The organism is Mesorhizobium sp. C399B, assembly GCF_030323185.1.
In the GTDB taxonomy this organism is placed as follows: Bacteria; Pseudomonadota; Alphaproteobacteria; order Rhizobiales; family Rhizobiaceae; genus Mesorhizobium.
Genome location: NZ_CP100472.1, coordinates 902,852 through 1,362,210, shown reverse-complemented (window position 1 = coordinate 1,362,210; position 459,359 = coordinate 902,852). Strand labels below are relative to the sequence as shown.

423 protein-coding genes, 2 other RNA genes and 4 pseudogenes (1 of these 429 cut by a window edge) are annotated in these 459,359 nt (G+C 62.7%); 249 read left to right on the top strand and 180 right to left on the bottom strand.

The annotated features are described in order from the left end of the window. The 5 genes in view from NLY36_RS06545 to NLY36_RS06525 are tightly spaced (at most 2 nt apart) and all read right to left on the bottom strand, a layout consistent with a single transcriptional unit that may run on beyond the window. Nucleotides 1-422: the beginning of a CgeB family protein gene (locus NLY36_RS06545; protein ID WP_023696369.1), read on the bottom strand. The gene continues 709 nt to the left of window position 1, outside the view; only the first 422 of its 1,131 coding nucleotides appear in the window; it begins with the start codon at nt 420-422; the stop codon falls past the left edge of the window. A 2-nt stretch (nt 423-424) separates the two neighbouring features. Then, nucleotides 425-1,525: a glycosyltransferase family 4 protein gene (locus NLY36_RS06540; RefSeq protein ID WP_023681099.1), complete on the bottom strand. Its 1,101-nt coding sequence runs from the start codon at nt 1,523-1,525 to the stop codon at nt 425-427. Further along, the gene (locus NLY36_RS06535; protein WP_023736082.1) at nt 1,510-2,802 is read right to left on the bottom strand and encodes a TIGR04295 family B12-binding domain-containing radical SAM protein; all 1,293 of its coding nucleotides are present in this window, start codon (nt 2,800-2,802) and stop codon (nt 1,510-1,512) included. The genes NLY36_RS06540 and NLY36_RS06535 overlap by 16 nt, the downstream gene beginning before the upstream one ends. Then, complete coding sequence (locus NLY36_RS06530; RefSeq protein ID WP_023736081.1) at nt 2,799-3,872, bottom strand: GDP-mannose 4,6-dehydratase; 1,074 nt, start codon at nt 3,870-3,872, stop codon at nt 2,799-2,801. Before NLY36_RS06530 ends, NLY36_RS06535 begins: the two co-directional genes overlap by 4 nt. Beyond that, nucleotides 3,869-4,975, bottom strand: a complete 1,107-nt coding sequence (locus NLY36_RS06525) for an NAD-dependent epimerase/dehydratase family protein (protein ID WP_023736080.1) — start codon at nt 4,973-4,975, stop codon at nt 3,869-3,871. Before NLY36_RS06525 ends, NLY36_RS06530 begins: the two co-directional genes overlap by 4 nt. 217 nt (nt 4,976-5,192) lie before the next feature. Here NLY36_RS06525 and NLY36_RS06520 point away from each other — a divergent pair, with 217 nt between their 5' ends. Next, entirely contained in the window at nt 5,193-5,468 is a 276-nt protein-coding gene (locus tag NLY36_RS06520) for a hypothetical protein (RefSeq protein ID WP_023667991.1), read from the top strand. 214 nt (nt 5,469-5,682) lie between these two features. Here NLY36_RS06520 and NLY36_RS06515 read toward each other — a convergent pair whose 3' ends face one another. The 4 genes from NLY36_RS06515 to NLY36_RS06500 form a co-directional block, all read right to left on the bottom strand. Further along, complete coding sequence (locus tag NLY36_RS06515) at nt 5,683-6,009, bottom strand: low affinity iron permease family protein (RefSeq protein ID WP_023687797.1); 327 nt, start codon at nt 6,007-6,009, stop codon at nt 5,683-5,685. A 110-nt stretch (nt 6,010-6,119) separates the two neighbouring features. Further along, a complete protein-coding gene (locus tag NLY36_RS06510) occupies nt 6,120-6,602 on the bottom strand; it encodes a DUF2269 family protein (protein ID WP_023736079.1) in 483 nt (160 codons plus the stop codon). After that, a complete protein-coding gene (locus NLY36_RS06505; RefSeq protein ID WP_023736078.1) occupies nt 6,602-7,888 on the bottom strand; it encodes an SDR family oxidoreductase in 1,287 nt (428 codons plus the stop codon). Before NLY36_RS06505 ends, NLY36_RS06510 begins: the two co-directional genes overlap by 1 nt. Nucleotides 7,889-8,053: 165 nt before the next feature. Then, on the bottom strand, nt 8,054-9,199 hold the full coding sequence (locus NLY36_RS06500) for an NAD(P)/FAD-dependent oxidoreductase (RefSeq protein WP_245260257.1): 1,146 nt from the start codon (nt 9,197-9,199) through the stop codon (nt 8,054-8,056). Here NLY36_RS06500 and NLY36_RS06495 point away from each other — a divergent pair. The 8 genes from NLY36_RS06495 (at nt 9,198) to NLY36_RS06460 (ending at nt 15,826) form a co-directional block, all read left to right on the top strand. Beyond that, nucleotides 9,198-9,539: a hypothetical protein gene (locus NLY36_RS06495; RefSeq protein ID WP_245260256.1), complete on the top strand. Its 342-nt coding sequence runs from the start codon at nt 9,198-9,200 to the stop codon at nt 9,537-9,539. The two genes, NLY36_RS06500 and NLY36_RS06495, sit on opposite strands and share 2 nt — an antisense overlap. A gap of 369 nt (nt 9,540-9,908) precedes the next feature. Continuing rightward, nucleotides 9,909-10,730: an ABC transporter substrate-binding protein gene (locus NLY36_RS06490; RefSeq protein WP_245260264.1), complete on the top strand. Its 822-nt coding sequence runs from the start codon at nt 9,909-9,911 to the stop codon at nt 10,728-10,730. A gap of 10 nt (nt 10,731-10,740) precedes the next feature. Next, the gene (locus NLY36_RS06485) at nt 10,741-11,508 is read left to right on the top strand and encodes an ABC transporter permease (RefSeq protein ID WP_023704600.1); all 768 of its coding nucleotides are present in this window, start codon (nt 10,741-10,743) and stop codon (nt 11,506-11,508) included. Further along, a complete protein-coding gene (locus tag NLY36_RS06480) occupies nt 11,508-12,179 on the top strand; it encodes an ABC transporter ATP-binding protein (protein ID WP_031249205.1) in 672 nt (223 codons plus the stop codon). The genes NLY36_RS06485 and NLY36_RS06480 overlap by 1 nt, the downstream gene beginning before the upstream one ends. Next, a complete protein-coding gene (locus NLY36_RS06475) occupies nt 12,176-13,351 on the top strand; it encodes a lanthanide ABC transporter ABC transporter substrate-binding protein PedA1 (protein ID WP_023736075.1) in 1,176 nt (391 codons plus the stop codon). Before NLY36_RS06480 ends, NLY36_RS06475 begins: the two co-directional genes overlap by 4 nt. After that, nucleotides 13,351-14,301: a PQQ-dependent catabolism-associated beta-propeller protein gene (locus NLY36_RS06470; protein WP_245260255.1), complete on the top strand. Its 951-nt coding sequence runs from the start codon at nt 13,351-13,353 to the stop codon at nt 14,299-14,301. The genes NLY36_RS06475 and NLY36_RS06470 overlap by 1 nt, the downstream gene beginning before the upstream one ends. Next, nucleotides 14,298-15,023, top strand: coding sequence for a lanthanide ABC transporter ATP-binding protein PedB/LutE (locus NLY36_RS06465; RefSeq protein ID WP_023736073.1), 726 nt, complete (start codon nt 14,298-14,300; stop codon nt 15,021-15,023). Before NLY36_RS06470 ends, NLY36_RS06465 begins: the two co-directional genes overlap by 4 nt. Further along, entirely contained in the window at nt 15,020-15,826 is an 807-nt protein-coding gene (locus NLY36_RS06460; protein ID WP_023681112.1) for a lanthanide ABC transporter permease protein PedC, read from the top strand. The genes NLY36_RS06465 and NLY36_RS06460 overlap by 4 nt, the downstream gene beginning before the upstream one ends. A gap of 1 nt (nt 15,827) precedes the next feature. Here the strand turns inward: NLY36_RS06460 and NLY36_RS06455 are convergent, their stop codons facing one another. The 13 genes from NLY36_RS06455 to NLY36_RS06395 all read right to left on the bottom strand — a co-directional run bounded on the left by NLY36_RS06455 (nt 15,828) and on the right by NLY36_RS06395 (nt 31,018). Next, complete coding sequence (locus tag NLY36_RS06455) at nt 15,828-16,244, bottom strand: c-type cytochrome (protein WP_023736072.1); 417 nt, start codon at nt 16,242-16,244, stop codon at nt 15,828-15,830. Further along, the gene (locus NLY36_RS06450; protein ID WP_023681114.1) at nt 16,225-17,103 is read right to left on the bottom strand and encodes a cytochrome c oxidase assembly protein; all 879 of its coding nucleotides are present in this window, start codon (nt 17,101-17,103) and stop codon (nt 16,225-16,227) included. The genes NLY36_RS06455 and NLY36_RS06450 overlap by 20 nt, the downstream gene beginning before the upstream one ends. Beyond that, the gene (locus tag NLY36_RS06445) at nt 17,100-17,441 is read right to left on the bottom strand and encodes a hypothetical protein (protein ID WP_023687807.1); all 342 of its coding nucleotides are present in this window, start codon (nt 17,439-17,441) and stop codon (nt 17,100-17,102) included. Before NLY36_RS06445 ends, NLY36_RS06450 begins: the two co-directional genes overlap by 4 nt. Beyond that, complete coding sequence (locus NLY36_RS06440; protein ID WP_023687808.1) at nt 17,441-18,046, bottom strand: cytochrome c oxidase subunit 3; 606 nt, start codon at nt 18,044-18,046, stop codon at nt 17,441-17,443. Before NLY36_RS06440 ends, NLY36_RS06445 begins: the two co-directional genes overlap by 1 nt. After that, nucleotides 18,043-20,019 (bottom strand): cytochrome c oxidase subunit I, encoded by a 1,977-nt coding sequence (gene ctaD / locus NLY36_RS06435; protein WP_023736071.1) that lies wholly within the window; start codon nt 20,017-20,019, stop codon nt 18,043-18,045. Before ctaD ends, NLY36_RS06440 begins: the two co-directional genes overlap by 4 nt. After that, nucleotides 20,016-21,029, bottom strand: a complete 1,014-nt coding sequence (coxB, locus tag NLY36_RS06430; RefSeq protein ID WP_023736070.1) for a cytochrome c oxidase subunit II — start codon at nt 21,027-21,029, stop codon at nt 20,016-20,018. The genes ctaD and coxB overlap by 4 nt, the downstream gene beginning before the upstream one ends. Further along, nucleotides 21,026-21,559 (bottom strand): c-type cytochrome, encoded by a 534-nt coding sequence (locus NLY36_RS06425; RefSeq protein WP_023668011.1) that lies wholly within the window; start codon nt 21,557-21,559, stop codon nt 21,026-21,028. Before NLY36_RS06425 ends, coxB begins: the two co-directional genes overlap by 4 nt. Then, complete coding sequence (locus tag NLY36_RS06420) at nt 21,556-22,347, bottom strand: substrate-binding domain-containing protein (RefSeq protein ID WP_023815901.1); 792 nt, start codon at nt 22,345-22,347, stop codon at nt 21,556-21,558. The genes NLY36_RS06425 and NLY36_RS06420 overlap by 4 nt, the downstream gene beginning before the upstream one ends. 58 nt (nt 22,348-22,405) lie before the next feature. After that, nucleotides 22,406-24,283: a methanol/ethanol family PQQ-dependent dehydrogenase gene (locus NLY36_RS06415; RefSeq protein WP_023691428.1), complete on the bottom strand. Its 1,878-nt coding sequence runs from the start codon at nt 24,281-24,283 to the stop codon at nt 22,406-22,408. Next, entirely contained in the window at nt 24,280-25,062 is a 783-nt protein-coding gene (locus tag NLY36_RS06410) for a heme-binding protein (protein WP_023712209.1), read from the bottom strand. The genes NLY36_RS06415 and NLY36_RS06410 overlap by 4 nt, the downstream gene beginning before the upstream one ends. A 273-nt stretch (nt 25,063-25,335) precedes the next feature. Beyond that, the gene (locus tag NLY36_RS06405) at nt 25,336-26,385 is read right to left on the bottom strand and encodes a chemotaxis protein CheB (protein ID WP_023691427.1); all 1,050 of its coding nucleotides are present in this window, start codon (nt 26,383-26,385) and stop codon (nt 25,336-25,338) included. A gap of 141 nt (nt 26,386-26,526) precedes the next feature. Next, entirely contained in the window at nt 26,527-27,495 is a 969-nt protein-coding gene (locus NLY36_RS06400; protein ID WP_023691426.1) for a manganese catalase family protein, read from the bottom strand. 370 nt (nt 27,496-27,865) lie between these two features. Then, a complete protein-coding gene (locus NLY36_RS06395; protein WP_023736069.1) occupies nt 27,866-31,018 on the bottom strand; it encodes a GAF domain-containing protein in 3,153 nt (1,050 codons plus the stop codon). A gap of 220 nt (nt 31,019-31,238) precedes the next feature. Here NLY36_RS06395 and NLY36_RS06390 point away from each other — a divergent pair, with 220 nt between their 5' ends. The 4 genes from NLY36_RS06390 to NLY36_RS06375 all read left to right on the top strand — a co-directional run bounded on the left by NLY36_RS06390 (nt 31,239) and on the right by NLY36_RS06375 (nt 33,862). Next, complete coding sequence (locus NLY36_RS06390; RefSeq protein ID WP_023736068.1) at nt 31,239-31,463, top strand: hypothetical protein; 225 nt, start codon at nt 31,239-31,241, stop codon at nt 31,461-31,463. A 43-nt stretch (nt 31,464-31,506) separates the two neighbouring features. Next, on the top strand, nt 31,507-32,679 hold the full coding sequence (locus NLY36_RS06385) for an alpha/beta fold hydrolase (protein ID WP_245260254.1): 1,173 nt from the start codon (nt 31,507-31,509) through the stop codon (nt 32,677-32,679). Nucleotides 32,680-32,698: 19 nt separating this feature from the next. Beyond that, nucleotides 32,699-33,229, top strand: a complete 531-nt coding sequence (locus NLY36_RS06380) for a DUF1003 domain-containing protein (protein WP_023736066.1) — start codon at nt 32,699-32,701, stop codon at nt 33,227-33,229. A gap of 240 nt (nt 33,230-33,469) precedes the next feature. Next, nucleotides 33,470-33,862: a response regulator gene (locus NLY36_RS06375; protein WP_023687818.1), complete on the top strand. Its 393-nt coding sequence runs from the start codon at nt 33,470-33,472 to the stop codon at nt 33,860-33,862. A 186-nt stretch (nt 33,863-34,048) separates the two neighbouring features. Here NLY36_RS06375 and NLY36_RS06370 read toward each other — a convergent pair whose 3' ends face one another. The 3 genes from NLY36_RS06370 to NLY36_RS06360 form a co-directional block, all read right to left on the bottom strand. Then, nucleotides 34,049-34,225 carry a hypothetical protein gene (locus NLY36_RS06370; protein ID WP_023687819.1) on the bottom strand — a complete coding sequence of 59 codons (177 nt, stop codon included), beginning with the start codon at nt 34,223-34,225 and terminating at the stop codon, nt 34,049-34,051. A gap of 191 nt (nt 34,226-34,416) precedes the next feature. Continuing rightward, complete coding sequence (locus NLY36_RS06365) at nt 34,417-34,653, bottom strand: DUF6894 family protein (protein ID WP_023668023.1); 237 nt, start codon at nt 34,651-34,653, stop codon at nt 34,417-34,419. A gap of 19 nt (nt 34,654-34,672) precedes the next feature. Then, nucleotides 34,673-35,608 (bottom strand): Crp/Fnr family transcriptional regulator, encoded by a 936-nt coding sequence (locus NLY36_RS06360; RefSeq protein ID WP_245260109.1) that lies wholly within the window; start codon nt 35,606-35,608, stop codon nt 34,673-34,675. 212 nt (nt 35,609-35,820) lie between these two features. On the opposite strand from NLY36_RS06360, the gene NLY36_RS06355 reads away from it, so the two are divergent. Further along, on the top strand, nt 35,821-39,150 hold the full coding sequence (locus tag NLY36_RS06355; RefSeq protein ID WP_198020843.1) for a DEAD/DEAH box helicase: 3,330 nt from the start codon (nt 35,821-35,823) through the stop codon (nt 39,148-39,150). 70 nt (nt 39,151-39,220) lie between these two features. Here NLY36_RS06355 and cyoD read toward each other — a convergent pair whose 3' ends face one another. From cyoD to NLY36_RS06330, 5 genes are all read right to left on the bottom strand, one after another. Further along, the gene (gene cyoD / locus NLY36_RS06350) at nt 39,221-39,631 is read right to left on the bottom strand and encodes a cytochrome o ubiquinol oxidase subunit IV (RefSeq protein ID WP_023668026.1); all 411 of its coding nucleotides are present in this window, start codon (nt 39,629-39,631) and stop codon (nt 39,221-39,223) included. Then, entirely contained in the window at nt 39,628-40,314 is a 687-nt protein-coding gene (locus NLY36_RS06345; protein ID WP_023736064.1) for a cytochrome (ubi)quinol oxidase subunit III, read from the bottom strand. The genes cyoD and NLY36_RS06345 overlap by 4 nt, the downstream gene beginning before the upstream one ends. After that, a complete protein-coding gene (cyoB, locus tag NLY36_RS06340; protein WP_023736063.1) occupies nt 40,311-42,311 on the bottom strand; it encodes a cytochrome o ubiquinol oxidase subunit I in 2,001 nt (666 codons plus the stop codon). The genes NLY36_RS06345 and cyoB overlap by 4 nt, the downstream gene beginning before the upstream one ends. Before the next feature lie 2 nt (nt 42,312-42,313). Further along, the gene (cyoA, locus tag NLY36_RS06335; RefSeq protein WP_023733199.1) at nt 42,314-43,183 is read right to left on the bottom strand and encodes a ubiquinol oxidase subunit II; all 870 of its coding nucleotides are present in this window, start codon (nt 43,181-43,183) and stop codon (nt 42,314-42,316) included. 293 nt (nt 43,184-43,476) lie between these two features. Continuing rightward, on the bottom strand, nt 43,477-44,367 hold the full coding sequence (locus NLY36_RS06330; protein ID WP_023668030.1) for an MBL fold metallo-hydrolase: 891 nt from the start codon (nt 44,365-44,367) through the stop codon (nt 43,477-43,479). Between the two features lie 300 nt (nt 44,368-44,667). On the opposite strand from NLY36_RS06330, the gene NLY36_RS06325 reads away from it, so the two are divergent. Then, the gene (locus NLY36_RS06325; protein WP_023696342.1) at nt 44,668-45,825 is read left to right on the top strand and encodes a hypothetical protein; all 1,158 of its coding nucleotides are present in this window, start codon (nt 44,668-44,670) and stop codon (nt 45,823-45,825) included. 69 nt (nt 45,826-45,894) lie between these two features. Here the strand turns inward: NLY36_RS06325 and NLY36_RS06320 are convergent, their stop codons facing one another. The 3 genes from NLY36_RS06320 to NLY36_RS06310 are packed head-to-tail and all read right to left on the bottom strand — an operon-like array spanning nt 45,895 to nt 48,781. Continuing rightward, complete coding sequence (locus tag NLY36_RS06320; protein WP_023687824.1) at nt 45,895-46,416, bottom strand: ferritin-like domain-containing protein; 522 nt, start codon at nt 46,414-46,416, stop codon at nt 45,895-45,897. 47 nt (nt 46,417-46,463) lie between these two features. Next, a complete protein-coding gene (gene glf, locus NLY36_RS06315) occupies nt 46,464-47,606 on the bottom strand; it encodes a UDP-galactopyranose mutase (protein ID WP_023696341.1) in 1,143 nt (380 codons plus the stop codon). Between the two features lie 2 nt (nt 47,607-47,608). Next, complete coding sequence (locus NLY36_RS06310; RefSeq protein ID WP_023729506.1) at nt 47,609-48,781, bottom strand: glycosyltransferase family protein; 1,173 nt, start codon at nt 48,779-48,781, stop codon at nt 47,609-47,611. Between the two features lie 353 nt (nt 48,782-49,134). Here NLY36_RS06310 and NLY36_RS06305 point away from each other — a divergent pair, with 353 nt between their 5' ends. Next, entirely contained in the window at nt 49,135-50,052 is a 918-nt protein-coding gene (locus NLY36_RS06305) for a glycoside hydrolase family protein (protein ID WP_023668035.1), read from the top strand. 282 nt (nt 50,053-50,334) lie between these two features. Here NLY36_RS06305 and NLY36_RS06300 read toward each other — a convergent pair whose 3' ends face one another. Then, on the bottom strand, nt 50,335-50,511 hold the full coding sequence (locus NLY36_RS06300) for a hypothetical protein (RefSeq protein ID WP_156933215.1): 177 nt from the start codon (nt 50,509-50,511) through the stop codon (nt 50,335-50,337). Between the two features lie 142 nt (nt 50,512-50,653). Here NLY36_RS06300 and NLY36_RS06295 point away from each other — a divergent pair, with 142 nt between their 5' ends. Both NLY36_RS06295 and NLY36_RS06290 read left to right on the top strand, forming a co-directional pair. Further along, nucleotides 50,654-51,163 (top strand): pyridoxamine 5'-phosphate oxidase family protein, encoded by a 510-nt coding sequence (locus NLY36_RS06295; RefSeq protein WP_023700023.1) that lies wholly within the window; start codon nt 50,654-50,656, stop codon nt 51,161-51,163. Nucleotides 51,164-51,203: 40 nt separating this feature from the next. Then, a complete protein-coding gene (locus tag NLY36_RS06290) occupies nt 51,204-51,803 on the top strand; it encodes a cupin (RefSeq protein WP_023668038.1) in 600 nt (199 codons plus the stop codon). Nucleotide 51,804: 1 nt separating this feature from the next. Here NLY36_RS06290 and NLY36_RS06285 read toward each other — a convergent pair whose 3' ends face one another. The 6 genes from NLY36_RS06285 to NLY36_RS06260 form a co-directional block, all read right to left on the bottom strand. Beyond that, a complete protein-coding gene (locus tag NLY36_RS06285; protein WP_023687830.1) occupies nt 51,805-52,101 on the bottom strand; it encodes a SemiSWEET family sugar transporter in 297 nt (98 codons plus the stop codon). A gap of 15 nt (nt 52,102-52,116) precedes the next feature. After that, nucleotides 52,117-52,689, bottom strand: a complete 573-nt coding sequence (locus NLY36_RS06280; protein WP_023736061.1) for a hypothetical protein — start codon at nt 52,687-52,689, stop codon at nt 52,117-52,119. Between the two features lie 115 nt (nt 52,690-52,804). Beyond that, nucleotides 52,805-53,581 (bottom strand): exodeoxyribonuclease III, encoded by a 777-nt coding sequence (gene xth / locus NLY36_RS06275; RefSeq protein WP_023668041.1) that lies wholly within the window; start codon nt 53,579-53,581, stop codon nt 52,805-52,807. A gap of 68 nt (nt 53,582-53,649) precedes the next feature. Beyond that, a complete protein-coding gene (locus NLY36_RS06270) occupies nt 53,650-53,862 on the bottom strand; it encodes a hypothetical protein (RefSeq protein WP_245259911.1) in 213 nt (70 codons plus the stop codon). Further along, on the bottom strand, nt 53,859-54,080 hold the full coding sequence (locus NLY36_RS06265) for a hypothetical protein (RefSeq protein ID WP_023736060.1): 222 nt from the start codon (nt 54,078-54,080) through the stop codon (nt 53,859-53,861). The genes NLY36_RS06270 and NLY36_RS06265 overlap by 4 nt, the downstream gene beginning before the upstream one ends. Next, the gene (locus tag NLY36_RS06260) at nt 54,077-54,604 is read right to left on the bottom strand and encodes a YciE/YciF ferroxidase family protein (protein WP_023681150.1); all 528 of its coding nucleotides are present in this window, start codon (nt 54,602-54,604) and stop codon (nt 54,077-54,079) included. The genes NLY36_RS06265 and NLY36_RS06260 overlap by 4 nt, the downstream gene beginning before the upstream one ends. 423 nt (nt 54,605-55,027) lie before the next feature. On the opposite strand from NLY36_RS06260, the gene NLY36_RS06255 reads away from it, so the two are divergent. Next, complete coding sequence (locus NLY36_RS06255; RefSeq protein WP_023736059.1) at nt 55,028-56,428, top strand: phospholipase D family protein; 1,401 nt, start codon at nt 55,028-55,030, stop codon at nt 56,426-56,428. Nucleotides 56,429-56,518: 90 nt separating this feature from the next. Here NLY36_RS06255 and NLY36_RS06250 read toward each other — a convergent pair whose 3' ends face one another. Both NLY36_RS06250 and NLY36_RS06245 read right to left on the bottom strand, forming a co-directional pair. Continuing rightward, nucleotides 56,519-56,815 (bottom strand): hypothetical protein, encoded by a 297-nt coding sequence (locus NLY36_RS06250; RefSeq protein WP_023736058.1) that lies wholly within the window; start codon nt 56,813-56,815, stop codon nt 56,519-56,521. Between the two features lie 73 nt (nt 56,816-56,888). After that, nucleotides 56,889-57,854 carry a YihY/virulence factor BrkB family protein gene (locus tag NLY36_RS06245; RefSeq protein ID WP_023736057.1) on the bottom strand — a complete coding sequence of 322 codons (966 nt, stop codon included), beginning with the start codon at nt 57,852-57,854 and terminating at the stop codon, nt 56,889-56,891. Between the two features lie 193 nt (nt 57,855-58,047). Here NLY36_RS06245 and NLY36_RS06240 point away from each other — a divergent pair, with 193 nt between their 5' ends. The 3 genes from NLY36_RS06240 (at nt 58,048) to ligD (ending at nt 61,344) form a co-directional block, all read left to right on the top strand. Next, the gene (locus NLY36_RS06240) at nt 58,048-58,272 is read left to right on the top strand and encodes a hypothetical protein (RefSeq protein WP_155921617.1); all 225 of its coding nucleotides are present in this window, start codon (nt 58,048-58,050) and stop codon (nt 58,270-58,272) included. Continuing rightward, on the top strand, nt 58,269-58,562 hold the full coding sequence (locus tag NLY36_RS06235; RefSeq protein WP_023687836.1) for a hypothetical protein: 294 nt from the start codon (nt 58,269-58,271) through the stop codon (nt 58,560-58,562). The genes NLY36_RS06240 and NLY36_RS06235 overlap by 4 nt, the downstream gene beginning before the upstream one ends. 139 nt (nt 58,563-58,701) lie before the next feature. Then, complete coding sequence (gene ligD, locus NLY36_RS06230; RefSeq protein WP_023736056.1) at nt 58,702-61,344, top strand: DNA ligase D; 2,643 nt, start codon at nt 58,702-58,704, stop codon at nt 61,342-61,344. On the opposite strand, the gene NLY36_RS06225 is transcribed toward ligD, so the two are convergent. Together NLY36_RS06225 and NLY36_RS06220 are read right to left on the bottom strand one after the other, a co-directional pair. Beyond that, on the bottom strand, nt 61,324-62,208 hold the full coding sequence (locus NLY36_RS06225) for an alpha/beta fold hydrolase (protein ID WP_023736055.1): 885 nt from the start codon (nt 62,206-62,208) through the stop codon (nt 61,324-61,326). The genes ligD and NLY36_RS06225 overlap by 21 nt on opposite strands. Before the next feature lie 174 nt (nt 62,209-62,382). Further along, nucleotides 62,383-62,853, bottom strand: coding sequence for a GFA family protein (locus tag NLY36_RS06220; RefSeq protein WP_023691407.1), 471 nt, complete (start codon nt 62,851-62,853; stop codon nt 62,383-62,385). Nucleotides 62,854-63,045: 192 nt separating this feature from the next. Between NLY36_RS06220 and NLY36_RS06215 the strand changes: the two genes are divergently transcribed. From NLY36_RS06215 to NLY36_RS06200, 4 genes are all read left to right on the top strand, one after another. Continuing rightward, on the top strand, nt 63,046-63,270 hold the full coding sequence (locus tag NLY36_RS06215) for a hypothetical protein (protein ID WP_023668054.1): 225 nt from the start codon (nt 63,046-63,048) through the stop codon (nt 63,268-63,270). A gap of 291 nt (nt 63,271-63,561) precedes the next feature. Beyond that, nucleotides 63,562-65,055: an alpha,alpha-trehalose-phosphate synthase (UDP-forming) gene (locus NLY36_RS06210; RefSeq protein ID WP_245260253.1), complete on the top strand. Its 1,494-nt coding sequence runs from the start codon at nt 63,562-63,564 to the stop codon at nt 65,053-65,055. A gap of 244 nt (nt 65,056-65,299) precedes the next feature. Continuing rightward, the gene (locus tag NLY36_RS06205; RefSeq protein WP_023681158.1) at nt 65,300-65,464 is read left to right on the top strand and encodes a hypothetical protein; all 165 of its coding nucleotides are present in this window, start codon (nt 65,300-65,302) and stop codon (nt 65,462-65,464) included. A gap of 339 nt (nt 65,465-65,803) precedes the next feature. Beyond that, on the top strand, nt 65,804-66,067 hold the full coding sequence (locus NLY36_RS06200) for a hypothetical protein (protein ID WP_023736053.1): 264 nt from the start codon (nt 65,804-65,806) through the stop codon (nt 66,065-66,067). A 223-nt stretch (nt 66,068-66,290) separates the two neighbouring features. Here NLY36_RS06200 and NLY36_RS06195 read toward each other — a convergent pair whose 3' ends face one another. Beyond that, nucleotides 66,291-66,581 carry a hypothetical protein gene (locus tag NLY36_RS06195; RefSeq protein ID WP_031262058.1) on the bottom strand — a complete coding sequence of 97 codons (291 nt, stop codon included), beginning with the start codon at nt 66,579-66,581 and terminating at the stop codon, nt 66,291-66,293. A gap of 2 nt (nt 66,582-66,583) precedes the next feature. Next, nucleotides 66,584-67,150: a response regulator gene (locus NLY36_RS06190; RefSeq protein ID WP_023668059.1), complete on the bottom strand. Its 567-nt coding sequence runs from the start codon at nt 67,148-67,150 to the stop codon at nt 66,584-66,586. Between the two features lie 146 nt (nt 67,151-67,296). Here NLY36_RS06190 and NLY36_RS06185 point away from each other — a divergent pair, with 146 nt between their 5' ends. Both NLY36_RS06185 and NLY36_RS06180 read left to right on the top strand, forming a co-directional pair. Beyond that, the gene (locus NLY36_RS06185) at nt 67,297-70,410 is read left to right on the top strand and encodes a CheR family methyltransferase (protein ID WP_023736052.1); all 3,114 of its coding nucleotides are present in this window, start codon (nt 67,297-67,299) and stop codon (nt 70,408-70,410) included. After that, entirely contained in the window at nt 70,407-70,823 is a 417-nt protein-coding gene (locus NLY36_RS06180) for a response regulator (RefSeq protein ID WP_023700039.1), read from the top strand. Before NLY36_RS06185 ends, NLY36_RS06180 begins: the two co-directional genes overlap by 4 nt. Before the next feature lie 173 nt (nt 70,824-70,996). On the opposite strand, the gene NLY36_RS06175 is transcribed toward NLY36_RS06180, so the two are convergent. The 3 genes and pseudogenes from NLY36_RS06175 to NLY36_RS06165 form a co-directional block, all read right to left on the bottom strand. After that, nucleotides 70,997-71,242: a hypothetical protein gene (locus tag NLY36_RS06175; protein WP_023725497.1), complete on the bottom strand. Its 246-nt coding sequence runs from the start codon at nt 71,240-71,242 to the stop codon at nt 70,997-70,999. 90 nt (nt 71,243-71,332) lie between these two features. Next, a pseudogene (locus NLY36_RS06170) lies at nt 71,333-71,735 on the bottom strand (SDR family NAD(P)-dependent oxidoreductase); the annotation flags it as partial. 603 nt (nt 71,736-72,338) lie between these two features. Next, on the bottom strand, nt 72,339-73,124 hold the full coding sequence (locus NLY36_RS06165) for an SDR family NAD(P)-dependent oxidoreductase (protein WP_023736051.1): 786 nt from the start codon (nt 73,122-73,124) through the stop codon (nt 72,339-72,341). 528 nt (nt 73,125-73,652) lie between these two features. Between NLY36_RS06165 and NLY36_RS06160 the strand changes: the two genes are divergently transcribed. Genes NLY36_RS06160 through NLY36_RS06145 form a run of 4 tightly spaced genes read left to right on the top strand, consistent with a single transcriptional unit; the run spans nt 73,653 to nt 76,025 of the window. Further along, nucleotides 73,653-74,114: a hypothetical protein gene (locus NLY36_RS06160; RefSeq protein ID WP_245260252.1), complete on the top strand. Its 462-nt coding sequence runs from the start codon at nt 73,653-73,655 to the stop codon at nt 74,112-74,114. Beyond that, complete coding sequence (locus NLY36_RS06155; protein WP_023668066.1) at nt 74,111-75,331, top strand: NRAMP family divalent metal transporter; 1,221 nt, start codon at nt 74,111-74,113, stop codon at nt 75,329-75,331. Before NLY36_RS06160 ends, NLY36_RS06155 begins: the two co-directional genes overlap by 4 nt. Continuing rightward, complete coding sequence (locus tag NLY36_RS06150) at nt 75,328-75,690, top strand: hypothetical protein (protein ID WP_245260251.1); 363 nt, start codon at nt 75,328-75,330, stop codon at nt 75,688-75,690. The genes NLY36_RS06155 and NLY36_RS06150 overlap by 4 nt, the downstream gene beginning before the upstream one ends. 2 nt (nt 75,691-75,692) lie before the next feature. After that, the gene (locus NLY36_RS06145; RefSeq protein ID WP_023736049.1) at nt 75,693-76,025 is read left to right on the top strand and encodes a hypothetical protein; all 333 of its coding nucleotides are present in this window, start codon (nt 75,693-75,695) and stop codon (nt 76,023-76,025) included. An 80-nt stretch (nt 76,026-76,105) separates the two neighbouring features. On the opposite strand, the gene NLY36_RS06140 is transcribed toward NLY36_RS06145, so the two are convergent. Then, nucleotides 76,106-76,537, bottom strand: coding sequence for a GNAT family N-acetyltransferase (locus NLY36_RS06140; RefSeq protein WP_023736048.1), 432 nt, complete (start codon nt 76,535-76,537; stop codon nt 76,106-76,108). 345 nt (nt 76,538-76,882) lie between these two features. On the opposite strand from NLY36_RS06140, the gene NLY36_RS06135 reads away from it, so the two are divergent. The 5 genes from NLY36_RS06135 (at nt 76,883) to NLY36_RS06115 (ending at nt 80,715) form a co-directional block, all read left to right on the top strand. Continuing rightward, nucleotides 76,883-77,203: a hypothetical protein gene (locus NLY36_RS06135; RefSeq protein WP_031195797.1), complete on the top strand. Its 321-nt coding sequence runs from the start codon at nt 76,883-76,885 to the stop codon at nt 77,201-77,203. Between the two features lie 628 nt (nt 77,204-77,831). Further along, nucleotides 77,832-78,242 carry a DUF427 domain-containing protein gene (locus NLY36_RS06130; protein ID WP_023704637.1) on the top strand — a complete coding sequence of 137 codons (411 nt, stop codon included), beginning with the start codon at nt 77,832-77,834 and terminating at the stop codon, nt 78,240-78,242. 40 nt (nt 78,243-78,282) lie between these two features. Continuing rightward, nucleotides 78,283-78,702, top strand: a complete 420-nt coding sequence (locus tag NLY36_RS06125) for an HD domain-containing protein (protein ID WP_023681173.1) — start codon at nt 78,283-78,285, stop codon at nt 78,700-78,702. Between the two features lie 331 nt (nt 78,703-79,033). Continuing rightward, the gene (locus NLY36_RS06120) at nt 79,034-79,540 is read left to right on the top strand and encodes a YciE/YciF ferroxidase family protein (protein WP_023668075.1); all 507 of its coding nucleotides are present in this window, start codon (nt 79,034-79,036) and stop codon (nt 79,538-79,540) included. A 128-nt stretch (nt 79,541-79,668) separates the two neighbouring features. After that, on the top strand, nt 79,669-80,715 hold the full coding sequence (locus NLY36_RS06115; protein WP_050591512.1) for an ATP-dependent DNA ligase: 1,047 nt from the start codon (nt 79,669-79,671) through the stop codon (nt 80,713-80,715). 654 nt (nt 80,716-81,369) lie between these two features. Here the strand turns inward: NLY36_RS06115 and ku are convergent. Beyond that, nucleotides 81,370-82,353: a non-homologous end joining protein Ku gene (ku, locus tag NLY36_RS06110; RefSeq protein ID WP_502882029.1), complete on the bottom strand. Its 984-nt coding sequence runs from the start codon at nt 82,351-82,353 to the stop codon at nt 81,370-81,372. Between ku and NLY36_RS06105 the strand changes: the two genes are divergently transcribed. The 5 genes from NLY36_RS06105 to NLY36_RS06085 all read left to right on the top strand — a co-directional run bounded on the left by NLY36_RS06105 (nt 82,352) and on the right by NLY36_RS06085 (nt 92,122). Continuing rightward, entirely contained in the window at nt 82,352-82,894 is a 543-nt protein-coding gene (locus tag NLY36_RS06105) for a DUF6894 family protein (RefSeq protein WP_023700055.1), read from the top strand. The genes ku and NLY36_RS06105 overlap by 2 nt on opposite strands. A gap of 23 nt (nt 82,895-82,917) precedes the next feature. Continuing rightward, nucleotides 82,918-83,538 carry a cysteine hydrolase family protein gene (locus tag NLY36_RS06100; protein ID WP_023687850.1) on the top strand — a complete coding sequence of 207 codons (621 nt, stop codon included), beginning with the start codon at nt 82,918-82,920 and terminating at the stop codon, nt 83,536-83,538. A 295-nt stretch (nt 83,539-83,833) separates the two neighbouring features. Continuing rightward, nucleotides 83,834-84,031, top strand: a complete 198-nt coding sequence (locus NLY36_RS06095; protein WP_156933214.1) for a hypothetical protein — start codon at nt 83,834-83,836, stop codon at nt 84,029-84,031. Between the two features lie 293 nt (nt 84,032-84,324). Then, nucleotides 84,325-90,036, top strand: coding sequence for a HAMP domain-containing protein (locus NLY36_RS06090; RefSeq protein ID WP_031198412.1), 5,712 nt, complete (start codon nt 84,325-84,327; stop codon nt 90,034-90,036). 10 nt (nt 90,037-90,046) lie between these two features. After that, entirely contained in the window at nt 90,047-92,122 is a 2,076-nt protein-coding gene (locus tag NLY36_RS06085; RefSeq protein ID WP_023704642.1) for a PAS domain-containing hybrid sensor histidine kinase/response regulator, read from the top strand. Nucleotides 92,123-92,206: 84 nt separating this feature from the next. Here NLY36_RS06085 and NLY36_RS31715 read toward each other — a convergent pair whose 3' ends face one another. Genes NLY36_RS31715 through NLY36_RS06075 form a run of 3 tightly spaced genes read right to left on the bottom strand, consistent with a single transcriptional unit; the run spans nt 92,207 to nt 93,148 of the window. Continuing rightward, nucleotides 92,207-92,635 (bottom strand): GFA family protein, encoded by a 429-nt coding sequence (locus NLY36_RS31715; RefSeq protein ID WP_084026208.1) that lies wholly within the window; start codon nt 92,633-92,635, stop codon nt 92,207-92,209. Continuing rightward, nucleotides 92,628-92,804, bottom strand: a complete 177-nt coding sequence (locus NLY36_RS06080) for a PCC domain-containing protein (protein ID WP_023668086.1) — start codon at nt 92,802-92,804, stop codon at nt 92,628-92,630. Before NLY36_RS06080 ends, NLY36_RS31715 begins: the two co-directional genes overlap by 8 nt. Before the next feature lie 26 nt (nt 92,805-92,830). Continuing rightward, nucleotides 92,831-93,148: a hypothetical protein gene (locus tag NLY36_RS06075; RefSeq protein ID WP_023736045.1), complete on the bottom strand. Its 318-nt coding sequence runs from the start codon at nt 93,146-93,148 to the stop codon at nt 92,831-92,833. Between the two features lie 55 nt (nt 93,149-93,203). Between NLY36_RS06075 and NLY36_RS06070 the strand changes: the two genes are divergently transcribed. Further along, a complete protein-coding gene (locus NLY36_RS06070; RefSeq protein WP_156933213.1) occupies nt 93,204-93,413 on the top strand; it encodes a hypothetical protein in 210 nt (69 codons plus the stop codon). Here NLY36_RS06070 and NLY36_RS06065 read toward each other — a convergent pair. The 4 genes from NLY36_RS06065 to NLY36_RS06050 form a co-directional block, all read right to left on the bottom strand. Continuing rightward, nucleotides 93,407-94,378 (bottom strand): SDR family oxidoreductase, encoded by a 972-nt coding sequence (locus NLY36_RS06065; protein ID WP_023736044.1) that lies wholly within the window; start codon nt 94,376-94,378, stop codon nt 93,407-93,409. The genes NLY36_RS06070 and NLY36_RS06065 overlap by 7 nt on opposite strands. Nucleotides 94,379-94,561: 183 nt before the next feature. After that, entirely contained in the window at nt 94,562-95,203 is a 642-nt protein-coding gene (locus tag NLY36_RS06060; protein WP_023687857.1) for a hypothetical protein, read from the bottom strand. Between the two features lie 451 nt (nt 95,204-95,654). After that, on the bottom strand, nt 95,655-96,635 hold the full coding sequence (ftsZ, locus tag NLY36_RS06055) for a cell division protein FtsZ (protein WP_023702103.1): 981 nt from the start codon (nt 96,633-96,635) through the stop codon (nt 95,655-95,657). A gap of 316 nt (nt 96,636-96,951) precedes the next feature. Beyond that, nucleotides 96,952-97,821 carry a LysR family transcriptional regulator gene (locus tag NLY36_RS06050; protein WP_023712172.1) on the bottom strand — a complete coding sequence of 290 codons (870 nt, stop codon included), beginning with the start codon at nt 97,819-97,821 and terminating at the stop codon, nt 96,952-96,954. Nucleotides 97,822-98,055: 234 nt separating this feature from the next. Between NLY36_RS06050 and NLY36_RS06045 the strand changes: the two genes are divergently transcribed. Continuing rightward, nucleotides 98,056-98,211 carry a YjiS-like domain-containing protein gene (locus NLY36_RS06045; RefSeq protein WP_023712171.1) on the top strand — a complete coding sequence of 52 codons (156 nt, stop codon included), beginning with the start codon at nt 98,056-98,058 and terminating at the stop codon, nt 98,209-98,211. 142 nt (nt 98,212-98,353) lie between these two features. After that, nucleotides 98,354-99,460, top strand: coding sequence for a DUF930 domain-containing protein (locus NLY36_RS06040; protein WP_023712170.1), 1,107 nt, complete (start codon nt 98,354-98,356; stop codon nt 99,458-99,460). Nucleotides 99,461-99,543: 83 nt separating this feature from the next. Here the strand turns inward: NLY36_RS06040 and NLY36_RS06035 are convergent, their stop codons facing one another. The 6 genes from NLY36_RS06035 to NLY36_RS06010 all read right to left on the bottom strand — a co-directional run bounded on the left by NLY36_RS06035 (nt 99,544) and on the right by NLY36_RS06010 (nt 106,131). Next, nucleotides 99,544-100,287, bottom strand: a complete 744-nt coding sequence (locus NLY36_RS06035) for a ribonuclease activity regulator RraA (protein ID WP_023712169.1) — start codon at nt 100,285-100,287, stop codon at nt 99,544-99,546. Nucleotides 100,288-100,310: 23 nt separating this feature from the next. Continuing rightward, on the bottom strand, nt 100,311-101,474 hold the full coding sequence (locus tag NLY36_RS06030) for a mandelate racemase/muconate lactonizing enzyme family protein (RefSeq protein ID WP_023696298.1): 1,164 nt from the start codon (nt 101,472-101,474) through the stop codon (nt 100,311-100,313). A 31-nt stretch (nt 101,475-101,505) separates the two neighbouring features. Next, nucleotides 101,506-102,603: an ABC transporter ATP-binding protein gene (locus tag NLY36_RS06025; RefSeq protein ID WP_023702109.1), complete on the bottom strand. Its 1,098-nt coding sequence runs from the start codon at nt 102,601-102,603 to the stop codon at nt 101,506-101,508. A 121-nt stretch (nt 102,604-102,724) separates the two neighbouring features. Further along, the gene (locus NLY36_RS06020) at nt 102,725-103,615 is read right to left on the bottom strand and encodes a carbohydrate ABC transporter permease (RefSeq protein ID WP_023714612.1); all 891 of its coding nucleotides are present in this window, start codon (nt 103,613-103,615) and stop codon (nt 102,725-102,727) included. Continuing rightward, entirely contained in the window at nt 103,612-104,571 is a 960-nt protein-coding gene (locus NLY36_RS06015) for a carbohydrate ABC transporter permease (protein ID WP_023714611.1), read from the bottom strand. The genes NLY36_RS06020 and NLY36_RS06015 overlap by 4 nt, the downstream gene beginning before the upstream one ends. An 81-nt stretch (nt 104,572-104,652) precedes the next feature. After that, a complete protein-coding gene (locus tag NLY36_RS06010) occupies nt 104,653-106,131 on the bottom strand; it encodes an ABC transporter substrate-binding protein (RefSeq protein ID WP_023712166.1) in 1,479 nt (492 codons plus the stop codon). A 205-nt stretch (nt 106,132-106,336) separates the two neighbouring features. Between NLY36_RS06010 and NLY36_RS06005 the strand changes: the two genes are divergently transcribed. The 17 genes and pseudogenes from NLY36_RS06005 (at nt 106,337) to NLY36_RS05925 (ending at nt 127,199) form a co-directional block, all read left to right on the top strand. Beyond that, nucleotides 106,337-107,047, top strand: a complete 711-nt coding sequence (locus NLY36_RS06005) for a GntR family transcriptional regulator (RefSeq protein ID WP_023681193.1) — start codon at nt 106,337-106,339, stop codon at nt 107,045-107,047. Between the two features lie 54 nt (nt 107,048-107,101). Beyond that, nucleotides 107,102-108,268: a mandelate racemase/muconate lactonizing enzyme family protein gene (locus NLY36_RS06000; RefSeq protein ID WP_023712165.1), complete on the top strand. Its 1,167-nt coding sequence runs from the start codon at nt 107,102-107,104 to the stop codon at nt 108,266-108,268. Nucleotides 108,269-108,324: 56 nt separating this feature from the next. After that, nucleotides 108,325-109,683, top strand: coding sequence for a mandelate racemase/muconate lactonizing enzyme family protein (locus tag NLY36_RS05995; protein WP_023736043.1), 1,359 nt, complete (start codon nt 108,325-108,327; stop codon nt 109,681-109,683). Between the two features lie 47 nt (nt 109,684-109,730). Further along, nucleotides 109,731-110,057 (top strand): NIPSNAP family protein, encoded by a 327-nt coding sequence (locus tag NLY36_RS05990; protein WP_023712163.1) that lies wholly within the window; start codon nt 109,731-109,733, stop codon nt 110,055-110,057. Nucleotides 110,058-110,065: 8 nt separating this feature from the next. Beyond that, nucleotides 110,066-111,268, top strand: coding sequence for a mandelate racemase/muconate lactonizing enzyme family protein (locus NLY36_RS05985; protein WP_023736042.1), 1,203 nt, complete (start codon nt 110,066-110,068; stop codon nt 111,266-111,268). Between the two features lie 71 nt (nt 111,269-111,339). Then, nucleotides 111,340-111,696: pseudogene (locus tag NLY36_RS05980) on the top strand (ATP-binding cassette domain-containing protein); the annotation flags it as partial. 257 nt (nt 111,697-111,953) lie between these two features. Next, nucleotides 111,954-118,151 (top strand): RHS repeat-associated core domain-containing protein, encoded by a 6,198-nt coding sequence (locus tag NLY36_RS05975; protein ID WP_084624751.1) that lies wholly within the window; start codon nt 111,954-111,956, stop codon nt 118,149-118,151. After that, entirely contained in the window at nt 118,151-118,903 is a 753-nt protein-coding gene (locus NLY36_RS05970) for a tetratricopeptide repeat protein (protein WP_023736040.1), read from the top strand. The genes NLY36_RS05975 and NLY36_RS05970 overlap by 1 nt, the downstream gene beginning before the upstream one ends. Nucleotides 118,904-119,422: 519 nt before the next feature. Next, on the top strand, nt 119,423-120,481 hold the full coding sequence (locus NLY36_RS05965; RefSeq protein WP_023687874.1) for a PilN domain-containing protein: 1,059 nt from the start codon (nt 119,423-119,425) through the stop codon (nt 120,479-120,481). Nucleotides 120,482-120,483: 2 nt separating this feature from the next. Continuing rightward, the gene (gspM, locus tag NLY36_RS05960) at nt 120,484-121,077 is read left to right on the top strand and encodes a type II secretion system protein GspM (RefSeq protein WP_023696283.1); all 594 of its coding nucleotides are present in this window, start codon (nt 120,484-120,486) and stop codon (nt 121,075-121,077) included. Then, nucleotides 121,074-121,652 carry a hypothetical protein gene (locus tag NLY36_RS05955; RefSeq protein WP_023696282.1) on the top strand — a complete coding sequence of 193 codons (579 nt, stop codon included), beginning with the start codon at nt 121,074-121,076 and terminating at the stop codon, nt 121,650-121,652. The genes gspM and NLY36_RS05955 overlap by 4 nt, the downstream gene beginning before the upstream one ends. After that, nucleotides 121,649-122,839, top strand: a complete 1,191-nt coding sequence (locus tag NLY36_RS05950) for a general secretion pathway protein GspK (protein WP_245260248.1) — start codon at nt 121,649-121,651, stop codon at nt 122,837-122,839. The genes NLY36_RS05955 and NLY36_RS05950 overlap by 4 nt, the downstream gene beginning before the upstream one ends. Continuing rightward, nucleotides 122,836-124,479 carry a GspE/PulE family protein gene (locus NLY36_RS05945; protein WP_023696280.1) on the top strand — a complete coding sequence of 548 codons (1,644 nt, stop codon included), beginning with the start codon at nt 122,836-122,838 and terminating at the stop codon, nt 124,477-124,479. The genes NLY36_RS05950 and NLY36_RS05945 overlap by 4 nt, the downstream gene beginning before the upstream one ends. Further along, entirely contained in the window at nt 124,479-125,696 is a 1,218-nt protein-coding gene (locus NLY36_RS05940; RefSeq protein WP_023696279.1) for a type II secretion system F family protein, read from the top strand. Before NLY36_RS05945 ends, NLY36_RS05940 begins: the two co-directional genes overlap by 1 nt. Further along, a complete protein-coding gene (locus tag NLY36_RS05935; RefSeq protein ID WP_023696278.1) occupies nt 125,693-126,163 on the top strand; it encodes a prepilin-type N-terminal cleavage/methylation domain-containing protein in 471 nt (156 codons plus the stop codon). Before NLY36_RS05940 ends, NLY36_RS05935 begins: the two co-directional genes overlap by 4 nt. Beyond that, the gene (locus NLY36_RS05930; protein ID WP_245260247.1) at nt 126,160-126,492 is read left to right on the top strand and encodes a PulJ/GspJ family protein; all 333 of its coding nucleotides are present in this window, start codon (nt 126,160-126,162) and stop codon (nt 126,490-126,492) included. The genes NLY36_RS05935 and NLY36_RS05930 overlap by 4 nt, the downstream gene beginning before the upstream one ends. After that, nucleotides 126,489-127,199, top strand: a complete 711-nt coding sequence (locus tag NLY36_RS05925) for a type II secretion system protein GspJ (RefSeq protein WP_023687882.1) — start codon at nt 126,489-126,491, stop codon at nt 127,197-127,199. Before NLY36_RS05930 ends, NLY36_RS05925 begins: the two co-directional genes overlap by 4 nt. 46 nt (nt 127,200-127,245) lie before the next feature. Here NLY36_RS05925 and gspG read toward each other — a convergent pair whose 3' ends face one another. From gspG to NLY36_RS05890, 7 genes are all read right to left on the bottom strand, one after another. Continuing rightward, nucleotides 127,246-127,692: a type II secretion system major pseudopilin GspG gene (gspG, locus tag NLY36_RS05920; RefSeq protein WP_023696276.1), complete on the bottom strand. Its 447-nt coding sequence runs from the start codon at nt 127,690-127,692 to the stop codon at nt 127,246-127,248. After that, on the bottom strand, nt 127,692-128,195 hold the full coding sequence (locus NLY36_RS05915; protein ID WP_023687884.1) for a prepilin peptidase: 504 nt from the start codon (nt 128,193-128,195) through the stop codon (nt 127,692-127,694). The genes gspG and NLY36_RS05915 overlap by 1 nt, the downstream gene beginning before the upstream one ends. After that, nucleotides 128,192-130,318 carry a type II secretion system secretin GspD gene (gene gspD, locus NLY36_RS05910; RefSeq protein WP_023687885.1) on the bottom strand — a complete coding sequence of 709 codons (2,127 nt, stop codon included), beginning with the start codon at nt 130,316-130,318 and terminating at the stop codon, nt 128,192-128,194. Before gspD ends, NLY36_RS05915 begins: the two co-directional genes overlap by 4 nt. Nucleotides 130,319-130,621: 303 nt before the next feature. After that, nucleotides 130,622-131,035, bottom strand: a complete 414-nt coding sequence (locus NLY36_RS05905) for an Imm70 family immunity protein (protein ID WP_023687886.1) — start codon at nt 131,033-131,035, stop codon at nt 130,622-130,624. Beyond that, nucleotides 131,035-131,274, bottom strand: a complete 240-nt coding sequence (locus NLY36_RS05900; RefSeq protein ID WP_023696274.1) for a hypothetical protein — start codon at nt 131,272-131,274, stop codon at nt 131,035-131,037. The genes NLY36_RS05905 and NLY36_RS05900 overlap by 1 nt, the downstream gene beginning before the upstream one ends. A gap of 34 nt (nt 131,275-131,308) precedes the next feature. After that, the gene (locus tag NLY36_RS05895) at nt 131,309-131,773 is read right to left on the bottom strand and encodes a hypothetical protein (RefSeq protein WP_286461737.1); all 465 of its coding nucleotides are present in this window, start codon (nt 131,771-131,773) and stop codon (nt 131,309-131,311) included. Next, nucleotides 131,748-132,389, bottom strand: coding sequence for an RHS repeat-associated core domain-containing protein (locus tag NLY36_RS05890; protein ID WP_084566757.1), 642 nt, complete (start codon nt 132,387-132,389; stop codon nt 131,748-131,750). Before NLY36_RS05890 ends, NLY36_RS05895 begins: the two co-directional genes overlap by 26 nt. Before the next feature lie 125 nt (nt 132,390-132,514). On the opposite strand from NLY36_RS05890, the gene NLY36_RS05885 reads away from it, so the two are divergent. Both NLY36_RS05885 and NLY36_RS05880 read left to right on the top strand, forming a co-directional pair. Beyond that, on the top strand, nt 132,515-134,044 hold the full coding sequence (locus tag NLY36_RS05885; protein ID WP_023696271.1) for an MDR family MFS transporter: 1,530 nt from the start codon (nt 132,515-132,517) through the stop codon (nt 134,042-134,044). Between the two features lie 69 nt (nt 134,045-134,113). Next, a complete protein-coding gene (locus NLY36_RS05880; protein WP_286442641.1) occupies nt 134,114-134,950 on the top strand; it encodes an amidohydrolase family protein in 837 nt (278 codons plus the stop codon). Between the two features lie 55 nt (nt 134,951-135,005). Here the strand turns inward: NLY36_RS05880 and NLY36_RS05875 are convergent, their stop codons facing one another. Continuing rightward, nucleotides 135,006-135,791 carry an SDR family NAD(P)-dependent oxidoreductase gene (locus tag NLY36_RS05875; protein ID WP_023696269.1) on the bottom strand — a complete coding sequence of 262 codons (786 nt, stop codon included), beginning with the start codon at nt 135,789-135,791 and terminating at the stop codon, nt 135,006-135,008. Nucleotides 135,792-135,874: 83 nt separating this feature from the next. Between NLY36_RS05875 and uxuA the strand changes: the two genes are divergently transcribed. From uxuA to NLY36_RS05850, 5 genes are all read left to right on the top strand, one after another. Then, on the top strand, nt 135,875-137,059 hold the full coding sequence (gene uxuA, locus NLY36_RS05870; protein ID WP_023696268.1) for a mannonate dehydratase: 1,185 nt from the start codon (nt 135,875-135,877) through the stop codon (nt 137,057-137,059). Between the two features lie 202 nt (nt 137,060-137,261). Next, entirely contained in the window at nt 137,262-138,551 is a 1,290-nt protein-coding gene (locus tag NLY36_RS05865; RefSeq protein WP_023696267.1) for a D-arabinono-1,4-lactone oxidase, read from the top strand. Beyond that, nucleotides 138,548-139,720: an alanine racemase gene (locus NLY36_RS05860; protein WP_023696266.1), complete on the top strand. Its 1,173-nt coding sequence runs from the start codon at nt 138,548-138,550 to the stop codon at nt 139,718-139,720. Before NLY36_RS05865 ends, NLY36_RS05860 begins: the two co-directional genes overlap by 4 nt. Before the next feature lie 79 nt (nt 139,721-139,799). Next, nucleotides 139,800-141,512: an aldehyde dehydrogenase family protein gene (locus tag NLY36_RS05855; protein WP_023736037.1), complete on the top strand. Its 1,713-nt coding sequence runs from the start codon at nt 139,800-139,802 to the stop codon at nt 141,510-141,512. Between the two features lie 49 nt (nt 141,513-141,561). After that, nucleotides 141,562-143,214, top strand: coding sequence for an FAD-binding dehydrogenase (locus NLY36_RS05850; RefSeq protein ID WP_023696264.1), 1,653 nt, complete (start codon nt 141,562-141,564; stop codon nt 143,212-143,214). A 237-nt stretch (nt 143,215-143,451) separates the two neighbouring features. Here NLY36_RS05850 and dgoD read toward each other — a convergent pair whose 3' ends face one another. Both dgoD and NLY36_RS05840 read right to left on the bottom strand, forming a co-directional pair. Then, nucleotides 143,452-144,600 carry a galactonate dehydratase gene (dgoD, locus tag NLY36_RS05845; protein ID WP_023736036.1) on the bottom strand — a complete coding sequence of 383 codons (1,149 nt, stop codon included), beginning with the start codon at nt 144,598-144,600 and terminating at the stop codon, nt 143,452-143,454. Between the two features lie 7 nt (nt 144,601-144,607). Beyond that, the gene (locus NLY36_RS05840) at nt 144,608-145,297 is read right to left on the bottom strand and encodes a FadR/GntR family transcriptional regulator (protein ID WP_245259915.1); all 690 of its coding nucleotides are present in this window, start codon (nt 145,295-145,297) and stop codon (nt 144,608-144,610) included. Nucleotides 145,298-145,542: 245 nt separating this feature from the next. On the opposite strand from NLY36_RS05840, the gene NLY36_RS05835 reads away from it, so the two are divergent. From NLY36_RS05835 to NLY36_RS05820, 4 genes are all read left to right on the top strand, one after another. Continuing rightward, nucleotides 145,543-146,532, top strand: coding sequence for an arabinose ABC transporter substrate-binding protein (locus NLY36_RS05835; protein ID WP_023668118.1), 990 nt, complete (start codon nt 145,543-145,545; stop codon nt 146,530-146,532). A gap of 70 nt (nt 146,533-146,602) precedes the next feature. Continuing rightward, complete coding sequence (gene araG, locus NLY36_RS05830; protein ID WP_023736035.1) at nt 146,603-148,114, top strand: L-arabinose ABC transporter ATP-binding protein AraG; 1,512 nt, start codon at nt 146,603-146,605, stop codon at nt 148,112-148,114. 11 nt (nt 148,115-148,125) lie between these two features. Beyond that, the gene (araH, locus tag NLY36_RS05825) at nt 148,126-149,076 is read left to right on the top strand and encodes an L-arabinose ABC transporter permease AraH (protein WP_023687901.1); all 951 of its coding nucleotides are present in this window, start codon (nt 148,126-148,128) and stop codon (nt 149,074-149,076) included. Between the two features lie 24 nt (nt 149,077-149,100). Next, nucleotides 149,101-149,880, top strand: coding sequence for an SDR family oxidoreductase (locus NLY36_RS05820; RefSeq protein WP_023704660.1), 780 nt, complete (start codon nt 149,101-149,103; stop codon nt 149,878-149,880). Nucleotides 149,881-149,942: 62 nt separating this feature from the next. On the opposite strand, the gene NLY36_RS05815 is transcribed toward NLY36_RS05820, so the two are convergent. Next, the gene (locus NLY36_RS05815; protein WP_023685300.1) at nt 149,943-150,890 is read right to left on the bottom strand and encodes a GlxA family transcriptional regulator; all 948 of its coding nucleotides are present in this window, start codon (nt 150,888-150,890) and stop codon (nt 149,943-149,945) included. 86 nt (nt 150,891-150,976) lie between these two features. Here NLY36_RS05815 and NLY36_RS05810 point away from each other — a divergent pair, with 86 nt between their 5' ends. The 7 genes from NLY36_RS05810 to NLY36_RS05780 all read left to right on the top strand — a co-directional run bounded on the left by NLY36_RS05810 (nt 150,977) and on the right by NLY36_RS05780 (nt 158,110). Then, nucleotides 150,977-151,684, top strand: a complete 708-nt coding sequence (locus NLY36_RS05810; RefSeq protein ID WP_023736034.1) for a DJ-1/PfpI family protein — start codon at nt 150,977-150,979, stop codon at nt 151,682-151,684. Nucleotides 151,685-151,805: 121 nt separating this feature from the next. Then, nucleotides 151,806-152,540, top strand: a complete 735-nt coding sequence (locus tag NLY36_RS05805) for a FadR/GntR family transcriptional regulator (protein WP_023668124.1) — start codon at nt 151,806-151,808, stop codon at nt 152,538-152,540. Next, entirely contained in the window at nt 152,537-153,733 is a 1,197-nt protein-coding gene (locus NLY36_RS05800; protein WP_023712132.1) for a PLP-dependent transferase, read from the top strand. Before NLY36_RS05805 ends, NLY36_RS05800 begins: the two co-directional genes overlap by 4 nt. A gap of 26 nt (nt 153,734-153,759) precedes the next feature. Next, nucleotides 153,760-155,037, top strand: a complete 1,278-nt coding sequence (locus NLY36_RS05795; RefSeq protein ID WP_023685297.1) for an ABC transporter substrate-binding protein — start codon at nt 153,760-153,762, stop codon at nt 155,035-155,037. Nucleotides 155,038-155,267: 230 nt separating this feature from the next. Beyond that, entirely contained in the window at nt 155,268-156,191 is a 924-nt protein-coding gene (locus tag NLY36_RS05790) for a carbohydrate ABC transporter permease (RefSeq protein ID WP_023736033.1), read from the top strand. Beyond that, nucleotides 156,191-157,039 carry a carbohydrate ABC transporter permease gene (locus tag NLY36_RS05785; RefSeq protein ID WP_023691354.1) on the top strand — a complete coding sequence of 283 codons (849 nt, stop codon included), beginning with the start codon at nt 156,191-156,193 and terminating at the stop codon, nt 157,037-157,039. The genes NLY36_RS05790 and NLY36_RS05785 overlap by 1 nt, the downstream gene beginning before the upstream one ends. 3 nt (nt 157,040-157,042) lie before the next feature. Further along, nucleotides 157,043-158,110 (top strand): ABC transporter ATP-binding protein, encoded by a 1,068-nt coding sequence (locus tag NLY36_RS05780; protein ID WP_023736032.1) that lies wholly within the window; start codon nt 157,043-157,045, stop codon nt 158,108-158,110. Between the two features lie 2 nt (nt 158,111-158,112). On the opposite strand, the gene NLY36_RS05775 is transcribed toward NLY36_RS05780, so the two are convergent. Next, nucleotides 158,113-158,955 (bottom strand): AraC family ligand binding domain-containing protein, encoded by an 843-nt coding sequence (locus tag NLY36_RS05775; protein WP_081725414.1) that lies wholly within the window; start codon nt 158,953-158,955, stop codon nt 158,113-158,115. Nucleotides 158,956-159,202: 247 nt separating this feature from the next. Here NLY36_RS05775 and NLY36_RS05770 point away from each other — a divergent pair, with 247 nt between their 5' ends. The 6 genes from NLY36_RS05770 to NLY36_RS05745 all read left to right on the top strand — a co-directional run bounded on the left by NLY36_RS05770 (nt 159,203) and on the right by NLY36_RS05745 (nt 168,217). Then, nucleotides 159,203-160,669, top strand: a complete 1,467-nt coding sequence (locus tag NLY36_RS05770; RefSeq protein WP_023696255.1) for an alpha-glucosidase/alpha-galactosidase — start codon at nt 159,203-159,205, stop codon at nt 160,667-160,669. Nucleotides 160,670-160,767: 98 nt separating this feature from the next. Beyond that, nucleotides 160,768-162,903 (top strand): ABC transporter substrate-binding protein, encoded by a 2,136-nt coding sequence (locus tag NLY36_RS05765; RefSeq protein WP_023696254.1) that lies wholly within the window; start codon nt 160,768-160,770, stop codon nt 162,901-162,903. 99 nt (nt 162,904-163,002) lie between these two features. Next, nucleotides 163,003-164,010: an ABC transporter permease gene (locus tag NLY36_RS05760; protein ID WP_023696253.1), complete on the top strand. Its 1,008-nt coding sequence runs from the start codon at nt 163,003-163,005 to the stop codon at nt 164,008-164,010. Beyond that, the gene (locus tag NLY36_RS05755) at nt 164,011-165,147 is read left to right on the top strand and encodes an ABC transporter permease (protein WP_023696252.1); all 1,137 of its coding nucleotides are present in this window, start codon (nt 164,011-164,013) and stop codon (nt 165,145-165,147) included. A 10-nt stretch (nt 165,148-165,157) separates the two neighbouring features. Beyond that, nucleotides 165,158-166,825 (top strand): ABC transporter ATP-binding protein, encoded by a 1,668-nt coding sequence (locus NLY36_RS05750; protein WP_023696251.1) that lies wholly within the window; start codon nt 165,158-165,160, stop codon nt 166,823-166,825. Between the two features lie 21 nt (nt 166,826-166,846). Then, on the top strand, nt 166,847-168,217 hold the full coding sequence (locus NLY36_RS05745) for an alpha-glucosidase/alpha-galactosidase (protein ID WP_023736030.1): 1,371 nt from the start codon (nt 166,847-166,849) through the stop codon (nt 168,215-168,217). A 29-nt stretch (nt 168,218-168,246) separates the two neighbouring features. Here the strand turns inward: NLY36_RS05745 and NLY36_RS05740 are convergent, their stop codons facing one another. Beyond that, complete coding sequence (locus tag NLY36_RS05740; RefSeq protein ID WP_023696249.1) at nt 168,247-169,893, bottom strand: acetolactate synthase large subunit; 1,647 nt, start codon at nt 169,891-169,893, stop codon at nt 168,247-168,249. A gap of 107 nt (nt 169,894-170,000) precedes the next feature. Next, nucleotides 170,001-170,888 (bottom strand): AraC family transcriptional regulator, encoded by an 888-nt coding sequence (locus NLY36_RS05735; RefSeq protein ID WP_023725455.1) that lies wholly within the window; start codon nt 170,886-170,888, stop codon nt 170,001-170,003. A 99-nt stretch (nt 170,889-170,987) separates the two neighbouring features. Here NLY36_RS05735 and NLY36_RS05730 point away from each other — a divergent pair, with 99 nt between their 5' ends. Then, the gene (locus tag NLY36_RS05730; protein ID WP_050589152.1) at nt 170,988-171,692 is read left to right on the top strand and encodes a glutathione S-transferase family protein; all 705 of its coding nucleotides are present in this window, start codon (nt 170,988-170,990) and stop codon (nt 171,690-171,692) included. A gap of 125 nt (nt 171,693-171,817) precedes the next feature. Next, on the top strand, nt 171,818-172,378 hold the full coding sequence (gene msuE, locus NLY36_RS05725; RefSeq protein ID WP_023725454.1) for an FMN reductase: 561 nt from the start codon (nt 171,818-171,820) through the stop codon (nt 172,376-172,378). 301 nt (nt 172,379-172,679) lie between these two features. On the opposite strand, the gene NLY36_RS05720 is transcribed toward msuE, so the two are convergent. From NLY36_RS05720 to pcaQ, 9 genes are all read right to left on the bottom strand, one after another. Beyond that, nucleotides 172,680-173,711 carry a hydroxyacid dehydrogenase gene (locus NLY36_RS05720; protein WP_023736029.1) on the bottom strand — a complete coding sequence of 344 codons (1,032 nt, stop codon included), beginning with the start codon at nt 173,709-173,711 and terminating at the stop codon, nt 172,680-172,682. A gap of 254 nt (nt 173,712-173,965) precedes the next feature. Continuing rightward, nucleotides 173,966-175,411, bottom strand: a complete 1,446-nt coding sequence (locus NLY36_RS05715) for an aldehyde dehydrogenase (RefSeq protein ID WP_023736028.1) — start codon at nt 175,409-175,411, stop codon at nt 173,966-173,968. Between the two features lie 94 nt (nt 175,412-175,505). Next, the gene (locus NLY36_RS05710; RefSeq protein WP_023725451.1) at nt 175,506-176,291 is read right to left on the bottom strand and encodes a coniferyl-alcohol dehydrogenase; all 786 of its coding nucleotides are present in this window, start codon (nt 176,289-176,291) and stop codon (nt 175,506-175,508) included. 2 nt (nt 176,292-176,293) lie between these two features. Continuing rightward, the gene (locus NLY36_RS05705) at nt 176,294-177,358 is read right to left on the bottom strand and encodes a branched-chain amino acid ABC transporter permease (RefSeq protein WP_023736027.1); all 1,065 of its coding nucleotides are present in this window, start codon (nt 177,356-177,358) and stop codon (nt 176,294-176,296) included. Then, nucleotides 177,355-178,251, bottom strand: coding sequence for a branched-chain amino acid ABC transporter permease (locus tag NLY36_RS05700; protein ID WP_023685279.1), 897 nt, complete (start codon nt 178,249-178,251; stop codon nt 177,355-177,357). Before NLY36_RS05700 ends, NLY36_RS05705 begins: the two co-directional genes overlap by 4 nt. Further along, a complete protein-coding gene (locus NLY36_RS05695; protein WP_023736026.1) occupies nt 178,248-178,976 on the bottom strand; it encodes an ABC transporter ATP-binding protein in 729 nt (242 codons plus the stop codon). Before NLY36_RS05695 ends, NLY36_RS05700 begins: the two co-directional genes overlap by 4 nt. Continuing rightward, on the bottom strand, nt 178,973-179,620 hold the full coding sequence (locus NLY36_RS05690) for an ABC transporter ATP-binding protein (protein WP_245260263.1): 648 nt from the start codon (nt 179,618-179,620) through the stop codon (nt 178,973-178,975). The genes NLY36_RS05695 and NLY36_RS05690 overlap by 4 nt, the downstream gene beginning before the upstream one ends. Before the next feature lie 116 nt (nt 179,621-179,736). Further along, nucleotides 179,737-181,035 (bottom strand): ABC transporter substrate-binding protein, encoded by a 1,299-nt coding sequence (locus NLY36_RS05685; RefSeq protein WP_023704674.1) that lies wholly within the window; start codon nt 181,033-181,035, stop codon nt 179,737-179,739. Between the two features lie 276 nt (nt 181,036-181,311). Next, nucleotides 181,312-182,229, bottom strand: coding sequence for a pca operon transcription factor PcaQ (gene pcaQ / locus NLY36_RS05680; RefSeq protein WP_023685275.1), 918 nt, complete (start codon nt 182,227-182,229; stop codon nt 181,312-181,314). A gap of 92 nt (nt 182,230-182,321) precedes the next feature. On the opposite strand from pcaQ, the gene pcaD reads away from it, so the two are divergent. Genes pcaD through pobA form a run of 6 tightly spaced genes read left to right on the top strand, consistent with a single transcriptional unit; the run spans nt 182,322 to nt 187,137 of the window. Then, nucleotides 182,322-183,131 carry a 3-oxoadipate enol-lactonase gene (gene pcaD / locus NLY36_RS05675; RefSeq protein ID WP_023736025.1) on the top strand — a complete coding sequence of 270 codons (810 nt, stop codon included), beginning with the start codon at nt 182,322-182,324 and terminating at the stop codon, nt 183,129-183,131. Further along, entirely contained in the window at nt 183,124-183,537 is a 414-nt protein-coding gene (pcaC, locus tag NLY36_RS05670) for a 4-carboxymuconolactone decarboxylase (RefSeq protein WP_023668153.1), read from the top strand. The genes pcaD and pcaC overlap by 8 nt, the downstream gene beginning before the upstream one ends. Continuing rightward, nucleotides 183,527-184,282, top strand: a complete 756-nt coding sequence (pcaH, locus tag NLY36_RS05665; RefSeq protein ID WP_023736024.1) for a protocatechuate 3,4-dioxygenase subunit beta — start codon at nt 183,527-183,529, stop codon at nt 184,280-184,282. The genes pcaC and pcaH overlap by 11 nt, the downstream gene beginning before the upstream one ends. Next, entirely contained in the window at nt 184,282-184,896 is a 615-nt protein-coding gene (pcaG, locus tag NLY36_RS05660; RefSeq protein WP_023736023.1) for a protocatechuate 3,4-dioxygenase subunit alpha, read from the top strand. The genes pcaH and pcaG overlap by 1 nt, the downstream gene beginning before the upstream one ends. A gap of 16 nt (nt 184,897-184,912) precedes the next feature. After that, nucleotides 184,913-185,965, top strand: coding sequence for a 3-carboxy-cis,cis-muconate cycloisomerase (locus NLY36_RS05655; RefSeq protein ID WP_023733157.1), 1,053 nt, complete (start codon nt 184,913-184,915; stop codon nt 185,963-185,965). Further along, on the top strand, nt 185,965-187,137 hold the full coding sequence (gene pobA, locus NLY36_RS05650; protein ID WP_023733156.1) for a 4-hydroxybenzoate 3-monooxygenase: 1,173 nt from the start codon (nt 185,965-185,967) through the stop codon (nt 187,135-187,137). Before NLY36_RS05655 ends, pobA begins: the two co-directional genes overlap by 1 nt. 13 nt (nt 187,138-187,150) lie before the next feature. Here pobA and pcaF read toward each other — a convergent pair whose 3' ends face one another. Genes pcaF through NLY36_RS05635 form a run of 3 tightly spaced genes read right to left on the bottom strand, consistent with a single transcriptional unit; the run spans nt 187,151 to nt 190,000 of the window. Then, nucleotides 187,151-188,356 carry a 3-oxoadipyl-CoA thiolase gene (pcaF, locus tag NLY36_RS05645; protein ID WP_023733155.1) on the bottom strand — a complete coding sequence of 402 codons (1,206 nt, stop codon included), beginning with the start codon at nt 188,354-188,356 and terminating at the stop codon, nt 187,151-187,153. A 1-nt stretch (nt 188,357) separates the two neighbouring features. Continuing rightward, nucleotides 188,358-189,146 carry a CoA-transferase subunit beta gene (locus NLY36_RS05640; protein ID WP_023733154.1) on the bottom strand — a complete coding sequence of 263 codons (789 nt, stop codon included), beginning with the start codon at nt 189,144-189,146 and terminating at the stop codon, nt 188,358-188,360. Next, complete coding sequence (locus tag NLY36_RS05635) at nt 189,143-190,000, bottom strand: CoA transferase subunit A (protein WP_023733153.1); 858 nt, start codon at nt 189,998-190,000, stop codon at nt 189,143-189,145. The genes NLY36_RS05640 and NLY36_RS05635 overlap by 4 nt, the downstream gene beginning before the upstream one ends. A gap of 116 nt (nt 190,001-190,116) precedes the next feature. On the opposite strand from NLY36_RS05635, the gene NLY36_RS05630 reads away from it, so the two are divergent. The 12 genes from NLY36_RS05630 (at nt 190,117) to NLY36_RS05575 (ending at nt 201,872) form a co-directional block, all read left to right on the top strand. Then, nucleotides 190,117-190,887: an IclR family transcriptional regulator domain-containing protein gene (locus tag NLY36_RS05630; RefSeq protein ID WP_023733152.1), complete on the top strand. Its 771-nt coding sequence runs from the start codon at nt 190,117-190,119 to the stop codon at nt 190,885-190,887. A 206-nt stretch (nt 190,888-191,093) separates the two neighbouring features. Next, complete coding sequence (locus NLY36_RS05625) at nt 191,094-191,819, top strand: GntR family transcriptional regulator (protein ID WP_006202773.1); 726 nt, start codon at nt 191,094-191,096, stop codon at nt 191,817-191,819. A 3-nt stretch (nt 191,820-191,822) separates the two neighbouring features. Next, a complete protein-coding gene (locus NLY36_RS05620) occupies nt 191,823-192,857 on the top strand; it encodes an ADP-ribosylglycohydrolase family protein (protein WP_023733151.1) in 1,035 nt (344 codons plus the stop codon). Continuing rightward, nucleotides 192,854-193,828, top strand: a complete 975-nt coding sequence (locus tag NLY36_RS05615) for a PfkB family carbohydrate kinase (protein WP_023733150.1) — start codon at nt 192,854-192,856, stop codon at nt 193,826-193,828. The genes NLY36_RS05620 and NLY36_RS05615 overlap by 4 nt, the downstream gene beginning before the upstream one ends. 33 nt (nt 193,829-193,861) lie before the next feature. Continuing rightward, nucleotides 193,862-194,923: an ABC transporter substrate-binding protein gene (locus NLY36_RS05610; protein WP_023736022.1), complete on the top strand. Its 1,062-nt coding sequence runs from the start codon at nt 193,862-193,864 to the stop codon at nt 194,921-194,923. 66 nt (nt 194,924-194,989) lie between these two features. Next, a complete protein-coding gene (locus NLY36_RS05605) occupies nt 194,990-195,859 on the top strand; it encodes an ABC transporter permease (protein WP_023736021.1) in 870 nt (289 codons plus the stop codon). Next, entirely contained in the window at nt 195,859-196,647 is a 789-nt protein-coding gene (locus NLY36_RS05600; RefSeq protein ID WP_023687933.1) for an ABC transporter permease, read from the top strand. Before NLY36_RS05605 ends, NLY36_RS05600 begins: the two co-directional genes overlap by 1 nt. Continuing rightward, nucleotides 196,647-197,711, top strand: coding sequence for an ABC transporter ATP-binding protein (locus NLY36_RS05595; RefSeq protein WP_023736020.1), 1,065 nt, complete (start codon nt 196,647-196,649; stop codon nt 197,709-197,711). Before NLY36_RS05600 ends, NLY36_RS05595 begins: the two co-directional genes overlap by 1 nt. Before the next feature lie 103 nt (nt 197,712-197,814). Next, nucleotides 197,815-198,903: a Gfo/Idh/MocA family protein gene (locus NLY36_RS05590; protein WP_023736019.1), complete on the top strand. Its 1,089-nt coding sequence runs from the start codon at nt 197,815-197,817 to the stop codon at nt 198,901-198,903. A gap of 54 nt (nt 198,904-198,957) precedes the next feature. Next, the gene (locus NLY36_RS05585) at nt 198,958-199,872 is read left to right on the top strand and encodes a sugar phosphate isomerase/epimerase family protein (RefSeq protein ID WP_023705643.1); all 915 of its coding nucleotides are present in this window, start codon (nt 198,958-198,960) and stop codon (nt 199,870-199,872) included. A 16-nt stretch (nt 199,873-199,888) separates the two neighbouring features. Beyond that, the gene (locus NLY36_RS05580; protein ID WP_023736018.1) at nt 199,889-200,983 is read left to right on the top strand and encodes a fatty acid desaturase family protein; all 1,095 of its coding nucleotides are present in this window, start codon (nt 199,889-199,891) and stop codon (nt 200,981-200,983) included. An 85-nt stretch (nt 200,984-201,068) separates the two neighbouring features. After that, complete coding sequence (locus tag NLY36_RS05575) at nt 201,069-201,872, top strand: 3-methyl-2-oxobutanoate hydroxymethyltransferase (RefSeq protein ID WP_023682254.1); 804 nt, start codon at nt 201,069-201,071, stop codon at nt 201,870-201,872. Here the strand turns inward: NLY36_RS05575 and NLY36_RS05570 are convergent, their stop codons facing one another. Both NLY36_RS05570 and NLY36_RS05565 read right to left on the bottom strand, forming a co-directional pair. Next, on the bottom strand, nt 201,873-203,381 hold the full coding sequence (locus NLY36_RS05570; RefSeq protein ID WP_023736017.1) for an HAL/PAL/TAL family ammonia-lyase: 1,509 nt from the start codon (nt 203,379-203,381) through the stop codon (nt 201,873-201,875). It abuts the gene before it with no gap. Next, nucleotides 203,378-204,379, bottom strand: coding sequence for an ornithine cyclodeaminase family protein (locus NLY36_RS05565; protein WP_023736016.1), 1,002 nt, complete (start codon nt 204,377-204,379; stop codon nt 203,378-203,380). Before NLY36_RS05565 ends, NLY36_RS05570 begins: the two co-directional genes overlap by 4 nt. Nucleotides 204,380-204,488: 109 nt before the next feature. Between NLY36_RS05565 and NLY36_RS05560 the strand changes: the two genes are divergently transcribed. The 7 genes from NLY36_RS05560 to NLY36_RS05530 all read left to right on the top strand — a co-directional run bounded on the left by NLY36_RS05560 (nt 204,489) and on the right by NLY36_RS05530 (nt 213,667). Then, nucleotides 204,489-205,922, top strand: a complete 1,434-nt coding sequence (locus tag NLY36_RS05560; protein ID WP_023714823.1) for a DHA2 family efflux MFS transporter permease subunit — start codon at nt 204,489-204,491, stop codon at nt 205,920-205,922. 272 nt (nt 205,923-206,194) lie between these two features. Beyond that, nucleotides 206,195-207,181, top strand: coding sequence for an ABC transporter permease (locus tag NLY36_RS05555; RefSeq protein ID WP_023668176.1), 987 nt, complete (start codon nt 206,195-206,197; stop codon nt 207,179-207,181). Nucleotides 207,182-207,240: 59 nt separating this feature from the next. Continuing rightward, nucleotides 207,241-208,266, top strand: coding sequence for a sugar ABC transporter substrate-binding protein (locus NLY36_RS05550; protein ID WP_023668177.1), 1,026 nt, complete (start codon nt 207,241-207,243; stop codon nt 208,264-208,266). A gap of 79 nt (nt 208,267-208,345) precedes the next feature. After that, the gene (locus NLY36_RS05545) at nt 208,346-210,469 is read left to right on the top strand and encodes an ABC transporter permease (protein ID WP_023746981.1); all 2,124 of its coding nucleotides are present in this window, start codon (nt 208,346-208,348) and stop codon (nt 210,467-210,469) included. Further along, nucleotides 210,466-211,515, top strand: a complete 1,050-nt coding sequence (locus tag NLY36_RS05540) for an NHL repeat-containing protein (protein ID WP_023736015.1) — start codon at nt 210,466-210,468, stop codon at nt 211,513-211,515. Before NLY36_RS05545 ends, NLY36_RS05540 begins: the two co-directional genes overlap by 4 nt. Next, nucleotides 211,515-213,011, top strand: coding sequence for a sugar ABC transporter ATP-binding protein (locus NLY36_RS05535; protein ID WP_023736014.1), 1,497 nt, complete (start codon nt 211,515-211,517; stop codon nt 213,009-213,011). The genes NLY36_RS05540 and NLY36_RS05535 overlap by 1 nt, the downstream gene beginning before the upstream one ends. A gap of 248 nt (nt 213,012-213,259) precedes the next feature. Further along, a complete protein-coding gene (locus NLY36_RS05530) occupies nt 213,260-213,667 on the top strand; it encodes a carboxymuconolactone decarboxylase family protein (protein WP_023736013.1) in 408 nt (135 codons plus the stop codon). A gap of 45 nt (nt 213,668-213,712) precedes the next feature. Here the strand turns inward: NLY36_RS05530 and NLY36_RS05525 are convergent, their stop codons facing one another. The 12 genes from NLY36_RS05525 to NLY36_RS05470 all read right to left on the bottom strand — a co-directional run bounded on the left by NLY36_RS05525 (nt 213,713) and on the right by NLY36_RS05470 (nt 224,724). Then, nucleotides 213,713-214,600 (bottom strand): amidohydrolase family protein, encoded by an 888-nt coding sequence (locus tag NLY36_RS05525; RefSeq protein ID WP_023687944.1) that lies wholly within the window; start codon nt 214,598-214,600, stop codon nt 213,713-213,715. Continuing rightward, nucleotides 214,600-215,736, bottom strand: a complete 1,137-nt coding sequence (locus NLY36_RS05520) for a vWA domain-containing protein (protein WP_023736012.1) — start codon at nt 215,734-215,736, stop codon at nt 214,600-214,602. The genes NLY36_RS05525 and NLY36_RS05520 overlap by 1 nt, the downstream gene beginning before the upstream one ends. A 235-nt stretch (nt 215,737-215,971) precedes the next feature. Further along, on the bottom strand, nt 215,972-216,853 hold the full coding sequence (locus tag NLY36_RS05515) for an AAA family ATPase (protein WP_023736011.1): 882 nt from the start codon (nt 216,851-216,853) through the stop codon (nt 215,972-215,974). Nucleotides 216,854-216,860: 7 nt separating this feature from the next. Then, nucleotides 216,861-217,865, bottom strand: coding sequence for a xanthine dehydrogenase family protein molybdopterin-binding subunit (locus tag NLY36_RS05510; RefSeq protein WP_023696212.1), 1,005 nt, complete (start codon nt 217,863-217,865; stop codon nt 216,861-216,863). 1 nt (nt 217,866) lies between these two features. Continuing rightward, a complete protein-coding gene (locus NLY36_RS05505; RefSeq protein WP_023736010.1) occupies nt 217,867-219,234 on the bottom strand; it encodes a xanthine dehydrogenase family protein molybdopterin-binding subunit in 1,368 nt (455 codons plus the stop codon). 11 nt (nt 219,235-219,245) lie between these two features. Beyond that, the gene (locus tag NLY36_RS05500; RefSeq protein WP_023736009.1) at nt 219,246-219,728 is read right to left on the bottom strand and encodes a (2Fe-2S)-binding protein; all 483 of its coding nucleotides are present in this window, start codon (nt 219,726-219,728) and stop codon (nt 219,246-219,248) included. A gap of 60 nt (nt 219,729-219,788) precedes the next feature. Further along, entirely contained in the window at nt 219,789-220,583 is a 795-nt protein-coding gene (locus tag NLY36_RS05495; RefSeq protein ID WP_023736008.1) for an FAD binding domain-containing protein, read from the bottom strand. 16 nt (nt 220,584-220,599) lie between these two features. After that, the gene (locus NLY36_RS05490; protein ID WP_023673045.1) at nt 220,600-221,043 is read right to left on the bottom strand and encodes an SRPBCC family protein; all 444 of its coding nucleotides are present in this window, start codon (nt 221,041-221,043) and stop codon (nt 220,600-220,602) included. A gap of 112 nt (nt 221,044-221,155) precedes the next feature. After that, nucleotides 221,156-221,983 (bottom strand): AraC family transcriptional regulator, encoded by an 828-nt coding sequence (locus NLY36_RS05485; RefSeq protein ID WP_023733130.1) that lies wholly within the window; start codon nt 221,981-221,983, stop codon nt 221,156-221,158. A 150-nt stretch (nt 221,984-222,133) separates the two neighbouring features. Beyond that, entirely contained in the window at nt 222,134-222,904 is a 771-nt protein-coding gene (locus tag NLY36_RS05480; protein ID WP_023712093.1) for an SDR family oxidoreductase, read from the bottom strand. A gap of 39 nt (nt 222,905-222,943) precedes the next feature. Then, the gene (locus tag NLY36_RS05475; RefSeq protein WP_023673048.1) at nt 222,944-223,942 is read right to left on the bottom strand and encodes an ABC transporter permease; all 999 of its coding nucleotides are present in this window, start codon (nt 223,940-223,942) and stop codon (nt 222,944-222,946) included. A gap of 41 nt (nt 223,943-223,983) precedes the next feature. Continuing rightward, the gene (locus NLY36_RS05470) at nt 223,984-224,724 is read right to left on the bottom strand and encodes an ATP-binding cassette domain-containing protein (protein ID WP_023696206.1); all 741 of its coding nucleotides are present in this window, start codon (nt 224,722-224,724) and stop codon (nt 223,984-223,986) included. A gap of 464 nt (nt 224,725-225,188) precedes the next feature. On the opposite strand from NLY36_RS05470, the gene NLY36_RS05465 reads away from it, so the two are divergent. Together NLY36_RS05465 and NLY36_RS05460 are read left to right on the top strand one after the other, a co-directional pair. Beyond that, entirely contained in the window at nt 225,189-226,178 is a 990-nt protein-coding gene (locus tag NLY36_RS05465; protein ID WP_023673050.1) for a sugar-binding protein, read from the top strand. 179 nt (nt 226,179-226,357) lie between these two features. Continuing rightward, a complete protein-coding gene (locus NLY36_RS05460; protein WP_023712091.1) occupies nt 226,358-227,140 on the top strand; it encodes a FadR/GntR family transcriptional regulator in 783 nt (260 codons plus the stop codon). A gap of 18 nt (nt 227,141-227,158) precedes the next feature. Here the strand turns inward: NLY36_RS05460 and NLY36_RS05455 are convergent, their stop codons facing one another. Continuing rightward, nucleotides 227,159-228,097, bottom strand: a complete 939-nt coding sequence (locus NLY36_RS05455; protein ID WP_023687954.1) for an NAD(P)-dependent oxidoreductase — start codon at nt 228,095-228,097, stop codon at nt 227,159-227,161. Between the two features lie 117 nt (nt 228,098-228,214). On the opposite strand from NLY36_RS05455, the gene NLY36_RS05450 reads away from it, so the two are divergent. Beyond that, on the top strand, nt 228,215-229,105 hold the full coding sequence (locus tag NLY36_RS05450; protein WP_023699664.1) for an NAD-dependent epimerase/dehydratase family protein: 891 nt from the start codon (nt 228,215-228,217) through the stop codon (nt 229,103-229,105). A gap of 107 nt (nt 229,106-229,212) precedes the next feature. Next, nucleotides 229,213-229,989, top strand: a complete 777-nt coding sequence (locus tag NLY36_RS05445) for a FadR/GntR family transcriptional regulator (RefSeq protein WP_023736007.1) — start codon at nt 229,213-229,215, stop codon at nt 229,987-229,989. A 140-nt stretch (nt 229,990-230,129) separates the two neighbouring features. Here NLY36_RS05445 and NLY36_RS05440 read toward each other — a convergent pair whose 3' ends face one another. The 5 genes from NLY36_RS05440 to NLY36_RS05420 all read right to left on the bottom strand — a co-directional run bounded on the left by NLY36_RS05440 (nt 230,130) and on the right by NLY36_RS05420 (nt 235,318). Continuing rightward, the gene (locus NLY36_RS05440) at nt 230,130-231,236 is read right to left on the bottom strand and encodes a Gfo/Idh/MocA family protein (protein WP_023736006.1); all 1,107 of its coding nucleotides are present in this window, start codon (nt 231,234-231,236) and stop codon (nt 230,130-230,132) included. Between the two features lie 32 nt (nt 231,237-231,268). Then, nucleotides 231,269-232,105 carry an ATP-binding cassette domain-containing protein gene (locus NLY36_RS05435; protein ID WP_050588996.1) on the bottom strand — a complete coding sequence of 279 codons (837 nt, stop codon included), beginning with the start codon at nt 232,103-232,105 and terminating at the stop codon, nt 231,269-231,271. Then, entirely contained in the window at nt 232,102-233,217 is a 1,116-nt protein-coding gene (locus tag NLY36_RS05430) for an ABC transporter permease (RefSeq protein WP_023736004.1), read from the bottom strand. Before NLY36_RS05430 ends, NLY36_RS05435 begins: the two co-directional genes overlap by 4 nt. Nucleotides 233,218-233,374: 157 nt before the next feature. Next, nucleotides 233,375-234,343, bottom strand: coding sequence for a rhizopine catabolism ABC transporter substrate-binding protein (locus NLY36_RS05425; RefSeq protein WP_023696200.1), 969 nt, complete (start codon nt 234,341-234,343; stop codon nt 233,375-233,377). A gap of 63 nt (nt 234,344-234,406) precedes the next feature. After that, nucleotides 234,407-235,318: a polysaccharide deacetylase family protein gene (locus NLY36_RS05420; RefSeq protein WP_023736002.1), complete on the bottom strand. Its 912-nt coding sequence runs from the start codon at nt 235,316-235,318 to the stop codon at nt 234,407-234,409. 359 nt (nt 235,319-235,677) lie between these two features. Here NLY36_RS05420 and NLY36_RS05415 point away from each other — a divergent pair, with 359 nt between their 5' ends. Then, complete coding sequence (locus NLY36_RS05415) at nt 235,678-236,922, top strand: DegT/DnrJ/EryC1/StrS family aminotransferase (protein WP_023696198.1); 1,245 nt, start codon at nt 235,678-235,680, stop codon at nt 236,920-236,922. Nucleotides 236,923-236,943: 21 nt separating this feature from the next. Here the strand turns inward: NLY36_RS05415 and mocR are convergent, their stop codons facing one another. The 4 genes from mocR to NLY36_RS05395 form a co-directional block, all read right to left on the bottom strand. Next, nucleotides 236,944-238,410, bottom strand: coding sequence for a rhizopine catabolism transcriptional regulator MocR (mocR, locus tag NLY36_RS05410; protein ID WP_023696197.1), 1,467 nt, complete (start codon nt 238,408-238,410; stop codon nt 236,944-236,946). Between the two features lies 1 nt (nt 238,411). Then, entirely contained in the window at nt 238,412-238,618 is a 207-nt protein-coding gene (locus NLY36_RS05405; protein ID WP_023682225.1) for a LacI family DNA-binding transcriptional regulator, read from the bottom strand. Between the two features lie 214 nt (nt 238,619-238,832). Further along, nucleotides 238,833-239,744, bottom strand: coding sequence for a myo-inosose-2 dehydratase (iolE, locus tag NLY36_RS05400; protein WP_023673064.1), 912 nt, complete (start codon nt 239,742-239,744; stop codon nt 238,833-238,835). Between the two features lie 208 nt (nt 239,745-239,952). Next, nucleotides 239,953-240,240: a DUF3175 domain-containing protein gene (locus NLY36_RS05395; RefSeq protein WP_023673065.1), complete on the bottom strand. Its 288-nt coding sequence runs from the start codon at nt 240,238-240,240 to the stop codon at nt 239,953-239,955. 231 nt (nt 240,241-240,471) lie between these two features. Between NLY36_RS05395 and NLY36_RS05390 the strand changes: the two genes are divergently transcribed. The 7 genes from NLY36_RS05390 to NLY36_RS05360 all read left to right on the top strand — a co-directional run bounded on the left by NLY36_RS05390 (nt 240,472) and on the right by NLY36_RS05360 (nt 248,458). Further along, nucleotides 240,472-241,644 carry an MFS transporter gene (locus NLY36_RS05390; protein ID WP_050587434.1) on the top strand — a complete coding sequence of 391 codons (1,173 nt, stop codon included), beginning with the start codon at nt 240,472-240,474 and terminating at the stop codon, nt 241,642-241,644. Between the two features lie 159 nt (nt 241,645-241,803). Next, the gene (gene gntR / locus NLY36_RS05385; protein ID WP_023712085.1) at nt 241,804-242,832 is read left to right on the top strand and encodes an HTH-type transcriptional regulator GntR; all 1,029 of its coding nucleotides are present in this window, start codon (nt 241,804-241,806) and stop codon (nt 242,830-242,832) included. Between the two features lie 324 nt (nt 242,833-243,156). Next, nucleotides 243,157-244,281: a sugar ABC transporter substrate-binding protein gene (locus tag NLY36_RS05380; protein ID WP_023682221.1), complete on the top strand. Its 1,125-nt coding sequence runs from the start codon at nt 243,157-243,159 to the stop codon at nt 244,279-244,281. A 94-nt stretch (nt 244,282-244,375) separates the two neighbouring features. Next, nucleotides 244,376-245,941 (top strand): sugar ABC transporter ATP-binding protein, encoded by a 1,566-nt coding sequence (locus NLY36_RS05375; RefSeq protein WP_023696195.1) that lies wholly within the window; start codon nt 244,376-244,378, stop codon nt 245,939-245,941. Continuing rightward, nucleotides 245,938-246,918, top strand: coding sequence for an ABC transporter permease (locus NLY36_RS05370; protein ID WP_023690800.1), 981 nt, complete (start codon nt 245,938-245,940; stop codon nt 246,916-246,918). Before NLY36_RS05375 ends, NLY36_RS05370 begins: the two co-directional genes overlap by 4 nt. Then, nucleotides 246,915-247,901, top strand: a complete 987-nt coding sequence (locus NLY36_RS05365; protein ID WP_023696194.1) for an ABC transporter permease — start codon at nt 246,915-246,917, stop codon at nt 247,899-247,901. Before NLY36_RS05370 ends, NLY36_RS05365 begins: the two co-directional genes overlap by 4 nt. Nucleotides 247,902-247,903: 2 nt before the next feature. Next, the gene (locus NLY36_RS05360; protein WP_023673072.1) at nt 247,904-248,458 is read left to right on the top strand and encodes a gluconokinase; all 555 of its coding nucleotides are present in this window, start codon (nt 247,904-247,906) and stop codon (nt 248,456-248,458) included. On the opposite strand, the gene NLY36_RS05355 is transcribed toward NLY36_RS05360, so the two are convergent. Next, nucleotides 248,453-249,598, bottom strand: a complete 1,146-nt coding sequence (locus NLY36_RS05355; protein ID WP_023696192.1) for a hypothetical protein — start codon at nt 249,596-249,598, stop codon at nt 248,453-248,455. The two genes, NLY36_RS05360 and NLY36_RS05355, sit on opposite strands and share 6 nt — an antisense overlap. Nucleotides 249,599-249,711: 113 nt before the next feature. On the opposite strand from NLY36_RS05355, the gene NLY36_RS05350 reads away from it, so the two are divergent. Further along, nucleotides 249,712-251,253, top strand: a complete 1,542-nt coding sequence (locus NLY36_RS05350) for an acyl--CoA ligase (protein WP_444848974.1) — start codon at nt 249,712-249,714, stop codon at nt 251,251-251,253. Nucleotides 251,254-251,318: 65 nt separating this feature from the next. On the opposite strand, the gene NLY36_RS05345 is transcribed toward NLY36_RS05350, so the two are convergent. Together NLY36_RS05345 and NLY36_RS05340 are read right to left on the bottom strand one after the other, a co-directional pair. Further along, complete coding sequence (locus NLY36_RS05345) at nt 251,319-251,768, bottom strand: RrF2 family transcriptional regulator (protein ID WP_023673075.1); 450 nt, start codon at nt 251,766-251,768, stop codon at nt 251,319-251,321. Nucleotides 251,769-252,027: 259 nt separating this feature from the next. Beyond that, the gene (locus NLY36_RS05340; protein WP_023736000.1) at nt 252,028-253,014 is read right to left on the bottom strand and encodes a sulfate ABC transporter substrate-binding protein; all 987 of its coding nucleotides are present in this window, start codon (nt 253,012-253,014) and stop codon (nt 252,028-252,030) included. A gap of 241 nt (nt 253,015-253,255) precedes the next feature. On the opposite strand from NLY36_RS05340, the gene NLY36_RS05335 reads away from it, so the two are divergent. Continuing rightward, the gene (locus NLY36_RS05335; RefSeq protein ID WP_023687970.1) at nt 253,256-253,528 is read left to right on the top strand and encodes an AbrB/MazE/SpoVT family DNA-binding domain-containing protein; all 273 of its coding nucleotides are present in this window, start codon (nt 253,256-253,258) and stop codon (nt 253,526-253,528) included. Then, nucleotides 253,528-253,926, top strand: coding sequence for a type II toxin-antitoxin system VapC family toxin (locus NLY36_RS05330; RefSeq protein ID WP_023696188.1), 399 nt, complete (start codon nt 253,528-253,530; stop codon nt 253,924-253,926). The genes NLY36_RS05335 and NLY36_RS05330 overlap by 1 nt, the downstream gene beginning before the upstream one ends. A gap of 7 nt (nt 253,927-253,933) precedes the next feature. Here NLY36_RS05330 and NLY36_RS05325 read toward each other — a convergent pair whose 3' ends face one another. From NLY36_RS05325 to NLY36_RS05295, 7 genes are all read right to left on the bottom strand, one after another. Beyond that, a complete protein-coding gene (locus NLY36_RS05325; protein WP_023696187.1) occupies nt 253,934-254,974 on the bottom strand; it encodes a sulfate/molybdate ABC transporter ATP-binding protein in 1,041 nt (346 codons plus the stop codon). A gap of 73 nt (nt 254,975-255,047) precedes the next feature. Further along, nucleotides 255,048-255,932 carry a sulfate ABC transporter permease subunit CysW gene (gene cysW / locus NLY36_RS05320; RefSeq protein ID WP_023690809.1) on the bottom strand — a complete coding sequence of 295 codons (885 nt, stop codon included), beginning with the start codon at nt 255,930-255,932 and terminating at the stop codon, nt 255,048-255,050. Further along, entirely contained in the window at nt 255,925-256,776 is an 852-nt protein-coding gene (gene cysT / locus NLY36_RS05315) for a sulfate ABC transporter permease subunit CysT (protein WP_023735999.1), read from the bottom strand. Before cysT ends, cysW begins: the two co-directional genes overlap by 8 nt. An 18-nt stretch (nt 256,777-256,794) precedes the next feature. Continuing rightward, nucleotides 256,795-257,823 carry a sulfate ABC transporter substrate-binding protein gene (locus NLY36_RS05310; RefSeq protein WP_023673082.1) on the bottom strand — a complete coding sequence of 343 codons (1,029 nt, stop codon included), beginning with the start codon at nt 257,821-257,823 and terminating at the stop codon, nt 256,795-256,797. A 230-nt stretch (nt 257,824-258,053) separates the two neighbouring features. Beyond that, a complete protein-coding gene (locus tag NLY36_RS05305) occupies nt 258,054-258,737 on the bottom strand; it encodes a M15 family metallopeptidase (protein ID WP_023735998.1) in 684 nt (227 codons plus the stop codon). A 253-nt stretch (nt 258,738-258,990) separates the two neighbouring features. Next, on the bottom strand, nt 258,991-261,096 hold the full coding sequence (gene pbpC, locus NLY36_RS05300; RefSeq protein ID WP_031249190.1) for a penicillin-binding protein 1C: 2,106 nt from the start codon (nt 261,094-261,096) through the stop codon (nt 258,991-258,993). 83 nt (nt 261,097-261,179) lie between these two features. Next, entirely contained in the window at nt 261,180-266,666 is a 5,487-nt protein-coding gene (locus NLY36_RS05295) for an alpha-2-macroglobulin family protein (protein ID WP_286461715.1), read from the bottom strand. Between the two features lie 277 nt (nt 266,667-266,943). Between NLY36_RS05295 and NLY36_RS05290 the strand changes: the two genes are divergently transcribed. The 8 genes from NLY36_RS05290 to NLY36_RS05255 all read left to right on the top strand — a co-directional run bounded on the left by NLY36_RS05290 (nt 266,944) and on the right by NLY36_RS05255 (nt 282,326). Beyond that, nucleotides 266,944-268,872 carry an autotransporter assembly complex protein TamA gene (locus tag NLY36_RS05290; protein WP_023735996.1) on the top strand — a complete coding sequence of 643 codons (1,929 nt, stop codon included), beginning with the start codon at nt 266,944-266,946 and terminating at the stop codon, nt 268,870-268,872. A 2-nt stretch (nt 268,873-268,874) separates the two neighbouring features. After that, entirely contained in the window at nt 268,875-274,922 is a 6,048-nt protein-coding gene (locus NLY36_RS05285; RefSeq protein WP_023735995.1) for a translocation/assembly module TamB domain-containing protein, read from the top strand. A gap of 254 nt (nt 274,923-275,176) precedes the next feature. Further along, nucleotides 275,177-276,829, top strand: a complete 1,653-nt coding sequence (locus tag NLY36_RS05280) for an ABC transporter substrate-binding protein (protein ID WP_023668187.1) — start codon at nt 275,177-275,179, stop codon at nt 276,827-276,829. A gap of 223 nt (nt 276,830-277,052) precedes the next feature. After that, the gene (locus tag NLY36_RS05275; protein WP_023668188.1) at nt 277,053-278,087 is read left to right on the top strand and encodes an ABC transporter permease; all 1,035 of its coding nucleotides are present in this window, start codon (nt 277,053-277,055) and stop codon (nt 278,085-278,087) included. 13 nt (nt 278,088-278,100) lie between these two features. Next, a complete protein-coding gene (locus NLY36_RS05270; RefSeq protein ID WP_023668189.1) occupies nt 278,101-279,258 on the top strand; it encodes an ABC transporter permease in 1,158 nt (385 codons plus the stop codon). A gap of 47 nt (nt 279,259-279,305) precedes the next feature. Next, the gene (locus NLY36_RS05265) at nt 279,306-281,522 is read left to right on the top strand and encodes a dipeptide ABC transporter ATP-binding protein (protein ID WP_023668190.1); all 2,217 of its coding nucleotides are present in this window, start codon (nt 279,306-279,308) and stop codon (nt 281,520-281,522) included. 142 nt (nt 281,523-281,664) lie between these two features. Beyond that, nucleotides 281,665-281,892, top strand: a complete 228-nt coding sequence (locus NLY36_RS05260) for a hypothetical protein (RefSeq protein ID WP_023668191.1) — start codon at nt 281,665-281,667, stop codon at nt 281,890-281,892. After that, nucleotides 281,889-282,326: a TA system VapC family ribonuclease toxin gene (locus tag NLY36_RS05255; RefSeq protein WP_023668192.1), complete on the top strand. Its 438-nt coding sequence runs from the start codon at nt 281,889-281,891 to the stop codon at nt 282,324-282,326. Before NLY36_RS05260 ends, NLY36_RS05255 begins: the two co-directional genes overlap by 4 nt. A gap of 56 nt (nt 282,327-282,382) precedes the next feature. Here the strand turns inward: NLY36_RS05255 and NLY36_RS05250 are convergent, their stop codons facing one another. Further along, nucleotides 282,383-282,973: a transglycosylase SLT domain-containing protein gene (locus NLY36_RS05250; protein ID WP_023735994.1), complete on the bottom strand. Its 591-nt coding sequence runs from the start codon at nt 282,971-282,973 to the stop codon at nt 282,383-282,385. 216 nt (nt 282,974-283,189) lie between these two features. Between NLY36_RS05250 and NLY36_RS05245 the strand changes: the two genes are divergently transcribed. Next, on the top strand, nt 283,190-284,728 hold the full coding sequence (locus NLY36_RS05245; RefSeq protein WP_023735993.1) for a trimethylamine methyltransferase family protein: 1,539 nt from the start codon (nt 283,190-283,192) through the stop codon (nt 284,726-284,728). A 78-nt stretch (nt 284,729-284,806) separates the two neighbouring features. Further along, entirely contained in the window at nt 284,807-287,248 is a 2,442-nt protein-coding gene (locus NLY36_RS05240) for a GcvT family protein (protein WP_023735992.1), read from the top strand. A 93-nt stretch (nt 287,249-287,341) separates the two neighbouring features. Here the strand turns inward: NLY36_RS05240 and NLY36_RS05235 are convergent, their stop codons facing one another. Next, nucleotides 287,342-287,734 (bottom strand): DoxX family protein, encoded by a 393-nt coding sequence (locus NLY36_RS05235; protein ID WP_023735991.1) that lies wholly within the window; start codon nt 287,732-287,734, stop codon nt 287,342-287,344. A gap of 207 nt (nt 287,735-287,941) precedes the next feature. Between NLY36_RS05235 and NLY36_RS05230 the strand changes: the two genes are divergently transcribed. Then, nucleotides 287,942-288,430, top strand: coding sequence for a hypothetical protein (locus NLY36_RS05230; protein ID WP_023735990.1), 489 nt, complete (start codon nt 287,942-287,944; stop codon nt 288,428-288,430). Between the two features lie 76 nt (nt 288,431-288,506). Here NLY36_RS05230 and NLY36_RS05225 read toward each other — a convergent pair whose 3' ends face one another. Beyond that, nucleotides 288,507-289,283 carry a VOC family protein gene (locus NLY36_RS05225; RefSeq protein ID WP_023735989.1) on the bottom strand — a complete coding sequence of 259 codons (777 nt, stop codon included), beginning with the start codon at nt 289,281-289,283 and terminating at the stop codon, nt 288,507-288,509. 436 nt (nt 289,284-289,719) lie between these two features. Between NLY36_RS05225 and NLY36_RS05220 the strand changes: the two genes are divergently transcribed. Next, nucleotides 289,720-290,466, top strand: coding sequence for a hypothetical protein (locus NLY36_RS05220; RefSeq protein ID WP_156933211.1), 747 nt, complete (start codon nt 289,720-289,722; stop codon nt 290,464-290,466). 281 nt (nt 290,467-290,747) lie between these two features. After that, a complete protein-coding gene (locus NLY36_RS05215; protein ID WP_023735985.1) occupies nt 290,748-291,467 on the top strand; it encodes a gamma-glutamylcyclotransferase in 720 nt (239 codons plus the stop codon). A 68-nt stretch (nt 291,468-291,535) separates the two neighbouring features. On the opposite strand, the gene NLY36_RS05210 is transcribed toward NLY36_RS05215, so the two are convergent. After that, on the bottom strand, nt 291,536-291,946 hold the full coding sequence (locus tag NLY36_RS05210) for a hypothetical protein (RefSeq protein ID WP_156933210.1): 411 nt from the start codon (nt 291,944-291,946) through the stop codon (nt 291,536-291,538). Between the two features lie 251 nt (nt 291,947-292,197). On the opposite strand from NLY36_RS05210, the gene NLY36_RS05205 reads away from it, so the two are divergent. The 6 genes from NLY36_RS05205 to NLY36_RS05180 all read left to right on the top strand — a co-directional run bounded on the left by NLY36_RS05205 (nt 292,198) and on the right by NLY36_RS05180 (nt 297,299). Further along, the gene (locus tag NLY36_RS05205) at nt 292,198-293,553 is read left to right on the top strand and encodes an NAD(P)-dependent oxidoreductase (RefSeq protein WP_023699019.1); all 1,356 of its coding nucleotides are present in this window, start codon (nt 292,198-292,200) and stop codon (nt 293,551-293,553) included. 5 nt (nt 293,554-293,558) lie between these two features. Beyond that, nucleotides 293,559-294,401, top strand: a complete 843-nt coding sequence (locus tag NLY36_RS05200; protein ID WP_023690824.1) for a class I SAM-dependent methyltransferase — start codon at nt 293,559-293,561, stop codon at nt 294,399-294,401. Nucleotides 294,402-294,413: 12 nt separating this feature from the next. Next, nucleotides 294,414-295,727, top strand: coding sequence for an NAD-dependent dihydropyrimidine dehydrogenase subunit PreA (gene preA / locus NLY36_RS05195; protein ID WP_023699020.1), 1,314 nt, complete (start codon nt 294,414-294,416; stop codon nt 295,725-295,727). A 108-nt stretch (nt 295,728-295,835) separates the two neighbouring features. Beyond that, nucleotides 295,836-296,354 (top strand): RrF2 family transcriptional regulator, encoded by a 519-nt coding sequence (locus NLY36_RS05190; protein ID WP_023697058.1) that lies wholly within the window; start codon nt 295,836-295,838, stop codon nt 296,352-296,354. Nucleotides 296,355-296,386: 32 nt separating this feature from the next. Next, nucleotides 296,387-296,845: a carboxymuconolactone decarboxylase family protein gene (locus NLY36_RS05185; RefSeq protein WP_023697057.1), complete on the top strand. Its 459-nt coding sequence runs from the start codon at nt 296,387-296,389 to the stop codon at nt 296,843-296,845. 76 nt (nt 296,846-296,921) lie between these two features. Next, nucleotides 296,922-297,299: a DoxX family protein gene (locus NLY36_RS05180; protein WP_023697056.1), complete on the top strand. Its 378-nt coding sequence runs from the start codon at nt 296,922-296,924 to the stop codon at nt 297,297-297,299. A 2-nt stretch (nt 297,300-297,301) separates the two neighbouring features. Here the strand turns inward: NLY36_RS05180 and NLY36_RS05175 are convergent, their stop codons facing one another. Both NLY36_RS05175 and NLY36_RS05170 read right to left on the bottom strand, forming a co-directional pair. Next, nucleotides 297,302-298,024, bottom strand: a complete 723-nt coding sequence (locus NLY36_RS05175) for an SDR family oxidoreductase (protein WP_023668208.1) — start codon at nt 298,022-298,024, stop codon at nt 297,302-297,304. After that, entirely contained in the window at nt 298,021-298,860 is an 840-nt protein-coding gene (locus tag NLY36_RS05170; RefSeq protein ID WP_023697055.1) for an SDR family oxidoreductase, read from the bottom strand. Before NLY36_RS05170 ends, NLY36_RS05175 begins: the two co-directional genes overlap by 4 nt. A gap of 99 nt (nt 298,861-298,959) precedes the next feature. Here NLY36_RS05170 and NLY36_RS05165 point away from each other — a divergent pair, with 99 nt between their 5' ends. Beyond that, nucleotides 298,960-299,832: a helix-turn-helix transcriptional regulator gene (locus NLY36_RS05165; RefSeq protein WP_023697054.1), complete on the top strand. Its 873-nt coding sequence runs from the start codon at nt 298,960-298,962 to the stop codon at nt 299,830-299,832. A gap of 9 nt (nt 299,833-299,841) precedes the next feature. On the opposite strand, the gene NLY36_RS05160 is transcribed toward NLY36_RS05165, so the two are convergent. Continuing rightward, nucleotides 299,842-300,471, bottom strand: a complete 630-nt coding sequence (locus tag NLY36_RS05160) for a TetR family transcriptional regulator C-terminal domain-containing protein (protein ID WP_023697053.1) — start codon at nt 300,469-300,471, stop codon at nt 299,842-299,844. 255 nt (nt 300,472-300,726) lie between these two features. Between NLY36_RS05160 and aptA the strand changes: the two genes are divergently transcribed. The 5 genes from aptA to NLY36_RS05135 all read left to right on the top strand — a co-directional run bounded on the left by aptA (nt 300,727) and on the right by NLY36_RS05135 (nt 305,663). Further along, nucleotides 300,727-302,055 (top strand): omega-aminotransferase AptA, encoded by a 1,329-nt coding sequence (gene aptA / locus NLY36_RS05155; protein ID WP_023687994.1) that lies wholly within the window; start codon nt 300,727-300,729, stop codon nt 302,053-302,055. 69 nt (nt 302,056-302,124) lie between these two features. Continuing rightward, nucleotides 302,125-303,375, top strand: coding sequence for a Zn-dependent hydrolase (locus tag NLY36_RS05150; RefSeq protein ID WP_023690832.1), 1,251 nt, complete (start codon nt 302,125-302,127; stop codon nt 303,373-303,375). A gap of 62 nt (nt 303,376-303,437) precedes the next feature. Further along, a complete protein-coding gene (gene hydA, locus NLY36_RS05145; RefSeq protein WP_023699634.1) occupies nt 303,438-304,889 on the top strand; it encodes a dihydropyrimidinase in 1,452 nt (483 codons plus the stop codon). An 80-nt stretch (nt 304,890-304,969) separates the two neighbouring features. After that, nucleotides 304,970-305,263: a hypothetical protein gene (locus tag NLY36_RS05140; RefSeq protein ID WP_245260000.1), complete on the top strand. Its 294-nt coding sequence runs from the start codon at nt 304,970-304,972 to the stop codon at nt 305,261-305,263. A 16-nt stretch (nt 305,264-305,279) separates the two neighbouring features. Then, on the top strand, nt 305,280-305,663 hold the full coding sequence (locus NLY36_RS05135; RefSeq protein ID WP_031197044.1) for a hypothetical protein: 384 nt from the start codon (nt 305,280-305,282) through the stop codon (nt 305,661-305,663). A 17-nt stretch (nt 305,664-305,680) separates the two neighbouring features. Here the strand turns inward: NLY36_RS05135 and NLY36_RS05130 are convergent, their stop codons facing one another. Then, nucleotides 305,681-306,085, bottom strand: a complete 405-nt coding sequence (locus NLY36_RS05130; protein WP_031196380.1) for a cupin domain-containing protein — start codon at nt 306,083-306,085, stop codon at nt 305,681-305,683. A 110-nt stretch (nt 306,086-306,195) separates the two neighbouring features. Between NLY36_RS05130 and NLY36_RS05125 the strand changes: the two genes are divergently transcribed. The 4 genes from NLY36_RS05125 (at nt 306,196) to NLY36_RS05110 (ending at nt 310,357) form a co-directional block, all read left to right on the top strand. Then, nucleotides 306,196-306,987, top strand: coding sequence for an ABC transporter ATP-binding protein (locus tag NLY36_RS05125; protein ID WP_023682182.1), 792 nt, complete (start codon nt 306,196-306,198; stop codon nt 306,985-306,987). 330 nt (nt 306,988-307,317) lie between these two features. After that, nucleotides 307,318-308,196, top strand: a complete 879-nt coding sequence (locus NLY36_RS05120) for an ABC transporter permease (RefSeq protein WP_023690837.1) — start codon at nt 307,318-307,320, stop codon at nt 308,194-308,196. Then, on the top strand, nt 308,193-309,347 hold the full coding sequence (locus NLY36_RS05115; protein WP_023682179.1) for an ABC transporter permease: 1,155 nt from the start codon (nt 308,193-308,195) through the stop codon (nt 309,345-309,347). Before NLY36_RS05120 ends, NLY36_RS05115 begins: the two co-directional genes overlap by 4 nt. Nucleotides 309,348-309,385: 38 nt before the next feature. Then, nucleotides 309,386-310,357 carry an ABC transporter substrate-binding protein gene (locus NLY36_RS05110; protein ID WP_023668223.1) on the top strand — a complete coding sequence of 324 codons (972 nt, stop codon included), beginning with the start codon at nt 309,386-309,388 and terminating at the stop codon, nt 310,355-310,357. Nucleotides 310,358-310,405: 48 nt separating this feature from the next. Here the strand turns inward: NLY36_RS05110 and NLY36_RS05105 are convergent, their stop codons facing one another. Next, nucleotides 310,406-310,864 (bottom strand): Lrp/AsnC family transcriptional regulator, encoded by a 459-nt coding sequence (locus tag NLY36_RS05105; RefSeq protein ID WP_023682177.1) that lies wholly within the window; start codon nt 310,862-310,864, stop codon nt 310,406-310,408. Nucleotides 310,865-310,987: 123 nt separating this feature from the next. Between NLY36_RS05105 and NLY36_RS05100 the strand changes: the two genes are divergently transcribed. Beyond that, entirely contained in the window at nt 310,988-312,271 is a 1,284-nt protein-coding gene (locus NLY36_RS05100; protein WP_023729374.1) for a cystathionine gamma-synthase family protein, read from the top strand. A 246-nt stretch (nt 312,272-312,517) separates the two neighbouring features. Here the strand turns inward: NLY36_RS05100 and NLY36_RS05095 are convergent, their stop codons facing one another. The 3 genes from NLY36_RS05095 to NLY36_RS05085 all read right to left on the bottom strand — a co-directional run bounded on the left by NLY36_RS05095 (nt 312,518) and on the right by NLY36_RS05085 (nt 316,354). Beyond that, nucleotides 312,518-314,167 (bottom strand): thiamine pyrophosphate-binding protein, encoded by a 1,650-nt coding sequence (locus NLY36_RS05095; protein WP_023735984.1) that lies wholly within the window; start codon nt 314,165-314,167, stop codon nt 312,518-312,520. Next, complete coding sequence (locus NLY36_RS05090) at nt 314,164-315,339, bottom strand: CaiB/BaiF CoA transferase family protein (protein ID WP_023668227.1); 1,176 nt, start codon at nt 315,337-315,339, stop codon at nt 314,164-314,166. Before NLY36_RS05090 ends, NLY36_RS05095 begins: the two co-directional genes overlap by 4 nt. Before the next feature lie 82 nt (nt 315,340-315,421). Continuing rightward, entirely contained in the window at nt 315,422-316,354 is a 933-nt protein-coding gene (locus NLY36_RS05085) for an alpha/beta fold hydrolase (protein WP_023735983.1), read from the bottom strand. Nucleotides 316,355-316,494: 140 nt separating this feature from the next. Between NLY36_RS05085 and NLY36_RS05080 the strand changes: the two genes are divergently transcribed. The 4 genes from NLY36_RS05080 to NLY36_RS05065 all read left to right on the top strand — a co-directional run bounded on the left by NLY36_RS05080 (nt 316,495) and on the right by NLY36_RS05065 (nt 319,628). Further along, on the top strand, nt 316,495-317,385 hold the full coding sequence (locus NLY36_RS05080) for an alpha/beta fold hydrolase (RefSeq protein ID WP_023735982.1): 891 nt from the start codon (nt 316,495-316,497) through the stop codon (nt 317,383-317,385). Further along, the gene (locus NLY36_RS05075; protein WP_023714791.1) at nt 317,382-317,831 is read left to right on the top strand and encodes a MarR family winged helix-turn-helix transcriptional regulator; all 450 of its coding nucleotides are present in this window, start codon (nt 317,382-317,384) and stop codon (nt 317,829-317,831) included. Before NLY36_RS05080 ends, NLY36_RS05075 begins: the two co-directional genes overlap by 4 nt. 98 nt (nt 317,832-317,929) lie before the next feature. After that, complete coding sequence (locus NLY36_RS05070; RefSeq protein WP_023735981.1) at nt 317,930-318,943, top strand: ribonuclease T2 family protein; 1,014 nt, start codon at nt 317,930-317,932, stop codon at nt 318,941-318,943. 70 nt (nt 318,944-319,013) lie between these two features. After that, nucleotides 319,014-319,628, top strand: a complete 615-nt coding sequence (locus NLY36_RS05065; protein WP_031194875.1) for a hypothetical protein — start codon at nt 319,014-319,016, stop codon at nt 319,626-319,628. A gap of 5 nt (nt 319,629-319,633) precedes the next feature. Here NLY36_RS05065 and NLY36_RS05060 read toward each other — a convergent pair whose 3' ends face one another. Then, entirely contained in the window at nt 319,634-320,920 is a 1,287-nt protein-coding gene (locus NLY36_RS05060) for a GGDEF domain-containing protein (RefSeq protein ID WP_023705571.1), read from the bottom strand. 234 nt (nt 320,921-321,154) lie between these two features. Between NLY36_RS05060 and ettA the strand changes: the two genes are divergently transcribed. The 3 genes from ettA (at nt 321,155) to NLY36_RS05045 (ending at nt 324,877) form a co-directional block, all read left to right on the top strand. Beyond that, nucleotides 321,155-322,804, top strand: coding sequence for an energy-dependent translational throttle protein EttA (ettA, locus tag NLY36_RS05055; protein WP_023688009.1), 1,650 nt, complete (start codon nt 321,155-321,157; stop codon nt 322,802-322,804). Nucleotides 322,805-322,853: 49 nt separating this feature from the next. Next, nucleotides 322,854-323,624, top strand: coding sequence for a trans-aconitate 2-methyltransferase (gene tam / locus NLY36_RS05050; protein WP_023735980.1), 771 nt, complete (start codon nt 322,854-322,856; stop codon nt 323,622-323,624). Between the two features lie 131 nt (nt 323,625-323,755). Continuing rightward, nucleotides 323,756-324,877: a beta-ketoacyl-ACP synthase III gene (locus NLY36_RS05045; RefSeq protein ID WP_023697038.1), complete on the top strand. Its 1,122-nt coding sequence runs from the start codon at nt 323,756-323,758 to the stop codon at nt 324,875-324,877. Here the strand turns inward: NLY36_RS05045 and NLY36_RS05040 are convergent, their stop codons facing one another. Further along, nucleotides 324,878-325,444, bottom strand: coding sequence for a methyltransferase family protein (locus tag NLY36_RS05040; RefSeq protein WP_023668240.1), 567 nt, complete (start codon nt 325,442-325,444; stop codon nt 324,878-324,880). Between the two features lie 196 nt (nt 325,445-325,640). On the opposite strand from NLY36_RS05040, the gene NLY36_RS05035 reads away from it, so the two are divergent. Then, complete coding sequence (locus tag NLY36_RS05035; RefSeq protein WP_023735979.1) at nt 325,641-326,252, top strand: MOSC domain-containing protein; 612 nt, start codon at nt 325,641-325,643, stop codon at nt 326,250-326,252. 59 nt (nt 326,253-326,311) lie between these two features. Here NLY36_RS05035 and NLY36_RS05030 read toward each other — a convergent pair whose 3' ends face one another. Both NLY36_RS05030 and NLY36_RS05025 read right to left on the bottom strand, forming a co-directional pair. Further along, entirely contained in the window at nt 326,312-327,154 is an 843-nt protein-coding gene (locus NLY36_RS05030; RefSeq protein WP_023729364.1) for an SDR family oxidoreductase, read from the bottom strand. Nucleotides 327,155-327,299: 145 nt separating this feature from the next. After that, nucleotides 327,300-328,262 (bottom strand): D-amino acid aminotransferase, encoded by a 963-nt coding sequence (locus NLY36_RS05025; RefSeq protein WP_023668243.1) that lies wholly within the window; start codon nt 328,260-328,262, stop codon nt 327,300-327,302. 152 nt (nt 328,263-328,414) lie between these two features. Between NLY36_RS05025 and NLY36_RS05020 the strand changes: the two genes are divergently transcribed. Next, nucleotides 328,415-328,921 (top strand): hypothetical protein, encoded by a 507-nt coding sequence (locus NLY36_RS05020; RefSeq protein ID WP_023735978.1) that lies wholly within the window; start codon nt 328,415-328,417, stop codon nt 328,919-328,921. Between the two features lie 6 nt (nt 328,922-328,927). Here NLY36_RS05020 and NLY36_RS05015 read toward each other — a convergent pair whose 3' ends face one another. Further along, nucleotides 328,928-329,242: a DUF2293 domain-containing protein gene (locus NLY36_RS05015; RefSeq protein ID WP_023668245.1), complete on the bottom strand. Its 315-nt coding sequence runs from the start codon at nt 329,240-329,242 to the stop codon at nt 328,928-328,930. After that, nucleotides 329,239-329,745: a tRNA (N6-threonylcarbamoyladenosine(37)-N6)-methyltransferase TrmO gene (gene tsaA, locus NLY36_RS05010; protein WP_023735977.1), complete on the bottom strand. Its 507-nt coding sequence runs from the start codon at nt 329,743-329,745 to the stop codon at nt 329,239-329,241. The genes NLY36_RS05015 and tsaA overlap by 4 nt, the downstream gene beginning before the upstream one ends. A gap of 167 nt (nt 329,746-329,912) precedes the next feature. Between tsaA and NLY36_RS05005 the strand changes: the two genes are divergently transcribed. Both NLY36_RS05005 and metF read left to right on the top strand, forming a co-directional pair. Next, complete coding sequence (locus NLY36_RS05005) at nt 329,913-330,935, top strand: ArsR/SmtB family transcription factor (protein ID WP_023735976.1); 1,023 nt, start codon at nt 329,913-329,915, stop codon at nt 330,933-330,935. Further along, nucleotides 330,935-331,852, top strand: a complete 918-nt coding sequence (gene metF, locus NLY36_RS05000) for a methylenetetrahydrofolate reductase [NAD(P)H] (protein WP_023682156.1) — start codon at nt 330,935-330,937, stop codon at nt 331,850-331,852. The genes NLY36_RS05005 and metF overlap by 1 nt, the downstream gene beginning before the upstream one ends. 449 nt (nt 331,853-332,301) lie before the next feature. On the opposite strand, the gene NLY36_RS04995 is transcribed toward metF, so the two are convergent. After that, a complete protein-coding gene (locus NLY36_RS04995) occupies nt 332,302-333,219 on the bottom strand; it encodes a DMT family transporter (protein WP_023682155.1) in 918 nt (305 codons plus the stop codon). Between the two features lie 211 nt (nt 333,220-333,430). Between NLY36_RS04995 and NLY36_RS04990 the strand changes: the two genes are divergently transcribed. Then, on the top strand, nt 333,431-334,651 hold the full coding sequence (locus NLY36_RS04990; RefSeq protein ID WP_023697033.1) for an alanine racemase: 1,221 nt from the start codon (nt 333,431-333,433) through the stop codon (nt 334,649-334,651). Here NLY36_RS04990 and NLY36_RS04985 read toward each other — a convergent pair. Continuing rightward, nucleotides 334,648-335,379 (bottom strand): SDR family oxidoreductase, encoded by a 732-nt coding sequence (locus NLY36_RS04985; protein ID WP_023712423.1) that lies wholly within the window; start codon nt 335,377-335,379, stop codon nt 334,648-334,650. The two genes, NLY36_RS04990 and NLY36_RS04985, sit on opposite strands and share 4 nt — an antisense overlap. A gap of 131 nt (nt 335,380-335,510) precedes the next feature. On the opposite strand from NLY36_RS04985, the gene NLY36_RS04980 reads away from it, so the two are divergent. Next, nucleotides 335,511-336,410: a LysR family transcriptional regulator gene (locus NLY36_RS04980; RefSeq protein WP_023697030.1), complete on the top strand. Its 900-nt coding sequence runs from the start codon at nt 335,511-335,513 to the stop codon at nt 336,408-336,410. Between the two features lie 25 nt (nt 336,411-336,435). On the opposite strand, the gene NLY36_RS04975 is transcribed toward NLY36_RS04980, so the two are convergent. Both NLY36_RS04975 and NLY36_RS04970 read right to left on the bottom strand, forming a co-directional pair. Beyond that, the gene (locus tag NLY36_RS04975; RefSeq protein WP_023690859.1) at nt 336,436-337,665 is read right to left on the bottom strand and encodes a lytic murein transglycosylase; all 1,230 of its coding nucleotides are present in this window, start codon (nt 337,663-337,665) and stop codon (nt 336,436-336,438) included. A gap of 32 nt (nt 337,666-337,697) precedes the next feature. Beyond that, nucleotides 337,698-338,495 carry a glycoside hydrolase family 25 protein gene (locus NLY36_RS04970; RefSeq protein ID WP_023735975.1) on the bottom strand — a complete coding sequence of 266 codons (798 nt, stop codon included), beginning with the start codon at nt 338,493-338,495 and terminating at the stop codon, nt 337,698-337,700. 283 nt (nt 338,496-338,778) lie between these two features. Here NLY36_RS04970 and NLY36_RS04965 point away from each other — a divergent pair, with 283 nt between their 5' ends. Next, the gene (locus tag NLY36_RS04965; RefSeq protein ID WP_023690860.1) at nt 338,779-340,158 is read left to right on the top strand and encodes a serine hydrolase domain-containing protein; all 1,380 of its coding nucleotides are present in this window, start codon (nt 338,779-338,781) and stop codon (nt 340,156-340,158) included. 123 nt (nt 340,159-340,281) lie between these two features. Here NLY36_RS04965 and NLY36_RS04960 read toward each other — a convergent pair. The 3 genes and pseudogenes from NLY36_RS04960 to NLY36_RS04950 all read right to left on the bottom strand — a co-directional run. Next, nucleotides 340,282-340,938: pseudogene (locus NLY36_RS04960) on the bottom strand (class I SAM-dependent methyltransferase); the annotation flags it as partial. Further along, on the bottom strand, nt 340,935-342,233 hold the full coding sequence (locus NLY36_RS04955) for a BtaA family protein (RefSeq protein WP_031249185.1): 1,299 nt from the start codon (nt 342,231-342,233) through the stop codon (nt 340,935-340,937). The pseudogene NLY36_RS04960 and the gene NLY36_RS04955, both read right to left, overlap by 4 nt. A gap of 31 nt (nt 342,234-342,264) precedes the next feature. Beyond that, nucleotides 342,265-346,224 carry a hydantoinase B/oxoprolinase family protein gene (locus NLY36_RS04950; RefSeq protein WP_286461709.1) on the bottom strand — a complete coding sequence of 1,320 codons (3,960 nt, stop codon included), beginning with the start codon at nt 346,222-346,224 and terminating at the stop codon, nt 342,265-342,267. A gap of 177 nt (nt 346,225-346,401) precedes the next feature. On the opposite strand from NLY36_RS04950, the gene NLY36_RS04945 reads away from it, so the two are divergent. The 7 genes from NLY36_RS04945 to NLY36_RS04915 all read left to right on the top strand — a co-directional run bounded on the left by NLY36_RS04945 (nt 346,402) and on the right by NLY36_RS04915 (nt 350,383). Continuing rightward, nucleotides 346,402-346,599, top strand: a complete 198-nt coding sequence (locus NLY36_RS04945; RefSeq protein WP_023668260.1) for a hypothetical protein — start codon at nt 346,402-346,404, stop codon at nt 346,597-346,599. A gap of 208 nt (nt 346,600-346,807) precedes the next feature. After that, nucleotides 346,808-347,527: a J domain-containing protein gene (locus NLY36_RS04940; RefSeq protein WP_023668261.1), complete on the top strand. Its 720-nt coding sequence runs from the start codon at nt 346,808-346,810 to the stop codon at nt 347,525-347,527. Next, entirely contained in the window at nt 347,524-348,291 is a 768-nt protein-coding gene (locus tag NLY36_RS04935) for an N-acetylmuramoyl-L-alanine amidase (protein WP_023668262.1), read from the top strand. Before NLY36_RS04940 ends, NLY36_RS04935 begins: the two co-directional genes overlap by 4 nt. A gap of 184 nt (nt 348,292-348,475) precedes the next feature. Next, a complete protein-coding gene (locus tag NLY36_RS04930; protein WP_023729353.1) occupies nt 348,476-349,180 on the top strand; it encodes a lytic transglycosylase domain-containing protein in 705 nt (234 codons plus the stop codon). 50 nt (nt 349,181-349,230) lie between these two features. After that, nucleotides 349,231-349,628: RNase P RNA component class A (rnpB, locus tag NLY36_RS04925), an RNA gene on the top strand. A gap of 180 nt (nt 349,629-349,808) precedes the next feature. Next, on the top strand, nt 349,809-350,093 hold the full coding sequence (locus NLY36_RS04920; protein WP_023735972.1) for a type II toxin-antitoxin system ParD family antitoxin: 285 nt from the start codon (nt 349,809-349,811) through the stop codon (nt 350,091-350,093). Between the two features lie 125 nt (nt 350,094-350,218). Beyond that, entirely contained in the window at nt 350,219-350,383 is a 165-nt protein-coding gene (locus NLY36_RS04915; protein ID WP_245259999.1) for a type II toxin-antitoxin system RelE/ParE family toxin, read from the top strand. Nucleotides 350,384-350,392: 9 nt separating this feature from the next. Here the strand turns inward: NLY36_RS04915 and NLY36_RS04910 are convergent, their stop codons facing one another. Further along, the gene (locus tag NLY36_RS04910) at nt 350,393-351,508 is read right to left on the bottom strand and encodes a cystathionine gamma-lyase (RefSeq protein ID WP_023735971.1); all 1,116 of its coding nucleotides are present in this window, start codon (nt 351,506-351,508) and stop codon (nt 350,393-350,395) included. Between the two features lie 402 nt (nt 351,509-351,910). On the opposite strand from NLY36_RS04910, the gene mraZ reads away from it, so the two are divergent. The 21 genes from mraZ (at nt 351,911) to NLY36_RS04805 (ending at nt 378,066) form a co-directional block, all read left to right on the top strand. Then, nucleotides 351,911-352,384 (top strand): division/cell wall cluster transcriptional repressor MraZ, encoded by a 474-nt coding sequence (gene mraZ, locus NLY36_RS04905; protein WP_023682144.1) that lies wholly within the window; start codon nt 351,911-351,913, stop codon nt 352,382-352,384. Next, on the top strand, nt 352,381-353,397 hold the full coding sequence (gene rsmH / locus NLY36_RS04900; protein WP_023714771.1) for a 16S rRNA (cytosine(1402)-N(4))-methyltransferase RsmH: 1,017 nt from the start codon (nt 352,381-352,383) through the stop codon (nt 353,395-353,397). The genes mraZ and rsmH overlap by 4 nt, the downstream gene beginning before the upstream one ends. A 4-nt stretch (nt 353,398-353,401) precedes the next feature. Then, complete coding sequence (gene ftsL / locus NLY36_RS04895; RefSeq protein WP_023735970.1) at nt 353,402-353,794, top strand: cell division protein FtsL; 393 nt, start codon at nt 353,402-353,404, stop codon at nt 353,792-353,794. A gap of 14 nt (nt 353,795-353,808) precedes the next feature. Beyond that, entirely contained in the window at nt 353,809-355,533 is a 1,725-nt protein-coding gene (locus NLY36_RS04890; protein ID WP_023735969.1) for a peptidoglycan D,D-transpeptidase FtsI family protein, read from the top strand. A gap of 54 nt (nt 355,534-355,587) precedes the next feature. Further along, complete coding sequence (locus NLY36_RS04885) at nt 355,588-357,042, top strand: UDP-N-acetylmuramoyl-L-alanyl-D-glutamate--2,6-diaminopimelate ligase (protein WP_023735968.1); 1,455 nt, start codon at nt 355,588-355,590, stop codon at nt 357,040-357,042. Continuing rightward, nucleotides 357,039-358,472, top strand: a complete 1,434-nt coding sequence (locus tag NLY36_RS04880) for a UDP-N-acetylmuramoylalanyl-D-glutamyl-2,6-diaminopimelate--D-alanyl-D-alanine ligase (RefSeq protein ID WP_023735967.1) — start codon at nt 357,039-357,041, stop codon at nt 358,470-358,472. Before NLY36_RS04885 ends, NLY36_RS04880 begins: the two co-directional genes overlap by 4 nt. An 18-nt stretch (nt 358,473-358,490) precedes the next feature. After that, complete coding sequence (gene mraY, locus NLY36_RS04875) at nt 358,491-359,573, top strand: phospho-N-acetylmuramoyl-pentapeptide-transferase (protein ID WP_023735966.1); 1,083 nt, start codon at nt 358,491-358,493, stop codon at nt 359,571-359,573. 8 nt (nt 359,574-359,581) lie between these two features. Next, a complete protein-coding gene (gene murD, locus NLY36_RS04870; RefSeq protein WP_023735965.1) occupies nt 359,582-360,982 on the top strand; it encodes a UDP-N-acetylmuramoyl-L-alanine--D-glutamate ligase in 1,401 nt (466 codons plus the stop codon). Further along, nucleotides 360,982-362,133, top strand: a complete 1,152-nt coding sequence (gene ftsW, locus NLY36_RS04865; RefSeq protein WP_023668275.1) for a putative lipid II flippase FtsW — start codon at nt 360,982-360,984, stop codon at nt 362,131-362,133. The genes murD and ftsW overlap by 1 nt, the downstream gene beginning before the upstream one ends. A 1-nt stretch (nt 362,134) precedes the next feature. Further along, nucleotides 362,135-363,259, top strand: coding sequence for an undecaprenyldiphospho-muramoylpentapeptide beta-N-acetylglucosaminyltransferase (gene murG, locus NLY36_RS04860; RefSeq protein ID WP_023688031.1), 1,125 nt, complete (start codon nt 362,135-362,137; stop codon nt 363,257-363,259). Beyond that, nucleotides 363,259-364,665, top strand: coding sequence for a UDP-N-acetylmuramate--L-alanine ligase (gene murC, locus NLY36_RS04855; RefSeq protein WP_023668277.1), 1,407 nt, complete (start codon nt 363,259-363,261; stop codon nt 364,663-364,665). The genes murG and murC overlap by 1 nt, the downstream gene beginning before the upstream one ends. After that, on the top strand, nt 364,662-365,627 hold the full coding sequence (gene murB / locus NLY36_RS04850) for a UDP-N-acetylmuramate dehydrogenase (RefSeq protein ID WP_031203214.1): 966 nt from the start codon (nt 364,662-364,664) through the stop codon (nt 365,625-365,627). The genes murC and murB overlap by 4 nt, the downstream gene beginning before the upstream one ends. Nucleotides 365,628-365,929: 302 nt before the next feature. Beyond that, on the top strand, nt 365,930-366,856 hold the full coding sequence (locus NLY36_RS04845) for a D-alanine--D-alanine ligase (protein ID WP_023668279.1): 927 nt from the start codon (nt 365,930-365,932) through the stop codon (nt 366,854-366,856). Continuing rightward, complete coding sequence (locus NLY36_RS04840) at nt 366,844-367,785, top strand: cell division protein FtsQ/DivIB (protein ID WP_023688033.1); 942 nt, start codon at nt 366,844-366,846, stop codon at nt 367,783-367,785. The genes NLY36_RS04845 and NLY36_RS04840 overlap by 13 nt, the downstream gene beginning before the upstream one ends. Continuing rightward, nucleotides 367,782-369,089: a cell division protein FtsA gene (ftsA, locus tag NLY36_RS04835; protein WP_023697016.1), complete on the top strand. Its 1,308-nt coding sequence runs from the start codon at nt 367,782-367,784 to the stop codon at nt 369,087-369,089. Before NLY36_RS04840 ends, ftsA begins: the two co-directional genes overlap by 4 nt. A gap of 66 nt (nt 369,090-369,155) precedes the next feature. Next, nucleotides 369,156-370,814 (top strand): cell division protein FtsZ, encoded by a 1,659-nt coding sequence (gene ftsZ / locus NLY36_RS04830; protein WP_023712437.1) that lies wholly within the window; start codon nt 369,156-369,158, stop codon nt 370,812-370,814. A gap of 271 nt (nt 370,815-371,085) precedes the next feature. Further along, nucleotides 371,086-372,033, top strand: coding sequence for a UDP-3-O-acyl-N-acetylglucosamine deacetylase (gene lpxC, locus NLY36_RS04825; protein ID WP_023668283.1), 948 nt, complete (start codon nt 371,086-371,088; stop codon nt 372,031-372,033). 263 nt (nt 372,034-372,296) lie between these two features. Next, on the top strand, nt 372,297-373,166 hold the full coding sequence (locus NLY36_RS04820) for an outer membrane protein assembly factor BamD (protein WP_023668284.1): 870 nt from the start codon (nt 372,297-372,299) through the stop codon (nt 373,164-373,166). Between the two features lie 218 nt (nt 373,167-373,384). Next, complete coding sequence (recN, locus tag NLY36_RS04815) at nt 373,385-375,058, top strand: DNA repair protein RecN (RefSeq protein ID WP_023697015.1); 1,674 nt, start codon at nt 373,385-373,387, stop codon at nt 375,056-375,058. 111 nt (nt 375,059-375,169) lie between these two features. Next, nucleotides 375,170-377,374, top strand: a complete 2,205-nt coding sequence (ligA, locus tag NLY36_RS04810; protein WP_023697014.1) for an NAD-dependent DNA ligase LigA — start codon at nt 375,170-375,172, stop codon at nt 377,372-377,374. Beyond that, a complete protein-coding gene (locus tag NLY36_RS04805) occupies nt 377,374-378,066 on the top strand; it encodes a DUF2461 domain-containing protein (RefSeq protein ID WP_023697013.1) in 693 nt (230 codons plus the stop codon). Before ligA ends, NLY36_RS04805 begins: the two co-directional genes overlap by 1 nt. Nucleotides 378,067-378,088: 22 nt before the next feature. Here the strand turns inward: NLY36_RS04805 and NLY36_RS04800 are convergent, their stop codons facing one another. Continuing rightward, nucleotides 378,089-378,847 (bottom strand): SDR family NAD(P)-dependent oxidoreductase, encoded by a 759-nt coding sequence (locus NLY36_RS04800; protein WP_023697012.1) that lies wholly within the window; start codon nt 378,845-378,847, stop codon nt 378,089-378,091. Nucleotides 378,848-378,963: 116 nt separating this feature from the next. Between NLY36_RS04800 and NLY36_RS04795 the strand changes: the two genes are divergently transcribed. Together NLY36_RS04795 and NLY36_RS04790 are read left to right on the top strand one after the other, a co-directional pair. Beyond that, nucleotides 378,964-379,692 carry an AzlC family ABC transporter permease gene (locus NLY36_RS04795; RefSeq protein ID WP_023668289.1) on the top strand — a complete coding sequence of 243 codons (729 nt, stop codon included), beginning with the start codon at nt 378,964-378,966 and terminating at the stop codon, nt 379,690-379,692. After that, a complete protein-coding gene (locus NLY36_RS04790; RefSeq protein ID WP_023690882.1) occupies nt 379,689-379,985 on the top strand; it encodes an AzlD family protein in 297 nt (98 codons plus the stop codon). The genes NLY36_RS04795 and NLY36_RS04790 overlap by 4 nt, the downstream gene beginning before the upstream one ends. A 155-nt stretch (nt 379,986-380,140) precedes the next feature. Here NLY36_RS04790 and NLY36_RS04785 read toward each other — a convergent pair whose 3' ends face one another. The 3 genes from NLY36_RS04785 to NLY36_RS04775 all read right to left on the bottom strand — a co-directional run bounded on the left by NLY36_RS04785 (nt 380,141) and on the right by NLY36_RS04775 (nt 383,621). Next, nucleotides 380,141-381,985, bottom strand: coding sequence for an aminopeptidase P family protein (locus NLY36_RS04785; RefSeq protein WP_023697011.1), 1,845 nt, complete (start codon nt 381,983-381,985; stop codon nt 380,141-380,143). A 105-nt stretch (nt 381,986-382,090) separates the two neighbouring features. Next, nucleotides 382,091-382,963, bottom strand: coding sequence for a 50S ribosomal protein L11 methyltransferase (locus NLY36_RS04780; RefSeq protein WP_023735963.1), 873 nt, complete (start codon nt 382,961-382,963; stop codon nt 382,091-382,093). A gap of 82 nt (nt 382,964-383,045) precedes the next feature. After that, on the bottom strand, nt 383,046-383,621 hold the full coding sequence (locus NLY36_RS04775; RefSeq protein WP_023682124.1) for an SCO family protein: 576 nt from the start codon (nt 383,619-383,621) through the stop codon (nt 383,046-383,048). 181 nt (nt 383,622-383,802) lie between these two features. On the opposite strand from NLY36_RS04775, the gene NLY36_RS04770 reads away from it, so the two are divergent. The 3 genes from NLY36_RS04770 to NLY36_RS04760 all read left to right on the top strand — a co-directional run bounded on the left by NLY36_RS04770 (nt 383,803) and on the right by NLY36_RS04760 (nt 385,869). After that, a complete protein-coding gene (locus NLY36_RS04770; RefSeq protein WP_023753104.1) occupies nt 383,803-384,321 on the top strand; it encodes a CreA family protein in 519 nt (172 codons plus the stop codon). 91 nt (nt 384,322-384,412) lie between these two features. After that, nucleotides 384,413-385,054: a DapH/DapD/GlmU-related protein gene (locus NLY36_RS04765; RefSeq protein WP_023735962.1), complete on the top strand. Its 642-nt coding sequence runs from the start codon at nt 384,413-384,415 to the stop codon at nt 385,052-385,054. 383 nt (nt 385,055-385,437) lie between these two features. Beyond that, a complete protein-coding gene (locus NLY36_RS04760; RefSeq protein WP_031197064.1) occupies nt 385,438-385,869 on the top strand; it encodes a low affinity iron permease family protein in 432 nt (143 codons plus the stop codon). A gap of 26 nt (nt 385,870-385,895) precedes the next feature. On the opposite strand, the gene NLY36_RS04755 is transcribed toward NLY36_RS04760, so the two are convergent. Next, nucleotides 385,896-386,762: an SDR family NAD(P)-dependent oxidoreductase gene (locus NLY36_RS04755; RefSeq protein WP_023688047.1), complete on the bottom strand. Its 867-nt coding sequence runs from the start codon at nt 386,760-386,762 to the stop codon at nt 385,896-385,898. A 132-nt stretch (nt 386,763-386,894) separates the two neighbouring features. On the opposite strand from NLY36_RS04755, the gene NLY36_RS04750 reads away from it, so the two are divergent. Next, complete coding sequence (locus tag NLY36_RS04750) at nt 386,895-387,176, top strand: hypothetical protein (protein ID WP_023668298.1); 282 nt, start codon at nt 386,895-386,897, stop codon at nt 387,174-387,176. A gap of 12 nt (nt 387,177-387,188) precedes the next feature. Here NLY36_RS04750 and NLY36_RS04745 read toward each other — a convergent pair whose 3' ends face one another. Continuing rightward, on the bottom strand, nt 387,189-387,764 hold the full coding sequence (locus tag NLY36_RS04745; RefSeq protein ID WP_023682120.1) for a TMEM175 family protein: 576 nt from the start codon (nt 387,762-387,764) through the stop codon (nt 387,189-387,191). 153 nt (nt 387,765-387,917) lie between these two features. Here NLY36_RS04745 and NLY36_RS04740 point away from each other — a divergent pair, with 153 nt between their 5' ends. Beyond that, nucleotides 387,918-389,126, top strand: coding sequence for an MFS transporter (locus tag NLY36_RS04740; protein ID WP_023697005.1), 1,209 nt, complete (start codon nt 387,918-387,920; stop codon nt 389,124-389,126). Nucleotides 389,127-389,129: 3 nt separating this feature from the next. Here the strand turns inward: NLY36_RS04740 and NLY36_RS04735 are convergent, their stop codons facing one another. After that, nucleotides 389,130-390,602 carry an MATE family efflux transporter gene (locus tag NLY36_RS04735; protein ID WP_023697004.1) on the bottom strand — a complete coding sequence of 491 codons (1,473 nt, stop codon included), beginning with the start codon at nt 390,600-390,602 and terminating at the stop codon, nt 389,130-389,132. A 197-nt stretch (nt 390,603-390,799) separates the two neighbouring features. Here NLY36_RS04735 and NLY36_RS04730 point away from each other — a divergent pair, with 197 nt between their 5' ends. Next, nucleotides 390,800-391,588, top strand: a complete 789-nt coding sequence (locus NLY36_RS04730; RefSeq protein ID WP_023697003.1) for a L,D-transpeptidase — start codon at nt 390,800-390,802, stop codon at nt 391,586-391,588. 78 nt (nt 391,589-391,666) lie between these two features. Here the strand turns inward: NLY36_RS04730 and NLY36_RS04725 are convergent, their stop codons facing one another. Further along, complete coding sequence (locus NLY36_RS04725; protein WP_023735961.1) at nt 391,667-393,142, bottom strand: esterase-like activity of phytase family protein; 1,476 nt, start codon at nt 393,140-393,142, stop codon at nt 391,667-391,669. Nucleotides 393,143-393,303: 161 nt separating this feature from the next. Beyond that, complete coding sequence (locus NLY36_RS04720; RefSeq protein WP_023682116.1) at nt 393,304-394,329, bottom strand: LacI family DNA-binding transcriptional regulator; 1,026 nt, start codon at nt 394,327-394,329, stop codon at nt 393,304-393,306. A 194-nt stretch (nt 394,330-394,523) separates the two neighbouring features. Between NLY36_RS04720 and NLY36_RS04715 the strand changes: the two genes are divergently transcribed. From NLY36_RS04715 to NLY36_RS04695, 5 genes are all read left to right on the top strand, one after another. Then, complete coding sequence (locus NLY36_RS04715) at nt 394,524-395,555, top strand: Gfo/Idh/MocA family protein (protein ID WP_023735960.1); 1,032 nt, start codon at nt 394,524-394,526, stop codon at nt 395,553-395,555. After that, nucleotides 395,555-396,460 (top strand): sugar phosphate isomerase/epimerase family protein, encoded by a 906-nt coding sequence (locus NLY36_RS04710; RefSeq protein ID WP_023682114.1) that lies wholly within the window; start codon nt 395,555-395,557, stop codon nt 396,458-396,460. Before NLY36_RS04715 ends, NLY36_RS04710 begins: the two co-directional genes overlap by 1 nt. A gap of 115 nt (nt 396,461-396,575) precedes the next feature. Then, the gene (locus tag NLY36_RS04705; protein ID WP_023735959.1) at nt 396,576-397,589 is read left to right on the top strand and encodes a substrate-binding domain-containing protein; all 1,014 of its coding nucleotides are present in this window, start codon (nt 396,576-396,578) and stop codon (nt 397,587-397,589) included. 85 nt (nt 397,590-397,674) lie between these two features. Beyond that, on the top strand, nt 397,675-398,472 hold the full coding sequence (locus NLY36_RS04700; protein WP_023668308.1) for an ATP-binding cassette domain-containing protein: 798 nt from the start codon (nt 397,675-397,677) through the stop codon (nt 398,470-398,472). Next, nucleotides 398,469-399,509 (top strand): ABC transporter permease, encoded by a 1,041-nt coding sequence (locus tag NLY36_RS04695; RefSeq protein ID WP_023682111.1) that lies wholly within the window; start codon nt 398,469-398,471, stop codon nt 399,507-399,509. Before NLY36_RS04700 ends, NLY36_RS04695 begins: the two co-directional genes overlap by 4 nt. Before the next feature lie 318 nt (nt 399,510-399,827). Here NLY36_RS04695 and NLY36_RS04690 read toward each other — a convergent pair whose 3' ends face one another. Next, nucleotides 399,828-402,569, bottom strand: coding sequence for an ATP-dependent helicase (locus NLY36_RS04690; RefSeq protein WP_286461705.1), 2,742 nt, complete (start codon nt 402,567-402,569; stop codon nt 399,828-399,830). An 80-nt stretch (nt 402,570-402,649) separates the two neighbouring features. Next, nucleotides 402,650-403,486 (bottom strand): DUF2059 domain-containing protein, encoded by an 837-nt coding sequence (locus NLY36_RS04685; RefSeq protein WP_023735958.1) that lies wholly within the window; start codon nt 403,484-403,486, stop codon nt 402,650-402,652. A 242-nt stretch (nt 403,487-403,728) separates the two neighbouring features. Here NLY36_RS04685 and NLY36_RS04680 point away from each other — a divergent pair, with 242 nt between their 5' ends. Both NLY36_RS04680 and NLY36_RS04675 read left to right on the top strand, forming a co-directional pair. Further along, a complete protein-coding gene (locus NLY36_RS04680; RefSeq protein ID WP_198020839.1) occupies nt 403,729-406,068 on the top strand; it encodes a glucose/quinate/shikimate family membrane-bound PQQ-dependent dehydrogenase in 2,340 nt (779 codons plus the stop codon). A gap of 762 nt (nt 406,069-406,830) precedes the next feature. After that, nucleotides 406,831-407,736, top strand: a complete 906-nt coding sequence (locus NLY36_RS04675; RefSeq protein ID WP_023735955.1) for a dienelactone hydrolase family protein — start codon at nt 406,831-406,833, stop codon at nt 407,734-407,736. A gap of 3 nt (nt 407,737-407,739) precedes the next feature. Here the strand turns inward: NLY36_RS04675 and NLY36_RS04670 are convergent, their stop codons facing one another. The 4 genes from NLY36_RS04670 to NLY36_RS04655 all read right to left on the bottom strand — a co-directional run bounded on the left by NLY36_RS04670 (nt 407,740) and on the right by NLY36_RS04655 (nt 410,422). Beyond that, on the bottom strand, nt 407,740-408,189 hold the full coding sequence (locus tag NLY36_RS04670) for a response regulator (RefSeq protein WP_023668313.1): 450 nt from the start codon (nt 408,187-408,189) through the stop codon (nt 407,740-407,742). Next, nucleotides 408,186-409,334 carry a histidine kinase dimerization/phosphoacceptor domain -containing protein gene (locus NLY36_RS04665; RefSeq protein ID WP_023668314.1) on the bottom strand — a complete coding sequence of 383 codons (1,149 nt, stop codon included), beginning with the start codon at nt 409,332-409,334 and terminating at the stop codon, nt 408,186-408,188. The genes NLY36_RS04670 and NLY36_RS04665 overlap by 4 nt, the downstream gene beginning before the upstream one ends. Nucleotides 409,335-409,592: 258 nt before the next feature. Then, on the bottom strand, nt 409,593-409,790 hold the full coding sequence (locus NLY36_RS04660) for a hypothetical protein (RefSeq protein ID WP_013531006.1): 198 nt from the start codon (nt 409,788-409,790) through the stop codon (nt 409,593-409,595). A gap of 146 nt (nt 409,791-409,936) precedes the next feature. Further along, a complete protein-coding gene (locus tag NLY36_RS04655) occupies nt 409,937-410,422 on the bottom strand; it encodes a thioesterase family protein (RefSeq protein ID WP_023712460.1) in 486 nt (161 codons plus the stop codon). Between the two features lie 223 nt (nt 410,423-410,645). Here NLY36_RS04655 and NLY36_RS04650 point away from each other — a divergent pair, with 223 nt between their 5' ends. The 3 genes from NLY36_RS04650 (at nt 410,646) to NLY36_RS04640 (ending at nt 416,651) form a co-directional block, all read left to right on the top strand. After that, nucleotides 410,646-412,055, top strand: a complete 1,410-nt coding sequence (locus NLY36_RS04650) for an FAD-binding oxidoreductase (RefSeq protein WP_023735954.1) — start codon at nt 410,646-410,648, stop codon at nt 412,053-412,055. Between the two features lie 20 nt (nt 412,056-412,075). After that, nucleotides 412,076-412,555, top strand: a complete 480-nt coding sequence (locus tag NLY36_RS04645; protein WP_023667425.1) for a hypothetical protein — start codon at nt 412,076-412,078, stop codon at nt 412,553-412,555. A 157-nt stretch (nt 412,556-412,712) separates the two neighbouring features. Further along, nucleotides 412,713-416,651: an AsmA family protein gene (locus tag NLY36_RS04640; RefSeq protein WP_023735953.1), complete on the top strand. Its 3,939-nt coding sequence runs from the start codon at nt 412,713-412,715 to the stop codon at nt 416,649-416,651. A gap of 7 nt (nt 416,652-416,658) precedes the next feature. Here NLY36_RS04640 and NLY36_RS04635 read toward each other — a convergent pair whose 3' ends face one another. From NLY36_RS04635 to NLY36_RS04620, 4 genes are all read right to left on the bottom strand, one after another. Continuing rightward, nucleotides 416,659-416,880 carry a ribbon-helix-helix domain-containing protein gene (locus tag NLY36_RS04635; protein ID WP_023735952.1) on the bottom strand — a complete coding sequence of 74 codons (222 nt, stop codon included), beginning with the start codon at nt 416,878-416,880 and terminating at the stop codon, nt 416,659-416,661. 13 nt (nt 416,881-416,893) lie between these two features. Then, on the bottom strand, nt 416,894-417,088 hold the full coding sequence (locus tag NLY36_RS04630) for a DUF4169 family protein (protein WP_023667420.1): 195 nt from the start codon (nt 417,086-417,088) through the stop codon (nt 416,894-416,896). Nucleotides 417,089-417,106: 18 nt separating this feature from the next. After that, nucleotides 417,107-417,652, bottom strand: coding sequence for an SspB family protein (locus NLY36_RS04625; RefSeq protein ID WP_023667419.1), 546 nt, complete (start codon nt 417,650-417,652; stop codon nt 417,107-417,109). Between the two features lie 130 nt (nt 417,653-417,782). Beyond that, entirely contained in the window at nt 417,783-418,466 is a 684-nt protein-coding gene (locus tag NLY36_RS04620; RefSeq protein WP_023735951.1) for a TetR/AcrR family transcriptional regulator, read from the bottom strand. 187 nt (nt 418,467-418,653) lie between these two features. Between NLY36_RS04620 and NLY36_RS04615 the strand changes: the two genes are divergently transcribed. Further along, complete coding sequence (locus NLY36_RS04615) at nt 418,654-419,859, top strand: multidrug effflux MFS transporter (protein ID WP_023682099.1); 1,206 nt, start codon at nt 418,654-418,656, stop codon at nt 419,857-419,859. Nucleotides 419,860-420,071: 212 nt separating this feature from the next. Here the strand turns inward: NLY36_RS04615 and ssrA are convergent. Further along, nucleotides 420,072-420,430: a transfer-messenger RNA gene (gene ssrA, locus NLY36_RS04610) on the bottom strand. Between the two features lie 168 nt (nt 420,431-420,598). Here ssrA and NLY36_RS04605 point away from each other — a divergent pair. Further along, nucleotides 420,599-420,910, top strand: a complete 312-nt coding sequence (locus NLY36_RS04605; protein WP_023668323.1) for a DUF2853 family protein — start codon at nt 420,599-420,601, stop codon at nt 420,908-420,910. Nucleotides 420,911-421,273: 363 nt separating this feature from the next. Then, nucleotides 421,274-422,068 carry a thymidylate synthase gene (locus NLY36_RS04600; RefSeq protein WP_023682098.1) on the top strand — a complete coding sequence of 265 codons (795 nt, stop codon included), beginning with the start codon at nt 421,274-421,276 and terminating at the stop codon, nt 422,066-422,068. Between the two features lie 11 nt (nt 422,069-422,079). Here NLY36_RS04600 and NLY36_RS04595 read toward each other — a convergent pair. Next, nucleotides 422,080-422,279: pseudogene (locus NLY36_RS04595) on the bottom strand (TOBE domain-containing protein). A gap of 156 nt (nt 422,280-422,435) precedes the next feature. Between NLY36_RS04595 and modA the strand changes: the two are divergent. From modA to NLY36_RS04575, 4 genes are all read left to right on the top strand, one after another. After that, complete coding sequence (gene modA, locus NLY36_RS04590) at nt 422,436-423,233, top strand: molybdate ABC transporter substrate-binding protein (protein ID WP_023735950.1); 798 nt, start codon at nt 422,436-422,438, stop codon at nt 423,231-423,233. A gap of 15 nt (nt 423,234-423,248) precedes the next feature. Further along, nucleotides 423,249-423,953, top strand: coding sequence for a molybdate ABC transporter permease subunit (gene modB / locus NLY36_RS04585; RefSeq protein ID WP_023667413.1), 705 nt, complete (start codon nt 423,249-423,251; stop codon nt 423,951-423,953). Next, on the top strand, nt 423,950-425,062 hold the full coding sequence (gene modC / locus NLY36_RS04580) for a molybdenum ABC transporter ATP-binding protein (protein WP_023735949.1): 1,113 nt from the start codon (nt 423,950-423,952) through the stop codon (nt 425,060-425,062). The genes modB and modC overlap by 4 nt, the downstream gene beginning before the upstream one ends. A 69-nt stretch (nt 425,063-425,131) precedes the next feature. Beyond that, complete coding sequence (locus NLY36_RS04575; RefSeq protein ID WP_023667411.1) at nt 425,132-425,473, top strand: winged helix-turn-helix domain-containing protein; 342 nt, start codon at nt 425,132-425,134, stop codon at nt 425,471-425,473. Between the two features lie 201 nt (nt 425,474-425,674). On the opposite strand, the gene cobF is transcribed toward NLY36_RS04575, so the two are convergent. Further along, the gene (gene cobF / locus NLY36_RS04570) at nt 425,675-426,448 is read right to left on the bottom strand and encodes a precorrin-6A synthase (deacetylating) (RefSeq protein ID WP_023735948.1); all 774 of its coding nucleotides are present in this window, start codon (nt 426,446-426,448) and stop codon (nt 425,675-425,677) included. A 147-nt stretch (nt 426,449-426,595) separates the two neighbouring features. On the opposite strand from cobF, the gene NLY36_RS04565 reads away from it, so the two are divergent. The 6 genes from NLY36_RS04565 (at nt 426,596) to NLY36_RS04540 (ending at nt 432,309) form a co-directional block, all read left to right on the top strand. Then, complete coding sequence (locus NLY36_RS04565) at nt 426,596-427,612, top strand: DUF4424 domain-containing protein (protein ID WP_023735947.1); 1,017 nt, start codon at nt 426,596-426,598, stop codon at nt 427,610-427,612. Continuing rightward, nucleotides 427,612-428,130 carry a dihydrofolate reductase gene (locus tag NLY36_RS04560; protein ID WP_023667408.1) on the top strand — a complete coding sequence of 173 codons (519 nt, stop codon included), beginning with the start codon at nt 427,612-427,614 and terminating at the stop codon, nt 428,128-428,130. The genes NLY36_RS04565 and NLY36_RS04560 overlap by 1 nt, the downstream gene beginning before the upstream one ends. 145 nt (nt 428,131-428,275) lie before the next feature. Continuing rightward, complete coding sequence (hflK, locus tag NLY36_RS04555; RefSeq protein WP_023668331.1) at nt 428,276-429,385, top strand: FtsH protease activity modulator HflK; 1,110 nt, start codon at nt 428,276-428,278, stop codon at nt 429,383-429,385. Continuing rightward, the gene (hflC, locus tag NLY36_RS04550) at nt 429,385-430,362 is read left to right on the top strand and encodes a protease modulator HflC (protein ID WP_023735946.1); all 978 of its coding nucleotides are present in this window, start codon (nt 429,385-429,387) and stop codon (nt 430,360-430,362) included. The genes hflK and hflC overlap by 1 nt, the downstream gene beginning before the upstream one ends. A gap of 4 nt (nt 430,363-430,366) precedes the next feature. After that, a complete protein-coding gene (locus NLY36_RS04545) occupies nt 430,367-430,552 on the top strand; it encodes a DUF2065 domain-containing protein (RefSeq protein ID WP_023668333.1) in 186 nt (61 codons plus the stop codon). A gap of 239 nt (nt 430,553-430,791) precedes the next feature. Beyond that, nucleotides 430,792-432,309, top strand: coding sequence for a DegQ family serine endoprotease (locus NLY36_RS04540; RefSeq protein WP_023668334.1), 1,518 nt, complete (start codon nt 430,792-430,794; stop codon nt 432,307-432,309). A gap of 43 nt (nt 432,310-432,352) precedes the next feature. Here the strand turns inward: NLY36_RS04540 and NLY36_RS04535 are convergent, their stop codons facing one another. After that, nucleotides 432,353-432,925: a GNAT family N-acetyltransferase gene (locus tag NLY36_RS04535; RefSeq protein WP_023735945.1), complete on the bottom strand. Its 573-nt coding sequence runs from the start codon at nt 432,923-432,925 to the stop codon at nt 432,353-432,355. Continuing rightward, entirely contained in the window at nt 432,922-433,809 is an 888-nt protein-coding gene (gene serB, locus NLY36_RS04530) for a phosphoserine phosphatase SerB (RefSeq protein ID WP_023735944.1), read from the bottom strand. Before serB ends, NLY36_RS04535 begins: the two co-directional genes overlap by 4 nt. On the opposite strand from serB, the gene miaA reads away from it, so the two are divergent. After that, nucleotides 433,799-434,782, top strand: a complete 984-nt coding sequence (miaA, locus tag NLY36_RS04525; RefSeq protein ID WP_023712472.1) for a tRNA (adenosine(37)-N6)-dimethylallyltransferase MiaA — start codon at nt 433,799-433,801, stop codon at nt 434,780-434,782. The genes serB and miaA overlap by 11 nt on opposite strands. 130 nt (nt 434,783-434,912) lie before the next feature. After that, the gene (locus tag NLY36_RS04520; protein ID WP_023668337.1) at nt 434,913-435,704 is read left to right on the top strand and encodes a GGDEF domain-containing protein; all 792 of its coding nucleotides are present in this window, start codon (nt 434,913-434,915) and stop codon (nt 435,702-435,704) included. 220 nt (nt 435,705-435,924) lie between these two features. Here the strand turns inward: NLY36_RS04520 and NLY36_RS04515 are convergent, their stop codons facing one another. Continuing rightward, nucleotides 435,925-437,757 (bottom strand): ATP-binding protein, encoded by a 1,833-nt coding sequence (locus NLY36_RS04515; RefSeq protein WP_023735943.1) that lies wholly within the window; start codon nt 437,755-437,757, stop codon nt 435,925-435,927. A 152-nt stretch (nt 437,758-437,909) separates the two neighbouring features. Between NLY36_RS04515 and NLY36_RS04510 the strand changes: the two genes are divergently transcribed. From NLY36_RS04510 to NLY36_RS04500, 3 genes are read left to right on the top strand one after another with little or no spacing between them, the layout of a single operon-like run. Next, complete coding sequence (locus tag NLY36_RS04510; protein WP_023668339.1) at nt 437,910-438,476, top strand: helix-turn-helix domain-containing protein; 567 nt, start codon at nt 437,910-437,912, stop codon at nt 438,474-438,476. Between the two features lie 4 nt (nt 438,477-438,480). Further along, nucleotides 438,481-438,789, top strand: a complete 309-nt coding sequence (locus tag NLY36_RS04505; RefSeq protein WP_023682084.1) for a hypothetical protein — start codon at nt 438,481-438,483, stop codon at nt 438,787-438,789. A 15-nt stretch (nt 438,790-438,804) separates the two neighbouring features. Beyond that, entirely contained in the window at nt 438,805-439,326 is a 522-nt protein-coding gene (locus NLY36_RS04500) for a GNAT family N-acetyltransferase (protein ID WP_023690909.1), read from the top strand. Here NLY36_RS04500 and NLY36_RS04495 read toward each other — a convergent pair. After that, complete coding sequence (locus NLY36_RS04495; RefSeq protein ID WP_023735942.1) at nt 439,323-441,125, bottom strand: NAD(P)/FAD-dependent oxidoreductase; 1,803 nt, start codon at nt 441,123-441,125, stop codon at nt 439,323-439,325. The two genes, NLY36_RS04500 and NLY36_RS04495, sit on opposite strands and share 4 nt — an antisense overlap. 138 nt (nt 441,126-441,263) lie before the next feature. After that, nucleotides 441,264-442,154, bottom strand: a complete 891-nt coding sequence (locus NLY36_RS04490) for a LysR family transcriptional regulator (protein WP_023712476.1) — start codon at nt 442,152-442,154, stop codon at nt 441,264-441,266. 121 nt (nt 442,155-442,275) lie between these two features. Between NLY36_RS04490 and tmpA the strand changes: the two genes are divergently transcribed. The 3 genes from tmpA to NLY36_RS04475 all read left to right on the top strand — a co-directional run bounded on the left by tmpA (nt 442,276) and on the right by NLY36_RS04475 (nt 444,831). Continuing rightward, entirely contained in the window at nt 442,276-443,427 is a 1,152-nt protein-coding gene (gene tmpA / locus NLY36_RS04485; RefSeq protein ID WP_023712477.1) for a 2-trimethylaminoethylphosphonate dioxygenase, read from the top strand. Next, on the top strand, nt 443,424-444,008 hold the full coding sequence (tmpB, locus tag NLY36_RS04480) for a (R)-1-hydroxy-2-trimethylaminoethylphosphonate oxygenase (RefSeq protein ID WP_023707734.1): 585 nt from the start codon (nt 443,424-443,426) through the stop codon (nt 444,006-444,008). The genes tmpA and tmpB overlap by 4 nt, the downstream gene beginning before the upstream one ends. A 394-nt stretch (nt 444,009-444,402) precedes the next feature. Continuing rightward, on the top strand, nt 444,403-444,831 hold the full coding sequence (locus NLY36_RS04475) for a hypothetical protein (RefSeq protein ID WP_023731683.1): 429 nt from the start codon (nt 444,403-444,405) through the stop codon (nt 444,829-444,831). 49 nt (nt 444,832-444,880) lie between these two features. Here the strand turns inward: NLY36_RS04475 and NLY36_RS04470 are convergent, their stop codons facing one another. The 3 genes from NLY36_RS04470 to NLY36_RS04460 all read right to left on the bottom strand — a co-directional run bounded on the left by NLY36_RS04470 (nt 444,881) and on the right by NLY36_RS04460 (nt 447,382). Continuing rightward, on the bottom strand, nt 444,881-445,528 hold the full coding sequence (locus NLY36_RS04470; protein WP_023668347.1) for a LuxR C-terminal-related transcriptional regulator: 648 nt from the start codon (nt 445,526-445,528) through the stop codon (nt 444,881-444,883). Continuing rightward, nucleotides 445,525-446,916: a sensor histidine kinase gene (locus tag NLY36_RS04465; RefSeq protein WP_023690914.1), complete on the bottom strand. Its 1,392-nt coding sequence runs from the start codon at nt 446,914-446,916 to the stop codon at nt 445,525-445,527. Before NLY36_RS04465 ends, NLY36_RS04470 begins: the two co-directional genes overlap by 4 nt. Before the next feature lie 163 nt (nt 446,917-447,079). Beyond that, on the bottom strand, nt 447,080-447,382 hold the full coding sequence (locus tag NLY36_RS04460; protein WP_023731684.1) for a DUF1236 domain-containing protein: 303 nt from the start codon (nt 447,380-447,382) through the stop codon (nt 447,080-447,082). Between the two features lie 579 nt (nt 447,383-447,961). Between NLY36_RS04460 and NLY36_RS04455 the strand changes: the two genes are divergently transcribed. The 10 genes from NLY36_RS04455 (at nt 447,962) to NLY36_RS04410 (ending at nt 459,187) form a co-directional block, all read left to right on the top strand. Further along, nucleotides 447,962-448,924, top strand: a complete 963-nt coding sequence (locus NLY36_RS04455; protein WP_023735941.1) for a DUF1236 domain-containing protein — start codon at nt 447,962-447,964, stop codon at nt 448,922-448,924. A 331-nt stretch (nt 448,925-449,255) separates the two neighbouring features. After that, nucleotides 449,256-451,052 carry an acetolactate synthase 3 large subunit gene (locus NLY36_RS04450; RefSeq protein ID WP_023668351.1) on the top strand — a complete coding sequence of 599 codons (1,797 nt, stop codon included), beginning with the start codon at nt 449,256-449,258 and terminating at the stop codon, nt 451,050-451,052. Between the two features lie 81 nt (nt 451,053-451,133). Continuing rightward, nucleotides 451,134-451,706 (top strand): acetolactate synthase small subunit, encoded by a 573-nt coding sequence (ilvN, locus tag NLY36_RS04445; protein ID WP_023668352.1) that lies wholly within the window; start codon nt 451,134-451,136, stop codon nt 451,704-451,706. Between the two features lie 99 nt (nt 451,707-451,805). Continuing rightward, entirely contained in the window at nt 451,806-452,402 is a 597-nt protein-coding gene (locus NLY36_RS04440) for a LysE family translocator (protein ID WP_023735940.1), read from the top strand. A 225-nt stretch (nt 452,403-452,627) separates the two neighbouring features. Next, the gene (locus NLY36_RS04435) at nt 452,628-453,923 is read left to right on the top strand and encodes an efflux RND transporter periplasmic adaptor subunit (protein WP_023735939.1); all 1,296 of its coding nucleotides are present in this window, start codon (nt 452,628-452,630) and stop codon (nt 453,921-453,923) included. After that, a complete protein-coding gene (locus tag NLY36_RS04430) occupies nt 453,920-457,084 on the top strand; it encodes an efflux RND transporter permease subunit (protein ID WP_286461701.1) in 3,165 nt (1,054 codons plus the stop codon). The genes NLY36_RS04435 and NLY36_RS04430 overlap by 4 nt, the downstream gene beginning before the upstream one ends. Before the next feature lie 64 nt (nt 457,085-457,148). Next, the gene (nthA, locus tag NLY36_RS04425; RefSeq protein ID WP_023699027.1) at nt 457,149-457,772 is read left to right on the top strand and encodes a nitrile hydratase subunit alpha; all 624 of its coding nucleotides are present in this window, start codon (nt 457,149-457,151) and stop codon (nt 457,770-457,772) included. Continuing rightward, entirely contained in the window at nt 457,769-458,428 is a 660-nt protein-coding gene (nthB, locus tag NLY36_RS04420) for a nitrile hydratase subunit beta (protein WP_023735938.1), read from the top strand. Before nthA ends, nthB begins: the two co-directional genes overlap by 4 nt. Beyond that, nucleotides 458,415-458,789: a nitrile hydratase accessory protein gene (locus NLY36_RS04415; protein WP_023735937.1), complete on the top strand. Its 375-nt coding sequence runs from the start codon at nt 458,415-458,417 to the stop codon at nt 458,787-458,789. Before nthB ends, NLY36_RS04415 begins: the two co-directional genes overlap by 14 nt. 35 nt (nt 458,790-458,824) lie before the next feature. Then, nucleotides 458,825-459,187 carry a hypothetical protein gene (locus tag NLY36_RS04410; protein ID WP_023699024.1) on the top strand — a complete coding sequence of 121 codons (363 nt, stop codon included), beginning with the start codon at nt 458,825-458,827 and terminating at the stop codon, nt 459,185-459,187. Nucleotides 459,188-459,359: the final 172 nt, after the last annotated feature.

Here is a 459,359-nt window from a genome sequence, read left to right as displayed (position 1 = left end):
TCATAGTGCTCCAGCCGGAGCGCCGAGAGTGCCTCGGTCGCAGACACGGCCCGGTGGTGGGTGTCGTGAAAAAGAAGGATGAAGTTGCCGCCGGCGGCCCGGGCACGGCCAATACGTGCGACAAGCTCCGGATCCGTCCACTCATGAACGATCACAACGTCGGCCTCGGCAATCCAGGCTTCGTGATCAAATCCGGCATCGTAGGTCACCGGCATCAGTTCGGGAAAATCCTTGCGGAAGCGTTCGATGGCGAACGACCCCTTCTCAGCCAGCAGATTCGACCGGCTCCAGCCATTCGCCGGCTCCAGCGCGATCGCCTGATGCCGGCGCTGGACCAGCTCTCGCATGACGCCGCGCAGGAAATGGGCATTGCCATGGTTCCAGTCGGAAACGACCGAGTGGGTGTAAAACACAAAGCGCATGATCAGCGCTCCGCCATCGCTAAGGCCGCTTTGTCGTAGACGCCGCGCATAGCCGCTGTCTGCTTTGTCAGCCTAAACCTGCGGCTGCGTCGGATGGCTGCCTGGCCAAGCTCTCGCCGGAGCTCGGCATCGCTGGAGAGACGGTTGAGGCAGGCAGCGAGATCGTGCGGATCGCGCGCGTCAAAGAATATCGCGGCCCCGTCCCATAGTTCGCGATAGGTGGCGATATCGGAAAGCACCAGGGGCGTAGCCGACATGGCGGCTTCCAGCGCGGCCAGGCCGAATGGCTCGTAGAGCGATGGCGATACGAAAATACCCGCGCGAGCCATCAACGAACGCACCTCATCGGACGGCACTGCTCCCAGAGGAACAGCATGGCTGAAGCTGACATGCTCGCCGTTTGGGCCGTTCGTCGAACCGGCGGCAAACAGAGGCCATCGCGTCAGGGACGCCGCCTGGTCGACCACCGCCGCATTTTTGCCCTCGTCCCACCAGCGGGCAGCGGCGAAGACGAGCGGTTGATGCTTTTCGGCCTTCGGCAGAGGACGGGCACCATTTGTGACCACACTCAAGCGCGCGATCGGGCCGTAGCAGGTCTCTAGCATGTCGGCATGGCTGCGGCTCGGCGCGATGACCGCGTCGGCCCGATCCATGCCGCGTCTGTTGCGCTCCTTCTGCCAGGCCCATGCCCCATCCGCCGCCTGTCCTCTGACCGCATGGAACCAAGTCGTCACGCAGGAATGGGAGACCACCACGACCGGGCATGGCGCGTCGAATCCCGCCGCCTGCGAAGGCGCGTTGAAATGGACAAGGTCGATGGCGTGGTCGCGCATGGGCGCATGCAACTCCCGCGGCAGCGCGTCGAGATCACCGCCGTTGCGGGTCATCCAATCCGGCGGCGTGTTCAGCCAGATCAGCTTCGCGAAAGCCTCCGCCTCGTCGGCCTGCTGCCTGGACGGTGGCGGACCGAGACCGGCAAGCACTACGCTATCGCCGCCGTTGACAAGTTCCCTGGCCAGGTCGAGCGCATAGCGCCACACGCCGCCCACGGCATCGACCGTCATCAGGATGCGCCGCGAGCGCGGCGTCAGTGTCCGCAACATGTCGCCTCCAGTTCCGCCAGCGGACGCGGGCGCCTTTCCTGGATATCGCTGAACTTCTGGAATGATGCGAGATAGTGATCATGGGCGCGCTCCCAGGCGAGGTCGTCGGGTTCGCCCCAAAGCTCGCGATAGCTTGGCGAACTCGGATATGGATAAAGCGGTACGGGTTCATTGGCCCACACGCCGTTGTCGATGAGGTGCGTTCGCCAGTAGTCGACAAGGGCAGGGTCATCCTCGACGACGCCGATCAGATTGGCCTGTACGAACGGAACGTGACGCCTGGCATTGACGAGCAGCGCGGCGAGTTCCTCGGTACCCAGCCGGCAGCGCTTTGCCAGCATCGCACGACCTTCCACGGTCAGGCTTTCGAGACCGGCCTCGATGGAGACGCAGCCGGCCGCACCAAGCAGTTCCAGCAGCTCGGGTTTCCAAAGGTCGATGCGGGTCTGCACACCGAACTTCACGTCGCGATCGATCAACGCTTCCAACAGCGCTTTTTGCGGCAGGAAGATTTCATCGATGAAATAAATGTAGCCGACGCCCTGGGCAATCAGCCCATCGAGTTCCGCTATGACCGCCTCGTGGTTTCGACGGCGATAGGAATCGCGGAAATCGATCTTGGCGCAGAAGCTGCAATTGTAGGGACAGCCGCGCGATGCTTCGACCTCCGCGCCGAACCCAACCTGCTTGTCATCGAACCTGTGATGGTGGTGCGAATGGGCTGCAATCCAGTCTGATGGCCATTGGAGTGGCGGATGATCGACAAACGAGCTGGCGTGGACGCCGCCGTTCAAAACCACCTTGGCGTCGCGCAGGTAAGCGGTCGAGGGGACCGCGCTCCAGTCGTCGCGCCGGGCAAGTTCCGCGACGATCTCCTCGCATTCGCCGCGCACAACAATGTCGACGCCAAGCTTGCGCAAGGTTGGCGCGGGCGTAGCCGAGCCATGCGGCCCGACCGCGACTGTGCGTCCACCGCGCCCGGCGAGACGGTTGAGGAAATCGGCCGGCACGCGCAACTCGGGTGGTGCGCAGCGCCAGAACAGATAAGTCGGGGCGGTACTGACGACCGTCATTGCCGGCGCGAAATCAGCCACACGCTCGGAGAGGTCCGAGTTTTCGAGCTCCTGCAATTGCCCATCCAGCATCAGCACCTCATGGCCGGCTGTTTCGAGCAGGGATTTCGAATAGCCGAGTTCCAGCGGGAGATGTGGTTGGCGGCAGCCGAAATAAATGCTGTCGTCATAGGTCCAGAACGGGTTTACCAGGGCGATTTTCATGCGACGTACCTCACGACTTCGGGGCGAGGCTGGAGCCGGTGTTTTTGCAGCCAGTCTGCGAGATCGCGAATGCCTTCGCGCCATGAAACACGAGCTTTCCAGCCAAGCATCGCTTTGATCTTGCGGGTGTCGGCGACGAAGAAGGGCTGATCGCCGGTGCGTTCGCCATCATGGCGGATCGAAAGCTCATGGCCGGTCAAGCTACGGATCTCGCTCAACAGCATGCGCAGGCTGATCGCATTATCGGGGCCGCCGCCAAGATTGAATGCCTGGCCTTTGGTCGTCTCGATACGATCGAGCGTGGCCCTGTAGGCGGCGACCGCATCGGAGACATGCAGTATATCGCGCACTTGTCTGCCGTCGCCGTAAATGGTGATTGGACGTCCCGTCAGCGCACTTAGCAGGAAGTGCGCGACCCAGCCTTGATCCTCGGTTCCGAACTGGCGCGGCCCGTAAATGCAGCTCATCCGCAGCACCGCCGTCGGCATGCCGTAGGATTTGGCATAGTCGAGCACATATTGGTCCGCCGCGCCTTTGGAACAACCATAGGGCGTGCAGAAATCCAGGCCGTGGGTCTCGTCGATGCCATTCGCTTGGATGATGCCGTCGCAAGGCAGGTAACGATCGCCGTCCTCGCGCACCGCGACGTCGGGCAGACTGCCATAGACCTTGTTGGTGCTGGCGAAGACCACCGGAACAAACTCACTGCTCAGCCGCGCCGCTTCGAGGACATTGAACGTTCCTCGAAGGTTGATGTCGAAATCCTCGTCCGGTTGGACCAGGCTCGTTGTGACGGCGGTTTGCGCGGCCAGGTGGAAGATCGCCTTGGAACTCTTCAGAACGGGCGCAAGCGCGTTGGCGTCGCGCACGTCAATCGTTTCGACCATGAGGCGGCTTCCGTGTTTCTGCGCCAGCCATTCAAGGTTCTGTTCGACGCCGGGGCGGCTGAGATTGTCGATCACCAGCACCGGCTCGCCATCCGACAACAGGCTGTCGGCCAGGTTCGATCCTATGAAGCCGCTGCCGCCGACAATGGCGACGGGCGCGTCGCGTCGATTGCGCGTATTCATGACACCAGCCCACGTTCTTCAAGCTCGCGTTTCATGTCGGTGCCGCGGTCGATGGCGGACGAGTTGCGCACCCAGGAAACGAAATCGGCGAGCGAATTCTCCAGTTGTTGCCTCGGCTCGAAACCGAGCAGCTCACGGGCCTTGGAAATATCGGCGAAGCAGTTGCGGATATCCCCGGAGCGCGCCTTGCCGAGCAACTCTGGCGAGCGGTCCGGCGTTCCCATGGCCTCGGCAAGTACCCGCGCGACGTCGCTGATAGCATAGGCTCGGCCGCTGCCGATGTTGATGACGTGACCCCTTGCCTGGCGTTGCTGCAGCGCAAGACGAAAGGCGCGGGCGACGTCATCCACATGGACGAAATCGCGTTTCTGTTCGCCATCCTCGAAGATCATTGGACGTTGGCCGTTGGCGAGACGCGAAGCAAAATTGGCCAACACGCCGGTATAGGGGTTCGATAACGCCTGGCCGGCGCCGAAGACGTTGAACAGGCGCAGCGCGACCGCATCGATGCCATAGGCTTCGCCGAAGATCAGCACGGCGCGTTCCTGGGCGTATTTCGTCAGCGCATAGATAGAGGCGAGGTCGACCGGCTTTTCCTCGTCCGTCGGCAGGGGGGAGAGGGGCTCGCCTTCCGGCGACAGCGGATTCCACTGCCCGTTTTTGATGTCGCTCGCCTTGCGCCGGGCATTGTCGATGCGCCGGCCGTCCGATGTAGCATAGAGGCCCTCGCCATAGACACTCATCGATGAGGCGACGACAATGCGCTCGACCGGGTGTTTGATCAGCGCCTCAAGCAGCGTCGCGGTGCCGAGATCGTTTGTGCCGACATAGCGCGCGATCTCGTACATCGACTGTCCGACGCCGACTTCCGCGGCCAGATGAATGACCGCGTCAACGCCTTCCAGCGCCTTGGCGACCGCCTCCCGGTCCCGAATGTCGCCCTTGATCAGCTCGGCCCCGGCGGGAAGGGCGACTGTTTCGCCTGCGTGCACCTGCTCCAGCAGCACATCCAAAATGCGAACCGAATAATCCTGCTCGATGAGTTCCTGGGCGACATGCCGGCCAATGAAGCCGCAGCCCCCTGTAACCAATATCCGTTCCACGACCACTCCTCAGACAGGTAATCTTGGCGACCCGAACTTTTCGGCAAAAGGTTTGTTCCCTTGGCTTCAACAAAGTTCCTTTGGCCGGCTTCGTTCGGAAGCAGCCACATCGCGCTCGCCGCGCCGTGCCGGAACATTGCCGCCCTTGTGCTGTTAGGACGCCGGCAGCCCCGACGATGCCCGATGTTGGCAACGCCGATGATCAAAGGAGATTTCAATGTCCCAGTCGCAAACGACCACCAATCACGACGAAATCCGCAAATGGGCCGAGGAGCGGGATGGACGGCCGGCAGTGGTTCGCACCAAAGGCGCGGGCGGCATCCTGCGGATCGACTTCGGCAAACCCGAGGAAGCATTCGAGCCGGTCGAATGGGACGAGTTCTTCCGCATATTCGACGAGAACGATCTGGCCTTTCTTTACCAGTCCAAGACTGGTGACGGACAAACCAGCCGTTTCAACAAGTTCGTCGAGCGCAACCAGAAAGGCGAATGACGCACTTCGAGCCGGCCGATTTGCCTGACCTGGTTCTCGGGCAAATTTTTCTGGATCAGTGGAACAATAGAGGGCTCCGATCCTTCGGTCGCTGAACCACAGGCGCAGCAAGGATCGAAGGCCTGGGCCTGAGCGCAGGAGGCGGCGGGGCTGGATAGGCGTCAAAAGCTGGAAACCCGCTACTCGTCCTGCCGTGAAACCAAAACGCCGCTCATCAGTCGTCCTGCTGCTTGCGGTGGCGGTGTTTCTCGATTTCCTCGGGCTCTTCATCGTCGATCCGTGTGATGTTCGAAGCATTGTGGTCTGATCGCAGGATCTCATCCAGTTTGGCGTGAATGGCCTGAGTGTCGCGGTGCTCGGCACGCTGGATGAACAGCGTCATGGCCCACGTAAACAAGGTAGCCGCTCCATGCCAGTCCAGGGTCTGACGCTCGAAGATCATCCAAAGGATTGCGTAGACCAACAGGATCAGGAATGCCGCGGGGCGGGAGGTTAATGTGCCGATTGAGGTAAGCACGCCGGTGACGGGATGATTGGCCATGCGAAAGAACTCGCGGCAGTGACCGTGGTTCCCGACCGCAGTGCATCGCGCCGGCACGAGCCAGCTAGGCGCGACGGATGAATTCACGGCGCAGTGCTTGCCGATCGCAGCTACAACGATGACCACTCGATTGCCGGGCGCGCAATCATCAGCCAGAAAATGGCGAGCACGGCGCCGAAAGCTGGGAAACCGAAGACAAACCAGCGTCTGAACAGCTGATGGTAGCGCTCGGGAGGAGGTTGGTTGGAGAGTGCGGCCTGTGTGGCTAGATTTCGCATCTCGATCTGCATCCACACGACAGGCAGCCAGAACAGGCCCGTTAAGATGTAGAGCAGGATCGAGAGAACGATCCATCCTTCGGACAGCGAATACCCCGCAACCCTAGCGAGGCCCAGTCCGGTCAAAGGTTGTGCGACAACGGCCGTAGCCGTGAACAGGAAATCAGCCAGCACGACAATGCGGGCGACGGCTGCGATCGTCGCGGCATTCCCGGTCCGGTGTGCCAAAAGCATGAAAAAAGCAATGCCGGCACCAGTTCCGAGCAGCACAGCAGCGCCGATCACGTGCAGGTATTTAAGCACGAAGTAAATCATCAGCGTTCCTCCAGAATGGCCAGCGCTGCAAAATGCAGAACGAGGATCGGGAGGATTTTGATCAACGGCCCGAGTGGCTCAAGCCAAAGATCCGGCCGCAGAATGCTCCCAGCGATCGCATAGAAAAGCGATACCGCGATTGCGCCGAAAAGACCAAGCCGGCTGGTTGGGCGCCAGGCGATAAGCGCCCCGACTGCGATGTCAGCCAGCGCGCCGGCGACTACCGCCGGTTCGGCCAAGGGGCCGGCGGCAGTGCCAATCAGCAAGTCAACTCCGCTGCGCCAGCCGGCGGTGAGGGAAATGATGCCGGTCATGATCCAGAAGAGCGGCAAGATGACAAAGAGCGCCGGCTTGACAAAGTAAAGACCGGCGAACCATCGCTCCTGCACCGTCGCAGGATTTAAACGCAGTGCAGATGTAAGACTTGATGGTTGAATGCCGGTCGCCGTCATCCACGGCTGGGGATCGCCGACAGCGCCACGGGCAATCTCTTTTGCTGCATTGCTGCGCATCGGCGGGCGCCAGCCCAGCTGAGCCGCGGCATCCCCGAACCTGTACAAGATAGCTGCGGCCCAATTGGGCAAGATGAACTCCCGAGCACTGCTCCATCCGAACCAGCGGCGATAGCGACCCACGACCTCGCTCATCGGAAGTGCCTCTGGCCCAGCGAGGTCCAGCGTGAGGTGCGATGGGCTACCGGGTTTGAGGAAGAACAGGACGGTGGAGATGACGTCATCGAGTTGGACGACTTGGAGACGGCCCGTGTCGGGCATCAACGGCAAGAGCGGCAACGCCGCGAGGCCGCGAAAAAGTGCACTTGCGCCGAAGGCCGGCCTTCCCAGCACTACGGAGGGGCGCAGGATGACCCAGTCAAGGCTACGTGCCATCAGTGCTTCATCGCCGGCGACCTTGCTGGCGGAAAAGGCGGACGGCTGCTGGCGATCGACCCCGATGGCAGAAAAGTGGATCACCTTATTCACACCTGCGTGCTCACACGCGGTGAAGAGAGCCGAGGCGCCGGTAGAATGGACATGCCGGGTGTTTTCCCGGGCACTATCCTGCAGGACGCCGGCACAGTTTACGACGGCGTCCACACCGGCGAGATAGGGGGTCCAGTCCTGAGGTCGCAAGGCCCGCGCCATATCCAGGGAAACGGTTTGGATCTCCGGGTGGACGCCAGTGTCTGCGTGGTGAAGCACGCGAACCACTTCATGACTCTCGCCGGCCAGGCGCGCGCAAAGCGCGGCTCCAATCAGACCTGACGCGCCGGTGACGAGAATTTTCATTCCTTCCTCCAGCCGTTCGCCAGCGCGTGCCCGTCCATCAACCCAGCGGCTGCGCCTGGGAGAACTCTAGCAAAGCCGAAGCCGGTAGTCTCACGCCGGGTGGAACAGGTTCCGGGCATCAACGCAGCCAAAGGTGAGCCGGTACGGTGCGTTCGCATCTGCAGGTCAACTTCGCCGGAAGTTCGTCGCCGGCTCGGCGCAATCGCGGAGGTCGTTATGAATGTGAGTTGCAGCCTTGGCGGCGTCTCCGAACGCAACAGCAATTTGATTGAGCCCCTCGGCCACGTCGCCAATGGCATAGAGTCCTGGCGTTGAAGTCTCAAGGTGTCGGTTGACCAGGACATAGCCTTCTGCGTCACAGTTAGCCCCCAGAGCAACCGCGAGTTCGGAGCGTACGTCGCTGCCCATTGAAGGGTACACCACATCGATGTTGCGCATCGGGGCGCCCTCGGCCATGACGACATCGAACCCGGTTCGTCGAGGGATCAGGTCATCGACAGCGTCCCAGATTTCAACTCCGCCTGCCAAGGCGGCGCCGCGGGCAGCTTCGGAAACATCATCCTGGTTATTGGCGAGCAAGGCGACCTGACTGCCATATCCCTTCAGGAACAGAGCCTCCCTGACGGCGAGATGCTCCGGACCAACAACGCCGATGCGGCTACCCCGGGCCTCATATGCATCGCAAACCGGGCACAGTCTGACAATGCCGGTTGCGATCGCCTCCTCCAGTCTTTCGATGGGAGGTGCCTTGTCCACAATGCCCGTTGCCAGAATCACGCGCCTTGCTTGGACAATCCCGCAGGTGGTCGTCAGAACAAAAAACCCCTCGCGTTTTTCGGCGTGGCCTACGCAACCATGGACAAGGCTCGCGCCGTATAGCTGTGCCTGGGCTCGTAGGCGGCCGAGCAGTTCTTCCCCGCTGATGCCGTCGGGGAAGCCGGGACAGTTACGGGATTTTGGGATGAGCTTGGCACGCGCATGCCCCGCGTCGAGCAAGATCACCGAACGCAGAAACCTGGCTAAATACATGGCTGCAGCGAGCCCCGCGGGGCCGCCGCCGACGATGGCAACGTCAAAAACTTGTGCGCCCGAAAAGCTTGGTTCGCCCGAAAAGCTTGGCATCGGGCCTAACTTCAACTCAACGAGCTTGTTCCACAGGGTCGAAATGGACGCAATCAGGATGCACACTGCGCAATAAGAGTGAACTCCAACCAGTCGTGAAGAGAAAGGCCACTGCCTCATCAAGCCTGCAAAAACCTCGTGGCTCCCAACGCTGCGAGTACAGCGCCACTGGGAAAGTGAACGCATCATGGAACTTCGGCTCACCGTCGCGCTTAGTTTGGCGAAAGGGTGGTCTGAGATGAGCGCGACCAGAGAGTTTTTTCAAAACTGGCTACAGGAGAATGTCGGCACACTTCCTGGTCGAGAGGAAGTCAGCGTCGCGGTGCTCGCTCAGCAATTCGAGCAAGATGCCGAGGTGGCTGGTTATGGGCGTGAAGTAAGGGAGGACGAACTCGGAAACATCGAAGATGCTATCGTGCAAGCGATCAAGAACGCCGGGTCCGGGGTGCAGAGCCCGAGCTCCGAAAAGAGCGATCGGGCACCTGTAATGGACGCGTTGGAGGTCGATGATGCCAAGAGCGGACCGTAGCCCCTGACACCTTCTTCTGTTCGCCTGAACAAGACCCCGGACTGCCATACGAGCTGAAAAACGGACCTTAGGTGCTTTCCCGTTGGTTCCATGCACCATCGAGGAACATTCCTGCCGCCACGGCGTTAGGAAAGTTCCTTCACACCCGGTGCGCCCGTGCTGACTGCTACCCTTCCAGGCGAATGGCTGACCCGGCATGATCAGGGTCACATCTCACGGCGGGCCGCTCTTGCGGGTATTTGTTGCTGGCTATTGGGTGCTCCCGCAGAAGCCGCGCCACAGCCATCGCCGCTCGTGCGATTTGGCGTGCTGGGATTTGGCACCGCCGCGTGGGAAGTTGACGTCATGCGGCGACATGCGTTGGACACCGTGCACGGCGTATCAATCGAGGCTCAGCGGCTTGCCGGTACCGAAGCCGGTAAGACCGCATTGCTGGCGGGCAGCGTCGACGTCATCGTTTCGGATTGGGTTTGGGTCATGCGCCAGCGCAGCGAAGGCGCCGATCTGGTCTTCTATCCCTATTCTCGTGCCGTCGGCGCGCTGGAACTGCCGCAAGGCTCGCCCATTCGAACTCTTGCGGACCTCAAGGGCAAAAGGCTGGGGATCGCAGGTGGTCCGCTGGACAAAAGCTGGATCCTGTTGCGCGCGCTCGGCCTCCGTCAGGTGAAGCGCGATCTTGCTGAAGAGGTGGAGCCAGTGTTCGGCGCGCCGCCCTTGTTGGAGCAGGAATTTCTGGCGGGGCGACTGGATGCACTGCTGACGTTCTGGAATTTCGCCGCCCGTCTCGAGTCAGAGGGGGCAAGGCCTCTGCTCAGTGTCGCTCAAATCCTGCAGGGGCTTGGCGTTTCCGTGGACTTGCCGATGCTCGGCTACGTCTTCCATGAAAGCTGGGCGCGGGCCAACCCGATCGCCCTCGAGCGATTCACGAGCGCCACTGCGGCAGCGAAGTCGCTGCTCGAGTCTTCGGACGACGAATGGCGGGTGCTCGCGCCTCAATTGGGCACGGACGATCCTCACCTCCAGGCGGCGCTACGCGCCGCCTATCGTGCCGGAATCCCTCGTCGGTTCGGCAAAGACGAACGTGATGGCGCGGCCCGGTTGTTTGCAATCCTGGCCGAATTGGGCGGCGAGGATCTGGTCGGCAAGGCGACGAGCCTCGATCCTGGTGTCTTCCGGGCCATACCGGCTTGAGCTCGCGCCAATGACCGATGTCCCAGCGTTCCCCATCACAATGCAGCGTTGGCAATCGACTGCGGCATTGCTGACCATGGTGCTCGTCTGGCAGATTGCATCATCGATCGCCGCCGATCGCCTGTTTCCTGGTCCGGTCCAGGTTGTTTCGGTTCTCCTGCACGAAGTGGTTCGGGGCGAGCTGCCATACCATTTGGGCATCTCGCTTGCGCGCGTCGTGGCAAGCCTCGGGTCGGCAATCGTCATCGGCGCGGCCCTTGGCTACGCGGCAGGCCGCTCGCACAGAGCCGACATATGGATGAGGCCTTGGATCGTGTTACTCCTCAACATGCCGGCGCTGATCACGGTCATTGTAATTTATATCTGGCTTGGTCTTGCCGAGACTGCGCTTGTCCTTGCGGTCGCGCTCAACAAGATCCCCAATGTCGTGGTGACTATTCGTGAAGGCGCCAGCCGGCTGGACAAGGACTTTGCCGAAATGGCTGAGCTCTATCGCTTCGGGCGTGCTGCAAAGCTGCGGCATGTCGTGCTGCCGCAATTGGCGCCGTTCTTTCTCGTCACCCTGCGCAGCGGGCTGGCATTGACGTGGAAGATCGTGTTGCTCGCCGAACTGCTCGGCCGCTCCAACGGCGTCGGGTTCCAGCTACAGGTCTATTTTCAGAACTTCGACGTCACCCACATCCTTGCCTATGCGATCAGCTTCGGCGTTGTGATGCTTGCCATAGAGTATGGACTGCTTGTGCCGTTGGAACGTCGTCTGTTCGCCTGGCGACGCTGATGCTGAGGATCAGGATCGAGGACAAGACTTTCCCCGGTGACGACGGCCAGCGCCGGACGATCTTTCGCGCGCTGTCGCTTGATATAGCCGACGGACAGGTCTGCGTCCTGACCGGCCCTTCCGGTGTCGGCAAGTCGACGCTGCTGTCGATCGTTTCGGGCGTCGACCGCGAATTTCGCGGCAGCGTGAGCGGACGACCGCTTCCGATAGGCATGCTGTTCCAGACACCGAGGCTGCTGCCCTGGCTCACCGCCTTGCGCAATGTAGAGCTGGCCATCCCGGATCGCGCGCCCGATGCGGCCCGGTGGCTTGCCGCTGTCGGTCTGAAAGGCAATGAGAAGAGCTATCCGCAGCGACTCTCGGGCGGTATGGCGCGGCGCGTAGCGCTTGCCCGGGCGCTCGCCATGGAGCCTGCGCTACTCCTCCTCGACGAGCCATTCGCTTCACTCGACGAGGCGACCGCGCAAGCCATGCGCTGCCTGCTGCAGGATTGTTTCGCCAGTCGGCGGACTACCACGCTGCTGGTTACGCATGATCTCGCATATGCCTCGTCGCTGGGTGATCGGGTTATTGTTCTGGAGGGATCGCCGGCGCGCATCGTGCGCGATGTCGCAATCTCTCGTGGCGATGAAGCGGGATCGTCGCGCTTTGGGCTGGGGGCGACACAATGAGACTGTTGCTGGGCCTTCTCTTTCTTTTGCTGATCACCGGCCCTGGCGTCACCGAGCAACAGACGATGGTGATCGGGTATATCGGCCAGGAGCGCAAACCGGCTCTGCCCCTTGGACCCCTTGATGAAACCGTCACCGACGACGGCCTGCAAGGCGCACGGCTCGGCATTGCCGACGACGAAAGCACCGGCCGGTTTCTTGGGCAGAAATTTCGGCTGGAGGAAAGGATATTGAAACCAACCGAAACGCCGGACGACGCGGTAAGACAATTCGCCGATGCCGGCATCGCCTTTGTCATCGCCGATCTCGACGCCCGTCAGCTTCTACAGGCCAGTGCCGCGCCCGGTGCCGAGCAGATGACGTTGTTCAACAGCCGGGCGCCGGACGACGAGCTTCGCCAGCAGGACTGCCGTCGGAACGTGCTGCACACGATCCCGAGCCGCGCCATGCTCGCCGACGGGCTGGCGCAATATCTCGCCTGGAAGCGCTGGCAGCGTTGGTTCCTGCTTGTGGGGCCGCATTCGCAGGATCAGGCGATGGCTGCGGCCTTTCGACGGGCGGCGGCTCGCTTCGGAGCCGAGATCACGATCGACCAGCCGTGGACATTCAGGCCCGCCAACGGACGTGCCGATACAGGGCATGTCACGCTGCAGACCGAAATACCGGCGGTCACGCAGGTCAGCGACTATGATGTGCTCGTGGTCGCCGACGAGGCGGATGAATTCGGCGCCTATCTGGAGGGCCGCACTGCGCTGCCGAGAATCGTCGCCGGCACGCAAGGGCTTGTCGCCATAGGCTGGAGCGCTGTCAGCGAGGAATGGGGCGCCACGCAACTGCAGGACCGTTTCCACAGGCAGGCAGGGCGCTGGATGTTGCCCAGCGACTACGCGGCCTGGCTCGCTGTGCGCAGTATCGGCGAAGCGGCGACGCGCCTGCACAGTCTCGATCCCGCGGCAATCGGCAGATATATACGCGGCGACGCGTTTCTTCTCGCTGGCTTCAAGGGGCAGGGGCTTAGTTTCCGTCCTTGGGACGGACAGATGCGCCAGCCCATTTTGATCGCCGGGCCTCGCCTCTTGATTTCCAGCTCACCGCAACCGGGTTTCCTGCATCAGCGCACGCCGCTCGACACGCTGGGCATCGACCTGGAGGAGAGCACATGCAAGTTCTGATGACGCTGTTGTTGGCGGCGTTCGCTCTTGCTGCTCCCGCCGCCGCCGAGACCATCTACGTTTCCAATGAGCAGGATAATACCGTCGCGGTCGTCGACGGCGTGACAATGACTTTGCTGGCGACGATCGATGTCGGCCGCCGTCCGCGCGGGCTGGCGCTGTCGATCGACAACAAGATGCTTTTCGTCGCGGAAGGCGACGACAACCGCATCGACGTGGTCGACGTCGCGAAGCGGCGGGTCGTCGGGGAACTGCCTTCGGGAGCCGATCCGGAATTCTTCGCAGTCCATCCCGATGGCAAGCGGCTGTTCGTCGCCAACGAGAATGACAATCTGGTGTCGGTGGTGGACATCGCCGCGGCCAAGGTCATCGGCACCGTGGATGTCGGCGTCGAACCGGAAGGAATGGCGGCCAGCGCCGACGGCCGCTATGTCGCCTGCACTTCGGAGACCACCAGCATGGTGCATCTGATCGACGCAGGCACGCTTGAACTCGTCGACAATCTGCTGGTCGATACCCGGCCGCGCGCGGCTTTATTCTCGCCGGACGGTAAGCAATTCTGGGTGTCCTCGGAGATCCGGGGCACCGTCACCGTCTTCGACACGGCAACGCGCGCGCAGACCGGCAAAGTCGAGTTCGAGGTGCCGGGTATACGACGCGAGGGTGTGCAGGCGGTCGGTATGGCGACGTCCCGCGATGGCACGACCGTCTATGTGGCGCTCGGCCCCGCTAACAGGATTGCGGAAGTCGATGTTAAAACGCTGACGGTCCGTCGGCTCTACCTTGTTGGTCAACGACCCTGGCACGTTGCGCTCTCCGGCGACCAGAAGCGCCTGGTCAGCGCAAACGGGAATTCCGGCGATATTTCGTTTATCGATCTGGAAAACCAGGAGGTGGTGAAATCGCTGCCGGTGGGGTGGGGACCGTGGGGCCTCGTGATCGGGCCATGAACGCCTTGTCGGTCGAGAATCTGGGCCATAGTTTCGGAAGCCGGCGGGTTCTCGACGGCGTCTCCTTCTCTGTGGCCCAAGGCAGGATGTGCATCTTGCTAGGCCGCAACGGCGCCGGCAAGACGACGCTGTTCTCGCTGATCACCGGTCTTTATCACGCCCGCTCCGGCTCGGTGCATGTCTTCGACCAGGCGATGGATGTCAACCCGTCCGCCGCGTTGGCGCAGATGGGCGTCGTCTTCCAGTTGCCGACCCTCGATCTCGATCTGACAGCCGGCGAGAACCTGCGTTACCACGCGGCCTTGCATGGCCTTAGCCAGGCCTTGAGCAAGGAGCGCTCCATTCACGAACTCGGCCGGCTGGATGTGCTGGACAGGATCGACGATCCTGCCCGAGCGCTTTCCGGGGGGCAGCGTCGCCGTGTCGAGATAGCACGCGCTCTGATGCATAGCCCACGCCTTTTGCTGCTGGACGAGCCGACCACCGGGCTCGACGTGCCGGGCCGCCACGCGCTCGAGCGGCACGTGCGGGAGCTTTGCCGCCAGCGCGGCATTGCCGTCCTGTGGGCAACACATTTTCTGGAAGAACTAACGGCGGATGACGATGTGGTGGTGCTGCATCGAGGCACAATGCGGTGGGCCGGCCGCGCCGATCGCCTGGCTACCGATCTCGGTGTAGCGAGCACGGGCGAGGCCTTCGCGTCGCTGACGGAGTCCGAATGAAAACGTCTCACGCGGTGCGCGCGCTCAACGGCATCCTGCGCAGGGAGATGCTGCGCACGTTGCGGCAACGCGGCCGGCTGCTCTCGGCGATGGTACGGCCGCTGGTCTGGCTGGCAATCTTTGCCGCTGGCTTCCGCTCCGTTCTCGGTCTGTCGATAACGCCACCCTACCAGACCTATGTTCTCTATGACGTATATGTGGTGCCTGGGCTAGCGGCCATGATGCTGCTCTTCCATGCCATGGCGAGTTCGCTGGCCATGGTCTACGATCGCGAGATGGGCAGCATGCGCCTGTTGCTGACCGCACCATTGCCGCGCTGGTACCTGCTTGCGGCGCGCCTGCTGGCCAGCGTGATCGTTGGCGTGCCGCTGGTCTACTTGTTTCTGTTGATCGCGCGTTTCTGGGATGTGCGGCCGCCCGTTCTCGGCTACGTCGCGGTATTTCCGGCGCTCGTGCTGGCGGGCCTCATGCTTGGCGCGTTCGGACTGCTTGTCTCCTCGGTTTCGACACAGATGGAGAACTTTGCCGGTGTCATGAATTTCGTCATCTTTCCGGTGTTCTTTGCCTCGACGGCGCTCTATCCGCTGTGGCGGCTTGCCGAGGCGGGACCGGTGCTGGCAACAATCGCCGCCTGGAACCCGTTCAGCTCGGCGGTCGAGCTGATACGCTTCGCGCTCTATCTGCGGTTCGATCCTGTCGCGGCGATTGTGGTCCTTGGCTGCCTCATCGCCTTCTTCCTCGCGGCGGTCATCGGCTATGACCCCGGCCGGGGCTTGTGGTCCCGGCGCGGCGGCGAGGGCTGATTTACCTCAAAGCATAGAGATAAGCGGCGATGTCCCGCGCCTGTTGCTCGGTGATCCTCGTCGACGGCATGGCCGTGTGCGGATTGACTTCCCTCGCCGAGCGTATCCAGCGGATCATGTTCTCCGGATTGTTTGCCAGCAGGCCACCGATAAAGACCCTGTCGGCAAGGCCACCGTCCAGGCGGGGTCCGACCTGGCCTTGCGCACCCGGCACGCCGGGTATCGTATGGCAGCCGGAGCAGCCATTCGCCCTCATGATCGGAATGGCGCGAGCGCCTACGCCCCCGGTCGCCGCATCCGACTCGTGCCGGACACGGTCGCGCCGGTCGGACCACAAGGTCGCCGCTGCTACAGCCGCGGTCAGCAGCAGGATTGCGGCAAGGGCGCCCCCGATCAGCCTACCCAGGTCGGAGCGCATGTGTTGCCTCCCTGGTTGCGCTGCTGCTTATCCACAGGCCGGCGAGCAGCAGGGCGGCGCCGCCATAGATCAAGCCGGCCGGAACCCACATTACCAATCCGGCAAGTTGCTGGTCCTCGATCGCGGTCATTCCCCACAATGCCGCGCCGGCGCCATTCTCCGGATACCAGAGTTTGGGCGACATCAGCAGCAGGACACCGAGCAGGCCGGTATGAAGCGAGGTGAAGAAAAGATGCATGACGGAGTTGCCATAGGTTTGCTGTCGACCGGGGCGCGGTAGGAGCGCCCACCAGAACAGCAAGGCTGTGCCGAGGAAGCTCGCATGCTGGGCATAATGGAGAAAGCCCTGCTGGAGCGCTGCCTGGAACAACGCCGGAATGTGCCAGATCCAGATGGCGACGCCGTGAATGATCGTCGCGTTGAGGGGGCGGATCACCAGGGCCCAAACCGATTGCAGCGTCTTTGCGCGCGTGAGCTTGCCCGTTCCGCGGCGAAGTGAGGCCGGCAAGGACCAGAGCAGGACTGCGCCTGGGCACGCGGCGACAAGGAGAGGCGCCGCCACCGCCATCAGCAGTTCATGCTCGATCATATGGGCGGCAAACACCCGCTCGCCGAGCGCATGGATGGGGCTGACCAGTGCTGCCGTCAGCACGCCCCAACCGGCGGCGAACAACAACGCCTGCCGCATCCGCTCGGGACGGCCTCGGCTGCTGCGGCGCCACAACCGAGTCGCTCCGATGGCATAAAGGAAGGCAATCGCGGCCAGCGGAAACGTGATGGGAAATGCGAGCGTCCATCCGGCCTCGGGCGCGCCGGCGCCGTAGCAGATCGAGGTCGAGAAGAACGCGTCGAAGCTCATCGCAGGCACTCGTCGAGAATGAGAGCCGCGCTGCCTTGCATGATGATGACGAGGGCAAACAGCAATGCCGCAAGCATGCCGAGATCGGCGACGAACTGCTCGGTGCTGCGCGTGCGCTCAGGCTTGAAGGCGGCGCCGCCCTGCCGCTTCGCCCGCCATGACAAGGCACCGCCGAGCAGCGAAAGCACGGCGAGCACCAGTGCCACGGGAAGCACCACCGGCACCTGGCGGTTACACTGCCATGGTACGAGTGCGTAGTTCAGCTGCGTCGAGATTGCCCAAGCCATCGGCCCCGACAGAAGACCAGCCCAGGACGTTCCCATTTTCAACGCACGCATCAGCCTAGCCTCGGCATCCAGTAGATGAGCAGATAGATCGGGATCCAGGTCAGCACCACGAAATCCCAATAGAAGACATTGTCGCCGACATCGCCGAAGCGCCGGCCGCTATAGCCATGGCGTGTGAACATCAGCACCGTCAAAACGATGGTGTCGCCGACATCGGTGATCAGGTGTGTGGTGTGCAGCCCGAGCAGCACCCAGAGCATCGAACCATAGGCGTTCGTGTCCCAGTAGATGTTCAGCGCCGGGAATTCGAACCAGCGCACGACAAGCGGGGCCAGACCGAGCAGCGACATCACCACCAGCCCGATCCGCACCGGCACGATCGCGCATTGCTTGGCATGGCCGTGGAGGATGTGATTCGGCACCACGCTGATAATGAACAGGATGGTGACGATCGTTCCGGGCCAATGGTTGGGGTGCGGGGCGCTTAGACGCCAGTTGGGCCACAAGGTCGCGAGATAGAGATAAGCGCCCGCGGCCAGCGCGAAGCCCATCCCCTCCAGTGCCATGAAGCCGAGCGTTCCCCACCAGGTCGGACTGCGGGGGCCATGTCCAAAGGTCGGGAGGGCGGAAAGATCCAAGTTGGGACGCTCACTCATCCCTCATCCTCCGGGTCGTCCTTGGGCCAGAACCAGCCGATCAAGGTGATGGCAATCGGCGCAGCGCCCCAGACGATCGCCCAGGGCGTGAAGATCGAATAGACAAACGTACCGCCGACGGCGATTGCCGCCAGCAGCGGCCAGATCGACGGTGTCGCCGATTTCTCGCGAATGTCGGGATGGGCTTCCGCCACGGTTGAGATCAACAGCTCACGGACATCGACGCGGAGACCGGTCGCCACAGGCAGCGCCTCGCGTTCGGCCCAGAGCGGCTCGACATGTGTGACAATCGGTATCCGCGCGAAATTATAGCTTGGCGGCGGCGAAGACGTCGCCCATTCGAGCGTACCGGCATCCCAGGGATTGTTTCCGGCCAGTGCGCCCTTCAACGCGCCGTGTATAAGATTGAACGTGAACAGTACGAAGCTGAGGAAAAAGAGCACCGCGCCGGCGCTGATGAACAGGTTGATGTTGCCCCAGCCAAGCTCGGCCGGATAGGTGTAGACCCTGCGTGGCATGCCCCAGAGCCCGACGAGATGCATTGGGAAAAAAGCCGCGTTGAAGCCGATGAAAGCCAGCCAGAAATGCCAGCGCCCGAGACGCTCGCTCATCATGCGGCCGCTGATCTTGGGGAACCAGAAATAGGCCGCGCCCAGCAGCGGGAAGACCGAACCGCCGATCAGCACGTAATGGAAATGGGCGACGACGAAATAGGTGTCGTGCACCTGGAGGTCCAGCGGCACCGAAGCGAGCATGACGCCGGTGAGGCCGCCGATGACGAAGATGAAAAAGAAGCCGAACACGAACAGCAGCGGCGTGCGCATCACCGGCCTGCCGTCCCACAAGGTCGCCAGCCAGCAGAAGATCTGAATGCCATTGGGGATGGCGATCAGCATGCTCGACGCGGTGAAGAAGCTGGCGCCGAGCTTGGGTAGCCCCGTCGCGAACATGTGATGGACCCAGAGGCCGAACGAAAGGAAACCGACGGCGATCAGCGACAAGACCAGCCCGAGATGCCCGAACACGGGACGCCGGGCGAAGACCGGGATGATCGCGGAGACCATGCCCGTCGCCGGCAGGAAGATGATGTAGACCTCGGGATGGCCAAAGAACCAGAACAGATGCTGGAAGAGCAGTGCGTCGCCGCCCTCGGCCGGGTTGAAGATATGTGTGCCGACCAGCCGGTCGAGGATCAGGAAGGTCGAGGTGATCATCACCGCGGGCATGGCGAAGACGACGACGAAGGAGGTAACCAGCATTGCCCAGACGTAGAGCGGAATCCTGTCCAGCGACATGCCGGGGGCTCGCTGCTTGAACACGGTGACGATGGTTGCCACCGCGACGGCCAGTGAGGATACTTCTGTATAAGTGATCATCTGGGCCCAGACATCGGCCCGCTTGCCCGGCGCGAATTCGGGGCCTGACAGCGGCACATAAGCAAACCAGCCGACGTCGGGCGCCATGTTGAGCGCGAAAGACACCCAGGCGAATATGCCGCCCGAAACATAGATCCAGTAGCTGAACGCATTCAGGCGGGGAAAGGCGATGTTGCGGCTGCCGACCATCAGCGGGACGAGATAGATGCCTGTCGCCTGCACGATGGGCACGGCGAACAGGAACATCATGGTCACACCATGCATCGTGAACAGCTGGTTGTAGAGGTCCGGGCCGATCAGACCGCGCTGCGGCCCTGAGAGCTGGATGCGCATGGCGACAGCGTTGAGCCCGCCCAGGCACAGAAACACGAAGGCGGTGATCAGATAGCGCCGTGCGACGACCTTGTGGTCGACGCTCGACAGCGCGCCGATGATGCCGGGGGGCGTGCGCCATGTCCGCGCCAGCCAGCGATCCAGGCTGGCATCGTCCATGCCGGTGTCGCGCGGTCCGTCATGCTCGGGTGCGACGTCGCCCGCGGTAGAGGTTTCACGCACCGGCGGCAGGTCGCGTTCGCTTGTGAGGTCCGCGCTGCTCATTTAAGCGCCTCGAGATAGGCGACCATGGCGTTGAGCTCGTCGCCGCTGAGCTCCACCACCGGCATGTGGGATCCGGGCTTGATGCCCTGTGGGTCGGCTATCCAGGCGGCGAGATTGCCGCGGCTCATCGTCAATGTCCCGGCGGCAAGCGTCTGCCGGCTGGCTATATGGGTGAGGTCGGGGGCGACCGTTCCTCCGGCAGGCGTGCCGCCTATTCTGTGACACACCACGCAAGGGCGCTTCAGAAACAGATCCTGGCCGGCCTTGGCCTCGTCCCCCGTCGGAGTAGCTGCCGGCTGCAACTGGTCGTTCCACCAAGCGTCGAACTTCGCACGCGGCTCGGCGATGATGAAGGTACCCATGTTTGCGTGCTGCGCCCCGCAGAACTCGGCGCATTGACCTCGGTAAACACCAGGCTTGTCGGCCTTGAGGTCGAGCACGTTCATGTGGCCGGGAATGAGGTCGAGCTTGCCCGAAAGGCTCGGAATCCAGAAGGAATGGATGACGTCGGTCGAGGTCAGAAGAAGCCGCACCGGTTCCCCGGCGGGAATATGAATCTCGTTCGCCGTGGTCAGGATGCGGCTTGGCGTGGCATCCTCATAGCGCACCTCCCACCACCATTGATGGCCGGTGACCCGAATGGTCAGCGCGGCATCCGAGCCGATCGCGGCGAGCGTCCTGTTGGCGAAGAAGCTCAGCAAGGTCAGTCCGATCAGGACAATGGCGGTCAATCCGACGGCGGTCATCACCGCGCGCAGCTTCCGGTCGTCGGCGCCGGCCTCGATCGCGAGCGGCTCCGCCTGCGCGCGCGACCGCATCATCAAGGGCACGACGAGGGCGATCATCACCAGCACCCACACCACGGCGCAGAGCGCGGTGAAGAACCAGATCAGCCATGCCAGTTCGCTCGCCGCGGGACCTTTCGGGTCGAGGGCGGATTGCCAGCCCGCGCATCCCTGGAGCAACAGAGCGCCGGCGGTGGCGAACGCCATCGAGACGAGACGTTTCACGGCGACTTCCCCAGCGTGGCCGCGTCCGGCATGCGGTTTTCCGAAGGATGCGCCATCATGTCGTCATTGCGTTGCGGCGCGGCGGAAGACGGCGCGTTGCCGCTCAGCGAGCGCACGAAAGCCGCAAGCTCCCAGATCTGGTCGTCGGGAATCTTGTCGCGGAAGCTCGGCATGCCGTTTGGCCGACCGTCGCGGATCGTGGCATGGATGCTTTCGATCGAGCTGCCATAGAGCCACTTCTGGTCCATCAGGGCCGGCCCCATGCCGCCGCCGCCATTGGCGTGGCATCCCGAACAGTTGAACCAGCCGAAAAGCCGTTTCCCTTCGCTCATATGGAAGGCGTTGGCCTCGAAGCTCGCCGCCTTGTTATCGCTGGCGGGGGGGCGCTGTCCGCCGGGCTCCAGCGTGGTCACAGGCGTCGGCTGCTCGCCCGATCCGAGCGCCGATTGCGGGCGCGTGTCACGTTCCTCGCGCTGGCAGGCAGCGAGCGCCAGGACTGGAAACAGGAGCATGGCCACAACGGCTCTCATCGCACCGGGCTCCCCGAGGCATCGAGGCGCGGCACGCCATACTGTGACAGCAAGGCATCTATCTCGACCTTGTGCCTGGACAGGGCGCCATTGACATCGCCGCGCAGCGCATCGTCTTCGCGGCGGACGCCCATCGAGATGTCATAGATCATCGGCAGTTGCGGTCCATCGATGCGGGGCGCAACCGGCGTGATGCGGAGCGGCACCTTCTGCCTTGCGGCGAAGTAGCCGGCGAGGGGGCCCCAGACCACGGCAAGGTCGATCTCGCCACTCGCCACCGCTTCGACGATGCGCGCCGGCGGGTTGGGGGCGGAATAATCGCCATAGACCGGATAGCCAACGAGGTGCCCGACGATACCGCGGCGGCCAAGCGCCTGGACCGGAGGCGAATTGGCGCCATCGTCGCCGATGAGCTGAACACCGATCCGCATGTCGCGCAGCCGCGGATCATTGAACGATGCTACGTCGGGGCCGTCCCTGCGGGTGACGAAGACATAGGACGATCGGTAGTAGGGCGTGGTGGTGCGCAGCATTTCGAGGTTGCTCGGCGTGCCCGGCACGAGATCGCACAGGCCCGCCTTCAGCGTGTTGCGGATGAAGCCGCGGCGCTGCGCCCACCAGGTATAGGTCAGCTTCGCGCCGAGATCGGACGCAACGATTTCGGCGATCCTGTTCTCGAAGCCCTGACCGGCCGCGTTGGAGAACGGCATGTTGTTCGGATCGGCGCAGACCCTCAACTCACGTGCGTCGGCTGTGGCCGTCAAGAACACGAAGGCGATGGCGGCCATGCCGATCGCCAGTCGTTGACACGCCTTTCGCGCCGGACCTACGGTCAAGTACAATTCATCAAGGCAGCCGGAACACATAAAGCGTGCCTCCCGAGGTTGTCGCGTTCTTCAGATCCTTCATGGCATTGACGAAACCGAGCGCGGCGGTGGCGTCACGCGGATCAAGATCGCCCGATACAATTGCGCCGGCCCAGCCGCCGACGCCTGAGAGGATGGCGACATATTGGTGCCCGTCGGGACCGCGATAGGTGATAGGCTGGCCGATGATCCCGGACGAGGTCTTGAACTGCCAAAGCAGGTCTCCGGTCTTGGCGCTGACCGCCTTGAACCAGCCTTCCATCGTGCCATAGAAGACAACGTCGCCGGCGGTCACCACCGCGCCGCTCCATACCGGGAAATTCTCCTTGAGGCTCCAGGCGGGTTTCTCCGCGGCGATGTCCCAGGCGGTGAAGGCGCCGCGATTACCGCCGGGCCCTGGTATCATGCGGACGTTCATGCCCACATAGGGCGTGCCGGCGATGTAGTTCACCTCGACGCCTTCTTCATCCATGCACAGATTGTTGTGCGGGATGTAGAGCAGGCCGGTCTTCGGCGAGAACGCGGAAGGCTGCCAGTCCTTGAGGCCAGACGCCGTCGGACAGATATCGCGAACGACCTTGCCGGTGCCGGTCTTCTTGTCCGGATTTACGATCAGTCGACCGGTTTTCAGGTCCACACCTTTGCTGGAGTTTACGGGACCAAAGGGTTTTGCCGACAGCACCTCGCCGGTTGTCCGGTCGAGGATGTAGAGATAGCCGTTGCGCTCCGGCCGGATCAGCACCTTGCGCGGCTTGCCCTGCCAGGTCATGTCGAGCAGGATCTGCTCGTTGATGCCGTCATAGTCGTGGAGGTCGTGCGGGCTCCACTGATAGAACCATTTCGCCGCGCCGGTGTCTGGATCGCGCGCGAAAATGCCAGACGTCCACTTGTTGTCGCCCGGCCGCAAATCCGGATTCCATGGTCCGGGATTGCCGGTGCCGTGGAAAATCAGGTTCAGATCGGGATCATAGGAAATCCAGCCCCACATGTTGCCGCCGCCGATCTTCCAGGCTTCCGGCGGCCACGTCGTGACGCCAAGATCCTTGCCTTTGTCCATGTCGTAGTGCGGCTTGAAGTCCGATCCGATCAGCACGTCCTTGTCCGGCCCGGTGCTATAGGCGATCCAGACGACATGACCGTCGCCGGCGTCGAGCGCCTTTACCCAGCCGCGAACGCCCATCTCGCCTCCGGAATTGCCGACCAGCACTTTGCCCTTCACCACAAGCGGCGCCATGGTGATGGTCTCGCCGATGTTGATGTTGCCGACATGAGTGTTCCAGATCGGCTTGCCCGTGTTCGCATCAAGGGCAATCGTGTGGCCGTCCAGCGTATTGAAAAAAATGCGCCCGTCGGCGAATGCCACCCCGCGGTTGACGACGTCGCAGCAGGCCACTCCCTGTGCCGCCGGCTCGGGATTGGGTTCGTACTTCCACTTCATCGGGGCGCCGGGCTTGGAGAGATCGAGCGCATAGACGAAGTTGGGAAAGGGCGTCACGATATACATGGTGTTGCCGACGACCAGCGGCGCTGCTTCCTGGCCCTTGTTCACGCCTGTCGAGAACGTGAACGCGACCTGCAGGTTCTTGACGTTGCCTTCATTGATCTCGGAGAGTTCGCTGAAGCGCGTCGACGCGTAGTTCTTGGCCGGCATCGTCCATTGGCCGTCATCGGGTGGCGAGGCTGCGGCTGGCGGTACGATCGCTGGTGTTTTAGGAGGCTCGGACGCAGCGCCCAGAAGCAGCACGCAGGCGAGCAGCGTCACCAGAAGGATAGCGCCAAAGGAATTCCCGGCTGCCAATTTGCGGGTACGTCGTTCTACGTCAACGCGCGTTAATGCCAACTGCGGCATAGCTTTCATTTATTGATCGAGCCTCCCACGCCGGCGCCGAGTTCGGCCGCGATGTCGGCCTCCGTTCCGGCACAAAGCGGATGGCCCCAGCCCGAAGCGCTTTTGCCGCCGGGGTCCAGATCGTAGACAATGGCATCCTTGCGATTTGGATTGACGCCTGCCGGGACCTTGTCGAAGCCGAGCGCCGCGCGGATACGCCAGGCGACATTGTGATCGGCGCATGAGGAATCGCCTGAAACGCCGAGGCCGCCGACAATGCTCTTGCCGTCGTAGAGGGCAAGCCCGCCGCCAAACACCACGACGCCTCCGATCGGCTTGCCGACGAGCGGGTCGCCGGCGCTTCCGAACGTTTTGGGATCGCCCGTATAGGCCGCGGCCTGGTTGACGGGATTGGTCTCCTGCAGGCCAAATAGCGGTCCGCCGGGCTGCACCCCCGCATAGAGATTGGCCGTCGAGAGGGCCATCTGAGCCAGGCTGAGACCGTTGGCCGTGTTGGCTTTCTCCGCTGCTATGAGCCGACTTCCCGGCCATTGCGAGTCGGGGGTGGGGCCGCTGAACGCAATCGCGCAGACAGTGCCGTCACGGGCAACGATGGCTGCCCATTCGTTGGTTTCAAAGCCGCCATTGGCTGGTCCGCCGCTTGCCTTCACGTTGGCTTTGAGGGCTGCAAGCAGCTTATCGTGATCGGCCGGACAGGGTTCCTGCGCCATGGCCTCGTGCCCGTGGAACAGGCCACCCATCAGCAACAGCAGGCCAAAAAGAGGTACGAAAAGCTGCGAGCGATACATTGTCCTGGCATTCGTTTACAAAACAAGGACCACCCAGGCAGACCGCAGAATGCGAGGATACGTCCAATGGGTCAGTGCCTAACTCGCGTAATGCTTCTATGTTCCTGCTTTGCATAAAATTCGTGCAGTTGGATTTGGGTGCAGGTGTTCAATCAAAGCATGGGACCTGGATACCCGTGGCCACAGGCCAAGCGGTGAGGCAACGCGGCTGATCCAGGAAAATGCGATCGGGATGGCGCAGACGCACCCGCCCTGACAAACGCTGTTGCCTTGTCACGGCGTTCGACGATGGATGATCTCTTCAATAAGTTTCGCGTCGGCTTCGTATTCCGCGGCCCGCGCAGCCATTTGGCTGGCCAGGCTGTGTCTTTCCCGCGCGGCTTCGCGTTTTGCCGTACGTTTCGCCAACTCAGCCCGCTGCTGGTGCGCTCTTAGAAGGCTCCAAAGCGCCTGTTCCGCATCGTCAGCCTGGGCCTGCATCAAAACGTCTGCCCCGAACGCATGTCCGGTGTGGCAGCGGTAACGGGTAATCGGCCCGTCTTCTATCTCCCATAGGGGGCCATGACATTCGGGGCAGACAAATGTCGAGGGGGCGCCAAGCTGGCCTTCGGTCAGTTCCATTGTGCTGTGCTCCTGAGCTGCAATCGCTGCCTCAAGGCGGATGCCGGACGGGATTTCTGGTGTCGGTCCTGCGATTTCGGAAGCAAGCCTGTGCAACAGGCCAGCCATTTCGGACAGAGGGACGCAATGGTCGATTTCCACATTCTGCAAGGCGCTCAGCGGCATGTCGGGTACCGCAGCGTCGCCGGGGTCCTGGACTACGCTGACGCCTCCGCACATCTTGACTGCGTGCAGGCCGGCGGTGCCGTCGGAGAGGCTGCCTGTGAGCACGACGCCGATCACGCTGCCGCCAAAGCTGCAGGCCGCCGATCGAAACAGGGGGTCGATGGCGGGGCGCGCCAGGTTCTCGCGCGGCCCGCGCCGCAGCAGCATATGATCGTCATGTAACAGAAGGTGAGCTCCGGGCGGTGCAACGAAGATGTGCCCGTTTTTAACCTTCATGCCGCTGGAGGCATTTGCAACGGGCATGTTGGCAGCGCGACCGAGAATGTCGCCGAGGTAACTCGTGGGACCAACGTGCTGTACGACGAGGAGAGCCGCCGGGATGTCCGGCGAAAGATCGCGGACAAGTCTCTTCAGCGCGTCGACGCCGCCGGCCGATGCTCCGATTGTCACGATGCACCGGTTCTCGCAACCGTCGGGACGGACCTTATCCGGCTGGCCCGCACGCTCCGAATCTGATCGTGGTGCGGCGGTGGCCATGGTTGCTTCACCCACATTCAGCACAGATGTCGATGCGAGCGCTCCGGCCAGTCCGTTGCTGGTCGGATGCCCTGCCTTCGTCGGTGTTAGCTTCCGGCCGCATCGCGGAACATAGATGCCCGCAATGATGTCGGCTCTGTACTAACGCCTACGTGCGCGTTTGACAGCAGCCTCTGCCACGGCCGGGGCCTCCTGAATGCTTGCCGCGCCGCCGAAATCGGCGTTCTTGGTACGGCCAGCTCCCGGGCCCGCTCCTAGATCAGCGCCTGTTGTCGGATCGGAAGCCGGATCGGAAAGCGTACGGTCGGCCATCCTGGCCACCACCTTCAGGTCTTTGGCCCCCAGCTTGACAGTTGCCAGGCCGTCTCCGCCGTCGACGGGCATCACCTCTTCAAGGTCATCGATCCGATCCCACTCTTCGCCGGAATTCCATGGGCCAGCGACATCGCCGTCGCCTTGAGAGGTGTTGACATACATGCTGGCGTACTTCTCTACGCCTGGGAGCTTGCCGGAAGGGAAATTGTTTTCGATCGCGTAGAGTGCTTTCTCGAACGACTTCTGGTGCGCGATCTCGCGGGTCATCAGGAAGCCGAGCGCGTCCTTGATTCCCGGGTCGTCGGTGATGTTGATGAGGCGTTCGTAAACGATCTTGGCGCGGGCTTCGGCGGCGATATTCGACCGCAAATCCACCGTAGGTTCACCGCGCGAGTCGACATAGGCCGCGGTCCAGGGAACGCCGGCTGAGTCGCACAGCGCGGGAGCGCCGCCGAACAGAATTGATTCCTTGGCTGTTGTGCCGCTGGCGCCGATCATCAGGTAAAGGTCCGCTTCCTTCATTTGGCCCTCGGCCAGCTGTGCCTTGAGCCCCTTGTTGAGCATGGTGACGATTGATCCCACCACTTCGAGATGGCTGAGTTCTTCGGTCGCAATATCGAGCAACATGTCGCGACGGCCAAGATCGTCCTCGCCAAGCCCTTGCGTGAAATAGCGCATGGCCGCTGCAAGCTCGCCATCGGCGCCGCCGAACTGTTCCATGATCATGCAGGCCAGGCGAGGATTCGGCTCCGAGACGCGAACGGTGTATTGCAGGCGCTTGTTGTGCATGAACATGGACATCTCTCCGGTTAGATCATCCGAACATCCCGGCAAGTTGATTGTTCCATCCGGCCATCGGCCAGCGAGCATTTTTACGGCAGCTTCAGTGTTGAGCATCGCAGGGAGCCAGAGGCGGCATTTATTTGTCGCCGGGATTTTCCGACTGGCGACCGGCGGCAACGAGATTTCGATCGTGCTGCGCCATCACGGCAATGAGCAAGGCGGCGGATGGGCAAGAGGTCGACAAAATCTGGAGGGATACTGGCTCGGAAAAGTGAAGCCGGGCCATGTCAATATGATGTCGGTGTCCGGCCCTTTTCGCTGCACACCCACGCGGCAAACGGCGTGTTCGGTCACGGGGCGAGCGTCGCGGGCTGTTGCCCGTTCACTTTCGATCCAGCACCTTCCGGACTTTCTCTGCCAATTCGTCGATCGTGTAGGGCTTGGTCAAAAGTTCGGTTCCGAAATCGAGCGTGCCGTTGTGGACAATCGCATTTCGTGTGTAGCCGGTGGTGTAGAGCACTTTTAGCGACGGGTGCATTGTCTTGACCTGATCCACCAGCTCCCGGCCCGACATCTCCGGCATCACCACGTCGGTGAACAGAAGCGACGGCACTTGCCCCCTTTCGACGGCCACCAGCGCTTCGCGTGGACCTTGCATTTCCAGCACGGAGTAGCCCAGTTCCCGCAGCGCTTCCGCGGCCATCAGCCGGACGCGATCTTCATCCTCGACAACCATGATGATCTCGTCTGCACAGCCGGGGTGCTCGCCTGCCACGACGTCGATTTGGCTGTCGAGCACGCCATGGTGCGAGCGCGGCAAATATATTTTCAAGGTGGTTCCGATGCCCTGCTCGGAATAGATCTTCACACTGCCGCCGGACTGGCGAACAAACCCATAGACTTGGCTGAGTCCCAGCCCGGTGCCTTTGCCGACCCCCTTGGTGGTGAAGAACGGATCGAAAGCTCTTGCGACAACATCAGCAGTCATGCCCGTTCCTGTATCGGTGACCGCTATCATCACATACTGGCCGGAGGGGATCGCGTTCTCCCTGGCATAGCGATCGTCGACGTGGGCGTTTGATGTCTCGATCGTCAGCTTGCCGCCGGCAGGCATGGCATCCCTTGCGTTGACGCAAAGGTTGAGCAGCGCGCTTTCCAATTGCCCTGCGTCGGCCTCGACATGCCATAGGCCCGCAGCGAGCACGGTCTCGATCTGAATGGTCTCGCCAAGCGTCCGGTTCAGCAATTCGCTCATACCGGAGACGAGGCGATTTGGATTCAGCCGCTTCGGCGCCAGTGGTTGCTGGCGGGAAAAGGCGAGCAGTCGCCTGGTAAGTTCTGCGGCACGTTGTGCTCCATCGATCGCGCCGGTTACGAATTGGTGGACGTTGGTATCGCCGTTTCTGAGCTTGCGCTGCACAAGGTTCAGGCCGCCGATGATGACGGCCAGCATATTGTTGAAGTCGTGCGCGATGCCACCGGTGAGCTGTCCGACAGCTTCCATCTTCTGGGCTTGGCGCAGGTGCTCTTCTGCTCTGGCGCGTTCCGCTACTTCATCTTTGACACGCTGTTCGAGCGTGCCGTTGAGTGTCTGCAGCGCCTTGAACAGTCGGGAGTTGTCGATTGCCGTCGCGGCATGGCCCGCAAGCCCCAGCAAGGCCGCCTCTTGCTGTTCGGCGAAGACGCCGATTTCTGGATGGCCAAGGAAGAGGCCACCCAGCACCTCGCCCGAACGCGAGACGACCGGCACGGCGAGATAGGAACGCACCGGCAGATGGCCCTCCGGCATTCCCTTGCGGGGCCAGTTCTTGCCGTAGCGCGGATCGGTGAGGATATCGTCGGAACGCACCACGCTTGTTCCGCGGAAAGTGGGCTCGAACACCGCGGTGTTGCGCGGCATCGGAAAGTTTTCGAAAGCAGAACGAGGTGCCCCCGACAGGGCGTAGAGCACATAGCTGTCGCCCTTGTCGTCGATCACATTGTAGAAGAAAGCTCCGAATTGTGCGCCCGACAGCACGACGCCGGCATCGGTTACCGTCTGGACAATTCGCTCCACGTCAAGCTCGGCCGCCACGGCTGCCGCAGTAGCGTTCATCAACTGAAGCTGATGCTCCACCCGCTTTCGCGCGGTGACATCAACCACGGTGCCGATGAAGCGGATCGCACGGCCGGACTGGAAAAGCGCTTCCCCGGTTGCGGCAATCCAGCGCTCCTTGCCATCCCGAAGGCCGATCGTCCGGTATTCGATGTCGTAGCGGGAGGGGGTGCCCGGCGCGAGCGACTGGCGTACGGCCTCGTCGGCCCGTGCGCGATCTTCCGGGTGGAGGCCCGCCAGGAAGGCGCTTTCATATGTCACCTCCGCGTCCGGCGGCAAACCAAAAAGGGCTTTGCACCGGTCGTCCCAGCGCAGCACTCCGCTGATGGGATCGTAATCCCAGGTGCCAATAGCGGCCGCGTCGGTGGCAAGCCTCAGCCTCTCCTCGCTGGCCCGTGCCGCCTGTTCCGAGCGAACGCGCTCGATGTGAGCCCAGGACCGCTCCGTCACCTCGGTCAGCAAGGACAGTTCGCGTTGCGACCAGACGCGGCGCTGCTTGTCGTGGATGGCCATCAGGGCAGTCAGTCGGCCTTGTTTGACCAAAGGCATACAGATGGTTGCCGTTATCCCGATATCCTGAAAGGTCTTCGCTTCCTCGGGAGCAATTTCCTCAAGGTTGTTGTTGATGATAAGCGGCTTGTTGGCGCTGAGGTTGGTGACAGCCAGGCGACCGAAATCGGCAAGACTGTAATATCCCCTGATGCTGGGCGAGCCAGGTGCGCTCCAATCGCCGCGGATGGTGAAATGGTCTTGGTCCTGCTCCATGTCGGCATAGGCGCAAATCGAGACGCCAAGATGTTCGCCGAGGAGCCGAGTGGTGATCTGCATGACAGCATCGGCGTCGGCCGCGAGGGCTATCTCCCTGCCGAGGCGGTCGAGAAAAGCAAGGCGTTCGGCGTTCTCACGCAGGGCCAGTTCGGCGCGAAGGCGTTCTATCGCCGTACGCGTCCGGTCCGCGACTGCCGAAATGAGGGCTACTTCCTCCGTCGCCCAGCGTCTGGGCGCGGAGTGGTTCAGGTATAACAGCGCCACCAGCCCGCCATGCTCGGTAACCGGCATGTTGATGACGGATTGGGCGCTGATGGCTTTGAGTGCCTCCGCATGGCTGCTGGTTCGCGGATCTGTCTCGGCGTTTTCAAAGACAACGGTTTCGCCTCGCTTCAAATCCTCGATATACGAGCCGTAGTTCCTGAAATTCAGCGTCCCAGCCAGGCTTTTGATGCCTGGCGCGTTCCAGTCCCTGTCAATGGTGATCGTTTCTTTCTCTAGATCGATCGTGCCGTATCCGGCTCGGCTGATGCCAAAATGGTTCCCCAGCAGTTCCGCGGCTGCGTAGGCCAGTTCTGCGGGATCCGTAATCTCGCGGATACGGTCGCCCAACGCTGCCAAAAGCTCGAAGCGCTGCAGTTCAGATCGCGGATTGCTTGAAGTGGCCCCCATTTCGCCCCCGTTTTGCCCGGACTTAAATGCAGTCTGCGGCCAAGAGTTCCCCGCAGGACGGCAGTTTCTTTGGGGGGCCGGTCAGCCGAACACGCCGCACCGGTCATAGGTTAATGACAGCTTGGCGCGCTGTGGCGGATAAAGGGGAAACCAGCGGGCACTTGACGAGCTCCCGCTGGCTGGGTGCCCGAACCGCACTTCACTCGTTTGGAGACGTTTGATGCTTGACCGACCCATTCTTACGAATACGGACGCTCTCTATCCAGACGATCTGAAAACGCTTCGGTCGGTTTTCGACGCGCTGTGTGAGGAATTTGAGATTTCGTCGGACACTACCGCGGCAGAATCCATCGCGAGAGAGCTGGTCAGACTTTTCCAGACCGGGATGACGGAAGCGGCCATGCTGATGATTGCCGTGCGCGCACGTTGGCAGGGTGATTGGTAACTGGGAGGCAGCAGCGCTGCCCAGGCTTAACGGTCCCAACTCCATGGAGAAGGCCTACTTTAGCCGCTTGAGCCGGTTGTACAGCGTTGTCTTGTCTGGCGGAACAAGCTTTCGCCCCGAGAGTTGGGTTCGGCAGATGGTTTCCAACAGGCACGGCATGGCGTTCGACAGAGATGGACCGAAACTCGCGACCGGGTTGCTCGCGGCCTCATTGGCGGCGCTGGCGGCATACAACGCCATCCGCGCCAAACGTGCGATTGCCGGCCGGGCATGCGGACGTGTGATGGAGATCGATGGTCTGCGCCTGCATTTTATCGAAGCCGGAACCGGCATGCCGCTGCTTCTCCTGCATGGCAATGGATCCATGGCGGAGGATTTCAAGTCGAGCGGCATCTTCGATGAGGCGGCAAAGACCTATCGGGTGCTTGCATTTGATCGTCCCGGTTTTGGGCGAAGCTCACGGCCGCGCGGCCGGCGTTGGTCCGCTCGCGACCAAGCCGACCTTATACATGCCGCCGCCTGCGGGCTGGGTATAGAGAAATACCTCGTGCTTGGACATTCCTGGGGAGCTTGGATCGCCCTCGAATTGGCGCGCAGGCATTCTCCATCGGTCGCCGGCATCGTGCTGGTCTCGGGTTACTACTATCCGCCACCGCGGCTGGATCTTGCACTGGCCGCACTCCCTGCACTGCCTGTGATCGGCACCGCGTTTCGTCACACCTTGCTGCCGCCGCTTGTAAGGCTTGCTTGGCATTGGGCAATGGAGAAGATCTTTAAACCCGCCGTCGTCGCCGGCGAGTTCGCCGCACTTGCCAAAGATGTCGCCAGCCGCCCTTCCCAACTGCGGGCGGTTTCTCTGGAGACAGCATCGATGCTGGCCGCGTCCCTGTTGGGAAAAGCCAACTATAGGGACATTGCCGTGCCCACCGGCATCATGGCGGGATCCGGGGATCGTTTGTTCGACGCGCAACGCGATGCACGACGCTTGCACGCGGAAGTCGGTGGGTCTCTCCTCGAGGTGGTTCCGGGCGCCGGCCATATGGTTCATCAGAGCGCCCCGCAAGCAGTGGTCGGCATGGTGCACACTATTGCAGGGCGGCACGCCTTGTTCCAAGCGGGCCGTCGGCAGCGACCCAAGTCGCGTGCCGACGAGTTCAAGGTAGATCCGGCCTCGCGGGAGCCACCGGCGATAAGCGACGCCGCTTGCACGGAATGATCTCCAACGGGGCTTTCAAATGAGCGACCAACGTCCAGCCGACATGCAGTCGGTGCTCCACCAGAACATACAGGCGCTGGTCGAGCACAGGCGGCAGCAAGAAGAGCACCAAGGCGTTCAAGCGTGGGTCGCCGGCGCTGTTTCGCGCTTCGCGGGAAGCATGACTTTCGTCTATCTGCACCTTGCAATTCTTGTCGTCTGGGTCCTCGCAAACCTTGGCGAGATACCAGCCGTCCCAGCCTGGGACCCGACTTTCGTGATCCTGGCCATGGTCGCCTCGGTTGAGGCAATCTTCCTGTCTACCTTTGTGCTGATCAATCAGAACAGAATGGCCGCCCACAGCGAGCGCCGAGCCGAACTGGATTTGCAGATCAGCCTTCTAAACGAACATGAAACCACGCGGCTGATCGAGATGGTGGCTGCCTTGACGGCGCGTCTGAATATCTCGACCCCGGCCGACAAAGAGCTGCCGGAACTCGCCAAGAATGTCGATCCCCAAAAGGTGATGACGCAGATCCAGCAAGCTTCTGGAGATCAGGAGAACGCTTGATCAAAGCGACCTCGTCGGCAACGGTTCAGCGTCGGCTACAGCCTGTAATCAGCCTCGTTGTCCAAGGCTGTGGACGCAGCTAAGCCGGCGTCGGCGTTCTCCACGGCGGCTTCCCGACGTCACAAGTCCGCCGCGCAACCGAGGCAGCGTAGAGCTTCGATAACCAACAGGCTGCTGCGCGTCAGATGGAACCAAGTTGACGCCGAAATCGTATTAGCGGGCGGCTTGGGGAGATTCCGGATGAGCGAAGGTGCTGTTCTGATCGTCGAAGATGAGACAATGATCCTGCTCGACCTCGAGTCAGCTTTGGAGGAGGCCGGCTTCCAGGTGGTCGGCACTCGGAGTGCCGCCGAGGCGCTGGCGGCTTTCGACCCCGATCCGACCAAGTTCAAGGCCGTGCTCACGGACATCCGTCTGGGAGCAGGACAGTCGGGGTGGGAGGTCGCTCGGCACTTGCGAAGGTCCAACTCGACCATCCCGGTTGTCTATATCAGTGGCGACAGCGCGGTACACTGGGGAGCGGAAGGCGTGCCCAACAGCATAATGATCACCAAGCCCTTTTTTCTGCCGCAGATCATAACTGCCGTTTCTCAACTTTTAAACGCGCAGCAAGGTGCAGAAACTCACCTTTAGGAATCGGACCGCGGCTCCGCGAACACCACCGAACATTCTTCTTCGGCCAATCGGCGCCGTCCGGCGTAAAGCGTTCGCGTCTGCTTGGGTCAAATGTCGGCGGCCTCAACCAGATGTCGACCTCAGCTCCTTTCCCCTCGCCACCGGCTCGCATCCACTCGGGAGCCCTCCCGAAAGCAGGGGCGCTCATTGGTTGAGCTTTCGGTCGAGTTCGTCAAGCAATGACCGATGCTCGCTGGGCATGTCCGCGTCTGTCGGCAGATCCAGCAACTGGCGAAGCTGGCGACGATTGGCGTCCGATGAAATCCACTCCCGTATGAGGCGGGCTATGACCTTTTGTTGTGCCTTGCCGATTTCTTCCATGTTAGATTCCGGGCTTGTCCGTTGGACGAACTCGGCGGCTCTTTGATGGTTCCCTGTCCTGTACACAAATCGAGGCACAATCTATGGGTTAATGCATGTCGCTCAAAAGTGGCCTGGTTTTGAGACACGACATGCCAGTGGATGTTTGCAGTCCCAGTCCGCTCGCCTAACGCTGCGCGTAGAGTGCAAATTTATACGTTCGATTTTACCCGAAGCGAGAGGCTCAGCCGCAAAATCTTGGCGCCGTTTTCATCACGCACTTCGATAAACAATTGCTGCCCGTCGACGCTCTTCAGTGACTCTCTCGTGAGGTCGACAAGGCCCTCGAATCCCGCGCGGCGGACCTCTTCGAGGCCAGCGCATTCGACACCTATTTCGTCCTCGAAGATGAGATCGCCATCGCCGCTGTCGAAGAAAAATCGTGCCATCGGAGAGCTTCCGTCACTGCTAATCTGCGGGGTTCCTTTGGTGCAGGTAGGTCGTGTCGAAATCTCCTGCGTGAGTGAGGCCAGCCCAGTCCAGTGCGTGAACTTTTGATCCCGAGGTGGCAATGAGGCCTCTGCGTCGTAGTTCCTGGAGCATCCGGTTGACGTGGACCGTGGACAAACCCAGCGCATCGCCAAGGGCCGCCTGTGTAATGGGGATATCCGCCACGTGATCCTCAATGCGCCCCATGGAGCGCAAGCGAAAAATCAGTTCGCACAGGATGTGAGCCATGCGGGTGTATGCCTCGCGTCTTCCCACATTGATGACCCACTCCCTATAAATCGCGGCATCTATCAACGTCGACCGCCAAAAAGCGGTGGCGATGCGAGGGTGCTGGTCGCAAACGGCACGCAGGGTGTCATGCCGCATGAAACCTATTCGCGCCGGCGTAAGGGTCGAGAAGTTACAATCCATGACCGACAGATGCAGCCCATGCAGATCAGGAATGTCGCCGGCGACGAAGAATGATGTGATTTGTCGCTTTCCTTCGCCCGTATGTTTGGTGGAACCGACCAAGCCATCAAGAACGACAAACGAGTAAACAGGACGGTCGCCCTCACGCACCAGATCGTGGTTGGCCAAATATTCCTTCTCCTGGATCGGAATGCCTTTCAGAACGCCGATGTCGGCCTCTCGAAGATCCGAGATGGTCTGAAGCTTGCGAATGAGTACATCCGAGGATGAGGTGGGGAACAAATTGACTACCTGGCTGATGTTGGTGATCGAACTATTATCCGCGCCAAAAGTTCCGACTGGCATGGGGACATATGCGCGGCGGCAGAAGGCGCCGCCGTGCGGCATGGTCCCATGCCTGGAGCGTTTTGCCAGCGTCGAGCGTGGTTGAAGATCCCGGAATGATCGAAGCACCAGTTTTTTAGGACAGCCATAGGTGAGCAAGGCAGCAATGCATTAACCTATGACATAGGCTCGGTTAGAAATTTTCCCGCTGGGCAGCCAGCCCCAGGAGTTCGCCGATCACGGCGCAGCTTTGACCCTGTCGCTCCGCCCATTCAAGGGCTGCACCCGCAGCCCGTCCTGGACCTCTTTGATGCGCCGCCAGGAACGGGGTGGCTCCGCTGACGTTGTCTCAGTGGCAAGGTGAGATTTCAGTGAACAGGCATATTTCGCGGACGGATGTCGAACAAATCGATCACACGGATGACAGCGGGTCTGCGATAGAGCACGGCGGACCGCCATCCTCAGCAATCGCGGTAGCGCTGGCCCGTGGCCTGGAGACCAGTCGGGACAAGCACATCATCCATATAGCTCCCTCGGAACGCAGTGCCGAGGAGATCGCCGGCGCCTTGCGTCAGTTCCTGCCTGACGCGGATATAATCTTGCTGCCGTCCTGGGATTGCCTGCCTTACGACAGGGTGTGGCCCACACGCGCCAATATGGGGCGAAGGCTTCGTGCGTTGCGTGAGATCGCAACGAAGCCGGATCGCCCGCGCATCGCTGTAATGTCGCTCGAAGCCATTCTGCAGCGGGTGCCGCCTGCTCCGGTCATCGCTGGCGGTTTCACAATTCTGGAGGTGGGACAAAAGCTCGACCGTGACGATTTTAGAACCTGGTCCGAAGCCATTGGCTATGTCGTCGACGAGAGGGTCGACGAACCGGGTGAGATAGCCTTTCGGGGCGATCTCATCGATATTTTCCCTGCTGGCGCGGATGGCCCCGTTCGCGTCATCGTTGATCCCGATGCCTGCATCCGGCAGCTCAAGACCTACGACCCGCTCAGTCAGCTCAGCGATCAGGTTCGAGACTCGATTACGGTCGGACCGGCATCCGAGCTGATCTTTAAAGCTGGTGAGCATCCTGAGTTGACAGCGATGCGCACGACGTCGATGGAGGAGCGCCTGGTCGCATCGTATGGCGCTATGCCATCCGTCTTCGATGCGGCATCCAGCGCTTCGATCTCCTTCCTTGAAGGGACCGACGGGCAGCCGCTCGGCAGAATTCTGGATCTGGTCGAGGATGCACGTCGTGCCAGGCAGGAGGCAGCCGGAACGAAAAAACCTTTGCCGGGACGATTTTACCTATCCCGTGAAGAGTGGGACGCTGCTCTGCTTAACCGCTGCTGCGTGAGACTAGCCGTTTCTGCCGTGGGAGTTCCCAAATTCTTCCGCCAAGCCCGACCCGGGCATGATTTCGCGGAATTCATCAGAGGGCAGACGAGTGCCGGAGTCAGAGTAGTGTTCACCGGCGATGCCTCTGAACTGCAGCGAGCAGATCGCCTGCTCGATAGGAGACTAGGCCGGCGGGCAGAGGAAGCGGCCGACTTGCCGCAAATCCTTTCGGCCGCGAGGGGCTCTGTTCTCAAGGCTGAATTCGTCCTCGACGAAGGGTTTGTCGACGCGCAATCCAATATCGCCGTGGTGGCCGCATCCGACCTGTTTGGGCCCGCGTTAAAGGCGAGCGGGAGCGCGACCACGGGCATGCTCGAACCCGAGTTGCGCATTGGCGATGTCGTCGTCCATGAAGACCATGGCCTGGGCGTGCTCGCCGCGGTCGAACAGGTCGAGTTGGCTGGCCAGCAACAGGATGTCGTCAGACTGGAATATCATGGCGGGGCTTCCTTGCTGGTTCCGGTCGACGACTTTGGACGAATATGGCGCTACGGCTCGGAACCGGAGGCAGTGTCGCTTGATCGCCTCAAAGGCGAGGGCTGGCCGAAGCGACGCGAAGCTGCGTTGCGCGAGATCGACAGGCTGGCCAAACGCCTCTTGAGTCTTGCCAAAATCAGGTCCAGCCAGCCTGCCGAGATCATAAAGCCCTCCCGCACGGACTTGGCCCGTTTTGCGGCGAGATTTCCCTATACGGAGACGCCCGACCAAGCGGCCGCCATCCGCGCTGTGCTCGATGATCTTTCGTCGGGAAGAACAATGAACCGGCTCGTCTGCGGCGATGTCGGCTTCGGCAAGACAGAGGTCGCCCTGCGTGCTTGCGCCGCCGCGGCTTTCTGCGGGAAACAGGTTGCTATCATAGCGCCGACAACGGTGTTGGCACGACAGCACTATGAGACGTTCAGCCGCCGCTTCGCAGGAACCGGCCTGCAGGTCGCCCACCTTTCTAGGATGGTCGGGGCAGCGGAGGCGAGAGCGGCAAAAGAGGGTCTGCGGAGCGGCCAGGTTGCGGTCGTTGTGGGTACTCAGGCCCTGGCGTCCAGGAGCGTCACCTTCGCCAATCTTGGACTGCTGGTGATCGACGAGGAGCACCGGTTCGGGGTCAAGTTGAAGCGGGCCCTGCGGACCATGACGCCTCGCCTCCATACGCTGAGCATGAGCGCCACACCGATACCCCGGACGCTGCAATCGGCGTTGTCGGGCATCCAGGACGTCAGCGTTCTAAACTCTCCGCCCGCCAAACGACGTCCCGTTCGCACGATCTTGGCAGCGTTCGATCCAGCATCGGTGCGCGCGGCCCTCCTGCGTGAATTTCACCGGGGTGGACAGAGCTTCTTCGTGGTCCCGCGGATCGAGGATATTGCCCCGGCCTGTGACCAGCTGAACAGACTGGTGCCGGAACTCGGGGTCAAGACGGCGCATGGTGAAATGAAGGGGAGACAGCTGGACGAAGTCATGGTCGGATTCGCCGACGGTGATGGCGACATTTTGTTGAGCACCGACATCATCGAGAGCGGCCTCGATGTGCCGCGGGCCAACACCATCATCGTTTGGCGCCCCGACCGGTTCGGTCTGGCGCAGTTGCACCAGTTGCGGGGCCGGGTCGGAAGGGGGGCGGTGCAGGCCGTTGCGTTTCTTCTGACCCAGCCTGGCGTTGAACTGGCCGACGGCACCAGGGCCCGGCTTTCGACGATGCTTGCGCTCGATCGGCTCGGCTCCGGCCTGGCAATCAGTCAAAGAGACCTCGACCTGCGTGGCGCCGGAGATCTTTTCGGCGAAGACCAGGCCGGGCATATGAAGCTGATCGGAGTGGGCTTGTACGAGCACTTGCTGGAGCGGGCGGTCTCGGCGGCTGGCGGAGGGGCCAACTTCAGCAAGCAACTTGCCGAGATCAATGGCTCGGGAAAGGGGGCTTTTCCCGAGAGCTATGTCGACGAGCCTACGGTGCGCGTTGGCCTCTATGCGCGGCTCTCCCGCATCCGTTCGGAGCCGGACCTCGATACATTCAGCGAAGAGCTCGAGGACCGCTTTGGAGACATGCCTGGCGAAGTAGCCCTTTTGCTGGAATTTACCAGGTTGCGAATAGCAGCGTCGGAATTGGGCGTCGGCAAAGTCGATGTCGGTCCCGAGGCCATCGCGATCACCCCTCGGAACAAGCCGTCGGCGTCCCAATGGCGGAACAGCAAGGCGTTGGGCCTGGACTACCGGAACGGCCGCCTGATTTTCAGGCCTATCCAGCCCAGCGTCTCAGGCATCGATGCGGTTCGCTTAGCGCTTGATGCCCTACGCGCAGCCCAGCCAAAGCACGAGATCTGACGAGCCTTTTGTCTCCTGGGGCCATCCGTGCGAATGGCGCTGCGGGCGGCCGTGCGTTCGCGGGGAGCGTTCAAGGCATGGTTCCGGCTTGATGGGGTGTCATGGCAGCCATGTTTTCATTCAGATGGGCCATGATCCAGATAGAGCCCAGAACCACCAGCGCGACGATCAGCACGCCGAAGGCCAGCGCCAGGATGTTGTTGGTGTTGTCCGGCCCGGTGGTCAGGTGCAGAAAGAAGACAAGATGCACGCCCATCTGCGCAACGGCGAGCACCACCAGGGCCGAGATGACCGCGGGCTGGTAAATCAGGTCGGTTCGCGCCGCCAGGAATGACGCGATCGTGAGCAGGATAGCCAGGCCGAAGCCGAGCACATAGCCCGAGAGGCCCCCAGCCGTTTCGTGCTCGCTTATGTGTTCCTCGCCCGGCGCTGAATCGCGGCGGTCCTGCAACTCGCCGGTCTTGCTCTCGAACTCGGTCATGACGATGCTCCCAGCAGATAGACCAGGGTGAAGATGGCAACCCAGATGATGTCGAGGGCGTGCCAGAAGAGCCCGAAGCAGTGGAGCCGCCGCAAGATGTCGGGCCGAAAGCCCTTGACCCACAGCTGCGCCATCATCGTTCCCAGCCAGAGCAGGCCGAGACCGACGTGGGCACCGTGGCAGCCAACGAGCGCAAAGAAGGCAGAAAGAAATGCGCTGCGCGAGGGGCCTGCCTGCTCGCCGATCATTGCCGCGAACTCCTGTAGTTCCAGGAACAGGAACGCTGCCCCGAGCAACCCCGTGACGAGAAGCCAGAACTGCGTGGCAGCCATTGATCTGCGACGGGTGGCGAGTGTTGCCACGCCGCCGATGAAGCTCGAAGTGAGCAGAAGGCCCGTCTGGACCGCAACCCGTGTCGGTTCGAACAGATCCTTGCCTGTCGGTCCGCCGGCGGTTGCCTTGGCGAGCACGGCGTAGGTGGCGAAAAATGCCGAGAACATGATGATGTCGGACAGGAGAAAGATCCAGAAGCCGTAGGTCACCGTGACGAACTTTGAGGCCGGGCCGCCTTCTCCGTGGCCCGTCGCAGAGCGCACCGCATGCCGACCGGTGTGATTAAGCCGATACGGGTCCCGTGCCTGGGTGCCGGCGCTGATGTCGCCGGAGAATGCGTGATCGCTCATGCCGGGCGCTCCCACCCGCGCAGCCAGGCAAACTGGGCTGCCTTGTGGTCATGATCGATGCGGGCGACCTCGTCGACAGGGATCTCGTAGTCTCCATGATCGCGCCAGGCGAATACGACGAAGGTTGCGTAGGCGCCGATGAAGCCGACGATCGCCAGCCACCATATATGCCAGATCAGCGCGAAGCCGATCAGTGTGCTGAAGAAGGCGGTGACGAAGCCAGTCGGGCTGTTGCGAGGCATCTCGATCGGCTCATATGCCTTTTCCTCGTCCGAGCTCTGTTCGATCCCTCGTTGCTTGATGCTCCAGTAGGGCTCTTCGTCTTCCACGTGAGGCAGCCGTGCATAATTGAAGACAGGAGGAGGAGAAGATGTCGACCACTCCAGCGAACGCCCGTCCCACGGGTCGCCGGTTTCGTCGCGAAACTTGTCGCGATGCCGGACCGAAACGAAAAGCTGTGTGATCTGCAGCGCCGCGCCAGCGATCATCACCACCACGCCGAAAGCGGCCACCACCAGCCACGGTGCCCAAAGGTCCATATCGATATGTTGCAGGCGCCGCGTCATGCCGAGCAGACCGACAATATAGAGCGGTACGAAGACCAGCATGTAGCCGGCCAAGGTGACCCAAAATGCCGCCTTTCCCCAGCCTTCGTGCAAACGGAAGCCGAACGCCTTGGGGAACCAGTAGGTGAAGCCGGCGAATGCTCCAAACAACACGCCGGAGATGATGACGTTATGGAAATGCGCGACGAGGAAAAGGGAATTGTGTAGCACGAAGTCGGCCGGCGGGACGGCAAGCAGGACGCCAGTCATGCCGCCGACGGTGAAGGTGGTCACGAAAGCCAGTGCCCAAAGCATCGGCGTGTCGAAACGAACGCGCCCGCCATACATGGTGAAGAGCCAGTTGTAGATTTTCACACCGGTTCCCACGGCAATGACCGACGTGGCGATGCCGAAGGCGGCATTAACGTCCGCTCCGGCACCCATGGTGAAGAAGTGATGCAACCAGACCATGAACGAGACGATGCAGATGAACATCGTGGCCGCGACCATCGAACGGTATCCGAACAGCGGTTTCGATGAAAAAGTCGAGAAAATCTCGGAGAAGATTCCGAAGGCGGGAAGCACCAGGATGTATACTTCGGGATGGCCCCACGCCCAGATCAGGTTGACGAACATCATCTGATTTCCACCGGCTTCGTTGGTGAAGAAGTGGAAGCCGAGATACCGGTCCAGCGTCAGCATTGCGAGCGTGGCGGTAAGGATCGGGAAGGCTGCGACAATGAGCAGGTTGGACGCGAGCGAGGTCCAGCAGAACATCGGCATTCGCAGATAGCCCATTCCCGGCGCCCGCATCTTGAGGATAGTCGTCACCAGGTTGACACCGGTGAGCAGCGTGCCGACGCCGGAGATCTGGATCGCCCACAGATAATAATCGACACCGACGCCCGGCGAGTAGGTGGTTTCCGACAAAGGGGCATAGGGCAGCCAGCCGGTGCGCGCGAACTCGCCGACCACAAGCGAGATGTTGACCAGCAGGGCTCCGGAAGCCGTCAGCCAGAAGCTGACGGAATTGAGCGTCGGGAAAGCGACATCGCGTACGCCAAGCTGCAGCGGCACGACGAAATTCATCAGGCCGATCATGAACGGCATCGCGGCGAAGAAGATCATGATCGTGCCGTGCGCGGAAAAGATCTGGTCGTAATGCTCCGGCGGGAGGTAGCCCGGCCCGTGAATCGCCAGCACCTGTTGTGTGCGCATCATGATAGCATCGATAAAACCACGAAGAAGCATGAGCATCGCCAGCACAATGTACATCACGCCGATGCGCTTGTGGTCGACCGAGCTTATCCACTCGCTCCACAGATATGGCCAGTAGCCCTTCACCGTTATCCAGCCAAGCACGGCGGCTGCTGCCAGAAAGACGCCAAGGGCTGCGCCGAGGGGGATGGGTTGATCGAAAGGAACGGCCGACCAGTCGAGCTTGCCCAGCATCGTCATTCTGCCCCTTGTGGATGATGGGTCATCGTTGCCGCCGCCGCGGGGAATGCCCTTGGGCTCACCTGTGGCTCGCCGCTGGCTGCGCTCTCAGCAGGCCCCGGACCCGGTGGGAGCGTCTGCTGAACGACCGCTTCGAACAGCCCAGGCTGGACATGACCGAAGGAAGCCGGCGCCACATTTGTACTTTGCCGGGCGAGTTCGCGATAGGCATTGGCATTCAGCACGCCGCCCCCGCCACGCAGCGATGACGCCCAGCGGGTGAAGGCATCGGCTGAAACCGCGCTCACACTGAAATTCATATCCGAGAAGCCGTCGCCGCTGAAGTGCGCCGACTGGCCGAAAAAGCTGCCCTCGCGGTCGGCCTGCAGATGCAATTCGGTCTGCATGCCGTTCATGACGTAGACCATGCTGCCAAGCTGGGGCACGAAGAACGTGTTCATCACGCTGGCCGAGGTCAACTTGAAACGCACTGGAACACCGGCGGGGATAACCAGTTGATTGACAGCACCCACGCCCTGCTCGGGATAGAGGAACAGCCATTTCCAGTCGAGCGCCACCACCTGAATGTCGAGCGGCGGCTGGCTAGAAGGGATCGGTTTGCGTGGATCGAGCTGATACGATCCGTAGTAGATCAGCCCGCCAATGAACAGGATGGTGAGCGTCGGGATCGACCAGACGATCAACTCCACGCGTCCCGAATAGGTGAACTCCGGGTTATAGCGGGCGTTGCTGTTCGAGGCGCGGAACTTCCAGGCGAATGCCAGAAGCGCAACAAGCGTGGGAACAACGATCACCAGCATCACCGCCAGCGAGTTCAAAAGAATCGTGCGATTGCCGACGCCAATTGGTCCTTGGGGATCGAGCACTCCCCCCGCGCAACCGGGCAAGAATGCGCCTCCGAGGATCCAGAGCAGTTGGCGTGTCAACTTAGGGCTGGATGGCAACAACACCGGTTCTGCAATCTCTCTTTGCGGGAACGCGCGTTAGAAGCATGCGTTCATCGGGTTTCCATCTGAGCCTCCCCATGGCGCGGAACCTCGCGGCACTTCGCAGGGTGTCGCCCCCTGAGCGAGTGCCCCAACTGTCGCCGGCCGGGTTTGTTCCGCTGGACCGAGTTACTCTGTCCGATGGTCCCGCGTTGGCCAATCCGACCATAATTTCAGAACGATGGCGGCTCGATTGGCCTAGCTATCGGCGACGCTGGCTCGCGCACGAATTTCAATTTCGGCGGGACGGCGAATACCCTGAACCGCTCAGCCAGGTTGTCGAGAGCCTGACGCATGCCCACTCCCGCAGCAGCCGCGCCGTGCCCACTGATGACCATCTGGGGGCCCAAGGCAGCCAGATGCTTCACGGACCTTTCCGCTGCATCCCAGTCTGGCGTGAAATAGCGCGGCGGACCGTGCATCTCGAGATCCTGAATGGCGACTTCATAGACCGACTCCTGACCGGTGGTGATGAAAGCGTCTCCTACGATGAGCGAGCGGTCTTGCTCGCGCCAGAGCGAGATATGCCCAGGGGCATGTCCGGGTGTGTGCAGCCATTGCCATCCGGGCATTCCGGGGATCGATCCATCGGCGGGCAAGGGTTGCAAACGGCTGCCAAGATCGATTGGCCCGCGTGGAAAAAGCGGTGAAAGCAGCGCCATCAGTCCACCCCCAACCCAGGGATCCGGTGGCGGATAGGATGTGGTGCCGTCCAAATAGGGGTGCTCGAGTGGATGAGCGAAGACAGGCACGTCCCAGCCATTTGCGAGTTCTAGAACCGTTCCCACATGGTCGAAATGGCCATGGGTCAGGATGATTGCAGCCGGCCGTGCGTTGACGCCGAACCGCTTTTCCGCGACCGCTAGAATGCTGCTGCGAGACGTCGGCAACCCGGTATCGATCAACACCCAGTTCCGATCTCCGCTGCCCGGTGCGCCGAAGAACACGACATTCACGATTGCTAGCCGCAAGTAACCCAGGTCCGGTGCGATGCTCCAAGCGCCGTCGCCACGATCCTCGCGCCTGGCGTGGTCGATCTCGGAAAGTCGAATCTGAACGGTCATGTGATCCCATGCCTCTGTTGTTGCCGAGCAGCCGCTCGAGTGGATGATGGCGGCGGTACATCGCCCCGAACTTGGGACGGGCCTCCTTGTTCCTCATTTGCCACGCGGCTCCCGGACAGTTCACCACCGGAACAAAGGCTCTACCAATGGGTTCGGCACTACCCGGCCACGCAAGGACGAGCTGGACTGAGCAACGAACATGGGGCGCGCCCGACTGAATTCGGCATTTCGCCAACGCGGTTCCCGGTCCGGACAAGGCGGCCGAGTTCGAAGCCGATTGCCCAAAGGAGACTTCGAAAAATGAGCGAAGTGGGACGCCAGACGGAGGCCTCGGTTCCGGAAGCTTCGCGCTTCGCCAGTTTTTTCATGGCAGGCTTTGAATGCTCCTCGCACCGGCGCAAGGACGGCGTTCGCCTCGATCTTATTCGTGCGACCTCGCATAATTTGCATGCCCTGGGCGACTACCGCGGCTGCGCCGAACTCGGCCTTCGCACCATCCGCGACGGCCTGCGTTGGCATTTGATCGAAACCGCTCCCGGAACCTATGACTGGTCAAGTTGGGCGCCAATGGTCGAGGCAGCCCGATCGGCAGGTGTTCAGGTAATCTGGGACATCTTTCACTACGGATCTCCGGACCATGTCGATCAGGGCTCGCCGCATTTCATCGACGCCTATGCCTCGTTCGCGGCAGAAGCCGTCAAGGTACACCGTTCGATCACCGGAACATCGCCTCTGTTGTGTCCCATCAACGAAATCTCCTTTTTCGCATGGGCTGTTGAGGTCGGCTATTTCCCGCGCGTGGGGCCGAACAAACGTGGATGGTTCAAGCGGCACCTCGTGAAGGCCGCCATCGCGGGTGTTCGTGCAATGCGGGAGATCGATCCCGCCTGCAGATTTGTCTGGGCCGAGCCGCTTATCCATATCGCCCCTCGTGACCGGACCCGCAGCGAACGGCGCCGGGCCGAAAACGCCCGACAGGGGCAGTTCGAAGCTTACGACATGTTGCTGGGCCGCGTCGAACCTGAGTTGGGCGGGAGCGAAGATGTTGTCGATGTCGTGGGCTTGAATTTTTACCCGCACAATCAATGGTACGTAAACGGGCCGACGATTCCGATGGGACACCACGAGTACCGCGCCCTGTCGGAAATGTTGCTAGAAGTTGCTCATCGATACGGCAAGCCGATGTTCATTGCGGAGACCGGCTCCGAGGGATCCGGCGGGCCGGCTTGGCTCCATTATGTCTGCGACGAGGTGCGTTCCGCAATCAGTCTCGGAGCGCCGATCGAGGGTATTTGCCTGTACCCGATAACGGCCTACCCGGGCTGGGACAATTCGCGACATGCCGAGGTCGGTTTGTTTTCCGTCATCCAGGCTGATGGCAGGCGACACCTGCGCAAACCCACAGCAGATGAACTGGCCCGTCAGCAAGCTCTTCTCGTGGCGGACACGACGCCTTGAAGAGGCCTAAAACGAGGGAGGGGCGGGCGAGCGTCTGTTTCGAAACGCCGCCCGCGCCGGTGCGGTGCATCAGCTTTTTGCAGTCGCCCCAGCCTCGCGCAGCCTGGCATATCGCATGGTAACGTCGCTCAGATTTTCCTTGAGCCAGTTGGCCATGGCTTCCTCTTCGTTCAGGTTCTGCTTGAGGGCCCTTTCAGCATCCTGGAAGCCCCCGGCGTCGGCCAGTACCAGCAGCGAATTGTAGGCAGCGATCTCGTAGTTCTCGAATGCGAAATTCGCCAGGCTGTTCTTGATGATCTCGTCGCCGGCCATCGAATGTCCAATGGCGGCCACGCTGCCAACCATCGACAAGGCAGTGTCCTTGAGGGTGGAGTGCTCCTCACCAAGGCCCTCCAGGACGGACTCGAGTCTCGTGATCTGGCCTTCGGTTTCCTGAATGTGCCGGCGCAAGCGATCGGCCACCTCCGGATAGTTCTCTATACGCTCGACCTGAGGCTTCATGATCGACAGCGCTTGATTTTCCATGGCGTGCGCGTTGCGCAAGCCGACGATAAATATCTCACGGCTTTCCGAGTTGAAGTTTGTATCCATCGAGTTTCTCCTTCTGATACCCGCCCGATCTTCCGTCTTGGAAGAAACTATCTTCTCGGCTCGGCCAACAACGGCTCGTCCGTGCGTGCCCAGGCCGGGAGGCTTTTTTGGATGCGCGCGAAAGTGGCCAGAGCCTGTCCGACTACCTGGTCCATGTTGTAATAGCGGTAAGTTGCAAGCCGACCGACAAACCACACGTCTGGGCAGCTTGCCGCGAGCGCTTCATAGCGCTTATAGAGCACTTCGTTTTCGGGCCGGGGCACGGGATAGTACGGGTCCCCGATGTCCGTGGGGTATTCGTAGGTCAGGCTGGTCCGCGAACTCTGCTGGCCGGTCAGATGTTTGTACTCGGTAATGCGCGTGTAATCTTCCGTCTGGGGATAATTGACCACGGCAACCGGCTGAAATTGCTCGCAATCCAGTGTAACGTGCTCGAAACGAAGCGAACGGTACGGAAGGTGCCCGAGCTGCCAGCCGAAATATTCATCGATCGGGCCGGTATAAACCATGCGCCTGAACGGTATCTTCTCACGAATTTCACGGAAGTCGGTCTGCAGCATGATCTTGATGTTCGGATGATCGAGCATGCGTTCGAACATCCGCGTGTAGCCGCCGGCCGGCATTTTCTGGAAGCTGTCGCTGAAATAGCGGTCGTCACGGTTGGTCCTGGTCGGCACTCGTGCCGTGACGGATTTGCTCAGCTGACTGGGATCGACGCCCCATTGCTTTCTTGTGTAGCCGCGGAAGAATTTTTCATAGAGCTCGCGCCCCACGGTGCTGACGACGACGTCCTCAGCCGTTCGGACATCCTCCACCGTTTCGCGTCGCGACGCGAAGAAATCCTCCAGCTGTGCCGAGGTCAGGTCTAGCCCGTAAAGCCGGTTGATGGTGTCGAGATTGATCGGGATGGGAACCAGTTGCCCGTCCACGGCCGCCAACACCCTGTGCTCGTACGGCCGCCATTGCGTGAACTGCGAAAGGTGGTCCACGATCGTTTGGCTGTTGGTGTGGAAGATGTGCGGGCCGTAGCGATGGATGAGGATGCCGGCTTCATTGTAGCAGTCGTAGGCGTTGCCTCCCACATGGCTGCGGCGGTCGATCAGCAAAACGCTTTCTTGACGCTGCGACGCTATCCTTTCGGCAAGCACACTGCCGGCGAAACCCGCGCCGACGATTAGCCAATCGAACATGGCTATGCACTCCTGCGAAGGGGCACGACCTTCTTGCGTTGGTAGGCGCGCTCAATGTGAGCTGCCATGGCATTCCATGTCCGTTCCCAGGACATGTCCGCAAGGTAGGCATCGACTTGCTGCAGGAGCATCTGACGCGGTCGCGAAAGAACGGAGCGCAGCTTGATTTCCAGATCGTCACAGTCGGCGATTTCCACCAGCCCGGCAGCACCGTAACTGCGAACCACGTCGACGATTGCCGTCGAGATCACCGGCAGACCCGCCGCGAGAAATTCCGGCGTCTTGGTCGGGCTGATGAAACGCGTCGCCTCGTTGAGGGCAAACGGCATCCATCCGGCGTCCCAATGGCGCAAATAGTCGGGCAGATCGCAGTAGGCTTTCGGCCCAAGCCAATGAAGGTTTTCGGCTTGCGGCAGGCTTGCAGGGTCGATCTTGACAACCGGACCGAGCATGACGAAATGCACGTCCGGCATTGTCTTTGCCGCTAGCGCCACGAGATCGACGTCCAGCCGCTCGTCGATGACGCCGAAATATCCAACCCTCGGGGAAGGAATGCCCGCCTGGTCGGCTGGGTCCCTTCCTGGCTGTCTTGCGGTGTGAAAGTGCCTCACATCGATGCTGCTCGGAAATGGAAAGATGGCGGGATGGAGGTGACGCTTGGTCTCGAACAAGCTTAGACCACCGGTGAAAACCAGATCCGCGCGGCGCAGAAGCGCCTTTTCCATCTGGCCCAGCTCGGGGGGCGCATTCCTGAACGCAGAGAGTTCGTCCATGCAGTCATAGACGCATATGTCCGGGTCGAGGAATTCCGTAAAGCGGAGAGCCATTGGGGTGTAGTACCAGGCGATCAGCCGGCTATGCGGCATAGAAGCGATGGTCTGCTGCACAAATCTCCGCTGGACGGCATCTGCTTTCGCGGCCGACGTGCCAAGCGGCAGCACTGGTGTGACAATCAGAATGTTTTCCGATGCCACGCTCGTCCGCATCAGCGGCTGCGGCAATTCTTCGAAAACGGGTTCTTCAAAATAGACCACTCGCTGCTGAGCGGATGCGAGAGTGAGGAGATGCTGCGGACGCTGGTGAACAAAATTCCATCGTAAGTGGGAGAAGCAAACCAGTATATTTTCGCGACGAACATATTGACTGCCGGTTACCCCGCCAAAGGCCGCTTCCATTGACATACTCCCTCTGTGACACTATTTATGTTACGATTAACATTTGTTAATCGCGAATGGAGAGAACTACTTAGTTCCAGCTCCTAACTTTCGATCAGGTGAGTTGTTCCAACTGAAATGAAGAAGGCCCGGTCGCCCGCTTGGTCCACGCACGAAGCGGGATCTGGTTGCGGAGGCGAGGGCGGCTGTCGGAACCCGGCCGCCACTGAAAGCGTGGTTGAACGACGAATGCTGGTGGACAGCGGCATTGCCGTATTTGCGTTCAACTCGTTGGCTATAGAATGTGCCTAACATCAATGATTCGCCTGTATCTCTGCGCGTCTCCGACTGCCGAGGCGAATTCCGGGGCTGACATGAACATCAACTTTGAAACCAACGTTTTTCCACTGTTTCATCCGCAAAGCGTGGATGATCTCAAGGACCCGTGTCCTGTCTTCGATGGCCGTGTCTGGCACGTCTTCGGGTCAAGCGGCACGGTCACCACCGAGACGTGGAGAATCTTGCATGCCACGGCGCCCGATCTTTATGGGCCGTGGGCCGAGCATGATCCGATCGAACTTCCAATCAACGGCACTGGTGTTGCGGCTCCCGGTGTGACCCACGAGTGCGGCGTCTTCCACATGTTCATTCAGACGGAATTCATGAAGTCGGGTGGCCGTTGCGAGCATGCGGTTTCCAACGACGGGTTCCATTGGGTAGTCCTCAGTCCGGCCATTCTGGCCATCCCGGACACGGAAGAGGACGGCATTTACGATCCGCATCCAGCAGTCATTGGCGGTGGGCGCTACCTGGTTTATTCGGCTATGCCAAAATTCACCAGGGTGCCTCAGCCCGACATCTATCTGGCACGTAGCCAGTCCGACTCGTGGTTCGGTCCATGGAAGCGGATCGGCAAAATCCTCGACCACAACGATGTTCCCCACCATAACACCAGAGATGATCCCGACTACGAATGGGGCATTGAGGGCGCGCAACTGATCGAGCTGCCGGACGGCCGGGTGCTTCTCAACGCCACCTGCTTTCTTCCGAATGGCCTTCGGGGAAACCGGCAACGGGTGTTTTTTGCCATCGCCGACGAGGTCAGCGGGCCTTACGTTTCGATCGGCCCGGTGTTGGAGCCAGGTCAACCGGGCGAGAACGGCCACTCGACGGTGATGATCGATGGCAGTCAGCTTTCACTGTTCTACCAGAGCCGGGTTGCCACAACCGATCACCGATGGCGCTATGGTTTAGCCAGATGCGACGTCGCTCTCTTTTCAAAGGTCGCTTGATTTCCAGGCTGCCATTAGCGCCTTGAGGCCGATGCGCGTCATGCAACTCCGGAGGGTTGAAGGTGATCCGCGTCGGTGACGGTAGCAAAGTGTCATCGCGACGCAGTAGGAGACACGACATGGCCGATGCGGATCGACGATTGCCGCGATCGCACTTGGCGGGCGGCAAGTCGGGAAGGCCGGCCTTAACTCTGTCGCTTTTAGCGAAATGACTTGAGCCGTTCGTCAATTTTCTCAGTGGCATTGATGACACCGCCAGATGCCCTGCCAATGAGCTCATAGCTATTTCTTCGGTCCCTTGACAGGGAATGTCGCGTCGCCGTCTTTTTTGCCGGAGATCACCCGCGGATCGGCGCTGGCGACGCCATCGTTTCCGCCGCCCTTGTGGTCCTTTTCCGACTGACCCTTTGCGTCTTGCTCGGGTGTCCGTTTTGATGTTCGAAGCGTCTTGTCCGCCATCATGGCCTCGCGGTCTGCCATCCAAACTCCCGGCAATTTCGAAAGTTCCACCGCTTTAGCAAGGCCGAAGGACCCAGTGAGTTGGAACGTCGTGGCGGGACGTGAGTTGTAAGCGAGGATATTCACCCGCAGGAGGACGCTTATGGCTAACCGCCGAGAGCAGCAGACGGACCTCACGCCCGCCGAGGCGACAGACCGCATCTGGGAACTCGCCGAGGACATCGACGTCTGCATGTTTGTGACCTGGGACGGCGAGTACAATCGAGCCCGTCCGCTGTCTGCGCGTGTGGTCCGTGAAGAAAACGCCATATACTTCCTCGTCAATGACGACAGCGCCAAGAGCGAGCAACTGTCGACCTATCCAAAGGTCACATTGGCCTGGAGTGACAACAGCCACTACAAATACGTCACGATGTCAGGCCCGGCCACAGTGACAAATGATAGGGAAAAGATCACCGAACTCTGGGAGAAAACTGACGCAGCCTGGTGGGATAATGCCGATGATCCCGAGATTCGTCTGATAACGGTCAAACCCGACGAAGGCGAATTGTGGGACAGCCCGGGGCTAATCATGGCTACCGCAACGATGGTGTTTGCGGCCGTTACCGGCGCCAAGCCGAATGTGGGCGACAACGCAAAGGTCGAGCTCTGAGCGAGCGGCTAAACTAACCTCTGCTTTAGAGGCAGCGTCGATGAGCATTTTGGAAACCAGCAAGAAAGTGATCGAGAACGTCACCGGTTTCGCAAGACCGCGCAAGCAAGCTGTCGCCGGATTTGTGAGGCAGCGAAAGTCGAATGAGTTCTGGTTCAAGGATGATGGACTTGTACCCAATCATCCAGCATGGCCGCTCGTCGTTTATCGCGGCGCCGTCGAATTGCCCGAAGGACTTGATCCAGCAGCCGTCATGGAGGTGCTTTTCGATGCAAACGGATGGGGCGATAGCTGGCGAAACGGCATCTATGATTACGTTCATTATCATTCGCAAATACACGAGGTTCTGGGAATTGCGCGCGGAAATGCTGAAGTCCGGTTTGGCGGCAAGAAAGGACGAACGCTGTCGCTGAAGGCTGGCGACGTAGCGGTCCTCCCGGCAGGCACCGGGCACCAATGCCTCTCGGCATCCGATGATTTTTTGGTTGTCGGCGCGTATCCTCCGTTTGGGACTTATGACGAATGTAGGAGCAAGGATCAGCATAGCGATGCGCTCGCAACCATCCCCAAGGTGGGGCGTCCGCGCAAGGATCCTGCATATGGCAGCCAAGGTCCGCTGCTGAAAAGTTGGAAGCGCTAATTTAGTCGTCGGGGTCGAAAGCCTTGGCAACTGCGTCTTTCTCAGCCTGCGGCAGGACTGTCATTGTGAGAATGAAGGCTGACAGCAGGAGACAGACGCCATTCGTGATTATGATCGGCCACTCTGCCTTCATGATGCCGAAGGCCAGCCACAAGGCGAAGCCCAACACAGTGATGGCATACATCGGTGCGGAGATGCCGCTTGTCTCTCGTGTCCTGATGATTTTCCAGGCTTGCGGGGTGAAACTGCTCATCGAGCAGACGGTCGCGAGATAGCCGATGAGCGTGACTGTCTGCATGGAAGCGGCCCTGACCTACGTCGCAGATACGCGCTTGAGATCAGATACGCGGACCACGCCGTGCTGGCTGACAAAGGTCAGGGTGGAGTCCGTGCTCTGGCTCTGCGAAACACCGGATATGCGATGGTCGCCTGTGTCATAAATCTCCATCTTTCCATGATCGTCGATGACCAGGCGGCTTTGCTCAGGAAACGCTGCGTAGCGCATATTGTTTTGAGAACCAGCGGCAGACGGGCTCCCAAGCTCCTCAGGCCACCATGAGCCGGCGTGGGCCATAGCTGCAGAACGATAGCTCACATTCGTGTCGGCGCGTTTTGGCTTGGCGGGATGATCGCGCAGGTAGGCCGAGAGCTCCGCTGCGATAGCGTTGAGCTTCGCCTTGAGGCTGTCATTGAACATGCCGCCGACCATCGTCATGCCGGAGGACCATTGTGACATTCCTCCGAAGTCGACGTGGCTGAACTGGGCCATGGTTCCACCACCACGCCGCAACGCCTCAAGGACAGCCATGACAGCGCCGTCAGTGACGCCATGCTGGCGTGCAAGGCGCGCAATCAGTTCAGCTTCCTTTTGAGTGTTTGTCATCATTGCGTCCTTTGAATCGCTTGGCGCCGGCAGTCCTCATTGTTGACGATAGACATGCGCGGCCAAATGTAATCACGAAGGAGCGCCGCTAGGTCTTCAGGCTCCTTGCCGAGGAAGCTCAATCAAGTTCTATCCAGGCTGGCGCATGATCGCTCGGCTTGTCCCATGCACGCGTTTCGGCATCTACTCCGGCATTCTTCAGGCGATCCAATAGGGATGAACTCAGCAAGAGATGGTCCATCCGGAGCCCGGAACTCCGATCGTACCCGCCGCGGTAGGAGAAGTTCCAATAGGTGTAAATTCCTTTTTCTGGATGAATGCGACGAACCGCATCGAACCAGCCCTGAGCAAGCATTTCGGCGTACGCGCTCCGGCTCTCGGGGAAGTAAACGGCATCGCCAACCCAGCGCCCCGGCACCGCCGCGTCGATCGGGCCTGGAACGACGTTATAGTCGCCGCACAGGATGGTCGGTGAGCTATCGCCGAGCAGCACCTGGCCATAGGTGATCAAACGTCGGAACCAGCGAAGTTTGTAGTCGAACTTCGGCCCCGGCGCTGGATTGCCATTGGGCAAATACAGGCAGCCGACAACAAGCCCATTCACATCTGCCTCGATGTAGCGGCTGTGCGAATCGTCGGGATCGCCCGGCAGACCTCGACGACGTTCCAGCGGCTCAATCCCGCGAGCGAGGATTGCCACGCCATTGTAGGACTTCTGTCCGTGCCAGATTGCGCCATAGCCGGCGTTTCTAATCGCATCGACGGGAAATTTTTCGTCAGAGGTCTTCAGTTCTTGAAGGCAGACGATGTCATAGCCGGTTTCGCCAAGCCACTTGAGAAGCACTGGCAGTCGGCCGTTGACGCCATTGACGTTGAAGGTTGCGATGCGGGTCATCTCGACGATTTAACGTCTTCGCGCCGCTTCGATGCGACATAGGGTCGGTAGCCAAATCTTGCCTTTTGTCATCGTCCATCTGCATTTTTGCTCGAAGCATTGGTGCTTTGACCGGAAGCCGCGGATGTCTTTGCATCTTTGGAATGGGCAGCAATCGCCGGACCCGCGCCGGTAGCTTTCCGCATATCGCCGCTCCCCTTGCCGTCAGTCGATTTCTTGCTCAACAGTCCTGAGAAATATTTTCCAAAGAAGCCCATCCGACTCTCCATCTTGGCGCTCATTCGGCGACTTTGCGGGCCCTGAACTCATGTCTGCGCTCTTCTCGCAGCTGCCGAGGATCGCTGCGCGAACCGCCAAGCGCGCGGCGCCTGACCAGCGCGGCCGAACACTCAAGCAGGAAACTTTCCAGTCCTTTGTAGATATGCGTGATCATGTCCTTCATCTCCGGGACCGCCTCGGCACATTGGTCGCCGAGGCGGTTGGGTAGGCGATCAATCAAGCCGCTTTCCGTTCTGCCGCTCGTTCGTTGACGCCGGCTTCACCGAGGGCAGTCAACGCCTCGTCGGTGGCCTTCTCCTCCTCAAGTGTCGCATTGAGGAGCGCAACCACGTCATCCTTGCCGAGGGTCGTAGCCCAGGCGATCAGGGTTCCATACCTGGCAATCTCGTAGTGCTCCACGGCTTGCGCGGCACCGACGAGCCCTGCGTCGAGCGAAGTCGAACCCTTGTACTCCTGAAGGATTTCAGATCCTTCCTCCAGGATGCCGTCGATCGCCGGGCAGGTTTTGCCGCGCGCGGCCGCGCCGAGAATCTCGAAGACCTCCTCCAGACGTTCGACCTGCCCCTCGGTTTCAGCGAGGTGCTTCTCGAATGCTGCCGAAACTTGCTCTTCGGATGCGCCTTTGGCCATCTTCGGCAAGGCTTTCAGAATTTTCTTCTCGGCATAGTAGATGTCTTTGAGGCCATCGAGGAAAAGGTCCTCCAGGTCCTTGTTGTTGCCATTGGCTTTCTTGGCAGTGGGCATTGTGCCGTCTCCTCTGTTGAAAATTGCCCGTCGCGAGCATTTTCTTAACTCGGAAACCCGAACCCGGTTCCGGCATAATGGAGATATCTAAATTTAAGGGGCCCTGCGCTTCAGTGAGAACAACGACCACGTCATTCTCGTCGAAGAGCCGCGGCGGGGCGCACGCCATCGGGCTCTCGCCAACAGTTCACGGTGTGAGGGGCTGGCACTACAGGAGAAGCAAGTTCCGCGGCGGCAGCAGAGCAGTCGGGGCAACGCCTCTCAAGCCTCCTTACCGCTCTGCAGCCGCTTGATTGCTGGGCCCCGCTTGCATCCAGGAATTGGGTGATTGGACGGCTGCGTATGCAACCAGAATACCTCAGAATGGTTCTAGCTATGATTTGAGCGGGATGGCGCGAGCGCCGTCCAAAGGTGGCAATTTTCATGGACGTATCACTTTCGCGATCCGCAGACGGCAACATCAAGGCCGGCAAGAGCGGCTTGCTGCTTGTCTCGGACAATTATGACGCTTTCGCTGTGCGCGTGCTGGCCGCAAGGAGCGCTGAGCGCAGCCTCGACCTGATGTACTACCTTTGGCATGATGATCACACCGGCCGCTTGCTGCTTCGCGAGGTTTTTCGAGCTGCTGAGCGCGGTGTTCGGGTGCGCATGCTCCTTGACGACGTCAATCCGCGTAAAAGTGATGCGGCATATCTGGCGCTGAACAACCATCCAAACGTCGAATTGAAGTTGTTCAATCCGAGCGGTATCAGGCGCGGTCGGATCATGCGTGGTGTGGAAGTGCTGTTGCGGCTCTTTGCATTGACGCGACGGATGCACAACAAGGCTTGGATCGTTGACGACAAATTTGCCATTGTCGGCGGTCGGAATGTTGGCGATGCCTATTTCGATGCGGCAGAAACCAATTTCCGGGACCTCGATCTGCTGCTCCTGGGGCCTGCGGTACGGCAAACCGCGGCGATATTCGATGCCTTCTGGGCTTGCAATGAAGCCAAGCCAATCAAAACCTTGGGATCAGTGGCTGAGCATGAGCATGCCAAATGGCTTGAAGGAAGCGATACCGGCCCCGATCCCAAACTCCTGAACGGCATCGGCAACCGGGGCTCGATCACGGAGTTTATTGCGGCCAGCAACGACGTTCATTGGGTGGATGGCGTGCGGGTCATTTCCGATCCGCCGGAGAAGGTTCGTGGTTGGAGACGTCGCAGCTGGCTTATGAAAGAGCTGCGTCCGATCATCCAATCCACGCGCGGGTGTCTGGAAATTGTGTCGCCCTATTTCATCCCCGGCAAAAGGGGCACAGCGATCTTGCTGGACCTTGTCGGCGCCGGTGTTGACGTTTCGGTTCTGACCAATTCCCTGGCCGCCACGGACGTCGCAGCAGTCCATGGCGCTTACGCAAACTATCGGAAGCGGCTGCTGAGGAATGGCGTCAATATTTTCGAGCTTCAGCCGTTCAACCGGCGCTCCGCAATCTCGGTGTTTGGCTCGAAGGGCGCCAGTCTGCATACGAAAGCTTTCACCGTCGACGACAAGATCGGCTTCGTCGGTTCCTTCAATTTCGATCCACGGTCAGTGTCCTTGAACTCGGAAATGGGCGTGCTGTTTGAGGATCCGAAATTGGTCGCCGAGCTGCGGCATCGATTCCAATCGGAAATATCTCCGGAAACAAGCTATCGGCTCGAACTGAAGCACAATGTTCTGCATTGGCATGGATGCGGCGAAGGCAAGATTCAGGACTATACGCATGAACCAGAAGCCGGATTTTTTCGCCGTATCCTGGCGGTCTTCGTCCGTCACCTCCCGATCGAATCTCAGCTCTAGCATCCGACGATGGCCGAGGACCTCGCGATCTCAGCAAATTGCCCTGCCGGGGATCGCGTGAGCGAAACGTGAAACCCTATCTACCACGGGTCAGCCAGACCGCATCACACCCGGTTCTTCGACAACCGCGTCGCCAGTCCCATGCTGTCCGGCGTCCGGATCACTCGGCAACACGTCGGAAAAATTGACTGTGGCGACCAGATATCCGGCTTCATCGTAGACCTTGATAGTCGATCCCGATTGCTTGGTTCCTGACCCAGGTTCCGCCGCCACCGCTACGCGCGCCATCTCTATTGCTCTCGGACTGGCCATCTCCGCACTCGCTAGCTCTTCCTCGAGAGCGGTAGTCTGGCCGGATACTGTCGTCTCAAAGCGAAATTTTGGCATGGGCAACCTCCTGTTCCTATGCAATTCCGGTGTCCGGGTTGCGTTCCAAAGAAACAGAATTGGTGGGAAGCAGCTAAGATCGCCGCGATGGCCAGACCCGTGTCGCCACGAAGGTCAGCAAACCCGTGATCACAATCCAGGCCTGCACCTCGCGTTGGATCGACGGGCTCTCTGCCTCCACTATCGGTTGAAGGTCGGACCGACTGCCGAGACGGACGGAATAGGCCCGCGTGAACTCGGCGCCGAGCAGGAAGATCTCAGACGAATAGTAAACCCAAAGCAGCACGACCAGCAGTGCACCCGCCGCGCCATAGGAGGATGCAATCGCGCTGGTTCCGATATACCAGCCAATCAGCGACTTGCCGATGGTGAAGAGCAAAGCGGTCACTGCCGCGCCAATTGCGACATCGCGCCAAGCGAGCGACCGGTCCGGCAGGATCTTGAAGATCGCGGCAAACAGAGCGGAAATCAGCACGAATGATACAATGCCGTTTATCGACGCGAGAATGATCGTGCCGAACGGCAGATGGGCGTTGATGACAGCGCCAAGCGCGGAAATGGCGGCACTCGCCGCCAACGACACAAGCAGTAGAAATCCCAACGCTGCAACCAGACCCAGGCTGGCCGCCCGCGCCCGCACCAATCGCGACACAGACATGGGTGGTGGGTCAATCTTCCAGATTGTGTTGAGCGAAAGCTGCATTTCGCCAAACACCCCGGAGGCTGTCACGAAGAGGGTGACGATGCCCACCAAGGTGGCAAGAGTGCCGGCGGTTCTGTGAGAAGCGCTTTCGATGGTGCTGCGCAGAAGGTCGCCGGTTTGCGATCCCATCACGCCTGCGATTTCGGCCGACAGAGCGAGTTGAGCTGCTTCATGCCCAAAGACAAGTCCAGCAATCGCAACAACGATCAACAAGATCGGGGCCAGGGACGTAACGGCATAGAACGCCATCGCCGCACCGTGGCTGAGGGCATTGTCGTTGATGAATCCGAGGATGCTCTCCTTGCCAAGAACCCAGGCTTCGCGTGCCACCCGCATGGGGAATTCCTTTTACCTCAACGAGCAACCTAGTGCTGTCGGCAACGAAAGCGAGACCTGCCGCCAGTGCGCGAGGCGCGATTGCAGAGACACGCCCGCTTGTCTCTGCACGAACGGCCAGAAATGTTCCATGCGGCGCCGGAACTCGCCGGGCTCGTAATGGTTATCGGTCATCCGATTGGAGTGATCAAAAATGCCTGATAATGAAAACCGTCGCGAGACCGGCGCAACGAAGTACCCGGCTAGAACAGGTCCTGATCCTTCGGATGCGTTCTCTCAGGATGCGGCCGGCAACAAGAAACCCAAGAGTGGGGTCGGTCTGACGCGGCCAGTCAATGAGGTGGATGACAAGACGCACCAATCCGATGGCCAGAACGCCCCGGCGAGGCCGGGCGGCGGAAACACGGTCAAGCCATGAACGTTGCCAATCTTCAGCTTGAAGGGTTGATGATGGCGGTCGCGTCAATCAACAACCTGCTCGTTCACAAAGGTCTGCTGTCAATTGACGAGATCGATACCGCCCTGCGAAAGGCAGAGGCGTCCATGACAGGTGACGAGCGGACCTACGAAGACATGTCACCGGCCAACCGTGACGCGATCTGCTTCCCGATCCGGCTTCTGCAGATCGCAAACAACGCGCAAGGCGAACTGGACATCCCACCATTTTCAGAGCTTGCAAAAATGGTTGGGCAAACCAAGGAACCTTAACGTCAGCGGTGACGACACCTGTAGTCTCCGTGAAGGCCTCATTTGACGCCGATGCCACTCTGAAGCGGAAAGCAGCATCGGCGTCGTCTCGGCTATGAACCGAACCAAATCTCACCCACTCATTAGTCGGGGCACTTCCATGAAAACGGGCGAGCTTTCAACCTACCGGGCCAAAAGGGATTTCGCGAAGACGAAAGAGCCCAGCGGCGAAAGCTCGATTGCGGGTTCGAATCGACTTCGGTTTGTCATCCAAAAACACGCGGCCACGCGGCTGCACTATGATCTTCGCCTCGAGCTTGGCGGGGTCTTCAAATCATGGGCTGTGACCAAAGGTCCATCACTGGATCCTCACGACAAACGACTTGCCGTGGAGGTTGAGGACCACCCGCTGGAGTACGGCGACTTCGAAGGCACAATTCCCAAAGGACAATATGGTGGCGGCACGGTGCAGTTGTGGGATCGCGGATATTGGGAACCGGAAGGCGCCATGTCTCCCGAAAAGGCGTTGGAAAAAGGCGACCTGAAATTCACGCTGCAGGGCAAGCGCCTGCATGGAAGCTTCGTCCTCGTGCGCATGAAGCATGACCGCAATGGCGGGAAGCGGACCAACTGGCTGCTGATCAAACACCGCGACAAATACGCGACAGAGGGCAATGGCGATGCGGTGCTGGCTCAAAACCGATCCGTCGCCTCCGGTCGGAGCATGGAAAGGATTGCAGCGGGAAAGGGGGCAGGTCCGAAGCCGTTCATGATCAAAGGTTCATCGTCGGCCGATGCGGATGCCGTTTGGGACAGCAAGCGCGGCCATGCCGACAAGCGCGCCGCCAAGTCGGCAAAGCCTGCTCCGCGGCCGAAGCGAGCCGCTGGTGCCTCAGCGGCGAAGATGCCCGACTTCATCCCACCACAGCTTTGCGCAACGCTTTCCCGGCCGCCGGCCGGGACGAACTGGGTTCACGAAATCAAGTTTGACGGTTATCGCGTCCAGTTGCGCGTGGAAGACAAGGACATCGCCCTTAAGACCCGCAAGGGTCTTGACTGGACGGAGAAATTTGGCGCCATCGCAAAGGAGGCCGCCAGCCTCCCCAACGTCATCATCGACGGCGAGATCGTAGCGCTTGGCGAGAATGGCGCGCCCGATTTTGCCGCACTGCAGGCGGCGCTGTCGGAGCGCCGGACGAAAGACCTGATCTACTTTGCTTTTGACCTGCTCTTCGCAAATGGCGTCGATCTGCGAAAGATGCCTCTCTCACAACGGAAGGAACGTCTGAGCGAGATGCTCGGCGAAGTCGATCGCGGCGCGCAAAATCTCATCCGCTATGTCGAGCACTTCAGCAATGGCGGCGACGCGGTGCTGCGTTCTGCCTGTCGCCTTTCGCTTGAGGGGATTGTCTCCAAGAGGGCCGATGCAACCTATGTTTCGGGGAGGACCGACACCTGGGCCAAATCGAAATGCCGCGCCGGGCATGAGGTGGTCATCGGCGGCTGGTCGACGACCAACGGCAAATTCCGGTCATTGCTCGTCGGCGTCAATCGCGGTGAACATTTCGCCTATATCGGCCGTGTGGGGACCGGATTCAGCGAGGCAAAGGTCAAGCAGCTGATGCCCAGGCTGCAGGAGATGAAAGCCGCGACGTCGCCGTTTACCGGCGATGGCGCACCGAAAAGGAATTCAACCGTCTTCTGGACGAAGCCGGAATTGGTCGCGGAAATCGAGTTCGCCGGCTGGACCGGGGGTGGCAATATCCGGCAGGCCGCCTTCAAAGGCCTGCGTGAAGACAAGCCCGCAAAAGACGTCGAGGCCGAGCGTCCAGCTGATCCTCAAGAGACGCCGATTGCCGACCCTGCCAAGGTGACTGGCAAGACAGGAAAAAGCCCGGTTGTCATGGGCGTCATCATTTCCAAGCCGGACAAGCCGCTTTGGCCGAATGCCGGCGACGGTCAGCCCGTCGACAAGCTCGATCTTGCAGAATATTTCGAGACCGTTGGCCCCTGGATGATCAGACATATCAAAGGTCGTCCCTGTTCACTCGTGCGCGCGCCGGATGGCTACGCCGGCGAGCAGTTTTTCCAGCGCCACGCAATGCCAGGCACATCCAATCTGCTGGAACTGGTAAAAGTCTTCGGCGATCACAAACCGTATCTGCAAATCGACCGCGTCGAGGGTCTGGCCGCGATCGCCCAGATAGGCGGCCTTGAGCTTCACCCCTGGAATTGCCAGCCGGGTCATCCCGAAATACCTGGCCGACTTGTCTTCGACCTTGACCCCGGTCCGGAAGTCCCTTTTGCGAAGGTGGTCGCGGCAGCCAAGGAAATGCGCGATCGTCTCGAAGATCTGGGCTTGGCGAGCTTCTGCAAAACCACGGGCGGCAAAGGCTTGCATGTCGTGACGCCATTGACGGCCCAACGCAGCAAGACGACATGGGCCGAGGCCAAGGCCTTCGCAAAGGCCGTCTGCATGCAGATGGCGGCAGACAGCCCCGATCTCTACCTCGTCAACATGGCCAAGAAGCTGCGGACATCCCGGATTTTTCTCGACTATCTCAGGAATGATCGCATGGCGACAGCCGTCGCCCCTCTCTCCCCTCGCGCCAGGGAAGGCGCGACTGTATCCATGCCGCTGACCTGGAGTCAGGTGAAGGCGGATCTCGATCCGAAAAAATACACCGTTCGCACGGTTCCGGGCCACCTCAAAAAGACCATCGCCTGGGCTGACTACGATGATGGCGAACGGTCGATCAGCAGTGCCATCAAACGGATTGGTTCAGCAAAGCTCGCCGCATGACGACGTCGGTTCGCGCAAGAACGCCATGACAGCTGCGGCTACCGCCTCGGCTGCTTCTTCGGCCATATGATGTCCGCTTTCGATCGGTTGGCCCTTCAGTTCGGTGGTCCAGGGTCGCCAAACATCGAGCACGTTGCCGTAGAGTGCCTCAAGGTCATCGCGGGCGGACCAGAGCGCCAAGGTCGGGCACGCGACCCGGCGACCAGCTTTCCTGTCATCGATATCGTGCAATTGATCGATGGCCAGACCTGCCCGATAGTCTTCAAGCATGCCGTGAACAACATTCGGATCGTGGATTGCGTCCTTGTAGTCGACATAGGCCTCAGCCCCCATGGACTCGGCTGAGCCGCCATACCACGCGTCAGGATCGGCCATGATTGCGCGTTCGGGCTTGTCCGGCTGTGCAAAAAAGAACCAGTGCCACCAGAGCTTCGCAAAGCGGGCGTCGCAGCGTTCGAGGGCTTCCAGGATAGGGACGCTATCCATGACGATCAGATGGCTGATCGCTGACGGGTGATCCATCGCTGCTCGGAACGCTGTGTAGCTGCCGCGGTCATGGCCTGCGATCGCAAACCGGCCAAAGCCGAGATGTCGCATGAGAGCGATGCAGTCCCTGGCCTTGGCACGCTTGGAGGATCCAGCATGGTCTACGGCGTCCGCCGGTACCGAGGACCGGCCAAAGCCCCTCAGATCGGGGCAGACAACTGTGTGGTCGGCGGCGAGAAGTGGGGCTACCCGGTGCCAGGTAACGTGCGTCCGAGGATGGCCATGCAGCAAAAGAAGCGGCGGGCCTGAACCTCCATACCTGACTCTCAGTGAGGACTCGGGCAGATCCACGGTCTCTAGCTTGAATCCTTCAAACATCCGCTTCTTTGTCGTCAGACTGTGAAAACAAGTCCCGCATGTCCATCTTCAACCCACCCCGGTGAAATTGGTTTCGGGCATTTGTCCGTTTGGACATTTCTCTCATTCCAATGGTTCGGCCGCCGTTCAGGATCCGCCAGCCCTGGCGCTGACGCCCGGATCCAGCCTCCTGCCTCACCGGTCTCTGGGATTGCCCTGGGTGGGGTCGCGCGCCCGGGTGTAGCCCTCGACGCGAGGCAAACCGTCATCCATCCTGATAAACGGCAGCCGCATTTCCCAATAGGCTTGAGCTTGGGGATGGAACTTCTCGGGCGCGTCCATGAATCCGATCGAGATGTAGAACTCGTTTGGCAAGCCTTCATCGGTGTACCCAATCGAGGTGCCACATTCCGAACAGAAGGAGCGCACGACGCCCCTGGTTTTCGAGAATGTTTTTGGTTTTGGGCCGAGCCAATGGACCTGATCTGGACGATAGCCAATCCAGATCGTCAGTGGGCTGCCGATCGCTCGTCGGCAGTCATCGTCGTGGTCGAAACAAATCCAAAAGGGATCGCCACTGAATTCAGCTGTGATGGCTCCGCAAAAGCAATGCCCTCGATCAATCCGGGCCGGTTTTCTGATCGTCGTTCGTGGTTTGTCGTCCATGGTAGTCTTCCGGCCAGCTTGGTGGCGTAACGCCGCGAACGGCAAGCAGTTCCTTTGGACGTCACAGAGCCGCAGATGCGCGCAACTTGCACGTTGCTCGTCAATATCATTTGAGGCAGATCAGGCCTTAGTTTGTTGGGAACATTTTTTCAGGTCCGCACTTTGTTCGCCGTCTGACCAAAGGAGGCGACCTTGAAAACACGACGCATCGACAGAGAAAAGATCGAGAGGGCGGATCGAGAAGCCAAGTTGCTGTTGGAAGCGGAGCGGCATGCCAGGGAAGCCAAGACGGCGCGGCTTAGAGAACAGCGACAGTTGTTGGAGGCATCGATAGCGCAGACCCCGCCGGCGCCCGTAGCCGCAAAGCAGCCGCCCCGCCAACGAAAGCCGACGCGCAAGGTAATCGAGGTGGACTGACCGTTTGGTCAGTTGGGGCTTTTGCCAAGGTGGGGAGTTGATATGACAGGGCAGGGGATCCGGCAGCATGAATACCAAAGCGGTAAGTCCGGCCGTCGCCAAAGCGGCTGCTCGGCGTGCTGGATCGGGGTCTCATCACCGGTGCGTCCGACGACGATCCTGCGAGAGCCGCTGAAAAAGGCGCCGAGCGGGCCGAGAATGTGATCCAGCGAGTCCGGCTGGACACTTACGTCGGGAACAATCGCACGCGCGGACCGTTCCCCAAGCGATCTTCACGCTCAGGATTTGCTCTTGTTGCAGCGACCGGATGAAATTTTCAACGAGGCCTCGCAAACGGTTGGTGATCCCCTTGAGCGCGACGCCTTAGGTGGGGAGGCTGAGCTAACTGGCGATCGCGCCATCCCGCGTCGTCTGGTTGTCGTCTCGAATAGGCTGGGGAGCATTCGCGATCTGTCGCAAGCCGGCGGACTTGCTGTAGGCATCGGGGATGCGTTGGCCGAGCGTGGAGGCCTGTGGCTAGGAGCAAGCGCCGAGTATCAGGACTACGCCGCGAGCGACGAACCGCTGATCCGCTTGGAACGGGTGGGAAAGATCGAGACGGCTGCGCTTACCCTGCCCTATGAGGAGTATTCGCTCTATTACAATGGCTATGCCAACAGCACGCTGTGGCCGCTTTTTCATTACCGACTCGACCTGGTGAACCACCGGGCAGAGTTTCTACACGCCTACCGGCAGATCAATGCGCGGTTCGCGAAGGCGCTCGCAGGACTGCTGTCGGGCAACGACGACCTGGTGTGGGTTCACGACTACCACCTTATCCCCTTGGCCGCCCAGTTGCGGCGGCTGGGAGTCCGGAATCGGATCGGGTTTTTTCTTCACATACCGTTCCCGCCGCCCGACCTGTTTGAAGCCACGCCCGACCATGAAGAACTCATCGATGACCTGCTTCAATATGACGTCGTGGGGTTCCAGACCGAAACGGACGTGGGGAATTTCCGGCGCTCAGTGCAGGCGGCCAACTCCACTACTTTTGATATCAATGGTTCGGCTGAGATGAACGGCCGCACGGTGTTATCGAGGTGTTTTCCGATAGGCATCGACGTCGATTCAATCGCACGCATGGCCAATGAGGCGGCGGAGGATGTGCAGATTGATTCCATGCGCCGCCAGATTCTGGGCCTCAAGCAAATCATCGGCGTCGATCGGCTGGACTACTCCAAGGGTCTCCCCGGCCGCATGCAGGCTTTCGCGCGTCTTTTGGAAAGGCATCCGGAACACGAGCGGGCGGCAACATATTTGCAGATTGCGTCGCCGACGCGCGAGGAGGTCAGCGCCTATGCCGACATCCGGGCCCAGCTTGAGGCAACCGCCGGCGCGGTCAACGGAAGATACGCGGATTTGGCTTGGACCCCGATCCGCTACATCCACCGTGCCGTATCACGCTCTCGGCTTGCTGGCCTGTTGCGCGCTAGCCAGGTCGGATTGGTCACGCCCCTGCGTGACGGAATGAACCTCGTCGCCAAGGAATACATAGCCGCGCAGGACGAAGCCGATCCCGGAGTGCTGGTATTGTCGCGTTTTGCGGGTGCGGCCGAAGAACTTGCCGAATCCTTGATCGTGAACCCGTATGCGGTCGACGAGGTTGCCGATGCGATCGCAAAAGCGCTCGCGATGCCGCTTGAGGAAAGAATTGCAAGGCATAGTGCACTGCTCAAGCGCATCACGCGCAATGACGCAGCAGAATGGCGGCGGTCATTTCTCGCCACGCTCGCGGGCGAGAACTAGCGCCTGGCATCGATGCCTGAATCCGTCCGTGTGTCACGCGTCCCACGCGGCCATAGCCCGGCCATAACCCGGCTGGCCGGAGCAGTTCGAAAGGCCTTGAAGCTGATCATGTATCTTGTCGTCCGCATCAAAACTTTTCGCTCATTGACGGAAGCGCGATAGCCCGCCTCAATCGGTGGACTATCGAAGGCTCCAGGGAACACACCGCCGGTCCGGTCGTTTGGGCTCTGATAGGAGATCTGCGATGACAAAGAACCCCACGCGAAAGGACAGAGATCTCTCTGAACAAGAGGCAATCAAGTTGGCCGAAGCCACCGACGTGTCACCCGGGCAGGCCAAAGAGCTTGCAGCCGAGCACGGCAAAGACGGCGCCAAGAAGGAAGCAAGAAATTACAAGGCGGAGGGCTGACTATGGCGGCCAGTGGATCCGCAAACGACAGAGACGCACGAGCCACCCTCTACGCACAAGGCGTAATGGAAGCCGAGCGCAAGGCGCGGGAAGAGAAAACGGCGCGATTGCGCAAAGCCCGTTTGGCGCACGAGGCGATCAATCCGCCTGCACCCGAGCGGAAACCGGCAGTGCCGAAAGCCCCAAAGCGGGCCGCCAAACCAGGCAGCCGAAAAGCTGGAGAAGATTAGCTTCAGCTTCTTCGGCTGTGCCGGCGGCACGCGTCGGGGAAGAGCAGACCGTGCGGTCGATCTGCACGATAAATTTGTACCTCGTCGAATGACACAAAGGAGTCCAGTGATGACGGAGCATGTGTCCCGGAAGGAAGAACAGCGTGGCACCCGAAATGTACTCGGGTGGGGCGTCGTCATTGCGGCTGTGATCTTCGTCGCCCTGCTAGCCTTCTTTGTGTTCATACCCCTTTCAGGCGGATCGTGGCAGACATCGCCAGTAAAGCGCACCCCGGAACAGAACCAAGGCGGCAATGCCCCCGCCGAGACATCACCCGCGGCCGGCGTCAAAAAGAGCCCGCAAGAAAATACCGAGATGCCAGGGCAGCAGTGATCGACCTCGGGCTGCGACCCAAGTCGGCTCTCATTTCCAGGTCGTCTCATCGGCGCCATGATGGGATCAGGGCTTTCTGGGGGCAGAACGGCTGAGCTATTGAGACTGGGCTTTCGCCCACATCGAGCGCTGAAAGATTACCGCAGCAGCATCGGTCTGGCGAACGAGGCGATGACGCCATCGTGGAACTCGAGGCACATCAAGATGCCTAGCTGCAGGCCGTTCAGTTGGGATTTTTCAGCTGCTTTGACAACAGCAGTTGCTGCTGCAGCTCAAGGGCGAGCTTCAACAGCCGTTCAGGTGTTTCCTCTTCCGCGATTTCGTCGAGCAGCGCTGCGAGTGCGTCGCCCTCAACAGGATCGCGGAATGAGTCAGGTTTGGTTTGCGGAGGTTTGGCCACGAGGATTTCTAGCAGGAATGCGGCCGTATTTGCAAGACGAAGCGAAGCGCTCTTGGGGACGGGTACCGTAGCGGGGGCGGTCGACAGGGCGGCCTGCGGCAAACTATCGGACAATCTTAATTCATGATGCCAGACCTGTCGTTGCGGAGCACCTCCTCCATGAGCGTGTTGAGCCATTCGCTCAAGGGAAGGTCATGCCGCGTCGACAACCGCTCCTCCAGCGCCGCCTTCAATGTCCGTTCGACGAGGCGATCGGCCGCCTGTGGGTCGCCCAGCAGCAGCCGCGCGGACAGCCTCAGTTTTGGAAGAGCGCGGAAAACATTGTCTTCACCAAGCGCTGTTGATTGCGCGGCGAGGATCCCGGCAACCGTCCTGAACCCGGCCGGCTTGGAGAGGTTTTGGGTGTATCGGAACCGCTCCGGCAGGGTGATCTGATCGTTTCCGGAGAAGAATACGAACGGGATGCCTCTGTCCGTCAGCTCGTCGGCGAGGGGAAAAACAGTCTCACCGTTGAGGTCGATGTCCAGCACCGCCCCATCCGCCGAATCGATATATCGTCGAGCCCGGCTGACTGACGACACCGGCCCCAAAACGGTCGCCCCACAATCGCTGAAATAAGAGGCAAGTTCGCTTGCCAGCAAGAATTCGTCCTCGACGAGCAGAATTCGCATGCCTAATAACATAGCAGCCCTCCGGGCTTTAAACGGCGGTCGCGTCCATCGGTTCCGTGGCTATCGGCGGTGCGGGATGGGAATTCGACCAGGAACGGTTTACACATTGGATCGAAATCAGCGCTGCCGCGTTGCATTTCACTGAAGCAGGACAATTGATGCAAAAGCTGCCGAGGTTCCCCATAGTCGGTATTGGCGCCTCTGCGGGCGGCATTGCCGCCATGGAGGGATTTTTTCGCGGGATGCCGTCTTCGAGCGGGATGGCGTTCGTGATCGTCACGCATCTCAGCCCGGAACGGGAAAGTCTGCTGCACGAAGTGATTGCGCTTTACACCGGAATTCCGGTTCGTGTCGCTGAAGATGCAATGGATATCCATCCTGACACCGTCTACGTGATGCCGCACAACGCGATCCTCACCATCGAAAATTCCAGCCTAAAGCTGCGCCAACCGAATTCGGTGTCCAGGGAGCGCAAGCCCATCGATATCTTTTTCAGCGCGCTGGCCGAGGATCAGGGCGAATACGCCGTCGGCGTCGTCCTGTCGGGCGGCGATTCCGACGGTACGTTGGGCATCAAGGCAATCAAGGAGCATGGCGGCCTGACGCTGGCGCAACTCTCCGACGAGTCGGGTCCGAGCAATCCCGACATGCCGCGCAGCGCGATCAGTTCCGGTCTGATCGATATCGCCATCCCGGCCGATGAGATGGGTGCGAAACTCATGGAATTTGCCCATAGCTTTGAACTGCTCGACGAGCTTGAAGCTGACGATGGCAAGGCCAGTGCTTTGAAACTCCGCAAGGGCCAGGAGGAAATCTACGCGATCCTGCGCAGCCATTCGGGACATGATTTCTCGGGCTACAAGGCCAAGACGTTCTTGCGTCGCGTCAGGCGACGCATGCAAATAACGCAGAACACCGCGATCGATGCCTATATAGAGTTGCTTCGTTCAAATGCGGAGGAAGTGCGGTCGCTGTTTCGCGACCTGCTGATCAACGTGACAAATTTCTTCCGCGACACGGACGCTTTCAAGACCCTGGAAGAAACCGTCATCCCCAAACTTTTCGAAGGCAAGGACGCCAACGATACGATCCGCGTCTGGGTGCCCGGCTGCGCAACCGGCGAGGAAGTCTTCTCGATCGGAATGCTGATGCGCGAGCATATGGATACACTTTCGGCTGTGCCGCGCATCCAGATTTTCGCCACGGACATCGATGACGCGGCGCTGGGCATCGCACGTTCGGCGCGCTATCCGGAGTCATTGCTTGCGGGCGTTTCGCCTGGACGTCGCGAACGCTTCTTCAGCAATGACGGCACAAGTTTCATCTTGAGCAAGAGCGTACGTGATCTCTGCATCTTCTCGGCGCACAGCGTCATCCGCGATCCACCCTTCTCGCGCATGGACATGGTGTCGTGCCGGAACCTCCTGATCTATTTCGGCCCCGATGTGCAAAAGCAGGTTATTCCGACCTTCCACTATTCGCTGAAGCCCGGCGGCTATCTGTTCCTTGGCACCTCCGAAAGCATAAGCCAGCATGCCGACCTGTTTGCACCGGTCGACAAGAAACAACGGATCTTCAAGGCACGAGAACATTCGGCGCCGCCGCGGCTGCCGATCTTGTTGAATGCTGCGCCTGCAACCAACTTTTCCAGCGCCAATGACACACATGCCCGCCGCGGCTTGTCTTATTCCCTAAGGCAAACCGTTGAAGCGCAGGTTCTCGAACGCTTCGCTCCGGCTCACGTCGTCGTCAATGGTGATGGAGATGTCGTCTATTACTCGGTCCGAACCGGCAAATATCTCGAGCCGCCGCAAGGGGTGCCGAGCAGACAATTGCTCACAATGGCACGCAGCGGCCTGCGTCTGGAATTGCGCGGCGCTTTGCGGGAAGCCGCCGAGGGCCGGCGCACGGTTGTGCGCGAAGCGATAGCCATTGAAGAAGATGAAGATCGTGTCCAATTCGTCACATTGACGATCGAGCCCTTGACTGATCGCGGCAGCGGCGAGCCGCTGTTTCTCGTCCTGTTCGAGCCGGTGGGCCAGCCGCAGCCGCGGCTGGAGGCTCTAAAGGTTCGACAGCCGGTGGCATCTGGGATTGCTGATTTCGAACGCGAGCTCCGCGATACGCGCGAGCGCCTGCAATCGACGATCGAAGAATATGAGACCGCGTTGGAGGAGTTGAAATCTTCCAATGAGGAACTCGTCTCGGTCAACGAAGAAGCCCAGTCCTCCAATGAGGAGCTCGAGGCCTCCAAGGAAGAAATGCAGTCCCTCAATGAGGAATTGAACACCATCAATGCCGAACTGGTTTCCAAGATCGAGGATCTCGATCGTGCCAACAGCGATCTGAAGAACCTGTTCGAGAGCACACAGATCGCGACTGTTTTTCTCGATACCAAGCTGGTTATCCGCAGCTTCACGCCGGCGGCGTCTTCGTTCTTCAACTTGCTGCCGACCGACATCGGAAGACCGCTGACCGATCTTGCCAGCCGGCTCGATTATCCGCACCTGCGCGACCATATTGCCCAGGTTTTCAGGGCCGGCGAGATGATCGAGCACCAGCTGCCGCGCGATAGCAACGGCATCCACTATCTCGTGCGGCTGATCCCCTACCGCGACAGCGCGCGGAAAATCCAGGGCGTGGTGGTGACCTTTGTCGATGTGACGACCATGGCTGAAGCCGAAGCCCACCAGCGGGTATTGATCTCGGAACTCAACCATCGGGTCAAGAACATGCTGGCTGTTACGGTCAGCATTGCCAGTCAGACCCTGAAAAATGCTCCCTCTTCGGAGGCTTTCGCCGAAGCGCTCATCGGTCGCCTGCGCGCCATGGCGCGGGCCTACGGAGTGCTCTCGCGCGAAAGCTGGAAAGAGGTCTCGGTCGAGGAAATCGTGCGGCAGGAAGTCGAGCCGTTCGGGCTGGAACGCATCAACACCACAGGCGAGGACATTCGGCTCAAGCCTCAGCAGGGCCTGTCGCTTGGCATGGTGATCCATGAACTTGCCACGAATGCTGGAAAATATGGCGCCTTGTCCGTGCCAAACGGCGTGGTGTCCGTGACTTGGTCGGCGTCGGATCACGGTTTTCAGCTCGAATGGTTAGAAAGCGGCGGTCCCGCTGTCAGTCCGCCTGAGAAGACGGGATTTGGTCTTTCGCTGGTGAAGGGCGAAATTGAGTATCGGCTTGGCGGAAATTTTGAAACATCTTTCGGTTCCGATGGTTTGAGCTTGCGGATTGAGTTTCCGTTTGATCATCGGGAGAGCGAAACGTGACTGCATCTCGTATCCTTGTCGTCGAAGATGAATGGCTGGTCGCGGAGGAGCACCGCGCAATCCTGGAAGAGGCCGGCTTCGCCATCGCCGGGCCAGTGCCGTCCGTTGCTCGCGCGAAAAAGCTGATCGAGAGTGAAGTCATATCTGCTGCGGTCCTGGACATTGGTCTCGGCGGCGAGACCAGCGCTGCCCTTGTCCCTCTTCTAGCGCAACGCGGAATTCCGTTTGTTTTCGTCAGTGGGTACACGGCATCCGACATCCCGCAAGATTTGCGTCATCACAAGATGCTGTCAAAACCCGTGTGGGCTGCCGCGCTGGTCGAGGCCGTGCGAAATATGCTCGGTGTTCAACCGACAGCTTTGGCAAGACACCAGGACAGCGGAACGGTGCCAACCCAACGAGAAGCCCGATAACTGCACAAAGACACTGGTTTTTCACCAGAGATGCGACGACATTCGGGTCCAGGCCCGAGCCGGCGTCGCCGGCAAGTGCCTGCGATCCGGCCGGCACGATTGGCATGCTCGCGGTCTGGCGTACTCCAGCGCTGGGCGAAAGTTCGCGACGATTGGTCAGCCGTGTGAGCTTATCAAACAACGGGCAGTTCGCCCTCGGTTTTCCTCGCGTCGAATAGGACGCCAAGGCCGTAAGTGACGGCGCCAGCGGCAATCATCTCTGCCAACGCTGCGCTCGACACCGGGCAATGCGGCATGACAGCCTTGATCGCGAGTTCGGCATTCGCGATCGACACGAAATCGTGCCGTCGCTTACGGGTCTCCAGATATTGTTCGATCAACATCTGCAGTCGCCTTCTTTCTATATCATCGCCAGCCATTGGTTCCTCCTGTAGACAGACTGAAAGCCCACCACGCCTAAGGAGCGGTGGGCCTGGCGGCCCTTTTTGAGGACCGTGGACTCTAGTGAGGCGGGCAGCGTTGCTGACCAGGATGTCGAGACCGCCGAGGGGCGTTGCTGCTTCATCGACCAGCTTTCTGCAAAAGGCCTCATTGCGGATATCGCCGGCAAGCCTTTTGACCTGCCGCTTTTATTAGGTCCACCAGTTCGTCGGCGTCTTCCTGTTCTTCGGGGAGGTAGCCGAAAGCAACGTCCGCACGCTCGCGCGCGAATGCAATCGCCGCCGCACGACAGGTTCCGGAATCGCCGCCGGTTATCAGCGCTTTGCGACCGGCAAGCCTGCCTGGTCCCTTGTAGGTCGTTTCGCCGTGATCCGGGCGCGGCACCATCTTGCTGGCCAAACCCGGCCACTTCTGTTCCTGTGGCTTGAACGGCGGCTGGGGATATTGCGTCACCGGATTCTGTTTGAGCATCGGGCTCGCAGGGCCTGCTTTAGCAGGCACTGTTCCCGTATCGGCTGACGCCGTGGAAGCATAAGCGGCGAGAATTCCTCCCGCCATGCTTCCAGCGACAAGTCTACGCGCTGCGTCTGGTACATTGTCATGCTGGTCGTGGTTCATCATGGGCTCGCTTTGACGGCAGGTGACCGTTACGGAAGTGGCACCTAACCGGCCGTCGACGCGAATGTTCCCTTGTGATTGCAGTGAGGTGTCGCTCGCCTTGCCCGTCTCGGCCGTGAGGCCGCATCACCACTTTGACACAACCTCCTGATTGTAGCGGAACGTCTTGTACAGACCGGCCCTGCTTCCAGATCGGCCGGTGGGTAATCAGAAAGAGGGATCGATTTCGTCGTTCTGGACCATCGCCAATAAAGGTTCCAGGTAGCGTTGCGTATGCGTCTGGCCCATCCGGAAAGCCGGTCCCCCATTCATCGCCGCCAAACGGGATGTGATCGACCAGGCCAACACAGACGCCGGGAACCGAGATGGTGCCGCCTTGCGGCAGCGATAGATTGCCTCCCGCAGCACATGCGGTCTCTGCGAATGCCAGCCCGTTTGATGACGCGAAATATCAGCTCAGTCGCTGGACGCCGACCCCGGCTCGGCCATCCTACGGTGCTGTTCGGCCAAAGTGGCTGCCGGCGTGACATGCGCGGCGGCGACCTGCAGCTTGTTTTTCCAACCGCTGACGACCTGTTCATCACCGGCCATCATCGCCTCGTAACCCGTTTTGGCGACATCGGCCGGATTGTCCTTTTCATCGGAGCCGACCTTGGTATCCATCATTTCAGCGCGCTCGAAGAATCGCGTCTGCGTGGGGCCGGGCATCAGCACGGTGACCGTCACGCCGCTATCTTTCAGCTCATGGCGGAGCGCGATCGAGAAGGAATCGATGAACGCCTTCGTGCCGTTGTAGACGGCCTGGAATGTGCCGGGCATGAAGCCGGCGATCGATCCGGTGAACAGGATGCGCCCGCGGCCTCGCCGGGCCATCTTGGCGCCGAGCTCATGCGCCAGATAGACCGTTCCGGTGACATTGGTGTCGATGATCCGGCGGACTTTTCGCCAGTCCTGGTCGACGAAGCCGTTGCCGAGCCCGCGTCCCGCATTGAGAAACAACAGGTCGATATCGCGATCGCCGATTTGGGAGATCAACCGATCGGCGCCCTCGACGGTCGCCAGATCGGCCTCAATGGCTTCGACCGTTACATTGTGGGTCTCAAGTGCCTCTGCCGCCTGCCGGATAGCCGGCTCGTCGGCGGCGATGATCAGGTCGTAGCCGTCTTTAGCGCACAGCTTTGCGAGTTCCCTTCCGATGCCACTCGAGGCGCCGGTCACCACAGCGAGTTTGGCGTCCGTCATCAGATCCTCCATCTTCGTGCCATCGGAACCACGAGTGGGCACAATTGTTCCGCGGCGTTTGGGCTGGATTGATCGTGCGCTGTCATGACGGTCAGGCGACGGTCGTCATCGCGGTCGTCGCGCGCATTCATGGATGGGCCGTTGCGACAAAAACCGTTCTACGCCATGAGAACTCGCCATGGCCTACCTTCAAAAAGGCCCCCCAAACGCATGGATTGAGTACTCAGAACGGATCAGTTGAAGTTGGAACAAGTGGCCCGGTTGGAAGTTCGAACCGTGCAGCGTTGTTGCCCTCCCATGTTGATGCTGCGCGATCGGGTCATCCCCTCAGCCCGATCTGCCCGCGCTTCTCCGCGCCAAAGAGAAGCGCGGGCCCCCCTCTTTTAACGGCTGTCCGGGATGGAGCGTTTTGTTACGTTGGACTAGCCGACCTCACAGGCTCGTCGTCGGTTTCGTTTGACGAGCTCTCCGAGCGCTCTAGATCATTGATGCCGGACGCAGTTGGTTCGGGCCGGGGAGGAAATCCGCGTGGCGCATCCAACGCGCGCTGTACCCCATAACGACCGTCATTTTCCGGTTGGCTGGCTGTGCTTGCTTCTGATGCTAGCCGGGTTGGCCGGATGCTCGTCTTCCAATCAGGTGGCGCAGCAATCACGAACAGCGGCCTCCGCGGCACAGACCGTATCGATGGTGCTGGATGCCTGGGTGGAGGGAGCGGCACCGTCCGCCTATGCCACGGCCGCACTGCACTCGGTCGGAAAAACGCTGGCCGATGTCGAGGCGCAAATTCGATCGGCCGAGACCGCTGAACCAGCCGGGCGAGCAGGACTGACGGCAGCAGTCAACAGTTTGTCGGTGGCGGTGGCGCATGCCGAGGCGGGATTGCGGGTGAACAATCGCACTGAGGTGAAAAGCGCACAACAGGATCTTCGGGCGGCCATGCGCTCGCTCGCCGCCGCTTACACCAGCGCTTTCGGACCAAAACCGTGAAGAAGCTTCTGGAAATATCGCTTGGCGTCGTCACCAGTGTCGGAGGTTTCCTCGAAGTCGGGTCGATGGCTACGGCGGCGCAGGCGGGTGCCGCCTTCGGATTCCAGCTGATCTGGGCCATAGTTCTCGGCACCATATGCATCATCTTTTTGGTTGAAATGGCCGGTCGGTTCGCCGCGATGAGCCATCACACGATCTCAGAGGGCATTCGTGAAAGATTTGGGTTCAACGTCTTCCTATGGCCGTTGCTCGTCGTCCTTCTCGTCAATTTCATGGTGCTGTCCGCTGAGATCGGCGGTGTGGCCATCGCACTCGAACTTGCCACCGGCATAGGCTTCCAGTGGTGGGCACTGCCGGTGGCGTTGCTGGCATGGCTGCTGCTGTGGAAAGGCACGTTTGGCTTTATCGAGAAAGGCGTTTCGGTCCTCGGCCTCGTGACGCTGTGCTTCGTGGTTGGTGCGGTGATGTTAAAGCCCGACTGGACAGCGGTCGCTGGCAGCGCCGTGCCTTCGCTGCCGGCTCACGATGCCATCAATTACTGGTTCATGGCGGCCAGCATTCTCGGCGCGTCGATATCGCCTTATCTTTTCATGTTCTATTCCTCGGGAGCTATCGAGGACAAATGGGATGAAAGCCACCTTGGGGCCAATCGTGCCATCGCCGGGCTGGGCATGACCTTCGGTGGGACCATTTCGATCGGCGTGTTGATCGTCGCTGCTCTCGTTCTCGCGACGCGCGGCATCGACCAGGTGGACGACTATCACCAACTGCCGTTGATGCTGATCCCTATATTCGGCTTCTGGGGGTTCGTTCTATTCGTTGCCTCGCTCGCCATTGCCTGTTTCGGCGCCGCACTCGAAGTCGGGTTGCAACAGGCATATCTGGTGGCACAGGGCTTTGGCTGGACGTGGGGTGAGGATCGCAAGCCGCGCGATGATCCGGGCTTCAGTGCCGTCTATACGGCATCATTGTTTTTGGCCGCCATTCCGATCATGCTTGGCCTCGACCCACTGAGGCTGACCATCTTTTCCATGGCGGTAACGGCGGCGAGCCTTCCGCTGACGGTAGTTCCATTTCTCTTCCTGCTGAATGACGAACGATATGTCGGCGAACATCGCAACGGCATCATTTCGAATGCCGCCGTTGTCTTCATTATCGCGCTTGCCTTCGTGCTCGCCGTGGTGACGATTCCGCTGCAGATATTCGGAGGCACATGATGGAATTGATGCGTGATCTCCTGGACAAGCAGGTGTTCGACCGCCGGCGGGTCAAGATCGGCAAGGTCGACGGAGTGGTGGCCGAGTTGCGGCGGGGCAAACCACCAAGGATTGTCGCGATAGAACTCGGCTCCATCACTTTGGCGCGCCGCCTTGGCGCGCGGCCCGGGGAATGGATGGCGCAACTGGCGACGAGGGTGGGTGGCAAACGCCACGCCGAGCCACACAGGATTGCGTGGAAAAAGGTGCAGGACAACGGGCTCGACATCGAATGTGACATCGAGGTGGGCGAGACGTCGATTTTCGCCTGGCAGGACTGGTTGCGCGATCATGTCATCGGGCGCATCCCAGGAGCGTGATGATGAGGACAGTCAACCTCGAACATCTTGCCGGGCGACGCGTGCTCTCGCAGCGTGGAAAGAGCATCGGTCACATCGAAGAGATTCTCGCCGAACAGCGTGGCGACGAGCTCGTCGTTACTGAATTCCACGTTGGCATCTACGCCGCGTTCGAGCGTCTGTCGGCCTCGACCATCGGCATCGCGATGCTCGACCTGCTTCGGCTGCGCCGCCGCGACGGCCTGTACCGCATTCCCTGGGATAAACTCGATATCTCCGATCCGGCGCGACCGCGGCTGCTATGCCCGATGACCGAGCTTCCTGGATGGAAAGGGCAAAAGGACCTTCGGGAGTAGATGGCTACGGCTCGGGAGGGCTAAGGCGCCGGCATTTTGCCGGCGAACAGCCGTTCGCGCAGATGGCGCCTCCGCAAAGATTACTGCAGGTTCTTGCGAAGGAAGATGCGGGCCTGTCCTGGAATAACGAATTCGACTTTGCCGAATTCCTCAAACCCATGAAGCCGGTAAAATTGAGGCGCCTGGAAACTGCTCGTCTCGACGACGGCTCTCTTGCATCCGCGCCTAATGGCTTCCTCCTCAATCGCCATAAGAAGCTGTGATCCATAGGATCGGCCACGCAATTTTTCAGGCAAGAAGAACATGTCGAGAAACAGGAGCCCCAGTTCCGTTCTGCCCCAAATTCCACCCCAGATCTTTCCCGAGGGGTCGGTAAGCTCCGCGCCGATCACTGCCCGGTCATCGATTCCGGTTTGTTCGATATTTTGTCGGTAGAGCGCAGCGGCCGCCTGCGTTCGTGCATCCCCGTTGTGAGCCAGAGCGATTGTAAATCCTTCGAGTTGAGCCGGCATGCCTTCTGCTCCTGCGTCGGAATGGTCTTGAGATTCAACCGTCAGATTAACATCAAGGCGCCCGGTTCGGTCTCAGCTCTGATCGCCGCTTCTGTTGTAACCCGTCTTGCCCACATTCCGCATCGCGATCCGCGTCGGATGCATGCAGCCGCGCCCAACATATCGCTTTGGTGTTGAACAAAGCCCATCCTGCCTTGTCAGGTCTCATCACAATTCGTTCGCCGGCAAGAGTATCCACCTCGACGAAGGCTGCTGCGGATCACAATCCATTACGCCGGGAACAATGAGAAAAACCTGTCGTTGGGAAAGCGATCGCAATTCGGCGATTCAAACACGGAGACTCCAATGTTGAAGAAAATTCTAGCCGCGTCGGTGCTAACTATTGCCTTGGCCGGTTCCGCCTTGGCGCAGACAAATGGAACGGGTGCTGGCGGAACGGCTGGCACGGGTAATGGAACTGGTACTGGAACTGTTGGCAGCGGCGGCGCCGCTGGCAATGGCACTGGCAGCGGGAATGCGGCCGTGCCAACCGATCCGAATTCCACAAACTCGACTACAAAATCGAACGGCATGACCGACCGTTGCAAGGACGCCGCAGGCAATGACATCGATAACAACACTGCAAGTGGCGCAACGACCTCGACCGTGCAAAATTGCAACAAGTAGCCGATGGACCTAGCGGCTTCGGCCGCCCGAAGGCCCGCCATCAAGACAATGGCGGGCCTCCGAATACGTGCCTCGCATGCTGCCTGGATACATAGGAGCACATGTGTCCAAAGAGACCCGGCGGGCCAAACTCGATCGCCTAGCAGCCTCGATTCCGAAGCACGAATTCGAATTCCTAATGAAGATTGCAAAGCTAAGCCGTCATGACCTACTTGGCCTGATCGCTAAACACGATGGCGGCAGGGGCAAGGTCTATAGGGACCTTGCGGCCCACTTGGCAGCAACTGAGGCCGCCCCGGAGCCCGTACATGAGGCGGCAGCTGACGACGGCCAAACAGCTGGAGCATCTCCAGCCACGAACTCGCCCGCCGGCAAGTGGCGGCGAAGATCATTTCGGTGCCAGCCCTGACGCTCCACGGAAGCGACGACCGTGTCGTCCTTCCAAAGTCTTCGAATGGGTTGGACGAGCATTTTACCGCGCCTTACTGACGAGTACTGCTGGATACGGCGGGCGGTAGGCGCTTTAAGGCCGGCTGCCATTCAGCTTCATCGGACATGCCGGAACCTGAAGCGCCGCCGCGCATTTCGTCTCCAGGCATCTTGCGGTAATCGCCAGGGAGAAATTCAGATGCAAACTTCAGGCGCAACTTCACAGCAAAACCTTGGCCGATTGGCCATAGAACCGTTTTCCGGCACGGTGACGGTGCGGTTTTCCGACGCCATCGTCGCAGCTACGGAGCGGGCGAAGGTCCTGCGTGAAGACGGGCACGAGCCCGTTTTCTATATCCCCTTCGAGGACATCTATTTCGATCTTTTCGAAAAGACCGACACCACCACCCGGTGCCCGCTCAAAGGCACCGCAAGCTACTGGCGTGTCCACGCCGTCGGCAGTTCTTCCGATGATTTCATGTGGGCCTACGAAACGCCCGATGCGGCTGCTCTGGCTATTGCAGGTCACGGCGCTTTCGATCCGGAAAAGGCCCGTATCGATGTCGACCCTGCCGAGGACAAGCGACACACGCCACATATCGTCGAATAGGTTTCATCAGGCAGAGTCAATCACGGTAACGACAGGCGCGATGAGCATTTTCTACCAGGCGGCAAAGATTGCGGAGGAGGTTCACGCGTCGCAGCGCGATAAGACCGGGCGGCCCTACATCGAGCATTGCCGCCGTGTCGTCGACGCTGTCGAGACAATCGATCAGAAGACTGTTGCCTACCTTCATGACGTTCTGGAGAAAGGCGAGGGCTGGACCCGCGCCAAGCTCGAAGAAGCAGGCTTCGGACCGACAATTACCGCGGCGGTCGATGCCATGTCGCGCAGGCCGGATGAGGAGTATTTCGCCTTTGTCCGGCGGGCTGCGTCGAACCCAGTGGCGCTCCCCGTAAAACGCGCCGATCTGGAGGACAACATCTGGCAGTCGAGGCAGGTCGGAGCGTCGGCGGCCAAATATGAAGAGGGCCTTCGCATACTTGACCAGGAGTTCTCCCGACAATAGTGCGCGCCCGGCGCTGGCATTGCATCTGCCGAGGCAGCCATCGCCTGCGAGAGCTTGCGGCGCACAGCACGTTTCGGCTCTCCTGGCCGTCAGTTTTTCCGCGCCGGCGTGCGCCTGAGGGTCCTCGCCTGGACCATGGAACGTGTGTTCGGGTCAAAGCTCCTCCGGAGATGGACCGCAGCGTCCCGAAAAGGAGTAACGGCCGGCTCGGAATCAGGAACTCCTCCGGCACCGGTGCGTTGACCAGCAAGCCGGGACGAGTTCCCGGCCTCCGCGGGTGGCGGGCGAGCCGCCGCCGGACCCGAACTTCTGCACAATGAAAGGTAAGGCCATGGGCTTCTTTTCGAAGGACATCAAGACACTCGACGATCTCTTCGTGCACACGCTGCGCGACATCTATTACGCCGAAAAGCAGATCGAGAAAGCGCTGCCGAAGATGATCGGCAAGGCAACCGATCCGCAATTGAAGGCCGGATTCGAAAAACACCTCGAGCAGACCAAAGGCCATATCGAGCGCGTCGAACAGGTGTTCGAATTGCATGGCGTCAAGGCCAAGGAGGTCAACTGCCCGGCGATAGACGGCATTCTGGAGGAAGCCGACGATGTGAGCGGCGACGTCGACGACAAGGAGGTTCTAGACGCGGCGCTGATAGCGTCGGCGCAGGCGGTCGAACACTATGAGATGACCAGATATGGCACGCTCATCGCCTGGGCCAAGCAGCTTGGCCGCAGTGACTGCGCCAACGTATTGGCCAAGAACCTGAAAGAAGAGCAGGCGACCGATCGCAAGCTCACCGAAATGGCGGAAAGCAAGATCAACATGCAGGCTGCCGAGTAGACCGTCCCAGGTCATGATGAGATTGGTTGAAATCTCATCATGACCTAACGCTGTTGGAGCATGATTTTTTCCAAAGCCGGCACCAATGCTGCGTTGAGTCGATCTCCATCGTTGTCCACGGAACTTTCATGACGGGCGAATCTGCCATCTCTCGCGATCTGCCGACGAGTGTAAAATCGTCTTTCGGCGTTGCGTTGAGCACGGCGCCGATGGAAGCAAAGGCTGCCGACACGTTGCCGGCCGATGCTGGCCGGTGGCAATACGAACCCAAATGGGACGGGTTCCGCTGCCTGGCCTTTAAAGCCGGCGCGGCCGTGGAGTTGCGTGCAAAATCCGGCAAGCCGTTAGGGCGGTATTTCCCGGAAGTCGTCGCGATGTTGCATGAACTGAAAACAAAAGAGTTCGTGGTCGATGGTGAGATCGTCATCGAAATTGCAGGCTCTCTTTCTTTCGACGCCTTGCAGATGCGGCTGCATCCGGCGGAAAGCAGGATCCGGAAACTGTCGGTCGCGACGCCGGCAAAGCTGATCCTCTTTGACATGTTGGCGACCTCCGAGGGCGCCTTGATGCAACAGCCGCTCTCGGTTCGGCGCGCTGCACTCGAACTGTTCGTAAAGTCGGCCGGGCGAAAGGATCTCGAACTGTCTCGGGCAACGCTTGATTTGGCGGCGGCAGGCAGATGGCTTGGCCAATCCGGACAAGGTTCGACCGACGGGGTCGTTGCCAAGCTTCTCGATGACGAATATCGGCCCGGCGAGCGCGCCATGGTCAAAGTCAAGCGCCTGCGCACGGCCGATTGTGTCGTCGGAGGGTTCCGCTACCTGGCGAAGTCGCGTGAAGTTGGCTCCCTGTTGCTCGGTCTGTACAATGACCAGGGGCAACTCGACCATGTCGGGTTCACTTCGACGATCGCCCGGGAGGACAGGGCCAAGCTTACGCGACAACTTGAAGCTTTGCGATCGGCTCCTGGCTTCACGGGAAAAGCGCCGGGCGGTCCCAGTCGGTGGAGCACGGAAAGAAGCGGACAATGGGAGCCATTGCGGCCCGAACTGGTGGCGGAGGTGCGGTTCGATCATGTCACCGGGGATCGTTTCCGTCATGGCACCAAATTTCTGCGATGGCGTCCTGACAAAAGCCCGAAGCAATGCACGTTCGAACAGATACTTGGAAAATGAGGCTTGGCGAAGCGTCGGCAGGTCCACACTATGGAGACCAAATCCGTCAAGCATTCGGCGTAGCCAAATCCAGTCGCATTTCACTGGCGATCTTGAACCCGGCGGCGAGATAAACGCCTTTGCAGGAGGATGCCGGACCAAACCCGTTGTTCAGTCTGTCACCACGCCTCGCTTTGGCGGATCACGGTTCTCGTCCGGATTAGGAACTGGCACTTCGTCGGGAAGAAGATCCGGCTCAGGCTCGCGTATGTCCGGCGTCCACGTCGGCGCATCCACTGGCGGCTCTTCGGTTGGCTCTGGTTTGGGGGGCACATCTATTCTCCGGGTTTCGCTTGGGCGTGGGGTTCGGCCCGCCACAGGTCGCGCGTCGCCGCGTCTGGAGGCGAAAGGGTCTTTTCACACCCCATGTATTTTTACCGATGGCCAGCGGTCCTGGGGCTTGTCGGCGCCCGATCAGAGTCCTGCGTTCCGGCTCCTTTGAGCGCAATGTTGGCATCCGCTGCCTCTGACTCTTTGAGGACTGCCCTGTCGACGTTCTTGATCTCGGCATACGGCATCGTCCTTGGTGGCCAACGGGCAACCGCGAGAATTGTTCCGAGCGATTTAGGGGCGGCTGGGGCTGCTGTGCGGACCTTCTGGCTAGGCAGTTATCAACTATGCTGTCTTGCGTTTCGGTGAGGCTCTCTTTGTGGATCTCGCCAGCCCTTCCTGTTTGAGGCTCTTCTTCAGCACCTCAGCGAGGTTGATGACATTCTCCTGTGGCCTTGGTGCGGGCTTCGGCAGCTTCTTGCCTTTGCGCTTTGCATCGATCATGGCGATCAGCGCGTCTTCATAGGTGTCTTCAAATTTCGAGGGATCGAAGGTCGTCACTTTTTTGTCAATAAGCATGCCGGCGATTTCGAGCAGATCGGGGTCGTATTTCTGCTTGGCCAATCCATCGAACACAGTGCTTTCCGAAACCATTTCGTTGTGGTTGCGAAGCTCGGTCATCACCATCCCCTTGCCATAGGGCTGAATCAGCACTTCGCGGCCGCGCTGGTAGAGCACCACGCAGGATCGAGCGGCCACGCCCTTGTTCTTCATGGCATCGCGGATCACTCCGTATGCTTCGATTGCGGCGCCGTCGGCCGGGATCAGATAGTAGGGCTTCTCGAGATAGCGCGTATCGATATCGTCAATCGATACGAATTCGCCGACTTCGAGCGTGTGCTTCGACGTCAGCTTCAACGCCTTTATGTCGTCAGGTTCGATCTGGAGAAATTCGTCCTTTTCGATCTCGAAACCCTTCACCTGATCCGCTGCATCCACCAGCTTTCCGGTCTCCTCGTCGGCGTAGACGCTCCTGACCGGCAGACCGTCCTTGCGGTTCAAAATCTTGAAATGGATCTTGGATGCTTCGCTGGTTGCGCCGACAATCTTCACGCCGCAAGTAACCGAACCAACCTTCAAGAAGCCCTTCCAGGCAGCACGTGGCGCGGCCATTTTGCGCTTATCCCGTTTCCAGCTAGGGCAACGCGTTTCCGTTCGAATTGTTCCTGCGGCGGGGGCTCGGTGCACCGTGAATGTCCGGTGGGGAAGTCCTGTCAGTCTCGACAGCCGGGCCGACGCCCTGCATCCGCAGGAACCGAACCGCACCATGAACATTGTCAGACACAGGCAGGAGAGTGTCATGCAAGTCGTTCGGACCGAAGTGGTGAATGCCAGGGCGCCAGACGGGCAGTCGGTTCGCCGGGTGATATTTTGCGGCGAGGGCGGCGACTGCGTTACGGTGGACATGGCAAACGTCGGGATACAAGCTGAAGATGACGTGCTTGCCCGCGCAAAGGCAATCCTGGTCCAGACAGCGACCTTTGATCTCGCAGCCAATGAATATGACGCGAGCAGCAACGGCAATTTCGACCAGGTCGAGATAACCTCTGCAAGCGACGGCGCCGGCGACGTATATGTCTTTGAGTATCGCGATGGCGAAACCAGCCGACGCATACCGCCGTCGAGGATGGCGAGCCTTGAGGCGGCCCGGTCCGAAGCTATCCGCTGCGCAATCGATCTTCTCGCCGACCTGCAGCCTGGCACGGACGCTCTGTCCGGCTGGCTTGTGAGGGTATCCAACGAAAACGGTGAATTGCTTTACACTGTTGATGTGGCTGAGGCCGATGCAGCGCGGCAGGCAGGCCAGTAACCCAAACCCGACGGAATCCACCAGTGGCCGCCCAAGGATTGATTCACGGACCAATAGGCGACGATGGCCTGCATCTGTGCGTCGACATGCAGCGCCTGTTTGCGCCGGGTGGACCTTGGCCCGTGCCGTGGGCTGAAAAGGTGGTCCCGGCGATCGAAGAACTGGTCGCCAGACATGCTAGCCGTACCCTGTTCACGCGCTTCATTCCTGCCGCCCGCCCGGGCGAGGCGCCGGGAATGTGGGCAAACTACTATCGTCGGTGGGCGGAGGTAACCCTTTCCAACATCGATCCGCGCCTGATCGAGCTGATGCCTCAACTTGCACGATTTGTACCGCCGGCGACGGTGGTCGACAAACACGTCTATTCGCCCTGGACCGAGGGGCGGCTCGACGCGCTGCTGAGTGGCTCCGGCGTGCGTGCGCTCGTGATCACCGGTGGCGAAACCGACGTTTGCGTTCTCGCGACCGTGCTTGGCGCCATCGATCGTGGCTTTCGCGTCATTCTCGTCACCGATGCCATCTGCAGCTCTGCCGACCAGACCCATGACGCACTGATGGAAGTCTACCATTCCCGCTTCAGTGAGCAGATTGAGGCGGCCAGCATGGCGGAGGTGTTGGAGTGTTGGCCACAACTCACTCGCTGATCTGGGGGCTTCAAGTGAAAGGGCCGACAATCGTCATTCTGGTCGGGTGGACTGTTTCAGTTGGCGGACGGCACTACAGTGAACCGGAAAACGTATAAGAACGGCACGATTGCCTGATCTGGTCGCTCGCGTGAATCAGTGTCTGGAAGCGTACAAAGCCTTGCAGAGCTATCGACAGCGCGGCCAACCGTCATAGAATGAACAGGATACAGCGCCGAAGACTAGATGCCGGCATCTAGCAATCTTTGCGAGACATCCGGCGCCTCTGCCGTCGGCCTTCCGCAGGGAGGATGATGTGCTGAAAACCGAAGTCATTGACCTTGAAACCTATAGCGCAGTCTACGCGGTGATCTCTGGCTATCGCGCTGACGACATTATCTCGACGGCGTTTGCGGTCGATGAAATCCGCGCAAGGTTTCCTGAGTGTCGCTGCGACGACGAGGAATTGTCGGGCTTATGGTCCATGCCATGTCCGGCAAGAAAATTGCCGTGAGTTTCGACCACCGGGTGGCTGCCTCGCCTTCCGAGTTGCGCAACGCAATTCATGCCTCTCTGGCAATGGCAAACGGCTATGACGTGTCGTGGTCGGCTGAAGCAGGATAAATCCACAACCGCATCATGAAAATCCGGCGTTCAAACCAAGGCGCAACCGTCGGCCTGGAATTCACGGCACGATGGAACAAAATTGAAGATGCCGCGTTTGGGGTCTTGCGGCGCGATCCACCATTGGCCGCGGGGGCAACTTTATCCGTATAAATCCATAGGGCTGGGAGTGGCGCTGTGACCGTGCAGGCATCCAAGAAGCAATTGGACCGTCGAAGCATCCTGAATTCTCTGAAAGCCTTCCGGCGCGGCGATTTCTCCGTCCGCATCGACAATGTTTATGAAGGCCTCGATTCCGAGATAGCTGAGACTTTCAATGAGATCGCTGACCTCAACGACCAAGTGACGCGCGAGTTCGAGCGCTTGAGCCGGGTCGTCGGCAAGGAAGGGCGGATAGGCGAGCGCGGCCGGGTTCGCAATGCCACCGGCAGTTGGGAATCCAGTGTCCGTTCAGTCAATGATCTCATAGAAGACATGGTTCAGCCAACGGCTGAGGTTGCGCGCGTTATCGGCGCCGTCGCCAAGGGCGACCTGTCGCAGACCATGATGGTCGAAATTGATGGCCGACCGCTGCGTGGCGAATTCCTGCGCATCGGCAAGATCGTCAACACCATGGTCGGCCAGTTGGCCTCCTTCGCCTCCGAGGTGACGCGCGTGGCGCGCGAGGTCGGTACGGAAGGCAAGCTCGGCGGCCAGGCCCGGGTCAAGGGCGTCGCCGGCACGTGGAAAGATCTGACCGACAACGTCAACGCGATGGCCACGAACCTGACCGGGCAAGTGCGCAACATCGCGGAGGTTACGACCGCGGTCGCGTCGGGCGACCTGTCGAAGAAGATCACAGTCGATGTCAAGGGCGAAATCCTAGAACTGAAGAACACCATCAACACGATGGTGGACCAGCTCAATTCCTTCGCTTCGGAAGTCACGCGCGTGGCGCGCGAGGTCGGCACTGAAGGCAAGCTTGGCGGCCAGGCGCGCGTTGAGGGTGTTGGTGGTACGTGGAAGGATCTGACCGACAATGTGAATTCCATGGCCGAGAACCTGACTGGCCAGGTGCGCAACATCGCCGAAGTGACGACCGCGGTGGCTTTGGGCGACCTGTCGAAGAAAATTACGGTGGACGTGAAGGGCGAGATTCTCGAGCTGAAATCCACGATAAACACGATGGTGGACCAGCTGAATTCATTCGCGGGCGAGGTCACGCGCGTGGCACGCGAGGTTGGCACCGAAGGCAAGCTTGGCGGCCAGGCGCAGGTGCGCGGCGTCGCCGGCACCTGGAAGGACCTCACCGACAACGTCAACTCGATGGCCGAGAACCTGACCGGTCAGGTGCGCAATATCGCCGAGGTGACCACGGCGGTCGCGTCGGGCGATCTGTCCAAGAAGATCACGGTCGCCGTGCAAGGCGAAATCCTGGAACTCAAGGACACCATCAACACGATGGTCGACCAACTGAACTCCTTTGCCTCGGAAGTGACGCGCGTGGCACGCGAGGTCGGCACCGAAGGCAAGCTGGGCGGCCAGGCAGAGGTGAGGGGCGTCGGCGGCACATGGAAGGATTTGACCGACAACGTCAATCTCATGGCCGCCAACCTGACTGGCCAGGTTCGAAACATCGCAGAAGTCACCACCGCCGTGGCGCGCGGCGACCTGTCGAAGAAGATCACCGTCGACGTCAAAGGCGAGATCCTGGAGCTCAAGGACACCGTCAACACGATGGTCGACCAACTGAACTCCTTCGCCTCTGAGGTCACGCGTGTGGCCCGCGAAGTGGGATCGGAAGGCAAGCTTGGTGGCCAGGCGCATGTCGAAGGCGTCGGTGGCACCTGGAAGGATCTGACCGACAACGTCAACGCCATGGCCGGCAATTTGACGGTGCAGTTGCGTGACGTGTCGAAGGTGGCAACGGCCATTGCGACCGGCGACTTGACCCAGAAGATCACCGTCGACGCGCTGGGCGAGATCTTGCAGATCAAGGACGTCATCAACACGATGGTCGACCAGCTCAATTCCTTCGCTTCGGAAGTGACACGTGTGGCGCGCGAGGTCGGCTCCGATGGCAAGCTCGGCGGCCAGGCCCAGGTGCGCGGCATCGGCGGCACGTGGAAGGATCTGACCGAAAACGTCAACGCCATGGCGGCCAACCTGACCGGCCAGGTGCGCAACATCGCCGAGGTAACCACCGCCGTGGCGCTCGGGGACCTTTCGAAGAAGATCACCGTCGATGTCCGCGGCGAGATCCTGGAGCTGAAGGACACCATCAACACAATGGTGGACCAGCTTAATTCCTTCGCTTCGGAAGTCACGCGCGTGGCACGCGAGGTCGGCACGGAAGGCAAGTTGGGAGGCCAGGCGCAGGTGCGCGGCGTTGCCGGCACGTGGAAGGATCTCACAGACAATGTGAACTCGATGGCCGAGAATCTGACCGGCCAGGTGCGCAACATCGCCGAAGTCACGACCGCCGTGGCGCGCGGCGACCTGTCGAAGAAGATCACCGTCGATGTGAAGGGCGAAATCCTGGAGCTCAAGTCGACCATCAACACCATGGTGGACCAGTTGAACTCCTTCGCCGGCGAGGTCACCCGAGTCGCGCGTGAGGTTGGCACCGAGGGCAAGCTTGGTGGCCAGGCGCGCGTCGAAGGTGTTGCCGGTACCTGGAAGGACCTGACCGACAACGTCAACCTGATGGCGACGAACTTGACCAATCAGGTGCGCGGCATCGCCGATGTCGTGACGGCGGTCGCGCAAGGCAATCTCAGGCGCAAACTGACGGTCGACGCGAAGGGAGAGATCGCCCTGCTGGCCGACACCATCAACGGCATGATCGAGACGCTTGCCACCTTTGCCGACCAGGTGACCAACGTCGCCCGTGAGGTGGGCATCGAGGGCAAGCTCGGTGGTCAGGCGCGTGTGCCAGGTGCCGCCGGCCTCTGGCGCGACCTCACCGACAATGTCAATCAACTCGCTGCCAATCTGACCACCCAGGTGCGTGCCATCGCCGAGGTTTCGACGGCGGTGACCAAGGGCGATCTTACCCGTTCGATCAGCGTCGAAGCCTCCGGCGAGGTCGCCGCGCTGAAAGACAACATCAACGAAATGATCCGCAATCTGAAGGATCAGACGCTGAAGAATGCCGAGCAGGACTGGTTGAAGACCAATCTCGCCCGGTTTTCGCGCATGCTGCAAGGCGAGCGCGACCTTGCCACCGTCTCGCGGCTCATCATGTCCGAACTCGCTCCTCTGGTGAACGCCCAGTATGGGGTGTTCTACGTCACCAATCGCGACGAGGAGGAATCCTATCTTGAGCTGGCGGCTTCCTATGGCGCCGAGAGCAAAGCTGCCATCAAGCAGCGGCTTGATCTGCGAGAGGGCCTGGTTGGGCAAAGTGCCGCCGACAAGCGCGCCATCATGCTGGACAATGTGCCGCCAGAATTCCTTCGGGTCACATCTGGTCTTGGCAGCGCCTCGCCAGCCAATGTCATCATCCTGCCTGCTCTGTTCGAGGATGAAGTCAAAGCCGTCATCGAGCTCGCCTCGTTCGGCGAGTTTCGTGACACACACCAGTCGTTCCTCAACCAGCTCATGGAATCCGTCGGCATTGTTCTCAACACAATCGCTGCGACGATGCGCACGGAGGGCCTGCTCAAGCAGTCGCAACTGCTGACGTCGGAATTGCAAGCGCGTCAAACCGAGCTGACAAAAAAGCAGGAAGAGCTGCATGCGACGAACGAGGAGCTGCAGGAAAAGGCGCAGCTGCTCGAGAACGAAAAGAAGCAGGTCGAAAACAAGAATCTCGAAATCGAGATGGCGCGACGCGCGCTGGAGGAAAAAGCCGAGCAACTGGCGCTCACGTCGAAATACAAATCCGAATTCCTGGCCAATATGAGCCACGAACTGCGCACGCCGCTCAATTCGCTGCTCATTTTGTCAAACCTGCTGGCGACCAATCAGCACGGCAACCTCAACGAAAAACAGGTAGAGTTCGCCCGCACCATCAATTCGGCAGGAACCGATCTTCTCAGCCTCATCAACGATATCCTCGATCTGTCGAAGATCGAGTCGGGCACTGTTTCCATCGACATCAACGATATGCCGGTGACGCATCTTCGCCAGCATATGGAACGAACTTTTCGTCAGCTGGCAGCCGACAAGGGACTTGGCTTCACCATCAAGGTCGATCCGGCGCTTCCCGACACGGTCCGCACAGATGAGAAACGCTTGCAGCAGATTGTCCTCAACCTGCTTTCCAACGCATTCAAATTCACCTCGGAAGGCGAGGTCAGCCTGAACTTCCGGGTTGAAAAGGCCGGCCGCCGCAATGGCGCGACGCAGCCGGTGAAGGCTCTCGCGATCGCCGTCACCGACACCGGCATTGGCATTCCAGAAGACAAACAGAAGCTGATTTTCGAGGCCTTCCAGCAGGCCGACGGCACCACCAGCCGCAAGTATGGCGGCACCGGCCTTGGGCTCTCGATCAGCCGCGAGATCGCTCGCTTGCTTGGCGGCGAATTGCGGGTCGAAAGCACGCCGGGTAAGGGGTCGACATTTACCCTCATCATCCCGTTCGACGGCCCCCGCGTGACGACAGTACAGTCGACCTTGGCTCCGGCGGCGGAGGCAGTTGCTGCGACAGCTCTGCTCAGCAGTCCGCCCTCGGCAGAGCTGATCGACGACCGCGATTCAATCCTACCCACCGATCGGATCGTGTTGATCGTCGAAGACGATCCGACCTTTGGCGGGTTGCTGCTTGGCCTCGCCCGGTCGGCCGGGCTGAAAGGCGTTCTGTCGACTGCAGGTTCCGGCACGCTGGCATTGGCCCGCAAGCTCGTTCCCGACGCAATCACACTTGATCTCGGACTTTCGGATATCGATGGCTGGGTGCTTTTCGATCTGCTGCGGCATGACCAGAAGACGAGGGGAATTCCCATCCATGTCATCTCGGGTGCCGAAGACATCGACAGTCTCGCACGCAAGGGGGCGTCCAGCATTTCCACCAAGCCCGTTTCCTCGGACGAGCTGATGAAGGTGTTTCAGGATATCCACTCGAAGAAGCTCCGCGTTCAGCGCCGCGTTCTGGTCGTGGACCCTGACCCGGAGCGGCGTCTGGCGCTGGTCGAGGCAATCCGCGACGGCGTAACGTCGGTCACCGCGATCGGTCGTGTTGCGGCAAATGCAGAAGACGTTGGCCTCGCCTCCTATGATGCCGTCGTGCTCGGCTTTGGACGCTCCGCCAAGGACAACGCAAAGGCGCTGGACGAGATCACCGGCCAATTCGGCGAAGCCTTGCCGCAGCTGCTGTTCTTTACGCCTCACCCGGACGCGCTTGAACAGGTACTGGCATTGAACCCGGCCTTGGCGGAAGCACCGCGGGCGGAGAACTTCGCTCAATTGGCGCTGCATATTTCGGCAACGCTGCCGGGAGAAGGTCGTCAAGAGGCCTGGGCAGGAACTGAACATAACGGCAAGTCCGATCTCGCCGGGGCGAAAGTTCTCATCGTCGACGACGACATTCGTAACATTTATTCGCTCACGAGTGTTCTGGAGACCTATGACATACAGGTTCTGCATGCCGAGCGGGGCCGTGATGGCATCGCGCTTCTTGAACAGGCGCCCGATGTCGACGTGGCATTGATCGATATCATGATGCCGGAGATGGACGGCTACGAGACGATGCGGCGGATTCGCGGCACACCGGCGATTGCTCATATCCCGCTGATTTCCGTCACCGCAAAGGCGATGAAGGGGGATCGGCAAAAATGTCTGGATGCCGGGGCTTCCGACTACATCGCCAAACCCGTCGATCTGGATCTCCTGCTGGCGCTGCTTCGTGTCTGGATCGGACGTGCCCGATCCCGTGTCGAGAGCCCGGAAAAAATTCTCCTGGCAGCGAACTGACGGCCGTTCGATGCAAAAGCTGGCAAGAAACAGGGTAAGGAAACTTGAGGTGGCAGCTCTTGCCGAAGGGCCGGCAAGAGCCCGTATCCTGGCGGTGGACGACGATGAGCGCAATCTGCTGGCGATCAGCGAAGTGCTCGCGACTATCGGAGAGGTCATCTGCGCCCAATCGGGCGAAGAGGCTCTGCGCTTTTTGCTGAAAGAGGAGTTCGCCGTCATTCTCCTGGATGTCCTCATGCCAGGGTTGGACGGGTATGAAACGGCCGCACTTATCCGCCAGCGCGAGCAATCCAAGCGCACCCCAATCATCTTCTTGACCGCCATCAACAAGGAGGATGCGCATATGCTGCGCGGCTATGATGCCGGCGCGGTCGACTATGTGTTCAAGCCATTCGATCCGATCATGCTGCGTTCGAAAGTCGCGGTTTTCGTCGAACTCCACGAGAAGACGCTCGAGATCCAGCGCAAGGCGGAGGTCGAGCAGGGACTATTGGCGCAGGCGTTGCAGGCGCACAAGGACAAGCTTCAGGCCGAACGCGCGCTGCGCAGCGCCGAGCAACGGCAGGATGCCATCCTGAATTCGTTGCCGGTCTGCTTTCATGCTCGGGCAGCCGAGCCACCCTTCGCGGCGCGCTTTGTTACGGAGGGCGTCGAGCGCTTGACCGGCTTTGCGCCTGAATACCTGACATCGGATCCGGAGTTCGGTCTCAACCGCGTTCATCCCGACGACCTGCCGCGATTGAAGCAAGCGCTGCTGGCGGCCAAAACCACCGGCTCCTATACGTGCGAGTTCCGCTGGCATTGCGCCAATGGCGAGTATCGCATTTTTCTCGACCAGGGCGTGATGTCGGACGGGTCAGATGGCCGTGAACCGGAAATTATCGGCACATTGCTTGACATCACGGAGCGGCGCGGTCTTGAGGATCAGCTGCTTCAATCCCAGCGCATCGACGCTATCGGCAAGCTAACCGGCGGCCTGGCGCATGATTTCAACAACCTGCTCGCCGCAATTCTCAGTGGGTTAGGGCTGCTTGAACGCCGGGCTACGTTGGATGATCAGGCGCAACAGGTACTCGACCTGACGCGGCGTTCTGCAAAACAAGGCGCTGACCTTGTCGCGCGAATGCTGGCATTCTCGCGGCGCCAGACCCTGAAGCCGGAAGCGGTGCGCCTTGCTGCGCTGGGCGACACGATGAACGGATTGGTGGCGCCCGTGCTGGGGGGGTTGATCCGTTTCGACTGGCAGATCGATGACACGATCTGGCCGGTGCATGTCGATGCAGGCCAACTTGAATTGGCCTTGATGAATCTGGTTTTCAACGCGCGTGACGCCATGCCCTCTGGCGGGACAATAACCGTGCATGCGCAGAATCGATCGATCGGGACGCCAACAGAGGATATTCCGCCGGGCGACTATGTCATGATCGCCGTCAAGGACACCGGATCCGGCATACCCCCCGATCTTGTCGCCAAGGTCGTCGAACCGTTCTTCACCACCAAGCCGGTCGGTAAGGGAACGGGCCTCGGCCTCAGCACGGTCTACGGCTTCATGAAGCAGTCAGGTGGGACACTTCGCATAGAAAGCGTCGTCAACCGCGGAACTACCATGCAACTCTGGCTGCCACGATCGACCGAACAGCCGGTCGATCCTGTGGTGGAACCCGACATTGAACGAGCGTTCGCCGATGCCGGGATGGAGCACCCATCAATCCTCCTGATCGACGACAGCCATGTTTTGCGGCAATTGACCGCCGAGTCCCTTCGCCAGCGTGGTTTCGAGGTGACCTGCGCGGGAGGAGGGGCGGAGGCGCTGGCCATGATGGAGCGCACTCCCGACGAGTTCGACGTCATTATCACCGATTTCGCCATGCCACTCGTATCCGGCGTCGACGTGATCCGCTTCGCGCGCAATTTGCGCTCGGACTGGCCAGCGGTCATGATCACGGGCTATGCCGATGCCCGGGAGATTGCCGATCGGCCAGCCGACGTGCCCTTGCTCGGCAAGCCCTTCCGGGACGAGGATCTGTTCGAAGCGATTTTCCTCGCGATAGAGAATGCGGCCCCCCAAAGGATCAAAACCGGCTAGCGCTTAGGGGTTGTCAACGGTCTGGCCACGTCGCAAAGGGCCGCATTCCTGATCGGCAATCTTGGTCATTCGCAACAGGCGGCGCTACCAGCGTTCCTCGGTGTCGCGGTCCGGTAGGTCTATTCCGCAGCACACCCAACCAAGGCGCTGCGCTGAACCGTAGTTGTACCGAGGCTCCCGGTGAGCCGGATCATCGAAAGTACCGACGTGCAGCGCGATCTCGGTTGGCGATGCGTCGTAGCAAAGGCTGAGCGGCGACCCGCATTCTGGGCAGAAGCCTCTTTGCGCAATCGGCGAAGACCTTCGATATGTTGGCTTTCCGGAATTCCAGGTCAGGCTTTGGCAGGGCATCCAGGCAAGAACTGCAAACGCGCTGCCGGTCGCTCGTCTGCACATATCGCAGTGGCAGTAGTGAATCCTCGGTTCGATCCCGACGCTGAATCGGATCCTGCCACAGAGACATCCGCCATGGATGGCCAAGGAACCGGGCAGGCGCTTGCCAACCTCACGCATCAAGATCGATCAAGGCGGCGCCGAACGCTCCGATCGCAGTCAAAGAGGCACTGCCGAGGTTTTGGTCGGTTGCGAAGGCTGTCAGCGCGGCGAAGGCTTCTTCGCCGAGGTCGAGCACCACGACGAAAATTCTTTGCCCGCTGACCTGATTAGCGAGCTTGGGTTTCATGGCGTTCCGAATCTGTTGCGGAGCAGTTAATGGGCATGGTGCTCGGCATTCCGCTTGCGGGTTGCCGCTGCCTTCTTTGCCGATTCCGATCGGCTTGCGGCTGACCGTGAAGCCGATGCCTTGCCGCCGCTTTTCCCACCCTTGTGGGCCGCGGGGTGTCCGGTGTGTTTACCACGACCCGAGCCGCCTCCTTTCTTGCCGCCGCCATCGTCCTTGTTGACGGTCGCCCATGCCCGGCGCTCGGATTCCTTCTCGGAAACACCGCGCTTTTCATAGCCTTCGGCAATGTGGTCGGCTTTGCGTTCCTGTTTGTCGCTGTATTTCGATTTGTCGCCTCGTGGCATGGTCGTTCTCCCGGCTCAATGATGTTTGAACGGGATGCCGGCGGGAGAGTTCCAAGTGGAAATTCAGAAAACTGAAACGCGGGCGAGGATTTCGACCAACACGGGCCGTGGCGGGTGCCGTGAAGCGGCGGCGCACGGCACCGATCACGCTTTTCTTGAAGCGATCGAGCGCGGCAAGCGTCTCCCTGGAGACGACGTCGTCGCGTGCCAGCGCGCCGTCTACTCGGTAGCCAACGCAATGAAATACGTTCCGCGACCTCAGTAGCCACCGACCACCGGCAGGATCTCTCCCGTGATGTAACTCGAGCAATGCGACGAGGCGAGGAACACGTAAGCCGGGGCAAGTTCTTCCGGTTGCGCTGGCCGTTTCATCGGCGTATCCGCGCCGAATTTCGAGACGTCGTCGGCTTCCTTGTCCGAAGGGTTGAGCGGCGTCCACACCGGACCTGGCGCGACCGCGTTTACCCGGATGCCCTTGCCGACCAGATTGCCCGAAAGCGCTCGCGTGAAGGCATGAATGCCGCCCTTGGTCATCGAATAGTCAACCAGTTGCTTGGAACCGTCGATGCCGGTCACCGAACCGGTATTGATGATCGCGGAGCCCGGCTCCATGTGCGGCACGCTCTCCTGCGCCATATGAAAATAGCCGTAAAGATTGGTCTTCAGCGTCGTGTCGAAATGTTCCTCGGTCAGGTCGTTGAAGTCACTGGAATGGATTTGGAAAGCGGCGTTGTTGACCAGCACGTCGATCCTGCCGAATTTTTCGACCGTCAGCGCCACGGCGTTGCGGCAATGCTCGCGTTCACTGACATCGGCTTTTATCAGTATGCAACGCCGGCCTTCCTTTTCGACGGCGTTTTTGGTCGCTTCGGCGTCCCTGTCTTCACTCAAGTATACGATCGCAATGTCGGCGCCCTCGCGGGCGAACAAGACTGCCACCGAACGGCCGATGCCGGAATCACCACCCGTGATAAGCGCTACCTTGTCGTCGAGTTTTTTCGATCCGAGGTAGTAAGGCGCATCGTAGAGCGGAGCGGGCTCGATCGCCCATTCATGCCCCGGTTTGGGTTGATGCTGCTCGGGAAAAGGCGGCTCGGGATATTTGCGGGCGCCGGCTTGCATCGCTTGTTGCATTTTGCCATTGCTCTTCGTCTCGTCTTTGGCGTCGATACCACGCTGGATATGGCGTTGCTTGGCGGCTTCAGCTGAAGTCTGCGACTTAGTCTGCATGGCTTTCTCCTGTGCTCGGAGAACGAACAACGCATGCCGGGCAAAAAAGTTTGCGCAAATATCTCGATCCCGAAAGGGCTCGCCATTGCGAACAGCCTGCGAGGAGCGTGGAGCATTGGTCGTCAATGAGACCGGAATTGCCATGCCGGTGGCGTTCAGACAAACACCACATTCGTTACCCGCTCAAAGCACGCTCTTTTCAGAACCATAGGGTTTGGCAATGCGGACCATGCCTTTCGTCCGAAGGCGCTGGTATAAATAGAAAATCGTCATCAAGCCGATTGCTGTTCCGGCACCAAGACACAGCGCGAGCAATAGTTCTGCACCGACACGAAACGCAAGCAGAGTAACGCCGGCCGCAGCGACGATGGCATTTATGAATGCGATCATAGTCGCTGCAGTGGTCAGGTACGCCAGGAGAGGCCCAGTACGAAGAGAAGGTTCGGCGTCATTTTCGGGCCAGCGACCGAATTCCTTGGAAAACTGGAAGGCAGCCTCGTCGCCCAAAGTTCGATAGTAGGCTCTGATCCGGGCAATGCCGATATGGGCCTGCATGTTCTCAGCGGCGATGTCGACCAACCTCAAGACGGTAAAGGCACCCAGTAAAAAGACCGATGGCAGCACAACCGCGACAAACGGCAGGAAGAACTCGGAGGACTGCGTAACAAAGCCCGTTGCCACCAGAGCGCTCGACAGAGACATAATGTAGATGGTCGTTCGCGACGCCATTTCACTTATGGACGTGCTGATCGCTGTCTGCTGCACGAAATGCTCTGTCGTCAGGGCCGCGAGAAACGAAGCATCGGGTATCGGCGTGTCAGCCATGGAGTATGCTCCTGTCGGGTCGACCTGAGTTTTTCTTCGATATAGTGCTTGCGAGGCTGGCCGCCACTGGATGCTCCCGACGCCTGACCCATGCCGGTTTATTGTGCCATATCCAGCGAGCCCGCATCACCGATCAGAAAGGGCCGATCATGTGGTCAGCAGATGCTGGCCATATCGCAGGCGAAATGTCTGCCGTGGTCAATCTGTATGGCCTCCTGTTGGGGATCGTGGTCGAAGCGCATTCGCGGCGCGGTTGCAGTTGGAGCGGTTCCGCGGCGGCGCTGACGCGAGTTCGCGCATTCGTGGCAGCTGCCTCGAAACAAATTCGGTCTCTAGGCCGGCAACGCGAATTCACCGGCAAGTTCAATGGTGCGGCTTGCGGGCCGACTTTTCGGTGGCGAAGCCCATGACCACGTCCACCAGAGTCATAAATCAGCAGCCCGGATCCTGCCTACTGCGGTATCTCCAGGCCCTGCCGCAATCCTGTCGCGACGACTGAGACCCTGAATTTTCCGGCGAGTGCCCGGTCGAATATGGCGCCGACGATGATGTCGGCGTCGGCGTCGACCTCCTCGCGGATGCGGGTGGCGGCCTCATCGACTTCGAACAGCGTCATGTCCATGCCGCCCGAGATCGAGACCAGGACGCCCTTGGCGCCGATCATCGAGGCTTCGTCGAGAAGCGGGTTGGCTATCGCCGCTTCGGCGGCCTTCCTGGCGCGGTCCTCGCCCGTGGCTTCCCCGGTACCCATCATTGCGCGGCCCATGTCGCGCATCACCGACTTCACGTCAGCGAAGTCGAGATTGATCAGCCCCTCCTTGACGATGAGATCGGTTATGCAGCCGACGCCGGAATAAAGGACGCGATCAGCCATGGCGAAGGCGTCCGCGAAAGTCGTCTTTGCGTCGGCGATCCTGAAGAGGTTCTGGTTCGGAATAACGATCACGGTATCGGCGCATTCGCGAAGCTGCTCGATGCCCTCTTCGGCGGCTTGCATGCGGCGCTTCCCTTCGAAGGTGAACGGCTTGGTGACGACGGCCACGGTCAGGATGCCGGCTGCCCGTGCAGCGTTCGCTATGACGGGCGCGGCACCGGTTCCAGTTCCGCCTCCCATGCCGGCGGTCACGAAGCACATATGGGTTCCCGCAAGGTGGTCCCTGATCTCGTCGATCGATTCCTCGGCTGCCGCGCGGCCGACCGCGGGCAGGGACCCGGCGCCCAAGCCTTCCGTGACATGGGCGCCCAGCTGGATCAGCCGCGATGCTTTCGACATGGTCAGTGCCTGGGCATCGGTATTGGCGACGATGAACTCCGCACCCTGCAGATTTTCGGCAATCATGTTGTTGACCGCGTTGCCGCCGCCACCGCCCACACCAATGACGGTTATCTTCGGCCGCATTTCCGAGATGACGGGCCTTGCCGCGGTGCTCATCGTCTTGTCTCCTTGGAATTGATCGACAAAAGGTCCCGGAACGCGCCGCTTGAACACGCCAGGTGCAAGAATCAGGTTCTATCGCCTTGGCACAGGGAATCAGAGGGTGAACTTTGCGGCAAGACAAGATGTGGGACTTGTATCATATACGCCTGAATGAGCCGACCTTTTGAATGGGTCTAGTCCAATGTTCCGGAATTCGCTCGGCTTCTGGCCAGCGAAAATCCACAATCCGGGATCCAACCCCTTCAAGCTTCACGCGCCCGCCTCAAGCGCGAGAACCTTGAGAATCTGGCGGCCGATCGACGCCTGACGCTTAGCGGATCGGCATCTTGCCGCGAAACAACGGCTGATGGGCCCGCATCAGAGCGGCAATCCGGTCGGCAATCTTTCGTACTGGCGGGGAGTGGCGTTCCTCATGATGGGTGACGATCCACTGGTCGGTTTCGAGTTCGGGGATAGGCTGAGCGACGCGAACCAGCCGCGGATCGCTGTCACCGACGAAGCACGGAAAGATCGAAAGGCCGGCGCCTGCGGCCACCAATTCGCGCACTGAATGGGTGTTGTTGCCGCGCACGGCGATGCGGTCGCCGTGATGGGCTTGCAGCCAGCGCGCCGAGGCAATGTTTGCCCCTTCGCCGGTGACGCCGACGAACAACCCGGCGGCGATGCCGTTGATCAGGTGGCGTCCGGAATAGATGGCATACGCGACCTTGCCGCTCTGACGGCCGGCCAGCCACTGTTCGGTCGGGCGCTCGCTGCGGATGCCGATATCGGCGGCGCGGCGACCGATGTCGACCCGGTCGGTGGTGGTGACGAGTTCCACCCTGATGCCGTCATCGACGGTCCAGATTTCGCCGATATGGGCCGAAACGAAGGCCGAGGTCCATGGCCCGGCCGAGACGCGGACAATGCGGTCGGGCAGGTTTCCCTCGCGCCAGCGGGTTAGCGACTGCATTGCTGCTTCGACGTCTTCGGCGCGCCGCAGCAGTTCTTCACCGACCGGGGTTAGTCGGTAGCCGGTCTGCTGACGTACGAACAGCGCTTCGCCGATCTGCTTTTCGAGCGCGGTGACGCGTCGTCCGAGTGTGGCTGCGCTGAGGCGCGTGGTTGCCGTCGCCGCGCTCAGGCCACCCAGCCGCGCAACGTCGAGAAACAACCGCAGATCGTCCCAGCCAATATCCATTTTGCAGAAATGAAAAACTCCTTGCGACCGTGGCTGTAGCGCGAAGCGGACATCATGCGCAAGTATGCAGCCGTTGGAGGCGCTGGAAATTCCTGCCCTGGTGGGACAATGACAGGCACCTCGGTTGGCCAGGAAGTCAGTCCAATCCTTTGATCGTGCATACGCTTTGCGCGATTGCTTTGCGTTTTCGACCAACTCAAGAGCGTGAGGTATTTCGCTCTCAAGGAGACGATCATGTTGCATGAACTTCGACACCGTTTCGCCCGCTGGCTTGCCTATCGCCAGACGCTTGCGAGCTTGAGGCGGCTTCCGGACAGCATATTGGCGGATGCGGGCCTTTCTCGCGAAGAGATCCGCGAGCGTGCCCGCGACGCCAGCCTGCGTCGCTGAGATTGGAGGCGGGCATGCAGAGAATGGAGCCGGCGGCGAGAAGCAATCAGGCGTCGTCTCCTCACTGCTGAGCTGCGGCTGAATTGTGCCAATGCAGTGGCCATGCTTGATGCGGCCGCAGTTTCGCTCCACATCGAAAGGGATGAAGACCGAGACATCCGAGCGGCGGCGGACTTTGCTGTGGGCCTTGCCCGCATCGCTGGTCCTGCACGCGCTTATCACTGCGTTCCTGGTCTACGGCCTGCCCATTCCTCCCGAGCAGCCGCAGGAGGAGCAACCGGTGAACGTCGCGCTCGTGCCGCCGCCCGAACCACCTGAAGCGCAAAAGCAACCGGAACCGAAAGTAGAAAAGCCTGTAGCGGAAAAGCCGCCGGCGCTCGAGGTGCTGAAACCTGTATTCCAGTTCGGCGACAAGGATACCGGCCCCAGGAAATCCCTGGATGGAGCCAGCGCGCAGGATAATTCGCCGACACCGGTCAAGGACAAGGATACGAAGCCGCCAGGTGAGCCGAAGGACGTCGAGAGCAAACCCGCCGCGTCGCCAGACTCCGGGGAGCCGGCGGGTACGACCAAGACCGAGGAGAAGCCGGCAACCGCAGCCTCCGAGCCGACCCAGGAGAAGCAGGCAACCGAGGACGCGAGCAAGCAGGGAGCAGACAAACAAGAGCCGCAAGATGCTGACAAGCAGGCAGCCGCGACGCCGTTGGCTGCCCCCGGCGATGATGGTGAGATCGAGCTTCCTGCATCGGCCCAGGCGCCGAAGGCCAGGCCCGAAAACGCGCCGAAGCGCAGCCCTGCAAAGGTCTCGAAGCCTGGAGGCGGAGGCGCCAGGAAGCCTAGCTCCACGGAGGTGGCCTCAGCCGGGGCTTACTCGGGCCTTCCGGGCGTCCGCGAGCTCTTCTCGCACGGCGCTACCGGCAATGCATTCGGCACCACCGCGACCGACGGCATGTCTCGCGGTGAGCGCGTTGCCACACTTTGCGCCAACGTGTTGGCCGAGGAGCTGAAGGGCGCCGAGTTTTCTCCCGAGTGGCTACCAATGAGACCGCTGAAGTCGGGCAATATTGTTATAGATCCGGATGCGGCCTTTCGCGCAACGATCGGATGGTACCATGTGAGCTTCCGGTGTGAGGTCGACACCGACGCGACGCGAGTGTTGTCCTTCGACTCTCGTGTCGGGTCTGCCGCCTCGCCAGCCGAAAGCGCTCAGCTTGAACAGGAACTTCGCCGGCAGCATTCGGGGGGATAGCCTGCGCGTTATCATGCCCACGCGCTGGGCGCCTGGTTTATGTAGCACCAAGGCGCTGTGATTGGGTGCCGCGTGGTTGCATCTCAATCCGCCGGGCGGTTGGCCTTGCGCCACTCCTCATATTCGCCGCGGGCATCGTCATGCAGCGGATAGTAGCGCTGCAGCGGTGCGCCCTGCATCAGCTTCTCTCGCGAGAACTCTTCCCAATCGTGATGCTTCTGGGATTCTTCGATCACCTTTGCGGCCATTGCGACGGGAAGCACAACCGCCCCGTCGTCGTCCGCCACTATGATGTCGCCGGGGATCACCGTGACACCGCCGCAGGCGATCGGAACGTTGACTGCGTTCGGATAGATGCTGGTTTGCACATGGTAGTTGGGCGTCCAGCCGCGCAGCCATAGCGGCAGATCGAGCTTTTCCACATTCGGCCGGTCGCGCATGCAGCCGTCGATGACGATGCCCGCGCCGCCTCTGCCCTTGAAATAGGTCGACATCATATCGCCGAAGACGCCCGAGCTCATGTCACCGCGCGCGTCGACGACGACCACATCGCCTTCCTGCGCGTGATAGAGCACGTGCCGGTGCAGTTGCGTTTCCGGGTCGGCGTATTCTCCCTCGCTGAAGAGGTCCGGCCGCTGCGGCAGGAACTGCAGCGTCAGCGCCGGCCCGACGATCGACTTCCCATGGTTCTGCGCCACCGGACCGACCATGTGAGGATTGCGGAAACCCATATGGCCAAGCGTGCCGGCGACCGTCGCGGCGCCGATTTCCCTCAGGGCGTCAATGAGGTCTTTGGGCGGTCGCGTGATGTCAGGGATATGCGTCATCGTGGACTCCGGTTGAGATGGAACTACCAGTTCGTAACAGACCCGTCCCGGCGCCTGAGGTGAGGCGCTTCCCAGAAACGGAAAGCCTCCGCCTGGACCGCCGCTTCGTTGACCTCGACGCCGAGGCCCGGCAGGTCGCTGACCGGATAGTCGGGACCGTCGAGCCGTGGCTGCACGGGGAAGAAGTCGGAATTGTCGAAGCCCAGCTTCGTCTCGGGTTCCCTGGTCTCGAGCCACGCGAAGTTGGGTACGGCGGCGGCGAGATGCAGGGTCGCGGCCGTGCACACCGGACCAAGCGGATTGTGCGGCATCAGGTCGACATAGTGCGCCTCGCTCCAGCCGGCGACTTTCATCGCCTCGGTGAGCCCGCCGACATTGCAGACATCGAGACGGTTGAACTGATGGATGCCGCGCTCGATGTAGGGCAGGAACTGCCACTTGCTGGCAAATTCCTCGCCGATGGCAAAGGGAATGTCGGTCATCCTGCGCAGGGATTCGTAGGCTTCAGGTGTCTCGTCGCGGATCGGCTCCTCGAGAAAATCAAGCACGCCGCGGCCGAGCTTGTTGCAGAAGCTCGCCGCCTCTGCCACCGACAGCCGATGATGATAGTCGATGCCGAGGACGACGTCGTCGCCCAGCGCCTCGCGCGCCTTGTTCAGCATGCTCGCGGTAGCGCCGATCGACTCTCGGGGTTCGAAGATGTCCCTGCTGCTTTGCCCTACGGGGAAGAAGCGGATCGCCTGCCACCCCCGTGCGCGCAGCTCCCGGGCTCGTTCGATGGCGACGTCGCCCTCGGTCTCGTCTCCGGTCGAGGCGAAGGTGGGGATGCGGTCGCGCTGCTTGCCGCCCAGCAGTTCGTAGACAGGCACCCCCAGCGCCTTGCCCTTGATGTCGTGCAGGGCGACGTCGATGGCGGAAATCGCCGCCTGCAGAACGCGCCCGCCTTCGAAGTACTGGCTGCGATATGCCTCCTGCCAGATCCGCCCGATCTGCATCGGGTCGCGGCCGATGAGAAACTCGCGATAATGCTCGACCGCGCCGGCAACGGCCTTTTCGCGCCCGCTCAAGCCGCTCTCGCCCCAGCCGAAGACGCCTTGGTCGGTCTCGATCTTGACGAGCATCTGATTACGCGTTCCAACCCATACAGGATAGGGTTTGATCGCGGTGATCTTAAGCTTTTCAGTCATCCCCAACGTTCCCAATGAACCCCGTCTTGTCTCAGCCGGCCTTGAGGGCCAGTTCAGTTTCGCCATCGAACAGATGCAGCCGCTCCTGGTCGAACTCGAGCCAGATCTGCTCGTCAGGTGCGACGGAGATGTTGGGGGACACGCTGATGTTGACGATGGCGCCTGACAGCAACGCCTGCACGAAGGTGACGTCTCCGGTCGGCTCCACTGTATAGGCCTTGGCCGGGACGCTGCCTGGCGCCGCGCTCTTGTGGAGCCTGATGGTCGAGTGACGTGCGCCGAGCACGACTTTCCTCGACGTTGCCCCCGCAACCTTCCGGGCGTTGAGGGGCGAGAGCTCAAGGCTCCAGCCCTCCGCGCCGGTCAACGCAGTGTTGCCGTTTGCTGTCGATGCCTCCAGTGGAACAAGGCTCATCGCCGGGCTGCCGATGAAGCTGGCGACGAACATGTTCACCGGATGGGCAAAGACCTGCGCCGGAGAATCGTATTGCAACAGGTAGCCGCCGTTCATCACCGCCATCTTGTCGGCCATGGTCACGGCTTCGAGCTGGTCGTGCGTGACATAGATGATGGTCGCCTTGAGGTCCTGGTGGAAGCGCTTGATCTCCGAGCGCATCTGGACGCGCAGTTTGGCGTCGAGGTTGGAGAGCGGCTCGTCCATGAGGAAAACGGCAGGGTCGCGGACGAGGGCGCGCCCCAAGGCGACACGTTGCTGCTGCCCGCCTGAAAGTTCGCGCGGCTTGCGCTCGAGCAGGTGCGTCATGTCGAGCACGCGCGCCGCTTCCTTGACCTTCCTGTCGATCTCGTCCCTGGGCAGCTTGCGCATCTGCAGCGGGAACGCCAGGTTCTTGTAGACCGATTTCTGCGGGTAGAGCGCGTAGTTCTGGAACACCATCGCGATGTCCCGGTCCTTGGGGTCGAGGTCGTTGACCACGCGGTCGCCGATGACGATGTCACCCGATGTGACCGGGATCAATCCCGCGACAAGATTGAGCGTGGTTGTCTTGCCGCAGCCCGAAGGGCCGACGAGCGCAACGAACTCGCCGTCATTGACCGTCAGCGAAACGTCGTTGACAGCTTTGAAGCCGCCATAGGTCTTGACGAGATCTCTCAGGACCACGTGGGCCATCGGCAACTCCCTACGGCATGATGCCGAAAAGTGTGAAGCGGTTTTCGGACGACATCATGCTCTATCTCTTTGATTTAGAGCCGGATGATTTCAGGTCGAACAGACCTGAAATCATCCGGCTCTAGTGTTTGACCGCGCCTTCTGTAAGGGCGCGTACGAAGTATCGTTGCAGGAGGAGGAACAGCACCACGACGGGCACGCTCATCATGAAGCTGGCCGCCATCAGGCCCGGAAAGTCCGTCGTATTCTCCGAGAAGAAACGTTGTATGCCGACCGGCAGGGTCAACTGCTCGTTCTTGGAAAGGAAGGTGTAGGCATAGATGTACTCGTTCCAGGCGCCAATGAAGGAATAGATAGCTGTGGCGATGATTCCGGGCGTCGAGAGAGGCATCACGATCAGGATGAAGGCCTGGAACCGGGTCGCCCCATCGATCCGCGCCGCCTGCTCGAGCTGCACCGGAATGTTGTCGTAAAAGCCCTTGAGCAGCCAGATCGCCAGCGGCAGGCCGAAGGTGAGATAGGTGAGAATGAGCGAGCCATGCGTGTTCACCAGCCCGATCGCGCGCATCAGGATGAAGAGCGGCACGAGAAAGATCACCGCCGGGAACATGTTGCGCAAAAGCACGGTGAAGAACAGGAAGTTTCGACCGGGGAAACGAAAGCGCGAAAAGGCGTAGGCCGCAGGAACGGCCACGATCACCGAAAGGATTGTGGTGACGGTCGACACGTAGAGGCTGTTCCAGAAAAAACGCAGGAAGTCCTGGCCGACGCTGTTTTGCGGATCGAGCAGCTTTTGGTAGCTGGCCAGGGTAGGCTCTTCCGGCCACCATTGCGGTGGGAACTGCATCGCCGCGAAGCCGGACTTGATCGAGGTGATCAGCATCCAGATCATCGGCAACGCGGTGTAAAGCAGCATGAACACGAGGAAGATGCGCCCGGCCCAACGCCATCCGTCGATGCGCATGCGGCGCCGGGCCGGACGTCGAGGGACTGTCTCGACGATCGTGCTCATGCGCTCCCCTCTTTGCGCTCGTTGCCGGCCAGCGCACGGACGTAGAAGTAGCCCAGCACCATCAGCATGAGGAACAGGAGTACCGAATAGGCCGATGCGACGCCCCATCGCTGCCGGCCGAAGGCGAGCTCATAAATGTGGGTGATCCAGATGTGCGAAGCGTTCGACGGCCCGCCACCGGTCATGATCCACGGGATGATGAAGGAATTGAAATTGGCCACTGCGAGCAGCAGGATCGTCACCGTCGAGACGTTGCGCAGATGCGGGAAGGTGACGTGCCAGAAACGCTGCCATGCATTGGCCCCGTCGACTTCCGCGGCGCGCAACAACTGGTCGGGGACCGTCTGCAAACCGGCCATCATCATGATCATGGCAAACGGAAACTCGCGCCAGATATTGACGACGATCAAGGAGGGCAGCACCGTGCTGACGTTGTCGATGAAGTTCGGCGGCCGGTCAGCCAATCCGAGGCCGACCAGCACCGCGCCGATGATGCCGAAGTCCGAATGGTAGATCCACTTCCAGATATAGGAGGCGGCAACCGCGCTGATGACCCAGGGAATGATCAGGATAGCGCGCAGGACACCCCGGCCGATAAACTCGCGGTGGAGGGCCAGCGCGGCGGCAAATCCCAAGGCAAAGGCAACGAAGGTAGATGCGATCGTCCAGATCAGGGTGTTCAAGGTGACTTTCCAGAACACCTGACTGGTGACGATGGCCGTGTAGTTGTCCAATCCGATAAAGGTCTTGTCGCGGAGCTGCAGGCCAGGCGGCGTCTTAAAGAACGACAGCTCGACCGTGTAGTAGATCGGATAGGCGATGACGATGAGCATCACGGCGATCGCTGGAAGCACGTAAGCGTAGTCGGCGCGATGCTCCCAGATATTCCGCAGCACGCCGGAGCTACCGGGTTGCAATCTTCGGCGAGCCTCGGCCTTGCCGGTCACGATCGTCACGATGGCGTGCCCTTGTTGTTAGGAGCAAACCGGCTGCACGCACTGTCGGCACAGCCGGTCGGATCGCAGGTCAGGCCCGGACTAGAGTCCGTCCATCAGGTTTTTCACCTTCTCGGCCGCATCGTCGGCAGCCTGGTCGACGGTCATCGCTCCGGTCAGGGCGTTCTGCAGCATGTCCGGGACGATGATATTCATGATCTCGGGCGACTGCGGCAGCGCCGGGAACGGAATGCCGTATGGCAACATCGAGGTGGTGACATCGAGGAACTTGATGTTGTCCAGACGTTCCTTCATCCATTTGGTCTTGAAGCCGTTGAGGTTGCCCGGGTTCGAGCCGGCATACGCCATCTTCAGCGACCATTCAGGGCTCGTCCACATGCAGATGATGGCCTTTGCAGCCGGCTCGTCCACCTTGCCGCCCTCGACATATTCGGGCTTCAGGATGTGAATGTTCGAGCCGCCAAACACGACGGCGCGCTTGCCGTCGGGGCCGGTCGGAATCAGGCCATAGCGCATGTTGTCGATGACGGTCTGCGCCTTCTCCTTGTCGGCGCCCGTTGCCTTCTTCTGCAGGTCGAGCATGACGTTATAGTCGGACGGGTGCGAGACCATCATGCCGAGTTGGCCGGCGACGAACAGGGGCTGGTTATCGGCCTGCTGGTTGGTGAGGGCCGAGACCGGAACCGACTTGTCGCGAACATACATGTCGTAGGAGGCTTGCAACGCCGCCTTGCTCTGCGGGCTATTGAGCTCGACCTCCTTATAGGTCGGGTTCGCGGAGGCTTCGTCGAAGACACCGCCGCCATAGGCCCATAGTTGCGGCATGAAGCGGTACGGCGTGTTGCCGGCGTTCTTGCGCGCCACGAGGCCGTAGCCGGCTATGCCGAGCTTGTCATGGATCTGCTTGGAATATTTGACGACGTCGTCCCAGGTCGCCGGAGCCTTGTCCGGATCGAGGCCCGCACGCTTGAAGATGTCGGCGTTCCAGATGAACGCCATCGTCTCATTGTTGGTGGGAATGCCGTAGGTCACGCCATCCCAGGTTACCGCCTTCATGGCGCCGGGCCAGAAATCCTCCGTGGGATAGCCCACATCTTCCGGCTTGAGCGGCTGCAGATAACCCTTCGAGGCGAACTCGGTTCCACCCAGGATTTGCAGGCGGACCGCCATCGGCGCGGCATTGCCCAGCAGCGCCGTGCGGAACTTGTCGAGAAGGTCGTTGTAGGTGAGGGCCTGATCCTCGAGCTGGATGTTCGGATAGGTCTTGCGGAAGGTCTCGAAGAAATCCTTGTAGTACTGACGCAGCAGGTCGGGGTCGCCCTCGAACACGCCCTGATACCAGAACGTCAGTCGCCCCTTGTAGTCGAGCGGAGTGACCTTGCCGCAATCGGCGGCCGTGTCGAAATCCTGTGTGCCGGCGATGGAGCGCACATATTCCGGCGACCACTTGCTCAAATCGACTGGCGGCGAACCCAGCGCCGATCCCGACATGAGCGACGCCATCAAAGCAGTGGCGACAGTGCCGCGCAGGACGGCACCGCCGAGTGTAATCCTCGTCATAGTATCCTCCCAGATTCTCCCATGCCGCTGTGCGCCAAGGGGCTCGTTCGACCGTGCGGGATGCGTCCTTCTGCTCAATGTATCCCTTCGATCATCTGGTACGTTTTCAGATCGTGGATTGCCTGTCAACGCACCCGATCGTACATTGTTTGCAAAACCCGTGTATGATATCGAGCATGTGATGTACTAATCGGGGGAGCCGGCTTTGGCCGAAACAAGCGATTTCAAAGCAGAGCCACCCGTGGGGATTGATCCCATCGGGGCGTCCAGCGAGGGCGCCTCGCTTTATGAACTGATCCGGGAAGACATCATCGAGGGACGGCTCGCCGCCAACGAACGACTTGTGGTTACCGATCTCGCCCGGCGTCACGGCACCTCGACCAACCCCGTACGCGAGGCGCTGCAGCTGTTGCGAGGGGAGGGCTTCGTCACCTTTGTCGCCAACCGTGGCGCGCGCGTCCGGCCCATAGACCAGGATTTTGTCCGGGATATCTACGAGATCGGAGTCCTGATCGAGCCGGCCCTGACGCGATGGTTCGTGAACATGGCGACCGGCGAGGACATCGCCGAACTCGAACGCATCCAGGCTCTGATCGAAGAGAACAACTTCACCGACACATTGCGGCACAGTGAACTGGATACCGCCTTCCACACCGTAATGTACCAGCGCCACTACAACCGCCATGCCGCCGAGCTTTGGTGGAAGCATCGCGAAGTGCTGCGAGCCGTGAGCCGGCGTTTCAATTTCACGCTCGCGCGGCGGGCCGCCATCATGCGTGAACACCGCGAGCTCATCGCGCATATCAAAGCCGGAAATGCCGACGAGGCGGCCGAACTCATTGCCCGCCATGTCGAGGGTTCCGGCCGGCACGTTCTCGAACAGATGCGTGCGCGCAACGCCGCTCGGGCCGGATAGAACTTCCAGCCCAGAAAATCATTGGTCCGGCCATCAGACAGAGGTAGTTGAGAGATGAAAATCACGAGCGTTCGGCCGTGGCTGATCAAGTCCGATGCTTCCTATTGGGGGGAGTTCCTGTTCGTCGAGGTGACGACCGACGAAGGGGTGAGTGGCTGGGGGGAAATCACCACCACCACAAGGCTCGCCAACCGCGCGCTGTGCACGATCCTGCGGCAGATCGGTGTTGCCGTCACAGGTGAGGATCCGGCGCGCATCGAGCATCTCTGGCACAAGATTTTCCGCAGCTTCACCTATATGGGCAGCCGCGGCGCAGCAGTCGAATGCGTGAGCGCTATCGACATAGCGCTCTGGGACATTCGCGGCAAAGTTCTAGGCAAGCCGATCTACGAGCTGCTGGGCGGACCGGTGCGCGATGAAATCGCGCTCTATACCCATCCCAACCAGGCCAAGTTTAACAGCAAGGAGGCTGTGGTCCGCGAAATTCGAGACATCGTCGAATCCGGACACACCGGGCTGAAGTTCGATCCTTTCCCCCACCAGGGCCGCATCGCCGATGGCTTGGCGCGCGAACAGCGGGACGGCTACCTCGATGGCGGCATGACCCGCAAGGACGAGCGCGAGGCTGCCGAACTAACGGCTTTGATCCGTGAAACGGCGGGGCCCGATGTCGACATTCTCATCGACGCGCATGGCCGCTTCGACGTCCCCACCGCCATTCGCCTCTGCCGAAGCCTCGAGGAAGCCGGCCAGATCGACTGGTTCGAGGAGCCTTGCCCGCCCGAGAGCCTCAATGCCCTGAAGCAAGTGCGCGAGAAGGTCAGCGCCCCTATCTCGTGGGGCGAGCGCGGCCACACCAAGTGGGATTTCGTGCCGGTGCTCGAGAACAGGCTTGCCGACTACATCATGCCGGACGTCACCTGGACCGGCGGCATTACCGAACTGAAGAAGATTTCCGCCCTGTGCGAAGCCTATTACATCCCGGTCTCGCCCCATGACGCCGCCGGACCGATCAACGTGGTTGCGGGAGCGCAGGTGATGATGACGGTTCCCAACTTCTACAAGCTCGAAACGTCCGAGTGGAACCTTGATAAATACAATCACCTCATCGACAGACCGCTCGACGTTTCGAACGGCAGCCTCAAGCTGACGTCGAAGCCGGGTCTGGGCGTCGAGATGAACCGCGACTACCTGCAGGCCCACGAGATAGAGCTTGGCTAGCAACGCTCATGCCGGCCGGGCGTGCGGGGCGCCACCAGTCAGAACGAGGATAAGCCATGGCAAAGACGGGTAGCGCCGGCGAGGCGCTCAATCGGGTAAATACGAACTCCAGGCCGAGCGACCTGCGCATCACCGACCTGCGCGTCGCCGAAATCGTCGGCGCACCGTTCACCTCGGCGCTGGTCAAGATCTACACCAACCAGGGCATTGTCGGCCTGGGCGAAGTGCGCGACGGCGCCAGCGCGACCTATGCGCTGATGCTCAAGAGCCGGTTGCTGGGCGAGAACCCTTGCGACGTCGACCGGCTGTTCCGCCGCATCAAGCAATTTGGCGGCCATGGACGGCAAGGTGGTGGTGTCTCGGCAGTCGAGATCGCGCTGTGGGATCTCGCTGGCAAGGCCTACGGCGTGCCGGTCTACCAGATGCTTGGCGGACGGTTCCGCGACAAGGTGCGGGTCTATTGCGACACCGACGCGGACAAGCCCAGCGGCACCGAGACCGGCAAGCGGCTCAAGGCGCGGATGGATCTTGGCTTCACCTTCCTCAAGATGGATCTCGGTCTGGCGCAGATCGCGCACATATCGGGCGCAGTGGTGGCGCCGGCCGGCGTGCTCGACGGTTTCCGCAGCCATGCCGCTCGCGGCCCGGCACGCACGCTGGACGAGCGCCGGGCGCGCAACGCCGCCTATGATGCGCAGAACGTGCCGCATCCCTTCACCGGCCTCCATTTCACCGAAAAGGGCCTCGACCTGCTCGATCAATATATTCACGAGGTCCGCGAGGTGATCGGCTACGAGGTCCCGCTCGCCATCGACCATGTCGGCCACATCTCGCTGCAGGACGGCATCCGTCTGGCCCGGCGGATCGAGAAATACGCGCCGGCCTGGCTCGAGGACGTGATCCCCTGGCAGTACACCGAGCAGTATCGGCAGCTGCAGCAGGCGACCTCGGTGCCGATCTGCACGGGTGAGGACATCTACCTCAAGGAAGGCTTCGAGCCACTGCTCAACGCCGGCATCTCGGTCATCCATCCGGATCTGCTGACCACCGGCGGCATTCTCGAGACCAAGAAGATCGGCGACGCGGCGCAGGAGCATGGCGTTGCCATGGCCATTCACATGGCGGAAAGCCCGATCGCGGCAATGGCCGCCGCGCATGTCGCTGTAGCCACGGAAAACTTCATGGCGCTCGAATACCACAGCGTCGAGGTCGACTGGTGGGACGATATCGTCACTGGCCTGCCCAAGCCGCTGGTCAAGGACGGCTTCATCACCGTACCCGACAAGCCGGGCCTGGGCATCGACGACGTCGTCGACGAAGTGATCAGCCAGCACCTGCAGCCCGGCGTCACCGGCATCTGGCAACCGACCGATCACTGGGACGACGAATATTCCTGGGACCGCACCTGGAGCTGACTCTACACTTCTTTCCTCGGAGGGAGAGGTGAACAGAAGGATGGACCATGATCTACGAACTTCGCATTTACGACTGCGTGCCGGGCCAACTGCCGGCGCTGCTCAAGCGTTTCAACGACCATACCTTGGCGCTGTGGGATAGACATGGCATTCGCCAGGCCGGGTTCTTCACCACGGTGGTCGGCGAAAGCAGCAATCGACTGACCTATTTCATCGCCTGGGAATCCCTTGCCGAGCGCGAAGTGAAATGGAAGGCCTTCACCACCGATCCGGCATGGCTCGAGGCCCGCGACGAGTCCGAGCGCGATGGCCCGATCCTGGCCAATATTTCCAGCCAGTTTCTCGCGCCAACCGCCTTCTCGTCGGTGAAATAGAGGACATCATGAAGATCACCGATCTCAGGTGCGCCGTCATCGGCAAGCATCCCATCGTGCGCATCGTCACCGACGAAGGCCTCCATGGCCTCGGCGAGGTTGAGTACACCAAGTCTTATCTCAAGCCCTGGGTGCTGCATTTCCGCGACGCGCTGATCGGCGAGGACCCGACCGATGTCGAACGCGTGATGTTGAAAATCCGCCAGCGCGGCTCGTTCAAGCCCTACGGCGCCGCCGTCAGCGCTATCGAGCATGCTCTGTGGGACATCGCCGGCAAGGCGGCAGGCGTTCCGGTCTACAAGCTGCTCGGCGGCAAGGTGCGCGACAAGGTGCGGGTCTATAACGGTTCCATCCGCAAGAAGCGCACCGGCGACAGGCCGGAGGATTACGCGGCCGACGTCAAATGGATGATGGAGCGGCCGGAAAACTTCTTCATGGTCAAGCAAGGCATCAGCTTTCATTCCAACATGAAGACCAGCGTCCCCGATTTCCACTACGGCGTGCGTCAGCCGCCGACCTATCACGGCGCGATGGACCAGGGGCAGATCAGCGAGCGCGGCATGGCGCATATGATCGAATGCGTCATCGCCATGAAGGAGGTGCTCGGCGACAAGGTCTCGCTGGCGCTGGATTGCGGCCCCGGCTCGTTCCTGCCCGACGCCATCCGCTTCGCGCGGGCCGTCGAAAAATACAATCTGATGTGGCTGGAGGACATGTTGACCGGCGACTATGTGCCGTGGGTCAACCCGCAAGCCTACCGCGAACTCACCACATCGACGTCCACCCCCATCCACACGGGCGAGCAGATCTACCTGCGCCATAACTTCAAGGAACTGATCGAGACGCAGGCGGTTCGCGTCATCGGTCCGGATCCCGCCGACATCGGCGGCATCGCCGAGCTCAAATGGGTGGCCGAGCACGCCTATATGCACTCGATCATGATGGCGCCGCACGGCACGGCGAACGGTCTGCTGGGCCTAGGCGCGCTGATCAATGTCTGCGCCACGCTGCCGGCCAACTACATCGCCTTCGAATATCCCAGCGCCTCCGATCCCTGGTGGGAGGACATCGTCATCGGCCTGCCCAAGGGGCAGATCGTGAAAGACTCGATGATCGACCTGCTCGAAGCTCCGGGCCTGGGCGTCGACATCGATGCCGAAGGCGCGAAGAAATACCTGGCGGAAGAGGACGCCGGTTTCTTCGACCAATAGAAGATCCAATGCGGCCTGAGCGTCATCCTGAGCGTCATCGTCGAAGCCCGGCGGCCAGCGCCAGGCGGTCAGCGACGCTGACCGGCATGAAGATCCTGCTGCTGGACGAGCACACCGCAGCGCTTGATCCGCGCACGGCGGCCTTCGTGCTCGACCTCACACGCAAGATCGTCGAGGAGCAGAAACTGACGGCGCTGATGGTCACCCATTCGATGCGCGACGCGCTCGATCACGGCACCCGCACCGTCATGCTGCACGAAGGCACCATCGTGTTCGACATTGCCGGCGACCAGCGCAAGAGCCTCGACGTGCCCGACATGCTGAACCTGTTCCGGCAGGCGCGCGGAGACGAACTCTCCGACGACAATTTGCTGCTTGGGATGGGAGCGAAGCAGGCGGCGAATATAGGGGCGAATAAGACGGTCTGAGGGACGGGGAGACCCTGCAGAGCTTGACGGTGAGCAGGCACACTTACGACGTATGCGGGCGGCCGCCCTGGCTAGGCAACGTCAAGACACTGAGGGGAGCGCCGTTATGCGGTCGCTCCGCTGGCAGGGGCGCATGGGGCTCCATGCGCAACCCATGCGTGCAAAATAAAGCTGTGGATATCTGGGTTGTGACGGGTCGCCGTCGTATAAACCAAGTCAAGCAGGAGTAGCGTCAAGCAACTGGCTAGGGGGATTCAATGAAGCGGTTGCTTTTTGGCGCGGCTATGTTTGCCGCTGGCGTCTTCGGCGCGGATATATCTTCACTTTCTTATATTAGAGGTGGCGCAGGAATAGAGGCCTTTGCGCAGAGCGCCTCGCCCGGGGCGCCAGCCAGCAGCGGTTTCGGCAATGGCGGCGCCGCGCTGGGCGGCGGCTCCGCCAAGCCCGCCCCGGCGACAGGCGCGACAGGTGACGCGGCGACGGGCAGCCCTGATGCGGCGGCCAAGGTTGGCGCCAAGCCGGCGGATGCCAAGGCAACCGACGGCGAGGCGAGCGACACCAAGGCTGCCGATACGAAGCCGACCGATACAAAAGGCAAGGCGGCCAAGGAGACCGATACGGAAGCAGCGCCGGAGGAGCCGGCAGCGGCCGTGGCGGCTACTGAGGCAGCCACGGCAACCGACAGCGGCGATCCCGAGGCGATCGGTACGCCGAAGGTGGACCTGCCCAAGGCTGGCGGCAACGGTAATCTGGGTTATGGCATCGGCATCGATGTTCCGGACTTCCACGGCATCGAGCCGCAGATTGCGCTCAACTACAACTCTTCACGCAAGACCAAGATCGGTGACCTCTACCAGGGCTGGTTGGGCTATGCCTGGGGCCTCGACGGCTTCGACGTGATCGAACGCGCAACGCCCGGTTACGGCATGCCGGCCTTCGACGCCAACGACATCTATCTGCTTGACGGCCGGGCGATGGTGGCCTGCGTTGCCGGCATGATTTCGCCGTCCTGCGCCACAGGTGGCACGCATGCGACGGAGAATGAGAGCTATCGGCGCATTGCGCTGAACAGCACCACAAACGAGTGGAAGGTGACGGATCGTGACGGGACCGTCTCGACGTTCCGCTCGGTGGCGGCGGTTGCCAATCTGACGCCGACCGCCGGCACGCCGGCCTATGACCTGGCGATGAGCTATCGCTGGCTGCTGACCTCGGTCACCGACACCAACGGCAACAGCGTTGCCTACAGTTATGCCTGTGCCAGCCCGGTCTGTTATCCCACTACGATCACCTACAATGGAACGGTGATCGGGTTTCATTACGAGACGCGGCCCGATACGATCCTGATGGGCAATGGGCGCGACATCTCCGAGACGACCCTACGCATCAAGTCGATCAGTGTCTGGACCAGCAACGTGCTGCGCAGTGCCTACAAGCTGACCTACGACCAGGCGCCGTTTTCCAACACCTCACGGCTCACCGCCGTCACCCGTTACGGCACCGATGCGACCGTTGTACCCGACGGCACGATCTCTGGCGGATCGTCGAAGTCGCTCGGCCAAATGGTTTATCAGAACACTGATGGCGTTTATTCAACGATCAATGCGCCAATTTACGGATCTCAGACATTACCCGGATCACATCCGCAAAGCGTTGGAGACTTGAACTTCGATGGCCGCGACGAAGTATTCGGAGAATCTGATCAGACGACGACCAGACATTCGGGAGGACATGAGGGCGACACTACGACAACCAAAACATTTTACGAAAACACATACCGTTTTGGCCCTACCGGTGCTCCTGCCGGCTCGAATTCATTGACGATAGCCGCACATTCAATCACGAATAGTCCTGACGATGACGTCGGCATCTTTGCTCAGCCCGGTCGCTTTATTGCGACAAAATCGACGGAAGATTTTGGCTTTTCGATAACGACTAGCACGATGAATGGAGCCACTGGCCATGTAACCACGTCGCGCACCCAGTCGATTGGAATCACAGATACTCTGCTTGCGTTGACAAAGGCGAATTGCGATCCATCTCCTCCAGCAGGCTATCAGGCCGTTTGCGATGGACTCCCGGATATTCCGTCCGGATCTTCACCCCGTCCCTCAGTCATCGCAGACGGTGATGGCGATGGCATTGACACCGCCAATCACGTCGGTGGCGGTGAACCCAGAACAGTAATCGGTGTCGGCGACTTCCTGGGCAACGGCAAACAGCAGCCATTCTTTTGGGGTAGCGGCGGAACGGCACGGAAGGGAACGCTTTCGAGCGGCGTCTGGCAGAAAAGCGGACCATCCTTCAGTATCAGCTGCCCGGCACAGGAATCTCAAACCTCCGGCATGTGTGTGTTTGCCGATCTCAATGGCGACGGGGCAACGGATGTTTTCCGCTTCGGCGGTAGCGGCGTCGCGGTCTGGCTATCGACGGGCGTCGGCTTCAAGAGTTACTCGATTTCCTCGATGTCGGGAACATCTGCCATCCTGCGTGACTTCGACAATGACGGGCGCACGGATGTCATCACCATAGACGGCGCGCTGAACCTCCCGCAGCAGTGGAGGGTCGACACGGTCAGGATTTTCTCGCTTCGCCCGTCTTCGACGGCGATGACGCCGGTACAGTTCACGCTGCCTGCGACAGCGAAAGCAGGTACGGTCATCGGCGATTTCAACGGCGACGGCCTGCCGGACTTCACCAACTACAGCAGCATGTTCATCTCGAATGCCGGCACCGGCAATCCGAACCTGTTGAAGCAGATTGTGACGGAGCTCGGCGGCACGGTTGCGGTCGAGTATTCGCCTTCCTCGACCTGGGCGAACAATTACCTGCCGCAGGTCGTGCACGCGGTGACGAAGCTGTCGGTCAGCGATGGCCGGGGCCAGACGGCGGTGAGCATGTACGCCTATGCCGGCGGCAAATACGATCCGGCGGCGCGCAAGTTCCTGGGCTTTGCGTCGATCGTCGAGACAAAACCGCTTGCCAATGGCGAGACGGCGCCGTCGAAGATCGAGACCACCTACCGGCAGGATCTGGCGAGCTACGGCCTGCCGTCGCTGACGGTGTGGAAGGATGGTGCCGGCACCGTGCACAAACAGGTGGCCGAGACGTACGTCGTCAACACGGCGGCAAAACCCTATACGGTGCAAAACACGGCGACCGATACGACGCTGACCGAGAACATCAGCCGCACCTTGCGGGTCCAGCGCTGGTTTGATGCTTACAACAACATCATCAGCATGAAGGACTATGGTCGCACCGATGTCAGCGGCGACGAGACCTGGACGGAGCGTTTCTTTTCGCCCAACACCAGCGCTTATATCGTCTCGGCCTTGATTGCCGAGCGCACGCATGCCGGGCTGACCAGCACCGACCCCTATGTCAGCTACAAGCACAATTACTATGATGGCAGCACCGATGTCTGGGCGGTGCCGACCAAAGGTAACCTGACGTGGGTACAGACCTTCAGCGATGTCACTACGGGCAAGACCGTCAGCCAGTATTTTGCGTATGATACCTATGGCAACAAGGTCTCTGCCGCCGACAGTCTCGGCCACAAGACCGAGTGGGACTACGACGCGACCTATCACCTCTATCCGGTAACGGAACGCGCGCCGAAGTATTTTGCGACGGGCGGGCAAACAGCCGACACGCGCTTTGTCTCGACGGCCACCTACAATACCACCTGCGGCCTGCTGGCGACGAAGACCGACTTCAACGGCCTGGTCAAAACCTTCACCTATGATCCGTTCTGTCGCCTCTACCAGGTCTCGCAGAGCGTCACCGGCGCCTATGCCAAGGCGCGCTTCGAGAACGAGGGCAATCCGGCGACCCAGGCGCTGGTCAAATACACGCCGTTGCCCAATGGCGCCGGCGAAGACTTCACCCGCTCCTACTATGACGGGCTCGGCCGGGTCTATCGTGTCGAAACCCCCGGAGAGACGGCGGCGGGCGCCAAACGCATTGCCGAGACCGACTACGATCTGCGCGGCAATGTCCTGCGCACCGCCTTCCCGCGCTTTGTCGGCGAGACCGCGCAATGGACCACCAACAGCTACGACTGGGCCGACCGGCCGGTGAAGACCGTCAATCCTGACACAAGCCAGCGCAGCTACCTCAACGAACTAGCCACCGCCGCGACCACGACGCCGCGGCTGAACGCCGTGACGACGACCGACGAGCTTGGTCATCAGACCAAGACAGCTTGGTCGACCCGCGGCGATGTCGCGGGCGTGGCTCGCGACTTCGCGGGACTTCAGCTTGCGGAAACTCGCACCTACGACGTGCTCGGCCGCCTGATCGGCGTCACCGATCCCGGCGGCTCAAACTGGACCTACACCTACGACATGGTCGGCAATCGGCTGACGGCGTCCGATCCCGATCTCGGCACATGGTCCTACACCTACGATGCCGCCAACCGGCTGGTCAGCCAGACCGATGCCAGGGGCACGGTCACGACGCTCAGCTACGACCAGATGGACCGGCTGACGCTGAAGACGGCAACGGCGCCGGGTGGCAGCCCAGTTGTGCTCACCCAGAACACCTATGACCAGGCGGCTCCAAGCTATTGGTACAATATCGGCCAGCTCACCACCTCGACCAACGCGACAACGACGCACAGCTACAGTTATGACGGGTTTGGCAAGCTCGGCTGGCACGACACGACCATTGCCGGCCTGATGCACACCACGGTCGATATCCACGACGGGTCCGGCCAGACCATCCTGAAGAATTACAAGCCGGGCGAGCTGTGGTTCGGCGACTGGGACCACCGCCTGCAATACAGCGCCGGCAACAGGCTCGTCTCCGCCCCGGGCTTCATCACCTCGACGCTCTATGAGGCCGATGGGCAGACCAGGGAGATCACCTACGCGAATGGCGTGAAGACTGCCTTCACCTATTCGCCGACCCGCCGCTGGCTGACGCGCGTCACCACGTCCAAGGGCGCCACCGTCCTGCTCGACGATCAGTATGCGCGCGACGCACTCGGCCGCATCACCACCATCACGGGGCGGACACCCTCCGACAGCTGGAATTATGGCTACGACAATGCCGACCGGCTGATCTGGAGCACCAACCTGGGCAACGCCGTGCTCAGCGAGCAATTCGTCTATGCCACCAACGACAATCTGACCTCACGCTCGCGTGTGGCCGGCACCTATGTCTATCCCTCGGCGAGCGCGGCTCGTCCGCATGCGCCGGTCACGGTCGGCGCCAATGCCATGACCTATGACGCCAATGGCAATCTGACCTCCGATGGCAGTCGTACGCTGACCTGGGACGAAGCCAACCGGCTGAAGACCGTCACGCTGGCCGCCAACACCGTCAACCTCAGCTACGGTCCCGACGGTGCGCGGGTGAAGAAGGCCTCGGCCTTCGCCACCACGCTCTATCCCGACGCTTCGGTCGAGATCAATCCGGCGACGCCGGGCGCAGAGATATACACCAGATATCCGCATCCCGACATCAAGGTGACCGGCACGACAAAGGCCTTCCTGCACCGCGACCACCTGGCCTCGGTGCGCATGGTTACCGATGCCTCAGGCAATATCGCCGAGGCCACCAACTACGCCACCTATGGCGAGCGTCTCAACACCGGCTTCCAGACGCAGAAGAGCTATATCGGCGAGCGCTTCGATCCCGAGACCGGGCTGCTCTATCTCAACGCACGCTACATGGATCCGGTGCTCGGGCGTTTCATCTCACCCGATGATTGGGATCCGACGAAAGAGGGTGTTGGCACCAATCGATATGCGTATGCTCAGAATGATCCGGTGAATAAGGCAGACAACAACGGCCATGTTGCCGCGACACCGTCATCTGACAAAGCCGCAAAGGACAGAGCAGAGCAGAGGGCACTTGAGAAGCGTGCCGAAGCCATAAGAATGCACCGTGGTGGTTTCTTCGATCTCCACAAAGATCCGTACGAACGTTTGAATCCTAGGGTTGCTGATGAGGTGCAGCGCCAGGCTGAATTGAGCGCTTCAGGAAAGGTGGAAACTCGTGACGAGGTGTTTGCGGCAATACCGGGTGGTGCGCCTATCAGAGCAGGCGCACTACTCGGCGCCGAGGTATTTGGTGGTAAACTGGCGATTAGGGAAGGAGGAGCAATTATCGGGAGCTATACTCCATCAGTGGGCCTCAAGTTTGGGACAACACCGTTTGGCGATGAGGCGCACATCGCTGTTGGAGCGATGCTGCGTGGGAAACTAGAAGCTCAGGGTGTGACAGGTATCATTGATCGAACTGCTCCTGGTCTGAAAGGTGTGGATTTGTCGGTTGATCCCAGCTACGCGAAGCAGCTTGGCTTTGAGCATATCGAGATTAAGCCGAATACCGCTAGCGGGCTGCGAGCCTTCAGCAGCCAGGTGGGGCGTTGGGGCTACAACCCGTCTTCCGTCCGCGCGGTAACCTATGATGCTAACGGGAATATCCGAGGAGGGTTTGATTTCTAATGTCAGCACTTGATCTCCTTTTAGCGGGTCGCTTTGACGAAGCGGTCAGAGCATTTAGAGAGATAATCGTTGCAGAGCCGAGTGATATCGGGTGGATCGATGGATTGGCAAAATCCTATTGCGGGACAGGAGATTATACAGCAGCGCTTCCTCTTCTATACCAAGTAGATTCCTATCAGAAGAAGAACACTCCGGATGCTCCAGGGCAACAACTACAAATAAGCGCAGCTTATTGGTGTCTTGATGATCGCGCTCGGGCGATCGAGCTCACTCGTGAGCTGTGTGCTGGCATTGTGGATCGATCAATAGGCATGGCGCCCGACCTGGCTGGTGGTGCGACCTTCGGACTTGTCCTGCACTACATGGCCCTGACGACGGGTGACGATGCCACCCGCGACTACGCGTTTGAATACCTACGCAAGCTGAACGTTAAATACAACAAGCGCCCGACGCTGTTCCGCTACCCGGTTCAGACCGTGAAACAAATGCTGGGAGAGATCGCCTTCGAGGATGCGCTGGAAGGTGCGACGAAGGAGCGAAACCTGGCTGCGGCCTTTCGGGCTGCTGATAGCAATCGTTCAATCAAGTTAGCGCTCGGAGTTGCACTGTTCCACGATGGCGCGTTGCGCCGAGTTTCGGGCGACGAGACGGGCTGCATGGAGCGGATGCAGCAGGTTTTCGATATGGGATACCAGACGGAACCCGTTCGCTGGTATCTCGCTCGGCATGAGGTTTTAAGAACCGAAAGATAAAAGCAATGGCTCACCTGCGGGGGTAAACTGTTCCCTGCTCACCATTGTTTAGGGAGGTGGCGAATTACGCTGACAGCGCACTCTAGGAATTACCGGGAACTACGGTGACAGGATTACGGTGACAGTGCACTTTTTGTTGCCTACCCGATAACACCTGTGCTCAGGTCAACCCCATGTCCCGTCTTGCCCGTATAGTCGTCTGCCGCATCACGTCACCCAGCGTGGCAACGGGTGCGCCAAGGTGTTTTTCACGGCGAAAGATTATGCGCTCTACAAGAACCTACGGGCGGCGCATTGCCGGCTTGCCGATGTCGGTATCTGGGCATGGTGCCTGATGCCTAACCATGTGCATCTGATCCTGACTCCGGCCGACCCTGATTGCCTGCGGCGTTCACACCAAGCCAACAAAAGCTGTGGCTAATCAGCCCTCCGCAATCTCGCTGATATCCCCGTCACACCAGCCCCTGTAATCTCAGTGCGAAAACCCTCGGCTTAGAATCAACCGGGGCAGGGTGGGGCGTGGCGGCATTGAGTGCGCAATGTCTGGATTTCCGGGACTGGTGGCTCGAGGAGCTGCGAGGGGCGCGGCTTTCGCCTAGAAAAAAGCAAGCTTCTAGCGGCGACTGGATCGTCAGCCTGGCGGATGACGGCATTCGTGTGCGCGAGGCCGGGGCGCCGGAGTTTCAGTCGATCCCGCTGGCGCTGACCGCCTCTTCGGATGAGATCCTGGCGCTGCTGCAGGGCGGGGGCCGGGTCAGGCGGCCGCGCTTCGATGTCGTGATCCAGCCGGGGCTGTTCCTGACCCGGCAGCTGGCGCCGCGGCTTCTGCCGGTCCGGCAGGCGCGCGACATGGCCGAGCTCGACCTTCTGGCCGCGACGCCGCTCGATCCGGCGCAGGTGCATGTCGTGTTTGCCAGGGATGCCGGGGCTAGGCCTGCCAGGCAAGACAGCACCTACCACGTCGTCAAGGGCAAGACGCTTGCCGCGGTGCTGGATGCGGTGCGCCGCGCCGGCGGTTCGGTGCGCAGCCTGTCGCTGGCGCAGCCCGGAGAGACGCTGCGCGCCGATCCGCTCAGCCTGGCCGCCATCTGGCCGCCGACGGCGCGCGACCGGCGCAAGCGCAGCACCTGGATCGCCGCCTGTTCGGCGCTGGCGGCAGCGCTGCTGATCACCTTCGTCCACGCGCATTGGCTGATCTGGCAGGCCGATGGCGAACTGGACGCGCAGATTGCGGATGCGCAGGTGTTGGCCAAGACGGCACGCGCGTCGCTGCAGAAGCGCCAGGCCGGCATCGAGCGGGTCGAGAAAATCCGCCAGGAGAAGAAGACGACGGCGTCGCTGGTGCGGGTCTGGGCCGAACTCACGCATCTGCTTCCCGACACGGCCTGGCTCACCGATCTCTCGGCCAAGGGCGACGATCTGACCATCACCGGCTTTGCCACCTCGGCGGCCGAACTGATCCAGCCGATCGATGCCTCGCCGCTGTTTTCGGCGCCCGAATTCGCCTCGCCCGTGGTTAAGGTGCCCGGACAGGACGGCGAACATTTCACCATTTCGGCCAAGATCGGAGCGCTCTGACGATGCTCTCCGCCATCCTCAACACCAGCCCGCCGCTGCGCCGCCTGATCGCGCTGGCGCTGGCAGCGGTTGCGGCGTGTCTCTGTGCCTGGCTGGTGTTCGCGGCGTTGGACAGCGTCGCCTCGGCGCGGGCCGGGATCGAGGACAAGCGCGCGCTGCTCGGCCAGCTGCAAAACGTGGCGGCGCTGGCCAAGCGCCTCGACGGCGACACCGGCCCGGTGGAAGCGGCCAATCCCGAATTCCTCACCGGCGAGAGCGAGGCGATCATTCGCGGTGCGCTGCAGAAGCGGCTGAACGCCATCGCTGCCGCCAATGGCGTCAGCGTGCTGTCGGCCGGCAACGCCCCGGTGCTGAGTGAAGGCGGCGTCGATTTCATCGGGCTGCGGGTCAATCTGTCGGGGCCGCTGGAAGGCATCCACAACGCCGTGCTCGCCCTCGAAACCTCGCTGCCGGTGCTGTTCATCCGCGAGGCGACGCTGCGCACCACCGATGTCAGCCCTGCCGCCGGACGGATGGGCGACCCCGAGCTGTCCGCCGAGATCCTGTTTTACGGCCCGCTGCAGACGCAGGGCCTACCCGGCGGGGTCAAGCCATGAGTGGGAAGTTTGCGGGCCTGGCGATTGCTGGAGGTATCGCGGTTCTCGCCCTCATCAATGTCGCGCTCTACAACACACCGATCGACACCACGCCGATCGCCTCCGGCAAGGGGCATGATGGCGGCCCGGCTTCCGCCGCGGGAACGCTGCAGTTTCCCGAGGCCGGCGATTTCAGCGAGACGTTCCAGCGGCCGCTGTTCACGCCGATGCGGCGGAAAATCGTGCCGCCGCCGCCAGCACCGCTGCCGGTGGAGGTTGCCGTGGCACCCGTCGAACAGGCGCCGGCGCCAGTGGAAGTTGCACCGGTGGCCGCGCCATCGCTGCTGGGCATCAGCATTCAGGGCGGAGCGGGAAAAGCCCTGCTGCGCGTCGCGGGCAAGGATGAAGCGCTCTGGTATGCCAGCGGCGAGACCGTCGATGGCTGGACGGTGTCGGCGATCGACAAGGACCAGGCCGTGCTGGAGCGCGACGGCAAGGTGACGCGCATCCCGCTGCATCCGCCATGGCAGAACCCGCTACCGGCGCCGCCGCCAGCGCCAGCCCCGCCACCGCCGCCACCTGAGCCGGAACTATGAGCGCGCGCATGTTTGCCGAGAGTAAAGGCAGGGCAATCGCATTTGGTGGTGCCAGTCCCCCACTCCGTCCGCTGCGCGGCCACCTCTCCCCCATGGCCATGGGGGAGAGGAAACCCAAGCCTTTCAAAGCAGCGATGTCGGCGATTGGCATTTCCTCTTCCCCCACAAATGTGGGGGAGAGGTGGCTCGGCGAAGCCGAGACGGAGTGGGGGAACGCCATATGCGATTGCCCTGCTTCCCCTTGCGGGAAGGGGCCAAGGGTAGGGGTATTCTTAAAACGCAAAGCTCTCCCAGCCATAGACGCAGATAGCACCAGCGCCGGCTTTTCGCTGGTCGCGGTGCTGGTGTTCACGCTGATCGTCTCGGCCATCGTCGTTCCCTTCGCCGTCACCGCCAGGACGCGGCTGATGATTGCCAATAACGAGCTGGAGCAGGAGCACCTGTCGCTGCTTGCCGAGGGGCTGGGCAATGTGGTTGCGAGCGAATTGACCAGCGACCAGCCTACGGAAAAGCTGCCGCTGGATTCCACGCCGGCCGCGTGCCGGTCGGGACAATACAGCTTTGTCCTCCGCGTCCAGGATCATGGCGGGCTGATCGATCTCAATGCCGCCGATGACCGCCTGCTGGGGCTGGGCTTTGCTGCGCTCGGTTTCGACCAGCAGATGGCGGACGAACTGGCAAAGGCCGCGATGCGGTTTCGCGACAGCGCCAAATTGTTCGCCGGCCTGCCCCAGGCCAGAAGCCCGGTCGGGCCGTCCGAGGACAAGCAGGCGCCGTTCGAATCCGTGTCCGAGTTGCAGGAGTTTACGGCACTGGCGCGGATCCCGCTCAGCAACCTGCAGGGGATTTTCACCGTCAACTCCAAGCGCGGCACGGTCAGCTCCGATCGGGCGCCGCGCCGGCTGCGCGCTGTTCTCGTCGGCGGCCCCAACGCATCGGTCGTTGCGGGTGCGACCGATGTATCGGCCTACACGGTTGACATCGTTGTCAGGCGGGACGGTTCCGGCATTACGGGCGAGGCCGGCTTCATCGTCGAAAAATCCCAATCCGGCCCTTTGCCATTCTCGCGCGTCTCGCGCAGCCCGGCCGGCGATGCCGCAGCACAGCCGGCAGCCGCGGTCACCGTAGGCTGCGAGATGCTGTTCGGCACTGAGGCCGCGCAATTGCTGGCGAGGTGGGGCGCATGAACGCTGCCGTCCAGGCCAAGGGGATCGAGGCGTTTCTCACCTTTCTCGAAGGCGAGAAAGTGCTGACCGCGCATGCCGCCCAGCGCGCCCTCGGCGCGTCGCGAACATCCGGGCATCCCTTCGATACGGTGATGACCGAACTCGGGCTGATCGGCGAGCAGGAGCTTGCTAACAGCCTCAGCCGCTATCTCGAAGCGCCGACGCCGGGGGAGGTCCCCAACCAGGTCAGCGCCGAAATGCTGGCCGGGGTGCCGCTCGCCTATCTCAAGGAAAACGCCATCCTGCCGCTGCAGATGGACGCCGAGCGGCTGGTCGTTGCCGTCGCCGATCCGTTCTCGTCGGCCACCATCGACGCGCTTGCCTTCCACTATGAGCGGACGCTTTCGCTGCGCATTCTGCCGAGGCGCGCGATTGCCGAGTGCATCGACCGCATCGAGCAATCGGCGCTGGCGTCCGTCTCCAATGGCGGTGCTACCGGCGAGATCATGGATTTCGGTCCTGATGATCTCGAGCGGCTGAAGGATTTCGCCCGCGAGGCGCCCATCGTGCGCTTCGTCGCCGAGACCATCCACAAGGCGGTCGATGCCAGGGCCACCGACATTCACATCGAGCCGCTCGAGGATCACGTCCGCATCCGCTTCCGCCATGACGGCATGCTGTCCACCGTCGACACCGCCTCGATTGCGATGCTGTCGGGCATCTCAACGCGGATCAAAATCCTGTCGCGGCTCAACATTGCCGAGCGCCGCCTGCCGCAGGACGGGCGCATGCGCATCGCCGTGCGCGGCAGGGATATCGACCTGCGCGTCTCGGTCATCCCGTCCATCCATGGCGAAGCCATCGTGCTGCGCATTCTCGACCGCGCCGGGGTCGAGCTGAAGCTGGAGAAGCTCGGCTTCGACAGCGCCGCGCAAGCCAAGATCCGCTCCATGTCGCAATCGGCCAACGGCATCGTGCTGGTCACCGGGCCGACCGGCAGCGGCAAGACGACGACGCTCTATTCGATCCTTGCCGAACGGTCGCGGCCCGACGTCAAGATTTTCACCGTCGAGGATCCGGTGGAATACCGCATGGCCGGGATCACCCAGCTGCAGGTCAATCCGGCGATCGACCTCGACTTTGCCGCAGCCCTGCGGTCGATCCTGCGCCAGGACCCCGACATCATCCTGCTCGGCGAAATCCGCGACCGCGAGACGGCACAGGTCGCGGTGCAGGCGGCGCTGACCGGCCATCTGGTGTTCTCGACGCTGCACACCAACAGCGCGGCCGGCGCGCTGACGCGGCTGCGCGACATGGGCATCGACGGCTATCTGCTCGGCGCGACGATCCGCGGCGTCATCGCGCAGCGGCTGCTGCGCCGTGTCTGTCCGGCCTGCCACGGCGTCGAGCAGGCCGGGTCGCCCTGCCGCACCTGCAATGGCTCGGGCTATAGCGGGCGCACGGTGACCTACGAAATGCTGCAGGTTTCGCCGCGCATTGCAGAACTGATCGACCAGGGCGCCGGCGAAATGGAGATCGGCCGCATAGCCGCGCAAGACGATCTGGTGCCGATGTCGGTCCATGCCACAGCGCTTGCCCGCTCCGGGGTTACCACGATGGACGAGGTCCGCCGCGTCATCGATCTCGCGGGGGATGGCTGATGCCGGCCTTTGCCTATCGCGCCTATCTCGTCGACGGCAGCACGGAGAGCGGCGTCCTCGATGCCTCGACCAAGCAGGAGGCCGCCCGCAAGCTGGCGCAGCAAGGGCGCCGTTCCTATCACCTCGCCCCGGTAAGCAGCGACAGACCGCAGTTGCGCCTGCCGGGGCGAAGCGCGCTGACCTTTACCCGGAAGGTCGATCTCAGCCGGCTGTTTTCCGAGCTGTCGGTGCTGCTCAACGCCGGCTTCACCGTCGACCGCGCCCTCGGCGCGGTCATCGTCGGCGAGGCGAACCGCCAACGGCGCCAGCAGCTGCAATCGGTGCTCGATCTCACCACGGGCGGGCGGCCGATCGCCGAGGCCTTTGCCGCCCTGCCGGGCATCACCTCCGATGTCGCGGCACTTCTCGCCAGCGGTGAGCGCAGCGGCAAGATGGCCTATATCTGCCAGCGGCTGGCCGACACGTTCGAGGCAACCGCCAAGCGCCGTGCGGCAATCGGCGAGGCGCTGGCCTATCCGGCCTTCCTGCTTTTGGTGATGAGCGGGGCGCTGGTCATTCTGGCGACCGTGCTGGTGCCGGCGCTGGAGCCGATCTTCGAGGGCTCATCCGCGCCCAAGCCGTTCACCATGAAGATGCTGTCGGTCTTCGGCACGGTGTTCCGCGACTACCCCTTCGTCTTCCCGCTGGCGGCAGTGCTCGGCCTTTTGTCCTATCTCGTGCTGTCTCGCTCTGCCGGCGCCAGAAAACAGTTCTCGCACGCGGTGTTGAAGATACCGCTGATCGGCGCGCTGGTCAGGGATGCCGTCATCGCGCGCTACCTTGAAACGCTGGCCTTGCTGCTCGGCAATGGCGTGGCGATGACCGAGGCGCTTGGGCTCGCCGCCAATGTGTCGAGGCAAAGCTCGCTCGCGGCAAGCTTTGCCTCGATCGAGGACAATGTCGCCAACGGCGCGCGCCTGCATGGCGCGGTCGTCAAGGCGGGGATTTTCGATCATGCGACGATGTCGCTGGTGTCGCTGGGCGAAGAGGCGAACGCGCTGCCGGTGGTGCTGGATCGCGCCGCCAAAATGCTGCAGCTGACGCTGACGCGGCGGATCGACACGGTGCTGAAGCTGCTGACGCCGGCGCTGACGATTTCGCTTGGCTTCCTCGTCGGCAGCCTGGTCATTTCGGTGATGACCACGATCCTCTCGATCAACGATCTGGCGCTGCAATGACCGCCGCCGCCGCGAAAGCCAGCCAGCAGGCGGAGGCCGGATTCACCCTGGTCGAAATGCTGGTGGTGCTGGCGATCATGGCGCTCGTGGCGGCCATCGCCGCACCCGGGCTGGTCAGCCACTACCGCAGCAAGAGCCTGGAGACGCTGGCCGGCGAGATCACCATGCGGCTGCGCCTGTCGCGCACCTCGGCCATTGCCACCGCGCGGCCGAGAGAGGTCCTCGTCGATCTCGGCGCCCGCACCATTCGCTTTGGCGAGCGCGATGTTTTCGCTCTGCCGGATGACGTCAAACTGACGGTCGTTACCGGCCAGGAGACCGTCGTCGCCGGACGGCAAACGGTGCTGACCTTCCTGCCCGACGGCAGCGCGTCGGGCATGGATATTTCGCTGCAGCAAAAGGCGCGGACCGCGCGGATTGCGGTCAACTGGCTGACCGGGCTTCCGACATGGCGGGCATTGCCGTGACAGAGCCTTCGTCCGAAGACGGGTTTTCGATCCTGGAAATGATCGTCGCCATGACGATCCTGGCGCTGGTGCTCGGCATTGCCAGCCAGTCGATCGTGCTGGCCAGCCGCAGCATCGCCATCGCCAAGGCGCAGATCGAAGCGGCGAGGGCCGCGCGCATCATGCTGTCGGAGTACGAGGCCGGAACGGACAGCAGGCGATCCGGCTGGCAGTTGCAGACGCGCCCGATCGTGGTGTCGAAGACGAAGATGGTTGCCGTCGTCATTGGCAGGAGTAACGGCGCCGGCCAGCCGTTCCTGACCTTCGTGCCCGCGAAGGATCGGCAATGATCCGGCGGCTGGTCCAAGCCCATGCGCGTCGTGGGGGCCGGCCATCCGGGCAGCGTGTTCTCAAGCAAATATTCGGGACCGACCGGCGCCCCAAATCATCGGCATCGGTCGAAGGCTTCGCGCTGATCGACGTGCTGGTCGGACTGGCGATGATCGGCGTGATCTCCGCGCTGATGATCGTCTTTCTCGGACAGGCGCGGACCATGATGCGGATCCAGAAGACGACCGAGATGCAGATGGAGGTCGATGCCGCGGCGCGGTTTCTCGAAACGGCGATCGGCAGCGCCGAGCCGCTGCCGTTGTCGCAGTCGACGCCCGACATGGTGCTTTATCTCAGCGGCACCGGCGCGCGCATCGAGTTCAACGCCGTTCAGGCCATCGGCTTCAAATCCTCAGCCTTGCGCGAGGTCGCCGTTTCGCTTGGAAGTGACCTGACCATCGTGCAGAAAATCCGACGCGGCAGCGATGCCGCCAAATCGACTGGAGGCCAACCGGTGCTGCTGATCGCCGGCGTCAGCGCGGTAAGGTTCGAATATCTCGACGCCTCGGCCAAAGTCCCGTCATGGTCGGCGAGCTGGTCCGCTCCACGGCGTCTGCCTGCTGCCGTGCGGTTCACCATCTCGGTGGCGAGGGACGGCGCGACCTACTCGTCGACGGGCTTTGCCCGCCTCGATCTGGCAACCGCCGTGCCGCCGCCGGTGAGCTGAAGAGCCTGACCCATAACGCGTCCCGTCTCGCTTCAGTTGGCGGGCATCAGTTGGTGATGTCCTGGTCCTCGCCGGTGCCGTCGGGCTTGCCGTCCTTGCCAAGCGTGCGGATGACGACGCCGCTCGCATCGGCCTTCACCTCGTAGGAATAGGGCTTGCCCCAGGGATCCTTCAGGCCGCCCTTGAGATAGGGGCCGTTCCAGCGCGCTTCGCTGGCCGGCTGTGTGACCAGGGCGGCGAGCCCTTCTTCGTCGGTCGGGTATTTCGCGTTGTCGACATAATAGAGTTCGAGCGCGCTTTCGATGTTGCGGATCTGCGCCTTGGCGGCGTTGGTCCGCGCCGAGCCGAGATAGCGCAACACCTGAGGCGCGGCGAGCGTCGCGATCAAGGCAATGATGGCGAGAACGACCAGAAGCTCGACCAGCGTGAACCCGCTTTCGCTGGTGTCGCGGCCGGATTTTTCGGAAGCTTGCTTAAAGCGCAGCATGATCATCAGAGCAGTCCCATGTTCAAACCGGCGAATTGTTCCAGCACCCAGCTGGCGCCGAGGCCGATGGTGATAAACGGGCCGAAGGCAATGCGGGCCCGCGCGGCTGCCGGACCGCTCGCTACCACCTGGCCACCAACGAACAGCAGCGCGGTGGCGCTGGCGATGAACAGCAACACCGGCAGAAGCAACGGGTCGATCCAGCATGCGGCGGCGGCCAGCATCTTGACGTCGCCGAGGCCAAGCCCGATCCGGCCGGTCATCAGGAAGTGCCCGCGCCGCAGCAGCCAGGCGGCGGCGAAGGTCGCTGCGGCAAACAGGAGATGCAACGGCAGGCCGTCCGCCCCGGCTGCCGCCACCTGATAGCCTAGGCCGACGGCGGCCAGCGCCAGGTTCAACCCGTCCGGGATGATCTGGCGGCGGAAATCGGCGATCGAAATGGCGGCGAGAATTGCCGCCAGGGCGAACGTGGCAGCCAGCAGGAGCGATGGGTGCGCAGCCGCGATCAATAGGCCAGCCTCTTCAAATCCTGCTGCAGCTTGGTGCCGCCGCGGCGTTTCTGGATCGGCGTCTGCAGGCTAATCTTGCCGCGGAATTCGTCGGTCACTTCGCGGGCCTCGTTGATGTCGCGCACGACATGCGGCCGGATGAAGATGATCAGTTCGGTACGCACAATCTTGTCGTTTTTCTGTTTGAACGCGTTGCCGATAATGGGGATGTCGCCGAGAATTGGCACCTGCGTGCGGCCGACACTGTTGTTCTGCTGGATGAGGCCGCCCAGCGCCAGGCTTTCGCCGTCATTGACCAGCACGCGGGTCTGGATCTTGCGCTGCTGTATGGTCGGTGAATCGATGCCGGAGCTCTTCGTCTCGGCAACGTTGCTGACCTCCTGCTGAATGTCGAGCATCACCCGGCCCGCATTGTTGATGCGCGGCGTCACCGTCAGGATGACGCCGGTGTCCTTCATCTGCACCGAGTTGATGATCGGCGCCGTGCCGCTGCCGGTATCCTGCGATTGCTGGGTCAGGATCGGCACCTGGTCGCCGACCTGCAAGATCGCCTTCTGGTTGTTCAGCGCCATGATGGTCGGCGCCGAAATGACGTTGACATCGGTGATCGAGGACAGCGCATTCAGCGTCACCTGTATGTTGTCGGTGGCATAACTCCAGTTGAAACCCGGCAAAGTGGCGGCGGCAGCCGCCTTGGCCACGTCGGTCACCGATACCTTCGTGCCGCCATTCTCGAAGAACCAGCGCAGGCCGTATTTCAGCTCGTCGTTGAGCGTGACTTCGGCAATGACCGCTTCCAGCATGACCTGCGTCGGCAAGATGTCGACCTTGGTCAGGATCTGCTCGATGCGCTCATAGTCGCGCGCCGTGGTCTGGATCAGCAGCGCGTTGTTTTCGATGTCGGCGACGACGGTGGCGTGGGCGGGCGGCTGTCCGTCCTGCTGCGGCATCGAAGGCGACGGCCCGGTCAACGGCACCGGGGTAATGCCGTCCGACTGCATGGCGATCGGCGTCTGGTCGGGCGACACGTTCGAGCCGTCCGCGCCGCCCTCGGTCTTGACCGAGGTGCCGAGAACCGAGCTCAGCACAGCGGCCAGTTCCTTGGCCGGGCGGTTCTGTATCTGGTAGACGAAGAGCTGGTCCTCGTTGGACTCCGCCAGCCTGTCGAGCTTGTTGATCCAGCTGGCGGCGCGCGCGAGATAGGCCGGGCGCGAGGTGATCACCAGCACCGAATTCAGCCGGTCGTTGGGGATGAACTGGATGAGCTTGGCGCCCGGCCCGTCCTTGGTGCCGAAGATGGAATCGAGTTCCGCGGCGACGGCTTCCGGCTTCGAGGTCTTCAGCGGATGCAGCGCCACCGACATGCCGCGCATCCAGTCGACATCGAACACCGACACCGCCTCGCGGATGGCATTGAGGTCGCTGTCATTGCCGGCGACGGTGATCAGGTTGCGGGTGGAATCGACCCGCAGCACCGAGCCCTGGCGGGTGATCGGCTCGAGAATGGTCTTCATCTCGTCGGCGGCGATATATTGCAGCTGCAGCACCTGCACCTTGACGCCGGGCCCCGAAGGCGACACCGAGGGCACGCTGACCGGCGGTGTGTTGGACATGATCTCGGACAGCGGCACGACCTGGTAGGTGCCGGCGCGCTTGGTGATGCCCGCGCCATTCACCGCAAGTGCTGATTCCAGTATGTCGACCAGTGCATCCTTCGACACCGGCTGCGAGGTCTGCAGCGTCACCGTGCCCTGCACGCGCGGGTCGACGATGTAGTTGAGGTGCAGCGCGTCACCCAGCACCGCCTTGGCCGCATCGGCGATCGGCGCACTGACCAGGTTGAGCTCGAACTGGCCCGAGCCGTCAGTCGTTACCTGGGTGACGGGGGCGCTGGACGAGACGAACTGGCCGGACCCCTGATACTGCGCGCCGTTGAAGCGCTGCCCGGCGCTCGCGGCCGAGGTGACGGTGGATGGTCCGGTGTATCCCGCCCGCAAGGGCGAGTTCTTGGCGTGCAGGCTGTCGATAGTCTCGGTGAAAAAGTCCTTGCCCGGCGTGGAATTGCAGCCGGCAAGTGCAAGCAACAGGCACAATACGACGCGATTGCTTGACCCGATTGACATACACCCGATTCCCCAAGGGCCTTAGTTTAGGACGTCCTGAGGTTGAGTGCTTGGATTGATGGGGGGATTTGGAGTCTATCCACAGGGTTGGTGGTGGGGGGTGGGTGCGACCGGGGGTTGGGTTTCTCCTGCAGAACCGAGAGCGCGTCGGTCAGCGCATTGAGCACCAGCGGGATCGAGTTAATGCTCCACCGCCTGAAAAGCGGTGGCTTCAAGTTACGGCTGAAAGCCAGATCGGTCTGCCTGCGGCGGACCGGGGTGCCTCGCCAGTTAAGGTTGAAGTCGTCATCCGGGCTCTCATCCTCATTGGAACAAAATCGGAAGATTCCGCTGCGTACTCAGTTGAGCCAAGCCAATCAGACGGTCCAAGAGAGGCTCGCCGTCTACATCAAAAAAACAGTCATAAAGGCTGTTCGGCCGAAGCCCAAACATCTGGGCTACTTCTGGTTTCCAACCATCCCCAAGAGGCTCAGGGGGCAGCTTCAAGAAGCTATCGGTGATCAACAATAGCTCCGCTTGCAATAGAGCTGCCTCTTCGGGCGACCATTGTCCGTCACTGTCAGAATGAACCATCAGTGTTGGACACCGCGATCCTGCGACGCCCTGTTCTACGTGCGTCGCAACCTTAGAGCGGAACGTTTCGAAGTCAGCATACGAGCCTACCTCAACCCCATCCAGCTCCTCATCGCCATCAAAGACAGCTAGATATAGTCCCATCAGGTTCTCGTGATTTCAAAATTACGGCGATGCTCTTTAGCCAAGGCCTTCAAATTGGCGCTCAACTTGCATTCTTTTGGAAGGTCTAAAACCAACCGCGTACCTTCCTGCACAGCTCGATAAAGGAGAAGTCTGACCTGATAAGTTGCCCTCATTTCAGAGACGTTTTTGATCAGAAAGATTTTATTATTTATTTCGGCATCGGCGCGCGCGCCCCTCGCAACATGCCACTTCGTCATCATAAATTCCACAGCCCATCCCTTCGCATGCCTATCACTTCTGTCTCGGAACCAAAACACCCCACCGGTTTAGCCAGTTCTGGAAGGTAGGGTTGATGGGCCGCGTCGTCTCGATCGTAAGAGGCATGTTCGTTTTCAGCGATCGATACGTTTGGAGCCTAAGTTGGTAGGTCGAATCCAGCATGCTAAGCCCTCCCTTGATCTCGAAATTTCCAACCTTCATGCCGTCAAAGATCGTTCCCTTTGGCAATCCGCCCCGGCTAAACTTTGCGTCTCCCACAATGACTTTGAACGCCGCGCTGTCGAAATCAGCTTGGTTTGGCCTCCAACCGGCATTGTTCTTGGTAAGACCTAACTGCGCTAGCCGTTCGGCTTCGTGAGTAACCCCCCCTCGAAGCGAAGCAACACTTGTTGCAGCGGCTGTTGCTCCTACTCCAGCAACCGTGGCTGCTCCTGGTGCAAAAAGGCCTGTTTCAGCGGCAGCCAATTCGGAAAGCACGTGGCCACCTTGCCGCCGCTGACATTGTCAAAAATGGTGCTTTTGCCGCAAGTAGTGGTGTGGCAGCTCCCATTGCCATGTTTGCTATCAATTGGCCACCGCTGACACTTTTAGCCGTATCCGTTGGTGCAGGAGCATTTGCAGGCTCGACACTCATGAAATATGCACCGAGGATCGCAGCAGCCCAAATGAGGGGTGCTATGTGGCCATTATTGTCCCCCCTATTGATCGGATCATTGCATGCGTAAGCATATCTGTTGGTGCCAACGCCTTCCTTAGTCGGATCCCAGTCATCCGGCGAGATGAACCGTCCAAGCACCGGATCCATGTACCTGGCATTGAGATACAGCAGCCCGGTCTCGGCATCGAAGCGCTCGCCGATATAGCCCTTTTGGGTATGGAAGCCGGTGTTGAGGCTTTCGCCGTATATGGCGTAGCTATTGCCTTCGACAGTGTTGCCCGAGATGTCGGTGACCATGCGCACCGAGGCCAGGTGTTCACGGTGGAGAGCCACAATCTGACGACGCTGGCGCTCGATCACACTGCCTTCATCGACAGCATCGTCGACCCGATTGCACACGACCCCGCGGAACTGGTCGCGACGACCATCATCCACGGCTGCACGTCCGCTAAGGCTCTTCCCGTTAGCCGGACGGAATGCCTCCAGGCATGGCGTTTTCGCCTATTTGACACCTCTCGGCTGTGGGCACATAAATCGCGCCCCAAGCTACGGAGACACCGATGACTGTCGAGCAGACGCTGCCGGACACAGCGCCCGTGGAGGCCCAAGTCAGGCCCGACCTTACGACCTTGATCGTCTATTTCGGCGCGCTGATCGCCATGTTCATGGCAACCATCGACATGCAGATCGTCGTCACCGCCTTGCCCACCATTGCCGGCGAACTCGGCAATCTGCATTTGTTCGGCTGGGTCGGTGCCGCCTACCTGCTCTCGACCGCCGCGGTCTCGCCATTCTACGGCAAGCTCGGCGACATGTATGGCCGCAAGAATGTCGTGCTGACGGCGATCGGCCTGTTCCTGCTGGGCTCGCTGGTCTGCGGCATGGCATGGTCGATGGAGAGCCTCATCGCCGCGCGCGTGCTGCAAGGCATCGGCGGCGGCGGCCTGATGGTCTCGGCCTTCGCCATGATCGGCGAACTGTTTTCGCCGCGCGACCGCGCGAAATATCAGGGCTACAGTTCGGCGGTGTTCGCGCTGTCATCAGTGCTCGGCCCGTTGGCCGGCGGCTACATCACCAGCCTGTTCGGCTGGCGCTGGGTGTTCCTGGTCAATCTGCCGATAGGCATCATCGTGCTGGCGGTGCTGGCCTTCGCCATGCGCAGCCGGTTCAACGAAAAACGGCACCGCATCGACTATCTCGGCGGCGCGCTGCTCGCCATCGGCACAACGGCGGTCGTTTATTGGGGCTATCACGTGCTCGACCCCAGCGGGCCGGACCTGCTCACCTTCGTATTGCCACTCCTCGCGCTGGTCGCCATCACCTTGTTCATCATGGTGGAGCGCCGGGCCGAAGAGCCGATCGTGCCGTTGCGGCTGTTCGGCAATTCGACGGTCAGCATCGTCTCGGGCGTGTCGCTGGTCGCCGGAACGGTGACGCTGGGCATGTTCTTCTATTTCGCCCTCTACATGCAGACGCTGACGGGTCTCAGCCCGGCCGAAGTCGGCTTCCTGTTCCTGCCGGCGTCGCTGACATCGATGGTCATCTCGATCGTCGCCGGGCGGGTAATTGCCGCAACCGGACGCTACAAATGGATGCCGGTGGTCGCCATGGCTATTGGCGGGTTTCTGATGCTGGGCTTTGTCCTCACCAACCAGCACACGCCGATCTGGGTGCTGGCAACGATGATGGCTGTGTTCGGCATCAGCATGGGCCTGCAGTTCCAGGTGCTGATCGTGGCGATCCAGGCGGCGGCACCGCTGCAGGATATCGGCGCGGTGACGTCGCTGATCACCCAGGCGCGGACGCTCGGAGCATCGCTGGGTCTGGCGCTGAACGGCGCGGTGATGATCTGGGCGCTGAACCGGCAGACAGCCGAGCTTCCTGCAGACGCCGCCGCCCTGCTGCCGGGTGGCCTGAACGGGTTGACGCCGCACCTCGCATCGAGCCTGCCGGGCGCGATCCGCGAAGTGGTGCTCGACCATTACTCCAGTGGCTTCAACGTGATGTTCATCTGGGTGGCGGCGCTCTATTTCGTCGCCATGGGGCTGACGCTGCTGCTCGAGGACAAAGAGATCCCGAAGCGGGCCTGAGCCAAAGCTTGTGTCATGCGCTGGGTTTAGGCATTTGGCGATGATCTGAAATCACCGAGGAGGACAGCCATGATCATCGACACTCATCTGCACCTGATCGACCTGTCGGCGCTGCGCTATCCCTGGCTCAGCCGCGAGCCGGCGCTCAACCGCGATTTCCCGCACGCAGAATATGCGATCCAGGCCCGCCGCGCCGGTATCGAGGCCGCGCTGCATATGGAGGTCGACGTCGATGAAGCCGACATCCAGGCCGAGACCAGCCATGTGAAGGCGCAGTCGCTGGAGAAGGGCAGTCTGTTGCGCGGGGCGATCGCCTCCTGCCGCCCGGAGGAGGCCGGCTTCGCCGCCTATCTCGGGCGCCAGCAGGCCGATCCCTTCGTCAAGGGGTTCCGCCGCGTGCTGCATGTCATGCCGGACGAGCTTTCGGACAGCGCGCTGTTTCGCGAAAACATCAAGCGGCTTGCCGGCACCGGCCTGACCTTCGACCTCGTCGTCCTGCCGCATCAGATTCCAAGGGCGGTTGCGCTCGCCGATCTGGCGCCGGATGTGCAGTTCGTGCTCGACCATTGCGGCGTGCCCGACATCAAGGCCAGTGCGGAACATCCGTGGCGCGAGCATATGACCGAGATCGCGCGGCGTCCCAATGTCATCGGCAAGATCTCCGGTGTCGTCGCCTATGCCGATGCCGGCTCATGGACCGTCGAGACCTTGCGCCCCTATGTCGAGCACACGATCGGCTGCTTCGGCTGGGACCGCGTCGTGTGGGGCAGCGACTGGCCGGTGTGCACGCTTGGCGGTGGCCTTGCGACCTGGGTGACAGCGACGCATGCGCTGATCGCGGGAGCCAGTCCCGACGAACGGGCGAAGCTGCTTTCGGGCAATGCCAGGCGGACGTGGAAGCTATAGAGGCGGTACATAGCGCTCGAGATCGCCGGCAAGCGTGCAGAGCACGATCAGTGCTCTATCTGACGCCGATGCCGGCGGTCAGTCCGCCATCAATCCTGTAGTCCGCGCCGGTGCAGAAGCCGGCCTTCGACGAGCAAAGGAAGGCGATGAGTTCCGCCACTTCCTCCGGTTCGCCGATGCGGCCGAGCGGATGCGCCGCGCCGAAGCGCTTGTAGGCCTCTTCGACATCGGCATCGCTGCCGCCGTCACCGCGCGCAGCCTTCTCCAGGATCGGCGTGCGGATCGAGCCCGGGCTGACCGAATTGACGCGGATGCCTGATGCCGCGTAGTCGAGCGCCAGCGAGCGCGTCAGCGTGTGGATGGCGCCCTTGGTCGTGGCATAGGCGGCGACGTTCTGCTGGCAGGCAAAGCCCTGCACCGAGGCGACGTTGACGATGGCGCCGCCTCCGCGCTTGATCATTTCCGGAATGCCGAAATGCGCGGTCAGGTAGATCGAGCCGACATTGACCGTCATCGTTCGGTTCCAGCTTTCCCAGTCGGTGGTCGTCGCCGTGCCATAGGGATGGACGGCGGCTGAATTGACGATGACATCCAGGCCGCCGAACTTCGCGACGCCAGCCGCGACCGCGTCGCGCACCTGATCGGAGACGGACACATCGGTGTCGATGACCAGCACCGCGGCACCAGCACTTTCTAGTTGCGCTTTCATCGCCGCGTTGGCGGCGCGGTCGATGCCGCAGGCGATGATTGCGGCGCCACCGGCCGCAAGGCGTGTGGCGGTTGCCAGGCCGATTCCGGTCGTCCCGGTCACCAGGGCGACCTTGCCGTCGAAATCCATCATTTCTAAAAACTCCTCCATTTTCTATCGACTCCCATCGCGGTCCAACAATAAGTTGCCAACCTCTCGCAGAAGGAAAGCCGAAAATGGAACAATGCTGGCGCTGGTATGGGCCCGATGATCCGGTGACGCTCGATCATATCAAGCAGGCGGGCGCCACCGGCGTGGTCTCGGCGCTCCACCATATCTATGACGGCCGGGCGTGGCCTGAGGCCGAAGTGCTGGAGCGCAAGCGCATTATCCAGGAAGCAGGACTGACCTGGTCGGTCGTCGAGAGCATTCCGGTCCACAATTCCTTCAAGATCGGCGCGCAGGAACGCGAGCGCTATGCCGGCTATTACCGCGATTCGATCCGCGCGCTGGCCAAGGCCGGCATCGCCACGATCTGCTACAATTTCATGCCGGTGGTGGACTGGACCCGCACCGATCTAGCCTACCGTCTGCCGACGACAGGCTACGCCCTGCGTTTTGATGCCGTTGATTTCGCCGCCTACGATCTGTTCGTGCTGAAGCGCAAGAACGGTGCTGACAGCTATACGCCGGCGCGTATTGCGCAAGCGGAAGCGCGGCTGAAGGAATTGTCGCCAGAGAAGATGGACCAGATCGAGCGCAATCTGATCGCCGGCCTGCCGGCTACAGAGCGCAAGTATGACCGCGACAGTTTTCGCGAGGCGCTTGCGGACTATGACGGAATCGGGCCGAAGGAGTTGCGCGGCAACCTCGCGTGGTTCCTGCGCGAGATCATTCCGGTGGCGGAAGAGGAGGGGGTGCGCATGTGTATCCACCCCGACGATCCGCCGTTTTCGCTCTACGGCCTGCCGCGCGTCGTTTCGACCGCCGAGGATGCGCGTTTCATTCTCAATGGCGTCGACAGCCAGGCCAATGGGCTGACGTTCTGCACCGGGTCCTACGGCACGCGCGCCGACAACGACATCGTCGCCATGGTCAAGGAATTCGCCGACCGCATCCACTTCGCCCATCTGCGCAACATCACCATCGAGGATGACGGCTCGTTCTACGAGGCCGAGCATCTCGAAGGCGGCACCGACATGGCGCATGTCATCCTGGCGCTGATGCAGGAGGAGGCGCGCCGCCGCAAGGAGGGCCGCGCCGACTGGCAAATCCCGATGCGGCCGGACCATGGCCACCTGCTCGCCGACGATATCGGCAAGACAAGGATCAATCCCGGCTACTCGCTGATCGGCCGCCTGAAGGGCTTGGCCGAATTGCGCGGCATCATGCGGGCCGTGGAAACGTTTGGGCTGGCTTGAAGGGGCAACGAACTGCGTTCAATGCCGACGCCGGCTCAGCGTGCGTCGCTGTAGATAGTGCGGCCGGCGCGGACGCAAGACACCTCCGATTGCCAGGTTGACAGAAAGCTGACAATGCATCATATCCGGAAAAGCTGACTATGTATCATATTATCTAGCGCTAGGAGAAAGACCGGCAAAGCCGGCGCCCCAGGGAGGGATCGTGGGAGAGGCTATCAGCCAGTGGAGCAATTGGTCGGGCTATGTCACGGCCACGCCGCAGGCTTCTGCCGAACCGCTGAGTCTCGATGAGCTGAGTGGTGCCATTCGCAACTCGCCGGGACCAGTTCGATTTGTCGGCACGGGCCATTCCTTTACGCCGCTGGTCAAGAATGACGGCACCATCCTGTCGCTCGACCGCTTCGAGGGCCTGAGGTCGCACGATCCCGAAAAACTGACGGCGCGGGTCGGCGCCGGCACCAAGATCGGCGCGCTGGCAAAGCTGTTGCACGGCGTCGGCCAGGCGCTGCCGAACATGGGCGACATCGACAAGCAGGCGTTCGGCGGGGCGCTCGGCACCGCCACGCACGGCTCGGGCATCACGCTTGGCGCGTACCACACCCAGCTCGAGGCGATGCAGATCGTCGACGGGCGTGGCGCGCTGAAAGAGTTCGACCGTGCCAAGAGCCCCGACATGATCGAAGCCATGGGCGCTTCGCTCGGCGCTTTCGGCGCCGTCACCGAAGTGACGATCCGCAACGTGGCGAGCTACCGGATGCGGCACCGCCGCTGGACGGCGCCGATCGCCGATGTGCTTGCGCAATTCGAAAGCACCATGACGGCGCATCGTTCGGCCGAGTTCTACTACGTGCCGTTTTCGGGCCAGGCGCTGCTGATTGCCAGCGACATCACCGAGGCGCCGGCGACGGTGCGTCCGCCGACGGAAGACGACGATGCGGTGACGACGCTGAGAAAACTGCGCGACTATCTCAGCTGGCTCCCTTGGCTGCGCCGCCGTCTCATCGGCTCGGCCTTCGCCAAGGTGCCGGCCGAGGATTATATCGAGGAGTGGCTGAAGGTCTTCACCTCCGAGCGCAACGTCAAGTTCAACGAAATGGAATACCACCTGCCGTTCGAGGAAGGGGCGGCCGCACTCAGCGAAATCATTGCGCTGCTCGAGACGCGGTTTCCAGAGGTCTATTTTCCGATGGAGGTGCGCGTCGTCGCGCCCGACAATGTCTGGCTCAGCCCCTTCTACAAGCGCCCGACCTGTTCCATCGCCATCCATCACGGCATCGAGCGCGATCCGATGGCGTTCTTCAACGCCGCCGAGCCGATCTTCAGGAAGCGCGGCGGCCGCCCGCATTGGGGCAAGATGCACAGCCTGACATCAAGGGAATTGAGCGCGCTCTATCCGCGCTGGAACGATGCGATGGCGGTCCGCCGCGAGATGGACCCGGACAACCGCTTCGTGTCGCCCTATATTGCCAGGCTGCTCGGCGTCGCGGCATGAGCCTGACCGACACCTATTTCGCGGAAATGTCGGGCGCGCTCAGGGCAGCCGGGATCTTTCAGCCTTGCCTGGTGCTCGATCTCGACCGGCTCGATCACAACATCGCTGCGATCAAGGCGAAGTTCGCCACGGGCCTCGATCTGCGCCTCGTCGACAAGTCGCTGCCATGCCTGCCGCTGATCGACTATATCCGCGCGGCGTTTGCGACCGACAGGCTGATGACCTTTCATCTGCCGATCAGCGCCGAGATGCTGAAAATGTTTCCCCAAGTCGATCTCCTGTTGGGCAAGCCGATGCCGGTTGCCGGCGCCAGGCACGCGCTGACCAAGGGCATTCTCGCCGGGCTCGGCAAAGCTACGTCGCGGATCGTCTGGCTGATCGACACCGAGGAGCGGTTGGCCGCCTATGGCGCGCTTGCCGCCGAGCTCGACCGCGAGCTGCGCGTCTGCTTCGAGGTCGATGTCGGCCTTCATCGCGGCGGTATCAGCGATCCCGACTCACTGGCCCGGGCAGTTTCCGCGTTGGCGAATTACCCGCGGCTGAAATGCGAAGGCGTCATGGCCTACGAGGCGCATATCGGCCATATCCCCAAACTGCTGGGAGGACCGGCCAAGGCGCGCGTCAAGGCGATCAGCCTGTTTCGCCAGTATGTCGCTTGCCTTGCCGCCGACCAGCGCAAGATCCTCAATCTTGGCGGCAGCAGCACCGCATTGCTCTATGACAGCTGGGTCGGCGCCAATGAATTGTCCATCGGATCGGCTTTCATGCTGCCGACCGATTTCGACGTGCCGAGCCTCAACCAATTGCAGCCTGCCGCTTTCATCGCGACACCGATCCTGAAGGTGGTCGATGTCCAGGTGCCGGGCCTCGATGAGCGTTCATGGCTGCTGCAGAAGCTTGGACTGTTGCCGCGCCGCGGCTGTTTTCTCTACGGCGGCAAATGGATGGCCAAGCCCGTCCACCCCACAGGGATGAAGACCGACAAGACGTTCGGCTTTTCGACCAATCAGCAATTCATGGCGCTGCCCGACAACGTCAATGTCGGGCCTGACGACTACGCCTTCCTGCGTCCGACGCAGAGCGAATTCGTGCTACAACAGTTCGGTTCGATCCAGGTCTATTCCGGCGGGAAATTCGTCGAGCAATGGGCCGCACTGCCGTTTTCGTAGAGCAATTCCAGGAAAAGTGTGAAGCGGTTTTCCCACAGGAATTGCGTCAAACCAAGAGACCGAAGTGGAGGAGGATAGGATGGTCGCCAAGGCAGTCAAAACTCAGCCCGTGCAGCCTGAATGGGCAGCCGAACTCGACCTCGCGCTCACCGATCTCGACGCCAGGAAGGACGACTGGGCGCAGACCTCGAATGGCGAGCGGATCGCCTGGCTGCGGCAGGTCAAGGATCACATCCGCGAGGTCGCCGAGGCGTGGGTCAAAACCGCGACGCGCAAGAAGGGCATCCCGACCGGCTCGCCGCTGGAAGGTGAGGAATGGCTGGCTGGCCCGGCGGCGCTGATGGATGGCTGCAACCAGTTCATCCACACGCTGAGCCTGATGGAGGGCAAGAAGTTCCTTGACAGTCTGCCGGTTCGCACCTTGCCCAACGGACAGGTGGCTGTGACGGTGGTTCCGAATTCGCTCTGGGACAAGGTGCTGTTCACCGGGCTGAAGGCCGAGATCTGGATGCAGCCCGGCGTGACCAAGGCGAACCTCGCCGCAAACACCGCCTCGGCCTATGACGCGCCGCGCACCAGCCGCAAGGGCAAGATCGGCCTCGTGCTCGGCGCCGGCAACGTCGCCTCGATCGCGCCGCTCGACTGCCTGCACAAGCTGCTCGTCGAACATCAGGTCGTCCTGCTCAAGATGAACCCGGTCAATGATTACCTCGTTGATTTCCTGCGGCCGGCGCTGCGGCCGCTGATCGAATTCGGCGCGCTGCGCATCGTGCGCGGCGGCACCGATGTCGGTGCGTATCTGTGCAACCACGATCTCGTTGACGACATCCACATCACCGGTGCCGCCGCCTCGCATGACGCGATCGTCTGGGGTCCCGGCGAGGAGGGCCGCAAGAACAAGGCGGCGGGCAAGCCGCGCAACAGCCGGCGTATCACCTCTGAGCTTGGCGGCGTGGCGCCGACCATCGTGGTGCCCGGCCCATGGTCGAATGCCGACATCGCCTACCATGCCGAACTGATCGCCACACAGAAGCTCAACAATTCCGGTTTCAACTGTATCGCCTGCCAAATGCTCGTGTTGCCCGAAGGCTGGGACAAATCCGACGCGCTTCTGGCGGCCCTCGAAAAGGTGATGCAGAAAGCCCCGTCGCGCCCGGCCTATTATCCCGGCGCGACCGAGCGCCTCGCCGCCTTCGAGGCGCATGCCGACAGCGTACAGAAATACGAGCGGCCCGGCGGGCTGGCCTGCGTGGTGGTGCCGTTCCGGCCGGGCACGGATACCTATCTCGAAAATGCCGAGGTGTTCGCGCCGGCGCTCAGCGTCATGCGGCTGCCGGCGGGCAATGCGGAATCCTATCTGCGCGCCGCTGTCGCCTACGCCAATGAAAAGCTGCACGGCACGCTTGCCGCCAACATCCTCATCCATCCCAGGACGATCGCCGAGATCGGCCGGCAGCGCTTCGAGGAAATCATTGCCGAACTGCGCTATGGCGGCATCGGCATCAATTCCTGGAGCGGCGTTCTGTTCGCGCTGCTGCGCCCGACCTGGGGTGCTTTCCCTGGCCACACGCTCGACGACGTGCAGAGCGGCATCGGCGTCGTCCACAACACCTATTTGTTCGACAGACCGGAACGCAGCGTGCTCGAAGCGCCGTTCCGCATCATGCCGAAGCCGGCCTGGTTCCTGACCCACAAAAGGGCACACATGGTCGGCCGCCTGATCACCGAGTTCAACTACCGGCCGAGCCTCATGAAGCTGCCGCGCATCATCTGGAACGCGCTGCGCGGCTAGCAACGAGCATCCGATCTCAAAAACAAAAGCCGGCACAGGAGCTACGACAATGGCTGACGCGGATGCAATCATCGTTGGCGGCGGGCTGGCCGGCCTGGCCGCAGCCGCGGAACTCGGCGATGCCGGCAAACGCGTGATCATCGTCGAGCAAGAGGGTGGCGGTTTTCTCGGCGGCCAGGCATTCTGGTCGCTCGGCGGCCTGTTTTTGGTCAACACGCCCGAGCAACGCCGCCTGCGCATCAAGGACAGCCGCGACCTCGCCTGGCAGGATTGGCTGGGCTCTGCCCAGTTCGACCGGCCCGAGGACCATTGGCCAAGGAAAGTGGCGGAAGCCTATGTCGATTTCGCCGCCGGCGAGATGCGGCCGTGGCTCTACGCCATGGGCATGCGCTGGTGGCCGGTGGTCGGCTGGGCCGAGCGCGGCGGCGCGCTGGCCAATGGCCACGGCAATTCAGTGCCGCGCTTCCACCTGACATGGGGCACTGGGCCGGGCGTGGTCGCGCCGTTCGAAAGGCGCGTGCGCGAGCACGTCGCCAAAGGGCTGATCACTTTGAAATTCCGTCATCAGGTCAGCCGGCTGATCAAGACCAACGGCGCGGTCACCGGCGTCGCGGGCGAAATTCTGGAGGCATCCGATGTCGAGCGCGGCAAGCAGTCGAGCCGCACGGCCGTCGGCGATTTCGACCTTTCGGCCGGTGTCGTGATCGTCACCTCCGGCGGCATCGGCGGCAATCATGAGTTGGTTCGCAAGGTCTGGCCGGTCGGGCGGCTGGGGCCAGCGCCGAAGCGTATGGTTGCCGGCGTGCCGCACCATGTCGACGGCCGCATGATGGCGATCACCCAGGACGCCGGCGGGGCCGTCATCAACGCCGACCGCATGTGGCACTATGTCGAGGGGATCAAGAACTGGGATCCGATCTGGCCGAACCACGGCATTCGCATCCTGTCGGCGCCGTCGCCGCTATGGTTCGATGCTCTGGGACAACGCATGGAGGCGCCGTTCTTCCCGAGCTTCGATTCGCTCGGCACCTTGAAGCGTATCCTGTCGACGGGACACGATTATTCCTGGTTCGTGCTGAGCAAGACGATCGCTTCGAAGGAGTTCGTGCTGTCGGGTTCGGAGCAAAACCTAGACTTTACGGCCAAGGATTGGCGGGCCGTGCTGAAGAACCGGCGCGGCGGCAAGGCGCCACCATCGGTGGCAGCGTTCCTGGAAAAGGGCGAGGACTTCGTCGTCCGCGACAACCTGGCCGACTTGGTCGCCGGGATGAACGCGCTGTCAGGCGACAATCTGCTCGACTACGACGGGCTCAACGCCCAGATCGTGGCGCGCGATCGAGAGGTCGACCATGCCTATACCAAGGATGCGCAGGTCACAGCCATCCGCGGCGCCCGCAACTACATCGGCGACAAGATCTTCCGGGTGACCAAGCCGCACAAGATACTCGATCCCAGGCACGGGCCGCTGATCGCGGTGCGCCTCAAAATCCTGACGCGCAAAACGCTTGGCGGCCTGCACACCAATCTCAATTCGCAGGTTCTCGATGGCAATGGCGCGCCCATTGCCGGGCTCTATGCGGCAGGCGAGGTGGCCGGCGGCGGTGGCGGCGGCTATCACGGCTACAATGCGCTGGAAGGGACATTTCTCGGCAGCTGCATCTTCTCCGGCAGGAACGCAGGCCGGCACGCCGCGGGCAGGTGACGCGGCTGGCGGGCCAAGAAAAGGTCGATGAGAACAGGACATCCGCCATGTCCCAGGATAGCGACCGCTTTCGATCGCTTGCCGCAACCCAGGCGGTCAGCAGTTGCGGCTTGCCGGCGCCGACGGTTCCCATGCGCTGGTGCTCGGCGCTGCGGCCCATCAGAGGCCTGCGTTACGCTGGCGCCACCGCGAAATTGAGCTTGAGGTCCTGAAGGCCTGGCCGCAAGGTCGGCCGGGCTACCACTCGGCGAAGGAGCCGTCCTTGTGACGCCAGACCGGGTTGCGCCAGCGGTGGCCTTCCTTGGCCCTTTCCTTGACGTAGTCCTCGTCGATTTCGACGCCGAGGCCGGGACCATCGGGGATTGCGACATAGCCATCCTCGTAGCGAAAGACGTCCTTGTTGGCGGCATAATCGAGCAAATCGTTTGCGGCGTTGTAGTGGATGCCGAGGCTCTGTTCCTGGATGAAGCAGTTGTAGCTGACGGCATCGAGCTGCAGGCAGGCGGCAAGCGCGATCGGCCCGAGCGGGCAGTGTGGCGCCACCGCAATGTCATAGGCCTCGGCCATCGCCGCGATCTTGCGGCATTCGGTGATGCCCCCGGCATGCGACAGGTCGGGTTGGATGATGTCGACGGCGCCTTGTTCGAACACCGACTTGAAATCCCAGCGGCTGTAAAGCCGCTCGCCGAGCGCGATCGGCGTCGAGCCCAGCGCTGCGATCTCCTTCAGCGCCTCGCGATTTTCGCTGAGCACCGGCTCCTCGATGAACATTAGCCGGAAGGGTTCCAACTCCTTGACCAGCATGCGCGCCATCGGCCGGTGGACGCGGCCGTGGAAATCGACGGCGATGCCAATGTTGGACCCGACGGCCTCGCGCACCATGGCGACTCGTTCGACAGCCGCATCTATTCTGTCATGGCTGTCGACGATCTGCAGTTCCTCGGTGCCATTCATCTTCAGCGCCTGGAAGCCGCGCGCCACCACTTCCCTGGCGCCCGCGGCCACTTCCGCCGGCCGGTCGCCGCCGATCCAGGAATAGACCTTGATGCTGTCGCGCAACTTGCCGCCGAGCAGTTCATGCACGGGCACGCCGAGCGCCTTGCCCTTGATGTCCCACAGCGCCTGGTCGATTCCGGCAATGGCGCTCATCAGGATCGGCCCGCCGCGGTAGAAGCCGCCGCGATGCATCACCGTCCAATGGTCCTCGATCAGGCGCGGGTCCTTGCCGATCAGATAATCGCCAAGTTCCTTGACCGCTGCCTCGACCGTCAGCGCACGGCCTTCGACCACAGGCTCGCCCCAGCCGGTAACGCCGGCATCAGTCTCGATCTTCAGGAACAGCCAGCGCGGCGGGACGATGTAGGGGGTGAGCGAGATGATTTTCATGCTGGTCTCAGTTGTTCTTGAGTTTCTTGGCGCTGACCAGGTCGCGCGCCGCAAGGTCGAGGATCCGGCCTGCCGCCGCACGCGCCGCCGCGGCATCGCGCATGCGCAGTGCCTCCACCACCTCGCGGTGCGCCGCCACTGCTTCCATGCGCCGAGCGAGCGAAATGGTCGCCGTTGCTTCAAGCGAGAATTTCAGCCCGGTGTCGATCAGATTGCCGATCTGGCGGAAGATCGGGTTGTGGCTCGCGGCATAGACGATCTGGTGGAAGGTGATGTCCGAGCGCGAGAAGGCGGCGAGATCCTCGCCGGCATTGGCCATGCCGCGCCAGGCGGCTTCGAGATCGGCGATCTCCTGCAGCGTCGCACGAGTCGCCGCCAGTTCAGCTACCAGAGGTTCGATGGCGCGGCGCGTCTCGAGGATGGCGTCGAACAATTTGTCGTCCAGCGCATGCGGCGCGTGCCAGGCCAGCACCTGCGGGTCGATGATGTTCCAGTTGTCCTGTTCACATACAACCGTGCCGATGCGCGGCCGCGACAGCACCAGCCCCTTGGCGGCCAGCACCTTCAGCGCCTCGCGGATGACGGTGCGGCTGACGCCATATTCGACGCCGAGCTCGTTTTCGGTCGGCAGAGACGAGCCGGCGGGATAGCGTCCGGAAAAGATGTCTGAGGCAAGCGCCTTGGTCACATCGGGCATGACGCGCGGGCGGCGGGTGTCGCCTGATGCCTTCTTCGAAGTTTCGGTCACCTCAGCCCTCCTCCAAGGCGGCGAAACCACTGATCTCGCGTCCCCGGCCTTACCGGATGCGGATGATTTGCGCCAGCGATCCCTGGTCAGAGCATGTAGCTCAATTATCATACCAGATCAATTGACGAGTATGATAAAAAGAATTAGAGACTCTGCATCCGGGCTGAGCGCCCGGCCACCGCTGGGAGGTAATCATGCGACTTCTGAAGACCGCGCTCGTCGCGGGCGCCCTTGCCGTGCTGTCCGTCACGACCATCGCTGCATATGCTCAGGACACCAAGATAGGTTTTATCGTCAAACAGCCCGAGGAGCCGTGGTTCCAGGACGAATGGAAGTTCGCCGACCAGGCCGCCAAGGAGAAGGGTTTTACCCTGGTCAAGATCGGCGCCGAGGACGGTGAGAAGCTGATGTCGGCGATCGACAATCTCGGCGCGCAGGGCGCGCAAGGCTTCATCGTCTGCACACCTGATGTGAAACTCGGCCCCGGCATCGTCGCCAAGGCCGCCGCAAACAATCTCAAGCTGATGACCGTTGACGACCGTCTGGTCGGCGCAGACGGCAAGGCGCTGGAAGACGTGCCGCATATGGGCATTTCGGCGACCAAGATCGGCGAGGCCGTCGGCCAGGCGATCGTCGACGAAATGAAGGCGCGCGGCTGGAAGGCCGACGAGGTTGGCGCCATCCGCGTCTCCTATGATCAGTTGCCGACCGCCGTCGACCGGGTCGAAGGCGCCATCTCGGTGCTCAAGGCCAACGGCTTCAAGGCCGAGAACATCTTCGACGCGCCTCAGGCCAAGACCGACACCGAGGCTGCACTGAATGCGGCGACGGTGGTGCTCAATGCCCATGCCGACATCAAGAAGTGGGTCTCCTTCGGCCTCAACGACGAAGCCGTGCTCGGCGCCGTGCGCGCTTCCGAAAGCGTCGGCATCCCGGCCGAAAACGTGATCGGCGTCGGCATCGGCGGTGCGGATTCGGCGATCAACGAGTTCAAGAAGCCGACCGCCACCGGCTTCGTCGGCACGGTGATCATCTCGCCGAAGCGTCACGGCTACGAGACTGCGCTCAACATGTATGACTGGGTCGCCAACAACAAGGAACCCGAGAAGCTCATCCTGACCGCCGGTGCGCTGGCCAAGCGCGACGACTACCAGACGGTCCGCAAGGGTCTCGGCATCGAATAATCCTCCCTGTACAAACAGGCGGCGGCTCACAGTCGCCGCCTGTTTGGCATGGCAAAAGGATAGGCGCCCCATGTCCTTTCTCGACTTCTCGGAAATCACCAAGACCTATCCGGGCGTCAAGGCGCTGTCGGACGTCTCGTTCGGCGTCGACAAGGGCGCCGTGCACGGCCTGATGGGCGAGAACGGCGCCGGCAAATCCACGCTGATCAAGATCCTGTCCGGCGACCAGCATGCCGATGACGGCGAGATCCTCATCGACGGCAAGATGCAAGCCTATGCAACGACGCGAGATGCCTTCGACAATGGCGTCATCGTCATCCACCAGGAACTGCAGCTGGTTCCCGAGCTCACTGTTGCCGAAAACCTCAGCCTCGGCCGCTTCCCCGCCAACGCCGGCATCATCGCCCGTGCCAGGATGCTGGACGATGTTGGCGCCAAGCTGAAATCAGCCGGCATCGACATCGATATCAGCCGCAAGGTCAAGACGCTGTCGATCGGCGAGCGCCAGATGGTCGAGATCGCCAAGGCGATCATGCTCGACGCGCGCGTCATCGCTCTGGACGAGCCGACCTCGTCATTGTCGTCGCGCGAAAGCGAAATCCTGTTTGCGCTGATCGACCGCCTGCGCGGCGAGGGCAAGGTCATCATCTATGTCTCGCACCGGCTGGACGAAGTGTTCCGCCTCTGCGACAGCCTGACCGTGCTGCGCGACGGCAAGCTCGCGGCGCACCATGCGTCGCTGAAAAACGTCACACGCGACCAGGTCGTCGCCGAAATGGTCGGCCGCGAAATCTCCGATATCTGGGGGTTTCGCCCACGCCCGGCCGGCGATGTCCGGCTGAAGGTCGACGCTGTTTCCGGAGTAAAACTGACGACGCCTGCCAGCTTCGAGGCAAGGGCCGGCGAGATCGTCGGCTTCTTCGGCCTGATCGGCGCGGGGCGCTCGGAACTGATGCGGCTGGTCTTCGGCGCCGACCGGCGCTCAGGCGGCACCATCAGCGTCGACGGCAAGGTCGTTCATGCCACCGATCCCCATGACGCGATCCGCGCCGGCATCGTTTTGTGCTCGGAAGACCGCAAGCATGACGGCATCATCCAGGGCCGCTCGATCGAGGAGAACATCAACATCTCGTCGCGGCGTCATCACACGCGCTTCGGGATCCTGAACCGCGCCAGCGAGATCGCCACCGCCGAGACCTTCATCAAGAAGCTCAAGGTGCGCACGCCGTCGCGCAAGCAGGACATCATCAACCTCTCCGGTGGCAACCAGCAGAAGGTCATTCTCGGCCGCTGGCTGTCAGAGCAGGGCGTGCGCGTGCTTATCGTCGACGAGCCGACACGCGGTATCGATGTTGGCGCCAAAGCGGAAATCTACGAGTTGCTCTACCAGCTTGCCGAAGACGGCATGGCGATCGTCGTCGTCTCGTCCGAACTGCCGGAAGCGATGGGCATTTGCGACCGCATCCTGGTGATGTGCGGCGGGCGCATCAGCGCCGAACTCGCCCGCGACCAGTTCGCCGAAAAAGCGATCCTGGCCGCTGCTCTTCCCGATCAGAAAACCCCCGACGCGATCGCATCCTGAGGATCTTTACCATGACCGATCAGTTGAAGAAGATCCTGCTCGGCGAACAGGGCCTCGTCGTCATCTTCATCGTCGCCTTCGTGCTGGTGTCGCTGCTGGTGCCGAACTTCCTCACCGACCGCAACATGCTCGGCCTGCTGCAGTCGGTGGTCACCGTCGGCATTGTCGCCTGTACGATGATGTTCTGCCTTGCCGCGCGTGACTTCGACCTCTCGGTCGGCTCCATCGTCGCCTTTGCCGGCATGGTCGCGGTAATGGCGTCGAACTATACCGGTTCGATCCTGCTCGGGCTTCTCGCGGCAATCGCCTGCGGCGCCTTCGTCGGCTTCATCAATGGCGTCGTCATCGCCAAATTCCGCATCAACGCGCTGATCACGACGCTTGCCACCATGCAGATCGTGCGCGGCCTTGCGCTGATCGCATCCGATGGCCGCGCCGTCGGCATCAACAGCCCGGATTTCTACCAGCTGGCGCTATCCAAGCTGTTCGGCATTCCGACGCCGGTCTGGGTCCTGGCCGTGCTGTTCTGCATCTTCGGTTTTGTCCTCAATCGTACCGTCTTCGGCAAGAACACGCTGGCCATCGGCGGCAACCCGGAGGCCTCGCGCCTGGCCGGCGTCAATGTCGACTGGACGCGCATCTGGATCTTTGCTCTGCAAGGCGTGGTCTGTGGCATCGCCGGCATCCTTTTGGCCTCGCGCATCACGTCGGGCCAGCCCAATGCGGCGGTCGGGCTTGAACTCTCGGTCATCTCGGCCTGCGTGCTCGGCGGCGTCTCGCTTGCCGGCGGCCGCGCCACCATGTCGGGCGTCATCGTCGGCGTGCTGATCATGGGCATTGCCGAAAACGCCATGAACCTGCTCAACATCCCAGCCTTCTACCAGTACATTGTGCGCGGCGTGATCCTGCTGCTTGCCGTTTTGCTCGACAATCTGCGTTCGTCGGCACTGGGCCGGCGCTGACCATCTTGCAGTGGAGTGACAGCCATGGCTGAGCGCCTGTCCGGCAAACGCATCTTCCTCACCGGCGCCGCGCAAGGCATCGGGCTTGCCATCGCCGGGGCCTGCCTGGCCGAAGGGGCAAAACTGTTCCTGGTCGATCGCGACGGCGCGCTGCTGGACAAAACGGTCGCCGGCCTTGCCGCACCGCAGGGCCATGTCGGACATACCGCAGCCGACATCAGCGACGGGGCCGCGATTGCCGCTGCCGTCAGCCGGGCGACCGACGCGATCGGGCCGATCAACGCGCTGATCAACAATGCGGGGATGAATGTGTTCTCGACGCCGCTCGAGGCGACCGAGGAGGAGTGGAACCGCAATTTCGACGTCAACGTCAAGGGCGCCTGGAATTGCAGCAAGGCGGTGCTGCCAGGAATGATCGCAAATGGTGGTGGCGCGATCCTCAACATCGCCTCGACGCACAGCTTCACCATCATCCCTCATACCTTCCCTTATCCCGTGGCCAAGCACGCGCTGCTTGGGCTGACCAAATCGCTGGCGCTGGAATATGCCGGGCAGGGCGTGCGCGTGAACGCGCTGGCGCCCGGTTATGTCGAGACGCAGAAGGCGACCGACTATTGGAACAGTTTTGCCGATCCGGTTGCGGCGCGCGCCAGGACGCTGGCGCTGCATCCCGGCGGCCGCATCGCCTCGGCGCGCGAGATCGCGCTGGCCGCTGTGTTCATGATTTCTGAGGAGTGCCCGTTCATGAACGCGGCGACCCTCGTCGTCGATGGCGGGCTCAGCCAGCTACAGCATCCCGCCTGAACGCTAGAGAGGCTCTATTTCTACCGCATCGACCGCCGGCCTAATGGAGCAAGCAGTCGCGATCAGAAACGCTCGCGATAGGCGCGCGGATTGGTGCCCAGCACGCGCAGAAAGCCGCGCCGCATGGTTTCTTCCGAGCCGAAACCGCAGCGGCGGGCCGTCTGGTTGACGGGCTGGCCACGCTCCAGCATCCGCCGCGCCGCCTCGATCCGGATCTCCTCGATCGCGCGGGCAGGTGTCCGGCCGGTGGCCTCGCGATAGCGCCGCGAGAAGCTGCGCGGGCTCATATTGGCGTGGTCGGCCAACTGCGTGAGCGACAGGTCACCGGCCAGATTTTCGAGGATCCAGCCATGCAGCCGGTCGAAGCGCCCGTCGCCTTGCTGCAGCTTGAGGGTCTGGCTGAATTGCGCCTGGCCACCGGGACGTTTCAGGAAGACCACCAACTCGCGCGCCACGCCGAGCGCCGTGTGCCGGCCAAGGTCGGCCTCGACGAGGGAGAGGGCGAGATCGATCCCCGCCGTTACGCCGGCGGATGTCCAGACATTGCCGTCGCGGATGAAGATCGGATCGGGTTCGAGCCGGACCGCGGGAAAGCGCCGGGCGAACTCCGCGCAGCGTCCCCAATGGGTCACCGCGCGGCGGCCGTCGAGCAGGCCAGCCGTCGCCAGCAGCATGGCGCCGCTGCAGACGGAAGCGGTTCGGGTGGCATCGCGCGAGCGACCGGCGATCCACTGGACCAGCACGGGATCGTCGCAGGCCGCGTTGACGCCCCATCCTCCGGGGACAAGCAGCGTGTCGATCTTACCTCCGTGGGTCGGCAGCACTGCTGCCTCCAGCACGAGACCGGCCGATGTCCGGATGCGCGGTGAGGCGGCGACGACCACGACCTCGTAAGGAGCCGGTTCGCCGGCCTGCCTTTTGAAATCATTGGCGCTGGCAAAGACCTGCAGCGGTCCGCTGACGTCGAGGAGCTGGATGTCGGGATAGGCAAGTACTTCGATACGGCGCATTGGTTTGGCCCGAAGCGAGGGATGAATGGCAATCGTGCCAAACCATGATGCCGTAGATTGCCGGAAGTGAACCCACGGAGATTTCCATGCCCCTTCGTTTCGGCATCCTCGTATTCCCCGACGTCCAACAACTCGACCTCACCGGCCCATACGAAGTCCTGGCATCGGCCAAGGATGCCGAGGTGGAACTGATCTGGAAGGATCGCAACCCGGTGACGTCATCGACGCGCCTCTCGCTGACGCCAACCGCGACCTTTGACGATTGCCGGCCCCTCGACGTGCTGTGCATTCCTGGCGGGGGCGGGGTCAACGCGCTGCTGGAGGACCAGACAGTCCTCGATTTCGTGTGGGAGCGCGCGGGGCAGGTGCGCTACATCACCTCCGTTTGCAGCGGTGCCCTGGTGCTTGGGGCGGCCGGACTGCTGAGGGGCAAGCGCGCGACCACGCACTGGTATGCGCATGATTTCCTTGAGGAGTTCGGAGCGATCCCGGTCGACGAGCGTATCGTCGAAGACGGCAAGCTCATCACCGCCGGCGGCGTCACTTCGGGGATCGACTTCGGCCTGGCGCTGGTTGCGAGGCTGCTTGGACAGGAGGAGGCCGAGATCGTGCAGCTCTCGCTCGAATACGCCACGGCTCCTCCCTTTCGGTCCGGCACGCCCGCCGAGGCGTCGCCTGCGGTGCTGGCGCAGGCAAAAAAGCGCCTCTCTGGTTCGAGGCGGGTTCGCGAGGCAATCTTCGCTCGCTGGCGCGAGGCTCGCGCCGCCGCTGCGCCAGCGCGCATCCACGGCTGAAGCAGCAAGGCCGAAGGTGCATCCCCTGGCCCTTCGGCCTTGCTGCGTTTCCACTGTTGACAGGTCCCTTCGTCTGTGCAGAAATTGGTTGGACCATTGAACCACTTCGGTAAGAGCCCCGGTGACCGAATTCAGCCTTCCGCCGATCCAGACGACGGCCCGCGACGACGCGGTGCTGAAGGCGTTGGCCGGCTTCGTCATGCGCGAGAAGCTGGAACCCGGTGAGAGGCTGCCGACCGAACGCATCCTCGCTGAGCGTCTGAAGGTCAGCCGCAACACGGTGCGCGAGGCGCTGACGCGCTGGGAAGGGCTTGGCCTGGTCGAGCGCCGGCAGGGCTCGGGCACCTATCTCAAGGCCGCCGTCTCGCTCGACATGCTGCACATGCCGCTGACGCTTGCCGGCGGCAATGATTTCACCGGCCTGATGCGCACGCTGGAAATCCGCCGCGCGCTGGAAGCGGAAGCCGCCGCCCTTTGCGCCATTCGTGCCGACAAGGACGACCTCGCCGAGATCGAGCGCAAGCTCGACATCATGGAGGAAGAGTTTCTCAGCCGCGCCGGCATGTCGTCGGAAGAGGACTGGGAATTCCATCAGGCGATCTACCGCGCCTGCGGCAATCCGCTGTTCGAGCAGATTATCGCCGCCATGCACGAACTGTTCCACCGCTTCTGGGAACATCCGCTCGGCGTGCGCGATTTCGGCCACGCAAGCTTTCCCTACCACCGCACCATGTTCGACTGCATCGCCGCGCACGATCCGGAAGGCGCCCGGGCCGAAGCGCTGAAGCTGATCGCCACGGTCGAGGACGATTTGAAGCGCGGCGCCGCCAACCTCAAACTTTCGGTCCGCACATGAACGAGCACAGCTTCGACCCCGGCATTTCCGGCAGCGACTATCTCGCCGAGGCGGCGACGCTTCTGGCGCATGACGACCCGTTCCCCGGCAATGCGGTGGTGCCGCCGATCTACCAGACCTCGCTGTTCACCTTCGCCAGCTATGCCGACATGGCCGACACCTTTGCCGGGCGCAGGAAACAGCCGATCTATTCGCGCGGCGACAATCCGACGGTGATGGAATTCGAGTCGCGCGTCGCAGCGCTTGAAGGTGCTGAAGCCGCGCGTGGTTTTTCGAGCGGCATGGCTGCGATCAGCGCGACGTTGCTGGCTTTCGTCGGCGCAGGCGAACGCATCCTTGCGGTGCGCAATTGCTATGGCGACGCCTACCGACTGTTCGAGCGGCTGTTTCCGCGCCTGCATATCAAGGTCGACTATGTCGACGGCTCCGATCCGGATGCGGTGGCCGCGGCACTTCCCGGTGCGAAACTGCTCTACCTGGAAAGCCCGACCTCGATGATGTTCGAGCTGCAGGATCTCGAACATCTGACGCGGCTGGCGAAAGAGCAGGGCATCGTCACCACAATCGACAATTCCTGGGCGACGCCGGTGTTCCAGAAGCCGATTCTGCACGGCGTCGATCTGGTGCTGCACTCGGCCTCGAAATATCTCGGCGGCCACAGCGATACCGTCGCCGGTGTGGTGGCGGGCTCGGCCGCCCATATCAAGCACATCAACGACCAGACCTACTCGCAGCTTGGCGCAAAGCTGTCGCCCTTCGAGGGCTGGCTGCTGTTGCGCGGCCTGCGCACGCTGCCGCTGAGACTGCCGCATCACATGAAGAGCGGGCTCATCATCGCCGAGCGCTTGAAGGCGCATGACAAGGTCGAGCGGGTCAATCATCCCGCCTATTCCAACCATCCCGGCAAGAAGACGCTTGCCGGCTATGCCGGGCTGTTCTCCTTCGAGGTGACGGAGGATGTCGACATTCCCGCTTTCGTCGATGCGCTGAAATTTTTCCGCATCGGCGTCAGCTGGGGCGGTCATGAAAGCCTCGTCGTGCCGGCAAAGGCCTCGCTCGAGCAGACACCGGGTCTCAATTCGATGGCGCGCTTCGGCGTCAGCCCCCGAACCATCCGCTTCAATGTCGGATTGGAAAGCGTCGAAGACCTCTGGGCCGACATCGGCCAGGCCTTCGACAAAGCAAAAAAATGACTGGGTTCAAAATGGGAGTTCTGAACATGAAACGACTGAGCATCATGCTTGCCACCGCTGCCGGCCTGGCGATGTCCGCCAGCGGCGCATTGGCCGACACCACCCTCAAGCTGGTCGAGGTCATCACCAGCCCGCAGCGCACCGAATTCCTGAAGAAGCAGATCGCCGAGTTCGAGGCCGCCAATGCCGGCGTCAAGGTCGAGGTGGTCTCGCTGCCCTGGGGGCAGGCCTTCGAGAAATTCCTCACCATGGTGCAGGCCGGCGATACGCCCGACATCGTCGAGATGCCGGAGCGCTGGATGGGCCTGTACGCCACCAACGGCCAGCTCGAGGATCTCGGCCCTTACATGGCCAAATGGGACGACGCCAAGACGCTGGGCGACCGCGCCAAGCAATTCGGCTCGACCGTCAACAACACCCAGTTCATGATCCCGTACGGCTACTATGTGAATGCGCTGTTCTGGAACAAGAAGCTGTTCAAGGAGGCCGGTCTCGACGGCCCGCCGGCGACGCTCGACGACTTCATCGCCGACTCCAAGAAGATCTCCGCCATTCCAGGCAAGTACGGCTATTGCTTGCGCGGTGGGCCGGGCGCCTTCAACGGCATGCACATGTTCATGAACATCGCCGCTGGCAAGGGCGGCTACTTCAACGAGGACGGCACCTCGACCATCAACGAGGAGGGCTCGGTCAAGGGCCTGCAGATGCTGGCCGACATGTACAAGGACGGGCTGGCGCCCAAGGATGCGGTGAGCTGGGGCTTTAACGAGACCGTCACCGGCTTCTATTCCGGCACCTGCGCCATGCTCAACCAGGATCCGGATGCGCTGATCGGCATTGCCGACAAGATGAGTGCCGACGATTTTGCCGTGGCGCCGCTGCCTGTGGGGCCAAGCGGCAAATCCTATCCGACGCTGGGCTATGCCGGCTGGGCGATGTTCGCCAATTCGCAGCACAAGGACGATGCCTGGAAGCTGATGGCGACGCTGTTGTCGCCCAAGGACAATCTCGAATGGGCCAAGGAAGTCGGCGTCGTGCCGATCCACAATGGCGCCGACCAGGATGCCCACTTCAAGACCGAGCAGTTCAAAGGCTGGTTCACCGAACTCAGCGACACTTCCAAATATGAAATGGTGACGCCGCCGACACATCTGGAGAACCTCGGCAATTTCGTCGACCAGGTGGCGATCAAGAATTTCCAGGAAGTGCTGCTCGGCCAGAAGTCGGCCAAGGACGTCGCCGATCAATGGGCCGCGTTCCTGACCAAGGAGCAGCAGGACTGGCTGGCCAAGAACAAGAAGTAGTTCTTCTTCCTTCTCCCGTTTACGGGGAGAAGGTGGCCCGAATGCATGTCGCCCAAAAGTGCGTAGCGGTTTTGGGACAACGACATGCACAGACAGGCCCGGATGAGGGGCAGCGCGAGCACCCCAAGGCTGGCGCCGCCCCTCATCTGCCTGCCGGCATCTTCTCCCCGTGAACGGGGAGAAGGGTGCTGTTGCCGCTGTCGGCACCCACCCATGACTGTTGAGCGCTAATGACCTATGCCGTGTCCGAAATACGATCCGCAGGCCGGCCGCGAAAGAAGCGGCTGACGCATGCGGCCATCGAGCCCTGGCTTTATCTCAGCCCGGCGATCGTTCTGCTGGTCGTGGTGCTGCTGGTGCCGCTGATCATCGGCATCAGCTATTCGTTCCGGAAGTTCTCCGCCTTCAAATCCGAATATGTCGGCCTTGGCCAATATCAGGCGATGCTGACCGACCAGGTGCTGGGGCAGGCGCTGGTCAACACGCTCTGGTGGACCGTCGCCAGCCTGTTCTTCCAGTTCTTCCTCGGCCTGGGTCTGGCGTTGCTGCTCGACAAACCGTTTGTCGGGCGCAAGTTCGTGCAGGCGGTGGTGTTCCTGCCCTGGGCGGTGCCATCCTTCCTGTCGGGCCTGACCTGGGCATGGCTGTTCAACCCGATCATCGGCCCGCTGCCGCACTGGCTGTTTGCGCTCGGGCTGAAGGCCGAGCCGACCAATGTGCTGTCCGATCCGGCCACCGCCATGTGGGGGCCGATCATCGCCAACATCTGGTTCGGCATTCCGTTCTTCGCCATCACGCTGCTGGCGTCGCTGAAGTCGATCCCGTCGGAACTGCATGAGGCGGCCGCAATCGACGGCGCTTCGCCTTGGCAGCGCTTCACCAAGGTGACGCTGCCGTTCCTGGCGCCGACCATCGTCATCACCGTCATGCTGCGTACGATCTGGATCGCCACCTTCGCCGATCTGATCTTTGTCATGACCGAGGGCGGGCCGGCAGGCTCGACCAGCACGGTGCCGGTCTACATCTATGTCAGCGCCTTCAAGTCGCTGGACAAGGGCTATGCCTCCGCGGTGGCGGTGCTGCTACTGGTACTGCTCATCGCCTATGCGATCGCGCTGATCGCCATCCGCCGGTTGCTGGTGAGGCACGTCTGATGATTGCCGGACGCTCTACCTCCTCGCGCATCTTCAGCGGCGTCGGCCTCTACGCGGCGATTGCCGCCTATATGATCTTCGCCCTGTTCCCGATCTTCTGGACGCTGAAGATTTCGGTGACGCCGGAGCGGCTGCTCTATTCCGAGGGCATCACGCTGTGGCCGTCGCAGACGACCTTCCGCAACTTCATCACTGTCCTGGAAGCCTCTGACTTCCCCCGCTATTTCCTCAACAGCGTCATCGTCTCGGTGTCGACCGCGGCGCTCGTCACGGTCATCGCCACCCTCGCCGGCTACGCCATGTCGCGCTTCACCTTTCGCGGCAAGGCGACCCTGGCGATCATGCTTTTGCTCACGCAAACCTTTCCGCTGGTGATGGTCATTCCGCCGATCTACCGCGTCATGGGCGAGCTTGGCCTGACCAACAGCCTGGTCGGTCTGATCATCATCTACACGGCCTTCAACACCGCCTTCGCCACCTTCCTGATGCAGTCCTTCTTCGACGGCATTCCGAAGGATCTGGAGGAAGCGGCGATGATCGACGGCTGCACGCGGGCGCAGGCGATGCGCAAGGTGATCGTGCCGCTGACCTTGCCCGGCATGGGCGCCACGCTTGGCTTCGTCTTCACCGCCGCCTGGAGCGAATTGCTGTTCGCGCTGATGCTCATTTCCAGCGACGACCAGAAGACGTTTGCCGTCGGCCTGCTCACCTATATCGGCAAGTTCGCCGTCGACTGGGGGCAGATGATGGCGGCGTCGATCCTGGCGCTGATCCCGGTCTGTATCTTCTTCGCCTTCCTGCAACGCTATCTCGTCACCGGCCTCACCGCCGGCGCGGTCAAAGGATAATCGATGGCTTCCGTCACGCTGCAAAACGTCGAGAAGGACTACGGTTCGCTGCGCATCCTGCACGGCGTCGACCTCGAGATCGCCGATGGCGAGTTCGTCGTGCTGGTCGGCCCGTCCGGCTGTGGCAAGTCGACCCTTTTGCGCATGATTGCCGGGCTGGAGGAGGTGTCGGGCGGCGAGATCCATATCGGCGATCGGCTGGTCAACGATGTCGCGCCGAAGGACCGCGATATTGCCATGGTGTTCCAGTCCTACGCGCTCTATCCGCACATGGACGTGTCGTCGAATATGGGCTTCAGCCTGCTTTTGAAGAAGGCGGAGAAGACGACGATCGACGGCAGGGTAGGGGCGGCGGCCAAGCGCCTCGGCCTCGACAGTTTCCTCGGACGTCTGCCCAGGCAACTGTCCGGCGGCCAACGCCAGCGCGTGGCCATGGGCCGCGCCATCGTGCGCGACCCCAAAGTGTTCCTGTTCGACGAACCGCTCAGCAATCTCGACGCCAAATTGCGCGTGCATATGCGCGCCGAGATCAAGGCCCTGCACCAGCAGCTCAAGACCACATCGGTCTATGTCACCCACGACCAGATCGAAGCCATGACTATGGCCGACCGCATCGTCGTCATGCATGACGGCTATGTGCAGCAGGTCGGGCATCCCCTGGAACTCTACGATCGGCCGCTCAATACTTTCGTGGCCGGCTTCATCGGCTCGCCCGGCATGAATTTCTTTCCGGCGACAGTCGCCAAGGGCGGCAAGGTGGATGCGGTGCTGGCCGACAGCCAGAAGCTGAGATTGCCGGATGGATTGCCGCTCACGGATGGTGACAAGCTCACCGTCGGGTTACGGCCGGAGCACATCCAGCTCGCCGACGACGGAGGGCTCATGGCAGAGGTCGAGGTGGTCGAGCCGCTCGGCCTGTCGACGCAGTTCTATGTCCGGCTCGCCAATCAGCTGGTTTGTGTCTTCGTCATGGGACGCAGCACTATCCGGCCGGGCGACACGGTAAGACTGTCTGCCGATCCGGCGGCCCTGCATCTGTTCGATCCCGCAAGCGGCAACCGCATCGGGTAATCCTATCGAAGGCTGCCCAGGCTGGCATACATGCCGGTGGTGCGGAACTGCGTCGGGTTGATGCCGTAGAGCCGGCGGAAGACTTTCGAGAAATAGTTGGCGTCCTCGAAGCCGCACAGGATGGCGACCTCCTTGACTGGCAGGAAATCGGCTTTGGTTAGCAGCTTCGCCGCCCGCTGCAGCCGCTGCTGCAGCACGAACTCGGCCGGCGGAACGCCTTCGCTCTCGGCGAAGCAGCGCGAGAAATGGGCGCGGCTGAGGCCGCTGATCTGGACGAGCTCGGCCACGGGCAAGGGCTTGTCGAGATTGGCGTTGATATGATCGATGACCGGCTGCATGACGCTCTGTTTCTCAGTGAAGGCGTGCGAGCCGAAGACATCGTCGTAAAGCGCCATCGCCGCCTCATAGGCGATTGCCGAAGCAGCGCCAGGCGAAGCGCCACCCTTGATCAGGCGCAGGCTGCAATCGGCGAGATGATCGATCGTCTCCGGCTGCAGCCGAAACACCGGGCCGGAGACGCTGAGTATGGATTTGTGGACGCGCAGCGCCTCCTCGCCATTCATCGAGATCCAGAAATATTCCCAGCGGTCGCCCTTCTCCAGCCAGTAGCGATGGTTGTGTGGCACCAGCACCAGCAGCGTGTCGTTGGCCTGCAGGCGGTAGTTGCGGTTCTCGTAGCGCAGCTGGCCGGTGCCGCTGATCGTGTGCTGCAGCACGGTGAACGGTGTCTGGCCGCGCTTGCGCCCATCCCAGTCATAGGTCACGCCCTCGCGTACTTCATAGCCGGTGCTGGTTGGCATGGCATGCAGGCGCTGGCGGCCGCGCGGCAGCGAGATGGTGCGCATCAACTGTCCGTTGGCGATCAGATCATGCAGCACAAAATTACCCTCGAAAGCATAATCGTTCTCTGGCCGCGCCCTGGAATAACGGCATAATCCAAATCCTGAGAACGCGAAAGACCCGCGGTCGAGGAGCGGGCGGGGAGGAGAACGAGCCGGAATTCCGGCTCGAATGGCATGCGCGCCGAGGCGAGCCGCCATTCCCTTTCCTGTTGCTCCTTACCCGGCATTTCGAATGCATCGAGGTGAGGTGATGAGTTTCAAAATCGCTATTATCGGCGCCGGCAGCGTCGGCTTCACCAAGAAGCTGTTCACCGATATTTTGTGCGTCCCGGAATTCAGCGACATCGAATTCGCGCTGACCGATCTCAGCGAACACAATCTGCAAATGATCAAGGCGATCCTCGACCGCATCGTCGAGGCCAACAAGCTGCCGACCAGGGTGACGGCGACGACCGACCGCCGCAAGGCGCTGGAAGGCGCGCGCTACGTCATCAGCTGCGTGCGGGTGGGCGGGCTCGAAGCCTATGCCGACGATATCCGCATTCCCTTGAAATACGGCATCGACCAGTGCGTCGGTGACACGATTTGCGCCGGGGGCATCCTCTACGGCCAGCGCAACATCCCGGTCATCCTCGACTTCTGCGAGGATATATTGGAGGTCGCCGAGCCAGGCGCCAAATTCCTCAACTATGCCAACCCGATGGCGATGAACACCTGGGCGGCGATCGAATATGGCAAGGTCGATACGGTCGGCCTCTGCCACGGTGTCCAGCACGGCGCCGAACAGATCGCCGAAGTGCTCGGCGCCAAGTCGCACAGCGAACTCGATTATGTCTGCTCCGGTATCAACCACCAGACCTGGTTCATCGATTTGCGGCTCAACGGCCGCAAGATCGGCAAGGACGAACTGGTGGCTGCCTTCGAGGCGCATCCGGTCTATTCGCAGCAGGAAAAGCTGCGCATCGACGTGCTGAAGCGCTTCGGCGTCTACTCCACCGAAAGCAACGGTCATCTCTCCGAATATCTGCCCTGGTATCGCAAGCGGCCGGACGAAATCACCCGCTGGATCGACATGTCCGACTGGATCCATGGCGAGACCGGCGGCTATCTTCGCTACTCCACGGAAACCCGCAACTGGTTCGAGACGGAATATCCGCAATTCCTCGAAGCGGCGTCGAAGCCGCTCGACATATCGAAGCGCTCGAACGAGCATGCCAGCCATATTCTCGAAGCGCTGGAGACGAACCGCGTCTATCGCGGCCACTTCAACGTCAAGAACACCGGCATCATCACCAATCTGCCGCAGGACGCGATCATCGAATCACCCGGTTTCGTCGATCGCTTCGGCATCAACATGGCGTCAGGCATCACGCTGCCGGAAGCCTGCGCGGCCACCTGCATGGCTTCGATCAACGTTCAGCGCATGTCGGTGCATGCGGCTGTTACGGGCGACATTGACCTGCTCAAGCTCGCGGTGCTGCACGATCCGCTGGTGGGTGCGGTGTCGACGCCGGAAGAGGTCTGGCAGATGGTCGACGAGATGGTCGTCGCCCAGGCGCGTTGGCTGCCGCAATACGCCGATGCCGTGCCGGCCGCCAAGGAGCGGCTTTCGAAATCGATGGTGAAAACCCGCGACTGGGCGGGTGCGGCGCGGCGCAAAGTGCGCTCGATCGAGGAACTGCGCGCCGAAAAAACGGCTCTGAAACAGGCCGGCTGAGAATGCTGGCAGGCGGACAGCGGGAGGCCGGTTCGCCAATCAGCCGTCATGAATAGATGCGGGCAGCAGCAGACGTCGAAACATCTGGGAGGAACACAATGAGGAACTTTCGTGGAATTGGCATTCTCGCCGGGCGAAGAATTGGCATTCTCGCCGGGCGAAGAATTGGCATTCTCGCCGGGCTGGCGCTGAGCGTCTCGGCATCGGCGCTTGGCAGTGCATACGCGTCCGAGCCGACCACGCCGCCGGCGCCGGCGGCGTTTCCCGCCGAGGGCAAGATCAAATACGTCGCCCGCGATTCCATCCTGGAGTTCAAGGCGCTGCCCGAATATCACGAGCCCGAGTGGGTCACCGAGAAATACGTCAAGACTGGCAAGCTGCCGCCGGTCAAGGATCGCCTGCCGAAGGAGCCGCTGGTGTTCAAGACCGGCAACATGCCGGACGGCATCGGCGTTTATGGCGACACCATGCGCCACGTCATTGGCGGCCGGCCGGAAGGCTGGAATTATGGCGCCGGCCAGACCCAAGGATGGGGCGGAATCGACATCGGCCTTTCGGAATGCCTGACGCGCACCGCGCCTTTGTTCCAGGTCGAGGCCAAGGACACCGAGCCGCTGCCCAACCTCGCCAGGAGCTGGGACTGGTCGAAGGATGGCCACACGCTGACCATGCACCTGGTCGAAGGCGCCAAATGGTCTGACGGCGTTGCCTTCAATGCCGACGATGTCATGTTCTACTGGGACGATGAGGTCGTCGACCCCAATGTCTCGCCGTTGAACGGCGCCACAGCGGAAACCTTCGGTGTCGGCACGACGCTGAAGAAGGTCGACGATTACACCGTCGAGTGGACCTTCAAGGACGCTTTCCCCAAACAGTACCTCTACGCCATGGCCTATGGCACCTTCTGCCCCGGCCCAGCGCATATCCTCAAGCCGCAGCATCCGAAGTACTCGAAGAATACCTACGAGCAGTTCAAGAACGCGTTCCCGCCGGAATATATGAACATTCCGGTGATGGGCGCCTGGGTGCCGGTGGAGTATAGGCCTGACGACATCATCGTCTTGCGCCGCAATCCCTACTACTGGAAGGTCGACGAGAAGGGCAACCAGCTGCCCTATCTCAACGAACTGCACTACAAGCTGTCGACCTGGGCCGACCGCGACGTGCAGGCGGTGGCAGGGGCCGCCGACTTCTCCAACCTCGAGCAGCCGGAGAATTTCGTCGCTTCGCTGAAGCGAGCGGCGGACAAGGACGCGCCGGCCCGGCTCGCCTTTGGCCCGCGCCTGATCGGCTACAATCTGCGCATGAACTTTTCCGCCAATGGCTGGGGCAATCCCGACGAACGCGGCCAGGCGATCCGCGAGCTCAATCGCAATGAGGACTTCCGCAAGGGCATCACCATGGCGCTCGACCGCAAGGCGCTCGGCGACTCGCTGGTCAAGGGGCCGTTCACCGCCATCTACCCCGGTGGCTTTTCCTCGGGCACCAGCTTCTATGACCGCAACTCGACCGTCTACTATCCCTTCGACATCGAGGGCGCCAAGGCGGAACTGGCCAAGGCTGGTCTCAAGGATACGGATGGCGACGGCTTCGTGAACTTCCCGGCCGGGACCGCCGGCGGCAAGAATGTCGAGATCGTGATGCTGGTCAACAATGACTACGGCACTGACAAGAGCCTCGCCGAAGGCGTCGTCGGCCAGATGGAAAAGCTTGGCATCAGGGTCGTGCTCAACGGCCTCAACGGCACCCAGCGTGATGCCTCGCAATATTCCGGCCGCTTCGACTGGCTGATCAGGCGCAACGAGCAGGAGCTGACTTCCGTCGTGCAGAATACCGTGCAACTCGCGCCCGTCGGACCCAAGACCAGCTGGGATCACCGCGCGCCCGAAAGCGGCGTGGTCGACCTGATGCCGTTCGAAAAGGAGCTTGTCGACATCGTCAACAAGTTCGTCTCCTCGTCAGACAATGACGAGCGCGCCAGCCTGATGAAGACGTTCCAGAAGATCTCGACGGAGCATGTCTACAATATCGGACTGACCGAATATCCCGGCGCCCTGATCATCAACAAGCGCTTCTCCAACATCCCGCAGGGAACGCCGATCTTCATGTTCAACTGGGCCGAGGATTCGATCGTGCGCGAACGCGTCTTCGTCGCCGCCGACAAGCAGCAAAAATACGAACTCTTTCCCGACCAGCTTCCCGGCAAGCCCGGCGACAAGGGTCCGACGAACTGAGTTTCCTCCCCTGGCTGACGCCCGGCCGCGCTGCGCGCGCGGCCGGGACGGAGTAAGGTCAGCGGCAACAGATTAGATCAAAGGAGGAGAAACGGTCCGATGCTGCGATTCCTGGCCATGCGCATAGCATCGGCGGTCCCGGTCATGGTCATCCTGAGCCTGGTCACCTTTGCCATCATCCAGGCGCCGCCGGGCGACTATGCCGACTATATCCGCTCCCAGCTCATCAACCAGGGCGGGGCGTCTTTTGCCGAAGCCGACGCGCAGGCGCAAGCCTATAGGGTCGAGCACGGCCTCGATAAACCGCTGCCCGTCCAGTACCTGAACTGGGTCGCCGGCATCATCACCCGCGGCGATTTCGGCTACAGCCTCTACTACAACAAGCCGGTCGCCGCAGTGGTCGGCGAGCGGCTGCCGCGCACGCTGCTGCTGGCGCTGGTCTGCCATCTGCTGGCCTCGGTGCTCGGCATCACCTTCGGCATCTGGGCGGCGACCAGGCAATACACCTGGATTGACTCGGCGCTGTCGGCAATCTCCTTCCTCGGCATGACGGTGCCGCGCTTCCTGATGGCGCTGATCATCGTCTATCTCCTGGTCTTCCAGTTCAACGTGTCGGAGATCGGCAGCTTCTTCTCGCCGCAATATGGCGGCGCGCCGTGGTCGTGGGCGAAATTCGCCGACCTCGTCAAGCATGTCTGGCCGGTGGTGGCGATCGCCACCTTCGGCGGGCTCGCCTACAATATGCGCGTCATGCGCGGCAATCTGCTCGATACGCTGAACGCGCAATATGTCGAGACGGCCAAGGCCAAGGGCCTGACCGGCAGCGCCGTCGTCATGCGCCATGCCGTGCCCAACGCGCTGCACCCGCTCATCATGTATCAGGGCGTGGTGCTGCCCTACATGCTGACCGGCGAGATCGAGACGGCGATCATCTTTGCGCTGCCGACGGTCGGGCCGGCCATTGTCGGCTCGATGGCGGTCGGCGACGTCTATGTCACGGCGACCTTCATGATGGTGCTGTCGGCAACGCTGATCGTCGGCAACATCATCGCCGACATGCTGCTCGCGCTGCTCGATCCGCGCGTGCGCCAGTTCAGGGAGAGCTAGATGCTGGCGCGCGACCCATCCCCGCCGCCGCCACCGGCTGAAGCAACCGCGATTGCGACCCCGCGCGGCAATGAGAGCTATATGGCGCTGGTCTGGCGCCGGCTGAGGCGCTCCTGGACCGGCATGGCCGGGCTGATCCTGGTGGTGCTTCTGGTGCTGATGGCGCTGTTCGCCGATTTCTTCGCGCCGATGGACCCCAAGGCGACCGATGTCGCTTTCGCCCCGCCGCAAGTGATGAGTTTTCACGACAGAGACGGGAATTTCGTGCTCCAGCCGCGGGTCTATGCGCTGGCGGATTCTGCAGACCTCGACCCGGTCACCTTCCAGCCGGTCGTCGGGCCGGATTACGAGCATCCGCGCCTGCTCGGCTTCTTCGTCAAGGGCGCCGACTACCGGCTGCTTGGACTGATCCCCGCGAACCGGCATTTCTTCGCTTCGGCCGACGGCCAGCCGGTGCATTTTCTCGGCACCGACAAATTCGGCCGGGATGTGCTGTCGCGCGCCATCCAGGGCTCGCGCGTCTCGCTGATGATTGCGCTGACGGTGGTGTTCATCATCACCGTTATCGGCACCACGGTCGGCATGGTCTCGGGCTATTTCGGCGGCCGCTTCGACGTCTGGATGCAGCGCTTCGTCGAGTTGGTGCTCGCTTTCCCGCAATTGCCGCTTTATCTTGCGCTGACGACGCTGATCCCGGTGACCGCGCCGACCAACGTCTTCCTCGCCTTCGTCATCATCGTCATGTCGGCGCTGGGCTGGGCGCAGATGTCGCGCGAGGTGCGCGGCAAGACGCTGGCGCTGGCGCGGATCGACTATGTGCGCGCTGCTATGGCGGTTGGCGCCACCGACATGCGTATCATCATGCAGCACATTTTTCCCAATGTGATGAGCCACGTCATCGTCGCCGTGACGATCGCGATCCCGACGGTGGTACTGCTCGAAGCCTTTCTCGGCTTCCTCGGCTTCGCCGTGAAACCGCCGCTGATCTCATGGGGGCTGATGCTGCAGGACACGGCTACCTATTCGGTCATCGGCACCTATCCGTGGATCCTGTCGCCGGTCGGCTTCGTGCTGATCACCGTCTTTGCCTTCAACGCGCTGGGCGACGGCCTGCGCGATGCCGTCGATCCCTATTGAGGTGGCCGGGATGACCGTAGCGCTCGCAGCCACCTTCGCACCAGCCGTCCGGTTCGACCATGCCGGCCGCCACGACCAACCCATCATCGATGCCCGCAACATCGAGGTCGCCTTCAAGGTCGAGCACGGCGTCGTCGACGCGGTGAAGGATGTCTCGTTCCAGCTCTATCGCGGGGAGACGATCGCCATCGTCGGCGAGTCCGGTTCCGGCAAGTCGGTGACGGCGCGCGCTGTCATGGGGCTCTTGTCAAAGCGGGCCACCGTGTCGCCGAAATCCACCATCCACTATTGCGGGCAGGACATACTGAAATTCCCCGAGAGCGCCCGGCGCAAGTTGCGCGGCAATCGCATCTCGATGATCTTCCAGGAGCCGATGAGCTCGCTCAACCCGATCTATACGGTCGGCAGTCAGATCGTCGAGGCGATCAGAGTGCATCGAAAGGTCAGCCGCAAGCAAGCCTGGGCGCGGGCGCTCGAGCTTTTGCGGCATGTCCAGATCCCCGAGCCGGAAGCGCGCATCAAACAGTATCCGCACCAGATGTCGGGCGGGCAGCGCCAGCGCGTGATGATCGCCATGGCGCTCGCCAACGACCCTGATGTGCTGATCGCCGACGAGCCAACGACAGCGCTCGACGTCACGGTGCAAGCACAGATCCTCAATTTGATCCGCAATCTGCAAAAAGAACTCAGGATGGCGGTCATCCTGATCACCCACGACCTCACCGTGGTGCGAAAATTCTCCGACTATGTCTATGTCATGCAGCATGGCGAGATGTGCGAGCACAACGTCACCGAGCGGCTGTTCGCCGACCCGCAGCATGCCTATACCAAGCGGCTGCTCGCTTCAGAGCCGCACGGCAAGCCGCAGCCGCTGCCGGAAAACAGCGGCACCATCCTCGAGGCCCGCGATATGCGCGTCTGCTTCATGCTACGCCATGGCAGCTTCCTGAAGCCGGACTGGCGCGAGCTGGTCGCCGTCGACGATCTCGGCCTGAAGCTTTGCCGCCACGAGACACTGGGGCTGGTCGGCGAATCCGGCTCCGGCAAGACCACCTTCGGTCTCGCCTTGCTCAGGCTCACCGAGGCCAAGCGCGGCGAGGTCAGCTTCGACGGCCAGCCGATCCACGGCCTGTCGCGCGCCGGGATGCGGCCGCTGCGCTCGCGCATGCAGGTCGTTTTTCAGGATCCGTTCTCGTCGCTCAACCCGCGTATGACGATCGGCCAGATCATCGAGGAAGGGCTGGTCGTCAACAGGATCGGCGCGACACGGCGCGAGCGGGTCGGTCGGGTTCGCGACGCCCTGGTCAGCGCCGGCATGCCCGGCGATATCCTGTCGCGGTTCCCGCACGAATTTTCCGGCGGCCAGCGGCAGCGCATCGCCATTGCCCGAGCCATCGCGCTGGAGCCCGAATTCATTCTGCTCGATGAACCGACATCGGCGCTCGACCTTTCGGTGCAGGCGCAGATCATCGACTTGTTGCGCAAGCTGCAGGACGAACGCGGCCTTAGCTATCTCTTCATTTCGCACGACCTCAAGGTGGTGCGCGCGCTCTGCCATCGCGTCATCGTCATGCAGAACGGCAAGATCGTCGAACAGGGACCCGTCGACGAGGTCCTCACCCATCCCAAGACCGCCTACACCGAACGGCTCGTCAGGGCCGCCTTCGACGTGGCGTAGCAAAGTGCCGGAGGTTTAATAGTGGCAAGACATCCCAGGATCACCTTCATTGGCGCGGGTTCGACCGTCTTCATGAAGAACATTGTCGGCGACGTGCTGCAGCGGCCATCGCTGTCAGGCGCGACGATCGCGCTGATGGACATCAATCCGCAGCGGCTGGAAGAGAGCGCCATCGTCGTCAACAAGCTGATCGCGACGCTGGGCGTGAAGGCGAAGGCCGAGACCTATTCCGACCAACGCAAGGCGCTCGCCGGTGCCGACTTCGTCGTCGTCGCCTTCCAGATCGGCGGTTACGAGCCCTGCACCGTCACCGATTTCGAGGTGCCGAAGAAATACGGCCTGCGCCAGACCATTGCCGACACGCTCGGCGTCGGCGGCATCATGCGCGGCCTCCGGACCGTGCCGCATCTGTGGAAGATCTGCGAGGACATGCTGGCCGTCTGCCCCGACGCGATCATGCTGCAATACGTCAACCCGATGGCGATCAACACCTGGGCGATTTCAGAGAAATTTCCTGACATCAAACAGGTCGGCCTCTGCCATTCGGTGCAGGGCACGGCGATGGAACTGGCGCACGATCTCGACATTCCCTACGACGAGATACGCTACCGCTCGGCCGGCATCAACCACATGGCCTTCTACCTGAAGTTCGAGCACCGGCAGCCGGATGGCTCTTACCGCAATCTCTATCCGGACCTCGTCGGCGCCTATCGCGAGGGCAGGGCGCCGAAGCCGGGCTGGAACCCACGCTGCCCCAACAAGGTGCGCTACGAGATGCTGACGCGGCTCGGCTATTTCGTCACCGAAAGCTCCGAGCATTTCGCCGAATACACGCCCTATTTCATCAAGGAAGGCCGCCCCGACCTGATCGAGAAGTTCGGCATTCCGCTCGACGAATACCCCAAGCGCTGCATCGAACAGATCGAGCGCTGGAAGGGCCAGGCAGAGGCCTATCGCTCGGCCGACCGCATCGAGGTCGAGCAGTCGAAGGAATACGCGTCCTCGATCATGAATTCGGTGTGGACCGGCGAGCCGTCGGTGATCTACGGCAATGTCCGCAACAATGGCTGCATCACCTCGCTGCCGGACAATTGCGCCGCCGAGGTGCCGTGCCTGGTGGACGCCTCCGGCATCCAGCCGACCTATATTGGCGAGCTGCCGCCGCAACTCACCGCGTTGATACGCACCAACATCAATGTGCAGGAACTGACGGTGCAGGCGTTGATGACCGAAAACCGCGAGCACATCTACCACGCGGCGATGATGGACCCGCATACGGCGGCCGAACTCGATCTCGACCAGATCTGGGCGCTGGTCGATGAGTTGCTGGCGACACATGGCGACTGGCTGCCGGCCTGGGCGCGTGGGAGCGCCAAGGTCCGGGCCGCCTGAGCGCTGCTGCGGCGGTATCTACTCCACCGTCAGGCCTCCGGTGGCGCCGGCAACCGGTGGCGCAGTTCCTCGACCAGCACGCGCTCGTTCTCCGAATAGTCGATCGGAACGACGACGAGATGGACGCCACCGCCGGCAAAAGCCTGTTCAAGCGTCGATTGTATTTCTGAGACGGCGCCGACCCTGGTTCCCTTGGCGCCATAGGCCTCGGCATAGCGGACGAAATCGGGATTGCCGAAGGTCATGCCGAAATCGGGGAACTGGTCGACCGCCTGCTTCCAGCGGATCATGCCGAAAGCATTGTCCTCGATGATCAGCACGACGAGGTTAAGTTTCAGCCTGACGGCGGTTTCCAGTTCCTGGCTGTTCATCATGAAGCCGCCATCGCCGCAGATCGCCATGACGCGGCGGCCGGGATAGAGCATCGCGGCCGTCATCGCCGAGGGCAGGCCGGCGCCCATCGTGGCCAGGGCGTTGTCGAGCAGCAAAGTGTTGGCGACGCGCGTGCGGTAATTGCGCGCAAACCAGATCTTGTACATGCCGTTGTCGAGCGCCAGGATGCCATCGGCCGGCATCACCGCGCGCACATCGTGCACCAAGCGCTGCGGCGTGAAACGGTCTTCGGTGGCGCGGGTGGCAATGCGGCTCAAAATCCCTTCGCGCAGCGGCAGTAGCGCCTGCGCGTTGGGGATCTTGCCCTCGATCCGGTCGGCAAGCAGCCTGAGCGAAGCGCCGATGTCGCCGACCACTTCGGTCTGCGGGAAATAGACCTGCTCGACATTGGCCGGCTGGTAACCGACATGGATCACCTTCGGTCCCTTGTCGCCCATAATGAAGGGCGGCTTCTCGATCGTGTCGTGGCCGATGGTGATGATGAGGTCGGCCTGTTCGATGGCCTCATGGACATAGTCGCGCTCGGAGAGCGCGGCGGTGCCCATGTAGAGTTCGGTGCCGCCGGGCACCGTGCCCTTGCCCATCTGCGTGGTGAAATAGGGAATGCCGGTCCTGATCACGAACTGGGCGAGGTCGGACGTCGAGCGCGGCCGCGATGCGGCGGCGCCCAGCATCGCCAGAGGACGCTGCGCCTTGATGATCATCTCGGCGGCGCGGTCGAGCGCAAGCGGGCTGGCCAGCGGAAGCTCGACCGGATGCGGCGGGATCAGCGCGACATCGTCGCACTCCTCGGCCGCGATGTCTTCGGGCAGTTCCAGATGCACCGGTCCCGGACGCTCCTCTTCGGCAATCCGAAACGCTTCGCGCACCACGGCGGGAATGGTCTTCGCCGAGATGATCTGGCGTGACAGCTTGGTCAGCGGCTTCATCGCGGCGACGATGTCGACGATCTGGAAGCGGGCCTGGCGCGACGACCGGATGCCCTTCTGCCCGGTGATCATGATCATCGGCATGGCGCCCAGCAGCGCATAGGCGGCACCCGTCGTCAGGTTCAGGGCGCCGGGCCCGAGCGTGGTGATGCAGACGCCCGGCTTGCCGGTGAGCCTGCCATGGGTGGCGGCCATGAACGCCGCCGCCTGCTCATGACGGGTGAGGATGAGCTGGATCGAGGATTTGCGGATGGATTCGACGACGTCCAGGTTTTCTTCGCCGGGAATGCCGAAGATGCGATCGACGCCCTCATTCTCGAGGGCGGCAACAAGCAGGTCAGAACCTTTGGGCACGAAGCATCTCCTGGGCAAAGCGGCGGCGAACCGCGTCGGGATATGATCAGACATAGTGCTGGCAAAGTCCTACCGCGAGGCCCGGCCGCCGCCAATATCGCTCTGCCTTACAGATCCTTCCGTTTCCTGAATTGGCCGGGCGAGACGCCGGCGTGGCGCCTGAAGGCGGTGGAGAAGGCGGCTTCCGAGCTGTAGCCGACCGCCTCGGCGACTTGGCCCAGGCTCTTGCCCTCGTGCAGCAGCCGGCTGGCCTGCCGCATGCGGCAGCCGAAGAGATAGGCCATGGGCGCTTCGCCGACGAGATCGCGAAAGCGGGCGGCAAAGGTTGCCCTGGAGAGCCCGACCGCGCGTGCCAGGGTCTCGATCGTCCAGTCGTGGCCATAGGCTTCATGCAGGGTGGCGAGCGCTCTGGCGATCGCGGGGTCCTGCAATCCCCTCAGCCAACCTGGATTGTCCATGCTTTCCAGACCGGAGCGCAAGGCGCGCGTGACGATGGCCCCAGACAGGCGAGCCATGACCACGTCGCTGCCGGGACCTTCGTCGGTCGCTTCCACCAGCAAGGCCTCGACATAGCCACGCAGCCATTTGGGCAGACGGCCATTCGATCCCCGGATGTGAACGATGCGCGGCAGGCCGGCAAGTGCCGGATGGTCGGCGTCGCGAAAGGTGAAGGCGCCGCACAGGATGACGGTCTTTTCGCCTTCGCCGCCGCTGCGAATACGCCCGGCTGCGGTTTGGGTCGCCAGTTCGGCGGCGGAGACGTTCGCGCTTTTGAGCGCGCCGGGCGACCGCAGCACATGCGGATCGGCGCGCGGTGCAATGATCAGGTCGCCGGCATCGAGAGGCTCGACATCTTCCTCACCGAACACCGCCTCGCATCGCCCCTTGATGACGACGTGAATGCCGCGAAGCCCAGCCTGGCTGAACGAGATCGCCCAGGGAGCGGCCAGTTCGAGGCGCCGGTACCCGGCGGCTGCGAAGTGCAATTCGCGCATGAGGGTAGCCAGGAGATCCACGCTTCGCTCCAGAAACAGACGATCGATAAATCAATCCAGACGCTGTCGAATAGCGCGCCGGCCTTATTGGACCTAGCTATGCCCGACAGGCCGCTTGTCGGCGATAACGAAACTCAGGAGTTATTCATGCCGCCAATCGAGCTTTTTGTCGCGCAGCTTTGTCCCTATGCGCACCGTGTCAGGCTCGCCCTTGCCGAGAAAGGCCTGCAGGCGACGGAAATCGAAATCGATCTGCGCAACAAGCCGGCGTGGTTCCTGAAACTCACGCCGACGGGAAAGGTGCCGCTGCTGCGCCATCAGGGGCAATATGTCAGGGAGTCGGCGATCATCTGCGAATATCTCGATGATGCATTCCCCGAACGGCCGATTTTCCCCAGGGATGCTCATGCCCGCGCTGAGGCGCGCATCTGGATCAGTTTCGCCGACACGCAGCTTTACGCCAGGACGGCAACCATGATGCACAGTTCCGACGCTATGGTTCATGAGCGGATCAAGGCCCAGCTTGCCGACGCCCTGCGCTTTGTGGAACAGCATGCCTTTGCGAGGCGAGGGGCGGACGAACGGTTTTTGCTAGGCTCGGAATTCAGCGCCGCCGACATCGCCTTCTATCCCTGGTTCGAACAGCTGTGCGTGCTTGAGAAATATCTGGGCTTCGTCATGCCGACCGAATGCGAGCGCCTGCTGCGGTGGCAGGAAACGGTTGCCGCCAGGGAGGCGGTGCGGACCTGCGCCAGGTCAACCGGCTTCTATCTGGAATCCTATGGCCGGCTTCTCGCGGCCTGAGACGAGCGGGCAAACGGAAAAAAAATCCCCGGCAATGGCGCTGGAGGGCCTATCCTTGCTTCTTGCGGCAGGCGCAAGCCTGTAAATATGCGGTATGAAACCCCGCCGCGAGAGGTGAGAGAAATATGCCCAATCCAACCGTCGTCGGGTTTTCCGGCAATTTCACCAGGCCGTCCAAGACGCGTGGTTTTGTCGACCAGGTTGTCAGGGATATTGCGCGCCAGCATGGCCTGTCGGCGAGCACCTATGACATCGAAGACCTCGGCCCGTCGCTCGGCGCTGCCAAATGGGCGCGCGATCTCGACGGCCAGGCCCGGGCAGTCTTCGACAGCGTCGTCAATGCCGATGTGCTGGTGGTGGGGTCACCGACCTACAAGGGCAGCTACACCGGCCTGTTCAAGCACTTCTTCGATCTGTTCGATCCCGCCGCCTTGCGCGGCAAGCCGGTGGTGCTGCTTGCCACCGGCGGCAATGATCGCCACGCGTTGATCGTCGAGCACCAGTTGCGGCCGTTGTTCGGCTTCTTCGAGGCGCTGACGTTGCCGACAGGGGTCTATGCCACGGACAAGGACTTTTCCGACGGCGTGCTGCGGGCCGAACCCATCCTGAAGCGCGTCGAGCAGGTTGTCGGCGAGGTCGGGCTGGTGCTGGCCAATCGCTCGCCAGCTGGCGTTGCTGCCGGATAGAGCGAGGCGGGCAGGCCGCCTCCGGCTTTGCTCGGGAGTGAATAAAAAGGCCCGCCAGCGACGCGAATCGTGACGAGCCTCCTTGGAGTAGGCCAAGCCTCCCACAACCCGATTGGCTTCAAAATCAATACCCCGCCGGCTAGGCCTGGCGGGGTATCGATAGTAGGGTCTGGATCGAATGGGAGCGATCCGGGCTGAAAAACGCCAATACCAGTCAAAGGTTCCCGGTCATCCTGAGCGGCGATGACAAAGGGGTTTTGGCCAACTGCGAAATCCATCTCAGGCGGATTTCTCGCGACAACTAGTTCCTGTGCGCCGGCTTCGAACGCATCCTTGACACCGTCTCGCGCTCGGCGCGCTTGGAGCGCAGAGGCGGCAGGCCGCGGTCGATCAGGTCCATGTCTTCCAGAACCATGTCGCCCATGCGCTTGAAGGCGATGTCAAGCGCACCGGCGCGGTGGGCGGAGCGCAGGAAGCCGGGGATCGTGCGGACCGGATGGTCCTGCGCTAGCGGTTCTTCTGGGAAGACATCGCTGGCGGCGACGATGTGGCCGCTTTTCACCGCCGCCATCAGGGCAGGGAAGTCGACGACGCCGGCGCGGCTGAGCAGGATGAAGGCGGCGCCCTTGCGCATACTTGCAAAGGCCTCAGCGCCGAGGAAACCCTGGTTCTCCGAGGTCACCGAAGCGACGACGAAGACGAAATCGCTTGATGTCAGCACCTCGTCCAGCGAGGCCGGCTTGACCCCATTGTCGATCAGGATCGACGGCGGCAGCCAAGGGTCGAAGACCTTGGTGCGGGTGCGAAAACCCGACAGCAGCCGGTTCAGCGCACGGCCGAGATCGCCGAAGCCGATGATGCCGACATCGGCGCCGGACAGAAGCCGCGCCGTCAAATTGCCGTCACCGCCCCACAGCTCCTCGCCTTTGCGGAAGGCGAGGTCAGCATCGACGATGTTGCGGGCGAGGTTGAGCGCCATGGCGAGGCCAAGCTCGGCCACCGGCTCGGCGAAGACGAGGCCGGTGGTGACGACATGGATGCCGCGCGCAAACAGCGTCTCATAGGGCATGTTGTTGATGAGGTTGGTCTCGACATTGAAGACGCAACGCAGCGCCTGCATCTGGTCCAAGGTCTCGGGCGAGATCGGCGGCTGGCCGATAATATAGCGGGCTTCGGCCAGCACGTCGGCGGGCAAGTTCGCCACGCCCTCGGCCGTCGTCTCGACGACGCGGTAATGCGCCTTGAGGCGCGCCAGCTGCGGTGGGGTGAAGATCAGGTCGAGCGTGCGTGGTTCCGGCGCGCTGATGACCAGCGGCAGGGCTTTGTTTGGCATAACGACTCCTCCCCGGCGCGATGCGTATCGCGTATTCTTGCTTTGCACTTGTGGTAGTCCCCAAAACCGCTTGCCGCCTTCCGGCGGCATGTGCTTGAGGGGTAAAATACCCACGATTAAACGATTTACAACTCCGGGAGGGGCCGCCGATCGCGTGGCTCGAGCCTTGCCGGGTTTTGATGCGGGAATCCGTTGGCTCGCCAGGCAACGGCCCTGAGGGCTCCTTTCCTTCTCCCCTGTGAGAGAAGGTGGAGTCAAAACGGATAGTGCTGCCCCGGATCCTCGATGGTTAGCCAGCGCAGGTCGGTGAACTCGGCAATCGAGGCCTTGCCGCCGAAGCGGCCGTAGCCTGAACCCTTGACGCCGCCGAAGGGCATTTGCACCTCGTCGCCGACGGTCGGGCCGTTGATGTGGCAGATACCGGCTTCGATGCGCGCGGCAACCGCCATGGCACGGCGGATGTCGCGGCTGAACACGGCTGAAGACAGGCCGTATTCGGTATCGTTGGCGACACGTACCGCTTCGTCCTCGCCCTTTACGCGGATCACCGGCTTGACCGGGCCGAAGGATTCTTCCGAATAGACGCGCATCGCCGGCGTCACGTGGTCGAGCAATGTCGCCTCGACCACGGTTCCGGTGCGCTTGCCGCCGGCCACAAGCCTGGCGCCCTTGGCGACGGCGTCGGCAACCAGTTCTTCCATCTTGTCGGCGGCTTGGTCGCTGATCAGCGAACCGAGCACGACATGGCCGCGCGGGTCGCCGGCAGGCAGCTGCGCGGCGCGGGCGGCGAGCTTGGCGACGAATTCGTCGGCGACCTTTTCATCGACGACCAGACGCTCGGTCGACATGCAGATCTGGCCCTGATGCATGTAGGCGCCGAAGGTCGCGGCATTGACCGCGGCGTCGATGTCGGCATCGTCGAGCACGACCAGCGGCGCCTTGCCGCCGAGTTCGAGCAGCGCCGGCTTCAAGTGACGGCCGGCGAGTTCGGCAATGATCCTGCCGACCTTGGTCGAGCCGGTGAAGTTGACACGCCTGACTGCAGGGTGCGCGACCAGTGTTTCGACGATTGCCGCTGCGTCCTTGGGGTCATTGGTGACGACATTGATGACGCCCTTGGGCAGGCCGGCCTCGACCAGCACCTGGCCGATCAGCCGGTGTGTGCCTGGGCACATTTCCGAAGCTTTCAGCACAACCGTGTTGCCGCAGGCGATCGGCATGGCGATGGCACGGGTTCCGAGGATGACCGGTGCATTCCACGGCGCGATGCCGAGGCAGACGCCGGCCGGCTGGCGGATCGCCATGGCCAGCGTGCCGGGCTTGTCGGAGGGAATGACCTCGCCCGAAATCTGCGTCGTCATGGCGGCTGCCTCGCGCAGCATTTTGGCGGCGAGCATGACGTTGAAGCCAGCCCAGGGGCCGGTCGCGCCGGTTTCTTCCATCATCAACTTGGTGAATTCGCCGACCTTGGAGTCCATGACATCGGCCGCCTTGGACAGCAAAGCGCGGCGCTCGCCCGGACCGGTCTTCGACCACGTCTTGAAAGCGGCAGCAGCGGCTTCGACCGCGGCATTGGCGTCGGCGATGCTGGCTGCGGCAGCGCGGGTCGCCAGCTTGCCGGTGAACGGGTCCATGCGCTCGTAAGAGGCTGAGCCGGAGGCATCCCTTTTGTCGCCGTCGATCAGAAGTCCGATGTCCATTGTTCTCTCCCTCGCTCGCCGTGGAGCGTCTTTTCTATCAATTATCGACCACGATCTGATCCGAACACCGGCTCCCACTTTTCGGGATCATGGTCTAGAAGCCGAGCACCTCGGCATTGATCGATGCTTCAAGCCCACCGTCAACAGGCACATTGGCGCCGTTGACCCAGCGTGCGCCGTCCGAACACAGGAACAGCACGACAGGCGCGATATCGCCCGAGGTTCCGGCGCGCCCGACCCTGGCGATGTCGCTGTCCACGCGGGCGTCACCCAGCACATTGCGGAACTGTTTGAGGATCGGCGTCTCGACCGGGCCGGGGCTCACTGCATTGACGCGGATGCCGCGGCTCCTGAACAGATCCTGATGTGCGGCGCGCTGCGTCCACAACAGCAGCAGCTCCTTGGAAACGGGATAGCCTTCCTCGTTCTTCACCTGATGGTCGGCGATCATCTTCGCCACATCGGGAAAGCCTTCGATGCCGACCATCGATGCCGCGCGGTTGAGATTGGCGCGCCAGCCATAGCCGGCGATCGAGGCGACGTTGACCACGGCGCCGCCTTCACGAAGTCTTGGTGCGAGGCCTTCCGAGAGCGCGCGCAGGCCGTAGAAATTGACCGCCAGTGTCGACACCGCACCGGTGTTGCCGGGGAGGCCGGCGACATTGCAGAGCGCATCGATGCGCTGCGGCAGGCGCCCGAGGAGATCGTCGACGCCGGCCTTGGATGAGATGTCAGCCTTGACGAAACTGCCGGCCGATGCTGCCGGTTCACGCACGTCGACGCCGATCACGTCAGCGCCCAGTTGGCCGGCAAGTTCGGCCGTGCGAGCGCCGATACCAGAGGCGACACCGGTGATGAGGATGGTCTTGCCGAACAGCATGGTCACGCCTTTTCTGGATGCGTTGCGGCCTGTTGCGGCGAGGGCGCCGCGTCGCCATCTGCGGCGTTTGGCGGGAGCCTGACGCGATAGCCGACCGGCAGCAGGCGCAGGCCGAAGCGCTCCTCCAGCGTTCCCCACAGGCCGCGCGGCAGGAAGAGCGAGAACAGCACCGCCGTGGCGCCGAGGCCGATCAGATACCAGACGCCGGCGCCGCCGAACCAGGTCTCGATGAGGAAGAACAGCAGCGCACCCAGAATGGCGCCCTCGAAGGTGCCGATGCCGCCGACCAGCACCATGAAGATCATGTAGGCGGTCCACTGGACGTTGAAGTAGGTTTTCGGCTGGAAGGTGATCGACGTGGCCAACCACAGCGCGCCGGCCATGCCGATACCGAAGGCGGCGAGCACGAAGAGCAGCCGCTTGGTTCCGGTGACGCGCACGCCGACCGATGCCGCGGCCTCCTCATTGTCCCTGATGGCGCGGATGGCCGCACCCGTGCTGCCACGCAGCAGGCTAAACAGGATGGCAAGGAGCGCCGTCATCGCGGCCAACGCCAGCCAGTAGATCGTCGCCCGCCTGGAACCGGCGTCATAGATGTTGAGCGAGATCAGCGACGTCCCGGTCTCGCCTTGCACCAGCCGGTCGAGATTGACCAGCAGATGGGTGAGCGCCGCGATCACCCACATGCCGATGGCGAACTCGCCGTTCTTAAGCTTCAGCATGAACAGCGACATTGGCCAGGAGATCGCGCCGACGATGATCGCCGAAACGAACAGCGAGGCGAACGGGTTGAGGCCGGCATCGGCCAGACGGATGGCGAAATAGGCGCCGAGGCCGAAGAACACTTGCTGTCCAACCGAAACCAGCCCGCCGAAGCCGGCCAGCGCGTTCCACATCGCTGCCAGGATCACATAGATGAACAAGGCGGTAAGGCGGTCGACGGCGCCGGCCGACAGGAAGTGCGGCGCGATGCCAAGCAGCGCGATGATGACGACGACCGCAATCGCCGAGATGCGCGAGGCGGAGGTGCCGCGCTCGATGACGGGGTCGTTTAAAACCGCGCTCATGATGCTTTCCTCGCGGGCAGGCGCAGCAGGCCGCGCAGGCCAAGGCCGGAGGTGGAGAGCCGGATGAACAGCACGATCAGGAAGGCGACATGGCCGCCGATCAGAAAACCTTGCGGATGGATCTGCGCGCCGAGCGTCTGGGCGAGCGCCAGAACGATGCCGCCGACCAGCGTGCCCCATAGCGAACCGGCGCCGCCGATCACCGCCGCCTCGAAAGCGAACAGCAATTGAGGTGCGCCGGTATAGGGATCGAAGGTGGCGCGCATGGCGAGGAAGGCGCCGGCCAGCCCAACGGTGACCATGGCGATGGCGGCGGCGAGGGCATTGGCGCGGCGCGCATCGACGCCGACGAGACCGGCCGTGTCGGGATCTTCCGACGTGGCGCGGATCGAGCGGCCAAGCCTGGTGCGGGTGAGGAACAGCTGCAGTCCGCCAAGCAATATGACGGCGGCGGCGAACATGATCACGGCAAGCTTGCCGACATAGATGCTGCCCGGCCATTCCCAGGAATCGTAGGAGAGGCTGCCGATATAGGGCGCCAGCGAACGTGTGTCGGCGCCGAACTGCTCGAACAGCGCATTGTCGATGACGATGGCGAGGCCGAACGTGGTCAGGATCGGCAGGAGCGCGCCGCCGCGGGCGCTGCGCTCGAGCAGGAAGCGCTGCAGCGCCCAGCCGATGGCCGCCATCAGCGGCAGCACGATGAGCAGGCCGACGAAGGGCGAGATATGGAATTGCGAGGCGAGCCACCACAGCGCGTAGGCGGAAAACACGGCCAGGCTGCCATGCGCGAGGTTGATTATGCGCATCACCGAAAACATGAAGGAGAGGCCGCAGGCGATCAGCGCGTAGTAGCCGCCGAGCAGGATGCCCTGGACGATCTGGTTGCTCATGCCGGCACACTCCCGGCGCTTTTTCTGTGCAGACCAAAATAGGCTTTCGTCACTTCATCGCGGGACATGCCCTTGCTCGGGCCTTCCAGCGCGACGCGTCCTTCGAGCATGCAGATGACCTTGTCCGAGACCGAGAGCGCGCGATTGAGGTCCTGTTCGACCAGGATTATCGTCGTGCCGGAGCTGATCAGGCCTTGCAGCGAAGCGTATACGCGATCGACCACCAGCGGCGACAGGCCGAGCGAGACCTCGTCGAGCAGCAGCAGTTCGGGATTGCTCATCAAAGCGCGGCCGATGGCGGTGGCCTGCTGCTCGCCACCGGAGAGATGCCCGGTCTTGGCATGGCGGCGCGGCTTCAGATTGGGGAACGTGTCGAGCACTCGTTCCACGCTCCAGTCGCCGGGACGGCCGGCGGTCTTGCCAAGCAGGAGGTTCTCCTCGACCGTCATCTGCACGAACAGTTTTCGCCCTTCCGGCACCAGCGCGACGCCCATGCCGACGCGCTTGTGCGAGGGAACGCCGGTGATATCGGCACGATTCAGCAGCACGCGGCCGGCCGTCGGCTGGTGCGCGCCGGCGATCGCCCGCAGCAGGGTCGTCTTGCCGGCGCCGTTGGCGCCGACCAGCGCCAGCGTTTCGCCGCGCTCGATCGAGAAGTTCACGCCGCGCACCGCCTGCAACAGGCCGTGGCGGACGACCAGATTCTCGATTGCGAGCAGGCTCATTTCGGGCCTCCGCCGAGATAGGCCCGCACGACTTCGGGGTCGGCCATCACCGCTTGCGGCTCGCCATCGGCGATGATCTTGCCGGCGTCCATGCAGATCAGCCGCTCGGCCACCTGCAGCAGGATGTGGACGATGTGCTCGATCCAGACGATGCCGATCTTGCGGCGGCGCAATTCCTTGATGGTATCGACAAGTTCGCTCGCCTCGCCATCGGTCAGTCCGCCGCCGATCTCGTCGAGCAGAAGCAGCGTAGGCCTTGCCGCGAGCGCGCGGGCAAGTTCCAGCCGCTTGCGGTCGAGCAGGCCGAGCGTTTCGGCGCGCCGGTTGGCCACGCCCATCATGCCGCACAGTTTCAGCGACTCCAGCGCCTCTTCATAGGCCTCGTCGCGGGCGAGACCGGCGCCATGCGACGCGGCAACAAAAACGTTCTCGAACGTGGTCATGCCGCTGAACGGCTTGGGCACCTGGTGCGTGCGCACCAGGCCGAGACGACAGCGCGCTGTAGCCGGCATCGCGGTCACATCGCCACCCTTGAAGGCGACCGTGCCGGCGCTCGGCGGGAAGGCGCCTGATAAGATGCTGAGCAGCGTCGTCTTGCCGGCGCCGTTCGGACCGACGATGCCGACGGCCTCATCGGCATTCATGGCGAAGTCGACATCGTCGAGCACCACCAGCGCGCCGAAGCGTTTCTGGATGCCGGCAGCGCGGAGGATCGCGGCGTTTGCTGAACCGTTCACGATGCGATCCCCGTAACCGACCGTCAGCTGTTATACGGCTGGAGCTTGGCCTCGACCGGAACCTTCGGGTCGGTGGCGTTCTCGGTCACGACGTAGTCGAGCGGGAATTTGCCGCCTTCCTTGGCCGCCACCCATTGGGTGCCGATGATCGGGCCGGGAGAGACATTGGCGACCGGGCCGCTGGTGAAGTCGACCTTGCCGATCATGGTCTCGGTGTTGAGCGTGCTCAGCGCCTTGGCGACGGCCGCCTTGTCCTTGGCGTCGGTGCTTGCCTTCAGCGCCTCGAAGCCGGCGTCGAGCAGCGACATCGAGGCGCCGAGCTGCTGCGTCCACTGCTTGCCGCTGGCGGCCTCATAACCGTCGGCCAGTTCGGTCCCCGAAACGCCGGTCAGCGGCGACTTGTAGGGAAAGGCCTTGTGCCAGTAAGCGGCGCTCGAAATCTTGTTGCCGAGATCGCCCAGCGCCTCGATGTCGGACGGGAACAATCCGGTCTTGGCGACCTGGCAGATCTTGATCTGCTTGATCAGGCCTTGCTGTGCAGCCTGACGCCAGAAGGCGGCGAAGTCCGGCGGGATCGGGAAGGAGTTGAAGATCTCGACGCCTTCCTGCTTGAACAGCGCGATCTGCGAGGAATAGTCGGTGGTGCCGGTCTCGTAGGCGCCGGGATCGACGATGGTGAAACCCTGCTTTGCCAGCAACGGCGCCAGATGGGTGCGGATGGCATTGCCGTCGGCGTCGTTGGGATACATGACGCCGACCTTCTTGTTGGTCTCGATCAGGCTCCATTGCGAGATGTAGGTCCGGAAGAACTCGTCGACGCCGAAGCCGAAATGATAGGTCCATTTGAACGGCGAGGGTTCGCCGGGCTTGGCGCCGCGGCCGAAATACCAGGCCTCCCACGGCATGACGGTGGAGAGGCAAGGCACGCCGGCGGCTTCGCAGGCGTCGGCGACCGGGTTGATCACCTCCGGCGTCGACACCGCCAGCATCAGGTCGACGGCCTGGTTGTTGATGAGGTCCTTGGCGAGCTGGCCGGCGCGCGACGGGTCGGATTGCGTGTCCTGGTCGATGATCTCGACACTGTATTTCTTGCCGCCGATGTCGAGGCCGTTGGCGAGCGCCTTGCGGGCGAGATCGAGCACATAGCCGTCGGTCTGGCCGAAGCCGGCGAGCGGCCCGGTGCGCGGGCTGACAAAGCCGACCTTCAGCGTGTCGGCGGCCTGCGCGAATGCCTGGCCGCGGCTGAGCGCAAGTGCCGCGCCGCCGGCGAGCGATGTGGCGATGAACTGGCGCCGCGAGACGCCGGATTTGCTTGAGGTCATGCTGGTATTCCTCCCTTTCCTGACGGCACCTGGAGGTCACCGCCGGCCTGCTCAAAATCGATGCCGCCCGTTCTTAAGATCGGAGATCGCCCCGGCATGCCTTGAGGCGGCAGCGGAACGCCGCCAATGCCGATAACGGCACGATTTCGATCCTCCCATCGTCACAGTGCCCTAGGTGTTTGGTTTGGTAAAATGATATTTTGCGGTGTTTCGTTAACCAACAGGTTATGGAAATACGGCTGAAGGCCCGCTCTGCGCCAGATTGGCGAAAGGTGCTCAGGCGTTCTGGCTGGCCGCCTCGCGAATGGTCTGCAGCAGGATGGTGAAGGCCGGCGAAGGCGCAGTGTCGGTCCGCATCGTCAGGCCGACGGGCCCTTTGGTTTCCTCGGTGTTGACGGGCAAGGCGACGAAGGCGCCGCTGGAGAGTTCGTTGGCGACGACGCCTGTCGATATGATCCAGACCGCATTGCTTTGGCGCAGGAAGGCACGGCCGAAGGAATCCGAGACGGTCTCGATCTCGGTCGCAGGCGCCGTCATGCCGTTGGTGATGAACAGGCGGTCGACGAACGGGCGGATGACCGACTCCCGCGTCGGCATCAGCACCGGGAATTCATCGAGCCGGGCGAAGATGTCCTGGCCCGGCTGCAGCAGCGGATGGCCGGCCCTCACCACGAACAGCACCGGTTCGGAATAGAGATGCTCGAAGAAGAAGCCGGTCATGTTTTCCGGCGCCGCAAGCCGGCCGACGACGAGATCGAGCGCACCGACGCGCAACTGTTCCAGCAGGACCGCGTTCTCGCCGGTGACGATCTTGATCGCAGCACCGGTATTTTCACTCAGGAACAGGCTTATGGCGCGTGGCATCACCTTGGCCGACACTGTCGGGAGCGCGCCGATGCGGATCGGATGCCGGTTGATGGCGCCGTCCTGGCGGACGGAATCGACGCCGCGCTTCAGTGCCGTGATCGCCGTGCCGGCATGGCCGAGAAAGATTTCGCCAAGCCGCGTCACCCTGATGCCGCGGCCGTCGCGTTCGACGACAGCGATGCCAAGCGCCTCCTCCAATTCGCGCAACGTCTTGGTCACGGCCGGTGGGCTGACATGGAGAAAGTCGGCCGCCCTCGCCACGCTGCCTTGCCGCGCTACCTCAAGGAATGCCTGCAGGTGACGGAACCTTATGCGGCTTTCGGACATGTTCTCATAACCTAGCAGTTAATGAAACGGCGTAAAATATCATTTTACCAAACCAAATGCCTTGTGCAATGTGAACACGGAGGATCGAAATCGTGCCATTCGTCAACATTGGCGGCATCACGCTGCACCATCGCCATATCAAGGCGAAGGGAAATGCGCGGCCGATCGTGTTCATCAATTCGCTGGGCACCGACTTCCGCATCTGGGACGAGGTGTTGTCCGAACTGGGTGGCGAAATGCCTGTGTTGGTCTACGACAAGCGCGGCCATGGCCTGTCCGACATTGGTGGCGTCAGCTCGATCGACGAGCATGTCGATGATCTGTCGGGCCTGATCGATCATTTCGAACTGAACAATGCGGTGCTGTGCGGCCTGTCGGTGGGCGGCCTGATTGCGCAAGGGTTTTATGCCCGGCGCCCCGAAATCGTCGACGGCCTCATCCTGTGCGACACCGCCCACAAGATCGGCACGGCCGACAGCTGGAACACCCGCATCGAAACGGTCGAAAGCAAAGGCATCCAGGCCATCGCCGATGCCGTGCTCAAAATGTGGTTTACGCCTGCCTTCCACGCGGACCGTGTCGCCGAGCTCGACGGCTACTGGAACATGATGACCCGGCAAGCCGTCGCCGGCTATATCGGCACCTGCGCCGCGGTGCGCGATGCCGATTTCACCGAGGCCGCGCAGGCGATCGCGGTGCCCACGCTTTGCGTCGTTGGCGACCAGGACGGCTCGACGCCGCCGGATCTCGTCCGCTGGCTGGCCGATCTGATCCCAGGCGCACATTTCGAAATCATTCGTGACGCCGCGCACATCCCTTGCGTCGAACAGCCCGAGGCGCTGACCACCCTGATCCGCGATTTCGTCGCGGCGCTTCCCCTGAGAAAGCAGACCCATGGATGAACTGCCCAAAAACGAAACCAGATACCGAACCGGGCTGACCGTCAGGCGCTCGGTGCTCGGCGACCCTCATGTCGATCGCAGCGAGGATGCCGTCACCGATTTCGACCGGCCGTTCCAGGAGCTGATCACCGAGGCAGCCTGGGGCACTGTGTGGGCGCGTCCGGGCTTCAGCAGGCGCGAACGCTCGATCGTGACGCTGGCACTGCTGGCCGCCCTTGGCCATGATGAAGAGGTCGCCATGCATGTGCGCGCCACCGCCAACACCGGTGCGTCGCGCGACGATATCTGCGAAGCGTTCCTGCATGTCGCGATCTATGCCGGCGTGCCGGCCGCCAACCGCGCCTTCAGGATCGCCAAGGAGGTGTTTTCGGAAATGGACGGAAGCAGGGCTGGCCATGCCAGCTGATGCCGGCTCGAACCGCAGGCCCGAGAGCGGCGCCTTCTTCCAGCGCGACCGCGGCTGGCATCCGCCGGCGCTGACGCCCGACTACAAGACGTCAGTGCTGCGCTCGCCGCAAAAGGCGCTGCTGGCCTTCGACAACACGGCTTCGGAAATCACCGGTCCGGTGTTCGGCCACGCCATGCTGGGCGAACTCGACAATGACCTGATCCACAATTTCGCAAAGCCCGGAGAGAGCGCCATCGGCGAGCGTATCATCGTCTATGGCCGCGTGCTCGACGAGCGCGGCCAGGGCGTCTCAGGCGCGCTGCTCGAATTCTGGCAGGCCAATTCAGGCGGCCGCTACCGCCACAAGAAGGACGGCTATCTCGCGCCGCTCGATCCGAATTTCGGCGGCTGCGGCCGCACCATCACCGATGCCGATGGCGGTTATGCCTTTCGCACGGTGAAGCCAGGTCCCTATCCCTGGCCGAACGGGCCCAATGACTGGCGGCCGTCGCACGTCCATTTCTCGGTGTTCGGCCACGGCTTCGCACAGCGGCTGATCACCCAGATGTATTTCGAGGGCGACCCGCTGATCTGGCGATGCCCGATCGTGCGCGGTATCCGCGACAAGGCGGCGATTGAGACGCTGGTCGCCGCGCTCGACATGCAGGCGACGATCCCGTTCGACGCGCGCGCCTACAAGTTCGACATCGTGTTGCGCGGACGCCGTGCCTCGCTGTTCGAAAACCGTCCGGAGGGCAATTGATGGCGCAGTCGCTCAGCCGGCTGAAGGAGAGCCCATCGCAGACCGCCGGGCCCTACGTGCATATCGGGCTGACGCCGAATTTCGGCGGTATCGGCGGCGTCTACCCGACAGACCTGGGCGCCACGATGCTCAACGACAACGCCAAGGGCGACCGCATCGGTTTGCGCATTCGCGTGCTCGACGGCAACGGCACGCCGCTCAGGGATGCGTTGATCGAGATCTGGCAAGCGGATGCCAATGGCTTCTACAATTCGCCGGCCGAATTGCGCGGCGATGCCGATCCGGATTTTCAGGGCTGGGGCCGTCAGCCGACCGACATGGAAACCGGCCTGTGCAGTTTTCAGACGATCAAGCCGGGACGCGTGCCGTATGGCGACGGCCGGCTGATGGCGCCGCATATCAGCCTGTGGATCGTCGCCCGCGGCATCAATATCGGCCTCCACACGCGGCTCTATTTCTCCGACGAGGCCAAGGCCAATGCCGAGGATCCGATCCTGGCCCGCATCGAGCACAAGGTGCGCGTGCCGACGCTGATCGCCGAGCGGCAAGGCGACGACTATATTTTCGACGTCCATCTCCAGGGGGAGAAGGAAACGGTCTTCTTCGACAGCTGACGGAGGAAACCAGCACATGACCGTATCGCCCTTCGACCATCCGCTGCTTTCCGGCCTGCTCGGCGACGAGGAGGCGGCTCGGCATTTTTCGGTGGATGCGGAAATCGCCGCCATGCTCGATTTCGAGCGCGCGCTGGCGCAAGCGGAAGCCGAAAGCGGGATCATCGGCACGGATGCCGCCGCGGCGATTGTACCTGTCCTGTTGTCATACAAGCCGGATACCGTGCGGCTGCGGGCCGGTGTGGCCAAAGATGGCGTGATCGTGCCCGAACTGGTGCGCCAGTTGAAGGCAGCGGTCGGCGCGCCGCACGACGCCGGCGTGCATTTCGGCGCAACCAGCCAGGACGTCATCGACACTGGCCTGGTTCTTCGGCTGCGCCGGCTCATTGAACATCTCGACCTGCTGCTGACTGAAAACATTTTGCGGCTGGTGGGGCTGGAAGAACGTTTTGGCAGCCGTGCATTGACAGCGATTACGCGCATGCAGCCGGCGATCCCAATTCAGGCGTCGGACCGCGTGGCGGTGTGGCGCACGCCGCTGCAAAGGCATCAGCAGAGGCTGTCGGAACAATCCGGGCGCCTGCTCGTGGTGCAGTTCGGCGGCGCTGCGGGCACGCTGGAGAAGCTCGGCGACAAGGGGCCTGCGGTGCGCGCAGCCCTTGCCGCAAAACTCGGCCTTGGCGATGCGCCGCAATGGCACAGCCAGCGCGATGCGCTGGCCGAATTCGCCGGGCTGCTATCGCTTGTCACCGGCAGCCTCGGCAAATTCGGCCAGGACGTTGCGTTGATGGCGCAAGGTGGAACCGACATCAAGCTGTTCGGCGGCGGCGGCTCGTCGGCCATGCCGCACAAGCAGAACCCGGTGAAGGCGGAAGTGCTGGTGACGCTGGCGCGCTTCAACGCCATCCAGCTTTCCGGCATGCACCAGGCGCTGGTGCATGAGCAGGAGCGCTCCGGTGCTGCCTGGACGCTGGAATGGCTGCTCTTGCCGCAAATGGCGATAGCGACCGCGGCTGCGCTACGGCTCGCCGCCGAACTCGCCGGACAGATCGAAAGCCTGGGACACTGATGCGCACAAAGATCGTCATTGTCGGCTCCGGACCGTCCGGGCTGCTGCTTGGCCAGCTTCTCGGCACCATTGGCGTCGAGACGGTGATCCTCGAACGTTCGAGCCGGCAGCATGTGCTTGGCCGGGTGCGGGCAGGGGTGCTCGAACAAGGCACCGTCGAGTTGCTCGAACAGGCGGGCGCAGCTGTAAGGCTGCATGCCGAGGGCCTGCTGCATGCCGGCATCTCGCTTGCGTTCGGCGGCGGCCTGCACCGGCTCGACCTCACGGCACTGACCGGCGGCAAGCATGTCACCGTCTATGGTCAGACCGAGGTGACGCACGATCTGATGGACAAGCGCGAGGCGGCCGGGCTGACCACCGTCTATGAGGCGGCCAACGTCGCGCTGCATGGTTTCGATGGCGAAGCGCCCTACGTCACCTACGACAAGGACGGCGTCAGCCATTGCATCGACTGCGACTTCATCGCCGGCTGCGACGGCTATCACGGCGCTAGCCGCAAATCGGCGCCTGGGCGGGCGCTGAAAACCTTCGAGCGAACCTATCCCTTCGGCTGGCTCGGCGTGCTGGCCGAAGTGCCGCCGGCCGATCACGAACTGGTCTACGCCAACCATGAGCGGGGCTTTGCGCTGTGCTCGATGCGGTCGACGCATCGCAGCCGCTACTATGTGCAGGTTCCGGTTGATGAGAGCGTCGAGGCCTGGAGCGACGACCGCTTCTGGGATGAGTTGCGCCGTCGCCTGCCCGAGCAGACTGCCGCCGCCGTTGTTACCGGGCCGTCCTTCGAAAAGTCGATCGCGCCGCTGCGCTCCTTCGTTGCCGAGCCGATGCGCTTCGGCCGGCTGTTCCTGGTCGGCGACGCCGCCCATATCGTGCCCCCGACCGGCGCCAAAGGGCTCAACCTCGCTGCCAGCGACGTGCGCTATCTCTTTGCCGGACTTCGCGAATTCTATGTGGACAAATCGCAGGCCGGGCTTGACGCCTATTCGGCCAAGGCGCTGGCGCGGGTCTGGAAGGCGGTACGCTTCTCCTGGTGGATGACGACGATGTTGCACCGCTTTCCTGATACGGGCGAGTTCGGCCAACGCATCCAGGAAGCCGAGCTCGACTATCTCGTGCATTCGCAAGCGGCGTCGACCGCGCTGGCTGAAAACTATGTCGGTTTGCCCTATTAAGGGCGGTGCAAACTCAAACCCGTTCGAGCGCCACCGCGATGCCCTGGCCGACGCCGATGCACATGGTGGCCAGCGCATAGCGGGCGCTGCGCTCGCGCAGTTCCAGTGCCGCGGTGCCAGTGATACGCGCGCCCGACATGCCCAAGGGATGACCAAGCGCGATGGCGCCGCCATTCGGATTGACGTGCTCCGCATTCTCGGAGATGCCGAGTTGACGGAGCACGGCGATCCCTTGGGAGGCGAAGGCTTCGTTGAGTTCGATGACATCGAATTGGTGCGGTGTCAGGCCGAGGCGGGCGCAGAGCTTTTGTGTCGCCGGGGCAGGGCCGATGCCCATGATGCGTGGCGCCACGCCGGCGGCAGCGCCGCCGAGGATGCGGGCGATCGGCGTCAGGCCGTGTTTTTGCACAGCCGCTTCGGAGGCGATGATCAGCGCCGCCGCGCCATCGTTGACGCCCGATGCGTTGCCGGCGGTGACCGTGCCACCTTGCCGGAACGGCGTCGGCAATTTGGCCAGCGACTCGACCGTGGTGCCGGCGCGGGGATGCTCATCCTTCGATACGATAATCGCATCGCCCTTTTTCTGCGGGATCGTCACCGGGGTGATCTCCTTCGCCAGCCGGCCATTGGCCTGTGCCGCGACGGCCTTGTCCTGGCTGCGCACGGCAAACGCATCCTGGTCGGCGCGCGACACCTGGAAGTCCTCGGCGACGTTCTCGCCGGTCTCCGGCATGGAATCGACGCCATATTGTTTCTTCATCAGCGGGTTGATGAAGCGCCAGCCAATCGTGGTGTCATGGATCTCGGCATGGCGTGAAAAGGCGGTCTCGGCCTTGGGCATGACGAAGGGCGCGCGGCTCATCGATTCGACGCCGCCGGCGATCATCAACTCGGCTTCGCCCGCCTTGATGGCGCGGGCGGCAATGGTGAGCGCATCCATGCCGGAACCGCAGAGGCGATTGACGGTCGCGCCCGAAACTTCCTTGGGCAACCCGGCCAAGAGCAGCGACATGCGGGCTACATTGCGGTTGTCCTCGCCGGCCTGATTGGCGCAGCCATAGACGACGTCGTCGACAGCCTGCCAGTTGATGCCGGCATTGCGCTCGACCAGCGCCTTCAGCGGGATGGCGCCAAGATCGTCGGCCCGCACCGACGACAGCGAGCCGCCGAAACGGCCGATCGGGGTGCGGATGTAATCGCAGATGAATGCCTCGGTCATGTCATGCGGCCTTTTCTTTTCCGCTTCCCTCATGCGCCGCCTTGGTGCGGGCCTGCAGGTCGCGCAATGTCGTCAGCTCGAGTTCCGTCGGCGCCGGCGTTTCGTCAAGCGCCTCGGCGAACTTTACGATCCAGCCACAGCTGTCCTGCACCTGCTGCCGCGTTGCGCCGGGATGCAACGACACCACGGTGAATTCCTTGCTCACCGGATCTGGCTTCCAGATGGCAAGGTCGGTGATCAGCAGCGTCGGCCCTGATGTCTCGATGCCGAGGCGCTGGCGATGGTCGCCGCCATCGCCATGGCCGAAGGAGGTGAAGAAGTCGATCTTCTCGACCATGCCGCGCTTGGACTGCGCCATGGTGATGTAGATCACCTTCGACGAGGTGGCGATCTCCGGCGCGCCGCCGCCGCCGGGCAGGCGGGTCTTGGGATGCGCATAGTCGCCGATGATAGTGGTGTTGATGTTGCCGAACTTGTCGAGCTGCGCCGCGCCAAGAAAGCCGATGGAGATGCGCCCGCCCTGCAGCCAGTAGCGGAACATCTCCGGCACCGAGACGGTCGTGACGGCGGTGTCGCAAAGTTCGCCGTCACCGATCGACAGCGGCAAAACATCGGGCGCGGTGCCGATGGTGCCGCTTTCATAAATCAGCGTGATGTCGGGCGCATGCGTCAGCCGCGCGACATTGCAGGCGGCCGACGGCGCACCGATGCCGACGAAGCAGACATCGTCGTTTTTCAGGGCTCGGCTGGCGGCAACCGTCATCATCTCATTGGGAGCAAAGCCGCTCATCCCGCGCTCCTCAGATGCTTTACGCGGCCAGCGAAATCGTCCGCCGTGCGTTCGAGGACATTGGCCTGCATCCAGGCCTTGAATTTTTCACGGTCAGCGGCGATGTCGTCCCATTCGAGATAGGCGGCATTGTCGCGCGCATAATAGCCGTGCGTGTACGAGGGATGCGAACCGCCTGATACCACCGAGATCGCAGCGATGGTCCAGCGCGGCAGCACGGTGAGATTGGGATGCAGGTCGTCGAAATTGTCGACGACTTCCTCTACCGTCACCACGGCGCGCTTGGCCGCGAGCACCGCTTCCTTCTGGATGCCGATAATGCCTTCGACCAGAACATTGCCTTTTTTGTCGGCCTTCTGAGCGTGGATGAAGGTCACGTCCGGTCGGATGGAAGGAACGGCGGCAAGCACCTCGCCGGTGAACGGGCAGGTGACCGAGCGGATGTTGGGATTGACTGCCGCCAGCCCGGCGCCGCGATAGCCGCGGAACACCGCGCAAGGCAGGCCGGCAGCTCCCGCCTCGTAGGCGTTGGCCATGCCGGCATGGCTGTGCTCCTCGATCTCGATCGACCGGGGGAAGCCGTTCTCGATGGCGTCGCGGGCGCGGCGCAGCAGGCCGACGCCGGGATTGCCGACATAGGAGAAGATGATCTTCTTGGCCATGCCCATGCCGATCATCTGGTCGTAGATCAGGTCGGGGGTCATGCGGATGAGCGTCAGGTCGCGAAAGCCCTGGCGGATGGCCTCATGCGCCGCCGCCGTCGGGATCAGATGCGTGAAGCCTTCGAAGGCGACCGTATCGCCATCATGCAGGTTCTCAGCCACGGCCTGTTTGAGCGGCAGGAAATTGACCATCGCCAAGAACTCCGAAGTTCAAAAAGTTCGTATTGCGAACATTTGTTTTGTATGAGATATTTTTACATCGCGCCGCCGAGACGAGTCAAGGCGGCGCATTGTCTTGCGGAGGCCGCATGGAGGACAAGGCAAAGACGCGCGACCATGTCGGCTCGCTGGAGCGCGGCCTTGCAGTCATGGAGATACTGGCCCGGCATCCGGCCGGGATGACGCTGACCGAAATGGCGGAGGAGGCGGGGCTGACCCGCGCCGGCGCGCGTCGCTTCCTGCTGACGCTGACCGCCACCGGCTATGCCACGCAATCCGGCCGGCAGTTTTCGCTCTCGCCGCGCCTGCTCGCCATCGTGCGCTCTTGGCTCGGCGGCGCCTCGCTGTGGACATTCGCGGCATCCATCATGCGCGACGTCGCGGGCCAATTCGACGAGGCCTGTAACGCGGCGGTGCTGTCGGGCGAGGAAGTCGTCTATGTCGCGCGCATTCCTGGCCGCCGCATCCTCAGCGTTTCGCTCGATGTCGGCACCAGGCTGCCGGCGCATTGCACCTCGATGGGGCGCGTCCTGCTTGCGGGGCTGGGCGCGGATGAGCTGAAGGCCTTGCTTGCAGAGGCGAGGATCGAACGGCGCACGCCGAAGACGATCACCAGCCGCGCCGCGCTGGCCAAGGCCATCGACGCGGCGAGGGCGGATGGCTTTGCCGTCGTCGATGAAGAGCTGGAACTTGGCCTGCGCTCGATAGCGGTGCCGATCTATGACCGCGCCGGCAAGACCGTGGCGGCGATCAACGTCTCGACGCAGTCGGCGCGGTTCTCCGTCGATGCGATGGAGCGGGATATCCTGCCAGCGCTGCGGACGGCCAAGCAACGGATTGAGGAATTTTTCTTCGTGTGAGCGCAAGGCTAATCGCCTGAGGGAAGCGCTGCCCCCGCTCTGTCTCGGAGACGGGACGCCCTGCGCGGTTAGCGTCGCCATGCGAACAAACGATGCCCGGGGCACCTGAGCACAACGCATATGCGTGAATCCAAATATATCGTTGACGTCGCCCTTCAACTCCAATATCGAACAGGACTATACAGGTTTATTGAACAGGTACCCATATGAAGCGGCGCGCGGTTCAACTGTCTCCCGGCACGGGCAAGCCCGAGCAGATCGCCACCGTTCTCGAACATGAGATCCGCTCCGGCGTGCTTGGCTTCGGCGACCGCCTGCAAAGCGAGAACGAACTCGTCCAGCGCTTTTCCGTCAGCCGCAACACGGTCCGCAAGGGCCTCGAGGAGCTGTCCAGCCGGGGGCTGATCACCACCAAAGTCGGCATCGGCTCCTTCGTCACCTTCGACGGCAAGCCGGTCGACGACGCCATCGGCTGGTCGCGGGCGCTGGCCAATGCCGGCGCCAATGCCGAGACGCGGACGCTGCGGCTTGAAGTGATCGAGGATGCCGATCTTGCCGCGCTGCTTGGCATCGAAAGCCCGTTCTTCATCGCCGTCGACCGGGTGCGCACCAATGCCAGCGACGGCCATGCGATCTCCATCGAACGCAGCCGCCTGCCGCTGTCGCCCGAACTGGAGGACGTGCCGCTGCGCGGCCTGCGCGAAGGCTCGCTGCACCAGACGCTGCGCGGCGCCGGCCTCATCCCAGACCATGGCGAGGAATGGGTCGGCATCGAGATGCTCAATGCCGAAGACGCCGCCATTCTCGGCTGCCCGCAAGGCACGCCGTTCCTGCGCGGACGCCGGCTGACGCGTGCGGCCGACGACCGGCCGATCGAATATGTAACCAGCCTGCTCAACCCGGCGCATTTCGCGCTGCATATGAGGTTTTGAGCGATGCCGGACAGAACCGACGACACGCTCGATCGCGCCATGGGCGCGCTTGTCGGTGGGGCGCTCGGTGATGCGCTCGGCATGCCGACGCAGCTTCTGTCGCCGGCGCGGATCGCCGAGCTATACGGCCATGTCGAGGATTTCGTGGCGCCGCTTGCCGATCATCCGGTGTCGAAGGGGCTCGTTGCCGGCACCATCACCGACGATACCGAACAGGCGTTGCTGCTCGGCCGCATCCTGGTTCAGTCCGGCGACCGCTTCGATCATGCGCGCTGGGTGAACGCACTGCTCGACTGGGAGCGCGAGGTCAAGGCGCGCGGCAGCTATGACCTGCTGGGACCATCGACCAAGCGCGCCATCGACGCCATCAATGACGGCGTGCCGGCGGAAGAGGCGGGAATCCGGGGCGACACCAATGGCGCGGCCATGCGCATCGCGCCGGTCGGCATCATGATGCCGCTGGAACCGTTCGATGCTTTTATCGCCAAGGTGGCGGAGACCTGCCGTGCGACGCACAACACCTCGATCGCCATCGCTTCGGCTGCCGCCGTCGCCGCCGCCGTCAGCCGTGGCATCGCCGGCGGCGACTGGCGTGCCGCTTCCGACAGCGCGGTAGCAGCCGCGCGGCGAGGCGCCAGGCTCGGACATTGGGTGACTGGTGGCGATATCGCCGCGCGTATCGCCTGGGCGCAGGAGCTCGTGCGCGGCAAGACCATGCGGGATGCGATCGGGCTCATCACCGATCTCGTCGGCACCGGTGTGGCCAGCCAGGAGTCCGTGCCGGCAGCTTTCGCCGTGCTTGAAGTCGCGCAGGGCGATCCCTGGCAAGCGGCAATCATCAGCGCCAATCTCGGCGGCGACACCGACACGATCGGCGCGATTGCCTCAGGCATGGCCGGCGCCTGCGTCGGCTTTTCGCAACTGCCGCAACAACACATTGCCGGGCTCGTCGGCATAGATATGGGGGAGGTGCGCTCGCTTGCCGAAGACCTCGTCGCGGCGCGCACGGCAAAGGCCAGCAAGGATGCCGCGGCATGAGTGGGCGTCTGGTCCATATCGGCAGCGCCGTCGTCGACTATGTCTACCGCATCGACGCCTTGCCGGCGCCGGGCTGCGAGAAGACCGCGTCGAGCTTTGCGCAGGTCGCCGGCGGCGGCTTCAACATGATGGTCGCGGCCAGCCGCACCGGCATGACGGTGGTGTTCGGCGGCCAGCTCGGCAGCGGACCGAATGGCGATTTTTTGCGCGCCGCGTTTGCGGCCGAAGGCATCATAACGCTGACGTCGCCATCGCCGGTCATGGACAGCGGCAATTGCGTCGCCATGATCTCCGGGGATGCCGAGCGCACCTTCGTGTCGTGGCCCGGTGCGGAGAGCATTCTCAGCCTCGAGATGATGAGGCCCGTGGTGGTCGCGCCTGATGATTGGGTGTTCACGTCGGGCTATACGCTGAGCTATTCCGGCAGCCGCGACGCGCTGACCGACTGGATCGAGGCGCTGCCAGAAAACATTCCCTTCGTTTTCGATCCAACGCCGGTCATCGCGGATATCCCACGTCCCATCCTGTCGCGGGTGCTTGCCCGTACGACATGGCTGAGCTGCAACATGACGGAAGCGGTCGAGATCGCTGGGCAAGGCGATGTCGAGGCACTCGCCGCCCGGCTGCTCGCCGACCACTGCCCAAAGGCCGAAGGCGTCGTTATCCGCGCCGGCGCCAAGGGCTGTTTCGTGAGGTTGGTCAATGGCGAGACGCAGACCATTGCCGGCTTCAAGGTCGATGCCATCGACACCAATGGCGCCGGCGACACCCATATCGGCGGTTTCGTCAGTGCACTCTCGCGCGGCGTGCATCCCTTCGAGGCGGCGCGCTATGCCAATGCGGCGGCAGCACTTTCCGTCACCCGCCATGGCGGCTCATCGGCGCCGACCGACAGCGAGATCCAGACTTTCCTGAGCCAGGCCGCCACGGGCGAGCCGGGCCAGAACCAGAAGGCCCATCAGACAGCCTGACCCGCCAAGCGGGCAAACAAGAGAGGAACGAACATGCGCATGCCAAGACTGACTGCCCTGCTGACGGCGACCGCCGTCATCACCTCCGCGCTCACGCTGGCCGCCAGTGCCGCCGAAGTGCATGTGCTCAACTGGAAGGGCTACGGCGCCGACGAGCCGTGGGCGATCGAAGCCTTCGAAAAGGCGACCGGCAACAAGGTCGTCAACGACTTCTTCAATTCCGAACAGGAAATGCTGACCAAGATCCGCACCAATCCGGGCCTCTATGACGTGGTCATGATCAACGCCGCCTTCAACGATCAGGCGATGGCGGAAAAGCTGATCCAGCCGATCGATACCTCCAAGCTGCCGAACTATGCCGACATCAGCAAGGACAAGGCGCAATCGCCGATGCTCGACCATGACGGCAAGGTCTATGGCGTGCCGTGGGTGTGGGGCTTGACGGCGCTGGCAATCAACGAAAAGTCCTTCGACAAGCCGCCGACCTCGATCGCCGAAATGTGGGGCCCAGCGCATAAGGGCCGGGTCGTCATTCGCGACGACGCTGTCGAAGCGGTGCAGTTCGGCGCCATCGCCACCGGTCAGAATATCAACGACATCAAGGATATGGAAGCGGTCAAGGCGAAGCTGACCTCGCTGATGCCGCAGATCAAGACGTTCTGGAGCTCGGAGAACGACTGGAACCAGATGGTCGCCTCCAACCAGATCGACATCGGCACCTATTGGAGCGGCTCGGCCGACCGCGCCAAGACGCATTTCAAGCTGCCGGTCTCGCTGGTCGTTCCGCAGGAAGGCGCCGTCGCCTGGCTCGACGCGTTCTCTATTCCCGTGGGCTCGAAGAATGTCGAGGGTGCGCAGGCCTTCATCAACTGGATGATCGATCCGAAATTCTATGTCGAATGGGTCACCAAGGTCGGCGCGCCGGTGTCGGCCAACACCAAGGCGGTGGAAGCGCTGCCTGAAGACTCCTTCAACCGCAAGGTGATGGGCGATCCCGAGGTGGCCAAGCGCATCCAGTTCCAGGCGCCGATCACCGACGCGCAGCGCGAGGCCTATCTGGCGCTGTGGCAGCAGCTCAAAGTCGACGTGAAGTAACGCTCACGTCCGGACCAGCCGGCGGTTGGCGCCGGCTGGCCCTTCAATCCTGGGGAGGAGGGTATCATGGCAGTACAGGGTGCGGTCGCGTCGCGCAGCGGGCTGAGATCGGCCCTGCCGCTGCTGGCGCCGGCCTATCTCTGGCTGACGGTGGCGATCTTCCTGCCGCTCTCGGCCATGGTATTCTTCTCCTTCATGACCGACCTGCCGCTGTCGGGAAAGCCGTGGGCGTTCACCCTTGGCAATTACGCCGCCTTCTTCTCGCAGAGCCTGTACCTGACGCTGCTGCTGGCTTCGCTGCGGCTCGGCCTCGAAGTGACTTTGTGGTGCGTCGTCATCGGCTACCCCGCCGCCTATGTGCTGGCCAAGGTGCTGAAGGGGCGCAGCCGCGAGGCGATCTTCCTGCTGGTCATCTTGCCGTTCTGGTCGAACGGGCTGGTGCGCATCTTCTCCTGGGCGATGGTGCTGCGCGAGGGCGGCATCCTCGACACGGCGCTCAACGCCGTGCTGCCGTTCAAGATCAACATCGACCTGATGTATTCCTACCCCGCAATCATCATCGGCCTGGTGCACTCCTACGTGCCCTATATGGTGCTGACCTGCTATCTCACGCTGCAGGCAATCGACGACTCGCTGATCGAGGCCGGGCGCTCGCTCGGCGCCTCGCGGCTGCAGGTGCTGAAGCGGGTGATCATCCCGATGTCTATGCCCGGCCTGGTGGCAGGTGCGGCACTGATCTTCGTGCCGGTCGTCGGCTCGTTCATGGAGCCGCGCATTCTCGGCGGTCGCACCGGCACGTTCTACGGCACGGTGATCGAAGACCAGTTCGTCGCCGTGTTCAACTGGCCGCTTGGTGCGGCATTGTCGTTCATCCTGCTCGCCGTCGTGCTGGTCATCCTCGCAGTTGCCTCGCCGGTGCTGAAGAGGGCCGCGTGATGAAGACCACCCGCATCCTCCAAGGGCTGGGCCGGTTTTACATCTTCCTGCTGCTCGCCTTCCTCTATCTGCCGATCATCATCATGGCGCTGATGTCGTTCAACGTCTCGCCCTTCTACCAATTGCCGTTCGAATGGACGACGGAATGGTATGCCTCGCTCTGGCAGAACGACCAGCTGATCGCGGCCACCTGGAACAGCCTCGAGATCGCGGTCATCACCACGCTCATCTCAGTGGTGCTTGGCTCGGCCGCTTCGCTAGCGCTGTTCCGCTATGATTTCCGCGGCAAGAAAGTGCTGCAGGCGCTGCTGTTTCCGCCAATCGCCATTCCGTGGCTGATCACCGGCACGGCGATGCTGATCTTCTTCTTCGGCGTCGGCATTGGCCGCGGCCTGTTCGCCATCCTGCTCGGCCATGTGGCGCTGGCGCTGCCCTATGTCATCGTCGTCGTCTCGGCCCGGCTGCAGACTTTTGCACCGGAGCTGGAAGAGGCGGCGCGCTCGCTCGGCGCCAACCAGTGGCAAGTGACGAGGCGTGTGACGCTGCCGTGGATCATGCCCGGCGTCATTGCCGGCGGCTTGTTCGCCTTTGCCGTGTCGTTCGACCAGTTCGTCGTCTCCTACTTCCTGGCGACGCCGGGGCAGACGACGCTGCCGGTCGAAATCTACGCCGCGATCCGCAAGGGGTTCACGCCCGAGATCAACGCGGTCTCGACCATCATCATCGTCGTGTCGATGGCGCTGATGCTGCTCACGGCGCGCTTCTTCAAATTCGGCGGAGAGAAATAATGGCCGGCGTGCAGGTATCGAACGTCTCGCGCAGTTTTGGCGCGCACAAGGCGCTGGACGACGTCTCCATCGATTTCGCCGATGGCGGCTTTTATGCGTTGCTCGGCCCATCGGGCAGCGGCAAGACCACGCTGCTTCGCCAGATCGCCGGCTTCGACTTTCCCGATACTGGCCGCATTGCCATTGGCGGCGAGAGTGTGGAACGCGTGCCGGTCGAAAAGCGGCGCATCGGCATGGTGTTCCAGAACTATGCGCTGTTTCCCAATATGAGCGTTGCCGACAATGTCGCCTTCGGCCTGTCGGTGCGCGGCGAAACGAAAGCGACGATCGCCACCGAAGTGCAGCGCGCGCTCGATCTCGTCCAACTCGGGAAGCTCGGCGAGCGCCGGCCGCACCAGCTCTCCGGCGGCCAACGCCAGCGTGTGGCGCTGGCGCGCGCCATTGTCACCAAGCCGCGCGTGCTGCTGCTCGACGAGCCGCTCGGCGCGCTCGACAAGGCGCTGCGCGTCGACATGCAGATCGAGCTGAAGCGCATCCAGCGCGAGATCGGCATCACCACCATCTTCGTCACCCACGACCAGGAAGAGGCGCTGACGATGAGCGACCGCATCGGAATCTTGCGGGACGGCAGGCTCGTGCAGGAAGGGCCGCCGGAGGAGATCTACGACCGGCCGAAGAGCGAGTTCGCCGCCACCTTCCTCGGTGACGCCAACATTTTTCGCGGCGATGCGACCGGCAACGGCATCCGCCTGCCGGACGGCACGGCGATTGCCGCCGGGGTGGGTGATCGGCTTGCCGCCGGTACGAAGGCCAGCTGCGCGGTGCGTCCCGAACGCATTCGCATCGCCACCGATGCCGGGGCATCGAGCGGCAATGCCAACACGCTGAAGGGGCAAGTCTCCAAGCGCATCTTCGCCGGCAACAACAGCACCTATTTCGTCGAGCGCGCCGGCCAGATGCTGAAGGTGATCGTCCAGAACACCGGCAATGACCGGCTGGCGGAAGGCCAGGATGTAATGCTCAGCTGGTCGCCGGAAAGCACCGTGCTGATTGCCGCAAACTAGTTCGCACCGTCACCCCGGCATGGTTCTGATGGGAATTGATGGAGCGGACCTTGGCTGATGGGCCGGCCATGGCGTTATATCCTGTCGTCCAAGGGAGGAACGGATGGCAGGCCAGGGTTTCGAGCCGGATGTGAGGGTTCGCACCAGCGAATACCGGATCGGTTGCATCGGCGCCGGCATGATCATGGCCGAATGCCATCTTGCCGCCTATGCGCAGGCCGGTTTCCCAGTCGTCGCCATCGCTTCGCGCACCAAGGCCAGCGCCGAGAAGGTAGCTGCACGCTGGAGCATTCCGACCGTCCACGACACGCCGGAACAGCTGATCGAGGATTCTGAGGTCGAGATCGTCGACCTTGCCTTTCCACCCGACCAGCAGCCGGCGCTGATCCGCCATGCGCTGAAGCAGCCTCACATCAAGGCGATCCTGGTGCAGAAGCCACTGGCGCTGTCGGTCGATGAAGCCGTGAAGCTGCGCGACGAGGCAGCCAAGTCAGGCAAGATCCTCTCGGTCAACCAGAACATGCGCTACGACCAGTCGATGCGCGTCCTGAAGCAGATCATCGACAGCGGCGCGCTGGGCGACATCGTCTTTGCGCAGATCGACATGCATGCGATCCCGCACTGGCAGACTTTCCTTCAGGACTACGACCGGCTGACGCTCGCCAATATGAGCGTGCATCATCTGGACGTGCTGCGCTTCCTGTTCGGCGATCCCTCGGAAATCACCACGCTGACGCGCAAGGATCCGCGCACGACATTCGACCATTCAGACGGCATCACCGTCTCGACGCTGCGCTTTCCCTCCGGCGTGCTCGCCGTGTCGCTGGAGGATGTCTGGTCCGGACCGCGCCAGGAGGGCTATGAGGACGACCAGCACATCAACTGGCGCGTCGACGGCACCAAGGGTGTCGCCAAAGGCACGATCGGCTGGCCGAAAGGCGTGGCCTCGACGCTGACCTATGCGTCGACCAAGACGACCGGCGGCGAATGGGTCAGCCCGAGCTGGGACACGATGTGGTTCCCGCATGCCTTCATCGGCGTGATGGAGCAATTGCAGCATGCGGTGAAGACAGGCGCGCCGCCGGCGCTCTCCGTCGCCGATAACGTCAAGACAATGGCACTGGTCGAGGCGGGCTACCGCTCGATGGCGCAAGGCCGCACCGTCAAACTGTCCGAGATATCGATCGACTGAACATGCCGCCGAATAGTGTGGCGGCTGAATCGCTTACCGGGAGGAGTTCACATCATGATGCAGGCAGGTATCTTCACCGGCTATTTCCCCTATGAGCTCGCGGAGGCCGCCCGCCGCATCCGTGCACTCGGCTTCAACACAGTGCAGCTCGACATGCATTTCAGGGATGTCGATCTCACGGCCGGGCAGATCACCGGGGACAAGGCGAGGACAGTGCGCGACACGTTTCGCGACCACAATCTGCCGGTCTGCTGCATCTCGGGCTACACCAACATCATCCATCCCGACAAATCCGAGCGCGAGAAGCGCGTCGGCTATCTCAAGGAAATCATCCGCAATGCGCGCGACTTCGGCTCGCCCTACGTGATCTCGGAGACCGGCACCTACAACACCGAATCCGACTGGGTGCATCATCCCAAAAACAAGACCGAGGAAGGCTTCGAGGAATGCCGCAAGGTGATCTCGGATCTTGCCCAGACGGCTTACGACCATGGCGCGGTGTTCCTGCTCGAAACCTATGTCAACAATGTCGTCGGTTCGGTCGAGGAGACGGTCAAAATGTTCGCGCAGGTCGACCATCCGGGCCTCGGCCTGCTGATGGATCCGACCAATTATTTCGAGGCGCACAATATCGACCGCATGGACCAGGTGCTGAACCAGGTGTTCGACACGCTGGCCGACAAGATCCGCATCGCGCACGCCAAGGACGTCAAGCGCTCAGGCAGCGACAAGACCGAGAAGCATGCCGATATCGGCGACGCGGACGCGCATGAGGGGCTGACCTTCCGCGGCGTCGGCGAGATCGAGCTGCCGGCGCCCGGGCTGGGATCGCTGAATTACGATCTCTATCTGCAGCGGCTCAGTGAGAAGCACCCGAACATCCCTGTTATCATCGAGCATCTGACCGAGGACGACGTGCCGCGGGCGAAAACATTTCTCGACGGGAAGTTCCGCGCCAACGGGCTTTGAGGTAGGCGAGACGGTGATGGCGACGGCGGCCAAGACAAAGCGCGATTACGGCCTGGTCGGCGAAAGCACCCGCCGGGCGATCGAGACCGGGCTGGCCTCGGCCGAGTGGTATCACACCGACGTGCCGCGCAAGGCAATGAAGGAAATGATGCAGCGCTCCGACGGGCCGGCGATCCGCGATACGGTGATCTGGATCGCAGCCATCCTGGGCTCGGCCGCCGGCATCGTGTGGTTCTGGGGCACGTGGTGGGTGGTGCCGTTCCTGCTCGTCTATGGCGTGCTCTATGGATCGTCGAGCGATTCGCGCTGGCACGAATGCGGCCATGGCACCGCCTTCCGCACACGCTGGATGAACGATGCGATCTACGAAATCGCCAGCTTCATGGTGGTGCGCAATCCGGTGCAATGGCGCTGGAGCCATGCGCGGCATCACACCGACACGATCATCGTCGGCCGTGACGCCGAGATCGCGGTAATGCGGCCGCCAAATCTGGTCAAGGCGGCGCTTGCCTTCACCGGCATTCTCGATTTCCGTTATTCGCTGCCGATCCTGGCGCGCCAGGCGTTGGGCAAGCTGTCGGACGACGAAAAGAGCTACATTCCTGAGACCGAACAGGGCAAGGCCATCACGGCGGCGCGCTGGCATGTCGCCGTGTACGTTGCGACGATCGCCCTCGCGATCGCGCTGGGTTCATGGCTGCCGCTGGTGCTGATCGGCCTGCCGCGTTTTTATGGCAGCTGGCACATGGTTCTGACCGGCCTGCTGCAGCATATCGGGTTGGCCGACAATGTCGTCGACCACCGGCTGAACACGCGCACCGTCTACATGAACCCGGTCAGCCGCTTCATCTACTGGAACATGAATTACCACGTCGAGCATCACATGTTTCCGATGGTGCCCTACCATGCGCTGCCGAGGCTGCACGAGCTGGTCAAGCACGACCTGCCGGCGGCGAACCCGTCCATGTGGCATGCCTATCGCGAGGTCTGGCCGGTGCTGCTGAAGCAGCTGCGGTACGAGGATTATTTCCTCAAGCGCGAATTGCCGCCGACGGCGCGGCCCTATCGCGGTGAATTTCACGAGCTCGATATGTCGGCGGCGGCCGAGTAGCGAATAAACCACCCGCCTTCTATCCGGCCTGTTACGGGGCCGGTAAGGTGACCGGGAAAAGCAACCAGCCAACAGGGACATCCCGATGAGCCGAAAGAGACCGACCGTCGCCGATCTGCGCGCCATGAAGGGCAAGCGCCAGCTGACCATGCTGCGCGTCCTGACCATGGACGAGGCCGAGGCTGCCGAGCGGGCAGGGGTCGATATCGTCTCGGTGCCGCCCGAGCTGGTGCTCAACCCTGAGTATCGCGATGCGGCGCCCAGCCTGTTCACCATGCCGGGCGAGAATTTTTATGAGATCGGCACGGCGGACGATTTCCTGCGCTGGGCGTTCCGGCTCTACAAGGCCGGCGCCGACGCCGTTTATTGCAGCGCCGGTTTCGCCACCGTGAAGCGGCTCGCCGACGACGCGATCCCCGTCATCGGCCATGTCGGCCTCATTCCGTCCCGCGCCACCTGGACCGGCGGCTTCAAGGCCGTCGGCAAGACCGCCGACACCGCCATGCAGATTTTTGAGGCGGTCAAGCAGTATGAGGCCGTTGGAGCTCTCGGCGCCGAGATCGAAGTGGTGCCGATCGAGGTGGCGAAGGCGATCTCGGAACGGACCTCGCTGATCATGCTGTCGATGGGTGCGGGCACCGGCTGCGACGCGCAATATCTGTTTGCCGACGATATTCTTGGCCAGAACCGGGGCCACATGCCGCGCCATTCCAAGGTCTACCGCAACTTCGCCGCCGAGTACGATCGTCTGCAGGCGGAACGCGTCGCGGCGTTTTCCGAGTACGTTGCCGACGTCGATAGCGGCGCCTATCCGGAAGACAGGCATGTCGTGCGCATGGATCCGGCCGAGCTCAGCCTGTTCATGAAACGGGTGGACGCAAAGGGCTGATCACTCGGCCTCTTTGCCGGTCGTCGCAGCGCCTTGCCATGTTCCGTCGGCGAGCATTGCGTGGAGCACCTCGGCATCCGTTCCCAGCGGCCGGTCCTCTCTCAGCATCGCTACATGCGCGCGCACCGCGGTATGGACCGCTGCTGTGCCGGGCGCCAGCTTGAGACCGTCGCGCAGGTCCACGGCTTGCGCGGCGGCCATCAGTTCGAAGGCGATCAGCCGGCGCCATAGCGCGATCATTTCGGCGCATTTCGACACCGCCAGAGGGGTCTGCGTCGCATGGTCCTCGACGCCTTCGGACACGGGAAGGAAATCCAGCATCACCGGATTGGCCTTGTGGCGGATGCCGGCCAGGATTGCCGTTGCCGTCTTTTGCAGCGGCACGAAACCGGCCGAGGCGCCGCCGACCGGTGACAAATATTTTGGCAGGCCGTTGCGGCCGGAGCCGGTCAGCTGGATCAGGCGGGCAGCACTTGCGGCGGCGCATTGTGCGATCGCCAGGCCGAGCGTCTCGAAGGCCAGCGCCAGCGATGCGGTGTGGAAATTGCCGGTCGACAGAACCAGCCCGTCATCGCCCAGCACCAGCGGATTGTCGGCGGCGGCATTGAGTTCGATCTCCAGCGCCAGCCGCGCCTGATCGATCGCCTGGATCAATGCACCATGGATCGACGGCATGCAGCGGATCGACAACGGGTCCTGCAAGGTGGTCGGCGCCGGCTCTTCGTCGCGGGCAAGCAGGTCGCGCAGGCCCCTGGCCGCCAGCTGCTGGCAGGCTGCCGGCCGCGGCAGATGCAGGCGCGGATCGAGGATGGTGCGGTTGGCGCCAAACCCTTCCATGGTCAGCGCTCCCGCCTGCTGCTGTTGCACAAAGGCAGCCAGCGCGTCGGCCAGCGCCAGCGCACCGCTGCCGGTTGAAACCGCCGAGGCGTTGATCAGCGACAGGCCGTCTTTCGGCGCCAGGCTGATCGGAGCCAACCGCGCCATCATCAACGCCTTGGCCGCCGGCATGCGCCGACCCTGATAGTCAGCTTCGCCGTCGCCGGTCAGCAGACGGGCGAGCGCCGTCATCAGCACGAGATCGCCGGCGCCGATCGAGCCCAGCTGCGGCATTACCGGATGCACGCCGGCATTGAGCGCATCGACAAGGGCGGTGAAAGCCGCCGGCGAAATGCCGGAACCGCCAACGGAGAACATCGCGGCACGCGCAAGCATGGTCGCCCGCACCGCCTCTTGGGGCAACGGTTCGCCGACAGCGCCGCTGCGCCCTTCCAGCAACTGGCGCTGGAAGGCACTGGCATCGCCTTCGACCGACGTGCCGAGATTGGCACCGAGCCCGGTGTTGAGGCCGTAAATCTGCTGACCGGACGCGGCCACCTGGTCGAGCACTTTGCGCGCTTTGTTGAGCCTCTCGATGACAGCAGGCTCAACCTCCACCTTGCGGCCGGCGCGGGCGACCGCCGCGACATCCTCGACGCTGACGCCGGCGCCGGTGAGGACGAGCGCGCTCATGCGAAGCGCAGCCTCTGGCCGATGCCTTTATCAGCAGCCTTGGCCAGCATCGCCTTGCCCAGCGCAATGTCGGACAGCGACAGGCCGCGATGCCAGAACAGGATCGTCTCGTCGTCGCTCTGGCGTCCCGGCTTGAGACCGGCAGCGATCTGGCCGAGCTCGGCGTGCAGCGTCGCTTCGCTCAGCCGCCCGGTCTCGACATGGGCGCGCAGCGAGCCGAACTTGCCGCCTTTGCACTGGCCCCAGTCGTCGACGACCATTTTCTGCATGATGTCGGTCAATGACAGCTCCACCGCGCTCATCGTACCATAGGGCACGACCAGCGCACCGGGCTTGATCCATTCGGTCTTGAGCAGCGGCTGCGGCTCCGGCAGCCGCGAGGCCTCGACGACGATGTCGGCGCCCTTGACGCAGCTCTCCCAGTCGGCGACCGCCGTGACGGTCTTGCCGAGATCGGCGGAGAGTTTGGCGGCGAAGCCGTCGCGGCTTTTCGGGCGGCGCGAATGAACGCGGATCTCGTCGAAGTCGAAGAGATGGTCGAGCAGGCGGACATTCCAATAGGCGGTGCCACGTGCGCCGATATGGGCCAGCACCTTGGAGTTCTTGCGCGCCAGATGTTTGGCGCCGATAGCGGTGACGGCGCCGGTGCGCATGTCGGTGATGACGGTGGCGTCGAGAATGGCGCGCGGCGTGCCGGTGCGCGGATCGAACAGGTTTAGAATGCCAAATTCTGAAGGGAGCCCGTGCAGATAATTGTCGACATAGTCGCCGACGATTTTCACGCCCGCCGTATCGAGCGGCGCAACGTAGCCGCGCAGAACGTTGAAATGGCCATGGAAGGAAGGGTCGGGTTCAAGATGGACGCGCGGCTCGATCACCGTCTGGCCATTGCCTTGCGCGATAAGCCCGGCTTCGACAGCGGCAATGATTTCGCCGTCGGTCATCTCCAGGGCTTCGATATCTAGGGCATTGAGGTAGTCGATATAGATAGGCTTCATGCAATGTCCTTGGCCGCCCGCCCATCCATAACAGGCTGCGAGCCGACACGGAAGTTTGTTGGATAAGCTCTGGACGGGGCCAGCCATATGCTGTTCAACGCGGTTCGCCATGACTGCCGTTCCCGACACCGAGGCCTCCGCCGCAACCGCCAGCAATGCGCGGCGCGTGGCGTTGATCGTTGCCATCGCGTTTTTCATGCAGCTGCTGGATTCGACGATCATCTCGACCTCGCTGCCACAGATGGGACAATCCTTCGGCGTGACGGCGGTGGCGATGAGCATCGGCATCACCGCCTACATGCTGACCATGGCGGTGTTCGTGCCGCTGTCGGGCTGGCTTGCCGACCGCTTCGGCGCGCGCAACATCTTCCTGCTGGCGATCGTGCTGTTCACGCTGGCCTCGCTGGCCTGCGGCTTCTCGCAAAATCTGCCTCAGTTCGTTGCCGCCCGTGTCGTGCAAGGCCTGGGCAGCGCGCTGATGACGCCGGTCGGGCGCATTCTGGTGCTGCGCAATGCGTCGAAGTCGGAGCTGCTCAACGCCACGGCGCTGATCACCTGGCCGGCGTTGTTTGCGCCCGTGGTCGGGCCGGTGCTTGGCGGCTTCATCACAACCTATCTCTCCTGGCACTGGAATTTCTTCATCAACATCCCGCTTGGGCTGGTCGGGCTGGCGCTGGTCGCGCGCTTCATTCCGGGCGACCGCGCGGCCGATCCCAAGCCGCTGGATTGGCCGGGGTTTTTCCTCACGTCGCTGGGGCTCGCGCTGCTGCTCTACGGCCTTGAGCGCATCGCACATCCGGAAGACGGCGCTTTGCCCGCCGTGCTGCTGATTGCCGCCGGCATCGTCATCGGCTGGCTGGCGGTGCGGCATCTCCGGCGCGCGCCGCATCCGCTGCTCGATCTCAGCGCGTTCAGGGTGCAGACCTTCGCCATCTCGACGCTTGCCGCCGGCACCATTTTTCGCGTGGCGATCAACGCCACGCCGTTCCTTTTGCCGCTGCTGTTTCAGGTCGGCTTTGGCCTTTCGCCGGTCGATGCCGGCTTGATGATCCTGGCCTATTTCCTCGGCAATCTCGGCATGAAGACGGTGACGACGCCGACGCTGCGGCGCTTTGGTTTTCGCACGGTCATGGTCGTCAACGGCCTGATCGCCTCGGCCTCGATCATGGCCTGCGCGGCGATCTCGCCCGAAACGCCGCAGGCGCTGGTAGTGATGCTGATGCTGATCGCCGGCCTGACGCGTTCGATGCAGTTCACGGCGCTGAATACTCTGGCCTTCGCCGACATCGATGCCGCGCAGCGCAGCTCGGCGGCGACTTTGTCGTCCATGCTGCAGCAGATATCGATGCTGTTCGGCGTGGCGGTGGCGGCTGCCATTCTCAACCTGTCGCAGATCGTCAGGGACCGGCCGGCGCTCGACCTCGTCGATTTTCGCATCGCCTTCCTGATCATCGGCGCCATCGGGCTGGTGGCGGCGTTGCGGTTCCTCGTGCTGCCGCCCGGTGCAGGCGCCGAAGTTTCAGGCCACATGACCAGGACCTGAATTCGCGATTTTCGCCGCTCAGGCGGCAATTAATTCCGCCTCGTGCTTTCGCCTCAGAACGGCACCTTCGCGCATACGCGCAATGGCGCAACCAAATGCCAAAAGCGCAGCCTTTTCCTAGGATTGCGCCAGTTCTAGCAATCGGTGCGTCCACTGGAAGATTATCACTGCCAACGGGCGTTCCGAGCGCGGATTCATTTGACGAAGCGGCGCCGAGCCGATTAGCTTTCTTCGGAAGGGGTGGCAGAGCTGCCATCGGGGCGAATGCAGACATGAACACGATTGGCTGGCCAAATGTCAGGAGCCTGAATCAGGAAGGCATTGTCTTTGCCATCGCCGTGGTGCTGTTCGTCGCCGCTGCCATTGGGCTGCCTGGTTTCATCGCTGCCAACAATCTCGTTGCCATCGTCCGCTCGGTGTCGGTGCTGGGCATTTTGGCGCTCGGCATGGCGGTCGTCATAATCGGCAGGGGCATCGACCTGTCGGCGGTGGCGATCATGGCGATGTCGGTCGCCTGGTATCTACAATTGCTCAACGCCGGAACGCCTGATGGGCTCGCCTTCGCCTATGTGCTGGCAGGCGTGCTCGCCATCGGCCTGCTCAACGGTTTTCTCGTCGCCTATGCCGACGTGCCGGCGATCTTCGTGACGCTGGCGACCGGCTCCTTCGTCTTCGGCTATGTCCGCTCGCAACTGATCACACAGGATGCGGTGCCGGTGCCTCAGGGCCATTGGGTGGAGTTGCTCGGCGGCCTGCGTTTCCTCGACATTCCGATCGAAGTGTTCGTCTTCGCCGGGCTCGCCTTCCTGTTCTTCCTGTTCCTGCGCTACACCAAATGGGGCCGCTACATCTATTTCGCCGGCGACAATCCGGTCGCCGCGCGCAACATCGGCATTCCGGTGCGGCCAATGCTGGTGCTGCGTTATGTGGTTTCGGCCTTCGTCGCGCTGATCGCCGGCCTGCTGACGGCGTCGAGCCTGCACTCGATCAACACCCGCGTCGTCAACTCGACGCTGCTCTATGACATCGTGCTGGTGGCGGTGATCGGCGGCATCGGCCTTTCCGGCGGGCGGGGCGGAGTGCGCAATGTGCTGGTGGGCGCTGCACTTATCGGCATCCTGTCGAACGCGATGACCATCATCGACATTCCGCTGCTCTATCAAAACCTGATCAAGGCGGCGATCCTGCTCGGAGCCATCATCGTCGACGGCATCATCAATCCGCGCGACGAACAGACCGCGCAGCAGGGCGACATCTAAGGGGTACCCGACGGGTCATGCGGACCGGCCGGCAATAAGTGAAAAACAGAGGATGTGACATGAAACTGATCAGAACACTGATGGCGGCCGCCACGGCGCTTGCCGCTACCGCCTTCGTCGCGCCGACCTTCGCCGCCGACGATCCGGGCCCGGCCGCATACGCGCAGGCGCTCAAGGGCAAGCGCGTCATGCTGGTGCCGCTGGCGATGGGCTTCGACCTTGCGCAGGGCTGGTCGCACTATCTGAAGACGGAAGTCGAGGCCTGGGGCGGCACCTTCGAAACACGCGATCCGAACTGGGTCGTCGATGCCGGCGCACAGGCGATCACCGACGCGATCTCGTCCGACACAAGGCCGGACGTGCTGATCATCCATGCGCCGGACCTCAACTCCTATTCCAAGCTGATGAAGAAGGCACAGGCCGCCGGCACCTACGTCATACTGGTCGACAACCCCGCCAACTTCCCGGCCGACGCCTTTGTCGGCAGCGACTGGGACCGGCTTGGCCAGCTCGAAGCCGAAGCGGCGATCAAGGGCTGCGGCGAGAACTCGTCGAAGAAGATCGGCCTTGTGCAGGGTGATCAGGCCAACTCGTCCAGTCTCTACCAGTATGCCGGCATCATGAAGGTGCTGGAGAAGCACCCCGACTTCAAAGTCGTGGCCAAGCCCGACTCCAACTGGGATCCGACGACGTCGCGCAACGTGACGACGACAATGCTGCAGCAGAACCCCGACATCTGCTCGATCATCGACTTCTGGGATGGTGACGCCACCGGCGCATCCGCCGCCATCCGCGACGCCAAGCTCGACGGCAAGGTCTTTTTGGTCACCACCGGCGGCGGCGAGAAGGCGGCCGATTGCGACAAATTGCAGGACGGAACTTACGGCGCCGTGGTGATGACCGATCTGGCTCGCCAGTCCGGCGACATGAACGCTATCATCAAGTTCCTGCTGCAGAGCGGCCAGCCGGCCGGCACGTCGCACACCTACATCTACACACTGGAGAAGGCTACGACCAAGGCCGACCTCAAGCCCGACAGCTGCTGGGACCTGAAGGCACTGCAGGCCGAAGCGGCGGCGAAGTAAGCCGCGCTTTTTCGACTGAAATAAACGAGGTGGCTGGACAATCCGGTCACCTCGTTCCCTCATGGAATAGCAGCCGCCGATGTCCTTTCGCGAACGCCTCCAGTCCTGGCGCTACAATCTCGTGCCCGACCATCTGGTCGGCGAAATCCTGACAAAACGCTGGACCGACAACGCCATTCCGTTCCTGGCGCTGGTGGCGACGCTCAGCGTGTTCGGCTCGATCATTCCCGGCTTCTTCAAGCTGACCTCGCTACAGGAATCGACCCGCCAGCTCGGCGAGTTCTCGATGGTGGTCACCGGCATGACGGTGGTGATGCTGGGCGGCGGCATCGATCTGTCCGTCGGTTCGATCTTCGCGCTGTCCTGCTTCTCCGCCGTCTATGTCTTCTTCATCCTCGAACAGTCTATCTGGCTGGCGCTGGCGGCATCGCTTGCCACCGGGCTCATCTTCGGCGCCGTCAACGGCTACCTCGTCGGCTATCTCAGGCTGCGCGCCTTTCTGACTACGCTGGTCACCTTCATTTTTGGCCGGGCGCTGTTCGATATTCTCGTCACCACCTATGCCGCAGACGTGCAGCTTTCCCAGGCGACATCCGATGTGCTCGACTTCATCGGCGACAGCACCTTCTGGGGGCTTTCGGTCTCGGTGTGGCTGGCGATCATTCTTGCCATCGTCACCCATATCGCGCTGACGCGCTCCCGGCCGGGCTGGCATGTGCTGGCGGTCGGCGGATCCAGGCGCTCGGCGCACAATGCCGGCATTCGCGTGCGTCGCACCGTGTTCATGACCTATGTCTTTTCCGGCTTCTGCGCCTCGATCGGCGGCTTCCTGATCGCTTGCCGCCTGAGTGGGGCAGGGCCGGGCACCGGCCTCAACCTTGAGATCATGGCGCTGACGGCGGCGGTGGTCGGCGGGGTCAGCCTGGGTGGTGGCCGCGGCTCGGTCATCAAGGGGCTGATGGGCGCCATCATCGTGCTGACCATGACCAACGGGCTGATCCGGCTGGGCTATGGCACCGGCACCAACCAGATGGTGCTGGGCATCATGCTGGCGGTGGCGGTGACGATCGACATCCGCTGGCTGAAGAACCGCCATAAGGTGCTCAACGAAGTCTATGTCGCGCCGGTCTATCTCAAGATGGGCGAGACACAGTCTGCGGTGCCGGGCTCAGGCACGCCCTACGCGCTCGACAACCGGCTGTCGGCGGCCGACCATATCGGGCTCGGCGAGTTGGAAGGGCCGGAAGACGTCATCCTCGACCGCGACGACCATCTCTATTGCGGCACGCGCCATGGCGAGATCGTCCGCTTTTTCGCACCGGATTATGTGAAGTCGGAGGTGTTTGCCCATATCGGTGGTTTTCCGCTAGGCTTGGCCTTCGACAAATCGGGCAATCTGATCAGCTGCGTCGGCGCCATGGGGCTCTATTCCGTCTCACCGGATCGGGAAGTGAGGCGCTTGTCGGCCGAGACGTCGCGCTCCTGGACCTCGATCGTAGACGATGCGCGGCTGCGCGACCCCAATGATTGCGACATCGCGCCGGACGGGCGCATCTATTTCACTGACTCCACCAAGCGCTATGACGCCCACGATTGGGCGCTTGACTCGATCGAGAACCGCGCCACCGGCCGGCTGCTGGTCTATGACCCGAAGGACGGTTCGACGAAAACGCTGCTCGACGGCTACCGCTACACCAATGGTGTGTGCATGGCGCATGACGGGAAGTCGCTGTTCTTCGCTGAGAGCTGGGCCTGCCGCGTGCATCGCTACTGGCTGGAAGGGCCGAAGGCGGGCGCCGCCGAATGCGTCATCCGCGACATGCCGGGTTATCCCGACAACATCAACCGCGCCTCCGACGGCAATTACTGGATGGCATGGCTCGGCATGCGCACGCCGAGCTTCGACCTGTCGCTGCGCCATCCCGATATGCGCAAGCGCATGACGCGCCGGCTGCCGCAGGACGAGTGGCTGTTCCCCAACATCAACACCGGCGGCGTGGTGAAATTCAACGACAAGGGCGGCATTATCGAGGCGATGGGCGACCTCACCGGCGGCGCGCATCCGATGGTCACCTCGATGCGCGAGCACAAGGGTTTCCTGTTCGTCGGCGGCATCCTCAACAACCGCATCGGCCGCTACAAGATTGCGGGCGCGGACCCGACCTGGACCAGCTCCGCTTCTTATTGGGGAACGCAGCCATGATCCTCGATCCCATCTTGGACATGTTTCGCGGCAAGGCCGTCACCATCCCGCCGCTCGACGGCGCCTTCCGCCCCAACACGCGGCTCGATGGTGCGCCGGTTTTTGCCGGACTGATCGAACCCGACAATCTTCTGGTTGCCGATGGCCGGCTGCTCGTTTCCAGCGGCAATGCGGTATATTCGCTTGCCGCAGGGGTGGAGCCGAAGGTTGTCGGGACCTTTCTTTCCCCCATCACGGCGCTGGCTCTATCACTGTCGGGCGAACTGACGGTGGGGTTGGAAAGCGGCAAGCTGCTGGTTGCCGGCAAGGAGGTTTCGCTGCCGGCCGGCGTCAGCTGCATCACCGCGCTTGCCTATGCAGACGACGGCACGTTGTGGCTGGCCAATGGCTCGGCTGAGCACACGCCGTCGCAATGGGCCGCCGACCTGATGAAGAAGGGCGCGTCCGGTTCGCTTTGGAGGCGGGACGCGGCCGCCGCCGAGTTCCGCAAAGTGGCCGGCGATATCGCCTTTCCCTATGGGCTGCATCCCATTGGCCGGGATGTGCTGGTCAGCGAAAGCTGGCGCCATCAGCTCGTTCGCTTCGATGGTGCGACCGGTAGCCGCTCGACCGTGCTGACGCATCTGCCCGGCTATCCCGCGCGCCTCGCGCCGGCCGGCGATGGCGGCGCGTGGCTGGCTCTGTTCGCGCCACGCAACCGGCTGATCGAATTCGTTCTCCAGGAAACCCACTATCGGCGCGACATGCTAGACCAGGTGGCGCCGGCCTACTGGATCGCGCCGGCTTTGGCCTCCAATCGCAGCTTCCTCGAACCGCTGCAATGCGGCGGCATCCGCACCATGGGCATCCACAAGCCCTGGTCGCCGAGCCGCTCCTATGGGCTGGTGGTAAGGCTCGATCAGAACATGCAGCCGCAATTCAGCCTGCACAGCCGCGCCGACGGCACGCGCCATGGCATCTGCAGCGTGGCGGAAACGGACGGCCGCCTGTTCATCGCCTCCAGGGGCGGCGATTGCGTGCTGGCCATCGACGCAGGAGGTCTCTGATGGAACCGATCGTGCGCCTGGAAAATGTCACCAAGAACTATCGCGGCGTGCCCGCGGTCAGACAAGTCAGCTTCGAACTGCGCAAGGGCGAAATCCACGCGCTGCTCGGCGAGAATGGCGCCGGAAAATCGACACTGACCAAGATCATTGCCGGCGTCGTCGACGCCACTTCCGGCAAGATGTTCCACAAAGGCCGCGAGATCGCCTACGCCTCGCCGCATGCGGCGCTCGAGGCCGGCATCGCCATGGTGTTCCAGGAGACCAGCCTGGTGCCGTCGATGACAGTGGCGCAGAACCTCTATCTCGGCACCGAAAAGTTTCTCAACCGGCTGCGCGGCACCTACATTTCGGCGCAACAGTTTTTGCAATCGCTGAACTTCCCGGTCGACCCGAACGCCATGGTGGCAACGCTCGGCGCGGCCAAGCGTCAGATGGTCGAGATCGCGCGCGCCGTTCACCACAATGCCGAGATTATCATCTTCGACGAGCCGACGGCGACGCTGACGCCGGAGGAGAAGCGGCACTTTTTCGCACTGATCCGGCGGCTGAAGGCGAACGGCGTCTCGATCGTCTTCATCAGCCATGCATTGGAAGAGGCGCTAATGATCGCCGACCGCATCACAATCCTGCGCGATGGCGAGTTGGTCATAACCGACGACACATCGGCCTTCGATCGCGACAAGATCGTCGCCGCCATGGTAGGGCGCACTTTGTCGGGACAGATCTACCGCCAGCGCGACGAGGCGAAGCTGCGCAAGGCCGGCAAGAAGGTGCTGTCGGTGCAGGACATTTCGATGAGCAATGTCGTGCGCAACACCTCCTTCTCGATCTTTCAGGGACAGATCACCGGCGTGTTCGGGCTGATCGGCTCGGGCCGCACCGAGACCTTCAAGATCGTGTCGGGCATCTACAAGCGCGATTTCCTGCGCGGCGGCGCCATCGAGCTGGACGACCGGCCGGTACGCTATCTCGTGCCGAGCGAAGCGGTCGCCGACGGCATCGTCTACGTCTCCGAGGACCGCAAAAGCGAGGGCATTTTCGAGACGATGGGCATTGCCGAGAATTTGTTCGGCGGGCTCCTGGCGGCGGGCCGCGAAAAGGCCTGGGTGATCAACCAGCAGGAGATGCGCACGCTTTCCGCAGAATGGACGAAGACGCTGAACATCAAGGCGATAAACGACAACGCCCGCGTGGTCGAGCTTTCCGGTGGCAACCAGCAGAAGGTGGTGATCGGCAAGGGGCTGGTGCAGCAGCCGCGCATCGTCATCTTCGACGAGCCGACGCGCGGCGTCGATGTCGGCGCCATCGCCGAGATCCACCAGATCATCAACCGGCTGGCCGATGAGGGGCTGGCGGTGGTGGTGATCTCGTCCTACCTGCCGGAAATCATGAACCTGTCGGATCGGATTCTGGTGTGCCGACAGGGGCGCATCGTGGAGGAGTTCTCGCCGGCGGAGGCGACGGAGGAGAAGATCATGTATGCGGCAGTGCACTAGGTTGCCGGTCGGTGTTTGACGGTGCGCATACGTCACCAATTGGCGAAGGCCTCAGCGCCTTCGTCATCCTCGGGTCTCCGCGACGGCGCTTCGCGCCTGCTTCGCCCGTGAATGACGAAGCTGAGATGCTTCGGCCAATCGCCATGGTTCTGTCAGCATCAAAAACTGAATCGGAATAGCCGGTTAGCCGCCCTTGCTCGAAACCTGATTCAACCACCTGATCCACCGATTCAACGAAAGGAAACGCCATGGCCGCCACAAAACTCCTCAGCGATGCCGAGGTCGAAAAAATCCCGGTTGCGAAGGCTGTGTTCGACGACATCCGCGCGACGCGCAAGTCGGACTTCGTCAACAATTTCTGGCGCGGGCTGGCCAACGATCCGGCCTTGCTGAAACGGACATGGGACCAGGTGAAAGTGGTGATGGCTACGGAAAGCGCCATCGATCCGCTGACCAAGGAGATGATCTACATCGCTGTGTCGACCGCCAATGGCTGTTCCTATTGCGTCCATTCGCATACGGCAGCTGCCCGCGCCAAAGGCTTGACCGATGCGCAGCATGGCGAGCTGGCGTCGATCATCGGGCTGGCCGGGCAGACCAACCATCTGGTGACTGCGATGCAGATTCCGGTCGATCCTGAGTTTGAAGTGAAGTGAGGGGCGGCTTTCGCTTCTCCCCTGTGGGAGAAGGGAAAGCGTGCGCTATGCCGGTCTGTAAACCTTCTCTGCTGTATTCCAAAAGATATCCGCTTCCGCCACCGGACCGTGCTTCGCCACGGCTGCACGATGCGCCTTGATCAGTTCGGCGTGGCTGGTCCAGAGCTTCTCTATCGGGAAGTTGGAGCCGAACATCAGGTGGTCAGCGCCCAGAATGTCGATCGCATTGTCGACGATGTAGGCAATCAACGCCGGATCGTTGCGGTGGGCGAAGGTGCCGAGGCCCGACAGCTTGGCGTAGAAGTTCGGCGCTGTTGATAGAGTACTCAGGCCGGCTTTCCAGGCCTCGGTGGTTTCCGGCTCCATGCCGGTCAGCATGCCGGCATGGGTGAGGATGAAGTTGATCTGCGGGTTCTCGCCGACCAGCGTCAGCCCGTCCTTCATCTGGGCAGGGAAAAGCTGCAGGTCGAAGGACAGGCCATAGTCTTTAAGCCGCGCGACATTGGCCCGCACCTTGGGGTCGATGACCTGATCGGCCGAGGCAGCGAAGCGGAAGGCCGGCGTCTCGTGCCAATGCAGCTGCATGCGCACGCCGCGCAGCAGCGGGTACTTTTTCAATCGATCGATCTGGGGCCGGACATCGTCGACAGTCATATCGGTATAGCCGACGATAGCGTGCGGCCAGCCGGTCTCGTCGGCAGTCTTCTGCAGGAAGGCGACTTCTTTTTCGAAATCCTCCTTGGCCCAGTTGGTCTGGACATAGACGGCCTTCTCGACACCTGCGCCTTGCTGATCGGCGAGAAATTCCTCGATCGGATAGTCGCGGCGAATCGGCTCGTAGGGGCCAAAAATGCGCGGCACCATCGGGCCGACCAGCCAGGGCTGATCCTGCTGGCGCCAGATGTGGAAATGCGCGTCGATGGCTTTCTGCATCACGATACCCTTTTCCAGATTGCCGACGCCGCCGGGGCAGGGCGGGCGAGCGACAGGATGAAATCGGTGAGGCTCCCGGGCGACGAGCCGTCGATGAGATCGTCGAGATCAGGCAGGATGGCGCGGAGTGCTGCCGTGGCGGGAAGGAAACGCGGGTCACCGGCCAGCGGTGTGGCCAGCGACAGGCGAAAGGCGCGGGCGCTCAGGCGGCGTATCGCGGTCTCGAGATCGGCATGGTCGCCGCGCTCCAGCGCGTCCGACAGGATGATCACAGCGGCACCGCGCGTGAAGGCCGAGAACCGCGGCACCGAGAGGAAGGCGAGCAGGGTCGGTCCCATGCGCGTGCCGCCGTCCCAGTCGTCTACGAGTGCCGCCGCTCGGGCGAGAGCCTGGTCGCGATCGCGGATACGCAGTGCGGACGTGATTCGGGTGAGCTGCGTGCCGAAGGTGAAGATTTCGGCACGGTCAGCACCTTGTACGGCGGCGTGCGCCAATTTGAGATAATCCGATGTGTGCAGCTTCATCGAGCCGGAGACGTCGATGAGGATCAGCAGTTTGCGCGGCACCGTCTGGCGGCGGCGGAGCTGCGGCGAGGGGATATCGCCATCGGCGCTGACGATTTCCCTGAGCGAGCGGCGCAGGTCGAGCTTGCCGCGCGAATGGGTGCGCACGGTGCGGAATGAGCGGCGCGCGGGGAGGGCAGCCGACAGCTTGCGGCGAAAGGCGGTCAGCCTGTCATCGTCGCGCTGAAAATCGCGCGTGCTCAGTTGCTCCAGGCCCGACGACAGCTCGCCGCCTTTCTCCTGGCGCGTCGTCTGTTTCTCCTCCTGGCGCGTGCCGTGATCGTCTTTGATGCGGGTTTCCTCGTCTTCCTCGCCTTCGATCGAGGGTTGGCCATCGCCATGGAAGTGATTGCGAAAATGCGCCTCGAATTCGCCGCGGCGATCGGGCGGGGGGGCAAGCGTTGCGAGCGCCGCCTCGCGGATGTCGGCCATGGAGCGCGGGCCGAGCAGGGTTATGGCCTGCATGAAGCTGCAGACCTGCTCGGGGGCGACGGCAAAGGCGTGGCGGCGCAGCAGCCGGGCGAAGTCGAGGAAGGGCGCGGAGGCGAGAGGAAGGGTTCCCTGACGCATCATTCCTTCGCGCCCCCCTCTGTCCTGCCGGACATCTCCCCCACAAGGGGGGAGATCAGCAGCTTTGGCGCTTCGGTTCTTTCTGCGCCGCTGGAGATTGGCGAAAGCCAGGATGACGGCTGATCTCCCCCCTTGTGGGGGAGATGTCCGGCAGGACAGAGGGGGGCGCTGTCCCGCCAGCGTTGCAGAGTGCCCAGGTGAGGCCACCTCGCTGTGAACGAGCTGTTGACCTCACACGTCACCCCAGCGCCTCCTCGACGATGGCACCAAGCTCCGGCGCGATCGCGGACAAATCCTCCTCGTCCTTGATCAGCACGCCGATGGCGCGGCGGAAGGCTTGCGGCCATGGGCTGCCGCCTTTCTCCAGTATGGTGGCGGCGTTGGCCCATTCGACGGCCTCGGAGATGCCGGGCGGCTTGGCCAGTGGCCGCGCGCGGATCGACTGCACGGCATTCGCCACGGCGCGCGCGGTGGTCTCGGCGACATCGCCGGCGCGCAGCATGATGATGGCGGCTTCGCGCTCGGCGTCGGGATAGCCGATCCAGTGATAGACGCAACGCCGACGCAGCGCCTCCGCCAGTTCGCGGGTTCGGTTCGAGGTCAGGATGACGATCGGCTGCGCCTCGGCGCGGATCGTGCCGCGCTCAGGGATGCTGATCTGGAAGTCGGAGAGGAATTCGAGAAGCAGCGCTTCGAATTCGTGGTCGGAGCGGTCGATCTCGTCGACCAGCAGCACGCGCTGCTCCGGCGCCCGCAGCACCTGCAGCAATGGCCGCGCGATCAGAAAGCGGTCGTCATAGATGTCGATCTCATGCTCGCCGGCATGGCGGATGGCGAGCAGCTGGCGCTGGTAGTTCCATTCGTAGAGCGCGTGTGCTGCGTCGATGCCTTCATAGCATTGCAGCCGCACCAGATCGCGGCCAAGCAGTTGCGCGATCGCCTTCGCAGCTTCGGTCTTGCCAACGCCGGGCGCGCCTTCCAGCAGCAGCGGCTTGCCGAGCCGTATGGCCAGGAAGATGGCGGTGGCCAGGCTGTCGTCGGCGAGGTAGCGCGATCCAGCGAGGTGGCGTGCCACCGCCTCCGGCGAGGTCGCGACAGTCTCGGCATTCGGCTCCTGCATGTCGTCCTCAGTTCGCCGCTTGCGCCTTCAGCGCGCGCAATATGCGCTCCGGTGTGATCGGCAGCGTGTCGATGCGCACGCCGACGGCGTCGAAGACGGCATTGGCAACCGCGGGGATCTGCGGGTTCGCGCACATTTCGCCTGGTCCTTTGGCACCGTAAGGACCATCCGCCGACGGCCGCTCCAGCACGATGATCTCGGTTTGGGCGAGATCGCCCGGTCCCGGCATCAGATACTGGTTGAAGTCGGTGCCGCCATGGTCGCGGTTGGGATAATAGGGCTCGGTCGTTTCGTAGAGCGCGTGGCTGATGCCCATCCAGGAACCGCCGACCAGTTGCTGCTCGACCATTTTCGGGTTCAGCGCGCGGCCGATCTCAAAGACGTTCTTCACGGTCAGCACCGTAACCTCGCCCGTCTCGTCATCGACCTCGACTTCGGCCACCGTGCAGGCATGGGCGTAGCAGGTCGACGGCTTCATCGCGCCGGTCTCTTTCTCCGGATAGGAGCGCGGGATCAGGAACATGCCGCGGCCTGAGATCGAGCGGCCACGCTTGAAATGAGCCGACAGCGCGACATCGAAGATCGAGATCGACTTTTGCGGCGCGCCCTTGACCAGAATGTTGCCCTCGCCATCAGTTTCGAGATCGGAGGCGTTCACCTCCAGCTCTTCCGCCGCCACTTCCAGCATCACCTGGCGCGCTTCCTTGGCCGCCTGGATGACGGCGTTGCCGGCGCGGTGGGTGCCGCGCGAGGCGAAGGTGCCCATGCAGTGCGGACCGGTGTCGGTGTCGGCGGTGTCGATGGTAACCCGGTCCGTCGGCACGCCGATGGTCTCGGCGCAGATCTGCGCCATGATCTGCTTCAAGCCCTGACCGAGATCGACGCTGGAAAGCGTCACCATGAAATTGCCGGTCGGCGTCGAATGCACCAGCGCCTGCGTCGGGTCGCCGCCAAGGTTCATGCCCGTCGGATAGTTGATCGCGGCGACGCCGCGTCCGCGCCTTAGCGCCATCTCAAGCTCCCTTCTTGTAGGAGGACATCGCCATATACTTCTCCGCCACAGGCCAGTTGGCGGCGCGCGACGCCTCCTGCATACACTCGATCAGCGCCGCTCCTTCGGTCGGCTGGCGATGCGCCTTCATGTCGCCATCGCGATAGGCGTTGATGAAGCGGAATTCGAGCGGGTCCATGCCGATCAGCCGCGCCAGCTTGTCCATCTGCACCTCCAGCGCAAAGTCGCCGATGGTGACGCCGAAGCCGCGCATGGCGGAGGAGGGCGTACGGTTGGTGTAAACGCAGTAGGTGTCGATCCAGACATTGGGGATGGTGTAGGGGCCGGGATAGTGCGCGGCACCCTTCTGCGCCCCGTAAGGCGAGTGGCGCGAATAGGCGCCGGCATCGGTGTAGCCGGTGACCTTGCGAGCCACGATGCGGCCATCGTTCATCACGCCGTCCTTGATGATTATCTTTTCGGCGGCGCGGGGTGAGGAGATCTGCATCTCCTCCTCGCGGCTGTAGATGAAGGAGACGGGACGTCCTGTGAGCTTGGCGCCAAGAATGGCGATCGGCTCGACGATGACGTCGACCTTGCCGCCAAAGCCGCCGCCGACAGTGCCGCCGACGAAATGCAGTTTTGAGCCGGGCATCTGCAGGATGATCGACGCGTTGTCGAGGGTGAAGAACATCGCCTGGGTGTTGGTGTAGCAGGTGAAGCGGTCATTGCCTTCCGGCACCACGACGCAACCCGTGGTCTCGGTCGGCGCATGCTCGATCGGCGAGGATTGATAACTCTGTTCCAGGATGTGGTCGGCGCCGGCGAAGCCCGCCTCGACATCGCCAAAGCGCACCTTGCGGCATTCGCCGCTGTCGTAGAGGTAATAATTCTGGCCGTGATATTCGTTGACCAAAGGCGCGCCGGGCTTCAGCGCTTCTTCCATGTCGAAGACGGCCGGCAGCACCTCATAATCGACCTTGACCTTGGCTGCCGCTTCCTGAGCCGCGCGCTCGGTCTCGGCCAGCACCGCCACAACCGCCTCGCCCTTCCAGCGTACCTTGCCGTCGGCCAGCACCGTCTCGTCTTCCGGTCCGACCTGGATCAGGATCAGGATGGTGTAGACATTGTGCGGCACATCCTTGGCGGTGAGGATTTTCACCACGCCGGGATGCTTCTCCGCTTCGGAAGTGTCGATCGAACGGATGCGGGCATGGTGGTGCGGACTGCGCACCATTTTCAGGTGAAGCATATTCGGGACGTTGCGGTCGGCGAAATAGGCGGTCTTGCCCGTCACATGACCCGGCGAATCCAGCCGCGGCCGCCCATGGCCGATCTCGTGCAGGCCGTCCTTGCGCTGATCGGCGAAATAGTTTTTGCGCAGTTCCATTCTTTTGGTCCTTAGGGCGCGTTCTGCGAATTGGCTCGGGCCGCGGTCAGCACCGCCTGGATGATCGGCTCGTAGCCGGTGCATCGGCAGATGTTGCCGGACAGCGCCTCGACCACATCCTCGCGGTTCGGATTGGGCGTGTGGTCAAGCAGCACCTTGGCGGCCATGATCATGCCCGGCGTGCAGAAGCCGCATTGCGTGGCGAAGGCATCGAGGAAGGCACGCTGCAGCGGATGCAGGATGCCGGCCTCAGCGAGGCCCGATGTGGTGCGGATGTCGGCGCCGCTGCAGGTCTCGGCCAGGGTCAGGCAAGAGAGCCGGAGTTCGCCGTCGATGATGACCGAACAGGCGCCGCAGGTGCCCTGGTGGCAGCCGCCCTTGGGCGAGGTGTCGCCGATCTTGTCGCGCAGCGCGTGCAGCAGCGTCGTGCCGCTGTCGACAAATTCGGCGTTCTCCGAGCCGTTGAGCGTGAACTGAACCGGAACCTTTGCCATGTTTTCCTCCCAGCGCGCCTGCCCGATTGATCGGACAGACGCGCGCCCCCCAAGCGGTGGTTAAGTAAGCAGCAGCCGGCCGAGATGGACCGGCAGAATCTCGGCGCGATACCAGGCGCTGGCGATCGGGTCGGTGATTGGCGAAGTGCCTTCACCGGCTGCAGCCAGCGCCGCTGCGACGCCGTCCTGGTCAAGCCTGCTGCCGATCAGTGCCTTTTCCGCAGCGCGGGCGCGCATCGGCCGGTCTGCCATGCAGCCGAGCGCGATCCGCGCCGAGGAGACAGTGCCGTCGCCGGCCTGTTCGAGAACGGCGGCGATGCTGAGCACGGAGACGCCCTTCGGCTTGACCCGCGACACTTTCAGAAAGCGGAAATTCTCGGCCTTCGGCAGCGCGAAGGCGACTGACGTGACGATGGCGCGGCTGCCGTCCCGCCTGGCCAGAAAATCCTCGACAGGCAATTCCCCATCATCGGTGCCGACCGTCGCATCCAACGCCAGCAGGGCGACAGCGAAATCACCGTAGGGCGCGGGTGCGAACAGATTGCCGCCGACAGTCGCCATATTGCGGATCGCCGGGCCGCCGACGGCGCGTGCGGCCTTGGACAGCGCCGCAAGCTCCGGATGGCGGGCGATAGCCGCCATCGTCACCGAGGCGCCTATGCGGACCTTGCCGCCGGCAACGGTAATCTCGGAAAGGGTCGGATCGGTCGAGCGGACGAGGCCGGTGACGGAGACATCGCCTTCATTGGCGGCACGCACGACCAGCGTGCCGCCGCCGAGATAGCGGGTGCCGGGCGCCTTCAGCGCCGCGTTGGCATCCCTGACGGCCGAAAAGGTCTGGAGGGCAAGCGCCATGGCAGTCTCCCCTGGTTCAGCTCTGGCCAGAAAAATGGCTCTTCAACGCATTGAAGCCACCCTGGAAGACATTGGCGGCCATGCCGGCGGCGATCTTGTCGGCCTCTTCGGGCGCCGCGTCGAAAGTTGCTGTCCATTCGGCATAGGTGCGGTCGCCGTCGGTAACGCGGCGCAATTGCAGCGTCGCTTTGTGATTGGTCAACGGCTGCGGCGTCTCCAGGATGGAGTAGCTGACGCGGAAATTCGCGTCGGAGAAGTCGAGCAGTTTTTCGCGGATACGCGCGCCGCTGGCGAGCTCGAAATTACGCACGCAGCCGATGGTTTCGGCGCTCTTGCCGTCTTCGATATGGCTCTTGACCATGCGCGGATGCCAGCCCGGCAGGCCGTTGAAGTCGCGTATGCGCGCCCAGACCTTTTCGACCGGCGCGTCGATGACGCTGGAGACGGTGACTTCAGCCATATGATCATTCCCCTACGAATTCGATACGCAGCAGGGTAGGGCGGCGGGCGGTGCTGCGCTTATCAATGGGTCTTGCGGCCCTATCAAGGAGTCTGAAAAACGAACGGCCCGTTCAGGCCATGGCACGCGCCGCTTCGCGGTAAAGCGTCGGCGGCACGCCGACATGGTCGCGGAAGAAGCGCGAGAAATTGCCCTGGGTGGTGAAGCCGAGATTGCAGGCGACCGAGATCAGCGGTTCCTGCGACCACTGCAGCTGCCGCACGGCTTCCTCCATGCGCAGCGTGTTCCAGTAGACATTGGGCGTCAGATTGGTCTGTTCCTTGAATAAAGCAAAGAAGTGCGGCCGCGACAGACCGACACTGCGGGCGACGTCGTCGAACGAGATGCGTTCGCAGACATTGGCCTTCATCAGCTGGATTGCCTTGCGGACGCGAAAGTCCTGCATTGTGTTGACCCGGATGCGCGCCTCCTGCGGCGCCGAGGCGTCGGCGGCGTCGAGCACGCTATCGATGAAGCGCTCGATCTCGTAATTGGCGACGTCGTCGATGCTTTCATTATCGCTCAAATGGTCGAGCAGGTTGGCGGCGGCCTGGTGCAGCCAGGGTTCGAGGGTGATTGCAGCCTGTGCAAACAACGGCGCCGACGAAGGCAGGTCGCGGCGCCGGCGCGCCCAATCCGGATCGATGTAGAAGGCGAGGAACAGGCCGGGCCTGCCGTTCTGCGACAGAATGTGGCTGTGCGGCTGGTAGGAATTGATGCCGGCGGCGGTGCCGGGACCCAGCGGCACCGTCTCGCGGCCGACGGTCATCTCGCCGGCCGTGCCTTCCAGCCAGATGATGATGTGGGCCTCGACATGCGCATGGGTGACGAAGTCGCTGGCGACATTCAGGACAGAAACATGTCCGAACCGGCCCCAATAGAGCCTGATCGCGTCCGTCATGGGTTATACCTCCCGCAGACGACTGGCCTCCCTTCGCCTGCGACGGGATTGTGCGGCTGAGTTCGGGCTCGCGTCAAGGCGCGGGGCGAAAGCCGCTGTGTGCTGCCGGCCGTAGTGGTGGATTTTCAGACTGAGCGATAGGGTTTCCCGTCAAACCGAAGCCGTCATGCCGCCGTCGACATAGAGCGTATGGCCGTTGACGAAGGACGAGGCGTCGGAGGCGAGGAACACGGCGGCGCCGATCAGTTCGTCGACATACCCCCAGCGGCCGGCCGGCGTGCGCTTTTCCAGCCAGGCGGAGAATTCCTGGTTGTCGACCAGCGCCTGGTTCATCTCGGTGCGGAAATAGCCGGGGGCGATGGCATTGATCTGCAAGCCGTATTTCGCCCAGTCGGTGCACATGCCGCGTGTCAAATTGCGGATTGCGCCCTTGGTGGCCGTATAGGGCGCGATGTTGGGCCGGGCGAGTTCGCTCTGCACCGAGCCGATGTTGATGATCTTGCCCTTGCCGCGCGCGATCATGTTGCGGGCGACCGCCTTGCCGGCATGGAAGGCGCCGGAGACATTGGTCTTGAACAGCCGCTCCCACTGCTCCTCGGGAAAGTCCTCGAGCGGGGCGCGAAACTGCACGCCGGCATTGTTGATCAGGATGTCGATGGCGCCGATCTCGGCCTCGATGCGGGCGACATCGGCATCGACCGCGCGAAAATCAGTCACGTCGAAGGTCGAGGGGTGCGCTTTGAAGCCGGCGTCGCGCAAGCCGGCGACGGCCCCGGCAACCTTGCCGGCATCGCGGCCGTTGAGCACGACACTTGCGCCATGCTCGGCAAGGCCGCGCGCCAGCGCCAGGCCGATGCCTTGGCCGGAGCCGGTGATCAGCGCCAACCGCCCGTTGAGGTCGAACAGGGATTTCGATGTCAAAGCAACGGTTTCCAGCCGGAAGATTCAGTCCAAAAACATTCAGTCATTGCGCCTGAAGTTGCGGATCCGGTCGAACAGCACCGCGAGCAGGATGGCGCCGCCGATGAACACGCCTTGCCAGAAAGCATTGATGCCGAGCAGACCAAGGCTGTTGCGGATCACTTCGATGAGCGCGGCACCGACAATGGCGCCGAAAGCGGTGCCGACGCCGCCGGCGAGATTGGCGCCGCCGATCACGGTGGCGGCGATGACCTGCAGTTCCATGCCGGTTCCGAGATTGGTGGTGACGGCACCCAGCCATCCGGTCTGGATGATGCCGGCAATTCCCGCCGCCAGCGCCGAGATCATATAGACGGCGACCTTGATCTGCTTGACGGGAACGCCGGTCAGCGTCGCCGCGTGCTCATTGCCGCCAATGGCGAAGATGTGGCGGCCAAACTTGGTCCAGCGCAGCGTGAATCCGGTGATCAGCGCCAGAAGGATCATGTAGAGGACCGGATTGGCGATGCCGAACACCCACGCGCCGCCGCCCAGCGCCAGAAGCTTGTCGTGATCCGGGCCGAACTGGAAGACGACGGTGTTGTTGGAGGCGACCATGGCCAGGCTGCGGGCAATCGACAGCATGCCGAGCGTCACCACGAAGGGTGGAAAGCCGAGATAGGCGATCATGATGCCGTTGAAGGCGCCTATGGCGAGCGCGGTGGCGATCGAGGCGAGGATGCCGACTTCTATGGAGTAGCCGGCATGCATGGTGACGGCCAGCACCATCGACGACAGGCAGAGCACCGAACCGACCGACAGGTCGATGCCACCTGTGATGATGACGAAGGTCATGCCGAGCGCGATGATGGCGACGAAGGTGATGTTGCGAGTGATGTTATAAAGGTTCTTCGACGTGGCGAAGGCGTCGGTGGCAAAAGACAGGAACAGGCAGGCCAGGATGACCGCGATCACCACCCAGAAGGTCTGGCTGGCAAACAGTCTTGCCGGCAAGGATTGCTGCTTTTGTTCGATCGGCTGGTCAATTGTCAGTGCCATCGTCGACCTTCATGTGCTGTGCGTGGTGAAATTCGCTGAGATCAAACCTGTTCGATGGCGCCGGTGATCAGCCCGGTGACTTCCTCGGGCGAACTTGACGCAATCGTCTTGTCGGCGACCTTGCGGCCGCGCCGCATGACGATGACGCGGTCGGCGACGGTGAACACGTCAGGCATGCGGTGGCTGATCAGCACCACTGCGATGCCCTGGTCGCGCAAATGGCGGATCAGGTTCAGCACTTCGGCGACCTGGCGCACCGAGATCGCGGCCGTCGGTTCGTCCATCAACACGATCTTGGCCTGCGACAGCATGGTGCGGGCAATCGCTACTGCCTGGCGCTGGCCGCCCGACATCTGCTTGACGAGGTCGCGCGGACGGGTCTCGGACTTCAACTCGGCGAAGAGCTGGCCGGCGCGCTTGTACATGGCGGCATAGTCGAGGATGCGTAAAGGGCCGACGCCGCGGCGCAATTCACGGCCGAGATAGACATTGGCGGCAGCGGTCAGATTGTTGCACAGCGCCAGGTCCTGGTGGACGATCTCGATGCCGTGCTGGCGAGCTTCGGCCGGCTTGTGCAGGATCAACTCCTTGCCGTCCATGCGCATGACGCCATGGCTGGGGCGGAAATTGCCGGCGATCATCTTGACCAGCGTCGACTTGCCGGCGCCGTTGTCGCCCATGAGGCCGACCACCTGTCCGGGCTCGATCGACAGCGATACGTCGTTGACCGCCTGGATGGCGCCGAAATGCCTCGAGATGTTGGTGAGTTCGAGAACCGCCACCAGTCTTTGCCTCCCCGTGTTTGCGACCCGCTGCTGTTCCCGGCGTGAATGCCGGCGCTGCTTTGGCCCCGCTCTCCCCATCTCCTCCCGGAAACAGCGTCAGCGTTCTTTTACGCAAAAGCCGGCGCTCGTCAATCAATTGTCGGACGAATTGAAGCCTTGGTTATCCAAAAATCCGTTTTGTAGGACAAATAGCATTGACGTTGGCCGCAAGCCGATATTAGCTAAGCGTCGGAGGAGATTATGCCGATGCCGCTGGCGGTTAGCCGGGCGGAATCGGCGGAGGTTTATCGGTCGAGGTTGCGGCGCCACCCATGTGTTGAGCCGGCCAATGCCGCATCTGGAAATGCTTATCGATCTGTCTTGGCGACACGAGTGCTCGTGAAACGAACCTCGGTCATTAAGCATCCGGTCGATCTGTGTGGCGGGCACGCCGTGTCCGTCTGTTTCAAGGGAGGACTGACATGAGGAAAACACTTTTGCTCGCCGCCGTCGCCGCCATGGCGCTGGGCGCCGGGCCGGCTTTGGCCAAGAAACAGCTCGTCATCGTGGTGAAGGGTCTCGACAATCCATTCTTCGAAGCCATCCACCAGGGCTGCGAGAAATGGAACAAGGAAAATGCCAGCTCGGAATATGAATGCTTCTACACCGGCCCGGCATCGACCTCCGACGAGGCCGGCGAGGCGCAGATCGTTCAGGACATGCTGAGCAAGGCCGACACGGTGGCAATGGCGATTTCGCCATCCAACGCGCCGCTGATCGCGCAGACGATCAAGACCGCCAATCCGACGATCCCGATCATGACGCTCGACGCCGATCTCAGCAAGGAAGATGCCGCGCTGCGCAAGACCTATCTCGGCACCGACAATTATTTGATGGGTCACAAGATCGGCGAGTACATCAAGAAGGGCAAGCCGAACGGCGGCACGATCTGTACCATCGAAGGCAATCCCGCGGCCGACAACATCCTGCGCCGGGCGCAGGGCATGCGTGACGCGCTGTCGGGCAAGGAAGGCCTGGCGGCACTTGCCGGCGAAGGCGGCTGGACCGAAGTTGCCGGTTGCCCGGTGTTCACCAATGACGACGGCGCCAAGGGCGTGCAGGCGATGACCGACATCCTCGCCGCCAACCCCAAGCTCGACGCCTTCGGCATCATGGGCGGCTGGCCGCTGTTTGGCGCACCGCAGCCCTATCGTGACTTGTTCGGGCCGCTCAAGGACCGCATCGCCAGCAACGACTTCGTCATCGGCGCCGCCGACACGATCGGCGATGAAGTGGCGATCGCCCGTGACGGCCTTGTGACCGCTCTGGTCGGTCAGCGGCCGTTCGAAATGGGCTACAAGGCACCATCGGTGATGATCGATCTGGTCGAAGGCAAGGCCGTCGCCGATCCGGTGTTCACCGGCCTCGACGAATGCACCAAGGACACGGTCGACACCTGCATCCAGAAGTAGGTTCTCGATTTCGGGGCGCCCTTTGACGGGCGCCCCGTCTCTTCCCGAACGGACGCAACGGTTGGGGCAGCAGGCTCCGGCTTTGACGCGCTTGTAGTTTGGATTTTCGGCAACGAGATCGGCGCGCCGTGCAGGTTCGGACCAGTCCGGACGCAGACGGCCGACGCATTGGAACGTGAATGCCGGACGAGAAATCAAAGAAGCGAGCCGAGCGGGCCAAGGCACAAGCCAGCCGCGGTCCGGCTGTCATGCGCAGGGCCGGTGCCGCGCATTTTCCGGGAGCGAGCGTCCATGTCTCGCTGGCCGGCGAGATCGGCCTCAGAATCGTGCGTGGCGACTATCCGCCCGGCACCATTCTGCCCAACGAGGCCAAATGGGCCGAGACCTTCGATGTCAGTCGTTCGGCGGTGCGCGAAGCCATCAAGATGCTGATGGCCAAAAGCCTGCTGGCTTCACGGCCCAAGATCGGCAGCTGGGTCGAGCCCAGGGAACGCTGGAACCTGCTCGACCGCGATGTGCTGGCCTGGTACGCGACCGGGCCGGACCGGGAGGCCTTCCTGCGCACGGTGCAGGAGTTCCGTCACATCATCGAGCCGGAAGCGTCGGCCTTTGCCGCCACGCGGCGCAGCGACGAGCAGATGGACGAGATCAGCCAGGCCTGTCGTGAGATGGGCGAGGCTCTGAACCTGCAGGAGCGTATCCGCGCCGATACGCGTTTTCACCTCGCCATACTGCGCGCCTCGGGCAACGATCTGCTGGTGCCGCTTGGCGTTCTGATCGAGTCGGCGCTCGATCATCTCTTTGTCTTCGTCACACGCGAGACCAGCGATCAGCGGCGGGCGCAGGCGCTGCATGAGGCGATCGAGAAGAACATCCGCCTGCAGCGTCCTGCGGCCGCGCGCAATGCGGTGCACAAACTGCTCGCCAACACCGACGATGTTATCGGCCGGTCGAGGCGCTGACACAGGCTTTTCGCCACCTCAAATCGTCTGCTTCTTGCCATCCTTGCTGGGCATCAGGTCGACGCCGTTGACCTTGCCGATATATGTCGCCAGCATCGGCACGAATTGCTCGGCCGGGCCAGTGGCATGGGCACCGGCGAAGGAGTTCTTGGTGGCGTTGCCGAGCGGGTTGGCGATGCCGGCCGCGCCCGCCATCGATTCCAGATAGGTCAGGTCCTTGAAGGCGTTGGCGATGGTGAATTTATGTGCGTCGCGGTCGCCCTCCAGCGTCCAGCGCATGAAGGTCTGGTAGAAGCCGCAATCCATGCGGCCGTTGCGGATGACGCTGTCGAAACGCGGTGGCGAGATGCCGACCTTTTCGGCCAGCGCCAGCGCCTCGGAATAGATCGCGGCATAGCCCAGCGAGATGAAGTTGTTGAGCAGCTTCATGCGGTGGCCGTCACCTGTATCGCCAATATGAACGATGCGGCCGGCCCAGGTTTCGATGACCGGCTTCACACGGGCAAACAGCGCGTCGGGCGCGCCGACCATGGCGTCGAGCGTGCCTTCCCAGGCTTCCTTCGGGGTGCGGCTGAGCGGTGCATCGACGAAGTCGACGCCGATCTCCTTCAGTTCCGCCGCCAGCGCCACCGTCGAGACCGGATCGGCGGTCGAGCAGTCGACGACGACCGAACCCTTCTTCAAGCCCTCCTTGAGGCCGCCGGGGCCGCGGATGATGGCTTCCACTTCGCGCGAGCCGGTGACGCAGATGAAGACGATGTCGGACGCCGCCGCCACGTCGCGCGAAGTCGCCGCCTCCTTGGCGCCCCGGCCAATCAGGTCCTCCGCCGGCTTGCGGTTCTTGCGGCCGAGGAAGGTCAGGCCATAGCCCTTGTCGACGATGTTCTTGGCAATGCCGTGCCCCATCAGGCCAAGGCCGATAAAGCCGATCTTTTCGCTCGCGGCGGTCGTGGTCATGTCTTGAAGTCCTGTTGCGATGATTGATAGTGGGCGCCGCCGTGTGGCGGGCGAGGGTGGTTGCGGAATGCCATATTGTCTGACAATACACGGAAATCCTAGGCATTGGAGACGAAAATGACGAAGCGGATCATGTTCACCGGCGGCAGCGGCAAGGCCGGTCGCCATGTCGTGCAATATCTGGTCGAACAGGGCTGCCAGGTGCTCAACATCGACACCAGGCCGCTCGACAATCCCAAGGTGCGCACGCTGATCACCGACATCACCGACAGCGGCCAGGTGTTCAACGCGCTGTCGAGCTATATGGGCCTGCATGAATTCGATCCGTCGCTGCGCCCGCAGCCGGTCGATGCCGTGGTGCATTTCGCCGCCATACCGCGCATCATGATCACGACCGACAATGAGGCGTTCCGCATCAATGCGATGGGCACCTACAACGTCATCGAGGCGGCGGTGAAGCTCGGCATCCCGAAGGTGGTGATCGCGTCCAGCGAGACCACCTACGGCGTGGTGTTCGCCAACGAGCCGCGCGATCCCAAATATTTCCCACTCGACGAAGAATACGACGTCGATCCGATGGACAGCTATGCTCTGTCCAAGGTCGTCAACGAGCACACGGCGCGCGCCTTTGCGCAGCGCAACGGCACCGATATCTATGCCTTGCGCATCGGCAACGTCATCGAACCGCACGAATATTCGCTGTTTCCGAAGTGGTTTGCCGATCCGGGCTTTCGCAAGCGCATCGCCTGGAGCTATGTCGACGCGCGCGATCTCGGCCAGATCACGCTGCGCGCCGTTGAAACGGACGGGCTCGGCTTCCAGGTGTTCAACGCCGCCAATGACGACACCTCGTCCGACCTGCCGACGGCCGAACTTTTGAAGCGGTTTTACCCCGACGTGCCGGTCAAGGCGGATCTCGGCGAATATGAAACGCTGCTCTCGAACCGCAAGGCCAGGGACATGCTCGGCTTCCGTCCCGAGCACAGCTGGCGCAAATACGTCAAATAGGACGGCCGGGGGCAAGGTTGCGACCTGATCTGTGCACAGCCGCAGGCTTTGCCGTCAACGTCCCGTCCTTTGCTTGACAGCTTTCGAAATCCGGACTTTGTGGACGCATGAGGGACGGAAAGCCGAATAAGGGAAAGAAGCCTGAAAAGGCGGCATCCGGCGAGCGCCCGGCGACCCTTCGCCGGGCTGACGCCACCCGGATGCCCGGCACCAGCGTGCATGCCTCGCTGGCCAGCGAAATCGGGCTTCGGATCGTGCGCGGCGACTATCCGCCAGGCACCATCCTGCCCAATGAAGCCAAATGGTCCGAAACCTTCAACGTCAGTCGCTCTGCGGTGCGCGAAGCGATCAAGATGCTGATGGCCAAAAGCCTTTTGGCGTCGCGCCCCAAGATCGGCAGTTGGGTGGAGCCCAGGGAGCGCTGGAACCTGCTCGATCGCGATGTGCTCGCCTGGTACGCGACCGCGCCCGACCGTGAGGTGTTCCTGAAGACGGTGCAGGAATTCCGCCACATCATCGAGCCGGAAGCGACTGCCTTCGCAGCCATGCGACGCACCGAGGAGCAGATGGCCGAGATCAGCCAGGCCTGCCGCGAGATGGGCGAGGCGCCGAGCCTGCAGGAGCGCACGCGCGCCGATACGCGTTTCCATCTGGCCATCCTGCGCGCCTCCGGCAACGATCTGCTGGTGCCGCTCGGCGTGCTGATCGAATCCGCCTTCGATCATCTGTTCACCTATACGACGCGCGAACTCGACGATCTGCAGCATGCACAGCAACTGCACGAGGCGATCGAGAAGGCCATCCGCCTGCAGCGGCCGGAGGCGGCCCGCAACGCGGTGCGCAAGCTGCTCGCCAATACCGACGGCGTCATCAACACCCGGTAGGATATGCTGATATTCAGGTGAGGCCGGCCTGCAAACGCCGGCTTTCGCGCTTCACGTACTTAAGTACGCTCCGCTCCGGTTCTCGAAATCCAACGTTTTCGGCGCGGCCTGACCTGAATCTCAACACATCCTGCGAGCGCTCAGCCGGCCTGCGAAGTGGCCAGGTGCTGCCTGGTCAGCGCGACCAGCAGCGCCTGGTCGCGGGCGGCGTGCTCGGGGCGGTTGACCACCTCGTCGCCATTGACGATCGCACCCCAGAAGCCGCGCAGTTCCTCGACGAAGGCTTCGCCGTAGCCGGCACGCAGATCCTTCGTCGACAGTGTGTGGCCGTCCGAGGTCTTCACAGTCAGCCGGGTCGGATGATGGTTGAGCCAGGGCGAGGGGAATTCGAGCTCAAGGCTGGCATCGTCGAAGAACAGCGTGATGCGTTCCTTGTAGTCGGCGAGCTTCGGCACGGTGAGATGCGTCATCGTCCACAGCGCCTGGCCGTCGAGCAGTTTTACCGCGCCCTGGCCGCCATCGCCATTGGCGAAGATCTGCGCGCCGACAACCTCGCCCTCCGGCACGCTGAGCGCGTCGAGCAGGCCGTGCACGGCATTCACATCGTGAATCAAGGCGGAGCTGTAAGCGCCGGTAAACCCACGGAAAGCCAGATCGGTCATGGGCTGGCCGATGGCGCGCTCGACCTGTTGTTTCTGCTTGCTTTGCGCGGCGGCAATCAGCTCCTCGGGAATGTCGTTGCCTCGCTTGTAGCGCTGGTGGGCGATGAACGGCCAGGCATCGGGATCGTTGACCTCGACCGAGACGGACCGCAACGTCTTTGCCGTGCCGGGCAGCGAGGCCAGCGCCAGCCGGTAGCTCGGATCGAAGCGTTTCATATAGCCGACCTGCATAACCTTGCCGGCCTTGTCGCGCGCGGCGATGATCTCGGCGATTTCCGCCGGGGAATAGCAGAGCGGCTTTTCGCAGAAGACATGCAGGCCGCACCCAAGGGCGGCTAGTACCTGCTCGTAATGAAGCGGGTCGGGCGAGCCGATGACGACGGCGTCGAGCTTCTGGCCGAACAGTTGCTCCGGCGTTTCGAAATTGGCGATGCCGTGGATATCTGTGACGAACTCACGCGAGGTTTTCGACGGATCGGCGACGCCGACCAGTTCGAACAGGTCGCCGAGCCGCAACAGATTCGGAATATGCATGATCTGCGAGATCATGCCGGCGCCGATAACGCCAACCCGTATCCTGCTCATGCTGCTAAAACTCTCTGCAAAGTGTTCCAGGCTCAGGGTGCGGCGGCCGGCCGATTGCCGATCTGCGCCAACAGCCCGGCAATCTCAGCTTCCACCGCCTTCAGATCCTCGCCGCCCGACATGATGGAAATCACCTCGTCGCGCGAGATCTCGGACTTTGCGTATGTGCCGCGATTGCGGCCGCGGTTGAGCAGCGTGAAAGTGTCACCGACAGGGTAGGCGTGGTGGATGTTGTGGCTGATGAAGATCACCGCCAGCCCGCGCATGCGCGCCTCGATGATGAATTTCAGCACCATGGCCGCCTGATGCACGCCGAGCGCCGAGGTCGGCTCGTCGAGGATCAGCACCTTGGCGCCGAAGTGGACTGCGCGCGCGATGGCCACCGACTGGCGCTCGCCGCCCGACAGCGTGCCGACTGCCTGTGTCGGGTCGCGCACGTCGATGCCGATATCGGCCATCGCCTGGCGGGCAATTGTGTTGGCGCGCTCCTTGTCGAAGCGCGAGAAGGGCAGGCGGCTTCTGGTCGGCTCGCGGCCGAGGAAGAAGTTGCGCGTGATCGACATCAGCGAGATCATGCCGAGGTCCTGGAAGACCGTCGCGACGCCGAGGTCCTGCGCGTCGCGCGGGCTGCGGAAGCTGACGGGCTTGCTGTCGACGAAAATCTCGCCCTTGGTCGGCCGGTGCACGCCCGACAGAACCTTGATCAGTGTCGACTTGCCGGCGCCATTGTCGCCGAGCAGGCAGTGCACCTCGCCGGGATAGACCTTGATGTCGATATCCTGCAGCGCGCGCACCGAGCCGAAATTGACCGACACACCACGTAATTCCATGGCTGGCTGGATGGCCGGGGATGGGTTTGGGTAGGTCATTTGCCGCCTCCGCGTCCGAGCGCCTTGAGGCGGATGTAGTTGTTGACCAGCACGGCCATCAAAATGACGATGCCGAGGAAGACCTTGAACCAGTCGGTGTCGATGCCGGTGTAGAAGATGCCCATCTGCACAAGGCCGAAGATCAGCGCGCCGAACAGCACGCCATAGACGGTGCCGTAGCCGCCGGTCAGCAGCACGCCGCCGATGACCGCGGCGATGATCGCCTCGAATTCCTTGAGCAGGCCGCGCGTGGTGTCGGCGGAGCCGGCCTCCATCACCTGGATGGTGGCAAGCAAGGTCGCCGCACAGGCGGTGTAGATGAACAGCGCGATCTTCACACGGTCGACCGGCACGCCGACATTGCGGGCGGCATTGAGGTCGCCGCCGGTGGCGAAGATCCAGTTGCCGTATTTGGTCTGGGTCAAGACATAGCCGGCAAGCGCTGTCAGTCCGAGCCACCAGACGATCGACATCGGAATGCCGACGACGAAGGGAATGCCGTCGGTGCGGGTGGCGATCCAGCCTTGCGTGCCCATCCATTGGAAGAAGCCGGTCAGGAGATGGCCGTTGAACAGGCCCGCGGTTGCCGGGTCCGGCGCGCCGTCGAGGATGTAGGGGATCTGCGTGCGGCCGGTGACGGCGCGGGTGATGCCGATCGACAGGCCGCGCAGGATGTAGAGCGACGCCAGCGTCACGATGAAGGAGGGCAGGCGGGTCTTCACAACGATCAGGCCGTTGACGTAGCCGGTGAGGATGGCGACAGCGAAGGCGCAGGCGATGCCGCCCCACAGCGGCAGGTCCCAATATTTCACCGTCAGTCCGATGACGACGCCGGCGAAGCCGACCATCGAGCCGACCGAGAGATCGAACTCGCCGGCGATGATGAGAAGGGCTGCGGCCGTGGCGATGATGCCGAGTTCGGCTGCCAGCGTCAGGAAGGTCATCGACCCCTGCAGCGAATAGAGGTTCGACGCACCCGGCAGCAGGGCGAAGATGATGATGGTGGCGATGAGGCCGCCGGCGGCACCGGCTTCGGGCCGACGCAGCCATTGCGTCAGCCGGCCGGTGCTGGCCAGCCGCTCGTCAGCGCCGGCCGCCCGTTTCGACGTCATGCCGAAACGGTCCTTGCCCAGTACCCCGGGGGCCGGCGCTTCTGGAGGTATCGCCTTGTCTTCCACAACAGCCATTAGGCTCCCCAATCGCTCACTTCGCAATCTCGACCAGAGACGGGGAGCGCATGGCGGCTCCCCGATCCGTTTTGGTCTTGCCTTAGCGGATGCCGTCCTTGGCGAGCGCCAGGATCGCCTTGGCCTTGTCGGGCGAGTCGATGAACAGCGGGCCGGTGTAGGCGTTGTTCTGCGGCCAGAAGCCATGTGTGGCATGCTCGACCAGATAGATCACCGGCAGGTATCCCATCAGATATTGCTGGGCGTCCATGCCGAAGCCCATTTCGCCGGCGACGACGGAATCCAGGACTTCGGGGCTGATGTCGAAGGTGTAGAGCTTGATCTTGCCGAACAACTCCTTCTGCCGGAAGAACGGGATCAGCGGATTGGCGGCGGTGGCGCCCAGCGCGAAGACGGCCTGGGTGTCGGGATGCGCCGACAGGTAGGCCTCGGTGCGGCGCTGGATGTCGGCCGGATCGGGCGACACGGTAAGCACCTCGGTGCCGCCGCCTGACGGCTTCAGCCCGTCATTCAACCCCTGGCAGCGCTGGTCGAGGCTGACATTGCCGACCTCGTGGTTGATGCAGACGACCTTGAGCGTGCCTTCCTTGGCCAGCCGCTCGCCGGCCTTCTTGCCGGAATCATATTCGGAGACTGTGCCGACATAGAGAGAGGTGCCGAGTTCGGCGCCTTCCTTCTCGCCGGAATCCAGCACGACCATCGGAATGTTGGCGGCAAGTCCGGCCTTGACCGATTTACCAAGTGCATTGGCGTCGGCAATGGAGACGGCGATGCCGTCTGGATTGGTGGCGATGGCCGCGTCGAGCAGGCGGGCCTGCTCGACGACGTCGAACACTTGCGGCGCATAATATTCGACCTTGGCGCCGGTGAGCGCCGCCGCATCGTCGACGCCGCGCTTGACCACCGACCAGTAGGGATCGGAGGCCGAGCCATGCACCACGAAGGTGATGCGGACATCCTTCGGGTTCTTCAGGCCCGCGGCCTGCACGACGCCCGCCAGCATACTCATCGAGACAAGCGCGCCGAGCGCCAGTTTCAGAACAGTCTTCATGTCATTCTCCCATTGTCGTTGCAGTTCCAATTCCCTCTTTGCGCCATTGGCCGATGGATCGGCTTACGGTGCTGCCCGGGTGGCCGCTTTGCGGGCCTTTGCCGGTGTCGATGCCCCGAGCCGTGCACGAAGCTCCTCGCGCAGCGGCTTCATGCCGATGATGTCGATGTCCTGCGCGCCGAGCCAGTCGCGGAAAGCCTGGTCGCGGAAGAGTTCATATTCCTCGGTGCGGATATAGGCGGAGCGAGGCTCGATGAGTTCCAACTCGCCCGGCGCGTTGAAGTGCAGGCAAAAGAAGGTCAGGCCTTCGCGCACCCCTTCGACCAATGCCTTGTAGGCGGGCTTTATCGGCTTGGAGCGTGGACGGCCCCAGGTCGTCTGAATGGCGGCGTCGAAGATGACAAAGCCCTTGGCCCGGGCTTCAGTGACGCCGCGCTGGAACGCCGCTTCGGTGACGCCAACCAGATTGTCGTTGGGCGAATAGGCCGACAGCGTTTTGGTCAACAGCACCGGCAAGCGATATTCCAGGCCGAGCTTGATGTAGACGTCGCAAAACTCGGGCGACAGCGCTGCCCCCATATGGGCGTCAAGATGAGTGACGTCGATGCCGGCGCAGTAGGCGGTGTCGATCTGGGCGCGAAGCTCGGTTTCCACCGCTTGCGGTGCTGCCTTGCGGCGGGTGGTCGCGACATCGGGCCAGAAATAGCCGAACTCGTCCGTCAGGCCGGCCGCGCGCGACGGCGACGTCAGCGGCCGCCATTTGTAGTGCTGCTTTTCGCTGTTCAGCGTCAGGTGGACGCCGAGATCGAGCCGCGGATCGGCGGCTGCCGCTTCGGCCATCTCAGGGAACCATGGACACGGCACCATCACGGCGCCGGAGCTGCAGGCGCCCAGTGCGGTCAGTTCGAGGAAGGCGCTGTTGGCGCCATGGCACATGCCGACATCGTCTTCATGCAGGACGAGCTGTCGCGTCATGGACGGCCACCGTCTTGCCGGCCACCATCTTGCCGGCCACCATCTTGCCGGCACGCCGGTTTCGAGGGTCTTCCAAAGTGTGTCCCGTGCTGCATGGAACCGACCGTTTGCCCAACTGGACGCGATGGAACGCCCAATGCCGGCTTTCCGACAGGGCCACTTCGACGAATTCGGATGGGTACGATTTTTCCGCGGGCCTGCATTCTGGAATGTCGATTTCATTCGATATGCCCACATTCGGCGTCAAACCCGGCCATCAAGCAACCGGGATGGCTTGGTCAGATCGCAGCGGAGTGGTTCTTTCAAACAGCGGCCGCAGGCGTACTGCTTTCATACCATCAGCGATGTGGAGACTTGCCATGTACACTGCCGGCGAAGAAGAGATCGAAGCCATTGCCAGGGTGATCCGCTCGGGTGCGCTGTTTCGCTATGGCGAGAACAGCGAGTGCAACCGCTTCGAGGCCCGCTATGCCAGGCATCTCGGCGTCGAGCATTTTGCGCTGGCCGCCAGCGGCACCTATGGGCTCGCCGCCGGCCTGATCGGCCTCGGCATCGGCCCGGGCGATGAGGTGCTGGTGCCGGCGCACACCTATATGGCGACCGCAACGGCAGTGCTGTCGGTCGGCGCCATTCCGGTCATTGTCGATATCGACGAGAGCCTGACCATTGACCCGGCCGCTCTGCGCGATGCCATCGGCCCGCGCACCAAGGCGGTCATCCCGGTGCATATGTGGGGTGCGGCCTGCAACATGAACGCGATCATGGATATCGCTAAAAAACGCGGTCTGCTCGTGCTGGAAGATGTCTGCCAGGGCATTGGCGGCGGCTATGAGGGCAAGAAGCTCGGCTCGATCGGCCATGCCGGGGCCTACTCCTTCAACTACTTCAAGAACATGACCTCCGGCGAGGGCGGCGGCATCGCCACCAGCGACCTGAAAGTGGCCGAGCGCGCGCGCTGCGCCATCGACCCCTGCCATTTCTACTGGCAGGGCCGCAGCGACAGCATCAAGCCGTTCGCCGGCATCGGCGCGCGCGCCTCGGAATTGATGGGTGCAATGCTCAATGTCCAGCTCGACCGTCTCGACGGCATCATCGAGGCGATGCGGGCGGAGAAGAAGAAGGTGCTGGCCGGCACGCGCCATCTCGGCAATCTCGGCCTGACGCCGTCGCCGATGAACAGCCCCGACGACGATTGCGCGGCGCAGGTGATGTATCTGCTGCCCAGCGAACAGGCGGCGCAGACTTTTTCGAAGACCATTCCGAGCGTCATTGCCGGCAAGACCGGCCGCCACAATTTCACTCAGTGGGACCAGGTGCTGATGCATGAGGGCGCGCATCATCCGGCGCTCAATCCGTACACGCTGCCGGAAAACAAGGGCCTGCGGCTGACCTATGCCGACGATCTGGGCAGGGGTTCTCTCGACATCCTCAACCGCACGGTGATGATCGCGATGAATCCGGCGCATGGCGACGCCGACATCGACGACATGATCCATAACATCGATGCGGCGGCCCGTGTGGCGCTGGAGAATGCCTCGCTGGACGACGTCGAGGTGCGCAAGGCAGCGCCCGTCGATCTGCAGAAATTCGATAGTGTGAATTGAAGCGCTCAGCGCTGGATCGGCCTATTGCCGGTCCAGCCGCATGAAGGCAGCGCGCAACGCCAGCACCGCGCGCAGGATCTGGCGTTCGTCCATCGCGGCATAGCCGAGCAGCAGGCCGTGTTCCGGCTCGCTCGAATGGTAGTTGATCGAGATGCCCTGCACGTCGAGGCCCTCCTTGACGGCGGCGGCGACGACGTCACTGTCCTTGTAGGGTCGGACAAAACTGGCCAGCAGCTGCATGCCGGAATCGTTCTCGGTCACCGTCAGCCATTCGGCCAGATGCTCCTGGCACAGCTTGACGAAATTGGCTTGCCGGCGCGCATAGAGGCGGCGCATGCGTTTCAGATGCGTGGCGAAATAGCCTTGCGTGATGAAGTCGTTGACCGTCGCCTGCAGGATCAGCGGCGCGAACTGGCCGGTGATCGACACGGCACGGTCGAAGGGCACGGACAGTTCGCGCGGCACGATGAGATAGCCTATGCGCAGCGCCGGGATCAGCGTCTTGCCGAAGGAACCGATATAGACGACGCGGTCGGCATGATCGAGGCCGCGCAGCGCCGGCACCGGCCGGCCGCGATAACGATATTCGCCGTCATAATCGTCCTCGACGATCCAGGCGCCGTGGCGTTCCGCGATGTCAAGCAGCTGCAGTCGTTCCTCGATGCGCATGATGGTGCCGAACGGCCACTGGCAGGATGGCGTCACATAGATCAGGCGCGGCGGCGGCAGCTCTGGGTCTGCGAGATGCCATCCAAGGCGATCGACCTTCAAGGGCGCAAGCTGCGCGCCGCTGGCGAGAAAGGCGCTCTTGGCGCCGAGATAGCCGGGCTCCTCCATCCAGACATGGTCGCCTTCGTCCATCAGCACGCGCGAAGCGAGGTCGAGTGCTGCCTGCGCGCCGGTGACGATGATGACCTGGTCGGCGGTGCAATTGATGCCGCGCGACAGGCTTATGGTCGAGGCGATGGCCTGGCGCAGGCCGGGATGGCCGGCAAAGGAGATATAGCCGAGCAAATTCTCATCGCGGCTGCGCGCATTGCGCACCAGAAGGCTCGACCAGATGGTGAAGGGAAAGGATGCCGATTCCGGCACGCCCGGATGGAAGTTGATGACGCCGGCATTGCGTGGCGGCTGCGGGCCGTTGACGATGGTCTGACCGCGCCGCGAGAGTTTTTGCGGGGCGGCGAGGCCGGCGCGCAGCGCGGCCGGCGGGCGTTTCTGCTGGATCGGCGCCACCCAGGTGCCGGACCCGGCGCGCGCCTCTATAAACCCTTCGGCGAGCAGCTGGTCGTAGGCGGCGATCACCGTGTTGCGGCCGACCTTGAGATCCTCGGCCAGCGAGCGTGTCGAAGGAAGCAGCGTGTTCTGCTGGATCTGGCCGTCGAGGATGAAGCGCCGCAAGGCGCCGTAGATCTGCCGGTGCATCGGTTCGTCCGAGCCGCGGTCGACCGACATGATGTCGAGGGAAAGGCGCATATGGTCGGCCAAGCTAGTCTCCGACCAACCTGGCGGCGCGGGCGATCTTCTCTTCGTTAAGCAGGCAGACAGTCTCCAGCACCAGCCGTCTGGTTTCGGGATGAACCTCGCGGCTGTTCTTCAGCGCGCGGTGAACGGTTGCCGCGCCGAGTTCCGCCTTCTCGGCGATCTCACGGATGGTGCAAAGCCGTTCCATGCCGAGTGCCGCCTCGAATGCCATGTCGCTCCTCCATCTGCATCAAGGCATGCCTCGTCGCCAGCCTCAAGCTGGAAACGCCGGGCCGGCAACTCGCGGGCAAAAATTTCGATGCCAAGAACTGTGCGATCCGCGCCGCCAAGGGAGGGCGGCGGCGCGGATCGCCGGGCGCTTTCGCGTCGCTACCCCTACCGAGGCGCGCGCCCAACCGGCCCAACCACCAGCCCCCCGGCGGTGGTTAGGCCATGTCTCGTATTGCCACGTCGAACCCGGCCGCGCAGGCCGTTTTGAGAAGCGAAGCGTAACCTTTCGTGGCATAGGTCAAGGGGTGTGCCTTGGCCGGATCCTGCTCGGCCTCGACGACGATCCAGCCTTCGAAGCCATGGCTGGCCAGAGGCTGCAGCAGCGACAGGAAATCGACGGAGCCATCGCCGGGCACGGTGAAGATTCCTTCCATCACTGCCGCCATGAAACTCATGTCCTCGCGCCGTGCCTTCTCCAGCACGGCCGCGCGGACGTCCTTGCAATGGAAATGCACGATGCGGTCGAGATGCCGGTTCAGGAGGGAGGCCGGGTCGCCGCCTGAGAACAGACAATGGCCGGTATCGAACAGCAGGCCGACGCTCTTGCCGGTTGCGGCCATCAGCCTGTCGACCTCGTCATCGCTCTCGACGATCGTGCCCATATGGTGATGGAAAGCCATGCCGACGCCGAAGGCAGCCATGCGGTCGGCGAGTTCGGTCAGCTTCTCGCCATAGGCGGTCCATTCGCCGTCAGCGAGGCGCGGACGCTGTGAGATCGGCGCGAAAATGCCGTCATGACGGCCGCGCGAGGTGTCGGCATAGACGACGACCTTGGCGCCGAGGTCGCGCAGCAGGGTCAGATGCGAGGTGAGGGCGGCGAATTCCTCGTCGACCGTGCGGTCCAGAATGCGGCCGTCATACCAGCCGGAGACGAGTTCCAGTCCGTAAGAAGACAGGATCGGTCCAAGCTCGTCGCTTCGCCTGGGGAATTTGCCGCCGAGTTCGGTGCCGCGATAGCCGGCCTGCCTGGTTTCCGACAGGCATGTCGCGAGCGGCGTATCGCCGCCGAGTGCGGGAACATCGTCATTGCTCCAGGTGATGGGATTGATGCCGATCTTGACCGTCATGCCGCTACTTCAAAGGGCTCGGGGAAACACAAAGCCGAGGCCGGCAAACTGAGGGGAAAGAGGACCTGTCACTAGGTCCAGTTGAGGTGAATTTGGCAGAGCCAATCGGGAGCGCTAAAGCGCGTCCCGTTTGAACGGACTAAGTCGACGCGCTTAGGTCTTTGCATGTCGTTGTCTCAAAACCGGCGCCACTTTTTAGCGACATGCATTAATCCTGCTGCGGCCTTCCGAAGGCCGCGCGCAGTTCGTCCTTGGCGTCCTCGAGCACTTTCCGGCGCGCCTGCGGCAGGTTCTTGCCGGCGCGGTTGATGTAGAAATTCAGCATCGACATGGCCGACTGAAACGGCTCGGCCTTGCGGCGGTCGCTGTGCTCGGCCGAGCGCTTGAGCGAGGCCGCGATCTTCCTGGCGTCGTCGGCTTCGAAGATGTGGTCCTCGAGGTCCATCGCATCGCTGTGCTCGGTCACCTCGGCCGACCATTTCTTTTTCGCGGTCATGACAAACTCCTTCCTGTCGCAAAAACTCGAGCAGGCCGCCGCCGGTTCCCGAGAAAGCCGCCGGGCCGCTGGAGCCACGGATCATGGCCCTGTGGCGCTGCCCGTCGCGGTGAATGCGCCGATAGTGGCGACACAACGGTCGACTTCCCAGGACCGTAGACAGGAAACGCCTTGACCCCGATCGTCGCCAATCAGGCGGATAGCCCCGGCATCGACAGCAGCTACGCCTGGATGCGGCTTGCCATCTCCATGCTGCTGGCGACGATCGGTGCGGTCGGCATGTGGGCCGTCGTCGTCGTGCTGCCGGCCGTGCAGGCCGAGTTCGGCGTTGACCGCGCCGCGGCATCGATGCCCTACACCGCAACCATGGTCGGCTTCGCCGCCGGCAATGTGCTGGTTGGCCGCGCGGTCGATCGCATGGGGTATTGGATCCCGGCACTGCTATCCTCGGTGGCTCTCGCCGCCGGCCTGCTGCTCGCCGCGCTGTCGACCTCTATCCTGCAATTCACCCTTGCCCAGGGCGTGCTGATTGGTGTCGGCACATCGGTGATCTTCGGGCCGCTGATCGCCGACATCTCGCACTGGTTCAACCGTCGGCGCGGCGTCGCCGTCACAGCTGCGGCGGCTGGCAACTATCTCGCCGGAGCGCTCTGGCCAACCATCATGCCGACACTGATCAAGGCGGAAGGCTGGCGCTTCACCTATGCCGGCATCGGTGTCTTCTGCCTGGTCACCATGGTGCCACTGGTGCTGTTGTTGCGGCGCGCTGCTCCGGCGGCGGCTGCCGCCGGTTCGCCCGGAAGCCGGCCAGTGCAGTCGATTTCGCTGTCGCCGGCGGCGTTACAGGTGCTGCTGATCGTTGCCGGTCTCGGCTGCTGCGTGGCGATGTCGATGCCGCAGGTGCACATCGTCGCCTATTGCATGGATCTTGGCTACGGCATTGCGCATGGCGCCGACATGCTGTCGATCATGATGGCGGCGGGCGTCGTCAGCCGGCTCGCCTCCGGCTTTGTCGCCGACCGCATCGGCGGCGTGAAAACCCTGCTTATCGGTTCCGTGCTGCAATGCCTGTCGCTTTTGTTTTACATCCCGTTCGACGGGCTTGCCTCGCTCTATGTCGTGTCGCTGGTGTTCGGCCTGTCGCAAGGCGGCATCGTGCCTTGCTATGCCATCATCGTGCGCGAATACCTGCCCGCCAGGGAGGCCGGCCAGCGTATCGGCATCGTCATGATGGCGACCATCTTCGGCATGGCGATCGGTGGCTGGATGTCGGGCTGGATCTACGACCTGACCGGCTCTTACGCCGCCGCGTTCCTCAACGGGATCGCGTGGAACTTGCTGAACATAGTGGCCATCGGGCTGCTGCTGTGGAAAGCAAAACGCAGTGCTGCCCTGATGGCTTAGGAAGGCAGGATTGCCCTGTTGCTTGACAAGGGCGATTGGCTGCGCGACGCCAGCAGGCGAGTGGGTGCGGCAGCAGCCGGTTGGCATGGTGGCAGTGGAAAAGCTGAACATGGTTTCGCAAGGGCGCAGCGGCCGGGGCCCGGCACGTGGAGGATGTCCATGACCAAGCCGCGCTCGCGTCGCGGGGGCGGCCGCCCGACCCTATCAGATGTGGCGCGCAAGGCCGGCGTCGGCGCCATTACCGTGTCGCGGGCGCTGCGCGAACCGGAACGCGTCAGCCAGGATCTGCGGCGCCAGATCCAGGCCGCCGTCGACGAACTCGGTTATGTCCCGGATCCCAATGCACGGGCACTGGCCTCGGCGCGCGCCGATGTGTTCGGCGTGCTGGTGCCGTCGCTGACCAACAACGTCTTCGCAGAAGTGGTGCGCGGCATCTATGACAGCCTGTCGGACGGCCCGTTCCGCGTCCAGCTCGGCAACACCCATTATTCCGGCCTCGAGGAGGAGCGCCTGCTGCAGGTGTTCGCACCGCAGCGCCCGGCGGCGCTGATCGTGGCCGGCATCGACCAGACGCCGACCTCGCGAAAGCTGCTGGAGAGCGCGGGCTGCCCGGTGGTGCAGGTGATGGAGACCGGGCCCGATCCGGTCGACATGCTGGTCGGCTTCTCGCATTTCGACGGCGGCCGCACCGCGACCGAGCATCTGATCGAGGCGGGCTGCCGGCGGATCGGCTTCATCGGCGCACGCATGGACCCGCGCTCGCAGCGGCGGCTTGCCGGCTATCGCGCGGCAATGGAGAAGGCCGGCCTGTTCGACCCGCGGCTCGTCACCACCACTCCGCTACTGTCCAGCGTGACGCTCGGCCGCGAGCTGCTTCGCGATGCGCTGGCCAAGATGCCGGCGCTCGACGGCGTCTTCTGCAACAATGACGACATCGCGCTCGGCGTTTTGTTCGAATGCCATAGCGCCGCGCTCAACGTGCCGAAAACAATCGGCATTGTCGGCTTCAACGACCTCGAAATGATGCAGGCGGCGTTCCCGCCGCTCACCAGTATCCGCACCCCTCGCTATGAAATCGGCCGTCGGTCTGTCGCCATGGCGCTGGCGGCGATCGCAGGACGAAGGCCTGAGCAGCGGGTCGTCGATCTCGGTTTCGAACTCAAGCCCCGCGAGAGCACCGCACGCTGAACAGGCTTTGGCGGCCTCAGCAAATGGTGCTTTACACAACGTCATGGTAGCGCTACCATTTTCGCCGGGCAGACGTTTTGATGAAAGGCCGCCCCTGTTTATTATACATAAGCAACAGCTCATGCTTGTTTATTATGTATAATATGCTAGTTTCGTTTCTCGCCTGTGAAGCGGCGAGGGGGAGGGGATCGGGCCGGCTTCGGCCCTTGAGACGTGGCGCCGGCCAGGCTGGAGGGCCTTCGGCAGGCGTGGAAAACACACCACGACAAACCGCATCAAATAAACAAGCAGCAGCAAATAAAACTACAACTGGGAGGAATATCTATGATCAAGTCACTTGTTGGTGGCATCGTTGCCGCCACTGCATTCGTCATGCTGAGTTCGTCGGCCATGGCCGACCCGGAAGTCGTCAAGGGACCGTCGGCTGAGCCGGATTGCTTTGCGCCCTGGGCGGCCGATACGCAGTTCTTCAAGTTCCCCAAGAAAGACGGCCCATACCGCATCGCGCTCGCCAATGGCTATATCGCCAACACCTGGCGCATCCAGATGGTGCAGACCGCCAAGGCCTATGCGGCCCAGCCGGAGGTCGCCGCGAAACTGAAGGAATTCAAGGTCGTCTCGACCGGCGAGGACGTGCCGGCCCAGATTTCGGCGATCAACAACTTCATCGATTCCGGCTATGACGCGATCGTCGTCAACGCCCAGAACCCGACCGCTTTCGGGCCGGTCATCAAGCGCGCCAAGGAAGCTGGCGTCATCCTCGTCGCCTTCGACAATATTCTCGACACCAAGGACGCCATCAACGTCAATGTCGACCAGAAGGGCCTTGGCGAATTGTGGGGCAAATGGCTGGTCGGCCATGTGCCGAATGGCGGCAAGGTGCTCGAAGTGCGCGGCGTTGCCGGAACTTCCGTCGACACCGACCGTCACAACGGCATCCATGAAGCGCTCGATGCCTCGGGCAAGAAATGGGACGTCACCGAGGTGGTCGGCAAATGGGACGACGGCGTGGCGCAGAAAGCCACGGCCGACGCCATTGCCACCAACGGTCCGTTCGACGGTATCACCGGGCAAGGCGGCGACACCGGCATCGTGCAGGCGATGATCGATGCCAAGCATGCTTTCGTGCCGTTCGGCGGGGAGACCGAGAACGGTTTCCGCAAGTTCTGCGCGGCACATGCCGGCGACGGGCTGAAATGCTCATCGGCCGGCACCGGTCCGGCGCAGGTCGCGGTTGCCATCAAGACGGCGATTGCCGCGCTCGAAGGCAACGTCGTTCCGCAAGCAGTGAAACTGCCACTGGCGATCGTCGAGGATCCGAACTTCAAGGCCGGTCAGGATTTCTTCCCCGACCAGTCCGACAATTTCTTCGTCGGCAATTCCTTCCCGACCTGCGGCATCAATTTCACCGCGCAGGAAATCATGGGTCAGACCAAAGCTGACCAATAGGGGCTGACCAATAGGCGGCATATCCGGCGCCGCGGGCTCTCCGCGGCGCCGGCCACTCGATATCCCTTGAAGTCAAACTGCCTCGGGAGGGCCGATGGACGGTGCGGTTCCGCTCTTCCGGATGGAAGGCATATCCAAGCGCTATGGTGGTGTGCGGGCGCTGGAAAAGGCCGAGCTTTCGGTCTCGTCCGGTAGCATCCACGCCATTCTCGGCGAAAACGGCGCCGGCAAATCGACGCTGATCAAGGTCATGGCGGGCGTCGTCGCGCCCGACGAAGGCCGCATGATGCTGAACGGCAGCGAGGTGACGTTCGCTTCGCCTGCTGCTGCAAACAAGGCCGGCATCGTCTGCATCTTCCAGGAGCTGTCGCTGGTTCCCGAACTCAGCGTTGCCGACAACATCGTCATCTCCGATCCGCCGAAGCGTTTCGGCATGATCGACCGCAAGGCGCAGCGCCGCATTGCCGAGGATGCGCTGGCACGCGCAGGTGCGGCCGACATCCATCCATTGGCGCTGGTCAAGGATCTTCCGCTTTCAAGAAGACAGATGGTCGAGATCGCCAAGGCATTGGCCAGGAAGCCGCGCATCCTGATCCTCGACGAGGCGACCTCGGCGCTGACCGCGACGGACGTTGCCAGAATATTCAGCGTGCTCAAGCGACTGCGCTCGGAAGGGCTGGCGCTGCTTTACATTTCGCACCGCATGAACGAGATCGCCGAGCTTGCCGACCACTGCACGGTGTTTCGCAACGGCCGCAATGTCGCCAGCTACAAGGCAGGCACAAAGAGCGACAACGAAGTCGTCGAACTGATGATCGGGCGCGAATACAGCCATATTTTCCCGCCGAAACCCGCGCACGCTGCCGCCGCCGCCGTTCCTGTGCTGGAGGCGCGCAAGCTGTCCTGGACGGACCGGCTGGACAATGTCTCGCTGACCGTCGGGGCAGGCGAGGTCGTCGGCCTTGGCGGCCTGGACGGCCAGGGCCAGCGCGAATTGCTGCTTGCCTTTTTCGGTGTGCTGCGCGGCCTCGGCGGCCATATCCTTATCGACGGCAAGCCGGTTTCGATCGCCAGCCCGCAAGCGGCGCGCGACGACCGCATCGGCATGGCGCTGATCCCGGAGGACCGCAAGACCGAAGGCCTGATGCTGCCGATGACGGTGCGCGAGAACCTCTCCTTTGCCGCCCTAGACCGGCTGTCCAAGGCCGGCATCATCGACCGCGCCGCCGAACAGCGGCTGATCGACGACATGGTCGGGCTGCTGGCGATCAAGACGGCCGGCCTCGACATTCCGGTCGGTGCGCTGTCGGGGGGCAACCAGCAGAAGGTGGTCATCGCCAAATGGCTGATGCGCCAGCCGCGCATCATCCTGCTCAACGATCCGACGCGCGGCATCGATGTCGGCACCAAGCAGGAACTCTATCAACTGATGCGCAAGCTGGCGGATGCGGGGGCGGCGATCCTGTTCTATTCAACCGACTATGACGAACTGATCGGCTGCTGCGACCGCGTGCTGGTGCTCTATGACGGCGCGGTCAAGCGCGAGCTGGTCGGAGCCGAGATCACCGAGCGGGCGCTGATTGCAAGCGCGCTGAACATCCACGGCGATGACGCCGGCGGAAGAGACGATGCCGGCGCAAGACAGGGAGCGGACGCGTGAAAGAGTGGCGCTACTGGCTGGCCGAGCAGCGCGGAACACTGATGGCACTCGGCATATTCATTGTCATGTTCGTCATCTACACCTCGAACCATCCGGCGGGCTTCACCGCCAATGTCGTGCAGACGGCGTCCAACAAGGGCGTGCTGCTCGCCTTCGTCGCCATGGCGCAGACACTGGTCGTGATCACCGCCGGCATCGACCTCTCCGTCGGCATGATCTTCACGCTGACCAATTGCCTCGCCTCCTGGCTGGTCATCGGCACCGGCCTCGAGACCGCTTTCGGCGTCATCGCCGTGCTCGGCACCGGGCTCCTGTGCGGAGCGATCAACGGCGCCATCGTCATCTACGGCCGCCTGCAGCCGATCGTCGCCACGATCGCCACGGGTGCGGTCTATTTCGGCATCGCGCTGCTGCTCAGGCCGTTTCCCGGCGGTTCGGTCAACGAAGGTCTCGCCGACGCGCTGACCGGACGCCTGTTGGGCGTGGTGCCGGCGAGCCTGGTCGTGCTGCTCGCCGTCGTGCTCGTGGTCTGGGTACCGTTCAGCCGCTCGGTGCTCGGGCGCGCGGCCTATGCGGCCGGATCCTCGGAGACGGCGGCCTACATGTCCGGTGTGCCGATAAGGCGCGGCAAGTTCGCTGCCTACGCGCTCGCAGGCCTGTTGGCCGCGATCGGCGGACTGTTCCTGACCTTCTTCACCTATACCGGCGATGCAGCCTATGCCAGCGGCAACGCCTATACGCTGTTTTCGATCGCCGCGGTGGTGCTGGGCGGCGTCTCGCTGTTCGGCGGGAAAGGCAGCGCCATCGGCGCCATCTTCGGCGCGCTGGCCTTCCGCACCATCGGTGACCTGTTGTTCGTGTTCGATTTCGACCCGCTATGGCAGCCGCTGTTCCAGGGCGTGATCCTGCTGGTCGCGGTCAGCCTTGGCGCGTTTGCGCTGTTTCGGGTCCGCAACCGGCTGGAGTGGTTCCTGTGAGCGAAACGACATTGGGCGGTATCGCCGGCCGCGTGCCGAAATTCATCCGCCGCGCCGATCCGGCGGTGCTGACGGCCTTCGCCTGCATCGTGCTGTTGCTGTTCCTAGGCAGCCTCTATTCCAGGAGCTTTCTGTCGCCTGAATATCTCTTGCAGCAGCTCAAGGTGGCCTCGTTCCTCGGCGTCATCGCCACAGGCATGATGCTGGTCATCCTGCTAGGCCAAATCGACCTGTCGGTGCCGTGGGCGGTGGCGGCGGGCGCGATGATGGCGTGTGCGGCTGCCGCCTATGGCCCGATCGGTGTGGCGCTGGCCATCCCGTTCGGCATCTTTTGCGGGGTGCTGATCGGCATCGTCAACGGCTTTGGCGTCGCCTATCTGCGCATACCCTCGATGATCATCACGCTCGCCACCAACGCTGTCGCGCAAGGGCTCATGGTCGTTTATACCGGCGGCTACTCGCCACAGGATTCGGCCACCGGCGCCATGCGCTATCTTGCGACAGGTTTTACCATTCCTGGCGTGCCTAACGCCGTCATCATCTGGGCGCTGATTGGCGCTGCGATGGTGTTTGTGCTGTCCCGCACCAGCTTCGGCCGCACCGTCTACGGCATCGGCAACCGCGAGCGTGCCGCCTATCTCTCCGGCATCGATACAAGGCGCGTGGTGATGATCGCCTTCGCTATCTCAGGCGGGCTGTCCGCCTTTGGCGGAGTGCTTCTCGCCGGCTATGCCTCCAAGGCGGCGCAATCGATGGGCGATGCCTATCTCCTGCCGTCGATCGCCGCCGTGGTTCTGGGCGGCACCTCGATCCTGGGTGGCCGCGGCTCCTATCTCGGCACCGTCGCCGGTGTCATCCTGATCACGCTCCTGCAGTCCATCCTTTCGGTCATGCAGATGCCGGAGGCGGGGCGGCAGATCGTCTATGGCCTGGTCATCGTTGCCATGCTCCTGCTCTACGGCCGCGCGCCGGCAAGCCGCTGACCGTGGACGAAAAGACCGCAAAGGCGCCAATGGGCGCTACCGGCTCAGTGCCTCGGGCCATTGTGGTGATGGGCGTCGCCGGCTGCGGAAAATCGGCTGTCGGCAAAGCATTGGCAGCAGAGGAAGGGGCCGTCTTTGTCGAAGGCGACAGGCTGCACCCACCCGAAAACGTCGCCCGCATGGCGAGCGGCGAGCCGCTCACAGATCAACTGCGTGAGGGCTGGCTCGATGCCATCGGCGAGCGGATCGCCGACCTGACCGGCAGCGGCCAAAGCGTGGTTGCCGCCTGCTCGGCGCTGAAGCGCAGCTACCGCGATCGTCTGCGTGGCTTCCGCCGGGATATCGATTTCATCTATCTGAAGATCGATCCCGCAACCGCCAAGCAGCGTGTCGCCAACCGCAAGGGCCATTTCATGCCGGCAAGCCTGGTCGAAAGCCAGTTCGCCATCCTTGAGCCGCCTGGCGCCGACGAGCGGGCGCTGACGGCCGACGCCACACTTCCAGTGGCTGAGATCGTCACCGCCGTTGCCAGCCTGCTGGCCGGCGCAAAATCATGAACCACCCTCGTCGGGCAAGGCGGTTTCCGGCCGTTCGGTGAACCGGTCGGCGCCGGACCAGACCATCATTTGCTCGGGATAGAGTTTCAGCGCCTCCAGCAAGCGGTCGCGCTTGAGCAATATGTACTCGGCCTGCAGCGCCATGTTCTTGGCGCCGGCTCTGGCCGCGCGCTCGCCGGCCTCTGCCGGGGCCGGCACCAGTTCGGGACTTAGGACGGCGCGGTATTGGCGGAACGGATCGGTCTCGAAGGTCGACATGGAAAACAGCGCCGCCTTGCCTCTGGCAGCGAAATTCGTCGGCGCCGAAGCCAGGTGGGTCCAGCCGCTCTCGCCAAGGCCGACTTCGGTGAATGTCGAGCCGGCATGCACCGTGTTGGTCACCAACACCACGCCGTTGCTGCCAAGGATCTTCTGGATCCGGCCGGTGACCTGGTAGGCGTCGCTGCGGTCGAACACGATCCGGCTTTTCAGGAAACGGTTCTCGACCCGAACCATCGGCGGGTTCAGGAAGCGCAAGCCGAAGGTCGAATCGGATATGCCGTGAGCCCTGACGCTGAGCTGGTGTGTCTCGATGCCGGCTTCATGGAGAGCGCGTTTGCCGATGATGGTCTGGGTCGTGAACTGATCGCACCAGATGATAGCGCCGTGGCCGCGCTTCAGCGCCGCTTGCAGGCCTTCCAGGCCCTCCAGCCGGATATCAGGTGACCAGCGGCGGCCGATGAGATGCGCGGCAAGCAGCAAACGCCGGCGGTGGTTGGCGCAGAGCAAGGCCCTGAACTGCCTTTGCGCATCGATGCCATTGCCGAGCACGGCGCGCGTCGCGGCGGCGTAGCGCACGAAATCCTTGCGGATATGGCGCTTGAGGCGCAGCCCCGATACGCGGCTGCAGATCGCGGCCCACCAATTGACCGGTAGCAATGCCGCGACCCCGAGATAAAAGGCGGCCAGCAGCAGCTCGCGGAGATCCCTGTTGTTGAAGGTGCGCAACTTGCCGGCGCGGACCTGCTTGCGGCTGAAGAAGCGAACATTCTCGGCGCGTTCGGGCACCAGGATGTCGGCGATGATTTCCGTATGATAAATGACGGCGGAAGATGGTGTCCGGTCGGCTTTCCGGGATTTTCCCAACCACGGCAGCCTCATCCGATCGGTGTCCACCTGTTCTTGCGTGCGTCCGGAAATCGCTTTACTGCGTCTGCCACGGGCGCGCAATCGGCGCCGGCAAGGCCATGGTGAACGCCATTCAGGGTTCGAACTTGAAACAGGCCCTATCGGTAGCACTTCCCCAACTGGCGCCCTGGCGGCCGGCTGCGGTGGCGCTGATGGCGCCGGACCGGCCATCCCTGAGCTTTGCCGGCCTCGCCAATCTTGTCGACAAGCTCTGCGGCGATCTCGCCAGGCGTGGCGTTGCCCGCGGCACGGCCGTCGGCATCGTCTTGCCCAACGGCCCGGAAATGGCGGCCTGTTTCCTGGCGGTCTCGGCGTTGGCGACGGCGGCGCCGCTCAATCCGGCTTACGGCGAAGACGAATTCCGCTTCTATCTCGGCGATCTCGATGTGAAGCTGCTGCTGTGCGGACAAGGCATGGGCGATGCCGCGCGCAACGCCGCAAAGGGGCACGGCATTGCGGTGCTCGACGTCGTCGTGACTGACGGCGCCAAGGCCGGCGAGTTTCTGCTGGCGGGCGACGCCGAGGTGGAGGCTGCCAGTGAGGCTCGCCTCGACGATATGCAGCTCAACGGGCCGGACGATTTCGCGCTTGTCCTGCACACATCGGGAACCACGGCGCGGCCGAAGATCGTCGGCTTGCGGCAGCGCAATCTGCAGGCATCAATGGCCAACATCGCCCGCACCCTGGCGCTTTCGGCAGACGATATCTGTCTCAACGTGATGCCGCTGTTCCACATTCACGGGCTGATGGCGGCGCTCAGCGCACAGCTGGCAGTCGGCGGCGCTGTTGTCTGCACGCCGGGCTTCAACCCGCTCAAATTCTACGGCTGGCTGGGCGACTTCAGGCCGAGCTGGTACAGCGCGGTGCCGACCATGCATCAGGCGATCCTAGCGCGCGCCGCCCGCAATGGCGAAACCATTGCTGCTGCGCGGCTGCGCTTCATCCGCTCGTCTTCGGCAGCGCTTCCCGACACCGTGTTCCGCGACCTCGAGCGCGTCTTCGGCTGTCCGGTGGTCGAGGCCTATGGCATGACCGAGGCGGCGCACCAGATGACATCCAATGACCTGCCGCCTGCGCGCCGCAAGCCAGGCTCGGTCGGCCTGCCTGCGGGTCCGCAGGTGACGATCCTGGACGACAAGGGGACGATCCTTCCGGCGGGTGAAAAGGGCGAGATCGCGGTGCGCGGCGCCAACATCCATGATGGCTATCTCAACAATCCGGTGGCCAATGAAGCTGCCTTCAGCGATGGCTGGTTCCGCACCGGCGACCAGGGCCTGATCGACGAGGATGGCGATCTGAAGATCACCGGGCGGCTGAAGGAGATCATCAATCGCGGCGGCGAAAAGATCTCGCCGCTCGAAGTCGACAATGTCCTGCTCGATCATCCGCTGGTGGCGCAGGCGGTGACCTTCGCCGTGCCGCACGCCATGCTCGGCGAAGAGGTGGGTGCGGCCATCGTGCTGGCCGAGGGCGCCACCGCCGATGCCGAGCAGATTCGTGATTTCGCGCGCAGCCGGATCGTCGAGTTCAAGGTGCCGCGCCACATCCTGTTTCTCCAGGAGATACCCAAGGGTCCCACCGGCAAAATCCAGCGCGTCGGCCTGGCCGGCAAGCTCGGCCTGGTCTGAGGACTCTCATTTCAGCATGATCTTGTCCGAAAACCGGTTCGCACTTTTCGGGACCATGCTCTAATTTAGATCTGCGATGTCAGCTCGACCGGAAAATCATCATTGTCGGCGTCGCGCATGGCGGCGAGGCTGCGATTGTCCAGCACTTCGGCGATCGCCTGGCGCACTTCCAGCATCATGTGCCGGACTTGGCAGGTCGCCTCGTCGCAATCCTCGCAGCGCTGGTATTGCGTGCGGCTGGCGCAGGGTATGGGAGCGAGCGGGCCGTCCAGCACGCGCACGACGTGGCCGATCTTGATTTCGGAAGCCGGCCGGGCGAGGCGATAACCGCCTTCCTTGCCCTTGCGACTGAGGACGAAACCGGCATTGCGCAGCTCGCCCAGAATGGCATCCAGGAATTTCTTCGGGATGTTGTTGGCGATCGCGATGTCGTTGACGAATGCAAGCTGGCCGACCGGCAGGCCGGAAAGATGCACGAGGGCCTTGAGGCCGTATTTGCCTTTTTTGGTAAGCATGCCCGCTTCAGTTCATGAAAACCCCAACCACCCGCATCTGGCGGTTGTTTGTGTGCAAATCATGACGTTTCGCCTGAACAACCCGGTTTCGCGTAGAACAAGCCGCCCGATTGCACGTTGGGCACAAAGGCGTTGATTCTTTGTAACGTTTTTCACCGATCGCGACAGATTCCGCCTGAAGCCGTTTGTCGGCGCGCGAAAACGAAAAAGGCGGCAAAGCGCCGGCTTTCTTGTGAGGTGAGGTCGAACGCTGCTGATATCAGCGGCTGCCATAGGTCTGGTCGAGCAGACCGCCGGCGGCGAAGTGCTCCTTCTGTACCTTGTCCCAGCCGCCGAAGACGTCTTCCACAGTCAGCAGGCGGACATCGGGGAAGTCGGCCTTGTATTTTGCCGCGACTTCAGCGTTGCGGGCGCGCAGGCCATTTTCAGCCGCGATGGTCTGGCCCTCGGGCGTGTAGAGGAAGTCGAGATAGGTCTTGGCGAGGTCACGGCTGCCGTGCTCGTCGGCGACCTTGTCGACGATCGCCACCGGGAATTCGGCGAGCAGGCTGACCGCTGGCGTGACCTGTTCGAACTTGTCGTTGCCATACTCCTTGCGGATGCCGCGCGTTTCCGACTCGAAGGTGATCAGCACGTCGCCGATCTCGCGCTGCACGAAGGTGGTGGTGGCGGCGCGCCCGCCGGTGTCGAAGATCGGCACGTTGTTGAACAGCTTGGTGACGAACTCCTTCACCTTGGCGTCGTCGCCCTTGAAGGCTTCCTTGGCGTAGGCGGTTGCGGCCAGATAGGTGTAGCGCGCATTGCCCGAGGTCTTGGGGTTGGGGAAGATCACCTGCACGTCGTCGCGCACGAGGTCGTTCCAGTCCTTGATGCGCTTGGGGTTGCCCGCGCGGACGAGAAAGGATGGGAGCGAATAGAAGGGCGAGGCGTTGTCGGGGAAATCCTTCTGCCAGTCGGCGGAGACGAGGCCTTTCTTGACCAGAAAGTCGATGTCGGTGACCTGGTTGAAGGTGACGACATCGGCGCCGAGGCCTTCGGCAATGGCGCGCGCCTGCGCCGAGGTGCCGGCATGCGACTGGTCGACGGTGACGCCCGGATGGCCGGCGACGAAAGCCTTGTTCACCTGGGCGAACAATTCGCGGCCGACATCATAGGAAGCGTTGAGCAATTTGTCGGCCGACCAGGCCTGCGAAGAGGCGAGGATCAGGCCGGCGACGGTGGCGACGCTGAGCAAAAAACGCTTCATGAAAACAAGCTCCGATGTGCAATGCGTTGCCAGAACATAGCCGGGCCGGAGGGTGTACTGCGAGGCACACGGGGCAGACGTATGGCGTTGCAGCGAAAAAGAAATCGCTGAAGCAGGTTATCGGCGAAAATTCATTCCAGCCGAAATGCCGGTGCGTTGGGGTTTTCTGTGGGTTTGCAATTCGAAGCCGAGTGGCATATACAAATGGCATATACAAGTGGAACAGACAGGGGAGGCTGCCATGCCGCAGCACCGTCACTCAATACCACCGCCCAGGGAGGCGAAGTTGTTTCGCAACAACCGCAGTCAGGCGGTTCGCATTCCTGTCGAGTTCGAGCTGCCTGGGGAAAAGGTCCTGATCAGCCGCGATGGCGACCGGCTGATCATCGAGCCGGTCCGTAAACCGGGACTTGTCGCGCTGCTTGCCCAATGGGCGAAAGAGCCGCCGCTTGGTCCTGAAGACGACTTTCCCGAGATCCATGATGCGCCCGTGGGACCCGAGGATATCTTCTGATGCGGTTCATGCTGGACACCAACATTCTCAGCGACATGATCCGAAACCCTGCTGGCAAGGCTGCCAGTACGGCGGTTTGCGCGGGAGACGGTGCCCTCTGCACCAGCATCGTTGTCGCCTCGGAGTTGCGTTATGGCTGCGCCCGCAAGGGATCGGCCAAGCTGCTAGCCAAGGTCGAGCAATTGCTCGCCGAGTTACCTGTGCTGCCGCTCGACGTGCCGGTGGATGCCGAATACGGCGCACTTCGTGCCGAACTGGAAGCAAGGAGCCAGGTCATCGGCCACAATGACCTTTTCATTGCTGCCCACGCCTGCGCGCTGGGGACGACGCTGGTTACGGCCAACACCGGTGAGTTCAGCCGGATCAAGGGCCTGAAGGTCGAGAACTGGCTGGAGTAGCGCCGGCTCAGGTCGCCGGGAAAAGCTTCCAGCGCCTTGGCCTGAACGCCACCCGGCTCTTCTGCGCCGCAGGATGGTCCACAGGCAGTTCGATCTCGACGCGCTGGCGCTCGCCGCCGATTTCCAGTTCGACGCGTCTTGTGCCGGCGACGCGGCGGCTGGCGGCGACCGTGCCGGCGATGCAGCCGCTGCAGCCGTCGAGCAGTTCGATATCGTGCGGGCGGAAGTACAGCGTCGCATCGCCCTCGGGTGCGTGCGGCGCCGACACGCCGATCGGACGGTCGGCGAGCCAGATCTCGCCATTCTCAACCTTGACCGGCAGCATGCTCGATTCACCGATGAAGGAGTAGACGAAGGGCGAGTTCGGCGTGTCGTAGATCTCGTCGGCGGAGCCGACCTGCTCGATGCGGCCCTGGCTCATCACCACGACGCGGTCGGCAAGCTCGAGCGCCTCTTCCTGGTCGTGGGTGACAAAGACGGTGGTGTGGCCGGTGCGGTCATGGATTTCGCGCAGCCAGCGGCGGAGTTCCCGGCGCACCTGCGCGTCGAGGGCGCCGAACGGCTCGTCGAGCAACAGCACCTTGGGCTCGATGGCCATGGCGCGCGCCAGCGCCACACGCTGGCGCTGGCCACCCGAAAGTTGCGCCGGATAGCGCTTTTCCAGGCCGGAAAGCTGGACGAGGTCGAGCAGTTCGGAGGCGCGGCGGCGGATCTCCTGTGCCGGCGGCCGCGACGGTCCATGCCGCACCTTGAGGCCGAAGCCGATATTGTCGGCGACCGTCATGTGCCGGAAGAGCGCATAGTGCTGGAAGACGAAGCCGACATTGCGCTCCTGGATCGAGCGGTGCGAGGCGTCCTCGTCGCCGAAGAAGATCTTTCCGCGCGTCGGCCGCTCCAGGCCGGCGATAAGCCTCAGCAGCGTCGTCTTGCCGGAGCCGGATGGCCCAAGCAGCGCGATCAACTCACCCGACTTGATGTCAAGCGATACGTCATGGAGGGCCGGAAACCGGTCAAACTCCTTGCGTACGTTGGCAACGCGAACTTCCATGTAGATCCCTCAGTAATTTGGTGCATGTCGTTGTCCCAAAAACGGTTCCCAGTCTTGGGCGACATGCATTTAGTCAGTGCCCGCGCGTCGCGGCGATCTCGGCGCCGTAGCGCATCTCTAGAAGTGTTTTCAAGACCAGCGTGACCAGCGCCAGGCCGGCAAGCAGCGAAGCGACGGCAAAAGCGCCGACGGCGTTGTACTCGTTGTAGAGGATTTCGACATGCAACGGCATGGTGTTGGTCAGCCCGCGTATGTGGCCCGACACGACCGAGACCGCGCCGAATTCGCCCATCGAGCGGGCGTTGCACAGAAGCACGCCGTAGAGCAATCCCCATTTGACGTTGGGCAGCGTCACGTACCAGAAGGTCTGCCAGCCATTGGCGCCGAGAGAGAGCGCGGCTTCCTCGTCGCCGTTGCCCTGTTCCTGCATCAGCGGGATCAGTTCGCGGGCAACGAAGGGGAAGGTGACGAAGATGGTCGCGAGCACGATGCCGGGCACGGCGAACAAGATCTGGATGCCGTGCGCCTTCAGCCATTCACCGAACAGTCCCTGAGCGCCAAACAAAAGCACATAGACCAGGCCGGAAATGACCGGCGAGACCGAGAAGGGCAGGTCGATCAGCGTGGTCAGAAAAGCCTTGCCCTTGAACTCGAACTTGGCGATCGCCCAGGCAGCCGAAATGCCGAAGACGACGTTAAGCGGCACGGCGATCACCGCCACCAGCAGCGTCAGCCGGATCGCCGAGCGCGTATCGGGATTGGAGAGCGATTCCGTGTAGGCGCCAATGCCTTTCGCCAGCGCCTCGTGGAAGACGATGATCAGCGGCAGCAGCAGGAAGATGGCGAGGAAGGCGAAGGCCACCGCCATCAGCAGCAGCCGCACCGGCCGGCTTTCGGTCACCGCCGCCGACCGGCTCTCGTGATGCGGTTCGTAGGATTTGATCTCGGGGTCAGCCATAGCGCTTGCGACTCCATGACTGCGCCAGGTTGATGACCAGCAGCATCACGAACGACAGCAAAAGCATGATCGCCGCGATCGCGGTGGCCGCCGGATAATTGTACTCCTCGAGCCGGATGACGATCAGAAGCGGTGCGATCTCCGACTTGTAGGGAAGGTTGCCGGCGATGAATATGACCGAGCCGTATTCGCCGACCCCGCGCGCGAAGGCGAGCGAAAAGCCGGTGATGATGGCCGGCGCCAAGCCCGGAAACAGGATGCGGGTGATGATCTGGAAGCGGTTGGCGCCGAGCGTCGCGGCGGCTTCCTCCACTTCCTTGTCGATCTCCTCCATGATCGGCTGCACCGTGCGCACGACAAACGGCAGGCCGATGAAGACAAGCGCCACGACGATGCCGAGCGGCGTGTAGGCGACCTTGATGCCGAGCGGCGCCAGGAGATGGCCGATCCAGCCATTGGGCGCATAAAGAGTAGTCAGCGCGATACCGGCCACTGCCGTCGGCAGCGCGAAGGGCAGGTCGACCATGGCGTCGACGACGCGGCGGCCGGGGAAGCGGTAGCGCACCAGCACCCAGGCGACGAGCGTGCCGAAGACGACGTTGACGGCGGCTGCGATGAAGGCTGTGCCGAAGCTGATTTCGAGTGCGTTGGTGGTCCGGCGGTCGGTGGCGATCGCCCAGAAATCGGTCCAGCCGAGGGCTGCCGAGCGCCAGATCAGGCCCGACAGGGGGATGAGGATGATGAGCGTGAGGTAGGCAAGCGAGAAGCCGAGCGTCAATCCGAAACCCGGAATGACACTCGGCTGTCTGAATCGCCACCCCGCCTTGGCGGGTGCTATGGTCATGTCGTCCTGATCTAAATCCTACTGGGCCGGCTTGTAGATCTGGTCGAATATACCACCGTCGCCGAAATGATAAGGCTGTGCCTTCTTCCAGCCGCCAAAAAGCGGATCGTCGATGGAGATCAGCTTGATTTCGGGCGTCTTCGGAATGTCAGCCGCATCCACCAGCTCGGGCTTGGCCGGACGATAGTGGTTCTTGGCGATGATCGTCTGGGCTTCCTTGGAATAGAGCCAGCCGAGATAGGCTTCGGCGACCTTGCGGGTGCCCTTGGCATCGACATTGGCGTCGACGATCGCCACCGGCGGCTCGGCCAAGATCGAGGTCGGGGGATAGACGATCTCGAAATTGTCGGCTCCGAATTCATTGAGCGCCAGATAGGCGTCGTTTTCCCAGCCGATCAGCACGTCGCCGATGCCCTTTTGCGCGAAGGTGACCGTCGAGCCGCGCGCACCTGTGTCGAGCACCGGAGCATTGGCGTAGAGCTTGCCGACGAATTCCTTGTTCTTGGCTTCGTCGCCGCCATCATTGGCGTTGGCATAGGCCCAGGCGGCAAGGTAGTTCCAGCGCGCACCGCCGGAGGTCTTGGGGTTCGGCGTGATCACCTGGACGCCGTCCTTGACCAGATCGCTCCAGTCGTGGATGCCCTTGGGGTTGCCCTTGCGGACCAGGAAGATGATGGTCGAGGTGTACGGCGCCGAATTGTTCTCGAATTTCTTGCGCCAGTCCGGATTGATCTTCTTCGATTTGGTGACGATGGCGTTGATGTCGCCCTCAAGCGCCAGCGTGACCACATCGGCATCGAGGCCGTCGATCACGGCGCGGGCCTGGGCGCCCGATCCGCCATGCGATTGCTGGATCGTGACCGTCTCGCCGGTCTCGGCCTTCCAGTGTGCGACGAAGGCTTCGTCATAGGCCTTGTAGAGTTCGCGTGTCGGGTCGTAGGACACGTTCAGAATGGTCGTATCGGCAAACGCGAAACCGAGCGTGCCGAACTGGATCGATGTGGCGACCAGTGCGCCGAGCAGTTTCTTGAAATGAGGTTTGGTCATTTCCGCCTCCGTTGATGACGGCTGAACTCTATCGAATTGATAGAAATTAGATGCATTCAACGTTGCATTTTTTGTCCCCCCGAAGGAAATTTTCGCCGATATTGGGTTTCGGAAGGAAATATTTTCCTCATATTGGTCTAACCCGAATCCGGCCGGTTTGACGCTATCTAGGAGCTGACAGCGCAGAAGCAAGGCCGAGCGAGGGAAGGCTCGGTGTAGCACCGGGCGGTTCAGCCCGCAGTGATGGGAAAATCGAAGCGCAGCTTTGGATACGGCTCATCCCGAAGCGTGTAGTGCCACCACTCGCGCGCATAATTCTTGAAGCCGCCGGCGCGCATGGCGTCGAGCAGCCTTTTGCGGTTTGCCGCCGCTTCTGCCGCCAATGGGCGATGGGCGGTTTCGCTTGCCGGGTCGAAACAGTCGAAGCTGGTGCCGAAACCGAGCGTGCCGGCGCCGGCCGCGCCGCAAGCGGCGGATGACTTGTTCTTGCCGTCGCTGCGGGCGATGGCTACATCGACGGTCGAGCCGCGCGAATGGGTTGACAATTCGCCGATATAGCCCTTGGCGATGAGGTCGCCGCGCTGCACCTGAGGGTACCATTGCGGATCGGGCGGGCCGCCCTCTCTGGTCCATTTGCCCATGTCGGCAACGGCGCGGGCCGGGCGGTAGCAGTCGAAGACGACCAGCGTCAGGCCATCGGCGGCGAGCGCTTTCTGCACACCGGACAGCGCTTGCGCAGCTTGCTTCGTGAGTATGCAGATTGGGGCGTCGTAGCCATCGGCCTTGCGATGCAGGAAATTTTCCAGGCCGGCATAGCGGATGTCCTGGCGGATCGAGGGATCGACATCGGCCAAGCGGACGAAGCCGGCGGGCAGGGGATCGGCGTCGGCGGGGGAGCAAGTCGAAACGAACATGGATAGGGCTAAGGCCAATCCTCGATGCAAGCGCTTCGGCACACCCCCCTCTGGCCTGCCGGCCATCTCCCCCGCAAGGGGGAAGATCAGATGTCGCTGCGGCTTTCGCCAATTTTCAACGTTGCTGAATGAGCGCGGCGCCGAAGCTGCCAATCTCCCTCCTTGCGGGGGAGATGGCCGGCAGGCCAGAGGGGGGTGCCTCGCGCCGGGCCTCGGGCGAAGAAGCCCAATCCCCTGAATCGCTTGGCGCCATCTATTCAACGAACACCTTCACGCTTGCCGCGCGTCCCACGGCGTCGATGACGGTGAGCGTCGAATAGCCGGCGCCGTCGGGCAGCCAGGTCGCGGTGCGGCGGCGGTCGATGCCGACGAGCGGCTTGCCATTGGCCAGCCAGCGGAACGGCGCGCGGCCGCCTTGCAGTTTCAGCACCAGCGGCGAGGCCTCGGCGGAATTGGTGGCGAGATCGACGCGGGCGCCGTTGGGCGGGAAAATGATCGTTGGCGCCGGTTCCGTCGGGCCTGCCTGCACCAGTCCGTCGGCGCCGGCGCCGAAGCGCCCCAATGTCACCGGCAGGTCTTCGCGCCTGGCCTTGAGGACACCGGCCGGCTGGCTGGGCAACGGGACGGCGGTGAGGCCGGAGCGGACGAAGCCCTCGAACAGGATGGGGGCGGCCGAGACATAGCCGGACAGGCCGGGCACCGCACCGGCATCGGCGCGGCCGACCCACACACCCAGCACGTAGCGGCCGTCGAAGCCGACCGACCAGGCGTCGCGGTAGCCGTAGGACGTCCCAGTCTTGTAGGCGATGCCGCGCTGCAAGGCGCCCTCGGGCGGCTTTACGCCCGACAATATGTCGGTGATCTGCCAGTTCGCCTGGGCGTCGAGGATCGTGGCGGTGGTGCGCTCGGCATTGGCCGGCTCGGTGCCGTCATGCAGCGTGTTTGCCTTGCCGCCATTGGCGAGGCCGGTATAGAGCTGGACGAGATCGCGCAGCGTTACGCCGACGCCTCCGAGGCCGATGGCGAGGCCCGGCGCCTCGTTGACCGGTAGCACCGGGCTGACGCCGGCCTGGCGGAAGCGCGCCATCAGCCGTGCCGGGCCGACCGAGTCGAGCACGCGGATCGCCGGAACGTTGAGCGACAGCTGCAGCGCCTGGCGGATCGAGACATCCCCCTGATAGCCCATGTCGAAATTCTTTGGCCGGTAGCCGCCGAAATCGACCGGACTGTCCTCGATCAGCATTTCCTGCGCCACCAGCCCTTGCTCGAAGGCGAGGCCATAGATGAACGGCTTCAGCGTCGAACCGGGCGAACGCACGATCCTGGTCATGTCGATCCAGCCGGAGCGGCTGGCATCGAAGAAATCGGCCGAGCCGACTTCGCCAAGAATGTCGCCGGTGCGCGCGTCCGCCATCACCATGGCGACCGACAGGCGCGGCCCAAGCTTGATCGCGGCATCTCGCGCCACCTGTTCCAGCCCTTGCTGGACGCTTTTGCGGATCGTCAGCTGCAATGGCTTGCCGGGTACGGCCTTGGGCAGCATGGCATAGGCGGCATGTGGCGCCAGTGCCGGCAGTTTGCGGCGCAAGCCCGAGACATCATCGAGCGCTGCGCGCGCGGCCTCGCGCTCGCCAAGCAGGTCAGCTGATACCATGCGGGTCAGCACGCGGTCGCGGGCTGCATGAGCGATGGTGAGATTGCGGTCGGGCCGGCGCTTTTCCGGCAATTGCGGCAGCGCAACCAGCAGGGCGGCTTCCGAGACCGTCAGCCGCTTCGGCTCCTTGCCGAAATAGGCGAGTGACGCGGCGCGCACGCCTTCGAGATTGCCGCCATAAGGCGCCAGCGTCAAATAGCGTTCGAGGATCTCCTGCTTAGACAGCCGCCGCTCGATCTGGATGGCACGCAGCATCTGCTTGATCTTCGAGCCGAGGCTGCGGTTTTCGCGTGGCTCGATCAGCCGGGCAAGCTGCATCGACAGGGTCGAGCCGCCGGAGACGATATGGCCGCTGGTGGCGAACTGGCCGGCGGCGCGCGCCAGCGCCAGCACATCGACGCCATCATGGTCCCAAAAGCGCTTGTCTTCATAGGTGACCAGCATGTCGACGAACTGCTTGTCGACCTGGTCGAGATGAGTGTCGAGCCGCCAGTAACCGTCCGGCGTGGCGAAGGCGCGCAACAGCTGGCCGTCGCGGTCCTGGACCTCGGTGGAGACGGTGAGCCTTCCGGGCAGCGGCGGCGGAAAAGCGCGGTCGAGTTCCCAGAGAGAAGCGGCAGCGATCGCCGCAAAGCCGACGAGGGAGGCGGCGGCGATGCCTGTTCGACGGAGAAATTTTCTGGAGAGCATGGTGGTGCCCTTCATCCGCCTGCCGGCTCCTTCTCTCCGCATAGCGGGGAGAAGGAGATGGTCGCGGACATCGGCGTGTTCATCTTCGTCAAGGCGCCTTACGGCGCCTTGATCTCCATCATGCCGGTGGCGGTGCGGGCCGAATATTGCGGCCGGTACATGTCCTCCACCGTGGCTGCCGGATGGGCATAGGTGCCCGGCGTTACCGCACGCACGACGTAGGCCAGCATGATGTTGCGGTCGCCATCGCCGTCATTGGGATTGAATGCCGCGACGAAACGGTCGTCGCGGAATTCGAGATGGGCTGCGTCCGTTTGCGCCAGCCAGGTGAAGTTCGACAATTGGGCGCTGGAGACAAGGCCCGGATTGTCGATCTCGAAGCCGGCCGGCAACAGGTCGGTGATCAGCAGGCGCGAAGGCCAGCGGTTCTGCTCGTAAACCTTGAGCACGACCACGTAGCGTTCGTTCTGCGTCGCCTCGGTGACGTTGGCTTCGGTGCCATCGAGCTTGTAGTAGGTGCGGTCGATGGTGAAGCCGTCGCCGCCGGCCGGCAAGGGCTCTACCGGCGAGGCGACCGTGGTGACGACCGCCTGCAGCGGCGTGGCGCCGGTGTTGGCGATGGTCAGCGGGCTGTCGGCAATGTCGGTGCCGCTGAGGTGGTTGGAATATCCACCTGCATGCGGCGCGCCGTTGACCGAGAGCGTGATCGAGTCGTTGCCCGACTTCAGCGCGCGGGCCGCCAGAAGCATCCAGGACTCGTCCTGCGTGCTGGTCCAGCGGGCATCGGCGCGTTCCCTTGCCACCAGCCGGATCAGCTCCGGCACGATGGTCGGCACCGGCTTCGATTCGGCGGCGAGCGCCAGGATCGCGGCGCCATCACGCAGCCGCGAGCCATAGTCGGACCGGTAGTAGTCGTATTCGGTGGTCGACTTGGCCAGCTGCAGCGCCGTCTGGAAGGTTGCTTCCGAACGCTGCGCGTCGCCGTAGAGCGCCAGGCTCGCCGCCAACTGGGCGACGGCCATCGGGCTCGAGAAGGCTTCGAGCTTGGTGTCGGCGTAGTAGCGCAGATCGCCGACCGAGGCCTTCTTGTTGCGGGCCAGAACATAGAGCGCGTAGGCGATTTCGCTGCCGCGATCCTGGACGTCCTGGTCGTAACCGACCGAGTTTTGCAGATTGCTCAGCGCCTGGCTCATCGCCAGGGCCGGCACGTCGTAGTTCTGCTCGCGCGCCCGGGACAGGAAGTCGGTGACGTAAGAGTCGAGCCACAGATCGCCGGAGCCCGGACCCCACAGGCCGAAGCTGCCGGCCGAAGCCTGGTAGCTCAGCACCTTGTAGATGGCGGCCTGCACGCGGCCGTGCAGTTCGGGATCGCTTTGCATGCCAACGCCGGACGCCAGATCGTTGACGTAGAGAAGCGGCATGGCGCGGCTGGTGGTCTGCTCGGCGCAACCATAGGGGTAGCGGTCGAGCGTCATCAGCAGTGACGGCACGTCGAAGGCCGCAGCCTGCGAAACGCCGACGCTGATCGAGGCGCCGTCGAGCAGGCTTGCCGCGAGCAGCTCCTTGTCGACGCGCAGCGAGCCGCCATTGCCCTTGAGGTCGACGACCAGACGGGTGGTGACCGGCAATTGCGCCGGACGCACCGGAACATACAGCGTCTGCTCGACGGCGGTGCCGTCGCCATGGGCGAGCTTGATGGTGATCGAGGCATTGCCCGCCGTCTGTGCAATCAGCGGCACGGTCAGCGTCTGGCGCTTGCCCTTGGCCAGCGTCAGCTTTTCGGGCAAGGGCTTGTCGCCGGTCGAGAGGTCGCCGGTCGTGGCGATCGACAGGGCATAGTCGCCCTCCGGACCGTCGGTGTCGGCGACGTCGAGCCGCATGATAGCTGCATCTCCAGGCGCCAGGAAGCGGGGCAGGCCGGCAGTGATCACCACCGGATCGCGCACGATGACATCGGTCGTGGCATGGCCGACGGCCTCCTTGGTCCAGGCGACGGCCATGACGCGCACGGTGCCGTTGAACTGCGGGATGTCGAAGTCGATCCTCGCCTTGCCGTCGGCGTCGAGCTGGACCGGGCCGGAGAAGAAGGCGACCAGCTTTTCGGTCGGCGGACTGCCTTGCGGCTGCATTGAGGCGCCGTCGCCGCCGGTCCTGAGCTTGCCGGTGGTGCCGAGGGAGCCGTCGATGAGACGGCCATAGATGTCGCGGACTTCGAGCCCGAGCATGCGCTGGCCGAAATACCAGCCCTCCGGATCCGGCGCCTTGTAGTTGGTGAGGTTCAAAATGCCGACATCGACGGCAGCGACCGTGACATAGGCATTGCTGCCCGGCGCTACGCCGGCGACCGAAACCGGGATCGACAGCTGCTGGCGCGGCATCGTCTTGTCCGGCGGCGTCAGGGTGACGGCGAGCTTTTTCGAGCCTGGGTCGACCGTCAGCCATTTTACGCCGATGGCGCGCGCCGGCATGCGGGTTTCCTGCGCATCGCCGGGCCGGAACAGGGTTGCGGTGATGTAGGCGCCGGCGCCCCAGTCGTCACCGACCGGGATGTCGACCGTGCTGCCGCCGGCCGGCATGGTTGCCGTGACGGTCTTGAGCAGCTTGTCGGCGCCAATGGTGACCAGCAGTTCGCCGGCAAAATGCGGCGACACTTTCAGCTTGGCCACGTCGCCGACGGCATAGCTGTCCTTGTCGAGAGCGATCTCGAGCCCATCAGGCGTTTCGGTGGAGGTCGAGGAGACATACCAGCCGGCGTCGAACTCATAGCTGGTCGCCGGGCCCTCGGGATCGGCAGTCTCGATCTCGAGCCGGTACTGGCCCCAGTCGACCGGCATCGTCACGGTCGCCTCGGCATCGGCGCTGAGATCGACCTGGCCGTTGGCGATCGACTTGGTGAAGGTGACCGGTTCGTAGTTCCACGAGTTGTTGTTGCGGTACCACTGGTAATTGCGTTCGACCTTGACCAGCGACCACTGCGCGCCCTTCAGCGTCTCGCGCTTGCCGTCGGGGTCGACCGCGATGAGGCTGAACTTGGCGGTGCCGCCCTGCGGCACCTCATTGTCGGCGAAATCCGGACGAATGCCGATCATGTGGCCTTGCGGGCGGATGCCGATGTTGAGCGAGCGTTCGATGGCGCGGCCGCCGGTTTCACGCATGCGAACCGTGACCTTGGCGTCGACCAGCTTGGTGGTCGCGGGCAACTGGTCGACCGTGACCGGGAAGGTCGCCTTGCCGTCGTCGCCGACCACCGGCAGACCGGTGAACGGGGTGACCGAAGGCTCGGCCGACTGCTCGTCGGCAAGGCCGAACGAATAGCCGGCGAAACGGTCCCAGTCGCGCGCCGTCGACAGCGTCAGCTCGCCTTCGAGCGCGAGGCCGGCGGCCGGCGCGCCATAGAGGAAGCGCCCGTCAATGTCGATGTTGGCGGTTTCGCCCTGTGCGATCTCCTGCTTGTCGGACTTCATGTCGAACTCGATGCGATCCGGCACGAAGTCTTCGACCAGGAACATCTGGCTGGAAACGGCCGCCTGCTTGGGATCGGTATAGATCGACACCGTCCAGGTGCCGCGCATGGCGTTGGCTTCCAGCGGCAGGTCGACGGCATAGCCGCCGGCCGAGACGCCATCGGCAACGATGCGGCGGTTCTCGACGCCGTCGGGACGGGTGAAGATGAAGGTCAGCGGCAGGTTTTCCACCGCTTTGGAGGCGCCGTCGCGGGCAAGGGCTGCGACATGCACATCCTCGCCGGCGCGGTAGATGCCGCGTTCGGTCCAGGCATAGACATCGAGCGCGCCCGGTGCGGCGCGTCCGGCGACGCCGCGATCGGACAGATCGAAGCCGGCGCGGCCCATGTCGAGGAAGACGAAATCGTTGTCGCCCTGCTTGGCCATCAGAACGGCCGGCACCATGCCGCCGTCGCCGCGCGTCAGGCCGGGGTTGAAGACAGCATGGCCTTCGGCGTCCGACGTGGCTGTGCCGAGGATTTCATTGTTCCTGGCCAGCAGCGTCAGTTCGGCGCCGGCGATCGGCTTGGCGGTTCCGAGCGAGCGGGCAAAGACATTGAGGCCATCCTGGCCGGTATAGGTCGACAGGCCGATGTCCGAGACGACGAACCACTGCGTGGCAAGCGAATTGTAATTGTCCTCGTCATTTTCATTTACCGCTTGCGCGGTCAGCACGTAGACGCCGGGCTTGCGCTGCGGCAAGGCTTCGTCGACCGGGAACGAAGTCGTGACGTCCTTGTTGAGGTCGTTGGCGATATCGAGCTGCCCCTGCCAGACCGGCTCACCCATCTGGTCGGAAATGCTGGAGATATCATAGCCGTCGAGCTGCTTCAGGAACTGATAGCCGGACAGAAGCTGCGCCAGCGAACGATCGCCGATGCGGTAGAGCTTCATCTGCGCGGCATTCATGTTGACGGTGACGACCGGGATGCCGCGGCGGGCGCCGGCGGGCAGCACGAAGCTGTCGCCGGTGAAGCGGGCGGACGGCGCGCGGTCCTGCACATAGATCGACAGCACGACCGGAGCGGCGGTGACCTCGCCAATGGCGGCCGGCAGGCCGGCGCGGAAGGTCACTTCGTAATGCTGGCCGTGCTCCAGGCCTTCGACGCAGATCTGCTTGTCCTTGGCCTCGACGCCCTTGGGCGGCTGGTTGTCGACGGTGACGAACTGGGCGTAGTCGACGCCGGTCTTGACCAGCTCCTCGGAAAACTGCGCGCAAATGCGCGGCGCGCTGGTGTCGGCGTCGATCGAGTGATCGATGACGCGGAAGCCCTTGCGGGCCTTGAGATCCTCATATTCGGCCTTGACCGCCGGCGAACTGACCAGCGCGAGGCTGGCTTCATAAGCCTGCAGGGCTGGACGGTAGAGATCGCGGCGGTCGAGGCCGTTGCCGAGCAGCGCCAGCACTTCGGCGCGGGTCTTGGTGGTGCGCAGCAATTTGTAGGCGTTGATGGCGGCGGAGGTGCCTTTGACCGGCAGATTGTAGGATTCGGAGGTGCCGCTGGCCGGCTGTATGGCAAGCGTTTCACGCGCCAGACCGAGCCAAAGCTGGCCGTCGTCAGGCAGGACCGAGACCGCGGCCTCGTATTTGTTCATGGCCTGGCCATGGTCGCCGGTCAGTGCAGCCTGTTCGGCGGCGGCGCGGAGTGATTCCAGCCCGTCGGTCGGCTTGTCATAGGCCGGATCGGTCAGCTTGTTGCGGTATTGCTGGGCCTGGTCGGCCATCCAGTTGGGGAAGAAGGCGAGTTCCGGCGGGGCGCCGATATCGGGGTCGCCATCGACATTGACGACCTTGCCCGCGACCGCGCCGCTGAAGGGTTTCAACTGGTTATAGTCGGATTTTAGGAAGCACCATTTGGCCTTGTTGTTGTAAGTAAAGGCGCGGCAGGCGGGGTCGCCGAGGCATGTCGTCTTGCACTGATCGAGGCTGACATTCTGGTCCGATCTGAGATCGAAGCCGAAATAGTCGGAATTATTTGAGGTCACCACCCGGCGGGCTTCGGCCGCTTGCGCTACAGACCCCCAGGCGAAAATGAGAAGAATCAAGATCGACAGACCACGAGCCGCCGCGCGCATCGCCATAACACCCTCCAGACACTGCTACGTCCGCGGCATGTTCAAGCTTCAGTCAAGCTTGTCAACACGAGGACGGGCAGGTTTCCGCCCGCCAACGGTTCCCAAACCGGCCAATGACCGGTATGCCGATAGTTCATCCACGGGAAAGGGATCACGCTTTCTTGCGAAAACGCAGAAGGTGTGAATTCCAAGCCCTGCCTATTTCAGACAATTGGATTGTGGCCCCTTTACGAGCGCTTCAAAACTTCATTCCAATTTTAGTTTTGTAACCTAGGTTGTCCTGATGCCGGCGTATGAAGCGCAGATGTCGAAGGTAAGTGCGCCACGGCGCACGCTTTCGCGCGCGCTGATTGTGGCGTTGGCGTGCTCGAGCGTGCTCGTTGCCGAATCGGGGTCGGCGGCCGCCTTCGAGCTCTTCGGCATCAAATTGTGGGGCTCTTCGAATGACGAGGACGCCGATATCGTCGACCCGCTGCGCTATGCGGTGACCATCGAAGCGCCCGATGCCGACAAGGACTTGGTCAAGAAGCTCGAAAACGCCTCGTCGCTGAAATCCGACGAGGACCGCCCGGTTTCCGGCTCGCTCGGCCTTTTGGCAAAGGCGCGTAGCGACCGCGAACAGCTGGTCGCCGCGCTTTATGCCGACGCCCGTTATGAAGGCGTCGTCACCATCACCATCCAGGGCAAGGTGCTCGACGATTTGCCGCCCGATGCCGAATTTACGGGTCCGCAGCCGATCCCGGTGGTGATCAGCATCTCGAGCGGGCCCAAATTCACGCTCGGCAATATTCGGCTGGAGGGCGATGCCGCCGGGCTGGCGAGCGCCGATTTCGGCCTGATAGCCGGCGGCGATGCCGGCTCGGGCGCCGTGCTCAAGGCCGAGGCGCTGATCGTGCGGGCGCTGAAGCAGGAGGGCCGGCCGCTGGCCCGGATCACCGACAGGCAGGTCGTGGCCGAGCACACCACCTCGACGCTAGACGTGACGCTGACGGTGGCCGCCGGGCCGGTTGCCGGTTATGGCGACACCACCGTCGATGGCACCGAGAAGGTCGATCGCGAGTTCACCGAATATATGACCGGGCTGAAACGCGGCCGGCAATATTCGCCTGACGAGATCGACGATGCCCGCGACCGGCTGCTGAGGCTCGAAGTGTTCAACAGCGTGACGCTGAAGGAAGCCGACAGTCTTGACGCCGACGGCAACATTCCGATCGGCGTTCAGGTCAGCGAGCGCAAACCACGCTATTTCGGCGTCGGCGGCACTTTCTCCAACACCGAAGGGCTAGGACTGGAAGGCTATTGGGGCCACCGAAATCTGTTCGGCCGGGCCGAAAAGCTGCGCATCGAGGGCAAGATCAGCGGCATCGGCAGCAACGATCTCAGCGAGCTCAACTACAATGCCGGCATCATGTTCGAGAAGCCGGGGGTGGTCGGGCCGGCCTCGAAATTCATCGCCAGCGTCAAGACCGTACTCGAACATCCCGACGCCTACGACCATTTTTCGGTCAAGGGCAGCACCGGCCTGTCCTATGAGATCGACAAGAAGCAGACGGTGTCGGCTGAAATCGCGCTCGACTACTCCAGGATCACCGACGCTTTCGGCAAGCACAAATACCTGATCGCCAGCATTCCGCTGCAATATGTCTACGACAACAGGGACAACCGGCTCAATCCGACCAGCGGCTTCAGGGTTCTGGCCTATGCCGAACCAAGCTACGACATTCTGAGCGGCGCCGCCTTCCTCAAGCTCAGGGGCGAGGGGTCGGCCTATCAATCGCTCGACACGGCCTCGAAATTCGTGCTTGCCGAACGCGTCGCGCTGGGTTCGATCGTCGGCACCGGCCTTCAGAACGTTCCAGCCGACAGGCGCTTCTATTCCGGCGGTGGCGGCTCGGTGCGGGGCTATGCCTATCAGGGCATCGGACCGAAGGACATCGACAATCAGCCGATCGGCGGGCTTTCCTTCTTCGAAACATCGGTCGAAATGCGCATTGCGCTGACCGACACGATCGGCATCGTGCCGTTCGTCGACGCCGGCACTGTCTCGACCACAGCGACGCCGGACTTTTCCGACGTGAAGGTCGGCGCGGGCGTTGGCCTGCGCTACATCACGCCGTTCGGGCCGCTGCGCATCGACGCCGCCGTGCCGCTCAACCGCGACCGTGGCGACCCGCGTTTCGGCATCTATGCCGGGATCGGACAGGCGTTCTGACGATGAAGATTTTGAAACGCATCCTTCGCCTGTTTTTCTACACGCTGCTGATCGTGGCGGCGGCGGGCATCGGCGCGCTGGTCGTGCTGACCAAGACCGAGCGCGGCCGCGAAAATCTCGCCGGCATCATCTCTGACATGGCGTCGTCAGGGGACAGCAAAGTCACGGTCAGCGGCATTAACGGTATCTGGTCCGGCGCGCTGACGGTCGACCATGTCGTGCTGGAAGACCGCGAGGGCGCTTGGCTGGTGGCCCGCAAGGTGGCCGTCGACTGGTCGCCGCTGGCGCTGCTGTCGAAGAATTTCAGCGCCGACCGCATAGCGGCCGAACGGATAGAACTGGCACGGCTGCCTGTGGCGAGCACCGAGCCGAGCAAGAGCGGGTCGACCGGCCTGCCGGTTTCGCTTGATATCAGAGCGATCGATTTGCCGGAGATCGCGCTCGGCCAGCAACTTGCCGGCAGCGGCATTGCCGAACTTGCGGCCAAGGGATCGGCCAAGGTCGATGCGTCGCCGCTGGCGATCCAGACGGTGCTCAACGTTACCCGCCATGACGGCAAGCAAGGCAATGTCGACGCCAACATCCACTTCGCGCCGGATGAAAACAAGCTCGACCTCGATCTCAAGGCTTCCGAGCCGGCCGGCGGCATCATCGCCAACCTGCTCAAGCTACCCGGTGCGCCGCCGGTCAACATCGTCGTCTCGGGCACCGGGCCGCTGGCCAACTGGAGCGGCATCGGCACCTTTATGGTCGACGGTCAGATCGTTACCCAGCTCACCGGCCGGCACCAGCTGACCGACAAGGGCAACCGGATCGAGGCCAAGGGCGACGGTTCGTTCGAAGGCTTCCTGCCGGAACGGTTCAAGTCGCTGTTTGCCGGCAAGACCAGTTTCGACCTAGCCGGCACCGCGACCGCGGCTGGCGGCGTCGACATCGAGCGCGCTGCGATCGAGAGCGACGCAGTTCATGGGACCGCTGCCGGCATGGTCGACCCCAAGGGCGCCAGCGACCTTTCGGTCGAACTCGTGGCCAAAGCCAAGCCGGTCACGGTCAATGCCGGTACCCCGGCGCAGCCGATCATGGTGGCCATCAACAATGTGACCGCGCGCGCCTTCGGTGACGGCAAGGTGCCGATGATCGACGCCAGCGCTTCACTCGTCTCGGTGGTTGCGGGCGGTTCTCAGGTGAACAATCTCGATGCGCGGATCCATTCCGACGGTTTCGACATCGAGAACCGCAGCGGCCCGGTCAGCGTGTCGCTGGCGGCGGCCGGGCTGAAGACCGACGTGGCGACGCTGGCGCCGCTGATCACCGGCAAGCTGACGGCCTCTCTTGCCGGTTCGATCAGCAGGGACGAGATTTCCCTCGACGAAGGCACGCTGCGCAGCGATGCTCTCAATGCCGGGCTGACGGCCAAGGTGACGCTGGCCGATCTCGCCATGACGCTGAAGATGAATGCGGATGCTGTGTCGACGGCGCTGCCGCCGCAGATCAGTTCGCTGCTTGGCGAACGGGTCAAATTCTCGGCGACCGCGACGCGCGATCCGCAGGGCTCTTTCGCCGCCAACACGATCGAACTCACTTCCGGTTCGCTGAGCGCCAGCGGCACCGCCAGCGCGCAAGGCAGCGATATCCAGGCCGACATCAAGGGCAAGCTCGGCGACGTCTCGGTGCTGTCTTCGCTGGTCGGCGTGCCGGTCGCCGGCGGGGTCGATTTCGCGCTGACGGCAAGCGGCGCGCGCAACGCACCGGATTTCTCGGTTTCGGCCGACAGTGCCAGCCTGACGGCCTCCGGCCGCACGGTCAAGGACATCAAGCTGACCGCATCGGGCAAGGCCGACATTGTGAGCCCGGCCGCAGATGTCTCGCTGACCGGCGCGGTCGACGAACAGCCGCTCGCCATCAAGGCGGCGCTGGTGACGAGCGATGGCAAGCGCTCCATCAAGGGGCTCAGCGTAGCGCTGGGCGACAACAAGGTGTCGGGCGACCTCACGCTCGATGAAAAATTCCTGCCGCTGGGGACGCTGACGATCTCCGCGCCCGATATCGCGCCGCTGGCGTCGCTGGCCGGGCAGACGGCGGCCGGCGATATCGGCGGCACCGTGGTGTTCGCCAAAGACGGCGAGGCTCCCACTGTCACCATCAATGCAGCCAGCGTGTCGATCGCGCGCGGTGATGTGGCAGCCAAGGCAGTCACCGTCAGCGCACTGATCGCCAACTATCTCAACAGGCCTGCGATCTCCGGCACGATCAAGGCCGAGAGCGTGACCTCGGGAACGACCGTCGTCGGTGGCATCGGCGTCGACCTCAAGCGTGACGGCGACTGGACGAATTTCACCGGCGGCGCAACCATATCAGGCATTCCGGCGACAGCTGCCGGGCGGGCGAAGATTGCCGGCGGCACGACCAGCGTCGAGATCGCGTCCGGCGAGGCGACGGTGCGCGGCATCAAGGTGGCGATCGCCGAGCCGTCGAGCCTGACCATTGCCGATGGCATAACCAACATTCAAAGACTGGTAGTCGATCTCGGCGGCGGCTCGGTGACGCTGTCGGGCACGGCGGGCCAGACGCTCGATCTGGCGGCGACCTTCTCGGCGCTGCCGGCTGCGCTTGCCAATGGCTTTTCGCCCGGCCTCGATGCCGCGGGCACGCTCGACGGCACGGCGCAAATCACCGGGCCGTCAGCAAATCCCGACATTCGCTTTAATGCAAAACTGGCCGGCGCCGAGACCAGCCAGACCCGTCAGGCCGGGCTCGGACCGCTCGATGTCGATGCGGCCGGCAGCTATTCGACGGCCGGCGGCATCGTGCTGGATCAGGCGACGCTGTCGGGCCAAAAAATCTCCGGCAAGGCAGCCGGCACCCTCAACCCGAACGGCGCCAGCGATTTCGCGCTCGACCTGACCTCTTCCGGTCCGAGCCTGCCGCTGGCGTTCGGCAACGTGGAAGGCCCGATCAAGCTCGAATTGCAGGCGCTGTCTGTGAAGGCGGCGGGGCAGGCTGCGCAAGCCAAGCTCGATATCTCGGCGGTGTTGCCGTCGGTGGCGACGAATTTCACCAAGGTCGAAGGCATCGCGCTGGCGCTGCATTCCGACGCGTTCGATGTGAGAAGCCGCACCGGTTCGATCTCGGGCACGGTGACGGCGGACAAGATAGGTCTGGACAATCCGACCATCGCACCGCTGATCGCCGGCAAAGTCACCGCCAAGGTCGCGGGCAGCCTGGCGGCCGATGCGATCACCATCGACAGCGGCTCGGTGCAGGGCGATGCGCTGGGCAGCGCCTTCAATGGCCGTGTCGGCTTTGCCGATGGAGCAATCGACCTCAACCTCAACGCCGACGTGCTGTCGGCGGCGTTGCCGGCGGCGGCGCGCAGCGTGCTGGCAGAGCGCACGCAGCTCAGCGCCACGCTGAAGCGGGATGCCAATGGCAATGTCAGCGCCAATCCGGTCACGCTGGCGTCGGGCGCACTGACCGCGGACGGTCAGGCCAGCCTCGCCGACAACAAGCTTAGCGCAGATATCAAGGGTGCACTGGCCGACATCTCGCTGTTGTCGAAAGATGCCAAAGGCGCGATCAGCTTTGCACTCAACGCGCAGGGGCCCAGCCTGGCGCCGGACCTGTCGCTGACCGTCAACAGCGACCGCCTGCTGGTGGCGGAACGCGAAATCACCGGACTTAAGCTGATTGCGACCGGCAAGGCCGATGCCGCGAACCCGGCAGCCAATGTGCAACTGACCGGCAATGTCGCGGGGCAGGCGCTTCAAGGCAGCGCGGTGCTGGCCACGGCCGACGGCAAGAGCGCCATCAACGGCCTGCTGCTGTCACTCGGCAAGAACAGGATTTCCGGCGACCTCGCCCTCGACGAGGCTTTCGTGCCGGTCGGCACCATCGCGCTCGACCTGCCGGATATCGGGCCGCTGGCGGCGCTGGCGCTGGAAAAGGCCGAAGGCGACGTGCGCGGCACTATTGCATTCTCCAAGACCGCGGATGGCCCGAACGTCGCCGTCAAGGCTGCGACCGCTTCGATTACGCGCGGCGACCTGCAGGCGAATACGGTGTCGATCGATGCGCTGGTCGCCAACTATCTCGCCGCGCCGGTCATCTCGGGCAAAATTCGCGCCGACAGCGTCATTTCCGGCGGCACCGCCATCAGCGGCATCGATGTCGATTTGAAGCGCGACGGCGACTGGACCGGGTTTTCCGGCGGCGCCACCGTCAAGGGCATTCCGGCGAAGGCCGCGGGCAGGGTAAAGGTGGCTGGCGGCACCACCACCATCGAACTCGCTTCCGGCCAGGCCACGGTGCAGGGCATCAAGGCGGCCATCGCCCAGGCCTCGACCGTCAGCATCGCGAACGGCACCACGACGCTGGACAAGCTGGTGCTCAATCTCGGTGGCGGCACGGCGACGGTGACCGGCAAGGTCGGGCAGGCACTCGACATCAGCGCCGCGCTGTCGAAGGTGCCGGCCTCACTCGCCAACAGTTTTTCGCCGGGCCTCCAGGCCGCCGGTTCGATTTCGGGAACAGTCAAGGTAACCGGCGCGCCGGGCAATCCGACTGTCGCCTTCGATATCGATGCTGGTGGGGTGCAGACCTCGCAGACGCGCAGCGCCGGTCTTGGCGGCATGAATATCTCTTCGTCGGGAACATTTGCCGGCAAGAAGCTCACCTTCAACGCCGACATCAGCGACGGCGCCGGGCTTGGCCTCAAGGGCGGCGGTACGGTGACGACGGCCGGCACACCAGCGCTGGTGCTCGACTTCAACGGCAAGGTGCCATTTTCCTTCCTGGCCGCCAAGCTTGCGGCGCAAGGGCTGTCGCTCAGCGGCACCGCCAACGTCAATATCCAGATGCGCGGCCCGGCGGCGTCGCCGGTGATCGGCGGCACGGTCAGCACGTCGGGCGCCCGCCTGGTCGACGCGCGCTCCGGCCTTGCCGTCAATGACATTGCCGCCGACATTTCGATCGGCAACGGCGTTGCCCGGATCAACCGGCTGACCGGCACGCTGTCGACACGCGGCAGCCTGTCGGCCTCCGGCACACTCGGCATCAATCCGGCGCAAGGTTTCCCAGCCGATCTGTCGATCAAGCTGGTCGACGGCCGCTATACCGACGGCAGGGTGGTGACAGCCAATCTCGGCGGCGACCTGACCATAAAGGGGCCGCTCACCTCGGCGCCGGTGATTTCGGGCACCGTCAACCTGGCCAAGACCGTCATCACCGTTCCCGATAAGCTGCCGGGCTCGCTGGCAGCACTCGGTGTCAAGCACAAGAACGCGCCCGCCTCCGTGCGGGCGCAGGACAAGGCCTTGCGACCGGCGGCGGCCAGCGGGGGTGGCGGCAGTGGGCTTGTCCTCGACGTCACGGTCAATGCGCCGAACCAGATCTTCATCCAGGGCAGGGGCGTCGATGCCGAGTTCGGCGGTTCGCTGAGGCTGACCGGCCCGGCGGCTTCGCCGCAGGCGGTCGGCACCTTCACCTTGCAGCGTGGGCGGCTGTCGATCCTCGGCAAGCGGCTGACCTTTACCGAAGGCACGGTCGGCTTTTCGGGCTCGCTGGTGCCCTACCTCAACTTGACCGCGACATCGACCACGACCAGCGCCACCGTCACCATCGTCGTCTCGGGCGAAGCGACCAATCCGAAATTCGACTTCTCATCGGTGCCGGCGCTGCCCGAGGACGAGGTGCTGGCGCAGCTGATTTTCGGCCGCTCTATGTCGAACCTGTCGCCGCTGCAGATCGCGCAGCTGGCCGAGGCCGCCGGCCAACTGGCCGGCGTCGGCGGCTCGACCTCGCTGCTCGAAAACCTGCGCAGTGCAATCGGCGTCGACGACCTGGATGTGACCACCGATGACCAGGGCGGGACGGCCGTGTCTGCGGGCAAGTATCTCAATGACCGCACCTATGTGACGATCCAGAAAGGCGACAGGCCAGGATCGGGCAAGGCGACGATCGACCTCAATGTCGGACGCGGCGTCAAGCTGCGCGGCGAGGCCAACGATGGCGGCGAGGCCAAGGGCGGCATATTCTACGAAAAGGAATATTGAGTTCCTGGCCCTTACCGCCGCCGGAACTGGCGCTGTCTCAACCCGCCCAAAATGTATCAATTTACTCGCCTAAGCAGATTCCGGCGGAATCTGGGCGCGCTAGCACTTTTGCGCCAAGTCTGTCGTTATCACGCGAACCGCTCCCTTTTCAAAGTTGCACATTCCCTAACAGGTTCCGTAGCCATGCCGTCTTTGACATCACGGCAGGGATGCGGAATGTTAAAAGGCGGAAAGCCAACAATGGGAGTTAAGGTATGACAAATTACAAGAGTAATGGCGATCGCGTTCCCGATCACATCCTGGCCATGGCCGAAGAAGCCAAGGCAGGCAAAGTCGATCGCCGCGAGTTCCTCGCCATGGCGAGCGTGTTCGGCGCGTCGACCGCGATGGCCTACGGCATGCTCGGCGTAGCCGTGCCGACCCAAGCCAGGGCCGAAGAGGTGCAGGGCAAGAAGGGCGGCATCCTTAAAGTCGCGCAATGGGTCAAGGATCCCAAGGATCCGCGCAAGGCCGACTGGTCGGAAATCGCCAATGCCGAGCGTCAGGCGCTTGAGCCGCTGGTCAAGTACACCAGCGAATACACGTTCCGCCCGTACCTTCTGGAGAGCTGGGAGGTCAACGACGACGCCACCGAGTACACGCTGCATGTGCGCAAGGGTGTGACCTGGTCGAATGGCGATGCCTTCACCGCCGATGACGTCATCTTCAACCTCAAGCGCTGGGCCGACAAGAAGGCCGAGGGCAATTCCATGCCTGGCCGTCTCGGCACGCTGGTCAAGGACGACAAGCTCGACGAAAGCGCCGTGACCAAGGTTGACGACCACACCGTCAAGCTGAAGCTCGGCAAGGCTGACATCGCGCTCATTCCGAACATGTGCGACTATCCCGGCCTCATCGTGCACAAGAGCTTCGACGAGAAGGGCGGCGACTTCAAAGCCTGCCCGATCGGTACCGGCCCGTTCGAGCTCGTCTCCTACGATGTCGGCCAGAAGGTGGTCTACAAGCGCCGCGAGGACAACAAGTGGTGGGACGGCGAGGTGTTCCTCGACGGCATCGAATTCGTCGACTACGGCACCGATCCGGCAGCCATGGTCAGTGCCTTCGAGGCCGGCGAAGTCCATACCAATTTCGAGACCTCGGCCGACTATGTGTCAATCCTCGACGGACTGGACCTGGTCAAGTCCGAAATCGTCACCGCGTCGACCATCGTGTGCCGCACCAACATCAACAACAAGCCTTACGGCGACCAGAAGGTACGCAACGCGCTGCAACTCGCGGTCGACAACAATGTCGTCCTGCAGCTTGGCTACGGAAATGCCGGCACGGTGGCTGAAAACCACCATGTCTGCCAAATCCACCCGGAATATTACGAGCTGCCCAAAGTCGCTCGCGATCCGGCCAAGGCCAAGGCGCTGATGGCGGAAGCCGGCCAGGCCGACTTCGAGCATGAGCTGATCACGGTCGACGAAGACTGGCACAAGAATACCGGCGACGCCATCGCCGCGCAGATGCGCGACGCCGGCCTCAAGGTAAAGCGCACGGTGCTGCCGGGCTCGACGTTCTGGAACGACTGGACCAAGTATCCGCTGTCGATGACCAACTGGAACATGCGCCCGCTCGGCGTTCAGGTTCTGGCGATCGGCTACCGCACCGGCGAGGCGTGGAACGAGTCGGCCTATTCCAACCCCGAATGGGATGCCAAGCTCAATGCAGCATTGGCCGTTGCCGATGCGGCCAAGCGCAAGGAGATGATGAAGGACATCGAGCAGATCCTGCAGGATTCCGGCATCATGATCCAGCCATACTGGCGCAAGCTCTACAGCCACTCGGTCAAGGCGGTGCAGAATTACAAGATGCATCCGACCTTCGAGCGCGACTACGGCAAGGTCTGGCTCGACCAGGCGTGATCGGAACGTCAGGGAAGGGGCGCTTCGCTCCTTCCCGTCACGCCTCGCTTGGTCCAGAACCGGAAGCCGCCGCAGCAAAAAGTTGCGGACTCTCCTGAAAGACCGTTCAATAAAACTGGGTTGATTGCATCCGAGTGCCGATTTGACGGCCAACTCTGCCGGCAACGGCAAAGCTGGTTTTTCGAACTGGCTCCAACCCCAACCAGACCGGCAGGGGACCGCCATGCTTTCTTTCGTAATCCGGCGTCTCGGCACCATGGCATTGACGATGCTGTGCCTGACGATGATCGTCTTCTTCCTGATCAACCTCGAGCCGAATTTGAAGAAGCTGGCGATCAGCCAGACCGAAATGCACACATCGGCCGAACAGCTCGAAAGCTGGCTGGTCAACCATGGCTACCGGCAGAACTTCTTCGTGCGCTACGGGCAATGGCTGGGCGTCGTCCCGAAGCAACCGGTGACCGATCCGGCGACCGGCAAGCCGACGCAGCGTTTCTCCTTCTGCAACGATCCGCTGGAGCCGAAATTCTCCGGCATCCTGGAAGGTGATTTCGGCTGCTCGACGAAGTTCAAAACCTCCGTTGCGTCAAAGCTCTTCCCCGCACTCGCCGCCACCGGCATTCTGATGCTCTGCGTGCTGTTGGTGATGGTACCGATTTCGCTGCTGATCGGCATCCTGGCCGGCATGCGCGAGGGCTCGCGAACGGACCGAACGCTGTCCGTCGCCTCGATCGCGTCGACGGCGACGCCCGAATATGTGTCCGGCGTCATCTTCACCGTCATCTTCGCCTCCTGGCTCGGCTGGCTGAACGGTTCGGCCGCCTCGGCAAGCCAGGGCATCACCTTCTACAATTTCACCCTGCCGGTGATGACGCTGGCGATCTACGGCATCGGCTACATCGCCCGCATGACGCGCGCCTCGATGGTCGAGGTGATGACGCAGCAATATATCCGCACCGCCCGGCTGAAGGGGCTTTCCTTCGGCAGCGTCGTCGTCAAGCACGCGCTGCGTAATGCGCTGATCGCGCCGTTCACCGTCATCATGCTGCAATTTCCCTGGCTGCTTACCGGCGTCGTCATCGTCGAGGTGATGTTCCGCTACCAGGGCTTTGGCTACACGCTGGTCGAAGCCGCCGGCAACAACGACATCGATCTGCTGCTTGGCTGTTCACTGGTCTCGGTGTTCATCGTGCTGATCACGCAGCTCATCTCGGATGTCGGCTACGCGTTCCTCAATCCGCGTATCAGAGTTCAATAGGGGGCTGGGGCAGATGCAGGTCGAATATATCGGTGCCTTCAATGTCGTGCTCGGCGTGATTGGGCGTTTCTGGCCGGTCTGGTTAGGGCTTGCCCTGGTGATGGGAGCGAGCTTCGCCTACAAGAAAAGGCTCGGCCTCTACGGCCAGCTGTTCGATAGCGGCGTCGGCATAGTGGGTGTCGGCATCTGCCTGTTCTGGCTGTTCACGGCAATCTTCGCGTCGACCGTCGCGCCCTTCGATCCGCTCGCCCAGGTGCCGATCATGAAGGATGCGCTGCCGGGCGCGCTCGAGCCGGTATCGAAACTCATCTACTATTTCGGCGGCGACAAGCTCGCCCGCGATGTCTTTTCGCGCATGGTCTATGGCAGCCAGATCGTGCTGATCATCGCACCGGCTGCGACCGGTTTCGCGCTGATGGTCGGCATTACGCTCGGTCTGCCCGCCGGCTACTATGGCGGCCGGATCGACACCGTGCTGTCCTTCCTGGCCAATCTGGTGCTGGCCTTCCCGGTGATCCTGCTGTTCTACCTGCTGGTGACGCCGGGCATCATGGATACGCCGATCCCATACGCCATGGCCGGGCTGTTCTTCCTGTTCCCGATCATCTTCTTTTCGGTGCTGTTCTGGACCCGCTACAAGAACCGGCCGGACCGCCTCTATATATTGCTCGGGCTGACGCTGATCATCGGCGGCTGGGTCTATGCCGGCCTGGTGTTCGACGCCGATCCGTTCAAGATCATCCACATCGATCCCAACCAGCTCAACATCTTCGTGGCGGTGGTGTTCGCCTCCAGCCCCGGCGTATTCCGCATCGTGCGCGGCCTGGTGATGGACATCAAGACGCGCGACTATGTGGCGGCGGCGCAGACGCGCGGTGAATCGCCCTGGTACATCATGCTGTGGGAGATCCTGCCCAATGCGCGCGGGCCGCTGATCGTCGATGCCTGCCTGCGCATCGGCTACACCACGATCCTGCTCGGCACGCTCGGCTATTTCGGGCTGGGCCTGGCGCCGGAGAGCCCGGACTGGGGCACCGCAATCAAGGACGCCAGCCGCCTGCTGCGCTCCTTCATCCACCCGGCGCTGCCGCCGACGATCGCGCTGATGTCGTTCGTGCTGGGCTTGAACCTGCTTGCCGACTCGCTGCGCGAACAATCGATGAAAGACTGATCTGCGGGTTTCGGCCCGCGAGCATGAAAATAGGATTGGAGCGACCCATGAATGAGGCAGTTCGAAATCCCGGCAACCCGACCCTTGGGCCAAGCGCTGCGCCGATCATCGAGATCGAGAACCTGTCGATCTCCTTCTTCACCCGCAAGGGCGAGATCCCCGCCGTCATGGACTTTTCCTGCACGGTGATGCCGGGCGAAGCCATGGGCATCGTCGGCGAGTCCGGCTGCGGCAAGTCGACCGTGTCGCTCGGCATCATGCGCGACCTCTCCAACATCGGAAAGATCGTCGGCGGCAAGATCAAGTTCCAGGGCAAGGACATGGGCGAGCTGTCCGACGAGGAGTTGCGCTCCATCCGCGGCAACAAGATCGCCATGATCTACCAGGAGCCGATGGCGAGCCTCAATCCGGCGATGAAGGTCGGCCAGCAATTGATGGAAGTGCCGCTGATCCACGACAAGGTGTCGAAGGAAGAGGCTTACAAAAGGGCGCTCGAAATGGTGCGCTCGGTGAGATTGCCCGATCCCGAACGCATGATGCGTTCCTATCCGCACCAGCTGTCCGGCGGCCAGCAGCAGCGCATCGTCATTGCCATGGCGCTGCTGTCGAAGCCGGCGCTGCTTCTGCTCGATGAACCGACGACGGCGCTCGACGTGACGGTGGAGGCCGGCATCGTCGAACTGGTCAAGGGGCTGGGCGAGAAGTTCGGCACGTCGATGATCTTCGTGTCGCACAATCTGGGCCTCATCCTCGAGACCTGCGACCGCATCACGGTGATGTATTCGGGCGAAGCGGTCGAGACCGGCAAGATCAAGGACGTGTTCGACCGGATGCGCCATCCCTATACGCAAGGGCTGTTCCGCTCGATTCCGCTGCCGGGCGCCGACAAGAATTCGCGGCCGCTGATCTCTATCCCCGGCCAGTTGCCGCTGCCGCATGAGCGGCCCAAGGGCTGCAATTTCGGCCCGCGCTGCCACCATTTCGTTGAGGGCGTCTGCAATGCCGCCGAAATCCCGATGATCGAGGTCGCCGGTCACGAAGGGCATTTCTCGCGCTGCGTGCGCTTCAACGAGATCGACTGGGAAGCGCTGCCTCCCGGCGCCAAGAAGGTCAATGAGAAGGTCGTGCCCGGCGCGCCGGTGCTCAAGATCGAGGATTTGAGAAAATACTACAAGGTCGGCGGCAGCGAAGTGTTCGGCTCCAGCGAAGGCCGCGTGGTCAAGGCCAATGAGACGATCTCGTTCATGGCGCGCGAATCCGAGACCGTCGCCATCGTCGGCGAGTCCGGCTGCGGAAAGTCGACACTGGCCAAGGTCCTGCTGGGGCTGGAGACGGCAAGTGCCGGCACAGTGACGCTGGGCAACAAGGAGATCCAGTCGACCGGCATCGAGAAGCGCAGCGTCGAAACGGTGTCGTCGATCCAGATGGTGTTCCAGAACCCGTTCGATACACTCAATCCCAGCCACTCCGTCGGTTCGCAGATCATCCGCACGCTGGAAAAATTCAAAGTCGGCAACAATGTCGCCGAGCGGCGCAAGCGCATGCTGGAGCTGCTCGACCTGGTGAAGCTGCCGCGGGCCTTCGAGACGCGCAAGCCGCGTCAGCTCTCAGGCGGCCAGAAGCAGCGCATCGGCGTGGCGCGTGCCTTTGCCGGCGATGCCAAGGTGGTGGTGGCCGACGAGCCGGTGTCGGCACTCGACGTCTCGGTGCAGGCGGCGGTGACCGAGCTGCTGATGGACATCCAGCGCAAGAACAAGACGACGATGCTGTTCATCAGCCACGATCTGTCCGTCGTGCGCTACATCGCCGACCGCGTCGTCGTCATGTATCTCGGCTACATCGTCGAGCAGGGCACGACCGACCAGATCTTCGCGCCACCCTATCACCCCTACACAGAGGCGCTGCTGTCGGCGATCCCGATCGCCGACACCAGCGTGGTCAAACGGCACATCGTGCTCGAAGGCGATATCCCGTCGGCGATGAACCCGCCGAGCGGCTGCCCGTTCCAGACGCGCTGCGGCTACAAGAGGCTGGTGCCGGACAATCTGTGCGAGACCAAGGTGCCGCCGGTGAAGCATCTCGGCGATGGCCATATGAGCCTGTGCTGGCTGTCGGACGATGTGCTGGCGACGATGGAGCCGGTGATCAAGTTCGACAGGGAACACGCAGCGCATGAGGGCGTGCCGGAAGACGCACCGGATGGGATCGGCCCCGGTTTCGCCGGCGAACCGCCGAAGCGCCCGCATGGCAAGAAGCCGAGCTGACCAGCCATAGAGGCAATGCCGCTCGTTGGCGCATTGCCGCAGCGTCGCCATAGCTCAAGGAACGACAGCTACGTTCGCTTGAATATTGCTGTCCATTGCTTTATGTGATGCGTGATGTTTGATGCGCCATAGGGAGCATATTGTGAGAACCACACTTGCAATCGATGACGATGTCCTACTTGCGGCCAAGGCCATGGCGCGACAGCAGGATCGCAGCGTTGGCGACGTCATTTCCGATCTGGCTCGCCGCTCACTGCGCAGGCCCCCGACCGGCGGTGAACGCAACGGCATCCCCTTGCTTGCATCGCGGCCCGACGGCCCGATGGTCGATCTCGAAATGGTCAATGCGCTTCGCGACGAATTGCCGTGACCTTCCTGCTCGACGTCAATGTGTTGATTGCGTTGATCGATCCGGCTCACGTCGCGCATGAAGATGCCCATCGGTGGTTCCAATCCTCCGGGCATTTATCATGGGCAACATGTCCCATTACCGAGAATGGCGTCATCAGGATTGTAAGCAACCCGAAATACCCCAATTCTCCGGGTTCGCCCGCCGTGGTGGCGCAGGTTGTCGGCAAGCTGCATGCCCTTTCAGGACATCAGTTCTGGCCTGACGAGATCAGCCTTGTCGGTTCCAACGACATCGATGCAGCCAGGATCCTCACCCCGGCACAGGTAACGGATAGCTATCTGTTGGGACTCGCCAAGGCGCGTGACGGCCAATTGGCGACGTTTGACCGAAAGCTGTCGACGGCAGCGGTAAAGGGAGGGAGGTCGATCCTCCACCTGATCCCAAGCGAATGAATTGCTGAGTTCCGCTTCGATCGCAAACTGCGTGGCTGCAAGACCGCTTGGCAACGTCAGCTGCCGCATTGCTGCAGCTGTTCGGCATAGTCGCGGGCCATCTTTTCGGTCGCCCTGGCATAGCCCTGCACGCCGGCATCGCCACGGTTACCGCGGCCGTAGGCGGTCCAGCCAAGATAGTAGGCGAGATAGAGATTGTAGGTGTCGTTGCGGGCGACGCCGAACGTGTCTGATGTCTTGGAATGATACCAGCCGACGAAATCGACGGCATCGGCAAACTTGGTCCGCCTCGCCGCCCAACTGCCGGTTTCGCTCTGATATTGCGACCATGTGCCGTCGAGCGCCTGCGAGAAACCGGTGGCTGACGAGACATGTTTCCACGGAATGAAGCCGAGCAGTTTGGTACGCGGCGGCTTGGCATTGCTCTTGAAACCGGATTCCTTGCGCACCGTCGCCATCAGCACAGGGACGGGGACGCCGTATTTCTGCGAGGCGCGCTCGGCGGCCGACTGCCAGTTGTCGAACCAGCCGTCGTTCTGGTCGAAGACGGCGCAGACATTGTTGATATGGTTGGGCGGCGTCGCGCAGGCCGGCAAAGCCAGCAGCACGCCAACCGCTACAATTTTACTCAAACTCGAACTACGCATTGGAAAACGAATAGGCCGAAATCATAAAGGGAATCTTTCGGCGTTTCTTAACGGCTTGCCGGCCCGCTGCGCTCAGGGGGCCTGTATCATTATTCCGACCTTTCGCGTCGCCTTTATCTCCGTCAGAATTCAAAAATGCCGCCTTGGCTAAAATCACGTCCGCGAAGGGCGGATTTCTGACAGCGATGTCCGGATGCCGGCGCTCTGATGCCAGGCATGAATGAACCAAGACGCAAGCGCGGCGCGGAGCGAACCAGCAACCGGGGGCCTGCCGCCATCCCGCAACTTCCACTGCGGCGGGTGACCAATCCCTATCCGCCGATGGCGATGCTCTCAGTCGACCAGGTCGAAACGATCCACCAGGCGTCGATGCATATTCTGGAAAATTTCGGCATCGAGGTGATGTCTCAGCGGGCGCTGGCGCTGTTCGAGAAGGCGGGCGCAAAGGTCGACCATGCAACGGCGAACGTCCGCATCGACCGGGGCCTTGTCGCCGAGGCGCTGAAGACCACGCAGTCCAGCTACCGGCTGACGCCGCGCAACCCCGCCAACACCATTCATCTCGGCGGCAACACGATCAATTTCACCCTCGTCGCCGGGCCGCCCAATGTGCACGACATGGAGCGCGGCCGGCGCGCTGGAAACTTGCACGACTATGCCGATCTCACCCGGCTGGCTCAGCATTTCAACTGCATCCACATGCTCGGCAACCAGGTCTGCGCGCCGGTGGAACTGCCGGCGAACACCAGGCACATGGATACCTATTTCACCAATCTGACGCTGACCGACAAATCCTTCCATGTCTCGGCGATCGGACGAGGCCGGGCGCTGGACGGCATCGAGATGATGGCAATCGCGCGCGGGCTGACGCTGGACGAGATGCGCGATGATCCCGGCATTGCCACCATCATCTCGGTCAACTCGCCGCGGCGTTTCGACGAGATGATGGCCGAAGGACTGATGACCATGGCTGAGTTCGGCCAGTCGGTGGCGGTGACGCCGTTCACGCTGATGGGCGCGATGAGCCCGGTGACGCTCGCCGGCGCCCTGGCGCAGCAGAATGCCGAGGCGCTGTTCGGCGTGGTGCTGACGCAACTGGTGCGCCCCGGCGCGCCAGTGATGTACGGCGCCTTCACCTCCAACGTCGACATGAAGTCGGGCGCGCCGGCCTTCGGAACGCCGGAGAACACGAAGGCCAACATCGCCTCGGGGCAATTGGCGCGGCGCTACAATCTGCCCTACCGCACGACACCGGGGTCGGCATCGAATGTGGCGGACGCGCAAGGCGCCTACGAGACGCTGATGGCGCTGTGGGGCGCTGTGCTCGGCCACGGCAACCTCGTCTATCATGCCGCCGGCTGGCAGGAGGGCGGGCTGACGGCATCGTTCGAAAAGCTCATCATTGATGTCGAGATGATCCAGCACATGATGGAGTTCTTGCGCCCGATCGTCGTCGACGAGGCGGAGCTTGCGGTCGAGGCGCTGGGCGCGGTGCCGACCGGCGGCCATTTCTTCGGCGAACCGCACACGCTGGAACGCTATGCCACCGCCTTCTACCAGCCGATACTGTCCAACTGGCAGAATTACGAGGCATGGCAGGAGGCCGGCGGCCTCGACACGACGGCGCGCGCGACCCGGCTGTGGAAGAAGGCGCTGGAAGACTATGTCGAGCCGGTGATGGATATCGCCGTGCGCGAGGCGCTGGAGGCGTATGTGGCCAGGCGCAAGGAAGCGATCGGGCAGGGCGAGCCGTGACTTTTTCAGCGTCGGCGCGCGGCGCTGCCTTTCTGATTCACCTTATCTCCTCAACTCATTGATAACAGAGCAAAACTCATGAAATCGCATGCAAAGGTCGTGGTCATTGGCGGTGGCGTCGTCGGGTGCTCCGTGCTGTTCCATCTGGCGCGTCATGGCTGGACCGATGTCGTGCTTTTGGAGCGCGACGAGCTGACCTCCGGCTCGACCTGGCATGCGGCCGGCGGCATGCACACGATCAATGGCGACCCCAACGTCGCCAAGCTGCAGAAATACACGATCTCGCTCTACAAGGAGATCGAGGAGCTGTCGGGACAGGCGACCGGCGTACATCTGACCGGCGGCGTGCTTCTGGCGGCAACCGAGGCGCGGCTCGACTGGCTGCGCGGCGTCGTCGCCAAGGGGCGTTACCTCGGCATCGACCTCGAGGAGATATCGGCCAATGAAGCGGCCGAGCTGATGCCGCTGCTCGACCCGAAACAATTCGTCGGCGCCGTCCGCAACAAGGAGGACGGCCATCTCGATCCCTCCGGCGTGACCCATGCCTATGCCAAGGCCGCGCGGAAACTGGGCGCCGAGGTCGAGCGCTTCACCAAGGTCGAGGACATTGTGCGCCGGCCCGACGGCATGTGGCGCGTCGTCACCAACAAGGGCGAAGTGGTGGCCGAGCATGTCGTCAATGCCGGCGGGTTATGGGCGCGCGAGGTCGGCCGCATGGTCGGGCTGGAGCTGCCGGTGCTGGCAATGGAGCACATGTACCTGATCACCGAGGATATGCCCGAGGTGGCGGCGTGGAACGCCAAGACCGGGACCGAGATCATCCATGCCGTCGATTTCGATGGTGAGCTGTACCTGCGCCAGGAGCGCGGCGGCATGCTGATGGGCACGTACGAGAAGGCCAATAAGGTCTGGTCCGAATTCCAGACGCCGTGGAATTTCGGCCATGAATTGCTGGAGCCGGACATCGACCGCATCGCGCCGTCGCTCGAAGTCGGCTTCAGGCATTTCCCGGCCTTCGAGAGGACCGGCATCAAGCAGATCATCAACGGGCCCTTCACCTTCGCGCCGGACGGCAATCCGCTGGTTGGGCCGGTGCGTGGCCTTCCCGGCTTCTGGGTCGCCTGCGGCGTCATGGCGGGCTTTTCACAAGGCGGCGGCGTCGGCCTGGCGCTGTCCAACTGGATGATCGAGGGCGATCCCGGCGCCGACATCTGGGCGATGGATGTCGCGCGCTACGGCGACTGGGCGACGATGGCCTACACCAACGCCAAGGTGCGCGAGAACTACTCGCGCCGCTTCTCGATCCGTTTCCCCAATGAGGAGCTGCCCGCCGGGCGGCAGCTGAAGACGACGCCGATCTACGATTTGCTGTCGGCCAAGGGCGCGCAATGGGGCGTGTCCTATGGGCTGGAAGTGCCGCTCTGGTTTGCGCCCGAGGGTGTCAAGGACGAGTTCTCGTGGCGGCGGTCCAGCGATTTTTCCCATGTCGCCAATGAGGTCGCGACGGTTCGTGAGAGCGTCGGCCTGGCGGAGATTTCGAACTTCGCCAAATACAAGGTGACGGGAGAAGGGGCGGCCGCTTGGCTCGACCGGATCTTCGCCTGCAAGTTGCCCAAGCCAGGCCGCATGACGCTGGCGCCGATGCTGAAGGATGACGGCAAGCTCATCGGCGATTTCACGCTGGCCAATATCGGTGCCCCCAATTCCAACGGGACCGAGTGGTTCATCGCCGGCTCCGGTATCGCCGAGCAGTATCATATGCGCTGGTTCGAGGCGCATTTACCTGCGGATAGCTCAGTGCGCATGGAGGCGCTGGGGCAGAAACTGACCGGTCTGGCGATCGCCGGACCCAAGGCGAGGGAGGTGCTGGCGAAGGTCAGCCGCGCGGATGTCGCCAACACCGCATTCCCCTTCATGGCGGTCGCGAAAATGGACATCGGCACGGCGCCGTGCCTGGTCGGCCGCGTCAGCTACACCGGCGATCTCGGCTACGAGATCTGGGTGGCGCCGGAATATCAGCGCGCTGCCTTCCAGGCGTTGATGGCGGCAGGCGAGGAATTCGGCCTCGGCCTGTTCGGCTCGCGCGCGCTTAATGGGCTGCGGCTGGAGAAAAACTACGGCTCATGGGCGCGCGAATACCGGCCGATCTACGGGCCGCTGGAGGCCGGGCTCGACCGTTTCGTCGCCTATGGCAAGGATGCCGATTTCATCGGTAAAACCGGCGCTCTTGCCGAGCGCAAGCAGGGCGGCAAGCTCAGGCTGCGCACATTTATCCTCGATGCCGACGATGCCGATGTCATCGGCGACGAGCCGATCTGGTACGATGGCGCGGTGCGCGGCTGGGTAACGTCGGGCGGCTATGCGCATCACTCGAAGAAATCCGTCGCCATCGGCTATGTGCCGAAGGAGATCGCAGACAAGAGCGACGGCTTCGAAATCGAACTTTTGGGCAAGCGCCACGCGGCGCGCGTTCAGGCAGCGCCGCTCTTTGACGCGAACTTCGAGCGAATGCGCGCCTGAAGCGCTTCGGCTTCGCCGAGGCGCTTCAGATTCTTGGTGCAAGTCGTTATCCCAAAACCGCTGCGCACTTTTGGGCGACATGCATTAGGCGCGTCAGGTGCTGCGGCGGTTGTCGAGCGCGAAAGCGCCGGCGCCGGCAAACACCAGATAGAGGAAGATGAAGCAGAAGGAGATCGCCGCATCGCCGCCGTTGTTGACCGGGAAGAAGTCGCGCGGATAGTGCGCCATGAAATAGGCGATGGCCATCTCGCCGGCCAGAAGGAACGCGACCGGGCGGGTGAACAGACCGAGCGCCAGCAGGATGCCACCGGCGAACTCCAGGATGCCTGCCGTCGCCGTCAGGCCGCTAAGAGCGTGAGGCTCGGCGCTGACCGGAAAATTGAACAGTTTCTGCGAGCCATGCTCGAGGAACTGCAGGGCCGTCATGATGCGCAGGACGCCGAGTGCCTGCGGCTGAAATCTGGCGAGACCGTCAAAAAGCTTCATCTAAACTCCATTTTTCCAACCATGTGGCCCGGCCATAAATCATCACCCGGCGCTGGACCATTCACTTCCCATGGCCTGTCATCAACAATCGGTGATTGCAATTATTTCCAGTCTGACTTCGAAATTTGCTCTCGTTATGGTTGCATAGATCTCGTTAAGGTTGTATATCTGCGAGTAGACACTCCAAACCAGACGGGTTCCTTCGCCATGAAAAAAGCCGCCATCAGCCTGTTCGCAATCCTCGCAAGCACCAGTTTCGCCATGGCCGCTGATGCTGGCTGCGATGCCTTCAAATGGCCGGTGACACGCGAGCAGGAACTGTTTCCGGCAGCGCCCGCCGCGCAGTCCGGTGCCTCTCTTGCTTTCGGCGAAGCCGCGGATATGGCGCTGGAGCCCGTCGATGCGGTCAGCTTCACGGTCTCACCGCAACGCGCGCCGGCAGCCGGCACGTTCGGCGCGACGGCAAACGTGGCCGTGCCAGCGGAAGGAGAGCTCCAGATCAGCCTGTCCGACGAGGCCTGGGTCGACGTCATTCAGGATGGCCAAGCCGTGAAATCAGCGGGTTTCAGCGGCGTGAAGACCTGCCCCGGCATCCGCAAGAGCGTGCGCTTCAAGCTGACGCCTGGCGCAGCCACGATCCAGCTCAGCGGCGCCAGGAAAGAGAACCTCAAAGTCGCGGTGCTGGCGCCGGAGTGACCGCGCCCGGACGCGCCTCTCATCGCACCGGCAGTGCGATGAGAGCAGTTTCCGTGCAGGCGAGTACCGGAGGGGGTCAGCGGCCCGGCGCGATCAGCGCGAAATAGGCGCCTTGCGGATCGGTGAACTGGGCAATCCATTGGCCGGTCGGCACCGGCATCGGACCCATGACAATCTTGCCGCCATTGTCGGTGACGCGTTTGGCGGCTGCGTCGATGGCGTCGACATTGAAGTAGAACAGCCAGACCGGCACCGGCAGCTGTTGCGGCTTGTTCATGATGCCGCCGCCGGATTCAGGGCCGGCCGAGAAGGTCTGATAGATGCCCATCTCGCCGACGTCCATGCTACCGGCATCAGTCCAGCCGAACTGGCTTGAGTAGAAATCGAAGGCCTTCTGGCGGTCGGACGCATAAAGCTCGTGCCAGCCGACATGGCCCGGCGTCGTTGCCGGAAGGACGGGCTGGTCGGGACCATTGGGCTGCAGGAACATGAAGGCGGCGCCTTGCGGGTCGGCGACGACGGAGAAGCGGCCGACGCCGGGAATGTCGTCGGGTTCGCGGTGAACAGCCCCGCCGGCGGCTTTCAGTGCCTCGGTCGAGGCATCGGTATCGCTGGTGTGGATATAGCCGAACCAGGCCGGCTTCAGACCCGTCCTGGCTGCTTCCTCGGGCAGGGTCATCAGCCCGCCGACGCCACGCTCGGCGGAGTTCACCACGATATAGCGCGGCATGCCGGGCGCCTTGTCGAAGGGCTCAGCCCGCCAGCCGACCACGGTGGTGTAGAACGCTTGCGCCGCATCGAGGTCGCTGGTCATCAACTCGTACCAGAAGAAGGGCATTGGGGATTTCGGCATTTTTAGTCTCCTCACCTTCATGCATCGATCGTTGTCCGATCCATCAAAGGACGATCTCGGCAGCGCGAATCCGACAGCGGGCTTGAGAAAATCCAACGGCCGCGTTGATACATCGTTCCGCACTTCGCCGCGGCTCTTTACAGATTTTTGGAAGTAATTGTTGTGCGTTGTACGGATAGCGCGGGCGCGCGCCGTATTAGTGTTACGGGCTCAGAGTTTGGGCTAAGGTGGAATACCGTACTTTGAGCATCCATTGGCAGGTGGTAGGATGATAGACGCTTATTCGAAAGTATTTGAAAATCAGCTGTTCCTAGGATTTTGCATTCGTGCGTCTAGAGGCTTACATAGACGAGTCGGGGGATGATGGAGGGTTTCCGATCCAGATTGTCGGCGGGTATGTTGTTAGACCCGAAGATGCGCGTTTCGTAGAGACGGCATGGGCAGCCGTCTTAGAAAGTATGGCGATCTTCCCTACTTCCATATGGTGGAATGCGCTCCTGAGCCTCCAAGCGGCGTCTTCAAAGGAATGCCAAAAGAGCGCAGAATACAGCTTCAAACCGAACTGATGGACCTAATTAATCGACACGTCGCCTTTTCGATTATCTGTTCCACCCCATTGGGCAGATATGATGGGTATAACAAAGATGGAAAATATATTGACCCATATACCTATCTTGTAGGGAACGTATCTGATACAATATATGATATTGCAAATATATATTTTAGAGATTGCGAAGTATCTCTTTTTTATGAAAGTGGACACAAGAACGGGAACACTGCTTGCGAGTATTTCAATGATAGGAAGATCCACCGTCCGCGGACTTCATTTTCATTTATGGACAAGCGAGCGTCTGGCATGATCCAGGCAGCTGACATCATCGTCTGGCAATATGCAAAATTCATAAAGGATATGGTTCAATCTGAGAGAGGCCCCAGAAAAGATTTTCGATCGCTCATGACGGTGCCCGCTAGAATCATGCACGTTGTGCCGACTAAGGATCGAAAACTCACTCTGATTCCGCTTACTGACGGCGATGTTGACAACGGGGAGGCGAGACAACTGCTGCGCGATATCTATGGACCAAACGAGCCGCCCGAGGGCGGTTTGTTTCGAAAGGTGTTGGATCACAAGGGAAAGGGTTTCAAGAGATGGGGGAACGGGAAGGGATGGGAGTGGGACTAGACGACAAGATTGATTAGGTCGGGTGAGCGTTTTCGACCAATGTCATCAGTTCGTACCAGAAGAAGGGCATCGGGGATTTTGGCATTTCTCGGTCTCCTCACCTTCATGCATAGATCGTCGTCCGATCCATCAAAGGACGTTTTCAGCGACGCGAATCCGACAGCGAAGCGGAGAAAGTTCAACGGCTGCGTTGACACATCGTTCCGCACTTCGTCCCGCTCGACGCCTTGCACATGCGGCGGTTTTCGACTTTCCTTGGGCAAACGAGGGGTTGTCGTTTCATGCGCCTTATGTCGCTCACGCCTGAGCTTGTTTCACTGTGCCATCGCGAAGAGGTCGATCCTGGACCCGACGGCAGCTGGACGCAGCTGAACGACGAGGATTTCCGTGCTCTTGCCGCGCGGCTCTCCAACGAAGCGGATGCGGGGCCGCTATGGGTGTTCGCCTATGGCTCGTTGATCTGGAAGCCGGCTTTCGAGTCCGTCGAACGGCAGCGCGCCACTGCGTTTGGCTGGCATCGCTCCTTCTGCCTCGACATGGTGCGCTGGCGCGGCAGCGTCGCGCAGCCGGGGCTGATGATGGCGCTCGAACGCGGCGGCCGATGCGACGGCGTCATCTACCGTCTGCCCGACGGCGACAAGCCGCAGCAGATCGAAAGACTGCTGCGGCGCGAGATCGACGATCATGAGAGTGTCAGCTCGGTCCGGTGGGTTCCCGTGCGCACCCAGCAGGGCCGGATACGGGCGCTCGGCTTCTGGGTCGGGGTGACGGGCAGGGGAACCTCGCTCGGGCAGCCGCTGGACACGGTGGCGGGGGTGCTTGCCAGAGCCTGCGGCCATGTCGGCTCGGGCGCGGAATATCTCTACAACACCGTCAGCCACCTCGAGGAATTCGGCATCCGCGACCGCAATCTGTGGCGGCTGCAGCAACTGGTTGCCGACGAGATCAGGTCGATTCATGGCGGCCCCTCAGATGCTAGCCTACAGCTGGCACCTTCGTAGCGAACAGCCACCAATCTTGGCCTGTGCCGGAGCGTATGCGGTTTCAAGGCGTTTCGCTCCTCGGGTGATCAGATCCAAGAAGGAGTGGCTTCACGAGCAATGACCTCAACCGTGCATTCGAGACTGAGCAGCAGAAAATGCGTACAGTCTACTGTCGGGCCAAGTGTCGATCGCAACCAATGCGAGTTCTCCACTCGCAGGATCGGCCACCTGTAGGAGGCTTGCCTGCCAGATCCAATCAATGGGATCGAGGTGTCCGCACGGATTTTGGTCAGTCCCAGCATGTCATCATGGGCAGCCAGGGCTACTACCCCTTGAAAATCGATCTTGAGAGTTCGTTCCGATGTCCCGAAGTCGCCTTCGACGGTCAGCTCAAAGTTAAAGTTATTGTCGGATTTTAGACGCCACACCTGACAGGCAGCCAGAGGTAAATCTCCCACGGGCTCCCACCGGTGAGCCGTCTCCCTATCATCGGTCATCGTCTTCTCCGTTGAATGAAAGCCGCGCATCGTGCTCAAGCGCCCTATCATTCCGCGCTGGCCTGGAACAGCTTGCCGCGACTTGGAGCTTGTCGCGCTCCCCTCTTTGAGGACGCAACCGTCACTCATAACATGAGCAACTAAATCATATTATCAGCTAGTCTTTTCAGCGGCTTGGGTCGAAAATTGACCAATTGATAAAAAAATAAAACGTGCTAGCCTTCCCCAAAACGAAAACAGGGGAACTGACGATGCCAGAAGGCCAGTTCAAGGACGGCATTGCCGGCGGCCGGCTTGCCGCCGACCAGTACGCCGAGAATTTTTCCGATCTGCATCCGCCGCTCGATCACCACGAAGCGCTGGTCGAATCCGACCGCTGCTATTTCTGCTACGATGCGCCGTGCATGAATGCGTGCCCGACCTCGATCGACATTCCGCTGTTCATCCGCCAGATCTCGACCGGCAACCCGATCGGTTCGGCCAAGACGATTTTCGACCAGAACATACTAGGTGGCATGTGCGCCCGCGTCTGCCCGACCGAGACGCTGTGCGAAGAGGTCTGCGTGCGCGAGGTGGCGGAAGGCAAGCCGGTGCAGATCGGCCGCCTGCAGCGCTACGCCACCGATGTCGCCATGGCCGAGCACAAGCAGTTTTATTCGCGCGCTGAATCGACCGGCAAGTCGGTCGCCGTGGTCGGCGCCGGTCCGGCCGGCCTCGCCGCGGCGCACCGGCTCGCCCGCCATGGCCACGAGGTCACCATACTGGAAGCCCGACCGAAGGCCGGCGGCCTCAACGAATACGGCATCGCCGCCTACAAAAGCATCGATAACTTCGCCCAGGCCGAGGTCGACTATGTCGCGGGGATCGGCGGCATCGATATCCAGAACGGCAGGGCGCTCGGCCGCGACTACCGGCTGTCGGACCTGATCCGGAATTACGATGCCGTCTTCCTCGGCATGGGGCTTGGCGGCGTCAATGCGCTGCGCGCCGATGGCGAGGAGGCCGGTGGCGTCGTCAATGCAGTCGAATTCATCGCCGAACTGCGCCAGGCCAGCGATCTCGCGAGCCTGCCAATCGGCAGGCGCGTCGTCGTCATCGGCGGCGGCATGACGGCGATCGACGCCGCCGTCCAGTCGAAGCTGCTCGGCGCCGAGGAGGTGACGATCTGCTACCGGCGCGGCCAGGAACACATGAACGCTTCCGAGTTCGAGCAGGATCTGGCAGCCGCCAACGGCGTCACCATCCGCCACTGGCTGCAGCCGAAGCGGGTCATTGTCGAAGGTGGCAAAGTGTCGGGCATCGAGCTCGAATACACAGCGATGAACGGCGACACGCTTGTCGGCACCGGCGAGCGGCTGACGCTGGCCGCCGACCAGGTGTTCAAGGCGATCGGCCAGAGCTTTGTGCCGGCGGCACTTAACGGCAGCGGTGCTGCGATCGAACTCGAAGCCGGCCGCATCAAGGTCGACGCAGAAGGGCGCACCTCGCTCGCCAATGTCTGGGCCGGCGGCGACTGCATTTTTGGCGGCGACGATTTGACGGTATCGGCCGTCGCGCAAGGCCGCGATGCGGCGGAGAGCATCAACCGGAGTCTGGCACAGGGATAGAGATCATGGCCTCAGTGGAATCAGGCATCGCGCGTCACTACGACGTCTCGGATCTTGAGCAGCACATTCTTGCCGTGCTCGCCGATACCGGCGTGGAAATTGCCCATCTACGCGCTGGCGATCTCGAAGCGGTCGACGAGTTCCACATTGGCGGTATCGCCGCCACCAGGGAACTCATCGGCCAGATGGGTTTGAAGCCGGGGGCCAGGCTGCTCGACATTGGTTCCGGCGTGGGTGGTCCAGCCCGCTTCGCCGCCAACAATGCCGGCGCCGATGTCACCGGCATTGATCTGACGCAAAGCTATGTCGACATCGCGACCAGCCTGTCGAAGCGGGTGGGAATGGCCGACAAAGTCCGGTTCGTGCAGGGCAGCGCGCTGGACATGCCGTTCAGCAACAAAAGCTTTGATACGGCCATGATCCTGCATGTCGGCATGAATCTTCCCGACAAGAAAAAGCTGATGAGCGAGGCGGCGCGTGTGCTCAAGCCGGGCGGCGTCTTTGCCGTCTACGATGTGATGCGGCTCAAGGCAGGTGCGCTGACCTATCCGCTGCCATGGGCATCCGACGAGAGCATGTCCTTCGTTGCCACGCCCGACGACTATCGTTCGGCTGCCGCCGCCGCGGGGTTCTCTGTAACCGCCGAGCGCCCTCGTGGCGCCTTCGCCATCGAATTTTTCGACACGATACGGGCGCGCATGGCTGCGGCGCAGGCGGAAGGAAAAAAGCCGCCGCCTGGCGTTAATCTTATCATGGGCGAGAACGCCGGCACCAAGATCGCCAATCTCACCCCCGCGCTTAAAGGCGGCATTCTCGCACCCGTGGAAATGCTCCTTCGTCTCGGTTGAAAGGGACCTGTCATGGCAGACATCCGCAACAATTTCGTCGGCATCAAATCGCCCAATCCGTTCTGGCTGGCTTCGGCGCCGCCGACCGACAAGGCCTACAATGTCATCCGCGCCTTCAAGGCGGGCTGGGGCGGCGTCGTGTGGAAGACGCTGGGCGAAGAAGGTCCGCCGGTGGTCAACGTCAACGGCCCGCGTTATGGCGCGATCTGGGGGGCGGACCGGCGCCTGCTCGGCCTCAACAATATCGAGCTGATCACCGACCGCGATTTGCAGGTCAATCTGCGCGAGATCAAGCAGGTCAAGAAGGATTGGCCCGACCGCGCCATCGTCGTCTCACTGATGGTGCCATGCGTCGAGGAAAGCTGGAAGGCGATCCTGCCGGTGGTCGAGGAGACCGAAGCCGACGGCATCGAGCTCAATTTCGGCTGCCCGCACGGCATGTCGGAACGCGGCATGGGCGCGGCTGTCGGCCAGGTGCCTGAATACATCGAAATGGTAGTGCGCTGGTGCAAGGCCAACACCCGCATGCCTGTCATCACCAAGCTGACGCCGAATATCACCGATGTGCGCAAGCCGGCGCGCGCCGCACTCTCCGGCGGAACCGACGCGGTGTCGCTGATCAACACAATCAACTCGATCACCGGCGTCGACCTCGACAGTTTCGCGCCGCAGCCGACCATCGACGGCAAGGGCTCGCATGGCGGCTATTGCGGCCCGGCGGTGAAGCCAATCGCCATGAACATGGTGGCCGAGATCGCCCGCGATCCGGAAACGCGCGGCCTGCCGATCTCCGGCATTGGCGGCATCACCACCTGGCGCGATGCGGCCGAATTCATGGCGCTCGGCGCCGGCAATGTGCAGGTGTGCACGGCGGCGATGACTTACGGCTTCAAGATCGTGCAGGAGATGATCGCCGGTCTCGAAAACTGGATGGACGAGAAAGGCCACGCCTCGCTCAACGACATTGTCGGCCGCGCCACGCCCAACGTCACCGACTGGCAGTATCTCAACCTCAACTACATCGCCAAGGCGCATATCGACCAGGACGCCTGCATCAAATGCGGCCGCTGCCACATCGCCTGCGAGGACACTTCGCACCAGGCAATCACCAACATGGTCGACGGCGTCAGGCATTTCGAGGTGATCGAGGCCGAATGCGTCGGCTGCAATCTGTGCGTCAATGTCTGCCCGGTCGAGAACTGCATCACCATGGAGCCGCTGGCCGCCGGCGTGATGGACCAGCGCACCGGCAAGCCGGTGTCGCCGGTCTATGCCAATTGGACGACACACCCGAACAACCCGATGGCCAAGGTGGCTGCGGAGTAGGGAACGGGTCGAAGAAAAAGCGGCGCTTTCGAGCGCCGTTTTTCATTTTCTTATTGCAGATAAAATTTATCCACGATATAAGATATCCATGAATAGGAGCGCAACATCATGAAGCTGGGCGAAGGTGTAGAAGCGGCCATCCATTGCGCGGCCACACTGGCCAGCGTGGAGGGCAACAGCACGATGCCGGGTGCTGCTTTGGCAGAGTCCTTCGGCCTGTCGCCGAGCTATCTGCTGAAACATCTGAACCAGCTGACTGCTGCGCGCATCCTGGAATCGGTGCCGGGACCGGCGGGCGGCTACCGGCTGGCGCGTCCGGCCGAGCGCATCACGCTGCTCGATATCGTGCTTGCGGTCGAGGGTCGCGAGCCGGCCTTCCGCTGCGGCGAGATCCGCCAGCGCGGCCCGGTCAAGATCGATGCTTCGGCCTATGTGAAGCCGTGCGGCATCAATGCCGCGATGCTGAAGGCCGAGCGCGCCTATCGCGCGGCCCTCGCGGAAACCCGGTTGTCCGACATCGTGGCTGATTACAAGGCCGAAGGCGATCCGCGATCGTTTGCCGCCAGCTGTGCCTTTGTCGCGCGCCATCAGCGGCCGCAGAAACCCGCTTCGACCAAACAGATCTAATCCCCCGCCAAACAGATGTGAAAGGAAAGACGATGAAACAGAGACTGCAATTCTTCGCAAAGGCGCCTGAGATCATGAAAGCCGTGTCGGCGCTTAACAAGGCGGTCGACGAATGCAGGCTTGAAGTGAGCCTGCTGCATTTGATCAAGCTCCGCGCCTCGCAGATCAATGGCTGCTCCTACTGCGTCGAGATGCACAGCCGCGAGGCAAGGCGCGACGGCGAAACCGAGACACGGCTCTATCTGGTTTCGGCCTGGCAGGAATCGCCGCTGTTTTCCGAGCGCGAACGCGCGGCGCTTGCCTGGACCGAGGCAACGACCCTGATCGCCAACAATGGCGTTTCGGACGAACTCTATGCCCGCACGCTAGAGCACTTCTCGGAAGAGGAACTGGTCAAGCTGTCGGTCGCGATCGGCATGATCAACACCTGGAACCGGCTCTGCATCCCGTTCCACGCCATTCACCCGATGCCGGCTGCCAAAGCAGCCTGACCGTCCGGTTAGTCATGGAGCGCCGTGGAAAGGGCGGCGCTCCACCTGTTTCATGCTTAAGTACGGGGAAGATTTCATGCCTGTCGATTTGCCTTCGACCCTGTTGTTTCTCGGCCGCCTGTTGCTTGGCGGCGCCTTCGTTGTCGCGGGACTGCGCAATGTTCAAAACGAGGCGTTCCTGACCGGGCTGATGGCCGCGCGCGGCGTGCCGCAGGCGAGATTGGCGTTGTGGGCCGGCATCGTCCTGCAGACCATTGCCGGCGCGCTGTTGATGGCCGGCCTGTGGACTGCGACCGCCTGCGCCGTGCTGCTGCTGTTTCTCATCGTCGCCACGCCGATGTTCCACAATTTCTGGGACCATCAGGGCCCGGACCGGGCGTCGCGCATCAACGGTTTCGTAGGCAACGTCGCACTGGCCGGAGGCCTTCTCACGCTGATCGCGCAGTCGCTGTAAGGTCACGCCGCGTAGCGCAGGCCGCCGTCGCAGGTCAGCACCTGGCCGGTCATGAAGCCGTTGGAGACTAGAAAGGCGATTGCGCCGGCGACGTCTTCGGCGCGGCCGATCCTGCCCACCGGGGTTTTGCCGGCATATTCGCTGAACACCGCCTGCCGCTGGTCTTCGGCCAGGAAATCCCACCACGGCGTGTCGATGACGCCGGGCGCCACGACATTGACGCGCAGCGGCTTCAGTTCGACCGCCAGGATCGGCACCACCGTCAACAGCATGCCGTTGACGGCGGCAATGCCAGCCACGCCGGGCGCCGACAATTGTGCCGACACCGCCGAGATGAAAGTGACCGATCCCGATCTGTTGAGCGTCGGCAAGGCAGCCTGCAGGCAGGACAGCTGCGGCCTGACTTTCTCGTCGACGCCGCCGGCGATGTCTGAGAGATCGAGGGTTTCGAACGGCCCAAGTCCCTTGCCGCCGCTGGCAGCCAGCACGAGGTGATCGAACGGTCCGAGTTCCCCAAAGAAATGGCGGACTTCATCCGGCTTCGAAGCATCGAAGGCAGCTTTTTCGGCGGCGCCGCCGAGGCTCTTCCAGGCGCTGGTGAGCTTGTCCTGGCTTCGTCCGGTGATGGTCACCTTCATGCCTGGGCCCAGCAGTTTTCGCGCCGTTGCGAGGCCGATGCCGGATGAGCCGCCGATGACGACCGTGTGTTCGATCTTGCCGGTCATGAATGCTGTTCCTTCGATTTTGCGGAGACTTGGCCGACGAAGTCGAGGCTCAGGGTTCGCAATTGCTGTCTGGCCTTGGCGTCATAGGCTTGTGCTTCGGCGCGGGATTCCTTTAGGCCATCGAAATAGAGGCCACTGCGGCCCTCCAGGGCGGGCGATGTCGCGAGGTTGAGAATGGCGTCGGCGCCGGTCTCGACCGAGCTCCATGGCGTCACGCCGGCTTGGCGGACCATGGTGGTGTTCATGTAGCTCGCTGGATGCAGAGCGTTGACGGTGACGCCGCTGCCTTTCAACTCTCCGGCCAGGTCGATGGTGAACAGGATCTGCGCCAGCTTGCTCTGGCAATAGGCGCGCACGCCGTCATAGGAACGTGTCAGCATGACATCGCCGAAATCGATCGCCTGCTGGCCGGCCGAAGCGACGTTGATGATGCGCGCCGGCGAACTCGCCTTGAGCAGCGGCAGCAGTTCCGAGGTCAGCAGGAAACCGGGGAGATAGTTGACCGCAAAGCGCAGTTCGAAGCCGTCGGCGCTGAGCTGTCGCTTGGCGCCGGCCGTGCCGATGCCGGCATTGTTGATGAGGATGTCGAGCCGGTCGGTTTTTGCGCGTACGGCCTCGGCAAGGCGGCGGACCTCGGCTAGCGAGGCGAGGTTGGCGGCGAGGAACTCGGCCTTGCCGCCGGCGGATTCGATTTCTGCGACGGTTGCCTTGCCGCGAGCCGCGTCACGGCCATGCACCAGCACGCGCGCGCCGCCGGCGCCCAGCCTTTGCGCGACGACACGGCCGACGCCGTCGGTCGAACCGGTGATGAGGATTGTCTTGTCTTTCAGATCCATATTCAGAGCCTCCATCTCTCTGGATGGAAGATGGGGCGCCTGACTCAGCCCAAACAGTTCAAACTTTATCCTGGTATCAATACTGCTATAATAGCTCTCATGGATGCCCCCACGCACTCCGCTGAAGACAGCCGCCGGCGCGAGCTTGGCGCCTTCCTGCGCTCGCGCCGCGAAAGATTGACGCCGTCCGCCACCGGCATCGCGACCGGCCTGCGGAGACGCACGCCAGGCTTGCGTCGCGAGGAAGTGGCGATGATCGCCGGCGTCGGCACCACCTGGTACACATGGCTAGAGCAGGGGCGCGAGGTCAGACCCTCGGTGGAGGTGCTAGCGGCGCTCAGCGAAGCGCTGCGCCTCGACGCCGTTGAAAGGCGGCATCTGTTCATCCTGGCAGGCCGCCAGCAACCGGAGAACCGCGTGGCTGCGCCGGAAAAGGTCGATGGCCCGCTAATGCATATGCTGGAGAGCCTGGTGCTGCAGCCGGCCTATGTCGTCGGGCGGCGCTGGGATGTGCTGGCCTGGAATCCGGCGGCGGTAGCGGTGTTCGGTGATTATGGCCTGCTAGAGGGCGACGCCCGCAACATCGTCCACATGGTGTTCACCAATCCGCATCACCGGCGCCTGCTGGTTGACTGGGAGCAATTGGCGCGCACCGTGCTGGCCTCGTTCCGGGCGGAAAGCGCCCGCTATGTGGGCGATGCGGATTTCGAGCGGCTGATCGTGCTTATGACGCGCTCAAGTCCGGAGTTTCGCGACTGGTGGCCGCAACGCGACGTGGCACGCCGATTGTCGGGGGTGAAACATGTCCGACATCCGAGCGCCGGCGCCATGACGTTCGAGCATATGAGCCTGTCGATCGACGACGGCTCGGACATGAAGCTGATCGTCTACACGCCGCTGGCCGAACAGAATTCGATCGAGAAGCTGCAGAATTTGCTTGAGGCGATGCCGGCGGAGCGCCGCAGCGCCTGACGCCCAAGGTCAGCCCTTCGGCTTCAGCCCATCAATGAACAACTGCTCCAGAAACCGCGCCGCATCCTCGAAGCGGCCGTCGCCGCCGCGATCGGCGCCGAGCACGGCACGGACCTGGACATCGAAATCGGCATAGTGCTGCGTCGTCGCCCAGATCGAAAAGATCAGGTGCCAGGGATCGGTGCGGGCGATTTTTCCCGCGCGCATCCAGCCCTTGATGACGTTGGCCTTCTCGTCGACCAGCGTTTTCAGCTCACCCGCCAGCAGCGGCATGATGCGCGGCGCGCCTTGCAGGATCTCGTTGGCGAACAGCCGGCTTTCCCTGGGAAAATCACGCGCCATTTCGAGCTTGCGCCGGATGTAGCTCCTGAGCTCGGTCAGGGGGTCGCCGATGTCGTCGAGTTCACGTAGCGGCGCCAGCCACGTCGCCAGCAGCCGCTCCATCAGCGTTTCGTGGATGTCTTCCTTGCGGCGGAAATAGTAGAGCAGGTTCGGCTTCGACATCCCGGCGGCCTCGGCGATCTGGTCGATGGTCGAACCGCGAAAGCCGTTGGCGGAGAAGACTTCGAGGGCTGCCTCCAGGATCAGTTCGCGCTTTTCCTGCTGGATGCGGGTGCGGCGAGGGGCTGAGCCTTCCATGGCGCCGCTCACCCCTGCAAGCCTTGGCCGAGCGGGTCATCTGGACCAATTCTCTGGACCAGTTTTTCTCTTACCCGTGGAGCGCACTTCGCAGGCCGCATTTCCGCTAGTAATCCCTTGACCGCCGACAGGGCGGTGCTAACGTTTGTCCAATCGGTCAAAAATTTGCGTAGCATGAAAACGCAGCAAAGACCAAGCTTTGGAAAGACCAAGCGTTAGCCGCACCGAAACAGGTTACAAGGGGAAGTCTTGGTCATGTCCAACCGGCTGAAAGTCACGCCGAACGATCTCAGCGCATTCTGGATGCCGTTCACGGCAAACCGGCAGTTCAAACAGGCGCCGCGCATGTTCGTGTCCGCCAAGGACATGCACTACACCACCAGCGACGGCCGCAAGGTGCTCGACGGCACCGCCGGCCTCTGGTGCGTCAATGCCGGCCATTGCCGTCCCAAGATCACCGAGGCGATCCAGCATCAGGCCGCCGAACTCGACTATGCGCCGGCCTTCCAGATGGGTCACCCGATCGTGTTCGAACTGGCCAACCGTCTGGTCGACCTCGCGCCCAAGGGCATGGACCATGTCTTCTTCACCAATTCCGGTTCGGAATCGGTGGAAACCGCGCTGAAGATGGCGATCGCCTATCACCGTGTGAAGGGCGAGGGCGCGCGCACCCGCCTGATCGGCCGCGAACGCGGCTATCACGGCGTCAATTTCGGCGGCATCTCGGTCGGCGGCATCGTCACCAACCGCAAGATGTTCGGCACGCTGCTCGGCGGCGTCGACCACATGCCGCACACGCATCTGCCGGAAAAGAACGCCTTCTCCAAGGGCGTGCCGGAATATGGCGCGGAACTCGCCAACGAGCTGGAGCGCATCGTTGCCCTGCATGACGCCTCGACCATCGCCGCCGTCATCGTCGAACCGGTCGCCGGCTCCACCGGCGTCATCCTGCCGCCGAAGGGCTATCTGCAGAAACTGCGCGAGATCTGCACCAAGCACGGCATTTTGCTGATCTTCGACGAGGTCATCACCGGTTTCGGCCGTCTCGGCGCGCCGTTCGCAGCGGATTATTTCGGCGTCACGCCCGACATCATGACCACCGCCAAGGGCGTCTCCAACGGCGTCATCCCGATGGGCGCGGTGTTCGTGAAGAAGGAAATCCACGACGCCTTCATGACCGGCCCCGAGCACATGATCGAGTTCTTCCACGGCTACACCTATTCGGGCAATCCGATTGCGTGCGCCGCGGCACTCGGCACGCTCGACACCTACAAGGAAGAGGGCCTGCTCACCCGCGGCGAGGAACTGGCGCCTTACTGGGAAGATGCGCTGCATTCGCTGAAGGGCGAGCCGCATGTCATCGACATCCGGAATATCGGCCTGATCGGCGCGATCGAACTGGCGCCGATCGCCGGCAGCCCGACCAAGCGGGCCTTCTCGGCCTTCGTCAAGGCGTTCGAGCGCGGCGCGCTGATCCGCACCACCGGCGACATCATCGCGCTGTCGCCGCCACTGATCATCACCAAGGGCCAGATCAACGAATTGATCGACCATGTCAGAGAAGTGCTGAGGGCGATCGACTAATCTATCCAGCCAGTCGGGCGGCGGCGGGAACCGCCGCCCGGCTGGTTATATGAAATGAGAGGACTTTGAATGGCCGCCCCAGGCGAGAATCTGCGAATCAATTCAGATCGTTTGTGGGATTCCATCATGGAGATGGCGAAGATCGGCCCCGGTATTGCCGGCGGCAACAATCGCCAGACCGTGACCGACGAGGACGGCGAGGGACGGCATCTGTTCAAGCGCTGGTGCGAGGCGGCCGGGCTCGAAATGGGGCTCGACGAAATGGGCACCATGTTTGCCCGCCGGGAAGGCGCTGATCCCAGCCTGCCGCCGGTTTATGTCGGCAGCCATCTCGACACGCAGCCGACCGGCGGCAAATATGACGGCGTGCTCGGCGTGCTCGGCGGGCTGGAGATTATTCGCTCGCTTAACGATCTCGGCATCCAGACCAGGCATCCAATCGTCGTTACCAACTGGACCAATGAGGAAGGCTCGCGCTTTGCCCCGGCTATGATGGCGTCCGGCGTGTTCGCCGGTGTGCTCGATCAGGCGGACGTGTATCAGCACACTGATAAACAGGGCAGGAAATTTGGCGAGGAGCTGGAGCGCATCGGCTGGAAAGGCACCGAGAAAGTCGGTGATCGCAAGATCCACGCCTTCTTCGAACTGCATATTGAGCAGGGGCCGATCCTCGAGGACGAAGGCATCGACATTGGCGTCGTCACCCACGGCCAGGGCCTGAAATGGCTGCAGGTAACGCTGACCGGCAAGGAGGCGCATACCGGCTCGACCCCGATGCCCAAGCGCCGTAATGCCGGGCTCGGCATGGCTCGGGTCATCGAACTGGTGCACGAGATCGCCATGGACTACCAGCCCGACGCCGTCGGCGCGGTCGGCCACATGGAGGTGTTTCCGAACTCGCGCAACATCATCGCCGGGCGCACCGTCTTCACTATCGACATCCGCTCGCCCGAGAAGGAAGTGCTGGACGCGATGGATGGGCGCATACGCGAAGGCATCGACACAATCTGTGAGGCGCTCGACATCCAGTACAAGGTCGAGCAGGTCGGCGCTTTCGATCCGGTCACCTTCGATGCCGGCTGCGTCAAGGCGATCCGCGACGCCGCCGATCGGCTCGGCTATTCCCACCGCAACATCGTCTCCGGCGCCGGCCACGACGCCTGCTGGATCAACCGCGTTGCGCCGACCGCCATGGTGATGTGCCCCTGCGTTGACGGGTTGTCACACAACGAGGCTGAGGAAATCACCAAGGAATGGGCCGGCGCCGGCGCCGACGTGCTGTTCCATGCGGTGGTAGAGACAGCGGGGATCGTGGCGTGAACTAAGATCTGTATTCAAAACGACGCTCACAAGAAGCGCGAAGAGAACAAGGGAACACGACAATGACCAAAGTCATCCGAAACGGCACCATCGTCACCGCCGACCGCACCTGGAAGGCCGATGTGCTGATGCAGCACGGCAAGATCGTCGCCATTGGCTCGAACCTGCATGGCGACCATGAGTTCGACGCCAGCGGCTGTTACGTCATGCCGGGCGGCATCGATCCGCACACCCATCTCGAAATGCCGTTCATGGGCACCTATTCGGCCGACGATTTCGAGTCCGGGACGCGTGCGGCCCTTTCCGGTGGCACCACGATGGTGGTCGATTTCTGCCTGCCGGCGCCGCAGCAATCGCTGCTGGAAGCGTTGCAGATGTGGGACAACAAGACCTCGAAGGCTGCCTGCGACTACTCCTTCCACATGGCGATCACCTGGTGGGGCAAGCAGGTGTTCGACGAGATGGCCACCGTCGTCGACAGAGGCATTACCTCGTTCAAGCATTTCATGGCCTACAAGGGCGCGCTGATGGTGGACGACGACGAGATGTACGCGTCGTTCCAGCGCTGCGCCGATCTCGGCGCGCTGCCGCTCGTTCATGCCGAGAATGGCGACGTGGTTGCGGCGCTGTCGCAAAAGCTGCTCGCTGCCGGCAATAATGGTCCCGAGGGACACGCCTATTCGCGGCCGCCGGAAGTGGAAGGCGAGGCGACCAACCGCGCCATCATGATCGCCGACATGGCCGGTGTGCCGCTCTATGTCGTGCATGTGTCCTGCGAGCAGAGCCACGAAGCCATCCGCCGCGCCCGCCAGAAGGGCATTCGGGTTTTCGGCGAGCCGCTGATCCAGCATCTGACGCTGGATGAAAGCGAGTATTTCGACAAGGATTGGGACCATGCGGCGCGCCGCGTCATGAGTCCGCCCTTCCGCAACAAGCTGCACCAGGATTCGCTGTGGGCCGGCCTGCAGGCGGGATCGCTGCAGGTGGTGGCGACCGACCACTGCGCCTTCACCACCAAGCAGAAGCGCAACGGCGTCGGCGATTTCACCAAGATCCCGAACGGCACTGGCGGGCTTGAAGACCGCTTGCCCGTGCTGTGGACGACGGGCGTCAACACCGGGCGGCTGACGATGAACGAGTTCGTCGCGGTGACTTCGACCAACATCGCCAAGATCCTCAACATGTATCCTAGGAAGGGCGCCATCGTCGAAGGCGCGGACGCCGACATCGTGGTGTGGGACCCCAGCGCCAAGAAGACCATCACCTCGAAGAAGCAGCAATCGGTGATCGACTACAACGTCTTCGAAGGTTTTGAGGTGACCGGCCTGCCGCGCTTCGTCTTTTCGCGCGGCGAATTGTCGGTCGAGGAAGCGGAGGTCAAGGCCAAGCCCGGCCATGGCGAATTCGTCGCCCGCGAGCCGAACGCGGCGGTCAACCGGGCTCTATCGACCTGGAAGGACATCACCGCGCCGCGCAAGGTCGAACGCACCGGCATTCCGGCGACAGGCGTTTGACGTTGCGGAGCCCGGGGGCGCTCATTTCACTGGTCGTGGCGATGGTGGTCGCTGGTCCGGCAACAGGGGCCGAGAGGCTGGTGGGCTTCTGGGGCAACGATGCCGGTTGTGTCTTTGCAAAGGCCGGCTTTCAGGGCCGCGACGATTATATCGTGCTGACCGCCGAGGGCATCGAGACCTATGGCAGCGGCTGCCGGTTCGCGCAGCAATTGACGTGGGCGCCGGGCACGCAATCACTTGATGCGACCTGTTCCGCCGAAGGCGAGGCGGGGACGACGGCTGAAACCGTTGTGGTCACCAACAAGGGCGAGGGTGGGTTCTTCGTGACCATTCCCGGTCTTGAAGAAATGGGGCCGTTGCAACCGTGTTCGTGACGTTGGAGCTGGGGGAATGAGCGCGCGCGGTTTGGGGCCGTCTGTTGCGATGGTAGTCGTTCTGGCTGCGGGTCAGGCCCTTGCGGCAGGCATCGACCTGACGAAACCCTATGGGGACAAATATGGCTGCATCAACCGCAACGGCCAGGAAGTCGCCGCCGATCGGATGCTGCTTTTGACCGACGAGGCATTGGTCACCGCCGCCAGCGCCTGCACCTTCACGGAGAAGCAAGCGCAGGCTGATGGTTCGCTGGTGGTGACGGCGACATGCGAGGCCGAAGGTGAAGACGGACAGGAGCCGACCAAATTCACCATCAAGCGCAGCGCCAAGAACGCCAAGAAGCTGACGGTCGCCGACGAGGACGGCAATGTCATGGGCGAAGTGGCGCGGTGCAAATGACGGCAGTCCCGTCAGCGTCAGGCCACCAGCGCATCCAGCTCCGGCAACAGGACGACGCTTTCCTGTTCATTGGGATCGGTGCGGGCGATGACGGCCGAGGACGGGGCGTTGCTCATATTGGCCGGCAGATGCGGTACGCCGGCCGGGATGTAGAAGAGGTCGCCGGCCTTGACGACGATGTGGTTCTCGAGCCTGTCGCCATACCATGTGTGGACCTCGCCCGAGAGCACATAGATCGCCGTCTCATGGCTTTCATGCAGATGCGCCTTGGCGCGGGCGCCGGGCGGCAGGGTGAGCAGATGCATGCAGATGCCGGACGAGCCGACCGTCTCGGCTGCAATGCCGGCAAAATAGGTCAATCCCTGCTTGCCTTCATAAGTGCTTTCAGGACGGATAAGGTGACAAGTGGGTTTGGGCGACATCGGCAAGGCTCCGGGCGTCGAGTGGGTGGGATTGGACGAGTGGAAAGCAACATCAACGCGAATGCAACGGCATTTCATCCTGGGCGGCTGCGAGAGGCAGGCAGCAAGCGATGACGGGACAATCGCCAGCCGTCGTCTCGGCAAGCAGACTTGGCCTTACCTTTCAGACCAATGACGGTCCGGTAGAGGCGCTCTCCAATGTCGACCTGACCATCGGCAAGGGCGAGTTCGTCTCCTTCATCGGCCCATCGGGCTGCGGCAAGACCACCTTGCTGCGCGTCATCGCCGATCTGGAAAAACCGACATCGGGCATGATCTCGGTCAACGGCATGACGCCGGAACAGGCGCGCGAGAAACGCGCTTATGGCTACGTCTTCCAGGCGGCAGCCCTTTTCCCGTGGCGCACGATCGAGCGTAACGTGGCGCTGCCGCTGGAGATCATCGGCCTTTCGAGAGCGGAGCAGGCCGAGCGCATCAAGCGCACGATGGAGCTCGTCAACCTCTCCGGCTTCGAGAAGAAATACCCTTGGCAGCTTTCCGGCGGCATGCAGCAGCGCGCTTCGATCGCCCGCGCGCTCGCCTTCGACGCCGACCTGTTGCTGATGGACGAGCCCTTCGGCGCGCTGGACGAGATCGTGCGCGACCATCTCAATGAACAGCTTCTGGAATTGTGGGCGCGCACCAACAAGACGATCTGCTTCGTCACCCATTCCATCCCCGAGGCGGTGTATCTGTCGACGCGCATCGTCGTCATGTCGCCGCGCCCAGGTCGGGTTACCGACATCATCGAATCGACGCTGCCAAAAGAGCGGCCACTGGATATCCGCGAGACGCCGGAATTTTTGGCGATCGCGGCCAGGGTACGCGATGGCTTGAGGGCAGGGCACAGCTATGATGATTGAGGGGGTAGCGAATGAGTGCGGACGTCGCCGCCACGCCTTCGTCATCCTAGGGCGAAGCAAGGAGCGAAGCGACGCGGGGCAGACCCTAGGATCCATACCGTTACCTATACGGTCCGCAACGGTGCAAAACGGTGCACACGCCGCTGCGCCCGCGAAGGCGAACATTCTCAACCGCTTATACCCCTCGGCCAACGTCACGGAATGGATCCTAGGGTCTGCACGACGCTTCGTGTCGCTCCGCCCTAGGATGACGAACGCGGAGGTGGTCGGCCTCCGCTTCGCTCCGGCCACCCTCTTCCCGGCGGGGAGAGGAGAAGGGGAGCGCGCCTGATGGACACCTTCCGCGAAAAATTCATCCCCGTGACCTCCATCCTCCTGGGCGTGGTGGTGCTCTGGTATGTCTTCGCCGTCATCCTAAACGCGCCCTTCCAGCGCGACCTCGACCGGCGCGCCGGGGAAACCCACGACACCGTCGAATTCATCGGCAAGACGCTGTCGCAGCCCAAGCCGACGCTGCCGGCGCCGCATCAGGTGGCGGTGAACTTCTTCGAGAACACCTTCCTGCGGCCCATCACATCGAGCCGAAGCCTCGTCTACAATGCCTGGGTGACCCTGTCGTCGACGTTGCTCGGCTTTGCCTTCGGCACGGCGCTCGGCATCGTCATCGCGGTTGGCATCGTGCATGTGGCGACGCTCGACCGCAGCCTGATGCCGTGGATCATCGCCTCCCAGACGATTCCCATTCTGGCGGTGGCGCCGATGATCATCGTCGTGCTGGGGGCGATCGGCATCAGCGGTCTGATCCCAAAGGCGATGATCTCGACCTACCTGTCGTTCTTCCCGGTGACGGTTGGCATGGTGAAGGGCCTGCGCTCGCCCGAACTCATGCATCTCGACCTGATGCACACCTACAATGCCAGTGTCTCGCAGACCTTCTGGAAGCTGCGGGTGCCGGCCTCGGTGCCGTTCCTGTTCACCTCGATGAAGGTGGCGGTGGCGGCGAGCCTGGTCGGCGCCATTGTCGGCGAACTGCCGACCGGTGCTGTCGCCGGCATCGGCGCCAAGCTTTTGGCAGGCGCCTATTACAGCCAGTCCATCGACATCTGGTCCGCCCTTGTGGCGGGCTCGGTGGTGGCGGCCCTTCTGGTCATGGTGGTCGGCATAGCCGGGCGCCTCGTTGACCGCGCGATGGGCGGGAGGCCGGCATGAACTGGCTGAAGCCCTCCTGGCAAGCCGTGCTGGCCATTGCGCTGTGCCTCGTCGCCGTCGCGCTCGGTGCGATGTCGAAGCCGGAAGCGGCCGCCCTTGCAGACCCGACAGCAAGCTTCGACTACCCCTATTTCGGGATAAAGACCCCGATGATCGGCCTGGCCGTGCTGGCAGGGCTGATCTCGATGATCAGAATTTCGCCGCTGGCCGAGGCTGCGGTGCTGTTCATCGGCGCTCATCTCGTCGCCTGGATGCTGATCTCGGGCATTACAGGTTTCGAAGGCACGGCATTGGCGCCTTATTTCCTGCTGCTCGCCGCTGCCTGGCTGCTGGCCTGGCGCTGTGTGGCGGTGCTGTCGGGGCTTCGCCCGATGGCAAAAGGGGCGCGGATGGCGCTGCGCCTCATCATCCCGGCGATCTTCGGCGCCTGGATCCTGATCATATGGGAAGCGGTGACGCGTGGCGCCGGCATTCCCTTCATCCTTTTGCCGCCGCCGAGCGCCATCGGTGTGCGCATCGCCAGTTCCCTGCCGGTGCTCGGCGCCGATATCAGGCAGACCATCTTCAAGGCGGTGATCTTCGGTTATGTCATCGGCAGCGGCGCCGGCTTCCTGGTGGCGATTGCGGCCGACCGCGTGCCGTTCCTGCGCCGCGGTCTGCTGCCGATCGGCAATATGGTCTCGGCGCTGCCGATCATCGGTGTGGCGCCGATCATGGTGATGTGGTTCGGCTTCGACTGGCCGTCCAAGGCCGCGGTCGTCATCATCATGACCTTCTTCCCGATGCTGGTGAACACGGTTGCCGGTCTTGCCGCCTCCGGCCATATGGAGCGCGATTTGATGCGCACCTATGCGTCGGGCTACTGGCCAACACTCTTGAAGCTCCGGCTGCCGGCGGCAGCGCCCTTCATCTTCAACGCGCTGAAGATCAACTCGACGCTGGCGCTGATCGGCGCCATCGTCGCCGAGTTCTTCGGCACGCCTGTGGTCGGCATGGGCTTTCGCATCTCGACCGAGGTCGGGCGGATGAACATCGATATGGTCTGGGCCGAAATCGCAGTTGCAGCACTGGCGGGTTCGGTCTTTTATGGCGTGGTCGCTCTCGTCGAGAGAGCCGTCACGTTTTGGCATCCCTCTGTCCGTGGTGGATAGGGCGGTGGGTTCGGGTGTTAACTTCAGAGGGTAAAAACATGAAAAGACTGATCATTCCGATGCTGGCCGGCGCGATGTCGCTGGGCGCGTTCCAGGCAATGGCCGCCGACAAGGTGACCTTGCAGCTGAAATGGGTCACGCAGGCGCAGTTTGCCGGCTACTATGTCGCCAAGGCCAAGGGTTTTTATGAAGCCGAAGGCCTCGACGTCGACATCAAGCCGGGCGGTCCCGATATCGCACCCGAGCAGGTGATCGCCGGCGGTGGCGCCGACGTCATCGTCGACTGGATGGGCGGGGCGCTCGCCGCGCGCGAAAAGGGCGTGCCGCTGGTCAACATCGCCCAGCCGTTCAAGAAGGCCGGTATGGAGCTGGTCTGCCCGAAGGACGGCCCGATCAAGACCGAAGCCGATTTCAAGGGTCACACGCTGGGCGTCTGGTTCTTCGGTAACGAATATCCATTCTACGCCTGGATGAACAAGCTCGGCCTGAAGACCGAAGGCGGCCCGGACGGCGTCACGGTTTTGAAGCAGAGCTTCGACGTGCAGCCGCTGATCCAGAAGCAGGCGGATTGCATTTCGGTCATGACCTACAACGAGTACTGGCAGCTGATCGATGCCGGCTACAAGCCGGACCAGCTCACCGTGTTCAACTACTCGGCGATGGGCAACGACCTGCTTGAGGACGGGCTCTATGCCTCGGAAGACAAGCTCAAGGATCCGGCTTTCGAAGACAAGATGGTGCGTTTCGTGCGCGCCTCGATGAAGGGCTGGAAATATGCCATCGACAACAATGACGAGGCCGCGGGCATTGTCATGGACGGCGGTGGCCAGGACGAAAACCACCAGAAGCGGATGATGAGCGAAGTCGCCAAGCTGATCGACAATGCCGACGGCAAGCTCGACCCGGCGACCTACGAGCGCACCGCCAAGGCGCTGCTCGACCAGAAGATCATCACCAAGGCGCCGACCGGCGCCTACACCACGGCCATCACCGACAAGGCGATCAAATAAGCCTGGCCAGGCAATTTCGACCTCGAGAGCGGCGCCTTTGACCAAATGTCAGAGGCGCCGTTCCTTTATGGTGTTCATGACGAAGCTGGTCTCGATCGAAGCGACGCATTTCAGCCGCGCGATCTTTTCCTTGATGAAGCGCTCGTACTGTTCGAGGCTGCCGGTCACCACCTTCAGCACATAGTCGCGCGACCCGGTGACGAGGTGGCATTCCAGCACCTCCTCCCACCCGCGGATGGCGTCCTCGAACATGACGATCTCGTCCTCGTTCTGGCGGCTGAGCCGAACGGTGGCGATGGCGACCATGTTCCAGCCGAAGGCGGCCGGGTCGACCAGCGTGGTATAGCCCCGGATAATGCCGGCCTCCTCCAGCCGGCGTACCCTCCTCAAACATGGCGACGGCGACAGGCCGATGCGCTCCGCAAGCTCATTGTTGGTGATGCGGGCGTCGGCCTGCAGCTCGCGCAGGATCTTGCGGTCGAAATCGTCGGCTATCTTCTGCTGCACTTTTGCTCTCGCTCGGCAATTTGTTGCCGGGATGCAGCCATGCGAGGCCGAAAATAGCAAGGACTGGTGGACCGGGATCGCATAAATTGCTGGACGAGACTCCTCTAGAACGCAGGAAAAGCCATGACCGCGCCGCGCCCGTCGAAAACCCACATCGGCAACCACAAGCTCCATCCGGAAACGTTGATGTTGAGCTATGGCTTCGATCCGCAACTGTCGGAAGGCGCCGTCAAGCCGCCGGTGTTCCTGACCTCGACCTTCGTGTTCAAATCGGCGGAGGAGGGGCGCGATTTCTTCGACTACACATCCGGCCGCAAGGAGCCGCCGAGCGGCACGGCGTCCGGCCTGGTCTATTCGCGCTTCAATCATCCCAACTCCGAGATCGTCGAGGACCGGCTGGCGGTCTATGAGGGAACGGACGCCTGCATCCTGTTCTCGTCCGGCATGTCGGCGATCGCCACCACGCTGCTCGCCTATGCCCGTCCGGGCGATGTCATCTTGCATTCGCAGCCGCTTTACGGCGGCACTGAGACGCTTTTGACGCGCACGCTGTCCGGCTTCGGCATCGGCGCTGTCGGCTTCGCCGACGGCGTCGACGAGAAGGCGGTGCGGGCCGCTGCTGATGCAGCGGTGGCGAAGGGGCGTGTCTCGGTCATTCTCATCGAGACGCCGTCAAATCCGACCAACAGCCTGGTCGACATCGCACTGATCCGGAAGATTGCCGACGAGATCGGCGCAAGCCAAGGCTCGACGCCGATCATCGTCTGCGACAACACGCTGCTCGGCCCGGTGTTCCAGCGGCCGATCGAACATGGCGCCGATGTCTCCGTCTATTCGCTGACCAAATATGTCGGCGGCCATTCCGACCTGATCGCCGGTGCGGCGATGGGCAGCAAGGCGGTGACCAAGCCGATCAAGGCGCTGCGCGGCGCCATCGGCACGCAACTCGACCCGCATTCCTGCTGGATGCTCGGCCGCTCGCTGGAGACGCTGTCCATCCGCATGGAGCGCGCCAACGACAATGCGCGGCTCGTGGCCGAATTCCTGCGCGATCACGCCAAGGTCGAGAAGGTGCATTACCTGCCGTTCCTGGGCGAGGATACGGCAGCGGGACGGGCCTACAAGGCGCAATGCAGCGGCGCCGGGTCGACATTTTCTTTCGATATCAAAGGCGGAGAGAAGGCGGCCTTCGCATTTCTCAACGGGCTGCAAATATTCAAGCTGGCGGTGAGCCTCGGCGGCACGGAGTCACTCGCCAGCCACCCGGCGGCGATGACGCACTCCGGCATTCCCTTCGACGTGCGCCAGCGCATTGGCGTGCTGGAGACCACGGTCAGGCTGTCGATCGGCGTCGAGCATCCGGACGATCTTATCGCCGACCTGACGCAGGCGCTGGCAGCGGTCTGATAGCTCGCTTGTAGATATCAGGAAAGGGGCGATCGTCCTGGCAGCGTCGGCGGGACAGCACCCCCCTCTGTCCTGCCGGACATCTCCCCCTCAAGGGGGGAGATCAGCAGCTCTGACCATAGCGCCCTGTCTGCAACGCTGCAGATTGGCGAAGGGCGACATGACATCCAATCTCCCCCCTTGAGGGGGAGATGTCCGGCAGGACAGAGGGGGGTGTGACGGAACTCGGCTTTCGCTGCTAACTTCTCAGCTCTTGTCGCGGATCTGCGTCATCGTCCGCGTCGGCGTGATCGCCTCGGGATCGAGCCTGATTTCGACGATCGCCGGCTTGCCGCTGGCGCGGGCACGCTCGAAGGCAGGGGCAAAATCTGCCGTGTTCTCGACCGTCTCGCCGTGGCCGCCATAGGCGCGGGCAAGAGCGGCAAAGTCAGGGTTCTTCAGATCGGTGGCGACGACACGGCCGGGATAGTCGCGCTCCTGGTGCATGCGGATGGTGCCGTAGATGCCGTTGTTCACGACGATTACGATGATCGGCAGGTCGTATTGCACGGCGGTAGCGAATTCCTGTCCGTTCATCAGGAAGCAGCCGTCGCCGGCAAAGGCGATCACGGTGCGGTCGGGATGGAGCGCCTTGGCGGCGACCGCAGCCGGGGTGCCGTAACCCATCGAACCGGAGGTCGGCGCGCCCTGCGTGGCGAAGCGGCGAAAGCGGTGGAAGCGGTGCAGCCAGGTGGCGTAATTGCCGGCGCCGTTGGTGAAAATGGCGTCGTCGGGCAGAACCTTTTCCAGGTAATTCATGATCGGTCCCATCTGGACCGTGCCGGGGCCGGTCTCAGGAGGCGTCGACCAGTCGAGGTAGGCAGCGTGTGCTTTCGCTGTCTCATCCGCCCAGGCTGGCGCGGAGGCTGGCTTGCGCTTGGCGAAGGCTTCGACGAAGGCTGACGGCGCAGCGTTGATCGCCAGGGTCGGCCGGTAGACACGGCCGAGTTCGCCGGCATCGGCATGGACATGGACCAGCGTCTGGTCGGGATAGGGGCTTTTCAGCAACGTGTAGTCGGAGGACGGCATCTCGCCCATGCGGCCGCCGATCAGCAGCACCAGGTCGGCCTGCTTGATGGCGGTGGCCAGCGTCGGGTTGATGCCGATGCCGACATCGCCGGCATAGTTCGGGTGCAGATGGTCGAACAGCATCTGGCGGCGGAAGGAGCAGCCGACCGGCAGCGACCAGGCCTCGGCAATGGTGCGCATACGTGCCACCGCTTCCTCGTCCCAGCGTGTGCCGCCGAGGATGACGAAGGGACGCTTGGCTTTGGCCAGAAGCTTTTCCAAAGCATCGAGTTCGGCTTCGCCGGGCCGGGTTTCGACCGGCGTGTGCGGCAAGGCCGCGGGCGCGTCGACAAGACTGGTCAGCATGTCCTCCGGCAGCGAGACGACGACGGGGCCGGGGCGGCCCGATGTCGCGACAGCAAAGGCGCGGGTGACGAGTTCGGGGATGCGCGCGGCATCGTCGATCTCCACCACCCATTTGGCGATGTCGCCGAAGAAGCGCTTGTAGTTGACCTCCTGGAAAGCCTCGCGCTCCTTGGCGTGGCTGGCGACCTGGCCGATGAACAGGATGACGGGTATCGAATCCTGCATGGCAATGTGAATGCCGGCCGACGCATTGGTGGCGCCGGGGCCGCGGGTGACGAAGCAGATGCCGGGCTGGCCGGTCAGCCGCCCCTGGCAGTCGGCCATCATGGCGGCGCCGCCTTCCTGTCGGCAGACAATGGTGCGGATGGGCGAGTCATGCAATGCGTCGAGCACCGCGAGATAGGATTCGCCGGGCACGCAGAAGATGCGGTCGGTGCCGTTCGCCTCGAGTGCGTCGACAATCAGTTGTCCACCGGTCTTCATCGTCCAGACTTCTCCAGTTCGGCAAGAATTTCTTCGGTATGTTCGCCAAGGCGTGGCGAAGGGCGTTCATAGACCAGCGGTGTGCCGGACATCACCATCGGCGCGCGCACCGAGGGCAGACGATTGCCATGGCCATCGTCGAGGTCGAGGCGCATGCCGCGTGCGATCGTCTGCGGGTCGGCAAACATCTGGCCGATATTGTTGATCGGGCTCGCCGGCACGCTTGCCGCTTCGAGCTTGGCCAGCAACGGGTCTCGGTCCCAGTTCTTCAGCGTCTCGATCATGTGCTCGCGCAATTTCACCCGGTTGGCGACGCGGGCCGGATTGGTGGCGAAATCGGGATTCGCTGAGAGATGGTCGAGTCCGACGGCGGCGCAGAATTTGGCGAACTGGCCGTCATTGCCGACCGCCAGGATGATATGGCCGTCCCTGACCGGGACAACCTCATAGGGCGCAATGTTCATATGCGCATTGCCCATCTGCACCGGCGCCTTGCCGGAGACGAGATAGTTGAGGTTCTGGTTGCCGAGTGCGGAAATCTGCGTGTCGAACAGCGCCATGTCGATATGCTGTCCCTGGCCGGTCTTTTCGGCATGGCGAAGCGCTGCCTGGATGGCGATCACCGAATAGAGGCCGGTGAAGATGTCCGATATGGCGACGCCGGCTTTTTGCGGCTCGCGCCCGACCTCGCCGGTGATCGACATCATGCCGGCCATGGCCTGGATGATGAAATCATAGCCGGCGCGGGGTGCGTAAGGCCCATCCTGGCCGAAGCCGGTGATCGAGCAGTAGACGAGCTTTGGATTGATCGCCTTCAGGCTCTCGTAATCGAGCCCGTATTTCTTGAGGCCGCCGAGCTTGAAGTTCTCGATCAGAATGTCGGCCGTGGCAACCAGCCGGCGCACCGTCTCGGCCCCTTCGGGCGTCGAGAAATCGACGGCGATGGAGCGCTTGCCGCGATTGCAGGAGTGGTAATAGGCGGCCGACAGGTTCTCGCCATCATGGCTCATGACGAAGGGAGGACCCCATTTGCGGGTATCGTCGCCGCCATCGGGGCTCTCGACCTTGATGACATCGGCGCCGAGATCGGCCAGCAATTGTCCTGCCCAGGGGCCGGCCAGGATGCGGGCGAGTTCGACGACGCGGACGCCTTTCAGCGGAGGTTCAGCCATAAATCACCAAAAACGGGTCGGAACCGCAGCCTCTATCAACCCGGGATGCCGCTGTCACGGGCCTTGCGGTGGGCCAGCGATGTCAGCGTTTGAGCACGCTATCGGCCCAGGCAGCGAAATCGTCCATGACGACATCGCGGTTCACCTCGTTCAAGCTTTCGTGGCGGGTGTCGGCGTAAACCTTTGAAACCAGATTCGAAAAGCCCATCGCACGCATGCGCTTGGCGAGATGGTCGATGCCCTTGCCATAGTCGGAGGCCGGATCCTTCTCGCCGCCGACGATGCTGACGGGCAGGTCGCGCCTGATGCCGGCAAAGCCCGCATCCTTGCCGCCTTTCTGCGCCATCTCCACGACATCGCGCCACATCGAGATCGAGGCATCCCAGCCGCACAGCGGGTCGGCAATGTACTTGGCCACTTCAGCCTCGTCGCGCGACAGCCAGTCGAACGGCGTCTTGTGGTTGGGCACCGCCTTGCCCCAGGCCTGGAAGGTCAGTTTGGGCAAGACGCGTGAGGGGACATCGGAGCCGAGCCTGAAGCGCTCATAAGCGAGGATGGCGAGCGCAAGCCGGCCGAGCAAGCCTTGTGAGAAATTGCCGTTCCAGATCGCCGCGGCGTGGACGCGCGGCGAGTGCGCCAGCAGGTAGTTGAGCGCCACCGACGCACCCATCGAATGGCCGAACAGGATGACCGGCAGGCCGGGCTGCTCCCTTGCGATCAAATCGTGGACGGCATCGACATCGGCGATCACCTTGGCCGGGCCGCCTGTGCCGGCGAACCTGCCGAGCGGGGCATCGGGCGCCTTGGTCGCGCCATGGCCGCGATGGTCGTGGACGTAGACATGAAAGCCGCGGGTGCTGAGGTAATCGGCGAAGCGGGCATAGCGCGCCGCATGTTCGGCCAGGCCGTGATTGACCTGGACTACCGCGCGTGGAGAGCCCCCCGCGTGCTTCACATAGAGGTTGAGCGTGGCCCCGGTCGGAGAGGCCAGCGTCGTCTGCTTGTCAAATGCCATGTCTCGCTCCTCGGCGACTGTTGGGCGACGGCGGGACCGACGTCAAGGGGAGGTCGAAATCAGCCGGGGTCACTATTGACAGCTTGCTGTCAATTTGGTTATATGACAGCATACTGTCAAATTACATCGGGAACATGAGTATGAAAACCGTTTCGACCGTTTCGCGCCGCGCGTTTCTGCTGGCGAGCCTTTCATCCGCAATGCTCCTGCCCGGCATTGCTTCCAGCCAGACCAGGGAGATGACCATGAAGACCTCAACCATTGCCGGCCCGCAGGGCCAGCTTGCCGGCTACGACATCAAATCCGGCGACGGCCTGCCGATCCTGTTCGCGCATGGCGACTGCAGCCGCGCCACACAGTGGAACCGGGTGATGCAGCTCACCGCAGGTGGCCGTGAGGCGGTCGCCTTCGATTTTCGCGGCCATGGCGCATCGGCGCCTGCAGCTGATGCCGACTACGGCTATGACGGCCGTGCCGACGATATTGGTGCGGTGGCCGATGCGTTCGGCCTGAAGCGGTTTGTCCTCGTTGCACATAGCGGCGGCAGTGGGGCCGCGCTCGCCTATGCCGCCGGCCATGCCGACCGTGTTGCCGGCATCCTGCTGGTCGATCCGGCGACCGATCCGCGCGCCCTGCCCAAAGAGATTCGCGACGGGTTCGTGCGCGATCTGGCGGGGCCAAACGGCGGCGATGTCCTGAGCGCTTATTACACCTCGATCGCCGGCTCCAACCCAGATGTCCGCAAACAGGTCATCGCCGATGCGGCGGTGGTCGATCCGGCGGCTCGGGCAGGCGTCGGCAAGGCGCTGGCGGAATGGAATCCCGAACCGACGCTCGACGCCTATCACGGGCCGATCTTCGTGCTGGCCACGGAGGCCAATGACAATGCGGCGGCCCTGTTTCGGCTGCGCAGCGGAATTGGCCACAGAACCGTCGCCGGTTCCGGCCATTGGGTGATGCTTGACAAGCCGGAGGCGGTGGCTGAAGCCGTCAACACTTTCGTTTCCACCATCGAGGCCGGCCAGAAATGACAAGCAGGACCGAAGCCGGAGATGTGCTCACCGAACTGGTGCTTGCCGTGTTCCGGCTGAATGGCGGGTTTCTCGACGCGGCCGACCGGCTGGCGGAGCCTGCCGGGTTGACGGCGGCGCGCTGGCAGGTTCTGGGCGCGGTGCTGAAGGAGCCGAAATCGGTTGCCGACATTGCCCGCCACATGGGGCTTGCCCGCCAGAGCGTGCAGCGCCTTGCCGACATTCTGGCCGCCGAAGGGCTCGCCGCCTATGCGGACAACCCGGCGCACCGCCGCGCCAAGCTCCTGGCGATGACCGATGCGGGCCGGGCCGCGATCAGGGATATCGGCACGCGCCAGCATGTCTGGGCCAACCGCATCAGCGAGGGCATCGAGCCTCGCGTGCTTGAGACCGCGCTTGATCTGCTGCGTATGTTGACGAAGCGGGTCGAGGAGGGCGGGGTCTGATCGACCGAGCGATTGTTTTTTGCGGCGGACGAAAGAAATCGTAATTCTGACATGTCACACGTTTCTAGCTTGCGCTATGAAACGCTAGGAGTGCTGGAATGCGGATATCGGCGATATGGGGTGCGGTGTTGGTGGCGCTGGCCGGTGTCGGCCTAGCGCGCGCCGATGTGAAGATGAGCGGCTCCTTCGTGGCCGATGCTGCCTGTCCAGCAACGCAGGCAATCAAGAGCGGCAAGAACCCCGGCAATATCGCGACAACGGCTGGACAGAGCTACGACCTCCTGGCCGGCAACAAGGATGCGCCGACGCATTACCTCATCCGCGTGCCGGGCGCCGATCCTGAGCGTCGCTGGGTCAAGATCAGCTGCGGTCATGTCACCGGCGGCAGCGCAGCCGCCCAGCCGGCCGCGCCCGCCGATCAGGGCAAGCCTGCGGCGCCGGCTTCAGGAAAACCCGAATATGTTTTCGCGCTGAGCTGGCAGCCGGCCTTCTGCGAAACCAAGTCGAGCAAGCCCGAATGCCAGGCGCAGACGGCGGGCGGCTTCGACGCGTCGCATTTCACATTGCATGGGCTCTGGCCGCAGCCGAACGGCAATTTCTATTGCCAGGTGCCGGCGAGCGACAAGGCCAATGACAATCCGGCCCATTGGGCAGACCTGCCGCCGGTCGATCTCGATGCCGCTACGCGCGCCGAGCTCGACCAGGTTATGCCGGGCACCGCCTCCAAGCTCGAACGGCATGAATGGATCAAGCACGGCACCTGCTACGGCAAGAGCCAGCAGGAGTATTTTGCCGAGGCGCTGAACCTGATGCGGGCGGTGAATGCCTCGCCGGTGCGCGAGCTCTTCACCAGGAATGTCGGCAAGCAGCTGACTTCGGACCAGATCCGCAGCGCCTTCGACAGCGCCTTCGGCGCCGGGTCGGGCGCGCGGGTGCGTGTCTCCTGCCTGGTCGATCCGTCGAGCGGCAGGCGGCTGATCGGCGAGCTGACGCTCGGCCTGACCGGCCCGATCGGCCCCGACAGTTCGCTGGGCACTCTCATGCTCGCCTCGGCGCCGACGACCAAGGCGGGCTGTCCGAAGGGCTCGGTCGATGCGGCCGGGTTCCAGTAGGATATCCGTCTGTCGCTTGGCAGTGACGCGGTGATATGGTCTGGATGTGTTTCATTCGGCGGGGGTGGCGATGAGTGGCATGACATCAGGCGCGCTGGCGCGGCTGGCTTTCTGGGCCAGGGGGATGACCGCCATTAAAGACGGCCGCATGGAATGGCCGGGCTTTTCCTATACCGATGCCGAGTGGGCGCGCATGCGCGTGCTTGCCGCGCCGATCGGGGCAAGCCGCTACCAGCTGTTCACTTGGGTCAATGCCGCGATCTTCATCGCCATTGCCGCGCTCGGCATCGTCTGTGTCTTCCTGCCGCTGGCGACACTTTTGTTTCCGGTGCCGGCCGACACCAGCGCGCTCAAATTCTCGGCTCTGCTGGCGGCGTGTGCCTTCCTCATAATCGGGCTCGGCTTGCCGATCTCCATGCGCCTGTCGAGCGCGTTGGCCATCTCTCGGGAGATGCGCGCCGGTCTTGTCGGCGAAGCCGGTGACGAAGCGCTGGCAGCAAAAGTGTCTTGGCAGATCAACCGCATCATGCTGGTCATGTGCGGCCTGCTGGTGCCCGGCATTCTGTTGTTCATCGCTTATGACATCGATGCCAGTCCGATCATCACCGTGCTGAAATGGCTGGCCATCGCGCTGATAGCCGTTTCAGTTGCGGTCGGCGCGTTGCAGCAGCGCAAGCGGAGCTGACAGCCTTATCCGCTGACGCCACGCGTGGGCAATGTCCACGCAGTTAGGTCTTCGGCATCGTCATGCGCTTCGCCGACGACGCGGTCACGCCCGGTGGACTTGGCCCTGTAGAGACGCTCGTCGGCAAGGGCGAAGAGATCGGCAAGCGAGCCTACGGTCTCATCGACAGTGGCGATGCCGGCGCTGACGCTGATGTCGAACCGGTTTACGCACGCTTTGACGGCCTGGCGGAGGTTTTCTCCGAGCAACCTGGCGACCGCATGCGGCTGCGAGCAAAGGATGGCGAACTCCTCGCCGCCGATCCTGAAAACCTGATCGTGTGCGCCGGCCGCCTGGGTCAGCACCTGGGCGATCGATCTCAGCACCCTGTCGCCCTCGGCATGGCCGAAGCGATCGTTGATCGACTTGAAATGGTCGACGTCGACGATCAGCAGGCTGAGCGGTTGGGCCGTGCGCAGGCTGACGGCAACCAGACGTTCGCCGTCGCTGTCAAAGCGTCCCCTGTGCAACAGGCCGGTGAGGCCGTCGCGGCCGACATGTTCGACCAGGGCTTCGTAGCGCTCGCGATAGGTCAACGTGTCGAAGACGTCGGACAGCCCGCGGGGTGCCACGACCTGACGCGTTTCGAACCATCTGAGGTAGGCGACAAGCATGGCGCTGTAGGCAAAAGCGGCACCCATCTTGGCCAACCAGCCGCCGAAGAAGACCGCAATCGGTGCGCCTGCGACGAAATGCAGGGCGGTGAAAAATCCGGCCTGGTCGAAGGTGAGCACGCAGGCGACGCAAATCAGGATGCGGGAGAACGGCGCCTTGCGCAGATAACGCCCGAGCTTTTCGTAAAGCAGGATGATCAGGATGGCGTCGATGAAGAGCAGCGTCGTGCCCCACACCATCAGCCAGCCCAACTGGTCGATGAAACCGATATCGGGAAGCTTGCCGTCGGAAAGGGCTGAAATATCGTGCAGGCGCAGGATCAGGACCAGCCCGATCATCAAGGCGTTGCCGAGCAAAAGGCCATAGATCGGCTGGCGCACCGTGGCCGCATCTTCCTTCATGTAGAGGAGAAGCAGCATCACCAGCTTGCCGGAAAACAGCACCGCCGAGCCTGGCGAGACCATGCCGAAGGGCAGGGCGACATAGAAGACGCTGGCGAGATAGGTTTCGAGGAAATGCATGGCGCCCAGCGCGCAGACGAAGACGCCGAGGCCGATGCGATCCCTGAAGCGGAACAGCGTGACCATGACGCTGAAGTAGACGACCGCTTCGGCAAGGAGCAGGAAACTGTTCAGCACTACCTTCGGTCCGATCTTTACTTTCGATCGCGACAGGCCAGCGATCGATCCTGTTTTGACGCTGAAGGGTTAACCGGGGATTTCAACGCTCCCTACAACCGGCGGAAAACTTAACGTGCGGTGTACACCCGGCTTGAAATGGCAAAAGCGATTGCCGTTCGGCCCGGCATCGCCTACATAGCGGCCAACCTCCATTCAATCCGACATTTCGGTCAATCATCAAGGAAAGCGCGCGTGGCACGCCAGTTCATCTATCACATGGCCGGCCTCAACAAGGCCTATGGCACCAAGAAGGTGCTTGAGAATGTCCATCTCTCCTTCTATCCCGACGCCAAGATCGGCATCCTCGGCCCCAACGGCTCGGGCAAGTCGACGATCCTCAAGATCATGGCCGGGCTCGACAAGGAGTGGAACGGCGAAGCGTGGCTCGCCGAAGGCGCCACCGTCGGCTATCTCGCGCAGGAGCCGGCGCTCGATGCCAACAAGACGGTGTTCGAGAACATCATGGAAGGTGTCGCCGCCAAGACCGCCATCATCGAGCGCTACAACGAATTGATGATGAACTACTCCGACGAGACGGCTGACGAGTCGGCCAAGCTCCAGGACGAGATGGACCGGTTGAACCTGTGGGATCTCGAACAGCAGGTCGAGATGGCGATGGAAGCGCTGGGCTGCCCGCCCAAGGATTCCGAGGTCACCAAGCTTTCGGGCGGTGAGCGCCGCCGCGTCGCGCTCTGCCAGCTGCTGCTGCGTCAGCCCGACCTCTTGCTGCTCGATGAACCGACCAACCATCTCGACGCCGAGACCACGGCGTGGCTGGAAAAACACCTGCGCGCCTATCCCGGCGCGGTGATGATCATCACCCACGATCGCTATTTCCTCGACAATGTCACCGGATGGATTCTCGAGCTCGATCGCGGCCGCGGCATTCCCTATGAGGGCAACTACACCAAGTACCTCGAAGCCAAGGCCAAGCGCCTCAAGCAGGAAGGTCGCGAGGACGACGCCCGCCAGCGCGCCATCGGTCGCGAACGCGAGTGGATCCAGTCCAGCCCGAAAGCCCGCCAGACCAAGTCCAAGGCGCGTATCCAGGCGTTCCAGGACCTGCTGGATGCAGCCGACAAGCGGCGGCCGAGCGATACGCAGATCGTCATTCCGCATGGCGAGCGGCTCGGCAATGTGGTGATCGAGGCGGAAGGCCTGTCGAAGGGCTTTGGCGACACGCTTTTGATCGAAGGCCTGGAATTCAAGCTGCCGCCGGGCGGCATCGTCGGTGTCATCGGCCCGAACGGCGCCGGCAAGACGACGCTGTTCCGCATGATCACCGGCCAGGAAACGCCGGATGCCGGCTCTGTCCGCATCGGCGAAACGGTGAAGCTCGGCTATGTCGATCAGAGCCGCGATGCGCTCGATCCGTCAAAGACCGTCTGGGAAGAAATCTCGGGCGGCGCCGAAGTGGTCAAGCTCGGCAAGTTCGAGGCCAACACCCGCGCCTATTGCGCATCGTTCAACTTCCGTGGCGGCGACCAGCAGCAGAAGGTCGGCAACCTCTCCGGCGGCCAGCGCAACCGCGTGCATCTGGCAAAAATGCTGAAGACCGGCGGCAATGTGCTGCTGCTCGACGAACCGACCAACGATCTCGACACCGAAACGCTGGCGGCGCTCGAAGACGCGCTGGAAAATTTTGGTGGCTGCGCGGTCATCATCTCGCACGATCGTATGTTCCTCGACCGCCTGGCCACCCACATCCTCGCCTTCGAGGGCGACAGCCATGTCGAATGGTTCGAGGGCAATTTCGAGGACTACGAGCAGGACAAGATCCGTCGTCTCGGCCCCGAAGCCGTCAACCCGCACAGGATGACGTACAAGAGGTTGACGCGGTAAGGGAGCAACCGGGGCGACGAATTTCTCAACCGATACGAGGAAAGCTTGAATGACCGACTGGTCAGCCGCCCAATATCTGAAATTCGAGGATGAGCGCACGCGGCCCGCGCGCGATCTTGTTGCGCAGGTGCCGGTGGATTTCCCGCGCCGGGTGGTCGACATCGGCTGCGGCCCGGGTAATTCGACCGAGCTGCTGGTCGAGCGCTGGCCGGATGCTGATATCAGCGGCTTCGACACCTCTCCCGACATGATCGAGAAGGCGAAGGCGCGCCTGCCCAGCGTCAATTTCGACCTCGCCGATGCCTCGACATGGCGACCGGCCGAGCCGGTCAACGTCATCTTCGCCAACGCGGTATTCCAGTGGCTGCCCACCCACCCGGTAGAGTTCCAGCGGCTGATGGGCTTTCTCGCCCCCGGTGGCGCGCTCGCCGTCCAGATGCCCGACAATCTGCTTGAGCCGTCGCATCAGGTGATGCGCGAGACGGCCGCCGAAATGCCGTTCGCCGCCAAGATGGCAGGTGCTGCGCGCGGACCGCTGCCGGCGGTGTCGTTCTATTATGATCTCTTGTCGCCGCTCTCCGACCGGGTGGATATCTGGCATACAGCCTACAATCATCCGCTGACCGACGCCGAGGCGGTCGTCGAATGGGTGAAGTCGACGGGGCTGAAGCCTTTCCTCGATCCGCTGGACGCCGGCGAGCGCAAGACCTTCCTCGACAGCTACACGGCCAAGATCACCGCGGCCTATCCGAAGACCGCAAACGGCAAGGTGCTGCTGCGCTTTCCGCGTATCTTCATCGTCGCCAAGCGGGCCGGCTAGCACTCCCGATGACATCCGGCCACAGCCTATGGTTTAAGCCGGCGTAAACCGGTGGGGTGAGAAAAGTGTTGTGTCGCGCCCCTTCGTCGTTCACATGAGAACGACAACGCCTGCGCATGGACGGACTGGATATGCATCGCGTCATCATCAGCGGCATTGGCGTTGAAATCCCTGAAGCCAAGATCACCAATGAAGAACTGGTCGCCAGCTTCAATGCCTGGGTCGACACCGAGAATGCACGCCGGCAAGGCACGGATGAGACGCTGCTGCAGAAATCCGACAGCGCCTTCATCGTCCATGCCTCGGGCGTCCAGACCCGGCATGTGATCGAGCGCGAAGGCATTCTCGATCCGACCCGCATGGCGCCGCGCATTCCGGCGCGGCCCGACGATGCGCTGTCGCTGCAGGCCGAGTTCGGCGTCGCCGCAGCCAGGAAGGCGCTCGACCATGCCGGCCTGAAGCCGTCCGACATCGACCTGGTGATCTGCTCGGCCTCGCACCAGCAGCGGCCCTATCCGGCGATCGCCATCGAAATGCAGGAGGCGCTGGGCACCAAGGGCGCCGGCTTCGATATGGGGCTTGGTTGTTCATCGGCCGCGGCCGCCTTGCACATTGCGGCCAATCTGGTGCGGGCGGGCGCGCACAAACGCGTGCTGGTGGTCACGCCGGAGATCATCACCGGCCATCTCAATTTCCGCGACCGGCAGACGCATTTCATCTTCGGCGATGCGTCGGTGGCGATGGTGGTCGAGGGGCTGGCCAGGGGCGAGAAGCGGCCGGGGCGCTTCGAGGTGCTGGACACGCGCACCTGGACGCAGATGTCGAACAATATCCGCACCAATCTGGGCTATCACACCCGCACCGCCCAGGACGATCCTTACATGATCAACCTCGAAGGCAATCTGATCAAGCAGGTCGGCAACAAGGTGTTCAAGGAAGTCACCGTCGCCGGCCACAAATTCATTGTCGAATTCCTCGCCGAGCACGGGCTGACGCCGCAAGCCATCAGGCGCTTCTGGCTGCATCAGGCCAATGCGCGCATGAACGCCATGATCCTGAAACTGGCCTTCGGCCACGAGGTCGACCACGACCGCGCGCCGATGGTGCTGGAGCGGCTCGGCAACACCGCCGGCGCCGGCGCCATCATCGCGCTGTCGGAAAACCACGCCGACATGAAGCCCGGCGATTTCGGCGTGCTGTGCGCCTTCGGCGCCGGCTATTCGATCGGCGGCGCGCTTTTGCAGATGCTGTAATCAGGCCGGCATGAACGGCACCAGCATCGGTACGCTGCGGGCATAATCGTCATAGGCGTTGCCGAGTTCTCCGCGCAGAAAGCGTTCCTCCAGCCTTGCCTTCATGACGATGCCGATGGTGAGAAGAATCGCGCCGGCGATTCCCCAGACCGTGCCTTTGGCCGCCATTGTGGCAAGCATCGCCAGAAGCAGTCCGGTATAGATCGGGTGGCGGACCATTCTGTAGGGACCGGTGTCGACGACACGGTGCTCGGCCTTGGCCGTCACCGAAGCCGACCAGAGACGGCCGAGATGCAACCGCGCCCACCAGGCGAACAACAGGCCAACGGCAACAAGCCCTGCGCAGATCCACGCTTCGGCAAGGGTCGGAAACCAGAATCGCAGCCGGCCGGCATAGCCATGCGCGGGAATGAACAGCAGCACCGCGCCGATCAACCACAAAGCGCGATAGCGAAGCTCCTCCTGGATGCCGGCACGCTTTTTCGCCGGGTCGGCCCAGAAGGCGGCTAGAAACCAGGACACGACCCAGATCAGCCAAAGCAGCGCGATTGCAGTCCCGGGACGCATGGAAACCTCCGCAGACTTGTCTCACCATGAGGCCGGTGCAGCACGGCGGCAATGCGGCGCAGTACGATAGGATATGCGATCCGCGGTAAGAAGATCGTGATCGGCTGCCATCAGCCCGCTTGATCGGATCATCATTGCTTTGGACTGGACCGGGCTCATGGCTATCGCTAATGCGACCTTGCACAAGGAGTAAGCCATGCTGGATCTTTTCCCTGAGGCTCCGATCGAGATCATTTCAGCGCGAAAACTCGTAGCCAGGGTGACGGCGCTCTACGCCGCACCGTCGAATCACTTCCAGACGCGCCCAGTGGAAGGATTGCAACTCGGTTTCGAAGGCATCGACGGCGACTTCCACGCCGGCGCCACCCGTCGTTCCGGCGGTCGCGAACCCTGGTATCCGCGCGGCACCGAAATCCGCAACGAGCGGCAGATATCAATCGTAGCAGCGGATGAACTCGCCGTCGTTGCCGAGCGGATGGGGCTGGCCGAGGTCAAGCCGGAATGGATCGGCGCCAATCTGCTGATCGAAGGCGTGCCGCATCTCTCGATGCTGCCGTCAGGCACGCTGCTGTTCTTTAGAGGTGGCGTGACGATCAAGGTCGATGCGCAGAACGGGCCTTGCCGGCTTGCTGGACGTTCGATCGCCGAAAACGCCGGGATGGCCGATCGGGAGGCCGGCGCGCTGGCCTTCCCGAAGGCGGCGAAACGGCTGCGCGGCCTCGTTGCCTGGGTCGAGAAACCGGGTCGTATGACAACAGGGGAAGAGATCTCGGTGCGCGTGCCCGAGCAGTGGATTTATCGATCCTAGTACCGGGCTAGGGCACGGGCTGCGCCGCCGGGGCGACGCAGCCGGATTTCAAGACGCGCTCAGGCCGCCTTGCGGTTCTTCTTGGCGCCCTGCGCCTCGACGGAAACGTGGTCCCACTTTTCCCACAGCGCGATGCGGTTGGCGTATTCCTGCTTGATCATCGGCAGGCCGCCATCGCCGAAGAAGACGCGCAGCGGCGGCTCGGCCGCGTCGACGATTTCAAGCATCGCCGGTCCGGTGGCCTCGGGGTCGCCGGCGACCGAGTTGGCGCGGCGTTCCGCCATCTTGGCGCGGGCCGGCGCGTAAGCCTCGATCGCTTTGGAGACCTTGGCCGAGGCGCCGGACCAATCGGTGGAGAAGCCGCCCGGTTCGACAAGCGTCACATGGATGCCGAATTCGGCGACCTCGATGCTGAGCGACTGGCTGAAGGCTTCGAGCGCCCATTTCGAGGCATGGTAAAGGCCGAGCGACGCAAAGGCGTTGACGCCGCCGATCGACGAGATCTGGATGATGTGGCCGGAGCCCTGCGCCCGCATGATCGGCAAAGCCGCCTGGGTGACCCAGAGCGCGCCGAACACATTGGTTTCGATCTGGTCGCGGGCTTCCTGTTCGCTGACTTCCTCGATGGCGCCGAAATGGCCATAGCCGGCATTGTTGATGACGACGTCGAGCCGGCCAAAGCGCTTGTGCGCCTCGGCGATGGCCGCTTCGACAGCCTTCTTGTCGGTGACGTCGAGCTTGATCGCGGCGACATTATCGCCGTATTTCGCGACGAGATCGGCGAGCGTGCCGGCATCGCGCGCGGTTGCGGCGACACGGTCGCCGCGAGCGAGTGCGGCCTCGGCCCAGACTCGGCCAAAGCCTTTCGACGATCCGGTGATGAACCAAACCTTGCTTGTCATGACGTGGAATCCTTGCCCATGCGGGCCGTGAACTGGGAAGCGGAGGCTTCTCCGCTTCCGCGATATACGGTGCGTCGAGCGATTTTCCAGAGGCGAGGGGGAATCTTTTTGGTCACGTCATCGTGTGGAGCAGGACCTTCGCCGGTCAGGGATAGCGCACCGGGCTCGACCAGGCCGGGTCGTCATGCTTTTGCCAGTAGAGCGCCATCAAGCGCTTTGTGATCCCGCCTATCTTGCCGTCGGCGACAGCAGCGCCGTCGATCACTGTCACCGGCATGATGCCGCCGGCGGTGGAAGTGATGAAGACTTCGTCGGCAGCCTTCAGCGCGGCAACGCTGACGTCGACGGCCGTGGTGGGAAGCGCTGCCTCGGCGCAGAGGTCGAAGACGGTGCGCCTGGTGATGCCGGGCAGCACGCCGGCGGCTGGCGTCGACAGCCTGCCGTCCTTGACGCAGAACACGTTGAAGCCGGGGCCTTCGGCGACATTGCCGTTGAAGTCGAGAATCAATGCGGTTTCGGCCCCACGGTCATAAGCGTCGTAGAGGCCGCGCACGAGGTCGAGCCAGTGGTAGTTCTTGATCGCCGGATCGATCGAGACCGGCGGAATGCGCACCTTGTCGCTAATGGCGACATGCAGGCCGCGCCGCAACTGCTCGGCATTGGCGACCGAGCCGAAGGGAACTGCGAAGGCCATGAAGCGGTTGACCGCCTGGCGCGGATCGCGGCTGAAGGTCGGCGAGGCGCCGCGTGTGCACAGCATTTCGACATAGGCGGCGCGATGGCCCGACAGCGCCACGCAATTGTGCAGAATCTCGGCCACACCATCGCGGTCGGACGGGATCGTCATGCGCAGTTTTTGCAAGCCGGCGAAGAAGCGGTCGAGATGCAGGTCGAGTCGGAAGAAGCTCCCGTCCCAGACATGCACGGTGTCGTAGGTGGCGTCGGAATGCAGAAAGCCCCAATCCAGCACCGAGATCTTGGCTTGCGACATCGGCAGATACTGACCATCGAGAAAGGCGATGCCGTCGGGATAGGAATGCGGATCGATATGGCGATCCGACAAAGCCGGCAATGGCACAATGCTACCGGCTGCTGCGCTTCGGTTCATGGCGATTGGTCCCTTCGGCTTGATGCGGCAGATTCAAGCTAGTGGTCCCCTGCAGGCGGCATAGGGCCACCCAACCATCGCTGTTTGTCCTAGGTAGCACATTCGATATGCCCTATGGTCCGGCTTGAAAATATCCGGCCGGGAGGGGCAAAATGGGCAGATCTTTTCGGACCATCAGCTTTGCAATTTTCCTCGTCTTCGTCACTGGCCATGCCTTCGCGCAATGCGCTCGCGAGGGCGAGGCGCTGTGCCAGAACGGCCAGACCTATCGTTGCGAGAAGATGGGCAGCGAGCTGACGCCGATCTTTCAGAACGTGCCTTGCGTGGTCAACGCGGCGGGGCTCAACGGCGTCTGGACCGGCAGCGGTCATCAAAGTCCGGCCGGGGCTGCCGGCGCCGATTGGGCGATCGCAATGACAATCGGCGATGGCGCCGCGTCGATCGACTATCCGTCGCTCGGCTGCGGCGGATCGTTGACCCAGATTTCTCGCGACGACAGTTCGGCGGAATACCGGGAAAACATCAGCTACGGCCAGGACAAGTGCATCGACGGTGGCGGCATCACCGTCCGATTTTTCAAAGGGAACCTGTCCTGGACCTGGGTTGGCCAGGCCGACGGCCAGCCCTACAATGCGGTTGCCGTATTGAAGCGACGGTAGCTGAAGTTATTCCTCTTCGTCCTCTGCATCGAGCAGGCGCGTGGCGCGCCAACGGGTCAGCACCATGTTTGTTTGCTCGATGACGAAGAACCGCGCCGAGTCGCGGTCATAGCCCTCGGCCAGCAGCTTTTCATAGTCGGTATGGCCGTGCCTGATATGGGCGATCGTCGCCAGCCAGACCGCGATGCCCGGCGGCAGCGTCTTCATGTGCACGGCGCCGGCCTCGGTGCGGATTTTCTCCATATCGGCATAGGGCGCCAGGGGCAGCAGTGCGGTCAGCGCCTTGGCGATGGCGCGGCGGCGGCCGGTGGGCGCGCTCATTTTTCGTCACGCCCGGCAATGGTCGCCTCGGGAAAGGCGTCGGTCGAGGCGAAATAGGGCTTGATGTCGATCACCGGGGTGCCCTCGAGCACATCGATGGCGTCGATGGCGATGCGGCCGTGGTCGATGTCGACGGCGATCAGGCCGGCGATATGCAGCCCGACTGGGTTCGGCCGGGCAGGGGAGCGCAGCGAGAAAACGCCTTTCGGCTCAGCCGCATGGCGGGGTCTCTGGACAATCAGTGCCCGCGGCGCGTGATGCAGCCAGGACAGGATGACGATGTGGCTGGCCCGCTCCAGCGCAAGCAGGCCGTCGCGATAGGCAGGGTCGATGAGAACCGTGGCCGCCTGTCCGGCCTCGCGCGCCGCGCGCATGTTCTTTGGGCAGGTTTGCCTGGATGTCCATGGCGAGGCGATGCGGCCGATGAACACGATATGGCCATCCGCCGGCATGTCAGCCGGGTCAGTCTGCAGGAGCTTTTCGCCGTCGCGCTTCTCGAACATGGCTTTCGCCCTAGCACAAGTTTCCAGCCGATCGTCAGGGAAAAGCGGTTCTCTCAGGCGGGGATCATGTGTGCGGCATTTTCTTGTCAGGAAGCGACATAGGCCTTGCCATGTCGTCAAAGCTGACATAAACATATGTTTATATCTTTTTCAACGAGAACGCGCCGATGCATGTTTCGCTCGATACGATGGTTGATACGTTGAAGGCTGCGGCCGAATCGAGCCGGCTCCGCATCCTGGCGCTGCTGTCGCGCGGCGATCTCACCGTGTCCGACCTCACCGAGATCCTCAGCCAGTCGCAACCGCGGGTGTCGCGGCATTTGAAGCTGCTGCTGGAGGCCGGGTTGATCGGCCGCTACCAGGAGGGCTCGTGGGCCTTCTTCCGGCTGTCGGATACGGATTCCGCGCGCGACTTCGTCATGGGGCTGGTCTCTGGCATTCGCGGCGCCGATCCACAGGTCGAGCGCGATCTCGAGCGGTTGGCATCGGTCAAGCGCAAGCGCCAGGACCGTGCCGCCGAGTATTTCTCCGAGAACGCCGCCAGCTGGGATCACATCCGCTCGCTGCATGTGCCGGACCGCGCGGTGGAAGCCGCACTCCTCAAGCTGGTCGGCAAGCGGCCATTCCAGTCGATGCTAGACCTCGGCACCGGTACCGGGCGGCTGCTGGAGATATTTTCGCCGCTCTACCGGCGCGGTGTCGGCATCGACATGTCGCGCGAAATGCTGACGGTGGCGCGGGCCAATCTCGACAAGGCAGGCATCGCCAATGCCCAGGTCCGCCAAGGCGACATTTTCGCGCCGCCGGTCGAGCGCGACGCCTTCGACCTCGTCACCATCCATCAGGTGCTGCACTATCTGGACGATCCCGCCCGCGCCATCCGCGAGGCGGCAAGGCTGCTGCGCCCGTCGGGCCGGCTGGTGATCGTCGATTTCGCGCCGCATGCACTGGAATTCCTGCGCGACCAGCATGCGCATGTCAGGCTGGGCTTTTCCGACCGCCAGATCTCCGAATGGTTTGCCGATGCCGGGCTCGATCTCGAGGATGCCCAGGAATTCGAGCCGCGCGGCGGCAACGAAGCCAGGCTCACCGTCAAGCTGTGGCTCGGCCGCGACCGCCGCATGCTGATGGCCGAGCCTTCAAATGACACCCAACCCACCAAAGCGTACCCTATGGGGGAAATCGCCTGATGAACCAGTTCCGCTTTTCCCGCCGTCCCGACATTGGCGACAAGGTCCGCGTCTCCTTCGAGTTCTTCCCGCCGAAGACCGACGAGATGGAAGCCAGGCTCTGGGACACCGTCACCAGGCTGGAGCCGCTGAAGCCGAGATTCGTCTCGGTGACCTATGGCGCCGGCGGTTCGACGCGTGAGCGCACGGCCCGCACGATCAAGCGCATCCTGAACGAGACGACGCTGACGCCGGCGGCGCACATGACCTGCGTCGACGCCGCCCGCCATGAGGTCGACGCCGTCGTCCGCGAATTCGCCGACATGGGCGTGAAGCGCTTCGTTGCGTTGCGCGGCGATCCGGCGGCGGGTGTCGGTACGGCCTACCGGCCGCATCCCGATGGCTATGCCAATGGCGCCGAACTTGTCGGAGCGCTGAAGGACGCCGGCGATTTCGACATCTCGGTCTCGGCCTATCCCGAAAAGCACCCGGAAAGCCCCGACTTCGCCACCGACTTCGACATGCTGAAGCGCAAGGCGGATAATGGCGCGACGCGGGCGATCACCCAGTTCTTCTTCGACAACGATCTCTACGAGCGTTATGTCGAGAAGGCGCGCCGTGCCGGCATCTACATCCCGATCGTGCCTGGCATCCTGCCGGTGCACAATTTCACCCAGGTCGCCAATTTCTCGGCGCGCTGCGGCGCGCTGGTGCCGGCATGGCTGGCCGAGCGTTTCGAAGGGCTGCACAACGATCCGCAGACGCATGCGCTCGTGGCGTCTGCCGTGGCGGCCGAGCAGGTGCTCGATCTCGTCGAGCGCGGCGTCAGCGACTTCCATTTCTACACCATGAACCGGGCCGACCTGGTGTTTGCCATCTGCCATATGATCGGCATCCGCTCCCATGAAACAGAGGCAGCTGGATCCGCCGCCGCCTGAGCTTCATCGTGGTATGAAATCTGAAATGCAAAAGGCCGGGCGAAACACCCGGCCTTTCGAATTTGTGGGCTATTGCTGCTGTTCTTCCGCTCCGGCGGTTACGGAAGAACACCTATGATAAGGGCGCCAATGAAGGCAAATGCAGCACAGATCATCAATGCGTTGATTGGCCTCGTAAGTCCCATGTCATAGTCTCCTCTTCAAGAGCTATGGGTGGAGTCTAGGGGCATTTGTGCCACAGGCAAGCGGAAAATATGCTGCAATGCGACGCGATTGTGGAATTTGCGACCTGCCACCTGTCGTTAAGCCTTGAAACTCTTCGGCAAAAGCCGCTGGCAGCCTGTGAATAAATTGTGACGCGGCCGTGGCGAAAGCGAGGCATGGCAGCGCTACCAGACCTAAAGCGCGTCGTTGTTCCAAAACCGCTGCGCACTTTTGGTCGACAGGCATTAGCGCCGACCAAACAACCGCCCGTCGATCGTCACCAGGCCAAGCGCGATCAGTGCCATACCGCAGAACTCGAACAGAGCGAGCCGCTCGCCGAGGAACAGGAGGCCGAGCAGGATGGCGCTGGCCGGGACGATGAGGGTGACCAGCGAGGCGTTGGTGGCGCCGGCCGAGGCGACGAGGTTGAAATAGAGGATGTAGGCGAAGGCGGTGGAGAGCAGCGCCAGCGCCAGCACCGCCGTCCAGACCGGCGGCGAGGCCGAGAACAGGCCGGCCGGGCCATAGGTGAGCAGCACCACCGGGATCATGATGATGGTCGACGCCGTCAATTGTCCGGTGGCGATGACCGGCGAGGGCACGCCCTTGAAGCGGCGGGCAATCATCAGCGCGACGGCGTATGACAGCGAGGCGCCGATCAGCGCGAATTTCGCCCAGACCGGGCCGCCGAGCCCGGCCAGCAGGCCGGGGCCGATCATGACAGCGGTGCCGGCGATGCCGAGCCCGATGCCGGCAAGCTTGTTCCAGGAGAGCTTTTCGTCCGCTGTCAGCGCGTTGGCGAGGATCAGCGTCCAGAACGGCGTCGTCGCATTGAGCACCGAGGCGACGCCGGCGCCAAGCGCGGTCTGGCCGGCAAAGATCAGCGAGAACGGGACGACATTGTTGGCGAGCGCCAAAAGGAAAAACAGGCCGGCATGCGGGAAGGCGAGGCGGAAGGACGGACCGCGAATGCCGAGATAGAGCTGAAGTGCGATGGCCGCGATGGCAACGCGAAACAGCACCAGCACCAGCGGGTGCATTTCGGCAACGGCGATGCGGGCAAAGAAGAACGAGCCGCCCCAGATGGCGCCGAGCAGCAGAAGCTGTCCCCAGTCCCTCAGCGTCATCGGTCCGCGCTGCACGGCTGTCGTGGCTATTGCCATCGTGAACGTCCTTCCCCGCGGCATCAATGCCAGCCACTCAGGCAGAAGGCATATCGGGTCCGGCGACAAGAGCCACCCGAAACCTGATTGCTGGCAACAGTGCTGCCAGGAGGGTGCGCCGCTGGGTCAGTGCCCGCCAGACACAGAATTGTTTTCTTTGGCCGCTAGCTTGGATTAATTGTGCGCAGCCGAGAAGTCAGGGGATTCGTCCATGCAGCGATTCGAGAATGCCCGCGAGGCGGCGCTGGCGCTTCGGCCGGACGATCCGGTCTACTGCTTTCGCCCGCAGGTGCTGAAGGCGGATGCCAAACAGTTCATGGGCATGTTTCCCGGCAAGACCGCCTACGCAGTCAAGACCAATGGCGAGCAGATCGTGCTGAAGGCGCTGGTCGAAGCCGGCGTCACCGCCTTCGATGTGGCCTCGCCCGGCGAGTTCGCCGCAGTGCGCGCCGTCTCACCCGACGCCGAGATGCTCTACATGCATCCGGTCAAGGCGCAGTCGGACATCAAGCTTGCGCTGGAAAAATACGCCATCCGGGTCATTTCGCTCGACCATGAGGACGAGATCACCAAGCTGACGCGGGTGGTGCGGGCGCTTGACATCGATCCGGGCTCCATCAGCGTGTTCGTGCGAATCCAGACCAAGGGTTCGGCGGCCTATGAACTGTCGAAGAAATTCGGCGCCGGGCCGGCCTATGCGGTGGAACTCGCCGAGCGGCTCAACCGCACCGGCTACAAGGTCGGCCTGTGCTTCCATGTCGGCAGCCAGATCGAGGATCCCGACACCTATGAACGGGCGCTGGCCTCCGCCGATTGGGTGCGCAACCGGCTGACCTTCGACATTGCGGGGCTCGATGTCGGCGGCGGCTTTCCCGCCGAGTACGGCCATGACCCCAATCGCAAGCAGCTCGAGATGCCGTCGCTCGGCCAGATCATGTCGCGGCTGTCGGGCGACCTGAGGGAATACCAGTTCGACCAGATCCCGTTGGTGGCCGAGCCCGGCCGGGTGATCGTGGCGCGCTGCCTGTCGCTGATCGTGCGGGTGCTGCTGCGCAAGGGCAAGCGGCTCTACATCAATGACGGCATCTGGGCGTCGCTGTCGGATTCTTGGACCGGCAAGATCACACTGCCGGCCCGCTTCATCCCCGATCCGGCGATCCGTTCGCGCAATGGCGAGGAGAAGAACATCGTGCCGTTCAAGGTCTGCGGCGCGACCTGCGATTCCGTCGACATCCTGTCGCGGCCGTTCTGGCTGCCGGAAACCGTCGACACCGGCGACTGGATCGAGATCGGCCATATCGGCGCCTATTCGCTGTCGCTGAGAACCCGCTTCAACGGTTTTTATCCCGACACATTTGTCGAGGTGACGACACCGTTTGACGAAGGCGATGCGCCGCAGGGATTCGCCAGCCTGGAGACGATGGCGGACTAAGCGACCCCGCCACCGGCCTGGATATTCTCGCCGGTCAGCCAGCGGGCCTCGTCGCTGGCCAGGAAGACCGCGACATCGGCAACGTCGCGGGGCGCGCCGATCCTGCCAAATGGAGACATGCCGGCCGCCACGGCGCGATCGCGCTCGGGAAGCAGGTCCGTGTCGGTGAAGCCAGGCGACAGCGCATTCACGGTGATGCCGCGCGGTCCGAGTTCACGCGAGAGCACACGAACGAATTGTTCGACGGCGCCCTTGCTGCCGAGATAGAGCGCCGTTTGCGTGAAGAACATCTTGGTGCCGCCGGTGGAGACCGCGATGATGCGGCCGCCGTTTCGCACACGGCGCGCTGCTTCCTGAAGCACGAAGAACGTGCCCTTGGCATTGGTGCCGAAGACATGGTCGAAATCGGCTTCGGTTGCCTCGGTCAGAGGCTTGATGACGGCGACGCCGACATTGGCAACCACGATGTCGATCGCGCCGAACTCACTCTCAGCCTCGTCAAACAGGCGATGAATATCCGAGACGCTTGATATGTCGGCCTGGACGGCGATCGCCTTTCCTCCCTTGCCGGCGATGGCGGCCACGACCTCGTCAGCGGCTTCGTGGTTGCCGACATAGTTGACGACGACGGCAGCGCCCTTGGAGGCGAGGCCTTCGGCGATGACTCGCCCAATGCCGCGCGAACTGCCGGTGACGAGTGCGGTTTTGCCTTGCAAGGACTTGGGCATGATACGTTTCCTTCAATCATTCAGGCCAGTGCCGGTTTCATCCGACGGGTCCGCTAGTCGAGAAATAGGGCCATGCAACTGATCAGATAATGGCCTATTATCTGACTAGCGTGTTAATCTAGGAATACACAATGCGCGGTTCTGAATTCGCCGAGCTCAAGGCATTCGCCGCAATCGTGGAAGAGCGTAGTTTCGTCCGCGCCGCCGCCCGGCTGCGTGTTTCCCCGCCGGCGCTCAGCCAGTCGATCCGGCAACTGGAGGCTCGCATCGGCGTCAGGTTGCTGAATCGCACGACGCGTAGTGTTTCACCCACTGGTGTCGGCGAGACGCTGTTTGCGCGCCTTGCCGTTGCGTTCGAAGAGCTAGAGGGCGCCGTAGCGGACATTCATGCCGCGCGTGATCGACCGGCGGGTTCGCTACGAATAAACGTGCCGCGTGTTGCCGCGGTGCGGTTCATCGGCCCGATCCTTGGCGACTTCCAACGCGCCTATCCTGATATCGCGCTGACCGTCATCGTCGACGATACGCTGACCGACATTGTTCGAGGACGGTTCGATGCCGGAATCAGGCTTGGCGAGCGGCTGGAGAAGGACATGGTGGCAGTGAAACTGAGCGGGGATTTGCAGATGGCGGCGGTGGCCGCTCCCGTCTATCTCGAAAACCGGGCCATACCGCGCCATCCGCAGGAGTTGCATCAGCACCAATGCATAAAATTCCAGTGGCCTGGTGGCGGCAACCTCTATCGATGGGAGTTCGCGCGCGGCAAACGGTCTCTGGAAATCGCCGTCGAGGGCAGCCTGACTGTCAACGACACCGAGCTGATGCTGAACGCGGCACTGGGTGGAGCAGGCGTTGCCTACATGATCGACTATCAGGTCCAGTCCTGGATCGATGCGGGCAGGCTGATGAGATTTCTAGAGCCCTGGTCGCCCAGCTTTCCAGGCTTCTTCCTGTATCACCCGAGTTCGAGGCACGTCCCCCCGGCTTTGCGGGCATTTATCGACTTCGTCCGGGCAAGGAGTAGGGAATAAGGAACCCAGCTTGGACAGATTCTACTCACAGTTTCCCCAAAAGCTCCGGCGTCGGCCAGCCGTCTACCGGCATGCCGAGCCGCATCTGTTCCTTGCGGATGGCTTCGCGGGTGTTGGTGCCCAGAATGCCGTCGACGGTGCCGACGTCATAGCCCCTGGCTTCGAGCTTGGTCTGCAATTCCTTCATCTGGTCGCCATTGAGCCCGGTTTCGGGATTGCGCGGGTCGAACTGCTGTGCCCCGGCCAGCCGGCTGGCGAAGTTGGCGGCGGTTAGCGCGTAGGTGAAGGACTGGTTCCATTCGAGATAGACGTCGAAATTGTCGTAGGCGAGGAAGGCCGGACCTTTGCGGCCCATCGGCAGCGCCAGGCCGGCCTTCAGGCCATTGTCGATCAGCGGCGTGCCATCGGGATTGGTGACGCCCCAGGCGGCCCATTGCGACAGCGGCAACTTGTTGGTGCGGCCGGTCTGCTCCCAGGGCATGTCCTCGGGCACGCGCACTTCCTCGATCCAGGGCTGGTCGCGTTTCCAGCCGCGCGACAGCACCTTGTTGGCCGTGGTCATGATCACGTCGGGTACGCTGCGCCTGAGGTCGACGATGCCGTCGCCGTCGCCGTCGACTCCGCGCGCGAGATAATCGGAAGGCAGGATCTGGGTCTGGCCGATCTCGCCGGCCCAGGCGCCGGTGACGTCGGCCGGAACGACGCCGCGATCGATCAGCGTCAACAGCGGCAGCAGTTGCGGCCGAAACAGCTGCGGGCGGCGGCAGTCATGCGACAGCGTCACCAAGGCGCTCAGCGTGTGGAAATCGCCCTGTACGGCGCCGAAATCGGTCTCCAGCCCCCAGAAGGCGGTGATGATCGGCGCCTGGACACCGAACTGCTGGTCGGCGCGCGCAAAGATTTCGGCGTATTTCTTCAGATTGGCCGCGCCCTGCTTCAGCCGGTAGGCCGAGATCATGCGGTTGGAGAACTGAATGAAGGTCTGGGCGAAGACGCCCTGGGCGCGGTCACGCGCGAGCACCTTGTCGTCGATGGTGGCGGCCTCCAGCGCGTTAAGGCCGACAGCGCCGACACCGGCTGCCTTGGCTTCCGCCGCCACGCCTTGCTTCCAGGTTTCGAAGTCGCCGCCGCATTCCTGCGCCGCCGCCGGCATCGCCGTAGCGCCGAGCAGCAGGGCCGCGAGCAGCCCGGAGCGCAGGCGGCTCTTCGACTGTTTCCGGCGTAAATATCCCAGTGGCTGCAGGTAGGTGCGCATGGGACGTCGAAAAGCAGGCGGCAGAGCCGGTGTCAACGGGTGTTCTGCCGCAGCCACTTTTTCCAGGCTGCCTCAGTGCCGTTGAAGACGTTGATATCGGACTTGCCGTTCATGCCGGGCACGATACCGGTTCCGGTGTATTGCCAGAAGGTGAAAGGGTGGCTGCCGTACTTCTGGCGGGGGTGGCCGGCCACCGAGCGCAGCCAGTAGGGATAGCCGCGGAAGGTCGCAAGGTCGTTATCGTCGAAGAAGTCGACCGAGGTGTAGATGATCGGCTTCTTGCCATAGTGCCACTCGATCATCTCGAGAAAGGTGGTCATTTCGGCCCGCACCGTCGCTGAATCCGGGCGCAGCCGGCAGGTCGGCGATTGCGGGTTCCACTCCATGTCGAGCACCGGCGGCATGGCCGAGCGGTCGACGGGCACGTTCTGGATGAACCAGCGCGCCTGGGTGGCGGCAGGCGTGCAGAAATAGAAGAAATGGTAGGCCGCGCGCGGAATGCCATTGGCCTTGGTGCGCGACCAATGCTCGTTGAAATACTCGTCGAAACGGTCGCCGCCCTCGGTCGCCTTGATGAAGGCGAAGGAGATGCCGCTGGCCTTGGCCGTCGGCCAGTCGACCGAGGTCTGGTATTTGGAGACGTCGGTGCCGTGAACGGCATAGTTCCAAGGCGCGCCGCTATCCCATTCATGCGGCTTGGAGTCTTCGAAACGCGGTGCACGCACGGCAACCGTCGGGCTGCTGGATGGCGACATCGAGGGCACGAGATCGCCGGCGGTCGAGCAGGCGGCCAGCAGCGTCAACGTGATGAGGGCCGCGAAACGGCGCATCGCATTTCCCGAGCCGGAATCAGCCGGTCGCTGTTGGGTTGTCGTTGCAGGTGCCCCTCAGGCGATCGCCCCACAGCATCGCCTGATACGCTATTTTCGTGCATGTCGTTGTTCCAAAACCGCTGCGCACTTTTGGGCGACATGCACCAGTGATCGCCGATCATGGTTGATAACAGGTTGACGGCGCTCGACAAGAACACCGATTTTGCGGAAGCAATGGCGGCAAATCGATGACATAAATCGGGCCGCAAGCCACGGGCAGCGGAAAAGCAGGGACGGAAAGATGCGGATCGCCGTGAAGATCATCAAATGGCTGCTCGGCCTGGTCGTGTTGGCCATAGCCGCCCTGTTTACCTGGCTCTACGTCGCGCCGCCCGAACTGATCCGCGTCGGTTCCGGCTATTCCGCCAAGATTGTCTGCTCGAATGTTTTTATCGCCGGCCGTGATCCCAATGAGGTGCTTGCCATCGACGTGCAGGCGCCCGGCCATCCGCTTCTCAGGCTGATGAAGGTGTCGGTCGACAAGAACAGGGGGACCGTCTCGGCCGGGCTGCTTGGCTTCCTCGGCAAGAGCGTTGCCGTTGCGCGCGCCGGCCTGGGTTGCGCCTCGGTTCCTGATGGCGACGTCGGCAAGGCACGGCGCACGTCAATCCCTGCCGAGGCGTCGGCGGCCACCAAGGGCGATCTGTGGCCCGAGGGAGATCGAGTCGATGCCTCGCAAAATCCCGAAATCAACAAGATCCTCGACGGTGCGGCGATGACCGGCATCGGCATGCGCGCCGTGGTGGTGGTCAAAAATGGCCGCATTGTTGCGGAGCGTTATGGCGACGGCTTTTCGGCGAAAACGCCGCTGCTGGGCTGGTCGATGACCAAGACAGTCAACGCCGCGCTCGTCGGCACGCTGGTCAAGGACGGCAAGATGGCGGTGACCAATCAGGGCCTGTTCGGCTCATGGAAGGCGGACGGCCGCGCCGCCATCAGCCTTGCCGATATGATGGCGATGTCGAGCGGACTCGAGTTCAACGAGGATTATGGCGACGTTGCCGATGTGACGCGCATGCTCTACCTCGAACCGGATATGGCGGGCTTCGCCGAGGCCAAGCCGCTGACCGGCGACGTCGGCAAGGTCTTTTCCTATTCGAGCGGCACGGCGGTGATGCTGTCGCGGCTGTGGCAGGATGCTATCGGCGACAAGGACAAGGCGCTGATGTGGCCAAGGGCAGCGCTGTTCGGGCCGCTCGGCATGCAAAGCGCGGTGCTCGAAACCGACGAGGAGGGTACCTTTGTCGGCTCATCCTACCTCTATGCCACGGGGCATGACTGGGCGCGGTTCGGCCAATTCCTGCTGCAGGGCGGCGTCTGGAACGGCAACCAGATCCTGCCGGCCGGTTTCGTCGACTGGATGCGCGAACCGGCACCGGCCTCGAAAGTCTACGGCAAGGGGCAACTTTGGATCGAAGCCCCGGGGGACGAAGGAAATCCCGGCGCCGGCGTCGCCGCCGGCCTGCCCAACGATACCTACTGGATGGAGGGCCATGACGGCCAGACGGTCGCCATCATCCCGTCGGAGCAACTGGTGGTGGTGCGGCTGGGGTTGACGCCGGCCAAGCTCGGCTACCGGCCGCAGGTGATGGTCGGCGCGCTGATGAAGGCACTGCGCTAGCTCCCTTTACCCTCCCCTTGATGGGGAGGGCGGGGGCGTAGCGCCGGGCGGGGTGCCTGGCACTTCACCCCTACCCGCGCCTTCAGCGCGACCTCCCCCATCGAGGGGGAGGTAAGAGTGCGCGATCTTGACGACCGCCAGCCAGGCATAGCCGCGATAAAGCGCGCGGAAACAGAAGCTTGCGCCGGTTCGCCGAGATTCCGATTCCAAGACTTCGCGCAATGATTCACGTGGGGTGACATGGAATTTCTTGAGCCAGCCGCGCAGCAATGTCCGGAACCAGTTGGGCAAGCCTTCCTGCTGGCCGAAATCGACGACATGCAGCGAGCCGCCGGGCGCGAGTGCCGCAAGGGCTGCCGAAACCGTCTTTTCCCAACCGGGGATCATCGACAGCGAATAGGACACGAAGATGCGGTCGAAGCGCTCGACGCCGAACAGCGTCTTGGCGTCGAAATCGGTGGCGTCGCCGCGCGCCAGCACGGCGCGGCCGGACAGGCCGTCGCGGCCGATCGCCTTGCTCGCCGTCTCCAGCATCTCGGCCGAGATGTCGAGGCCGTAGAGGCGGGCGTCGGGATAGCGGCGGGCGGCAAGCGCGATGTTGCGGCCGGTGCCGCAGCCAAGTTCGAGCACTCTGCCATTCGCCGGCACATCCAGCCCGGCTATCATCTGGTCGCGGCCAAGCAGATAGTATTTGCGGGTCAGGTCGTAGATATGGCGTTGCCAGCGATAGACGCCGTCCATCAGTTCGGCATGGTCGGCCGGCAGCTCGCTCGCGCTCATGCCGCGCGCTTCACATAGAGGTGGAAGCCGCCATAGATGGCCGAGCGGTCGCGGGCCGAACAGTCGCGCGAGGCCTCGTCCTCGTAGGTCCACTGGTCGAGCAGCGAGATCGAGACGCGGCCCGGCAGCAGGCTGGGCTCGGCGGCGGTACGGAAGATGACTCGGGCGCCGACCGAGGCGGTGCGGGTGATCTCCGACCAAAGGGCATTGAGCTGGTCGTTCGTCATCCAGTCCTGCGCGTCGAGCAGGACGAAACGATCGACGGTGCTTGCGTCCTTGCCGGCCAGAAATTCGATCAGATTGGCGTGGTGGATGCCGACGCGATCGACATTGTTGCGGATCGCCTTGTAGTTGGCCTCTTCTAGATAGGCGGGCAGGGCGGCCTCACCCGGATTGGGATAGCGACGGGCGAAGGCTTGCCAAGCGAAGTAGTTGTTCTTCAGCGGAAAATCGCAAGCGAGCTTTTCCAGCCGGGCCTTCAGCACGCTGGCCATCGAACCATCGCCCGAGGTGATCAGCGAATCGTACTGCGCCGGCGGAATGCCGAGGCCGAACAGCGAAGCCTTGCGCGAGGTAGCCCAGCGCAACAGCTTCTTGTCGAAGACCGGCGCCAGCTCTTCGTTGAAGAAGCGGCGCTGGTCGGCGATGCACTTCGACGCCATGATCCCTGCGGGGTCGACACCGAAGAATTTGGCGGTGCGATGGCCCATGGCGATGAACAGGCCGAGCAGGCCGGTCTGGTAGAAATTGCGGTCGAAGACGGTGATGCGCCGGCGGCCGCGCCAGTTGCGGTGCTCCCAATAGTGGCGGCTGACCGGATCGAGATGCGGCGCGATGAAGCGGTCATAGGCCTCCGAATTGTGGCTGGTGTCGGCGGCGCCGAAGAAGCGGAACAGATCGCCCTGCGAAGGCAGGTGGCGCACCGCCTCCAGCTTCATCCGGTTCAAGGCGATGTGGGCGGCGTTGAGATCGACCGCTTCGACTCGTTCAGGCGAGCGGGTGAGGTAGGCCAGGATATTGCAGCCGCCGGAGGCGATGGTGACGACGCGGTGGCCCTGGCCAAGCTGCATGGCCTCCATGTCGACTTCAGGGTCTTCCCAGATCTGCGGATAGACGAGGCCGGAAAACAGCAGCGCAAACAGTCGTTCGGAAAGGCCGGCCTGCGACAGCGGGCGGTTCTGGTAGACGGCCTTTCCAACTTCCTTGCCGCGGCGAAAAACGAGATCCGAGGAGACGTCCGTCATGGCAAAGTGATTCCCCATTTGCTTTGCCGCAAGCGGGTAACTCAGGGGCATGACAAGCGGGTGACAGCCTGTTGACGCGAGTTCAGGCCTTGTCAAATCCCCCCGGTGTCGGCGTCGTCAGGATAACGGCGTCGCCGGCGTCGAGCACGGTCTGGTCGCAGGCCTTCAGCGTCTCGACGCTGCCGTCCTGGCGGCGGACCTTGGTCGAGCCGACCTCGCCGTCACCGCCGCCGTCGAGGCCTTGCGGCGGCCGGTTGCGGTGCGATGACAGGATGGCGCATTCCATCTTTTCGAGGAAGCGGATGGTGCGCTTCGTGCCGTCGCCGGCGCTCCATTTGCCTTTGCCGCCGGACCCTTGGCGGATGTGGAAATCCTCCAGCAGCACGGGAAAGCGCAGTTCCAGCACCTCAGGGTCAGTGAGTCGCGAATTGGTCATGTGGGTGTGAACCCCCGATGTGCCGGCAAAGCCACGGCCGGAGTTCATCCGGCCTGCCGGCGAACCGGAGCAGATGGTCTCGTAATACTGGTACTGCTTGTTGCCGAAGGTCAGGTTGTTCATCGTGCCTTGCGCATTGGCCATGGCGCCCATGGCTCCGAACAGCGCGTTGGTGACATGCTGCGAGGTCTCGACATTGCCGGCGACGACGGCGGCGGGGTAGGCCGGCTTCAGCATCGAGCCGTCGGGGATGATGATGTTGATGGGCCTGAGGCACCCGGCATTCATCGGGATCATGTCCTCGACCATGACGCGGAAGGCATAGAGCACGGCGGCGCGGGCGACGGGCTCGGGCGCGTTGAAATTGTTCTTCATGACAGGCGAGGTGCCGGTGAAGTCGACGGTCGCTTCGCTCTTTTGCCGGTCGACCGTGATCTTCACCTTGATCACCTGGCCGGTGTCGGTCGGGTATTCATACTGCGAGCTGTCAGGCAGCCTTTCCAGCACGCGGCGCACGCTTTCGGCGGCATTGTCCTGGACATGACCCATATAGGCTTCGACGACGTCGAGGCCGAAATGGGTGACCATCTTGCGCAATTCCGCCACGCCCTTTTCATTCGCGGCGATCTGCGCCTTTAGGTCGGCGATGTTCTGGTGCGGGTTGCGGGCGGGGTAGGGGTGGTCGGTGAGCAGCGTTTGCAGCTCCGCCTCGCGGAATTTTCCGCGATCGACGACGCGGAAATTGTCGAACAGCACGCCTTCCTCGTCGACCGTGGTGGCAAGTGGTGTCATCGAGCCAGGTGCCGTGCCGCCAATGTCGGCATGATGGCCGCGTGAGGCCGCCCAGAACAGGATTTCCTCCCCCCTTGAAGGGGAGGTGGCGGCGGAGCCGCCGGAGGGGGTCGCTGCGGCAGTGCTCGACGCCCTTGCGGTGCCTTCTGAGAGGACCCCACCCGGCCGCTGCGCGGCCACCCTCCCCTCGAGGGGGAGGGAAAAGACCGGCGTCACCACGGTGATGTCGGGCAGATGCGTGCCGCCATTGTAAGGTGCGTTCAGCGCAAAGACGTCGCCGGGGTGGATGTCGCCGGAGTTCAGCCGGATGATGGTTTCGACTGAGCGATCCATTGAGCCGAGATGCACCGGCATGTGCGGCGCGTTGGCGACCAGCGCGCCGTGGCGGTCGAAGACGGCGCAGGAAAAGTCCAGCCTTTCCTTGATGTTGACGGAATAGGCGGTGTTCTGCAGCGTGACGCCCATCTGCTCGGCGATCGACATGAAGAGGTTGTTGAAGACCTCCAGCATCACCGGATCGGCTTCGGTACCGAGGGCAGCCGTGCGAACTTTCCGTTCCGTGCGGCGGATGACGACGTGATTGAGGTTGGTGATTTCGGCCTGCCAGCCCGGCTCGACGACGATGGTCTGGTTCGGCTCGATGATCAAAGCGGGGCCTGGGACCAGATTGGATGGGCGCAGGTTTTCGCGGCGATGGATGCCGGCTTCATGCCAGCGTCCCTCGGTATAGATGCGCCGCGTTCCGGACGCACCGGTTTCAACCCTTGCCGGTTCGGCGGGCGCAACGGCTTCGGCCGTGGTCTCGACGATCTCGGCGCCTTCCACGCCAACGGTCTCGACGAGCATCGGCTTGTCATCATAGACGAACCCGAACTGCGCCTTGTGGGCCACTTCGAAATCGCGCCTGGCCTGGAAGATCGAGCCCTGTTCGAAATTCACCGGCAGCGTGGTGTCGGTGCCGTCATAGCGGATATGCAGCACCGGCTTTGCCGCAATCTTGTCCTCGGCGATGCCTTGCGCTGCCAATTCGGCGATGACGGCTTTTTTCAACGTGCCGATGAGGCTGCCGATCTCGGTCCTGGATTCTTCGGCAAGCGGCTTCAGCAGCGCCTGCTGCCGCGACGCGAAAACCGACGACAGGCCGATACCATAGGCTGAGAGCAGACCGGAGAAGGGGTGGATCAGTACCGCCTCCATGCCGAGCGCGTCGGCAACCAGGCAGGCATGCTGGCCGCCGGCGCCGCCAAAACAGTTCAAGAGATATTCAGTGACGTCGTAGCCGCGCTGCACGGAGATCTTCTTGATGGCATTGGCCATGTTTTCCACCGCGATGGTAACGAAGCCTTCGGCGACGGCTTCCGGCGTGCGGCCATCGCCGATTTCGGCGGCGAGCGCAGCGAATTTTTTACGCACGGCGGCGACGTCCAGCGGCTGGTCCTGGCCGGGTCCGAAAATCGCCGGGAAGAAATCGGGCTGCAGCTTGCCCAGCATGACATTGGCGTCGGTGACGGCAAGCGGGCCGCCGCGCCGGTAGGCGGCGGGGCCGGGATTGGCGCCGGCGGAATCCGGCCCGGCGCGGAAGCGGCCGGCTTCGTAATGCAGGATCGAGCCGCCGCCGGCAGCGACGGTATGGATGCGCATCATCGGCGCACGGATGCGCACGCCGGCAACCTCGGTGTCGAAGGCGCGCTCATACTCGCCGTCATAATGGGCGACGTCGGTCGAGGTGCCGCCCATGTCGAAGCCGATGACTTTCTCGAAACCGGCGAGTTTCGCCGTTTCGACCATGCCGACGACACCGCCAGCCGGGCCGGACAGCAGCGCGTCCTTGCCCTGGAACATGTCGGCGGCGGTGAGCCCGCCCGACGACATCATGAACATCAGGCGAGGGTTTTCCCTGCCCCTCGAGGGGAGGGTGGCGGCGGAGCCGCCGGGTGGGGTTGGATCGACCGGGCTCAGCGCATTGGCGGTGCCTTCCGAGCGGACCCCCTCTGGCCGCTTTGCGGACTGCCCTTCGCTATGGCTCCGGGCATTCGTCGCTGAAAAAGCCAAATCGTCGGCTTTTTCTCGGCCTTTGGCCGACCGCTCCTCACCCCCCACAAGTGGGGAGATTGGCGTCGCGCCCAGTTCTCCCGCCACCCTTTGCACATAGCGCGACAGGATCGGCGACAGATAGGCATCGACCACGGTGGTGTCGCCGCGGCCGACCAGTTTGATCAGTGGCGAGACTTCATGGCTGACCGAGACTTGGCTGAACCCGATCTTGCGGCAGACTTTCGCCACCGCCTTCTCGTGGTCGGGATATTTCCAGGCATGCATGAAGACGATGGCCACCGCATCGATGCCGTCAGCCTTCGCCTGTTCGATGGCGGGGCGGCAGGCGGCGATGTCGAGCAGGCGCTCGACCTCGCCATTGGCGCGCACGCGTTCGTCGATCTCGATGACCCGCTCGTAGAGCTGTTCCGGAAGGATGATCTCCTTGGCGAAGATGTCCGGCCGGGCCTGATAGGCGATCTTCAGCGCATCGCGAAAGCCCTTGGTGATGAGCAAAAGCACACGGTCGCCCTTGCGCTCCAGCAGCGCATTCGTGGCAACGGTGGTACCCATCTTGACGTCACCGACCAGGCCCGGAGGAATAGCGGTGCCGGATTTCAGCCCCAAAAGCTCGCGGATGCCGGCTAGGGCCGCATCGGGATAGGCTTCGGGATTTTCCGACAGGAATTTCCTGGGATGCAAACCGCCTTGCGGATCACGTCCGATCACGTCGGTGAAGGTGCCGCCGCGGTCGATCCAAAAATCCCATTTCTTGTCCACGCAGAACTCCGGCATTGCATTTGGGTCCAGACTGTTAGTTCGGCATCGCCCGGCCCGCAATCGGTAGTGCGCGGATGTTACATCAGGAAACGCAACGTTACGAAACTCATGACCGTTTGATGCATTTTGCCTTCGACCGTTCACCGCAACGTGAGCGTGTGTTGAAGGAGAGATGTCATGAAAAAGCTGATTCTTGCTTCCGTTTCCGCCCTGGCCCTGTTCGGCGTTGCCGCCTGCAGCGACAGCGGTACGGATAACACCACCACCCAGAGCACCAATCCGCCAGCCGCCGAGCCCATGAAGCCGGCGACGCCGGATGCACCGAAGCCTGCAGAACCGGCTCCGGCAACACCTGCTCCTGCCCCCGCGCAGTAGCAGCAGTCTCGGTCACTTTGACGTGACGAGAGAGGAGGCCGGCTTCGCGCCGGCCTTCCTGCGTTTAGGGGATTCGGGGGCTCAAGGGCCTTGAACCGGCTCTTTCCTACGGTTTGGGATCTGGCGCGTCGGTTGCTCGCGTAAATCGATCCACTCTGCGGCGCTGTCTTGGCTTGATAGCAATGGCCGGCGGCCCTAATAAGCGCTCATGTCGATTTGGGATCGCCTCGGCGACTTCATCACCCGCGTTTCATCTTCAGCCACGTCCGGCGTAGCCGATGTGGTCGAGGCCGTGCGCACGGTTTTCTCCGGTGACGCTGATCTGCGCCGGCGTGTCGCCTTCTCTGTGGCGATGATTGCGCTGTCAGCCAAGATGGCCAAGGCCGATGGCATCGTCACCCAGGACGAGGTTCGCGCGTTCCAGGAAATATTCGAGGTGCCGCGAGAACAGACCCGCAATGTGGCGCGGCTTTACGATCTGGCCAAGCGCGACGTCGCCGGGTTCGAGACCTATGCCGAGAGTATGGCGCAGATGTGCGGCTCGGGCCATTCGAACTGCGTCATGCTGGAAGACATACTCGACGGTCTGTTCCATATCGCCAAGGCGGACGGGCTGGTGCATGAGCGCGAAGGGATTTTCCTGCACCGTATTGCCGAGATTTTCCGCATCGACGAGGTGCACTACGAGGCCATTATGGCCAGGCACGTCAATCTCGGGGCCGGCGATCCCTATATCGTGCTCGGCATTGAGCGCGGCAAGCCGTTCGAGGAGGTCAGGAAGCGGTACCGCAAGCTGGTCTCCGACAATCATCCGGACCGGCTGATCGCGCGCGGCCTGCCGCAGGAATTCATCAAGATTGCAACGACCAGAGTCGCGGCGATCAACGCGGCCTATGAAATGATCGAGCGGGGCCTCAGGCACGCATGACCGGCTTCTCGCCCGACGAGCCAAGCGCGGAGGTCAGGGTATCGCCGAATTTCGGCCCGCGGCGCGAAACGCTCAGGCCCGACATGATCGTGCTGCACTATACCGGCATGGCGACGGGTGCTGCCGCGGAAGCCTGGCTGTGCGACCCCGCAAGCGAAGTCTCGTCCCACTACCTCGTCCATGAGAACGGTCGCATCATCCAGATGGTGCGCGAAAGCGACCGCGCCTGGCACGCCGGTGCAAGTTCCTGGTTCGGTCGTCGCGACATCAACTCCTGTTCGGTCGGCATCGAAATCGTCAATCCCGGCCATTCGCTCGGCTATTCGGCCTTTCCCAAGCGGCAGGTGGAAGCGGTGATCGGTCTTTGCCTTGGTGTCATCGAACGCCATTCCATTACGGCGCAAAGGGTGCTTGCCCATTCCGACATCGCGCCGGGGCGCAAGATCGACCCGGGCGAGAAATTCCCCTGGAAGGCGCTGTTTGCGGCCGGGGTCGGCCATCTCGTGCCTGCGGCGCCGGTCCGGCGCGGCGCGGTGCTGAAAGCCGGCGATACCGGCGCCGAGGTCGAGGCACTGCAGTCGATGCTGGCGCTCTATGGCTATGGCGTCGAGATATCAGGTGTCTTCGACCGCCAGACCGAAATCGTCGTCGAAGCTTTTCAGCGGCATTTCCGACCACGCCTGGTGGATGGCGTCGCCGACGGCTCTACGTCTAGCACGCTGCAAAGCCTGCTGACTTCCCTTAGGTCAGTTGCGTCTAAATAATCTTTTCCTGATATCCAAGTTACAGCCTGTCACTGAAAGTGAATTGCCTCGCCTTGTTCGACACAAATTCCGCCCTCAAAGGCAGTTCGTGCAAGTTATCGGACCTCCAGCCCCCCGGATGCTCCGATATTGATTAGGCGTTGCTGCGTGAAGATCTTCGCGCGGCCAAACAGAACAGGACCACATGCAGAAATTGACCGTTGTAACGGCAGCTATTGCTGCCGGAGTAATGACTTTTGCCTTCAGCACGGCCGATGCCGCACCAGTGAGCCAGAGGGCAGACCAGGGCTTCATCGCCGCACCCGCCAAGGCCACCATGACGAAGGCAAACCCGAAAGCAAAAAGGGCAACCACCGCGAAAGTGCGCAAAGCAGCCGTGGTGAAGGCCAGAAAAGCCACGGCCAAGAGGCATTTTAAGCGCAACAGGAAGAGCGTCGACCTGACGACGACCGCATCGATCCGCCCAAGCACCGCTGCGGAGTCGACTGCGGCAGCCGCGCTTGGCGGCCAGTATTCGGCAATCATTGCCCGCTATGCTGCGGCCGAAGGCGTGCCGGTGTCGCTGGCCCAGGCGGTCATTAAGATCGAGAGCAACTACCGGCCGAACATCGTCGGCAGCGCGGGTGAAATCGGCCTGATGCAGATCAAGCCGGCAACGGCGCGGATGATGGGGTATAGCGGCTCGGCCAAGGGTCTGTTCGATCCCGACACCAACATCAAATACGGCATGAAGTACCTTGCCATGGCGCGCAATCTCGGCGGCGGCACCACCTGCGGCACGATCCTGAAATACAATGCCGGCCATGCCGCGACGAGGATGAACCCGGTGTCGGCGGCCTATTGCGGCAAGGTCAAGGTGCAGTTGGCGGCATTGGGATCGCCGGCATAAGTCTGCTTTTTCATTTGCGTTTTGGAACGTGAACCCCTTTATACGCTCTGCCAGCTGGCCGGGCGGCCGCACCCGCAAAGCCGAAAGGCTGCGGGTGAGGAAAGTCCGGGCTCCATGGAAACACGGTGCCGGTTAATGGCCGGCGGGGGCGACCCCAGGGAAAGTGCCACAGAAAGCAAACCGCCACGATTTATCGGGGCAAGGGTGAAAGGGTGGGGTAAGAGCCCACCGCGCGACTGGCAACAGGAGCGGCACGGTAAACCCCACCGGGAGCAAGACCGAATAGGGACGGTGCGAGGGGAAACCTTCGAGGGCTGTTTCCGGCTCACCGTCCGGGTAGGTTGCGTGAGGCGCATGGCAACATGCGCCCAAGATGAATGGCCGCCACGTTCTCGCCCCGAAAGGGGCGAGGGCCATACAAAACCCGGCTTACAGGCCAGCTGGCAATTTCTCCCCCATATCGCGATTAATCCTTTGGATCAGCAGTCTGCGCCTTCGGGCGCAGCTGGCGATTCAGGTGCTTGAGCGATTGAATCAAGTACGCATGCTGGGGTCGAGACAAACGCATCCTTGAAGCTGGTACGATTTAATCGTACCATGATTGTCATGGTTTGATCAGGAGCGCATCATAGGTCACGTCGACAAACGCAGCATCACGCTTTCGCCGGAACTGGCGGCGGCGGTCGACGATGTCGTGGCCGCCGGCGAATATGCCTCGGCCAGCGAAGTCATCCGTGATGCGCTGCGGCAATGGAAAGACCGCCGCGATCTTCTCGGCTACACGGTCGAGGAATTGCGCAGGCTGATTCAGGAGGGGATCGACAGCGGACCGGCGGTGGACGGCCAGCCCTTCATGGACCGGCTGCGAGCCAAATATCAGAGGATGTCGGAAGCTGCAGGCTCGGAAGAGTGAAATATCGGCTGCTTCCTCAGGCGATATCAGATGTCGAAGGCATCGGTGACTACATTGCGGAACATAGCCCAAAGGGAGCCATGCGCCTTGTGGACGCTTTGGAGAGGCGCTAGACACTGCTCACCTTGCACCCGTTCTCAGGTGCGCCGCGCGATGATATCGCGCCCGGCATTCGTCATCTGATCGTCGGCGAATATGTCACTCTGTATCGCATGGGCGAAGACGCGATCGAGATCGTCCGCGTTTTGCACGGCAGGCGCGATATTGGCGCCGACGACTTGGTGACCTAATCCACCAGTTCAGACGCCGATCTTGTCCAGCGATGCCTCGATCGCCTGCCAGAGTTCTTCCACCGGCTCGCAGCCCACCGACAGGCGCACGAAGCCGGGCGGAACCGAATCTCCTCGCTTGGCCCGCCGCTCGGCGGAGGTGTGGACACCCCCGAACGACGTTGCCGCCTGCATCAGCGTGCAGTTGTTGATGAAATCCTCGGCCTTTTCCTGGGAGAGGAGTTCGAAGGACACGAGGAAGCCGAAGCGCTCCATCTGCGCCCGGGCGAGGTTGTGCGACGGGTCGCCCTCCAGCCCGGGGTAGCGCAAGCCGCTAACGGCGCGATGGTCTTTCAGGCGCTTCACGATCACCTCGGCAGAAGAACACATGCGGTCGAAGCGTACGTCCAGCGTCTCCAGGCCGCGATGCACCAGCCAAGCCTCGAACGGGCCGGGAATGCCGCCCGCGGTCTCGCGCCAGCCGGTGACGGCCGCGATGATATCTGGATTGCGGCTGGCGACATGGCCGAACAGCACGTCGGAATGCCCGTTGGCCGCCTTGGTGTCGGCAGCAACGATGATGTCGGCGCCGAGATCGAGCGGACGCTGGCCGAACGGCGTCATCGTGGTGTTGTCGACGACGACGATCGCGCCCGCTTGGTGCGCGGCCTCGGTGACGGCTGTGATGTCGCAAATGTCCAATCGCGGATTTGACGGGGTTTCAACGTAGACAAGGCGGTAGCCGTCGAAGCCGCCGTCGAGGAATGTAGCTGTCGGCCGCAGATCATAGGCGACGCCGAAGGGCTTGAGGAAACGTTCGGCCAGCGCGCGTGTGGCATGGTAGCCGTCCGAAGGCAAAAGCACGCGGTCGCCGGATTTCAACAGGCCGAAAAACACCGCCGAGATTGCCGCCATTCCTGAGGGGAAGCCGACGCATGGCGCGTCTTCCAGATGCGCCAGCATGTGCTCGACCGCATCCCAGGTGGCGTTGCTGTAACGGCCGTACTGACTGTAGCCGGCGCCGTCGCCCGGGTTGTGGAAAATAGCGGCCATGGTCAGCGGCAATGGGATGGGGTCGCCTTTGACAAGTCCGTCGCGACGCAGATGGGCAAGGGAGGCCGCGCGGGACCTGGCTGTTTCGGACATGGATTTCTGACCTTGTTGCTCAGCGAAAAGACTGACGACGCTATTCGCGGCAGTGATGCGCGGCAAGCCGCTTCCGCTTGGGCCAGCCCGCTCTAAACGGTTCGTTAGGCTTAATGGGAGATAAAGACGGGAGTGTTGTCAGAGCTGCTCTCACCGGTTGTGGCGCGCGCGTTTGTGAAGCCTGTTCCCGTTGACGCCCATAGTGCCCCATGATATCCCATTTCGATACCAAATTCTTCGTTCCGCGTCAGGGTAAAGCGTACGCCAATCGGGCAGCCGCGGCGGCTGTGCGTTTGCGGCGTTTTGCCGCTGGGAGCGAAGCGGATTTTCGGCAGGGGACGCGCTTCGGCGCGGACGAAAACATGGAGAGGGGTGCGGCGGCGGAAGCGGCTGCAGCGTGTCATGGACCGGTTTCTGTCAAGCGCGGTGAACAGGATCGATGCGAAGGGGCGGGTCTCCGTTCCGGCGCATTTCCGCGCGGTCGTGCAGAAGCGCGGCTATTCGGAACTCTATGCGCTGCGCGGCCTGGACGTGCCTGCGATGGATGTCGGCGGGCTCGATCTGCTCGACCGCTACGAGCAGCGCATCGCGCTGGAAGACCCTTTTTTGCAGACGGCGGACGATATGTCGTTCTTCTGCCATGGCGACGGGACGTTCCTGAAGCTCGATCAGGATGGCCGCATCACGATGAGCGATTTCATTCGCGAGCATACGGGCATCACGAGCGAAGTGGCCTTTGTCGGCCGTGGCAATTTCTTTCAAGTTTGGGAGCCTGGACGGCTGGCCGCCTATGGGGCGCAGGCGCGCGCTCGGCTTTTGCAGCTTCGGCAGGGGACGAAGGCTCACGAGGCCAAGGCTGGGGAGCGGCCGGAATGATGGCGGATCACGGCGATGATCTTAGCGCCGTTGGCGGACCGGTCCGCCACATTCCGGTCCTCCTCGCCGAAGTGCTGGAGGCGCTCTCACCCAAAGCCGGCGATGTGATCGTCGACGGCACGTTTGGCGCCGGCGGCTACACCAAGGCGATCCTGGCGAGCGGCGCCTCGGTGGTGGCGATCGATCGCGATCCCGATGCGATTGCCGCCGGGCGCGGCCTGGAACAGCAATCCGGCGGCAGGCTGAGGCTGGTGCAGGCGCCGTTCTCGACGCTGGACGAACAGGTCGAAAGCGCCGACGGCGTTGTCCTCGACATCGGCATTTCCTCCATGCAGGTCGACCAGCCCGAGCGCGGCTTTTCGTTCCGCACGGACGGGCCGCTCGACATGCGCATGGCGCAGGCGGGTTTGAGTGCTGCCGACGTCGTCAATTCGTTCAAGATAGGCGACCTTGCCCGCATCTTCGGCTTCCTCGGCGAAGAGCGGAATGCCGGGCGCATTGCCCGCATGATCGAGTCACGCCGCGAAAAACGTCCGTTCGAGCGCACGCTCGATCTCGCCGACGCCATCGAAACGCATATCGGCCGCGCGCCGAAGGACAAGATTCATCCGGCCACCCGCGTCTTCCAGGCGCTGCGCATTTTCGTCAATGACGAGCTGGGCGAATTGGCCAAAGCCCTAATGGCGTCCGAGCGGGTATTGAAGCCCGGCGGGCGGCTTGCGGTGGTGACGTTCCATTCGCTGGAAGACCGCATCGTCAAGCGCTTCATCGCCGACCGCGCCGACGTCGCCACCGGCTCACGTCATTTGCCCGAGGCGCACGCGCGCACTGCGACCTTCCGCAAGGCTGGTGGCGGCGTGACGGCAGGTGATGCCGAGGTCGCTGCCAATCCGCGGGCGCGCTCGGCTAGGCTGCGTACCGCCATCCGCACCGAGGCGCCGGCGCGCGCCGGTGATCTCACCATTTTCGGCCTTCCAAAGCTTCCCGGCATCCAGGCGCCGCGAGAGAGGTGAATACGTGTTTCGAACCAGCGACATAGTCCTGATCGCCGTCATGGTCTCGGCCGCGGCCCTGACCTACAAGGCCAAGCGCGAGGCCGAGGAACAGCTGGCTTCGGTGCAGAAGATCGAGGCGCAGATCCGCTATGAGGAGGACACGATCGACCTGCTCAAGGCCGACTGGAGCCTGCTGACCCAGCCGTCGCGCCTGCAGAAGCTGGCTGAAATCTACAAATCGCAGCTCGCACTCGAGCCGGTCAATGCGCGGCAGATCGTCGGGCTCGACGACCTGCCGGCAAAACCGCTCAACATCGAGGACCTGTCGTCGCAACGGCTTGGCGGCATGGCCGACAATTCCGGCAAAGGACCAGCCGGCAAGGATCCCGTGGTCACCGGAGCCATCGTCCAATGATCGCTGGATTTCCAATGCGCGCCAAACTTCCGTCGGTCGGCAAATTGCTGAAGCGCCGCGCACGGACCGGCGAGGACGGCTCCATCGTGGTCGAAGGCGCGCGCAAGGCGACCGGCGGCAAGGCCAAGACCCGCATCGTGATGACGATGGCGGTGTTCTTCGGCATCTATTCGACCATCGCCGGGCGGCTGGTCTATCTCGGTTTCCAGTCCCCCGACATGTCGAATGGGCCGCAAAGCCGGGTGACGGCGTCGCGTCCCGACATCATCGACCGCAACGGCGAGGTGCTGGCGACCGACATCAAGACGGCATCGCTGTTTGCCGAGCCGCGCCGCATCGTCGATGCTGACGAGGCGATCGAAAAGCTGTCGACCATTCTGCCAGATATCGACCCCGAGCAGACCTATCACAAGCTGAAGAGCGGCGCCGGCTTCGTCTGGCTGCAGCGGCAGCTGACGCCCAAGCAGCAGGCCGACATCATGCAGCTCGGCATTCCCGGCATCGGCTTTCGCACCGAAAAGCGCCGCTTCTATCCTGCCGGCGTGACCTCGTCCTACATTGTCGGCCTCACCAACATCGACAATCAGGGCATCTCCGGCATGGAGAAGTACATTGACGAGCAGGGCCTGAGCGACCTGCAGGCCTCAGGCTTGGCGATCGCCAAGGATCTGAAGCCGGTTCAGCTGTCGATCGACCTGCGCGTCCAGCATGTGGTGCGCGACGAGATTGCCGCCGGCCTCGAGCGCTATCGCGCCATGGGCGCCGGCGCCGTCGTGCTCAACATCAAGACCGGCGAAGTGGTGGCGATGGCCTCGGTGCCGGATTTCGATCCGAACAATCCCTTCAATGCGCAGGACAAGGATCGGCTGAACCGCATGTCGGCCGGCCTCTACGAGATGGGATCGACCTTCAAGAGCTTCACCTCGGCCATGGCGCTCGATTCCGGCAAAGCGAATATGAACAGCCGTTTCGACGCCTCGCACCCAATCCGGGTCGGCCATCAGGCCATCCACGATTTCCACGGCAAGAACCGCGTGCTGTCATTGCCGGAGGTGTTCCTTTACTCCTCCAATATCGGATCGGCCCGTGAGGCCGAAATGGTCGGCATCGAGGGGCACCGCGAATTCCTGCATCGCCTTGGCCTTCTGGACAGGATGCAGACCGAACTGCCTGAAGTCGCCCGCCCGACCGAACCGAAGGTCTGGAAGCAGGTCAACTCCTTCACCATCGCCTTCGGCCATGGCGTGTCGACGACGCCGCTGCAGGCGGCCGTCGGCTGCGCGGCGCTGATGCAGGGCTACCTGATCCCGCCGACTTTCCTGGTCCGCAGCGAGCAGGATGCCATGGCGGTGGCCAAGAGAGTGGTCAGCGAAAAGACTGTGGAGGGCATGCGCTACCTCTATACGCTCAATGCCGAGAAGGGCTCGGCCAGAAACGCCAGGGCCCCCGGCTACCGCGTTGGCGGCAAGACCGGAACCGCCGAGAAGGTGATCAATGGCCGCTACTCGAAGGAACTGAATTTCAACACCTTCGTCGCTGCCTTCCCGATGGATGATCCGCAATATCTGGTGTTTACGATCGCTGACGCTCCGCACCCGGAAAAGCCCGGGATGACCGACGTCGCCGCCAACAATGCGGGTGTCATGGCCGGAAACATCATCAGGCGGGCAGCCGCCATGCTTGGCGTGAAGCCAGATTTCAGCCATGAAAATGGCGCAACGCTGGTTTCCTATCAGTGATTCTTAGGGCGCGCCGGCAACTGCGCGCCATTTTGTTGAGATAAACGGGGTTCGATGCACCTGAGAGATTTAGCCGGTATCCTGCCTGTCGAGGGAACATCTTCCCGCGATGTGGAGGTAACCGGGATTTCGTCGGATTCCCGCACGGTCAAGACCGGCGTGGTCTTTTTCGCGCTCGCCGGCAGCAAGGCGGATGGTTCGGCCTATGCCGCCGATGCGGCAAAGCGCGGCGCAGCGGCGGTTGTCGTGGGCAAGGCCGGCGCCATTTCCGGTCTTTCCGTCCCGGTGCTCAGCGTCGACGACCCACGCCTGGCGCTGGCGCTGAGCGCGGCACGTTTCTTCGACAGCCAGCCGGAGACCATGGTCGCGGTTACCGGCACCGCAGGCAAGACCTCGGTCGCCGCCTTCACCAGGCAGATCTGGGAGCAGGCCGGCTTTGCCGCCGCGTCCATTGGCACCACCGGCGTGGTGGCGCCGGGCCGCAACGATTACGGTTCGTTGACCACACCCGATCCAGTGGCTTTGCACCAGTTGCTCAAGGAATTGGCGGAGGCCGGCGTCACACACGCCTCGATGGAGGCTTCCAGCCATGGTCTCGACCAGCGCCGTCTCGATGGCGTCAAGCTCGCCGCGGGCGGTTTCACCAATCTCGGCCGCGACCATATGGACTATCATCCGACGGTCGAGGACTACCATCGCGCCAAATTGCGCCTGTTCGACACGCTGCTGCCGAAAGGCGCGCCGGCGGTCATCTTTGCCGACGATCCGTGGTCGGCGCCGACCATCCAGGCTGCGCAGGCCGCGGGGCTCAATGTGCTGACTGTCGGCCGCCATGGCGATTTCCTGCGCCTGAAGCGGGTCGAGCACGAGCGCCACCGCCAGCGCGCCGAGGTCGAAGCTGACGGCGTGCTCTACGAGATCGACCTGCCGCTCGCCGGCGACTTCCAGATCGCCAATGCCCTGGTTTCGGCCGGGCTGGCCATTTCCACCGGAACGCCGGTCGCCAAAGCTTTGATGGCGTTGGAGAAACTTCAGGGGGCACCGGGACGGCTCGACCTTGTCGGCGCCACCGCCAATGGCGCGCCCGTCTATGTCGACTATGCCCACAAGCCGGATGCGCTGGAAAATGTGCTGGCCGCCGTGCGCCCGTTCACCACCGGTCGCGTCATCGTCGTGTTCGGCTGCGGCGGCGACCGCGACCGGGGCAAGCGGCCGATCATGGGCGAAATCGCCACGCGGCTGGCCGACGTCGTCATCGTCACCGACGACAATCCGCGCTCGGAAGTGCCGGAAACGATCCGTGCCGCGATCCTGGCAGCCGCGCCCCGCGCGATTGAAATCGGCGACCGCCGCAAGGCGATCCACGAAGCGGTCGCCATGCTCAAAGCGGGCGATACGCTGATCGTTGCCGGCAAGGGCCATGAAGAGGGCCAGACCATCGGCGCCGAGACTTTTCCGTTCTCCGACCACGAAGAAGTCCGGTCGGCGCTGCGGGAGCGGGCCGCATGAGCGTGCTCTGGACTTCCGAGGCGCTGGTCGACGCCATGGGCGGTCGGCCGCTCGGGCCGATGCCGGAGGGAATTTCGGGGATCTCGATCGACAGCCGCAGCCTGCAGCCGGGCGACGCCTTCTTCGCCATCAAGGGCGAGGCGATGGACGGCCATGACTTCGCGACCGCGGCGATCAAGGCCGGCGCCGGCGTTCTGGTCGTCGCCGAGGGCAAATTGCCGTCGCTTGGGCGGCTGACGGCGCCGATGATCGTCGTGCAGGATGTGCTGGCAGCACTGGAGAAACTCGGTGTTGCCGCCCGCGCCCGTTCCAGCGCAAAAATCATCGCGGTGACCGGATCGGCCGGCAAGACCACCACCAAGGAGGCGCTGCGTCATGTGCTGTCGGCCGTCGGCACGGTGCATGCTTCGGCGCAGTCCTTCAACAATCATTGGGGCGTGCCGCTGACGCTGGCGCGCATGCCCGGCGATTGCGACTATGCGGTGTTCGAGATCGGCATGAACCATCCCGGCGAGATCCGGCCGTTGGTCAAGATGGTCCGGCCACATGTGGCCATCGTCACGATGATCGCCGCCGCGCATCTCGGCTTCTTTAGAAATCTCGACGAGATCGCCAAGGCCAAGGCCGAGATTTTTGAAGGCATCGAGCCCGGCGGTGCGGCCTTGCTCAACCGCGACGATGCGCGCTGGAAGCTGCTCGACAAGATGGCGCGGGCCGCCGGCGTCGAACATGTCTTTGGCTTCGGCGAGAATGCACGGTCGACCTACAAGCTGACCAAATGCGAGCTGCATGCCGGTCATTCCGATATCACCGCCAGGATCGGCGGTCAGGATGTCGTTGCCCGGATCGGCGCGCCTGGCCGCCACATGGTGCAGAATGTGCTCGCCGTTCTTGGCGCGGCGCATCTCGTTGAAGCTGACATCGCAAAGGTGGCGGAAGCGCTGGCCGATCTCTCTGCGGAGCGTGGCCGTGGCAAGCGCCATGTGCTGCGCCATCCCAAGGGACCGATCACACTGATCGACGAGAGCTACAACGCCAATCCGGCCTCGATGGCTGCTGCCATGGCGCTGCTCAACGCGACGCCTGTCACGGGCGAGAGCCGGCGCATCGCCGTGCTCGGCGACATGCTCGAGCTCGGCGACCATTCGGCCAAGCTGCATGCAGCCCTGGCCGAATTGATCGTCGGGACCGGCACGCACACGGTCTTTCTCGGCGGCCCGGAAATGCGGGCGCTGGCAGACATCCTGCCCGACGAGATCAAAACGGAATACCGCGCCGGCGCCGAGGAATTGAAGCCGCTGTTGTTGTCGACGCTGAAGGCCGGCGACGTTGTGATGATCAAATCGTCGAAAGGCATCGGCTTTTCAAAGCTGGTCGAGGCCTTGCTCGGCAAATATCCGGCGGAAGCCGCAGGCACGAAACAGAACTAGTCCGGGGGACGGAATCGCATGTTTACATTGCTCGTCGATTTTGCGGACATGGTCTCGGTCTTCAATGTCTTCCGCTACATTACCTTCCGCACCGGCGGTGCGCTGATCACCTCGGCGTTGATCGTCTTCATCTTCGGGCCGACCATCATCAATTCGCTGAGGCTGCGGCAAGGCAAGGGCCAGCCGATCCGTGCCGATGGCCCGCAGACGCATTTCAAGAAGGCCGGCACGCCGACCATGGGCGGGCTGATGATCCTGTGCGGCATCGTCGGCTCGTCGCTTCTATGGGCGAACCTCTCCTCGATCTATGTCTGGGTGGTGCTCTTGGTGACGCTGGGCTTCGGTTCGATCGGCTTTTACGACGACTATCTCAAGGTAACCAAGCAGTCGCATCTCGGCTTTTCCGGCAAGGCGCGGCTGGCGTTGGAATTCGTCATCGCCGGCATCGCCGCCTGGGCGATCATGCATAATGGCCAGGCGCCGTTCTCATCGTCGCTGACTTTCCCCTTCGCCAAGGAATTCATCATCAATCTCGGCTGGTTCTTCGTGCCGTTCTCCTGCTTCGTCATTGTCGGCGCCGGCAATGCGGTGAATTTGACCGATGGCCTCGACGGGCTGGCGATCGTGCCGATCATGATCGCGGCGGCATCCTTTGGCGTCATCGCCTACCTCTCCGGCAACGCGGTGTTCGCCGAATACCTGCAGATCCATTTCGTGCCCGGCACCGGCGAACTGGCCGTCGTGCTCGGCGCCGTCATCGGCGCCGGCCTCGGCTTCCTCTGGTTCAACGCGCCGCCGGCGGCGATCTTCATGGGCGACACCGGTTCGCTGGCCATGGGTGGCCTGATCGGTACGGTCGCGGTCGCCACCAAGCACGAGATCGTGCTGGTCATCGTCGGCGGATTGTTTGTCGTGGAAATCCTGTCGGTCATCATTCAGGTCGGCTACTTCAAGATGACCGGCAAGCGCGTGTTCCTGATGGCGCCGATCCATCATCATTTCGAAAAGCTCGGCTGGACCGAAAGCCAGGTGGTGATCCGCTTCTGGATCATCGCCGTCATCCTGGCGCTGGTCGGCCTGTCGACCCTCAAGCTGAGATAGGAACCCGCTTGATCCCCGCCGCATCCTTTTCGGGCAAACGCGTTTCGCTCTTCGGGCTCGGTGGCTCGGGGATCGCCACGGCGCGCGCGCTGATCGAGGGCGGCGCCGACGTGCTCGCCTGGGACGACAATCCCGATAGCGTCGCCAAGGCTGCTGACCAAGGCATTGCGACCGCCGATCTGCGCGGCGCCGACTGGTCGAAATTCTCGGCCTTCGTGCTCTCACCCGGCGTACCGCTGACGCATCCCAAGCCGCACTGGACGGTGGAGTTGGCGCGTGGCTCCGGCGTCGAGGTGATCGGCGATATCGAATTGTTCTGCCGCGAGCGGATTGCGCGCGCGCCTGATGCGCCGTTCATCGCTATCACCGGCACCAACGGCAAGTCGACGACCACGGCGCTGACCGCGCATATCCTCAAATCGGCAGGGCGCGACACGCAGATGGGCGGCAATATCGGCCGGGCCATCATGACGCTCGATCCACCGCAGGCTGACCGGGACTATGTCGTCGAGTGTTCGTCCTACCAGATCGATCTCGCGCCCTCGATCAACCCGACGGCCGGCATCCTGCTCAACCTGACGCCCGACCATCTCGACCGCCACGGCACCATGCAGCATTACGCTTCGATCAAGGAGCGGCTGGTTGCCGGCAGCGAGACGGCGATCGTCGGCGTTGACGATTCCTGGTGCGCGCAGATCGCTGACCGGCTGGAGAGGGCGGGCCGGGAGGTGATCCGCATCTCCAAGCGGCTGCCGCTGACCGACGGTTATTTCGCAGACGGTTCCGATCTGATGGAAGCCGTCCATGGCCGCTACAGCCGCGTCGCCTTCCTCGAAGGCATCGGTTCGTTGCGCGGCCAGCACAATGCGCAGAACGCGCTTGCCGCTGTTGCCGCCTGCCTCAGGGTCGGCTTGAGCCTGGGCGAGATCCAGGCGGGACTGGAGAGCTTTCCAGGCCTCGCGCATCGCATGGAGCAGGTCGGACGCAAGGACCACGTGCTGTTTGTCAACGATTCCAAGGCGACCAATGCCGATGCGGCGGCACCCGCGCTGTCGAGCTTCCCGCGCATCTACTGGATCGCCGGCGGACTGCCCAAGGAAGGCGGCATCGAGCCGCTGCGCGGTTTCTTCCCACGCATCGCCAAGGCCTATCTGATCGGCGAGGCGGCGCCCGCGTTCTCGGCGACGCTCGGCGAAGCCGTGCCCTATGAAATCTCGGGCACGCTGGCCGCCGCGGTCGACCATGCCGCGAAAGACGCGGCCAAGGATGACAGCGGCGAGGCGGTGGTGCTGCTGTCGCCGGCCTGCGCCAGTTTCGACCAGTTCAAGAATTTCGAAGTTCGCGGCGAAGCCTTCAGGCAAGCTGCGAATGCTATCGAGGGCGTGAAACCCATCGGAGGGGCACGATAATGCAAAGCCGTCTCGACAAAAGCCCGGTTGCAACCTGGTGGTGGACGATCGATCGCTGGTTCCTGGCGGCGTTCCTGTCGCTGATGGGGCTTGGCATCGTCTTGTCCTTTGCGGCAAGCCCGGCGGTGGCCGAACGCATCGGCCTCGACAGTTTCCACTTTGCCACCAGGCAGATCATCTTCACCGTGCCGGCGCTCGGCGTGATGCTGGCAGTGTCCTTCCTGGAATCGCGGCAGATCCGGCGCATGGCGCTGATCATCCTGGGCATCATGCTGGTGCTGATGGTGGCCGTGCTCTATATCGGCGTCGAGGTGAAAGGCGCGCGGCGCTGGGTGTCGTTTGTCGGCATGTCGATCCAGCCGTCGGAATTCCTGAAACCCGCTTTCGTCATCGTCTGCGCCTGGCTGTTCGCCGAACACAAGCGCCAGCCCGACATTCCGGGCAATTTGTTTGCCATGCTGCTGCTGATCCTGGTCATCTCGCTTCTGGTGGCGCAGCCCGATCTCGGCCAGACCATGCTGGTGACCGGCACCTGGGGCGTCATGTTCTTCATGGCCGGCCTGCCCTGGCTATGGATCATCGCGCTTGGCGCCACCGGCGCCGGCGGCCTGTTTGCCGCTTATACGGTGTTCCCGCACGTCGCCGCCCGCATCGACAAATTCCTGACCGGCGAAGGCGACACGTTCCAGGTCGACATGGGCCGCGAGGCGCTGATCAACGGCCACTGGTTCGGCGTCGGGCCGGGCGAGGGCACGGTCAAGCGGGTCATTCCCGACGCGCATGCCGACTTCGTCTTTTCGGTCGCCGGCGAAGAGTTCGGGCTGATCATGTGCTTCTTCATCATGTCGATCTTCGCCTTCATCGTGCTGCGCGGCCTCAGCACGGCGCTGAAGGAACATGATGATTTCACCCGCTACGCCGTCGGCGGTCTCGTCACCGTGTTCGGCCTGCAGTCGGTCATCAACATGTGCGTCAACCTGCAACTGATGCCGGCCAAGGGCATGACGCTGCCTTTCATCTCCTATGGCGGCTCCTCGCAGATCGCCATTGCCATCTCGATGGGCATGGTGCTGGCGCTGACCCGCAAGCGACCGGAAAAGCGCAAGCAGATGGGCTTTGCCCTGTCGCAGCGCGCCCTGCCGGCGGAGTGATATGGCGCGGGGTGTCATCCTTCTCGCGGCGGGCGGAACAGGCGGACATTTGTTTCCGGCCGAGGCGCTGGCGCATGAGCTGATCGAGCGCGGCTGGAGCGTGCATCTGGCGACGGACGACCGCGCCGAGCGCTTTGCCGGCCATTTCCCGGCCGCCGCCATCCATCCGATCCAGTCGGCGACGATGGGCTCGAAAAACCCTGTCGCGCTGCTTGGCGCGTTCTGGAAGATCTGGCGCGGCGTGCGCCAGGCCTCCGCCGTCATCGCCAGGATCAAGCCTGATGCGGTCGTCGGCTTTGGCGGTTATCCGACCTTGCCACCGCTCTATGCCGCGACGCGGCGCAAGCTGCCGACGCTGATCCATGAGCAGAACGCGGTGATGGGCCGCGCCAACCGGGCGCTGTCCGGGCGCGTCGATGCCATTGCCGGCGGCTTCCTGCCGCAAGATGAAAGCGCCACAGGCGCCAAGACGGTGACGACCGGCAATCCGGTCAGGCCGCCAATCCTGGAGGCGGCAAAGACGCCCTATAAGGCATCCCAAGGGGCGGATCCGTTCAGGCTCCTGGTGTTCGGCGGCAGCCAGGGCGCGCAGTTCTTTTCCGATGCCATGCCGGCGGCGATCGCACTTCTGCCGGAGGCGCAGCGCAAGCGGCTGGTGATCACCCAGCAGGCCCGCGCCGACGACGTGGCGCGGGTGAAGGCTGGCTATGCGGCACTCGGCGTCCATGTCGAGGTCTCGCCCTTCTTCACCGATATGGCACAGCGCATGGGCGCGGCGCATCTGGTGATCTCGCGCTCCGGCGCCTCGACGGTTTCGGAGATCGCCGTCATCGGCCGGCCGGCGCTGCTGGTGCCTTATCCCTATGCGCTGGATCACGATCAGGCGGCGAACGCAGCCGCCCTTGCCGCGGCGGGCGGCGGCGAGGTGCATCCGCAATCGTCACTGTCGCCGGAGCGCATCGCGGCTCTCATTGGCGGGCTGATGGACACTCCCGAGCGGCTGACGGCCATGGCTGCCGGAGCGAAGTCGGCTGGCCGGCCGAACGCGGCACGGTTGCTCGCTGATCTCACAGAGGCTATTGCGTCCAGAAAAACCGTTTCGGATTTCAGGAAAGGGACGCATTGATGAAGATGCCGCAGACCATCGGCCTTGTGCATTTCATCGGCATTGGCGGGATCGGCATGAGCGGCATCGCCGAGGTTCTGCACAATCTCGGCTACAAGGTGCAGGGTTCGGACCAGGCCGACAGCGCCAATGTCCAGCGGCTGCGCGACAAGGGCATCGAATGCTTTGTCGGCCACAAGGCCGAGAATATCGGCGCGGCCGAAGTGGTGGTCGTCTCCACCGCGATCAAGAAATCCAATCCCGAGCTGAAGGCCGCGCGGGAGAAGTTGCTCCCAATTGTCCGCCGGGCCGAGATGCTGGCCGAACTGATGCGCTTCCGCCAGGCGGTCGCGATCGGTGGCACGCATGGCAAGACCACAACCACGTCGATGGTGGCGACGCTGCTCGATGCCGGCGGGCTCGACCCGACGGTGATCAATGGCGGCATCATCAATGCCTATGGCACCAATGCCCGTATGGGCGATGGCGAGTGGATGGTGGTCGAAGCCGACGAAAGCGACGGCACCTTCCTCAAGCTGCCGGCCGAGATCGCCGTCGTCACCAACATCGATCCCGAGCATCTGGACCATTATGGCAGTTTCGACAAGGTGCGCGAGGCCTTCCGGCAATTCGTCGAGAACGTGCCGTTCTACGGTTTTGGCGTGATGTGCACCGACCATCCGGAAGTACAGGCGCTGGTCAGCCGCATCGAGGACCGCCGCGTCATCACCTATGGCGAGAACGCGCAGGCCGATGTGCGTTTCACCAACCACCGCATGGCCGGTGCCGTCTCGGCATTCGACGTGGTGATCCGCGACCGCAAGACCGGCGGCCAGACGACGATATCGGATCTGCGGCTGCCGATGCCCGGCCGCCACAACGTCTCCAACGCCACCGCCGCAATTGCGGTCGCGCATGAACTCGGCCTGTCGGCCGAAGCGATCAAGAAGGGGCTGTCGTCCTTTGCCGGCGTCAAGCGGCGCTTCACCCACACCGGCTCGTGGAACGGCGTCGACATCTTCGACGATTACGGCCACCACCCGGTCGAGATCACGGCGGTGTTGAAAGCGGCGCGCAGCGCCACCAAGGGCCGCGTCATCGCCATTGCGCAGCCGCACCGCTTCACCCGGCTGCACGATCTGTTCGACGAGTTTTCGGTCTGTTTCAACGATGCCGACACGGTGATGGTGGCGCCGGTCTATGCGGCGGGCGAGGAGCCGATCGACGGCGTGACCTCGGAGGCGCTGGTGTCGCGCATCCGCTCCGGGGGCCATCGCGATGCGCGCTACGTCGAAACCCCTGCCGCGATTTCGCCCGTCATCCGCGCGTTGGCGAAACCGGGCGACTTCGTCATCTTCCTGGGCGCCGGCAACATCACCCAATGGGCCTATGCGCTGCCTGGGGAACTCGGCGGTACCGTCTCATGATGCGCGGCCAGGACCTGCTCGACAAACTTGGCGACCGGCTTGCCGGCCTGCGCGGCCGCATCACGCCCAATGCCGAGATGGACAAGATCACCTGGTTCCGCGCCGGCGGTCTGGCGGACGCCCTGTTCCAGCCGGCCGACGAGGAGGATCTGGCTGCCTTCCTGCGCGCCGTGCCGGAGGACATCCCGCTCACCATCGTCGGTGTCGGCTCCAACCTCCTGGTGCGCGACGGCGGCATTCCAGGTTTCGTCATCCGGCTTTCGGCCAAGGGCTTTGGCGAGGCCGAGGTGGTTTCGCCGACCGTCATCAAGGCCGGTGCTGCGACGCCCGACAAGCGCGTCGCGGCCGTCGCTTATGAGGCCGGCATTGGCGGCTTTCATTTCTATCACGGCATTCCCGGCGCCATCGGCGGGGCGCTGAGGATGAATGCCGGCGCCAATGGCGTCGAGACGCGGGAACGTGTCGTCGAGGTGCGGGCGCTCGACCGCAAGGGCAATCTCCACACACTCAGCAATGAAGACATGGGCTATGCCTATCGTCACTCGGCCGCACCTGCCGGGCTGATCTTCACCTCCGCCGTTTTCGAAGGTGTTCTGGAAGACCCAGAGGCGATCAAGGCGGCCATGGACGCCGTCCAGACGCATCGCGAGACGGTGCAGCCGATCCGCGAGAAGACCGGCGGCTCAACCTTCAAGAATCCGGAAGGCACCTCGGCCTGGAAGGAAATCGACAAGGCGGGCTGCCGCGGTTTGATGATCGGCGGCGCGCAGATGTCGCCGATGCACTGCAACTTCATGATCAACACCGGAACAGCGACCGGTTACGATCTCGAATATCTCGGCGAGACGGTGCGCGCTCGCGTGCTTGAAAAATCGGGCATCCGCCTGCAGTGGGAAATCAAGCGCCTCGGCAATTTCCGCCCCGGCCATGCCGTGCAGGAATTCCTCGGACAGCTTCTTTAGCGCAAGCTGAAGTTCATGTGATGCTTGAACTTCAAAGGTCTGAAACAACAGCGCCACCGTTGCTCCAAAGACTCACAACACGCTTTTTCCGGCCGTTTTCGCGGAAAGTGAATCTGTCGGAATCATAAGCACTTGCCAGCGAATCAACTCTCTGATTCTCTGCCTTAAAGCGTTTCCTGATTTGAGTCGTTCGACGCGTCGACCGCGTTTTCCGTCTGGGGGGGCAACCTGCCGGGAGACTCGGACTCAATCTGGTCGCTGAATGCGTGGTTGCGGGCCCGCCGTGAGAGGGATGACGGGATATGAAGAACAAGCATGTGGCTGTCCTCCTGGGCGGATTCTCGTCCGAGCGGCCCGTGTCTCTGTCTTCGGGAAAGGCGTGTGCGGATGCGCTTGAGAATGAAGGCTACCAGGTTACCCGCGTCGATGTTGCGCGCGATGTCGGCGCCGTGCTCACCGAACTCAAGCCCGATGTCGTCTTCAACGCACTGCACGGCCCGTTCGGTGAAGACGGCACCATCCAGGGCATCCTCGAATATCTGGCCATTCCCTACACCCATTCGGGCGTGCTCGCCTCGGCGCTCGCCATGAACAAGGAGCAAGCCAAGAAGGTCGCCAAGGCTGCCGGCATCGCGGTGGCGGAATCGAAGGTTGCCAGCCGCTTTGCCATCCAGAACAAGCATCCGATGAAGCCGCCCTACGTGGTCAAGCCGGTCAATGAAGGCTCAAGCTTCGGCGTCGTCATCGTGCATGAAGGGCAGTCGCATCCGCCGCAGGTCATCGGCTCGTCCGAATGGAAATATGGCGAGACCGTCATGGTCGAGCGCTACATCCATGGGCGCGAGCTGACCTGCGCCGTCATGGGCGACGTGGCGCTCGGCGTCTGCGAGATCATTCCGACCGGCCATTCCTTCTACGACTATGATTCAAAATACGTCGCCGGCGGATCAAAACACGAAATCCCTGCTAAAATTTCATCAAATATTTACCAAAAAATACAGACACTGGCGCTCAAGGCACATCTGGCTATCGGCTGCCGGGGCGTTTCCCGATCGGACTTCCGCTATGACGACCGTCACTCCGAAAACGGCGAGATTGTCTGGCTCGAGATCAACACTCAGCCGGGCATGACGCCGACGTCTTTGGTGCCTGAAATCGCCGCCCAGGCCGGGCACTCGTTTGGCGAATTGTTGAGTTGGATGGTGGAGGACGCTTCGTGTCTGCGTTGAAATGGGGGCAGGACAAGGGCAGGGGCGGCGCCGGGCCGGCGCTGTTCGGCATGCCGTTGTCGTTCGACCATTTCGTGCTGCCGCGCGTGCTGCGCCGGCCGGTGCGCGTGCTGGCGCGCCTGGGCGGCGGCGACTTCGTCGCGCCGCGCTTTTCCGCGGCCATCCTGTCGGCTTCGCTCATTGCATCAAGCAGCCTCTATGGCGCCATTCTCGGCGGTCATGCCGACGACATCGTCCAGAGCATCACCGCCCGGACCGGCTTTGCCGTCGACCAGATCAAGGTGGTCGGCAACCGCCAGACTTCGGAGATCGACATACTGGACCGGCTCGAGCTCGACGGCTGGACGTCACTGATCGGCTTCGATGCCGAGGCCGCGCGTGAACGTATTGATACCTTGCCCTGGGTCGAAGTGGCGGCGGTGCGCAAGGTCTATCCACATACGCTGGAAGTGCGTGTCGAGGAGCGCGAGCCCTTCGCGCTCTGGCAGCAGGGCGCGGAGCTTTCGGTCATCGAACGCTCCGGCGCGGTGATCGCGCCGTTCTCCGGCGGCAAGCAGGCGCTGCTGCCGCTGATCATCGGCACCGGCGCGCCGGCCAAGGCCCCCGACTTCGTGGCCAAGATCAACAAATTTCCCGAGCTCGCGGCTCGGGTCAAAGGCTATATCCGCATCGGCGAACGGCGCTGGGACCTTAAGCTGGAAAACGGCATCACGATCAAGCTGCCCGAGGATGGCGAGGACCAGGCGATCGCCGATCTGGTTCGGATGGACCACGACAACGGGCTTCTGACGCGGGACATCGCCGCCGTCGACATGCGCATCTCCGATCGCCTGGTGGTGCAGCTGACGCCGGAAGCGGCGACGCAGCGCCAGGCCGCGCTCAATGAAAAGCCGCAAAATCTGAAGCGCAAGTCGGGGACGAAGATATGAGCTGGCTTGGCGGCAACAGCGATGCCTCTTCGCGGCGTTCCGGCACGCTCACCGTGCTGGATGTCGGCTCAAGCAAGGTTTGCTGCGTGGTGGCGAAACTGAAGCCGCGCGAGGACGGCAAGCTGTTGCGCGGCCGCTCGCACCGCATCCAGGTGATCGGCATCGGCCACCAGAAATCGCACGGCGTGAAGTCGGGCGTGGTCGTCGATCTCGACCGCGCGGAGCACGCCATTCGCCTGTCCGTCGACGCAGCCGAACGCATGGCGGGACTGACCGTGGATTCGCTGATCGTCAACATGACGGCCGGCCGGCTGAAGAGCGAAACCTATTCGGCCACCATCAATCTCGGTGGCCATCAGGCCGACGAAGCCGACATCAAGCGCGTGCTTGCCGCCGGCGCCAAGCAGGCGCTCAAGGCCGAACGCGACGTGATCCATTCGCTGCCCGTCGGCTTTTCGCTGGACGCCGAGCGCGGCGTGCGCGATCCGCGCGGCATGGTCGGCGACCAGCTCGGCGTCGATATGCATGTGCTGACGGGCGATGCCGCGCCGCTGCGCAATCTGGAGCTCTGCATCAACCGCTCGCATCTTTCGGTCGAGCGCATGGTGGCGACGCCCTATGCCAGCGGGCTTGCGGCCCTGGTCGACGACGAACTGGAAATGGGTGCGGCCTGCATCGACATGGGCGGCGGCACGACGACCATCTCGGTGTTTTCGGAAGGCAAATTCGTCCACGCCGATGCCATTGCCATCGGCGGCAATCATGTGACGCTCGATATGGCCAAGGGCCTGTCGACCTCGCTCGACGCCGCGGAGCGGCTGAAGGTGATGCATGGTTCGGCGCTGCCTGGCAGTGCCGACGATCGCGACCTGGTCTCGATCCAGCCGATCGGCGAAGACGGCGAGATGCCGCTGCAGATCCCGCGCTCGGTGATGACGCGCGTCATCCGCGCCCGCATCGACGAGACGCTGGAACTGTTGCGCGACCGGCTGAACAAGTCGGGCTACGGCAATGCCGTGGGAAAACGCGTCGTGCTGACCGGCGGCGCCAGCCAGCTTGCGGGTCTCCCCGAGGCGGCGCGCCGCATTCTGGGACGCAATGTGCGCATCGGACGCCCGCTCGGCGTGGCGGGCCTGCCGGAAGCTGCCAAGGGGCCGGCTTTCTCGACGGCGGTCGGGCTGCTGATCTATCCGCAGATGGCGAGCTTCGAGAGCCATCCGGCGAAAGGAATTTCCGGTCTCAGGATGACCGGGACGGGCGGAAAACTGCATCGCATGAGTCAGTGGTTGAGAGACAGTTTCTAATTGACGGGGACAGCCCCATAGGCGGCCGCGGCGGCGAAGCGGCGGGAAAGGCAAAGGACGGAGACAATGACGATCAATCTGCAAAAGCCGGACATCACCGAGCTCAAGCCGCGGATCACCGTATTCGGTGTCGGCGGCGGCGGCGGCAATGCCGTCAACAACATGATCACCGCGGGCTTGCGCGGTGTCGAGTTCGTCGTGGCCAACACCGATGCACAGGCGCTGACCATGTCGAAGGCCGAGCGGCTGATCCAGCTCGGCGCGCATGTCACCGAGGGGCTCGGCGCCGGCTCGCAGCCTGAAGTGGGCCGTGCGGCGGCGGAAGAGTGCATCGATGAGATCATCGATCATCTCTCCAACACCCATATGTGCTTCGTCACCGCCGGTATGGGTGGCGGCACCGGAACCGGTGCGGCTCCCGTGGTTGCCCGCGCGGCGCGCGAACGGGGTATCCTCACCGTCGGCGTCGTCACCAAGCCGTTCCATTTCGAAGGCCAGCGCCGCATGAAGACGGCGGATCTCGGCATCGAGGAGCTGCAGAAATGTGTCGATACCCTGATCGTCATCCCCAACCAGAACCTGTTCCGGCTGGCCAATGACAAGACCACCTTTGCCGACGCCTTCGCCATGGCCGACCAGGTGCTCTACTCCGGTGTTGCCTGCATCACCGACCTGATGGTCAAGGAAGGTCTGATCAATCTCGACTTCGCCGACGTGCGTTCGGTGATGCGCGAAATGGGCAAGGCGATGATGGGCACCGGCGAAGCTTCGGGCGAGGGCCGCGCGATGGCCGCCGCCGAGGCGGCGATCGCCAATCCGTTGCTCGATGAGACCTCGATGAGGGGCGCCAAGGGCCTGCTGATCTCGATCACCGGCGGCCGCGACCTAACCCTGTTCGAAGTCGACGAGGCCGCGACCCGCATCCGCGAGGAAGTCGATCAGGACGCCAACATCATCCTCGGCGCCACCTTCGACGAGGAACTCGAAGGCGTCATCCGCGTCTCGGTGGTCGCCACCGGCATCGACAAATCGGCAGCTGAAATTGCCGCGGCGCCGATCTCGATCCGGGCCGTGCCGCCGCAGCAGAAGCCGGTCAGCCGCCCAGCGGCTCCGGGGGCGGAAGGCCGTCCGGCACCGGTCCAGCAGCAGACCTATGAGCAGCGCGCGGCCGATCCGGTGGCCGAGGCGATCCAACTTGCCGAGGCCAATGCGGCGGCAATGGCTCGTCCGACGCCGATGGCCCAGGCGGAAGATTTCCGCCCGCAGAGCAAGATCTTCCAGGCCCCGCCTGCCCAGCCGCAGCCTGTCGTGCAGCAGGTGATGCAACCGGCGCCGATGCGGGAAATGCCGCAGCCGGTGGCTGCCGCACCGCAGCGCATGCCGCGGGTGGAGGATTTTCCGCCTGTGGTGCGGGCCGAGGTGGAAGCCAAGGGCCGTCCGGCCGACCATGAAAACAGCGGGCCGATGGGGCTGCTCAAGCGGCTGACCAACGGGCTGACGCGCCGCGAAGAAGAGCCGGCCCGGTTGCAGCCGGCACAGCCGCGCGAACCGAAACTGCGCCAGGCGGCGCCGGAAATGCGCCGCCTTGCCAGCCAGGATCCGCAGCTTTACGCGCCGCGCCGCGGTCAGCTCGACGATCAGGGCCGGTTGACGCCGCAGACCAGGTCGACCCAGGAAGACGACCAGCTGGAGATACCGGCTTTCCTGCGCCGCCAGGCCAACTGAGCCGTTAACGGTATGTAACACTTGTTAACAGGCAGACGAGAGATTGTCTGCCTGTTAACGTTTAAAGTGGTTTAATAACAAGGCGTTACGATGTGACGCTCAAGGTCTGTCGCGGTTACACAGAGTAAGAAACCGTGATTTGGAGTCTCCCTGACAGACCATTATCTTTGCCGCAGCACTTTCGGTGTGCTGGGATTCGGGGAAGTGGCCCTGCCTGCCGACAAAAAAGAGCCGCGCCTTTTGGGTTAAAGCGGACTTAGGCGTTTGGGCTATGGGGTTTGTCTTGCAAGACTATCAGACGACACTGAAATCGCGTGCAACGCTGACCGGTACCGGCGTTCACAGCGGCAAACCGGTCACCGTCAATTTCCTCCCTGCGGACGCCGACACCGGCGTGCTCTTCCACCTTTCGAACGGAAGCGAGAGCCGCGAGTTCCGCGCGCTGGTTGCTGAAGTCGGCGCGACCGATCTCTGCACCATGCTCGGCGATCCGGCAGGCGAGCATATCGCCACCGTCGAACATCTGATGGCGACGCTTTTCGGGCTCGGCATCGACAACATCGTCATCGAGATCGACGGTCATGAGGTTCCGATCCTCGATGGCAGTGCGGTGGCGTTCGTGGAAGCCATCGACCAAGCCGGCATCGAGACGCTGGCGGTCAAGCGCCGCTACATCAGGGTGGTCAAGCCCGTCCGCATCGAGAATGGCGCGTCCTGGGCCGAGTTCAGGCCCTATAGCGGCACGCGCTTCGAGGTCGAGATCGATTTCGAAAGCCCGGCGATCGGCCGCCAGCTATTCGCCTCCGACATCAACCCCGACATCTTTCGCCAGGATATCGCGCGCGCCCGCACCTTCGGCTTCATGAAGGATGTCGAGCGGCTGTGGGCGGCCGGCTATGCGCTGGGCTCCTCGCTGGAGAACTCGCTGGTGATCGGCGACGACAACCGGGTGATCAACATGGGCGGCCTGCGCTACCCCAATGAGTTCGCTCGCCACAAGACGATGGACGCGATGGGCGATCTGGCGCTGGCCGGCGCCCGTTTCATCGGTTGCTTCCGCTCCTATCGCGGCGGTCACCGGATGAATGCGGCTGCTTTGCGGCGGCTTCTGTCCGACCGTTCGGCCTTCGAGGTCGTCGAGACCACGCGCCGCGAGCGCGGCCGCACCGCCGAGATGAGCGCCGTCACCGGCCCTGTCTTTGCGCCCTGGGTGATCTGATTCTTAACGATTTTCTGGCTCTCTGAACGCTGGCCGGTGTTGCACGAAAGCATCACCGGCCAGTGAAAGTGCGTAGCATTCGGGGCAACACCAAGCCGCCACAAAAATGTGCGATTGGCTAGACATAGCGTTGCTGGGCAAGGCAGTTATGGTTTATGGCTGCTGCCGTCTGTTAGGCGCATGTCGCTCAAAAGTGGGGATCAGTTTTGAGGGAACGCCATGCGAAAGGCATTGAACTAACGCCGAAAGGGCGCAATCCAATCATGTTCTTCAAGCGAGTTGGTCAATCGAAAGCGCCGTATCGGGCTGTTTTCCTGGCGCTTTCGGTGGTTGTGCCATCGCTCTTCCTCTCGGCCTGCATGTCGTCCGAGAAAGACGTCGACCTGTCGACCTATGTCGACCAGACCGAACCGGCCGACGTCCTTTACAATCAAGGCCTTGCCAATCTCAATGCCGGCCGCCTGGATGAGGCGAGCAAGAAGTTCGACGCCGTCGACCGCCAGCACCCCTATTCGGAATTCGCCCGCAAATCGATGGTGATGGGCGCCTTCGCCGACTATCGCGCCGGCCGTTATGACGAAGCGATCGGCTCGGCCAAGCGCTATCTCACGCTCTATCCGTCGACCGACGACGCGGCTTACGCCCAGTATATTATCGGGCTGAGCTACTACAAGCAGATCAAGGACGTCACCCAGGATCAGAAGGAAGCACGCCAGACCGTGCAGACGATGCAGGATCTGGTGACGCGCTGGCCGACGTCGGAATATGTCGACGACGCCAAGGAAAAGATCCGTTTCGCCAACGACCAGCTGGCCGGCAAAGAGATGCAGATCGGCCGCTATTATCTCGAGCGGCGCGAATACATTGCTGCCGTCAAGCGCTTCCGCAACGTTGTCGAGAACTATTCCAACACCCGCCATGTCGAAGAGGCGCTGGCGCGTCTGGCCGAAAGCTATTACGCCATGGGCTTGACCTCGGAAGCGCAAACCGCCGCTGCTGTGCTCGGCACCAATTATCCCGACAGCCAATGGTACAAGGATACCTACAAGCTGTTGCAGAGCAACGGGCTTGAGCCGCGCGAGAATGCCGGATCGTGGATATCCAAGGCCGGCAAGCTGATCACCGGCGCCTGACGCCCGAGCATCGACTGAGGCGGAACGCGCTTTTCGGATTGATCCGACGCTCAAACAAAAAGATAGTGCGGCGCTGCGACTCCATCGGTCGCATGCCGCTTCACAGCGGTTCAGTGGTTTGATTGAGGCGCTGAACCGTCCTAACTTTTTGTTCTACGCAATTCCGGACGGAAAACCGCTACGCACTTTTCCCGGAATTGCTTGAGGTCCGGGTTCTGATGCTTTCCAGACTGTCGATCCGCGATATCGTCCTGATCGAGAAGCTGGATATCGACTTCCAGCCCGGCCTTTCCGTGCTGACCGGTGAAACCGGCGCCGGCAAATCCATCCTTCTCGACGCGCTGTCGCTGGCGCTTGGCGCGCGCGGCGACGCCTCGCTGGTGCGCCACGGCGCGGCACAGGGCCAGGTCATTGCCGTCTTCGATGTGCCGCGCAACCACCCGGTGCGCGCGCTGCTGGCCGAAAACGCCATCGAGGATGACGGCGACATCATCCTGCGCCGGCTGCAGACCGCGGATGGCCGCACCCGTGTCTTCGTCAACGACCAGCCGTCCAGCGTCACCCTGATGCGCGACATCGGCCACGCGCTGGTCGAGATCCACGGCCAGCATGACGAGCGGGCTCTGGTCGATCCCGGCGCCCATCGCGAATTGCTGGACAGTTTTGGCGGCCATCTGGGCGCTGCCCGCGCGACCGGCGAGGCGTGGCGCTACTGGCGTGGCGCCGAGCAGGAGTTCGTCAGGCACCGCGCCAAGGTCGAGGCGGCGGCGCGCGAGGCCGATTATCTCAGGGCCTCGGTGGCGGAACTGGCAAAGCTCGATCCGCAGCCCGGCGAAGAGACGCAACTGGCCGAATTGCGCGCCACGATGATGCGGGCCGAAAAGATCGCCTCGGAAATACACGATGCGCAGGATGTGCTGTCAGGCCCGTCCTCGCCACTGCCGCAACTGGCCAGTTTGCTCCGGCGCCTGCAGCGCAAGGCCAGCGAAGCGCCGGGCCTGCTCGAGGATGTGGTGAAGTCGCTGGATGAGGCGATGCTGTCGCTGGATGCAGCGCAATCGGGCGTCGAGGCGGCACTGCGCGCTACCGAATACGACCCGCAGCGGCTGGAGAAGGCGGAGGAGCGGCTGTTTTCGCTGCGTGCGGCCTCACGCAAGCACAGTGTCGCTGTCGACGATCTGGCGCAACTGCGCGACACCATGTTGGCCGACCTTGCCGATCTCGATGCCGGCGAGGGGCGCCTGCATGTCCTGGAAAAGCAGGCCGCGGCGGCGCGCGAGGCCTACGATATCTCCGCAGCCCAGCTGTCCTCGCTTCGCCATGCCGCGGCGGTCGGGCTGACCAAGGCTGTCATGGCCGAGCTGCCAGCGCTGAAGCTGGAACGGGCCGAGTTCATCGTCGAACTGGCCAGCGATGGCGAGAACCGCATGGAAGAAGGCATCGACCAGGTCGAGTTCTGGGTGCGCACCAATCCCGGCACCAGGCCTGGGCCGATGATGAAGGTCGCCTCCGGCGGCGAGCTGTCGCGCTTCCTGCTGGCGCTCAAGGTGGCGCTGGCCGACCGTGGCTCGGCGCCGACATTGGTCTTCGACGAGATCGACACCGGCGTCGGCGGCGCCGTGGCCGATGCGATCGGCCAAAGGCTGGCCAGGCTGTCGAAGCGCGTGCAGGTGCTGTCGGTCACGCATGCTCCGCAAGTGGCGGCACGCGCGGCAACGCATTTCCTGATCTCCAAATCCGGCGGCTCGGACAAGGTCGCCACCGGCATCGCCGAAATGGACCGGGCGGCGCGCCAGGAAGAGATCGCGCGCATGCTGGCCGGCGCCACCATCACCGAAGAGGCGCGCGCAGCCGCCGAACGGCTGCTACGCGAGAATATTGCTGCAGCGTAGTCGTCGCAAGGCTTTCGGACTGAGTCAGGATATGGCTCCATCCCGCTGTTCAGGAATGCTTTTTCCGAAATCCTGATTTATGGTGTCGCGCCACTGTCCAGGGACCGCTGCATGTCTGAAAAGCCAGTCGAATCGTTGAGCGAAAGCGAAGCCGCGGATGAGCTCCAGCGGCTGGCCGAGGAGATCGCCGGTCATGACAGGCGCTATCATGCCGAGGACGCGCCGACGATTACGGACGCGGAATATGACGCGCTGCGGCGGCGCAACCTTGCCATCGAGGAGCGGTTTCCCGGTCTGGTACGCGAGGATTCGCCCTCGCTGCGGGTCGGCGCCGCGCCGGCGGAAGGCTTTGCCAAGGTGCGCCATGCGGTGCCGATGCTCAGCCTCGCCAAGGCCTACACAGACGAGGACGTCACCGATTTCATCGAGCGTGGCCGGCGCTTCTTCGACCGCGACAAGGATCTCGACATCGCGTTTACGGCCGAGCCGAAGATCGACGGACTGTCGGCGTCGCTGCGCTATGAACGCGGCGTGTTCGTGCAGGGTGCTACGCGCGGCGACGGCGCTGTCGGCGAGGACATCACCGCCAATCTCAGGACCGTCGCCGACATCCCCGCCAAGCTCAAAGGATCGGGCTGGCCCGAGACCATCGAGATCCGCGGCGAAGTCTACATGACCTATGCGGAATTCGAGGCACTGAAGGCCCGCTCGGCGGCGGTGGGCGGCCAGGACTATGTCAACCCGCGCAATACGGCAGCGGGCTCCTTGCGACAGAAGGATGCGTCCGTCACCGCCAGCCGCAATCTTAAATTTTTTGCCTATGCCTGGGGCTACACGACAGCGGATCCGGCGCCGACCCAATACGATTCGGTGCAGAAATTCGCCGAATGGGGGTTCAAGGTCAGCCCGCTGATGGTGCGGGCGAAGTCTGTCGAGGAGCTGATCGCGCACTACCACAAGATCGAGGAGCTGCGTTCGTCGCTCGGCTACGACATCGACGGTGTCGTCTACAAGGTCGACCAGCTGGAATTGCAGCGTCGCTGGGGCTTTGTCACCGGCGAGCCGCGCTGGGCGGTTGCGCATAAATTCCCGGCCGAACAGGCGATGACGACGGTGCAGAAGATCGACATCCAGGTCGGCCGTACCGGTACGCTGGCGCCGGTGGCGCGGCTGGCGCCGGTCACGGTCGGCGGCGTGGTGGTCGAAAACGTCACGCTGCACAATGAGGACTACATCAAGGGCTTTGACAGCAACGGCCTGCCGATTCGCGACGGCATCGATGTCCGCATCGGTGACACGGTTGTCATACAACGGGCGGGCGATGTCATTCCGCAGATCGTCAGCGTGGTCGTCGACAAGCGGCCGGCTGATGCGGTGCCTTACGAATTCCCGCACATTTGTCCGGTCTGCGGCTCGCCGGCGACGCGCGAAATCAACGAAAAGACCGGCAAGGAGGATTCGCGCCGGCGCTGCACCGGCGAGCTGATCTGCGCCGCCCAGGCCGTGGAACGGCTGCGTCATTTCGTGTCGCGCGGCGCGCTCGACATCGAGGGGCTGGGCGCCGAGAATATCGACCTGTTCTTCAATTCGGGACTGGTCAAGACCGCCGCCGATATCTTTACCCTGAGGGATCGCCGCCCGGCCGTCACCAGGGCGCTGGCCGAGCGGCGCGAGGAGCAGGCGCGGCTGCGCGAGGCGGCATCGGGCAAGGCGCGCAAGAATGTGCGCGGTGTCGAGGACCGCAATTATGAAGGTCTCGACAAGCTGTTCGCGGCCATCGATTCGCGCCGCCAGCCGGAGCTCGACCGCTTCATCTTCGCACTCGGCATCCGCCATATCGGCGAAACGACGGCGGCCGTGCTTGCCCGGACGTTTTCGACCATCGAGGAGCTGATCCGCGTCGGCAAGGAAACGGCGGCGGCTGAGGATCCGCACAGCGTCTTCCCCTCCATCAACGGCATTGGCGATACAGTGATCGATGCGTTGCGCGATTTCTTCGGCAATGAACGCAATGACGACGTGCTCGACAGACTGCTCGAACAGGTCAAGCCGAAGCCGTATGTCGTCACCGTGTCGACCGACAGCGAGGTTGCCGGCAAGACCATCGTCTTCACCGGCACGCTGGAAAAGATGACACGCTCCGAAGCCAAGGCGATGGCCGAACGGCTCGGCGCCAAGGTGGCGGGTTCGGTGTCGGCGAAGACCGATCTGCTGGTGGCCGGGCCGGGCGCCGGCTCCAAACTGAAGCAGGCCAGCGAACTCGGCGTCGAAGTCATCGACGAGGACACCTGGCTGCAAAGGGTCGGCAAGGCGTGATGGCCGGTTCGTTCAAAGGGTTCGGGCAAAAAGCCATCCCGTTCCTCAAGGCGCTCGACTTCCACCAGAGCCGCGAATGGTTCCAGGAAAACCGCGCGCTTTACGACAGCGAGTTGCATGAGCCGTTCTGCGATCTGGTCGAGACGCTGACCGAGCGCTTCGCGGCGGCGGGTCTGGGCTTGCGCGGAGACCGCAAGAAATCGCTGTTTCGCATCAACCGCGACGTGCGCTTCGCCAAGGACAAACGGCCCTACAACCAGCATTTGTCGGCCATGCTGTCACCGGATGGCACCAAGATGGAGCAGGGCGTGTTCTTCGTCTATGTCGGGATCGACCGCTGCTTTGCCGATGTCGCCTGGTGGAATCCGGAGCCGTCCCTGCTGCTGGCGATGCGCAAGGCGATCATCGCCCGGCCGGCCGACTTCCGAAAACTGCTTTCAACCCTTAGGAAAAACGGCTTCGAACTCGAAACCAAGGGCCGCATGAAGCGCACGCCGCGCGGCTTCGAGCAGGTCAACGAACCCGATCTTGTCGACGCCATCCGCAACCGGCACTTCTATGTCCAGCACATGATCGATCCGGCTGGAATTCACGCGCCGACGCTGGTCGACGAGCTTGTCGATTTCGCCTTGCGCGCCAAGCCGCTGCTCGACTGGGGCAGGGCGATCCAGGGCACGGCACCGCGGAGCTAAATCAGCCCCGCGCGCTGCACGGCTACATCCGCATCAAAAGACCGCCGTCGACTGCCAGTTCGATGCCGGTGATGTAGCTTGCCGCATCGGAAAGCAGGAAGAGCGTGGCATTGGCCATGTCCTGCGGCGTGCCGATGCGGCCGAGCGGCGCATAATTGGCAACGGCCGCGCGTTTCTCCTCGGTATCCCAGCGCGCCTGCAACGGCGTCAACGCCATGCCCGGGCAGATCGAATTGGAGCGGATGCCATCGCCCGCCAACTGCATGGCGAGCGACTTCGACAGCGCACAGACGCCGGCCTTGGAGGCCTGGTAGGCATCCTGCGGGGTCGGGTCGCCGCGATACCACTGGATGGTGGAAAAATGCACCATGGCGCCGCCGCGTCCGCCGGCCCGCATATGCGGAACGACCGCCCGCGCGGTGTGGACGAAGGATTTCAGATTGATGTTGAAGACCTGATCCCAGACATCGAGGTCCATCTCGAGGGCCGATTTGTCGCGACCGAACCAGAGCACGCCTGCGACATTGGCGAGATAATCGATGCCGCCGCGCTCGCGGCCCGCGGCATTGATGGTCTGCTCGACAAAGGCGGCGTCGGTGAGGTCGCCCTGGGCAAAGGTGAGCCGGTCGTCATAGGCGGCAAGCGACGCCGGACGCGGCTTGACGTCGATGGCGGTGACCGAGGCGCCGGCATCGAGCAGCGCCAGCGAGATCGCCTCGCCCATGCCGCCACCGGCGCCGGTGACGACCGCGTGCCTGCCGGTGAAATCATAAGCGATCATCCGAACCCCCTCATTTGTTTTTACAACATCAGTTTCGCTGATTTGTTGGCTCAAGCGAATTCGTCTGACTTTTCAAACGCCGGCTCCTACATAGCAGCGCGAGATGGGAATGTGACATGTCGGCAGAGACCTTAAGCGAAAATTCCGTGGCCAGCGACTTCTGGGACGGCGTGCGGCTGTCGATGCCGGTGGTTGTCGCCGCGGCGCCATTTGGGCTGCTGTTCGGCGCCATCGCCGTCGACAACGGCTTTTCCGTTCTCGAAGCTTTCTTGATGAGCGCGCTGATCTTCGGCGGCGCCAGCCAGATGGTCGGCATCGAATTGTTCGGCCAGCATGTCGCGCCATGGCTGATCGTGCTGTCGATCTTCGCCGTAAACTTCCGTCACGTGCTTTACTCCGCCAGCATCGGCCGGCGAATCGCGCACTGGCCGGTTATCAGCCAAGCGCTGGGCTATTTCGTGCTCACCGATCCGCAATTCGCGGTGGCCGAGCGTAAGGCCGAAGCCGGCGAGACCGTTGGCTTTGCCTGGTACATGGGGCTTGGCCTGCCGGTCTATGTGTTCTGGGGGATCGAAAGCGCGCTGGGCGCGGTGTTCGGCAAGCTGATCCCGGACACGCATGCGCTCGGCATCGACTTCCTGCTGCCGATCTATTTCCTCGGGCTGGTCATGGGCTTTCGCAACCGGCCACTGTGGCTGCCGGTGGTGATCGCCAGCGCCGCGGCGTCGATCATTGCCTACAAAACTGTGGGATCGCCATGGCACGTCTCCATCGGCGCCGTTGCAGGCGTGCTTCTGGCCGTCATCCTGCCGCCGCACCATAGCGGTGTGGAGGCAAAACGATGAGCGCGACCTTGTGGATCATCATTGCCGGCGCGATCGCGACCTATCTCACCCGCGTCGGCGGCCATCTGGTGATCTCGCGCTTCGACCACATCCATCCACGCGTCGAGGCGGGTTTGAATGCCGTGCCGGCCGCAGTGTTGACGACGCTGGTGGCGCCCGCCGCACTTAGCGCCGGACCGGCGGAATGGGCGGCGCTGGTCGTCGCCGCTGTGGTCTCGCTGCGCGGCGGCCTGATGGCGATGTTTCTGGCCGGGGCGGTGGTGCTGATCCTAGCGCGGCAGTTTGTGGCATAGGGCGCCTGCGCGCGGAACAGTTTCGAACTGTCGGCGCCGCCGCTCATTGCCCTGGCGGGCGTTCGTCACTCGAAAAGCCAAGCAATTGGCTTTTCGTCCGCTTCGCGGACCGCTCCTCACCTCCCCGTATAGTGACGGGGAGAAAGAAGCTCATTTCAGATCTTGGCGTCGTGCGGCAGCGGCGCTGTCGCTTTCTCCAGCCAAGCCAGCGTCTCGCCGTCGAGCATCGGGCCGATCTCGGCCAGCACCCAGGCATGGTAAGTATCCAGCCAGTGCAACTCCTCGCGCGTCAGCAGGTCGGTGCGGATCAGCCTGATATCGATCGGCGCCAGTGTCAGCGTCTCGAAACCGTGCATGGCGATGTCGCCGCCTTCAACTTGTTCGGCCGGCGTCACCAGGATCAGGTTCTCGATGCGGATGCCGTAGGAGCCTTCCTTGTAATAGCCGGGCTCGTTGGAGAGCATCATGCCGGCCAGCAGCTTTTCGGTGCCGGTGCGGGCGATGCGCTGCGGCCCTTCATGCACGGCCAGATACGAGCCGACGCCGTGGCCGGTGCCGTGGGCAAAGTCGCAGCCATGCTTCCACAGCGCCATGCGCGCCACTGCGTCGATTTCCGAGCCGCGCGTGCCGGTGGGAAAGCGCAGCGTGGAAATGCCGATCATGCCCTTCAGCACCAGCGTAAAGCGCTCGCGCATCTCCTCGGTCGGCTGGCCGATCGGCACCGTGCGGGTGATGTCGGTGGTGCCGTCCTGATACTGGGCGCCGGAATCGAGCAGGAACAGCTCGCCCTTTGCCAGCTCGCGGTTGGTGGCGCGCGACACGCGGTAGTGCATGATGGCGCCGTTCGGACCGCTGCCGGAAATGGTGTCGAAGGAGACGTCGCGCAGCGGCATCTGCGTTTCCTCGCCGGTCTGCCGGCGCGTTTCCTCCAACTTGGTGACAACGGTTATTTCGTCGAGCGTGCCCGGCTTCTGCCGTTCCAGCCAGCACAGCAGTTTCGCCACCGCCGCCCCGTCTCGGCGGTGCGCGGCGCGGCTGCCGGCGATTTCCGCTGGGTTTTTGGTGGCGCGCGGAATGCGGGCGGGATCGGCCGCTGAAACAAATGTGCCGCCATTGTCCTCGACCAGCATTCTCAGCTTTTCCGCCGCCAGCACCGGATCGAGCGCGATCTTGGCGCCGCCCTTGGCAAGGGCTGCGACCGCCGCCTCGAATTCGCCGGGCTCGTGCAGATCGGCGAGTTGGGTGAGATAGGCGGCAACCGTGCGCGAAAACTTGCGCTGGTCCATGAACAGCTGGTGCTTGCCATCTGCTGCAAGGATCGCAAAGCCGAGCGCCAGCGGCGTGTGCGGCACGTCGCCGCCACGGATGTTGAAGGCCCAGGCGATCGAGGAGGGGTCGGTGAGCACGGCGTGCGTCGCGCCCTCCTTGCCGATTGCCGCCGCCAGCCGCGCCAGCTTGTCCTTCGCCAGTTCCCCGGCAAAGCCGATCGGGTGGATTTCGACCGGCGCTGCTGGTGGTGCCGGCTGATCCTTCCAGATGATGTCGATCGGGTTCCTGTCGAGCGGCACCATCGTCGCGCCGGATTGCTCGGCCGAGGTTTTCAGCGCCTTGACCTCAGCGATCGTGTGCAGCCAGGGGTCGAAGCCAAGCCTGGCGCCCTTGCCGAGATTGTCCTTGATCCAGGAGGCCGGCGGGTTGTCGACGAGACTCTCGATTGCAAAAATGTCGAGATCGACCTCGTGGCGCACTTGCAAGGTATAGCGGCCATCGACGAACATGAAGGCGCGGTCACGCTGCACAAGTGCTACGCCGGCCGAGCCGCTGAATCCGGTCAACCATTTCAGCCGCGCCGAGCGATCGGCGACATACTCGCCCTGGTGCTCGTCGGCGCGCGGCACCAGGAAACCGTCGAGGCCATTATCCGCCAGCCATCGCCGCAGCAACGTCACGCGCGGCTTGCCGACGCTGGGGTCGCCTGCGGAATCGAAGGTCTGGAACATGGTATGCCTCCTGTATCGGGCGCGACCGTAGCGCATGACCCGGAAAACCGGAATCGATTTTCGCCAATCGCAACAGGCTCGGATTGGTCCAAAGCGCGTTGCGTCTCAGTGCTTCAGGTGGATCGTCACCCAGCCTTCGCGATGCAAGGTCCTGACATGCCGGAAATTCTGGCCGACATAGGCCGAGATCACCGCATTGCATTGGCGCTCGAGGATGCCGGACAACACGATCGAGCCGCCGAGGCTGATGTGCCTGGCCATCTCAGGCGCCAGCCGCATCAGCGGCCGCGCCAATATGTTGGCGACGATGAGGTCGAAAGGCGCGCGCTTGCCGAAGATCGGGTGGTGGAAGCCGGGCGCCGTCGCCGTTTCAACCAGCGCCTTGACGTGGTTGAGGCGGGCGTTGGCGGCGGCGACCCTGAGGGCGATCGGATCGATGTCGGTCGCCAGCACCGGAATATGCGCCAGCTTGGCGACGGCGATCGCCAGCACCGCGCTGCCGGTGCCGAGGTCGAGGGCATTCCTGGGACGTTCGCGGCGCACGACCCGTTCCAGCATTTCGAGACAGCCGGCAGTGGTGCCGTGATGGCCGGTGCCGAAGGCAAGGCCGGCCTCGATCTCGATGGCGAGTTCGCCGCTGTGGCGCTTCCGGCGGTCATGCGCGCCATGGACGAAGAAACGTCCGGCGCGCACCGGTTTCAGTCCCTCCAGCGAGCGCGCCACCCAGTCGATATCGGGCAGAACCTCGCGCTCGATCGGCTTCGACAGGGACAGTCCGGCAAGGCTGTCCCTTAGCCGCGCCTCAACCGCGTCGACATTGCCGTCGGTGTAGAGCGAAACCTCATAGATGTCGCGGTCTTCATCGACTTCGAGCACGGCGATCGGCAGGCCTTCATCCTCGAAAGCCGGTTCGAGCGCGGCAAAGATGCGGTCGGCCTCGATCTTCCCAGCGATGAAGTGGAGCCTGGTCTGACCCATCAGTTGGTCTCTTGTTTGAGCATGATCTCTGGACAACACTTTTCTGTCCGAGAAAACCGGAATCCACGTTTCGGGATCATGCCTAGCCTGCCGCCAGCCGCTTCAGCTTGGCGATCGCGGTATCGGCGCTTTCGCCATAGGCTATGGTGCCCGAAAACTCGCCCTTGGCGTTGAGCAGCAGCGCGGAGGCGGTGTGGTCCATCGTGTAATCGCCGTCGCCGGTGTCGACCTTCTTCCAGTAGATGTTGAAGGACTTCGCCATGGCGTGCACCTTGTCGGGATCGCCCGATATGCCGACGATGCGGTCGGAGAAATTGCTGACGTAAGTGTTCATCACCGGCGGCGTGTCGCGCTCTGGATCGACGGTAACGAAGTAGGCGTTGAGGTTCTTGCCGTCGTCGCCCAGCGCCTTCAGCCAGCCGGCCATTTCGAACAAAGTGGTCGGGCAGACTTCCGGGCAATGGGTGAAGCCGAAGAAGACGATGCTGGGTTTTCCCCTGAAGGCGGCTTCGGTGATTGGCGCGCCTTTCTGGTCGACCAGCGTGAATGGCGCACCATACGGCTCGCCACCATAATGGCCGCGATAGAAGTCAAAGGTGAGCCAGCCGATGCCCGCCGCCATCAGAACCAGAATGCCGACCAGAATTGAACGCATCATCAGGAAGTGTCCGTCGCAGAAATCGAGCGCCGGATCGGCGCTCCTGTTGGCGAGCAGTCTTAGCCGGTCGCAGGGAGCAAGGCAAAGATGCCGCGTTGCCGCAACCGGGCTGGACGCTACCTTGCAAACAGCTGGCCCTTATCCCACCTGAGACCGGCAAACCGAACCTGAGGAGGCTCCCTTGCAAAGACGGACTGGGCAGAGACGGATTGGGCAGAAACTGATCGGCGGCGCGCTGGCCGCATGCATTGCCCTTGGCGCCGGTGCCGCCGCGGCAGAGGAGGTCGGCAAGGTCGGCGTCGATTGGGTCGGCAACGACATCATCGTCGAGGCGATCAAGGACCCCAAGATCGACGGCGTGACCTGCCATGTCTCCTATTTCGACCGCAGCGTCATCGACCGCTTGCACAAGGGCAACTGGTTCGAGGATCCATCGGATTCCTCGATCTCCTGCCGCCAGACCGGACCGATAACCATCGGCGACATCGACATGAGCGAGGGCGGCGAAGAGGTATTCAAGCAAGGCATCAGCCTGATCTGGAAGAAGCAGGTGGTGAACCGCATCTACGACAAGAAGAACGAGACGCTGATCTATCTCTCGCATTCGCGCCAGGTACAGGACGGCTCGGCGAAAATGTCGGTGACGACCGTGCCGCTGTTCGGCCAGAACGTGGTGTGGACCGGCGGCAAGCCGAAATAGCCGGTCGGAGCCGACGCACGATCCACCCGCCTGCGGGTCCGATCGCGACGCGACAATTGCTTCTGCAATTGCGCGGGGGTAAATCCGCCGCATGGACCGTACCGAAAACCTCGTCCTGAAAGATCCGGAGCCGCGCATCCATCCGACCGCGGAGCTGAAAGCGTGCAAGCTTGGCCGCTATGCCTCGATCGGCGAACGGGTGGTGCTGCGCGAGGTCAATGTCGGCGATTTCTCCTATTTCGAGCGCCACGCCGAGGCGATCTACACGACGATCGGAAAATTCTGCTCGATCGCCGCCAACAGCCGCATCAATGCGTTGGAGCATCCGATCGAGCGGATCACGCAGCACAAGCTCAGCTACCGGCCGAACGAGTATTTCCGCTGGCTTGGCGTCGACGTGGCGTTCCGCGCGCGGCGGCAGGCCAAGGCGGTCAGCATCGGCAACGATGTCTGGATCGGCCATGGCGCCGTCATCATGCCCGGCATCAGCATCGGCAATGGCGCCATCGTCGGCGCCAATGCGGTGGTGACGCGGAATGTACCGGCCTACGCAATCGTCGCCGGCGTACCGGCGAAGCCGTTGCGCATGCGCTTTCCCTCCGAGATCGCGGCGCGGATCGAAAGCCTTGCCTGGTGGGACTGGCCGCCGGAGAAACTCGCCAAAGCGGTTCCCGACATGCAGGCTTTGCCGATTGAGGATTTCCTCGATCGCTGGGAGCAAGAGCATTCCTGAGAGCTCGCCGCGCGTGCGCGGTTTCATCGACTGGCTGGCCGAAATCCTGGCGCCAAAATTCTGAACGGCACGTGTCGGGAAGAGTTCCGCCGGTCTGCGGCAACGCAACGAACCCCTTCCGCCATGCGGGGGTGGCGCAGCGGAAGGGGCTTGGAGACAAATCCGCGTGAAGCGGACGGAACAGGTTTTTTGGCCTGCATGGTGACTAATGGCAACAAACCGATAAGGCGGCTTTTCACGGCGCTGCGCCTTTGGCGTGCATACAATTGCATCAGCGATGCCCTCTGCGACAGGGAACCGGAAGCGGCTGCCGGTTGTTTATTGTTGGAGCGATGAATGCGGCCTTGGTCAGCTCGTCGCGCTTTGAACGGTTGAGGATGTGAATGATCGAAAAGCTGTTTACCAGAATCGCCAACACCGTTTCGCACTTGGCGGGCCTGCCGCCGACTTTCATCGCCTGTTGCGCCATCGTTATCGTCTGGGCGGTAAGCGGGCCATTCTTCGGCTTCTCCGATACGTGGCAGCTCGTCATCAACACGGGAACGACGATCATCACCTTCCTGATGGTGTTCCTGATCCAGAACACCCAGAACCGCGACGGTGCCGCGGTTCAGGCCAAGCTCGACGAACTGATCCGCGTCAGCGAGGGCCACAATCATTTCATCGGCATCGAGCACCTGACCGAATCCGAGGTCGAGGAGATCAGAGACAAATGCGAGCGGGCGGCAAAACGCCATGACCACGAGCTCGCCGAACTCGCGGCCAAGAAGGCCGTCTCGCAAAAGCGCACCGCGAAAAAACGCGCGCCCGCCTGAGTCTCGGCTTTGGCTGAGTTCGACGATCAGTTTCCCATAAAGGCCGCGAAAGCGTCCTTATGGTCGGGGTGCCAGCGCGAGAGAGCAGGCCGGTTCTCGATGATGTCGCCGATCGCCCAGGCCATGCGCTTTTCATCGGTCGGCCGCATCACCTCATTGTCGGGGCACAGGATGTAGAAGTCCCCACGCGCCAGCGAAGCCAGCATGAAGTCGACCACCTGCTCGCCGGTCCAGGCGCCAGCCGGTTTTTCGACCGCTCCTTCGGTGAGGCCGGTGAAGGTGAAGCCGGGAATGAGAAGATGCGCCGCGACCTTCGCGCCCGGCTCGTTGCGCAATGCGTGCGCCAGGCCTTCGGTGAACGTCTTCAATGCCGATTTGGATACGTTGTAGGCGAGATTGCCGGGTGGCGTGGTGATGCCTTGCTTGGAGCCGGTGTTGATGATCAGGCCCGGCTCTCCGGAGGCCAGCATGGCCGGCGCAAAGGCCTCGACGCCATGTACGACGCCCCAGAAATTGATGTCGATCAGCCGCTTCCAGGCGTCGCCGTTCTCCCACGGTTTTCCCGGATTGTTGCCGACGCCGGCATTGTTCATCAGCAGCGATACGGCGCCGAAAGCGGCATGCGTCTTTTCCGCCAGCCGGCCGAGTTCGTCGGCCTTCGACACGTCGGTGGCGACGGCAAGCACGGCATTCTCGCCGGTGATCGCGGCGACTGCCTGGCGGGCCGCATCGAGGCGCGCGCCGCCAATGTCGGCCAGCACCAGTCTCATGCCCATAGCCGCCAGCCTTTTGGCAGCGGCAAGCCCGATGCCGCTGGCGCCCCCGGTGATGACGGCGACGTTGCCTCGGCTGAGGGCGGGCAAAGCGGATTGGATTTCGGCGTCGGAGGTCATGATCTTTTTCCTAGGGTTCGGGTGGCGCCGAACTTAGCGCGGGACGCGCATCGTGCAAGGCCGTCCCGCGTGTTCGGGTTGACCGCATCAACGGCGGCTGTGCATGCTGCGGCCGAACAGGGAGATTGCCGATTGACCGACTGGGTTGCGATCCTGAAGGAGCAGACCGCCACCGGCGACCAGATGGGCCGCGAGGTGCCGCAGATGCTTGCCAATCCGGACATAAGCGAAGCGCAGGTGAAGACCTTGTTTTCGGCACTCGAAAAACAGGCCGAGTTCGTCGAGAAATTGCGCATGGCGCTGGAAAAATTCGGCCATGATTTTTCGATCATCAAGGCGGCCGAGCGGCTGGAGGAGCGCTATGCCGACCTTGCGGCGTCGGTTGCCGAAAAGCTGAAGGCGATGCGCAAGTAGAGACGTCCTACGCTACTTTTCCAGCACCCGCGAAAAACGCGTGTCCGGCACGAACCAGACGGCGGCCACCAGCACAAAGATCGCAACGCCGATCCATTGGTTGACGAAGGCAAGCGGGACGGCTGCGGCGTAGAGGGCCACCGAGATCTTGCCCTTGCGGTCATTGCCCAGCGCCTTGGCGAAGGCGGTGTCGTTGCCGTGCAAATGGTGCAGCTTGGTGGCGAGAAAGGTGTAGGCGACCGCGCACAGCACCAGGTCGATGCCATAGACGGCGACGGGGACCGGCGCGAAATGGTTCTCGCCCATGAAGGCCGTCGTTGCCGGCATCAGCGACAACCAGAACAGAAGGTTGAGGTTGGCCCACAGCACGCGGCCGTCGACCCTTTGGACGGTGTGGAACATGTTGTGCAGATTGTTCCAGTAGATGCCGACATTGATGAACGACAAGACATAGCTGAAAAAGATCGGCCACAGCGGCAGAAGCGCTGAAAAATCCTCGCCATGCGGCACTTTCAGCTCCAGCACCATGATGGTGATGATGATGGCGACCACCCCATCGGTGAATGCCTCGACTCTACCTTTTCCCATGGATTCTCCCTCTCGATGGAAAGACGTTAAGCGAGGACTTCGGGCAAGACCATCCTGACAAGGTTGTCAGGATGAAGTTCGGCGCGTGGAACGGCCATCCTTACATGGACGTTGGGGCGCAATTGGGCGTTGGGCGATTGGCCGGAGGTTGCCATGACCAGCTATGCCGAGACCACGACGCGCGACAACGGACTCGATGGCCGGCCCGCGATGGCCGCGGTTGCCGCCATGATCGCCGCGCTGTTCGCCGGCAGCACGGTGCTGACGCCGCTTTACGTCATCTACAAGCAGGCCTTCGGTTTCTCGCAGATCACGCTGACGCTGGTCTACGCCGTCTATGTCGTCGGCAATCTCGGCGCATTGCTGATGTTCGGGCGCTTGTCCGACGGCATTGGTCGCCGTCCTGCGGCGCTGGCGTCGATGGCCATAGCGGTGGTCAGCGCGGTGGTGTTCCTGCTGGCCGAGAATGTCGCATGGCTCGATGTCGCCCGCATATTGAGCGGCCTTGGCATCGGCGTCGGCGCGGGAACCGGCACGGCCTGGCTTGCCGAGTTGATCGAGGGTAAGGACAAATCGCGCGCGGCAATCATCGCCACCAGCACCAACTTCGTTGGCCTTGGCCTCGGCGCGCTGGCATCGGGCCTGCTCGCCGAATATGCGCCCTGGCCGTTGAGACTAACGTTTGCGGTCTATCTTGCCTTGCTGGTGGTAGTGACGCTGCTGATCTGGCGTACCCGCGAAACCGTGTCCCAGCCGGGCAGGCTGACCGACGTTTCGTTGCGGCCACGGCTATCGGTGCCGAGCGATATCCGCGCTGCCTTCGTGGCGCCGGCGGTCACCGGTTTCGGCGCCATGGCGCTGGTCGGCTTCTATGCAGCCCTGGCGCCGAGCATCCTGGCGCAGCAACTGCATGTGGCCAACCATGCCGAGGCCGGCGCGCTGTTCTTTGAACTGTCGATCGTTGCGGCCGCGACCATTCTGGCCACGACCCGACTGTCCAGCGGCGCCGGCATGCTGGCCGCGCTGGCGCTGATGATCCCGGCCGTAGGGCTGATGGTTGCTGCTCAGTTTTTCGCGTCGATGTCCCTGATGGTTGCCGCCACCGCTGTGTGCGGCGTGGCGGCGGCGCTCGGCTATCGCGGCGGCCTGCAGGTGGTGAACCAGATCGCACCTGCCGAGCGTCGCGCCGAATTGGTGTCGGCGTTCTTCATCTGCTGCTTCTGCGGCAATGCGCTGCCGGTGATCGGCATTGGGCTGCTGTCGAGTTGGGCCACTCCGACGACGGCAAGCCTGGCCTTCGCCGGCATGATCACGCTGTTCTCTGTCGTAGCGCTGGGGTTCGGCGTCAAATACGCGCGCTGAGCCTCACCCGTTTGGCGTCTCGGGCGCCATGTTTGCCCGTCCGCGCGGGATGCCGAGGCCGGTGTCGGGCGGCTCGCCGGCGGCCGGCCGGTCCTCGATCATGTGCATGGTGCGCCAGCGGCCGAAGCGATAATAGGCGGCGGCCAGCACCAGCGAGGTGATCGATCCCGCCGGAAAGCTCCACCACAGCGCCTCCTCGCCGATCACGCCGCGCATGAAATAGGCAAAGCCGGTGCGCACGACCAGCACCGAGATCACCAGGATGATCAGTGGTGGCATCACCGCACCCGTGGCGCGCACGGTGGCGAACAGCACGATGGTGACGCCGAACAGGATGAACGACCAGGACGCCACCTTGTTGATGTGGGCTGCAATGTCGATTGCGGTGCTGTCGCCGCTAAGGAACAGGCCGAGCACCGGCCTGTCGAAGAAGAACAGCAGCGCCACCAGGGCGCCGGTGAGCACCAGGTTGAAGCCGACGCCGGACGCCGCTATGCGACCGATGCGGTCCCAGCGCCCGGCTCCGACATTCTGGGCCGCCATCGACGAGACTGCGGCTCCGATCGCCAGTGCAGGCATCTGGATATAGGTCCACAGCTGCGCCGCGATGCCGTAGGCGGCGGCGACCTGCGAGCCGTAGGAGTTGACGATGCCCATCACGGTCAGCGCCGCCGCCGAAATGACGATCATCTGCAGGCCCATGGGCACGCCCTTGAAGACGACGATCCTGAGCAGCGCCGGATCCGGCCGCAGCAGAGCGAGGTTGGCGCCGGCGAGCCGCAGCGGATGCTTTCTGGCATAAAGCACGACGAGGATGGCGATCACGCTCACCGTCTGGCCGATCAGCGTCGAGGTGGCGGAGCCGGCGATGCCGAGTTCGGGGAAGGGGCCGATGCCGCGAATGAGCAGCGGATTGAGGATGATGTCGAGCACGACCGCGAGCGCCATGAAGAAGAATGGCGTGCGCGAATCACCCGCACCGCGCAGCACCGTCATGACGAAGGACAGAAGGTTCATCATCGGCACGGCGACGAAGATGATACGCAGATAGGAGCGCGCCAGCGGCAGCGCATCGGGCGGGGTGCCCAGTGTGTTGAGGATGGCGTCGACCCAGATCCAGCCGCAGACGGCGAAGATAGCCGAGACGAGGAAGAAGAAGCTGGCGCTGGTGCCGACGATGCGCCGCGCCTCGGGCAGGTCGCGGGCGCCGACCGATTGCGCCACCAGGATGGTGGCGGCCATGCCGATGCCGAATACGGTGCCAAGAATCAGGAACAGAACCAGATTGGCGTTGGAGGTGGCGGTCAGCGCCGATTCACCGAGGAAGCGGCCGACCCAGACGGCGTTGATCGAACCGTTGAGCGACTGCAGCACATTGGAGCCGAGCACCGGCAGAGCGAACAAAAGCAGCGTGCGCGGAATCGGGCCGCTGGTCAGGTCGCCGGTGCGCCGGCGCGGTGGTATTTTTTCATCCATGGGCTGTTCGGCGAAGGTTCATCTCAAAGTCCGCCCGGCAATGATCGCCGATTTAACGGACAAGGTCGATGCGGCATTGGAACATGCCACTTGGCGGCTTCACGCTAATCAGTTCTCAAAACATTCGGAATGGGATATGGGTCGTCGCCGCGTGGGGTCGCATATCCTGTTGGATATGATGAATAGGCTGGGGGATCATGTCCGACAATCCGCTTTTTTCCGAGCGCCTGAACCGGCGCGCGTTTCTTGGAATATCCGCTTTGGGTGCCGCTTCCATGGCGCTTTCAGCCTGCACCACGACCGATGTCGTGGTGCCGCCAACGCCCGCCCCGGCGCCTGAACCGGCTCTGGGCGATGCCGCCACCATGTATTCGGCGCGCGTCGATGAGGGCTTTTCATTGCCGGCAATCCCCGTGGCCAAGCTCGATCCGAAGTTCGTGCGCCAGATCGTGGACGATCCGACCGGCGAAAAACCCGGCACGATCGTCGTCGATACATCCGAGCATTTTCTCTATCTGGTGCGCGACGGCGGCAAGGCAATGCGCTATGGCGTCAGCCTCGGCAAGGCCGGGTTTGGCTGGACCGGCAGCGCCGTGATCCAGGCGCGCAAGAAATGGCCGGTGTGGACGCCGCCGCCGGAAATGATCCAGCGCCGGCCGGAACTGGCGAAATACAAGGACGGCATGCCGCCCGGACCGCAGAGTCCGCTCGGCGCGCGCGCGCTCTATCTGTTCCGCGACGGCAAGGACACGATGTACCGGCTGCACGGCACGCCGGAATGGGATTCCATCGGCAAGAACGCGTCGTCGGGCTGCGTGCGCTTCATGAACCAGGACATCATCGACCTCTACAGCCGGGTCAACGGCGTAGCCCAGGTCTATGTGCGCCCGAACCTGTCGGCCGCGGGCAAGATCATGGCCGTGTCGAGCCGGACCGCCGAGGCGATCGATGCCGGCGTGCCAAGGGATGCGGAGGTTTTGAAATAGGTGCCTTCACGGCATCGCTGATCACCGACAAACGGTTAGAGGCGGACGCGCCGGGCGCGTCCGCCTCTCCGTATACGGCTACTTCTTGGCGAGGCCCGGAAGCGTGACCTGATAGACCAGGAACATGGTATCGACATCGGCGCCGTCTTCGGCCTTGTAGGGCGCGCCGACCTGAAAACCGTCTTGGGTGAGAAAGTCGTTATCGTTGCCGACGAACAGGAAATAGTCGTCGGGCAGCGCCGGATCGAGCAGGCTGACCACAGACATTGCTTCCCACTTCTCCGAGAGATTGTTCTTGTCGTTCGGCTTGCCGTCATGCAGGCCGAAGCGGCCGAGTTCCTTGTTGTCGTTGATGTCAATGAACGGCGTCAGCTTGGCCGGGGTCACCGAGGGGTCGAGCACGCCCTTGGGCGCCAGCGGCTTGTCGGCGGCATCGAAGGCGCCGCCGGCAATGTCGGTGGCGCCAGAGACGTCGACGACGAAAATCTGGCGCAGCAGCGAAGTATCGCCCTTCACCCCCTGGCCGTTTCCGCTGTCGCGCGCCAGCATCAGGAAGGTCTTGTCGGACAGCGCCACGATTTCGCTCTGCGCGGCGACCTTGGTCTTGTCCTTGGCGTCCTTGAACACCGGCAGCGGCACGGCATATTCATGCACCAGCTTGAGATGGGCCGGGTCGGAGGCGTCGTAGACCAGCGCGCGGGTGTTCTGGCGCGTCGCGGGCGAATCGCCGCCATCCTGGCGGGGCGCCGACTGCAGCACAGTGATCAGCGACTTGCCGTCCGGCGTCAGCGCCATGCCTTCGAGGCCTTGATTGTTCTGGCGGCCGGTTTCGGGATCCTTCGGATCGGGTTCGGCTGCACCGGGGCCCGGATTGTCGGAGGCGAAGTTCGGCGCGCCCTTGCGCATCGGCACCAAAGCGGCGGGCGGCTGCGTTGCCGACAACAGATGGCCGTCGGCCGAGAAGCGGTAGATGTTGGGGCCGTATTCGTCAGAGATGAACATGGTGCCGTCGGGCAGCCGCGCGATCGCCTCATTGTCGAGCGCCAGCCTGCCATTGGCCTCGGGCAGGATCGGCAGGTCGCCATTGGCCGCGCGCACGCCGTTGAGCGGATCGAGGCCGGTGGCGTCAGCGCCCTTGTCGTCGGTGAGGAGCAGGGAATCGGCAAGCGTCGCCTTGACGCCTGTCTGTTCCTGGCCGGAGGTGGGCGTGGCGCCTAGTGCTACCGGCGTGAACTCGATGCGAATAGTGTTGAGGCGCGGCCGGTAATCGGTGGTGCCGACGACATTGTAGCCACGGTCCGGCAGCAACCAGAGCGAGCCCTTGTAGCCGTCCGCGCCACGGGTCCAGCTTGCGGCGTCGATGGACATGCCGGAGCCGGAGCCGAAGGTCTCGCCGAACTTGTCCTTCTGATCGGCCGGGATGCGGCCGACGCCGACCAGGCCCTTGTTGACGAAGCCACCAACGGTGGCTGTGCTGTCGGCAAGGGCAGGGGTCAGGGCGGTAAACAGCGCCAGCGCGGCGCCGAGCGACACGGTTCGGTGCGAGATTTTCATGGAGATCCTCTTTGTGACAAGCCTTGAGCGGCGCAAAGGGGCCACCGCATCGCATCGACGATGTCGCCCTCTCGCAAAGCGGTCTAGGACGCGAACATGATACTTGCGTGACAGACCGGGCCTCTTCCTTCTCCCTTGTGGGAGAAGGGAGAGACGCACTATCAATCGCTGTCGCGCGCGATCAGCTCCAGCGGCCAGACTTCGCGGATGATGCGCGGGCCTTCCGGGCCGGCAAAGGCCGGAAGCGAGGCCAGCAGCATTTCGGCCAGCCGCCGGCCCATCGGCTCCAGCGACGGACGGAAGGCGGTCAGCGCCGGTGAAAAGTAGCGGCAGAGCGGCGTGTCGACGATGACGATCACCGCGATGTCGTGGCCGGGCCTGATGCCCATCTCGGCCAGTGCCTTGCAGCCGCCGAGCGCCATTGCGTCATTGTTGAAGATGATGGCTGTGGGCCGGTCCTTGGAGAGCATCACGCGCGGCGTCACCTGGTAGCCGCCTGCCTCGTTGATGAAGCCGTCGGCGATCAGGCCGGGGTCGACTTCGATGCCATGCCGCTCCAGCCCCTTGCGGTAGCCGTCGAGGAAAAGGTAGCCGAAGTTGAGATCAAGCGAAGGGCGGATGGCGGCAATGCGGCGGTGGCCGCGCGCGACCAGCCGGTCGACGGCTTCATCACCCGCCCTCTCGAAATCTATATCGAGCGAAGGATAGGTGTCGTCGCCGGATTGACTTCGGCCAAGCGTGGCGAAGGGAAAGCCGGCCTTGCTGAGATAGTCGATCCGATCGTCTTCCCGCCGTGTATTGGCCAACACGACCGCGTCGGCCCGGCGCGTCTCAACCACGCGGCGCAGCCTCTCCTGCTGATATTGGCCGGGCTCGCCCATGACGACCATCAGATCCAGGTCATCCTCGGCCAGCCGGCCCTGCAGACCGATCAGGAACGGGATGAAGAACGGTTCGCCATATTGCTGGTCGCCCGGATGCGGCTGCAGCATGAAGGCGATCGAATGGGTGGTGCCTTGCCGCAGGCTGCGGCCGGACTGGTTGGGCGAATAGTTCAATTGCTTGGCGGCGGCGAGCACGCGCTGGCGGGTGTCGGCATTGACGTCGGCGCGGCCGTTCAACGCCCGCGACACGGTGCCGATCGAAATGTTCAGGTGACGCGCGAGGTCATGGATGCTGGACGCCAAGGACAGTTCTCCCCCTGTCTTGGCTAGCACCGGCTGCCGCCCAGGCCAAGGCTTCGGGATGATTTTCGCTGACAGCCGATTGACATTCTACGCCATCGGGTGTGTTCTCGTAAACGTTTACGGAGAAACGTTTACGGTGATGCCGGAAATGCCGTGACATTCGGTCTGGAGGGACCGGACGGGAGGAATGCCGGATGATGAATGCCGTCCTCGTCGGCTGTGGTGCGATGAGCAAGGCCTGGCTCGATGCCGCGAGGCAGATCGACGGGCTGGCCATTGTCGGCCTTGTCGATCTCGACGCCGAACGGGCGAAGGCGAGGGCGCACGAATACGGGCTCGACGGCGCGGTCATCGGCACCAGCCTCGACGCGGTGCTCGACCAGACCAGGCCCGACGCGGTGTTCGATGTCGTGGTTCCAGCCGCCCGGCGTGATGTCGCCTTTGCCGCCTTTGCCCATAATTGCCATCTGCTGACGGAAAAGCCGCTGGCCGATACTCCGGAAAATGCGCGCGCCATCGTCGATGCGGCGCGTAACGCGGGGCGCGTCCATGCGGTCGTGCAGAACCGCCGCTACGTCGCCAATGTCCGGCGCATCAGGCGCTTTCTCGACTCCGGCGCCATCGGCAAGCCAACCAGCATCCATGCCGACTTCTTCGTCGCGCCGCATTTCGGCGGCTTTCGCGAGGAGATGGCGCATGTGCTCTTGCTCGACATGGCGATCCACACATTCGACGCCGCCCGCTACATGGTCGCAGGCGATCCCGCCGGTGTTTTTTGCCAGGAATGGGAGCCGGCCAATTCCTGGTACCGGCAGGGATCGTCGGCCAGCGCAATCTTCGATCTCGGTGGCGGCAAGCGCTTCACCTATGCAGGCTCCTGGTGCGCGGCGGGCTTCCGCACCAGTTGGGAGAGCACATGGCGCATCGTCGCCGAGCACGGCAGCCTGCTCTGGGACGGCGAGGACGGGCTGAAGGCCGAGGTTGTGTTGTCGGTCCGCGACGGCCTTTTCGACCTGACCCAGCCCATCATCGTGCCGCCGCTAGATCCCGCCGACCGCATCGGCGGTCATCTCGGCGTCATCAAGGATTTCATCCACGCCATCGAGACCGGTAGCGAGCCGGAAACCCGTGGCAGCGACAACATTAAAAGCCTGGCCATGGTTTTCGGCGCCATCGAAAGCGCCGAGACCGGACGGCGCGTCGCAATCACACAGGAAGCATCATGATGCCAAACCCGCTTCTCGACATCCGGATCGGCACCATGGTGCGGGCCAATCTCGAAGACCCCGCCGCCTACATCAAAGAGATTCTGCCGCTCGGTTTCGAGAGCATCCAGCCCTTCTTCTGGCAGACGCTGGGCGGCAAGGATTTGCGGCGGCTCGCCGGTGAGATTCGCGAGGCGATCGGCGATGCCGATGTCGCCGTGTCGTCGATCGGCGTGTTCGGCAATCCGCTGGAGGATGGCGAGGTCGATCGCGGCGTGCTCGCGGCCTGGGAAACCGTCATCGACAACGCGCATCTGTTCGGCGCCTCGACGGTCAGCGGCTTCACCGGCCGCCTTCGCGGCAAGAAGCTGACCGACAGCCTGCCGCGCTTCCGTGAGGTCTGGGGACCACTGGCCAAGCGCGCCGCCGACAAGGGCGTGCGCATTGCCTTCGAAAATTGCGCCATGGATGGCAACTGGGCGGCCGGCGACTGGAACATCGCCCACAATCCCGATGCCTGGGAGTTGATGTTCAACGAATTGCCCGACGACAATCTCGGCCTCGAATGGGAGCCCTGCCACCAGCTTGTCTACCTCATCGACCCGATGCCGCAGATCCGCAAATGGGCGCCGCGCATTTTCCATGTCCACGGCAAGGACGCGACGGTGCGCTGGGATGTGATCCGCGAGCACGGCGTGTTCGGCAAGCTGCCCTTCGTGCAGATGCGCACGCCCGGGTTTGGCGACAGCGACTGGACGCGGGTGATCAGCGAATTGCGGCTGGCCGGTTACAAGGGCGCCATCGACATCGAGGGCTGGCACGACCCGGTCTATCGCGGCGACCTCGAAATCACAGGCCAGGTGCGCGGGCTGGAATACCTCAAGCAATGCCGGGGAGGAGCGACCTACCTGCCGAACCCAGCGTGACCGAGGGCCGGTGGGAGGAGCCGGCCTGACAGATTGCCAAGCACTGCCGACAAGCACTGCCGAAAAGCGAACGACGAACCCCTCGGCTCACCGAGGACAAAAGGGAGGAACGTGCATGAGCATCGCAATGAGAACGACACTTCTGCGCTCGACCGTCGTGGCCGCCGCCACGGCGCTGTGCGCTGCCATCTCCACTCTGCCGGCGCAGGCGCTCGACGCCCAGTGGTGCAAGGATGTCCACATCCGCTTTTTCGTCGGCGGCGCCGAGGGCGACGCTTTCGGCACCATCGTCTACAATGGCGCCAAGCAGGCGGCGTCCGATCTCGGGCCGAAGGTCGACTACATCTTCTCGCAGTGGGACGTCGAGAAGATGGTGCAGCAATTGCGTGAGGCCGTCGCCGTGAAGCCAAACGGCATTGCCATGATGGGCCATCCGGGCGACGCCGCGATCATGCCGCTGGCCGAACAGGCGCATGAGGACGGCATCAAGATGATGTACCAGAACGTGCCGGTGCCGAAGGTGGTGGACGCGTTCGGCGGCGGCTATGTCGGCGCCCAGCAGGAGCAGCAGGGCCGCGCGCTCGGCGTCGAAGCGTTCAAGCTCGGCAATCTCAAGTCCGGCGACAAGGCGATCATGATCGGCCCGTTCGAGAACGAGGCCCGCGGCGCGCGCGAGCGCGGCACGGTGGCAGCACTCAAGGAAGCCGGCGTCGAGGTCATCCAGCTGTCGTCGCCGCCGAGCGGCGAATGGGCGTCCGACCCCAATCTGGCGATACCGGTGATCACCGCGGCCCTGCTCAACAATCCCGACGTCAAGGCGGTCGGCTATCCCGGCGGCCAGATGCTGGGCAACGTCGCCACCTACATGCAGGCGGCAGGACGCAAGCCCGGCGACATCTTCAACTTCGGCTTCGATACCAGCCCGCAGATCGTCGAGGCGTTCAAGGGCGGCTGGGTGCAGCTGACGGCTGATCAGCAGCCGTTTCTGCAAGGCTATCTGCCGATCCTCAGCCTTTGCCAGCAGGTGGTGCTGGGCCTGGCGCCGATGAATGTCGACACCGGGGCGGGCTTCGTCACGCCGCAGAATTACGAGATCGTCGCCGAGCTCGCCAAGCAGGCGCTGCGCTGACCTCCCAAACTGCCGGCTGGGCGCAAGCCCGGCCGGCAGGACCGCCGGCACCAGGCCGGATGATACCACAGGAGCGAGGATCGCCATGGCCGAACGCATCATCGAACTGCGCGACATCAGCAAATCCTATGGCCAGGTCTATGCGCTGGGCGGGGTCAATCTCTCGGTCGACCGCGGCGAGGTGGTTGGCCTGATCGGTGACAATGGCGCCGGCAAATCGACGCTGATCAAGATCCTGTCCGGCGTCGTCAAGCCGACCAGCGGCGAGATCCTGGTGCGCGGCAAGCCGGTGACCGGCTGGAGTGCGGCACGCTCGCGCGACGCCGGCATCGAGACGGTTTTCCAGGACCGGGCGCTGGCTGTGCAGCAGACCATCGTGCGCAACATCTTCATGGGCCGCGAACTCACCGGCTTCATGGGCTTTCTGAAGGTCAATAAAGAGATAGAGGAGGCGAGCCGGCTGATGCGCGAGATCGGCTTTACCTCGAAGGTGTTCACGCCGCATTCGATCGTCGGCCAGCTCTCCGGCGGCGAACGCCAGGGCGTGGCGATCGCGCGGGCCATCTACAAGCAGGCGGAGCTGATCATCCTCGACGAGCCGACGACGGCGCTGTCGCTGACCGAGACCGCCAAGGTCTTCCATTTCGTGCGCCAGGTGCGGGCGAGCGGGCGCTCGATCCTGTTCATCGGCCACAACATCCATCACGTCTTCGACATCGCCGACCGCTTCGTTGTGATTGACCGCGGCAAGGTGGCGCTGACCGCCGATCGCACCGAGGTCAAGTCGGCCGAAGAGCTGATCAACTTCATGGAAGACGTTGCGCATCCCGGCGGATTGCCGGGGCTGCACGAGGCCGGCGACGCGGAGAGGGCAGCACGATGAGCAAGACCATGGAACCCGATCTGCAGAGCCCGCTCGGCGGCAAGGCAGCCCGGCCTGAGTGGAAGCACCCGTCCGACCATTGGCTGCGCGGTTTCGTCATCGACAACCGCGCAGCGCTCGGCACGCTCGCCGTGTTCATCATCATGATGGCGGCGTTCCTGATCGCCAACCCGACCGTGTTCACCACCTGGTATCTCTACAGATCCGTGCTGACCACGCTGCCGGTTGCCCTGTTCGTGGTGGTGCCGCTGGTCTTCGTCGTCACCTGCGGCGAGATCGACCTGTCGTTTCCCGCAACCATGGGCTTTGCCTCCTGGGTGTTCGCGCTGGTGGTGCAGGCCGGCTACGATCCGTTTCTCGGCATCGCAGCGGCGATTCTCACCGGCACGCTGCTCGGCTTTCTCGTCGGATCCCTGGTCGTTTATGGCGGGCTGTCGTCGCTGATCGCCACGCTCGGCATGAATTTCCTGCTGCGGGGACTGATCCAGATCATCAACGAGGGCAGATCGACCGCATTGACCGGTCTCAGCGACAGCTGGGCGTACACCATCTTCTCCGGTCAGGTGTGGGGTTTTCCGGTACAGGTCTTATGGGCACTCGCCTTCGTCATTTTTTCGGCAATGCTCTACAACCGGCACCGCTTCGGCGCGCAGGTGAGGGTCGTCGGCGACAACCCCGACAGCGCCCAGCAAATGGGCATCGACGTCAAGCGTGTGCGGGTGAAAGTGTTCATCTTCACCGGCATCGGGGCCGCGATCGCCGGCACGTTTTCGGTGATGATCAACTTCACCTGGTGGCCGACCGCGGGCGACGGCTATCTCTTGCCGGTGCTGGCTTCGGTGTTCGTCGGCGGCACGCCGACCTGGGGCGGCATCGGTACGGTTGCCGGTGGAGCGATCGGCGCGGTCACCGTGTCGTTCATCCAGACCGGCGTCGTGGCGGCGGGCCTGAGCGGCTTCTACGTCCAGTTCTTCAACGGGCTGATCATCATCCTGTCGCTGCTGGGGCACAAGTGGAACCAGGCGCGGTACAGGTGAGGGGCGGGCTAAATTGACGGGGACGCTCATGTTGCGGACCGCATGCCCCGACGACTGGGCAGACGCCCGTCGCTTCGTCATTCTAAGGCGGAGCAGGAGCGAAGCTCCGTCGCGTAGACCCTGGAATCCATTCCGCGACCTTGGCGTGCAGCTGCGCAGGATTCCGCACCGTGGCAACGCGTTGAAGACGCGGGATGGATCCTCGGGTCTACGCTGCGTCGCTACGCTCCTTGCTCCGCCCGTGGATGACGAGGCGGGGAGGGCTCCGCCAGACTACAACAATGTGGTCGCTTGTAGGACAACAGGACAAGCGGGCGCTCACACCGCCGCCACAAACCCGTCCAGCACGCGTTTCTGGCCGGCCTTGTCGAAGTCGATGGTCAGCTTGTTGCCTTCGATGTTGGAGATGTTGCCGTTGCCGAATTTCTGGTGGAAGACGCGGTCGCCGACGCTGAAGGGCGACGGCGTGTCGGCGACGGATTTGGCGACCAGTTCGCCGTCAATGGTGCGGCCTTTGACGCTGGTTCGGCCGGCGCCGTAGCCGGAGTCGGTCTCGCCATAGCCGATGCGCTCGACCTGGTGGCCGGAGCGCGAGCCCCAGTTGCGGTCGGTCGCCTCGGTGCGGTTGGCCTGCGCGCGCTGCCAGCCGGGCGTCGCATAGGTGTTGGAGAAGGCGCCGGATTTTTCCGCGCCGACATTGTCGAAGCGCGAGGCGCCGTAGGGGTTCTTCCGCCCTGCGCCCTGGCCGCCACGGCCCGACGCGAACGAACCGCCGCCATAGGAATTGCCGTAGCCGCCATAGGAGTTGCCGCTTTCGGCGACCTCGACATGGGCTTCCGGCAGTTCGTCCAGAAAGCGCGACGGGATGGTCGACTGCCACAGGCCGTGGATGCGGCGGTTGGAGACGAACCACAGATGCAGGTTCTTCTTGGCCCGGGTCAGGCCGACATAGGCGAGACGGCGCTCTTCCTCCAGGCCGGAGCGGCCGCCTTCGTCCAGCGCGCGCTGGTGCGGGAACAGGCCTTCCTCCCAGCCGGGGAGGAACACGGTCTCGAATTCGAGGCCCTTGGCCGAATGCAGCGTCATGATGTTGACGGCGTCAAGCTCGGCGTTCTGCTCGGCGTCCATGACCAGGGCGACATGTTCGAGGAAGGAGCGCAGCGATTCATACTCCTCCATGGAGCGGATCAGCTCTTTCAGGTTTTCCAGCCGGCCCGGCGCCTCGACCGAACGGTCGTTCTTCCACATGTCGGTGTAGCCGCTCTCCTCCAGAATGGTCTCGGCGAGTTCGGTGTGCGGCGTGGTTTCCAGCGCTTTCTGCCAGCGTTCGAAATTGGCCGCCACTTCGCGCAAGGCCGCGCGGGGCTTGGGCTTCAATTCGTCGCTTTCGGCCAGCTTGGCGGCGGCCTCCAGCATCGGGATGCGCAGCGCACGCGACGTGTCGTGGATCTGCCGGATGGTGGCTTCGCCGAGGCCGCGCTTGGGCACATTGACGATGCGTTCGAAGGCGAGGTCGTCGGCGCCTTGGGCGACGACGCGGAAGAAGGCCAGCGCATCGCGGATTTCCATGCGCTCATAGAAGCGCGGACCGCCGATGACGCGGTAGTTGAGGCCGAGCGTGACGAAGCGATCTTCGAATTCGCGCATCTGGAAGGACGCGCGGACCAGGATGGCCATGTCGTTCAGCTTGTGCTTGGCACGCTGGTAGGTCTCGATGGTTTCGCCGACGGCGCGCGCTTCCTCTTCGGAATCCCACGCGGCGTGGACATGCACCTTCTCGTCGTCCTCGGCGACCTTCTCGGTGAACAGCGTCTTGCCGAAGCGACCCTCATTGTGGGCGATGAGGTGCGAGGCGGTGCCGAGGATGTGCGCGGTCGAGCGATAGTTGCGCTCCAACCGGATGATGGTGGCGCCGGGAAAATCCTTGTCGAAGCGCAGGATGTTGTCGACCTCGGCGCCACGCCAGCCATAGATCGATTGGTCGTCGTCGCCGACGCAGCAGATGTTGACTTTGTTTTCGCTCACGGGCCGTTCCGCGCCTGCCGGCGCGGGCCCTCGCAACGGCTCGGACGCCCGGTCGGGCATGCGGCCTTTGGCCGAGCGCGCTTTACCCTCGCCTGGATGGGGAGGGTCGCCGCGAAGCGGCGGGGAGGGGTGACTGGCGCCGGCGCTGCCACCCCCACCCGCGCCGCTACGCGGCGCGACCTCCCCCATCGAGGGGGAGGTAGGTCTTTGCGCCAGGAGCCGCAGCCACATGTATTGCGCGGTGTTGGTGTCCTGGTACTCGTCGACGAGGATGTATTTGAAGCGCTTGTGGTAGTCCTTCAGCACGTCCGGATTGGCGCGGAAGATGCGGATAGGGTGGCAGAGCAGATCGCCGAAGTCGCAGGCGTTCAGGGTCTTCAGCCGCTCCTGATAGGCCTTGTAGAGTTCCCGGCCCTTGCCGTTGGCGAAGCTGCGGGCATCGCCCTCGGCAATGTCGGCGGGGCCTTGGCCCTTGTTCTTCCAGCCGTCGACCATCTGCGCGAACTGCTTGGCCGGCCAGCGCTTGTCGTCGAGGCCTTCGGCCTGGATCAGCTGCTTGATCAGCCGTACGACATCGTCGGTGTCGAGGATGGTGAAATCGGATTTGAGCCCGGCCAGCTCAGCGTGGCGGCGCAAGAGCTTGACGCCGATGGAGTGGAAGGTGCCGAGCCACGGCATGCCCTCGACGGCTTCGCCGACGAGATGGCCGATGCGCTGCTTCATCTCGCGCGCGGCCTTGTTGGTGAAGGTCACCGCCAGGATCTGCGAGGGGAAAGCCCTGCCGGTGGCCAGGATATGGGCGATGCGGGTGGTCAGCACGCGGGTCTTGCCGGTGCCGGCGCCGGCCAGCACCAGGACCGGGCCTTCGGTGGTTTCCACCGCCAGCCGCTGCTCGGGGTTGAGGCCGTTGAGATAATCGGGCGCGCTGTTGGGTCCGCTGCGGGCCGCCATGGCGCGCGCGGCTATGCCCGACGGGGCCGCGGGCCGCGCATTGGGTTCGTCGAAAAAGGGCATGTCTTCCGCAAAGCCGGACATCTCCCCCGAATGTAGTGATTCGGGAGCGAAAGACCAGAAGTGTCTACGTTTTGTTCTGCTAAAGTGCCCGATACTGCGGCTCAGGCCTTTCGGTAACCGAGCGCGACGAACAATCGATGTCCGAACGAGCGCGCTTCCTCTGTCATCACCATGCCAAAGGCCGTCAGCATCTGGTCGTAATAGCGGCTGCCCGCGGGTGACGCCAGGAATGTCGAGTACAGTCTGAGATCGCCGAGCGAGAGATCCCGGTACGTATAAGCGCTACCCTGCATGGCATTCTGTTCGATGTTCTGGCGAATTTTCACGGATTGCTGACGCACCAGCACCATGATCTGTTCGTCCGACAGAGGCTTTCCGGCTGCGCCCAGCATCCCCGTAACCATCGCGTAGCTCATGTTCAGCGCTATCGCCTCGCCGGTGTCGACAGCGCTGATATCGTCGATGATCTTGCGGTACAATTCGAGCCGGGCTGGATCCTTGGTCGGAAGCTCGGCGAGGATTTGCTTGCCCTCTGTCTTCTTGCTTTGCCTGCCTTCCGGGCCAGACGACTGGATTTCCAAAGCGGTGACGTGCTTGCCCAACGGGGAAGCGTAAAACGCTGCGAGGTCGGACAGATCGGTGGCCGACAGCCTGTCCGCCATCCGCGATTCGATGGCAGTCTCCATTTTGACTGCGTCGAAGGCGCCTTCCAGCGCGACCGACAAGGCGTCCTGGAAATTTGCCGGTAACGGTTCGGGTATGGATTTCGTGGCTGCGGCGATGCCGGGACCGATGCCCATCAGCATCTCGTGAAAGCCGTTTGCCTTGTTGATCTCGCTAAGCGTCTGTGCCGGCGCGGCCACCGTGCCGGCCGTGAGCGCGACGAAGCTACAGAGGACAAGGACTACGCGCGTCAGAGGCGAGGCGAATGACGTCACTCTGGTTGCTCCTGATGGTTGGTCCAAAGCAGACTGCTGGAAAACCCGGATGCCGGCAAGGCGGGATTGCCACCTGGGCGTGTGGCCTCGAAAAACGCCCTGTTACGCAACGGAGCCTGCGGCATGGCCGTTTGGTTTCGCCATGGATCGCTCCCCGGCGGCTTGACAGGCACGGCGGCCGGGAGAAGGTTGTACCGCCGGGGGCAGGATTGGCATACCTTTGCCCATGGCCGCGTCGCGGAATGCGCATCAGTCGAAGGAGTATCGTCTTGGCTGTCGTCATCACCTCCCTCATCCTGTTCCTCATCGGCCTCGCACTTGGCGGCGGCGGCGTCTGGCTCGCGATGCTGGGCGGCAGCTGGTACTATGTCGTCACCGGTCTCGCCTTCCTCATCGCCGCATGGCTGCTCTTCCGGCGCAAATCGACGGCGCTCTGGCTCTACGCGGCGATCGTGCTCGGCACGCTGGCCTGGGCGGTGTGGGAAATCGGCTTCGACTGGTGGGAACTCGGACCGCGCGGCGGCATCATCGTGCTTCTGGCGCTGTGGCTGCTGACGCCTTGGGCAAGGCGGGGCCTGACCGGCCCCGACGCGCGAGCGCCGCTCATTCTGGCCGTGCTCGCTTCGCTCGCCGTCGCCGGTTATTCGATGACGGCCGATCCCAAGGACATCGCCGGCGACCTCAGCGCCGACAAGGTGACGCCGACTGCCGATCTCGGCGGCAACGTGCCTCCGGGTGAATGGCACTTCTATGGCCGCACGCAATTTGGCCAGCGCTATTCGCCGCTCGACCAGATCACGCCCGACAATGTCGCCAAATTGCAGCCGGCCTGGATCTACCAGACCGGCGACGTGAAAGGGCCGGACGATGTCGGCGAAACCACCTACCAGGTGACGCCGCTGAAGGTGGGCGATGCGCTCTATATCTGCACGCCGCACAATTTCGCCATCGCCATCGATGCCGCCACCGGCAAGGAGAAATGGCGTTTCGATCCCAAGATCAAGCTCGACAAGGACCGCCAGCACCAGACCTGCCGCGGCGTGTCCTATTATGCCGATGCCAAGATCGCCGCCGGCCAGCCTTGCGCGACGCGCGTCTATCTGCCGACCTCGGATGCGCGGCTGATCGCGCTCGACGCCGCCAACGGCCAGGTCTGCCCGTCCTTCGCCGAAGCCGGCACGCTCAATTTGTTGACCAACATGCCGTATCCGAAGTCGGGCTATTATTACTCGACCTCGGCGCCGCTGATTGCGGGCGGCAAGATCATCATCGGCGGCGCGGTCAACGACAATTATTCGACGCAAGAGCCGTCCGGCGTCATCCGGGCCTTCGACGTCGACACCGGCGCCCTGGTGTGGAACTGGGATTCCGGCAATCCGGACCAGACAACGCCGCTGGCGGCAGGCCAGACCTACACCCACAACTCGCCCAACATGTGGTCGACGGCAAGCGCCGACGAGAAGCTCGGCCTGCTCTATGTGCCGCTCGGCAACCAGACGCCGGACCAGCTCGGGATGGGCCGCAGCGCCAATGTCGAGAAGTTTTCCTCCTCGATCACCGCGCTCGATCTGGCCACCGGACAAGTGCGCTGGGTGCGGCAGACCGTGCATCACGACCTCTGGGACATGGATGTGCCGGCACAGCCGACCCTGGTCGACATCACCACCGCTGCCGGCGTCGTTCCGGGCCTGGTTGGACCGACCAAGCAGGGCGACCTCTACGTGCTCGACCGGCGCAGCGGCGAGCCGATCATCCCGATCAAGGAAGTGCCGGCGCCGGGCGGCGCTGTCGAGGGCGATCACACGTCGCCGACGCAGCCGGTCTCGGATCTCTCCTTCAATCCGAGGCCGCTGACCGGCGCCGACATGTGGGGCATCACCATGTTCGACCAGCTGGCCTGCCGGATCGAATTCCAGGGCCTGCGCTACGAGGGCCGCTACACCCCGCCATCGGTGCAGGGGTCGCTGGTCTATCCCGGTAATTTCGGCACATTCAACTGGGGCGGCGTCGCCGTCGATCCGGTGCGGCAGGTGATGTTCGGCATGCCGACCTATCTGGCGTTCAAATCGCAGCTCATTCCGCGCGACCAGGTGCCGCCGCCGGATGAGGGGCGCGGCAGCGAGCAGGGGCTGAACCGCAATGAGGGCGCACCCTATGCGGTGGTGATGGGGCCGTTCCTGTCGCCGCTCGGCGTGCCCTGCCAGGCGCCGCCATGGGGCTATGTGGCGGGAGCGGACCTCAGAACCGGCAAGATCGCCTACAAGCACCGCAACGGCACCGTCTATGACATGACGCCGTTGCCCTTGCCGCTGAAGGTCGGTGTTCCCGGCATTGGCGGGCCGATGATCACCGCCGGCGGCGTCGTCTTCCTGGGCGCGGCGGTCGACGACTATCTGCGCGCCTATGACCTGACATCGGGCAAGCAGCTCTGGCAGGCCAGGCTGCCGGCCGGTGGGCAGTCGACGCCGATGACCTACACCGTCGCCGACGGCCGCCAGTTCTTGGTCATCGTCGCCGGCGGCCACGGCTCGGTCGGCACCAAGCCGGGCGACTATGTGATGGCCTATACGCTGCCGAAGTAGCAGCGATGCGACTTAGGTAGGTGATCGGCCCGGCAGATATTCTGGCAATGTCGCGCCGCCCCTCATCTGCCTGCCGGCATCTTCTCCCCGTATAGTGACGGGGAGAAGGGGCAGCTTCAGCGTTGGCGCCCTTTCCTGCAACGCTGGCGATTGGCGAAATTCGATGACGGCATCCTTCTCCCCGTCACTATACGGGGAGAAGTGCCCGGCAGGGCGATGAGGGGCAGCAGCAGCCTTGGTCAGCTTGCGTAAGAGATGGCCTTTGAGGCTGGGCACGGAGCCCAGTACTTCATTGGTTAGCTGCGGCCCTGTTTCGGCCTGCTGGATCAGCGTGGTGACGGCCGACGCCGGTCGACGCGGACATTCACCATCCGAGCGGCGGCTGCGGCAGCAGCGGAGCGCATTGCCAGCAAGGCAGCAACAGCAAGCACGAGCGCGCTTGCAAGGATCGGAGTAGACAAGGTCATGGCGTTGTTCCTTCTCGCCGGGCTCGCCGCTACGAGCGAGACCATCATCAGCTTCCTTCCATATTGTGGCGGCACCATCGACATTCTCTGAAATGACCAAAATGTGATGGGCGCGTTCCGCGGGGCCGCCGCATCGTTCGATGGCGCAAGCGTCACCCATCCGAGACTGGACCGTGCGAGCTTGCACCCTATCTTGATCCGCGAGTCATCCCGGAGTGACCGCGAGGTCATCCCGGAGTGACCATGAGGTCATCCCGGAGTGACCGTGAGATCATCTCCTAACGAGGAGCACGCCATGACGAAACCCACCGCCGAAGCCGTCAAACCTGCCAAACCTGCCATCACCCAGGCGATGATCGATGCCTATGACGAATACACGCATCTGACGCTCGACCGCCGCCGATTCATGGAACAGCTGACCAGGCTTGCCGGATCGGGCGCGGCGGCGGCCGCGATCGCGCCGCTGCTTGCGGCGAATTCGGCGCAGGCGGCAATCGTCGCCGACAACGATCCGCGCGTGAAGGCTGAAGATATCACCTATTCCGGCAGCAGCGGTGAGATGAAGGGCTATCTTGTCAGGCCGGCGGACCAGTCCGGCAAGCTCGGCACCGTCATCGTGGTGCATGAGAACAGGGGGCTCAACCCGCATATCAAGGATGTGGCGCGGCGCGTTGCGCTGGAGGGGTTCGTGGCGCTGGCCCCGGATTTCCTGTCGCCGCTCGGCGGCACGCCCGCCGACGAGGACAAGGCGCGCGACATGTTCACCAAGCTCGACGCCAGCCATGTCACCGCCGATGGTGTGGCGACCATCGCCTATCTCAAGGGCGAGAAGGACGGCAACGGCAAGGTCGGTGCTGTCGGCTTCTGCTGGGGCGGCGGCACGGTCAACAATCTGGCGGTCAACGCGCCCGATCTCGCCGCCGGCGTCGCCTATTACGGCATGCAGCCGAAGGCCGAGGATGTGGCGAAGATCAAGGCGGCGCTGTTGCTGCACTATGCCGGGCTGGACGAGCGCATCGACGCCGGCATCGATGCCTACAAGAAGGCGCTCGACGCCGCCCATGTCGAATACACCGTCTATGTCTATGACGGCGTCAACCATGCCTTCAACAACGACACCTCGGCCGCGCGCTATGACAAGAAGGCAGCCGATCTCGCCTGGGGACGGACGATCGCTTTCCTCAAGGAGAAGCTGGCGTAAGCTTCAGGCCGCCGACGACGCCCATACGCTTTCATAGGCCGGCGACAGCGTAAAACCGGCCGGCAGCACCGAGACCGGGGGCGGGCGCCGCACGCCCTCCTGCAGATAGCGCAACGCCGACACCAGTCCGTTCATCGTGTAGGGCTTGGCGATGACGCCGATCGCGCCGGCGAAATGGTCGGGGATGCGTTTTGGATTGGCGGTCATGAACACCACCATGGAACGGTTACCCTCGCGGATATGCTCGGCAACCTCGACCCCGGTTGGTCCGTCGGCGAGGTGGATATCGACAAAGGCAATATCGGCATCGGCGGTATCAATCATACCTCTTGCTTCGGCCAACGATGTCGCCCAACCCACAACGCTGTGGCCGGCTTCCTCGACGAGGCTTTCCAGTTCCATCGCCAGCAACGCCTCATCCTCGACGATCAGGACCTTGAGCGGTTCGTTCATGACAGCTTCCCTTTCTGCTGCGGTTCGTTCGGCATCGAGATGACGACCTTTGTGCCCGGGCCGGCGTCGCGCCATTCGATGTCGGCATGCAACTGACGGGCAAGCGACTTGATCAGCCGCATGCCGAAAGAAGCATCGCCACTGGCCTCGGCCATGCCGACGCCGTCATCGGAAACCTCGATGTTGAAGTGGCCGTCGGGCTGGCTCATCTTGATGCCGATGCGCCCCGCGGTGGTGCCGTCCGGCTTTTCCTTGAAGGCATGCTTCAGCGCGTTGGTGACAAGCTCATTGACCATCAAGGCAACAGGCGTGGCTTTTTCGGCCGGAATGACGATGGGTTCGAGGTCCAGCGTCGGCTTGATCTCGGCGCGCCCCGATGCGGTCAGCAGGTCGGTGACCAGATCCCTGGCGAAATCCGAGACATCGAAGCGGCTGACATCCTTTGACTGGTAGAGACGGCGATGCACAGTGCTCAGCGCCTCGATGCGCTCCAGCATGGTGGTCAGGGATCGCTTCGTCGCTTCATCCTTGATTGCCCGGCTTTGCATGATGATCAGCGAGGAGATCATCTGCAGGTTGTTTTTCACCCGATGGTCGACCTCGTGCAGCAGCGTGGTCTGCGCCTCAAGGGCGGCCTCAAGCTCGCGTGTGCGTTCCTTGACAGCCTTTTCAAAACGGTTCTTGTCGGCGGTGATGCGATCCTCCGAGCGCTTGCGATCCGAGACGTCGAGCTGTGAGGCAAAGAAGAACAGGAGTTCGCCTTTGTCGTTGGAAACCGGGCTGATGTAGAGCGCATTCCAGAACGTCGAGCCGTCCTTGCGGTAGTTCAACAGATCGATGGCGATATCGGTTCCCGCTGCTATCGCGTCGCGCACGCTAGCCACAGCTGCCTTGTCTGTCTCTGGCCCCTGCAGGAAGCGGCAGTTCTTGCCCATGACCTCGTCGCGCTCGTAGCCGGTCAGGCGCAGGAACGCGTCATTGGCAAAGACGATCGGATTGTCCGCCTGACGGGGATCGGTGATGACCATCGACATGCGGGTGGCGCGGATGGCGGCCGCGAACGGATCGCCCTTGCCGTGCTCGGCATGCAGATTGTCCGTCATGTGCCATGCGTCGGCCGGTTCCCTGGTCCTTTTCCAGTCCATGCTTTCACTCCAAGCCGTTTTTCAGGGGTCACAACGGCTTAGACGTGGAATTGGTTCAATCTTGATCTTCTTGTCGCAGGCAGCCATTTGCGGAACCGAATCGCCGGTTCCACAACGGATTGAAATAAATGGGTTTGAAGGTTGTCGGATGTAGCCGATTCGCTGAAAGCAGGGCTGGCGCCGACCTATAGAAATGATCAGATCGCAATTGTCCGTGGCGGCGCTCGCCAGTGTCGGCTTCTCAGGGCAGGGGAAACGTCAGGCGTGGCCACGCTTCATGCGCGCCTGCTTCAGGATGGCGCGCCAGCGGATCATGTCGAAGGGGATTGGCTCGTTGTTGTTGGCGATGTGGAAGATCTCGTTGTTGACGTTCTTCAACGAGCGCCAGAAATCATAGTCGGTGATGCGCGGATCGGCAGCCAGCCTGTCCACCTCGACCTTGATGTCGGTTTTCATGCACGTTCCTCGAACCGCCTGTTGCCCGCCGCCCGCATCGCAACTCGCATGGCACCGTTCTCAAACGGTCCGCTGAGTCGTTCAATGGCTCAAATGGCTTGTTCACGTTAAAACCTTGGTAAGGTTAACGCGGGCGCAGCAGCGCTTCAAGCGGTCCTGCGGCGAATACCGATCGAACGGCCGGCGCGTTCGGGCATCGGCAGTGCAGAGTGGGCGGCGCGCATCGCTTCCACCTTGGCCTGCACGTCGGCGGGGAAGGGCGCGACTTTCGGCCCGGACATGTCGACATGCAGCGACAGGGTTTCGGAAGTGGCGGCGAGCCAGCCATCGACATGGCGGATTTCCTGGTAGGCCCGCAGCCGCTTGTCGTCGTGATCGATCAGCTGGAAGGATACGACGACCTTGTGTTCGAGGTGCAGTTCCTGGACATAGCAAACATGGACTTCGGCCGTGTAGATGGTCAGGCGCCGCTCTTTGACATAGTCCAGCCCCATGCCCATCGCCTCGAACGCCTCATCCGAGCAGCGGTCGAACAACACGTTGTAATAGGCCATGTTGAGATGGCCGTTGTAGTCGATCCAGTCCTTCTCGATGTCCATCGGTTTGGAAACGAAGGGGGCAGGGATGGGCATGGAAACTTCCTTGTTCTGGTGCTGGACCGAGTTCAGGTGCTGGACAGGGCGTGGCCGCTGAGACTAGAGCGGTTCACCGTCTCGCGGAAACGGTGAACCGCTTTAGTTTTTGTTTTGACGCAATCCCGGACGGAAAACCGCTTCACACTTTTCCTGGAATTGCGTCATGTGCATCCATAATCGCATAACAAGCATGGACGCTGGTCCATTCGCGGAGGAATTCATGGCTCTGAGCGACCTCAATCCGGTCGAACGCAACGAGGAAGGCATTGCGGCGGTGCTCGGCATCCTCAAGCAGCAGTTCGGCGAACGCTTCCAGACCGGCGCGGCGATCCGCTCGCAGCATGCGCACACCACCACCTATATTCCGACGCAGGCGCCTGACGGTGTCGCGCTCCCGGAGACGACAGAAGAGGTGCAAGAGATCGTACGTGCCTGCGCCGCGCACCGCGTGCCGGTCATCGCCTTCGGCGTCGGTTCCTCGCTGGAGGGCCACACCAACGCGCCGGGTGGCGGCATCTCGGTCGACACCTCGCGCATGAACCGCATCCTGTCGGTCAACCCCGAGGATCTCGACTGCACGGTCGAGCCTGGCGTAACGCGCGAGGATTTGAATCGGCACCTGCGCGATACCGGCCTGTTCTTCCCCATCGATCCCGGCGCCAATGCTTCGCTCGGCGGCATGGCGGCAACGCGGGCCTCCGGCACCAATGCGGTGCGCTACGGCACGATGCGTGAAAACGTGCTGTCGCTGACGGCCGTCATGGCCGATGGCGAGACGGTGACGACCGGCAAGCGGGCGAAAAAGAGTTCGGCCGGCTACGATCTGACGCGGCTTCTGGTCGGCTCGGAAGGCACGCTCGGCATCATCACCTCGCTGACCTTGAAGCTGCAAGGCATTCCGCAGGCGATCTCCGGCGGCGTCTGCCCGTTTCCAAACCTCGAGGCGGCCTGCAACGCGGTCATCGCGACCATCCAGATGGGCATTCCGGTGGCGCGGATCGAACTGGTCAATGGACTGCAGATGCGGGCGATGAAGAATTACTCGAAGCTCGATTATCCCGAGAGCCCGTGCCTGTTCGTCGAGTTCCACGGCAGCGATGCCGGCGTCGCCGAACAGGCCGAGACCTTCGGTGCCATTGCTGAAGACAATGGCGGCGGGCCATTCCTTTGGACCAGCGTCGCCGAGGAGCGCACGAAACTCTGGAAAGCCAGGCACGATGCTTATTGGGCGTCGCTGACGCTACGGCCGGGCGCCAAGGGCCTTTCGACCGATGTCTGCGTGCCGATCTCGCGGCTGGCCGAATGCGTTGCCGAAACCGAGGCCGACATTGCCGAGATGGGCCTGGTTGCGCCGATCGTCGGCCATGCCGGCGACGGCAATTTCCATGTGCTGGTGCTGATGGACGTCAACGACCCCAAAGAGATCGCGCTGGCGGAGAAATTCGTCTCGCGGCTGAACGTGCGGGCGATCGCCATGGACGGCACCTGCACCGGCGAACACGGCATCGGCCAGGGCAAGATCGGCTTCCTGCGCCATGAGCTCGGCCATGGTGTCGACATCATGCGCTCCATAAAAAAAGCGCTCGACCCGCAAGACATCATGAACCCGGGCAAGATATTACCTGCATAGCCGAAATGTGAGGAGCGGCAATGGATACCCTGATTATAAGGGCATCGCTTGGCAAGACACTGTTACTGCTGTCGGCCAGCCTCTTCTTTGTCCTGGCCTGCGCTTTCCTGATTTATGTCTCCGAGGACGGCGACACCGCCGGCCTTTGGTGGTGCGTGGCCTTTTTCGGGCTGGTCGCGTTGGTGTTTGCCTGGCAGCTTGTGCGGCCGCAGATTCTGGTGCTGAACGGACAAGGTTTCAGTCTCGGCGGAGGCCTTGTTCGATCGCCCAACCTGGTCCCCTGGAAGAATATCGAAAGCTTCTTCGTCGTCCATCGCCGGCGCAGGATAGGCGATATGATCGGGTACAATTTCGCACCGGGGGTCAAGAAAAGCTCCGTCATGGGCAGCGTGACCAAAAGCCTCGGCGCCGAAGCCGCATTACCGCAGGGCTGGACATTGTCGCCCGAGGAGATGGTGGTGCTGCTGAACGAATATCGCCGACGGGCCATGGCAGGATAGTCTCTTGCGCACAGGCCGGACCGCGGTCAAAGGCGTCCAAAAATCTCTGCTCTTCCAGATACATCAGAGATCAAGCAACTCTGGATGAATTGCCTCTTTATCGACACGCTGATGCGGGTAGAGTGCGGCTGACTTTCAATCAACCCGTTCGGAGCTGATGCTCGCACGCCTGTTCGTGATCTTCGGTGGCTTGTTTGTGCTGGTGCTGGTTGCGGCGCTGGTGGTGCCGTATTTTGTCGACTGGACCGGGTACCGCGCCCAATTCGAGCGCGAGGCGAGCGCCATTCTCGGCCGCAAGGTGACGGTGCAAGGCGACGCCACGGCGCGCCTGTTGCCGTTCCCCTCGGTGACCTTCTCAAACGTCACGGTCGCCGGCGGCCCCGGCGGCCAGCCGGCAATGACCGTCGAGACCTTTTCGATGGACGCGGAACTGGCGCCGTTCCTGCGCGGCGAAGTGCTGATTTTCGACATGCGGCTGGTGCATCCGAAGGCGACGATCGACATCGCCGATAACGGCACGGTCGACTGGGCGATACGGCCGTCCTCGCCCTTCGATCTCAACCAGATCTCGATCGAGAAGCTCACGGTGACGGAGGGAGAAATTGCGCTCCGCCATGCCGCAGGCGGGCGCAGCCATCTGATTTCCGAGATCAATTCGACCATCTCTGCCAAGTCGCTGGCCGGGCCGTGGCGCATGGACGGAACGTTGCTGCTCGACGGACTGCGTTCGACGGTTGCGGCTTCGACCGGCAAGGCCGAAGGCAGCGGCCAGATGCGGCTGAGGCTCAAGGTCGATCCCGATGCCTATCCACTGGTCATCGAAACCGACGGCAATGCCGGCATCGTCAATGGGGCTGCCGTCTATTCCGGCCAGTTCAAGATTTCCGGCAACGACAAAAACAGCGCCGAACTGCGCGGCGGCGATGGCGAGAGCGTCAAAATCAGAGCCGGCAAACCCGATCCGGGGTTCAGGCTGAACGGCAAGTTCTCGCTCGACCACCAGAAGCTTGGCGTCGACGAATTCCGCTTCGAGACCGGGCCGCTCGACAATCCCTACACAGCCGACGGCAAGGCTTCGGTCGATCTCGGCCTTAGGCCGAACTTCGCCATCGAGGCCAATGGCGCGCAGGTGCAACTGGACGAGGCGGTGGGCGCTGAGAAGGGCGCCGGCCTGACGCTGGACCAGCGCATTGCCGGAATCGAGCAGGCGCTGCTCGTCCTGCCGAAGCCGAGCATCCCCGGCACTGTCGAGGTCAAGCTGCCGGCGGTGGTGGCTGGCGACACCACGGTGCGCGACGTGCATCTCTCGGCCGAGCCGGTCGAGGGCGGCTGGTCGGTGAAATCGCTGGCCGCGACCTTGCCCGGGCGCACGACGCTGGAAGCCAGCGGCATGCTCAGCGTCGAAGATCATTTCCGTTTCAGCGGCTCCATGCTGCTGGCGGTGGCGCAGCCTTCCGGCTTTGCTGCCTGGTTGTCGAAAGATGTCGACGAGGCGATCCGCCGGCTGCCGGCCGCCGGCTTCAAGGCCAAGGTGGACCTGTCGGAGAAGCGCCAGGCGTTCAGCGATCTCGAACTGATCCTCGGCAAGTCGAAGTTCACCGGCCGCATCGATTCCAACCAGCCCGACGACGCCAAGTCCTCGGTGCTGATGCGGCTCGAGGGCGGCGAACTCGATGTCGACGGGCTGACGGCCTTCGCCTCGATCTTCGTCAGCGACAAGGGCGCCAACCGCTTTTCCGACCGTGACCTCGATTTTCAGATCAAGGCAGGGCCGGTCAATGCCGGCGGGCTCACCGCCGACACGGTCGATACCGCGCTCCGGCTCCGCGACGGGCTGCTCGAAATCGACCGGCTGTCGATTGGCGGCCTTGCCGGCGCCTCGATCAGCGCCACCGGCCGGATCAAGGATTTTCCGGCAAGCCCGACCGGCAAGCTCGATGCCTCGGTGGTCGCCGTCGATCTGAAGCCGCTGATCGACATTGCCGCGCAACACTATCCCGACAATCTGATGCTGAAGGGACTGGCTGGCCGCACGGCCGCCTATCCTGAACTGTTCCAGGACGCGCGCGTCGATCTGGTGGCGAGCGCCGCCGACAATGGCGACGGCACGACCGGGCTGGCGGTGAGCGGACAAGGCAAGGCCGGCGGTTCGGCCTTTTCGGCGTCGCTGTCGGGCAAGGGTGCCGTCGGCCAGTTGCTCGACGCGCCGGTGACGCTGACCTTCAACGCCAAAAATCCCGACGCCACCGTGCTGCTGGCGCTCTACGGCCTGCCGGCGCTGCCGCTCGGCATGCTCGGCCAGGCAAGCACCGATATTTCGGCCAAAGGCACGCTCGGCGGCGGCCTGGCGACGAGCTTCAATTTCGCCGCCGATGACTTCAAGGCGACGTTCGACGGCACCGTCGCTCAGACGCCGCAAGGCGCCACCGCCAAGGGCAAGATCGGCCTCGACGCTTCCGACATCGAGCCCTGGCTGATGACGACCGGCGCCGGCCTGCCGGGTATGGGAACGGGCACCTCGACCTCGCTCAGCGCGGATGCCGATTTCGGCAACGGCCTGCTGGTGTTGAGCGGCCTCAGCGGATCCATCAACGAGTCGGAGATTTCGGGCGACGTCAACATCGATGCGAAGCAGGGGCTGCCGCATTTTGCCGGTGCGCTGGCGCTCGACGAACTGGACCTCGACCCGATTGCGGTTGCGCTGTTCGGTGACCAGTCGTTCCTCAGCAGCAACGCGAACTGGCCGACGGCGCCATTCAGCCAGAAATCCAGCCTGCCGTTCAGCGCCGATCTCGACCTGGCGACGGCGACGCTTGCCGCCGGACCGCTGGCGACAGCCTATGACGCGTCGCTGTCGTTGAAACTGGACCAGGAAGGCATCCGCGTTTCGGACCTGAAGGCAAAACTGCTCGGCGGCGCGCTCACCGGATTGTTCGAGTTGAAGAACACGGACGGCACGGGGCTGTTCTCCGGCCAGATGAGGCTTGCCGGCGCCGACCTGGCGACGGTGCTGCCGGCTGCCGGCTTGAGTGGCAGCGGCGACTTCTCGACAGGGCTGTCGACCAGCGGCAAATCGGTCGACGCGATGATTGCCGCACTCTCCGGCTCGGGCACGGCGGCGCTGAAAGGCCTCACCATTGCCGGCGTCAATCCCGATGCCTTCGGCGCGTTGATTGCCAAGGCCGATGCGATCGGGCGCGACATCGACGTGGCCAAGACTGCGGGCTTTGCACCTGAGATCGCTGGCGACGGCAGCTTTGCTGCCGGCGATGCCGACATCGCCTTCACGGTCGCCGGCGGCACGTTGCGGGCACCACCGATCAAATTCGAAAACCAGGCGGCGACGCTGTCTGCCGACATCACGGCCGACCTCAACACCGGCACCGTCGCCACCAAGGGCGCTGTCACCTACAAGCCTGGCGACGAGGCGCTGATCGGCTCCGATCCGACGGTCAATTTCAGCGTCGATGGGCCGTTCGGGGCGCTGAAGAAGCAGTTCGACAGCGAGCCGCTGGCGCAATTTTTGACCCAGCGCGCGCTGGAAAAGGAGCAGCAGCGGGTCGAGGCTATGCAGGCCGCACTGCTCGAGAAGCAGCGGCTGCGGCGCGAGGTGCGCTACTACGCCGCCCTGCAGACCGAGCGCGACAACGCCGCCGAGGAATTGCGCAAGCAGGAGGAAGCGGCACGGCTCAAAGCCGAGGCCGACGCCAAGGCGAAGGCACAGGCCGATGCGAAGGCACAGGCCGAAGCGGATGCCAAGGCCAAGGCGGATGCCGAAGCAAAGGCCGATGCCGATGCGAAAGCGCAGGCAGAGGCTGACGCAAAGGCCAAGGCAGATGCGGACGCGAAAGCCCAGGCGGAAGAGCAGGCTGCCGAAGACGCCGCCAAGGCCGAGGACGAACGGAAGAAGGCCGAACAGGCTCGGATCGCTTCGCAGGAAAAAGCCAGGCTGGAGGCCGAGCGCAAGGCTCAGGAGCAGGCGCCGAAGGTCGACCGCTCACTTCCCGGTGTCAGTGACGGTTCGGCCCCGGCGCCGCCGAAGCCCAGGACAAATCCGTTCTCCGTCGACAATCTGCTGAAGTCGCTGGGCAATTAAGAACCATTCAGACGGCGTCGCGCTTGGCCCAGTCCAGCACGTGGAGCCTGAGCGCCGAGGACAGATTGGCATCGCGCGGTCTTGTCTCGTCGATCTCCGCGACCAGGGCAGCAAGGGTCAGCTTGCGCGCGGCGGCAATAGTGACGAGATCGTCATAAAAGGGTTTTTCGAGGGAATAGCTGGTGCGATGGCCGCGGATGGTCACGGAGCGTTTTTCGACCGGGCTCACCGCAGGCGGTCCATCAATCGCCCTGGTCTTCCGGGCGTTCGCGGCGGTGGCCGGCGACGAATTTTTCGGCCTTGTCCGATGTCAGACGGTCACGAGTTCTTTCGGCTTTGGAACGGCCGTGCAGAGCGCGGTTCTCGCCGGCGAGCTTTTCCTTTTCGGTGCGCGCCTTCTGCTTGCGGACCTGGCGAAGGTTGACGATTTCGCCCATGTCGCGCCGACCGTCCCGCTACTTCTTGCGGAAGGCGTCGAGCGACACGACGTCGGCGCCCTTGCCGGCGGCGGCATCGGCCACGGCGGGCTTTTTCTCCGCCTCAGTGGCAGCTGCCTTCTTCTCGGCCTTCGGCTTTTTCTCGGAGACGATAGCCAAAGGCTCGGCAGCCGGCTGGGCGGCTGCATCGTCTTCCGCCGGGACGTCGGTCTTGACGTCGAATTCGAGTTCGAAATTGACCGATGGGTCGTAGAAGCCGCGTACGGCCGAGAACGGAATTTCCAGCTTCTCCGGCACGTCGGAGAAGGACAGCCCGACCTCGAAGCCGGTATCGGTCACCTTGAGGTCCCAATACTGGAACTGGATGACGATGGTCATCTGTTCGGGATAGCGCTCGCGCAGCCTGGAGGACACCCGCACGCCCGGCGCGCCGGTCAGGAATGTGATGAAGAAATGATGATTGCCGGGAAGGCCGGTGCGCGCGACTTCGGCCAGGACCTTGCGCATGACGCCGCGCAATGCCTCCTGGGCCAGAATGTCGTAGCGGATGTGGTCGTCGGCCATGTGCTGGTCGGGTTCCGTTGAATCGTCCGCATAGCTGTAATCAAGCTTGAGCGCGGCGTAAACCGGATATAGATCGCTGATGCGCCGAAGCGAAGCCCGTAACGGACGATTTGATCGCCTGCTTTGGCGTTCAGGCGCTGGCCAGCTGTTTTTCCACCGCTGCCGCTGATCTGCGCTTGCCGAAGGCGCGCAGGAATGTGCGCACGCCGTGGGTGGCGGATTGCAACACTTCGTCTTCCGACGGCATGCTGCCTAGCATGAAGGTGGTCTGCAGTTCGGCGTTGGCTAGCGCCAGGAACTGGCGTGCGGCGACATCGGGATCGTCGACCGCGAGATGGCCGGCATGGGCGAGGCGGGCAAAACGGGCGGCAAGTGCGGGCCAGGTCCGGCCCGGCCCTTGGTCGCGCCATTCTGCGAAGAGCTCGGGATAGCGCTCGCCTTCGGTCTGGATCAGCTTGCGCAGGAAGCGTCCGTCGCGGTTGCAGATGCAGTTCTGATTCATGCGCACGGCAAAGCCGATCAGGTCCGCTTCCAGATCCTTCGGCTGGTCTGGGAAAGAGGCGAAGGTGGCGAAGATGCCGGCATTGCAGCGCTCCGTCAGATCGCGCACCACAGCCATGAAGAGCTTTTCCTTGTCGCGGTGGTGATTGTAGATGGTCTGGCGCGACACGCCGGCCTCCACCGCGATCAGGTCGATATTGGCGCCGGCAAAGCCTTCCCGGCAGAAGACCGAAGCCGCCGCATCGATGATCGACATACGCTTGGCCTCGTGGCCGCGTGGCGGGAAAATGTCAGGAGAAACGGCAAGCTTCATAGAAATCTATATAGAGGTGATTGACGAATTAGACAAGGCTGTCTAAATTTGTGGACACAATAAATGGGAATTCGCTCCGTAGAGACGAATAATCTCGCTCTGAGCCGTCGGATTTCAACGGGATGGAACGTCCTAGGGTTAGTCGTCGCGTTGGCGGCGCCAACCAGACTTGAAAGAAGCCTTTATCATGAGTCCCAAATTCCTCCGCATCGCGGTCGTGCTCGGCCTGTTGTCCGCTATCGGCCCCTTCGCCATCGACATGTATCTGCCGGCGTTGCCTTCGATCGGCGAGGATCTGCATGCCGGCACCGCCGCCGTTCAGATGAGCCTTTTGATCTTCTTCCTGTCGATGGGCTTCGGCCAGATCGTCGTCGGACCGATCTCCGACATGGTCGGCCGCAAGCTGCCGCTTTACGGCGGCCTTGCGCTGTTCATGGTCGGCGGTATCGGTTCGGCCATGAGCCCGACCATCGAATGGCTGATCGCCTTCCGCTTTCTGCAGGGACTGGGCGCCAGCGCCGGCATGGCGGTGCCGCGCGCCATCGTGCGCGACCTGCACACCGGCACCGAAGCCGCCAAGCTGATGTCGCTGCTGATGCTGGTGTTTTCGGTGTCGCCGATCCTGGCGCCGCTGACCGGCAGCCAGATCATCGAGAATTTCGGCTGGCGCGCCGTATTCTGGACGGTGACGGGCGCGGCCCTGCTGGCCACCATTCTGCTGGCGACCTCGCTGAAGGAGACGCGGCCGGCGGAAGAACGCGTCGGTTCCTCCTTCGGAACCGCACTCGCCGGCTATCGCTTCCTCATGGGTGACCGCAATTTCCTCGGCCTGGTGGCGATCGCCGGCTTCGGCATCGCCAGCTTCTTCGTCTACCTCTCGAGTTCGTCCTTCATCCTGATCGACCATTACGGGCTGTCGCCTTCCGTCTACAGCGTGTTCTTCTCGATCAATGCGGTGGCCTTCATCGGCATGTCGCAACTGACGGGGATGCTGTCGGAGCGCTTCGGGCTGAAGCGCGTCGTCTGGGTGGCGGTAACCGGCTATGCCACGACGATGGTTGTGCTGTTCGCAGTCATGGCGACCGGCGTCGACCGGCTCGATGTTATGGCGGCACTGCTGTTCGTCGGCTACGGCTTCCTTGGCCTGGTCATCCCGACGACGTCGGTGCTGGCCATGGAAGAGCATGGCGAGATCGCCGGCACGGCCTCGGCGCTGATGGGCACGCTGCACTTCGCCATCGGTGCGCTGGCGATGGGCGTCGCCGGCATCTTCTTCGACGGCACCCCGCTGCCCATGGTGGCCGGCATCACGCTCTGCGCGGTGATCTCGTTCACGCTGGCCAAACTGACGCTTGGCCGCTCGCGCGAAGCCGTTGAAGCGCCGGCCGAGTAAGCTGACCGCAATCGACCGGAAAGGCCGGGTCATCCCGGCCTTTTTCACGTCTGGGGTAATCCGGCCCCGGCCAGAACCACGGCCTTCGACCGACGCCGGCGGCAAATTGCACCAGCTCATGGCTCAATTTGGTGTAGGCTTCGCGGCCCATCGTCATGCGAAATCCGGCCAGCGGCAGCCGGCATTGAGCGTACGATATCGAGGAGGGGAGAAGTGGAGGTTTCTGTTGCCAGGTACCTCCGAACCCCGCCTAGAAGTGCGAACCTCTAGGGCTTGATTTGAAGCTATCGCACCGCTTACGCGGCGAGACGTGCTTCCGCATAGTTGTCATTTGCAACTACAGGTTTAGCCCGATGACGGTGGTACCATGCCGGGCAAAAGTACGATCTTTACACCTTCGTCGATCCTATTTCGCCCCCAGCAACAGCCGCTCTGATCACAGAGCGGTTCTTGGTGGAGGCGCCGGGTACCGCCCCCGGGTCCGAACGGCTTATTACATCGCCCATTTATCGCCATAGTCGGTCAAGCCGACAAAACGAATATAGGGGGGCGGCGCACAAAATGAAAGGCCGCAATGGCACTTCTTGGCCGCACCAAACTGCGGCGCCGAGGGTTGACTCGCGCGCGGTCTCAACCGAAGCTTTGCGATGGTGAGGAGCATCGACATAGCGCACAAGTTGCGGCAGCGCGCCACAGCCCTCATCGATCGGATCCCGTGGCGCCGACATGGGGAAATTTGATGGCCGATTATCTCGCAGACGTGAAGAAATACGACGCCGCCGCAAATGCCGATGTGGTTGCCAAGATTGTGAAACATCTGGGCATCGCGCTGCGCAACCGCGATTCCTCGCTGGTATCCTGCACCGACCCCAAGGAATTGGAGCGCGTCAAGACCAACTGGGTTGCCAAGAAACTCGGCGTGACCGACGGGGCGAAAGCCGACTCGGCGATCGAGAAGACCTGCAAGGCGTTGGCCGCCGACAGCTCCAAGAGCCGCGTGACTTTCTACTATCTGGTCGCCAAGGATCTGGGCAAGCTCGGCTCGCTCTAACGATCGTACGCCAGTTTGCGAAGACTGGCGCGAGAGGGGTCCGTCGCGTCGGGTTTGAATTCCAGTTCACTGGGCGTCAGCGCTGCCCCTCATCTGGCTGCCGCCATCTTCTCCCCGTGAACGGGGAGAAGGACGCAGCCATTGGCGATTTCGCTAGTCGCCAGCGTCGCAGGAAAAAGCGACGGCGTCAAAACCAGCCTTTTCTCCCCGTCACTATACGGGGAGAAATGCCCGGCAGGGCATGAGGGGCGGCACTAACTTCGGAAAAGTGTGGTTGTGCGCAAGGGCTTTGCGCGGTTTTGCTGTGTTCGGCCCGCGGCCAGTCGGTTATGATGCCGGCAATCCCGAATCGAGGCGAAGCCGATGCGCCAGTATCTCGACCTTTTGCAGCATGTGCTGGACAATGGCGCCGACCGTGGCGACCGCACGGGCACCGGCACGCGTGGGGTGTTCGGGTACCAGATGCGCTTCGACCTGTCGCGCGGCTTTCCCGTCACCACCACCAAGAAGCTGCATCTGAAGTCGATCATCCATGAACTCCTGTGGTTCCTGGCCGGCGACACCAACATCAAATACCTTAGAGATCATGGCGTTTCGATCTGGGACGAATGGGCCGACGAGAATGGCGATCTCGGCCCGGTCTATGGCAAGCAGTGGCGCTCCTGGCCGGATGGCCATGGCGGGTCGATCGACCAGATTGCCAATGTTCTGAAGGAGATACGCAGAAATCCGAATTCACGCCGGCTGATCGTTTCGGCGTGGAACCCGGCCGAAGTGGAGGCGATGGCGCTGCCACCGTGCCACTGCCTGTTCCAGTTCTACGTCTCGGAGGGCAAGCTGTCCTGCCAGCTCTACCAGCGCTCGGCCGACATTTTTCTCGGCGTACCCTTCAACATCGCTTCCTACGCGCTGCTGACCCTGATGGTGGCGCAGGTGACCGGGCTGAAGCCCGGCGAGTTCGTCCATACGCTGGGCGATGCGCATCTCTATTCCAACCATTTCGAGCAGGCGCGCGAGCAATTGCGTCGCACGCCCAAGGCGCTGCCGACGCTGTGGATCAATCCGGAAGTGAAGGACCTGTTCGCCTTCCGCTTCGAGGATTTCCGGCTGGAAAACTATTTTGCCGACGCTTCGATCAAGGCGCCGATCGCGGTCTGATCCGCCCACCTTCAATCAATGCCGAGCATGACGCCCGATGCCTTGATCACGGCATAGGCCTGCTTGCCTTTTTCGAGCTCGAGATCGGCAACGGCCTCGTTGGTGATCGAAGCGGTGACGACTGAGCCGCCGACATCACCGCGGACAGGCGAGGTGCTTTGGCGATCTCGACGATCGTTCCCTTGAGGATGTTGCGGGCGCTGATCTTCATCGGAGTTCCTTTCCGGGATTTCGGTGCACGTCCAAACCACAACAATCATGCCGAACATACGCTTTCGCAGGAGGCGGCCTTCCCTTGTTATATTCATCCAGATATATCGGTCGGCAGGAGTCGAGCCAGCAGATTTCAAGCCCAGGGAGAGTTTTCATGTTGGGGCACAAAGGTTTTGGTTTGAGGGCGATCGCGATTGGCGGCTTTGCCGTAGCTCTGATGGCCGTGATGCCGGCGGCTCACGCGGGAGACAAGGTGATCGTGTTTGCCGCAGCCAGCCTCAAGGACGGGCTCGACGCCGTCACCAAGGCCTGCGAAGCCGATGTCGGTGAAGCGGCGACCGTCTCCTACGCCGCGAGCTCGGCGCTGGCCAAGCAGATCGAAAGCGGGGCGCCCGCCGATGTGTTCATCTCGGCCGACCTCGACTGGATGAAATATCTCTCCGACAAGAAACTGACCAAGCCGGACACCGAGGTGAAACTGCTCGGCAACCACATCGTGCTGGTGGCGCCGAAGGATTCCAAGGTCGAAACCAGGATCGAGAAAGGCTTCGACCTCGCCAAGCTGATCGGCGACGGCAAGCTCGCCATGGGCGACGTCAAGGCGGTGCCGGCCGGCAAATACGGCAAGGCGGCACTTGAATCGCTCGGCGTCTGGTCGTCGGTCGAAGGCAAGGTGGCGCAGGCCGAGAATGTGCGCGCCGCGCTGAAGCTGGTTTCAACGGGCGAGGCCGCGCTCGGCATCGTCTATGCCACCGACGCGCATGCCGACAAGGGAGTCAAGGTGGTCGGCACCTTCCCGGAGGATTCGCACCCGCCGATCATCTATCCGGTTGCCCAGACCACCGATTCGAAGGACAAGGATACCCCGGCTTTCCTGAAGTGCCTGCAGTCCGCCAAGGCGGTGGAGCTGTTTAGGGATCAGGGTTTCACCGTGCTCACGCCGAGCAATTAAGGTAGCGGCTGACGCATGAACTGGCTGCTGGACCTCACTCCCGACGAATGGAATGCGGTCCGGCTGTCGATCAAGGTGGCGACGGTGGCGATGCTGTTCAGCCTGCCGCCGGGCATCTTGATGGCGCTTTTGCTGGCCCGCGGAAAATTCTGGGGCAAGACGCTGCTCAACGGTGTGGTTCACCTGCCGTTGATCCTGCCGCCGGTGGTGACAGGTTATCTCTTGCTGCTTACCTTCGGCCGGCGCGGGCCGGCGGGAGCGTTCCTGGCCGAGCATTTCGGCATCGTCTTCTCGTTTCGCTGGACCGGCGCCGCACTGGCCTGCGGTATCATGGGCTTTCCCCTGATGGTGCGGGCGATCCGGCTGTCGATCGAGGCGGTCGACCGCAAAATGGAGGCAGCGGCGGGAACGCTCGGCGCCAACCCGATTTGGGTCTTCGCCACCATCACGCTGCCGCTGATCCTGCCCGGGCTGATCGCCGGCTCGATCCTGTCCTTCGCCAAGGCGATGGGCGAGTTCGGCGCCACCATCACCTTCGTCTCCAACATTCCCAACGAGACGCAGACGCTGCCTTCGGCGATCTACACCTTCACGCAGGTGCCTGGCGGCGATGACGGGGCGCTCAGGCTGACGCTGATCTCCATCGTCATCTCGATGGCCGCATTGGTCGCCTCGGAAGTGCTGGCGCGGCGCGTCGGCCGGCGGATGGACATCGAATGAGCGTGCTGGTGGACATCAGCCATCGGCTCGGCGGTTTCGCCGTCGACGCGCGTTTCGAAAGCGCCGGGCGGCTGACGGCGCTGTTCGGGCCATCGGGCTCCGGCAAGACGACGCTGATCAACGTGATCGCCGGCCTGATCCGGCCGACCAAGGGCCGTATCGCGGTCGACGGCTGTGTGCTGGTCGACACCGATGCCGGCATTTTCGTGCCGAAGCACAAGCGCCGGATCGGCATGGTGTTCCAGGACGCGCGGCTGTTTCCGCATATGAGCGTGGCCGGCAATCTGCGCTATGGCCGCTGGTTCACGCCACCGGCGGAGCGCTATGCGGATATCGACGCGGTCGTCGAACTGCTCGGCATCGGTCCTCTGCTCGACCGGCGACCGGCAAAGCTCTCGGGCGGCGAGAAGCAGCGCGTGGCGATCGGCCGGGCGCTGCTTGCCAGCCCGAAACTGCTGTTGATGGACGAGCCGCTGGCCTCGCTCGACGATGCGCGCAAAGCCGAGATCCTGCCCTATATCGAGCGGCTGCGCGACGAGACCAAGCTGCCCATCGTATATGTCAGCCACTCCGTCGCCGAGGTGGCGCGGCTGGCCAGCGACGTGGTGGTGATGGCGCAAGGCAAGGTCGCTGCCTCAGGCCCGACCGGCGCGATCATGCAACGGCTCGAATTGCTGACGGCGGAGGAACGCGGCGAGGGCGGCGCGGTGCTCGACACCAAGGTGCTGCGCCATGATGAGATCTTCGGGATGACCGTGCTCGGCTCGGCGGCGGGCGAAATCCGGGTGCCGCTTCTGGCGGTCTCGGTCGGCGCGCCTGTGCGCATCCGCATCCGCGCCCGCGACGTGATGATCGCCACCGAACTGCCGAAAGGTCTCAGTGCGCTCAACATCCTGCCGGGCACCATCGTCGCAATCGGTCCGGGCGAGGGTCCGACGGTCGAAATCGGCATCGACTGCAATGGCGCAACCGTGCTTGCCCGCATTACCGAACAATCCAGGCAGGTGCTGAAACTTCATCTCGGCGGCAAGGTGTTCGCGGTGATCAAGACGGTCAGTTTCGACCGTGCCAACACCGGCGCCGGGCTGCCGGCCGAAGCGGATGGCTGATAGCCGCTATATCGTTTTGGAATAGCGCTATGGGTCGAGAGGGGCTAGTGTGACTGTGGAGGACAAGAGATGCCGTCGCTGAGCCTGCGGATAAATCTCGATCCGGACGGGCGCATAGGTCCGGGCAAGATCGAATTGCTGGAGCAGATCGCCACTTTCGGCTCGATCTCGGCTGCGGCACGCGGCATGGAGATGTCCTACAAGCACGCCTGGGATCTGGTGGAAGATATGAACCGTGTGTTCGGCAAGCCACTGGTCGCGGCGCAGACCGGCGGCAAAAAGGGCGGCGGCGCACAGCTGACCTCAGTTGGCCTTGCAGTTGTCAGCCGTTTTCGCGCTATCGAGCGCGCTGCGGCGGCAGCGGCGGCCACGCATATGGACGCCTTGCAGGCGGAGATTGATGCTGGGTGAGGGTTGAAGCTTGCGATCCGTCACACCCCCCTCTGTCCCTGCCGGACATCTCCCCCGCAGGGGGAGATCAGCTAGCCCGTAGACGGGCGCTAATCTGTTAGGCGATTGGCGAAATCCTCCGTGACGGCCAATCTCCCCACTAGAGGGGGAGATGTCCGGCAGGACAGAGGGGGGCGCGAAGGAACTCGACCTTTGAGCGCGCTATTCCTCGGGCTCTCCTGCTTTACGCAGCAGATAGGTGTCCATGATCCAGCCCTTTCTTTTCCGGGCTTCTTCTCTCGTCCTCTCAATCTCCTCGCCGACATCACCCAGGCGACCGGAAACGATGATCTCGTCCGGTGTGCCGAGATAGGCGCCCCAATGGATGATCAGATCCTTGTCTGCCAGCGTGTTGAAGGCGCATTTGCCGTCGAGCATGACCACGGCGCTGCCGGCATTGTGCGGCATGCCTTGTTCGGCGAGGCGGCGGCCGGTGGTGATCAGCACGGGGTCGCCGATGCGGTTCAGCGCCATCTTGTGGCCGGCGGCTAGCGCCTGGACGGCGGTGATGCCGGGAATGACCTCCAGTTCGAATGCGACATTGCCCCTCAGTCGTACGCGCGCGAGGATGCGCAGCGCGCCGTCATAGAGCGAGGGGTCGCCCCAGATCAGGAAGGCGCCGCAGCCGTCCTCGGCAAGTTCGTCGCGGACCAGGCTCTCATAGATCTGGGCGATGGCCTCGTGCCAGTCATCGACGGTCGAGCGATAGGAAGGCGCCGGCTCGGCGCGCACCGGCACGTCGAACTCGACGCGGCGCGATTTCGGATTGCTGACGAAACGGTCGCAGATCTGGCGGCGCAATTCGGCAAGGTCGTTCTTCTTCGCCCCTTTGTCGGGAATAAACAGGACGTCCGCCCGGTTCAGGCCATCAATCGCCTGCACGGTCATATGATCGGGATTGCCGGCGCCGATGCCGATGACGAGAAGCTTGCGCATGACGCGAACTCCTGCCCGATCGAAACCTGTTAGTCCAGACCGCCGATTGGCGTGTCCAGACACTGTGGCGTCCTGTTGGGAGACGGAAGGCTTTGAAACGCCACACTGAAACGGCTAGGGTCGCGGCATTCTTGGCGAGGGGCTTCGATGTTGCAATATGTTCTGACCGTAGCGCTGGCGCTTTCAGCAGCGCCCGCGCTGGCCAATGATACGACCGCCGAACTCGGCACAGGTGGCCTGATCCTGTCGCGTAGCGACGCGGTGTCGATGCAAAGCGAAGACCTCTATATCTCGCCGGAAAAGGTCACGGTCGACTACGTCTTCCACAACAACACGGACAAGGATGTAAATGCCATCGTCGCTTTTCCGCTGCCGGACATCGAAGGCAATCCGGAGGAAATGCCGGCCATCCCGGAAAACCAGAGCGACAATTTCCTTGGCTTCGAGGTGACGATCGACGGAGCGCCGGCAAAGCCGCAGCTCGAGCAGAAAGTGTTCGCTGTCGGCATCGATATCGGCGCCGATCTGAAGGCGCAGAACGTGCCGTTCAATCCGTTCGGCGATGCGGCCAAGGCGGCCCTGGCGAATCTGCCGAAAACGGTCGCCGAGGATTGGGAAAACCGCGGCATCATCATCGAGGATACGGGCAGCGACGGTACCGAGGCGAAAAAGGTCTATACGCCGTGGTGGCAGTTGCGCTCGACCTATTGGTGGCGCGCGACCTTTCCGGCCAACAAGGATGTCCACGTCTCGCACCGCTACAAACCGAGCGTCGGCGGCACGTCATCGGTGAGTTTCTTCTATGACGGCAAGTTCTCCGAGGGCAGCCAGTATACGACCTACAAGACCCGCTACTGCATGGACGACAGCTTCGAGAATGCGGTGCGGCAGGCCGCCAAGGCCGACGGTTATCCGCATTTTTACGAGAACCGCATAGCCTATATCCTGACCACCGGCGGCAACTGGGCCAATGGCAGCATCGGCAAGTTCAAGCTAACCGTCGACAAGGGCAATCCGAAAGCGCTGATCTCGTTTTGCGGCGACAATGTCAAGAAGGTCGGGCCGACGACCTTCGAGACGGCGGCGCAGGATCTCTATCCCGAGCACAACATCGACATATTGCTTTTGGAGCCGTCGGATGACGGCGCCCGGGGAGCCAACTGATGGACGTCGCGATCTATGTCGCCATTGCGCAGAACGGCGTCATCGGGCGCGACGGCGGCTTACCGTGGCGGCTGTCCACCGATCTCAAGCGCTTCAAGGCCGATACGATGGGCAAGCCCGTCATCATGGGCCGCAAGACTTATGAAGGCATCGGCCGGCCGCTGCCGGGCCGATTGAACATCGTGGTGACCCGCGACAAGGCCTGGCGCGCCGAGGGCATAGAGGTGGCGCACTCGCTGGAGGCAGCGATCCAGCTGGCCACGGTGCGCGGGCGTTGCATGGCCGGCGTCGACGAAATCTGCATCATCGGCGGCGGCGAGATCTATGCGCAGGCGCTGCCGCTGGCAGACCGGCTGCACGTCACCCATGTGCTGGCGGCGGTCGATGGCGACGCGCATTTTCCCGACATCGATCCGGATTTGTGGCGCCTTGTCAGCGCTCAGGACGTTCCGGCCGGTGAAAAGGACAGCCATGCGACGCGCTATTCGGTTTACGAGCGACGCCGCGGCGTGCATTGAGACGATAAAAGGGTCGCGAACGTCCAAAACGGACATGCTCGGCAGCGGATCGCGTTGAAAGCGCATCGCTGCGTCCCTATAGAAGAACAACTGGATTTTGCGCCGCAACGTCGGCGCTGAGGGAATCCCAAGCGAAAGGACATTCATGCCCTGGAACGACAAGAGCGGCGGCGGCGGCCCATGGGGCGGCGGCGGCAACAATCAGGGACCCTGGGGGCAGGGACCGAAGGGGCCTAGCGGCCCGCCGGGGTCACCTCCCGATCTCGAAGACATCATCCGCCGCGGCCAGGACCGGCTGCGGCGCGCGCTGCCCGGTGGCGGCGGCGCCAGCCCGGCCGTCTTTGCGCTGATCGCAGCGGCTCTGATCGTGCTGTGGGCGTTCAAGGCGGTCTACACCGTGCAGCCGGACGAGGTTGCGGTCGAGCTGCGCTTCGGCAAGCCGAAGGCGGAGCTGTCGCAGCCGGGTCTGCATTTCCATTGGTGGCCGGTCGAAACCGTCGAGACGGCCAACATCGCCGAACAACTCGTCGATATCGGTGGTGGCGGCGCGACGAGCGGCAACTCGTCGGGGCTGATGCTTACCGGCGACCAGAATATCGTCAACGTCCAGTTCTCGGTGGCCTACCAGGTCTCCGATCCGCGGGCCTATCTGTTCGACGTCTCCGATCCCGAAGGCATGCTGCAGCAGGTCGCTGAAAGCGCCATGCGTGAAGCCGTCGGCCGGCGACCGGCGCAGGACATCTTCCGCGACGACCGTCAGGGCATCGCCGCGTCGGTGCGTGAAATCATCCAGACGACGCTGGACGGCTACAAGGCCGGCCTGAATGTCAACGCGGTTTCGATCGAGGACGCGGCGCCGCCGCGTGAAGTGGCCGACGCGTTCGACGAAGTGCAGCGCGCCGAGCAGGACGAAGACAAGTTCGTCGAGCAGGCCAACCAGTATTCCAACCAGAAGCTTGGCCAGGCGCGTGGCGCCGCGGCGCAGATCCGCGAGGACGCGGCAGCCTACAAGAACCGTGTCGTCCAGGAAGCCGAAGGTGAGGCGCAGCGCTTCATCTCGGTCTATGACGAATACGCCAAGGCGCCCGATGTTACGCGCCGGCGGCTTTATCTGGAAACGATGGAGAAGGTGCTGAAGGATTCCAACAAGGTCATCGTCGAACAGGGCAATGGGCAAGGGGTCGTTCCCTATCTGCCGCTGCCGGCACTGCAGCCGAAGGCGCCGGCGCCTGCGACCACGGGAGGAGCCCAGTGATGGCCAATCGTCTTCCCATCATCGCGGTCATCGCGGCCGTGCTTCTGTTCCTGCTCTACTCCTCGGTCTTCGTGGTCAACGCGCGCCAGCAGGCGCTCGTGCTGCGGTTCGGCGAGATCGTCGACGTCAAGAATGAACCCGGCATCTATTTCAAGGCGCCTTTCGCCTTCTTCGACGCCGACAGCGTGCAGTTGATCGAAAACAGGGTGCTGCGCTTCGATCTCGATAACATCCGCGTCCAGGTTTCGGGCGGCAAGTTCTACGAGGTCGACGCTTTCATCGCGTACCGCATCTCGGATCCGCGGGTGTTCCGCTCAGCCGTGTCCGGTCAGATCACACTGGCCGAAGCACGACTGAGGACGCGTCTCGATGCGGCGCTGCGCCGTGTCTACGGTCTGCGCGACTTCGAGGCGGCGCTCTCGGAAGAGCGGGCCGTGATGATGCGTGAAGTGCGCGATCAGCTGCGGCCCGACGCTACCTCGCTCGGCCTGCAGATCGAGGATGTGCGCATCCGCCGAACCGATCTGACGGCTGAGGTTTCGCAGCAGACCTTCGACCGCATGAAGGCCGAACGTTTGGCCGAGGCCGAACGGCTGAGAGCACGCGGCAAGGAGGCCGCGCAGCGCATCACCGCCCGCGCCGACCGCGAAGTGGTGGAAATCGTCGCCGAAGCGCGCAAGGAATCGGAAATCCTGCGTGGTGAAGGTGAAGCCCAGCGCAGCGCGACCTTTGCCGACGCCTACAAACGCGATCCGGCGTTCTTCGACTTCTACCGGTCGATGAATGCCTATGGCACGGCGCTGGACAACTCCGGGACGACGATGGTGCTGTCGCCGAACTCGGAGTTCTTCCGCTTCTTCCGCAATCCGGACGGGACGGACGCGAAGCTGGCGGCGCCTGCGGCTCCGGCGACGGCACCTGCCGCGCCGGCGACGGCACCTGCCGCGCCGGCTGCACAACCTGCACCCGCCCAGTAGGGCGGTGCAGGATTTCCTTGCGGCCATAGGCCTGGTCCTCGTCGTAGAGGGTCTGGTCTATGGCGGCTTTCCCGGCCTTGCCAAACGTCTTGCCGGCGAAGTGCTGTCGACGCCGGAAATTGCGCTGCGCATCGTCGGGCTGGTGGCGATCGCCATCGGCGTCGGCATCGTCTGGTTGGTGCGTGGCTGAGGACCGCTGATCTGCAATTCCAGGAAAGTGTGAGCGGTTTTCCGTCCGGGAATTGCGTAAAAGCAAAGGGATCGAACGGTTCGCCGTTTCCGCGAAACGGCGAACCATTCTAAGGTGTAACGGAGGATTTATCCTCCTGATGTGGCCATAGCCGCAAACGTGCCGTATTTCTTGCCAACATGACGCGACGCGGCGTTTTGCCGAAGCGCTTTTCTTTTCAGCAATCCGGGAGGCTTTCGATGACATCCAACACCCTTCTGCGCGCGGCGCGGCGGACGTTCATCGCAGGTGCTGCGGCACTTCTGGTCGGCGCGCTTGCCGTTCCAGCTTTCGTGACGCCGACGATGGCCGCGGACGGACCGGCTTCGGTTGCCGACCTCGCCGAAGGCCTGCTCGGTGCGGTGGTCAACATCTCGACCTCGCAGACCGTGAAGGGCACGGAAGGTCCGGGCGCGGTGCCGATGCCGCAGCTGCCCGAGGGTTCGCCGTTCCAGGATTTCTTCGACGACTTCTTCAAGAACCGTGGCGGCGACAAGGATGGCGGCGCGCAAAAGGTACAGTCGCTGGGCTCCGGCTTCGTGGTCGACGCCGAGCAAGGCATTGTCGTCACCAACAACCACGTCATCGCCGATGCAGACGACATCGAGGTGAATTTCTCCGACGGCGTGACGCTGAAGGCGACGCTGGTCGGCACCGACACCAAGACCGACGTGGCGGTGCTCAAGGTCGACCCGAAGGGCCACAAGCTGACGGCGGTGAAATTCGGCGATTCCAACAAGATGCGCGTCGGCGACTGGGTGATGGCGATCGGCAATCCGTTCGGCCTTGGCGGCACGGTGACGGTCGGCATCGTCTCGGCCCGCAACCGCGACATCAATTCCGGCCCCTATGACGACTTCATCCAGACCGACGCCGCCATCAACCGCGGCAATTCCGGCGGGCCGCTGTTCAACAGCCTGGGCGAGGTTATCGGCATCAACACGGCGATCATCTCGCCGTCGGGCGGCTCGATCGGCATCGGCTTCTCCATCCCCTCGCAGCTTGCCTCGGGCGTCGTGGACCAGCTGCGCCAGTTCGGCGAGACCCGTCGCGGCTGGCTCGGCGTGCGCATCCAGCCGGTGACCGACGACATCGCCGAGAGCCTCGGCATGGCCACCGCCAAGGGCGCGCTGGTGGCCGGCGTCATCAAGGGCGGACCGGTCGACAATGGCACAATTCTCGCCGGCGACGTCATCATCAAGTTCGACGGCAAGGACATCCATGAAATGCGCGACCTGCCGCGCGTCGTGGCGGAAAGCCCGGTTGGCAAGGCGGTCGACGTGATCATCGTGCGCAAGGGCGTCGAGCAGACGGTGAAGGTGACGCTCGGCCGGCTTGAGGACGGCGAGAAGGTCGCCGCCGGTGAGGACGGCACTACCGATGAGGACAAGGGCGGCGACAAGGCGCCCGCGGTCTCCACGGCCTCGGTGCTCGGCATGACCGTCGGCGAGCTCAATGACGACACACGGAAAAAATTCGGCATCGCGGCCGACGTCTCCGGCGTCGTCATCACCGACGTCACCAAGGATTCGGCCGCCGCCGAGCGCGGCATCCAGGCCGGCGAGGTGATCACCGAAATCGCCCAGGAATCGGTCGCGACCCCGAAGGACGTGATGGACCGGATCGGCGCGCTGAAGGAGCAGGGCCGCAAGAATGCGCTCTTGATGCTGGCGTCCAAGACAGGCGAGTTGCGCTTCGTGACGATCCGGATGGATTGAGTCCGGAAAGCCCTATAACCGATTGTCTTCAGGGAAAGGGCGGCTAGCGAGCCGCCCTTTTTCGTGCCTGCCAGTCCGTGCGCGACAGTTTGTAGAGGACATGCCGCTTGAGGTGCGGGTGGCTGTCAGGGATGGATGGGTGGTCGAAATCGCGAGCCGGGTCAGGGCTCATGCCAAGACGCTCCATGACGGCCGTCGAGCGGCGGTTGGCCGCGACGGCGAAGGAGACGATCTCGTCGCGGTCAAGCGTTTCGAAGCCAAAGGCGAGCCAGGCTTCGGCTGCCTCGGTGACGTAGCCCTTGCCCCAGAACTCGGGCGCCAACCGCCAGCCGATCTCGATCGTATCGGAGGGCAGGGACGGCACGTGATCGGTCTTTAAGAGGCCGACGAAGCCGATGCATTCCCCAGTCGCGGCGATCTCGGCGGCGGCAAAACCAAAGCCGTCCTCGGCGATCCAGCCCCGAAACTCGTCCATCTTGGCATCCGTCTCGGCGCGGTCGCGGCGGAACGGAAAGAATTCCATCACCCGCTCGTCCGAATTGATGCGGTGGAAGAGTTCGCGATCGCGGTCTTCCCAGTTGCGCAGGATGAGGCGCTCGGTGCGCATCGGTTTCATTGGGCGAACTCTTCCTGGCGGTAGCCCTGGAGATAAAGCAGCGCGGTGAGATCGCCATGGTCGATGCGGACCTTGGCTTCGCCAGCAACGGCCGGCTTGGCGTGGAGCGCGACACCGGTGCCGGCCAGGCGGATCATGTCGAGGTCGTTGGCGCCGTCGCCGACCGCAATCGCATCGAATGGCGTCAGGCCGAGGCGGGCCGAGATATCGTTCAGCGCATCGGCCTTGGCGGCGCGGCCGAGGATCGGCTCGGCGACCAGGCCGGCAAAGCGCCCGTTCTCCTCGATCAGGCGGTTGGCACGGTTTTCCTCGAAGCCGAGCATGGCGGCGACACGGCTGGTGAAGACGTCGAAGCCGCCGGAGACAAGCGCCGTCCAGGCGCCATTGGCGCGCATCGTCCGCACCAGGGCGCGGCCGCCCGACGCCAGCGTCAGGCGGTTCGCGATGATGCGGTCGACGACGGCGGCATCGAGGCCTTTCAGCAGCGCCACGCGTTCACGCAGCGCCGGCTCGAAAGCGATCTCGCCGTTCATCGAGCGTGCCGTGATGGCGGCAACGCGGTCCTTGACGCCGATCTCGTCGGCGAGTTCGTCGATGCATTCCTGGTCGATCATGGTTGAATCCATATCGGCAAGCAGGATTGTCTTGCGGCGGCTTTCGGCCTGCTGAACGATCACGTCGACCGGCTCTGAACCAAGTGCTGTGCGCAAGGCCGCACTTGCCTCAGCGGCTTCTGCCCCCTCGGGCAACACCAGATCGCAGGCGACGCCTTCGCCCAGCCAGCGAACAGCGCTTGCGCCGACCGACCGTGAGGCCATATTCGCAAGCGAGGCCGACATCGCGCGGCGGACGGGGTGGGACACAAGCGTGGCAATGAGCGGCATCGAGGCTTCCAAGCAGCTAGGCGAGGGCGGGCAGGCGGGCGAGGGCCGCGTGAAGGACGCGATCCTGATAGCCGGGCCGACCGCCAGCGGCAAGTCGGCGCTGGCGCTCGATCTCGCCGAGCGCAAGGGCGGCGTCATCGTCAACACCGATTCCATGCAGGGCTATTCGGTGCTCGACGTGCTGACGGCGCGGCCGAGCGCTGCCGACCTCGCCCGCGCGCCGCACTATCTCTATGGCCACGTGCATCCCTCCACCGCCTATTCCACCGGCGCCTGGCTGCGCGACGTGATGAAGCTGATCGATGACGGCACGCTCGCCCGACAGCCCGATGACGCCGGCTTTGAACGTCCGGTGATTTTCGTCGGCGGCACCGGGCTCTATTTTCGCGCACTTGCCGAGGGCATTTCGGAAATGCCCGACATTCCGCAGCAGGTACGCGACCGCTGGCGCTACGGGTTAAAGGAGCAAGGCGCAGCCAAGCTGCACCGCATCCTGATGCATGAGGATTCGGCAGTCGCCATGCAGCTGAAGCCGACCGACGGCCAGCGCATCGTGCGGGCGCTGGAGGTGCTCGACGCATCCGGCCGCTCCATCCTAGAATGGCAGGCAGCGCGCGGCCGGCCGCTGATCGACCGCGACAGCGCTCGGTTCTTCGTTATCGAGCCGGACCGCGCCGCCCTTGTCGAGCGGATCGAAACAAGGTTCGACCGCATGCTCGATCTCGGCGCGCTCGATGAGGTCAAACGGCTTGCGGCGCTTGGCCTCGATCCCGACCTGCCGGCGATGAAGGCGATCGGCGTTCGCGAACTTTCGGCCGCCATGGCGGGTGACATCAGCTTTCCTCAGGCCATCGAGCGCTGCAAGGCAGCGACGCGGCAATATGCCAAACGGCAAACGACGTGGTTTCGCCATCAGCTGGGACCGGAATGGCTGAGATTGCAGCCCGGCGGCCGCTTGCAAACCGCGATTTGATTTTCGTGCTGCCAATACAATTAAAGAAACAGAAGTAGGAATGAACATTCCCGCTCCGGTTGTCTGGATTAACCGTCCGTAAGGCGCCGGCATGCCATAGATCCGGCGGGTACTTTGCAACGGGAAGCAGATGCGTTTCCACAAGGCGGAATCCGCATTTTTCGTCTTTATTTTCGTGATCCTGGCCGCAGGCCTGGTGACGCTTTATGCCTATGGTCAATTGCAGTTCATCGCGGTCGGTCACGATACGACTTCCCGGGTCGAGAGGATCGCCTATCTCAACACGCTGCTGTTTGTCACCGGGGTGCTGCTGGCGACAGCGCTGTTCTTCGGCGTGTTCTTCATCTACCCGCTGATCCGTAGGCAGGCCACGGAAGAGGGCAAGCTGCGCGCCATGACGGTTTCGCTCAGCGCCCGCTCGGAAACGCTGCAGCATGCGGCATTGACCGACGGCCTTACCGGCATGCAGAACCGGCGCTACTTCGATGATGCGCTGAAGGAATATCTCGAGGAATTCCGCCGCATCGAAAAGCCCGTCGGGCTGATGATCCTCGACCTCGATCATTTCAAGCAGGTCAACGATACGCATGGCCACGATGTCGGCGACGAGGTGCTTAGGGCAGTCGCCAATTGCCTCAAAGGCATGACGCGCTACCACGATGTGGTGGCGCGGCTTGGGGGCGAGGAGTTCGCCGTCGTCACGCCCAACATGGATGCGGAGTTGTTGGGGAAGTTCGCCGAACGCATCCGCAAAGCGATTGCCAACATGTCGGTGCTGTCGGGCAATGTCCGCCTCAAGATCACCACCAGCGTCGGACTAGCCGTCTGGGATCGGAAGGAAACCGCCGAGGAATTCTACCGCCGCGCCGACCGCCAGCTCTACGAGGCGAAGAGGCAAGGCCGCAACCGCGTCTGCGCCTAAAATCCCGAAGAAGAATTCATGAGGCCGGTTGCCTGACGTGGCTTTCTCGACTTCCGGTGCTCACGGACTAAATGTCCGCTCCGCTCCGGCTTCTCGAAAGCCACGCCATTCAATCCGGCCTGATGAATTCCCTTTCGGGATTTTACCCAAGCGGCCAACGAAGCCGAGCCCTGGCGCTCCGGCGGCTTCTCAATTGGCCGGCAAGTCGCTACGCTGAAGGTCAATCGTTCTGCGGGCGCATGCCGAAGGTTGTGGGCTTGAGGCCGTAGCGCAGGTCGAAATCGTCGTCCGGCTGGACGCGCTGGGCGGTCGCCGGCTTGCGGTAATCGGGATCGCCGGCCTGGCGGCCGGAATCCACTGCTTCGGCGAAGGCCATCTGCTGCTGCGGTTTCGGGACGTTGCGCAGCCGCTCGACGATGGCGGCGAGATCGACGTCGTTGCCGTCCTGCGAGAACTCGTCCTGCTCTCGCTTGGCGGTGCCGGGGATAAGGTTCTCCGCCAGTTTTTCGAACTTCAGCCGCATGGTCGTCGCCACGCCTTCACCGAAGGCGATGGCTTCGCGCTGGCCCATGGAGGACAGAAAGGCCAGCGTCGAGGCGGAGGAATCGGCGATCGCCGAGCGGATGATCGCCTGGTCCTGCTCATTGGCCAGCCGCATGGCGAAGAAGGTCGAGCATTGCGACAGGATGGTCGGATCGAGTTCACCCGGGCGCTGGGTGACGACGCCGAGATAGCAGCCATATTTGCGGCCTTCCTTGGCGATGCGCGACAGTGCATGCCTTGTCGGGGCGAAGCCAAGGCGTGGATCGGCCGGCATATAGCGGTGTGCTTCCTCGCACAGCAGCAACAGCTTCAGCCGGCCCTCGCTCCACAGCGCAAGGTCGAAGGCGAGCCGAGCCAGCACCGAACAGACGGAGTTGACCACTTCGGACGGCATGCCGGCCATCTCGAAGCAGGTCACCGGGCGGCCATGATGCGGCACACGGAAAATATTGCCGATCGTCTCGTGGATCGTGTCCTCGATCAGCCGCGAATTGAACATGAAGCGATAGCGCGGGTCGGACGCGGCGGACTCGATGCGCGTCTTCAGCGATTTCAGCGTCGGGCGGTCGTTCTTGCTTTCCAAGAGGCCCATGCGCTCGTCGATCTGCTTGATGAGATCGACCATTCGGTAGGGCACCGGTGTGTCGGCGGTCAGCGCATCGCTGCCGCGGCGCACATAGGAGCCTGAATTGGGATTGCGATAGAGGTTCTTGGCGGCGGGGATCAGGTCGCGCAGGACATCGACTTCTTCCGGCACGACCTCTCGGCCGCGAAACAGGACTTCGGCGAATTCTTCGAGCCTGAACATCCAGAACGGCAGGTCAAGCGTCTTGGAATCGACCCGGACGCAGAACTCAGGCAGGGACGCCGCGAATTCATTGTGCGGATCGAGGATGAGGATGCGCAGATCGGGCCGGGCGGCGATCGATTTGCGCAGCAGCAGCGAGATGGCGGTGGATTTGCCGACGCCGGTTGTGCCGACAACGGCAAAATGGCGCGCCAGCGTGTCGTCGATGGCGATGTTGGCGTCGATCGACTCATCCTGCGACAGCGTACCGATGGTGATCGAATGACGCCCGGCGAGATCGTAGACCGCCTGCAGATCACGGGTACGGATGCGGTGCGCTATGGCGCCGATATGAGGATAGGTGGTGATGCCGCGGTCGAACACCGGTTTGGCCCCCGGTTCGGCGCCGTCGCGCACTTCGCCGATCAGCTCGACGCTGACCTCGATGGGATTTTGTCCCTCATTGCTCCAGGCGCGATCCGACTTGCCGATTTCGTAGACCAGACCAACGGTGCGCGATGTCCCGAGATTGATGGAGATCATCTTGCCGACGGTCCACAGGCCGGTGACCGCGCCTTCGATGTCGTCGGCATAGGCGCTGATGGTGGCGCGCGCACCGTCGCACTGCACGACGTTGCCGAGAATGCGCTTGTCGCTCTGCTCTGCGCGGCGGCGCTCCTGCGAGGTCGGTTCGCCGACGGAGGCTTCGCGCTCGACAAACATACGATCCGATCCCCATTCTCGTGGAGCGTCGATCCTACACAGACGGGGTTAAGGTGGCGTGATGCGGGATGGTGTAGCAGGGGTTAACCCGTCAGCGAAAATTCAACCGGCCGGCCTCTTTTCCGAATCCAAATATTCGATATATTGGACGAATGACTGATATAGCGAATGACATGTCGGCCACGATAGGCAGACGAATCCACGCCGAAAGAGCCTTGCGGGACTGGTCGTTGGCCGACCTGGCGAACCGCTCCGGCGTCTCCAAAGCCATGCTCAGCACTATCGAGCGCGGCATGACCAGCCCGACGGCCGCGCTGCTGGTGCGCATCGCCGCTGCTTTCGGCATGACGCTGTCGACGCTGATAGCACGCGCCGAGCAGCAAGGTGGCGGCCTGCTGCGCGAGAGTGAGCAGCCGGTTTGGCGCGACCCCGGTACGGGCTATGTCCGTCGGCATCTGTCGCCGGTTTCCGACACGCCGCTCGAATTGATCCGGGTGCAGTTGCCGGCTGGCGCCAGTGTGAGTTTCCCGGCGGCGTCCTATGCCTTCATCAAGCAGCAGATGTGGCTGATCTCCGGGCGACTTGAGTTCACCGAGGGTGATATGGTGCATAGTCTCGAGCCCGGCGACTGCCTGGCGCTCGGCGCGCCGTCGGACTGCACGTTCCATGCCGTCGGACCGCAGCCGGCCGACTATCTGGTTGCGCTGGTCAGGGGCTGAAATCGTGGCAAGACGTCCCAAGCGCTCCGACAATGGCGGACCGCCGCTCGATGATTACAAGGGCCCGCCATGGGGCAAGGGCGATCCCTACATCTTCCTGGCCTGGCAGGCAGCGCATGCCAAGGCGTGGAAGGCGCCAAGCCGTGACGTGATGCTGATGCGCATGGAAAAGGCCGAGCGGCTTGGCCTGACGTATGAGGAATACACGCTCGAAATCCTCGAACGCGGGCTGCATCTGCAGCCGAAAGACACCGATCGCATCGCCGCGATCAAGGCGAGACGAAAGCGGCGCCGCGTCGCGCGTCTGGATTAGCAAGGGAAAGTGCAGGTGAGTCCCATCGAAATCAGGTCGCTGACTGCGGGAACACGCGACATGCTGGCCGACCTCCTGATCGAGACGGTCGCGGCCGGCGGCTCCGTCAGCTTCATGCATCCCTTATCCAGGCAAGCGGCGGAAACTTTCTGGAGCAACTCGTTGATGGCAGCAGAGAGAGGCGAAAGAGCGGTGCTGGGCGCTTGGTATGGCGACGCGTTGGTCGGCACCGTCACCTTGCTGCTCGACTTTCCGGTCAATCAGCCGCACCGGGCCGAGATCGCCAAGCTCATGACCCGCGTCGAACACCGCGGCAAGGGCATAGCGAGCCGGCTGATGCGGGCGGCCGAAACGCTCGCCGTCGAGAAAGGCCGCACGCTTCTGGTGCTGGACACCGCAACCGAGGAGGGCGCTTCCGGCCTTTACGAAAAACTCGGCTTCACGCTCACTGGCGAAATACCGGACTTTGCCCTGAAACCGCATGGCGGGCTGACCGGCACGCTCATCTACTGGAAGCGCATCGGCGGCGCTGCCTAACCCTTGTGGTGAACCTCTTGCAGCGCGTAGACCGGCGTGGCGATGCCTTCCATGCGCGCCTTCAGCTGCAGCGCCAGGAACTGGGAGTAATGGCGCGACTGGTGCAAATTGCCGCCATGGAACCACAGCGCCTCCTGCTGCGTCGGCTTCCACATGTTGCGCAGCTCGCCTTCCCAGGGGCCTGGGTCCTTCGTGGTGTTGGAGCCGAGGCCCCAGCATTTGCCGACCTTGTCGGCGACCTCCCGTGAGATCAAATCGGCCGCCCAGCCATTCATCGAACCGTAGCCGGTGGCGTAGACGATGAGATCGGCCGGCAGTTCCGATCCATCGCTGAGCAGGACCGAATGCTCCTTGATCTCCTTCACGTCGACACCGCTTTTCAGCTTGATCGACCCGTCGATGATCAGGTCGGAGGCGCCGACATCGATGTAATAGCCCGAGCCGCGCCGCAGATATTTCATGAAAAGGCCGGAGCCGTCGTCGCCCCAGTCGAGCATGAAGCCGGCCTTCTCCAGGCCTTTGTAGAAGTTGGCGTCGCGCTTCTTCATCTCGGCATAGGCCGGAATCTGGAATTCGTGCAGGATCTTGTAGGGCAGGGAGGCGAAGACGAGGTCGGCCTTGGCTGTGGTCATGCCGCTCGCAACCGCCTTTTCCGAATAGAGTGAGCCCAGGCCGATCTCCATCAGCGTGTCCGACTTGACGATGTGCGTGGTCGAGCGCTGCACCATGGTGACGTCGGCGCCGGCCTCCCAAAGGGCTGCTGCAATGTCGTGGGCGGAGTTGTTCGAGCCGATGACGGCAGCTTGTCTGCCGACATAGGCATCGGGTCCCGGATGCTTCGAGGAGTGATGCTGGTCGCCCTTGAATGTGTCCATGCCCTTGAAGTTCGGCATGTTGGCCTTGCCGGATTGCCCCGTGGCCAGCACCAATTGTTTCGGCTTCAGCGTGATGTCCTTGCCGTCGCGGCGCACGACAACGGTCCATTCCTTTTTCTTGTCGTCATAAACGGCGCTCTTGGCCTCGGTCGATGACCAGTAATTCAGCTCCATCACCTTGGCGTACATTTCCAGCCAGTCGCCGATCTTGTCCTTGGGCGCGAAGACCGGCCAGTTCTTGGGGAAGTCGATATAGGGCAGATGGTCGTACCAGACCGGGTCGTGCAGGCACAGCGACTTGTAGCGCTTGCGCCAGCTGTCGCCGGCACGCTCGTTCTTCTCGACGATGATGGTGGGCACGCCGAGTTGCCGCAGCCGGGCGCCGAGCGCGATGCCGCCCTGGCCGCCGCCAATGATGAGCGTATAGGGCTGCGTCTTGAAGCCGAGTTCGGCGGCTTCCTTCTCGCGCTCCTCCTTCCAGGTCGGGCGGTTCTTGCCATGGCCGTGCTTGGCGCCGAGCGGGCGGTCGAAACCGGCCGGCTCCTCATGGCCCTTGAGCTCGACCATAGTGGTGAGCAGCGTCCAGATCTTGCCGTCCTTCAGCCGGATGTGGCCGAAGCCGCGCGCGACAGACGTTTCGAAACTGATCCAGCCGTCGAGCACGCCGTCGCTTTCCGTGGCATCCTCGCCCCTGGCGATCGCCCAGTTCGACGGTTTGGTCCTGGCCAACTGGCTGACCAGCATGTCGCGCACCTGATCGCGGCCTTCCATCGTCTTGATGTTCCAGGTGAAGGTGACGAGATCGCGCCAGTAACAATCCTCCTGGAAGCAGGCGACCGCCTTGTTGATGTCGCCGGCGGTGAGTGCCGCGCCGAAGCGATCGAGCAGGTCGGAAAGCTTCTTGTTGGGGGCCTTGTCGAGCATTGAATTTCCTCCGCGATTTTTCCTGGCCGCCCGTAGCGAACGGAACCCTGCCGAAGCTTGACGTCCGGCCTGGCGCAGTATCGCGGCAAATTATGCGCCGCGTCACGTCGTCCAATAGTTTGCCGCGTATTCAGGGGCTTATCGGGAAATCGGGACGCCGAAGACCGTCACGAACCAGCGGCGGACCGCTTCCTCGGCCGGGCTCAGATGCGCGCCCGAAGGTGCGGTCAGATAGTGGCCGGCACCGCTCGACAGCGTAAAGCCGGACAGGGTGACGAGAGATCCTTCGCGCAGTGCCGCGTCGGCCAACGGTCGCGATCCCAGCACCATGCCGGCGCCGTGCTTCGCCGCCTCCAGTGCGGTAACGAAACTGTCGAATTTGTGCGTCGGCCCGAGCGCCGGCTTCATCCGGGCGACGGCGAACCATTCGCCCCACATTTCCCGTGCGCCGACCACTGTAAGTCTCGGCAATCCCGTCCAATCCTTGACGTTGGCGAGATGTGGCGATGCCATCGGCGTCAAGGTTTCGCGGGTCAGGCGGTCGGCCTGCCGTCCGGCAAAGGAGCCGGAGCCAATGCCGAAACGGATGTCGAGACCCACAAAGCGCTCGCCGTAATCGGCCGGTGTGTGGATGGTCTCGATCTGCAGCTGGACGAAGGGCAGGTCCTTGGCCATTTGCGGCAGCTTCGGCGCGATCATCAGCACGGCGAAGGAAATCGGCGAGCGGATCGTCACGCTCTGGACGGTCTTGGGTTCAAACAGCTCGCGCGTGCTGTTGGCGATCACGGCGAAGGCCGATTGCAGATGCGGCAGGTAGGCGGCACCCTCCGGCGTCAATTCGACGCCGCGCGCCAGGCGGATGAACAGCGGCTGCTTCAACCGCTCTTCGAGAGAACGGATGTGCTGGCTGACCGCAGCCTGGGTCAGGCCAAGCTCGGCCGCGGCGGCGGTGAAATTCGACAGCCGCGCGGCGGCCTCGAAACTCCGCAGCCAGTCAAGCGGGGGCAAGGGCAGGGTTGTTTCAGTCATAAACCGTTTAGGGCCTCTGGCTGCAAAATGATAATTTGAGTTATGCCTTCGACATCATCACGATGCAACCGGAAACCCTGCGGAGTTGGCTGCGGGGCGCTGCGGACAGGAACGGATCCCCATGCTTAGCCAGGTGCTGATCGGCGACGAAGGAAGAACGATCGACCTCGGGTGGAAGGACGGCGCGCGCACTCGCTTTCACGCCATGTGGTTGCGCGACAATGCGCTCGACGACAAGACGCGTAGCGCCGGCAACGGCCAGCGGCTGATCACCATTCTCGACATTCCCATGCAGACATGGATCGGCGCAGCCGCGATCAAGGGCGATGCGCTTGAAGTCAGTTTCGAACCGGAGGGAAAGACGGTGCGCTTTCCTGCGGCATGGCTGAGCGCCAATGCCTATGACCGCGATGCCGCCCGACAGCCCGGCTGGACAGGCGAGGGCACCGTGCGATGGACCAGGGCCTCTATGCAGAATTCGGTGCCGCGCGCCGGCTATGTCGCGGCCAGCCGCGACCGCGCCGTCTTGCGGCAATGGCTGTCGGCGGTGAAGACCTACGGCTTCGCGGTGATGGACGATCTGCCGGCCGAATCCGGGGCGCTGTGCAAAGTGTCCGATCTGTTCGGCTATATCAGGGAGACCAATTACGGCCGCTGGTTCGAGGTGCGCGCCGAGGTCAATCCAACCAATCTGGCCTACACCAATCTTGGCCTGCAGGCGCATACCGACAACCCCTATCGTGATCCGGTGCCGACCTTGCAGATCCTGTCGTGTATCGAAAACACGGTCGAGGGCGGCGAATCCAGCGTCGTCGATGGTTTTGCCGTGGCGGCCGCGCTGCAGGCCGAAAACCCCGAAGGCTTCCGGCTGTTGAGTTCATACCCGGCGCGCTTCGAATATGCCGGCTCGTCGGGCGTGCGATTGCAGGCCAAGCGGCCGATGATCGAGCTCGGGCCGGATGGCGAACTCATCGCCATCCGCTTCAACAACCGCTCGCTGGCGCCGACCGTCGATGTGCCGTTCGCGGAGATGGAGGCCTACTACGCCGCCTATCGCCGGTTTGCCGAACTGATCGAGGATCCGTCCTTCGAAGTGACCTTCAAGCTCGAGGCGGGCCAGGCCTTCATCGTCGACAACACCCGCGTCATGCATGCCCGCAAGCAGTTCTCCGGCGCCGGCAAGCGCTGGCTGCAGGGCTGCTACGCCGACAAGGATGGCCTTTTGTCGACGCTGTCGGCGATCGAACACGAATTCAAGGAAGCAGCGGAATGAGCAGCCAGGATTTGAACGCGAGCAACATCGTCGAATTCATCGCCGATATTTTCGAACGCCGAGGGGCTGAATCCTATCTCGGCGAACCCGTCACCATGTCGGAGCACATGTTGCAGGGCGCCTGGTTCGCCGAAAAGGACGGCGCGCCCGATGTGCTGGTGGCGGCAGCACTGCTGCACGATATCGGCCACTACACCAGCGAGTTCGGCACCTATTCGCCCGACGATGTCGAGGACAAGCATCATGACGAAGCCGGCGGCGAGGTGCTGGCGCCGTTCTTTCCACCGGTGATCGTCGAATGCGTCAGGCTGCATGTCGCGGCCAAGCGCTACCTCTGCGCTACCGACCCCACCTATTTCGGCAGGCTGTCGCAGGCCTCGGTCCACACGCTGTCGCTGCAAGGCGGGCCGATGAATGCCGAAGAGGTGGCCGAGTTCCGCAAGAACCCGTTCCACGAGGAAGCGGTGCGGGTTCGCATCTGGGACGAGGCCGGCAAGATCGCCAACATGAAGACCCGGGCATTTCGCGACTACATGCCGCTGCTGCAGCGGGTTGTCCGCGACTTCGCCAATCGCGCCTGATCGCAATCCGGGGAAGGAACGGCATATGCACCGTTTCGACGGCAAACATGCGCTAACCGTATGCCGCCGCAGACTTGCCGCGAGCGTCTGCGTGCGCAGGCGCTCGCGCCTCGCTGCCGATCCCTACCGGTGACGAGCCTTGTCACCGCGGATTTTATTGCGACATCCGTCGGCGCGGCCCAAGATCAGTAGGTCAGACTTCGGTGTATATTTGACTCAGACGAAGGTCTGAGAATCGAGCTGCAAGCACGAAAGGAGAGTTTCCTCAGCGTTTGTGAGCCGCAATTTTGGGCTGTTCATTCTTGAATACCGTGACACATCATGATGTGATGGTGGCATGAATGGAGAAAGGCAGCCCCTGTTTTCATCCGTGCGTCGCCGGGCGTACTTTAGCTTGCGCGTATTCGCGGCGGTTGCGGTGACGATGCCGGTGCTTGGTCTGCGGTTGAGCCATGTCGACGGTTACAAGATCGAATTCGCCGCTGCCAGCGCCAAGAGCGGAAACAATGGCAATGGTAACGGTGGTGGCAACGGTAGTGGTAACGGTAATGGCTCAGGCGGCAACGCCGGGAATGGCAACGCCAACGGAAAGGGAAAAAATGGTGCCGGCGACAACGCCGCCGGTAGCCAAGCTCCCAGTAGCCAAGTCAATGCCGCTGGCGACACGGTGACGGTACAGGGCGCCAAAATCCAGGTCGTGCATCGCGATGGATTCAGCGAAAGCATCGAGGCCGGCCGCTTCACTATGAAGGATCCGCTTGGAAGGACAATTGTCGAACGCGCCGTAAGGGCCTCCGACATTGCTCGTCTGAAAGGGCTGTAACTGTTGGTTCGCCAACCAGCATCCGACCTTCAGACAAGCCCCGATCTCCCTATACAAGACCCGTTTTGGGCGCGTGCATAAGAATGGCTGCTTCGGTGCGGTTTCGCACCTTTAGCTTTTGAAATATCCGAGTCATGTGGTGTTTTACCGTTTTCTCCTGCAGGTTGAGACGTTTGGCGACTTCTTTATTGCTCAGTCCTTCGCCTACCAAGGAGATTATCCCAAGCTCGCGTCCCGAGAGATTGGCAACGAGATCGGTTGTGCGCTTTTCCGGCCGGATCAGTTCATTCAAAAGCTGCGCTGACAGGGTCGGCGAAACATATTTTTTTCCTGCGGCTATATAAGTCAGCACCTCGGCCAGCGATGCCGCCCCAATCCCTTTCAGCACATATCCGCGTACGCCCAGCCTGAGCGCCGTTGCCAAATCGGCGTTCGCCTCCGAGACGGTGAGCATGACGATCTTGCAGTCAGGCTGAGTTGCAAGAATATTTTCCGCTGCCGCCAGACCCCCTCCCGGCAAACTGATGTCTAGCAGCAATATGTCGGGATTTGCCAAGGCCGCAAGCTGTTCGGCATCCGTCGCGGTTTCGCCCGCACCAACGACTTCGAAGCCGCCGATTTCGGCGAGGCTGCGAGCCACACCCTCGCGAAACAGCGGATGATCATCAACAATGGCAATCCTTATGGGAGCGGTCATTTCTGGTCCTCGATGTTGAGCGTTATGGTCAGCCGGGTCCCCCTGGGGCTCGAAAAGGTCTCGAAGTGACCTCCGATACTTTCGATACGTTCCCTCATACCGGCGAGTCCAAGTCCTTCACACGATCCCGACTGGAATCCAGGGCCGTGATCAAGCACTTGAATGAGGAGCTTGCCCTGCGTCACTCTCGCCTTGACAGCCTGCCCCTTGCCCAGACCGTGTCGCCAGGCATTGTTCAGCCCCTCCTGCGCGAAGCGAAAGATGCTTATTTTCTCGGACGTCCCCAGGTCGGGCAGGCGAGATGGCAGTGAAAGCGATACGGAGGAGGCCGTCCGGCGTTCATGTTCGGCAACTGCAAGCCGCAATATCTCCGCGACTGTCGAAGCTTCGATCTGTGGCAGCACGAGGCCGGTGCAGATGGCGCGGATCTCCCGCATCGCCTCGTCCAACGTATGATGGATATCGGCGATCTCGGTCTTCCGGTGGCTTGGGGATGCGGCGGGATCGAGCAGCAGAGGGCTGTCCATGCGCAGCGCAGCCAGTGCGACCAGCTGAGCTGGACCGTCATGCAAATCAGACCCGATGCGACGCAAGTAACGCTCGTTGATTGCCGTTGCGCGGCGCGACGCCTGCTGGACGCGCTCCCGCAAAGCGGAATTCTGCTCCAAAAGCAACTGAAGTTCGGCCACTTGTGTCTCAAGCGCTGAACGCTGCGTTTCGATAGTGCTGCTGCCGCGAAGCACGATTCCCGAGAGCATCGCCAAGGCGACCGCGGTCGCGCCAGCCACGAGCAGCCAGCTCGACCATAGTGCCGAGTTTAAAGTGCCCTGAAGATCGTCGGCTATCTCGTAGAACTCGGAAACGGCCACAACATCGCCCGACCACGGCTCTCGAACCGGATTGTAGATCTCGAGCAGCGAGGCGGTGGGGCTCTTCCGTTCCTTCCTTTCATTTTCGTCCAGATCATTGAATTGCGCCACCACGTTTCCACCGAACGCATGCAGCAAGTTCGCATTTGGCTCGAAGGTCTGGCCGATAAGAGCCGCGTCTTTGGCGTACAGCACCTTGCCATCACGCCGCCAAAGCACGAACGACGCCAGTTTTTTGCCGAGAGCACCCTGGTCCAGGGTTTCATCGAGCGCCCGTTTAACGGTGTCGCTGAGCTGCTGGCTTTTGCGCATATCCGGCAGGATTGGCGCGATGACACTGTCGACGTAAAGCGCGGTCGTGCTTGCAGAGTTGCGGATCACTCCATCTCGTATTTGCGAGGTGACCCATAGGCCGACGACCAGCATCAGCGACAGCAGCCCAATGCTTCCGACTATGATGAACTGCCAAGCCAACGATAGCCTGTTCCAGTTTTGATAGAGACTATCAATGTAGCGCACGTCTCAACCGACCCCGCGACTTTGGCCGCGCCAAAATGCCTAAGCCATCCTACATCTAGAACGGTCGATGGTGCGAGCAAGCGCTAGGTTGAATTGCCGGGGAAACCGCAATTTCAGGGCATGATCCCACCGCCACCCGCGGGGAACGGCGGTGGGATCAGCGTTACTGTATAATCTTGACGATCTTCCGCGTGCCGGGGTCGACCAGCACGGTTCGCCCGTCGACCACAACGTAGCGATACTTGACGCTCGGCACTTCATGCAGTTCCACCGTGTCGGGAATGGCGGTCCCCACGTTCAATTCGACACCTGGAATCTTCACCGACGCAAGGGGCTGCTTTTTCACGTATTCGCGCACAACCGTTTCCTGCTCCGGCGCGATGATGACGTCTTGAGCGGCAACTACGCCCGCGCTCGCGAGCAGCAAGAATCCGGCAATTGCGGTCGACTGGTACATGGTCGTCATGATTCTCTCCTTCATCAACGCTCATGCATCTTGCGCGAGCTCGATTCCGATACGGTGGTTGTTGGTGAGGTTGATGCACACCGCAAGCCGAACGGGCTTTTCGCGGCTGCGTTCCCGCGTGGGGCTTCGGTCCGGGCGTCATCGGGCCAATGGACTATAGGGAGAGGGACCAAAGTCTGGTGCCAGGCTGTAGAGGTCCTAGAGCCTCCTCAGGGCGGAACACAGGGTTCTCGGCATCGTTGAGATCAGCACTTGTGGGAGGCGTTAATGGACAACAGCGTCCATCAGGCACGATGGTTGCTCTTGCCTGTTTTCGGGGTAGCCATCCTGGTCATGACGACGGGAGTACTTCTAAGCTTGTGAGGCTGGTGTCATCGCTATGGGATCACAAGCTCAGAAAAAAGCAAAAATCTTGCGTTGCATTAATTTTTTGATGCAATTTGTAGCTGATTGTTGGCAAAACTACTGCCTACATTTATTGGTCTTCTTAGAAGCCCGATTTTATTCGCAAAATGCGGAACAAAGTATTTTTGACAGAGTTGGCTAGGCTGAGGGACCGACTCTTTAAGGAGAAAGCAGATGAAACATGTGTTGATCACGAGCATGATTGCGCTTGGCGTCGGGTGCGGCGCCGCGATCGCCCAGACCCAGGCTGTGCAGCCGAGCGGCGGCGACAACTGCGCCGCTGGCGCGGCCGATTGCCAGAAGGGCGGCAAGGCCGGCGAACAGGCGCAAGGCAAGATGAAGTCACAGACCGATCAGAATGCACAGGGCCAGGCTGGCGCCACGACCGATCAGCAGGCTCAGGGCAAAGCCAAGCTCAAGACGGATGAACAGGCACAGGGCAAGGCCGGGACCAGTACCGAGCAGAATGCTCAGGGTCAGGCCGGCGCCACGACCGATCAGCAGGCTCAGGGCAAGGCCAAGCTCAAGACGGATGAACAGGCCCAGGGCAAGGCCGGGACCAGCACCGAGCAGAATGCTCAGGGCCAGACCGGCACCAGCACCGAGAAGCAGGCTCAGGGCAAGGCCAAGCTCAAGACGGATGAACAGGCCCAAGGCAAGGCCGGGCCCAGCACCGAGCAGAACGCTCAGGGCCAGACCGGCACCAGCACCGAGAAGCAGGCTCAGGGCAAAGCCGGGACCAGCACCGAGCAGAACGCTCAGGGCCAGACCGGCACCAGCACGGACCAGCAGGCCCAGGGCAAGGCCGGGACCACCACCGAGCAGAACGCTCAGGGCAACACAAACGTCCAGACCGACCAGGGCAATACGGCCTCGATCAACAACGTGACAGTCGAGCAGAAGACGCAGGTCACGCAGATCATCCACGAGACCAGGGTTGAGCCGGTGAAGAACGTCGACTTCGACATTTCGGTCGGCATCGAGGTGCCGCGGCACAAAGTGCGCCTGCACCGTCTGCCGGCGCGCATTGTCAAGATCGTCCCGGCTTACGAATCCTATGAGTACTTCGTGCTGGCCGACGGGCGCATCGTCATCGTCGACCCGGATACGTACAAGATCGTGCTGATCCTGACGTGACACGGCAGTGGCTCTTGTTCCCGGCGCGGTGCGATTGAGGGGTATCGTATGCGCCGCGGTGGCCCGCCGACCAGAGGCGGCGGGCCACTTGCTTTGTCTTTCGCATCGCGCGTTTTTCCCGTTGACACCTTGCCTTTCACCCTCGTAGTGTCCGCCACGATGAAAAAGGCACTCATTCTCGTAGGAAAGCGCGTGGGCAAGGCGGTGTAACCGCCGGGCGAAAACCTCCCATGCGCAACACACAGGCTCCCATCGGGGGCCTTTTTTATTGCCCGAAACACGACTAAACGACCAGCAATCGCCTCATGGCTAGAAGTACGGGACCAGACCGATGAGCAACGGACAGAACGAACGGCGCGAAATGCCAAACAGGGAAATGACTGGCGCCGAAATGGTGGTGCAGGCGCTGAAGGACAATGGCGTCAAGCATGTCTTCGGCTATCCCGGCGGCGCGGTGCTTCCGATCTATGACGAAATCTTCCAGCAGGACGAGGTCGAGCACATCCTCGTCCGCCACGAGCAAGGCGCAGGGCATGCGGCCGAAGGCTATGCCCGCTCGACCGGCAAGGCCGGCGTCATGCTGGTGACCTCCGGCCCGGGCGCCACCAATGCGGTGACGCCGCTGCAGGATGCGCTGATGGATTCGATCCCGCTGGTCTGCCTGACCGGGCAGGTGCCGACTTCGCTGATCGGCTCCGACGCGTTCCAGGAGTGCGACACGGTCGGCATCACGCGCCCCTGCACCAAGCACAACTGGCTGGTGAAGGACGTCAACGAATTGGCCGCCACCATCCATGAGGCCTTCCATGTCGCGACGACCGGCCGCCCCGGCCCGGTGGTGGTCGACATTCCGAAGGATGTGCAGTTCGCCAAAGGCATCTATGTGCCGCCGCAGGCGGCGCCGCGCACCAGCTACCAGCCGAAGGTCCAGGGCGACCTGGAAAAGATCAAGGCCGCCGTCGAACTGATGGCCAGCGCCAAGAAGCCGATCATCTATTCGGGCGGCGGCGTCATCAACTCCGGTCCGGAGGCCAGCCATCTTCTGCGCGAACTGGTCGACCTCACCGGCTTCCCGATCACCTCGACGCTGATGGGCCTCGGCGCGTATCCGGCATCGGGCAAGAACTGGATGGGCATGCTGGGCATGCACGGCACTTATGAAGCCAATATGGCGATGCATGATTGCGACGTGATGATCTGCATCGGCGCGCGCTTCGACGACCGCATCACCGGACGGCTGACCGCCTTCTCGCCCAACTCGAAGAAGATCCACATCGACATCGATCCATCGTCGATCAACAAGAACGTGCACACGGAAGTGCCCATCATCGGCGATGTCGGCCGGGTGCTGGAGGACATGGTGCGGCTGTGGCGGGCGAGCGCCAAGGCCGACAAGAAGGCGCTCCATCCCTGGTGGGAGCAGATCGCCAAATGGCGCGCGCGTGACTCGCTCGCGTTCAAGATGAACCACGATGTGATCATGCCGCAATATGCCATCCAGCGGCTCTACGAACTGACCAAGGACATGGACACCTACATCACCACCGAGGTCGGCCAGCACCAGATGTGGGCGGCGCAGCACTATCATTTCGAGAAGCCGAACCGCTGGATGACGTCGGGCGGGTTGGGCACGATGGGCTACGGTCTGCCGGCTGCGCTCGGCGTGCAGATCGCGCACCCGGATGCGCTGGTCATCGACATCGCAGGCGATGCCTCGGTGCAGATGACGATGCAGGAGATGAGCGCGGCGGTGCAGCACAATGCGCCGATCAAGATCTTCATCCTCAACAACCAGTATATGGGCATGGTGCGCCAGTGGCAGCAGCTGCTGCACGGCAACCGTCTGTCGCATTCCTACACCGAAGCGATGCCCGACTTCGTCAAGCTGGCCGACGCATATGGCGGCCATGGCATTCGCTGCGAGAAGCCGGACGAGCTGGACGATGCGATCAAGGAGATGATCGCGGTGAAGAAGCCGGTGCTGTTCGATTGCCGGGTGGCGACGCTCGCCAACTGCTTCCCGATGATCCCGTCGGGCAAGGCGCATAATGAAATGCTCCTGCCCGACGAGGCGACCGACGAAGCCGTGGCCAACGCCATCGACGCCAAGGGCAGGGAACTGGTCTAGGTCCAAGCCGGGGCAGGGCTGTCGCGAGAAGCCGTGCGCAAACAGAGAATTAGCTCAAAGTCTGAAATCGAGATTCATGTCATGAACGCACAGCTTCAACCGACCGGCTCCGCCTATTTCATCGCCAAGGAAACGGAAAAGCCGGAGAACCACACGCTCTCCGTGCTGGTCGACAATGAGCCCGGTGTGCTTGCCCGGGTCATCGGCCTGTTTTCCGGCCGCGGTTATAACATCGAGAGCCTCACCGTCTCCGAGACCGAACACGAGAAGCACCTGTCGCGCATCACCATCGTGACGCGCGGCACGCCGCATGTGCTGGAGCAGATCAAGCACCAGCTCGAACGCATCGTACCGGTGCATCGCGTCGTCGATCTCACCGTGCGCTCGCACGAGTTCGGCCAGGAGCGGCCGCTGGAACGCGAGTTGGCGCTGGTCAAGGTCGCCGGCACCGGCGAAGCCCGCGTCGAGGCGCTGCGTCTGGCGGACGCTTTTCGCGCTTCGGTCATCGACGCCAACACCGAGCACTTCATCTTCGAGATTACCGGCAAGGGTTCGAAGCTCGACCAGTTCATCGCCATCATGAAGCCGCTCGGCCTGGTCGAGATCTGCCGCACCGGCGTGGCGGCGATGAACCGCGGCCCGCAGGGGATGTAGGCCTTCATGCGCGCGGCGGGGCGCTTTGGACCAATGGAATGAGGTTGCGTCCAGCGCCCTGTCGATTTAAGTCAGTATTGCTGACCTTTGTGAGCCGTCATGACCCTCGACGCTTTCCTTGCCCTTTTGGTCTACGCCTTCGTGACCTCGATCACGCCGGGGCCGAACAACCTCATGCTCTTGGCGTCGGGCGTGAATTTCGGCCTGGTCAGAACCATTCCGCATATGCTGGGCATCAGCATGGGTTTCCTGGTGCTGTTGCTTGCTGTCGGCTTTGGCCTGGGCGCGGTGCTTACGGCGTTTCCGGCCTTGCACACCGGATTGAAGATCGCCGGCGCTGCCTATCTGCTCTATCTCGCCTGGAAGATCGCCATGTCGCGCTCGCTGTCCAGCAAGGGTGAGACGGAGGCACGGCCGATGCGGTTCATCGAGGCAGCCGCATTCCAGTGGGTCAATGCGAAAGCCTGGGTGATGGCGATCACCGCCATGGCCGTCTACTCCAATCCGGACCACCCGTTCCTGTCGGTGGCGCTGATCGCGATCGCCTTCACCGTCGTCAACCTGCCGAGCGTCTCGGTGTGGGCCGGTTTCGGCACGGCGCTGCGCGGGTTCCTGTCGGATCCGGTGAGGCTGAAATGGTTCAACATCGCCATGGGTGTGCTCTTGGGGGCGACGCTCTGGCCGATGCTGAAGTAGACGCATCCCGCCTGAGATCTCAACCGCATCCTGGCTGGTTTTCCGACTGCTGAGCCGGCTGCATAGTCATTGTGCAGTGCACATTAAATCTTCGTAATGCCGTGTTTTGGCCCTTTTCCGACAAATGTGCGTCCTATCTACTTCGGCGAGATCGCGGCAAGACGCCGTGATTGGGTAGAATGAGACCACCGGGTTCGGCGTGTCGGATCATAGGGCTTTCAGTCGATGCGCGGAAAAGTCGTTCTGGCGGTGGTGGTGGCAGCGGCCTGTGTCGCCGCGGCATGGGTCTATTTTTCGCCGGCGGCAATGAGCAGTCTGCGGCAGATGCTGCCGGGCGCCAGGCAGGCGGCAGCAACGGACAAGCCGGCTGGATCGGACAAGGCTTCGGCCGACAAGGCTGGGGGCAAATCCGGCGCCGGCGGTAATGCCGCCCGTTCGGCCTCGATCGTCTCGGCCACCGCGACAATGGCCGATTTTCCGATCCGCCGTTACGCCATCGGCTTCGTGTCTTCGCCGGCCGTGGTCAACATCAACGCCCGCGTGTCCAGCCAGATCGTATCGATCGACGTCAAGGACGGCCAGATGGTGAAGGCCGGCGACCTGCTGTTCTCGCTCGACGACAGGGCGCTCAAGGCGCAGCTTGCCAAGGATCAGGCGACGCTCGCCAAGGACCAGGCGCTGCTAACCAGTTCGGGCTCCGACCTCCAGCGCGCCAAGGATCTCGTCGCCAAGCAGGCCGGCACGCAGCAGACCTACGACCAGGCGGTGGCGGCGCAAAAGGCTGCCGCGGCGACGGTCGATGCCGACAAGGCGACGATCGACGCCGACAATGTCCAGCTCGGCTTTGCCAGCATCAAGGCGCCGATTGCCGGCCGGCTGGGCGCGGTCAACGTTTCGGTCGGTGACCTGGTTACCTTGAGCAACGGCAACTCGAGCACGGCCACGCCGCTGGTGACGATCACCGAGATGGATCCGCTGCAAGTCAACTTCAACCTGCCGGAGAGCAACCTGGCGCTGCTGCACAAGGCGCTGGCCAACCCGCAGCAAGGCGCGGTGACGCTGACCAAGGATGGCGATCCGATGCCGATCGGCAAGGGCACGCTCGACTTCGTCGATTCCAGCGTCGACACCGCGTCCGGTACGATCGCGACACGGGCGAGCATTCCCAATGCCGATCTTTCACTGTGGCCCGGCCAGTATGTGAATGTCGTGCTCGACGCCGGCATCATGCCGCAGATGACATCCATCCCGACGGTCGCGATCCAGCCCAGCCAGAAGGGGCCGTTCGTCTATGCCGTCAAGCCGGACAACACGGTCGAGATGCGGCCGGTGCAGGTGGCGCTGACCGAAGGCGAAAACAGCGCCATCAGCGAGGGCGTCAAGTCGGGCGAGAAGGTTGTCGTCGAGGGCCAAACCAGGCTGAAGGACGGCGCCAGCGTGCATGAAGGCAAGGCAACTGCCGGCCGTCAGGCAGCGCCTAAGGTGGCGGAAGCCGACAAAGCCGGCGGAGCTGCCCAATGATCTCAGAATTCTGCATAAGAAGGCCCGTCGCGACGCTGCTGATGTCGTTCGCCCTCGTGCTGGGCGGGCTGTTTGCCTACAAGTTCCTGCCGGTGGCGGCGCTGCCGAGCGCCGAATTCCCGGTCGTCAATGTCTCGGCCAACCTGGCCGGCGCGTCACCCGAAACCATGGCCACTTCGGTGGCGACGCCGCTGATCAAGCAGTTCGCCACCATTGCCGGCATCGATTCCATCTCGACCAGCAATTCGCTGGGACGCACGTCCATTGCCATCCAGTTCGTGCTCAACCGGGATATCGACGCGGCGGCCGCCGACGTGCAGGCGGCGATCGCACGCACGCAGCGGCAACTGCCGCCCGAGATGACAGCGCCGCCGAGCTATCGCAAGGTCAATCCGGCCGACGCGCCGATCCTTCTGATGTCGCTGGTCAGCGACACGGTTCCGCTCACCGACCTCGACGCCTTCGCCGAAAACGTCATCTCGCCCTCGCTGTCGACCATCGACGGCGTGGCGCAGGTGTCGATCTTCGGCCAGCAGAAATATGCGGTGCGCGTGCAGATCGACCCGACGGCGCTGGCGGCGCGCGGCATTTCGATCGACCAGCTGCAGACGGCAATCGCGTCGGCCAACTCCAACACGCCGCTCGGCGTCTTGCAGAACGACAAGCAGCAGCTGACCATCACGGCCAATACGCAGCTCACCGATGCCGCCGGGTTCTCCAACCTCATCATCGCCACCAAGAACGGCCATCCGGTGCGGCTGGGCGAGGTGACGCGCGTCATCGACTCGGTCGAGACCACGACGACTGCAAGCTGGTATGACGGCACGCGCGCCATCATCCTGGCGGTGCAGCGCCAGCCCGACGCCAACACGGTCGACGTCGTCGACAAGGTCAAGGCGATGCTGCCGTCGTTCAAGGACCAAATGCCGGCCGCCGCCGACATCAAGCTGCTCAACGACCGTTCGACCTCGATCCGCCAGGCCGTCGACGACGTCCAGTTCACGCTGCTTCTGACCATCGCTTTGGTGGTGATGGTGATCTTCGTCTTCCTGCGCCGGGTGACCGCAACCATCATTCCGGCCGTGGCGGTGCCGATTTCGCTGATCGCGACGCTCGGCGCCATGTTCCTGTTCGGCTTTTCCATCGACAACATCTCGCTGATGGGCCTGACGCTCGCAGTCGGCCTCGTCGTCGACGACGCCATCGTCATGCTGGAAAACATCTTTCGCCACATGGAGGAGGACGGTCTCTCGGCCTTCGATGCCTCGCTGAAAGGCGCGCGCGAGATCGGCTTCACCATCATCTCGATCTCGATCTCGCTGGTGGCGGTGTTCATCCCCGTGCTTTTGATGGGCGGCGTCATAGGCCGCATCTTCAACGAATTCGCCGTCGTGGTGACGGTCGCCATCCTGGCTTCGATGTTCGTGTCGCTGACACTGACGCCGATGCTGTGTTCGCGCTTGCTGTCGGTGACCAAGGCCGATCGCGACAAGCATGCCCCCGGCCACAAGCACGATATCGTCACCCGCGGCTATGACCGGCTTTTGACCTTCTGCCTGCGCCACACTTTTCTGGTGTTCCTCGTCTTCGTCGGCACGGCGGCAGGGTCGGTCTGGCTGATCGAGGTCTCGCCGAAAGGCTTTTTCCCGCAAGAGGATATCGGCCAGATCTCGGTGACGACGATCGCCAGGCAGGACATCTCCTACGACGCCATGGTCAAGCTGCAGAACCAGGCGGCAAGTGTCTTCTCGCGTTCGCCCTATGTCTCGCATGTGGCCTGGTCAGCCGGCGGCGGCAACAATGCGCTGAACCAGGGCCAGCTCTATGTGCAGCTGAAGGACAAGAGCCAGCGCCCCGACATCGATAAGGTGCTGTCGGATCTGCGGCGGCAGCTGGCCGTCGTGCCGGGGATCGATGCCTATATGCAGCCGGTGCAGAACCTGCGGCTTGGCGCGCGTTCTTCCGCCAGCGCCTACCAGCTCGTCGTTCAGGGCCTCGATACCGGCCTGACCGACACATGGGCGCAAAAGCTCAACGATGCGATGGCGGCCGATCATGCGAATTTCACCGACGTCACCAGCGATCTGCAGAACAATTCATTGCAGGCGACGCTGGTGGTCGATCGCGACAAGGCGGCGTCGCTCGGCATCGACACCGACACGCTGCGCTCCAGTCTCTATGGCGGCTTCGGCACGGAGCAGGTCTCGACGATCTTCGGCTCGGCCGACAGCTACGAAGTCATCATGGAGCTCGATCCCAACATCGAATGGTCGCCCGAGCGCATGCTGGCCATCCAGGTCAGGACGGCAAGCGGCAGCCTGGTGCCGCTCGGCGCCTTTGCCCGCGTCGACCGCACCGCCGGCGCGCTGACGGTCAACCAGCTCGGCCAGCTGCCCGCGGTGACCATCTCCTACAACCTGCCGCAAGGCGTGGCGCTGGGCGACAGCACGGCCCGCATCGCCGCGCTGAAGGAGCAGATCGGCATGCCGCCGGCGATTTCGACCAGCTTTGCCGGCACCGCCAAGACCTTCCAGGACTCGCTGGCCAATCAGGGCCTGCTGATCGGCGGCGCCATTCTGACCATTTATATCGTACTCGGCATCCTCTATGAGAGCTTCATCCATCCGCTGACCATTCTGACCGGCCTGCCTTCGGCGGTGCTGGGCGCCGTGGTCGCGCTGCGCTTTGCCGGCATGGACCTGTCGGTGATCGCGGTGATCGGCATCCTGATGCTGATCGGCATCGTCAAGAAGAACGGCATCATGATGGTCGACGTCGCGCTGGAGCTGCGACGAGAAGGCATGTCGGCCAAGGAGTCCATACACAAGGCGTGCCTGATGCGTTTCAGGCCGATCATGATGACGACGTTGGCGGCGCTGATGGGCACGTTCCCGATCGCGCTCGGCACCGGCGCCAGTGCTGAGCTGCGCCAGCCGCTCGGTGTCGCGGTGGTTGGCGGTCTCCTGGCGTCGCAGGCGCTGACGCTGTTCGTCACCCCTGTCATCTATGTCTATTTCGAGAATTTCTCCGGCTGGCTGGTGAGCTTCTTCTCTTGGAAAAAGAACAGGCCGGCGCTGCATGCGGTCGAGAGCGGCGAGCAGGCGTCGCTGTTCGGCCCCGAGGACCGGCTCATCGAACCCCAGAAGGCCGCCGCCGAATAGGGGATAGCCCGTGGCCCAAGCTGTCATGCTTGCGGCCATGGGCCGCCGATCCTAATCTGAGATCATGTCCCATGATCATGACCACGACAATGAGCTCGACCCGTTTGCGGCGCGCGTGCGCGCGCTGGAGACCATCCTCACCGAAAAAGGCCTGATCGATCCGGCCGCAATCGACGTCATCGTCGACACCTATGAGACCAAGATCGGACCGCGCAACGGCGCCAGGGTGGTGGCGAAAGCCTGGAGCGATCCGGCCTTTGCCGAGTGGCTGAAGCGCGACGCGACTGCGGCGATCACCTCGCTGGGCTACACCGGCCGCCAGGGCGAGCACATGCAGGCGGTGTTCAACACGGACGAGACGCACAACCTCGTCGTCTGCACGCTGTGCTCCTGCTATCCGTGGTCGGTGCTCGGCCTGCCGCCGGTCTGGTACAAGGCGCCGCCCTATCGCTCGCGCGCCGTGATCGATCCGCGCGGCGTGCTGGAGGAGTTCGGGCTGACCTTGCCGGCGGAGAAAAACATCCGCGTCTGGGATTCGACTGCCGAACTGCGCTATCTCGTGGTGCCGATGCGGCCTGACGGTACCGAAGGCTGGAGTGAGGACCAACTCGCCGAACTGGTCAGCCGCGATGCGATGATCGGCACGGCGGTGGCCAAAGAACCCGGGACAAAGAAGGTACCGGCATGAACGGGCCGCAGGATCTCGGTGGGCAGATGGGTTTCGGGCCGGTCGCGCCCGAAAAGGACGAACCGTATTTTCATGCGGATTGGGAGAGGCGGGCGCTCGGCGTCACGCTGACTGCCGGCGCCATGGGCGCGTGGAACATCGACGAGAGCCGGCACGCCAGGGAATCGCTGCATCCGGCCGTCTATTATTCCTCGAGCTACTACCAGATCTGGATCAAAGCGCTCGAGGTGCTGCTGAAGCGCCATGGCTTCGTCAGCGAGCGCGATCTGACGGAGGGTAAGGCGGTCGATCCGGCGGCGACGCCCAAAAGGGTGTTGAAGGCCGAAAACGTGCCGGCGGTACTGGCCAAGGGCAGTCCCTGCGACCGGCCGGTCGAGACGGCGCCGCGCTTCAAGGCCGGCGACCCGGTGCGGACAAGGAATTTCAATCCCACCGGCCACACAAGGCTACCGCGTTATGCGCGCGGCAAGCACGGAGTTATCGAGGCCGTGCGTGACGGTTTTGTGTTCCCCGACAGCAACGCGCATGACAACGGTGAAAACCCGCAATGGGTCTATACCGTGGTCTTCGATGGCTTGGAAATCTGGGGCGAGGGCGCCGACTCGACGCTGACCGTCTCGATCGATGCCTGGGAGAGCTATCTTGAGCCGGCCTGAAGGTGCATTGCCGGCGGGTCTGGACGAACCGGTATTCGCCGAACCCTGGCAGGCCGAAGCCTTCGCCATGACGGTGGCGCTGCATGACAAGGGCTTGTTTTCGTGGAGCGAATGGGCCGATGCGCTGTCGGCGCAAGTGAAGAAGCCGGGCGCCGCAAGCGACGGCCACGACTATTACGAGCACTGGCTGGCAGCGCTGGAAACGCTGCTGGCGGCCAAGGGCGTCGCCGGCAAAAACGATGTCGACACGCTCGCCGCCGCCTGGGAACGCGCCGCGCATGCAACCCCGCACGGCAAGCCGATTTTGTTGGAGAACGATCCCGGGCCGACCAGAGGTAGCGGCGGCGGCGCGAACATATAGTCCGCCTGTGGTTGGTGTTTGAAATCTGGCGGCCGATGCAACTAATTTTCGACGACCATGCCTTCGTCGTCCCCATAGACAAACGCCTCAACGACGGCGAAGCGGCCACGGTTTTTGGAAATGGCGACGAAGTCGTTGTCACCCAAGTGGAGGATCACTTGCTCGTCGCTGATGGTAACACGTTCTATGGTTCTGGCATTTTCGTCACTCAGACAGGCCGTGACCTCGGTATATATCGCGAACCCTGCGTCATCCGACAAGGAGACAACGATGCCATAACCAGGTTCGCCGTTTCGATCTTCTTTATCGACTTTCCGATCAGCCTGTCTGCGAACGACCTCATCAATATCCTCGCTTATAGGTGTCTGCGCCGATCTGCATCTCGATCATGTCCGTGATAGTGGCATTGCCCGATCTAGGTTCAAATGCCTGAATTCAAATCGTTCGTTATCCGCTTGCATGTTCACTTTACGTTCGCATTTGCGCCTGCTAGTTTGTCCCGTTGAAGGTGAGGCAATCCCATCGTTTTAAGCGGTGGTTGGCACCAAGCTTGTCTTTCTCTCGCGAATC

Coding starts and splice junctions, on each gene's coding strand:
- NLY36_RS04740 (WP_023697005.1), top strand. CDS start 387,918: ATGACCAGCTATGCCGAGACCACGACGCGCGACAACGGACTCGATGGC.
- cyoB (WP_023736063.1), bottom strand. CDS start 42,311: ATGCTGGGCAAGCTCGACTGGTCGGCCGTTCCTTTCGATCAACCCATC.
- NLY36_RS05120 (WP_023690837.1), top strand. CDS start 307,318: ATGGACACCTTCCGCGAAAAATTCATCCCCGTGACCTCCATCCTCCTG.
- NLY36_RS05355 (WP_023696192.1), bottom strand. CDS start 249,598: ATGAGGCTGCCGTGGTTGGGAAAATCCCGGAAAGCCGACCGGACACCA.
- pcaQ (WP_023685275.1), bottom strand. CDS start 182,229: ATGTCCGAAAGCCGCATAAGGTTCCGTCACCTGCAGGCATTCCTTGAG.
- NLY36_RS06320 (WP_023687824.1), bottom strand. CDS start 46,416: ATGGATACAAACTTCAACTCGGAAAGCCGTGAGATATTTATCGTCGGC.
- NLY36_RS06420 (WP_023815901.1), bottom strand. CDS start 22,347: ATGGCCGCCATCGCCTTCGTGTTCTTGACGGCCACAGCCGACGCACGT.
- NLY36_RS06530 (WP_023736081.1), bottom strand. CDS start 3,872: ATGAATACGCGCAATCGACGCGACGCGCCCGTCGCCATTGTCGGCGGC.
- NLY36_RS04985 (WP_023712423.1), bottom strand. CDS start 335,379: ATGCCCAAGTCCTTGCAAGGCAAAACCGCACTCGTCACCGGCAGTTCG.
- ligA (WP_023697014.1), top strand. CDS start 375,170: ATGTCTGAAAAGCCAGTCGAATCGTTGAGCGAAAGCGAAGCCGCGGAT.
- NLY36_RS05595 (WP_023736020.1), top strand. CDS start 196,647: ATGGCCGGCGTGCAGGTATCGAACGTCTCGCGCAGTTTTGGCGCGCAC.
- NLY36_RS04880 (WP_023735967.1), top strand. CDS start 357,039: ATGAGCGTGCTCTGGACTTCCGAGGCGCTGGTCGACGCCATGGGCGGT.
- NLY36_RS04755 (WP_023688047.1), bottom strand. CDS start 386,762: ATGACCTCCGACGCCGAAATCCAATCCGCTTTGCCCGCCCTCAGCCGA.
- NLY36_RS04790 (WP_023690882.1), top strand. CDS start 379,689: ATGAGCGCGACCTTGTGGATCATCATTGCCGGCGCGATCGCGACCTAT.
- NLY36_RS05535 (WP_023736014.1), top strand. CDS start 211,515: ATGGAACCGATCGTGCGCCTGGAAAATGTCACCAAGAACTATCGCGGC.
- NLY36_RS06000 (WP_023712165.1), top strand. CDS start 107,102: ATGAAAATCACGAGCGTTCGGCCGTGGCTGATCAAGTCCGATGCTTCC.
- NLY36_RS06250 (WP_023736058.1), bottom strand. CDS start 56,815: ATGCCAAAATTTCGCTTTGAGACGACAGTATCCGGCCAGACTACCGCT.
- tsaA (WP_023735977.1), bottom strand. CDS start 329,745: ATGTTCGAGAAGCGCGACGGCGAAAAGCTCCTGCAGACTGACCCGGCT.
- NLY36_RS06165 (WP_023736051.1), bottom strand. CDS start 73,124: ATGACGGACGCCAAACTCGCTGTGGTGACCGGCGCCTCGAGTGGCATC.
- NLY36_RS06050 (WP_023712172.1), bottom strand. CDS start 97,821: ATGGATATTGGCTGGGACGATCTGCGGTTGTTTCTCGACGTTGCGCGG.
- NLY36_RS05840 (WP_245259915.1), bottom strand. CDS start 145,297: ATGCCCGATGTGACCAAGGCGCTTGCCTCAGACATCTTTTCCGGACGC.
- NLY36_RS04800 (WP_023697012.1), bottom strand. CDS start 378,847: ATGATCGCTTATGATTTCACCGGCAGGCACGCGGTCGTCACCGGCGCC.
- NLY36_RS04440 (WP_023735940.1), top strand. CDS start 451,806: ATGACCCTCGACGCTTTCCTTGCCCTTTTGGTCTACGCCTTCGTGACC.
- NLY36_RS05380 (WP_023682221.1), top strand. CDS start 243,157: ATGATCAAGTCACTTGTTGGTGGCATCGTTGCCGCCACTGCATTCGTC.
- araH (WP_023687901.1), top strand. CDS start 148,126: ATGACCGATCAGTTGAAGAAGATCCTGCTCGGCGAACAGGGCCTCGTC.
- glf (WP_023696341.1), bottom strand. CDS start 47,606: ATGTTCGATTGGCTAATCGTCGGCGCGGGTTTCGCCGGCAGTGTGCTT.
- NLY36_RS05850 (WP_023696264.1), top strand. CDS start 141,562: ATGGCTGACGCGGATGCAATCATCGTTGGCGGCGGGCTGGCCGGCCTG.
- NLY36_RS04560 (WP_023667408.1), top strand. CDS start 427,612: ATGGACGTCGCGATCTATGTCGCCATTGCGCAGAACGGCGTCATCGGG.
- NLY36_RS05530 (WP_023736013.1), top strand. CDS start 213,260: ATGGCCGCCACAAAACTCCTCAGCGATGCCGAGGTCGAAAAAATCCCG.
- NLY36_RS05795 (WP_023685297.1), top strand. CDS start 153,760: ATGAAACGACTGAGCATCATGCTTGCCACCGCTGCCGGCCTGGCGATG.
- NLY36_RS06515 (WP_023687797.1), bottom strand. CDS start 6,009: ATGGCCAATCATCCCGTCACCGGCGTGCTTACCTCAATCGGCACATTA.
- mraZ (WP_023682144.1), top strand. CDS start 351,911: ATGGACCGGTTTCTGTCAAGCGCGGTGAACAGGATCGATGCGAAGGGG.
- NLY36_RS06105 (WP_023700055.1), top strand. CDS start 82,352: ATGAACATTGTCAGACACAGGCAGGAGAGTGTCATGCAAGTCGTTCGG.
- NLY36_RS04705 (WP_023735959.1), top strand. CDS start 396,576: ATGAGCATCGCAATGAGAACGACACTTCTGCGCTCGACCGTCGTGGCC.
- NLY36_RS04795 (WP_023668289.1), top strand. CDS start 378,964: ATGTCGGCAGAGACCTTAAGCGAAAATTCCGTGGCCAGCGACTTCTGG.
- NLY36_RS04615 (WP_023682099.1), top strand. CDS start 418,654: ATGAGTCCCAAATTCCTCCGCATCGCGGTCGTGCTCGGCCTGTTGTCC.
- NLY36_RS05875 (WP_023696269.1), bottom strand. CDS start 135,791: ATGATGGATTTCGACGGCAAGGTCGCCCTGGTGACCGGGACGACCGGA.
- NLY36_RS05970 (WP_023736040.1), top strand. CDS start 118,151: ATGTCAGCACTTGATCTCCTTTTAGCGGGTCGCTTTGACGAAGCGGTC.
- NLY36_RS05455 (WP_023687954.1), bottom strand. CDS start 228,097: ATGACCACGACCGCCGCGAGCGAAAAGATCGGCTTTATCGGCCTTGGC.
- pcaH (WP_023736024.1), top strand. CDS start 183,527: ATGCCAGCTGATGCCGGCTCGAACCGCAGGCCCGAGAGCGGCGCCTTC.
- NLY36_RS06295 (WP_023700023.1), top strand. CDS start 50,654: ATGGCTAACCGCCGAGAGCAGCAGACGGACCTCACGCCCGCCGAGGCG.
- NLY36_RS04680 (WP_198020839.1), top strand. CDS start 403,729: ATGCGCATCAGTCGAAGGAGTATCGTCTTGGCTGTCGTCATCACCTCC.
- NLY36_RS06535 (WP_023736082.1), bottom strand. CDS start 2,802: ATGAAAATCGCCCTGGTAAACCCGTTCTGGACCTATGACGACAGCATT.
- NLY36_RS06145 (WP_023736049.1), top strand. CDS start 75,693: ATGAGGACAGTCAACCTCGAACATCTTGCCGGGCGACGCGTGCTCTCG.
- NLY36_RS05975 (WP_084624751.1), top strand. CDS start 111,954: ATGAAGCGGTTGCTTTTTGGCGCGGCTATGTTTGCCGCTGGCGTCTTC.
- NLY36_RS05610 (WP_023736022.1), top strand. CDS start 193,862: ATGCGCATGCCAAGACTGACTGCCCTGCTGACGGCGACCGCCGTCATC.
- ctaD (WP_023736071.1), bottom strand. CDS start 20,019: ATGAGCAGCGCGGACCTCACAAGCGAACGCGACCTGCCGCCGGTGCGT.
- NLY36_RS05150 (WP_023690832.1), top strand. CDS start 302,125: ATGGCCGCCCCAGGCGAGAATCTGCGAATCAATTCAGATCGTTTGTGG.
- preA (WP_023699020.1), top strand. CDS start 294,414: ATGGCAGACATCCGCAACAATTTCGTCGGCATCAAATCGCCCAATCCG.
- NLY36_RS06465 (WP_023736073.1), top strand. CDS start 14,298: ATGAACGCCTTGTCGGTCGAGAATCTGGGCCATAGTTTCGGAAGCCGG.
- NLY36_RS04995 (WP_023682155.1), bottom strand. CDS start 333,219: ATGGCAATAGCCACGACAGCCGTGCAGCGCGGACCGATGACGCTGAGG.
- NLY36_RS04435 (WP_023735939.1), top strand. CDS start 452,628: ATGCGCGGAAAAGTCGTTCTGGCGGTGGTGGTGGCAGCGGCCTGTGTC.
- NLY36_RS04890 (WP_023735969.1), top strand. CDS start 353,809: ATGCGCGCCAAACTTCCGTCGGTCGGCAAATTGCTGAAGCGCCGCGCA.
- tam (WP_023735980.1), top strand. CDS start 322,854: ATGACCGACTGGTCAGCCGCCCAATATCTGAAATTCGAGGATGAGCGC.
- NLY36_RS06205 (WP_023681158.1), top strand. CDS start 65,300: ATGACAAAGAACCCCACGCGAAAGGACAGAGATCTCTCTGAACAAGAG.
- cysT (WP_023735999.1), bottom strand. CDS start 256,776: ATGACCATAGCACCCGCCAAGGCGGGGTGGCGATTCAGACAGCCGAGT.
- NLY36_RS04725 (WP_023735961.1), bottom strand. CDS start 393,142: ATGAAAATCTCGCACCGAACCGTGTCGCTCGGCGCCGCGCTGGCGCTG.
- NLY36_RS06485 (WP_023704600.1), top strand. CDS start 10,741: ATGACCGATGTCCCAGCGTTCCCCATCACAATGCAGCGTTGGCAATCG.
- NLY36_RS05700 (WP_023685279.1), bottom strand. CDS start 178,251: ATGAGCAACCAGATCGTCCAGGGCATCCTGCTCGGCGGCTACTACGCG.
- NLY36_RS05585 (WP_023705643.1), top strand. CDS start 198,958: ATGATGCAGGCAGGTATCTTCACCGGCTATTTCCCCTATGAGCTCGCG.
- NLY36_RS05110 (WP_023668223.1), top strand. CDS start 309,386: ATGAAAAGACTGATCATTCCGATGCTGGCCGGCGCGATGTCGCTGGGC.
- NLY36_RS05075 (WP_023714791.1), top strand. CDS start 317,382: ATGACAAGCAGGACCGAAGCCGGAGATGTGCTCACCGAACTGGTGCTT.
- NLY36_RS05040 (WP_023668240.1), bottom strand. CDS start 325,444: ATGCGTCCCGGGACTGCAATCGCGCTGCTTTGGCTGATCTGGGTCGTG.
- NLY36_RS05935 (WP_023696278.1), top strand. CDS start 125,693: ATGACCGCCGCCGCCGCGAAAGCCAGCCAGCAGGCGGAGGCCGGATTC.
- NLY36_RS06085 (WP_023704642.1), top strand. CDS start 90,047: ATGCAAAAGCTGGCAAGAAACAGGGTAAGGAAACTTGAGGTGGCAGCT.
- NLY36_RS05565 (WP_023736016.1), bottom strand. CDS start 204,379: ATGAAGCCTATCTATATCGACTACCTCAATGCCCTAGATATCGAAGCC.
- NLY36_RS05755 (WP_023696252.1), top strand. CDS start 164,011: ATGCTGGCGCGCGACCCATCCCCGCCGCCGCCACCGGCTGAAGCAACC.
- NLY36_RS05615 (WP_023733150.1), top strand. CDS start 192,854: ATGAGTGGGCGTCTGGTCCATATCGGCAGCGCCGTCGTCGACTATGTC.
- NLY36_RS04710 (WP_023682114.1), top strand. CDS start 395,555: ATGCCAAACCCGCTTCTCGACATCCGGATCGGCACCATGGTGCGGGCC.
- NLY36_RS06510 (WP_023736079.1), bottom strand. CDS start 6,602: ATGATTTACTTCGTGCTTAAATACCTGCACGTGATCGGCGCTGCTGTG.
- NLY36_RS04715 (WP_023735960.1), top strand. CDS start 394,524: ATGATGAATGCCGTCCTCGTCGGCTGTGGTGCGATGAGCAAGGCCTGG.
- NLY36_RS06480 (WP_031249205.1), top strand. CDS start 11,508: ATGCTGAGGATCAGGATCGAGGACAAGACTTTCCCCGGTGACGACGGC.
- NLY36_RS04820 (WP_023668284.1), top strand. CDS start 372,297: ATGTTCTTCAAGCGAGTTGGTCAATCGAAAGCGCCGTATCGGGCTGTT.
- NLY36_RS06285 (WP_023687830.1), bottom strand. CDS start 52,101: ATGCAGACAGTCACGCTCATCGGCTATCTCGCGACCGTCTGCTCGATG.
- NLY36_RS05720 (WP_023736029.1), bottom strand. CDS start 173,711: ATGCCAAACAAAGCCCTGCCGCTGGTCATCAGCGCGCCGGAACCACGC.
- NLY36_RS05325 (WP_023696187.1), bottom strand. CDS start 254,974: ATGGAAGTTCGCGTTGCCAACGTACGCAAGGAGTTTGACCGGTTTCCG.
- serB (WP_023735944.1), bottom strand. CDS start 433,809: ATGCCGCTCATTGCCACGCTTGTGTCCCACCCCGTCCGCCGCGCGATG.
- dgoD (WP_023736036.1), bottom strand. CDS start 144,600: ATGAAAATCATCTCGCTCACCCCCTACATCGTCCCGCCGCGCTGGCTG.
- NLY36_RS04660 (WP_013531006.1), bottom strand. CDS start 409,790: ATGAAAACCGACATCAAGGTCGAGGTGGACAGGCTGGCTGCCGATCCG.
- NLY36_RS06190 (WP_023668059.1), bottom strand. CDS start 67,150: ATGTTATTAGGCATGCGAATTCTGCTCGTCGAGGACGAATTCTTGCTG.
- NLY36_RS04980 (WP_023697030.1), top strand. CDS start 335,511: ATGCGCGGTTCTGAATTCGCCGAGCTCAAGGCATTCGCCGCAATCGTG.
- NLY36_RS04970 (WP_023735975.1), bottom strand. CDS start 338,495: ATGCGCCGTTTCGCGGCCCTCATCACGTTGACGCTGCTGGCCGCCTGC.
- araG (WP_023736035.1), top strand. CDS start 146,603: ATGTCCTTTCTCGACTTCTCGGAAATCACCAAGACCTATCCGGGCGTC.
- NLY36_RS05165 (WP_023697054.1), top strand. CDS start 298,960: ATGGATGCCCCCACGCACTCCGCTGAAGACAGCCGCCGGCGCGAGCTT.
- NLY36_RS05995 (WP_023736043.1), top strand. CDS start 108,325: ATGGCAAAGACGGGTAGCGCCGGCGAGGCGCTCAATCGGGTAAATACG.
- NLY36_RS05685 (WP_023704674.1), bottom strand. CDS start 181,035: ATGACCTCAAGCAAATCCGGCGTCTCGCGGCGCCAGTTCATCGCCACA.
- NLY36_RS06065 (WP_023736044.1), bottom strand. CDS start 94,378: ATGCAGACTAAGTCGCAGACTTCAGCTGAAGCCGCCAAGCAACGCCAT.
- NLY36_RS04785 (WP_023697011.1), bottom strand. CDS start 381,985: ATGTTCCAGACCTTCGATTCCGCAGGCGACCCCAGCGTCGGCAAGCCG.
- NLY36_RS04630 (WP_023667420.1), bottom strand. CDS start 417,088: ATGGGCGAAATCGTCAACCTTCGCCAGGTCCGCAAGCAGAAGGCGCGC.
- NLY36_RS05945 (WP_023696280.1), top strand. CDS start 122,836: ATGAACGCTGCCGTCCAGGCCAAGGGGATCGAGGCGTTTCTCACCTTT.
- NLY36_RS06280 (WP_023736061.1), bottom strand. CDS start 52,689: ATGATGACAAACACTCAAAAGGAAGCTGAACTGATTGCGCGCCTTGCA.
- NLY36_RS05655 (WP_023733157.1), top strand. CDS start 184,913: ATGACCGTATCGCCCTTCGACCATCCGCTGCTTTCCGGCCTGCTCGGC.
- NLY36_RS06125 (WP_023681173.1), top strand. CDS start 78,283: ATGAGCATTTTCTACCAGGCGGCAAAGATTGCGGAGGAGGTTCACGCG.
- NLY36_RS06140 (WP_023736048.1), bottom strand. CDS start 76,537: ATGCCGGCTCAACTCGAAGGATTTACAATCGCTCTGGCTCACAACGGG.
- NLY36_RS06440 (WP_023687808.1), bottom strand. CDS start 18,046: ATGAGTGAGCGTCCCAACTTGGATCTTTCCGCCCTCCCGACCTTTGGA.
- nthB (WP_023735938.1), top strand. CDS start 457,769: ATGAACGGGCCGCAGGATCTCGGTGGGCAGATGGGTTTCGGGCCGGTC.
- NLY36_RS06235 (WP_023687836.1), top strand. CDS start 58,269: ATGAACGTTGCCAATCTTCAGCTTGAAGGGTTGATGATGGCGGTCGCG.
- NLY36_RS05505 (WP_023736010.1), bottom strand. CDS start 219,234: ATGGAACTGCGCAAAAACTATTTCGCCGATCAGCGCAAGGACGGCCTG.
- NLY36_RS05900 (WP_023696274.1), bottom strand. CDS start 131,274: ATGACGAAGTGGCATGTTGCGAGGGGCGCGCGCGCCGATGCCGAAATA.
- NLY36_RS04605 (WP_023668323.1), top strand. CDS start 420,599: ATGGCCGATTATCTCGCAGACGTGAAGAAATACGACGCCGCCGCAAAT.
- NLY36_RS04450 (WP_023668351.1), top strand. CDS start 449,256: ATGAGCAACGGACAGAACGAACGGCGCGAAATGCCAAACAGGGAAATG.
- NLY36_RS05490 (WP_023673045.1), bottom strand. CDS start 221,043: ATGGCTGAAGTCACCGTCTCCAGCGTCATCGACGCGCCGGTCGAAAAG.
- NLY36_RS05405 (WP_023682225.1), bottom strand. CDS start 238,618: ATGGCATTCGAGGCGGCACTCGGCATGGAACGGCTTTGCACCATCCGT.
- hydA (WP_023699634.1), top strand. CDS start 303,438: ATGACCAAAGTCATCCGAAACGGCACCATCGTCACCGCCGACCGCACC.
- NLY36_RS06345 (WP_023736064.1), bottom strand. CDS start 40,314: ATGAGCGATCACGCATTCTCCGGCGACATCAGCGCCGGCACCCAGGCA.
- hflC (WP_023735946.1), top strand. CDS start 429,385: ATGGCCAATCGTCTTCCCATCATCGCGGTCATCGCGGCCGTGCTTCTG.
- NLY36_RS06200 (WP_023736053.1), top strand. CDS start 65,804: ATGACGGAGCATGTGTCCCGGAAGGAAGAACAGCGTGGCACCCGAAAT.
- NLY36_RS05950 (WP_245260248.1), top strand. CDS start 121,649: ATGAGCGCGCGCATGTTTGCCGAGAGTAAAGGCAGGGCAATCGCATTT.
- NLY36_RS05295 (WP_286461715.1), bottom strand. CDS start 266,666: ATGGCGATGCGCGCGGCGGCTCGTGGTCTGTCGATCTTGATTCTTCTC.
- NLY36_RS06460 (WP_023681112.1), top strand. CDS start 15,020: ATGAAAACGTCTCACGCGGTGCGCGCGCTCAACGGCATCCTGCGCAGG.
- NLY36_RS05020 (WP_023735978.1), top strand. CDS start 328,415: ATGGGCAGATCTTTTCGGACCATCAGCTTTGCAATTTTCCTCGTCTTC.
- NLY36_RS05495 (WP_023736008.1), bottom strand. CDS start 220,583: ATGGCGCTTGCCCTCCAGACCTTTTCGGCCGTCAGGGATGCCAACGCG.
- NLY36_RS05575 (WP_023682254.1), top strand. CDS start 201,069: ATGAGCCGAAAGAGACCGACCGTCGCCGATCTGCGCGCCATGAAGGGC.
- NLY36_RS05620 (WP_023733151.1), top strand. CDS start 191,823: ATGCCGGACAGAACCGACGACACGCTCGATCGCGCCATGGGCGCGCTT.
- gntR (WP_023712085.1), top strand. CDS start 241,804: ATGACCAAGCCGCGCTCGCGTCGCGGGGGCGGCCGCCCGACCCTATCA.
- xth (WP_023668041.1), bottom strand. CDS start 53,581: ATGACCCGCATCGCAACCTTCAACGTCAATGGCGTCAACGGCCGACTG.
- murC (WP_023668277.1), top strand. CDS start 363,259: ATGAAGATGCCGCAGACCATCGGCCTTGTGCATTTCATCGGCATTGGC.
- NLY36_RS06410 (WP_023712209.1), bottom strand. CDS start 25,062: ATGTATCGCTCGCAGCTTTTCGTACCTCTTTTTGGCCTGCTGTTGCTG.
- NLY36_RS05790 (WP_023736033.1), top strand. CDS start 155,268: ATGACCTATGCCGTGTCCGAAATACGATCCGCAGGCCGGCCGCGAAAG.
- NLY36_RS06240 (WP_155921617.1), top strand. CDS start 58,048: ATGCCTGATAATGAAAACCGTCGCGAGACCGGCGCAACGAAGTACCCG.
- NLY36_RS05550 (WP_023668177.1), top strand. CDS start 207,241: ATGAAACTGATCAGAACACTGATGGCGGCCGCCACGGCGCTTGCCGCT.
- NLY36_RS06010 (WP_023712166.1), bottom strand. CDS start 106,131: ATGACGAGGATTACACTCGGCGGTGCCGTCCTGCGCGGCACTGTCGCC.
- msuE (WP_023725454.1), top strand. CDS start 171,818: ATGCCCAATCCAACCGTCGTCGGGTTTTCCGGCAATTTCACCAGGCCG.
- metF (WP_023682156.1), top strand. CDS start 330,935: ATGAACCAGTTCCGCTTTTCCCGCCGTCCCGACATTGGCGACAAGGTC.
- NLY36_RS05115 (WP_023682179.1), top strand. CDS start 308,193: ATGAACTGGCTGAAGCCCTCCTGGCAAGCCGTGCTGGCCATTGCGCTG.
- NLY36_RS04940 (WP_023668261.1), top strand. CDS start 346,808: ATGTCGATTTGGGATCGCCTCGGCGACTTCATCACCCGCGTTTCATCT.
- murB (WP_031203214.1), top strand. CDS start 364,662: ATGATGCGCGGCCAGGACCTGCTCGACAAACTTGGCGACCGGCTTGCC.
- NLY36_RS05250 (WP_023735994.1), bottom strand. CDS start 282,973: ATGCGTAGTTCGAGTTTGAGTAAAATTGTAGCGGTTGGCGTGCTGCTG.
- NLY36_RS05160 (WP_023697053.1), bottom strand. CDS start 300,471: ATGGAAGGCTCAGCCCCTCGCCGCACCCGCATCCAGCAGGAAAAGCGC.
- NLY36_RS05715 (WP_023736028.1), bottom strand. CDS start 175,411: ATGGACATCGGACTTCTGATCGACGGCGACAAAAGGGATGCCTCCGGC.
- NLY36_RS05210 (WP_156933210.1), bottom strand. CDS start 291,946: ATGACCGATGATAGGGAGACGGCTCACCGGTGGGAGCCCGTGGGAGAT.
- NLY36_RS05475 (WP_023673048.1), bottom strand. CDS start 223,942: ATGGCACTGACAATTGACCAGCCGATCGAACAAAAGCAGCAATCCTTG.
- NLY36_RS05100 (WP_023729374.1), top strand. CDS start 310,988: ATGACCGCGCCGCGCCCGTCGAAAACCCACATCGGCAACCACAAGCTC.
- NLY36_RS05925 (WP_023687882.1), top strand. CDS start 126,489: ATGATCCGGCGGCTGGTCCAAGCCCATGCGCGTCGTGGGGGCCGGCCA.
- NLY36_RS05270 (WP_023668189.1), top strand. CDS start 278,101: ATGCAGGTCGAATATATCGGTGCCTTCAATGTCGTGCTCGGCGTGATT.
- NLY36_RS05835 (WP_023668118.1), top strand. CDS start 145,543: ATGCGACTTCTGAAGACCGCGCTCGTCGCGGGCGCCCTTGCCGTGCTG.
- NLY36_RS05510 (WP_023696212.1), bottom strand. CDS start 217,865: ATGGCGCTAAGGCGCGGACGCGGCGTCGCCGCGATCAACTATCCGACG.
- NLY36_RS05125 (WP_023682182.1), top strand. CDS start 306,196: ATGACGGGACAATCGCCAGCCGTCGTCTCGGCAAGCAGACTTGGCCTT.
- NLY36_RS06310 (WP_023729506.1), bottom strand. CDS start 48,781: ATGGAAGCGGCCTTTGGCGGGGTAACCGGCAGTCAATATGTTCGTCGC.
- NLY36_RS05450 (WP_023699664.1), top strand. CDS start 228,215: ATGACGAAGCGGATCATGTTCACCGGCGGCAGCGGCAAGGCCGGTCGC.
- NLY36_RS04495 (WP_023735942.1), bottom strand. CDS start 441,125: ATGCTCGACAAGGCCCCCAACAAGAAGCTTTCCGACCTGCTCGATCGC.
- NLY36_RS05345 (WP_023673075.1), bottom strand. CDS start 251,768: ATGCTTACCAAAAAAGGCAAATACGGCCTCAAGGCCCTCGTGCATCTT.
- NLY36_RS05600 (WP_023687933.1), top strand. CDS start 195,859: ATGAAGACCACCCGCATCCTCCAAGGGCTGGGCCGGTTTTACATCTTC.
- NLY36_RS06505 (WP_023736078.1), bottom strand. CDS start 7,888: ATGAAAATTCTCGTCACCGGCGCGTCAGGTCTGATTGGAGCCGCGCTT.
- NLY36_RS05200 (WP_023690824.1), top strand. CDS start 293,559: ATGGCCTCAGTGGAATCAGGCATCGCGCGTCACTACGACGTCTCGGAT.
- tmpA (WP_023712477.1), top strand. CDS start 442,276: ATGCTTAGCCAGGTGCTGATCGGCGACGAAGGAAGAACGATCGACCTC.
- NLY36_RS05240 (WP_023735992.1), top strand. CDS start 284,807: ATGAAATCGCATGCAAAGGTCGTGGTCATTGGCGGTGGCGTCGTCGGG.
- mraY (WP_023735966.1), top strand. CDS start 358,491: ATGTTTACATTGCTCGTCGATTTTGCGGACATGGTCTCGGTCTTCAAT.
- NLY36_RS05390 (WP_050587434.1), top strand. CDS start 240,472: ATGCGGCTTGCCATCTCCATGCTGCTGGCGACGATCGGTGCGGTCGGC.
- NLY36_RS05570 (WP_023736017.1), bottom strand. CDS start 203,381: ATGAGCGCGCTCGTCCTCACCGGCGCCGGCGTCAGCGTCGAGGATGTC.
- NLY36_RS05335 (WP_023687970.1), top strand. CDS start 253,256: ATGCCGCAGCACCGTCACTCAATACCACCGCCCAGGGAGGCGAAGTTG.
- hflK (WP_023668331.1), top strand. CDS start 428,276: ATGCCCTGGAACGACAAGAGCGGCGGCGGCGGCCCATGGGGCGGCGGC.
- ftsZ (WP_023702103.1), bottom strand. CDS start 96,635: ATGAGCACCGCGGCAAGGCCCGTCATCTCGGAAATGCGGCCGAAGATA.
- NLY36_RS06220 (WP_023691407.1), bottom strand. CDS start 62,853: ATGGACGACAAACCACGAACGACGATCAGAAAACCGGCCCGGATTGAT.
- NLY36_RS04935 (WP_023668262.1), top strand. CDS start 347,524: ATGACCGGCTTCTCGCCCGACGAGCCAAGCGCGGAGGTCAGGGTATCG.
- NLY36_RS05940 (WP_023696279.1), top strand. CDS start 124,479: ATGCCGGCCTTTGCCTATCGCGCCTATCTCGTCGACGGCAGCACGGAG.
- NLY36_RS04655 (WP_023712460.1), bottom strand. CDS start 410,422: ATGCCCATCCCTGCCCCCTTCGTTTCCAAACCGATGGACATCGAGAAG.
- cyoD (WP_023668026.1), bottom strand. CDS start 39,631: ATGACCGAGTTCGAGAGCAAGACCGGCGAGTTGCAGGACCGCCGCGAT.
- NLY36_RS05435 (WP_050588996.1), bottom strand. CDS start 232,105: ATGACCTACCCAAACCCATCCCCGGCCATCCAGCCAGCCATGGAATTA.
- NLY36_RS05860 (WP_023696266.1), top strand. CDS start 138,548: ATGAGCCTGACCGACACCTATTTCGCGGAAATGTCGGGCGCGCTCAGG.
- NLY36_RS04690 (WP_286461705.1), bottom strand. CDS start 402,569: ATGTCCGGCTTTGCGGAAGACATGCCCTTTTTCGACGAACCCAATGCG.
- NLY36_RS06425 (WP_023668011.1), bottom strand. CDS start 21,559: ATGAGAGCCGTTGTGGCCATGCTCCTGTTTCCAGTCCTGGCGCTCGCT.
- NLY36_RS05190 (WP_023697058.1), top strand. CDS start 295,836: ATGAAGCTGGGCGAAGGTGTAGAAGCGGCCATCCATTGCGCGGCCACA.
- NLY36_RS04765 (WP_023735962.1), top strand. CDS start 384,413: ATGGACCGTACCGAAAACCTCGTCCTGAAAGATCCGGAGCCGCGCATC.
- NLY36_RS06395 (WP_023736069.1), bottom strand. CDS start 31,018: ATGGGGGCCACTTCAAGCAATCCGCGATCTGAACTGCAGCGCTTCGAG.
- NLY36_RS04695 (WP_023682111.1), top strand. CDS start 398,469: ATGAGCAAGACCATGGAACCCGATCTGCAGAGCCCGCTCGGCGGCAAG.
- NLY36_RS05080 (WP_023735982.1), top strand. CDS start 316,495: ATGAAAACCGTTTCGACCGTTTCGCGCCGCGCGTTTCTGCTGGCGAGC.
- NLY36_RS05730 (WP_050589152.1), top strand. CDS start 170,988: ATGCCCGACAGGCCGCTTGTCGGCGATAACGAAACTCAGGAGTTATTC.
- NLY36_RS04670 (WP_023668313.1), bottom strand. CDS start 408,189: ATGAACGAACCGCTCAAGGTCCTGATCGTCGAGGATGAGGCGTTGCTG.
- ftsW (WP_023668275.1), top strand. CDS start 360,982: ATGCAAAGCCGTCTCGACAAAAGCCCGGTTGCAACCTGGTGGTGGACG.
- NLY36_RS05275 (WP_023668188.1), top strand. CDS start 277,053: ATGCTTTCTTTCGTAATCCGGCGTCTCGGCACCATGGCATTGACGATG.
- murG (WP_023688031.1), top strand. CDS start 362,135: ATGGCGCGGGGTGTCATCCTTCTCGCGGCGGGCGGAACAGGCGGACAT.
- NLY36_RS05395 (WP_023673065.1), bottom strand. CDS start 240,240: ATGACCGCGAAAAAGAAATGGTCGGCCGAGGTGACCGAGCACAGCGAT.
- cysW (WP_023690809.1), bottom strand. CDS start 255,932: ATGGCTGACCCCGAGATCAAATCCTACGAACCGCATCACGAGAGCCGG.
- NLY36_RS04520 (WP_023668337.1), top strand. CDS start 434,913: ATGCGTTTCCACAAGGCGGAATCCGCATTTTTCGTCTTTATTTTCGTG.
- NLY36_RS06030 (WP_023696298.1), bottom strand. CDS start 101,474: ATGACTGAAAAGCTTAAGATCACCGCGATCAAACCCTATCCTGTATGG.
- NLY36_RS05580 (WP_023736018.1), top strand. CDS start 199,889: ATGGCGACGGCGGCCAAGACAAAGCGCGATTACGGCCTGGTCGGCGAA.
- NLY36_RS04470 (WP_023668347.1), bottom strand. CDS start 445,528: ATGACCGCTCCCATAAGGATTGCCATTGTTGATGATCATCCGCTGTTT.
- NLY36_RS06045 (WP_023712171.1), top strand. CDS start 98,056: ATGTTGCATGAACTTCGACACCGTTTCGCCCGCTGGCTTGCCTATCGC.
- NLY36_RS05905 (WP_023687886.1), bottom strand. CDS start 131,035: ATGGGACTATATCTAGCTGTCTTTGATGGCGATGAGGAGCTGGATGGG.
- NLY36_RS06470 (WP_245260255.1), top strand. CDS start 13,351: ATGACGCTGTTGTTGGCGGCGTTCGCTCTTGCTGCTCCCGCCGCCGCC.
- NLY36_RS04910 (WP_023735971.1), bottom strand. CDS start 351,508: ATGTCCGAAACAGCCAGGTCCCGCGCGGCCTCCCTTGCCCATCTGCGT.
- NLY36_RS05885 (WP_023696271.1), top strand. CDS start 132,515: ATGACTGTCGAGCAGACGCTGCCGGACACAGCGCCCGTGGAGGCCCAA.
- NLY36_RS06270 (WP_245259911.1), bottom strand. CDS start 53,862: ATGAGCGCCAAGATGGAGAGTCGGATGGGCTTCTTTGGAAAATATTTC.
- NLY36_RS06300 (WP_156933215.1), bottom strand. CDS start 50,511: ATGGCGGACAAGACGCTTCGAACATCAAAACGGACACCCGAGCAAGAC.
- NLY36_RS04645 (WP_023667425.1), top strand. CDS start 412,076: ATGGATACCCTGATTATAAGGGCATCGCTTGGCAAGACACTGTTACTG.
- NLY36_RS05705 (WP_023736027.1), bottom strand. CDS start 177,358: ATGAGCGCGGTTTTAAACGACCCCGTCATCGAGCGCGGCACCTCCGCC.
- modC (WP_023735949.1), top strand. CDS start 423,950: ATGAGCGTGCTGGTGGACATCAGCCATCGGCTCGGCGGTTTCGCCGTC.
- NLY36_RS04955 (WP_031249185.1), bottom strand. CDS start 342,233: ATGCCCCTGAGTTACCCGCTTGCGGCAAAGCAAATGGGGAATCACTTT.
- NLY36_RS05560 (WP_023714823.1), top strand. CDS start 204,489: ATGACTGCCGTTCCCGACACCGAGGCCTCCGCCGCAACCGCCAGCAAT.
- NLY36_RS05430 (WP_023736004.1), bottom strand. CDS start 233,217: ATGACGTCGAAACGGGCGGCCGGCGCTGACGAGCGGCTGGCCAGCACC.
- NLY36_RS05955 (WP_023696282.1), top strand. CDS start 121,074: ATGAGTGGGAAGTTTGCGGGCCTGGCGATTGCTGGAGGTATCGCGGTT.
- NLY36_RS05520 (WP_023736012.1), bottom strand. CDS start 215,736: ATGATGCGTCAGGGAACCCTTCCTCTCGCCTCCGCGCCCTTCCTCGAC.
- NLY36_RS05070 (WP_023735981.1), top strand. CDS start 317,930: ATGCGGATATCGGCGATATGGGGTGCGGTGTTGGTGGCGCTGGCCGGT.
- NLY36_RS04745 (WP_023682120.1), bottom strand. CDS start 387,764: ATGGGAAAAGGTAGAGTCGAGGCATTCACCGATGGGGTGGTCGCCATC.
- ilvN (WP_023668352.1), top strand. CDS start 451,134: ATGAACGCACAGCTTCAACCGACCGGCTCCGCCTATTTCATCGCCAAG.
- gspG (WP_023696276.1), bottom strand. CDS start 127,692: ATGATCATGCTGCGCTTTAAGCAAGCTTCCGAAAAATCCGGCCGCGAC.
- NLY36_RS06040 (WP_023712170.1), top strand. CDS start 98,354: ATGAAGACCGAGACATCCGAGCGGCGGCGGACTTTGCTGTGGGCCTTG.
- NLY36_RS06130 (WP_023704637.1), top strand. CDS start 77,832: ATGCAAACTTCAGGCGCAACTTCACAGCAAAACCTTGGCCGATTGGCC.
- NLY36_RS05340 (WP_023736000.1), bottom strand. CDS start 253,014: ATGAAGCGTTTTTTGCTCAGCGTCGCCACCGTCGCCGGCCTGATCCTC.
- NLY36_RS04540 (WP_023668334.1), top strand. CDS start 430,792: ATGACATCCAACACCCTTCTGCGCGCGGCGCGGCGGACGTTCATCGCA.
- pcaG (WP_023736023.1), top strand. CDS start 184,282: ATGGCGCAGTCGCTCAGCCGGCTGAAGGAGAGCCCATCGCAGACCGCC.
- NLY36_RS05265 (WP_023668190.1), top strand. CDS start 279,306: ATGAATGAGGCAGTTCGAAATCCCGGCAACCCGACCCTTGGGCCAAGC.
- NLY36_RS06260 (WP_023681150.1), bottom strand. CDS start 54,604: ATGCCCACTGCCAAGAAAGCCAATGGCAACAACAAGGACCTGGAGGAC.
- NLY36_RS31715 (WP_084026208.1), bottom strand. CDS start 92,635: ATGCGTGAGGTTGGCAAGCGCCTGCCCGGTTCCTTGGCCATCCATGGC.
- NLY36_RS05775 (WP_081725414.1), bottom strand. CDS start 158,955: ATGCGCACCATCTCGCTGCCGCGCGGCCGCCAGCGCCTGCATGCCATG.
- NLY36_RS06375 (WP_023687818.1), top strand. CDS start 33,470: ATGAGCGAAGGTGCTGTTCTGATCGTCGAAGATGAGACAATGATCCTG.
- NLY36_RS05625 (WP_006202773.1), top strand. CDS start 191,094: ATGAAGCGGCGCGCGGTTCAACTGTCTCCCGGCACGGGCAAGCCCGAG.
- NLY36_RS05015 (WP_023668245.1), bottom strand. CDS start 329,242: ATGAGCGCGCCCACCGGCCGCCGCCGCGCCATCGCCAAGGCGCTGACC.
- NLY36_RS06135 (WP_031195797.1), top strand. CDS start 76,883: ATGTTGAAGAAAATTCTAGCCGCGTCGGTGCTAACTATTGCCTTGGCC.
- NLY36_RS04845 (WP_023668279.1), top strand. CDS start 365,930: ATGAAGAACAAGCATGTGGCTGTCCTCCTGGGCGGATTCTCGTCCGAG.
- NLY36_RS05760 (WP_023696253.1), top strand. CDS start 163,003: ATGCTGCGATTCCTGGCCATGCGCATAGCATCGGCGGTCCCGGTCATG.
- NLY36_RS05305 (WP_023735998.1), bottom strand. CDS start 258,737: ATGTTCGTTTCGACTTGCTCCCCCGCCGACGCCGATCCCCTGCCCGCC.
- modA (WP_023735950.1), top strand. CDS start 422,436: ATGTTGGGGCACAAAGGTTTTGGTTTGAGGGCGATCGCGATTGGCGGC.
- NLY36_RS05555 (WP_023668176.1), top strand. CDS start 206,195: ATGAACACGATTGGCTGGCCAAATGTCAGGAGCCTGAATCAGGAAGGC.
- NLY36_RS05425 (WP_023696200.1), bottom strand. CDS start 234,343: ATGAAGACTGTTCTGAAACTGGCGCTCGGCGCGCTTGTCTCGATGAGT.
- NLY36_RS04565 (WP_023735947.1), top strand. CDS start 426,596: ATGTTGCAATATGTTCTGACCGTAGCGCTGGCGCTTTCAGCAGCGCCC.
- NLY36_RS05035 (WP_023735979.1), top strand. CDS start 325,641: ATGCTGGATCTTTTCCCTGAGGCTCCGATCGAGATCATTTCAGCGCGA.
- pcaC (WP_023668153.1), top strand. CDS start 183,124: ATGGATGAACTGCCCAAAAACGAAACCAGATACCGAACCGGGCTGACC.
- NLY36_RS05005 (WP_023735976.1), top strand. CDS start 329,913: ATGCATGTTTCGCTCGATACGATGGTTGATACGTTGAAGGCTGCGGCC.
- NLY36_RS05540 (WP_023736015.1), top strand. CDS start 210,466: ATGATCCTCGATCCCATCTTGGACATGTTTCGCGGCAAGGCCGTCACC.
- NLY36_RS05230 (WP_023735990.1), top strand. CDS start 287,942: ATGAAAAAAGCCGCCATCAGCCTGTTCGCAATCCTCGCAAGCACCAGT.
- NLY36_RS06455 (WP_023736072.1), bottom strand. CDS start 16,244: ATGCGCTCCGACCTGGGTAGGCTGATCGGGGGCGCCCTTGCCGCAATC.
- NLY36_RS05985 (WP_023736042.1), top strand. CDS start 110,066: ATGAAGATCACCGATCTCAGGTGCGCCGTCATCGGCAAGCATCCCATC.
- NLY36_RS05030 (WP_023729364.1), bottom strand. CDS start 327,154: ATGACAAGCAAGGTTTGGTTCATCACCGGATCGTCGAAAGGCTTTGGC.
- NLY36_RS04510 (WP_023668339.1), top strand. CDS start 437,910: ATGACTGATATAGCGAATGACATGTCGGCCACGATAGGCAGACGAATC.
- NLY36_RS05045 (WP_023697038.1), top strand. CDS start 323,756: ATGCATCGCGTCATCATCAGCGGCATTGGCGTTGAAATCCCTGAAGCC.
- NLY36_RS05025 (WP_023668243.1), bottom strand. CDS start 328,262: ATGAACCGAAGCGCAGCAGCCGGTAGCATTGTGCCATTGCCGGCTTTG.
- NLY36_RS05690 (WP_245260263.1), bottom strand. CDS start 179,620: ATGAATGCCGATGAGGCCGTCGGCATCGTCGGTCCGAACGGCGCCGGC.
- NLY36_RS06400 (WP_023691426.1), bottom strand. CDS start 27,495: ATGTTCATGCACAACAAGCGCCTGCAATACACCGTTCGCGTCTCGGAG.
- NLY36_RS05130 (WP_031196380.1), bottom strand. CDS start 306,085: ATGTCGCCCAAACCCACTTGTCACCTTATCCGTCCTGAAAGCACTTAT.
- NLY36_RS04600 (WP_023682098.1), top strand. CDS start 421,274: ATGCGCCAGTATCTCGACCTTTTGCAGCATGTGCTGGACAATGGCGCC.
- NLY36_RS05770 (WP_023696255.1), top strand. CDS start 159,203: ATGAGTTTCAAAATCGCTATTATCGGCGCCGGCAGCGTCGGCTTCACC.
- NLY36_RS04625 (WP_023667419.1), bottom strand. CDS start 417,652: ATGGCCGACGACCACATCCGCTACGACATTCTGGCCCAGGAGGCATTG.
- pobA (WP_023733156.1), top strand. CDS start 185,965: ATGCGCACAAAGATCGTCATTGTCGGCTCCGGACCGTCCGGGCTGCTG.
- NLY36_RS04675 (WP_023735955.1), top strand. CDS start 406,831: ATGACGAAACCCACCGCCGAAGCCGTCAAACCTGCCAAACCTGCCATC.
- rsmH (WP_023714771.1), top strand. CDS start 352,381: ATGATGGCGGATCACGGCGATGATCTTAGCGCCGTTGGCGGACCGGTC.
- iolE (WP_023673064.1), bottom strand. CDS start 239,744: ATGACGGTCAAGATCGGCATCAATCCCATCACCTGGAGCAATGACGAT.
- NLY36_RS06385 (WP_245260254.1), top strand. CDS start 31,507: ATGGAGAAGGCCTACTTTAGCCGCTTGAGCCGGTTGTACAGCGTTGTC.
- NLY36_RS05880 (WP_286442641.1), top strand. CDS start 134,114: ATGATCATCGACACTCATCTGCACCTGATCGACCTGTCGGCGCTGCGC.
- NLY36_RS04430 (WP_286461701.1), top strand. CDS start 453,920: ATGATCTCAGAATTCTGCATAAGAAGGCCCGTCGCGACGCTGCTGATG.
- NLY36_RS05855 (WP_023736037.1), top strand. CDS start 139,800: ATGGTCGCCAAGGCAGTCAAAACTCAGCCCGTGCAGCCTGAATGGGCA.
- lpxC (WP_023668283.1), top strand. CDS start 371,086: ATGGGGTTTGTCTTGCAAGACTATCAGACGACACTGAAATCGCGTGCA.
- NLY36_RS06325 (WP_023696342.1), top strand. CDS start 44,668: ATGAGCGAAGTGGGACGCCAGACGGAGGCCTCGGTTCCGGAAGCTTCG.
- NLY36_RS04700 (WP_023668308.1), top strand. CDS start 397,675: ATGGCCGAACGCATCATCGAACTGCGCGACATCAGCAAATCCTATGGC.
- NLY36_RS05375 (WP_023696195.1), top strand. CDS start 244,376: ATGGACGGTGCGGTTCCGCTCTTCCGGATGGAAGGCATATCCAAGCGC.
- NLY36_RS06445 (WP_023687807.1), bottom strand. CDS start 17,441: ATGCGTGCGTTGAAAATGGGAACGTCCTGGGCTGGTCTTCTGTCGGGG.
- NLY36_RS04975 (WP_023690859.1), bottom strand. CDS start 337,665: ATGCGCACCTACCTGCAGCCACTGGGATATTTACGCCGGAAACAGTCG.
- NLY36_RS04515 (WP_023735943.1), bottom strand. CDS start 437,757: ATGTTTGTCGAGCGCGAAGCCTCCGTCGGCGAACCGACCTCGCAGGAG.
- NLY36_RS06475 (WP_023736075.1), top strand. CDS start 12,176: ATGAGACTGTTGCTGGGCCTTCTCTTTCTTTTGCTGATCACCGGCCCT.
- NLY36_RS05135 (WP_031197044.1), top strand. CDS start 305,280: ATGAGCGCGCGCGGTTTGGGGCCGTCTGTTGCGATGGTAGTCGTTCTG.
- NLY36_RS05085 (WP_023735983.1), bottom strand. CDS start 316,354: ATGGCATTTGACAAGCAGACGACGCTGGCCTCTCCGACCGGGGCCACG.
- NLY36_RS05215 (WP_023735985.1), top strand. CDS start 290,748: ATGCGCCTTATGTCGCTCACGCCTGAGCTTGTTTCACTGTGCCATCGC.
- NLY36_RS05420 (WP_023736002.1), bottom strand. CDS start 235,318: ATGACGCGACAGCTCGTCCTGCATGAAGACGATGTCGGCATGTGCCAT.
- NLY36_RS04535 (WP_023735945.1), bottom strand. CDS start 432,925: ATGAAACCGATGCGCACCGAGCGCCTCATCCTGCGCAACTGGGAAGAC.
- NLY36_RS04640 (WP_023735953.1), top strand. CDS start 412,713: ATGCTCGCACGCCTGTTCGTGATCTTCGGTGGCTTGTTTGTGCTGGTG.
- NLY36_RS04945 (WP_023668260.1), top strand. CDS start 346,402: ATGAAAAAGCTGATTCTTGCTTCCGTTTCCGCCCTGGCCCTGTTCGGC.
- NLY36_RS06185 (WP_023736052.1), top strand. CDS start 67,297: ATGCAAAAGCTGCCGAGGTTCCCCATAGTCGGTATTGGCGCCTCTGCG.
- NLY36_RS05065 (WP_031194875.1), top strand. CDS start 319,014: ATGAGTGGCATGACATCAGGCGCGCTGGCGCGGCTGGCTTTCTGGGCC.
- ku (WP_502882029.1), bottom strand. CDS start 82,353: ATGGTGCGGTTCGGTTCCTGCGGATGCAGGGCGTCGGCCCGGCTGTCG.
- NLY36_RS04930 (WP_023729353.1), top strand. CDS start 348,476: ATGCAGAAATTGACCGTTGTAACGGCAGCTATTGCTGCCGGAGTAATG.
- NLY36_RS05515 (WP_023736011.1), bottom strand. CDS start 216,853: ATGCAGGAGCCGAATGCCGAGACTGTCGCGACCTCGCCGGAGGCGGTG.
- NLY36_RS06060 (WP_023687857.1), bottom strand. CDS start 95,203: ATGGCTGACACGCCGATACCCGATGCTTCGTTTCTCGCGGCCCTGACG.
- NLY36_RS05710 (WP_023725451.1), bottom strand. CDS start 176,291: ATGCTGTTCGGCAAGACCATCCTCATCACCGGTGTCGCCTCTGGTATC.
- NLY36_RS05630 (WP_023733152.1), top strand. CDS start 190,117: ATGGAGGACAAGGCAAAGACGCGCGACCATGTCGGCTCGCTGGAGCGC.
- NLY36_RS05815 (WP_023685300.1), bottom strand. CDS start 150,890: ATGCGCCGTATCGAAGTACTTGCCTATCCCGACATCCAGCTCCTCGAC.
- NLY36_RS06500 (WP_245260257.1), bottom strand. CDS start 9,199: ATGATGCGTTCACTTTCCCAGTGGCGCTGTACTCGCAGCGTTGGGAGC.
- NLY36_RS05485 (WP_023733130.1), bottom strand. CDS start 221,983: ATGACGGACGCGATCAGGCTCTATTGGGGCCGGTTCGGACATGTTTCT.
- NLY36_RS06245 (WP_023736057.1), bottom strand. CDS start 57,854: ATGCGGGTGGCACGCGAAGCCTGGGTTCTTGGCAAGGAGAGCATCCTC.
- NLY36_RS05545 (WP_023746981.1), top strand. CDS start 208,346: ATGTCCTTTCGCGAACGCCTCCAGTCCTGGCGCTACAATCTCGTGCCC.
- ftsA (WP_023697016.1), top strand. CDS start 367,782: ATGAGCTGGCTTGGCGGCAACAGCGATGCCTCTTCGCGGCGTTCCGGC.
- NLY36_RS05310 (WP_023673082.1), bottom strand. CDS start 257,823: ATGACCAAACCTCATTTCAAGAAACTGCTCGGCGCACTGGTCGCCACA.
- NLY36_RS06150 (WP_245260251.1), top strand. CDS start 75,328: ATGATGGAATTGATGCGTGATCTCCTGGACAAGCAGGTGTTCGACCGC.
- NLY36_RS06380 (WP_023736066.1), top strand. CDS start 32,699: ATGAGCGACCAACGTCCAGCCGACATGCAGTCGGTGCTCCACCAGAAC.
- NLY36_RS06255 (WP_023736059.1), top strand. CDS start 55,028: ATGGACGTATCACTTTCGCGATCCGCAGACGGCAACATCAAGGCCGGC.
- pcaF (WP_023733155.1), bottom strand. CDS start 188,356: ATGACCGAGGCATTCATCTGCGATTACATCCGCACCCCGATCGGCCGT.
- NLY36_RS06305 (WP_023668035.1), top strand. CDS start 49,135: ATGAACATCAACTTTGAAACCAACGTTTTTCCACTGTTTCATCCGCAA.
- NLY36_RS05095 (WP_023735984.1), bottom strand. CDS start 314,167: ATGAAGACCGGTGGACAACTGATTGTCGACGCACTCGAGGCGAACGGC.
- NLY36_RS04620 (WP_023735951.1), bottom strand. CDS start 418,466: ATGAAGCTTGCCGTTTCTCCTGACATTTTCCCGCCACGCGGCCACGAG.
- NLY36_RS06495 (WP_245260256.1), top strand. CDS start 9,198: ATGGAACTTCGGCTCACCGTCGCGCTTAGTTTGGCGAAAGGGTGGTCT.
- NLY36_RS05185 (WP_023697057.1), top strand. CDS start 296,387: ATGAAACAGAGACTGCAATTCTTCGCAAAGGCGCCTGAGATCATGAAA.
- NLY36_RS05170 (WP_023697055.1), bottom strand. CDS start 298,860: ATGGATCTGAAAGACAAGACAATCCTCATCACCGGTTCGACCGACGGC.
- NLY36_RS04460 (WP_023731684.1), bottom strand. CDS start 447,382: ATGACGACCATGTACCAGTCGACCGCAATTGCCGGATTCTTGCTGCTC.
- NLY36_RS06520 (WP_023667991.1), top strand. CDS start 5,193: ATGTCCCAGTCGCAAACGACCACCAATCACGACGAAATCCGCAAATGG.
- gspM (WP_023696283.1), top strand. CDS start 120,484: ATGCTCTCCGCCATCCTCAACACCAGCCCGCCGCTGCGCCGCCTGATC.
- NLY36_RS06290 (WP_023668038.1), top strand. CDS start 51,204: ATGAGCATTTTGGAAACCAGCAAGAAAGTGATCGAGAACGTCACCGGT.
- NLY36_RS05175 (WP_023668208.1), bottom strand. CDS start 298,024: ATGACCGGCAAGATCGAACACACGGTCGTCATCGGCGGCTCATCCGGC.
- NLY36_RS04780 (WP_023735963.1), bottom strand. CDS start 382,963: ATGGGTCAGACCAGGCTCCACTTCATCGCTGGGAAGATCGAGGCCGAC.
- NLY36_RS06025 (WP_023702109.1), bottom strand. CDS start 102,603: ATGGCCCACGTGGTCCTGAGAGATCTCGTCAAGACCTATGGCGGCTTC.
- NLY36_RS05445 (WP_023736007.1), top strand. CDS start 229,213: ATGAGGGACGGAAAGCCGAATAAGGGAAAGAAGCCTGAAAAGGCGGCA.
- NLY36_RS04735 (WP_023697004.1), bottom strand. CDS start 390,602: ATGGATGAAAAAATACCACCGCGCCGGCGCACCGGCGACCTGACCAGC.
- NLY36_RS06075 (WP_023736045.1), bottom strand. CDS start 93,148: ATGCCACGAGGCGACAAATCGAAATACAGCGACAAACAGGAACGCAAA.
- NLY36_RS05285 (WP_023735995.1), top strand. CDS start 268,875: ATGAAGATTTTGAAACGCATCCTTCGCCTGTTTTTCTACACGCTGCTG.
- NLY36_RS05225 (WP_023735989.1), bottom strand. CDS start 289,283: ATGCCGAAATCCCCAATGCCCTTCTTCTGGTACGAGTTGATGACCAGC.
- NLY36_RS05780 (WP_023736032.1), top strand. CDS start 157,043: ATGGCTTCCGTCACGCTGCAAAACGTCGAGAAGGACTACGGTTCGCTG.
- NLY36_RS06115 (WP_050591512.1), top strand. CDS start 79,669: ATGACGGGCGAATCTGCCATCTCTCGCGATCTGCCGACGAGTGTAAAA.
- NLY36_RS06330 (WP_023668030.1), bottom strand. CDS start 44,367: ATGACCGTTCAGATTCGACTTTCCGAGATCGACCACGCCAGGCGCGAG.
- NLY36_RS06020 (WP_023714612.1), bottom strand. CDS start 103,615: ATGAGCACGATCGTCGAGACAGTCCCTCGACGTCCGGCCCGGCGCCGC.
- NLY36_RS05800 (WP_023712132.1), top strand. CDS start 152,537: ATGAACGAGCACAGCTTCGACCCCGGCATTTCCGGCAGCGACTATCTC.
- NLY36_RS05765 (WP_023696254.1), top strand. CDS start 160,768: ATGAGGAACTTTCGTGGAATTGGCATTCTCGCCGGGCGAAGAATTGGC.
- recN (WP_023697015.1), top strand. CDS start 373,385: ATGCTTTCCAGACTGTCGATCCGCGATATCGTCCTGATCGAGAAGCTG.
- NLY36_RS06540 (WP_023681099.1), bottom strand. CDS start 1,525: ATGTTGCGGACACTGACGCCGCGCTCGCGGCGCATCCTGATGACGGTC.
- NLY36_RS05810 (WP_023736034.1), top strand. CDS start 150,977: ATGCCCCTTCGTTTCGGCATCCTCGTATTCCCCGACGTCCAACAACTC.
- NLY36_RS04455 (WP_023735941.1), top strand. CDS start 447,962: ATGAAACATGTGTTGATCACGAGCATGATTGCGCTTGGCGTCGGGTGC.
- NLY36_RS04575 (WP_023667411.1), top strand. CDS start 425,132: ATGCCGTCGCTGAGCCTGCGGATAAATCTCGATCCGGACGGGCGCATA.
- NLY36_RS05640 (WP_023733154.1), bottom strand. CDS start 189,146: ATGAGCGGCTTTGCTCCCAATGAGATGATGACGGTTGCCGCCAGCCGA.
- NLY36_RS05590 (WP_023736019.1), top strand. CDS start 197,815: ATGGCAGGCCAGGGTTTCGAGCCGGATGTGAGGGTTCGCACCAGCGAA.
- NLY36_RS04965 (WP_023690860.1), top strand. CDS start 338,779: ATGCGGATCGCCGTGAAGATCATCAAATGGCTGCTCGGCCTGGTCGTG.
- NLY36_RS04730 (WP_023697003.1), top strand. CDS start 390,800: ATGTCCGACAATCCGCTTTTTTCCGAGCGCCTGAACCGGCGCGCGTTT.
- NLY36_RS06365 (WP_023668023.1), bottom strand. CDS start 34,653: ATGGCACGATTTTTCTTCGACAGCGGCGATGGCGATCTCATCTTCGAG.
- NLY36_RS06120 (WP_023668075.1), top strand. CDS start 79,034: ATGGGCTTCTTTTCGAAGGACATCAAGACACTCGACGATCTCTTCGTG.
- NLY36_RS04885 (WP_023735968.1), top strand. CDS start 355,588: ATGCACCTGAGAGATTTAGCCGGTATCCTGCCTGTCGAGGGAACATCT.
- NLY36_RS06405 (WP_023691427.1), bottom strand. CDS start 26,385: ATGGCCACCGCCGCACCACGATCAGATTCGGAGCGTGCGGGCCAGCCG.
- NLY36_RS05735 (WP_023725455.1), bottom strand. CDS start 170,888: ATGCGCGAATTGCACTTCGCAGCCGCCGGGTACCGGCGCCTCGAACTG.
- ligD (WP_023736056.1), top strand. CDS start 58,702: ATGAAAACGGGCGAGCTTTCAACCTACCGGGCCAAAAGGGATTTCGCG.
- miaA (WP_023712472.1), top strand. CDS start 433,799: ATGAGCGGCATCGAGGCTTCCAAGCAGCTAGGCGAGGGCGGGCAGGCG.
- NLY36_RS06080 (WP_023668086.1), bottom strand. CDS start 92,804: ATGAAACCCAAGCTCGCTAATCAGGTCAGCGGGCAAAGAATTTTCGTC.
- aptA (WP_023687994.1), top strand. CDS start 300,727: ATGTCCAACCGGCTGAAAGTCACGCCGAACGATCTCAGCGCATTCTGG.
- pbpC (WP_031249190.1), bottom strand. CDS start 261,096: ATGAAGGGCACCACCATGCTCTCCAGAAAATTTCTCCGTCGAACAGGC.
- NLY36_RS06415 (WP_023691428.1), bottom strand. CDS start 24,283: ATGAAAGCTATGCCGCAGTTGGCATTAACGCGCGTTGACGTAGAACGA.
- NLY36_RS05220 (WP_156933211.1), top strand. CDS start 289,720: ATGGGCAGCCGTCTTAGAAAGTATGGCGATCTTCCCTACTTCCATATG.
- NLY36_RS05785 (WP_023691354.1), top strand. CDS start 156,191: ATGATTGCCGGACGCTCTACCTCCTCGCGCATCTTCAGCGGCGTCGGC.
- NLY36_RS06450 (WP_023681114.1), bottom strand. CDS start 17,103: ATGAGCTTCGACGCGTTCTTCTCGACCTCGATCTGCTACGGCGCCGGC.
- NLY36_RS05205 (WP_023699019.1), top strand. CDS start 292,198: ATGCCAGAAGGCCAGTTCAAGGACGGCATTGCCGGCGGCCGGCTTGCC.
- NLY36_RS04805 (WP_023697013.1), top strand. CDS start 377,374: ATGGCCGGTTCGTTCAAAGGGTTCGGGCAAAAAGCCATCCCGTTCCTC.
- NLY36_RS04760 (WP_031197064.1), top strand. CDS start 385,438: ATGATCGAAAAGCTGTTTACCAGAATCGCCAACACCGTTTCGCACTTG.
- NLY36_RS05290 (WP_023735996.1), top strand. CDS start 266,944: ATGCCGGCGTATGAAGCGCAGATGTCGAAGGTAAGTGCGCCACGGCGC.
- NLY36_RS05235 (WP_023735991.1), bottom strand. CDS start 287,734: ATGAAGCTTTTTGACGGTCTCGCCAGATTTCAGCCGCAGGCACTCGGC.
- NLY36_RS05245 (WP_023735993.1), top strand. CDS start 283,190: ATGAATGAACCAAGACGCAAGCGCGGCGCGGAGCGAACCAGCAACCGG.
- uxuA (WP_023696268.1), top strand. CDS start 135,875: ATGGAACAATGCTGGCGCTGGTATGGGCCCGATGATCCGGTGACGCTC.
- NLY36_RS05330 (WP_023696188.1), top strand. CDS start 253,528: ATGCGGTTCATGCTGGACACCAACATTCTCAGCGACATGATCCGAAAC.
- NLY36_RS06035 (WP_023712169.1), bottom strand. CDS start 100,287: ATGACGCATATCCCTGACATCACGCGACCGCCCAAAGACCTCATTGAC.
- nthA (WP_023699027.1), top strand. CDS start 457,149: ATGTCCCATGATCATGACCACGACAATGAGCTCGACCCGTTTGCGGCG.
- NLY36_RS05180 (WP_023697056.1), top strand. CDS start 296,922: ATGCCTGTCGATTTGCCTTCGACCCTGTTGTTTCTCGGCCGCCTGTTG.
- NLY36_RS05525 (WP_023687944.1), bottom strand. CDS start 214,600: ATGCAGAAAGCCATCGACGCGCATTTCCACATCTGGCGCCAGCAGGAT.
- cobF (WP_023735948.1), bottom strand. CDS start 426,448: ATGCGCAAGCTTCTCGTCATCGGCATCGGCGCCGGCAATCCCGATCAT.
- NLY36_RS05990 (WP_023712163.1), top strand. CDS start 109,731: ATGATCTACGAACTTCGCATTTACGACTGCGTGCCGGGCCAACTGCCG.
- NLY36_RS05460 (WP_023712091.1), top strand. CDS start 226,358: ATGCCGGACGAGAAATCAAAGAAGCGAGCCGAGCGGGCCAAGGCACAA.
- NLY36_RS05280 (WP_023668187.1), top strand. CDS start 275,177: ATGACAAATTACAAGAGTAATGGCGATCGCGTTCCCGATCACATCCTG.
- NLY36_RS04990 (WP_023697033.1), top strand. CDS start 333,431: ATGCAGCGATTCGAGAATGCCCGCGAGGCGGCGCTGGCGCTTCGGCCG.
- NLY36_RS05465 (WP_023673050.1), top strand. CDS start 225,189: ATGAGGAAAACACTTTTGCTCGCCGCCGTCGCCGCCATGGCGCTGGGC.
- NLY36_RS05635 (WP_023733153.1), bottom strand. CDS start 190,000: ATGGTCAATTTCCTGCCGCTCAAACAGGCCGTGGCTGAGAACCTGCAT.
- gspD (WP_023687885.1), bottom strand. CDS start 130,318: ATGTCAATCGGGTCAAGCAATCGCGTCGTATTGTGCCTGTTGCTTGCA.
- NLY36_RS05090 (WP_023668227.1), bottom strand. CDS start 315,339: ATGGCTGAACCTCCGCTGAAAGGCGTCCGCGTCGTCGAACTCGCCCGC.
- NLY36_RS05440 (WP_023736006.1), bottom strand. CDS start 231,236: ATGAGCAGGATACGGGTTGGCGTTATCGGCGCCGGCATGATCTCGCAG.
- NLY36_RS05605 (WP_023736021.1), top strand. CDS start 194,990: ATGGCAGTACAGGGTGCGGTCGCGTCGCGCAGCGGGCTGAGATCGGCC.
- modB (WP_023667413.1), top strand. CDS start 423,249: ATGAACTGGCTGCTGGACCTCACTCCCGACGAATGGAATGCGGTCCGG.
- NLY36_RS05695 (WP_023736026.1), bottom strand. CDS start 178,976: ATGAGCCTGCTCGCAATCGAGAATCTGGTCGTCCGCCACGGCCTGTTG.
- NLY36_RS04650 (WP_023735954.1), top strand. CDS start 410,646: ATGGCTCTGAGCGACCTCAATCCGGTCGAACGCAACGAGGAAGGCATT.
- NLY36_RS05500 (WP_023736009.1), bottom strand. CDS start 219,728: ATGGCAAAGGTTCCGGTTCAGTTCACGCTCAACGGCTCGGAGAACGCC.
- NLY36_RS04490 (WP_023712476.1), bottom strand. CDS start 442,154: ATGACTGAAACAACCCTGCCCTTGCCCCCGCTTGACTGGCTGCGGAGT.
- NLY36_RS04665 (WP_023668314.1), bottom strand. CDS start 409,334: ATGGACTGGAAAAGGACCAGGGAACCGGCCGACGCATGGCACATGACG.
- NLY36_RS05750 (WP_023696251.1), top strand. CDS start 165,158: ATGACCGTAGCGCTCGCAGCCACCTTCGCACCAGCCGTCCGGTTCGAC.
- ftsZ (WP_023712437.1), top strand. CDS start 369,156: ATGACGATCAATCTGCAAAAGCCGGACATCACCGAGCTCAAGCCGCGG.
- NLY36_RS06175 (WP_023725497.1), bottom strand. CDS start 71,242: ATGGCTGGCGATGATATAGAAAGAAGGCGACTGCAGATGTTGATCGAA.
- NLY36_RS06225 (WP_023736055.1), bottom strand. CDS start 62,208: ATGTTTGAAGGATTCAAGCTAGAGACCGTGGATCTGCCCGAGTCCTCA.
- NLY36_RS06390 (WP_023736068.1), top strand. CDS start 31,239: ATGCTTGACCGACCCATTCTTACGAATACGGACGCTCTCTATCCAGAC.
- NLY36_RS04775 (WP_023682124.1), bottom strand. CDS start 383,621: ATGATGCGTTCAATTCTGGTCGGCATTCTGGTTCTGATGGCGGCGGGC.
- tmpB (WP_023707734.1), top strand. CDS start 443,424: ATGAGCAGCCAGGATTTGAACGCGAGCAACATCGTCGAATTCATCGCC.
- NLY36_RS05820 (WP_023704660.1), top strand. CDS start 149,101: ATGGCTGAGCGCCTGTCCGGCAAACGCATCTTCCTCACCGGCGCCGCG.
- NLY36_RS04410 (WP_023699024.1), top strand. CDS start 458,825: ATGCAACTAATTTTCGACGACCATGCCTTCGTCGTCCCCATAGACAAA.
- NLY36_RS05415 (WP_023696198.1), top strand. CDS start 235,678: ATGTACACTGCCGGCGAAGAAGAGATCGAAGCCATTGCCAGGGTGATC.
- NLY36_RS06370 (WP_023687819.1), bottom strand. CDS start 34,225: ATGGAAGAAATCGGCAAGGCACAACAAAAGGTCATAGCCCGCCTCATA.